This window comes from Halobacteriovorax sp. DPLXC-1 (assembly GCF_036903125.1).
Taxonomy (GTDB): domain Bacteria; phylum Bdellovibrionota; class Bacteriovoracia; order Bacteriovoracales; family Bacteriovoracaceae; genus Halobacteriovorax_A; species Halobacteriovorax_A vibrionivorans.
In genome coordinates this window covers 173,015-634,387 of sequence record NZ_JAYMCO010000001.1, presented here as the reverse complement: position 1 = coordinate 634,387, position 461,373 = coordinate 173,015, and the positions used below count along the sequence as shown (strand labels likewise).

433 protein-coding genes, 13 tRNA genes, 1 other RNA gene and 2 pseudogenes (1 of these 449 running past the window's edge) are annotated in these 461,373 nt (G+C 35.4%); 164 read left to right on the top strand and 285 right to left on the bottom strand.

Translation table 11 applies throughout. The features are described from left to right. Positions 1-123 precede the first annotated feature (123 nt). The 3 genes from VCM44_RS03090 to VCM44_RS03080 form a co-directional block, all read right to left on the bottom strand. The gene (locus VCM44_RS03090; RefSeq protein ID WP_334677984.1) at positions 124-525 is read right to left on the bottom strand and encodes a hypothetical protein; all 402 of its coding nucleotides are present in this window, start codon (positions 523-525) and stop codon (positions 124-126) included. Between the two features lie 113 nt (positions 526-638). Then, entirely contained in the window at positions 639-1,040 is a 402-nt protein-coding gene (locus VCM44_RS03085; protein ID WP_158536756.1) for a response regulator, read from the bottom strand. 11 nt (positions 1,041-1,051) lie between these two features. After that, positions 1,052-4,192: a FecR domain-containing protein gene (locus VCM44_RS03080; RefSeq protein WP_334677983.1), complete on the bottom strand. Its 3,141-nt coding sequence runs from the start codon at positions 4,190-4,192 to the stop codon at positions 1,052-1,054. Between the two features lie 56 nt (positions 4,193-4,248). Between VCM44_RS03080 and VCM44_RS03075 the strand changes: the two genes are divergently transcribed. Then, positions 4,249-6,450: an ATP-binding protein gene (locus VCM44_RS03075; protein WP_334677982.1), complete on the top strand. Its 2,202-nt coding sequence runs from the start codon at positions 4,249-4,251 to the stop codon at positions 6,448-6,450. Here VCM44_RS03075 and VCM44_RS03070 read toward each other — a convergent pair. Together VCM44_RS03070 and VCM44_RS03065 are read right to left on the bottom strand one after the other, a co-directional pair. Beyond that, a complete protein-coding gene (locus VCM44_RS03070; protein ID WP_114705660.1) occupies positions 6,447-7,172 on the bottom strand; it encodes a LysM peptidoglycan-binding domain-containing protein in 726 nt (241 codons plus the stop codon). The two genes, VCM44_RS03075 and VCM44_RS03070, sit on opposite strands and share 4 nt — an antisense overlap. Positions 7,173-7,224: 52 nt before the next feature. Then, positions 7,225-8,232, bottom strand: coding sequence for a hypothetical protein (locus tag VCM44_RS03065; protein WP_334677981.1), 1,008 nt, complete (start codon positions 8,230-8,232; stop codon positions 7,225-7,227). 314 nt (positions 8,233-8,546) lie between these two features. On the opposite strand from VCM44_RS03065, the gene VCM44_RS03060 reads away from it, so the two are divergent. Continuing rightward, complete coding sequence (locus VCM44_RS03060; RefSeq protein ID WP_334677980.1) at positions 8,547-26,576, top strand: LamG domain-containing protein; 18,030 nt, start codon at positions 8,547-8,549, stop codon at positions 26,574-26,576. Between the two features lies 1 nt (position 26,577). On the opposite strand, the gene VCM44_RS03055 is transcribed toward VCM44_RS03060, so the two are convergent. Next, positions 26,578-27,465 (bottom strand): helix-turn-helix domain-containing protein, encoded by an 888-nt coding sequence (locus VCM44_RS03055; protein WP_334677979.1) that lies wholly within the window; start codon positions 27,463-27,465, stop codon positions 26,578-26,580. A gap of 71 nt (positions 27,466-27,536) precedes the next feature. On the opposite strand from VCM44_RS03055, the gene VCM44_RS03050 reads away from it, so the two are divergent. After that, a complete protein-coding gene (locus VCM44_RS03050) occupies positions 27,537-28,250 on the top strand; it encodes a hypothetical protein (protein ID WP_334677978.1) in 714 nt (237 codons plus the stop codon). 291 nt (positions 28,251-28,541) lie between these two features. Here the strand turns inward: VCM44_RS03050 and VCM44_RS03045 are convergent. From VCM44_RS03045 to VCM44_RS03010, 8 genes are all read right to left on the bottom strand, one after another. Beyond that, positions 28,542-28,625: transfer RNA gene (locus VCM44_RS03045), tRNA-Leu, on the bottom strand. Positions 28,626-28,706: 81 nt separating this feature from the next. Further along, positions 28,707-31,013: a hypothetical protein gene (locus VCM44_RS03040; RefSeq protein WP_334677977.1), complete on the bottom strand. Its 2,307-nt coding sequence runs from the start codon at positions 31,011-31,013 to the stop codon at positions 28,707-28,709. Further along, positions 31,010-31,828, bottom strand: coding sequence for a hypothetical protein (locus VCM44_RS03035; protein ID WP_133296867.1), 819 nt, complete (start codon positions 31,826-31,828; stop codon positions 31,010-31,012). Before VCM44_RS03035 ends, VCM44_RS03040 begins: the two co-directional genes overlap by 4 nt. A gap of 102 nt (positions 31,829-31,930) precedes the next feature. Further along, positions 31,931-32,803 carry an ABC transporter permease gene (locus VCM44_RS03030; RefSeq protein ID WP_114705666.1) on the bottom strand — a complete coding sequence of 291 codons (873 nt, stop codon included), beginning with the start codon at positions 32,801-32,803 and terminating at the stop codon, positions 31,931-31,933. Between the two features lie 8 nt (positions 32,804-32,811). Continuing rightward, a complete protein-coding gene (locus VCM44_RS03025; protein ID WP_114705667.1) occupies positions 32,812-33,753 on the bottom strand; it encodes an ABC transporter permease in 942 nt (313 codons plus the stop codon). Between the two features lie 131 nt (positions 33,754-33,884). Beyond that, on the bottom strand, positions 33,885-35,648 hold the full coding sequence (locus tag VCM44_RS03020; protein WP_120405432.1) for an ABC transporter substrate-binding protein: 1,764 nt from the start codon (positions 35,646-35,648) through the stop codon (positions 33,885-33,887). A gap of 108 nt (positions 35,649-35,756) precedes the next feature. Then, entirely contained in the window at positions 35,757-36,299 is a 543-nt protein-coding gene (locus VCM44_RS03015; RefSeq protein WP_334677976.1) for a hypothetical protein, read from the bottom strand. 71 nt (positions 36,300-36,370) lie between these two features. Then, on the bottom strand, positions 36,371-38,233 hold the full coding sequence (locus VCM44_RS03010; protein ID WP_334677975.1) for a tetratricopeptide repeat protein: 1,863 nt from the start codon (positions 38,231-38,233) through the stop codon (positions 36,371-36,373). Positions 38,234-38,702: 469 nt separating this feature from the next. Here VCM44_RS03010 and VCM44_RS03005 point away from each other — a divergent pair, with 469 nt between their 5' ends. The 6 genes from VCM44_RS03005 to VCM44_RS02980 are packed head-to-tail and all read left to right on the top strand — an operon-like array spanning position 38,703 to position 44,163. Beyond that, the gene (locus VCM44_RS03005) at positions 38,703-39,092 is read left to right on the top strand and encodes a polyhydroxyalkanoate synthesis regulator DNA-binding domain-containing protein (RefSeq protein WP_114705671.1); all 390 of its coding nucleotides are present in this window, start codon (positions 38,703-38,705) and stop codon (positions 39,090-39,092) included. Positions 39,093-39,137: 45 nt separating this feature from the next. Further along, on the top strand, positions 39,138-39,788 hold the full coding sequence (locus tag VCM44_RS03000; protein ID WP_120405434.1) for an outer membrane protein: 651 nt from the start codon (positions 39,138-39,140) through the stop codon (positions 39,786-39,788). Further along, positions 39,788-40,600, top strand: coding sequence for an ArsA-related P-loop ATPase (locus tag VCM44_RS02995; protein WP_334677974.1), 813 nt, complete (start codon positions 39,788-39,790; stop codon positions 40,598-40,600). Before VCM44_RS03000 ends, VCM44_RS02995 begins: the two co-directional genes overlap by 1 nt. 5 nt (positions 40,601-40,605) lie before the next feature. Further along, complete coding sequence (locus VCM44_RS02990) at positions 40,606-41,589, top strand: ArsA family ATPase (protein WP_162929692.1); 984 nt, start codon at positions 40,606-40,608, stop codon at positions 41,587-41,589. Between the two features lie 14 nt (positions 41,590-41,603). After that, positions 41,604-42,986, top strand: coding sequence for a pyridoxal-phosphate dependent enzyme (locus VCM44_RS02985; protein WP_120405437.1), 1,383 nt, complete (start codon positions 41,604-41,606; stop codon positions 42,984-42,986). A gap of 10 nt (positions 42,987-42,996) precedes the next feature. Then, positions 42,997-44,163 (top strand): trans-sulfuration enzyme family protein, encoded by a 1,167-nt coding sequence (locus VCM44_RS02980; RefSeq protein ID WP_334677973.1) that lies wholly within the window; start codon positions 42,997-42,999, stop codon positions 44,161-44,163. Here VCM44_RS02980 and VCM44_RS02975 read toward each other — a convergent pair. Continuing rightward, a complete protein-coding gene (locus VCM44_RS02975) occupies positions 44,160-44,837 on the bottom strand; it encodes a hypothetical protein (RefSeq protein WP_334677972.1) in 678 nt (225 codons plus the stop codon). The two genes, VCM44_RS02980 and VCM44_RS02975, sit on opposite strands and share 4 nt — an antisense overlap. Beyond that, positions 44,818-45,888, bottom strand: a complete 1,071-nt coding sequence (locus VCM44_RS02970; RefSeq protein ID WP_334677971.1) for a hypothetical protein — start codon at positions 45,886-45,888, stop codon at positions 44,818-44,820. Before VCM44_RS02970 ends, VCM44_RS02975 begins: the two co-directional genes overlap by 20 nt. A gap of 187 nt (positions 45,889-46,075) precedes the next feature. Here VCM44_RS02970 and VCM44_RS02965 point away from each other — a divergent pair, with 187 nt between their 5' ends. Then, a complete protein-coding gene (locus VCM44_RS02965; protein ID WP_114705679.1) occupies positions 46,076-46,882 on the top strand; it encodes an HD-GYP domain-containing protein in 807 nt (268 codons plus the stop codon). Positions 46,883-46,885: 3 nt separating this feature from the next. Here VCM44_RS02965 and VCM44_RS02960 read toward each other — a convergent pair whose 3' ends face one another. From VCM44_RS02960 to VCM44_RS02945, 4 genes are all read right to left on the bottom strand, one after another. Next, a complete protein-coding gene (locus VCM44_RS02960) occupies positions 46,886-48,376 on the bottom strand; it encodes a hypothetical protein (protein WP_334677970.1) in 1,491 nt (496 codons plus the stop codon). Positions 48,377-48,475: 99 nt separating this feature from the next. Then, the gene (locus VCM44_RS02955) at positions 48,476-49,363 is read right to left on the bottom strand and encodes a hypothetical protein (RefSeq protein WP_334677969.1); all 888 of its coding nucleotides are present in this window, start codon (positions 49,361-49,363) and stop codon (positions 48,476-48,478) included. Beyond that, positions 49,360-50,187 (bottom strand): DUF455 family protein, encoded by an 828-nt coding sequence (locus tag VCM44_RS02950; RefSeq protein ID WP_334677968.1) that lies wholly within the window; start codon positions 50,185-50,187, stop codon positions 49,360-49,362. Before VCM44_RS02950 ends, VCM44_RS02955 begins: the two co-directional genes overlap by 4 nt. 3 nt (positions 50,188-50,190) lie before the next feature. Continuing rightward, complete coding sequence (locus VCM44_RS02945) at positions 50,191-52,848, bottom strand: helicase-related protein (protein ID WP_334677967.1); 2,658 nt, start codon at positions 52,846-52,848, stop codon at positions 50,191-50,193. Positions 52,849-52,961: 113 nt separating this feature from the next. Here VCM44_RS02945 and VCM44_RS02940 point away from each other — a divergent pair, with 113 nt between their 5' ends. The 3 genes from VCM44_RS02940 to VCM44_RS02930 are packed head-to-tail and all read left to right on the top strand — an operon-like array spanning position 52,962 to position 56,279. Next, positions 52,962-53,945, top strand: a complete 984-nt coding sequence (locus VCM44_RS02940) for an NAD(P)H-dependent flavin oxidoreductase (protein WP_114705684.1) — start codon at positions 52,962-52,964, stop codon at positions 53,943-53,945. A gap of 2 nt (positions 53,946-53,947) precedes the next feature. Then, positions 53,948-55,195, top strand: coding sequence for an MFS transporter (locus VCM44_RS02935; RefSeq protein ID WP_114705685.1), 1,248 nt, complete (start codon positions 53,948-53,950; stop codon positions 55,193-55,195). Positions 55,196-55,217: 22 nt separating this feature from the next. Continuing rightward, positions 55,218-56,279, top strand: coding sequence for a saccharopine dehydrogenase (locus VCM44_RS02930; protein ID WP_334677966.1), 1,062 nt, complete (start codon positions 55,218-55,220; stop codon positions 56,277-56,279). Between the two features lie 182 nt (positions 56,280-56,461). On the opposite strand, the gene VCM44_RS02925 is transcribed toward VCM44_RS02930, so the two are convergent. From VCM44_RS02925 to VCM44_RS02910, 4 genes are read right to left on the bottom strand one after another with little or no spacing between them, the layout of a single operon-like run. Next, positions 56,462-58,495, bottom strand: a complete 2,034-nt coding sequence (locus VCM44_RS02925; protein WP_114705687.1) for a M3 family metallopeptidase — start codon at positions 58,493-58,495, stop codon at positions 56,462-56,464. Between the two features lie 31 nt (positions 58,496-58,526). Then, on the bottom strand, positions 58,527-59,744 hold the full coding sequence (locus VCM44_RS02920; protein ID WP_334677965.1) for a hypothetical protein: 1,218 nt from the start codon (positions 59,742-59,744) through the stop codon (positions 58,527-58,529). Next, complete coding sequence (locus VCM44_RS02915; protein ID WP_334677964.1) at positions 59,744-60,244, bottom strand: hypothetical protein; 501 nt, start codon at positions 60,242-60,244, stop codon at positions 59,744-59,746. The genes VCM44_RS02920 and VCM44_RS02915 overlap by 1 nt, the downstream gene beginning before the upstream one ends. A gap of 40 nt (positions 60,245-60,284) precedes the next feature. Next, a complete protein-coding gene (locus VCM44_RS02910) occupies positions 60,285-60,848 on the bottom strand; it encodes a metal-dependent transcriptional regulator (RefSeq protein WP_114705690.1) in 564 nt (187 codons plus the stop codon). Positions 60,849-61,084: 236 nt separating this feature from the next. Between VCM44_RS02910 and VCM44_RS02905 the strand changes: the two genes are divergently transcribed. Together VCM44_RS02905 and VCM44_RS02900 are read left to right on the top strand one after the other, a co-directional pair. After that, positions 61,085-62,848, top strand: coding sequence for a hypothetical protein (locus tag VCM44_RS02905; RefSeq protein ID WP_334677963.1), 1,764 nt, complete (start codon positions 61,085-61,087; stop codon positions 62,846-62,848). 26 nt (positions 62,849-62,874) lie between these two features. Beyond that, on the top strand, positions 62,875-63,267 hold the full coding sequence (locus VCM44_RS02900; RefSeq protein ID WP_114705692.1) for a thiol-disulfide oxidoreductase DCC family protein: 393 nt from the start codon (positions 62,875-62,877) through the stop codon (positions 63,265-63,267). A gap of 1 nt (position 63,268) precedes the next feature. On the opposite strand, the gene VCM44_RS02895 is transcribed toward VCM44_RS02900, so the two are convergent. The 3 genes from VCM44_RS02895 to ahcY form a co-directional block, all read right to left on the bottom strand. Further along, positions 63,269-63,949 (bottom strand): hypothetical protein, encoded by a 681-nt coding sequence (locus tag VCM44_RS02895; protein ID WP_162929693.1) that lies wholly within the window; start codon positions 63,947-63,949, stop codon positions 63,269-63,271. Between the two features lie 4 nt (positions 63,950-63,953). Continuing rightward, positions 63,954-64,394 carry a ribose 5-phosphate isomerase B gene (gene rpiB, locus VCM44_RS02890; RefSeq protein ID WP_114705694.1) on the bottom strand — a complete coding sequence of 147 codons (441 nt, stop codon included), beginning with the start codon at positions 64,392-64,394 and terminating at the stop codon, positions 63,954-63,956. Between the two features lie 63 nt (positions 64,395-64,457). Further along, positions 64,458-65,753 (bottom strand): adenosylhomocysteinase, encoded by a 1,296-nt coding sequence (ahcY, locus tag VCM44_RS02885; RefSeq protein ID WP_114705695.1) that lies wholly within the window; start codon positions 65,751-65,753, stop codon positions 64,458-64,460. A gap of 198 nt (positions 65,754-65,951) precedes the next feature. Between ahcY and VCM44_RS02880 the strand changes: the two genes are divergently transcribed. Then, entirely contained in the window at positions 65,952-67,187 is a 1,236-nt protein-coding gene (locus VCM44_RS02880) for a THUMP domain-containing class I SAM-dependent RNA methyltransferase (RefSeq protein WP_334677962.1), read from the top strand. A gap of 2 nt (positions 67,188-67,189) precedes the next feature. On the opposite strand, the gene VCM44_RS02875 is transcribed toward VCM44_RS02880, so the two are convergent. The 3 genes from VCM44_RS02875 to VCM44_RS02865 form a co-directional block, all read right to left on the bottom strand. Then, on the bottom strand, positions 67,190-68,005 hold the full coding sequence (locus tag VCM44_RS02875) for a hypothetical protein (RefSeq protein WP_334677961.1): 816 nt from the start codon (positions 68,003-68,005) through the stop codon (positions 67,190-67,192). Between the two features lie 31 nt (positions 68,006-68,036). Continuing rightward, complete coding sequence (locus VCM44_RS02870) at positions 68,037-69,761, bottom strand: acyl-CoA dehydrogenase (protein WP_120405452.1); 1,725 nt, start codon at positions 69,759-69,761, stop codon at positions 68,037-68,039. Positions 69,762-69,924: 163 nt separating this feature from the next. Further along, entirely contained in the window at positions 69,925-70,659 is a 735-nt protein-coding gene (locus VCM44_RS02865) for a hypothetical protein (RefSeq protein WP_114705699.1), read from the bottom strand. A gap of 195 nt (positions 70,660-70,854) precedes the next feature. On the opposite strand from VCM44_RS02865, the gene gpmI reads away from it, so the two are divergent. The 3 genes from gpmI to VCM44_RS02850 are packed head-to-tail and all read left to right on the top strand — an operon-like array spanning position 70,855 to position 74,970. Next, positions 70,855-72,378: a 2,3-bisphosphoglycerate-independent phosphoglycerate mutase gene (gpmI, locus tag VCM44_RS02860; protein WP_334677960.1), complete on the top strand. Its 1,524-nt coding sequence runs from the start codon at positions 70,855-70,857 to the stop codon at positions 72,376-72,378. A gap of 8 nt (positions 72,379-72,386) precedes the next feature. Then, a complete protein-coding gene (gene pfkA / locus VCM44_RS02855; RefSeq protein ID WP_334677959.1) occupies positions 72,387-73,394 on the top strand; it encodes a 6-phosphofructokinase in 1,008 nt (335 codons plus the stop codon). A gap of 4 nt (positions 73,395-73,398) precedes the next feature. Next, positions 73,399-74,970 carry an ArnT family glycosyltransferase gene (locus VCM44_RS02850; RefSeq protein WP_120405454.1) on the top strand — a complete coding sequence of 524 codons (1,572 nt, stop codon included), beginning with the start codon at positions 73,399-73,401 and terminating at the stop codon, positions 74,968-74,970. On the opposite strand, the gene VCM44_RS02845 is transcribed toward VCM44_RS02850, so the two are convergent. The 11 genes from VCM44_RS02845 to VCM44_RS02795 form a co-directional block, all read right to left on the bottom strand. Next, on the bottom strand, positions 74,952-75,704 hold the full coding sequence (locus VCM44_RS02845; RefSeq protein WP_334677958.1) for an alpha/beta fold hydrolase: 753 nt from the start codon (positions 75,702-75,704) through the stop codon (positions 74,952-74,954). The genes VCM44_RS02850 and VCM44_RS02845 overlap by 19 nt on opposite strands. Next, a complete protein-coding gene (locus tag VCM44_RS02840; RefSeq protein WP_334677957.1) occupies positions 75,701-76,669 on the bottom strand; it encodes a DUF2817 domain-containing protein in 969 nt (322 codons plus the stop codon). The genes VCM44_RS02845 and VCM44_RS02840 overlap by 4 nt, the downstream gene beginning before the upstream one ends. 4 nt (positions 76,670-76,673) lie before the next feature. Then, complete coding sequence (locus tag VCM44_RS02835; protein WP_334677956.1) at positions 76,674-77,351, bottom strand: hypothetical protein; 678 nt, start codon at positions 77,349-77,351, stop codon at positions 76,674-76,676. A 70-nt stretch (positions 77,352-77,421) separates the two neighbouring features. Next, complete coding sequence (locus tag VCM44_RS02830) at positions 77,422-78,708, bottom strand: Y-family DNA polymerase (RefSeq protein ID WP_114705705.1); 1,287 nt, start codon at positions 78,706-78,708, stop codon at positions 77,422-77,424. Further along, a complete protein-coding gene (locus tag VCM44_RS02825) occupies positions 78,709-79,098 on the bottom strand; it encodes a LexA family protein (RefSeq protein ID WP_162929695.1) in 390 nt (129 codons plus the stop codon). A 77-nt stretch (positions 79,099-79,175) separates the two neighbouring features. Further along, the gene (locus tag VCM44_RS02820; protein WP_120405459.1) at positions 79,176-79,691 is read right to left on the bottom strand and encodes a hypothetical protein; all 516 of its coding nucleotides are present in this window, start codon (positions 79,689-79,691) and stop codon (positions 79,176-79,178) included. 51 nt (positions 79,692-79,742) lie between these two features. Further along, positions 79,743-80,225, bottom strand: a complete 483-nt coding sequence (locus VCM44_RS02815; RefSeq protein ID WP_334677955.1) for a hypothetical protein — start codon at positions 80,223-80,225, stop codon at positions 79,743-79,745. A gap of 45 nt (positions 80,226-80,270) precedes the next feature. Beyond that, on the bottom strand, positions 80,271-81,533 hold the full coding sequence (locus VCM44_RS02810) for a Glu/Leu/Phe/Val family dehydrogenase (RefSeq protein WP_334677954.1): 1,263 nt from the start codon (positions 81,531-81,533) through the stop codon (positions 80,271-80,273). Between the two features lie 110 nt (positions 81,534-81,643). Continuing rightward, positions 81,644-82,378, bottom strand: coding sequence for a hypothetical protein (locus tag VCM44_RS02805; RefSeq protein WP_120405461.1), 735 nt, complete (start codon positions 82,376-82,378; stop codon positions 81,644-81,646). Positions 82,379-82,585: 207 nt separating this feature from the next. Beyond that, on the bottom strand, positions 82,586-83,467 hold the full coding sequence (locus VCM44_RS02800; RefSeq protein ID WP_334677953.1) for a ParB/RepB/Spo0J family partition protein: 882 nt from the start codon (positions 83,465-83,467) through the stop codon (positions 82,586-82,588). A gap of 101 nt (positions 83,468-83,568) precedes the next feature. Beyond that, positions 83,569-84,345 carry a ParA family protein gene (locus tag VCM44_RS02795; protein ID WP_158536760.1) on the bottom strand — a complete coding sequence of 259 codons (777 nt, stop codon included), beginning with the start codon at positions 84,343-84,345 and terminating at the stop codon, positions 83,569-83,571. Positions 84,346-84,555: 210 nt separating this feature from the next. On the opposite strand from VCM44_RS02795, the gene VCM44_RS02790 reads away from it, so the two are divergent. From VCM44_RS02790 to VCM44_RS02775, 4 genes are read left to right on the top strand one after another with little or no spacing between them, the layout of a single operon-like run. Continuing rightward, the gene (locus tag VCM44_RS02790; protein ID WP_114705713.1) at positions 84,556-84,876 is read left to right on the top strand and encodes a rhodanese-like domain-containing protein; all 321 of its coding nucleotides are present in this window, start codon (positions 84,556-84,558) and stop codon (positions 84,874-84,876) included. 22 nt (positions 84,877-84,898) lie between these two features. Continuing rightward, the gene (gene nadA, locus VCM44_RS02785; RefSeq protein WP_334677952.1) at positions 84,899-86,008 is read left to right on the top strand and encodes a quinolinate synthase NadA; all 1,110 of its coding nucleotides are present in this window, start codon (positions 84,899-84,901) and stop codon (positions 86,006-86,008) included. 32 nt (positions 86,009-86,040) lie between these two features. Beyond that, positions 86,041-87,189: a cysteine desulfurase family protein gene (locus VCM44_RS02780; RefSeq protein WP_114705715.1), complete on the top strand. Its 1,149-nt coding sequence runs from the start codon at positions 86,041-86,043 to the stop codon at positions 87,187-87,189. Between the two features lie 31 nt (positions 87,190-87,220). Then, entirely contained in the window at positions 87,221-88,252 is a 1,032-nt protein-coding gene (locus VCM44_RS02775) for a hypothetical protein (RefSeq protein ID WP_334677951.1), read from the top strand. Here the strand turns inward: VCM44_RS02775 and VCM44_RS02770 are convergent. Both VCM44_RS02770 and VCM44_RS02765 read right to left on the bottom strand, forming a co-directional pair. Continuing rightward, positions 88,238-89,017, bottom strand: coding sequence for a hypothetical protein (locus tag VCM44_RS02770; RefSeq protein ID WP_334677950.1), 780 nt, complete (start codon positions 89,015-89,017; stop codon positions 88,238-88,240). The genes VCM44_RS02775 and VCM44_RS02770 overlap by 15 nt on opposite strands. Further along, positions 89,017-90,186 carry a hypothetical protein gene (locus VCM44_RS02765; protein ID WP_334677949.1) on the bottom strand — a complete coding sequence of 390 codons (1,170 nt, stop codon included), beginning with the start codon at positions 90,184-90,186 and terminating at the stop codon, positions 89,017-89,019. The genes VCM44_RS02770 and VCM44_RS02765 overlap by 1 nt, the downstream gene beginning before the upstream one ends. 81 nt (positions 90,187-90,267) lie before the next feature. Between VCM44_RS02765 and VCM44_RS02760 the strand changes: the two genes are divergently transcribed. Together VCM44_RS02760 and VCM44_RS02755 are read left to right on the top strand one after the other, a co-directional pair. Beyond that, complete coding sequence (locus tag VCM44_RS02760; protein WP_162929696.1) at positions 90,268-92,466, top strand: hypothetical protein; 2,199 nt, start codon at positions 90,268-90,270, stop codon at positions 92,464-92,466. A 21-nt stretch (positions 92,467-92,487) separates the two neighbouring features. Then, positions 92,488-93,561: an RluA family pseudouridine synthase gene (locus VCM44_RS02755; RefSeq protein WP_334677948.1), complete on the top strand. Its 1,074-nt coding sequence runs from the start codon at positions 92,488-92,490 to the stop codon at positions 93,559-93,561. On the opposite strand, the gene VCM44_RS02750 is transcribed toward VCM44_RS02755, so the two are convergent. Together VCM44_RS02750 and VCM44_RS02745 are read right to left on the bottom strand one after the other, a co-directional pair. Next, positions 93,536-94,270, bottom strand: a complete 735-nt coding sequence (locus tag VCM44_RS02750) for an HAD family hydrolase (protein WP_158536762.1) — start codon at positions 94,268-94,270, stop codon at positions 93,536-93,538. The genes VCM44_RS02755 and VCM44_RS02750 overlap by 26 nt on opposite strands. 66 nt (positions 94,271-94,336) lie before the next feature. After that, positions 94,337-94,939 carry a hypothetical protein gene (locus VCM44_RS02745; protein ID WP_114705722.1) on the bottom strand — a complete coding sequence of 201 codons (603 nt, stop codon included), beginning with the start codon at positions 94,937-94,939 and terminating at the stop codon, positions 94,337-94,339. 162 nt (positions 94,940-95,101) lie between these two features. Between VCM44_RS02745 and VCM44_RS02740 the strand changes: the two genes are divergently transcribed. Continuing rightward, positions 95,102-95,177: transfer RNA gene (locus VCM44_RS02740), tRNA-His, on the top strand. An 800-nt stretch (positions 95,178-95,977) separates the two neighbouring features. Further along, a complete protein-coding gene (locus tag VCM44_RS02735) occupies positions 95,978-96,742 on the top strand; it encodes a hypothetical protein (RefSeq protein WP_334677947.1) in 765 nt (254 codons plus the stop codon). Position 96,743: 1 nt separating this feature from the next. Here VCM44_RS02735 and VCM44_RS15125 read toward each other — a convergent pair whose 3' ends face one another. From VCM44_RS15125 to VCM44_RS02700, 8 genes and pseudogenes are all read right to left on the bottom strand, one after another. Continuing rightward, positions 96,744-96,980: a zinc-ribbon domain-containing protein gene (locus VCM44_RS15125; protein ID WP_442905004.1), complete on the bottom strand. Its 237-nt coding sequence runs from the start codon at positions 96,978-96,980 to the stop codon at positions 96,744-96,746. Positions 96,981-97,462: 482 nt separating this feature from the next. Beyond that, a pseudogene (locus VCM44_RS15120) lies at positions 97,463-97,615 on the bottom strand (zinc-ribbon domain-containing protein); the annotation flags it as partial. A gap of 31 nt (positions 97,616-97,646) precedes the next feature. Next, positions 97,647-99,413, bottom strand: coding sequence for a hypothetical protein (locus VCM44_RS02725; RefSeq protein ID WP_334677945.1), 1,767 nt, complete (start codon positions 99,411-99,413; stop codon positions 97,647-97,649). A 148-nt stretch (positions 99,414-99,561) separates the two neighbouring features. Further along, on the bottom strand, positions 99,562-99,915 hold the full coding sequence (locus VCM44_RS02720) for a hypothetical protein (protein ID WP_334677944.1): 354 nt from the start codon (positions 99,913-99,915) through the stop codon (positions 99,562-99,564). Between the two features lie 305 nt (positions 99,916-100,220). Further along, a complete protein-coding gene (locus tag VCM44_RS02715; RefSeq protein ID WP_334677943.1) occupies positions 100,221-101,498 on the bottom strand; it encodes a DEAD/DEAH box helicase in 1,278 nt (425 codons plus the stop codon). Positions 101,499-101,646: 148 nt separating this feature from the next. Then, positions 101,647-102,099: a YaiI/YqxD family protein gene (locus VCM44_RS02710; RefSeq protein WP_442905003.1), complete on the bottom strand. Its 453-nt coding sequence runs from the start codon at positions 102,097-102,099 to the stop codon at positions 101,647-101,649. 63 nt (positions 102,100-102,162) lie between these two features. Continuing rightward, on the bottom strand, positions 102,163-102,921 hold the full coding sequence (locus VCM44_RS02705) for an MBL fold metallo-hydrolase (protein ID WP_334677941.1): 759 nt from the start codon (positions 102,919-102,921) through the stop codon (positions 102,163-102,165). A 20-nt stretch (positions 102,922-102,941) separates the two neighbouring features. After that, positions 102,942-103,691: a hypothetical protein gene (locus VCM44_RS02700; RefSeq protein WP_334677940.1), complete on the bottom strand. Its 750-nt coding sequence runs from the start codon at positions 103,689-103,691 to the stop codon at positions 102,942-102,944. Between the two features lie 85 nt (positions 103,692-103,776). On the opposite strand from VCM44_RS02700, the gene VCM44_RS02695 reads away from it, so the two are divergent. Then, entirely contained in the window at positions 103,777-104,151 is a 375-nt protein-coding gene (locus VCM44_RS02695) for a VOC family protein (protein ID WP_114705729.1), read from the top strand. Here the strand turns inward: VCM44_RS02695 and VCM44_RS02690 are convergent. The 4 genes from VCM44_RS02690 to VCM44_RS02675 form a co-directional block, all read right to left on the bottom strand. Next, positions 104,143-105,870: a hypothetical protein gene (locus tag VCM44_RS02690; protein WP_334677939.1), complete on the bottom strand. Its 1,728-nt coding sequence runs from the start codon at positions 105,868-105,870 to the stop codon at positions 104,143-104,145. The genes VCM44_RS02695 and VCM44_RS02690 overlap by 9 nt on opposite strands. Positions 105,871-105,918: 48 nt before the next feature. Further along, complete coding sequence (locus VCM44_RS02685) at positions 105,919-107,589, bottom strand: HAMP domain-containing methyl-accepting chemotaxis protein (protein WP_334677938.1); 1,671 nt, start codon at positions 107,587-107,589, stop codon at positions 105,919-105,921. Between the two features lie 239 nt (positions 107,590-107,828). Next, positions 107,829-109,175, bottom strand: coding sequence for a hypothetical protein (locus VCM44_RS02680; RefSeq protein ID WP_334677937.1), 1,347 nt, complete (start codon positions 109,173-109,175; stop codon positions 107,829-107,831). 2 nt (positions 109,176-109,177) lie between these two features. Then, positions 109,178-110,563 (bottom strand): hypothetical protein, encoded by a 1,386-nt coding sequence (locus VCM44_RS02675; protein ID WP_162929706.1) that lies wholly within the window; start codon positions 110,561-110,563, stop codon positions 109,178-109,180. A 170-nt stretch (positions 110,564-110,733) separates the two neighbouring features. Between VCM44_RS02675 and VCM44_RS02670 the strand changes: the two genes are divergently transcribed. The 3 genes from VCM44_RS02670 (at position 110,734) to VCM44_RS15115 (ending at position 112,523) form a co-directional block, all read left to right on the top strand. Further along, entirely contained in the window at positions 110,734-111,306 is a 573-nt protein-coding gene (locus VCM44_RS02670) for an outer membrane beta-barrel protein (RefSeq protein ID WP_334677936.1), read from the top strand. A gap of 210 nt (positions 111,307-111,516) precedes the next feature. Beyond that, on the top strand, positions 111,517-112,257 hold the full coding sequence (locus tag VCM44_RS02665; protein ID WP_334677935.1) for a hypothetical protein: 741 nt from the start codon (positions 111,517-111,519) through the stop codon (positions 112,255-112,257). 8 nt (positions 112,258-112,265) lie between these two features. Continuing rightward, on the top strand, positions 112,266-112,523 hold the full coding sequence (locus VCM44_RS15115; RefSeq protein WP_442905000.1) for a DUF6868 family protein: 258 nt from the start codon (positions 112,266-112,268) through the stop codon (positions 112,521-112,523). 2 nt (positions 112,524-112,525) lie between these two features. Here the strand turns inward: VCM44_RS15115 and VCM44_RS02660 are convergent, their stop codons facing one another. The 6 genes from VCM44_RS02660 to VCM44_RS02635 form a co-directional block, all read right to left on the bottom strand. After that, positions 112,526-113,440 (bottom strand): hypothetical protein, encoded by a 915-nt coding sequence (locus VCM44_RS02660; RefSeq protein ID WP_334677934.1) that lies wholly within the window; start codon positions 113,438-113,440, stop codon positions 112,526-112,528. A 7-nt stretch (positions 113,441-113,447) separates the two neighbouring features. Then, positions 113,448-115,787: a fimbria/pilus outer membrane usher protein gene (locus VCM44_RS02655; RefSeq protein WP_334677933.1), complete on the bottom strand. Its 2,340-nt coding sequence runs from the start codon at positions 115,785-115,787 to the stop codon at positions 113,448-113,450. Between the two features lie 49 nt (positions 115,788-115,836). After that, a complete protein-coding gene (locus tag VCM44_RS02650) occupies positions 115,837-116,532 on the bottom strand; it encodes a fimbrial biogenesis chaperone (RefSeq protein WP_334677932.1) in 696 nt (231 codons plus the stop codon). A gap of 61 nt (positions 116,533-116,593) precedes the next feature. Further along, entirely contained in the window at positions 116,594-116,827 is a 234-nt protein-coding gene (locus VCM44_RS02645; RefSeq protein ID WP_334677931.1) for a hypothetical protein, read from the bottom strand. 43 nt (positions 116,828-116,870) lie between these two features. Then, the gene (locus VCM44_RS02640; protein WP_334677930.1) at positions 116,871-117,338 is read right to left on the bottom strand and encodes a fimbrial protein; all 468 of its coding nucleotides are present in this window, start codon (positions 117,336-117,338) and stop codon (positions 116,871-116,873) included. 199 nt (positions 117,339-117,537) lie between these two features. Next, complete coding sequence (locus VCM44_RS02635; RefSeq protein ID WP_334677929.1) at positions 117,538-117,726, bottom strand: DUF1232 domain-containing protein; 189 nt, start codon at positions 117,724-117,726, stop codon at positions 117,538-117,540. 148 nt (positions 117,727-117,874) lie between these two features. On the opposite strand from VCM44_RS02635, the gene VCM44_RS02630 reads away from it, so the two are divergent. From VCM44_RS02630 to VCM44_RS02620, 3 genes are all read left to right on the top strand, one after another. Next, positions 117,875-119,464 carry a methyl-accepting chemotaxis protein gene (locus VCM44_RS02630; RefSeq protein ID WP_114705741.1) on the top strand — a complete coding sequence of 530 codons (1,590 nt, stop codon included), beginning with the start codon at positions 117,875-117,877 and terminating at the stop codon, positions 119,462-119,464. A gap of 317 nt (positions 119,465-119,781) precedes the next feature. Then, positions 119,782-120,126 carry a hypothetical protein gene (locus VCM44_RS02625; protein WP_120405505.1) on the top strand — a complete coding sequence of 115 codons (345 nt, stop codon included), beginning with the start codon at positions 119,782-119,784 and terminating at the stop codon, positions 120,124-120,126. Between the two features lie 71 nt (positions 120,127-120,197). Next, positions 120,198-120,770, top strand: a complete 573-nt coding sequence (locus tag VCM44_RS02620) for a hypothetical protein (RefSeq protein ID WP_114705743.1) — start codon at positions 120,198-120,200, stop codon at positions 120,768-120,770. Here VCM44_RS02620 and VCM44_RS02615 read toward each other — a convergent pair. Both VCM44_RS02615 and VCM44_RS02610 read right to left on the bottom strand, forming a co-directional pair. Further along, on the bottom strand, positions 120,752-121,366 hold the full coding sequence (locus VCM44_RS02615) for a hypothetical protein (RefSeq protein ID WP_334677928.1): 615 nt from the start codon (positions 121,364-121,366) through the stop codon (positions 120,752-120,754). The genes VCM44_RS02620 and VCM44_RS02615 overlap by 19 nt on opposite strands. Then, the gene (locus VCM44_RS02610; RefSeq protein WP_114705745.1) at positions 121,347-122,144 is read right to left on the bottom strand and encodes a biosynthetic peptidoglycan transglycosylase; all 798 of its coding nucleotides are present in this window, start codon (positions 122,142-122,144) and stop codon (positions 121,347-121,349) included. The genes VCM44_RS02615 and VCM44_RS02610 overlap by 20 nt, the downstream gene beginning before the upstream one ends. 200 nt (positions 122,145-122,344) lie before the next feature. Between VCM44_RS02610 and VCM44_RS02605 the strand changes: the two genes are divergently transcribed. Beyond that, complete coding sequence (locus VCM44_RS02605) at positions 122,345-123,175, top strand: hypothetical protein (protein WP_334677927.1); 831 nt, start codon at positions 122,345-122,347, stop codon at positions 123,173-123,175. A 17-nt stretch (positions 123,176-123,192) separates the two neighbouring features. Here VCM44_RS02605 and VCM44_RS02600 read toward each other — a convergent pair whose 3' ends face one another. The 4 genes from VCM44_RS02600 to dapF are packed head-to-tail and all read right to left on the bottom strand — an operon-like array spanning position 123,193 to position 125,677. Next, entirely contained in the window at positions 123,193-123,723 is a 531-nt protein-coding gene (locus tag VCM44_RS02600; RefSeq protein WP_334677926.1) for a TIGR00730 family Rossman fold protein, read from the bottom strand. A gap of 1 nt (position 123,724) precedes the next feature. Continuing rightward, positions 123,725-124,507: a TlyA family RNA methyltransferase gene (locus VCM44_RS02595; protein ID WP_334677925.1), complete on the bottom strand. Its 783-nt coding sequence runs from the start codon at positions 124,505-124,507 to the stop codon at positions 123,725-123,727. After that, on the bottom strand, positions 124,507-124,896 hold the full coding sequence (locus tag VCM44_RS02590) for a hypothetical protein (RefSeq protein WP_114705749.1): 390 nt from the start codon (positions 124,894-124,896) through the stop codon (positions 124,507-124,509). Before VCM44_RS02590 ends, VCM44_RS02595 begins: the two co-directional genes overlap by 1 nt. Next, a complete protein-coding gene (gene dapF, locus VCM44_RS02585) occupies positions 124,889-125,677 on the bottom strand; it encodes a diaminopimelate epimerase (RefSeq protein WP_334677924.1) in 789 nt (262 codons plus the stop codon). Before dapF ends, VCM44_RS02590 begins: the two co-directional genes overlap by 8 nt. 133 nt (positions 125,678-125,810) lie before the next feature. Between dapF and VCM44_RS02580 the strand changes: the two genes are divergently transcribed. Beyond that, positions 125,811-125,887 (top strand) — tRNA-Ile (locus VCM44_RS02580). A 681-nt stretch (positions 125,888-126,568) separates the two neighbouring features. Here VCM44_RS02580 and VCM44_RS02575 read toward each other — a convergent pair. Further along, positions 126,569-126,850, bottom strand: coding sequence for a hypothetical protein (locus VCM44_RS02575; protein WP_114705752.1), 282 nt, complete (start codon positions 126,848-126,850; stop codon positions 126,569-126,571). Positions 126,851-127,039: 189 nt separating this feature from the next. On the opposite strand from VCM44_RS02575, the gene VCM44_RS02570 reads away from it, so the two are divergent. The 3 genes from VCM44_RS02570 to VCM44_RS02560 all read left to right on the top strand — a co-directional run bounded on the left by VCM44_RS02570 (position 127,040) and on the right by VCM44_RS02560 (position 130,728). Then, entirely contained in the window at positions 127,040-128,620 is a 1,581-nt protein-coding gene (locus VCM44_RS02570) for a GMC oxidoreductase (RefSeq protein ID WP_334677923.1), read from the top strand. Positions 128,621-128,733: 113 nt separating this feature from the next. After that, positions 128,734-129,318 (top strand): DUF6436 domain-containing protein, encoded by a 585-nt coding sequence (locus tag VCM44_RS02565; protein WP_120405512.1) that lies wholly within the window; start codon positions 128,734-128,736, stop codon positions 129,316-129,318. A gap of 3 nt (positions 129,319-129,321) precedes the next feature. Next, positions 129,322-130,728, top strand: a complete 1,407-nt coding sequence (locus tag VCM44_RS02560; RefSeq protein WP_334677922.1) for a methyl-accepting chemotaxis protein — start codon at positions 129,322-129,324, stop codon at positions 130,726-130,728. Positions 130,729-130,774: 46 nt separating this feature from the next. Here the strand turns inward: VCM44_RS02560 and VCM44_RS02555 are convergent, their stop codons facing one another. Next, complete coding sequence (locus VCM44_RS02555) at positions 130,775-132,319, bottom strand: carbon-nitrogen hydrolase family protein (protein ID WP_334677921.1); 1,545 nt, start codon at positions 132,317-132,319, stop codon at positions 130,775-130,777. A 136-nt stretch (positions 132,320-132,455) separates the two neighbouring features. On the opposite strand from VCM44_RS02555, the gene VCM44_RS02550 reads away from it, so the two are divergent. Next, entirely contained in the window at positions 132,456-133,058 is a 603-nt protein-coding gene (locus VCM44_RS02550; RefSeq protein WP_114705757.1) for a radical SAM protein, read from the top strand. Positions 133,059-133,123: 65 nt separating this feature from the next. On the opposite strand, the gene VCM44_RS02545 is transcribed toward VCM44_RS02550, so the two are convergent. Beyond that, positions 133,124-134,866: a tail fiber domain-containing protein gene (locus tag VCM44_RS02545; protein WP_334677920.1), complete on the bottom strand. Its 1,743-nt coding sequence runs from the start codon at positions 134,864-134,866 to the stop codon at positions 133,124-133,126. Between the two features lie 105 nt (positions 134,867-134,971). On the opposite strand from VCM44_RS02545, the gene VCM44_RS02540 reads away from it, so the two are divergent. The 4 genes from VCM44_RS02540 to VCM44_RS02525 are packed head-to-tail and all read left to right on the top strand — an operon-like array spanning position 134,972 to position 138,059. Then, positions 134,972-135,943, top strand: a complete 972-nt coding sequence (locus VCM44_RS02540) for an NAD-dependent epimerase/dehydratase family protein (protein WP_334677919.1) — start codon at positions 134,972-134,974, stop codon at positions 135,941-135,943. Then, on the top strand, positions 135,936-136,499 hold the full coding sequence (locus VCM44_RS02535; protein WP_334677918.1) for a polysaccharide deacetylase family protein: 564 nt from the start codon (positions 135,936-135,938) through the stop codon (positions 136,497-136,499). The genes VCM44_RS02540 and VCM44_RS02535 overlap by 8 nt, the downstream gene beginning before the upstream one ends. Next, a complete protein-coding gene (locus tag VCM44_RS02530) occupies positions 136,489-137,400 on the top strand; it encodes a radical SAM protein (protein ID WP_334677917.1) in 912 nt (303 codons plus the stop codon). Before VCM44_RS02535 ends, VCM44_RS02530 begins: the two co-directional genes overlap by 11 nt. Then, entirely contained in the window at positions 137,397-138,059 is a 663-nt protein-coding gene (locus VCM44_RS02525) for a PIG-L deacetylase family protein (protein WP_114705762.1), read from the top strand. Before VCM44_RS02530 ends, VCM44_RS02525 begins: the two co-directional genes overlap by 4 nt. On the opposite strand, the gene VCM44_RS02520 is transcribed toward VCM44_RS02525, so the two are convergent. From VCM44_RS02520 to VCM44_RS02440, 17 genes are all read right to left on the bottom strand, one after another. Then, a complete protein-coding gene (locus VCM44_RS02520) occupies positions 138,052-139,116 on the bottom strand; it encodes a DegT/DnrJ/EryC1/StrS family aminotransferase (protein WP_334677916.1) in 1,065 nt (354 codons plus the stop codon). The genes VCM44_RS02525 and VCM44_RS02520 overlap by 8 nt on opposite strands. After that, on the bottom strand, positions 139,113-139,790 hold the full coding sequence (locus VCM44_RS02515) for a hypothetical protein (RefSeq protein WP_334677915.1): 678 nt from the start codon (positions 139,788-139,790) through the stop codon (positions 139,113-139,115). The genes VCM44_RS02520 and VCM44_RS02515 overlap by 4 nt, the downstream gene beginning before the upstream one ends. Before the next feature lies 1 nt (position 139,791). Next, positions 139,792-140,628, bottom strand: a complete 837-nt coding sequence (locus tag VCM44_RS02510; protein ID WP_334677914.1) for a hypothetical protein — start codon at positions 140,626-140,628, stop codon at positions 139,792-139,794. A 5-nt stretch (positions 140,629-140,633) separates the two neighbouring features. Continuing rightward, on the bottom strand, positions 140,634-141,728 hold the full coding sequence (locus VCM44_RS02505) for a hypothetical protein (protein ID WP_334677913.1): 1,095 nt from the start codon (positions 141,726-141,728) through the stop codon (positions 140,634-140,636). Continuing rightward, positions 141,725-142,630, bottom strand: coding sequence for a radical SAM protein (locus VCM44_RS02500; RefSeq protein WP_334677912.1), 906 nt, complete (start codon positions 142,628-142,630; stop codon positions 141,725-141,727). Before VCM44_RS02500 ends, VCM44_RS02505 begins: the two co-directional genes overlap by 4 nt. Further along, positions 142,630-143,559, bottom strand: a complete 930-nt coding sequence (locus tag VCM44_RS02495) for a radical SAM protein (protein ID WP_334677911.1) — start codon at positions 143,557-143,559, stop codon at positions 142,630-142,632. The genes VCM44_RS02500 and VCM44_RS02495 overlap by 1 nt, the downstream gene beginning before the upstream one ends. Beyond that, positions 143,549-144,487, bottom strand: a complete 939-nt coding sequence (locus VCM44_RS02490) for a radical SAM protein (RefSeq protein ID WP_114705769.1) — start codon at positions 144,485-144,487, stop codon at positions 143,549-143,551. The genes VCM44_RS02495 and VCM44_RS02490 overlap by 11 nt, the downstream gene beginning before the upstream one ends. Further along, the gene (locus tag VCM44_RS02485; RefSeq protein WP_114705770.1) at positions 144,487-145,428 is read right to left on the bottom strand and encodes a radical SAM protein; all 942 of its coding nucleotides are present in this window, start codon (positions 145,426-145,428) and stop codon (positions 144,487-144,489) included. The genes VCM44_RS02490 and VCM44_RS02485 overlap by 1 nt, the downstream gene beginning before the upstream one ends. A 7-nt stretch (positions 145,429-145,435) precedes the next feature. Next, positions 145,436-146,467 carry a radical SAM protein gene (locus tag VCM44_RS02480; protein ID WP_334677910.1) on the bottom strand — a complete coding sequence of 344 codons (1,032 nt, stop codon included), beginning with the start codon at positions 146,465-146,467 and terminating at the stop codon, positions 145,436-145,438. Further along, complete coding sequence (locus tag VCM44_RS02475; protein WP_334677909.1) at positions 146,457-147,377, bottom strand: hypothetical protein; 921 nt, start codon at positions 147,375-147,377, stop codon at positions 146,457-146,459. The genes VCM44_RS02480 and VCM44_RS02475 overlap by 11 nt, the downstream gene beginning before the upstream one ends. Position 147,378: 1 nt before the next feature. Continuing rightward, on the bottom strand, positions 147,379-147,915 hold the full coding sequence (locus VCM44_RS02470; RefSeq protein ID WP_114705773.1) for a hypothetical protein: 537 nt from the start codon (positions 147,913-147,915) through the stop codon (positions 147,379-147,381). A 250-nt stretch (positions 147,916-148,165) separates the two neighbouring features. After that, positions 148,166-148,774: a hypothetical protein gene (locus VCM44_RS02465; protein ID WP_114705774.1), complete on the bottom strand. Its 609-nt coding sequence runs from the start codon at positions 148,772-148,774 to the stop codon at positions 148,166-148,168. Positions 148,775-148,796: 22 nt separating this feature from the next. Continuing rightward, on the bottom strand, positions 148,797-149,348 hold the full coding sequence (locus VCM44_RS02460; RefSeq protein WP_334677908.1) for a hypothetical protein: 552 nt from the start codon (positions 149,346-149,348) through the stop codon (positions 148,797-148,799). Further along, positions 149,338-150,555 (bottom strand): radical SAM protein, encoded by a 1,218-nt coding sequence (locus VCM44_RS02455; protein WP_334677907.1) that lies wholly within the window; start codon positions 150,553-150,555, stop codon positions 149,338-149,340. The genes VCM44_RS02460 and VCM44_RS02455 overlap by 11 nt, the downstream gene beginning before the upstream one ends. Then, the gene (locus VCM44_RS02450; protein ID WP_334677906.1) at positions 150,555-150,770 is read right to left on the bottom strand and encodes a hypothetical protein; all 216 of its coding nucleotides are present in this window, start codon (positions 150,768-150,770) and stop codon (positions 150,555-150,557) included. Before VCM44_RS02450 ends, VCM44_RS02455 begins: the two co-directional genes overlap by 1 nt. Next, positions 150,760-151,764 (bottom strand): radical SAM protein, encoded by a 1,005-nt coding sequence (locus VCM44_RS02445; RefSeq protein WP_334677905.1) that lies wholly within the window; start codon positions 151,762-151,764, stop codon positions 150,760-150,762. Before VCM44_RS02445 ends, VCM44_RS02450 begins: the two co-directional genes overlap by 11 nt. Before the next feature lie 12 nt (positions 151,765-151,776). Further along, positions 151,777-152,304, bottom strand: a complete 528-nt coding sequence (locus VCM44_RS02440; RefSeq protein WP_120405536.1) for a hypothetical protein — start codon at positions 152,302-152,304, stop codon at positions 151,777-151,779. Between the two features lie 58 nt (positions 152,305-152,362). Between VCM44_RS02440 and VCM44_RS02435 the strand changes: the two genes are divergently transcribed. After that, entirely contained in the window at positions 152,363-152,734 is a 372-nt protein-coding gene (locus tag VCM44_RS02435; RefSeq protein ID WP_120405537.1) for a hypothetical protein, read from the top strand. On the opposite strand, the gene VCM44_RS02430 is transcribed toward VCM44_RS02435, so the two are convergent. From VCM44_RS02430 to aroC, 3 genes are all read right to left on the bottom strand, one after another. After that, entirely contained in the window at positions 152,703-153,431 is a 729-nt protein-coding gene (locus VCM44_RS02430; RefSeq protein WP_334677904.1) for a hypothetical protein, read from the bottom strand. The two genes, VCM44_RS02435 and VCM44_RS02430, sit on opposite strands and share 32 nt — an antisense overlap. A 164-nt stretch (positions 153,432-153,595) precedes the next feature. Continuing rightward, positions 153,596-155,782: a 3-dehydroquinate synthase family protein gene (locus tag VCM44_RS02425; RefSeq protein ID WP_334677903.1), complete on the bottom strand. Its 2,187-nt coding sequence runs from the start codon at positions 155,780-155,782 to the stop codon at positions 153,596-153,598. A gap of 1 nt (position 155,783) precedes the next feature. Continuing rightward, a complete protein-coding gene (gene aroC, locus VCM44_RS02420; RefSeq protein WP_334677902.1) occupies positions 155,784-156,776 on the bottom strand; it encodes a chorismate synthase in 993 nt (330 codons plus the stop codon). A gap of 83 nt (positions 156,777-156,859) precedes the next feature. On the opposite strand from aroC, the gene VCM44_RS02415 reads away from it, so the two are divergent. Beyond that, the gene (locus tag VCM44_RS02415; protein WP_334677901.1) at positions 156,860-157,573 is read left to right on the top strand and encodes a zinc ribbon domain-containing protein; all 714 of its coding nucleotides are present in this window, start codon (positions 156,860-156,862) and stop codon (positions 157,571-157,573) included. On the opposite strand, the gene VCM44_RS02410 is transcribed toward VCM44_RS02415, so the two are convergent. Further along, positions 157,570-158,964 carry a TolC family protein gene (locus VCM44_RS02410; protein WP_334677900.1) on the bottom strand — a complete coding sequence of 465 codons (1,395 nt, stop codon included), beginning with the start codon at positions 158,962-158,964 and terminating at the stop codon, positions 157,570-157,572. The genes VCM44_RS02415 and VCM44_RS02410 overlap by 4 nt on opposite strands. A gap of 129 nt (positions 158,965-159,093) precedes the next feature. Here VCM44_RS02410 and rnpB point away from each other — a divergent pair. Both rnpB and VCM44_RS02400 read left to right on the top strand, forming a co-directional pair. Beyond that, positions 159,094-159,457: RNase P RNA component class A (gene rnpB / locus VCM44_RS02405), an RNA gene on the top strand. A 48-nt stretch (positions 159,458-159,505) separates the two neighbouring features. Continuing rightward, positions 159,506-161,524, top strand: coding sequence for a S9 family peptidase (locus VCM44_RS02400; RefSeq protein ID WP_334677899.1), 2,019 nt, complete (start codon positions 159,506-159,508; stop codon positions 161,522-161,524). Here VCM44_RS02400 and VCM44_RS02395 read toward each other — a convergent pair. The 4 genes from VCM44_RS02395 to VCM44_RS02380 are packed head-to-tail and all read right to left on the bottom strand — an operon-like array spanning position 161,516 to position 164,395. Further along, entirely contained in the window at positions 161,516-161,944 is a 429-nt protein-coding gene (locus tag VCM44_RS02395; RefSeq protein ID WP_334677898.1) for a hypothetical protein, read from the bottom strand. The genes VCM44_RS02400 and VCM44_RS02395 overlap by 9 nt on opposite strands. After that, positions 161,941-162,969: a hypothetical protein gene (locus VCM44_RS02390; protein WP_334677897.1), complete on the bottom strand. Its 1,029-nt coding sequence runs from the start codon at positions 162,967-162,969 to the stop codon at positions 161,941-161,943. The genes VCM44_RS02395 and VCM44_RS02390 overlap by 4 nt, the downstream gene beginning before the upstream one ends. Before the next feature lie 21 nt (positions 162,970-162,990). Next, complete coding sequence (locus tag VCM44_RS02385) at positions 162,991-163,761, bottom strand: hypothetical protein (protein WP_114705787.1); 771 nt, start codon at positions 163,759-163,761, stop codon at positions 162,991-162,993. After that, positions 163,754-164,395 (bottom strand): helix-turn-helix domain-containing protein, encoded by a 642-nt coding sequence (locus VCM44_RS02380; RefSeq protein WP_334677896.1) that lies wholly within the window; start codon positions 164,393-164,395, stop codon positions 163,754-163,756. The genes VCM44_RS02385 and VCM44_RS02380 overlap by 8 nt, the downstream gene beginning before the upstream one ends. A gap of 223 nt (positions 164,396-164,618) precedes the next feature. Here VCM44_RS02380 and VCM44_RS02375 point away from each other — a divergent pair, with 223 nt between their 5' ends. Further along, positions 164,619-165,146, top strand: a complete 528-nt coding sequence (locus tag VCM44_RS02375) for a pentapeptide repeat-containing protein (RefSeq protein WP_334677895.1) — start codon at positions 164,619-164,621, stop codon at positions 165,144-165,146. 198 nt (positions 165,147-165,344) lie between these two features. Here VCM44_RS02375 and nadB read toward each other — a convergent pair whose 3' ends face one another. Next, positions 165,345-166,910 carry an L-aspartate oxidase gene (gene nadB / locus VCM44_RS02370; protein WP_114705790.1) on the bottom strand — a complete coding sequence of 522 codons (1,566 nt, stop codon included), beginning with the start codon at positions 166,908-166,910 and terminating at the stop codon, positions 165,345-165,347. Between the two features lie 2 nt (positions 166,911-166,912). After that, positions 166,913-167,764, bottom strand: coding sequence for a carboxylating nicotinate-nucleotide diphosphorylase (gene nadC, locus VCM44_RS02365; RefSeq protein ID WP_158536769.1), 852 nt, complete (start codon positions 167,762-167,764; stop codon positions 166,913-166,915). 105 nt (positions 167,765-167,869) lie between these two features. Here nadC and VCM44_RS15110 point away from each other — a divergent pair, with 105 nt between their 5' ends. Continuing rightward, positions 167,870-168,829 carry a ComEC/Rec2 family competence protein gene (locus tag VCM44_RS15110; RefSeq protein WP_442904999.1) on the top strand — a complete coding sequence of 320 codons (960 nt, stop codon included), beginning with the start codon at positions 167,870-167,872 and terminating at the stop codon, positions 168,827-168,829. Here VCM44_RS15110 and ung read toward each other — a convergent pair. From ung to VCM44_RS02345, 4 genes are all read right to left on the bottom strand, one after another. Further along, a complete protein-coding gene (gene ung / locus VCM44_RS02360; RefSeq protein WP_114705793.1) occupies positions 168,764-169,435 on the bottom strand; it encodes a uracil-DNA glycosylase in 672 nt (223 codons plus the stop codon). The two genes, VCM44_RS15110 and ung, sit on opposite strands and share 66 nt — an antisense overlap. A 17-nt stretch (positions 169,436-169,452) precedes the next feature. Further along, positions 169,453-171,630, bottom strand: coding sequence for an alpha-ketoacid dehydrogenase subunit alpha/beta (locus tag VCM44_RS02355; protein WP_114705794.1), 2,178 nt, complete (start codon positions 171,628-171,630; stop codon positions 169,453-169,455). Between the two features lie 116 nt (positions 171,631-171,746). Then, positions 171,747-172,838 carry a hypothetical protein gene (locus tag VCM44_RS02350; protein ID WP_334677894.1) on the bottom strand — a complete coding sequence of 364 codons (1,092 nt, stop codon included), beginning with the start codon at positions 172,836-172,838 and terminating at the stop codon, positions 171,747-171,749. Between the two features lie 115 nt (positions 172,839-172,953). After that, positions 172,954-174,060, bottom strand: a complete 1,107-nt coding sequence (locus VCM44_RS02345) for a Glu/Leu/Phe/Val dehydrogenase dimerization domain-containing protein (protein ID WP_114705796.1) — start codon at positions 174,058-174,060, stop codon at positions 172,954-172,956. Between the two features lie 115 nt (positions 174,061-174,175). On the opposite strand from VCM44_RS02345, the gene VCM44_RS02340 reads away from it, so the two are divergent. Beyond that, positions 174,176-174,484, top strand: coding sequence for a 2Fe-2S iron-sulfur cluster binding domain-containing protein (locus VCM44_RS02340; RefSeq protein WP_114705797.1), 309 nt, complete (start codon positions 174,176-174,178; stop codon positions 174,482-174,484). Here the strand turns inward: VCM44_RS02340 and VCM44_RS02335 are convergent. The 6 genes from VCM44_RS02335 to VCM44_RS02310 form a co-directional block, all read right to left on the bottom strand. Beyond that, positions 174,462-175,160, bottom strand: a complete 699-nt coding sequence (locus VCM44_RS02335; protein WP_334677893.1) for a hypothetical protein — start codon at positions 175,158-175,160, stop codon at positions 174,462-174,464. The genes VCM44_RS02340 and VCM44_RS02335 overlap by 23 nt on opposite strands. Before the next feature lie 239 nt (positions 175,161-175,399). Then, a complete protein-coding gene (locus tag VCM44_RS02330; RefSeq protein WP_233500233.1) occupies positions 175,400-176,404 on the bottom strand; it encodes an NAD(P)/FAD-dependent oxidoreductase in 1,005 nt (334 codons plus the stop codon). 107 nt (positions 176,405-176,511) lie between these two features. Next, a complete protein-coding gene (locus VCM44_RS02325; protein WP_114705800.1) occupies positions 176,512-177,858 on the bottom strand; it encodes a hemolysin family protein in 1,347 nt (448 codons plus the stop codon). Positions 177,859-178,060: 202 nt separating this feature from the next. Then, positions 178,061-178,540 carry a hypothetical protein gene (locus VCM44_RS02320; RefSeq protein WP_120405548.1) on the bottom strand — a complete coding sequence of 160 codons (480 nt, stop codon included), beginning with the start codon at positions 178,538-178,540 and terminating at the stop codon, positions 178,061-178,063. Then, entirely contained in the window at positions 178,537-179,313 is a 777-nt protein-coding gene (locus VCM44_RS02315; protein WP_114705802.1) for a hypothetical protein, read from the bottom strand. Before VCM44_RS02315 ends, VCM44_RS02320 begins: the two co-directional genes overlap by 4 nt. Next, positions 179,306-179,719 carry an NUDIX domain-containing protein gene (locus VCM44_RS02310; protein ID WP_114705803.1) on the bottom strand — a complete coding sequence of 138 codons (414 nt, stop codon included), beginning with the start codon at positions 179,717-179,719 and terminating at the stop codon, positions 179,306-179,308. Before VCM44_RS02310 ends, VCM44_RS02315 begins: the two co-directional genes overlap by 8 nt. A 112-nt stretch (positions 179,720-179,831) precedes the next feature. On the opposite strand from VCM44_RS02310, the gene VCM44_RS02305 reads away from it, so the two are divergent. Continuing rightward, the gene (locus VCM44_RS02305; protein ID WP_133296877.1) at positions 179,832-180,803 is read left to right on the top strand and encodes a tRNA dihydrouridine synthase; all 972 of its coding nucleotides are present in this window, start codon (positions 179,832-179,834) and stop codon (positions 180,801-180,803) included. Here the strand turns inward: VCM44_RS02305 and VCM44_RS02300 are convergent. The 5 genes from VCM44_RS02300 to ftsY all read right to left on the bottom strand — a co-directional run bounded on the left by VCM44_RS02300 (position 180,763) and on the right by ftsY (position 184,983). Continuing rightward, entirely contained in the window at positions 180,763-181,215 is a 453-nt protein-coding gene (locus tag VCM44_RS02300) for a hypothetical protein (RefSeq protein WP_334677892.1), read from the bottom strand. The two genes, VCM44_RS02305 and VCM44_RS02300, sit on opposite strands and share 41 nt — an antisense overlap. Before the next feature lie 66 nt (positions 181,216-181,281). Then, positions 181,282-182,841, bottom strand: coding sequence for a ribonuclease Y (gene rny, locus VCM44_RS02295; protein ID WP_334677891.1), 1,560 nt, complete (start codon positions 182,839-182,841; stop codon positions 181,282-181,284). A 16-nt stretch (positions 182,842-182,857) separates the two neighbouring features. Continuing rightward, entirely contained in the window at positions 182,858-183,418 is a 561-nt protein-coding gene (locus VCM44_RS02290) for a 5-formyltetrahydrofolate cyclo-ligase (protein ID WP_334677890.1), read from the bottom strand. A 2-nt stretch (positions 183,419-183,420) separates the two neighbouring features. Further along, positions 183,421-183,726 carry a cell division protein ZapA gene (zapA, locus tag VCM44_RS02285; RefSeq protein WP_114705808.1) on the bottom strand — a complete coding sequence of 102 codons (306 nt, stop codon included), beginning with the start codon at positions 183,724-183,726 and terminating at the stop codon, positions 183,421-183,423. A gap of 42 nt (positions 183,727-183,768) precedes the next feature. After that, positions 183,769-184,983 (bottom strand): signal recognition particle-docking protein FtsY, encoded by a 1,215-nt coding sequence (gene ftsY, locus VCM44_RS02280; RefSeq protein WP_334677889.1) that lies wholly within the window; start codon positions 184,981-184,983, stop codon positions 183,769-183,771. Positions 184,984-185,013: 30 nt separating this feature from the next. Between ftsY and epmA the strand changes: the two genes are divergently transcribed. After that, entirely contained in the window at positions 185,014-186,009 is a 996-nt protein-coding gene (gene epmA, locus VCM44_RS02275; protein WP_334677888.1) for an EF-P lysine aminoacylase EpmA, read from the top strand. 1 nt (position 186,010) lies between these two features. Here epmA and VCM44_RS02270 read toward each other — a convergent pair whose 3' ends face one another. Next, positions 186,011-186,787, bottom strand: a complete 777-nt coding sequence (locus VCM44_RS02270) for a hypothetical protein (protein ID WP_334677887.1) — start codon at positions 186,785-186,787, stop codon at positions 186,011-186,013. 206 nt (positions 186,788-186,993) lie between these two features. Here VCM44_RS02270 and VCM44_RS02265 point away from each other — a divergent pair, with 206 nt between their 5' ends. Further along, the gene (locus VCM44_RS02265; RefSeq protein ID WP_334677886.1) at positions 186,994-190,875 is read left to right on the top strand and encodes an Ig domain-containing protein; all 3,882 of its coding nucleotides are present in this window, start codon (positions 186,994-186,996) and stop codon (positions 190,873-190,875) included. A 6-nt stretch (positions 190,876-190,881) separates the two neighbouring features. Here VCM44_RS02265 and rimO read toward each other — a convergent pair whose 3' ends face one another. Continuing rightward, positions 190,882-192,267: a 30S ribosomal protein S12 methylthiotransferase RimO gene (gene rimO / locus VCM44_RS02260; RefSeq protein WP_114705813.1), complete on the bottom strand. Its 1,386-nt coding sequence runs from the start codon at positions 192,265-192,267 to the stop codon at positions 190,882-190,884. 143 nt (positions 192,268-192,410) lie between these two features. Here rimO and VCM44_RS02255 point away from each other — a divergent pair, with 143 nt between their 5' ends. After that, positions 192,411-194,369, top strand: a complete 1,959-nt coding sequence (locus tag VCM44_RS02255) for a lytic transglycosylase domain-containing protein (RefSeq protein ID WP_334677885.1) — start codon at positions 192,411-192,413, stop codon at positions 194,367-194,369. Here VCM44_RS02255 and VCM44_RS02250 read toward each other — a convergent pair. Both VCM44_RS02250 and smc read right to left on the bottom strand, forming a co-directional pair. Beyond that, positions 194,350-194,946: an outer membrane lipoprotein carrier protein LolA gene (locus VCM44_RS02250; protein WP_114705815.1), complete on the bottom strand. Its 597-nt coding sequence runs from the start codon at positions 194,944-194,946 to the stop codon at positions 194,350-194,352. The two genes, VCM44_RS02255 and VCM44_RS02250, sit on opposite strands and share 20 nt — an antisense overlap. Continuing rightward, positions 194,946-198,629 (bottom strand): chromosome segregation protein SMC, encoded by a 3,684-nt coding sequence (smc, locus tag VCM44_RS02245; RefSeq protein WP_158536773.1) that lies wholly within the window; start codon positions 198,627-198,629, stop codon positions 194,946-194,948. Before smc ends, VCM44_RS02250 begins: the two co-directional genes overlap by 1 nt. Positions 198,630-198,860: 231 nt before the next feature. On the opposite strand from smc, the gene VCM44_RS02240 reads away from it, so the two are divergent. Further along, on the top strand, positions 198,861-199,994 hold the full coding sequence (locus tag VCM44_RS02240; RefSeq protein ID WP_114705817.1) for an HD-GYP domain-containing protein: 1,134 nt from the start codon (positions 198,861-198,863) through the stop codon (positions 199,992-199,994). A 24-nt stretch (positions 199,995-200,018) separates the two neighbouring features. Here the strand turns inward: VCM44_RS02240 and VCM44_RS02235 are convergent. The 3 genes from VCM44_RS02235 to rph all read right to left on the bottom strand — a co-directional run bounded on the left by VCM44_RS02235 (position 200,019) and on the right by rph (position 201,445). Further along, a tRNA-Pro gene (locus VCM44_RS02235) sits at positions 200,019-200,095 on the bottom strand. 70 nt (positions 200,096-200,165) lie between these two features. After that, on the bottom strand, positions 200,166-200,738 hold the full coding sequence (rdgB, locus tag VCM44_RS02230; RefSeq protein WP_334677884.1) for an RdgB/HAM1 family non-canonical purine NTP pyrophosphatase: 573 nt from the start codon (positions 200,736-200,738) through the stop codon (positions 200,166-200,168). Continuing rightward, positions 200,738-201,445, bottom strand: a complete 708-nt coding sequence (gene rph / locus VCM44_RS02225) for a ribonuclease PH (RefSeq protein WP_114705819.1) — start codon at positions 201,443-201,445, stop codon at positions 200,738-200,740. The genes rdgB and rph overlap by 1 nt, the downstream gene beginning before the upstream one ends. A gap of 56 nt (positions 201,446-201,501) precedes the next feature. On the opposite strand from rph, the gene VCM44_RS02220 reads away from it, so the two are divergent. Then, a complete protein-coding gene (locus VCM44_RS02220; RefSeq protein WP_158536774.1) occupies positions 201,502-202,167 on the top strand; it encodes a biotin--[acetyl-CoA-carboxylase] ligase in 666 nt (221 codons plus the stop codon). 2 nt (positions 202,168-202,169) lie between these two features. On the opposite strand, the gene VCM44_RS02215 is transcribed toward VCM44_RS02220, so the two are convergent. The 19 genes from VCM44_RS02215 to VCM44_RS02125 all read right to left on the bottom strand — a co-directional run bounded on the left by VCM44_RS02215 (position 202,170) and on the right by VCM44_RS02125 (position 224,511). Further along, a complete protein-coding gene (locus VCM44_RS02215; RefSeq protein ID WP_334677883.1) occupies positions 202,170-203,405 on the bottom strand; it encodes a response regulator in 1,236 nt (411 codons plus the stop codon). A 76-nt stretch (positions 203,406-203,481) separates the two neighbouring features. Further along, positions 203,482-204,225, bottom strand: a complete 744-nt coding sequence (locus VCM44_RS02210) for a PP2C family protein-serine/threonine phosphatase (RefSeq protein ID WP_114705822.1) — start codon at positions 204,223-204,225, stop codon at positions 203,482-203,484. Then, positions 204,222-206,480 (bottom strand): FHA domain-containing protein, encoded by a 2,259-nt coding sequence (locus VCM44_RS02205; protein WP_334677882.1) that lies wholly within the window; start codon positions 206,478-206,480, stop codon positions 204,222-204,224. Before VCM44_RS02205 ends, VCM44_RS02210 begins: the two co-directional genes overlap by 4 nt. Beyond that, positions 206,461-207,429: an FHA domain-containing protein gene (locus tag VCM44_RS02200; RefSeq protein ID WP_158536775.1), complete on the bottom strand. Its 969-nt coding sequence runs from the start codon at positions 207,427-207,429 to the stop codon at positions 206,461-206,463. The genes VCM44_RS02205 and VCM44_RS02200 overlap by 20 nt, the downstream gene beginning before the upstream one ends. 24 nt (positions 207,430-207,453) lie before the next feature. After that, positions 207,454-209,025 (bottom strand): FHA domain-containing protein, encoded by a 1,572-nt coding sequence (locus VCM44_RS02195; protein WP_114705825.1) that lies wholly within the window; start codon positions 209,023-209,025, stop codon positions 207,454-207,456. After that, on the bottom strand, positions 209,013-209,351 hold the full coding sequence (locus VCM44_RS02190) for a DUF192 domain-containing protein (protein WP_114705826.1): 339 nt from the start codon (positions 209,349-209,351) through the stop codon (positions 209,013-209,015). Before VCM44_RS02190 ends, VCM44_RS02195 begins: the two co-directional genes overlap by 13 nt. Further along, positions 209,351-210,571, bottom strand: a complete 1,221-nt coding sequence (locus VCM44_RS02185) for a type II secretion system F family protein (RefSeq protein WP_114705827.1) — start codon at positions 210,569-210,571, stop codon at positions 209,351-209,353. Before VCM44_RS02185 ends, VCM44_RS02190 begins: the two co-directional genes overlap by 1 nt. A 76-nt stretch (positions 210,572-210,647) precedes the next feature. After that, complete coding sequence (gene nagZ / locus VCM44_RS02180; RefSeq protein ID WP_334677881.1) at positions 210,648-211,709, bottom strand: beta-N-acetylhexosaminidase; 1,062 nt, start codon at positions 211,707-211,709, stop codon at positions 210,648-210,650. 15 nt (positions 211,710-211,724) lie between these two features. Further along, entirely contained in the window at positions 211,725-212,555 is an 831-nt protein-coding gene (locus VCM44_RS02175) for an ABC transporter permease (RefSeq protein WP_334677880.1), read from the bottom strand. Further along, a complete protein-coding gene (locus VCM44_RS02170; protein WP_114705830.1) occupies positions 212,555-213,451 on the bottom strand; it encodes an ABC transporter permease in 897 nt (298 codons plus the stop codon). The genes VCM44_RS02175 and VCM44_RS02170 overlap by 1 nt, the downstream gene beginning before the upstream one ends. Next, entirely contained in the window at positions 213,448-214,203 is a 756-nt protein-coding gene (locus VCM44_RS02165) for a hypothetical protein (RefSeq protein WP_114705831.1), read from the bottom strand. The genes VCM44_RS02170 and VCM44_RS02165 overlap by 4 nt, the downstream gene beginning before the upstream one ends. A gap of 3 nt (positions 214,204-214,206) precedes the next feature. Beyond that, the gene (locus VCM44_RS02160) at positions 214,207-215,004 is read right to left on the bottom strand and encodes a hypothetical protein (protein WP_114705832.1); all 798 of its coding nucleotides are present in this window, start codon (positions 215,002-215,004) and stop codon (positions 214,207-214,209) included. Positions 215,005-215,022: 18 nt separating this feature from the next. Then, positions 215,023-216,063, bottom strand: a complete 1,041-nt coding sequence (locus tag VCM44_RS02155) for a rod shape-determining protein (RefSeq protein ID WP_021266421.1) — start codon at positions 216,061-216,063, stop codon at positions 215,023-215,025. A 21-nt stretch (positions 216,064-216,084) separates the two neighbouring features. Next, a complete protein-coding gene (locus VCM44_RS02150) occupies positions 216,085-217,134 on the bottom strand; it encodes an AMP nucleosidase (protein WP_114705833.1) in 1,050 nt (349 codons plus the stop codon). 353 nt (positions 217,135-217,487) lie between these two features. Then, positions 217,488-219,467, bottom strand: a complete 1,980-nt coding sequence (locus tag VCM44_RS02145; RefSeq protein ID WP_114705834.1) for a penicillin-binding protein activator — start codon at positions 219,465-219,467, stop codon at positions 217,488-217,490. A 128-nt stretch (positions 219,468-219,595) separates the two neighbouring features. Continuing rightward, positions 219,596-220,738, bottom strand: a complete 1,143-nt coding sequence (dnaJ, locus tag VCM44_RS02140; protein WP_114705835.1) for a molecular chaperone DnaJ — start codon at positions 220,736-220,738, stop codon at positions 219,596-219,598. A 63-nt stretch (positions 220,739-220,801) separates the two neighbouring features. Then, positions 220,802-222,724 carry a molecular chaperone DnaK gene (dnaK, locus tag VCM44_RS02135; RefSeq protein WP_114705836.1) on the bottom strand — a complete coding sequence of 641 codons (1,923 nt, stop codon included), beginning with the start codon at positions 222,722-222,724 and terminating at the stop codon, positions 220,802-220,804. 18 nt (positions 222,725-222,742) lie between these two features. Continuing rightward, positions 222,743-223,303 carry a nucleotide exchange factor GrpE gene (gene grpE / locus VCM44_RS02130; RefSeq protein ID WP_114705837.1) on the bottom strand — a complete coding sequence of 187 codons (561 nt, stop codon included), beginning with the start codon at positions 223,301-223,303 and terminating at the stop codon, positions 222,743-222,745. A 107-nt stretch (positions 223,304-223,410) separates the two neighbouring features. Further along, the gene (locus VCM44_RS02125) at positions 223,411-224,511 is read right to left on the bottom strand and encodes a coproporphyrinogen-III oxidase family protein (protein ID WP_334677879.1); all 1,101 of its coding nucleotides are present in this window, start codon (positions 224,509-224,511) and stop codon (positions 223,411-223,413) included. A 60-nt stretch (positions 224,512-224,571) separates the two neighbouring features. Between VCM44_RS02125 and VCM44_RS02120 the strand changes: the two genes are divergently transcribed. Further along, positions 224,572-227,157 (top strand): M16 family metallopeptidase, encoded by a 2,586-nt coding sequence (locus VCM44_RS02120; protein ID WP_334677878.1) that lies wholly within the window; start codon positions 224,572-224,574, stop codon positions 227,155-227,157. Here VCM44_RS02120 and VCM44_RS02115 read toward each other — a convergent pair. Then, positions 227,141-227,671, bottom strand: a complete 531-nt coding sequence (locus VCM44_RS02115) for a hypothetical protein (protein WP_120405570.1) — start codon at positions 227,669-227,671, stop codon at positions 227,141-227,143. The two genes, VCM44_RS02120 and VCM44_RS02115, sit on opposite strands and share 17 nt — an antisense overlap. An 89-nt stretch (positions 227,672-227,760) precedes the next feature. On the opposite strand from VCM44_RS02115, the gene VCM44_RS02110 reads away from it, so the two are divergent. Genes VCM44_RS02110 through meaB form a run of 3 tightly spaced genes read left to right on the top strand, consistent with a single transcriptional unit; the run spans position 227,761 to position 231,485 of the window. Next, positions 227,761-228,399, top strand: a complete 639-nt coding sequence (locus VCM44_RS02110) for an HAD family hydrolase (RefSeq protein WP_334677877.1) — start codon at positions 227,761-227,763, stop codon at positions 228,397-228,399. Next, positions 228,400-230,526 carry a methylmalonyl-CoA mutase gene (gene scpA / locus VCM44_RS02105; RefSeq protein WP_114705842.1) on the top strand — a complete coding sequence of 709 codons (2,127 nt, stop codon included), beginning with the start codon at positions 228,400-228,402 and terminating at the stop codon, positions 230,524-230,526. Further along, entirely contained in the window at positions 230,526-231,485 is a 960-nt protein-coding gene (gene meaB / locus VCM44_RS02100; protein WP_334677876.1) for a methylmalonyl Co-A mutase-associated GTPase MeaB, read from the top strand. The genes scpA and meaB overlap by 1 nt, the downstream gene beginning before the upstream one ends. 26 nt (positions 231,486-231,511) lie before the next feature. Here meaB and VCM44_RS02095 read toward each other — a convergent pair whose 3' ends face one another. From VCM44_RS02095 to lpxC, 58 genes are all read right to left on the bottom strand, one after another. Beyond that, the gene (locus VCM44_RS02095) at positions 231,512-232,135 is read right to left on the bottom strand and encodes an L-threonylcarbamoyladenylate synthase (RefSeq protein WP_158536776.1); all 624 of its coding nucleotides are present in this window, start codon (positions 232,133-232,135) and stop codon (positions 231,512-231,514) included. Between the two features lie 2 nt (positions 232,136-232,137). Further along, positions 232,138-233,079, bottom strand: coding sequence for a protease modulator HflC (hflC, locus tag VCM44_RS02090; protein ID WP_114705845.1), 942 nt, complete (start codon positions 233,077-233,079; stop codon positions 232,138-232,140). Beyond that, positions 233,079-234,068: an FtsH protease activity modulator HflK gene (hflK, locus tag VCM44_RS02085; RefSeq protein WP_114705846.1), complete on the bottom strand. Its 990-nt coding sequence runs from the start codon at positions 234,066-234,068 to the stop codon at positions 233,079-233,081. The genes hflC and hflK overlap by 1 nt, the downstream gene beginning before the upstream one ends. 9 nt (positions 234,069-234,077) lie before the next feature. Beyond that, a complete protein-coding gene (locus VCM44_RS02080; RefSeq protein ID WP_199506606.1) occupies positions 234,078-234,584 on the bottom strand; it encodes an acetyl-CoA carboxylase biotin carboxyl carrier protein subunit in 507 nt (168 codons plus the stop codon). A gap of 1 nt (position 234,585) precedes the next feature. After that, entirely contained in the window at positions 234,586-236,037 is a 1,452-nt protein-coding gene (locus VCM44_RS02075) for an acetyl-CoA carboxylase biotin carboxylase subunit (protein ID WP_114705847.1), read from the bottom strand. Further along, positions 236,034-237,608, bottom strand: coding sequence for an acyl-CoA carboxylase subunit beta (locus VCM44_RS02070; RefSeq protein WP_114705848.1), 1,575 nt, complete (start codon positions 237,606-237,608; stop codon positions 236,034-236,036). The genes VCM44_RS02075 and VCM44_RS02070 overlap by 4 nt, the downstream gene beginning before the upstream one ends. 192 nt (positions 237,609-237,800) lie before the next feature. Next, on the bottom strand, positions 237,801-239,372 hold the full coding sequence (locus tag VCM44_RS02065) for a sigma-54 interaction domain-containing protein (RefSeq protein WP_120405575.1): 1,572 nt from the start codon (positions 239,370-239,372) through the stop codon (positions 237,801-237,803). 137 nt (positions 239,373-239,509) lie between these two features. Continuing rightward, on the bottom strand, positions 239,510-240,067 hold the full coding sequence (locus tag VCM44_RS02060; protein ID WP_120405576.1) for a TlpA family protein disulfide reductase: 558 nt from the start codon (positions 240,065-240,067) through the stop codon (positions 239,510-239,512). A 78-nt stretch (positions 240,068-240,145) separates the two neighbouring features. Next, a complete protein-coding gene (rplQ, locus tag VCM44_RS02055) occupies positions 240,146-240,502 on the bottom strand; it encodes a 50S ribosomal protein L17 (RefSeq protein WP_114705851.1) in 357 nt (118 codons plus the stop codon). Positions 240,503-240,528: 26 nt separating this feature from the next. After that, a complete protein-coding gene (locus tag VCM44_RS02050) occupies positions 240,529-241,542 on the bottom strand; it encodes a DNA-directed RNA polymerase subunit alpha (RefSeq protein ID WP_114705852.1) in 1,014 nt (337 codons plus the stop codon). A gap of 31 nt (positions 241,543-241,573) precedes the next feature. Beyond that, positions 241,574-241,963, bottom strand: coding sequence for a 30S ribosomal protein S11 (rpsK, locus tag VCM44_RS02045; RefSeq protein WP_233500234.1), 390 nt, complete (start codon positions 241,961-241,963; stop codon positions 241,574-241,576). 13 nt (positions 241,964-241,976) lie between these two features. Continuing rightward, positions 241,977-242,360 (bottom strand): 30S ribosomal protein S13, encoded by a 384-nt coding sequence (gene rpsM / locus VCM44_RS02040; protein WP_114705854.1) that lies wholly within the window; start codon positions 242,358-242,360, stop codon positions 241,977-241,979. A 21-nt stretch (positions 242,361-242,381) separates the two neighbouring features. After that, on the bottom strand, positions 242,382-242,495 hold the full coding sequence (rpmJ, locus tag VCM44_RS02035) for a 50S ribosomal protein L36 (protein WP_021276174.1): 114 nt from the start codon (positions 242,493-242,495) through the stop codon (positions 242,382-242,384). A 24-nt stretch (positions 242,496-242,519) separates the two neighbouring features. Beyond that, positions 242,520-242,744, bottom strand: coding sequence for a translation initiation factor IF-1 (infA, locus tag VCM44_RS02030; protein ID WP_021266177.1), 225 nt, complete (start codon positions 242,742-242,744; stop codon positions 242,520-242,522). Positions 242,745-242,817: 73 nt separating this feature from the next. After that, positions 242,818-243,453 carry an adenylate kinase gene (locus VCM44_RS02025; RefSeq protein WP_114705855.1) on the bottom strand — a complete coding sequence of 212 codons (636 nt, stop codon included), beginning with the start codon at positions 243,451-243,453 and terminating at the stop codon, positions 242,818-242,820. Positions 243,454-243,458: 5 nt separating this feature from the next. Beyond that, positions 243,459-244,772 carry a preprotein translocase subunit SecY gene (gene secY / locus VCM44_RS02020; protein WP_114705856.1) on the bottom strand — a complete coding sequence of 438 codons (1,314 nt, stop codon included), beginning with the start codon at positions 244,770-244,772 and terminating at the stop codon, positions 243,459-243,461. Positions 244,773-244,785: 13 nt separating this feature from the next. Then, a complete protein-coding gene (gene rplO / locus VCM44_RS02015; protein ID WP_114705857.1) occupies positions 244,786-245,241 on the bottom strand; it encodes a 50S ribosomal protein L15 in 456 nt (151 codons plus the stop codon). 9 nt (positions 245,242-245,250) lie between these two features. Next, positions 245,251-245,433, bottom strand: a complete 183-nt coding sequence (rpmD, locus tag VCM44_RS02010; protein WP_114705858.1) for a 50S ribosomal protein L30 — start codon at positions 245,431-245,433, stop codon at positions 245,251-245,253. 11 nt (positions 245,434-245,444) lie between these two features. After that, positions 245,445-245,933, bottom strand: coding sequence for a 30S ribosomal protein S5 (gene rpsE, locus VCM44_RS02005; protein WP_233500243.1), 489 nt, complete (start codon positions 245,931-245,933; stop codon positions 245,445-245,447). A 111-nt stretch (positions 245,934-246,044) separates the two neighbouring features. Beyond that, complete coding sequence (gene rplR, locus VCM44_RS02000; protein WP_114705860.1) at positions 246,045-246,422, bottom strand: 50S ribosomal protein L18; 378 nt, start codon at positions 246,420-246,422, stop codon at positions 246,045-246,047. 55 nt (positions 246,423-246,477) lie between these two features. Next, positions 246,478-247,014, bottom strand: coding sequence for a 50S ribosomal protein L6 (gene rplF, locus VCM44_RS01995; RefSeq protein ID WP_114705861.1), 537 nt, complete (start codon positions 247,012-247,014; stop codon positions 246,478-246,480). 13 nt (positions 247,015-247,027) lie between these two features. Beyond that, positions 247,028-247,408, bottom strand: a complete 381-nt coding sequence (gene rpsH / locus VCM44_RS01990) for a 30S ribosomal protein S8 (protein WP_334677875.1) — start codon at positions 247,406-247,408, stop codon at positions 247,028-247,030. Between the two features lie 22 nt (positions 247,409-247,430). Then, a complete protein-coding gene (rpsN, locus tag VCM44_RS01985; protein WP_114705863.1) occupies positions 247,431-247,736 on the bottom strand; it encodes a 30S ribosomal protein S14 in 306 nt (101 codons plus the stop codon). 14 nt (positions 247,737-247,750) lie between these two features. Beyond that, positions 247,751-248,290 (bottom strand): 50S ribosomal protein L5, encoded by a 540-nt coding sequence (rplE, locus tag VCM44_RS01980; protein ID WP_114705864.1) that lies wholly within the window; start codon positions 248,288-248,290, stop codon positions 247,751-247,753. A gap of 14 nt (positions 248,291-248,304) precedes the next feature. Beyond that, the gene (gene rplX, locus VCM44_RS01975; protein ID WP_114705865.1) at positions 248,305-248,616 is read right to left on the bottom strand and encodes a 50S ribosomal protein L24; all 312 of its coding nucleotides are present in this window, start codon (positions 248,614-248,616) and stop codon (positions 248,305-248,307) included. A 21-nt stretch (positions 248,617-248,637) separates the two neighbouring features. After that, on the bottom strand, positions 248,638-249,006 hold the full coding sequence (gene rplN, locus VCM44_RS01970) for a 50S ribosomal protein L14 (RefSeq protein WP_114705866.1): 369 nt from the start codon (positions 249,004-249,006) through the stop codon (positions 248,638-248,640). A gap of 31 nt (positions 249,007-249,037) precedes the next feature. Then, positions 249,038-249,286, bottom strand: a complete 249-nt coding sequence (rpsQ, locus tag VCM44_RS01965; protein ID WP_114705867.1) for a 30S ribosomal protein S17 — start codon at positions 249,284-249,286, stop codon at positions 249,038-249,040. 2 nt (positions 249,287-249,288) lie between these two features. After that, entirely contained in the window at positions 249,289-249,486 is a 198-nt protein-coding gene (gene rpmC, locus VCM44_RS01960) for a 50S ribosomal protein L29 (RefSeq protein WP_114705868.1), read from the bottom strand. A 15-nt stretch (positions 249,487-249,501) separates the two neighbouring features. Next, complete coding sequence (gene rplP / locus VCM44_RS01955) at positions 249,502-249,921, bottom strand: 50S ribosomal protein L16 (RefSeq protein WP_114705869.1); 420 nt, start codon at positions 249,919-249,921, stop codon at positions 249,502-249,504. A gap of 39 nt (positions 249,922-249,960) precedes the next feature. Then, positions 249,961-250,590 carry a 30S ribosomal protein S3 gene (rpsC, locus tag VCM44_RS01950; protein ID WP_114705870.1) on the bottom strand — a complete coding sequence of 210 codons (630 nt, stop codon included), beginning with the start codon at positions 250,588-250,590 and terminating at the stop codon, positions 249,961-249,963. A gap of 8 nt (positions 250,591-250,598) precedes the next feature. Beyond that, positions 250,599-250,934: a 50S ribosomal protein L22 gene (gene rplV / locus VCM44_RS01945; protein ID WP_114705871.1), complete on the bottom strand. Its 336-nt coding sequence runs from the start codon at positions 250,932-250,934 to the stop codon at positions 250,599-250,601. A 31-nt stretch (positions 250,935-250,965) separates the two neighbouring features. Continuing rightward, on the bottom strand, positions 250,966-251,250 hold the full coding sequence (gene rpsS / locus VCM44_RS01940) for a 30S ribosomal protein S19 (protein WP_114705872.1): 285 nt from the start codon (positions 251,248-251,250) through the stop codon (positions 250,966-250,968). A 12-nt stretch (positions 251,251-251,262) separates the two neighbouring features. Next, a complete protein-coding gene (gene rplB, locus VCM44_RS01935) occupies positions 251,263-252,087 on the bottom strand; it encodes a 50S ribosomal protein L2 (RefSeq protein WP_114705873.1) in 825 nt (274 codons plus the stop codon). 19 nt (positions 252,088-252,106) lie between these two features. Further along, positions 252,107-252,397, bottom strand: coding sequence for a 50S ribosomal protein L23 (gene rplW, locus VCM44_RS01930; protein ID WP_114705874.1), 291 nt, complete (start codon positions 252,395-252,397; stop codon positions 252,107-252,109). A gap of 2 nt (positions 252,398-252,399) precedes the next feature. Continuing rightward, positions 252,400-253,017, bottom strand: a complete 618-nt coding sequence (gene rplD / locus VCM44_RS01925; RefSeq protein WP_114705875.1) for a 50S ribosomal protein L4 — start codon at positions 253,015-253,017, stop codon at positions 252,400-252,402. Between the two features lie 21 nt (positions 253,018-253,038). Further along, positions 253,039-253,728, bottom strand: a complete 690-nt coding sequence (rplC, locus tag VCM44_RS01920) for a 50S ribosomal protein L3 (protein WP_114705876.1) — start codon at positions 253,726-253,728, stop codon at positions 253,039-253,041. Positions 253,729-253,799: 71 nt separating this feature from the next. Then, entirely contained in the window at positions 253,800-254,108 is a 309-nt protein-coding gene (rpsJ, locus tag VCM44_RS01915; protein ID WP_114705877.1) for a 30S ribosomal protein S10, read from the bottom strand. A 166-nt stretch (positions 254,109-254,274) separates the two neighbouring features. Beyond that, positions 254,275-255,465, bottom strand: a complete 1,191-nt coding sequence (tuf, locus tag VCM44_RS01910; RefSeq protein ID WP_120405577.1) for an elongation factor Tu — start codon at positions 255,463-255,465, stop codon at positions 254,275-254,277. Between the two features lie 41 nt (positions 255,466-255,506). Further along, complete coding sequence (fusA, locus tag VCM44_RS01905) at positions 255,507-257,582, bottom strand: elongation factor G (protein WP_334677874.1); 2,076 nt, start codon at positions 257,580-257,582, stop codon at positions 255,507-255,509. 148 nt (positions 257,583-257,730) lie between these two features. Continuing rightward, entirely contained in the window at positions 257,731-258,201 is a 471-nt protein-coding gene (gene rpsG, locus VCM44_RS01900; RefSeq protein ID WP_114705880.1) for a 30S ribosomal protein S7, read from the bottom strand. A gap of 87 nt (positions 258,202-258,288) precedes the next feature. Next, on the bottom strand, positions 258,289-258,663 hold the full coding sequence (gene rpsL, locus VCM44_RS01895; protein WP_114705881.1) for a 30S ribosomal protein S12: 375 nt from the start codon (positions 258,661-258,663) through the stop codon (positions 258,289-258,291). A gap of 105 nt (positions 258,664-258,768) precedes the next feature. Further along, positions 258,769-262,887: a DNA-directed RNA polymerase subunit beta' gene (gene rpoC, locus VCM44_RS01890; RefSeq protein WP_120405579.1), complete on the bottom strand. Its 4,119-nt coding sequence runs from the start codon at positions 262,885-262,887 to the stop codon at positions 258,769-258,771. Between the two features lie 45 nt (positions 262,888-262,932). Further along, positions 262,933-267,060 carry a DNA-directed RNA polymerase subunit beta gene (gene rpoB / locus VCM44_RS01885; protein WP_114705883.1) on the bottom strand — a complete coding sequence of 1,376 codons (4,128 nt, stop codon included), beginning with the start codon at positions 267,058-267,060 and terminating at the stop codon, positions 262,933-262,935. Between the two features lie 168 nt (positions 267,061-267,228). Beyond that, positions 267,229-267,597 carry a 50S ribosomal protein L7/L12 gene (gene rplL / locus VCM44_RS01880; RefSeq protein ID WP_114705884.1) on the bottom strand — a complete coding sequence of 123 codons (369 nt, stop codon included), beginning with the start codon at positions 267,595-267,597 and terminating at the stop codon, positions 267,229-267,231. A 54-nt stretch (positions 267,598-267,651) separates the two neighbouring features. Further along, positions 267,652-268,182, bottom strand: a complete 531-nt coding sequence (gene rplJ / locus VCM44_RS01875; RefSeq protein ID WP_114705885.1) for a 50S ribosomal protein L10 — start codon at positions 268,180-268,182, stop codon at positions 267,652-267,654. Positions 268,183-268,277: 95 nt separating this feature from the next. Then, positions 268,278-268,985: a 50S ribosomal protein L1 gene (gene rplA / locus VCM44_RS01870; protein ID WP_114705886.1), complete on the bottom strand. Its 708-nt coding sequence runs from the start codon at positions 268,983-268,985 to the stop codon at positions 268,278-268,280. A 10-nt stretch (positions 268,986-268,995) separates the two neighbouring features. After that, on the bottom strand, positions 268,996-269,421 hold the full coding sequence (gene rplK / locus VCM44_RS01865; RefSeq protein ID WP_114705887.1) for a 50S ribosomal protein L11: 426 nt from the start codon (positions 269,419-269,421) through the stop codon (positions 268,996-268,998). Positions 269,422-269,458: 37 nt separating this feature from the next. Beyond that, entirely contained in the window at positions 269,459-270,088 is a 630-nt protein-coding gene (gene nusG / locus VCM44_RS01860; RefSeq protein ID WP_114705888.1) for a transcription termination/antitermination protein NusG, read from the bottom strand. A gap of 32 nt (positions 270,089-270,120) precedes the next feature. Continuing rightward, entirely contained in the window at positions 270,121-270,507 is a 387-nt protein-coding gene (gene secE, locus VCM44_RS01855) for a preprotein translocase subunit SecE (RefSeq protein WP_114705889.1), read from the bottom strand. A gap of 132 nt (positions 270,508-270,639) precedes the next feature. Further along, positions 270,640-270,716: transfer RNA gene (locus VCM44_RS01850), tRNA-Trp, on the bottom strand. A 169-nt stretch (positions 270,717-270,885) separates the two neighbouring features. After that, positions 270,886-272,076 carry an elongation factor Tu gene (gene tuf, locus VCM44_RS01845; RefSeq protein WP_120405577.1) on the bottom strand — a complete coding sequence of 397 codons (1,191 nt, stop codon included), beginning with the start codon at positions 272,074-272,076 and terminating at the stop codon, positions 270,886-270,888. Positions 272,077-272,310: 234 nt separating this feature from the next. Next, a tRNA-Thr gene (locus tag VCM44_RS01840) sits at positions 272,311-272,385 on the bottom strand. Positions 272,386-272,465: 80 nt separating this feature from the next. Continuing rightward, positions 272,466-272,541: transfer RNA gene (locus VCM44_RS01835), tRNA-Gly, on the bottom strand. Positions 272,542-272,597: 56 nt separating this feature from the next. Next, positions 272,598-272,683: transfer RNA gene (locus VCM44_RS01830), tRNA-Tyr, on the bottom strand. A 16-nt stretch (positions 272,684-272,699) separates the two neighbouring features. Beyond that, positions 272,700-272,776: transfer RNA gene (locus tag VCM44_RS01825), tRNA-Thr, on the bottom strand. A gap of 70 nt (positions 272,777-272,846) precedes the next feature. Next, on the bottom strand, positions 272,847-273,602 hold the full coding sequence (locus tag VCM44_RS01820) for a TrmH family RNA methyltransferase (protein ID WP_114705890.1): 756 nt from the start codon (positions 273,600-273,602) through the stop codon (positions 272,847-272,849). Beyond that, positions 273,602-275,320, bottom strand: coding sequence for a proline--tRNA ligase (locus VCM44_RS01815; protein WP_120405580.1), 1,719 nt, complete (start codon positions 275,318-275,320; stop codon positions 273,602-273,604). Before VCM44_RS01815 ends, VCM44_RS01820 begins: the two co-directional genes overlap by 1 nt. A 111-nt stretch (positions 275,321-275,431) precedes the next feature. Then, positions 275,432-276,349, bottom strand: a complete 918-nt coding sequence (gene lpxC, locus VCM44_RS01810; protein WP_114705892.1) for a UDP-3-O-acyl-N-acetylglucosamine deacetylase — start codon at positions 276,347-276,349, stop codon at positions 275,432-275,434. Between the two features lie 226 nt (positions 276,350-276,575). Between lpxC and VCM44_RS01805 the strand changes: the two genes are divergently transcribed. Beyond that, complete coding sequence (locus VCM44_RS01805; RefSeq protein ID WP_334677873.1) at positions 276,576-276,998, top strand: hotdog fold thioesterase; 423 nt, start codon at positions 276,576-276,578, stop codon at positions 276,996-276,998. 1 nt (position 276,999) lies between these two features. Here the strand turns inward: VCM44_RS01805 and VCM44_RS01800 are convergent, their stop codons facing one another. The 6 genes from VCM44_RS01800 to VCM44_RS01775 are packed head-to-tail and all read right to left on the bottom strand — an operon-like array spanning position 277,000 to position 281,354. Continuing rightward, positions 277,000-278,223 carry an amidohydrolase family protein gene (locus tag VCM44_RS01800; protein WP_114705895.1) on the bottom strand — a complete coding sequence of 408 codons (1,224 nt, stop codon included), beginning with the start codon at positions 278,221-278,223 and terminating at the stop codon, positions 277,000-277,002. Continuing rightward, on the bottom strand, positions 278,224-278,970 hold the full coding sequence (locus VCM44_RS01795; RefSeq protein ID WP_114705896.1) for a hypothetical protein: 747 nt from the start codon (positions 278,968-278,970) through the stop codon (positions 278,224-278,226). Continuing rightward, the gene (ruvB, locus tag VCM44_RS01790) at positions 278,960-279,952 is read right to left on the bottom strand and encodes a Holliday junction branch migration DNA helicase RuvB (RefSeq protein WP_114705897.1); all 993 of its coding nucleotides are present in this window, start codon (positions 279,950-279,952) and stop codon (positions 278,960-278,962) included. The genes VCM44_RS01795 and ruvB overlap by 11 nt, the downstream gene beginning before the upstream one ends. Beyond that, positions 279,953-280,606, bottom strand: a complete 654-nt coding sequence (ruvA, locus tag VCM44_RS01785; RefSeq protein ID WP_114705898.1) for a Holliday junction branch migration protein RuvA — start codon at positions 280,604-280,606, stop codon at positions 279,953-279,955. 5 nt (positions 280,607-280,611) lie between these two features. Then, on the bottom strand, positions 280,612-281,151 hold the full coding sequence (gene ruvC / locus VCM44_RS01780; protein WP_114705899.1) for a crossover junction endodeoxyribonuclease RuvC: 540 nt from the start codon (positions 281,149-281,151) through the stop codon (positions 280,612-280,614). 29 nt (positions 281,152-281,180) lie between these two features. Further along, positions 281,181-281,354: a hypothetical protein gene (locus tag VCM44_RS01775; protein ID WP_158536777.1), complete on the bottom strand. Its 174-nt coding sequence runs from the start codon at positions 281,352-281,354 to the stop codon at positions 281,181-281,183. A 64-nt stretch (positions 281,355-281,418) separates the two neighbouring features. Between VCM44_RS01775 and VCM44_RS01770 the strand changes: the two genes are divergently transcribed. From VCM44_RS01770 to VCM44_RS01755, 4 genes are all read left to right on the top strand, one after another. Next, positions 281,419-282,282: a bifunctional 5,10-methylenetetrahydrofolate dehydrogenase/5,10-methenyltetrahydrofolate cyclohydrolase gene (locus tag VCM44_RS01770; RefSeq protein WP_334677872.1), complete on the top strand. Its 864-nt coding sequence runs from the start codon at positions 281,419-281,421 to the stop codon at positions 282,280-282,282. A 15-nt stretch (positions 282,283-282,297) separates the two neighbouring features. After that, entirely contained in the window at positions 282,298-283,368 is a 1,071-nt protein-coding gene (gcvT, locus tag VCM44_RS01765) for a glycine cleavage system aminomethyltransferase GcvT (RefSeq protein WP_334677871.1), read from the top strand. Then, positions 283,368-283,748 (top strand): glycine cleavage system protein GcvH, encoded by a 381-nt coding sequence (gene gcvH, locus VCM44_RS01760; protein WP_120405586.1) that lies wholly within the window; start codon positions 283,368-283,370, stop codon positions 283,746-283,748. The genes gcvT and gcvH overlap by 1 nt, the downstream gene beginning before the upstream one ends. A gap of 186 nt (positions 283,749-283,934) precedes the next feature. Further along, complete coding sequence (locus tag VCM44_RS01755) at positions 283,935-284,231, top strand: hypothetical protein (protein ID WP_114705903.1); 297 nt, start codon at positions 283,935-283,937, stop codon at positions 284,229-284,231. Here the strand turns inward: VCM44_RS01755 and VCM44_RS01750 are convergent. The 4 genes from VCM44_RS01750 to xseB form a co-directional block, all read right to left on the bottom strand. Continuing rightward, positions 284,228-285,115: a TonB family protein gene (locus VCM44_RS01750; RefSeq protein ID WP_120405587.1), complete on the bottom strand. Its 888-nt coding sequence runs from the start codon at positions 285,113-285,115 to the stop codon at positions 284,228-284,230. The two genes, VCM44_RS01755 and VCM44_RS01750, sit on opposite strands and share 4 nt — an antisense overlap. Before the next feature lie 83 nt (positions 285,116-285,198). Then, positions 285,199-287,946 (bottom strand): penicillin-binding protein 1A, encoded by a 2,748-nt coding sequence (locus VCM44_RS01745; protein WP_334677870.1) that lies wholly within the window; start codon positions 287,944-287,946, stop codon positions 285,199-285,201. After that, entirely contained in the window at positions 287,943-288,722 is a 780-nt protein-coding gene (locus VCM44_RS01740; protein WP_334677869.1) for a hypothetical protein, read from the bottom strand. The genes VCM44_RS01745 and VCM44_RS01740 overlap by 4 nt, the downstream gene beginning before the upstream one ends. Beyond that, positions 288,715-288,924, bottom strand: a complete 210-nt coding sequence (gene xseB, locus VCM44_RS01735; RefSeq protein ID WP_162929716.1) for an exodeoxyribonuclease VII small subunit — start codon at positions 288,922-288,924, stop codon at positions 288,715-288,717. The genes VCM44_RS01740 and xseB overlap by 8 nt, the downstream gene beginning before the upstream one ends. 182 nt (positions 288,925-289,106) lie before the next feature. Here xseB and flgF point away from each other — a divergent pair, with 182 nt between their 5' ends. The 12 genes from flgF to fliW all read left to right on the top strand — a co-directional run bounded on the left by flgF (position 289,107) and on the right by fliW (position 298,297). Then, on the top strand, positions 289,107-289,892 hold the full coding sequence (flgF, locus tag VCM44_RS01730) for a flagellar basal-body rod protein FlgF (protein ID WP_114705907.1): 786 nt from the start codon (positions 289,107-289,109) through the stop codon (positions 289,890-289,892). Positions 289,893-289,898: 6 nt separating this feature from the next. Beyond that, on the top strand, positions 289,899-290,744 hold the full coding sequence (flgG, locus tag VCM44_RS01725) for a flagellar basal-body rod protein FlgG (protein WP_233500235.1): 846 nt from the start codon (positions 289,899-289,901) through the stop codon (positions 290,742-290,744). Between the two features lie 18 nt (positions 290,745-290,762). Next, positions 290,763-291,614 carry a flagellar basal body P-ring formation chaperone FlgA gene (gene flgA / locus VCM44_RS01720; RefSeq protein WP_334677868.1) on the top strand — a complete coding sequence of 284 codons (852 nt, stop codon included), beginning with the start codon at positions 290,763-290,765 and terminating at the stop codon, positions 291,612-291,614. Next, entirely contained in the window at positions 291,611-292,369 is a 759-nt protein-coding gene (locus tag VCM44_RS01715; RefSeq protein WP_334677867.1) for a flagellar basal body L-ring protein FlgH, read from the top strand. The genes flgA and VCM44_RS01715 overlap by 4 nt, the downstream gene beginning before the upstream one ends. Positions 292,370-292,372: 3 nt before the next feature. Then, positions 292,373-293,377 carry a flagellar basal body P-ring protein FlgI gene (locus VCM44_RS01710; protein WP_114705910.1) on the top strand — a complete coding sequence of 335 codons (1,005 nt, stop codon included), beginning with the start codon at positions 292,373-292,375 and terminating at the stop codon, positions 293,375-293,377. A gap of 130 nt (positions 293,378-293,507) precedes the next feature. Further along, complete coding sequence (locus tag VCM44_RS01705) at positions 293,508-293,963, top strand: hypothetical protein (RefSeq protein ID WP_114705911.1); 456 nt, start codon at positions 293,508-293,510, stop codon at positions 293,961-293,963. Continuing rightward, positions 293,956-294,288: a flagellar biosynthesis anti-sigma factor FlgM gene (flgM, locus tag VCM44_RS01700; RefSeq protein WP_114705912.1), complete on the top strand. Its 333-nt coding sequence runs from the start codon at positions 293,956-293,958 to the stop codon at positions 294,286-294,288. Before VCM44_RS01705 ends, flgM begins: the two co-directional genes overlap by 8 nt. Continuing rightward, on the top strand, positions 294,288-294,791 hold the full coding sequence (flgN, locus tag VCM44_RS01695) for a flagellar export chaperone FlgN (RefSeq protein ID WP_114705913.1): 504 nt from the start codon (positions 294,288-294,290) through the stop codon (positions 294,789-294,791). Before flgM ends, flgN begins: the two co-directional genes overlap by 1 nt. A gap of 12 nt (positions 294,792-294,803) precedes the next feature. Further along, positions 294,804-296,270: a flagellar hook-associated protein FlgK gene (gene flgK / locus VCM44_RS01690; protein ID WP_114705914.1), complete on the top strand. Its 1,467-nt coding sequence runs from the start codon at positions 294,804-294,806 to the stop codon at positions 296,268-296,270. Positions 296,271-296,285: 15 nt separating this feature from the next. Continuing rightward, positions 296,286-297,320, top strand: coding sequence for a flagellar hook-associated protein FlgL (gene flgL, locus VCM44_RS01685; RefSeq protein ID WP_114705915.1), 1,035 nt, complete (start codon positions 296,286-296,288; stop codon positions 297,318-297,320). 115 nt (positions 297,321-297,435) lie between these two features. After that, positions 297,436-297,669, top strand: coding sequence for a carbon storage regulator CsrA (gene csrA / locus VCM44_RS01680; RefSeq protein ID WP_114705916.1), 234 nt, complete (start codon positions 297,436-297,438; stop codon positions 297,667-297,669). Between the two features lie 79 nt (positions 297,670-297,748). Further along, a complete protein-coding gene (gene fliW / locus VCM44_RS01675) occupies positions 297,749-298,297 on the top strand; it encodes a flagellar assembly protein FliW (protein ID WP_158536778.1) in 549 nt (182 codons plus the stop codon). A gap of 79 nt (positions 298,298-298,376) precedes the next feature. Here the strand turns inward: fliW and VCM44_RS01670 are convergent, their stop codons facing one another. The 5 genes from VCM44_RS01670 to VCM44_RS01650 are packed head-to-tail and all read right to left on the bottom strand — an operon-like array spanning position 298,377 to position 302,196. Next, on the bottom strand, positions 298,377-299,108 hold the full coding sequence (locus tag VCM44_RS01670) for a tetratricopeptide repeat protein (protein WP_114705918.1): 732 nt from the start codon (positions 299,106-299,108) through the stop codon (positions 298,377-298,379). A 12-nt stretch (positions 299,109-299,120) separates the two neighbouring features. After that, a complete protein-coding gene (locus tag VCM44_RS01665; RefSeq protein ID WP_158536779.1) occupies positions 299,121-299,861 on the bottom strand; it encodes an outer membrane protein assembly factor BamD in 741 nt (246 codons plus the stop codon). 54 nt (positions 299,862-299,915) lie between these two features. Beyond that, entirely contained in the window at positions 299,916-300,965 is a 1,050-nt protein-coding gene (locus VCM44_RS01660) for an AI-2E family transporter (RefSeq protein WP_114705920.1), read from the bottom strand. Beyond that, positions 300,937-301,539 carry a cyclic nucleotide-binding domain-containing protein gene (locus VCM44_RS01655; protein ID WP_114705921.1) on the bottom strand — a complete coding sequence of 201 codons (603 nt, stop codon included), beginning with the start codon at positions 301,537-301,539 and terminating at the stop codon, positions 300,937-300,939. Before VCM44_RS01655 ends, VCM44_RS01660 begins: the two co-directional genes overlap by 29 nt. A 9-nt stretch (positions 301,540-301,548) precedes the next feature. After that, positions 301,549-302,196, bottom strand: coding sequence for a tetratricopeptide repeat protein (locus tag VCM44_RS01650; protein ID WP_334677866.1), 648 nt, complete (start codon positions 302,194-302,196; stop codon positions 301,549-301,551). A gap of 82 nt (positions 302,197-302,278) precedes the next feature. Between VCM44_RS01650 and VCM44_RS01645 the strand changes: the two genes are divergently transcribed. The 3 genes from VCM44_RS01645 to VCM44_RS01635 are packed head-to-tail and all read left to right on the top strand — an operon-like array spanning position 302,279 to position 306,185. After that, complete coding sequence (locus VCM44_RS01645; protein ID WP_334677865.1) at positions 302,279-303,646, top strand: aminotransferase class III-fold pyridoxal phosphate-dependent enzyme; 1,368 nt, start codon at positions 302,279-302,281, stop codon at positions 303,644-303,646. A 12-nt stretch (positions 303,647-303,658) separates the two neighbouring features. Then, positions 303,659-304,660: an arginine N-succinyltransferase gene (locus VCM44_RS01640; RefSeq protein WP_114705924.1), complete on the top strand. Its 1,002-nt coding sequence runs from the start codon at positions 303,659-303,661 to the stop codon at positions 304,658-304,660. 10 nt (positions 304,661-304,670) lie between these two features. Further along, positions 304,671-306,185, top strand: coding sequence for an aldehyde dehydrogenase family protein (locus VCM44_RS01635; protein WP_114705925.1), 1,515 nt, complete (start codon positions 304,671-304,673; stop codon positions 306,183-306,185). Here VCM44_RS01635 and VCM44_RS01630 read toward each other — a convergent pair. Then, positions 306,182-306,706, bottom strand: a complete 525-nt coding sequence (locus VCM44_RS01630) for a hypothetical protein (RefSeq protein WP_162929717.1) — start codon at positions 306,704-306,706, stop codon at positions 306,182-306,184. The two genes, VCM44_RS01635 and VCM44_RS01630, sit on opposite strands and share 4 nt — an antisense overlap. A 180-nt stretch (positions 306,707-306,886) precedes the next feature. On the opposite strand from VCM44_RS01630, the gene VCM44_RS01625 reads away from it, so the two are divergent. Together VCM44_RS01625 and VCM44_RS01620 are read left to right on the top strand one after the other, a co-directional pair. Further along, positions 306,887-306,961: transfer RNA gene (locus tag VCM44_RS01625), tRNA-Asn, on the top strand. Positions 306,962-306,980: 19 nt separating this feature from the next. Next, complete coding sequence (locus VCM44_RS01620; protein WP_334677864.1) at positions 306,981-308,288, top strand: aKG-HExxH-type peptide beta-hydroxylase; 1,308 nt, start codon at positions 306,981-306,983, stop codon at positions 308,286-308,288. Here the strand turns inward: VCM44_RS01620 and VCM44_RS01615 are convergent. Beyond that, the gene (locus tag VCM44_RS01615; RefSeq protein ID WP_334677863.1) at positions 308,285-309,817 is read right to left on the bottom strand and encodes a CDC27 family protein; all 1,533 of its coding nucleotides are present in this window, start codon (positions 309,815-309,817) and stop codon (positions 308,285-308,287) included. The two genes, VCM44_RS01620 and VCM44_RS01615, sit on opposite strands and share 4 nt — an antisense overlap. A 152-nt stretch (positions 309,818-309,969) precedes the next feature. Between VCM44_RS01615 and VCM44_RS01610 the strand changes: the two genes are divergently transcribed. After that, entirely contained in the window at positions 309,970-310,395 is a 426-nt protein-coding gene (locus tag VCM44_RS01610; protein WP_114705929.1) for an FHA domain-containing protein, read from the top strand. Here the strand turns inward: VCM44_RS01610 and VCM44_RS01605 are convergent. After that, entirely contained in the window at positions 310,385-310,720 is a 336-nt protein-coding gene (locus tag VCM44_RS01605) for a HesB/IscA family protein (RefSeq protein ID WP_114705930.1), read from the bottom strand. The two genes, VCM44_RS01610 and VCM44_RS01605, sit on opposite strands and share 11 nt — an antisense overlap. 87 nt (positions 310,721-310,807) lie before the next feature. On the opposite strand from VCM44_RS01605, the gene VCM44_RS01600 reads away from it, so the two are divergent. Then, positions 310,808-311,362, top strand: a complete 555-nt coding sequence (locus VCM44_RS01600) for an FHA domain-containing protein (RefSeq protein WP_334677862.1) — start codon at positions 310,808-310,810, stop codon at positions 311,360-311,362. Between the two features lie 5 nt (positions 311,363-311,367). On the opposite strand, the gene VCM44_RS01595 is transcribed toward VCM44_RS01600, so the two are convergent. Both VCM44_RS01595 and icmF read right to left on the bottom strand, forming a co-directional pair. Continuing rightward, positions 311,368-311,919, bottom strand: coding sequence for a cob(I)yrinic acid a,c-diamide adenosyltransferase (locus VCM44_RS01595; RefSeq protein WP_334677861.1), 552 nt, complete (start codon positions 311,917-311,919; stop codon positions 311,368-311,370). Then, positions 311,919-315,068, bottom strand: coding sequence for a fused isobutyryl-CoA mutase/GTPase IcmF (icmF, locus tag VCM44_RS01590; protein WP_205570960.1), 3,150 nt, complete (start codon positions 315,066-315,068; stop codon positions 311,919-311,921). Before icmF ends, VCM44_RS01595 begins: the two co-directional genes overlap by 1 nt. A 170-nt stretch (positions 315,069-315,238) precedes the next feature. On the opposite strand from icmF, the gene VCM44_RS01585 reads away from it, so the two are divergent. Then, positions 315,239-315,679: a 4Fe-4S dicluster domain-containing protein gene (locus tag VCM44_RS01585; RefSeq protein ID WP_114705933.1), complete on the top strand. Its 441-nt coding sequence runs from the start codon at positions 315,239-315,241 to the stop codon at positions 315,677-315,679. Here the strand turns inward: VCM44_RS01585 and lspA are convergent. From lspA to VCM44_RS01565, 4 genes are read right to left on the bottom strand one after another with little or no spacing between them, the layout of a single operon-like run. Further along, positions 315,676-316,176 carry a signal peptidase II gene (gene lspA, locus VCM44_RS01580; protein WP_114705934.1) on the bottom strand — a complete coding sequence of 167 codons (501 nt, stop codon included), beginning with the start codon at positions 316,174-316,176 and terminating at the stop codon, positions 315,676-315,678. The two genes, VCM44_RS01585 and lspA, sit on opposite strands and share 4 nt — an antisense overlap. Further along, positions 316,173-317,678, bottom strand: a complete 1,506-nt coding sequence (locus tag VCM44_RS01575; RefSeq protein WP_114705935.1) for a sigma-54-dependent transcriptional regulator — start codon at positions 317,676-317,678, stop codon at positions 316,173-316,175. Before VCM44_RS01575 ends, lspA begins: the two co-directional genes overlap by 4 nt. Before the next feature lie 11 nt (positions 317,679-317,689). Continuing rightward, entirely contained in the window at positions 317,690-319,567 is a 1,878-nt protein-coding gene (locus VCM44_RS01570; RefSeq protein ID WP_114705936.1) for an ATP-binding protein, read from the bottom strand. Beyond that, on the bottom strand, positions 319,564-320,256 hold the full coding sequence (locus VCM44_RS01565) for a hypothetical protein (protein ID WP_334677860.1): 693 nt from the start codon (positions 320,254-320,256) through the stop codon (positions 319,564-319,566). Before VCM44_RS01565 ends, VCM44_RS01570 begins: the two co-directional genes overlap by 4 nt. Positions 320,257-320,540: 284 nt before the next feature. Here VCM44_RS01565 and VCM44_RS01560 point away from each other — a divergent pair, with 284 nt between their 5' ends. Continuing rightward, complete coding sequence (locus VCM44_RS01560; RefSeq protein WP_233500245.1) at positions 320,541-321,374, top strand: TIM barrel protein; 834 nt, start codon at positions 320,541-320,543, stop codon at positions 321,372-321,374. Between the two features lie 17 nt (positions 321,375-321,391). Here VCM44_RS01560 and VCM44_RS01555 read toward each other — a convergent pair whose 3' ends face one another. From VCM44_RS01555 to VCM44_RS01545, 3 genes are read right to left on the bottom strand one after another with little or no spacing between them, the layout of a single operon-like run. After that, a complete protein-coding gene (locus VCM44_RS01555) occupies positions 321,392-321,736 on the bottom strand; it encodes a hypothetical protein (protein ID WP_114705939.1) in 345 nt (114 codons plus the stop codon). 30 nt (positions 321,737-321,766) lie between these two features. Continuing rightward, positions 321,767-322,204 carry a hypothetical protein gene (locus VCM44_RS01550; protein ID WP_114705940.1) on the bottom strand — a complete coding sequence of 146 codons (438 nt, stop codon included), beginning with the start codon at positions 322,202-322,204 and terminating at the stop codon, positions 321,767-321,769. A 17-nt stretch (positions 322,205-322,221) separates the two neighbouring features. Continuing rightward, the gene (locus VCM44_RS01545) at positions 322,222-322,731 is read right to left on the bottom strand and encodes a hypothetical protein (protein ID WP_334677859.1); all 510 of its coding nucleotides are present in this window, start codon (positions 322,729-322,731) and stop codon (positions 322,222-322,224) included. A 234-nt stretch (positions 322,732-322,965) separates the two neighbouring features. Between VCM44_RS01545 and VCM44_RS15105 the strand changes: the two genes are divergently transcribed. Further along, positions 322,966-323,154 carry a 4Fe-4S dicluster-binding protein gene (locus tag VCM44_RS15105; RefSeq protein ID WP_114705942.1) on the top strand — a complete coding sequence of 63 codons (189 nt, stop codon included), beginning with the start codon at positions 322,966-322,968 and terminating at the stop codon, positions 323,152-323,154. On the opposite strand, the gene VCM44_RS01540 is transcribed toward VCM44_RS15105, so the two are convergent. From VCM44_RS01540 to VCM44_RS01525, 4 genes are all read right to left on the bottom strand, one after another. Next, positions 323,142-323,969: a nucleotidyltransferase family protein gene (locus VCM44_RS01540; protein ID WP_334677858.1), complete on the bottom strand. Its 828-nt coding sequence runs from the start codon at positions 323,967-323,969 to the stop codon at positions 323,142-323,144. The genes VCM44_RS15105 and VCM44_RS01540 overlap by 13 nt on opposite strands. After that, positions 323,962-324,903 carry a phosphotransferase gene (locus tag VCM44_RS01535; protein ID WP_334677857.1) on the bottom strand — a complete coding sequence of 314 codons (942 nt, stop codon included), beginning with the start codon at positions 324,901-324,903 and terminating at the stop codon, positions 323,962-323,964. The genes VCM44_RS01540 and VCM44_RS01535 overlap by 8 nt, the downstream gene beginning before the upstream one ends. Position 324,904: 1 nt before the next feature. After that, positions 324,905-325,657, bottom strand: a complete 753-nt coding sequence (locus tag VCM44_RS01530) for a hypothetical protein (RefSeq protein ID WP_120405607.1) — start codon at positions 325,655-325,657, stop codon at positions 324,905-324,907. 66 nt (positions 325,658-325,723) lie between these two features. Further along, on the bottom strand, positions 325,724-326,380 hold the full coding sequence (locus VCM44_RS01525) for a LysM peptidoglycan-binding domain-containing protein (RefSeq protein ID WP_114705946.1): 657 nt from the start codon (positions 326,378-326,380) through the stop codon (positions 325,724-325,726). 117 nt (positions 326,381-326,497) lie between these two features. Here VCM44_RS01525 and VCM44_RS01520 point away from each other — a divergent pair, with 117 nt between their 5' ends. The 6 genes from VCM44_RS01520 to VCM44_RS01495 all read left to right on the top strand — a co-directional run bounded on the left by VCM44_RS01520 (position 326,498) and on the right by VCM44_RS01495 (position 331,083). After that, on the top strand, positions 326,498-327,445 hold the full coding sequence (locus VCM44_RS01520; RefSeq protein ID WP_334677856.1) for a hypothetical protein: 948 nt from the start codon (positions 326,498-326,500) through the stop codon (positions 327,443-327,445). Next, positions 327,435-327,605, top strand: coding sequence for a hypothetical protein (locus VCM44_RS01515; protein ID WP_334677855.1), 171 nt, complete (start codon positions 327,435-327,437; stop codon positions 327,603-327,605). The genes VCM44_RS01520 and VCM44_RS01515 overlap by 11 nt, the downstream gene beginning before the upstream one ends. Then, complete coding sequence (gene folK / locus VCM44_RS01510; RefSeq protein WP_334677854.1) at positions 327,605-328,072, top strand: 2-amino-4-hydroxy-6-hydroxymethyldihydropteridine diphosphokinase; 468 nt, start codon at positions 327,605-327,607, stop codon at positions 328,070-328,072. Before VCM44_RS01515 ends, folK begins: the two co-directional genes overlap by 1 nt. Before the next feature lie 110 nt (positions 328,073-328,182). Next, positions 328,183-329,325, top strand: a complete 1,143-nt coding sequence (locus VCM44_RS01505) for an acyl-CoA dehydrogenase family protein (protein WP_412474021.1) — start codon at positions 328,183-328,185, stop codon at positions 329,323-329,325. Positions 329,326-329,327: 2 nt separating this feature from the next. Then, positions 329,328-330,116 (top strand): electron transfer flavoprotein subunit beta/FixA family protein, encoded by a 789-nt coding sequence (locus VCM44_RS01500; RefSeq protein WP_114705949.1) that lies wholly within the window; start codon positions 329,328-329,330, stop codon positions 330,114-330,116. A gap of 13 nt (positions 330,117-330,129) precedes the next feature. Next, positions 330,130-331,083: an electron transfer flavoprotein subunit alpha/FixB family protein gene (locus VCM44_RS01495; RefSeq protein WP_334677852.1), complete on the top strand. Its 954-nt coding sequence runs from the start codon at positions 330,130-330,132 to the stop codon at positions 331,081-331,083. A gap of 75 nt (positions 331,084-331,158) precedes the next feature. On the opposite strand, the gene VCM44_RS01490 is transcribed toward VCM44_RS01495, so the two are convergent. The 4 genes from VCM44_RS01490 to VCM44_RS01475 form a co-directional block, all read right to left on the bottom strand. Further along, entirely contained in the window at positions 331,159-332,307 is a 1,149-nt protein-coding gene (locus VCM44_RS01490) for a hypothetical protein (protein WP_334677851.1), read from the bottom strand. Between the two features lie 201 nt (positions 332,308-332,508). Next, a complete protein-coding gene (locus VCM44_RS01485; RefSeq protein WP_114705952.1) occupies positions 332,509-332,700 on the bottom strand; it encodes a hypothetical protein in 192 nt (63 codons plus the stop codon). An 8-nt stretch (positions 332,701-332,708) separates the two neighbouring features. Further along, a complete protein-coding gene (locus tag VCM44_RS01480; RefSeq protein WP_334677850.1) occupies positions 332,709-333,242 on the bottom strand; it encodes a hypothetical protein in 534 nt (177 codons plus the stop codon). Between the two features lie 3 nt (positions 333,243-333,245). Then, complete coding sequence (locus VCM44_RS01475) at positions 333,246-334,394, bottom strand: Mrp/NBP35 family ATP-binding protein (protein WP_334677849.1); 1,149 nt, start codon at positions 334,392-334,394, stop codon at positions 333,246-333,248. A 326-nt stretch (positions 334,395-334,720) separates the two neighbouring features. Here VCM44_RS01475 and VCM44_RS01470 point away from each other — a divergent pair, with 326 nt between their 5' ends. Further along, positions 334,721-335,107, top strand: a complete 387-nt coding sequence (locus VCM44_RS01470) for a hypothetical protein (RefSeq protein ID WP_334677848.1) — start codon at positions 334,721-334,723, stop codon at positions 335,105-335,107. Further along, positions 335,091-337,142, top strand: a complete 2,052-nt coding sequence (locus tag VCM44_RS01465; protein WP_334677847.1) for a lytic transglycosylase domain-containing protein — start codon at positions 335,091-335,093, stop codon at positions 337,140-337,142. Before VCM44_RS01470 ends, VCM44_RS01465 begins: the two co-directional genes overlap by 17 nt. Positions 337,143-337,195: 53 nt before the next feature. Here the strand turns inward: VCM44_RS01465 and ychF are convergent, their stop codons facing one another. The 5 genes from ychF to VCM44_RS01440 all read right to left on the bottom strand — a co-directional run bounded on the left by ychF (position 337,196) and on the right by VCM44_RS01440 (position 341,865). Further along, on the bottom strand, positions 337,196-338,305 hold the full coding sequence (ychF, locus tag VCM44_RS01460; protein WP_114705957.1) for a redox-regulated ATPase YchF: 1,110 nt from the start codon (positions 338,303-338,305) through the stop codon (positions 337,196-337,198). Next, a complete protein-coding gene (gene pth, locus VCM44_RS01455; RefSeq protein WP_114705958.1) occupies positions 338,305-338,889 on the bottom strand; it encodes an aminoacyl-tRNA hydrolase in 585 nt (194 codons plus the stop codon). Before pth ends, ychF begins: the two co-directional genes overlap by 1 nt. Before the next feature lie 12 nt (positions 338,890-338,901). Next, positions 338,902-339,849, bottom strand: a complete 948-nt coding sequence (locus VCM44_RS01450; protein WP_162929729.1) for a ribose-phosphate diphosphokinase — start codon at positions 339,847-339,849, stop codon at positions 338,902-338,904. A gap of 30 nt (positions 339,850-339,879) precedes the next feature. Beyond that, positions 339,880-339,955: transfer RNA gene (locus VCM44_RS01445), tRNA-Gln, on the bottom strand. Between the two features lie 71 nt (positions 339,956-340,026). Beyond that, positions 340,027-341,865 carry a transglycosylase domain-containing protein gene (locus VCM44_RS01440; protein ID WP_334677846.1) on the bottom strand — a complete coding sequence of 613 codons (1,839 nt, stop codon included), beginning with the start codon at positions 341,863-341,865 and terminating at the stop codon, positions 340,027-340,029. A 91-nt stretch (positions 341,866-341,956) separates the two neighbouring features. Between VCM44_RS01440 and VCM44_RS01435 the strand changes: the two genes are divergently transcribed. Beyond that, positions 341,957-343,429, top strand: a complete 1,473-nt coding sequence (locus tag VCM44_RS01435) for a hypothetical protein (RefSeq protein WP_114705961.1) — start codon at positions 341,957-341,959, stop codon at positions 343,427-343,429. Positions 343,430-343,482: 53 nt separating this feature from the next. On the opposite strand, the gene VCM44_RS01430 is transcribed toward VCM44_RS01435, so the two are convergent. Continuing rightward, positions 343,483-345,474, bottom strand: coding sequence for a hypothetical protein (locus VCM44_RS01430; RefSeq protein ID WP_334677845.1), 1,992 nt, complete (start codon positions 345,472-345,474; stop codon positions 343,483-343,485). Between the two features lie 95 nt (positions 345,475-345,569). Next, complete coding sequence (locus tag VCM44_RS01425; RefSeq protein ID WP_120405612.1) at positions 345,570-346,598, bottom strand: hypothetical protein; 1,029 nt, start codon at positions 346,596-346,598, stop codon at positions 345,570-345,572. Positions 346,599-346,756: 158 nt separating this feature from the next. Between VCM44_RS01425 and VCM44_RS01420 the strand changes: the two genes are divergently transcribed. Genes VCM44_RS01420 through hutI form a run of 8 tightly spaced genes read left to right on the top strand, consistent with a single transcriptional unit; the run spans position 346,757 to position 354,472 of the window. Then, positions 346,757-347,635, top strand: coding sequence for a hypothetical protein (locus VCM44_RS01420; RefSeq protein WP_120405613.1), 879 nt, complete (start codon positions 346,757-346,759; stop codon positions 347,633-347,635). Positions 347,636-347,650: 15 nt separating this feature from the next. After that, positions 347,651-348,349, top strand: coding sequence for a hypothetical protein (locus VCM44_RS01415; protein ID WP_334677844.1), 699 nt, complete (start codon positions 347,651-347,653; stop codon positions 348,347-348,349). Continuing rightward, positions 348,346-349,452, top strand: coding sequence for an LptF/LptG family permease (locus VCM44_RS01410; protein ID WP_334677843.1), 1,107 nt, complete (start codon positions 348,346-348,348; stop codon positions 349,450-349,452). Before VCM44_RS01415 ends, VCM44_RS01410 begins: the two co-directional genes overlap by 4 nt. Positions 349,453-349,498: 46 nt before the next feature. Beyond that, positions 349,499-350,089 (top strand): peptide deformylase, encoded by a 591-nt coding sequence (def, locus tag VCM44_RS01405; RefSeq protein ID WP_114705967.1) that lies wholly within the window; start codon positions 349,499-349,501, stop codon positions 350,087-350,089. Beyond that, complete coding sequence (gene fmt / locus VCM44_RS01400) at positions 350,089-351,033, top strand: methionyl-tRNA formyltransferase (protein ID WP_158536783.1); 945 nt, start codon at positions 350,089-350,091, stop codon at positions 351,031-351,033. The genes def and fmt overlap by 1 nt, the downstream gene beginning before the upstream one ends. 10 nt (positions 351,034-351,043) lie before the next feature. Next, complete coding sequence (gene rpe, locus VCM44_RS01395) at positions 351,044-351,697, top strand: ribulose-phosphate 3-epimerase (protein WP_334677842.1); 654 nt, start codon at positions 351,044-351,046, stop codon at positions 351,695-351,697. A 10-nt stretch (positions 351,698-351,707) separates the two neighbouring features. After that, positions 351,708-353,246, top strand: coding sequence for a histidine ammonia-lyase (gene hutH / locus VCM44_RS01390; RefSeq protein ID WP_334677841.1), 1,539 nt, complete (start codon positions 351,708-351,710; stop codon positions 353,244-353,246). Then, positions 353,246-354,472 (top strand): imidazolonepropionase, encoded by a 1,227-nt coding sequence (gene hutI, locus VCM44_RS01385; protein ID WP_114705971.1) that lies wholly within the window; start codon positions 353,246-353,248, stop codon positions 354,470-354,472. The genes hutH and hutI overlap by 1 nt, the downstream gene beginning before the upstream one ends. Here the strand turns inward: hutI and VCM44_RS01380 are convergent. After that, complete coding sequence (locus VCM44_RS01380; protein WP_114705972.1) at positions 354,465-355,028, bottom strand: TlpA family protein disulfide reductase; 564 nt, start codon at positions 355,026-355,028, stop codon at positions 354,465-354,467. The genes hutI and VCM44_RS01380 overlap by 8 nt on opposite strands. Before the next feature lie 327 nt (positions 355,029-355,355). Here VCM44_RS01380 and glpK point away from each other — a divergent pair, with 327 nt between their 5' ends. Further along, entirely contained in the window at positions 355,356-356,834 is a 1,479-nt protein-coding gene (gene glpK / locus VCM44_RS01375; RefSeq protein WP_334677840.1) for a glycerol kinase GlpK, read from the top strand. 14 nt (positions 356,835-356,848) lie between these two features. Here glpK and radA read toward each other — a convergent pair whose 3' ends face one another. From radA to VCM44_RS01355, 4 genes are read right to left on the bottom strand one after another with little or no spacing between them, the layout of a single operon-like run. After that, positions 356,849-358,219, bottom strand: a complete 1,371-nt coding sequence (gene radA, locus VCM44_RS01370; protein WP_334677839.1) for a DNA repair protein RadA — start codon at positions 358,217-358,219, stop codon at positions 356,849-356,851. Further along, on the bottom strand, positions 358,203-360,092 hold the full coding sequence (gene ligA / locus VCM44_RS01365) for an NAD-dependent DNA ligase LigA (RefSeq protein ID WP_114705976.1): 1,890 nt from the start codon (positions 360,090-360,092) through the stop codon (positions 358,203-358,205). Before ligA ends, radA begins: the two co-directional genes overlap by 17 nt. Positions 360,093-360,102: 10 nt before the next feature. Next, a complete protein-coding gene (locus VCM44_RS01360) occupies positions 360,103-361,587 on the bottom strand; it encodes an outer membrane protein (RefSeq protein WP_114705977.1) in 1,485 nt (494 codons plus the stop codon). After that, positions 361,559-361,873, bottom strand: a complete 315-nt coding sequence (locus tag VCM44_RS01355) for a hypothetical protein (RefSeq protein ID WP_133296882.1) — start codon at positions 361,871-361,873, stop codon at positions 361,559-361,561. The genes VCM44_RS01360 and VCM44_RS01355 overlap by 29 nt, the downstream gene beginning before the upstream one ends. A 78-nt stretch (positions 361,874-361,951) precedes the next feature. Here VCM44_RS01355 and VCM44_RS01350 point away from each other — a divergent pair, with 78 nt between their 5' ends. Continuing rightward, positions 361,952-363,130 carry a patatin-like phospholipase family protein gene (locus VCM44_RS01350; RefSeq protein WP_334677838.1) on the top strand — a complete coding sequence of 393 codons (1,179 nt, stop codon included), beginning with the start codon at positions 361,952-361,954 and terminating at the stop codon, positions 363,128-363,130. A gap of 52 nt (positions 363,131-363,182) precedes the next feature. On the opposite strand, the gene VCM44_RS01345 is transcribed toward VCM44_RS01350, so the two are convergent. The 18 genes from VCM44_RS01345 to rpmH all read right to left on the bottom strand — a co-directional run bounded on the left by VCM44_RS01345 (position 363,183) and on the right by rpmH (position 380,094). Next, positions 363,183-363,689 carry a hypothetical protein gene (locus tag VCM44_RS01345; protein ID WP_334677837.1) on the bottom strand — a complete coding sequence of 169 codons (507 nt, stop codon included), beginning with the start codon at positions 363,687-363,689 and terminating at the stop codon, positions 363,183-363,185. Positions 363,690-363,725: 36 nt separating this feature from the next. Then, a complete protein-coding gene (locus tag VCM44_RS01340) occupies positions 363,726-365,282 on the bottom strand; it encodes a hypothetical protein (RefSeq protein WP_334677836.1) in 1,557 nt (518 codons plus the stop codon). Positions 365,283-365,392: 110 nt separating this feature from the next. After that, positions 365,393-365,803: an ATP synthase F1 subunit epsilon gene (gene atpC / locus VCM44_RS01335; RefSeq protein ID WP_158536784.1), complete on the bottom strand. Its 411-nt coding sequence runs from the start codon at positions 365,801-365,803 to the stop codon at positions 365,393-365,395. A 146-nt stretch (positions 365,804-365,949) separates the two neighbouring features. Then, positions 365,950-367,368 carry a F0F1 ATP synthase subunit beta gene (gene atpD, locus VCM44_RS01330; protein WP_114705983.1) on the bottom strand — a complete coding sequence of 473 codons (1,419 nt, stop codon included), beginning with the start codon at positions 367,366-367,368 and terminating at the stop codon, positions 365,950-365,952. A gap of 10 nt (positions 367,369-367,378) precedes the next feature. After that, entirely contained in the window at positions 367,379-368,251 is an 873-nt protein-coding gene (atpG, locus tag VCM44_RS01325) for an ATP synthase F1 subunit gamma (RefSeq protein ID WP_114705984.1), read from the bottom strand. 16 nt (positions 368,252-368,267) lie between these two features. After that, positions 368,268-369,776, bottom strand: coding sequence for a F0F1 ATP synthase subunit alpha (gene atpA / locus VCM44_RS01320; protein WP_114705985.1), 1,509 nt, complete (start codon positions 369,774-369,776; stop codon positions 368,268-368,270). Positions 369,777-369,801: 25 nt separating this feature from the next. Then, on the bottom strand, positions 369,802-370,341 hold the full coding sequence (gene atpH / locus VCM44_RS01315) for an ATP synthase F1 subunit delta (protein WP_114705986.1): 540 nt from the start codon (positions 370,339-370,341) through the stop codon (positions 369,802-369,804). Positions 370,342-370,356: 15 nt separating this feature from the next. Continuing rightward, positions 370,357-370,884: a F0F1 ATP synthase subunit B family protein gene (locus tag VCM44_RS01310; RefSeq protein ID WP_114705987.1), complete on the bottom strand. Its 528-nt coding sequence runs from the start codon at positions 370,882-370,884 to the stop codon at positions 370,357-370,359. A gap of 23 nt (positions 370,885-370,907) precedes the next feature. Continuing rightward, the gene (locus VCM44_RS01305) at positions 370,908-371,351 is read right to left on the bottom strand and encodes a F0F1 ATP synthase subunit B family protein (protein ID WP_114705988.1); all 444 of its coding nucleotides are present in this window, start codon (positions 371,349-371,351) and stop codon (positions 370,908-370,910) included. Between the two features lie 145 nt (positions 371,352-371,496). Further along, positions 371,497-371,829, bottom strand: a complete 333-nt coding sequence (locus tag VCM44_RS01300; RefSeq protein ID WP_114705989.1) for a bactofilin family protein — start codon at positions 371,827-371,829, stop codon at positions 371,497-371,499. A 113-nt stretch (positions 371,830-371,942) separates the two neighbouring features. After that, positions 371,943-372,905: a ParB/RepB/Spo0J family partition protein gene (locus VCM44_RS01295; protein WP_334677834.1), complete on the bottom strand. Its 963-nt coding sequence runs from the start codon at positions 372,903-372,905 to the stop codon at positions 371,943-371,945. 16 nt (positions 372,906-372,921) lie between these two features. After that, positions 372,922-373,773, bottom strand: coding sequence for a ParA family protein (locus VCM44_RS01290; protein ID WP_114705991.1), 852 nt, complete (start codon positions 373,771-373,773; stop codon positions 372,922-372,924). A gap of 36 nt (positions 373,774-373,809) precedes the next feature. Further along, positions 373,810-374,475, bottom strand: coding sequence for a 16S rRNA (guanine(527)-N(7))-methyltransferase RsmG (locus VCM44_RS01285; RefSeq protein ID WP_114705992.1), 666 nt, complete (start codon positions 374,473-374,475; stop codon positions 373,810-373,812). Further along, positions 374,472-376,313 (bottom strand): tRNA uridine-5-carboxymethylaminomethyl(34) synthesis enzyme MnmG, encoded by a 1,842-nt coding sequence (gene mnmG, locus VCM44_RS01280; protein WP_334677833.1) that lies wholly within the window; start codon positions 376,311-376,313, stop codon positions 374,472-374,474. Before mnmG ends, VCM44_RS01285 begins: the two co-directional genes overlap by 4 nt. A 141-nt stretch (positions 376,314-376,454) precedes the next feature. Then, entirely contained in the window at positions 376,455-378,029 is a 1,575-nt protein-coding gene (locus VCM44_RS01275) for a tRNA modification GTPase (RefSeq protein ID WP_334677832.1), read from the bottom strand. 3 nt (positions 378,030-378,032) lie between these two features. Continuing rightward, a complete protein-coding gene (gene yidC / locus VCM44_RS01270; protein WP_114705995.1) occupies positions 378,033-379,511 on the bottom strand; it encodes a membrane protein insertase YidC in 1,479 nt (492 codons plus the stop codon). Positions 379,512-379,582: 71 nt separating this feature from the next. Continuing rightward, positions 379,583-379,942 (bottom strand): ribonuclease P protein component, encoded by a 360-nt coding sequence (rnpA, locus tag VCM44_RS01265; RefSeq protein ID WP_114705996.1) that lies wholly within the window; start codon positions 379,940-379,942, stop codon positions 379,583-379,585. After that, positions 379,942-380,094, bottom strand: coding sequence for a 50S ribosomal protein L34 (gene rpmH, locus VCM44_RS01260; protein ID WP_103218603.1), 153 nt, complete (start codon positions 380,092-380,094; stop codon positions 379,942-379,944). The genes rnpA and rpmH overlap by 1 nt, the downstream gene beginning before the upstream one ends. A gap of 241 nt (positions 380,095-380,335) precedes the next feature. Between rpmH and dnaA the strand changes: the two genes are divergently transcribed. The 7 genes from dnaA to VCM44_RS01225 all read left to right on the top strand — a co-directional run bounded on the left by dnaA (position 380,336) and on the right by VCM44_RS01225 (position 391,067). Then, positions 380,336-382,006 carry a chromosomal replication initiator protein DnaA gene (gene dnaA, locus VCM44_RS01255; RefSeq protein WP_334677831.1) on the top strand — a complete coding sequence of 557 codons (1,671 nt, stop codon included), beginning with the start codon at positions 380,336-380,338 and terminating at the stop codon, positions 382,004-382,006. A 768-nt stretch (positions 382,007-382,774) separates the two neighbouring features. Continuing rightward, a complete protein-coding gene (gene dnaN, locus VCM44_RS01250) occupies positions 382,775-383,887 on the top strand; it encodes a DNA polymerase III subunit beta (RefSeq protein WP_114705998.1) in 1,113 nt (370 codons plus the stop codon). Positions 383,888-383,901: 14 nt separating this feature from the next. Continuing rightward, positions 383,902-384,984 (top strand): DNA replication/repair protein RecF, encoded by a 1,083-nt coding sequence (recF, locus tag VCM44_RS01245; protein WP_334677830.1) that lies wholly within the window; start codon positions 383,902-383,904, stop codon positions 384,982-384,984. 69 nt (positions 384,985-385,053) lie between these two features. Further along, on the top strand, positions 385,054-387,516 hold the full coding sequence (gene gyrB / locus VCM44_RS01240) for a DNA topoisomerase (ATP-hydrolyzing) subunit B (RefSeq protein ID WP_334677829.1): 2,463 nt from the start codon (positions 385,054-385,056) through the stop codon (positions 387,514-387,516). Between the two features lie 29 nt (positions 387,517-387,545). Further along, positions 387,546-390,059, top strand: coding sequence for a DNA gyrase subunit A (gene gyrA, locus VCM44_RS01235; RefSeq protein WP_120403956.1), 2,514 nt, complete (start codon positions 387,546-387,548; stop codon positions 390,057-390,059). Then, a complete protein-coding gene (locus VCM44_RS01230) occupies positions 390,040-390,864 on the top strand; it encodes a tetratricopeptide repeat protein (protein ID WP_120403957.1) in 825 nt (274 codons plus the stop codon). The genes gyrA and VCM44_RS01230 overlap by 20 nt, the downstream gene beginning before the upstream one ends. A 2-nt stretch (positions 390,865-390,866) precedes the next feature. Continuing rightward, positions 390,867-391,067 (top strand): hypothetical protein, encoded by a 201-nt coding sequence (locus tag VCM44_RS01225; protein WP_334677828.1) that lies wholly within the window; start codon positions 390,867-390,869, stop codon positions 391,065-391,067. Between the two features lies 1 nt (position 391,068). On the opposite strand, the gene VCM44_RS01220 is transcribed toward VCM44_RS01225, so the two are convergent. Beyond that, complete coding sequence (locus tag VCM44_RS01220; RefSeq protein ID WP_334677827.1) at positions 391,069-392,241, bottom strand: O-antigen ligase family protein; 1,173 nt, start codon at positions 392,239-392,241, stop codon at positions 391,069-391,071. Positions 392,242-392,298: 57 nt separating this feature from the next. Between VCM44_RS01220 and VCM44_RS01215 the strand changes: the two genes are divergently transcribed. From VCM44_RS01215 to VCM44_RS01195, 5 genes are all read left to right on the top strand, one after another. Then, entirely contained in the window at positions 392,299-392,667 is a 369-nt protein-coding gene (locus VCM44_RS01215) for a hypothetical protein (RefSeq protein WP_334677826.1), read from the top strand. A 3-nt stretch (positions 392,668-392,670) separates the two neighbouring features. Then, a complete protein-coding gene (atpB, locus tag VCM44_RS01210; protein WP_199506609.1) occupies positions 392,671-393,474 on the top strand; it encodes a F0F1 ATP synthase subunit A in 804 nt (267 codons plus the stop codon). A 66-nt stretch (positions 393,475-393,540) separates the two neighbouring features. Next, positions 393,541-393,765 carry an ATP synthase F0 subunit C gene (locus VCM44_RS01205; protein ID WP_021267602.1) on the top strand — a complete coding sequence of 75 codons (225 nt, stop codon included), beginning with the start codon at positions 393,541-393,543 and terminating at the stop codon, positions 393,763-393,765. A gap of 72 nt (positions 393,766-393,837) precedes the next feature. Next, complete coding sequence (locus VCM44_RS01200) at positions 393,838-394,086, top strand: hypothetical protein (RefSeq protein ID WP_334677825.1); 249 nt, start codon at positions 393,838-393,840, stop codon at positions 394,084-394,086. Positions 394,087-394,138: 52 nt separating this feature from the next. Then, complete coding sequence (locus VCM44_RS01195) at positions 394,139-394,429, top strand: hypothetical protein (RefSeq protein ID WP_334677824.1); 291 nt, start codon at positions 394,139-394,141, stop codon at positions 394,427-394,429. Positions 394,430-394,498: 69 nt separating this feature from the next. On the opposite strand, the gene VCM44_RS01190 is transcribed toward VCM44_RS01195, so the two are convergent. Beyond that, positions 394,499-395,560 carry a glycosyltransferase family 4 protein gene (locus tag VCM44_RS01190; protein WP_334677823.1) on the bottom strand — a complete coding sequence of 354 codons (1,062 nt, stop codon included), beginning with the start codon at positions 395,558-395,560 and terminating at the stop codon, positions 394,499-394,501. Positions 395,561-395,652: 92 nt separating this feature from the next. Between VCM44_RS01190 and rfbB the strand changes: the two genes are divergently transcribed. From rfbB to rffA, 3 genes are read left to right on the top strand one after another with little or no spacing between them, the layout of a single operon-like run. Beyond that, positions 395,653-396,663 carry a dTDP-glucose 4,6-dehydratase gene (gene rfbB, locus VCM44_RS01185; RefSeq protein ID WP_334677822.1) on the top strand — a complete coding sequence of 337 codons (1,011 nt, stop codon included), beginning with the start codon at positions 395,653-395,655 and terminating at the stop codon, positions 396,661-396,663. Between the two features lie 9 nt (positions 396,664-396,672). Then, positions 396,673-397,548 carry a glucose-1-phosphate thymidylyltransferase RfbA gene (gene rfbA, locus VCM44_RS01180; RefSeq protein WP_334677821.1) on the top strand — a complete coding sequence of 292 codons (876 nt, stop codon included), beginning with the start codon at positions 396,673-396,675 and terminating at the stop codon, positions 397,546-397,548. After that, a complete protein-coding gene (rffA, locus tag VCM44_RS01175) occupies positions 397,545-398,642 on the top strand; it encodes a dTDP-4-amino-4,6-dideoxygalactose transaminase (protein WP_334677820.1) in 1,098 nt (365 codons plus the stop codon). The genes rfbA and rffA overlap by 4 nt, the downstream gene beginning before the upstream one ends. 21 nt (positions 398,643-398,663) lie before the next feature. Here the strand turns inward: rffA and VCM44_RS01170 are convergent, their stop codons facing one another. Next, positions 398,664-399,410, bottom strand: coding sequence for a glycosyltransferase family 2 protein (locus tag VCM44_RS01170; protein ID WP_442905002.1), 747 nt, complete (start codon positions 399,408-399,410; stop codon positions 398,664-398,666). A 103-nt stretch (positions 399,411-399,513) separates the two neighbouring features. Here VCM44_RS01170 and VCM44_RS01165 point away from each other — a divergent pair, with 103 nt between their 5' ends. Then, positions 399,514-400,248: a class I SAM-dependent methyltransferase gene (locus VCM44_RS01165; RefSeq protein ID WP_334677818.1), complete on the top strand. Its 735-nt coding sequence runs from the start codon at positions 399,514-399,516 to the stop codon at positions 400,246-400,248. 12 nt (positions 400,249-400,260) lie between these two features. After that, complete coding sequence (locus tag VCM44_RS01160; protein WP_334677817.1) at positions 400,261-400,599, top strand: hypothetical protein; 339 nt, start codon at positions 400,261-400,263, stop codon at positions 400,597-400,599. Here VCM44_RS01160 and VCM44_RS01155 read toward each other — a convergent pair. The 3 genes from VCM44_RS01155 to VCM44_RS01145 are packed head-to-tail and all read right to left on the bottom strand — an operon-like array spanning position 400,592 to position 403,513. Further along, complete coding sequence (locus VCM44_RS01155; RefSeq protein ID WP_334677816.1) at positions 400,592-401,305, bottom strand: glycosyltransferase family 2 protein; 714 nt, start codon at positions 401,303-401,305, stop codon at positions 400,592-400,594. The genes VCM44_RS01160 and VCM44_RS01155 overlap by 8 nt on opposite strands. Before the next feature lie 3 nt (positions 401,306-401,308). After that, a complete protein-coding gene (locus VCM44_RS01150) occupies positions 401,309-401,935 on the bottom strand; it encodes an HAD family hydrolase (RefSeq protein ID WP_334677815.1) in 627 nt (208 codons plus the stop codon). A gap of 9 nt (positions 401,936-401,944) precedes the next feature. Continuing rightward, positions 401,945-403,513 (bottom strand): hypothetical protein, encoded by a 1,569-nt coding sequence (locus VCM44_RS01145; RefSeq protein ID WP_334677814.1) that lies wholly within the window; start codon positions 403,511-403,513, stop codon positions 401,945-401,947. Positions 403,514-403,593: 80 nt separating this feature from the next. On the opposite strand from VCM44_RS01145, the gene VCM44_RS01140 reads away from it, so the two are divergent. Both VCM44_RS01140 and VCM44_RS01135 read left to right on the top strand, forming a co-directional pair. Beyond that, on the top strand, positions 403,594-404,229 hold the full coding sequence (locus tag VCM44_RS01140) for a hypothetical protein (RefSeq protein WP_334677813.1): 636 nt from the start codon (positions 403,594-403,596) through the stop codon (positions 404,227-404,229). 45 nt (positions 404,230-404,274) lie between these two features. Beyond that, positions 404,275-404,931, top strand: coding sequence for a hypothetical protein (locus VCM44_RS01135; RefSeq protein ID WP_334677812.1), 657 nt, complete (start codon positions 404,275-404,277; stop codon positions 404,929-404,931). Position 404,932: 1 nt separating this feature from the next. On the opposite strand, the gene VCM44_RS01130 is transcribed toward VCM44_RS01135, so the two are convergent. Next, positions 404,933-405,577 carry a hypothetical protein gene (locus VCM44_RS01130; protein ID WP_334677811.1) on the bottom strand — a complete coding sequence of 215 codons (645 nt, stop codon included), beginning with the start codon at positions 405,575-405,577 and terminating at the stop codon, positions 404,933-404,935. Between the two features lie 65 nt (positions 405,578-405,642). On the opposite strand from VCM44_RS01130, the gene VCM44_RS01125 reads away from it, so the two are divergent. From VCM44_RS01125 to VCM44_RS01095, 7 genes are read left to right on the top strand one after another with little or no spacing between them, the layout of a single operon-like run. Then, positions 405,643-406,425, top strand: a complete 783-nt coding sequence (locus VCM44_RS01125) for a hypothetical protein (protein ID WP_334677810.1) — start codon at positions 405,643-405,645, stop codon at positions 406,423-406,425. Beyond that, entirely contained in the window at positions 406,425-407,120 is a 696-nt protein-coding gene (locus VCM44_RS01120) for a GNAT family N-acetyltransferase (RefSeq protein WP_334677809.1), read from the top strand. Before VCM44_RS01125 ends, VCM44_RS01120 begins: the two co-directional genes overlap by 1 nt. After that, positions 407,117-408,292, top strand: coding sequence for a glycosyltransferase family 4 protein (locus VCM44_RS01115; protein WP_334677808.1), 1,176 nt, complete (start codon positions 407,117-407,119; stop codon positions 408,290-408,292). The genes VCM44_RS01120 and VCM44_RS01115 overlap by 4 nt, the downstream gene beginning before the upstream one ends. Then, entirely contained in the window at positions 408,292-409,731 is a 1,440-nt protein-coding gene (locus VCM44_RS01110; protein ID WP_334677807.1) for an oligosaccharide flippase family protein, read from the top strand. Before VCM44_RS01115 ends, VCM44_RS01110 begins: the two co-directional genes overlap by 1 nt. Continuing rightward, positions 409,724-410,935 carry a hypothetical protein gene (locus VCM44_RS01105; protein WP_334677806.1) on the top strand — a complete coding sequence of 404 codons (1,212 nt, stop codon included), beginning with the start codon at positions 409,724-409,726 and terminating at the stop codon, positions 410,933-410,935. Before VCM44_RS01110 ends, VCM44_RS01105 begins: the two co-directional genes overlap by 8 nt. Positions 410,936-410,989: 54 nt before the next feature. After that, a complete protein-coding gene (wecB, locus tag VCM44_RS01100) occupies positions 410,990-412,096 on the top strand; it encodes a non-hydrolyzing UDP-N-acetylglucosamine 2-epimerase (RefSeq protein WP_334677805.1) in 1,107 nt (368 codons plus the stop codon). 3 nt (positions 412,097-412,099) lie between these two features. Then, positions 412,100-412,945, top strand: a complete 846-nt coding sequence (locus VCM44_RS01095; RefSeq protein ID WP_334677804.1) for an FkbM family methyltransferase — start codon at positions 412,100-412,102, stop codon at positions 412,943-412,945. Here VCM44_RS01095 and VCM44_RS01090 read toward each other — a convergent pair. After that, positions 412,925-413,815, bottom strand: a complete 891-nt coding sequence (locus tag VCM44_RS01090; RefSeq protein ID WP_334677803.1) for a hypothetical protein — start codon at positions 413,813-413,815, stop codon at positions 412,925-412,927. The genes VCM44_RS01095 and VCM44_RS01090 overlap by 21 nt on opposite strands. Before the next feature lie 44 nt (positions 413,816-413,859). Between VCM44_RS01090 and VCM44_RS01085 the strand changes: the two genes are divergently transcribed. Genes VCM44_RS01085 through VCM44_RS01070 form a run of 4 tightly spaced genes read left to right on the top strand, consistent with a single transcriptional unit; the run spans position 413,860 to position 418,061 of the window. Beyond that, positions 413,860-415,050, top strand: a complete 1,191-nt coding sequence (locus VCM44_RS01085; protein WP_334677802.1) for a glycosyltransferase family 4 protein — start codon at positions 413,860-413,862, stop codon at positions 415,048-415,050. Positions 415,051-415,081: 31 nt separating this feature from the next. Beyond that, complete coding sequence (locus VCM44_RS01080; RefSeq protein WP_334677801.1) at positions 415,082-415,930, top strand: dTDP-4-dehydrorhamnose reductase family protein; 849 nt, start codon at positions 415,082-415,084, stop codon at positions 415,928-415,930. Then, on the top strand, positions 415,930-417,051 hold the full coding sequence (gene wecB / locus VCM44_RS01075; RefSeq protein WP_334677800.1) for a non-hydrolyzing UDP-N-acetylglucosamine 2-epimerase: 1,122 nt from the start codon (positions 415,930-415,932) through the stop codon (positions 417,049-417,051). Before VCM44_RS01080 ends, wecB (VCM44_RS01075) begins: the two co-directional genes overlap by 1 nt. Before the next feature lie 8 nt (positions 417,052-417,059). After that, a complete protein-coding gene (locus VCM44_RS01070) occupies positions 417,060-418,061 on the top strand; it encodes a polysaccharide biosynthesis protein (protein WP_334677799.1) in 1,002 nt (333 codons plus the stop codon). Here VCM44_RS01070 and VCM44_RS01065 read toward each other — a convergent pair. From VCM44_RS01065 to VCM44_RS01055, 3 genes are read right to left on the bottom strand one after another with little or no spacing between them, the layout of a single operon-like run. Beyond that, positions 418,026-419,435 (bottom strand): hypothetical protein, encoded by a 1,410-nt coding sequence (locus VCM44_RS01065; protein ID WP_334677798.1) that lies wholly within the window; start codon positions 419,433-419,435, stop codon positions 418,026-418,028. The genes VCM44_RS01070 and VCM44_RS01065 overlap by 36 nt on opposite strands. Then, complete coding sequence (locus VCM44_RS01060; protein WP_334677797.1) at positions 419,432-420,403, bottom strand: lysylphosphatidylglycerol synthase domain-containing protein; 972 nt, start codon at positions 420,401-420,403, stop codon at positions 419,432-419,434. The genes VCM44_RS01065 and VCM44_RS01060 overlap by 4 nt, the downstream gene beginning before the upstream one ends. Then, a complete protein-coding gene (locus VCM44_RS01055) occupies positions 420,396-421,616 on the bottom strand; it encodes a UTP--glucose-1-phosphate uridylyltransferase (protein ID WP_334677796.1) in 1,221 nt (406 codons plus the stop codon). Before VCM44_RS01055 ends, VCM44_RS01060 begins: the two co-directional genes overlap by 8 nt. Before the next feature lie 313 nt (positions 421,617-421,929). Between VCM44_RS01055 and VCM44_RS01050 the strand changes: the two genes are divergently transcribed. Further along, positions 421,930-422,181, top strand: coding sequence for a helix-turn-helix domain-containing protein (locus VCM44_RS01050; RefSeq protein ID WP_199506612.1), 252 nt, complete (start codon positions 421,930-421,932; stop codon positions 422,179-422,181). A gap of 4 nt (positions 422,182-422,185) precedes the next feature. Here VCM44_RS01050 and VCM44_RS01045 read toward each other — a convergent pair whose 3' ends face one another. Next, the gene (locus tag VCM44_RS01045; RefSeq protein WP_334677795.1) at positions 422,186-424,231 is read right to left on the bottom strand and encodes a sulfatase-like hydrolase/transferase; all 2,046 of its coding nucleotides are present in this window, start codon (positions 424,229-424,231) and stop codon (positions 422,186-422,188) included. Between the two features lie 236 nt (positions 424,232-424,467). On the opposite strand from VCM44_RS01045, the gene VCM44_RS01040 reads away from it, so the two are divergent. Beyond that, a complete protein-coding gene (locus VCM44_RS01040; RefSeq protein WP_233500236.1) occupies positions 424,468-425,211 on the top strand; it encodes a polyprenol monophosphomannose synthase in 744 nt (247 codons plus the stop codon). Between the two features lie 283 nt (positions 425,212-425,494). Beyond that, entirely contained in the window at positions 425,495-426,997 is a 1,503-nt protein-coding gene (locus tag VCM44_RS01035) for an LTA synthase family protein (protein ID WP_334677794.1), read from the top strand. Here the strand turns inward: VCM44_RS01035 and VCM44_RS01030 are convergent. Next, on the bottom strand, positions 426,984-428,144 hold the full coding sequence (locus tag VCM44_RS01030; RefSeq protein WP_334677793.1) for a glycerophosphodiester phosphodiesterase family protein: 1,161 nt from the start codon (positions 428,142-428,144) through the stop codon (positions 426,984-426,986). The genes VCM44_RS01035 and VCM44_RS01030 overlap by 14 nt on opposite strands. Positions 428,145-428,432: 288 nt before the next feature. On the opposite strand from VCM44_RS01030, the gene VCM44_RS01025 reads away from it, so the two are divergent. Both VCM44_RS01025 and VCM44_RS01020 read left to right on the top strand, forming a co-directional pair. Then, a complete protein-coding gene (locus VCM44_RS01025; protein WP_334677792.1) occupies positions 428,433-429,194 on the top strand; it encodes a hypothetical protein in 762 nt (253 codons plus the stop codon). 10 nt (positions 429,195-429,204) lie between these two features. Further along, entirely contained in the window at positions 429,205-429,609 is a 405-nt protein-coding gene (locus VCM44_RS01020) for a hypothetical protein (RefSeq protein ID WP_334677791.1), read from the top strand. A 27-nt stretch (positions 429,610-429,636) separates the two neighbouring features. Here the strand turns inward: VCM44_RS01020 and VCM44_RS01015 are convergent, their stop codons facing one another. After that, positions 429,637-430,866, bottom strand: coding sequence for a hypothetical protein (locus VCM44_RS01015; protein ID WP_334677790.1), 1,230 nt, complete (start codon positions 430,864-430,866; stop codon positions 429,637-429,639). A 207-nt stretch (positions 430,867-431,073) separates the two neighbouring features. On the opposite strand from VCM44_RS01015, the gene ribD reads away from it, so the two are divergent. From ribD to ribH, 4 genes and pseudogenes are all read left to right on the top strand, one after another. Then, positions 431,074-432,207 carry a bifunctional diaminohydroxyphosphoribosylaminopyrimidine deaminase/5-amino-6-(5-phosphoribosylamino)uracil reductase RibD gene (gene ribD, locus VCM44_RS01010; protein ID WP_114706033.1) on the top strand — a complete coding sequence of 378 codons (1,134 nt, stop codon included), beginning with the start codon at positions 431,074-431,076 and terminating at the stop codon, positions 432,205-432,207. Next, positions 432,207-432,857, top strand: a complete 651-nt coding sequence (locus VCM44_RS01005; protein ID WP_334677789.1) for a riboflavin synthase — start codon at positions 432,207-432,209, stop codon at positions 432,855-432,857. The genes ribD and VCM44_RS01005 overlap by 1 nt, the downstream gene beginning before the upstream one ends. After that, positions 432,850-433,458 (top strand): annotated as a pseudogene (gene ribB / locus VCM44_RS01000) (3,4-dihydroxy-2-butanone-4-phosphate synthase); the annotation flags it as partial. The gene VCM44_RS01005 and the pseudogene ribB, both read left to right, overlap by 8 nt. A gap of 37 nt (positions 433,459-433,495) precedes the next feature. Continuing rightward, on the top strand, positions 433,496-433,963 hold the full coding sequence (ribH, locus tag VCM44_RS00995) for a 6,7-dimethyl-8-ribityllumazine synthase (protein WP_114706036.1): 468 nt from the start codon (positions 433,496-433,498) through the stop codon (positions 433,961-433,963). A gap of 157 nt (positions 433,964-434,120) precedes the next feature. On the opposite strand, the gene VCM44_RS00990 is transcribed toward ribH, so the two are convergent. The 6 genes from VCM44_RS00990 to mfd form a co-directional block, all read right to left on the bottom strand. Continuing rightward, on the bottom strand, positions 434,121-434,855 hold the full coding sequence (locus VCM44_RS00990) for a TrmH family RNA methyltransferase (protein ID WP_334677788.1): 735 nt from the start codon (positions 434,853-434,855) through the stop codon (positions 434,121-434,123). Further along, positions 434,852-437,659 (bottom strand): excinuclease ABC subunit UvrA, encoded by a 2,808-nt coding sequence (uvrA, locus tag VCM44_RS00985; protein ID WP_120403969.1) that lies wholly within the window; start codon positions 437,657-437,659, stop codon positions 434,852-434,854. The genes VCM44_RS00990 and uvrA overlap by 4 nt, the downstream gene beginning before the upstream one ends. Before the next feature lie 3 nt (positions 437,660-437,662). Next, positions 437,663-438,505 (bottom strand): PdxA family dehydrogenase, encoded by an 843-nt coding sequence (locus VCM44_RS00980; protein WP_334677787.1) that lies wholly within the window; start codon positions 438,503-438,505, stop codon positions 437,663-437,665. Beyond that, a complete protein-coding gene (locus VCM44_RS00975) occupies positions 438,505-439,413 on the bottom strand; it encodes a peptidylprolyl isomerase (RefSeq protein WP_114706040.1) in 909 nt (302 codons plus the stop codon). The genes VCM44_RS00980 and VCM44_RS00975 overlap by 1 nt, the downstream gene beginning before the upstream one ends. 90 nt (positions 439,414-439,503) lie before the next feature. Next, positions 439,504-440,310, bottom strand: coding sequence for a peptidylprolyl isomerase (locus VCM44_RS00970; protein WP_120403972.1), 807 nt, complete (start codon positions 440,308-440,310; stop codon positions 439,504-439,506). An 83-nt stretch (positions 440,311-440,393) separates the two neighbouring features. Next, on the bottom strand, positions 440,394-443,888 hold the full coding sequence (gene mfd / locus VCM44_RS00965; RefSeq protein ID WP_334677786.1) for a transcription-repair coupling factor: 3,495 nt from the start codon (positions 443,886-443,888) through the stop codon (positions 440,394-440,396). A gap of 152 nt (positions 443,889-444,040) precedes the next feature. Between mfd and VCM44_RS00960 the strand changes: the two genes are divergently transcribed. From VCM44_RS00960 to VCM44_RS00905, 12 genes are read left to right on the top strand one after another with little or no spacing between them, the layout of a single operon-like run. Then, positions 444,041-444,457 (top strand): NADH-quinone oxidoreductase subunit A, encoded by a 417-nt coding sequence (locus VCM44_RS00960; RefSeq protein WP_114706043.1) that lies wholly within the window; start codon positions 444,041-444,043, stop codon positions 444,455-444,457. Further along, the gene (gene nuoH, locus VCM44_RS00955; RefSeq protein ID WP_114706044.1) at positions 444,457-445,665 is read left to right on the top strand and encodes an NADH-quinone oxidoreductase subunit NuoH; all 1,209 of its coding nucleotides are present in this window, start codon (positions 444,457-444,459) and stop codon (positions 445,663-445,665) included. Before VCM44_RS00960 ends, nuoH begins: the two co-directional genes overlap by 1 nt. Before the next feature lie 18 nt (positions 445,666-445,683). Beyond that, a complete protein-coding gene (locus VCM44_RS00950; protein WP_114706045.1) occupies positions 445,684-446,217 on the top strand; it encodes an NADH-quinone oxidoreductase subunit J family protein in 534 nt (177 codons plus the stop codon). Next, complete coding sequence (gene nuoK / locus VCM44_RS00945) at positions 446,214-446,519, top strand: NADH-quinone oxidoreductase subunit NuoK (protein WP_120403974.1); 306 nt, start codon at positions 446,214-446,216, stop codon at positions 446,517-446,519. Before VCM44_RS00950 ends, nuoK begins: the two co-directional genes overlap by 4 nt. A 22-nt stretch (positions 446,520-446,541) precedes the next feature. Continuing rightward, positions 446,542-448,725 carry an NADH-quinone oxidoreductase subunit 5 family protein gene (locus tag VCM44_RS00940; RefSeq protein WP_334677785.1) on the top strand — a complete coding sequence of 728 codons (2,184 nt, stop codon included), beginning with the start codon at positions 446,542-446,544 and terminating at the stop codon, positions 448,723-448,725. Between the two features lie 18 nt (positions 448,726-448,743). Beyond that, a complete protein-coding gene (locus VCM44_RS00935) occupies positions 448,744-450,276 on the top strand; it encodes a complex I subunit 4 family protein (RefSeq protein WP_233500237.1) in 1,533 nt (510 codons plus the stop codon). A gap of 18 nt (positions 450,277-450,294) precedes the next feature. Beyond that, positions 450,295-451,770, top strand: coding sequence for an NADH-quinone oxidoreductase subunit N (locus VCM44_RS00930; protein ID WP_334677784.1), 1,476 nt, complete (start codon positions 450,295-450,297; stop codon positions 451,768-451,770). Between the two features lies 1 nt (position 451,771). After that, positions 451,772-452,071 carry a hypothetical protein gene (locus VCM44_RS00925; RefSeq protein WP_114706050.1) on the top strand — a complete coding sequence of 100 codons (300 nt, stop codon included), beginning with the start codon at positions 451,772-451,774 and terminating at the stop codon, positions 452,069-452,071. A gap of 33 nt (positions 452,072-452,104) precedes the next feature. Beyond that, on the top strand, positions 452,105-452,920 hold the full coding sequence (locus VCM44_RS00920; protein ID WP_120403977.1) for a hypothetical protein: 816 nt from the start codon (positions 452,105-452,107) through the stop codon (positions 452,918-452,920). Next, a complete protein-coding gene (locus tag VCM44_RS00915; RefSeq protein ID WP_334677783.1) occupies positions 452,910-453,359 on the top strand; it encodes a hypothetical protein in 450 nt (149 codons plus the stop codon). The genes VCM44_RS00920 and VCM44_RS00915 overlap by 11 nt, the downstream gene beginning before the upstream one ends. Then, positions 453,352-453,612, top strand: coding sequence for a hypothetical protein (locus VCM44_RS00910; protein ID WP_114706053.1), 261 nt, complete (start codon positions 453,352-453,354; stop codon positions 453,610-453,612). Before VCM44_RS00915 ends, VCM44_RS00910 begins: the two co-directional genes overlap by 8 nt. Then, a complete protein-coding gene (locus VCM44_RS00905) occupies positions 453,609-454,895 on the top strand; it encodes a hypothetical protein (protein ID WP_334677782.1) in 1,287 nt (428 codons plus the stop codon). Before VCM44_RS00910 ends, VCM44_RS00905 begins: the two co-directional genes overlap by 4 nt. Positions 454,896-454,965: 70 nt before the next feature. Here the strand turns inward: VCM44_RS00905 and VCM44_RS00900 are convergent, their stop codons facing one another. Continuing rightward, entirely contained in the window at positions 454,966-455,691 is a 726-nt protein-coding gene (locus VCM44_RS00900) for a hypothetical protein (RefSeq protein WP_334677781.1), read from the bottom strand. A gap of 8 nt (positions 455,692-455,699) precedes the next feature. On the opposite strand from VCM44_RS00900, the gene VCM44_RS00895 reads away from it, so the two are divergent. The 6 genes from VCM44_RS00895 to VCM44_RS00870 form a co-directional block, all read left to right on the top strand. Next, positions 455,700-456,704, top strand: a complete 1,005-nt coding sequence (locus VCM44_RS00895) for a hypothetical protein (protein WP_133296885.1) — start codon at positions 455,700-455,702, stop codon at positions 456,702-456,704. A gap of 31 nt (positions 456,705-456,735) precedes the next feature. Further along, positions 456,736-459,891 (top strand): tetratricopeptide repeat protein, encoded by a 3,156-nt coding sequence (locus VCM44_RS00890; protein ID WP_334677780.1) that lies wholly within the window; start codon positions 456,736-456,738, stop codon positions 459,889-459,891. Between the two features lie 57 nt (positions 459,892-459,948). After that, a tRNA-Ser gene (locus tag VCM44_RS00885) sits at positions 459,949-460,034 on the top strand. Between the two features lie 14 nt (positions 460,035-460,048). After that, positions 460,049-460,138, top strand: a tRNA-Ser gene (locus VCM44_RS00880). Between the two features lie 45 nt (positions 460,139-460,183). Next, complete coding sequence (locus VCM44_RS00875) at positions 460,184-460,846, top strand: M24 family metallopeptidase (protein ID WP_334677779.1); 663 nt, start codon at positions 460,184-460,186, stop codon at positions 460,844-460,846. Positions 460,847-460,932: 86 nt separating this feature from the next. Further along, positions 460,933-461,373, top strand: the 5' portion of a protein-coding gene (locus tag VCM44_RS00870; RefSeq protein WP_120403985.1) for an alpha/beta fold hydrolase. It continues 540 nt past the right edge of the window; 441 of the gene's 981 nt are visible here — the first part of the coding sequence; the start codon lies at positions 460,933-460,935; its stop codon lies beyond the right edge, outside the window.

Here is a 461,373-nt window from a genome sequence, read left to right as displayed (position 1 = left end):
TATTTAAATATTATATGAATAAATTATGGCATAAATAGAATTTAGCTAATCAATCGTTGGAAAGATTACAAAGGGTGTTCTGAGATTTTACAATTCATCACTTATCATAAGTAACTAATTATACTAATGGAGTGAAACGCGAAAAATCTCATCTTCGATAAATTCACCAGTTTTAAAGTTCTTAAACCAGATACGAGCAGAAACCGTTTTGTATGTAACTTGATGCTTAATATCCCAGATTCCATCATCTAAATTGGCAATCTCTAAGGCCATGCGCTCACACTCCTCTAGTGAGATATTTTCAACAATCTCTCTACGACTCCATTCGCGATAATATGAGGAAAGCTTAACTCTAATAGGTAGATTCTCCTGAAAGACACCTTGAAGTACACAGGCCGTAGTGAATTCGATCTTGATATCATCTTCAATAACTTGAGTATCGTTATCATTAATATCATTTCCCTCACTAGCAAAAGTGAGTGATGAAAATAGAATGGCCAATATTAATAGATTTAACTTATGCATAAGAAACTCCCCCTAACTCTTAAAGTCATAATAGGGGAAGCTAGCAATTGTTCTTTATGTTTTCAATTAGCCTAAAGACATCTTTAGAAACATTAAGTAAAAGTTAACCATGTTTAAGCTAGAAGCTTATCAATTTCTCCAAGTTTACTTCTTAATGTCATTTTTGTGAAAGGCTTAAGGATGTAATTAGATGCTCCACTCATAACTGCTTCCATAACGATTTCTTTCTCATTTTCAGAGCTGAGCATAACAACGGGGATATCGACAAAGCGCTCATCGCTTTTCAACTCTTTTAATAACTCAATCCCATTCATATTTGGCATATTGATATCTGAGAAGATGAGATCAATTTTCTCATCACGTCCATAAAGTTCCTCTAATTTCTTTAGAGCATCTTGGCCATCAATGGCCTGATAGATTCGACCAAACCCTTCCTCTCGTAAGTGGGAAACAATTGTCTCTCTTAAAGTATTTAAATCATCAATAACAAAAATTTTCTTATCTTCGTAACTCATAATCAACATCCTTAGAAATCAGTTAGTGGAGAAATTGGAAAAATAATCTCAGATATATCCGAATATTTTGAGCCACTTCCCCAATAGTCTATATATTTATAACGGAAAAAATATTTACCATCTCGATTGCTTCGCCAACAAAAACTAGAGCTATTTGACCAAATCTCTCTTACGATCTTAGTCATTTGTACATCACGATAGATTTCAACGAAGTATTTACTAGCAGTTAAGTAGCTAGGCAATGTTACTCGGTAACATAGATTCTTTGAATCATATTTCATGACATACTTCTTAACTTCTTCAGGGTTTATATTCTTTGGTGGTTTTACTTTAAATTCTTTTTCACCAACTGCTTTCTTCTTTCCCTCTTCAATCTTAGAGACTTTAATCTTGTAGTCACTCATATCCTTACTTTCAAAATCAATACTATTTTGTTTTACTTCTTTTTTCATAATCAAAGAATTTGCAGTATCAAAGACTTCGACAATATATGATTCCTTATTTTCAGATTGCTCTAAAGGCTTTGACGAAGTGTCGGGACTGTCCCAAGAAAAAGAGCTAACAATCACATTTTGCTTATTTTTTACGGTCTTCTTCTTAATTAAAACAGCTTCATCAATTTTAATTTCTTTGGATAAAAGTTTTACTTTTGACTCTTCATTAACAACAGCTAAATTATACTTTCCACTTTTTAAATTTGTACTTTCAAATCCACCATCTTTACCGATAGAAAGTGGCACGAGTGCACCACTTGCCTTCTCAACCAATTTCACAGTATGACTTGGGGCAATCAAAGGACGGTTTATATTAATCGATGTCACAATTTTATCCTCAAGTGACTTAGATTTGATTTCTTTTAATTGATACGGGTTCTCAAGCTTCAAATTTAACTTTTTCTCATAAGCTAGATTACTTGAAATACTTTTTGCATTAGGAGAAGTATTTGCTGTTGATATATTGGAGATAACAGATGCGGCTCCAACTGAGACCAGTGGTAGTACTGTAACGTTAATATTTTCTTGATCAAATGATGGAAAACTAAAGTCATTATCAGAAACAACATACTCAGTTTTTTTCTTAATATCTGGGTACTCGACAATTACCTTAGATTTAATACCTTTTCGCATATTAAGTTTTACTTCAACAGGCTTCTCATAATCAATCGTCTTACTTTTAAGTGCTATTGGATCCATCTTATTGGCAACGACATCAAGACTATCAAATTCGCTAAAATCAGGACTTGTTGAAACGATATATTTCCCAAAGCTTAAGCTGCTAATATCAAAACTTCCATTTATTATAGGTAACTTTGAAATCTTAGTTAATACATCTGATCCTAAACTTGTAGACTTAAGATAGATATGTGAAGAGCCTATTTGAGTAGATTTTTTCTTTAAAACAACCTTGTCCTGAGTGAGTAAATCAACTTCATCAGTTTCTAAAAATGAAGTATATTGCTGAGTCTCTTTAACACGACTATCTATATCGTCGTTACTTAGAAGGATATCGAAACTATCGATGGCCTTAAATGCTTGTGTAGTTGCAACTATGTACTTACCAGCCGCAAGCGTAGTTATATCAAACTTATTTTCTATTACACTTAACTTTATAGGAGCTAAATTACTATTTGCAGGCTTAACAAACACATGAGTAGGTTTCTGTATTTGAGAAATATCATTAAGCTCTACTTTTGTTGTTTTTTTAATATCGACAATATCCTGTGTGACAATTTTTTGATTTGCTACATTATTATTTACATTAATTACTTCCATTGATTGGAAGTTCGGCGATGAAGAGACAATATAACTTCCAACTGCCAATTGAGATAGATTAACAAGGCCATCTTCTACTTTTATTTTCAAAGGTGCTTCACTAATATTGACTGAACGTATATAAATCTCATCTGGTATTTTTTCTGATGTCATCAAATTAGGATTTAAAGATACTTTCTTTGTATCTGCTAAATTAATTTCATCATCAACAAATAGAGATCTACTATCTATTTTATCTTTTGCACCAATGACTTTAAAAGAATCAACTTTCTCAAACCCAGGACTTGTGGAAATGAGGTACTTACCTGCAGCTAGAGGTGTAGTAATAAAGCTACCATCAGTAACTTTTAATTTTATAACATTTGTTCTTTGCCCTGAGGGCTTAAGATAGACTTCACTGATATTTTGCGAAATCAAACTCTCATCGAGCTTGACTCTATCATTCTTTGATATATCGACTTCATTAGACTTTATAATGGAAATAGTCTCTGCTTTAACTTTAGAATCAGTAATTTCAAAACTATCAATAGTTTGAAAATCAGGAGACGTTGAAACAAAGTACTTACCTGCCTTTAACAAGCTTACGTTAAACCCTTTGTTCTTCACATTAATCACAAAAGGTTGTGCTGAATCATTAACTGCTTTTACATAGACTTGTTTAACTTTTCCAATATCAAATTTTTCGTTGAGCTCTATCGTTTTTTTCTCTTCACGCTTAATTTTAGGTGTAGCAACAAGACGCTCTCCTTCAGCTAAACTTATTCCTTCTGGGGTAAATGAAGGAGAATTAGAATTTACTAAAGTTGACTCTCCTTCTTTTAGGTCTAACTTAGCTTTATGTTCATCTAATAAGTTTATAACGGAAGCCTCTCCTTTTAGAAGTTTAACTCCGTAATTCTCTTCATTAAGCTTTTCTAGTTTTACAACCCCACCCTTTGCAACTTCAACAACAGAGTTTCCACGGTTAATTCTTAGAACTTGTTTTGTTTCACTAGCATCTACTTTCAAAGTTCCTTGATCGATATTTAAATCAAGTCCCTTTGATTCATTGATGACAACTCTAACGAGGCTATTTGGATTTATTTCAAGAGAACTCTTATTCTCTAGTAATATATTGAGCGTCTGATTTGAACTAGTAAAAATCTGATCATTATTAAAAACCGTTTCTTGATTATTAATTTCAGACCATGAAAAACTCCTCTCAGTCTTTCTCTTGGCCCTTCCATCTGTTGTATCACCAACAATAATTAATTCTGATGAAATCTGATCCACTTTCGATAAATTCTGACTTAAATAAATACCCAATAAGACGAGTACACTACCTGATACCGCAAGCATTATTTCAAAGGCATTAAAGTGAGAAGATTTTAACTTGTTCATAATTTTGTGTATTTAGTCTAACATAGAAACAAAATTAATTTTATATAGGATAAAAAATGCACTTTTTTAATCTTCGAAATAAGATTCTTTCATTTGGCTTAATCATTTTAATCTTGGTTACTTCATTTAACCTCTACTATACCTACAATGTTTTTGAGGAGGATAAGGAATCATATATTTTCGAGAATGTTCTCAGAAGTACAGAATTAATCGATCGAGAGCTTGGTAAGTTAATTAGTCAACCTGACAAAGTTAAGCTCCAATTAAAGACTCAAGATTTTAACGAAATTAAGTCCTTAATGGAGTCAGACAAGATATTTTCCTACGTTATAAAACACAAAGACAAGATTATCTTTGGAGAAGATAATTTATTTAACAAAACTGAGATAACAAGCTCTTCTCATCAAGCAATGGTAAAAGAGATAAGTTTTAATGAGGCTAAATATTTGGCCGGTATCGTGACTAACAAAACAAATGGAATCACTACAATTGCCTATATTAATAAAAGTAAGGCTTTTGCCTCCCTTGATTATCTAATAAAGAAGAATATCTACTTCGCAATTATACTCTTTGGAATTGTTCTTATTTTAACAATATTTTTTGCAAGAAGTATCACGACACCAATTCTACAGATTATTCAAAGAACTGTGGATATTTCTAATGGTGATTATGACAATAAGGTTGTTGTAAAAACTAACGATGAGCTTAGGATACTTGGGGATAGTGTCAATACAATGTCCCATGAGATTAAGACTCTTCTTGATCAAAAACAGGAAATGATCGTCAAATTAGAAGAGGCAAATAAGCAACTCGATATCTACAGTAAAGACCTCGAAAAACTTGTTGATGAAAGAACAAAAGACTTAAAGGATGCGAACTCATATATTACAGCAATGCTAAATTCTCTTTCACAGGGTTTATTTGTTATACGACCAGATGGAACATGTTCTGACTTATATACAAACTCTTGCTTATCAATTTTTGGAAATTCCCCAGAAAATAAACGATTTGCGGAATATATTAAGTCCGAAAATGACTCAGCCACACAGAAGTGGCTAGAGCTAACTTTTGCTCAGAAGATGCCTTTTGAAAGCTGTGCACCACTTGGCCCAGATAATTTCCAACAAGGTAGTCTTGGAGATGAGAACTTTAAGTATATTAATTTTGACTACTACCCTCTTATGCTTGATGAGACTCTTAGTGGCATTGTTGTTTTAGCAACGGACTTTACAGAAAAATTAGTACTTGAAGAAAATATTAAGAGGAAAGAAGCTTATATTAACAATGTCACAGAGTATGTCCTCAATGAAGAAATCATAAAGAATCTAGTATCTGAAGCAAATAGTCTTCTTGACGAAATTATTGATTCACCTGCTAGTGACAGCTTTTGTGATCGCGCCCTTATGGTATTTCATACATTAAATGGTGGTTTTGGTACATACTCATTTAGTGATATTCAACAATATGCAATTGAATGTGAAGAATTCATTCAATCAAATGAGTCCAATCCACAAGTCGTAAACGACATAAAGATTCGTGCCGCATCTGCAAAGGACCTTATTAACGAATCAATTAACGAGTTAGATGAAAAGTTTTCAAATCATAATATTATAAGCTTTGAAAAAGATGATATCGACTATCTATCAAGATCATTAAGCTCTCTTGGTAGCGAAGGTAAAGAAGTTCTTGAGAACTTTCTACATAAGAAATCGATATCAAGTATTTTTAATCCATACCCTAAATTAGTTGAGAAGATATCACAAAGCCTAGGAAAGCCGATGAAGGACTTAATCATTCCACAGTCAGACTTTCGTATAGCACCAGAAAAAGTTCAAGAACTTTCCAACTCTCTAGTACATGTTTTCAAAAATAGTATGGATCACGGTATAGAGCCGAGTGATCGAAGGTCAGAACTAGGAAAAGAAGAAAAAGGTGAAATTAAAATTGATATTCAAACTAATAATGATCAAATTAAAATATTAATAAGTGATGACGGAGCTGGACTTAATACAGAAGCGATAAAGGAAAAGCTTTTACAAAAGTATGAATCTGATGAGATTGAAAAGCTAAGTGAACAAGACTTGATGGCAAAAATATTTGATCCCAACTTCTCCACAAGAGATAGTGTCTCCGAGTTCTCTGGACGAGGAATAGGAATGAGTGCAGTTAAAGAGGCCATTGAGAAGCTTAATGGATCAATTTATGTTGATTCCAAGAAAGGTCATGGCACACGCTTTGAATTTAATTTAAAGGTTTAATTCTTTATTGAGCTAATATCTCTTCTCTTCGGATTTGAGAAGTCGTACTTTTTTCGTACTTCATGGTACTCTTTTCTCACAGTTTGGTAGTCCTTGTAATATAGAGTAAAGCCAGGAAAAATTAAATCATAATCATCAATAACTTCTTTATTATTATCCCAGATATTGATCCAATAGCGACTACGTCCATCATATACTTTTTGCGAAATTCGTCCTAATGTATCATCCTTTTTAATTAAGTATGGATCACCTTCAGGTCTTGTATAATCTAAAACTTCTGGAACAACAGGAACTTTAATTTTTTGCCCTGTAAATAAATTAGTCGTACCATTTAATCTTTTAATATCCTTCCATCTTCTAATATCTTTATATAAGTAAAAGGCAATCTTCATGGCCGTATCATGTTGTTTTACGACATAGTAATCAAAAGCTTCTTCATCTGCAGAAGCTGGGCCTCTTTTAATATCGTTAAAGCTTATTTCTTTTTCTATTAGTTTTGTTTTTGGTACATCTTCAAAAATCGAATCAGATCTAAGTATAGAGTGTTCCTTTTGAGCTGTGACTTCTCCAAGATCAAAAACCATTTCATCTTCAGAAACAACAACTTCTTCACTCTTACTCTCTTCCATTCCTAGTTGTTCAACTAAATTATATGAATCAAATGAACATGACTGAAGAGTTAATAAAATGACAATACTTGATAAAATCGAATTACTTTTCATACTAAATACCTCAATAACTATTCGGCACTAAGTAAAAAAAGTTTAAAGATTATTAAAGGATATAACCGAAACCTAACCCCAGTCTAAGTGTTGTGATATCAGAAGGACCACTCATCCAATGGTATTTAAATAAGCTATGAGCAAAGAAACTATTTCCAAGGTTTTTAAATAGATAAAATAAAACCTTACTACCTGAAAAGGTTTCATTATACTCAGAAGCTGCGAAGCTATTATCTCTATTGGAAACAACTGAGTGCGAATAACTTAATTTTGTAAAAAATTTATGGCCGAGAATATCAATAGACCTTGAAGCACCAACTGTTAAATAGATAACTTGATTTGTATCAAAAGTAACAAGAGCATTTTTTTGTAAATTTTCAAGATTAAAGGTATTAAACTTCTCAAAATCAAACCCTGTATACCACGACATCTTTGGTGACTTTAATTTATAAGAAAAATAAATATTGCCTCCAATTTCTGGATCAACTTTTACTTCATCATCTGTTTGATCAATCAAGGCAGTCGTTAAGTAAGAATAATAAATGCTCCCCGCAAAGTTATAAGGCTTCTCCTTTGGATAATAAGAAACACTTAAACCTAGAGAGATGGGTGAATTTTGTAAAAAAGTTACATCTGCATGGGCCGGATTATTTTGCGTAAAGCTTCCATATGATGCCATATAGAAAACAGAGGCCCTCAAGGGAGACTCACTTAATTCTTCTTTCAGTTTATCGAGCTTTTCCTGAGTTGTTCTTTGGGACTTCTTTAAATTAAATTGAAACTTTGAAAGTTTATCAAAATCCAAAAGATCAACAGAGATATATAGCTCAAAACGAGAGTTAGCTTTTAAGTTATTAAAATTGATTCTCTTATTATTCTTGATTGTTTTCTCAACCATAGGATGATTGATACTTACAATCGAATCGTCTTTGATAAACTTCTTATAAATTTCAGATAAGCGCTCTTTATCCTTACTTACTCGGTAAGGAAGCTTAATAAACCTGACCTTTTTACTCTTGATAATTTCCTGGAAATCTAAGGGTTCTGCGCCTACTGGCAATAAAAAGACACAAAAAAGAAATATAATCTTAAGAAATCCCACACTTACCCACTTTAAGAGTTAAACTATTTTTAATTATAGCAAAAGCTGTAACTCGTTCAATAAACAAGGAATGAGTACAATTCTGCCCCCATAACTACCTAATATTTGTTTAAGCGAGATAATAAATATTATTGGCAATAATTTACCCCTATAAGAAAAACTAAACAAGATTTAAACTAATTTAACGGGATAACGCGTTAAACGTTAACAAATGAAACTAATATCATGGGGTTAGTAGAATAAGTTTTTTTAATTTATCAATATATTCACTTGTGATTATATTCCTTTTTACTGGGTGTTCAGATCCCTTAAAAGGCCGCATCGATATTAACTCAATCACTGAGTACGATAAAGTTCCACCTGAAATTGACTTTGTTACCACTGCCGGCCCGATGAACGGTAATAATGATTTTACACTAAGCTACACACTAACTGATGATAACTCTGGTGTAGCAAGTGCCAAGATCCTCTACACACCAGATTTTAATACAACTAATTATTCTGAAGTTACAACTGTTACAGGTAGTAGCAATCAAATAAAATTCTGTGTTCCTAATAAGAATCATCCTGCTCCTGCTTTTAAAATTATTGCTAGAGATGAAGCAGGTAACGTCTTTGAAAAAGAGCTCGGAACTAGTGGCCCAAACTTTTCAATCAACTTAGATACTGACCCAACTATCCCAAACTTAACTTCATCTCTAGGTACACTGACAAAAGACCAGCCTACAACCTTAAATATTGATAGTTGCTCACTGAATGCCTGTTCAGGTGATGCTGTCTATTTTGAGCCTCCAACTCAAACAAAGTATGTCTTCGCCAATACGACAGGAACGACTCCTAGTGTCGGTGATGCTTGGGTAAGCTGTGAAACAGCTCTCTCAAGTGGTTATTTACAAAACAATTTTCCAAGTGAAGGACTTAATACTTACTATCTATGGACAAAAACAGAAGATGTAGATGCAGATAGTGTTACTCCATTGAATTTTATTTCAAGTGCTAACACAACAATAGATATTACATACGATAATACTGCTCCTATTGATAACACTGGAACTGGTTTTACTTTTGATAATGATGTTGAAATTGTTGGTGATAATATCCCTGTTCAATGGAGCCTTTTTACTGATCAACAAGTCGTCGATCATCGCATTGAATTATATACTGATAATACATGTAACCCATTAAATCTCTATAATAGCTATACGACTTCTAGTGCCGCAATAACCGATAATACGAATGTTGATGGCCTTGTGGATGGACAATACTGGGCAAAGGTCATAGCAATCGATCATGTGGGACTTGAAGGCTCATCCTCTTGTTCACTCGATAGTGTTTTTGTCGATGCAACTGCACCTGTTGATAATGGAGCGGACTTACAATTTATCGACACATTAGATAATGACGGTGATGATCTTTCTATTTCATGGACAGCATTCAGTGACTTAACACTTACAAATCATCGTATTGAAATCTTTAGTGACTCAACATGTTCAACATCAGTAGGTACATTTCTTACTGGAAGTAGTACTAATTCTGACAGTGCTGCTGTGGACGGATTAAATACAGGAGACTACTGGGCAACTGTTACAGCAATTGATGGAATAGGAAGTGAAACAACTTCAAACTGTTCTACAGATACCATAAGAGTCGACAAAGACTCACCTATTGATAATGGAGCAGATTTACAATTTAGTGCAGCTACTGATATTGATGGAAATAGTATTGCTGTTACTTGGACAGCATTTTCAGACCCAGATGGTGTTGTCGACCACAAACTTTATACATACACAAATAATACTTGTACGCTTGGTGAAACAGATCATGGAGCAACTTCAAGTGGTACAAATTCCAATGCTACAAATATTACTTCTCTTGCCGACGGCCAATACTGGGCAATCGTTGAAGCATTTGACCCAGGTGCAAATAGTACTAAGTCTGCATGTTCAACAGATTCAATTATTGTTGATTCAACTCCACCACTAGATAACACGGCCAGTGTCCAATTTAGTGCAACACATGAAAACACAGGAAATAATATTGCTGTTTCATGGACAGCTTTTACAGACTTAACTCTAAGTGATCATCGACTTTATACCTACACTGATTCAAGTTGTACTTTAGGCATGGTTGATCACGGGTTAACAGGCTCAACGACGACTTCATCTAGCATCATAACTGGACTGGCCGAAGGTACTTATTACGCTAGAGTAAGAGCTTATGATGCCATGGGCTTTGATACTCTATCAGCATGTTCTACAGATTCAATCGTAATTGATAAAACAGCTCCTGTTGACAATACTGCTGATGTTCAATTTACAAACGATTACAATAATACCGGTGACAACGTTAATGTGTCTTGGACAGACTTTTCTGATACATATTTAAGTGATCACAGAATTTATACATACACAGACTCTGCATGTACTTTAAATGAAGTCGATCACGGCCTAACTGGTAGTGCAACGAGCACCAATGCTGCAATCATTGATGGATTAAGCGATGGTACTTACTACATAAAAGTAGTTGCCTATGATTTAGCTGGTAATGAAACAACAAGTGCTTGTTCTACTGATGCAATTACCATTGATACAACCGCCCCTACCGACAACACAGCAAACCTCATCTTTGCAGATACTCATGATATTGATGGTAATGATCTAAATGTATCATGGACGGCATTTACAGACACAAATGGAATAGCTGATTATCAAGTTCTAACTTACACAAACTCTTCTTGTACATTAGGTACAGTAACTCATCCTTATATAGGAAGTAACGCTTTAACTGATTCAACTTCTATTGATGGCCTTGCCGACGGAACTTATTATGCAAGAGTTCGCGCAATGGATAACGCAGGAAATACAACATTATCAGCTTGTTCAACTGACTCGATCATTGTTGACTCAACACCGCCGCAAGATAATACTGCAAATATCCAATTTACACTTGCTCATGAAAATACTGGAAATAATATTGCCGTTACTTGGACTGCGTTCTCTGATTTAACATTAAGTGATCATGAAGTTTATACATATACCGACTCATCTTGTTCTCTAGGAGAAGTAAATCACGGACTAACAAGCTCCACAGCAGCATCTGCAAATAATATAACAGGGCTTGCCGAAGGTATTTACTACGCAAGAGTTAGGGCCCATGATCTCATGGGATTTGATACATTATCTGCTTGTTCTACTGACTCTATCGTAATCGATAAGACGCCACCAACTGACAACACGGCCAATATCCAATTTACAAATGACTACAACAATACAGGAAATAATATAGATCTTACTTGGACGGGTTTCACTGACACTTATTTAAGTGATCATCGTATTTTAACTTATACAGATGCTGCTTGTAGCTTAAATGAAGTAGACCATGGACTAACAGGAAATACGACAGTTGCTAATAATACGATTGTTGATGGACTTACTGATGGTGTTTATTATGCAAAGGTTGTTGCAATTGACCTTGCAGGAAATACGACAGAATCAGCTTGTTCTACAGATACAATTACAATTGACCTTATTAATCCAACAGATAATACGGCCGATCTTCAATTTGCTGATCTCTATGATAATGATGGAAATGATATTAGTGTAAGCTGGACAGCCTTTACTGACCTCAATAGTATTGCTGACCATCAAATCTATACATATACAGATGCAGCTTGTACTTTAAATGAAACAATACATCCATTAACAGGAAGTGGCACTAACTCTGATGCCGTAACAATTGATGGACTCACAGATAATATCTATTATGCAAAAGTATTAGCTTTTGATAGCGCAGGTAATTCAACTCTTTCTGCTTGTTCTACAGACTCAATTGAAGTCGATACAACTCCTCCGACAATTGGTGCAAGAGAAGTTGTGGGAACAGTTGTTACAGGACAACCCCTTGGTCTTTTCAACCTAAGTGATTGTAACGATGTAACTCATGTGAAAATCACAAAAGGACTTGGAGCTCCACCACTTGCCGCAGACTCAGGTTGGCAAACTTGCGATACTGTAAATTATTCGATGACATTTGATGATCTCGATGTTGGAGCAAATAATCTTCAATTTTGGATTAAAGACGTTGCAGAAAATGTGCAACCTTCATTTATTGCCCATCAAGTTTTCTTTACACCACCACAATTAACGGTAGAAAATGGGCCAACAATTAATACAACTATTGCAGATATTTCCATTGATTACTGTACAGAAGCTGGAATAACTGAGGTTATTTTCAAAGACGTTGACGGACAACCTGCTGCGAGTGATCCTGATTGGCAAACTTGTACAACAGCGATTGGTGGACTTAAATCTTATACACTTACTCCAGGTGATCATACACTAAAAGTATATCTTAAATATGAAGACACAAGCATCTCTCTAAATGCTATTGATCTGCCTCTTCGATATGATCCTGTCATCAACTGGGTTGAGTCTCCAGTAATAAATAGACCTCATGTTTCATTTACTTTTGAAGCATGTGATGGGATTAGTGAAATTTTAATTAATCAAGGAACACAACCAGCACCAGGTGATCCACAATGGCAAACTTGTTCAACATCGGCCGGGGCCATTACACATACACTAACAAGTGATGGAGAACAAACTCTAAACTTCTGGTACAAAGATTTAAGTAGTAATGTTCTAACAGGTTACTCTCAAGTTAACGTAAACTTTGTACCTCCTAGTGCTTACTTAGCAAATGGAACTGATCTTGACACAAATACAGCTGCTATTTCAATTGATAGCTGTACTGATATTTCAAAAGTATATGTAAAACTCGATGATACAATGGAGCTTCCACCTTCAGTCGCAGACTTTACAACTGGCGATGGCCAAGACTGTACGACTGCGATGAATGCTATCACTTCACCAATAATTCCAGCAGAAGGGATACACACACTTGATGTATGGTTCTACTTTAATGATGGATATACATTAGATCCGTGGCATGAAAGACTTACTGTTCGCTATACTGCTGTTGATTCAACACCACCTCCAGTTTCTGGAGGAGATGGAGCAGCTGTTCCTTTGGCAATGACATTAAACAATGGAGATGCTAGCTCTCCGCCAATTTTATTAGATAATGCATCTCGTGCTATTTTTACTTTAAACACTTGTGAACCAAATCCTCCAGTTGCAATGACAGGGACAGTAGATATAACGCCATCGACAACTAGTGTAACTGGTACGGGAACGCTTTTCACAAGTGAGATCAGCGTTGGAGATTATATAAATATTGGAAGTGAGATTTTAAAAGTCGCTTCAATAACTAATGATACATCATTAGAACTAGTTTTCCCTCACACTGCGGGAGCAACTGGTCAAAGTATTACAAAAGAATACCCTGATGATGTAATTACAGACATGATCGTAACAAAGAGCTCAACGGCCCCTGATGCCGACAGTCCAGACTGGCTAACATGCTCTAATTCTGCAGAGTTTTTAAAATCAGCTTCACTTACTCCAGATGGAGTATATACATTATATGCATGGTTTAAAGATGCTAGTGGAAATGTTTCGACAACTTCTCTCACTCAAGATGTTGAAGTTCAAGCAAATGGGGATTTAACTCCACCACCGAGGCCAGAAATCATAGTGGAAGGAGCACCTGAAGTTGCGAGTGCACCTGTTGGTATGACTGTAGTTGACTGTACAGATGTCGATCAAATTTATCTGAAGCCATCTGAATATCCATCTCCATATGTTGCACCAGATAAGGATCAATCAGGTTGGCAAGACTGTAGTGAAGCAGTTGGTGCACTGACATATCACGTTGACCTTATTGGATCTTATACAATATCAGCATGGTTTAAGGATGCTGCGGGTAATATAAATTCAACTCCAAGGGATGTATCATTCATCTTTAACCCAACTCAGGGAGCTTACCCAGACGCTATAGCATATTGGACAATGGATAACGTTCACAAGAAAGAGGGTCGTATTATCGACGCTCTAGGTGAAAACCATCTTGTCTATTGGAATAATGGCAGCGTAACAAGTACGGCCGGTCGAAGTGATGAAGCAGTATCGCTAAGTGGTACCAACAGTTATCTATTAACAAAAAATACACCTATTCTAAAACCGACGACCGCTGTTTCTGTCTCAATGTGGGCAAACCTAACAAATGGTGACACTGGAAACAAGGTTATCATGGGAAATATAGAAGAAGGTGTTGGTGGATATGGATTTAAATTAAATGGAGGAGACCTGCGTTTCTATGCTAGTGGACAATCGGTCTCAATTGCTACTTCTTCGTACACAACAGGTTGGCATCATATTGCTGGTACTTCTGATGGACGATTTATCAATATTTATATTGATGGACAGCTACAGGCAACGACAGATTTAGGCTCTCCAGCAAATCTCCAATATGGATGTCCTACAATTCTTGCAGTTGGTACGGATGTTAATTGTACTGATCAACCGACTATAACAAGTAATTTCGATGGACAATTAGATGAACTAGCAATTTGGGATAAGTATTTATCGGAACAAAATATTTTAAATCTTTATATTGATACATTCAACCAATTTAAGGTTAGTCAACATTCCACTAAGCCAGCAGATATAGCTTCTGCATCTTTCTATGGTGAGACACTACAAAATACAAAATTAACTATTGATACTTGTGGAGATAATAAATTCATCTATATCGATGAAACGACTCACCCACCAACAGTAGATACACCACGTTGGCAACTATGTCGTGAAGTTATTGGTGCAGCAATCAACAAGAACCTAACACAAGGTCCTCATGAATTAAAAGTGTGGGGTAAAGATGAATACAATAATATCACTAATGCTTTTTACTATGTAGATACAGTTGTAACATCAACAAATCATTATGAACCAAGTATCCTACATTATACTATGGATAATGATCATATTGATGGATCACTAGTTCAAGAGATCAGATCTGGTTACCATGCAATAAATAATGGTGCGACACCAAGTGTATCTGGAGTCCAAAATGAAGCTTATCAATTTGTAAAAGCAAGTAATACCTACTTAGAGACTAAACATGCCGCACTTTCTCAAGTCGCAGATGAAGTAACCATTTCGATCTGGGCCCAACTGACTGCTAATGATAATCGTCAGCAGGTGCTGGCCGGAAATAGAATCTCTTCTCATGGTTACTCAATTGAAATTGACAACAGTACAAGCGAATTGAAATTCTTTGTAGAAACTAGTGGTGGAACAAGATCAGTTGCAATTGCAACCTCGGCCTACACAACAGGATTTCATAATATCGTTGGTGTCTATGATGGACAAAACACAAATCTATATATTGACGGTATACAAGTTGCAAGTGTTGACCACGGAAGTGTCCTACCTATTCAATACACTTGTCTAGGTTCATTTGTAATTGGTGCTGGAGCAACATGTAATAATGGTGCTGCTCTTGGTACGCATTTTGATAATAAAATCGATGAAGTATTAGTTTGGAACTACTCATTAACTTCAGCAGCTATTACTGAATTATTTGAAGGACAAGATACTGTTCCTCCACTTTCAGTACCAGTTACTCCACGTGATAATCTTTACACAATTGGAATTCCTGTCGCAAGACTCAACGTAGATAACTGTAGCGATATTGCTAAGGTCTATGTAGCACTCGATGATACCAAGCCAACTGGTGAAATTGCTAATTGGCAAACATGTTCAACAACAGATGACCTAATTAAATCGAGCTTATTAGAAATTGGTGCAAATGATCTACGTGTATGGTTTATGGATGAGTCTGGAAATGTTTCTGACACTTCAACTGATTTAACAATCACATATAACTTTGATGCAACCATACCTACTCCTGACTCTTACTACACACTAGACCGAGCAAATCGTGATGGAAGCGTGATCTATGACGTAACAAGTGCTCATCATGGAGAAAACTATGGGCCAATAGAGTCAACGGGTGTTGCCGATGAAGCAATGAATTTCAACGGCACGAGTGATTATATTGAAGTCTTAAACGATGTATCATTTGAGCCAGCTTCTGAAGTAACACTATCAACGTGGTTTAATGTGGATTCTTTCCCAACTTCAAGACAAGTAATTGCAGGTAACTACAACAACGGCGGTTACGAAATTGCTCTTGATAACGGTGTTGTAGAATTTAAGGTTCAAGCCTTAGGTGGCCCTCAAGTTGCTTCCTACTCAACGACATCATTAACTCCAGGAGATTGGACTCACGTTACGGGTGTTTGGAATAATGGAACGATTAGACTATTTATTAATGGAATAGAAGAAGTTAATACTGTTATTGCGGGTAGTGCCGATATTGATTATGCACAAAGCAACTCATTCTTAATTGGAGCATCACCTACAACATCAACAGGCCCATCGGGTAATTACTTTGATGGTAGTATCGATGAAGTTTCTTTTTATCGAGCTGCTTTAAGTGATACAGTTATTAATGAATTATACGAGAGACAATCTAAAGGTGATAAAGCATATTACGATGTTACTCCTCCATCAATTCCGGTAAACTTAAATATCATTTACTACAACTCATTAGTATCAAGAGCAAATCTAACAGTCACAGACTGTACTGGACTTGATTATATTATTGTTACAAAGAATGAATTCCCTCCAGATAAAAATGATGAGGACTGGCAGCTTTGTAATACTTTAACAGGTGGTCTACTTTCAAAAAGACTAGATCCAACTGACAATTATGCAAAATTTTGGACAAAGGATATTTACGGAAATATTTCAAAAACTTTTGAGTATGTTCCAATTATTACAAAATACGATAAGCCTATTGCAAGACCAGTTGTTCACTGGACTTTTGACGAGGCCCACTACAACAATACCTCAAACGAAGCCTTAGATCGCATCAGTGGCCTAAAGCTGAAAAACGAAGGTTATGAATTAGACTATGTTGATTTTGATACTGATCCATGTGATCGAACAATGGTACACAATCCAGCATTAGCGCCTGTAACAATCGACTCTAATGGTGTTCTAAATAAATCGATGCTCTTTGGTGATGACCGATTCTTACGCGTTAAGTCTCCTCAGAACTCAAAACTTAAGCCAAGTGATACACTCTCTGTTGCAGCATGGGTTTACTTAACTGGTGACGGTGTACACTCTGATGATCATATCATCTCAAATGAGTTCAATGGTAAAGGTTGGTCAATAAAAGTTGATGCGGCCAACAAGGATGACAAAGGGCTTCGATTTACTGTTCATACAGCAGATGGGCTCCTAGAACCATATCTTGAAACAAAGAACTACACAACAGGATGGCACTTAGTTATTGGTACTTACGATGGACAGAAGGCCAGTCTTTATTTTGATGGTATTTTTGTCAAGTCCTTCTCTAATGCTTCACCATCGCCAATCGTCTATGAGACAGGTGTAAACACTTTCGTTGGGGCAAAAGCATCTACTGGAGATGAGCCAACAAATGGTAAATCACATTACTATGCGCGCTCTGGTTTAAATTGTAACCTATACAATATCGAAGATAGTAACTTTGCAAATAAAATAGATGAAGTCATTATTTGGGATCAAGTTCTAACAGGACTAGAAGCGTCTTCTCTATATCATAATGGTGCAGATATTCTTTATGAGACGGATGTAACGGAACCACCGAACCCTACTTTAACACTAGAAAATACTAGGCCAGATTTATTCTCTAATAAAGCATATTTCACCGTTAACGATTGTACAGATATTTCAGGAGTTCTAGTTAATGAAGGGACAAGACCTGACAAGCAAGATGATCGCTGGGAAGTATGTCGAGAAAGACGTGGTTCATTTGGATTAGAAGAACTTACAGAAGGTGGTCACACTATAACGACATGGTTTAAAGATCTAGCTGGTAATGTAACAAGCTCTTCTTCTGACCTAGTTGTAAATTATACTCCAATTGCAACAGTTCCATATTCAAATGCTTACTGGCCAATCGAAAGTGTTGCAAGCGTTGATAGAACTGTCATTGATATTATTGAACATGGTGTACACGACCTTATCGAAGTCAACGTAGATGCTGCCGATAACCCGACAGCAACTTATACCACAGGAAAAGTAGGAGAAGCATTATCCCTTACAGGTAGCCAGTCTTATCTAACAACTCAAGATACTGTCTTATTGACACCAGTTAACTTCTTATCTGTTGGTGGATGGTTCTATCTTACACAATCTGATAGTACAAACCGTGTCTATATCGACCGCCACGTCTATTCAACAGCAACAAACAGAGGTGGTTATAAACTCTATCAAAGCGGTGGGAACATACGATTTACACTTGAGTTAGATATTGCAGGAACAATTAATTTAGCGAGTTCAATGGCCGGTGTTACAACAGGATGGAATCATGTAATCGGTATTTTTGATGACCAGGAAGTTAAGTTGTATTTAAATGGCGTCGAAATTGCTACTTCAGGTGTACTACCTGAAAGAGATTTCGTTCGCTACGATGTTCCAACTGATTTTAGAATTGGTGCAGAATCTAATCAGAATAATCTTGCGACAAACTTTTTAAATGAGAAAGTCGATGAAATTGCTGTTTGGGGATATGACTTATCACCAACAGAAGTAGCAACCGCACATACAAAAGGACAGTCATCGACAAGACAAGTTGAGACGATGAATGCACCTTCAAATGTTGATAACGCTTATATATATTTCGATAGTCATTTCGGCCCTTACGCTAAGATGACAATTTTAAATTGTACAAATACTCCTTGGGTATATATTACTTATCAAGGAGCACCACCACCGGCCGATGACAGCGATGACTGGCATCGTTGTGTAACTAATCCTGGTGCAATATTATCTGAAAAGCTTCCAACTGGAACAACTTATGTTGATGTGTATGCAAAGAATGCACTTGGAGATATTTCGACATTAGCAGGTACAAAAGAAATTGATCCGATTCCAACATATTCAGACTACGATCTAGTAAAGCCTATTTATCATGCATCTTTTGATAATGGCACGATTAACGGTTCAACACTTACTGATCATACCTCACAAGTATCAGCTCAGTTAAATGGAAGCCCCACAATCTCAACAAGTAGTAATGGTAACGAAGTAATATTCGATGGTAGTGATGATTATATAGATATTGCTAATAATTTTAGATTTGAAAATCTGTATAACTTTACATTAATGACATGGCTACATTTAGATAGTACTGATACAGCTACTAGACAAATTATTACAAAGAAAAACTCAAAAGATGACATACGTGTTTATCTTGATAGTGGCGATATTGTTTTTGAAGTAAATATCGTTCAACCATCTGGCTATACTAGAAGTGTTCCTTATGGAATTATTAGATATCCTCTAGAGCTGATTCAAACCGGAATACATCAACTGGCAGTAAAATACGATGGACAAGAATTATCTTTATATATTGATGCTAATCTTGTTGCTCAAGCAGATCCTGGCTATCAAAACTGGTCAACTACGACGATACGTAAAGTTGACTTTGATTTTGTAAGTGGTTTCTATCTAGGAGACAATACACAAGCAGAAAACTTCCAAGGTGCTCTTGATGACTTCATGGTATTCAATCAGACTCTAACTGATGAAGAGATTTTCTACCATTATAAGAGATATGTAGATGAAGTTTATCCAAATGATTCAACAGCTCCTACAACAACGCCAACACTTTCTGTTGTTAACTCGACATTTGGAACAAATTGGCCAACAGATAATCCAAATCCAGTTTATTCAATAAATGACTGTAATGATATCACTGGTGTCTATATCACTGTTGATGCTCAACCAGGGCCAACAAATACATCAAGTGGATGGCAGCAATGTAGTACAAAAGATGGTGCAATCGATTCACCGACACTCACTCCAGGTGTACATACAGTATATTTTTGGTTTAGAGATGCAAGAGGAAATATAAGCTCTCCTCAAAGTATCGTTGTTGAATACACAGACCCACCTCTTCCTCAGCCAGTTGCTTATTGGACGCTCGATCAAAATACGAAAATCGGTAGTATTTTCTACGACTCATCAAACGCTATCAACATCAATAATTTTGGTGCTCAAAATATAGCCTCTGCAAAAGTTGGAAATGGATTAAGTTTTGATGGTGAACGTCAATATTTAAAAACTGATTACGATCCACAACTAAAAGTTACAGATGAATTCACTATCGGTTTTTGGATGGATCACAATATTCCAACAGATGAAGGAAGTGGTGATCGTTTCTTCAGTATGACTGGTGCACAACCAGGTGGAATGGAGATGTATCTAATATGCGATGAACCATCATGTGCAACTAGTAATAAATTTGTTGATTTCAAAGTTAATATCGGTAATAGAAATTATGTACTTGATCTACCTGTTTCACAATTCCCTTCATCTTGGGTGTATGTTCTATACACATATGATGGACGCTATCTAAGATATTATGAAAACGGAACACTCAAAAGAGAGAAAGACTTAAATGATTTTGAAAGTGTAACTTATGATGCTGTTGAAGAAGTTCCTTTTGTTATGGCCGCAAAAGCAGGAGCAGATGAACAAATATCTAAACATTCAAATATGAATATTGATGACGTTGCAATCTGGAGTAAGGCCCTAAATCAATCTCAAATTACAAATCTCTATAGTAATTATGCAAATAATAATACGAGAAACTATGACCCATTAAGGCCGATTGTAACTCCGGCAAATACAAGAGCTTCTATTTATAACCCAGGTTATAAATCATTTGGTTCAAGACTTCGTCTGACAATGAACGATTGTACAGATACCGATATGATCTTGGTATCTGACTCAACAGTACAGCCAAGTGATACAGATGAAAATTGGCAAGTGTGTAACACAATAGCAGGTGGTATATTAAGCTCGCCTCTACCAACTGGATCGGTAACGCCAAGGGTTTGGGCAAGATCATTTACTGGTGAAGTTTCCGCAGCTTCAGGAACTGCAAATGATCAAACATATACAATGCCAACCTATGTTTCTGACATACCAAGGCCAAGTGTTCACTGGTCACTGGATTCAGCGACTTCTGGTGCTTATGGACATCCTCAAATTTTTGATAATTTTGGTACTGCACATGGATCACTTGATGCGACAACACCACCTGAATCAACTGCAACGAGTGGAGACAATGCTGTAATCGAAGAAGGGTTCAGCTTTAATGGTATCGATGAATTTATTAAGATAAAACCAGATGCAAATACAAACCCAATGTATACAACATCAATATCGGCATGGGCCCATCTCGTAAAAGGTGAAACAAAGCATCGTCACATCGCTGGTAATATTCAAAAAGCAACACTCACAGATGGATCAGGAATTGGACTTAGAGTTAAAAATGGTAATTTACAATTTTATGTGACGGCAAGATCCCCTGGAACAACAGGAAGCATTCAAACTCTAACTGTAGATTTTGATACTAGTATCTACAATACAGGCCTTCACCATATAGTAGGAACATTTAACAAACAAAAACTAGAGCTATATCTTGATGGTGTAAAAGTAGCGGAAAAGTACGCTCAGCTCTTTGATGGAAATTATATTGAAGTTGTTAATGATGACTTTAGTTATTGGAATATTGGTGCAGAAACAGGATATCTACAAACAGCTGAAGCAAACTCTTTCTTTAAAGGCGTTATTGATGATGTCATGATTTGGCACAATGTTCTATCAGAAGAAGAAGTTTACTATCTATACGAATACGGATCAGACCTTCTTCCTACGACACTAGCGGATGGTATTGCTCCAACTGACCCAGGAATAGAGCTCACAGGTAATCTTACAACGACGTCTTCACCATGGAGTCATTTCACAATGCCAACATGTACTGGAGCAAACGGGATTCTGATTAATGCAATCTATGTTAATTCCAGTTCAGATGCACCACCAAGTAAAGACGATATTGGCTGGCAGTATTGTACCCGTGATGAAGGATATGTAATTTCCCATTTACTTGAAAGAGGTGATAACGATATTACTGTCTACTTTAGAGATGAAGAAGGAGATATCTCAGGATCAACATCTTTTAATGTTACCTATATTCCACCAGACTTAATTCATCCACTGGCATACTATACGTTTAACACTGAAGATTCTATTAGTGCTGACTACTTTAGAGACTTAGCAGGAAACCTTCATATTGCAGCCTCAAGTGATATACCGAAAGTTTCATCTGCAATTGGTGGAAATGCAGTTGAATCAACTCTCTCATCAGAGACAATTAGTAATACTTTTACTTTTGAATACGATATGGAAAGAGACTTTACGATCTCTATGTGGCACTTACCACAAGCAACATCTGAATATAAACTTTTAGAGTATGGGCAGCTACGAATTTCGAGAACATCACTAAATCAAATTCAAATTCACATTCCTGATATCGGAACATTTACAACAAATCAATCACTGATACCAGCGCAGTGGACACACTTAACTTTTAGAAGAGAAAACAACTCTCTAAAAATATATTTTAATGGAAAACTAATTTCATCTTTTTATACTAAGACAAATAATCTCAAACTTCACAACAGTGGGAAACTATCATTACTAGAAACGAGAGGTCGACTAGATGAAGTCGTTATCTATGACTCACCTCTTACAGAAGATCAAATTGCTTACTTATTCTTCAAGGGAAGTAATCAAGAAAAGCTAGAACTATATCCTTTAAACTATGTTGAACCTGCCGTTCCTGACTTTTACTGGAACTTTAATAACACACAACTTACTTCAAATAGCTTAAGTGGGGTAACAAACTCAGAATCTCTAAATGTGAAAAATGCAGTTACGACAGGGAGTGTTGATGCTATTGAAGGTGAGGCTTTCCAATTCACTCGTTATGAAGATATTTTAGCAGGTGATGATATAAATACCGTTGGCGCAAGACAATTTTTACGATCGGACTCTGTTGCACCAATTGACTTCACTTCAGAGTTCACATTATCAATGTGGATCAAGCAACCGAATGCAGATAGCGCAAACATTTTCACTGATGATAAGAGTGTTATTATTGATCAATGGGGATCAGAGTTTGAAGAGAGAGTTTTTAGACTAGAATATAAACACACTTCTACTGGTTCAGGAAAGTATATACTCTATCTAAGAAATGGTTATGAAACGGATATTACCAAACAAGCTATTAAAGTTGAAACAACATCTTTTAGTGGAATTAATGGCTGGCACCATCTTGCGATTAAAAGAGATGTAAGAAAGCTTGCTATCTTTATTAATGGCCGTGAATACGGTGCCGCTTTAATTGGAACAGCTGCTCAAATTGTTAACAACAATCTTACAACACCTTTAAGAATTGGTGAGTCAGGTCTAAGCGGGCTTGACCTTATGGCAGAAGATGTCTCAGTTGCAGCTGGAACAAATACTATCACTGGTATTGGTTCTGATTTTGAGAATAAATTCTATAATTATATCCATGGAAGTGTTGATATCATTTCAAATACTACAGTTGTCACAGGTACAGGTACTCGCTTCACTCAAGACTTAACGGTTGGAGAAAGTGTACTCATTGCAGGAGAAGTTCATACTATTGCAAGCATTACAGATAATACGACATTTATACTCGATGCAAATCATGTTTCAGGAGCCTCTGGTGAGAATGTTAGAAAGGTTATCCCAGGAACAGTATCAAGTACAACAGGATCAAATATTATTACAGGAGTTGGAACAAACTTTACTTCGGCCCAATTCCCAAATAACTCATATATCACTTTTGGTAACGAGATTGGTCAAGTTGCTTCAGTTAATAGTCCAACACAAATAACATTAGTCAATAATGCTATCTCTACACAATCAGGAGTGTACGCTGAAAGTACAAGTGACCTAAAGCGACTTAAATTAGGTGCTGAGATTTTCGATTCTTACTATGTTAATGATGCAACAACAATTACATTAGGATCAAATCACATAGCTGGTGTTTCAAATGTAAATATGTGGAGAACTTATAATAATACTCATAGTGATGAATATGGATTTGACGGTAGTATTGATGAACTTGCTGTATGGTACGATGCTCTCGACTTCAACCAAATTTATAAATTATATCAGAAAGGATTGGCCAATGAGCCTATTTCAGCGGCACCTACAATAGCATTTAATGGTGTTGGTAATACAACAAATGATTCAACAGTTTCAATCACGCTCAATGACTGCCAAGACTATACTCATGTTTGGGTAGGAACAAGCCTCGACAGTGATCCGCTTGATGGAACTCCAGGCTGGGTAGCATGTACCGATGTAGCAGGTGGACTAACTTCACCTACTCTTACTTCGGATTCACTAAACACTGTTAAGATATGGTTTAAAACGGGATCTGTTGTTAGTTCATATACATCAAGTTTTGATATTACACATGTAACTGGTGATCTCACTCCTCCAGCAATTCCAGCAATTACACTTGAAACAGCATCACCAACGAATCTTTCTTATGCTCGATTTACGATTGGCTCATGTAGTGACATCGCTGGTGTTCTAATAAATTTAACAGGTATTACTCCAAGTGCAATTAATCCAAATTGGAAGAATTGCTCTACGATAAACTCTGCACTTCACTCACCAATTCTTGAAAGTGGAGCAAATACAATAAGTGTATATTTTAAGGATGAAGCAGGAAATGTAACAACAAGCTCTGATTTTGCACTGACATACAATCCAGTAATGATTGCAAAGCCTGGCTTATATTTGAACTATAATAACGAAAACCTAAATAACAATATTATTCTTGAAGAAATAAATGATGATGTATTCAGTCCTTCAGTTGTTCTATCTTTAGAAAGTAGTTATATCGAAGGAGAAACGATAGAGTTTAACGGTACAAGATACCTTGAGGATGTATCAAATACTTTTAATATCACGTCAAACTTTACAATCTCAAATTGGATAAACATCGCAAAACCGACATCTTTCAGTGTCATTAATGATAAATGGAATAGTACAATTGCAGAACAGTCATATCGTAAATTAATCGATAGCAATGGCCGTCTATGCCTAGAGTATCAAACAGTCAACAGTACCCAAGTTTGGAATAATGATTCATACAAGAAGATCTGTTCAACTGGTAAGATAGAATTTGGTAATTGGAACCATGTCGCTATCACGAGATCAGGTACGAATGTAAACTTCTACATTAACTCAGTAAACGTTGGAAATGAGACCATTGATAATGGCGATCTTGTGAACTCACCTATTCCACTTCGAATTGGTGCAAGTCAGCGTGAAACAAATGGCGTTGGTATTGTTGGAGGTATAGATGAGACAGCAATGTGGAATCAAGAGTTATCTAGTTTAGATATAGAGACTCTTTATGGACGTGGAATGTCTCAAATGCCAATTTTATATACTTCGCAACCTCAAGCAACACCACTTGAAGATATTTTCTGGGGATTTGAGTCTGCAAATTACTCAGCTCCAAACCTAAGTGCAGCAATTGGCTCTAAGGACTTAATAAATGTTCCATCTTCAACGCCAAGCTCAGCAACATATAATCCGTCTGCACAGATAGGAGAAGCATTCGACTATGCTAATGAGAACTATTTCGAAACTGTTGATCATGAAATTAATCTAGGTACTGACTTTACAATTTCAACTTGGATCAACCTCGTTGATGACTCAGACGATGAAGGAACAATTCTCAACAAGTGGAATGAAGCCGATGTAGATGAACAAGAATTTAGATTATATACAGATAATCAATATATTAAGTTCTCATATCATGCGACGACAACAGCTACCGACACCTTCCCAATGCTCGGCTTTGACACAATAACATCAAATGGGCAGATACCACTTACAACGTGGACAAATATTGTCATAACAAGACGTGGAAATGTTATCCGTATGTATATTAATGGTGAGCTAGAAAGTTACAAGGTTATTGGGCCAGAGGCAATGAAGAACATTACAACTGTACCACTAAGAATTGGTGGTGTTGAAGATGGTGGCATTAACTTCTTTACTGGTACAATCGATAACACGAGTATCTGGAAAAAGCCTTTAACTAAAGAAATGATAAAGTATGTTTATCAACAAGGACAAGCGAATCTTGAGAATCCAACCACAACTCAAGTAAGCCTTGCTAACCCTAGTAATACCATTGTTGACCCAATTGCATATATGACAATATCAGACTGTAATGGAAATACTAAATACCTAATCCAAGATTCATCTCTAGGTGCTCCAGCAGCTGGCGCATTAACAAATGATTGTACTAGTGAGCTTAGAGGAATCTTCTCTACAGATGTGCCAGCAACAAGTGACACTCTCCATATCTACTTAGGAGATGGTACTTCAACTATTGAAGGTCCATATCCAGTTAATGTCATCTATGCCCCATAAATTACGAAAGTAAGTATTCTCGGTATTTAGAAATAGTCATACCACTTTGTTTTTTAAAGAACCTTCTAAAACTCATTTCATCTTCAAAACCAACTTTAATTGCGATCTCTTTTACTGAATACTTTCTGTAGAGAAGTTTCTTCGACTCGCAAAAGCGGTATAGGTTTAACAACTCCCGAAATGAGATATTATATTCATCTCGAAGGTATCTTTGCATTGTCCGAGGACTTTTGCCAAACTCTTTTGATAATACTGAAAGTCTTTGATTCATTGTATTGAGTTTAGAAAGAACTTTAAATAATGAACTATATTTTTCTTCACTTAAATCTTCATCCCAGAACTGCCTCTCCCTAATCCCAGGCCCCTGCACAAATTGATTAAATATATATCCCTTTTTTATCCCTTGTGTTTTTCTAATCATGTAAACGATTAAGTCTACATAATTTAAAACCCCACCAACAGTTATTATATTCTCTTGAGATCTTACTATTGCTTTATTCAAAGAAGGTATAATACTCGGATATTCAGATATTAATTTTTCCTTGAAGTACCAATGTGTAGTAACTTCCTTGTTATCCAATATTCCAAGAGAAGCAATTTTAAAAACTCCCCCACAGCAAGCAATTATTGTCGTCTTATTTTTAAGACAAGTTGTAATTATATCTCTTTCTTTTCCTGTAGCCTTAGGTGCATCGAAACTTGGTGGAATAATTAAAAAATCGCATTTCATCGTTTTATTAAAAGGTCGTTTAGATTCCTGAGTCACATGATATTTAAACTCAGGTGTAATCATCATCGAAATATCAAATAAATCTAAGACTGAAGTATAGAAACTCTTCATGGAGCTTGGACTATTCATAATGTGGATTCCAAATGTCGTATTTTGCATAAATTATGTCATATATGACACTGTGAAAATAGTCAAAGAACATTTATTTTATGAGTTACAAAGGAGAAGTAATGGAATTAACTAAACCAAGTAAATGTGGGTTAATCAGCTCATTAATAAAACATGATATTAAAGAATCTGTTTATAAATTAAAATTAAAACTAAATATTAATAAAAGGCCATATATAAACACCGAAACGATCACGCCTCCCAATTCTGAAAGAGTTCGTAAAATCACTAAAATCGCTACAGAACTTTATCATCCGGCCCTTTTTAATCACGGAATTAGAAGCTATGCTTTTGGTAAGTTGATGATGAATATCTTGAATGAAGATGTTGATGACGAAGTATTCTTTATAGGTTCTCTATTGCATGATTTAGGTTTAATGAGAGACTGTACAAACTCTACTTTTGAGATCGTAGGAGCAAAAGAAGCAGTACATATATGTAAAGAACATTACAAAGAAGAAGAGCTTCAAAAAATAAATGAAATGATTATTTTACATGATGCTGTAGGACACGCAGAAAACAAGAGCAAAGAATTGAAATACCTTCACTATGGAGCAGGTATTGATGTTGCAGATCTCTGGACCCATCGTATAAATCCAAAGAATTATGACGATATCTTTAAAAAATATCCTAGTCTTAATCATATTGAAGTCATGATAGGTATGATGAAGAATCGAATGTTAGAAAATCCTGATATGTACCTTTCAACCCTCATAAAGCTCGGATTCTTCGACAAAATGAGAAATCATAAGATGGCAAAAAAACAAGACTTCTGATCTAATCGTAAATAAAACGCAAAAAAAAAGCCTCCGATACGGAAGCTGTCACCAGACCTCCCATCCGGGTCGGTCGGCGTTGTTCGTCGTCATTTTTCCATCCTGGAAAATGCCGCCTCCAAAAAGATGGTGCCCAGACCGCCTGCGGGAAAAGGTGCCCGATGGCACGTTTACGTGCAGAGTGGAACATAGGATCGTTCAAACAAGTAATACGATTAATTATTTTTACAAAGTTGGGACTTAAGGTAGAAAAAAGGCAAAAAAAAAGCCTCCGATACGGAAGCAAAAAGATGGTGCCCAGAAGAGGACTTGAACCTCCACGCCAAAGGCACTAGATCCTAAGTCTAGCGTGTCTACCAATTTCACCATCTGGGCACATATTCGGTTTTAAAAAACTTTCATTGGTAAGGCGTGAGAATATTTATAAAGGGTTTGTAATAATTTGGCAAGAAAAAATTATGCTGCTGATTTATTTTTCTTATCGAGCTTCATCTCTAACTCTTTGATTTTATTTGAAAGGATTTTATTTTCTTGAGAGAGCTTATGATTATCGCGTTTATAATTAGCAACTTCAGTATCTGCTTTAGATTTAAGCTGTTTTTGTTTATCTAGCATCTTCTCAAGATGACTAAGCTTCTTATCGTTAGTTCCTTTACTAGCAGCTGCTTTCTTAGCTTTTTCAAGGTTTTGAATTTGAGATTGGGCAAACTTAAGTCTTTGCTTATATTTTTTAACTTCATTCTGGGCCTCTTTTAGCTTCTCAGCAGGATTTTCACCCTTGGCGCCAGCTTCATCTTCATTATATTTCTTTAATTCTTTTTCTAAACTTTCAACTTTAACTAGCTCTTCTTTGTACTTAAGCTGAAGATTGGCCAACTGCTTCTTTTCACTCGCAGCAAGCTGTTGTGCCTCATCAACCTTTCGACTCATAACTTCTATCGAGTCATTTTTAATCTCTAATTCTTTTGTCAGTTGATCCACTTTTGATTCTAAGTCTTGAATCCAACGATCTTCTCCATTGAGATCTTTTGCACTCTTAACTTCCATCTTTCCTGTATCTGCTTTTTGTTCATCTGCTTTTACAACAAAGACATCATCTTTCTCATCAAAGTCTTCATCACCTTTAATAACAAGGACATCATCTTTAGAACTTTCGGCCGCTTCATCGTGAGACTTAACAACAGTAAAATCTTCAGTTGTCTCTTCTTTAGGTGTGTTATCTTTGACTACTTGGATATCAGATTTCTCTTCAGGCTTACCTCCTGAAATTACTTGGAGCTCTTCTTTGTGATGTTGCGTAGTTCCCGATATTACCTTTTTCTCTTCTTCTTTATTTCCATTCTCTAAAGCTTCAGCTTTAGTTTTATCCAATTCATCCTTCATCTGGTTGAATAGACTACTCATTCGGGCCACTTTAGACTTCATTTGAACTGTTTCAGAACTTCTTACAAATTCTTCTATATTTTGCCCTTTAACTCTAATAAGCTCTTCAGCGATATTTCCCTCAGCATTATCTTTTACTGTTGTGAAATCTTCATCGAGAACATCATATTTACCATTAACATACTCTTTTACGTTTTCAACATATTCATCATATGAGTTAACAGCTGACTTATCTAAAACTTCGTCCGCAATTTCATTCTTGAGTTTTTCTCCGTCAAGAGGCCAGCTTTCAGGCTTTACAAGGTCTTTAAAGGTATTTCGATCAATACTATTAAAGAATTTTTCATTGAATTTTTTTGCATCATCAAATGACTCTTTAACTGTAGAAGTAATGGCCTCTTTGAGATCGACATTAGTGTCACTAAGAACACTTTTCTTTATAAATTCAATTTCATCATCTTTTAAAATTTTTAAGATTGCTTTATCAGGGAATGCATCGAGATCATCGAGGAAATTCTCTTCACTAGCTTCTCGATTCTTCATGAATTCTACAATATCTTTTAAAGTCTTTACTGTAACTTTCTTAACGATAGGATCATGATAATTTTTATGATCAATAATACTTTCTTCATCTGAAATATCAACTGTTGCAACTGAATCACGTTTTATTTCATTAGACTTAGTGAATACAAAACAAGCTTGATAACTTCTTTGTTTCTCAACAGTAAAGCAAATTTGAAGCTGTCCCTTCTTATCATTTCTTTTTAAGCCAAAGAATGAACATTTGTCCGACATAAATGAACTAATTTTTTCAATTAAATTATCATCAATATAAACTGAAAAGGCATTAATATAGAAAAGCGCTTCATTGTCACTTAATAGTAGATCAATCTCAACAGGACAAGCCTGCTTGACTAGGACTAATTCACTTAAGGTAGATTGAAGCATATTTGTATAATTTTCTACTTCAAAAGACTTTTCATGTAGCTTCAAATTTATAAGGTCTGAATAATATCCAATACTAAAACGAGACGTGATTTTATATTGCTTTGCCGATTGAAAGCTTTTTAGCACTCTTTGTTTTGGAGTGTGCATAACACCAAAGAATTGCTCAATTTCTAAAATGACATTTTCTTTTGCATTAATTATTGCCTCAGGACTTATAGAAGCTCGCTTTGTGCTTACATCATTACTTACATATAAGACTTTTGCCTGTGCATCGACAGTTGTGCTGAAATCGTTTGTTATAACGTTAAGCTTATCCGTTAATTCATCAACAGTTCCAACTTTGATCAAATTTATATCTTCAGAAACCACTTCTTTAAGTTTATTGAAAACATCATCAGTTAAGAATGTGTGAATATCGATTTGAAAGCTCATCGCGAACTCTCCTGAGTCATAATTTCATCAATATAACGATATTCCTTAACAGTTTGTAGAATCGACTTAAATATACTTTCTAGATCACTTGCATTAAATTCTAAATCCAATTTAAATACTTTGTGATGTACTTGAGACCAAATTGAACTAATATCATCTGATAGGCCGTAATCTAACTCAAAGAACCTTGATGATAGTCCTTTTAAATATTCTTGATGAACTATATTTTTATCAGAACGACTGTATTCATCAACGATATGATCGTAACGAGAAACGTAAGAATAGTAGGTTAAGATAATTGTATTATAAACTTCTTTTAAAAAGTTGAAGTCACAATAGCCACTTACTAGGGCCATATAAATAACAATACTGGCCGAAACTTGTGCTTTCTTTAATGTCATTGCATTAGTTCTAATAAACTCATCCTCGATATCTTTTTCATCGATTACCAGATCATTAAAAACTTCATAGCAGATAAATAAGAAATCTAAAGTAGAGCTCTTTTGCTCACCTTTTAAAACGCGATAGAAGTCCACAAGAACGAGGTTTCGATAACGCATTTTTACATCTTCAAGATTTGCGGATTTTAATTCATTGAAATGATCGATAACTTGAGAGACTCTTTCTTCATCAATTAAGACTTCTTGGATAAATTGGTCATTCGTTGATGATAATTTTTCAATTAATTCAAGATTAGCAAACTCTCCAGCGTGACCAATACAAAGCCTACGGCCACTAGGTCGACACCAGAATAACTCGCCTCTTAACAAAGGTGAGTCTTTTATATGAATTGAGGTTTGTTTGATTTCTCTCATTACATCCAAGTCACTAAAATAAAAGGCCCAAAGATGGGCCTCTTAACAATAATTATCGGATATATTCGCGAAAATCTTAGGTAATTTTAACCGAGTAAATAACTACGCTTTACCCTTTAGTTTTGGATCTAGAGAGTCTCTTAAAGCGTCCCCTAGAAGGTTCAGAGCAAGTACTAGAACGAACATTGCAACTGTTGCAGCAGTTAATTGCCACCAAACTCCACGAGCTAGTTCAAGCTTAGAATCATCAATCATTGTTCCCCAAGAAGGTTGACCTTGAACACCAAGACCTAAATAAGAAAGGATTACTTCTGACTTAATAGCTTGTTGAAATCTCAGAGAGAATTGAATGATTACGATGTGAAAAATATTTGGAAGGATGTGCTTAAACATTCTTCTTGTATTTCCAGCACCAAGTGCGGCAGCTGCTTGAATATATTCTCTTTGCTTGTGTCTCATAACTTCACCACGAACAAGTCGACAAAGTCCAACCCAAGAAGTGATACCTAGAGCTAAGAAAAGTGAAGAAGTTCCTTTCCCAAGAACCATCGTCACAGCAAAAAGAAGCATGATATATGGAATTGATGCCATTGATGTATAAAACCAAACGATAAATTCATCGACTTTTCCACCAAAGTAACCGGCCGTAAGACCTAGTGTTACACCAATTACAGTTGAGATAGTAGCAGTAGAGAAACCAATACCAATGGCCATCTCTGCACCTTTTAAAGTTTTATAAACAACACTTCGACCAAAAATATCTGTACCAAATAGAGCGTCCAATGAAGGAGCTGAATATGAAGCACCGATTTCTTTTGACCATTCACCTGCAATAACTCCAAAGAAAGTTAATGCGGCAAGAAGTACGTATCCACCAATAACGATCATACTAAAAACTGCAGCTTTATCTCTTTTAAGCTCAGTCCAAGCATGTCCCCACAATGATTTTGATTCACTTGAATGATTTACTGACATGACAACTCCTACTTTAACCTTACTCTTGGATCAACAACTGTATAAAGAATATCTGTAATAACTGTGAAGATGATATAACCCATAGCAGATAAAATCGTCATCGCCTTAATAACTGGGAAGTCATTATCAAAAACAGCTTTTACAGTTAGACCACCAAGCCCTGGAATTGAGAAGAAACTCTCAAGAAGCAGGGTTCCTAAAATAAGGAAAGGAATTTGAATAATTACATATGTGATAATTGGAATTAATGAGTTCTTTAAAACGTGCTTTAAAAGAACAGCTTTCTCGCTTAGACCTTTGGCACGTGCTGTACGTACATAGTCTTGGTAAATATCATCAAGAATTACTGTTCTAAAGTAACGAAGATCAGGACCTAAGTTAAGAACAACCATAATGATAACTGGTAAAATAATATATGGTACAAAGTACGGGAATCCGTGCTCATAACCTGAGATTTCAAACCACCCCATTTCATACGCAAAAAACTTTTGGAAGAAAAGAATATACGCAAGAGATGGAATACTCATTAACGATACACTGATAATAACAAGTGCGCGGTCAATGGCCTTCCCTCTAAAAAATGAAACAACAATAGCAAGAAGTATTGATAGTGTTGTTGAGATTAAGAAAGCAGGAAGAGTTAATGTTAATGAAGGAATCGCACCTTCCTTAATCATTTCAATAATCTGTTGCTTTGTTGCCCATGAACGACCAAAGTCGAAAGTAAAAGCAGACTTAACGATATCTAAGTACTGTTCTACTAATGGACGATCAAGTCCAAGTTCATGTCTTACTTCAGCAATTTGTTTTGCTGATGCGTGCTTACCTAATAAAAGTTGTGCTGGATCGTATCCAGATAAGTTAAAGATAGCGAAGATAATTAAACACACACCTAGAATAATAGGGATCGTGTAAAGTAGTCTTCTTATAATGTATGACCAAGTATTCACAAAAACAGCTCCTTAGCTCTAACAGCATTCATATTTAAACGATTAGCTTTTCGCTTATTTAAAAGAGAAAGACCCTTTCCCAATTAAATAAGCGCTGGAGATAACTCCAGCGCCATATGTACTATAAAAAATTATAGCTTATCTTGCATTTTCTTCTTTTGATCTAGATCCACGTCTAGGTATTGAGCCTGACCTGCTTCAAAGTCAGTTGTCATGTAGTTTCTTAGCCAACTGTGCTTGATTAGGTAAGACTGACGGTGAACACCGTAAATCCATGGAACTTCTTCTGCTGCCATTTTATTGAGCTCTTCATAGATAGCAGTTCTCTCTGGAGAATCTTGCATAATTGAAGCTTTTGCAAATAGCTTATTGAACTCTGGATTATCATATCCTGAACCATTTGCTCCTGGAGACTTATTTGGTCCATATAGAAGTTGTAGGAAGTTTTCAGCATCTGGATAATCTGCACCCCATGCAATTCCATAAAGCATAACCTGACGCTTAGTGATCTTCTTTTGAAGCTCTGGCCATGAGTTTTGTACAACTTTGATATTTACACCAATTTCTGCCATTTGCTTTTTAAATAGCTCACCAATCTGACGTGAAGTCGATGAAGATGGACAGTCATAAGTAATTTCTGGAAGACCTTTACCATCTGGGTAACCTGCTTTTGCTAGAAGCTCTTTTGCCTTTGCAAGGTCACGGTTTCTATAAGGACTTACGTAGTCTGGCATATAACCAGCAATTCCCGGAGGAACAACTGACTGCGCAGGAAGAGCAGTACCATTATAGAAAAGCTTGTTAAATTCTTTTACATCATATGCAAGAGCAAGTGCTCTTCTTAGGTCACGATTTTGAAGTAACTTCAGATCGTGATTGAATGCTGTATAAGTAACATCTAGAGATGGTGAAATTGAAAGCTCAACACCCTTCTCTTCAAATTGCTTATCTAGACCTTTACCTGGAGTAACGGCCGCTTCAAAGTTATCCTTTGGGATACCAATATAATCAACTCTACCCTTAAGGAAGTTTAGCCAACGTGGCTGATCTTCTTTAACAACATTGATTTCAATACGATCAACGAAAGGAACTGGTTTACCAGCATACTTTAGCATGTGCTTAAATTCGTCACTTGCTTCAGATGGGAAAAGCTTCTTTCTAAACTTTGGATTTCTTGTGTAGCTAAACTTCTTAGCTGTTTGCTTGAATTCACCAAGCATGAAAGGTCCTGTACCAACTGGGTGGTTAAGGAATTCTTTCCCATAGTGATCAACAACTTCTTTTGCAACTGCAAATGTAAATGGCATTGCAAGTGAGTATAGGAATTGTGGGAATTGCTTCGTAAGTTTAAATTGAAGAGTATACTTATCTAAAGCTCTTAGACCTTCTACTTCTTCAGAATAATCAACTTTATCTTTTTCAGCATTCTTATCACGCCAAGCATCTAGCCCTTTGATCTTACCAGATAGTAGCCACCATCCAAGACCCTGTAGCTTTGGATCAGCAAGTCTTTTGATTGAGTAAACAAAGTCTTCAGCTACTAGCTCACGACCTTTACCACCTTCAAAAGCTTTATCATCGTGGAATAAAACACCTTTTTTAATTTTGAAAGTATAAGTTAGTCCGTCTTCAGAAACTTCTGGTAAAGATTCTGCTAAGTTTGGAACTAATGTGTATGGTCTTTTTAAGTAGTGATACTCTAGTAGACCTTCATAAACACGACCAACTTCATTAGATGAATATTTGTCATTTGAATAAATCGGATCCATCCCTTTAATTTCAGATGTAACCGCTAAATTTAAGACCTTTTCGTTTAGGTCAACTTTTTTCGTACATGAGATTGTTACTGCAAGTAAACTCATGAGTAAAAATGAAACAAGATTCCTTGATTTCATAAACCTTCCTTTGTTCGTAAAATTATTGCACAGAATAATAACAGACTAATTTATACAAGAGATAAGATAAATTTACTAGGAATTATTAGGACTTGCACTACCGCACTGCTAGATACTACCGCACGAATCGACAATTAGATCCAACGCTAAAACGCGCTGCTTCTTTTGAGAATTCTTGAGCTTCCTTAGGCCATGAAGCTGAATAACCTTATACTCATTTGCCACAAGTCGACTGAACTCTGCCTTGAATTCAAACGGCCCACTCATTTGCTTAGAATAAACGAGTTTACCGTCACTGAAGTGAGTTACTTTTCCGGGAAGACACTTGTTGTCACAATAATTACTGTCGACATTTCTAATATCACTAAATAAAAGACGATTTTGCATCAGGAAGTTATCAAGAATATTTTTTGTGCGTAAATGATTTGCCGCAACAAGGTTTTTGGAAATTTTCTTGTAAAGAGTTCCCTCTACTTTTTTTCCTGTCGCTAATGGAAGAATCAAAGTCTCTTGTCCTTTAAACGGAACATCGATAGCAAGACTAAATGTTTCTTTATTAAAAATTGCATTATAAGTGAAACGCTCTTGCTTCTTACCAAAGTTAAGACGACCTCTTCCCTTAAACTCTTTACACAGTCCGCTGCTTAACAATTTATGTGCAGTGACTTTATCTGTAGAAGCTTTTGTACTCGTTGAAGTTTTCTTAGGTGTTGCACATGAAATTAACGTGAAGCAGGCAAGCGCGCAGAGTCCAGCTTTTCGATATAATTGAGAATTTCTTCGCGTTCTTTTACTTTTGTACAATTTTTCAATGCCTCGACATAATAGTGACGGGCCCTCTCAGGCTTATTAAGTGAAGTATATATGAGCCCTAAATGCTTTGCAATGACAACATCATCACTAACAAGAGCAAAGGCTTTCTTTATTTCACGATATGCTTTTTTGTAATCACCAGTCTTATAATAGTACCAACCCAGTGAGTCTCTAATGTAGCCATCTTTAGGATTCAATTGAACCGCTCTTTTAATATAAGTGTAGGCCTTGTCCATATGAACGCCCTGTTCTAAGTAAGTGTAGCCTAAGAAATTTAAAGCATGAGAATTATTTGGATCTCTTTTTAGAATATCGAGCATAATCTTTTCTGCTTTAACAAATGACTTATTCTTTTCGTAGAGTGAAGCTAAGTAGTAAGCGTGTCCATCAGTGTAATTATCATGCTCAACATGAGATTCCATTAGTGCAATTGCTTGTCCAAGATCTCTTTTCGTCTCATAATATCCGGCCAAAATAACTTCTAATTCAAATCTTAACTCTTTAGATGTTTTAGATCTCTCTTTTACAAAATCCACAAAGCGCTTTTCTTGCTTTGAGTCTTTTTGTGCATAAGCATTTAAAATATTTGCAATTTGAATATTTGACTCGTGGTAAAGAGAGCTATCTTCTTTAATTCGTGAGTAGTAAGTAACCGCAAGATCTCCATCTTCACTTTTTTGATATAAGCTTGCTAAGTAATAAAGCACTTTATCTGAGTCTGGAATGACGTCGAGAATTTCTTTAAAGACACTTTTTGCATCTTCGATTCGATTGGTTTCAGTATAAATAACACCAAGCCTAACTTTTAAATTTAAGTTTTCTGGATCAAGTGCAAGTAGCTTTTCTAAATATGGTACGACTTCATCGTATTCGCCATCAGCAAATAGTAAGTTCACATACTTCCCAAGTGCTGTGTAATTACTTGGATCGTATTTTAAAAACTTGCGATATAAAATTTTTGCTGCATCGTATTTTCCCTCTTGCTCCAAAACAACACCAAGCAGAATTGTACTTTGCTGATTGGTTGGATCAAGCTTTAGAGAGATATTAAAATACTTCTTTGCTAATTTATATTTCGACTTTTCAAAGTAGATCTTTCCTTTATGAAAAGCATATTCACTACGATTTGAGCGATCCTTTTGAGAACAATAACTAAGTGTCCCAATGGCCTTTTTTACTTTCTTATCATCAACGTATGCTTTCGATAAATATATACAAGCTTCACTTAAAAGTGGTCGTGTTTTATAGACAAGATTACGATACAATTTAATTGCTGTTTTGTTCTCACCTAGTGCACCATAGACACCGGCAAGTAAAAGACGTGCTTTTGCTTTTACATCTTCATCTGCATGTTCAATTAAGTAGTTTAACTCTTTCTTTCCTTCTTCTAGTTGACTTGATTTGATAAGTTCAACTGCATACTTTCGACGAAGATAAATATCATTTGGCTTTAATTCTACGACATATTTTAGAATCAATGATGCAGATGCTGCATCACCAGCAAGGGAGGCGTCAGAAGCCTTAAGAAAGAGATCACTGGCCACATAATTAATTGATTCTTCGCCTCTTTCTTTAGCATCAGCTACTACTTCCGCTAGAGAATTCTCAACGAATTCACGTGCGCGCTTTGCTTCTTCAAAATTAGATATTTTAATCTCTGCGGCCTTGTTAATAAGCTGAGTTTCCGTCATCTTATTGGTATGTGTCGCACAGCTCACTAATGCTGCAAGCGGTAGAAGAAGTATTGATTTTTTAAAGAAAAATTTGAACATTAAACAATCCTTGGCCTTTATGCCTTGGTACCTCTTCGACCTAAATAGATATTTCTTAAAAAGAATTCTCAGTAAAATGACCCCCGGCAGAAATAACAGGCCACAAAAGCTTAGTTGCACTAAGTCACTGAAATTAGGGGAATTAAACGGATTCTCTTGTAATTTAGATAAAATTAAGATCGCAATTGCTTGACAGTTACTGTCATTGATTGTTACTTCTCTGATGCAATTTTCAAAACGCTGAGCAATAGACACGGTGGGAATCAATAAATATCGCTTAAGGCCAAAGCTTGAAGCAAAAAAAGATGAACCACTAAGTACTTAATTTTATTAATTTTTGTTGAGAAATGAAATTAATACAAAGAGCTTAACTATTACGAGGCAACGTGTTAATTATTAACTAGTTTTAACTCAGGAGATCTCATTAATCTTTTGAGCTATATTCGTTAAAACCAATAGGGGTAGTAGAATGAATGATGTAAGAATTATTAAAAGGTACCAAAACAGAAAACTTTATGACACTCATCAAAGTTGCTACGTGACTCTTGAAGAGATCGCTCAAATCATCAGAGAAGGTCACGAGATTCAAGTAATTGATAACAAAACAAAAAATGACATTACTTACATGACTCAAATCCAACTTCTTTTTGATCAAGAGAAAAAATCAACTAAGCCAGGTGACGTTGAACTTCTTAAGAGAGTTATCCGTGGTGAAGAAGGTACATTCACTGGTTATATTAGAGGACTAGAAGGAATTGAAGCTCCAGTAGTTGAAGAAGCTCCAGCTCAGTCTTTCAACTCTTTCAACAGTGCAGCAAACCTAAACTCTTCTGTTGAAACTACGACTACTTTAAACTAATATAGGGCAGTTATTACTGCATATATATTTAGTTTAGAGGGTGAAATGATTTTAAAAATTTCAAAATCTATATTAAGGCCTGCAGTTATTCTAGCAGGCCTTTTTATTTTTAGTGCTCAGGCACAAACCGTTAAGCAATTAACATCAAAGAATTCAGCCAAAAAGAATGAGGATGCGGTCGCTGCAGCTCAACTTTTAAGCGGTCAAGAATTGCACATCCATTCTCTTGGAATTGGAATTGGGCAAACTTTATTAATGAGTGATTTTAAAGACAACGGTGAAGATAAGATCACGGCCGAACTCTTTTATAATTACAAGGCTTCGTACTCTTTTGACTTTTATGCCAACCTTCACTTCTCAAAACATGAACTAGAAGAGAAAGGTACGTATTCAAAAATCTCTGGACTTGTTCTTGGTGCTAAAGGAAAACTTTTTCACTATGATGCCTTTCAACCATTTGTTGGTGGTGGACTTGGCTTCTTCCGTCCTCAATTAAAAACTGTAAACTATAAATCAAAAGGTAAGACAGTATTCGGTTATCAAGCCGTTGCTGGAGCTGACTTCGATCTAAATCGCAAGATTTCAGTTGGTGGAATGTTCATTTACAACAATCCTTTTGATGTCGAACAAGAAAGCACTGCAGACGTAGAAGGTTATTATTTTAAAATGCTTCTTACTGCGTTCTATAAATTCTAATGAAGTTTAAAGACTTATATATAGTCACAGGTAAGGGAGGTGTCGGAAAAACCCTCACTTCCCTTGCCTTGACCAAGTCTCTAACTGAACTCGATCAAAATAAGAACGTCTATTTTTTTTCGTTTGAACAAAATGCTGATAAGGATCTTATCAATAAGTTAAATGTTAATACCGTTGAGTTAACGCATATTAGTTCAGTTCAAGAGTATATTGCGAGAAAACTAAACTCCAAAACAATTGCAAAGTGGATTGTATCAACATCTTTTTTTAATGCATTATTTGATATGGTTCCAAGCTTTGGGCAACTCATCTTTTTAGGGCATATTATTGATCTTGCTCGAGATGATCGCAATATCGTCGTCGTTGATGCACCGGCATCAGGTCATCTTCTTTCGACAATACATTCACCAAAAGTCTTTAAAGATATTTTTAAAATCGGTCCCATTGCAAATGATATCGATAAAATGCATAACTTTCTAACAAACGATGAACATACTCAATGTGTGGTTGTTAGCATTCCGACAGAGCTTGCCATTGAAGAAGGCCAAGAACTAGAGCGAGAACTAAAAGAGAAATATAATCTCTCGACAATTGAGATCCTAAATTGTGATCTCTCACTAAATGACTTTCCAGAGGATGATACGCCAGATTTTATCAGGGCAAAAATCCAAGACCAAGAAAGCCTAAAAGAGAAATTTAAGGTTACCCCTCACCTAAGTTTCCCTCAAATTGTCGTACCGACACAAAAAGAACAAGTCGAGGAATTAACAAGAATTATTACAAAGAAAGTTGATATTTTTAAATCAAAGTAGGAATCGTGGAAAGCTATAGAGAAGTCGAAATATTTTGTGGAACAGGTGGCGTTGGAAAAACAACGATTTCAACTTCACGTGCCTTCTTTCTGGCTTCTCAAAAAAAGAATGTTCTTTTAATAACGATTGATCCGGCCAAAAGACTGCGTCAATTACTTAGCTTAAAAGATGCATCAGAAGTGATTAAGTTCACTGATAAGGAAATCAGCTTTGATGTTTTATTACTTGATCCTAAAACATCATTTGAAAAGATTCTCGGGAAGAAAGTTGATAATAAAATACTAGAAAACTTAACAAGTAGTCGCGGTGGCCTAAATGAGATTCTTGCAGTCCTAGAGATTCAAAATCAACTTGAAACTAAAAAATATGACTCTATCGTCGTCGACACTGCGCCAGGAAAGAACTTCTTAGACTTTTTGAATTCATCAAATAAGATTAATAAATTCTTTAATAAAACATTTGCTGATGCATTCATGTACATTACTAATAAGAATAAGCCTGGACGCTTCTTTAACCGCATTATTACCGCTGGGATTGAGAAGTTTCTTAATTATTTAGAAAGTGTTACCGGCAAAGGCTTTATTAATGACTTTCTTGAGGCCATCACTATTCTCTATGAGAATCGAGATAAGTTTATTGAAGGTATTAAAGTTGAAAAAGTTCTCAATAGTGCCCAGCGATCGAGGTGGTATCTCGTTACTTCTGCTGAGCATATGAAAGAGGTTGAAACTCAACAGATTCTTGACTCAATTCAGGCCCAAATGACCACAGAACGTTACCTAATAATTAACAAATCATGGTATAACAACCTCGCCTCTTGGGAACCCAAGACAGAAAAAATGAAAGAATTTAAAGATATAATAATCAAACAAGAAGAAATAAAAACTTCGATCTCAAAGAAATCACAGATTGAAGCAATTACATTTCCAGACCTCTCAACGTTTGATCCTATCAAGCAGTTAGAAGAGTTAGAAGAACACTGGAAGTAAATGGAGATTTAATTATGATGAAAGGTGCTAAAGCAAACGTTGTCGAAGCAATTGGGAATACACCAATTGTAAAACTTAATCATATCGGTAAGGACCTTAATTGCGAAATTTACGTAAAATTAGAATATATGAACCCAGGTGGATCAACTAAGGATCGTATCGGTGCATACATGCTTGATCGTGCAGTAGAAGAAGGTGATCTAAAGCCAGGCGGAACGATCATCGAAGGTACTTCTGGGAATACAGGGGTTGGTCTTGCGATGTGGGCAGCAGTTCACGGATACAAATGTATTTTCGTACTTGCTGATAAGCAATCAAAAGAAAAGATCGATAACCTTAGAGCATTTGGAGCAAAAGTTGTTGTTTGTCCAACAAACGTAGAGCCAGAAGATCCTCGTTCTTACTACTCTGTTTCAAAGAAACTTTCTGAAACAATTCCAAATTCATTTTACGTAAATCAATACGATAATCTACATAATAGAAATACACACTACACTTGGACGGCTCCAGAAATGTATGAGCAAACTCAAGGTGACTTTGATGTATTTATGGCCGCAGTTGGAACTGGTGGGACAATCAGTGGTTGTGGACGCTACTTCAAAGAAAAAATGGATAAAGTTGAAATTATTGGTGTTGACTGTGTTGGTTCAATCATCGCTGGTTACCACAAGACTGGAGAAATGGGACAAGCTCACTCATATGTTTTAGAAGGTGTTGGCGAGGACTTCATTCCAGAGAATTATGACTTTGACTTAATTGATGACTTTGAAGTTGTTAATGATAAAGAGTCTTTCCTAATGACGAGAAAACTTCTTAAAGAAGAAGGTATTTATGCTGGTGGATCAGCAGGTGCCGTTATTGAAGGTGCTCTAAAATATGCGAAGAAACAAACTACTAAGAAAAAGATTCTTATTCTTCTTCACGATTCAGGAAACCGTTACGCTTCAAAAATCTATAATGATGATTGGATGAGTGATGGTGGATACTTAGATTCATCATTCAATGTTCAAATTTCAGAGGTATTAAATACTCTTGGTAAGAATGGAAACATTATTACTGTTGAAGATACAACGACTATTGGACAGGCCATTACTCTAATGGAAGAGAAGAATATTTCTCAAGTTCCAGTTGTTAGTAAAAATGGTGACATTCTTGGTCTTTGTACAGAGAAGAGTCTAATTAAGCCAGTTATCATGGGTGAGTTCCAAAAAGATGATAATATTTCATTAGCTATCTCTAACAACTACAGAGTTGTGGATTGTAATGAACTTCTTGAAACAGTTGCTGATGCACTACTTAAGAAGGAAGTTGCCATTATCACTAAAGATGGAAAAGTTTCTGATCTATTATCAGAAATTGATGTTCTTCAGTATATGTCAGAAAAAGGTTCTAACTAAGGATCAAGGCTTGAAGAAAAGCACTCTTAAAAAAGCAGCAAAAGCCTCGGTATGTATCCATGCCGGGGCTCACCCCGACAAAGAAACAGGCGCAGTTATACCGCCAATTCATCAAACAACAACATATGCTCAAACAAGCCCAGGTATTCACCAAGGCTACGAGTATTCACGTTGTCATAATCCAACAAGGACGCGATTAGAAGAATCACTTGCGGCACTAGAGAACGCAAAATATGCACTGGCAACGTCAAGCGGTGTTTCAATTGAAATGCTAATAATGCATGCTCTGCCAGCTGGATCAACGATTCTTTGTGGTGATGATGTATATGGTGGAACTTATCGTCTCTTTACGACCGTTTTTAATTCCATTCATAAGTTTATCTTTGTCGATACAACTGATCCTAAAAAAGTTGAAGAGGCACTAAAAGAACATAAGCCTAAATTAATGTGGGTAGAAACACCAACGAACCCACTTTTAAAAATTTCTGATATTAAGAAAGTTTCAGAACTTGCGAAAAAATATAAGACTTTAACTGTTGTTGATAACACATTTATGAGTCCTTATTTTCAAAACCCATTAGATCTTGGTGCTGACATTGTGATGCACTCAATGACTAAATATATCAATGGTCACTCTGATGTTGTTGGTGGAGCCTGTATGCTCAACAACAAAGCACTTTACGAGAAACTTTGGACACTTCAAAAATCTCTTGGACCAACACAATCACCATTTGACTCTTGGTTAGTACTTAGAGGTATCAAGACTCTTGCTATTAGAATGGAAGCTCATGCAAAGAATGCAATGAAAATAGCAAAGTATCTCGAGTCGCATCCAAAAGTAGATAAAGTTCTCTACCCAGGCCTTAAGAGTCACCCTCAACATAAAATCGCAAAAAAACAAATGAGTGGCTTTGGAGGGATGATTACATTTTTCCTAAAAGGTGACATTAGAAAGTCTAAGAAGTTTTTACAAAACGTCGACATGTTCTCTTTAGCTGAAAGCCTTGGTGGTGTTGAGAGCTTAATTGAACACCCGGCGATCATGACTCATGCTTCTGTTCCCAAGAATGTTCGTGAAAGTATCGGCCTAACAGACAACCTAATAAGGCTATCTGTAGGTATTGAAGATGCTAATGATTTAATTTCAGATTTAGAAAGAGCATTTAAGACAATCTAGAAAGTTCCAGGGCCTGCATTTTCATCAATTTCAAGGCCATCAGAGCTTGTGTCTGAAGACTCTTCAACTTCAGTCTCTGCTGCTTTGTCTTGCGTTGTCTCAACTTTTGTTTCTTTCTCTGCTTTGAACTCTGCTCTAGCTTTTTTAATATCTTCAGGTATTCTCGCAATTGGCTTACGAATCATTAATGAATCATAATTACCATTGCGATTAAAAATATTATTTTCTTTCAAGTATGCGTTTAGTACTAAGCTTGCACAAAAAACTCTTCCGTGTGGATCATTAAGATTATTCTTTGCACCTTCTGCAAAGATAAGCCCATCATCTTCGATAATTTTACGTATTGTCTTATACTCATCACAGAAGTCATTTGAAGTTTTATGACACTCTCCGGCCTTACGATAAACATCGATTGACGTCGTCGTTGATTTTATATGAACTGGATCTCGACAAATATCAATCACCCACGATCGATTGTGATACTTATATTCGTTATGGGCCACTTCGACTTCACACTCTTTTTTAGAAATAGTCAGGGTTTTATTTAAGAGTCCAAATGGTGATGACTTATGAGAGACAGAAACATCAAAGGAAGACTGAAAACATTCAGTCCCAGTAAATGCTATTACTGAATTAATTGTTAAAAATAGAATACTAAATTTTAGAAATTGCATTTTTATCTACCTCTATCATTAGAATTGTTTGATCATTTGGTAAGAAGTCATTCTCATTATAGCCCTTTTTTGTTTGAAATGTTAATTCACTAATGAATTCAACAGGAGCCGCCCAATTCTTTTTAACAAATGTTAAATACTCTTCTCCATCAATTTTATCTTCAATATTCTTAAAAAAGCCAGGAGATAGCAATAACAGGCCTTCACCTTTATTTAACTGAACTTCTTGCGTTGATGTATTATAGTTCGATGGGAACGCGCTACCATTTCTCGCTAATACAACACCATCTTTATTTAATAATTCATGATCACCAATATTAAGCACCTCAGCACTTAAGTCTGAAAGCTTAATTCTAGCAATTAAAATGGAAGCATCTCCATATTCAGTAAAGTCATCTTTCTTACTTTCTAAATTTGAAATGACTTTAGTCATATCAATATTAGACTCTAGCTTCCAAGTTTCGATTAGTGATAAGAAGTTTCCGATAAGCATATATGATGATGCATGTAATGAAACAATCCATACTTCGCCACCAATTTTAAAGAAGTCAAAAAACTCGCCACCATTTGATGTACCAGCACAAAAGCGTGAAGTAATTCCTACTCCTCTTAGCTTTTCACTTCTAAATGGCGCCATATTACGATGCATTTCTTTAATATTTTCGACTTGGCCAACAAGTCCTTCCATAACAGAATTCATCTTGAATAATAATTGCTTTTGAGTCTCTAACGCTCTTAGCCCTTCTATCGCATTTTTTATATTGAGATAGTTTTCTTCTACAGACTTGTCTGCAAAAAATATTCCAAGACACATCTCATTGTCTAATAATGAACGATCAAGATCATCCCCTTCATTATAGATAATAATAAAATGGTCCTTGCTTTCGACATTCTTAAATGACTTTGTAAACACCACTTGACTTGCATCAAGTTCACGGTCAATTGAAGATTGTCCCTCTTGAGATTGAGGTAAATTTAATAATTCTAATAGATTATTTAGCTTATCGACGGCAATTTTATCGATATCTGAATCAATAATTCGAACGTGCATAACTCTTCCTAAGTATTCAAAATTATATAGGTATGGCACTAAATTTTGGCACCTTAAGAAAGTATTCTAGCACAATAAGCGACTAATATCATACTAATGCCCCGATTAAATTAAAGATTCCTTAAGAATAACCCGAAGAATTATTAGAATATGGGTATAACCTGACTATAACACTAGGTCTTGATAAATGAAGAAGAGCAAAATCGTAAATTTGGGTGAACGCAGAAAAAAAGCGAGTACTCGTAAGAGTGCTGACAAAAAAACGACATCACCTAAAGCCAACACAAAGAACAAGGTTTCAAACTCTGTACAGACAGATCCTACTGCCGTATTAGAAGCAGAAAACAAGGCCTTAAAACTAGAACAGAAAAAGATCTGTGAGATGGCCGCTCGAACAATCCTTCACGCACTAGACTGCAAAGATCATTATACATATGGACATAGTACTCGCGTTGCTTATTTCAGCCTCACTTTAGGAAGAGAAATTGGACTAAATGAAGAAGAATTATATGACCTAGAACTATCTGCTCTATTTCATGATATTGGTAAAATTGGAGTTCCTGACTCCGTTCTTAATAAACCATCAAGACTTACTGAAGATGAATTCCTTCAAATGAAGAGTCATCCTGAGAAATCTTATGAAATCCTACAAGGGTTTACTCATTTTGAAAAAGTTGCAAAGTTTGCAAAATACCATCATGAGAGATGGGATGGACGTGGTTATCCGGAAGGACTAAAAGGCGAAGAAATTCCTCTTTTCTCTAGAATTATTCTTATTGCTGATACATTTGATGCTATGACTTCAACAAGAGTTTACCGTAAGGGACTTGATTATGAAGTTGCTTATGAAGAACTCGATGAGTTCTCTGGATCACAATTTGACCCAGAGCTAGCACAAGCATTTATTCGCGCAATGAAAAAAGAAGAAGCTAAGCAAGAGAAAACTTTTACTCTTACTATCATTGATGGCCTCTTCAAAAAAGATGCTGCTTAATCTCTAATCACACTTTGGTGTTTCAGCAACAGTATTAATATTATACTCCTGTAAAGTTCTACAATCGTATTCCGTTGCTAAAATCTTCGATGTTGCACATTCCGTTGGCTTGCCTTCTTGTCTAAACCAAGCTTGGTTTGCCTTACAGCTCATATATGCTTCACGATCAACACATGCCCAGTGTTTTCCTTTACAATTATAAACAAGTCCACGACCAAAGTTTTCATAATTTGGTGGAGCACTATACTTAACCTTATCCTTTACGGCCGTTTTGTTTTCTTCAAGCTTATCGACGATTTTTCCTAAAGCAGAATCAAGAGACTCTTTTTGATCTTCATCTTCATTGGAATCTCTTGCTTCACCCATCATAGTAGAATCCATATCACTAGTCTCAGGCAAAGGCGCCACAATAAGTGGATCAGAAGATGACCCCTGCGTTTTCTCACCTAACTCCTGATTCGTTGTAGTTGCTTGATCTTCAACTTGTGGTTCATCCATTGAATCAACATTACCATCAGAGCTTTCAGTATCAGACTTTGTTTCTTGAGTAACGTTTTGATTTGTCACTTCATCTGAAGGTTTCGCCTGAGATTCATCACTTGGCCCAGCAGTTTGACTATCACCTTGTGGTTGCTCATCTTTAGCTTCTACAACTGGCTTAGTTTCCTCTTTAGTATTTTCAGGCTTCTTTTCGTCAGCTTTTTGAACTGTTTTTTCTTGTGCCTTATCTTGCGTTTTCTTTGGTTTAGCTTTTCGTGGCTTTCTTGCTTTTCTTTTTACTGGGGCCACCTCTGGAACTTCTTCTTCAGAAGAATCACTAAGTAAGAAGGTATCAACGGCCATAGCGACTACAGCGACAATTAAGATGATCTTAATGAGTTTGCTTTTCTTCTCTTTTTTCTCATCCTTTTCATCTTCATCATCATCGTCATCGTCGTCTTCATCTTCCTCGTCACCATCTTCATCGTCATCTTCGTCATCAGACTTTTTCTTCTTCATTAGCTTTGCTAAGAATGGTAACTGCTTTTCTAGAAAGCTCTTTTCTTTGTCGTCATCTTCATCATCATCATCGTCTTCATCTTCGTCTTCGTCTTCGTCTTCGTCTTCATCATCGTCAGATTTTTTCTTATTTAATAACTTTGCAAGAAAAGGTGATTGTTTCTCTAAGAAGCTCTCTTCTTCCTCATCTTCATCCTCATCCTCATCCTCATCATCTTCGTATTCTTCGTCATCAGATTCATCATTATCAATAGCGTCTTCAGCTTCGACTTCATCATCAAATTCTGAAATATCTTCATCGGTTGGAATCCCTTGTATCTCAGGTCCTCCTGGTATCTTTATATCAGTAGACGTGGCGTCGTCTAAATCGACTGATTCATCTTCTTCATCAAGTTCATCTTCAGACTCTTCAGAATACTCATCAAGTAACTCTTCATCATCTTCTGACTTCTTGAGCTTTCCTTTCATCTTGTCGAAAAAACCTTTCTTGGCCACGTAAATTCTCCTAATTCTAAACTAAAGAACTCTTTCATTTTACTGTATAAATGGAAATCGATGAAGGAATATTCTCTATTTAGCGCTTTTAACCAACCCTTAAGCTCGGTTAAAGTAGCAAATATTTTTAACGAAATCAGGAGATAGAATCAAAGAGTTTGAATTCAAGGCAGTTTTATCACCAAAATATAATGTCCCATCACCTAAGACTTTGGTTACATTCATGATGACTTCTCCCATCGTGCGACGATAATTAATCTCAACAATAGGACAAATTTTAGATTCAGAATTTTCAAGATAGATCATATTATCAAATTGAATTTTATTATTTAAAAGAGCTTCTGGAATATGCTCTTTAATATCATTGATGTATTTCTCAAGATCAAAAGGAATAGGAAGCTCATTGATTTGAATTAGACGCCCTCCTTTAAACTCTCCCTTATCACTAACGAAATTTTCTACAATGAAGTAGTCATTATTTTTAAAGTCGTAAGTAACACCAAATGTTTTTACAACTTTTACATAGCGAGATTGAACACCTGGAAACCCTAGTCTTTCGAAGTCTTTTACAGAATTTAACACCTTGTTTCCTATTCCAGAAAATGTTTGATCTGGTCGGTAAAAAGTTGGAAATGATTCTTCTAAGTCCTCTTTAGATCTTATAATCTTATCAGCTAAAGGCCTATGCCATTTCGCTAAAGCACATTTTGAATTGGTCTCTTTAACCTGTTCAAAGTTTTCTAAGTTACCCCACCAGTTAATATAATTTGTAATATTGTCGTCAATATTAGGTATCGTAAAACCAAGATCATGAAGATGACTTAAGTACTTATTTGAGTATTTATTTTGGGAACATAGAGTTACATCAGATCCATTATTTACAAGAAAGAAAATATACTCTAACTCTTTTAAGAACTTTTCATTTTTGAAGTTTTTATTATTTCGACTTAAGGCCGCATCGAAATCGAGGTTTACCCTAAATCTCACTTCCATTCCTTGCGTTTTGTAACGATGAATCCATCTTGATAATTTTTAATTTTCTCAATGAAGTCTTCATCCATGCCTGTACGAACTCTTCCTTCATGATCGAAAATCATGCCCTTGGCCCTTGCTGGTGATAGTAAGTCAGGAAGTGAAGAGACATAGAACTCCCAAAGGTCTTTTTCGTTTCTCCAGCGATTTAGCCAATGAATTCCAAATCCCACATGAGAAATCTCGTCTTCATAAACCACATTTAAGATTGCAGATGACTTCTTATCTCCAACTCCTGCAAATATATCACGATAGAATTTTGCAAAGTCTAAGTTTGCAGCTTCAAATGTTAATGCCATAACGGCAAAGTATTCTTCAAAGCTTGTTAACTTTTGCATCTGACGCCAAAAGAAGTCATTTACAGGAAGATCGCCAAAGTCTATTCCAAAATCATTCATTCGTTTTCGATAGAGATTGAAGTGCTTGATTTCATCATCAATTGTAGAAAGTATTCCCGTTGCAATACGCTTGTATTGAGACTTATCTTCAATTGGAATATACATTAGAGCTGCCGCCATCATCTCAATCGCCAGTAACTCATGATTAGCAAAGAAGTGAAGTGCCATGGCCTTCTTTTCATCCAAGTGAAAACTTCCTTTCTTTGGGAATTTCACTTGCTCACTAGAAAATTTAATACGGGACTCACGCTCAGGCATGAGATCTTTGATACCATCGGCCGTTTTTTGATAAGATAAATCACTTACTACACTAGTTGCAGTAAGCTTATCCTCTAGATTTGGTGATTCTAATAATAGCCTTGCGTAATCGTATATATTCATGACTCATCGTTTGGTAACTTTTCTCTTACGACTAACATTCTTACGCTTACCCTGTCCAGAATTTGGTTTGCCTTTAAAGTTTTTACCACCTGGACGACGGCCTTTTCCACCTTGGCCAGGCTTACCGCGGCGATTTCCGCCAGGTCTACGACGAGCGGCCTTCCTCTTCTCAAAACATTCCTCACAAATTGGAAATTTTGAATCATCAGGAAGCTTGCAACCACATGAAGAACACTTAGCAACAATTTTTTGTGATAAGAGTTCATTTAACTGATCAATAGCAAGTTGCTTATTATTTAAAAGCTCAACTTCTGAATAAACGAAGTTCTTATTATTAAAGTGTCTTGAGAGCCATTGATAAAGCTCGACACACTTAATGGAAGTTTCAAGATAATCAATATCCCCAGAGTCATGCTCAATTGGCTCGGCTGGAATCCCTTCCATATTTACATACTTATGAAGGATCCAATTATAATGTTGAACATGATCACTTAAGCCTAAATTTACTGGAGCACATGCAAACCCGAAGATCTCAGCATCAGTAAGTGTCCCATTAGAGTCAGCATCCTCAACCATCTCGGCCAGCTCGATCATCTCTTTCATATCAACGCACTCAAAAGGCTTTTGGAATGTCATTGTGTTAAAGAGCCTTAAGAACTCAGAGAGCTTTAATTTTGGAAGATTATTATCTATTAAAGCACGGTTGACTTGGTTGAAAATATCTAAGTCAGGACCAACCATACATTTTTCACTCTGCTCCAGTACTGCACTCATGGCCTCTTTAATACTTTCGATTCCATCTTCAACTTTACGAAGACAAGTAACAGCACCTTTTGGAAAACGTTGGTAACGTCCTGCTCGACCACCAATCTGCTTAATCTCACTTACTGAGATATCGTGTTGTTGGCCATCATAGAATTTTGATAGAGTCGTAAAAACAACTCTCTTAATTGGAAGATTCATCCCCATAGCAATTGCATCAGTTGATACAATAACATCAGTTTCACCTTGATCAAATTTTCTCGCTTGCTCACGACGAACCTCCGGCGAGAGTCGACCGTATACAATTGAAACTTTATATCCGAGACGCTCTAGGTCTCTCTTGTGTCTTAGTGCATTCTTTCTAGAAAATACAATAAGTGCATCATTCTTTTGCATATCTGCAAGAACGATTGGATGAGGTTCAACATAGAGCTCAGTCATTCTTGTATATTCATTTATGATGAGTTCATCACCACATAGATCGACAATATTTCTTACCATCTCAAGAGCTGAAGCATCACCACATAGGTGAACTTCATCTGCCATGATATTTACTAAGGCCCTTGTCCATGCCCAACCACGAGATGGATCTGTAATCATTTGGATTTCATCAATTACACAACAGTCAAAGACTTCTTGGAGCCTGGCCATTTCAATCGTTGATGAATAGTGAGTCGAACCTTCTCTTTCAATAACTTCTTCACCAGTTAAAAGAGTTGTAACTGCACCTTTAGAGTTTAAAGTATCGTAGAGTTCAGCTGCAAGAAGTCTTAGTGGTGCAAGATAGCAACCTTTAGGAACACTCGAGAGCTTCTCAATAGCATGATATGTTTTACCAGAGTTTGTAGGTCCCATGTGATAGACAATCTTTCTCTTCATTTGTCTAGCAGCTGAGTGAGTCCAAAACTCCCCTAGGTATTCTTGAAGGATAGTTGAAGATACATCCTTCTTTTTGAGAATAATAATTGATTTAACAAACTTCTTAAATTCACGAATTAGATAGCGCTCATTACGCCAATAATTTGTTGAAAGTGATGAGTAGAATTTATGATACTCATCATCTGTGATCAGATCTGTACTTAATTCATTTTCTTCAAGATACTGATCAAAAAGCATATGCACATTACGTTTATGTAATTTTGCTAATTCAGATGGATAAGAAAATTCAGAACGGTAATATTGTTTGACCTGATTCTCTAGACGATTAAGAGATGATCTCTTAATTGTATTTCTTAATTTATAAAAACTCTTATCAAGTCTTTTTTGTAGATCAAAGACGATATCTGAAACAGTATTGAGTCCGCTATCAATTTCTTCTTTGATTGTTTCTTTCTTAGAATCAATTAACTCAACACAGCTTTCGTATACAGAGTCTCTTAATAAAGCTCTGAAGTCATTTACACATTTAATACACTGACATTTTAACTCACCAATTTTATGTTTAGTTAAGTCAACATCTTCTGCTCGAATAAATTTTTGTGTTTCATTGTGCTTATCAACAATTTTCTGCGACCACATCTTGAATGTCTTCTCATGTAGAGAAAGAACATTTTGAGAAAGACCACCATCTTGTCCAAAAAAGACAGCTTCTTTTTCTGGGATAAGGCAATCATCAATAAAGATTAGATCGAGAATATTTTCTTGCTTTATCAACAAGTTGAAATTAGTGAACTCATTGTTAAAGAAGTAAACCAATGATGGATATTCATCAAAAACTTTCCATAACGGAGTCAAAAGACTTTCTAGAAAATCGAGGACGATATGAGCATCTTCGCTCGTTCTAACATAACTATCATCTTCGGCGAAATTATTGACTTTGATAATATTTTTACGTTCTATTTCAATGTTTTCTCTAATGTCAGAGAAGTCAGGTAGCTTATTTATTTCTTGCGAGCTCATGCTTTAAAGATACGTTGCGGGAAGAAATTGTGCAAGTAATCTTAGGTGTTAAATACAAAAAAATACATTATAATCAAAAGGTCATTTGAAAATTAAAATAAATAGGATTCGTTATGAAAACATGGCTCACAGAAACATTTAATATTAAATATCCAATTATCATGGCCCCGATGTTCCTCGTATCAAGTATAGATATGCTAGTTGAAGCTTCAAAGGCAGGTATTATGGGTTGTATCCCAGCGCTAAACTGGAGAACACCAGAGGAATTTGAAGAAGGTCTAAAAGAGCTAAAAGAAAGATGTGAAGGTCCATTTGGAATTAATATCATTGTAAATCAGTCAAACATCCACATGCACAAGCAAATTGATCTATGTGCAAAATATGCACCTGACTTTATCATCACTTCACTTGGAAACCCAAAGGAAGTAATTGAGAAATGTCATCCTCAAGGTACAAAAGTTATCTGTGATGTTGTTGACCTAAAATATGCAAAGAAAGTTCAAGATCAAGGAGCCGATGCAGTAATCGCTGTAAACTCTGGAGCAGGAGGTCACGCTGGACCAACTCCAGCAAGTATTCTTGTTCCATTACTTAAGAGAAATCTTGATATTCCAGTTATTTCAGCAGGTGGTATTGCAACAGGTTCTGGTTTATTTAGTATCATGGCCCTTGGCTGTGAAGGTGTTTCAATTGGTTCACCATTTATTGCAACAAAAGAGTCAATTGTTTCAGATGCATATAAAGAAGCTGTGGTAAATTACGGCGCCAAGGATATCGTCATGTCTAATAAGATCTCAGGGACTCCTTGTACGGTTATCAACACTCCTTATGTACAAAAAATAGGAACAGAACAAAATATCGTTGAAAAGGCCATGAGTAAGAATAAGAAGCTTAAAAAATATGCAAAGATGCTCACTGGTTATAAGGGAATGAAAGCAGTTGAGAAAGCTGCCTTTGGAGCAACATATAAAACAGTTTGGGTTGCTGGCCCTTCAATCGAATTCATTGAAAAAATTGAAACTGTTCAAGAAATTGTTAAACGTCTGATAACTGAATATGAAACCGCAGTTGAAGAGTTCTTAGCAAAAAGATCGTAATTATGTTTAAGCTTCCTAAGGTTTTACGTTATCAAAATTTTAGAAAGCTCTATATTGCAGGCTTAACGTCTGAGCTTGGGTCTTTTGTTTCAGAGACGGCCCTCATGCTCTTAGTCTTTGAACTATCAAGTAATAATAAGGCCTATCTCGGTGCTGCTCGAGCAGTATTTCTCTTATTCCTCACTATCGGAAATCTCATCGGTGGTGTTATTGGAGAGAAGTATAATCGCAAGAAGGTATTACTTTTTACCAATTATATTAGAATTCCGATTATCTTCACTATTCTCTTTGTGGAAAGTCCTGAAGTTGTCATTTTATGTGATGGGCTCATTGCTCTTTTCACAGGAATGTATAATCCAACACGCCAGGCAATGGTAAATGATATAGTTCCTCAAAAGGATATGAATAAGGCAAACGCATTATTTGGTTCGGCCTTTGCAGTACTTCATATGATTGGACCATTTCTAGGTGCCACAATGTTTACCGCCTTTGGAGGTATTAAAGAAGTCGTTGCCTTAGATTTTCTAACATATATCGTGGGTATCTTCTTTATTATGTCACTAACCTATAATCCTCCTAAACATGAAGAAGATAGTGAGAAGTTCATCTCCGAAATAAAGAATGGAATTAAATACGCCAAGACTCAAAAGCCTTTATCGGCGATTCTATCCAACGTTGTCATCGAGGGGCTCGTTCTTGGGTTTATGTTTCCATTAATACTTCCTTATATGACTGAAGTTCTAGGTGCTACAAAACAAGACTACGGTATTGGATTAGCACTTTTTGGACTTGGCGGGCTTTTTGGAGGCTGGGCAAGCTCCACTATTCTTAAAGATCAATCTGTTGGTAAAATTATAATAACAGCGCTTTATATTGAACCAATACTAATGGCAGTTTGGCTACTGTCAGCTTCCTACTTTGCAACTTTGATTATCTTCTTTATATGGGGACTTGTTGTCTTTATACGAATAACAAATCAACTAAATTATGTCTCAAATAAAGTAGAAACTAAGTACCTAGCACGTAGTTTTGCCTTGCTCGACTTAGGCTTCGTCGTTCCAAATATACTTGGTGGGATCATTCTTACGTTTATTGGAAATAGTTTTAAAACAGAAGAAATACTCTATATCGTATGTATCGCATTTTGCACCTTGATTTTTCCAAGGATGTTATTTTCCGATATGAAAGCATTATTTAATATTAATAACGAAACTGTCGAAAGGGATACATCAATCCAAGACAGTATATAAAACGTTATTAGAAGGTATCAATATGACAACAATTTGGTTAAGAGATGAAGATAAAGAGTTTGAAAAAAGAACTCCTCTAACACCAGAAAATGCAAAGAAGCTTTTGGACGCAGGTTACAAAGTTATTGTAGAAAAATCTAATGACCGTATCTTTCCTATCCAAGAGTATGAGAAATTAGGTTGTGAAATCAAAGAAAGTCATGCCTGGATTGAAGAAGCTCCAGTCTCGGATGATGTCTTTATTTTAGGACTAAAAGAATTAAAAGAAACCGACACATTTCCACTTAAACATAATCACATTTACTTTGCCCATATCTATAAAGGACAAAATGGAGCCGAAAAGGTTTTCCATCGCTATAGTGAAGGTCAAGGAACACTCTTTGATCTTGAGTTCTTGTTAAATGAAGATAAACGCAGAGTAGCAGCATTTGGCTACTGGGCAGGATATGTTGGGGCGGCCTTAAGTGTAGAGAACTACTTCTCAGAGTCTCCAGCTCCTCTGCGACATTACTCTTCAAAAGATGAATGGCTAAAAATTATAAATGAAAAGAGACAAGGAAAAAGAAACCCTTGTACCTTTATCATTGGCGCTTTAGGGCGTTGCGGAAGTGGTGCAAGAGAGCTTCTTACTGATCTAGAATTAGAATCAATTAATTGGGATGTACAAGAAACAAAAGTTGGTGGCCCATTTGATGAGATAATCAATGCGGATATCTTTATTAATACAGTTCTTATGACTACTAAGATTCCTCCATTTCTCGATAAGTCTCTAATGGAGAGAAATCAAAAATTATCATATATCTGTGATGTAAGTTGTGATCCTAATAGTGATCTCAACCCGATCCCTATCTATAACGTGCATACAACTTGGGACAAACCTCTTCATAAAGTAGAAAGTTCAATTGATCACGAATGTAATGTTATTGCTATTGATAACCTTCCTTCGGCCCTACCAAAAGAGAGCTCGATTGATTACTCGAATCAATTGATTCCTCACCTTTTAGAGCTTAAGAATGCGAAGGATTACTTTACGTGGTCGCATGCTAAAGAGATTTTTGAAACGAAGAAGTCTGCTAATAAGTAAGCATGTTGCTAACTTTAGCAAAGCTAAAGTGTCGCTTTTCCTTTGCGATAACTTTCCCATTGCTCCTGAGACAACGAAGCCGGGCTTGAACCCGGCTTGTTGAAATAATTTTTTTAGCTAAAGACTGGGGAGCTAGCGCCGCAAACAATAGCCCGCCTTTGGGCGGCCAATTTTGCGGGGCGCTAAATTAGACCACCACGTCTAAGTAGTGCATCAACCTCTGGCTCACGGCCACGGAATCTCTTATAAAGATCCATTGGGTGTTCTGAGCCACCTTTTTCAAGGATATTCTCTCTAAAACGATCAGCAATTGTCGTATTAAAAATCCCTTCCTCTAGGAAAAGTTCAAATGCATCAGCATCAAGAACTTCTGCCCACTTATATGAGTAGTATCCAGCAGAATATCCACCAGCAAAGATATGTCCAAATGCTGTAGAAGTCATTGTTCCTGGAATCTTTGGAAGAAGTTGAACATCCTTAGTTGCTAGAGTTTCAAATTCTTCTACATTTGTAATATTTGAAGGATCACCTGAATGCCATGCCATATCAAGAAGCCCAAGGCTTAGTTGGCGAATCGTGTGACGTCCTTCACCAAAGTTTGAACTATCTTTTAGCTTTTGAACTAATTCTTCTGGGATTAGCTCTCCTGTTTCATAGTGCTTAGCAAATAGATCAAGACATTCTTTTTCAAATGCCCAGTTTTCCATTATTTGAGAAGGAAGTTCAACGAAGTCCCAGAATACATTTGGACCAGAAAGCATACGGTACTGACATTTTGTTAGAATACCATGAAGTGCGTGTCCAAATTCGTGGAATAGAGTCGTCACTTCATTAAAAGTTAGAAGTGAAGGCTTTGTTGTCGTTGGCTTTGTAAAGTTACAAACGTTAGCAATATGTGGACGGATATCCTCACCATTTTGAACATATTGTTCTCTAAATGCAGTCATCCATGCTCCACCACGCTTTGAAGAACGTGGGAAGTAGTCACCATAGAATAATGAAATAAAGTTACCATCGCGATCTGTAATTTCATAAGTCATTACATCATCGTGATACTTTGGAACATTACTAACTTCTTTAAAGTTTAGTCCGTATAATTTTGTTGCAACTTCAAATACTCCATTAAGAACATTTTCTAATTTGAAGTATGGCTTAAGCATTTCATCATCAATGCTATATTTTTCTTTCTTTAACTTCTCATAGTAGTACATATAGTCCCATGATGCGAAGTCTTCGATACCATCTTTTTCTTTTGCATATGCTTTTACTTCATCCATATGCTCAAGTGCAGCTGGCATGGCTTTGTCTTTTAATTGGTTTAAAAGATCAAAAACATTCTTTGCACTCATTGCCATGCGCTCTTCTAAAATATAGTCCGCGTGGCTCTTATAACCAAGAATTCCAGCTCTTTCATGTCTAAGCATAGCGATTCTCTTAACGATTTCTTGGTTATCAAGTTCATCACCCTTAGCACACTTTGTCCCAGAAGCGATTGTCATCTGCTTTCTTAGCTCACGATTTTGGGCATAAGTAATGAATGGCCCAAAGCTTGGATAGTCAAGAGTGAAAACCCACTTACCATCATGACCTTTTTCAGTAGCTGTCATTGCAGCAGCTTCAATAAGTCCTTCAGGAAGTCCAGCAAGGTCTTCTTGATTATCAATTACCATTTCAAAACGATTCGTTTCTTTTAAAAGATGATCAGAGAATTCAAGACCTAACTTAGAAAGTTCTTCATCAATCTTTCTTACCTTATTCTTATCGTCTTCATTTAAAAGAGCACCGTTTCTTACAAAGCCTTTGTAGATTTTGTTAAGAAGTGTAGTTTGCTCAGCATTTAAATCTTCATTCTCTTTGTTATCAAAAACAACTTTAACCTTTGCAAATAAGTCAGCATCAAGGTTAACGTCATTTCCATGTGCAGTTAAAAGAGGAGAGAACTCTTTTGCAATCTCATTCATCTCATCATTTGTATTTGCAGACTTTAGGTTAAAGAAGATCATTGAAATATCTTCAATAGCACTTCCAGAAGTTGCATATGGCTCAATAATATTGGCAAATGTAAGCTCTCCATCAAAGTTTTTAATGGCCTCGATTTCTTCTTTGTGCATCTTAATGGCCTCTTTAATGGCCGGCATATAGTGCTCATTTTTGATCTTATCAAATGGTCTTGCGCCATATGGATTCGTAAATTTCTCTAATAATGGATTAGACATATAGACTCCTAAATATAGTTTATGAATATTTTTACGCTGAACGAAATTTATAGGCCATAAATGAGGCCAGAGATATCCAGAGTAACACTGATATTAGTAGCATATTCTGAGTGAAAGCTAAACTTGTAAAGACTAATAATAATGCTGAAATCCCCATTTTTGACGCACGGTACACAATCATATCAACAATATATTTGGCCCCATACTTTTGTTTCTGCGTTAAAGGGAAATAGAGCATCTCTTTTGCTGCAGAGAATATAGAATAGTCGAGCCCCTTAAAACCAACAAAGAGGATTGCCGTTCCTAGAAGACCTAAGAATTGACCGCGATCCAATATAATTAAGACAAGGAAAACTACTGGAACCAAAATATGTACCATTGGAATTTTTAAATACTTAAAGGCAATTGGAATAACTAAGAGTTGAACAACAAGAGAGAGAATATTTATGGAAGAATATATATTTCCAAGATATGCACCTTTTGCATCAGCACTCTCAAAAACCTCTAGGCCGAGATTAAACTTAAAATTAGCAAGATTAATAACGAATTGAGATAAAATAATTAATCCGCAAATCGAAAAGACGTAAGCTTTCTTTCCTTCTAGAGAAGTTATTGGAGATTTATCTTTTGCTTCAAGAAACTGCTTTTGAGTAAAACTAAAAATTAAAATCACAAGTGCCAAAACAAATAGACCTGCACTTGCCGCATAAAAAACACCGACGTTCTTCATAAGAGTTGTGGTTAATAGACCACCAAAGACACCGCCAATAGAACCTAAAGCGCCAAGAGGGCCATAGACAAGTTTTGCTGTTTTAATATTGATTACAGAGTTTAAATAACCCAATGACAAATGAACAACGAGAATAATATAAACTTCTTTCCATACTGCAAAGACACCACTACCAAATGCTACTCCATTAAATGAAGCAATAAGGGCCCCGCCCATTAAGGCAATCGACGTTGCAACAATTGTATTAAAGATTGCACCAATCGAATAAAGTGTCTGTAAGATATTGATGATGCTAACACTAATTCCTAAGAACATTACAGAGCTTAACCAGATCCATGGAGTGCTTTTTGCACCATAGCTATCAATAAATAATGCCGTAGCACTTGAGCGAATCATAGGATAGGAGAAGAAAGCTAAAAATAGAGTTAGTGTTACGACAAAAATATTTTTTCGCTCAGAAACACTTAATGAAAGAAATCCGTGATGAATTTCTTTAACAGCAGTAATAAGACTTTTCATTATTCAATCACCATTAAAGAGAACTTCTTACCCTCTAAAAACGAAAGAGTCGAAAGATCAAACCACTTACCTGTCTCTAATTTAATATTTAAAAGGTCCTTACGAGCGTTTTTACTAATGAGATCTAATGAATATGACCCTGCTTTTTTATGACAGATCATAGACAGCTGAGTGCCACTTAGATCTAAATCAAATTCATCTCCATTCATTGAGATTAATTCTGAAATAGATTCAGAAACTTTATCTTCGATAGTTGTTTCTTCTTTTAATTTAAACTTACAAAATTCAGAATTAAAAATAGGTATCGTATTAACTTCAATATCAGAGCGAAAATGAGATTTTATAATTTTAGAAATAAAGATTTGACGAGTGGGTTTAACTTTTACATCTAAACAATGAGACTTTGGAAGAATCTTTATGGACTCACCCTCAATTAGATATTCTTTAATTTTTAAACGAGTTGCGTGAATAGAAGGACCTTTCTTAAAACAAAACTCCATTGCATTAACTGATAATGCAATGAAAGCTATTGTAAATATTTTAAGAATCTTGGTCGTCCTCTTGTAAGTAAGTATCACCCTTCTGCCCTTCCATGAACTCTTCAGCAGACTTAAAGTCACAAAGACTTAAAGTTGTTTTAAAATTAAAACCTTTAGGTAGTTTACCATCTTTTGCTAAATCGTCACATGAGCAAGAAAGTGTCTTCATGAAATCGAAGAATTTCGTACTAGTTTCCTCGCTTAAAAGGTGCTCAATCATACATGAATCTTTTTCAGCAATATCTTCAGAAACACCTACAAAATCTTTTAGGAAATAGTAAAGAAGAGTTCTTGATGTAAGAGTGCGATGAACTTCATCATGACCCTTATCTGTCAGAAGAAGAAACTTTGTATCGTCTTCTTCTTTAACAAGTTCTCTTTTCTTAAGATTATTTAAAGCTGTTGATACAGAACCTTTTGTCAGTCCTAAATCTTTGGCGATATCAGTTACACGAGCATAACCTTTTTCTTCCTTCAATTTATGGATGGCCAACAGGTAGTGGACCATTGAATGTGACAGTTCTGCTTCACGTGGTTTTTTATCTTTCGTATCTAAATTGGCCATGATATTTCTCACAAATTAGGTTATAGCTATAATCTAGCAATTTCAGGTATTTTTGGCAAATACCACAGCGCAATGTGCCCAAATTTTGGTGCATTGAAATTCCCCTTTATTTAGAGCAACAATCCCCATAACTCACTGTAATTACATCAATATACTGACGGCACATATTACAGTCCTCCCTTGCAATGCCTCAGCGTGTTAAAATTAAAAGGAATCTAAATTATTGAGGGAAATCAATGTTAAAGATAAATAAACTCATCATTTTAGCTATTTGGGCCACTATAAATATAGATGCCTTGGCCCAGCCAGCAGGATATACAGCTCCGACTCAAGAAGATGTGAGAACGGGAAATCTTACAGATCAAGATAAGATGAAGATGGAAAACTTCACTCATGCTGGTTATCAGAAGCGTGAGGCGGAGGAAGCGTGGGCAGAAGAATGTGGTACCGATGCTTATTGTGACAATATTAAAAATGGTGGAGATGCCACTGAAGGTGAAAAATTCTTAGGGATGTCCCCACAACTATTTAAGGCCGTTGCTCAAGCCTACTCAATGATTATGCCGGCAATTTCACAAGCTGGAGGTGGCGGAACCTTTGGAAAAATTGATCGCACTACAAAGAAGGATGTTACAAGAACATGGTCTGAACGTGGTGTAACAAAGAAAGATGGTTCATTCCAAGTTACAGATGAAGATAAATTTAAGGAATGGAATAACTCAAATGAAAATCCAGTAGATAAAGATGCCGCTACAAAGCAAGCCAATACAGAAGAGTCCAAGGCCAAAGAGGAAGAAGGTGCTGATTATTGTCAGTATATCCCAATGGGAACAGAAATTATCGCCCGCGCAACTCAAAAGCGAAGCGATGAATTTGCATTAGCATCTCAGCCTGATATTGAAAATGCACAAAGTGCGGCCCTTTTTAAACAAGCGCGATCACACCGTGACCGCCAAAAGTCAGTCGATATTCAAAGAAAAGGTTGGGGAGCAACAACAGTTTGCTACACGGCCTCTATTGCAATGATGGGTGGCTCATTTACAAGCCCTACTAACGTTTTAAAACTTGCAGCCTCTGCATTAATGACAAAATACTATATGTGGGAATATGGAATGCATGGTGATGCTGCAGACAAGCTAAACTCAGTTGGTAAGAAATTAAGTGGAAAAGGAAAATGTAATCCTGTTTCAGATAGAGACTGTTACTGTAGTCAGCCAGAAACACAAAATGATGTAACTTACTGTTACCCACAAATCGCTCAACGTAAGGCCCAAAACGGAAACTACCAAGTATCTTGTGTTGATAATAATGTAAAAGAAGATGTTGGTTGTAGTTGTCGCCAAACTAATACATGTCTTGATACGAGAATCTCAGCAAAGATCAATGATATGTACATACCAGGGGGACTTGGATCAAGCCTTGATAACTTCTATAAAATGACAAATGGAGTTTCAAAACCTGAAGGAGCCTCTGACTCGTACCGCGCAACTGCAGGTAAGATCTTTGCAATGGCCAATGATAAAGTAAGAGATGCACTTGATAAGGTTGAACTTCCAAGTTCATATGAAAAGAAGAATGAAGAAGTTGCCAATGCCCTAAGAGACTTTGGACTAAATGGTACGGTTGCAAATGCAATGTCAGCTGCACCAGAGACGAAAGAAAGCAAGAAAGCAGAACAAACACTTAGAAAGCGTTATGGAAGCGGCCTTAAGTATAAAGGAAAGTATGCTAGTTATAAGAAAAAAGATAACGGACTTTATTTTAAAGGTGGAAATGGGCTTAACAAGAAAAAGAAATCAGATAAAAAGGTTGTAAACCCTTATGCTCACCTTCTAAAGAAAAAGAAGAAGAAAAACGCAAGAGCAACTGCTGATATTTTAGACTATTCAATAAAGGCACAAAAAAACGCTGGTATCACAAAAGATAAATCGAGAAATATCTTTGAGATTATTTCAAGACGATATCGATATTCAGCAACAAAGAAATTAGGAATTCAATAAAGAAATATTTAATTAAAGGAATTTTCATGGAAGAAAATTACAAGTTACCAATTCTCATTTTTGATGATGAATGCCCTCTTTGCATTCGCTTTAAAGACTCTCTAGCAAGGCTAGAAGGTGCTAAAAAGATCTCTTTCATCCCAGTAAATGATAAAAAAGTGTATGAACAATTCAAAGAACTTGGACTAAATGAAGAGGAATGCCAAAATGTGGTTCACTACATCACTTCAGATAAAAAGGTTCTAAAAGGTGAAGATGTAATTGCTCACCTAGTGAAACTCTATCCTCTTGTACACAAGTTTAGCTGGCTAATAGAAAGTGACATGGGAAAGAAAGCAACAGACTACTTTCACAAAACAACTAATGCCTATCGCAAAATGATAAAGAGAAAATGTCCTAATTGTATGAAACACGCTTAATCTAGCGAACAAGACTTTTACGAGAAAACATTCCACGATTATACGGCTCTAAAGTTAGGGCCGTTAATACCCAAGTTAAACAAAACTCTGCAAATTGAACCTTATTATCACTTGGTATAAACAGAGTAATAATGAGAAGGATTAAGAAGATTATGATATGAGTTGCCTTTGGCACAGGAAGTGCAAAAGCGTCGATTACGTTCTTAAACTTATCAACCTTTAAATAAAAAACTGGAACAGCAAATAAATAGAAGAAAAGAACTCCTCTAAGAAAGAGGTTCCAAGACTCATGACTAACACCGCGGGCAATTAACCAATTTTGAAAGTTTGTTTCTAATAAAACACTATTAGCATCTCTAAACATCTCAGGTGAGTGCCAACCAAATAAACGTTGTCCCCAACTAACCTCTTCTAATGCACAGATTACATAGAAGATCCCCAAAACAATGAGCATCGTAAGAAACTTTTTATCTCGAAAATTTGTAAGAACTTTACGGCGGTAGAAGTAACCGAATGAGATTAGACAAAGGCCAGCAAAGGTAAACCACTCAAGTAGGCCATTATGTGTACTAAGCACATTATCGAAATAAGCTAAATCTGTTCTTGAAATATAGAGACTATAAATTCCAATTACAAAAATAACGAAAAACGAGATATATTCTGTCCATTTAATTTTAAACATATCTTTAATTTTCACCGAGGTCTGAAAACATGTCAATGCGGGTTTTATGCCTGCCACCTTCAAACTCAGTGGCCAGCCAAATCTTAGTCATGGCAATAATCTCTTCACTATTTGAAATACGCCCACCAAAGCAGATAACATTAGAGTTATTATGCTCGCGAGACAATCTTGCATCATCCTCAGTATGGCATAGAGCTGCTCGAATTCCCTTGAACTTATTAGCAACCATACTCACACCAATCCCCGATCCGCACAGAAGAACTCCACGCCCTTCTTTTTGAACGGCCTTAGCAAGTGCAATAGCATATTCAGGATAGTGACAAGATTCAGTAGAATGAGTACCAAGATCCTCAACATCATAGCCTTCACTTATTAAGAATTTCTTAACAGATTCTTTCTGCTCAAATGCACCGTGATCTGTTGCTAGGAATATTTTCTTACTCATGACTTTACCTCAAATAAGAAAGCCTCCTTTCGGAGGCTTATATTACTTAATAGCACGTATTGGCTAGTATCTGTAATGCTCTGGCTTGTATGGACCTTCAACTGGTACGCTGATGTATTCAGCTTGTTGAGGAGAAAGTTCATCGATTTCAACATTGATTCTCTCAAGGTGAAGACGAGCAACTTTTTCATCAAGGTGCTTAGGTAGCATATAAACATTGTTCTCATACTTACCAGCATTTTCCCAAAGTTCCATTTGAGCAATTACTTGGTTACAGAATGAGTTCGACATAACAAATGAAGGGTGCCCTGTTGCACAACCAAGGTTAACTAGACGACCTTGAGCAAGAAGGATGATTCTCTTACCATCTTTTGCTGTATATAGATCAACTTGTGGCTTGATATTATCTTCTTCATAATTGTTATGTAGGTGCTTAATATCGATTTCATTATCAAAGTGACCGATGTTACAAACAATTGCACCATCTCTCATCTTATCTAAGTGAGAAGCGTTAATTACGTGGTAGTTACCTGTAGTTGTAACGAAGATATCACCTTCAAGAGCTGCTTTATCCATCTTCATTACTTCGAAACCTTCCATTGCTGCTTGAAGAGCACAAATTGGATCGATTTCAGTAACGATAACTCTTGCTCCAAGACCTTTGAAAGACTGAGCAGAACCTTTACCAACATCACCGTAACCAACAACAACACAAGTCTTACCAGCGATCATTACATCTGTTGCACGCTTGATACCGTCTACTAGAGACTCTCTACATCCGTAAAGGTTATCAAATTTAGACTTTGTAACAGAGTCATTGATATTGATTGCTGGCATCTTAAGAGTTCCAGCTTTTACTCTTTCATATAGTCTATGAACACCAGTCGTTGTTTCTTCAGAAAGACCTTTGATTCCATCGATTAATTCTGGGAATTTGTCGTGAACCATATTTGTAAGGTCACCACCGTCATCAAGGATCATGTTAAGAGCTGATCCATCTGCCCACTTAAGAGTTTGCTCGATACACCAGTCAAATTCCTCTTCGTTCATACCTTTCCAAGCAAAAACAGGAATTCCAGCAGCAGCGATGGCCGCAGCAGCTTGATCTTGAGTTGAATAAATATTACAAGATGACCATCTTACTTCAGCACCTAGCTCAACTAGAGTCTCAATAAGAACAGCTGTTTGAATTGTCATGTGAAGACAACCAGCGATTTTTGCACCTTTAAGTGGCTTTGAAGCACCAAACTCTTTACGTAGAGACATTAGTCCCGGCATTTCAGTTTCAGCAATTTTAATTTCTTTTCTTCCCCAATCTGCTAGGGAAATGTCAGCTACTTTGTAGTCTGTAAAGCTCATGAATTCCTCACTTGTATGATTAACTAAATTATAAAAATATTTATGATGGAAACTATATCAGTAAGTTCTTCAAGTTTGAAGTCTATACGGCTCAATAATCACCTTTTTATGGGTATTTTTAGACGAAGAATGAACGATATTTTACTAACTTAGGTTATTTTCTTTGACACACGCCAAAATAAAGCATAAATCCAGCCTATGAATAATCAAAGAAATAGCAATAAAGTCATTAATGACAAGAGTTTTTATTTTGCTTCTTGCCCTCGTGGTTGTGAGCAATACCTCGTCAATGAGCTTCGTGCCAATGGTATTGAAGGAAAGGCCGGCCGTGGTGGTGCAGCTTTCAAGGCCAGAAATAAGGCCACTGTAGAATATATTTTAAATGCCCGTATTGCTTCTCGTGTTTTTAAAGAAGTTGGGTATTTCTATATCCGTGATGAAAAGCAGATTTATAAAAGAGCTGGGGAACTTCCATGGGAAGACTACATCACACCAGAGCAGACTTTTAAAATCAATACTCTTTTAGATGGTGAAAGTAAGGAACTGTTTAAGAGTTCAATCTTCCTATCACAAACTCTAAAAGACTCTCTCGTTGATTATATGAGAGATAAATTTGGCAAGCGTCCAAATGTTGAAACAACAACGCCGACAGTAACTTTCCTACAACGAGTTGAAAAAGTTAAAGAAGGTTGTAAAGTAATCGTTTACGCTGACATGGTTGGTGAGTCTCTTGATAAAAGAGGTTATCGTGAATCAGGCCACCGTGCACCTTTACGTGAAAACCTAGCGGCTTCACTTATTGCGGAAACAAAGTGGGATTGCCAAGGACCTTTCTATGACCCAATGGCAGGTTCTGGAACGATTCTTATTGAATCGATAATTTATTTTCTAAAGTTATCACCAGCATTTTTTAGACTTAAGAAGAACACGACTCCATATTCATTTACTAATCATCCATGGTTTCAAGATTCAAATCTTGTGGATTGGTACTTTGATAAAGTTCATGAAGTAATGACAGACTCACAAGAGAAGATTGATTCTATCCCAAGTGATAAATTCTTTTATAATGATGCAGATGTTGAGAACTTCAAGCTTGCAAGAGCTCACTTACTCGATTGCTTCGGCCGTGTAGACTTTGTTAATTTCAATTGTGAAGAATTTTCTAAAGCATCTGTACCTGCAGGTTTTGAAAGAGGTATTATTCTATTCAACCCTCCATATGGAGAGAGAATTCAAGCGATTGGTTTTGAAGATATCAACGATTTCTACTATGAGATTGGTGAGACATTAAAGAATAATTTTAAAGGATCAACTGCATATATTCTTACTGCCCATGGGCCACTAAGAAAGAATATTCGCCTAAAAACTTCTAAGAAGACAGAGTTTTTAAATGGCGACATAGAATGCCGCCTTTTAAAATATGAATTAATGTAATCTTAATTTTCTAAGAATTCCGTTAGATTCATAGCAAGCTTAGGTAAAGCGTATTTAAGAAGCGAGTTCTTATTTGCAACTTTATCCTTGTGCTTTGCCGACTTTGAAAAGAAGTATGTTCCGATATCTGAATCTTTAAGAAACATTGTATGTCCTTTTCCTGCAAACTTTCTTAATACAAAGTCTGAATCAAGTAAGCAGATATCGCGGATCATAAAGTTACGTGCCATATAGATGATAATGACCTGATCTGAAAGATCACAAAATGACTTCCTAACCTTCACACCCTTAGGTGAAGTTTGATCTCCCCAGTGTACAACGACTTCAACTCGTTTATTATCAGTCGTATAAAAATCGAATCCTCTTTGAGAAGTTGACTTCTTTTGCATCAAACCAAAGATACACTTTGCATACCATTCACCTAACTGAACAGGTAGCTTCTTACCGTTAAAAATAATATGCTCATCTCTTAAAATGTCATAAACCTTATTAACGGTTTCAATTGCATCAAAGATTCTCTTATTATCTGGAAGATGGATAATCATGACCTGCTTGGCCTGAGTTCTCTTAAGCTTACGAGAGAATTGATTCTCATACCATTGAGTAAACTCTTTATCACCAACGAGATCAAGGGAGTCATAAATATATCCCTTGCTCAATAACTCTGACTCATTAAACTCTTCTACTTTTTTTTCCATGAAGCTTAAGGGTGCATATTCCCCTTTCTTCTTCATGACATAAATATTGTCTTTATAGTAGTTGCTACTACCATGAGTTGATTCATTAAAGAGATCAACTCCTTTAATCATACTTTCCATTACTCACACCCGTGTTTTTAATACTTCAAAATTAAACATTGATTGAAGTTAGATCTTCTTCAAAATTTAAAACACTATGAGCAAGACCAATATTGCGTGTTAGCTGATACTGGCAGAATACTTTAAAGTCATCAATTTTTGATTGATAATACTTTTTCTCTTCTTCACTAGAAGCGTTTTTCAATTCATTTTGAGCAATACAAGCATGCTCAAGTAAAAGCCAAGAAACAACAAGGTTTCCACAATAAGTTAGGAAGTCAGTTGCATATGCCATAACACCATTTTGGTTCTTTTCGGCCATAAGCTTTCCAAACTTCTTAACAACTTCTTCACTCATCTCCATTGATTTTCCAATCATTGAAATTTCATGAGGAAATGACTTTGCTTCTTCTTTATTCATTGTTGCTTGAATCTTTTTTCCTACATTAAAGAATGTCTCACCTTTATCCATAAGGATCTTTCTCATAACAAAGTCAATTGCTTGAATTCCGTTAGTTCCCTCATAGATTGTTGCAATCTTTGTATCACGCATGAATTGTTCAATACCGTATTCAGTACAATAACCATAACCACCGTGAACTTGAACACCTTCACTTGCGATGTTGACACCTTCATCTGTACAGTACCCCTTACAGATTGGAGTAAAGAGAGCAATTTCTTTTTCTGCAACCTCATCTCCTTTCTCTGCCTTATCAAATAGATTGGCAGTATAAAGAGTAAGAGCTCTTAGCCCTCTTGCCGTCGATCTCATCTTAAGTAGCATTCTCTTAACATCTGGCATATTAATAATTTCAGTACCAAATTGTGAACGCTCTCTTGCATATTGCTCAGATAGTTCATAACAAAGGTTTGACTGCGCTTCACCTTGAAGTCCACAAAGCAGTCTTGCTTCATTCATCATGATGAACATATTTTTCATACCATCAAATTCTTCACCAATAAGCTCACCAACACATTCTCCGTCTTGGCCAAAAGTAAGCTCACAAGTTGCCTGAGCATGAATTCCCATTTTATGTTCGATCTTCGTGCATTTAACATTATTTGATTCTCCTGAATCAACGTTAAATCTTGGAACGATAAATAGAGAAAGTCCCTTTGTTCCCTCAGGTGCTCCAGGAGTTCTTGCAAGAACGAGGTGAATATTATTCTCGTAAAGATCACTCTCACCAGAAGAGATAAAAATCTTTACGCCATTGATTGCATATTTTCCATTATCAAGTGGCTTTGCCGTTGTCTTTGCATTCCCAACATCAGAACCTGCTCCTGGCTCAGTCAGACACATTGTCCCACCCCATTCACCAGTCATCATCTTCGTTACAAAAAGATCTTTTTGTTCCTGAGATCCAACTTTTAGAATTACATTCATCGCACCTTGAGATAGTCCGTAATACATTGACCAAGCAACGTTTGAACCAATTGCCATTGAAGTACATGCTACTTTTAAAGCATGTGGAGCTGGCATCCCACCAACTTCCTCAGGATAGCCAAGTGCATACCAACCATTTTCATAGAAGTTCTTATTAACTTTGTGAAACATTTCTGGAACGATAACATTACCGTCCACATGCTTTACCCCAATCTCATCACTTTCTTGACGAGTTGGATAGATTTCGTTTTCTACAAATTTATCAAATTGGATGAGGATATCCTTTAATTCGGCCTCACCATAGCCGAGTTCACCGGCCTGTTCTTGAATTTTGCACGTTTTAAATAGATTAAAATTTACATCCATTAAGTCTGTACGATACTTTGCCATATAATAGTCCTTTTTTAATACTAAAACACTATTATTATAAATGATGTTCAGGTTTCATGCACGTAAAGACAAATTTAGCCGGCGTAAATTAGGTTTAATTTAATAAAAAAGCGCGGATATTGCCGCGCTTTTTTGTCAGGTATGTATTTGGGGGATTTAAATCTTAGTAAGGAGTAGCATTAACAGTTGTTGCTTCTCTTGAAACAGGTTGTCTAATAAGGGCCTGATTCATATCAATTAAATTAGCAGCGCCGTTAATCTTAATTACCCAGCGACGAGAACTGATTCTCTTAACATACTCACAATCGGATTGTGAGCCATATCCTAAAGAATAGAACTGAGTGCAGTTCATATTATCTGAATATCTATAATAGCGTCCGTAAGGATCAACTTTATATAAATTACCATTTGCATTGGCAGACATTACATATGATGCAAGATTATTTGCAAGAGATGATAATGAACTTCCAAAGTGGGCATCTTCTGAGTATGTGTATTGAGTACCATAGTAATTTACATTACGATTAATAACTCCATTTGCACCTAACTCTCTAAAACCAATGTCTTGGTTATTATAACTTGATGAAGATGACGAATATGTACAAATTGTTCCATACCATTTTTCTTCACAATCTTGAGAACCATAGCTTGAGTTAGACTTTTGGAAAGCATAAAGGCCTTGAGGCGAGCTTTGACCAAAGTTATTATTGGCGATTGCATTTGCTAGTTGCTGTGCTGTTACAAGACTAGATGCAAGGCCATTAGTTGTACCATTGTTTACATTTACATTGTAATTGAAGCCACTACCATTTAGGCCTCCTCCGCCGTCAGATCCACATCCGACTAGTGAAGCAAGAACAATGACTGATAGAATCGAGTTCTTTAAGTTAAGTTTCATAATATTCTCCGTGTTTGTGTGTGTTTTAAACAATTTGCCTATATATATACAAGTTGCGTGCCAAGTTTTAAGATGAGATTACAAGTAATTAGAAAGCACCATGTGTATAAAAAGTGAACACATTGGGGTATTTTGTATAAACTTTAAGTAGTTATAAAATGTGTTTTGTACAAACACTTTGCTAGGATCGTGATTATGTCGATAAAAAATATAAGTAAAAAGGCCCTCTTAGTTATCCTTGATGGTTTCGGAATTAGTGAAAACACTGAAAAGAATGCTATTAGAGACGCAAAAACACCAACCATTGATAAGTTGTTTAAGACTTATCCATACACAAATATTCAAGCAGGTGGCGTACTTGTTGGACTCCCTAAAGGTGTTGTTGGTAATTCTGAAGTTGGGCATATGAACTTAGGAGCAGGTCGTGCTATTAGGCAAGACTTGGTTCGTATTAATGAGTCGATAAAGAAGGGCAACCTTTGTAGTCAATATCAACTTCAAAAGCTTATTGATACAGCAAAGAAGAATAATAATCGCATCCACCTTTTAGGACTTCTTTCTGATGGTGGGATTCACTCACATATAGAACACACTAAAGAGATCATTAAATGTCTTAAAGAAAGTGGTATTGAAGTCTTCGTCCATGCTTTTATGGATGGAAGGGATACTCCTCCGGCCTGTGGTGATATGTACTTAAAAGATATTGTTGGATATGAAGGCAGCCACTTTGCTTCAATGCAAGGGCGCTCAATTGGAATGGACCGTGATCGTAGATGGGAGAAGATTAAAAAGTCTTACGATATGTATTTAGGTAACGGGGACATTACAGATCTTTCTCCTATGGAATATCTTAATAGCGAATATGAGGCTGGAAGAACTGACGAGTTTATTGCACCAGCATTATTTAATAAAGACTATGCTATTAAAGAAGGTGATTGTGTCTTCTTTACAAACTTTAGACCAGACCGTGCAATCCAGCTAACTCTAGCTTTCAATTATCCAGAGTTCAGTGAATTTGAAAGGCCTTTCTTTCCTGCAATGTTTCTTTGCATGACTCCTTATATTCCTGATGAAATGGATTTACCGGTTCTCTTTGATAAAGAAAAACTTAAAGGAACAATGACAGAGTACTTAAGTGACCAAGGCCTAAAACAATTAAAAATAGCCGAAACAGAAAAGTATGCTCACGTAACTTTCTTTTTTAATGGTGGTGAAAAAGAACCTTTTGCAGGAGAAGACCATCTTCTTATTCCATCACCAAAAGAAGTTTCAACATATGATGAAAAGCCACAAATGAGTGCTCCAGAAGTTACTGAAAAACTCTTAGCAAAAGTATCAAAATATGACTTTTCTGTTGTTAACTTTGCAAACTCAGATATGGTCGGCCATACAGGAAATTATAAAGCTGCTGTACAAGCAATAGAGACTCTTGATGAGTGTCTCGCAAAACTTTATAAGAAGTGTGAAGAGGAAGGGATAACGATGATTATCACAGCTGATCATGGAAATAGTGATCAAATGGTTCATAAAGATGGAACTCCTCACACAGCTCACACAGGAGCTCTTGTTCCATTTTGTGTCATTAATGAAAAATTAAAAGATAAAGCTTTTACAATTGCACCGGGTGAACATTCACTAATGGATGTATCTCCGACTTGTCTCTATATTATGGGACTACATCAAGCACCTAGCTTTACTGGACATCATATCTTTGAATAGGAAATTTTATGAGTGAAGAAACAAAATCAAATAATAATATAAATAGAATTGCAGTATTATGTAGTGGCGGTGACAGTCCAGGAATGAATTGTGCAATTCGCGCTGTTGTTAGAACTTGTCTAGCTAATGATATAGAAATATTTGGAATACGTCGCGGCTATGCTGGTCTTCTCGAAGGCTCACAACATCAAATGGATGCAGCGAGTGTTGGAAATATTCTCCAAAAAGGTGGAACGATTCTACAAACCTCACGCTGTCCAGAGTTTATTAAGCCAGAGATTAGAGCTGAAGCTGCACATATATTAAAAAGAAAGAACGTTGATGCCCTAATTGTTATTGGTGGTAATGGATCATTTAATGGTGCATGGGAATTACATAAGGAGCATGGAATTCCTGTCGTTGGAATCCCTGGAACGATTGATAATGATATCGAAGGAACTGACTATTCAATTGGATTTGATACAGCAGTGCAAACTGCAATCGAAGCTGTCGATAAGATCCGCGATACGGCCCACTCTCACGATAGAACGTTTATCGTTGAAGTTATGGGAAGAAAGTCTCCGGCCATCGCTCTTCATGTGGGACTTTGTACTGGTGCTGAAAATATTATCTTTCCAGTCCAAGAAGAAAAAGAAGTTGATATCGACACAATTGCTAATGATATTAAAAGAGGTCTTAAAAGAGGCAAAGGCTCTTCAATTATTATTGCCTCTGAAGGTGAAACAGAAGGTCTTTCACATTATGTTCACAATGAACTCCTTGATAAGCACAAGCTCGATTCAAGAGTATGTATCCTAGGCCATATTCAACGAGGCGGAAACCCTACTGCCAGAGATCGTTTCATTGCAACCCAAATGGGACATCTTGCTGTGAAGTCACTTCTTGCAGGAGAGAAGGCCAGTGTAACAGCAGAACAAAATGGACAAGTTGTACTAGAAAAACTTGAAAACTGTCTTGGTAAGAAGTTTGAAGTTGAAGAAAAGTATGTTGAAATTGTAAAAACTCTATCAAAGTAATTATATGCAAAAAGTATCAAACAAGAATTTATTTATTATCTTTACTATTTTATTTTCAATTTTTTACCTATGGGATATTGGAAACCTCAGTGCTCCTCGCCAGGGAACTGAATCATTATATGTCCAAATTTCACAAGAGATGTATGACACCAATAATATAATGACACCTCACTATAGAGGAGAAAGACATTGGTCAAAACCGCCATTTCATTTTTGGATGCCATTTCCACTTTATGCATTAATGGGTGAATCATCACTGACGGGGGCCCGCGCTTCTCAAGCAATCTTAACGATTATTCTAGCAGTCTTTACTGCCGGCTGGTTAAAGAGAAGATTTCGAATTGAGCCGCTCTTAACCCTCGCCTTCTTCTTAGGAGGCTATGGTGCAATTAAGTTTGGCCGTACTTTCATGATGGAGACATCACTTTCACTGCTTCCATTTATTAGTTCGCTTTTTCTTTTTGATTATATAAAAGACAAATCTAAAAAGAGTTTTATCTTAGCAATATTATTTGGTGGAGCTGGTGCTTTAATAAAAGGCCCAGTAACTATTGTCATGAGCTTTCTTGCGATGAGCTGTTATCAACTATTTCTATACAAGAAAGATAAAAAGTTCATTATCAAAGAATGCTTTTTCTACTTCTTGGCCATAACGATTCTTAGTTGCTCTTGGTATTTTGCAAGTTACCTAAGCTATAAGGAAGAATTCTTTAATTACTTCTTTGTTAGGGAGAACCTTGGAAAATTCGGAAAAGTTCCAATGCCAATGTATAAGGTATTTCAAGGGCTATTTCTTTATACTCTACCATGGGTATTAATTCTTCCTCTGACTTGGAATAAATTAAAGGAAAGCTTTAAAGGCCTTAATAAAGAAACATATTATTTCTTCTTTCACTTTGTGTGCTTCTTTGTCGTGTGGCTTATTCCTTCACAGAGATCTCATCACTATGCAATTCCAGCAGTGCCATTTTTTATGACATTTCTGTTATTACAAGTTGATCTAGATACTCTTCGAGAAAAATCAAAGTATGTTCTAGCTCTTGTAACACCATTGAATCTTTTATTTTTAGTGATCAGCTGTATTCTTGTATACTTTTCAAATGGTGTAATGATTGCTGTTAATCTTATCTTTTTACTTCTAATCGTTATCTCAATGATTGCTATTGCAAAGAAGAATGTCTTAATTGGATTCAATACAATTGGACTTTATTTAATCTTTCTTTGGTCTATTGTTATCTCACAATTCTATATTCCAGCAGTACCTGAAGGAGCAAAAAGTCTCTTCAAAGACAAGAAGGTTGCCCTTGTTGATCGCAGATCTTATTTCTACGAACAATCTCTTGAGATGAATGTTGAACCAATTAAAAAGCATCAAGTACAAGATTTCCTAAATAAAGAAAACGCTGTTGTAATTGCTGCCATCTCAAGAATCACACCTGAGATAAGAGACTCTCACAGAGTTATTGCAAAGTGGAATAAATGGGTAAGACGAGCTAGATGGCGTCATATAAAAGCGGCCCTGACACAACGTTCATACGAGCCTCTAAAGGAAGATGTCTACTTACTTATGAAGTAATGCTTTTTCATCATTTCAATGATCCAGTCTGGATCATCAATTGGTAAATCGTGTCCTGCTTGTTCATGTAATTCAAGTGGGACACCAAGTTTACGAGAAATCTCCTGACTACATTTATAATGAGCAAGTTTGTCTTCTTTACCGGCCAAGACTAATGTTTTTGCTTTGATACTTTGAGGAAGTTTGTAGTGAGAAGCTGCAAAGACTTGTCTTAAGAAGTTAATTCTTCTTAAAGGCTTATCTTCAAAGAACTCAGCATATGCATCAAGTAGATCATCTGGTAGCTCTTTCATTTTTACAGTTAGAGATAAGGCCTTCTTCTCACGATCTCTTGTGTCTTTATTAAAGATTAACTTTGAAAATGTTCCAATTGCTTCAAAAGATAAGCGGTGGAAGATACTTGCAGTGTCTCTAGTTGATGTATTAAGAAGGACAAGATTTTTAAAATCATCTTCATAGCGATCACACCAATCCAATGCCATCATTGCACCCATTGAAATACCAATAACACTCCACTCTCCAGGGTGCTCTTCTTTTAGTTTGAGCCAATCACTTCTTAAATCTTCAACATACGTTGAGATCTTAAGCGGTGAATTCTCTTCATTCTTACTTCCTACTCCAAGGTAATCTAGAGCAAAAACATTTTGTGTTTCATCCATCTCGTGAAGATAGTCAGGAAACTTATACCAATGGCGACTGTCTCTAGCGAGTCCTCTAAGTAATAACCAGTTCACAGTGAATTCTCCTTAACCCATGCTTTTGAACTTCCGACAGCGCGAAATAAGAATTTAATTAACATGATATGTCTTCTCATAGTTCGATCATAACGATGAGATTTTATCGGATTAAAAAGTCCTTCTCTTCTAAAGATTTGCAAAGGATTCTTCTTAACCCAAATCCAACTTCCCATCTCCAATGTTAAGGGGATATAAACTCCATCAGGATTTTCTTGTATATACTCATCGTATAGGTAATCCCATACGTCACCTTCAATAGTGTAACTTTCTGATGTTGGCTCAATCTGATAGATATGGTGTGGATGTGTCTCATTTAGAAGTTGTTCTAAATTTTCCATTTCCGTTATATTTTTAAATGGCGTCAATGTCTTAGAGTAGGGATACCATAAACGATCTTTGAGTCCGAAGCCAGAGTGGAAATCAACAGAGATGGCCCTCTTTGCTTGGAAGATATTCTTACGACAATAATTAACGAGGGCCTGTAGCTCCTCTTCCATTGCAGCATTTTCTTGCCCCTGATACCAAGGAAGCCTCGGTGTCAGCCTTTGCCCTGAAAGGAGAAATTTCTTTTTCTCTAATGCTTTTACAGGAGCATTTCTCATAAGATCAACATCATTAGCATTGGACCTTCTATGATGATACATCCCCCATGGGTTAATGAGCGGGATTGAAATAATTCGATATTTTTCTAAACTTCTTCTTAACTCTTCATCCCAAGATAGTTGCTTAAACAAAGATGTTAAGTAAGTTACCACAACTTGAGTCCCAACTTTTTCAAGTCCATGAACTCCTCCAAATAAAGCTAATACCGGAGCGCTTAGATCATCGCTTCCAATCTCAAAACTATGGATTGGAAAGCTATCACCGTTGTGGTTAATTCTCGTGATTTCTTGGTATCTAACAAGTGGGTCTTCGATTTTTGTTAATTCACCTATGGCATGTAACTCATCGAAGTCTTTCACGATGCTACCTTTGAAAAGTCTTTATATTATATGGGGATAAGAAGATAACAAAGAACATTGCACAACTTACTAGCTCAATAACTTCACCCTTTTTACCATGATCAATCGTTAAAAAAAGAATATACATCGCAAGAAAGAAGAATGTATGAATTAGCTTTGGTACGGGTACTGCAAAGTCATCAATGATATATTGTACAAAACCAATTGTGCGATAAAGGACTGGTAAAATTAGAACGTAAACACCAGAAATAATTCCAGCAATTAAACCAAAGATAACTTTATTGATTTTGAAATCACCAAATTTTAGATTGTGTAATGTAATATCATTTTGCGTATTGTATTGCTGAAAGAACTCTGGAGAACCTAAATCAAATATTCTCTGCCCCCAAGCTATCTCTTCTCCAAAACCGAAGAAGAATAAAGCGGCAAAGGCCAAGAGTGAAAACTTAAATAACTTAGACTTACTATCCTTTAATTTAAAGAATCGCCATAGGCATAGAATTGAAACAAGTAATAAATAAATAGCTTGCTGCATCTCCAAGAAACCATCTTCTACTGTATAAACTCCAGCAAACCAATTCGGGTTTGAAGCAGCAAAATACATCCCAAAGAAAACCATATGGGCAATTGATGTCATGATTATAATTTCTAATTTTCCAACTTGATCTTTAAATACGCTCATTTGGCCATTATAGTCAGCTCCTAGACTTATGGCAATATAGAGAAAATGACGCATCTGGCAACTTATTTGGTTAAGAGCACTTTGGTAACTGGGCCCAACCTGTCACATAACGCCTCGATAATTTTTCTCTTCTCATCTTCCATGAATCATTATCAACCCCGCAGGCCATTGAACGAATCATACCGCTCCCCTCACGACGGTTAATTTCATCAACAATTTTCATAAGCTTTGCGCTACGTGGATCATCTAACTCTTCAAAGAGACTTTGTTGAATTACCTCATCATCTGAAAAGTCTCCAAGCTTAACTCCGGCCTTTTTAAAACAAACCCCCATTTTAAAAAGATCATCGAGTGCAGACCAGGCATACTTGATAATCTTTCTTGTATCAGATGTTGGCCCAAGAAGCTTAACTTTATCCTTACCGTAATAAGGTACTTCATTTAATTTATGTGGATCACTATGACAATAAACTTCAATTGTTGCACATAAGCTACGCTGTGCCCGCATCTTCTCACTTGCATTAGTTACATAATTTGCAACTGATTCTCGCAGGCTTTTAAGATCAACAACACTGCCACTAAAGGTACGAGAGCAGAGGATCTCTTTCTTCTTTGGCCGACATTCCTCTAATTCGTAACAGGTTATTCCCCTTAACTCATCTTGAGTCATACGACCAAGTTTAGTTAAAGTTCGCTGTATAACTTTTATATTCTTAAAGGCCTTAAAATCATAAGCCGTTTTTATTCCCAAGGTCCTAAGCTTTACACTATTCTTTCTTCCTATCCCCCAAACATCTTCAATAGAAACTCTTTTAAGGGCCACATCTTGTAATCTTTCATCGAGAAGACAGACAACGCCATTGGCTTTTTCTGATTTCTTGCCGATATGATTTGCAATCTTTGCAAGTGTTTTAGAAGGTGCAATCCCAATACTGACAGGAATTCCAGTCCACTGTAAAACCGTCTCTCTAATGCGATGGCCATAGGCTACAAGGTCTTCATCCATCCCCGTTAGATCAAGAAAGGCCTCATCAACAGAGTATATTTCTAGAGAAGGCGCAAAACGGGCCAAGACATTCATCACCCGATCACTGATATTTGTATACAGAGAAAAATTAGAAGAAAAAACATGAACATTGTGTGATTCACAAAGCCTCCTTACCTTGAAATAAGGGTCTCCCATTTTTACACCAAGGGCCTTTAGCTCTGGTGTACGAGAGACAAAACATCCGTCATTATTTGATAAAACCCCTACTGGTTTATTTCTAATTTCTGGCCGAAATAACCTTTCACAAGAACAGAAGAATGAATTGCAATCCACAAGAGCATAAACCTTCTGCTTATTATGACTTCCCATTTAAAGTTCCTTCATATCGCGTGCCACTGCTACAATTGGCCCCCACACCAAGAAGTCCATCTCATCAGTGATGGTGATATCTCGATGCAAGGGATTGTGTGAGCGCAAGATGACTCTCCCATCTTGCTTAATGAAACGCTTACATAGAAACTCTCCATCTAAGTAGACAATAGCAACTCTTCCACTTTTAACCTCCAAGGAGCGATCGATGACCAAAACGTCACCAGGAATAATCAATGGCTCCATCGAGTCTCCTTGAGCTTCAAAGAAGAAAGTCGCTGAACGATTTTGGACAAAGCGCTCATCTAAAGACTGATAATTTTCAATGTGGTCCTCACTGATTCCAAAGAGGCCACAATTTGCTACTGGAAGTTTCTTGTGCGTGTTCATAAGATTCATTATAACTTACGCATAACTTACGCACAAGATAAAAGAAAACCTTTCCTAATCTATTAAAATTCAACAACTTATGATGCATCTGGGAACTTAATGATCTCATCAAGGGGAATAAAGTACGTAAGTCCTCTTAAGTCATCATTGTAACTGGCGATCACCTTAAGTTTTAAGTCATCCAATCGATGAAGAAAATCTGATGATGTTTCATCAAAGCGAAAGGGCTCAATCTTACCACGTGTTGAAATCCTTCCTGCACAAAGACAATCACTTAAGTTTTGAATAGGAAGAACACCGGCCATGGACCAATAGAGAATAAGAAGTGGTAACTCAAGCCAGCGATAAAGTTCTTCTTTAGAACTAAGAGAGCCAAGAACCGTATTATCATCAATACAAAGTACATAGCGTTTAGGAGCAATTTTCAAATTATACTTTTTTGATAGAAAGATAAATTTTTCTTTAATGGCCTTTCCCTTTGAACCAAGCCCCACTATTTCAAGGCCAGGAATCCCCTTAGATGAATAGCCATACATCTCTGTTAAATGGGCCTTACTTCCCAATGGCAGTAACCCAAGCATTTGTTTGTGCATACTCTCCTCCGATTAGGATGAATATATGCAAGGAATGAAATTTAACGGAAGTTATAAATTAGCAGAATTAGGAATCTTTGACTTTGATTGAAAGAAACATTTTAAACGAGGTGGGTAAATTTCTAGAATCATAGAAGTGGAAAGATCAAGAGAGTGAGCAAACTCAGACTTTAACTCATTACAAGATTCATTAGTATTCTTACAAAACTTCGAATACTTCCCCTTACATGCAAGCTCAAGGATGACAGTATCAGAGAAGTGACATGCAATTTTACCATCAACGAGATCAAAGCGCGCCTTAGTATAATTTAAATTACCTGTGTATTTCTTTTCACAAAAATTAGAGATTTCAAATGACTTGCCCATGCAGTCAATTTTAGAAGAAGATTCCTTACTAGCGAGTAAAGCATCCTTTACGCCAAAGAATTCACATACTTGCGTGTATGAGAAGAGCTTGCGGTCCGCCCCCGTAACAAGTTCACTTGTCACATTGGCAAAAGCGAAGAATGGAATTAGCAGTAAGATATATCGCATAAAAAAGGGCACCTTATAAGTGCCCTCTATCTTACAAGAAAAATATTAACCTGGGAAGAGCCCTCTAAATCTCATTGCTCTCTCTAATCTTTTAAGAGCAGCAACGAAAGCGGCCTTTTTCATATCGATATCATATTTCTGATGAGCTTCGTAAACGTTCTCAAAAGCATCTTTTAGAATATCGTGAAGTTTTCTATTGATCTCTGATAGATCCCAGAAGAAATTCTGAAGTCCCTGAACCCATTCAAAGTAAGAAACGATAACACCACCAGCGTTACAAAGAATATCTGGAACTAAGAAACAACCATTCTTAGTTACGATATCAATTGCAGCTTTATTAAGTGGACCGTTAGCGCCTTCAGCAATAATCTTTGCCTTAACTTTATGTGCATTCTTTTCAGTGATTACACCATCAATTGCAGCTGGGATTAAGATATCAACATCAAGAGCGAAAAGTTCTTCGTTAGAAATTTTCTCTACTCCATCCATGTCTGCTAGTAGGCCACCTTTCTTTGTCCATTCAAGTGCAGCATTAATGTTTAAACCATTTGGATCATAAATAGCACCAGAAACATCTGATACAGCTACAATTTTTGCACCTTGTGCTTCAAGATCATGGGCCGCAGGAACGGCAACTTTACCAAAACCGTGAATAGCAACAGTTGTGCTTGTATCGATTTTCATTCCTAATTTCTTAGCAGCAAAGTTTACACAAAAGGCAACACCTTTACCTGTAGCTTCACTACGACCAAGAGATCCACCAACTGTGATTGGCTTTCCTGTTACAACACCTGGAACAGTGTAACCTTTTAGTTGTGAGTAAGTATCAAGCATCCACGCCATAGTTTGTCCGTCTGTTCCAATATCTGGAGCAGGGATATCTACTTGTGGACCAATAAATGTATTAATTTCTGTTGTGTATCTTCTAGTTAAACCTTGAAGTTCTTGACGAGAAAGTTTTGTTGGATCAACACAGATTCCACCTTTTGCTCCACCTAGAGGTAGACCAACAAGGGCACATTTGAAAGTCATAAGCATTGCAAGACCAGCAGTTTCGGCCAGGTCAACGCCTGGGTGAAAACGTACCCCACCTTTTCCAGGTCCAAGAGTCATATTGTGTTGAACTCTGAATCCTTGAAAAGTTTTAACAGTACCATCGTCAAGACGAATTGGAACTGCAACTTGAAGTGCTCTTTTTGGGTGTTTAAGTCTGTCGGCAACGTTTGGATCGAGTCCCATAATTGCGGCAGATTCTTCTAATTGCGCGATGGCATCCTGATATAGTGGATTATCTAGAAGATTGCTCATTTTTTTTAACTCCGTTATACGTAAAATAATTCCTAATTTACTCCAATTATAACGGATGAGCTAGTAAATGCATGGGGCAATTACTGACTTTTTTTGCCAAATTCGGTTAATTAGAAATTGAATGGAGTTGAGTAATTTAAACGTAACTCGTGCGACGCATTACTTCCGCCAACAATATCTTTCGCCGAAGCTCTAGCAGAGAGTCTGTCTGTTAAACCTTGTTCTACATAAAGCTCAATATTTGTTCCAGCAGTATAGTAATCAACTGAGGCAATCGTGCGAGTTTCATTGAAATTCTTTCTTACTTGCATCATTAGACCATCAGATAGAGATAGAAATGTATTAGCATCGACAAATGGATTTTCGATTTTAATAATAGCAAGACCCTTAAGAACCTTTGCTCTAAACTTAACTTTAAAGTTATCTGAAATTTGTGCTTCAGACTCTGGTGTTAACGTTTCTTTCATCTGACCAACTTGGGCCATTGTTGAACCTTTCTTTGCCCTTTTAATTGAGCCAGAAATTCTCTTATCAATATACTTTAAAAAATTCTTATTAAAGTAGCGCTTTCTCTCATCAATAGTTGAGAGCTTATGAAATGTTGTGGAAGTTAGATCCCAATTTCTAACATATTCATCTCTTGCCTGCATTTGATGATAATGGTTCGACATCCTCTTTAGAACACCTGCATGATCATATACAAAAACATAGTCGAGAAATGTTTTATAATCTTCTGGTTTTGGAGCAAAGTCCACATCAGCGTAAAAACTTTGTGGGGTACGCTCTTGAAGTTTGACTTCAACTCGAGGGTTAAAAGACTTAAAAAGAGTTAAATCTTTTTTCACTTCGCCTTTAGCAAGTGTATTACATGTGAACAGAAGCAGTGATAACTGTATAAATCTTGAACACTGTGTAGAAATTTTACTCTTGTTTTTCGCTGTGTTTAGCATGTTAAGTCCCTCAAATTACATTAATAAACTATTCAGTTACTAATATAAGTTGCAAGGGTCATGCCAAGGATGAATAGCTTCACCCTTGGCCATGCTTATGTCTTACATATCGACGATATTTTGTGTTTCTTTGAGGAGCTCATTAAGTAAGGACTGAGTTTTCTTATCCAGCTTCTTACCTTTAGCTTGTGACTTTAATGTCTTAATAAATGCATTTGCCGTAAGTCCTTTTGGAACAGTTGGCTTTTTCTTCTTTCTACCTGGCTTAATAACACCACCATCTTTGATGGCCTTCTTAAGTTCAGCTCTTTTTGTTAACTCACCTTTATAAAGCATTTTAGTTAGCTTTGTTTTAAGTGGGCTTTTCTCAAGAGCATCAAGTTCTAGAAGTACATACTTTTCAATATTATGAGCTTTGGCCGCTTCTTTAACTTTCTTACCCATTTTGGCAATCATTAAAGACCTGTGAACTTCAGACTTTGAAATACCAAGAGCCGCTTGAATTTTTCTCTCACTCGCCTTCGTTGCTTTTTGGTAATTTAAAATACCATCGGCCTTATCAATATAGTGAAGTGCTTCACGTGATGAGTTCTCAGAGAATTGAATTGCCATAAGCTCTTGTTCATTCTTCTTATCGAGAATAAAACAAGGACACTTCTCTTTTTCAATAAGAGACATGGCACGGTAACGTCTCTCACCACAAACTAATGTTAGTCGACCAAGCTTATCCTTATGAAGAACAAGTGGTTGAATTAGACCATTTTGTTTGATGTTTTCAGCAAGCTCTTTTAGAGAACTATCATTAAATTTAGTTCTTACCTGCTCTTTTACAACAATCTCTTTTAAGTAAACTTCATCTAGCTTCGCTCCTTGTAGAAGACGATCACCAGAAAGTCTCTCCATTACGGAGCTATCGAGATTATCTGTTAATTTTAAAGTTTTTCTTTCTTTCTTAGAAACTCTTGGAGCAAATTTTTTTGCCATAAATTCCTCTTCCCTATGTTGAGACTATTTTCTTTTAAAGAGGGCCAGTCACACACACATGGCCCCTTTAAAAGCGAAACACATCCGTGTGTCTCAAAATATTATAGATTTAATGATTCCCAAAGCTTTTGGTAATCTTGATGTCCGCGCGACTTCTTACCCATTTTACAAATAGGTCTCTTTAATGAAATCGACTCTTGCATCTGAACAAGATTACGAATTGGTGGTGTAATGTTAAAAGACTGAGCAAGTTCTTCTAGTCTTTGCTTTTCAATCTTTCTTCTCGCATTAACCATTGATGGAATGATTGAGAATTCTAATGAAGAGTTCTCAGTCTCTTTGATAATTTCAAAAGTATCCATTAACTCTTCTAGACCATCAATAGAGTAATCTTGAGCCTGTGTTGGAATTAGAATCTTATTACTTGCAACAAGTGCCATAATAAGTTCATCACCAAGCATTGGAGGTGTATCGATTACAACGTAATCAAACATTCCCTCTGGAATTTGCTCAAGTCTTAGCCTCATCAGTCTCTCCTTACGGCCAGCTTCTTTTCTAATCTCACCTTCTGAAAGAATCAGAAGCTTTGATAGATTGGCCATATGACGACTTGATGGAATAACAGTAATATTCTTATGAAATTTACCCTTACCTTCTGAAGGCACCATAACGTCTTCGATAGTAACGTCACCAATTAACCACTCAGGAATAAGAGTTCTGTGAATCTGTAAATTAAATGTTGAACTTAAATTGGCCTGTGAATCTAGGTCAATAACAAGTACCTTGTGACCTTTATTGGCCAAGTGAGTCGCTAATTGGTAGCACTGCATTGTTTTACCAACGCCACCCTTGTTATTTGCAACCGTTATAACTTCCATGTAAGCTCCCCTGGTCATCCATTTGACCAATATAAAAAACTATCTATATAAAATGTTAAGAAAAGTATCACGCAACGTCAAATACCTGATTAAACAATTTGAGCCCCATCAAATCTATTTTTAGACGCACATGGTAAATTACTCATAAGGTGACAGCTTGTGAGGAATGTTCTAAATTCCCAAACGTCGTATTAATAAAAGGAGTAACGCATGATTAACTTTATGGAAGTTGGTGAATTAAAGGATTTAATGGATAAGAATACAGACCTTATTCTTGTGGATTGCCGAGAGCAAGATGAGTGGGATGCAGGTCATATTGAAGAAGCTATTTTTATTCCACTATCAGACTTCGCTAATCAATATGCGAATCACTTAAAAGATAAGAGTAAAAAAATTGTTGTTCAATGCCGTAGTGGAAAGAGAAGTTTAAACGCTTGCCAATTTCTACTGGAAGAAGGTTTTGAAGACTTATACAACCTAGAAGGTGGAATCCTTGCTTGGGGAGAAAGTGGTTACCCAATTAAGGCTTAATCAATAAATTAAAGGAATAAATATGTTAGATCTTTTCGGAAAAGAGGAAGTTCACCGTCCAATAATTTCTCAAGAAGAATTATCAGACGAAGAAGTGCTAGTTGAACTCAGAAAGATTAAAGAGGAGCTTAAGGACGAAGTTGTTGTTCTTGGCCACCACTATCAGCAAGATGACGTTATTGAGTTTGCTGATTATAAAGGTGACTCACTAAAGCTTGCTCAAGATGCGGCCTTACTCAAGGATAAGCCATATATCATTTTCTGTGGCGTTCACTTCATGGCCGAAACTGCAGATATGCTTACAGGAGATGACCAGAACGTCATCCTTCCAGATATGCAAGCAGGTTGTTCAATGGCCGACATGGCAAACCGAGAAGAGATTGATAAAGCATGGGACTTCATGCGCAAATCAACTAATGATAAAATTATTCCTATTACTTATATTAATTGTGCTGCAACTTTAAAGTCATTTGTTGGTGAAAACGATGGAACAATCTGTACTTCATCAAATGCACAAAACATTATCAAGTGGGCCTTTGATCAAGGTCAAAAACTATTATTCTTTCCAGATCAACACTTAGGAAGAAATACTTGTCATGACCTAGGAATCTCACTTGATGAAATGGTTGTCTACAACCCTAATATGCTTAATGGTGGGCTAACGAGCGAACAAATCGATAAGGCCAAAGTTATTCTTTGGTACGGATTCTGCTCAGTTCACCAAGGCTTTACAGCAACACAAGTAGAACAAATTAAAAAAGAAAAACCAGATACAACTGTTATCGTACATCCTGAGTGTAACTTTGAGGTTGTACAAGCGGCACACGACAACGGCTCAACTGCTTACATCATCAATAAGATCAAAGAAGCACCAGCAGGCTCAAAGTTTGCAGTAGGAACAGAGATCAACCTTGTTAATCGTTTAGCAAATGATTTTCCTGATAAAGAAATCACTTCACTGTCACCTTACCAGTGTTTATGTACAACAATGTATCGAGTAAGACCGCGTTGGCTACTTGCCAGCTTTAGAGCGATTAAGGAAAATAAACCTATTAATATAATTAAAGTAGATGACAAGACTAAGGAATACTCACTGAAAGCATTAAATAAAATGCTTGAGTTAAGTAAATAGGTTTTACACACAAGAGAGAGAGGGATTTAAACATGCAAGAGATTTACGCTGACTACAATGGCAGTGCTCCAATTTGCAATGAAGTAAAGGAGTACATTATTAACCGCCTAAACAAGGGGCCATTTGCTAACCCAAATGCCACACACCATGTTGGAACACGCGTGAAGGTGGCCATGGAAAATGCACGCTCTGTATGTGCAAAGCTTCTCGGTGCTCAAATGAGTCAACTTGTATTTAACTCTGGCTCGACAGAAGGTATCTCAACTGTTTTTCAATCTGTACTTTTAAATAATCCAAAAAAGAAAATAATCATCTCGGGAATCGAGCACTCAGCTGTTACAAACAATGCTCTTTTCTACCAAGAAAATCACGGCCATGAAGTCTATACATTACAAACTAAGCCAAATGGAATTGTTGATGTAGAAGATCTCATTAATCATATCGATGAAGACACTGCACTTGTTGCGGTGATGGCAGCAAATAATGAAACTGGTGTTATTCAACCTTACTTAGACGTTGCAAAAATATGCCAAGAAAAAGGTGTTCCTTTCCTATGTGATACAACTCAATTTGTAGGGAAGACTGAATTTAACTTTGCTGAATCGGGAATTGATTACGCTGTAGTGGCCGGACATAAAATTGGTGGTATGACAGGCTCAGGCTTAGTTCTTGCAAAAGACCCAGCAACTTTAAAACCTCTCATTATTGGTGGAGGACAAGAGAAAGGTCTTCGTGGTGGAACTCAAAACTACCTCGGAAATGAAACTCTTGCCGTTGCCCTAACATATGCAATGAATAATCTACCAAAATATGAGGCCATTAATACTAAACGCCAACAATTTGAAGAAAATATTAAAGCTAAATTTCCACAAATTGTTATCATTGGTGAAGATGCCCCAAGGCTTTCTTCAACATCATACCTTTCAATGCCAGGAATCCATGGCCAGGCCGTGCAAATGGAGCTTGAATCTGAAGGAATTTATGTAACAACATCATCAGCTTGTTCTGACAATAACCCTCAAACTTCTAAAGTTCTTAAGGCCATGGGAGTAACTGACGATATTGGTCGAGGTGTTGTGAGAATTTCTTTAGGGCTTTGTAATGATCCTGCCCTCTATGATAGAATCGAAAGTGCATTAATAAACGCTTACGAAAAACTATCAAAGATAAAAAGTTATTAAGACAAAAAACCTTTTCATCATATTTTTAATTTTGGGAACTCTCATTTCTTGTAGTGAGAGTTCTCAAAAATATAATTCCTTAAAGCTTACTAAGAAGTTCTCTAAGAACACTAAAGATTATTCAATTATTATCGCTTATACTGGTAATTTAAAGTCGCAACTCACACCTCACAAAGACGAGCTGATCAATGGTTCAAAAATAGAATTTGGTGGTGCACAGCTACAGAGAAAATACCTCAGTGCCATAAGAAGTGAACTTGGAAATATTCTTTTAATCGATGGTGGGCAGATTCTAGCAGGTCAATCAAAAGAAGATGGTGACGAAGTTCTTGAGCATATAAATGAATTAGAATACGATGCCGTTCTCTTATCAGATCATGACCTCATTAGCTTAAAGAATCAGAAGAATAAAGAGATCAATATTCCATTTGTTAATTCAAATCTCTTATCACTTGATACAAATGAATCCCTTTCAAGCTTTAATAATAAAGAAGTAATCATTAAGGAGATAAATGGTGTAAAGGTTGGAATCTTTGGACTAACACCATATAAACCGATACTTAAAGATGAGGATGGTTTAGAGGGAATCCTCTTTGATGATGTCGTTGCAAGAATCCTTAATATAAAAAGAAAGATCAAAGGTCAGACTGATATAAATATTGCTATCTTACATGCTCATGATGAGTGTAGTGATAAAATCGATTACCGATTTAAAGACTGTAAAATTGATCGTAGCTTCATTAAAAAAATCTTAACGCGCCTACCTCCAGATACCATTGATATCGTTTTTAGTGGAAGTAGTATTGAGCCTGTAACAAAGATCCTAGAGTATCCTGTTGTCTCTAACCTTGGGCATGGGGAATTCATTACTCTTTTAAGATACTTTCCAAAAACGAAAGAGATAGAAGCGCAACAAGTAAGAATTTGCTCTGATTTCTATGATGTAACTAATAGTTGTTATATTTCTCCTGATGACATTAATGCCATTAAAGAAGTGAGAAAAAGTCGTCTAAAACTTAGGCCAGCTCAGGTACTTAAGACAAAAATCCTACAAACAAACTAGAATTCCATCATCATTACAAAATGTTTCAAGGCCAGGCTCACAAAAGCCAGCTGGAGATCCATTAAAGCAGAGGCTTGGAAGCTTTGTATCTAAAACTTTATAACCACGAGGACAAGCTGGCTGATTTTTTGTACCGCACTTATTAACTCCACAGTACTTACTACCACCTTGTTTACAATTGAAATCTACGACTTCATAACTTCCACTAGGACACATATCACAAATATTTGCCACTACATCCTTACACTCTATATTAACTCCGTGACAGAGTTGGCCATCTTTTAAGACTTTATCCTTTAAGTATTCAAGGCCACCACTAATGAAGACATTATCAAAGTAGGACTTTTTTAACTGATTTTGAAAGGCACTAAACTTTCTTGGCATTCGGTAGTTGAATAAATGATAACTTCTTCTTTCACCGCCAAGAAATAGATCGAGGCTGACTTTATCAACAGCTGATAGTGAGAATTTAAGAGAGGAGATATTCTCTTGAAGCTTTATTTTTTCATCAAATTGGCACTTATTACCACTTTTAGAAACGTAGCGAAGTATCCCCTCTTTTTTATTAAAAGGAGTTTTATAAAATGCACAAAAGTTATCGAATTCAAAAATCTTAATCCAAGTATTCTTTGGTTGTTCGATATTACCTTTATTTAAATATTGATTATTAAATTCAATCTTCTTTGCAAGAGACAATCTTTCTTCAAGATCAAACTTTTGTGACCAACATGAAATAAAAAGCAGAATAAATACTAAATATTTCACTATAGACTCCTCATGCAACGAAATGCAATGCGATAGTCATTAGTTAATTTATCAGCTCTTAGGGGATCAAAGGCTATATTATTTAAACCATATCCTTCACCATCCCAATATCCGCGCATACCATTTTGGTGTGCTTTAGAATGCCAGCTGAAATAGAACGAAGAGAGTTTTAAGTTCTCACTTGGGTGGATGATATTTCTTAAGTATTCAAAAGGCCCACCAAAGATCTGATAAACACCGGCCCATGAAACATTTCGACTATCTTTTTGTATATAATTTTGATCTAAACACTCACTTGAATAACTTTTTTCACAAAGAGATAATCGTTCTTCTTCCTTAATTTCTTCAACATGAAACTCTTTCATTCGTTGAATCTTATTAAGTAGTGTTTTTGTATTCTTTCTTGTCCAAGGATAGAGCGGTGCCCTTAAGTACTTAGTTGTATTATCAGTCAAGTCTTCTGGATGAATTGAAATTGCATCAAAAACTCTTGCAGTGAGTAAACTCTTTCCTTGAAAACGGCAATAGGCTTCCATCTCTTCAACTGACAATCCATAAGTATACGAGTAGAGATTCTTATCCTTGATTTTTTTATAAGCAGACTTTGAGAGCTTATCATTTGCTAAGTTCTTCCAATTCTTTACTTCCCAATTTTGTACATGAAATTTATCTACAAAGAGATTGCGATTAAAGTTATCCCAAGAAATTGTAACTTCTCTTTTATTGGCCATAAAAGGATAGTAACGTTGTGGCACGTAGGTTTCTTGGCAACTATCCACAAAGCTAAGTTGTAATTCTTGATCATAATCTTGAGCCTTTACAACAAAATCATAGTAACGAAAGCTTGGCATCTGATGATACGAATAACCTTGAACGAGAGATAATGTCTTAACTTTTTTATCAAGATAAACATTCACCAACTTTTTTTCTAATAGGCACTGAAGATACTCAGGAAAACATTGATAATATTGGTCATCTACATAACTAAGAGTTTTACACTGACCTTCTTTATCAAGACGTGCATTTTCCCACTCAAACTTCAAAGTAGACGCTATTTCTTCGATTTGATCCGGGCTTAGAGTCTTTTTTGTTTGCAACTTTGTAAAGCCCCAATACCCGACACCAACACTCAGAATTAATATAGTAGTTAAAATTATTTTTTTAAACATTTCTCACTTATGTGTAACACCCAATCAATGGTAAAATTATATATAGAATTTCCTTATGTTAAAAGGATTCAAAGGATTATTATGGATTGGATAGATAGCTTAAATAATTTAGAAGTTAACGGCAATGAGATCATGTCATTTTTTGAGTATTATGAACTCTTTAAGAAGTCTCCTGAAAAGGAATTAAGGCCAACTTCTGCTTACCTTCAAGACATGGTTAATTACTTTGGCCGTGATGATCACAAACATTTAAATGTTTTCTCACATGATGACCAAGATGCTCCAGCAGTATTTGGCCAGTATAAGATTGAGGAAAAGATCATTGAGCAACTAAGAAATTTTGCAGAAGAAGGTTTTAATAATAAATTCATACTTCTTATTGGGCCAAATGGTTCTTCAAAGAGCTCACTTGTTAAGCGCCTTATGAAAGGTGCTGAGGATTATTCTAAAACAGATGAAGGTGCTCTTTATACATTTAGTTGGATCTTTCCAATTAATACAGTCATAAAAGGTAATCTTGGATTAAACCAAGCATCGACAACTTCAGATTTAAGCTCTTACGCACAATTAGAAGATAAAGATATCTCAGCTATTTTAACATCTGAATTAAAAGATCACCCTCTACTACTTATCCCAAAAGAAGTTAGAAAGGATTTAATCCATTCTGCTTTTAACGAGAATCCAGAAAAGCAGGAAGAAATAGAAAAGTCTTACCTTGTCCGCGGTGATCTCTCAAAAAGAAATCGTATGATTTACGATGCTCTACTTAAGAATTACAAAGGAAAGCATGAAGAAGTCTTAAAACATATTCGCGTTGAGCGCTACACTATCTCTCGTCGTTATTCGAGAAGTGCTGTTACAATTGAGCCTCAACTACATGTTGATGCAAAGATGCAACAAATCACAATGGATCAGAGACTTGCATCTCTTCCACCTTCACTTCAGTCATTAAATCTGTTTCAAATGTCTGGTGAAACAATTCATGCCAATCGCGGTATTCTAGAATATTCAGATCTACTTAAAAGGCCATTGGATACATTTAAGTATCTACTTATGACAATGGAATCCGGATCAATTAATCTCGGTGGTATTTTAACTGAGCTTGATATCTTCTTTATTGGTACATCAAATGAAGTACATTTAACGGCCTTTAAGCAACACCCTGACTTTAATTCATTTAAAGGACGTTTTACATTTATCCGCGTACCATATCTCTTAGACTATAAGAGTGAAATGAAGATCTATCAAAAACAAATCAATAGTATTAAAGATCGTACTCATTTTGAGCCGGGTGCTCTTGATGCCATTGCAAAGTTCGCCGTTATGACTAGGATTCGCTCTTGTATGACAAAGCACTACGAAGATACGAAGAAACTTTCAGCTATCGTAACAACTCTTAATCCACTTGAGAAGGCCGGACTCTACTCTGAAGATAGAATCATCCCTGGCCGATTAGACGTAGAACAAGCACAAATCTTAAAACATAATATTGAACGTATCGAATCAGAGTTTGAATTCGATAATCTCTATGAAGGTAAATTTGGTATCTCACCAAGGGATATTAAAAATATTATTTATCGTCTGGCAGATATGAATAAGGCAATTACTTTTATTCAAGTTCTGGACTACTTTAAAAGAATTATCAATAAGAAGTCAGAATATGACTTTCTCAATATGTCTGCTCATGGAGATTATCATAATCCACCAAAGTTCATTGAGCTAATCAATGAATCAGCACTTGATGACTTTGATAAGAAGTTAAGAGAGTCATTAGGTCTTGTGGATGATCGCTCTTATGAAGATTACTTAAAGAGATATATCGAAAATATCAACGCCATGATTAAAGGTGAAAAGATTAAAAACGTTGTAACTTCTAAGTATGAAGATGCAGATGAGTACTTCATTAAAGAATTTGAAAATAATATCAATCTAAAAGAAGATGCAGTTAACTTCCGTTCTCACCTTATTTCTAAACTAGGTGCTTGGTATCTGGATAATAAAGGCGAAGAAGTCGATTATACTAAAATCTTCCCAGAAGTTGTGGATCGTCTAAAAGAATCATTTAGAAAAGAGCAAGAGAAGGTAATTCATAAGATTGCTAAGAATCTTGTTTTCTTTGAAGCAGAGATGTCTGGAAAAGAAGTAAAAGGCCATATCCCATTGAAAGAAGATATCAAAAAAGAAATTAAGGTTGTTATTGATAATCTTCAATCTTCATATGGTTATTCACAGAATGGTTCATTTGAGTTAATAAAGTATCTAATTAAAGAACGTTACTAGTACTAATTAACTTAGATAAACATGGCCATCTTAAATAAGAAATTCACGACTCAAGTCTATGAGGTGACGTATTACGTTGAAGAAACTCATCAAGGGATGAGGTTGGATCAATTTATGCAGATCTATCTTGAAACGTGGTCTCGCCAAGAAGTGAAAAAGAGAATCAAGGCCGGTGATGTTCAAATCATTGATCGTCCAGGAAAGCCTAGGCCATCAACGACTCTCCATTATAAAGAAAAAATCTTTTTTCGAATCACAAGAACAACTCAAGAAGACGAATATTGGCGTGGTAAACTTATTGAACTCGATGAAAAGCCTGAAATAATTTTTGAAGACAATGAGCTTATTGTCATGAATAAGCCTCCATACATGGCCTGTCACCCAACTGGCCGCCACCTCTTTTACTGTGCCACAGTAATGTTTGAAGAAAAGTATGAGAAAACCATCCACTCAATTCACAGACTTGATCGTGAAACATCAGGTGTAATGATGCTTGGAAAAGATCCACAGATAGCAAACCTAATGGGTGAAGAGTTCATCCATGATCGCGTTAAGAAGTGCTACTTCTTTATTGCAAAAGCAAATGAAGATTACAATGGAGCACAAGAATTCTTTTCAGATGAAAGACTTGGAGCTAGTGAAGAAGGGTTAAAGCGAGTTTATATCGATTCTTTTCCCGTGGACTCTCATGAAGGAAAGCATGCCTATACTGATTTTAAAATTCTTTTTAAAGAAGGTGATTATGTACTTGGACTGGCCTTTCCTCAAACTGGACGCCAGCATCAAATCCGTGTTCACGCAATGCTTAGAGGCCTGCCACTATTAGGTGATAAGCTTTATCTTGGTTCATTTGAAATGTTTCAACGCTTTAAAGATAACTTGGCCGCACCAGAAGAATTTGATCAGATGGAGCACAATCGTCACTGCCTCCATGCCATCGGTCTAAAGCTTCACTACAAGGGTGAAGATCGCATGTATATCTCATCACTTCCAAAGGACTTCATCCCGCTAATTAAAGAGCGTTTTTCAACACCAGTAGATGAGATTGAAAAAACTGTTAAAGATAAAGCTAGAGATTATTTTTCAGGTAATTAAGAACACCACTTGGCCCAGCGTTTTCTTTTCCCTTTAAAATAATGTGTGGTTTCACACTTAAGCGATCCATAACTGAATCAATATTAGAAACACCAATTGAAGTCTTAACCTTATCAAACATTGATTGATCATTTAGACTATCACCAAAGTAGATAGATTCTTCTTCCATATTTAGATGTGAAAAGAACTTATTAAAGAGAACCTTTGTTGCATTTGCCTTTGATAGGTTTCCACACCAAAAGTTTAAGTGAACATTAGATGTTGAGTAATTAATCCCCTCTTCATCCATAAGGTGACAAATTTCATTTTTAAATTTCTCATCTTCAAGATCACATAATTCAATCGCGCGATCAGATACTCGCCCCAAAGAATCACTTGTTAAATTTAAATTAGGATACTTCTCTTTAAGCTTTACACAAAAAGCTTCAAGCTTTGCCAGCTCACTTTCTGGAACTAAGAATTCATTTTGAATAAGTCCATTCTTATCACGCCAACTAAGAGCTCCTCCGCCTTCTGAGATAACGATAGGAAGTGTTGAAAAGTGAGTGATTAGAAAATGTGCCCAAGAGATACTTCGGCCTGTTACGATAACAAATGGGATCTTTTTACTCTCAGCAAGATTTAAAATATCAAAAAGCTCACTGCTCATTTCTGTATGGTGAGTTAGTGTACCGTCAAAGTCTGAAAGTATAATCTTTGGAGTTGTCATCGAATGCCTCATGTAAAAAAGGCGGCCATTAAGCCGCCCTTTCTTATATAAAATTTTTGTAAGTAATTATAGAGGAAAAGAAACACCAGCTAAGAAAGCTGTAAATGAATCCTTTAGGCCAACTTGAACTTCCATTGTACCGTTTAGGTGCTTGAAGCCTTCAATTGGTAATTGTCCGTTAATCCCCGTGTTAAGACTCATTGTTGTTTCATATCTCTGAGTATCACCATTTAGTGATAGTCCTAGAGGAATTGAAGCATATGGATAAGCTTCTTTACCCCAAAATGAGAATCCCTTCGTTACTGTTGGAGCAATTGAAAGCTTTGTAACACCTTCATCAAACTCAGTAGAACGCTCAATCATCCCTTTTACAGAAACACGAGGTTGTTGCATATAATCTGGATACAGTTCATAGTCCGCACCAACAAATAGTCTTTGTGAACGATCACCACCAGAAATTCCTAGACCACCATCTACGATTAATTTCTCGTCTAATTTATGAGTGTAGCGAACTTGCATCCCCATTCCACCCTTATCTGATGTAATTCCAGTAAGTTCTGTAGCAATTGTCTTTGATCCGCTTAGCATTGGCATTGTCGATTGTCCGATCCCGTAAGCGAAGATTGAAGCTTGTGACAGCATCATTAATGATAGAAACGCCTTTTTCATATATTCCTTCCTAGTTTTTAGTAAACTCTTTAATCATTTTAATGCCTTGTCCTAACTATATGCAAGGAATTCCTAAGACACTTCGCACAATCCTTACACACAAAAGAATTACAGGTTGACTCATAAGGCCTAATCAATTATAAATAATTCCACATTCTTATGGTGACCGTAGTTCAGTTGGTAGAGCGCCAGATTGTGATTCTGGTTGTCGTGGGTTCGAGCCCCATCGGTCACCCCATTAAAAAAAGCCCCCTCATCCGAGGGGGCTTTTTTTATTTGTGGATGAATGATTGGGTTTTGTAGCTACGGCAATGTCGTGGGTGGCCCTCACGATGAGGGTCCCCCGCGAGGCCACGATGGCCGCAAAGCGGGGTCACCAACTCTGCTTTATTTCAAAACCTTTATAAGAACAATAACTTATTTTAAAAATCTAAAGAACAACTCAATATCTAAATAAAATCAGAATTTAGTATATAATTAACAAATGAGAGAGTTTTTTACAGACATCTTATACGAAGTTTTTGCGAATACATTGTATTACTTAGGCTCATTCATAAGGTGGATATTTTCAGATCGAAGAGAATCCTTCAGTCATTTCCATTCTCGTAATGAGAAAAAATGGTACGATATTTTTATCTCTGTATCCGTAACTGTTATCATTGGTTTAGTTATCTACTATTGCTTTATTATAGTTACAAGAAATTAGCTGTGTTAATAGAGAGGATTGATATAAATGAGACATTCTCTAAAGTACTACCTAATAAAAATATTATATATAATAGGAAACTATATAAGATGGATATTGAGCGGAAGAAATGAGATTTTCAGAAGCTATCATCGTAAAAGAGACTTATATTGGTATGATCCTTTGATCTCTTTTTCTATATTATTAGTTATAGGTTTTATTATGCGGGGATTATATTTGAATTTCATACAAACATAGATGAATAATTCAATCTAATTCTCTTACGCATAGCCAACGAAAAAGCACCTGGAACGATTACTCTTGAGACATAAAGAGCTAATAAAGGAGTTAAAGTGCCAACATATAACCCCAAGTCGCTTGGATATAACAACTTCATAAGATCTAATTCAGCAGCACCATTCCAAACATACAGTATGAATGACTGCTCAATCTGCTGGATTGACTTGTTGGGTGTTCGAGGTCTTTCTCATTCACAAATCGTATCTGCTGTTAATACAGCTTTGAACTGTGCTTCTGAAGCCTCATGTACAGGACCTATTGATCAAAATGGAAATTTAATAGGAACCCCAAACAGTGCAATCCAGTATGCAATTGTGGGTAATGCCTTGATACTAACCGAAAAAGATATGCCGAAAACTAGAGCCGCTGCTAAGCTCGCGTTCTTTTACAGAGTCAATATTCTATCAAGACTACTAAATGAACAAGGCTATCTTCACAGAGGTGTAATAACGTCCGGAGAAGTTGACTGTTTTATATATGAAAGTTCTACACTTATTACTGGTAAAGGAGTAGTAAAAGCAGCGAGCCTTGAAGCAAATTTAAAAACGGCAGGTTTATTTTACGATGAAACTTGGGATGAATTTATAAACTGGAGACAAAAGCAACTTGATAACCAGAATTTCATTGTTCCATTTTCAATGTTATCAGGGTGGAACTACTCAACTCATTCGCCTGGTCTATCAGGAGTCACCTTTAGTCAATATGATGGATGGGTACACTGGGATCAGAATATTCAAAATGGCAATCAAAGCATCAATAAAGTTGTTAATGCCCAAAGTTTAATAAATGATTTAAGAACTACATTTGGACTTCCATAAATTATTTCAAATCCAATTCTAACTGAGGGTTATTCTTTTTAGCGTTCTTCTTTTTCCAAATCTCACTTGTCCTCTTATATCTACATTTAGGACAGCCTCGACCACTTGTTCTGTGGTTACTTGAATCTTGCCAAATATGCCTACATCTTCCTCTCCACCAAACGACTCGCCCTGACCCAGGAGTAAAGTATTCAGGTAGAAGTAAATCATTCTTAGTTGGATGCCAATCTCTAGCGATATCGGGAAAAGAAATGACAAAGACTTCTCAAAAGCGACATGCTTTCTTTTTGTATATAGTTCATTGAAAAGGTCACTTGCAATCCATTCATCTCTATTCATGTACTTTTGAATTGCATTATTTAAGGCCAAGGGCATTTTCTTATTCTTAGCTTTGATTACTTTTAAAATATTTTTAACTATCTCTAAATTAATTTCTCTTTTCTTCGCTTGAATATCCGTCGATTCTAAAAGAGGTAGTCCTTCTTCTCGAACTTTTAATAGAAATATCTCCTCTGATAGATCTTCATTCTTTTGAATATCTTTCTCATGTTTATCTGCATGCCAATAAACACCATCATACTCAATTCCGAATTTTAACTCTGGAATATATATGTCAACTTCATTACCTAATACAATTGCTCTATGATGAACATCTTTGAAGATTGTTTTTAGTTCACAAAATATTCTTAATTCTGGGATTGAATAAGCAGGATTACATTTAGGGCATCCTGTTCCATTAGTCCTATGTAATATCGTTGCTTTCCATTCATGATCATCTCCTTTGGAGCACTTCCACCATACTTTTTTTCCAGTGCCCGCAGGTACATCTTTTGGCGTTAACTTACCATTCTTTGTTGGATGCCATTCTTTAATTAATTCGGGAAATGTTTAAGCAAAACTCTTCTTATTCACCACGAGACTCAAGAACACCTAAAATTTGATAAATAGAATTTACACAACTCGCTAGTAAATAAAACCCTTGTTCAACGAGAGGCATCTCTTTTTTAACAGCTACCAACTCTAGATAGTTATCAATATCAGATCCTGGTAAATGTGCATCTCCATGCCTTAACTCATAAGCACCTACTAGAGGACCCATAATCTCTCTAGCCTTTTCATCACCTACAGAAATGGCCAATAGTCTTTCTACTGATTTTAATGAACCTGGTTTCTCACCTTTTTTCAACTCAATAAGCTTGTGAACTTCAGAAGTATTAAAGCTATCAGCTGTTAATCTAGCTACATCTTTTGCCAATGCATAAAGCTCATTTTGATTTGTAACTCTAAATCGGTGAGTTTTCTTTGCTATATCAACCAGCTGCTCATGATCTCTTACTAACTGAAAGTTAAATAATTTATCTGATAAATAATTTAATTGCTCTAGACCCTTTAGAAGAAAACTCTCTGGAGCTTGAGTATTAGCAGGATCTGCATGCACTTGTGAATCTTGTAGTTCCTTAGAAACTCCACCATCTGGTACAATATTATAAGAAGACCAAATTTGTTGCTCCCATTCTGATTGATACGAAATATCTTTTGCATATACATTTACTAATCCTAACGAATTAATTCCAAATACAACTCTCATACTATGTGGATTAGCTGTAATAGAGCCTGTTTTAGCCGTATACCACTCTAATTTTGAGTTTCTTTTTGCTAATAGACTCGAAATAACTTCGGGCTTAAACCAAAGCCAACGGCCACTATCTCTCAACTCTTTTGATTTAAGCTTTTCTCCTGAACCTTCAACTATGTATTCAATACTTACTTCATTATCTTCTTTCTTAACTCTAGGGCTTTCATTTCCCATTTCGATAATTTCAGTACGCCTAAACTCTCCCTCAATATAAAAGAGTTTTTGCCCTTCAAACTTCTTAGTAAATGAATTTGATTCGAATTCACCTTCAGTAGGATGAGGCAATATTGGCACCTCTTCTTCTGGATCAACATCGGTCCTACTTACATGGAATACAGCCATTGAACCTCCAAAAAGGTTACCACCTTCATGAATTTCAGAAATTCTACCATCCCATTTACTTAGGCCATCTACCTCAGAAGGATAATCTTCCTTCCAATCAATCTTACTTCTATCTTTTTCAACTGTTGACCTACTTCTATATGAGCATAATGTGAGATTCATATTTCTGGCACATAAGTAATCTTTTAAGAACTTTGATTTTATTTCAATTAAAACAGGTCTGTTCTCTGAGTTCCTAGTCAATTTTACAACTTCTTCATAATCTTCTTCTGGACGAATCCAAACATCACCTTCTCTTAATAAATTTAATGCTGTAACTAAGTCCTGATTAAGGTGCCAAACTGTGCCATCAACTGAGTTAAGTTCCTGCTCAATAACTAAATTAGTACCAACAAGAGTCCCTTCAGTATAAATATCTTCATTAAACTGATCGCTTGGATAGTAGTTACCATCTTCATAGTAACTTCCATGACTTCTCATCAACCCCATACTATCCCAGTTCATTTTCTTTGAAGCTTCTAGATCATCATTGAAAAATGCAACTGAGGTACATTGAAAAATCTCGCTTTTATATCCTACTAAGCCATACTTCCCTTCCTTAATAGGAGTGTGGATTGCCCTTAATGGAATCCATACCGCCCTGGAAAAGTCTCTTCTCTTTATATCTTTAAAGTCATACCAGTCTTGATTCATAAGTTGTCCTTTTCAAACCAAGATTTATTTATCACAAAAATTATAAAGCGTCGGGCCAAAAATCAGTTTAGTATTTGGTGTATAGTCTTTCGATGCCACTTACCCTTTCTGGTCTTAGTAGGAATCTTCATTGAGTTGAATACACTGGCTATTTTCTCGTAGCAAATCCCTTATCTCGCAACTCTCTCATCTTCTTGATATTCTCTAGTTCACGCTTATCACTTCGTTCGTCTGAGTGCTGGCCATAAGCAAGGCCTCGCTTTCTGTTACGATTTGATCCTGGCTTATTAGTCTTGAATCCAAACTCTTTAAGGAACTTTAAGACTGATGTTCTTGCACATCCTGCGTTATCAGCAATCTGTTGACACGATAGGCCTTCAACAATATATTTCTGATGAAGGTAAGCCTTGGATTTATATAGTGTATTTGATCTAAGCTTAATGATAATGGTGCTTTCGACGGGCTGAAAAAATGTATTTTTAGTGTCGGTTGAGCACCCCATTTAAAAAAGCCTTCCTTTTGCGAAGGCTTTTTTTATTCCTGAAATCCAAATTTATGCATAAAGAGACCGATGGGGCGAGAAGTGAACGAGCGCGCGTTAGCGAAGAGCTGGCCCGGACGGCCAGCGGAAGCGAGTGAACCGGCGACGATTGCTTGAGCGTGACGCGAAAGCATGAGGAGGGGCCCCTCGCACTTTCATCGATCTCATCTTAAGCAACGTCGTGGGTGGCCCTCACAATGAGGGTCCCCCGCGTGGCCACGATGGCCGCAAAGCGGGGTCACCAACTCTGCATCTTCACTTACATCTTAAGTAGTAGGCTTCTTCTTAGCAGGCCTACGTCGCGCACTTCGTTGCTGATTATTTCCATTACGGCTTTTATTAGCAGATGCTTTCTTACTTGGGCGCCTGTGATTTTGAGGTTGAGCAGGTGCTCCAGCAACTCCATGAAAAGGATGATCCTTATCTTGTGGAATTTGATACTTAATTGTCTTTTCAATATCTTTTAAAAGTTTCTTTTCTGTGTCATCGCAAAATGAAATAGCAATTCCATCACGTCCAGCTCGGGCCGTTCTTCCGATACGGTGAACATAACTTTTAGGATCATCTGGAAGGTTATAATTGATAACGTGAGTGATATGAGAAACATCAATTCCACGAGCAGCAATATCAGTTGCAACGAGGACTCTGATTGTTCCCTTTTTAAAACCACCAAGGGCCTTTTCTCGTGCACCTTGAGACTTATTTCCATGAATAGCAGCAGATGTTATTCCAACCTGATCAAGATGTTTAACAACTCGATTAGCGCCGTGTTTTGTCTTTGTAAAAACAAGTACGTGCTCAATTGATTGGTCCTCTAGAATATTAATTAAGAGTTTTGGTTTATTTGTCTTGTGGACAAAATTGATTTTCTGATCAATCTTTTCGACAGTTGTTGATTCAGGTGTTACTTCGACTTTCTTAGGCTTTACTAGAAGCTTTTTAGAAAGGTTTACAATATCTTGTGGCATCGTTGCAGAAAAAAGTAGCGTTTGCCTCTTTTTTGGTAGTCTCGCAATAATCTTATTCACATCGCGAATGAATCCCATATCAAGCATGCGATCCGCTTCATCGAGGACAAAGGTTTCAAGTTGGCCAAATTGAATTTGGTCATTACTCATAAGATCTAAGAAACGACCAGGAGTAGCAACAATTACATCCATCCCTTTTTTAAGCTGTAGGATTTGTGGCCTTGGTTTAACTCCACCGAAAATAACCGTACTTTTTATGCCTAGGCCTTTTCCATATTCTTCAATATTTTCATTAATCTGAGATGCTAACTCTCTTGTAGGTGTAAGAATTAAAGTTCTCATATGTCTTGGCTTAGTTTTAATTTTATTTGAGCCTAGATTATTTAAAATTGGTAATGAGAACGCAGCAGTTTTTCCAGTTCCAGTTTGTGCAATTCCAAGGATATCTCCACCTGTTAATACGTGTGGGATTGATTGGGCCTGAATTGGAGTTGGTTTCTTATAGCCTTTTTTATTTAGGCTTGAGAGAATTTCTGGTAATAGTTTTAGGGAATCAAATGAATTGATTGATGACATAATAAATATCCTTGCTCAATAAGCGTTAATGCCAATGCTTAATCCAAATACTAGCACAGGCGAATATTTAAAATGTATCTAGATCAATCCCCTTCATCTCTTGTATTAGGATACAAGTCAACCTTTAATCGCGTTTATGTAAAGTATATTAGTGATATCCCTTCTTAGAGAGTATTTTGTTCAGTGAATTTGCAAAGTTTTGCTTATCTTTAGCATTAAATGAGTCAGCGCCTCCTGTAACGACTCCTCCATCACGAAGCTCCTTCATAAAGTCTCGCATTGATAGTCGCTCTCCTATATTCTCTTCATCGTAGAGTTCACCGCGAGGATTAATAGCAAGAGTTCCTCTTCCAACAACTTCAGCGGCCAATGGAATGTCAGCTGTAATGACGAGATCATTTACTTCAACATGTTCAGCAATATACATATCAGCGACATCATCTCCGCTATCAACTTTAACAAAAGAGATTAACTCGTGATGTGGGATATTCATATAGGAGTTAGCAACAAGTATGAGTGGGATTTGTAAACGAATGGATGTTTTAAAAAGTATCTCTTTTATAACCTTAGGGCATGCATCAGCATCGACCCAAATCTTCATCTCTTTCTTTTGCATTTAAGAATCCCTCATTTAATCAGATAATTCATCTTAGATCGTTAAATACTATTTGAATACAGACTTTAATAACTTCATCAAAATAGCAGGTAAACTATTATGGTGCTTTCGTGGGATATCCGGTGTTGAATCAATTAATTCTTTAATACGTTCGTGACTTACTTTGACTTGTCCATAATGGGCGATAAGAAAGTCATTGATACCAAGATCGATATAGCGCTGAAGTGAGCTTCGATACTCTTGTGGTTTCCAGATTGGATAAGGCCTAAAGACATTAGTTTTGGTACTGACGAGATTATCAGCAATATATGCAAGCTTTTGTTCTTCATGAAAGATACTTAAGTCCATTATTGTGTGCCCTGGACACTCTAAGACTTTCCAGTTTTTAAAGAATGGAACTTCCATTAGATCAGTTAGGATATAGTCGAGCTTAACATTGCGTGAAAAAAGAATATTTTTAAATCCTCTCTTCTTATTTAAGGCCACAAGATAAGTAAGTAGGATATCAACCCAATAAGTAACGATACCAAAAGGGCCAGAGTACATTAGATTAAGATCGCGAGGGCCGGCGATTGGTATTCCTTTCTTTTGAAAGAAGCTAACCGCTCCCATGTGATCGGGGTGTGCATGAGTTGTGATAACTAATTTAATATCGCTTAAATTTCTATTTAAATTGCTTTCAAGATATGATTCCACAATTTCAACATCAGGCCGACAACAACCATCCAGAAGAAGAAACGAGCCGTTTTCTTCTACGAGATAGATTGTTTGGATATAGCCTTTAAGTTGATGTATTTTTAAGTCCATAAAGCCCAGTTGTTATGGATTTACTGATAAATAGATTTGATATCAGTAATAGGAATGGCCATCACTTCATCAGCATCATCCACGTCTGTTATTTCAACGCGACTACCATCAAGAGAAAGAGAAATTGTACCATCTAAGTTTTCACCACTTTTTAATTCAACAGTAACAAACTCACCTTCAAGTAGTTTAACATCTTTTCTGATCTTCTTAGTTTCCTTTGCCGCATCAATGACATCAAGGCCGTAAATTTTCTCATAAGCAAATGTCATGCGTCGCCCGTCTTCAATAGAGGTGAAGTTAAGTGTTTCATCACCAATTTCGAAATCACGGCCAGCAATTGAAGTATGATTGGTTCCATTATAGAAGTGAACATTAACATCTTTATTCTTTAGATTTTCCACTTCCCCTTCTAAGAGTTTTTTATAAATTTCAATTTCACCTAAAACTTCATCATTTATACTTTGTATATCACTATAGCTAATGAGGTATGCACCTTTAGAATTATTAATTTGAAGGCCACCACGTGCATAGCTATGTATCTTTCCTTGGATATTATCACCTTTCATATTGATAATAGACACATCACCACCGACTCTTACTTCATAATTTTTTATGATTTTCTTAAGTGCACTAAAGCAATTGCCAACTTGGAAAAATGAAGCTGTTGAACGAGAAGACGTAGGATTATAATTTGTTGAATACCATACAGCTGTAAAGGAAATGGCAATAGCTGCAAAGCTTCGAATAACTTTTTGGCGTTCTGTTATCATAGCAATTTTATCGGCTAAACTATGGTTTTCCTTAACTATCTTCATGAGTTAAAATAATTAAATCAACTAGTTAGAGGATACCATTATGAATCTTAGTGCTATTGGAATTGCATGCGAAAGTCTAGAAGACTCTATAAAATTCTACGAAAACTTTGGATTAAATTTTACCCAAATTGGGGATGAACATTATGAAGCCACAACAAAGTCAGGACTTCGCCTTATGCTCGATTCGTATGATCTAATGAAAAAAATCAATCCAAGTTGGGAGAGGCCAATCTTTCCTGGTATTACTCTTTGTTTTGAACAAGACAATCCACAAAGTGTTGATAACTTAGTTAATAAGCTAAAAGATAAAGATGTAATTATTGAAAAAGAGCCTTGGGATGCTTTTTGGGGCCAACGATATGCTTCAGTTAAAGATCCAGATGGAAATCAAATTGATATCTTTGCTCTACTGTAAATGAGAACCACTGGTGCAGAAGTCTTGAATATGTTTATTAGTTGAAGGAGTGCCACAACACAAAGAAGCACGAGTAAGATCAAATGAATTCTTATGAAGGAACTCTTTTGCACGCTCGAATAAAACTTCTTGATGAGTATTTAGATTAGATAAGTCTGAATAACAGGTTTGAACAAGTTGTGCACGACGTGCCGACTTCTTTTTTTCAAAGCATATCTTTTGAGGAGTACCATCATCTCCAAAATCAATCGACTTTATGATACTTGATAGACTTCTTCCACGATGCCTACCCCTTGAAGAAAATTCAACCGAATCAATGACTCCCTCATTGGACTTATTAAGCTTTAAGCTCTTACCATCGATTCCACTGATATCAACTGATCGATCTTGAGAGCATGAGATATTAGAATATCGATTTGTTTGTAGATCATCATAGATTGTTTCCACAACACGACACATATGTTCACCATTAGTTAGGGCCTGTTTTTGTCTTGGCCAATCTTCACCTAAGAAAGAAATGACTTTGGGGCTTAATGCCAAAAGAGGTTTACATTGTGGATCTTTGATCCAATCGTGGTAGCCAAGTGTTGCACAGGCCGTAGAGGGTGAGTACCCCATTAATTCGACTGCATTTGCTGCTTTTAAAAACTTTGTACTTGAAAGTATCTTCGACATAAGACCGAGGCCATCTCGTGTTTTATTCTTCACTTGACTTGCAATGGCACGAGAACTCAACTTAGCTTTTGCTACGTTACTAGGTGTTATTTTATGGTAGTTTTCCTGTATGAGGAGTCGTTTGTGAAGACGAGCCTTATCAAAAGCAGAGAGCGGGCGATATTCATGGCCTTTTGTAAATTCATTATAATTTTGTTCTAAAAACTCAGCAGCTAATCGGTCTTTCTTATTCTTTAAAAAGAATTTACTATCACTTGCTTTAACTACTTTTCGTCCAAATTCTTCTTTTGTGACCGGACTCATTCCACGATCAACAAAGTCTGCTATCTTTTCAATCTTTAATATCAGCTTTCGTTTTTTTAAAACATTCTGCTTTCTTTTGCCAGTAAGTCCTTCAAGAGAAAGTCCTGCTTTTTTAAATGCATCCTCTGTCCATTTTCCATCAACATCATTTAGAGAATCTACAATTTCTCTATTTAATTTTCTTCCATAACCTTCTTCAAAAAGAACCTTATAAAATGGCCGTCCGTTATATTGACTTGAAGGTGTAACCTTAGCATTATCATGGGCCTCTAAAACGATTTTTAATGTCTCCTTATCAATTTCTTTAAAACGTTCTGGATATCGTTCAAGTAGCTTTACTCCCAAGTCCACAATTCTCTTCTTATGCTTGGACATATGCTCGTGAAAGTCGAGTGCATCATTTACATTAACACGTCCTGATAATCTTTGAGCGATGGCCTGTACATTTTGATATTGAGTTGAAAAGATCAGTGTATAAGGAATCTTTGCAGAAGTTTCACTTTGGGAGCAAACACCTATAGATAAGTCATTAGGTGATAAATCTTCATTCTCTTGAAAATTACTATCATCAAATAAGCTATGGCATTGAGCAAAATTATCTGAATTAGAACAAATAACTTGGGCCTTCAGATAATTAATCTTATCCCGAATTTCATTTGGACTATTAAGACAATGCTCTGATGCATAAACTACCGAAAGTAATAAGCTCAGTAAAAGAATGTAGCTTTTTGTCTCCCTCACTTAAAACTTATCGGCAGTATATAAATAAAGTTAAGTTACTGACTTATATTAGGCAGCCTTTTTAATAAAGTCTTCACTATCTGGAATTTGAATACTTGAAACCTTCTTTTCCAATGATACGACTTTCGCTTTCGTATCATTTACACCTAGGATAAGACCTTTAATATCACCGATAGACTTATTTAAAATCGAGACTTGCCCTTGAAGTTGAGTTGAGACCAATGATGAATCTTGAGCAATACCAGTATTTGACTTTGAAAGAACATCGACATGTGAAAGCGCAGTTTGTAGCTGATTGATTCCACTTGATTGTTCCTGTGTCGCCGATGAGATCTCACCTACAGAAGAAGAAACTCCTTCTACACTAGTAACAATACTTTCTAGAATATCTTCACATTCTTTGGCTATATCCGTTCCCGTTGTGACGCTTGATCTAGCCTCATCAACCACTTTAGAAAAACGATTCTTTGTATCTTCGATGATATTATTAACTTGTGTAACACTTGAAGAGAGCATTTCAGTGATTTCAACAGCAGCACCACCACTCATCTGGGCAAGTTTACCTACTTCCTCTGCAACAACAGCAAATCCCTTACCTGCTTCACCGGCCCTTGCCGCTTCAACAGATGCATTAAAAGAGAGAAGCTTTGTTTGAAAAACAATGTCATTAATGACTTGAGTTTTCTCATCAATACTACTTATGAGAGAAGCAATCTCTTTCATTTTATCGTTATTTAAATCAAGTTCATTCACAATCGTATCAATACTTGTATTAATTGAACTCATCGATAGATTCATATCCACAACAATATTCTTTCCTTTAGAAGCACGATCATAGCTTTCCGTCGCAAGCTGCGATGACTTCATTGCATTATCAGCAGTCATTTTAACCATTGAGCCAATTTCTTCTAATGAAGCTGAAGATTCATGTAATGCGGCATCCTGTTCCTGACTGGCCTCTGATAACTCTGAAGATGTTTTTGAAATATCAGAAGCATTAGAAGTTAAAACAGAAGAACTCTTAGTAAGACTATCTAATGTTTCGCGAATTGAATTAGACATTCTATTTGCAAATGTTACTCCCACAGTTAATCCAATTCCAGTTCCTAAAATCATAACAACAACAAGTAACATATCAATGAATTCAATTTCTTTAGAGACATCATTTGAAAGAGCAACAGCATTCTTTAATTCAATTTTAATACTATCAGTATATTCATCTAAGGCTTGTTGAAAATTACCTGCTGCCTCTGGGCAATGAACTAAAAAAATTTCTAATAGCTTTGCTCGTGCATCTGCATCATAAACCTTACCTAATTCAATCGCCTTAACACCAACACTTTTAAAATCTTCCCACTGCCTGTCGAGCCTATTATAAAGTTCTAACTCTTCTTTGCTTGTTACATATGCTTTAAGCTCCTTTGAAGCATTTTCATAATTATTAACATATTTCAAAGCATTATTAATTGCGCTGGTACGATTATCTAAACTCAGATTCTCAAGCCCTAATGTTCTAACTTGAATTCGTATTTTTTGATAATTAACATCCATCGTATTAAGGAGAGCAGTTCTAGGAATAACTCTCTTTGCTACATCATCTGAAACTTTTGAAAAAGTTATAAAACCATAGAGAGCAACTCCCCCAATGATTAAACTTACAGAAGACATAAATACACATAATAATACAAGTTTTTTCTTAAAGCTAAGATTATTAAACATTTTCTCTCCCTATCCCCAATCACAATATCTAGTTGATAAAACTTCGGCAAAAACAAGAAATTTATTTACTCATCCATTAGCCTTAAATTGACATCACTGTGAACTTTGATTTTTTATCTAAAGCCTAGAGTTAGGTATCTATTCTAAGCGATTAATATTTCTAAAAAAGAAAGCAATGGGTTAAAAATAAAAAAATATAAAAAAAATATAAAAAAATTTTAAAAAATCATTCTTATTTTCTATTTTGGAGTTAGTGGACATAGAGCATCTACAATTAAGGTTGGTGTTTTTGTAAAGTCATCAAACCAGGCACATTCTTTAAAATCCTGATAATGATTCGTATAGAAAGTTTGTCCCATTAACCTTTTATGACATGTTGCAATTGATCCGTCAGAGCTAGACTCTAGATTTTTTAATTTATCCTTGAGTTGATTTAGAGTTTCTTCTGATAGTAATTGATGTATCTGACTTAGTGGTACTCCTGGACCTTTTGGATTCAAGTGATTTACGAAGAGTTGCTTTTCATTTTGACGATTAAGAGGATAGTCTCTTAGCATCTGTTTTCGACAAACCTCAAAGCGATCGACGTAATCAGCTTCAGTAGCAAAGGCATCACTCATTAATCGTGCAAGTTCAATATTTTGATAAAAATTAAACCACTGTCTTCTTCCTGGTTCAGTAGGAAGTTTGGTATTTCGCTTTAAGAAATCATAGAAGTAATTCTGGAACTCATAATTATATCCCCAAGGTGTATACTCTAGGGCCATATATAATCCAGAATCAGAAGAGAGCATCGCCGACTTAATTTGAGTAATTAAATTTCTAAATTGTTCAATATCTCTTAAATTTTGAATTGGGATTGTTAATGGGTTCATGCCTCGAAACTCAGCGTAGAGAGTTACAGCACGATTTGCCAGTTCACGATTAAGTTGTGCGCGGATCTTTGGCTCTATCGTTGAATCAAAGAGACGAATATAAGTTTCAACAAGAGAGATAAAGCCTGCATCATTCCCATCTGCATCTCGATTAAAGACCAGTGTAAACCACGCACCTGCATACTTATCAAATGAGCTCACATAACCACTGGCACATAATTCTCCAAATGTGAAAAAATCACCTGCCTGAAGTAATGTTCCATAGCGATCTTGTATCTTCACATAGTCAGTATCACGCTCTCTTGCAAAAGTTGTTTTGTGAACTGCTATTTGAAATGCACTTTGGGTTTGTTGGTTTTGTTTATTTAAAATATCGTCGACATGGCTATTATAAACATTATTATAATACTTACTAAAAAAAGGGTTAAAGATATTTGTACCCACAACTTTTTGTTTAAACTCTAATTGAATATTAGATTGTTGAGTACCGACAAACTTATCTAACTCAAAGCAGGTATTTGATCTTTTAAACAACTTTCTTGAAAACCCATCAAGAAGCTTCATGTGCCCTTCAATTTGAGTAACTCTTGGATCATCAATATAAAGGGATGAATGAAAATTCTCTTCATTGATTTTATTATCATGTAGTGGCAGGGCCCATGAATAGGCCCCACCAAAAATTAGAATAAATATTAAGATGTTATTTTTCATAATTATGCATCATCTGGAATAACAACTCTTGAAAGCTCTGGCATACAGTAACTATCAAGAAGTGGTGAAACTGGTACACTAGTCGTACGGGCATCTAAACAAGCTGGAATATTTCTATAATGTACTTGATCAATTCCTTGCTCATGAATTTGTTTAATACATGCCAATGCTCCTGTTTCAGGATCTGGTGTTGGTTCTGCTTGGCCATAATTAAATTGATAATTGGCCGCAAGATACTCTTCAACTTTTTCTTGAGAGAGAACTGAATCAAATGCAGCAAGAGAGATCTCAGAGTTTTGACTATTTGGTTTTGTTAAATCAGAAAAATAAGTATTTTCCGGCTCATAACCACCATTAAAATCATCATCAACATTTAAATATTCATCTTCTAAAATACGACGACAATTACTGGCCTTAAAGTATTGATCTATTTGAGCGCGATCAATACGATCTAATTCACTGATAATTTCAGCATTAGCTTCTAAATTCTTCTTCTTTTCGAATAGAAGTTTACCTTCATCATCTTCAAGCTCTAACAGGTCTTGAAATTGTGTGTTCTCAATCCAAGGTGCAACTTCCATAGTTGTCACTCGACCTGCATTTGGATCCTGCATCGTTTTAACAACTGCTTGAACTGACTTTTTGAAACTATCAATATCTGTAGGAATAATATCAGCGATTTCACCTTTACCTAAACCATAGGCCCAAATATTGATTTCTAATCTTTTTGATTGTGTCTCCTCTCTAAATTCACTTGAAATTGTCGTATCAGATGAGCCACCAGAGAAAAATCCACGCATCTTAGCTTTTAGTTGTAATTCAAAATTTACATCTCGCTCACTAGAAGTTGTGCGATAACGAAGTAAACCTAAGAAACTCGAATGACGACCAATCGATCGAACATAATAAGGGCCGCAAGAGTCAAAGAAACCGACAACATCACCTTTTGCCAATAAGCTTTTTGCACTTTCACTTAGCTGACTTTCTCCTTCTGAAAGAGAATGGTAATAACTATCAACATCAATATCAGCAAAGATATAATGGTAATGATAAGTATTTTCTCCAGAAACTTCCGTAAAGAGATTAACGTTTGTTTTTAAGAATAAGAATTTAAAGGTATTCTTTGTTTCAAAAGATTTTGTATACTGACTTTCCCAGTCCTGTTCAATTTCTAAGTAACGATATTTTAAGTCATATGATGGTTGAGTAGTTTTGACTTGCCCCATACAAGTACTTTGATACGTATTTGTTGCAATGGAATATCCCCTTCCCAAAACAGGGGAAATACCCAAGTCATTTAATCGATTATCTCGAATAACTCGCGATGAAGCAAAAACACTACTCGATAATATCGACAGTGTAACTGCCGCCCTCATTAAATTTTTCACATATCCTCCTATGATAATGTTCCAACCCTCTAAATAAAATATGATTAATGAAAAGATATGTAGGTAACTAAGTCAATTTAAGCTCTAGTAAATTCAAGCAAATAAAAACTAAAGGATGATCAAAATTACCGCTAACATTAACGACGCTTAGAATATGAGATAATTTTAGAATGAAAAATATCTTACGTTTTGTTTCATTTATCTTAATTATCTCTTCTTCAACTAACGTATTGGCCTATGGGAATATCTCGAAAGGAAATCTCACAATTGAGCCAATAGTCGGATACGAAAGAGTCCAGTCGATTCTTCCAACGCCTCATACATCCAATCGATTGTTTTACGGTGCTCGTGCTAATTGGGGACCACAGTATTTGTCCCTAGAAGCAGAAGTTACTCAATCAAAAGAAGATGAGACTTATAATTCTGGTACCGTCGAAATGGCCGAGACATCAACGAATTACAAACTTGGTTTAAGAAGTGCATACAATATTGGCTCTTCACTACGCTGGTATTTGCGTGCAGGAGCTAGTGCTCGTGAAAGTAAGTACGAAAGAACAGAGGCAGGAGTTACCACAACACAGGAGCCTGCGACATACGTTTCACCTTATGCAGGAAGTGGTCTAAGTATAAATATGCTTGGAGTATTCTCTCTTAATGCAGGTATTACAGCTGTTTTCACAAATCATCGCGAAATAGAAGAGCCTGAATATCAATCATCACTTGGGTTCTCAATTAGAATATAGAATAAAAAAAAGGCCCTTACCGAAGTGTAAGGGCCTCTTTTCATGCTCGCAGCAAGAGCTACAAGCTGAGCAGAGCAACCGAGTGAAGCTCTACCATCTTTAATATACCATCAAAACATGTTCACCAGAGTTAAGATTTCCTAAATTTGCTCTATTGTTTAGACCATCAATTTTCTATAAAATATAAAGGCCAATCAATAGGAGGATTTGATGATCAAGTTACTAGTGCTAGTAAGTGCACTTTTTATGACTTCATGTGCGACAAAAGTTCATGGTTTAAGAAAAACAGCTGATTTCACATATAGTAATGTTGTGAACGGACGCCTTACTATTGGAGGCATCACACACACAACAGAAAAATGGGATTATAAGAAGAAGATTAACCTGGCCAATCAATTTCGTACAGATGTTCAAGAACAAAGAAAAGACATCATCATCGATAGCACAAGCTATCTCATTAAGCGTATGGGACGAGGCCTCTATAGAGAGATGCTTAGAGAAATCGAAGAGGATTCAACATTATCTGAACAATCTCTAACTCTATTAAACCAAAACCTAACAGATCGCCGCTATATTGCCTTTGCTCGTATTGAAAATGATATCACAAGAAACTCACGTGAAACTGAAGATGTAACAGATACAGAAGGAAAAGCAACAGGAGACAAGAAACTTACGACAACTACAAATCGAGATATGGATATTAACTTCTTTGTCTATGATATAAGAAATAAATATCTCGCTTGGAATGGATTGATAAAAAAGAGTGGATCTAATTCCCTAGACTATCACATTGAAAAGAAAAATGGATTAGTTCAGTTTTTTGATTTAATTACAGGGTCAAAACAAGGCAGTCTTGATAAGAAATACCCTTACCCTAAAAAACCTAGTGAAAGGTATATCTTAAGTCGAGCTTTCTCAGGTTTTGCACAAAACTTACCTGAAAAGGACTAGAGGAAAGAATGATGGAGATCAATATCAATAGCATCACAGAATTTCTAGGATGGTGTACACTAATTAATTTTGGTCTCCTCACCCTTTCGACTATCTCAATCGTATTATTTCGAAAATTTATTATAAGAACACACTCAACACTTTTTGGAATAAAAGAAAAGAAATTACCTAAAATATACTTCAAGTATCTTGCTAACTTTAAACTTGTTGTCATCCTATTAAATTTAACACCCTATTTTGCCTTGAAGCTTATGAAGATGTACTAAATTCACCAAGCTTTTACTGTTACAGTAATGACATCCTCATAAGTACCCGTTTCAGCACTATCAGGAACGGTCCCAAGCCTAACATCGATAGGGTAACTTTCTGCATTGATACTCGTTCCAGTATTTTTCTGAAACATATACGTTTCCTGACCAGCATTTGATAATGAAACATAATTCGTAGGTCCGACCTTAATTTGATAAGGAATATTAGAACTTCCTTTCTTTAGTGCTGATCCATTTTGGGAAGTCATATACACACCAAATCCGACATTTCCCTTCACGTTCAAAGTTGCACTTTGAACTTCATTACTTGTTAATGTTCCAAAATTCATTACATACTGAGTTGATGTTGGATCATGTGAAGCACCTAAAGGCACAAGGCTAAGCTCAGCATATCGAGGAATAATTAGTTGTAGATAAAAATAGGCTGTATTTTCATATGTTAACGATCCATTATTTTCAACACTATAGAAGCTAATCTGTAAGTTATCTCCAAAGTAACCATCACCAGTAGAGAAAACAGAATCAAGGTCTAACTGTTTAACGAAAAAATTAAAATTGTAATTTGTATTATTATCAATTAAAGAACCTGTAATATATTCATTCACTTGTGTTGCGTCAGGATAATCTTTTAATACTGTTACTAAGTTACTATCACCATAAAGATTGTATGGAATACTAGAAGTTCCACTACTGGCCTGTCTATTATAGTTACCAGAGCCACCACGACTAAAAAATGCTCGAAACGTACGACATCGGTTAGCGTTATTACTTCTTCTAATTGAAAAACTGTGTGATACGGCTTGGACATTATTCGTAAGGGTGCCAACAAAGTTATTACTACTTACAGTAAAGTCGCATTCTCTTGCTGCAAAAACATAAATTGGTAATAATAAAATGAAAATAATTACTTTCATACGTTTCCTATTTGATATGAATCTCACCTATATTGATGATCCCCTTTAATCCATTTGCAATATTTAGCTTCTGCATACGTTTTCCACTAACTTTCAATACTGTATCATCGGGATTAACCTCTGCAATAAAGAAACTTCCGTCACGATCTGTAAAAAACACTTGATCGCCAAGCTGACATACTTCTAAAGAAACAGGCTTTCCATTTCTTAAGAGTACACCTTTTAAGCTAAATAGGCCGTTATCATTAACATTAATAAGATGGCCTGATTTATAAGTTGGAAAGAGGATATATTTTTCCTTTTCAAGAGATGTACCTAAATTAAGTGAAGAAGGATCGAGCTGAACATCACGATATTGATAAGCAACCATATCAGTAATTGCGAGGTCTCCCAAAAGAGGAGTTCTTGTATCAGCAAAAGAAGATGTGGACTTAATTATTAAGTTTTGATCATCAATTTCATCACTAGTTTTAAAAATTGCAAAACTATTTGTATTTGTACGTGATTGAGCAAATCCAAATCCATTATCATATGCAAAGAGAGTTGTTGTCGACAAACCAATTCCAATATGACGATAAGAATCACCTTCTGTAGTTCTTGCATATCGCCCTCTTAAGAAGAAGTCGGCCATTGGCGTTGGCATATTAGAAGAAAGTCCTAACTGTGTTGAACTTGTGTCATCGTCTACTGAGATCGTATAGCGAGGATTATAAAGTTCACTACTATTGTCTTGAGTATATGAAAGACGGCTTGTCTTGTCCTCAAAGTCATGAAATGCTGAGATATAGCGATTATCAGCTGGTATTGACCAAGTTAAGAATGCAGAGACAGAATTATCAACACCACTTACACTATCTTTCGTTCGTGAGGCATAAATACTTAGATTCAAGTTTCTTATTGGGTTATAGTTGATGGAGCTTCTTATAAAATTCCTTTCTCCGTCTGCAATGTCTTTAAATTCAGAAATACCGGCGCCAATATTAATTGAGCCACGTCTAAATAAGGGGAAGGCCAGATTTAATTGATAATTATTTCTTAGAAGTTTCAAGTTTAAATCTGAACTTGATCGAAAACTATTAATGAAGTTTTCATAACGTAGGGTAAAGGAAAAATTCTCTAATAAGACACCTGCTACGTCTTGATATTGCCAAGTAAGAGCCGTTGCCACACCATCTGATTGATCACTATTATTGGAGAATGCATTACCGAGAAAGAAATTACCGAAGACTGTGCTTGTCCCATTAACAAGTCCGGCCAATAGGAATTCGTCATCATTTTGAAAATAGGCTCCAGTAGTAAACCAATCATTGACACCATATTGTAGAAAGCCACTATAAAAATCTTCATCAAAATATGATCGCGTTACACCAGAGTCGTCACTTAGGCGTCCAGCACTCAAAGAGTAATCAATCTCTTTTGCCTTAAGTACTGATACAGAAGAAGGAATATCAAATTCAAGGATTTGTTTAACTCCACTACCATTGTCAATTTCGATACGCACATTATTCATACCGTTAACGAGGGGAAGCTTAGAAAGCTTATAATTACCCGCAGGTAAGATTTCACTTTTAACAAGTGAGCCATTCACATAAGTTCGAACGCTTGAGCGGCTTGTTATCTGAAATTCTTTTTCCCCTTGTGAATAAGGTGTTTCATATGGATCAATAGAGAATTGTTTTCTAATATTAATTCCACCAATCGATTTTGCTTGCATAAAACCTAGGCGGCCAGTTGTGGTATCACCAAGACGGGTTCGCATTCTTATTGATTCAAAGTCTTTTGTTAAGCTAAAGTCACGACGAGACCATTCACTATATGCATTAGATGATGAGGATTCATCATAAAACCCATTCATTTCAAGAACATAACTTTTCACATTAATGAATGACTTTATATTTAAAGAAAACTTCTCCCCTCCAAAATACTCATCGCCATATGTTTTATCAATGAGATAATTAATTGAACCGGCAAGAGGTGCTGGCCTTATTTCCTGCCCAGCATATTTGAGCTTTGGATTATCTTCGAGGGAATAGAAAATAGGTCTTAGATCTGAAACCTCGACATCAAGAATAACTTTTAAAGTTTTAGAATCATAAATCAATTTATAAGGAAGAGACTTTGCATCGACCCATTTCTTAGAGATATCAATCCTCTTAAAGCTTTCATCTTTAAGAATTAATCGAAGTTTAGCATTAAGAACTTTGCTATTATATGCTTTTATCTCAGGACCAGAAGCCTTTACTTCAATATCTCCTAAGGACTTTCCTTGTACAACAAATTCAATATAAGTTTCAAAAACACTTTCACCAAATACACTTTTGAAGAGTTCATTTTGACTTTGTGCCAATGTGTAACTTGGAAAACTTAATCCAATGATAAGAAATATAGAAAGTAAATTAGATCTTATCAAATTTAATACTTACCTTATAATTAGATGGTATTTTCAACGTATTTTTAAACTTAAATACTCTTGTTGTTTTGGCCAAAATATTTTGTCCGTTAAGCTTATCTAGTTGCTTGCGGGAAATACTGAATGTCTTTCCATTTTTTTCAAAATTTATATTTAGATTTTTAATATATTGATGAACGTTACCAGAATTTCTCAAATGGACATTAATCCACTCCCCTTTGACTTCATACTTAATTGCTTCTAACTTTGAAGAGGGATTCTTTGGTGGAACATAAACCACATTCATATACTTTAAAAGCATCTTGATTCCACCACTATCTTTCTTATTCCCATTCTTAAGTTTTAATGGAACTTGTTCAGCAACTACACGATATACTCTTTCAACCTCTAATGACGAAGGTCCCTTCCAATCCACTCGTATGGTTTTCCTCTCACCAGGAGAGATTATTAATTGCGGGGGAAATACAGAAATATCATTTGTTACAGGAAGATCTTCTTTTCCGTCAGACTTTTGAAGACGTAGAAAGCCCTTTACCGTAACTGGAATTATTTCATCAGTCGTATTTTCAATTAAGAATTGAGTCGACTTTTGTTTCTTATTAATATCAATCGTTTGGGTTGTTGGCCTAAAAGTGAAGGAAAATAATAAGGGTAAGAATACGAGTAAAACAAGTTGCTTCAAGTCTCCTCCTAAGAGTCTGTAACTGCATCCTTATTATACTAGAATCTTAACTTTTTAGGTATTAGTGGAAAGAAATCTCAAAGACTTTGTGATTGTCTTTTTGAACTTCTTTAATTGTATAGCTCTGCTTATCAATATTGGATTTAATAACCTGTTTTGAATCTTTATCTTTATTCTTTATGACTTGTACCGAGGCCGGAACTCTTCCCTTTAATTTTAATGACTTTGTTCTTCCTGCAAAGCAAAGGTTTGAAAGTAGGGCAAAAAATAGAAAAGGCAGAGTAATTGACTTCATCACTCTGCCTTTCGGCTATCTGACTAATTTACTTTAGTAACTTTTAATTTACAGCAATTTCAAGTGTTACAACATCTTCGTAACTACCTTGAACTAGGTTCTCGTGAGCAACACCTGTATAAGAAATTTCCAGATCCTTATCAACGTTAACACTCGCCGCAGAAGGAAAAGTGAAAACATCAGTCGTTGATAAGTCAACGAGAGCACCATCATATTTTAAATCATAGGCTATTGATGAAGAAGCAACAGACTCATGAACAAGATTACCTAAATTCGCTGATTGAAACGATACCGTATAACCAGAAACAGAGTTCGACTTCTCAGTTACTGTGGCCACTTTAGAATCAGTTTGTGTGGTATCTAAAGGAAGTGTTGAAGCAAGGGCCTCTGGAGTCACTTCAATTGAGATGATTGCTGGAACTGTACCAGTAAGAGTGAGAGTTCCTGTTGTTGCTGCAAATGCAGAAGTTGATAGTAGTGATGTAACGAATAGCGCTTTTAATACTTTCATTTTTTCCTCTTCTTATTTGTGTGGTTTAACTTTTAACACCTATATTTAGAGCAATAACAGTGCCACAAACTTCTAAGAATAATTAACAACTTAGCCACCTAAATTGTATTATTTCTTTGCAAATGTCACAATATGGTCACTTTTTGAACACTCTTGACTGAAGTTTAGGCTAAAAAATAACCACCGAGAAAAAGAAAAACTATTTACTTCGTATTTGTTTTAAACAGCTAATAATTAACAAGACAGCGCCAGCCTCATCAAGGTTTCCGATATAAGGGAGGTTATCAGGGATAATCTCAATCACACCGGCCGTTGGGTTTAGGATATAAATCACTCCTATAACGATTCCAATTAATGGGAGTATTTTCTTAGTAATTAACTTGTTCATAAAACCACGCTAGTTAGAATTAAATTATTTTTATTATACATAAGTGTCAAAAATACTCTAAGTAAGATTCGTTGAATCGCTTATCTCAGATAATTAAAGTTCCGAATAAAATCCAAGAATCGAATAAAGCAACAATCTTAGGAGAATTATGAAAGCATTTTTAAAAAGTCTTAGCTTAAATGCAAAGATTTTACTCATGGCACTTATTCCATTTTTTATCTTCACCTCTATCTTTATCGCATACTCTTATGTTTCAACAAAGGATGCGCTACTTAAAGAAAAACGTCACCAAATTGAAGATGTAACCACAACGACAATGAAGTTTCTCGAGTCAATGAATGAGAAAGTTCAAAAAGGTGAATATTCAATTGATGAAGCCAAGAGTATTAGTAAACACTATATTTCCAGTATTCGCTACGGTCGTGATCACGATGATTATCTCTGGGTAAATGACCTGCATCCTAATATGATTATTCACCCTAGTAAGTCACTCCAAGGTAAGAGTGTCGCTGACTTTAAAGACAAAGCAGGAAAGCCATTATTTAACGATGTTGTTGCCCTTGTTAAGAAGCAAGATAAAGGTTTTATTAACTATATTTGGAATAGTAAGACTGATAAGAATAAATTTGTTGAAAAATATTCTTATGTTGAATTATTCAAGCCATGGGGATGGGTTTTAGGAACAGGTATTTATGTTGAAGACGTTAATAACTATATTTTTAGTGTCTTTCTAAAACAGGCTTCGTTTGGGATTATTGGTTTATTAATCATTGCCGCAATCTTTACCTTTGTTTTAAAAACGGGAGTATCAACACCTCTTCTTTTAATGGCCAACAAACTAAAAGAAACTTCTCAATTTGTTGCCCGCGGCTCAACAACAACATTAAATACTTCGACGCAACTTTCAGCTGCTACTAATGAACAAGCAGCATCTCTTCAGGAGACAGTTGCTTCAGTTGATGAAATCTCATCTATGATTCGTAGAAATACAGAGTTTGCAGAAGAGTCAAAAAAATCAGGAGAACTATCAGAAAGAGAAGTTCAAAATGGTAAGCAAACAATCGATGAAATGCTTATGGCCATCGAAAATATCTCTGAAAATAATACTGATGCAATGAAGAAGATGGAAAATAGTAACCATCAGATTCAAGAGATCCTAAACATTATTAAAGAGATTGAAACTAAAACTCAAATCATTAACGATATTGTCTTTCAAACAAAGCTACTTTCATTCAATGCTTCTGTAGAGGCGGCACGATCAGGTGAAAGTGGTAAAGGCTTTGCTGTTGTTGCAGAAGAAATTGGATCACTAGCTTCAATGTCTGGTAAAGCATCAGATGAAATTAAAGTTCTTATTGATGAGTCTATTAAAAACGTCGAAACAATCGTATCTCAAACAACTAATATGGTTCAAGATGTAATCAATAATAGTGGTAAAACAGTTGAGGCAGGACGTAAAAAAGCAAGTGAATGTAAAGACGTACTCGATAAAATCGTCTTCAACGTACAAAATGTGAATGGCAAGATTACAGAAATTGCTCACGCTTGTAGCGAACAAACTCAAGGTGTAAACGAAATCACAAATGCTATTCGCCTCATTGATGAAACGACACTACAAAATAACAACTCGGCACAAGAGGCATCAAAAGAAGCTTCAAATCTAAAAAACCAGGCCAATAACCTTGATCTTGTAGTTAAGTCAGTTATCGAACTTGTAAGCGGAAACAGAGCAGCATAATTTTTATATTCTAGAGGTGGGCCCAGTGCTCACCTCTCTTCACACCAATAATTAAAGGGTTGTAAATACACAGAAACAACTGTTTCAATATTCAAACTTTTATTTGACACTGTCTACATTTATGCTAAGATAATTTCAGATTCAGATATTTATATTGGCTGGATGGAGTGTCCATTACTTAAAATTCATTTCTTCTTTCTTTTTATAGCAATTCTTTCTTATATACATTCTTTGAACAACCCTACACTCCTTCGGCCATATAAATCTGAATTCATATCTTTTTTGCGCTTATGAAGAAATCCACGTAAAATATTTTTATGGATAAGAAATTTGAAACTCTCTATTATTTTATGAATGAAAATGTCTCTGTCATTGAAACAAAGAGAACAGACCTTGGTGATGATGCAAAAAAAGAAGAACTCTATCAGTGGTTCTTTGTTTTTAATGAGGAACTTTCTTTAGAAAAACTTGAGTTTGAGTCTGCATTCGTCGACCAGGTCAATGGTAATGAGATCAATGTTCGTAAATTTAAAAATGCGGAGTTTCGATTTGATGATAGTTTTGGAAAGTTTCAAAACAAAGAAGGCGGACATATTATTATGAAAGTTCCAAATGCCGTTCTACCTCAACCTCTCGAAGATCTAATTTCAAAGAACCTATAGAAGTTTTTTCTCTCTTAAATAAAATCAAATAAGAACTAAAATAATTTTAGTTAATTATTTAAGGGAGAGATATGAAAGTTTTTTTACCATTATTTATTTTAGTTTTTCTAACATCTTGTGCAGCTAAATATGGAATTGTTGCTGGTGCACAGATGCCTAAGTATGAAGAAGATGTCACAATCATCGATTTATTTGGTGGCAGTGATACAGACCTTGAACCTTATACAACTGACGGGACAGGCTTTCACATTGGAATCTCAGAAGAGACAGACTGGCTTTTAACAAAAATATCTTATTATCAAAATACCTATAGTAATGAATCTTATAAATTAGAATCTAGTACAATTAAAACTGATCTAAAAGAAAGTGGTGTCATGGGAACGACTGGATTTAAGCTTTGGTGGTTTCAACCACTTTTTGGATTTAAGTATGTATCAAGGGAATATAGCAACCCTCAAGCTCCTTCAGATACAAACTATATTCTCTGGACACTTGGAATGGATATAGAAGTACCAATGAGTAAGCGTTTTTACGTCTATGGTGGATATCACTATAGTTCGGGATCAGATTTAGATATTACTCACGATACTGAATTTACTGTAAAAACGATGGTCTTAGGTCTTCGTTATAACTTTTCTGAATAAACTTTTCGCCAAATCTCTAAGAGCTTAATTGGAATTGGCTCTTTCAAAGGTGAAATATCAAACTTTTCAAAAAGATACTTATCAGCGAGATCTTCACTTTCTTCAAATTGAAGGTTTCGCTTTTCTTGAATATCTAAATCACTTTGACAATTTCCACCTTCGCTTTGTCCCGGCTCACATGGATTGAAAGCAATACAACCATAAGGCTTATGATCTACACCTAGGCCACATCCAAAACTTGGATAAAAATAAAAAGGACATGTATAAGACTTTCTAAAAAACTCTCCAGCTCCTATTTGAATATATTTATCCAGCCTGAATTCAGATATGCAGTCCTCTAATCGTCTTCTTGTTTCTTGATTCAGTAGATCTTTTTCTTCTAGAGCTGCCATGGCCTCAAGTGCTTCAATCGATGTCATCTGCATTGAATTCGCTTCGTATGTACAACAGCGCCCAGTACAATTCATGCAATCAAGACCTTTTTTTTCATTATCATACATTTGCTCAGATAGAAGAGCACGTCTTGTCTTAGCTTCTGCTAGGCCAACATCTGAATAGACATTTTTTAATAGATCTTTAAAGTTCAAAGAATTCATCTTCTAATATCTGCTTCTTATTTTTTACGGACTGTACTTTTGTTTTCTCAAATGAAAGATTTGAATCTCGGTAATCATCTAACTCTTCAGGCGTGATTACTTTTACGACTTTCAATTTATTCAAGATTGAATTTACAATTTTATTAGCAAACTCTGTTAACTCTTTATCGCGAAAAGATTGAGAGTATACTTTGGGATTTGGAAGCAACATTGCTAGAAATGCAGCCTCTTTTGGATTTAGATCATCTGGTCGTTTTTTAAAGTAAAACCAACTGGCCTCAGTGATACCGTAAAGTCCTTCTCCAAATTCAATGATATTTAAATAAGTTTCTAGGATCTTATCTTTTGTTAAACGATTCTCTAAATACATTGTCGAAAAGAGTTCAAATACTTTTCTTTGCAGGCTTCTTTCACTCTTTGTATAGAGATTCTTTATCAGCTGTTGTGAGATCGTACTTGCCCCTCTTAACTTCTCTCCATTTAAATGATCCTTGATGGCCATGTAAATTTGCCTTAGATCAACTCCTTGATGGTTATAGAAGGACCAATCCTCACTAACAATAAAAGCATAGTAAACATGCTTTGGTAAGGCCTTAAGACTTGCCCACTTGCGAGGTCTCTTGTGAACGATACGGTAATGAATTGACTCATTCCTATATTCATTTTTGACGTAGCTATTTGCCAGTTTATTAATATTTAAAACTGGTACTTGCGTAAAGAGGTAACCACTGAGAAGCCCTCCTACAAGGATGAATAGTAGAATCATTTTCTTAAGCATTAGACGCAATATAGCATGTTTTTACTTTACTTGAATAGTCCAGTATAGACATCTTCCCTACTGATCTCGTTCATATTATTAATAACTTAGCCTGCTAAATCGGCATTATTTACCGACATCGATAAAATCACCTTAATTAATTACGCATGCACTCCACAACACCCGATTCGTTTATTGCTACACATACAAACGGAGTTGACATGTTTACAAAATCATTAAAAATGATGACGGCATCTTGCTGCCTCATATTCGCCACCACACAAACATTTGCCCAAGAGGAAGCCTCTTTCCCTATAGGTAGAATAACTCAATTAAATGCTCTATATACTTCACCTCAAGGTGACGGAAGCGCAAAAGAAGTTTCAATTGAAGGCTTTGGTGATTTTATAAATCCAAAACTTGAAGTTGAAAACTATAATGGAATCCTAATGTTTCGAGTAGAAAATGAAGCCTTTGAGCTCGATTTATCTTCTCTTCCAATCAGGGATGCCAATAAGATTGATCTTGATAATATTAATTATACAAATGGAAATGCTGACCTTTCACTGGGCCTAACAAATATTAATGCCACCGGAGAAGGGTTTAGAACGACACTTACAAACTCAAGAATTCAATGCCAAAAAAGAGAACGCGAAGGAAGTGAATATGAACAACTTCTTCAAAACTGCTTCAACTATCTAACACTAAATGTGGATAAGGCCTATTTTAAAAGTGATGAAAGAAGTTTCTATAATGTAACAAATGAGTATGAAACACTTGGTGATGCTGTTGAGATCGATGGGATCAGTCTTAATATTCGAAATGGTAAATTTAATGGACACCTTAAAGGAAATATTTCTAAGGGTGTAAAAGTTAAATTCGAGGGCCGCTCTTCATACGATTTAGATAATAAAATTATCAATATAAAAATTGAAAAGGCAAAGGCCGGATTCTTTAACGTACGTCGTACAATCTTTAAAGAACTAGAGCGCTTCGAAAGTAATACTATCGAAGTTGATGAACCAAATATTTATATTATTCTACAAGACTAAAATATTCTGAGAGGATCTTAATTGATCCTCTCCATTAATTCTTCATTTGAATTCACAACAGTAATTAATTCATAATGCTCTTTTGAAACAAACCCTTCTGCTACAGAAAGTTCAATATGCTTAATTAAGTGATCAAAATAACCATTAACATTAACCAAGTAAATTGGCTTTTTGTGATATTGAAGCTGGGCCCAAGTAGTTATCTCAAATAGCTCATCAAGAGTTCCAAAGCCTCCTGGGTATGTCACAAAGCAATCCGATAATTCATACATCTTCTCTTTACGTGTATGCATTGTTTCTACTTCAATAAACTCGGTTAAACCTTGATGTCCGACTTCCCAATCAATAAGTGACTTAGGCATTACACCTATAACGTGTCCATCTTTTGCAAGCATAGTATCAGCGATTTTTCCCATCACACCAATTGAGGCTCCACCGTAAACAAGGTAGTGGCCATTTCCGACAAGCTTTTCCCCCAGATCAGTTGCCTGCTCTAAATAGACTTTACTCTTTCCACTTGATGATCCACAAAATACACATACTCTCATTCTATTCTCCAACTTCTTTAATTAACTCTTCTAATGTGAGACTCTCGCTAGAGCTTTTATCTAAGTATAAGAAATACTCCTGATTTCCACTCTTTCGTCCTTTAATCACACAAGGCTTAAAACCTTTAATCTTAAGACCTATTGCCTCACATTGTATTTTCATTTCTTCTAGTGCACGAATGACGTATTCGCGTCCTTTAACAAGTCCCTTCTTACCAATGCCCTCTCGTCCCACTTCAAACTGTGGTTTAAAAAGAAGAATCATTTCAGCATTATTCTTACTGATAGCAACAAGGTTATTCCAAATTAAATTCAGTGAAATAAATGACAGATCAGCGACACATAGATCAACCTTCTCTTCTAGCCCATTTAATTCACGAATATTTGTCCCCTCTAAATTAACAACTCTTTCATCACTATTAAGAGATGGATCAAGTTGTCCATGCCCAACGTCTATAGCAAAGACTTTCCTTGCTCCAAGGCCGAGGCAAAATTGAGTAAATCCGCCAGTGCTTGCTCCCACATCCGCTACGACTTTATCTTTTACATCAACATTAAAATGCTCAAAAGCCCCTGCTAATTTATGAAAGCCACGCCCGACTTCTTTGACATCATCAATTATTTCGATTTCTTCATCAGCGACTTTATAAGATGCTTTGGTAATAATCTTTCCTGCAACACGAACCCTTCCGTTTGCAATAATTTGCTGTGCTTTTGATCTTGTGGAAACAAGTCCTAAATCTGCTAATTTCTTATCGAGTCTTTCTAAATTTGAATCGGACATTAGTGAACAACTGGTTTTATCTTTATTTTCGTTTTTTGACCAAGTTCTGGCTCATTAAAGATAACACTACCTTCGTGGCCTAGCTTAAGATCAAGTTTAAAACTTTTTGAAAGTGTTTTAGAGAGTACTCTTCCCTCGATTTCAACAAGTGAGCCTGGGCCATAAGTTGTTTCATCATCAATGAATGTACCTGAAAGTAAGAGATCAATTTTACTCTTCATAACAAATCGACTCATTTTATCTGGTTGTATATTTTCAACAAAATGAAGCTCACTCATAAGAATGGTTTGTCCCTCGAAGTCTTTTTCATGAGTCATTACCACTTCTACAAAGATTGTGGCATATGCACTTAAACTTAACAGAAGGCATAAAATGAGTTTTTTAATCATGGAATTCACCTGTATAAATTAGCTTTGTTTGACCGCCAAGATAGATCATCTCCGCTGCTCTTTTGACAAATAGTATACCACCATTTGTTTGAAATTCTATTTCATCACTATGTTCATGGCCTTTATCCCAAAGCATACAAGCGGCCGCGACATTACCTGTACCGCAAGCAAAGGTCTCACCCTCAACACCTCTTTCATAAGTACGAATTCGGTACTCTCCATCGTCTATTTTGTGAATGAAGTTTGAGTTCACTCCCTCTGGAAAGTCTTTATCATAGCGAATACGCTTTCCTATTGTTTCGACGTCAACTTCTTGAGCGTCGTAGACCATAAATACGCAATGCTCGACACCTGTATTTACATACATTGAGTCAATGGCCTCTTCATATTTCCCAGAAATATCATAAAGGTCTTCATCTTTGATAGTGGCCATATGAACCCAAATTACATCTCCATCAAGTCCTGATGAATAAACACCGCTCTTAGTTGTAAATGTGAAATCAGAATTATGGGCATCAGTAACTCGACGGTAAAAATCTGTAATAGCTCGTGTGGCGTTTCCACACATACTAACTTCCCCACCATCAGCATTAAGATAACGCATATGAAAGTCGTATTCATCAGAGCTCTCTAAGAAGACTACTCCGTCTGCACCGATTCCAAAGTTGCGCTGACAAAGCCTTTGCCACTTTTCTATATTGTGAACATCCTGCTTTCCATCACGGTTATCGATGACGATAAAGTCATTTCCATTAGAGCTGTATTTACTGAAATTTGTCATGGGAATATCATTTCATTATTTAATAAATTTGACTACTATCGCCAATTACACATCGCACCACCGCCATGTATCAAAATTTTGTAGCCAGATTACCAATTCTTAGTTAAATTTATATTTCAAATTACCAACTTATGGGACATTAGCTCAGTTGGTTAGAGCCCCCGGCTCATAACCGGGTGGTCACAAGTTCAAGTCTTGTATGTCCCACCATAAAAAAAGCCTCGGCATCTGCCGGGGCTTTTTTTATTTGTGCGATATTCAAGATTTTCAAATTTTGATCATGGAACAAGTTGTTGAGGCGGCAAATGCCACGATGGCATTTGAAGCCGAGCATCACTGACGAGCGAACACGAAGTGAGCGAGAGAGTGCCCCTCGCACAGCATGATATATTCTTAAACGCAGGGACCACCCGAAGGCATATTTTTATGTCGAATCTACCAAGTAAAAAGATGTGTTTCGACTAGAGAGTTCACGACCGCAAGTCTTGTATACCGGAAAGCCGCGCTTCGCTAGCTTTCCTTAAGTCACATCCATCTATGCATCAACATATAAAACTCTTAACCTGCAGAAAACTTAACTCAATATTTTTAAAGCCTTATAACAATCGAAAAATTTTAACTTTTTGCATACAAAAAAGCCCCTGACTAACAGAGGCTGATTTCTATTGCTAATAGAGCCCTTACTCGGGGAAGGGATAGAAGAATTATAACACGAATAAAGTTTCAATAAAAAGTCCTTTCTCCTGCTCAATGACGAGCATCCATAGGGAGAAATCATGGAGGATTTTTTATTGCTACTAGAGTTAGTAATTTGCTTACTTAATCTATTGATTATACTGAGCAAGTTCTAATTCGGGGAAGGGCGAGTGATCGCCCTTCTTTTTATGAACACTAACAATTCGGATCAATATCCGCATCACAAATTCCACACATCTCTTTCTTTGCTTCGTAATTTGTGTCTTTACAATAGCCAGTGTAGTCACCGTGGGCCAGATGATCTTCAACAGCATCTTTACCAATAAAGATCTCTTTAGCATTTGAAGGATTTCCTGGAGGCACATGACAAACAAGGGCCTTATTATCTTTTTTAGGACATCTTAGTAGAGGTCTACCTTTTGAAAAAACTGATGATGAAACCAAAGTTAAGGCCAAGGCCAAAATTGTATATTTCATAATTTCCCCCAAATCTTTTCATCTATTATAACATAGGCTCGGCCAATTCTTACGTCCACTAGATATATTTAAGTGAATTAAGTTATTTAATTACAATAGCTTATGAGGTCACAAAATTAGTTAAGACTTTAATTACTAGAAAATGACGTGTTAGAATAAGTGGATATTAACAATGAAATTTAGGTAGTTATGATCAAGGATTCTTACGATTATATTATTGTAGGCTCAGGTTTTGGTGGCTCTGTCTCTGCACTTAGGCTTGCAGAAAAAGGCTATAGCGTTCTCGTTATTGAAAAGGGAAAGGATTATGGTGATACTTCAAAATTTCCTAAGACAAATTGGAATCTACCTAAATGGATGTGGCTACCTCAGTTGAAGTTTTTTGGAATTCAGCAACTTACTTTCTTTAGACATGTATCGGTCTTAAGTGGTGTTGGTGTTGGAGGTGGATCTCTTGTTTATGCAAATACACTTCCTAAACCGAAGTCCCAATTCTTTGAGCATGGACCTTGGAAGAATTTAAATAATTGGGAAGAAGAGTTGTCCCCTTATTATGATCTTGCATGGAAGATGCTTGGAGCAGAGAAAACAAAACATCATGGTGATGCTGACTTTACATTAAAACAACTAGCAAAAGAAATTGGAAGAGAAGATCACTTTGATGCAACAAAGGTATCTGTCTATTTTGGCGAGAAAGGAAAGGAAGGTATTGAAGTTGCTGATCCTTACTTTGATGGTAAAGGACCAACTCGCTCCGGATGTATAGCCTGTGGTGCTTGTATGACTGGTTGTCGCTACAATGCCAAGAATACTTTAGATAAGAATTATCTCTATCTTGCACGTAAGCTTGGGGTAGATATTCTTGCTGAGAATAAAGTAATTGATGTCACACCTTTAGATGGTGAATCGGGCCGTACTGGTTATTCTATAACGGTTAAGGAATCAACAAAGTACTTTGGTAAAACAAGGACTTTTAAAAGTAAGGGAGTTATATTCAGTGCTGGTGTTCTTGGGACAATTAACTTACTACTTGATTTAAAAAAGAAGTCTCTTCCTAAATTATCTCCTGCACTTGGAGATACCATTAGAACAAACAACGAAGCACTTATCTTAAATACAACTTATAAGCGAAATATCGATATGACTAAAGGAGTTGCTATTGGTTCGATAATAGATATCGACGAGCACTCTCACCTTGAACCGACACGCTATGGAAAAGGTTCTGGCTTCTGGCGTGTCTTAATGGTTCCAATGATCTCTGAACCAAACTTCTTTTTAAGAATGTTAAAGCTCATTATCGAACCTCTAAAGAATCCTATTAAGTGGCTTCGCATCTTAACAGTAAAAGACTTTGCAAAGCAGACTAATATTCACCTTTTTATGCAGCACTTAGATAGTACCTTAAAATTTCGAAAAGGATTTTTCGGATTAAAAACACTTCTTTCGGAAGGAGAAGCTCCTACCGCCTTTATTAAGACAGCACATGAAATGGCCAAGAAGTATTGTAAGATCATTGATGGAAAACCAATGGTGATGTTTACTGAAACACTAACAGGTATTCCTTCAACCGCTCATATTTTAGGTGGAGCCTGTATGGGAGAAAGCGAGAAGGAAGGAGTCATTGATAAGGACAATAAAGTTTTCAATTATGAGAATATGTATGTCTTTGATGGCTCAATGATTTCTGCAAATCCAGGAGTGAATCCATCATTATCAATTACGGCCATAACTGAATATGGCATGAGTAAAATTGCTGAAAAAAATAAATAATAATTGATGAAAAAAGATGAGCCAAGTAACTAAAAATACAGATAAAATCTAAAAACTAAATATAAACCACTGAATTAATTAAGTTTATAAACAAATACTCCGAAAAAGTAAGCATGAAGAAATTCCACGTATTTCTCATTGCTTCTTGGGTAATTGCAGTATCGGCTGTGATCACAATACTGCATTCGTGGCATTATGCAGACCTTGGCCCAGAAAAAAATAAGCAAGTTGAATTCAAGAATCTCCTACCAAAAATTAAAGAAGGTCATGGTGTAGCTCACTTTATTACGCCGGCCTGTAGTTGCTCTCAGCAAGTTTATAAACACTTATTAAGTAGAAAGCCGTTAGAAAATGAATTAGCAATTATTATCGATGATAATGAGCTCGAGTTTGAAAAGAACTTAAAGGCCAAGGGTTATAAGGTTCAATTAATTGAAACTAAGAAACTTGATGCTGAAAAAGCAGATATGATTAAGGGGGTTCCCCTTCTCGTTATTTACGATAATAACTTAGAAACACAATATGTTGGTGGTTACTCAGATAAATCCATTACACCATTTACAAAAATTAATATTCAAAGCTTTTTAAATAATATTGATAAAAAACGAAAAATAGCATCGATGCCAGTTATAGGATGTGCAGTTAGCAAGAAGTATCAAAAGCTACTGGATCCACTGGGATTGAAGTATCAGGAGTAGAAAGTGAGTGTTTACGAATCAAATTTAAGTAAAGTTTTAAAGTATACAAATATCGCTATCTTTGCACATATTCCAATTTTTATGGTTATGGCCTGGTTCTTTGATACACAATACAGTATTGCGATACTTGGCCCAATTCTATTAGGTGCTGGACAATTAGGTGTGCAATACCTATTAAAGAATACAAAAGTAGCTGCGATCTTAATGGGCTTCACTTATATTGCACTATCTGGTGTTATGATCCATCTTGGAAAAGGTATGATTGAATGGCACTTTCATATATTTGTTGCCATTGGTATTTTAAGTGTTTTAGCAACTCCATTAACAATCGTTGCTGCAGCATTAACAGCAGCAGTACACCATGTTGCTTTTTACTTTCTTCTACCTAGTAGTATTTTTAACTACGAAGCAAGTTTAGGGATTGTGGCAATTCATGCGGCTTTTGTAGTTGTTGAAGCAATTGCATGTACATTTCTAGCTTATCGTTTCAATAATGTCCTTGAACTTCAAGAACAAATTAATAATGAGATTAGACCTCTTGTAAGTAGTATTGATAGCGCTTCAAAAGTTTCAAGTCAGTCTTGTCATCAACTACTTGGTAACTCGCAGAATAACTCTTCGGCCATTACTCAAATTTCAGCAACAGCAACACAAATTTCACAAATGGTTGAGAGTACAAAAAATCAGATTGAACGAGTCATCTCGATAATGAATGAATCAAAAACATCAATGGGTGAAAGTTCACAAGCAATTGGTGAAGGTGAACGATTTATTAATTCATTAACATCTCTAGTGGAAAATATGAAAGATCTGCAAGAGACTTCTTCAACACAACTTAATTCAGTTGTTGAATCCGTAAATACAATTAGTGAGAAAACGACATTAATTAATGATATCGTTTTTCAAACAAAGCTCTTATCATTTAACGCTTCAGTAGAGGCGGCCAGAGCAGGAGAGCATGGGAAAGGATTTTCTGTCGTTGCTGAAGAAATTGGAAAACTCGCTTCAACTTCAGGAGCAGCAGCTGTTGAAATCAATGATATTGTAAACACAAGTAAAGAGCAGTTAAATAACTCCGTGGAGTCAGTTGCACAAAAGCTTACAAGCTTTCAACAAGAAATTACTGATTCATTTGAATTTTGGCAGGATATAAATAAGAAGCTTACTTCATCATTTTATGAAGTTGAAAAGAACTCAACAGAGCAAGAAGTATCTTTGAAAGAAATCTCATCTGCTGCTGACCAGCAAGATATTGGTATTAAGGAGCTTTCAGAAGCACTACATAATATCAACGAATCAAGTAGTGAGTCACTGGTTCAAATTAAAACCGTAGCTGACATTACAGACAAGCTTGAAGGTGAATCAAAGAAGTTGAATCATATTCAAAGTAAAATCATGAAGGTTGCATAATCTCTATCATTAAAAATCTAATATATCGCCATGGTAAATGATTAAATCATTTACCATGCCATGTAACTGAATAGAGATCGTGTCTTCGATCTTTTAAATTCTTAACAGCACCATTTTGACGGGCCTCAAGTAATGTATCAATACGTAAGTCAGCGATAGCAACCATTTCTACGTTTGGTGTTGTATCAGCAGCGATCCCATCACGAGCGAAAGGAAAATCACAAGGAGTTAAAATACAACTTTGAGCATATTGAATATCAACGTTATTAACACGTGGAAGGTTTCCAACATTTCCGGCCATTGCAACATAAATTTGATTTTCAATAGCACGTGCTTGACAACAGAATTTCACTCGACAATAAGCTTGGCGATTATCTGTTAAAAATGGAACAAAGAGAATATTAATCCCTTGGTTAGCAAGATGCCTTGTTAGCTCTGGGAATTCACTATCATAACAAATTAGAACTCCGATTGGGCCACAATCAGTGTCAATTACTTTTACTTCATCTCCCCCTTCAATATTCCACCAATATTGCTCATCAGGAGTTGGATGTATTTTTGCTTGCTCATGAATTTGTCCATCGCGAAGGCAGATATAACTTATATTATGAACTCTATCCCCTACTTTAGTTGGGTGAGATCCTGCAATAATATTCACATTATACTTAACGGCCAGACGTTGGAATAAAGATTTCACGTCTTCTGTGTATGCAGTCATATGCTCAATAGCAACGTCTGCAGTTACTTCTTCGTTCTTAATTGAAAGAAGCTGCATTGTGAAAAGCTCTGGAAATAAAACAAAGTCTGCTCGATAGTCAGCAGTAACATCGACATAATATTCAACAAGGTCTTCAAATTCTTTAAAGCTTTTAATACCACGTTGCTGATATTGGACACTAACAATTCTTACAGAGTTTTGTTTAATCGGACGATCTGCCTTACTGTCTCGTGCTTCATACTCTGAATTTCTCCAAATTAAATGTACTCCATAACCCATGGACTCTTTATCATCTGGTAGATACTTCTCTAATATACCAAGAACCTCAAATCCGTTACGTAATTGAAAGCCAAGAGTTGTATCTCGTATCTTCTTATCTTTAACTTGGTTGATGTAGTCTTCAACACTTTCGACTTGTTTAATTTTCTTTTTAAGATTTGGGATACGTCCGGCAAATACAATTCCTTTTAATCGCTCGTACTTAACCAGTCTCTTTCTTGCATTATATAAGCGCTGTCCTATTCGTTGACCTCTAATATCTGGATCAACACAAGTTTCATATCCGTAAAGAATATCTCCGTCTTCATCGTGAGTTGATCCATAGCCTCGGCCAGTTATACTTGCCCAAGTATGCTTTGCAATGGCCTTCTTTTCTGAAATGAGAATACTTGCACTATAGCCCACAATCTTTCCATTGAGGGTAGCGACAAAATTACCTTCAGGATAATTAGTAATCTGTCCTCTAATCATCCCTTTTGTATATGAATCTTGAAATCCAGTATAAGATCGCTCAACTAGATCAAAAATTCCGTCAATATCACTAAGTTGAGATAGTCTTACCTCAAGCTTTACTTGTTTTGCCTTTTTGGCCATAAAATCATCCTTGATTCATTCTTTATGCTTACTATTTTAGCAGTAAATTCACTGTGGACAAGACGAAGTTAACTGACCGAAATCTTAAGAAGAAATAAAGCTTTTTTACGATTTTGTACCGTGTTACAATAATTCTATGGCCGAAGCTCGTGATGAATTCACTATAATTACTACCTTTAACTGCAACTGGGATTGCTCGTATTGCATCATAGACACTCATGAGCGCAATAAGAAGAATCCAATCAGCAAGGAGATGCTCCTTGAGAAGATTTATAATGTAACAGAAGGTGCTACAGTTAGCCTCAGTGGAGGTGAGCCAGGTTTAATTGATCCAAAAACGATGGAAAAAGTCTTTGAGCATCTTGTGAAGCTTAATTGCACAATTGATGTTTTCACAAATGGGCTCTTCATTAAAAGATATGGTGATAAATACTTACAATATATTGATGAAGTTCTTTATCATTGTGTGGAAACCCTAGACCAGGAAATAGAATTTCCCGATATGGACGAAGAACAAGTAACTTATGTCATCATAGTTACAAATGATAATCACCATATGGTTGATGACTTCTTAGATAAATACCCTCATATTTCATTCAAATTGGCCTGTAATATGAAACACGGTCAAACTCTTAATCGTGGGGATGCTTTTAAGCTCTTCATGAGAAATAAGAAGCGAATTAGTGAAGACAGCTTTGAAACACTCTTTCGTTATCACTGCGATTGCAATCTCGTTTAAACATTAAAGCTAAATAAAAAAAGGGAGTCCATGACTCCCTTTTATATTATCTATTTGTCTTAACTTTATTCTAAAGGCGCTAAAGGTAGTGCGCATACATCTTCATATTTATATGCATCTTCACCTTCACACAGGGCCTTCATAAGAAGGTTAACTCTAAACTTAAGCTCTTGGTTCTCTGCTCTAAGCTCTTTAATTGCAGCAGTATTTATCGCAGGCATTTTTGTGTATTGAACATTTAGCATACCTGTCTCTTTATCTCTTTCCACAACCTCTGGAAAAACCTTCTCTATGTCTTGTGCAATATAACCAATATCTCTTCTCTCGTTGCTGCGCCAAACAAATTCAACACCTCTTATATGATCAAGTTTAGATAATACATCATCGATTTCTACAATCTCTTTCTTCAAACGTTCATCAGATGTGAAGTTTAAGTAAGAATTATCGTAGAGAGTCATCACTCGAGTTGTTACTAGAGGGCCAGGATCACCAAGATAAATATTTCCATAAACGCGTAAATGAGATGTCTGACCAGACTGCCCGACATAGACGTTAGCTGTACCATAAGGATTTAGAAATAAGTTTGCTGCTCCCCCTACACCATTAAATGCTTGAACAGCGTTTTCATCTGCACCAAGAAAGGCTGCTCCAGTTCCTCTTCGAACTTTAAGCGAAGGTCTACCAACACCAGTTGATGTAATATTTTGAGAACCTGGTCCACCAACTTCAACATTACTGTATGGCCCTAGCTTTAATGTTAAACTACTAGCCCCCGATGAAGGCTGGATTGTATCTTCAGTAAATCCCATGAAATTTGTACCTCGATAAATTCTCATCGGTACATTAGCTGTGCTATGAGAAGATAAAGCATTTGTGTTACGACCACCGATATGAACAGGGCCATATGGGTTTATATTCAACATCGGGCTTGCCATTAGATCAGGGTTTGTTCCGCCTCCTGTTGTTGCTTGAATTGTATCATCATCAATTACAATGGCACTATTTCCACCGTTATGAATTCTAAGTGGGACGCTGGCACTATTATTTACAGTAATCTGGCTAGCTGTATTGCTACCAACTTGAGCAGAGTAATCAAGAGCAACTCCAACTGTTCCTGCAACACGAGACTTGAGCTCCACTTGTGTACAATCTCCATTTGCATCAATTTCACCACCTAGTGCATCACATACAGCATCTGAAAATTGATTTTGTGAACCATAACAAGATACAACAGCACCTGTAGCGGCATTAACAACGAAGCTAACAGGAAAGTCACGAGCAATATCTGTCGCCCCGGCTGAACTCTTCTTTACATTATCGATATTGGCCCCAACACGACCTTTTTGAAAGCGTACTCTAATGCTTGCATCTACCTTTGTTACATTCACTCCATTTTGCAAATAAACTGGACCTGGGCCGGTAGTTGTTGTCGCTGTCATCTCTTCAATATGTACAATTCCGTCTGTTCCACCAAGTTCCTGATCGAGTTGGTAAATAACATCAAAGTCTGCTGGACTTGGCCCATCAGAGCGATTAATTTGATTAAAGCTAAAGCTACTTCCACTTGCTGTTCCACCAAAAGACTCACCTGAAAAGGTTTTTTCACATGAATCCTGGTCAGCAAGAATTCCTGACATTCTTTGAATTTCTTGTTGTATGTTAAAAACTTGTGAAGCTCTTTTAGAAGTACGATTAATATTTCCAATCATGTTAACTAGAGCAACTGAAAGAACACCAATGAGCCCCGCGGCAACCATTACTTCCACGAGGGTAAAACCAAACTCATTATTTCGTTTTTTGTAATTCATTTGAGACACCTTTAAATATGCATTATGTTATAATTATAAGTGTATTTAAATTTTAATGCATTATTATTAACTAAATAATTTTACCTCGACATAAAATATGTGCAAGTGACTGAAAATATGACTAAGAAAAAAATGATTATTACAGGTGGATTAGGTTTTCTTGGAAGCGCTATTGCCAAGAATTTCTTTCATAAGTACGACTTAGTCATCATTGACAACGAGTCTACTAATGTCATTAAAGCTGACGAATTGTCTCTGTTAAGTGACCAAATTATCTACAAAAAGCTCGACTTAGCACTATTAAACGAACAAGAGAAAGATTGGTTTAAAAAAGAATTAGAAGATACCACATATTTTTGTCACTTTGCAGCCGCTGTAGGAGTCAAAAAAATTGATGAGAACCCGAATGCGGCCATTATAAATGAGTATCAAGTAAATCAAAATATACTTCCATTAATTGCTCAATCTAATGCAAAACTACTCTTTGCTTCAAGCTCTGAAGTTTATGGAAATGCCACTGAATGCACAGAGGATCAGTCTCTTGAGATAGGCTCGCCTGATACCTTGAGATGGGGATATGCTTGTAATAAGCTTATGACTGAATTTCTAATAAAGAGTTATGAAATTCCACATATCACCCTAAGACTTTTTAATGTAACAGGTCCTGGTCAATCACCAGATTACGGAATGGTTATTCCAAAAATGATTAAGGATGCAAAAGAAGAAGGTAGTATTAATGTTTACGGCGATGGAAATCAATGTCGAAGTTTTTGTGATGTAGAAGACTTCCTAAAGGCCATCGACATATTAATATCGAATGATATGTTTCATAACCAAACTCTTAATATTGGTAATGATAAAAACCTCATTACAATTAAAGAATTAGCTCATTTAATAAGAGACACACTTAAAGTAGACGCACAAATTAATTATTTAAACTTCCATGATGTCTACAGTAAAAATAGTGATGATATTTATAAAAGATCACCTAATACAGCAAAGCTAAAAGAGATATACACACCAGAGTTCGATGTGAAGTCAATCATAAGAAAAATTGCTGAGCACAAATATGGATAAGAAGAAAGTTTTAATGATTCATGAGGTATTTGATTGGATGTTAGATCTTGATCTATCTGACTATATTATAACGTTTGATGATGGACTTTATTCACAATACAAAAAACTAGAACATTTCAAAAAATTTAATACACCTAAGATATATTTTATTTCAACTGGGATTTTGGCCAGTGAAGACATTGAACAAAATGAAACAGTAATTGAATGTGCAAAAGCACATGAACTCTACTTCAAAAACGAAGACACTAGCAATTATATGAAATGGAGCCAGATTAAGGAAATTGCTTCAACCAAGAATTGCTTCATAGGCGGGCATTCTCATGCTCATCGCGACCTAAGAAGTAACACAAGTATAAAAGAGCTTCATCTACATCTAAAAGACGATACCGATTTAATGTTTAAGAAATTCAAAGAAAATGGAATAGAAATTCAAGATTTCTGCTTCCCATATAATTATGAAGCACCTCTATACAAAGAAATATTAAAACAAAGTGGCATTATTAATTTCTTTGGCAAAGAGAGAGTTGCGATAGAGGATCTAAAAAATGCAATATGAGAATCAAGAGATTCTAGAAATCGGACAAGGCTCTCCTCTCAATATTAACTGGGAAATGGTGTCTCATTGTCAATACGATTGCTCTTATTGCTACTATCGTCCATTTACTAGTGACACAAATTATTCAACTCTAAGTAAGATCATTCTTAAAAAACTTAAAAATATAGAAGAAGATTTCATTATCAACTTAATTGGTGGTGAGCCTACCCTCCACCCAGACTTTACACAAGTCATTGATGAATTAATCTCAATTGAAAACTTAAAAGAAATACGTATTGTAACGAACTTTATAAAGCCGGAAAGCTTTTGGAATAAAATACAAAGAAGCTCAAAAATAAAAATCACAGCAAGCTATCATCCAGAGTACAAAAATAAGGATTTCATCAAAAAAAGCGAGATTCTATCCAATCAATTCAATATCGACATCGCATTCTTGTTTACAAATAAAATTGAAGAATTCATTAAGTACAAAGAAGTATTTGAAGATGCCTATCAACTGGCAAAACAAAAGAAGCTTACACTCAACTGTATAAGACTTCACAAAGAAGAATATAATAATACAACATACGAAGAATATGATCCTGAAATTGAAGACTTCATTCAAGCAAGCGAACAAAAAGTATCTTCACTCGATAACAAAGAAACCACACTGATTAAAACTAGTGATATTCAAAAAAATATAGCAAAGTCTCACTTTCTTGCTAATGGATACAACAAATTAAAAGGTTGGAAATGCGATATCAAGGCCTTTATTATTCATTACGATGCGCAAGTGTCATATGCATGTAAGAACACTAAAAAACATATTTTAACTTGTGACTTTAAGACAGAAGGCATTATTTGTCCTTTTAACTTATGTGAATGTGATGATTACTGGAGCTTTAAAAAGGTGGCACCATGAATAAAAATATATTAATTGTTGTGGCCCATGCTGATGATGAAGTCCTGGGTTGTGGAGCCACTATAAGTAAACATATAAGAAATAAGGATAATGTTAGTATTTTAGTTCTCACAGATAGCTCTTCTGCACAAGGTAAAGATATTAACATTCGTCATAATGAGTTTCTTAAGGCAATGAATATCTTAGGAGTAGAAGATTTTAAGAAGCTAGATTATAAAGATAATCGTTTGGATTCTTACGATCTTGTGGATATTGTCAAAGACATAGAGATTATAAAAGAGAAGATTAATCCTGATATTGTTTATACACACTCATATAATGATCTCAACCTTGATCATCAAATTACAAACAAGGCCGTTTTAACAGCATTTAGGCCACTACCAAATTATAAGAAGTGTAATATTTTTGCATTTGATATTCCCTCTAGTATCGAATATCAATCAGTCTATCATCTACGCACCAATCCAAACTATTACAACACGATTGATGAGATTGACTTAAAAATCAAAATTCAGGCCATGATGGCATATGAAACAGAACTCCATCCCTTCCCACATCCTCGATCAATTGAGAACCTTGAAATAAGTGCAAAAAAAGAAGGGACTATGTGTGGAGAAGCTCTAGCTGAGTCTTTCTATATTGAAAGGTTAATTAATTAGAATGAAATTGGTCAATAAGGCCACAGATATATTCAATTTCATCATCTTTTAAACATTCAAAAAAAGGAAGACTAAGTGAAGTTCGAAAATACTCTTCTGCGCCTTTAAATGTATCACCATTATTCCAATGAGAATGTAGATGAAGTGGCCGAAAGTGAATCGATGTTTCAACTCCATGTTCTTTTAAGAAAGTCTTAAGCTCATTACGGCGCTCTGAATGGATGATTAAAAGCGATGGTATATTAGCATTATAAGTAGGTACTAAATTGATATTTTCAGATAATAAGCTTTCGTATTTCTTATAGAGACTAGTGCGCCTATCTACTTTTTCATCAAAATTATTAAGCTGATCGATTATAAATGCCGCACTAATATTGGTCATATTGGCCTTACGTCCTAATTCAACGATATCATAGCTTCCATCAGAAAATTTTCGTATACCATGTAGTCTTCTCTCTTTTGCCAGACTAATCATTGTTTCATCAGAAAAGATCATGCCTCCACCATCAGGAGAAGAAATAATTTTATTCGGATAAAAACTAAAAAATGATGCATCAATAGCTGAATGAAAACAATTTGGATAAATCAACTGGGCCAAGTCTTCAATAATTTTAAAACCATACTCTTTCTTAAGCTTAATTAAATTCTCCCTATCGTATAGTGCACCACCAATCGATACAGGAATGACAGCATTCACCTCATGTGACTCAAGAATTTTTGATAAATGTTTAGTATCAATCATCCCTGAAATGGGATCAACATCACAAAAGATCACTCTATGACCTAAACGCTTTGGAACTTCTGCTGTTGTTGCAAAAGTATTGGTTGGAACCACAATATTTACAGATTCATTAGTAAAAAACGTATCCAAAATAACTTCAAAAGCAGAAGTTGCACTACTTGTTGCAACAAAGTTAGGAAAATTGAATTTTTCCATCAATAAGTATTCAGCTTCTGAAACCTTTACACCACCAGTCCAATATCCTGAGACAATAACCTCTTGGACTTCTTGAATTAACTTATCTGATGAATAGGGATAGAAAAAAGGAATTTTCATGTATATAAATACTTTTCCTGAGCATCCACGATTGGATATTCTCGTGCTAATATATTCTTAACATTAAAGAAAGGGTTTCTATTCTTTTCGAGATAATATAAGCAGTTAATATTATAATCGCAGATATAGACAAATATAGGACGACGTTTTTGAATTTCAACGTATTTTAAATCGACTATCTTGATCTCACCTGTTTCAACATTCTTATAAACTTTAGAATAGAGTTGATTATAGAATGGAAAAAGTACTCTTCGATCATTTCCCCATAAGTTTTTAGTAAGCTCAACGATAACCTTTCCATCATTTTCTTTAAGGTCATCCATTTTAAACCAACCGTTCTCTTCTCTGTAATATTCAAAAACAAGAAAGCTTTCAGACTCCTCTAATAACGTCGGTAATATTGTCTTTTTATTCATTACCTTACGATACTTTTCTAATAATTCATCAAAAGTGAAGTCCACTGAACGATCGATATCGGGAGCCTCTGTAACTAAGTATTTAAGAGCTGGTTTGAAAACATACTTTTTATTTCCTACAGGGATAAAGTAAAAGCTCTTACTTTTACCAAAGCCTGTTCCGACAGGAACATCAATATTAAATTCTTCCTTAAGCTTTGCTTGTGATGCATATAAGAATTCAATCTTCTTTTCTCTTAAGATATGTTCAATATCCAATTCATACCTCTTTCATACGTTTAAAATATGCTATTCTCTCTCTTACTTTATCATATTTCGAGTTTGGATAGAGATGTTCATGCCAAAAGTATATATTGCTTAATTGGTCTTTAGGAAAGGTATTAACTGAAGCGTAACCTTCACCTACTTGATAGTATTGGATAGGATAGATATCTAGCTTTCCTTCATTATACGCTTTTTCTATAACGTATTCCTCTAAAAAGTATTTCTCAACATTACTACAATACTTCTGCCACCTCTCATCACCATTTGTTTCGTAAAGTTTCATTAACTCATTAAAAAAGTAGTGATAAAAACCACTGTCTCTTCTTGATATAATAAAGCCTGTATCAAGAGGATTATCCCAGTCTTCTCCTATGAAGCGTTGATCCTTCTTTGATATATCGTCATATTGTCCAACTACAATTTTTCCATTATAAACAATATCAAAAAGAGTTTGATCAATTGGTTTAATTAGGTTCATATCGAGATCAATGTGGATCAGAATATCCTCTTTAAGTTCTCTTTCGAGTAACATTCCACAAAATGGTACGTTTATAAAACCAGATTCAAACTCTTCAGTTTCTTCATGATATTTTTCAATATAAGTTACATTCAATTCTTTAAATTTTTCTTTCGTTTTTGCACTTACAATGTGTTTGGACGGACAATAAGTATAGATTGGTATATCACTTAAATCCCCACCATTTTTACGCCAATTCTCAAAACACAGAATAGCTTCGTCTTCATAATATCTTTGATTTTCAAAAGTAATACCATTGTCATCATTTGTACTTCGGCCATTACTTTCAATCATTGTAATAAGAGCAATTTTCATACGTTCTACTTTGTATAATCGATATATTCGTCATCTCTATGTGTATCGAGCGTGGAGCAGTGTATTCCACCACCAAAGATCTCACAATTTTCGAGTCTAACTGGGTGAGGAATAAAACCATGTTTATCTAAAAGCTCAATCACGTTAGATGCACTTTCACTAACAAGCACATTTTTTTCATCTATATTTACGATATTAATATCCATTCCTCTCGTACTTGCAAGTTGAATATCAATATCTGTTTTCCCGGATTCAATAACGGGCTCCGCCTTATAATCATCAGGAAATAGACACTCCCAATTCTTAAATTTTTCAGGTAAGAAATCTTTTATATTTCTATACTTAGGATTAACTAAGAAAGTACCAGGTTTTAAGCAAACGAGAACACCATCAATATGGTTATCAGCAACATTAACGGTATGGAAGTTAGATTCAGGAAAAAATGACTTCACCCACTCAAGTCCTAAGAAATGATTATATGAATTTACATTTACAATAACATCTTTTCCAATTCTTAGAAATTGTGCGCCATCAATGGCCATAGTATATTTACTGCGATCAAAATTTTCATAATCTCTTTTAGAATTCCACTCACTTAAGTCCATGGCCTCTTCAACAAGTTTATTATGTGGTGAGCGAATCCATTTTCCACCTCGCCCCCCGTCAAAGAGTTTGTTATAAACATTATATAAGAGCGTATTTTCAAAAAAGCGATTTCTTACATATGTAGGTGTTTCAATTATATAATCACGATAAACGAGAGAGACATCCCTTACATTACTAGCACTAGAAAGTTCAGTTTTATAATCAGGTGTTTTAATCGTAACAACTTCACCAAGTCGCTCAGGCCTGTAAACTTTAACTCCTAATTTTTCAAATGTGGCCGCTAAATTATCTAATTGCTCATTTCTTTTTAATAATAACTCATGATTAACATAATATTCTTGACCAGCGTGTTCTAAGCGATCATAGACAGCGTGAGTTAAATTTTCGCCGTAAAAATGTTGAAACGTAAAGTCAGCAATTCTTTTACTAATTTCTAACTCTCTTCCGACAATTATAGAATTTAACTTACCAAATGAGGTATTACTATTTATCACGATATCTTCCTAATACTTTCTAAATTATCATATTCAAAATTATTCATATAGAAATCACAATTTAATTTACATTGAGTCGTATTCCCAAGGGCCTGAAAGCAGCGACAAAATTCTTTTGAGAACTTAATAAAGTCTGAAAAGAACTCAAAGGTATGATTATATGAATAAATACTTATTGGCTCAACTTTTGTTTTACCATAAATAAATGAAACACAGGGGTAACAATTACCATCAGAATTTATATATATTCTTTTAAACCAAGGCTTAACTGGAGCTGAATGGTCCTTCTTGTAGAGAAAGTCCATATTCCCTCTCAGGCTCTTCTTCTTTGGAGGTCTGATTCTATCTGTTACAAGAGTCGTATCTCTAAAGAGGAGATCTAATCCAAACTTATCCCTAACAAGATCTGCTGTTTTAATTGCATACTCTTCATTAAGCTTGTGACGTGAAAATATTAATTCAATATTGAGTTTATCTTTTAACTGAGTAATATTTTTGAAAACTAATTCGAGATTCCCACCATTTCGCGTAAGTTCGTGAATCTCCTGAGTTGGTCCATCTATAGCGACCTGGTACACAATATTTTTATATTTAGATAACCGCTGAACATCAAGTGACATTAGATTTTCACCATTTGTAGCAATCAAGATATCTTGATTAAAATTTTCGCCAAGCTGTTCAAGAATAGTGTTTATATCACTATGTTCTAGAGGTTCTCCGTCATTTCCACAAACAAAGACTTCTTTTGGATTAAAGTCTTTTATAATGGGAAGAACTTTTGAGAAATCTAACTCACGCTTATTCTTATGTCCTGGATTTAAACTTGGACATCCCTGACACTGTAATTGACAGCTATTATTTAAACTAAGTTCTATAAATTCAACAAACTTATTATATTGCATTATAGAATCTCAAGCTCCCACATATCCATTAAACGTTTGCAGTTCTTTTCACAAATTTGGCAACACTCATATTCAAAGTTTTGAATTTTCTTATAATCTAAATCCCATTTATCTTGTCGACTTTCTTCTAACCAAACGTAGCAAGGAAAGACCGTACCGTGCTGATCGATATGAATACTTTTATTGTGGTAAGAGCGACAGTCGATATCGTAATCTTTTCCTCCACTAACTTTCTCGCCCCATTTTTTCTTAGCAGAGTTAATAATAACGTCGTACTTTCTTTTTAGTTCAGGAGTAACAAGCATTTTATCCAAATTAAATGGATTCTTATAAACTTCAGTGTCGCGACGATATAAGGTTTGAGTTAGGTTAATATTACTGAACTCTTTTAATAGTTCATCCATACTACCGTCTTCTAAGTCTTTAGCATTGTAGTCAAAGAGGATATGCTGAATATAATCGATTCCATATGGATTAGATTCACGAAATGCTTTTGCATTTGCTCTAATATTAGCAAGACTCGTATTTACTCGATATATTTCGTGTAACTCTTGAGTTGAACCACATATTGTAAAGTAAACGCTATCTTCTGGCCCAAGGATCGTTCCAAGTTCCGCCCACCAATCGGGGTTGTGTGTGTCCCCATTTGTACATATTTCTATAGCAATATCTCTCTTGCGAAGATAGCGACATAAATCAAAAATCGAACGATATAAAGTAGGTTCTGAAAATGCTCCCACTAAGTGGACATATTTTGCATTAGGGAATTGATCTAGCTGATCTGTGATCTCGTTTAGATGGCGTTCATTATACTTTACTTCTATATGCTTATAATTTCGTGCACACAAAGGACACTTTGCATTACATGTTCCAGTGAGATCTAATTCAATTCTCTCACTACGAATAAGGGCATCATTACTAGCAGACAAAGTCCAACTCCATTACATCAATTAGTTTTTGAATTCGCCTTTCACACTTAAAGCAATCCTTAAACTTAAAACTTAAAACTTCACCGTAATCAAAAACTTCACCAGAGAAATGTCCAGGTCCTTCATATTCAGCATGGCCATAACAAGGTGAGATTTGGCCAAATTGATCAATATAAATTTTTCGATCTCTTAAGCTCATACACTTTATTTCAATATCCGAACTTTCACCTGGCTTTGGCTTTATATTAAAAAGAGCATCAATGGCCCTTTTTCTTTCATCCTCAGGACGAATTAGATCCTTATCAAATGATTTTACATATTCATTAAATGTTCTCTGCCCTTCAGTATCAACATTAAAAGTCTTACTAAATCGGGCAATAATACTTTTCATCGCTTCACTTTCATAATCTTCACGATTATATTTGAACATAATATGTTGAATATGATCGATTCCCTCTTTATTTGTTGAAATAAAGCCCTGATGATTATCTAAAATATCTTGTAACTTACTACCTACTCGATATTTTTCATGAAGTTCTTGTGTAGAACCACAGATTGTAAAATAGATGCGATCATTTGATGAAAGAATTTCACCTAATTCTGCCCACCACTTTGGATTATGAGTACTACCATTAGTAAAAAGTTCAATGGCAACACCTCGATCAACAAGGTAGCGACAAATCTCTTTAACTTCGGGATGGAGTGTCGGCTCAGATATATTTCCGGCCATATAGAATACTTCAAGATTAGTGAATGTATCTAGTTGCTCTTTAATTTCTTTAAAACTACGTACATTTCTTTTTAATAAGTGACCTGCATGAGCATAATTTCTTGTACAAAGTGGACAACGTAAATTACACGTTCCCGTTAGATCCATCTCAAGTTCGAGGATCTCACTTCGATGCAATGTTGTTTGCTTGCAACTCATTATCCCATCCTCTCTAAACCAATATCTTCTAGCATTTGGGTTGTCATTGCTTCGCACTCATAGCAAAAATCGTACTTAAATTGGTTTATTTTAGAATAGTCGAGATTAAATTTTTCTCCGACGTTATAAATTCGATATAAGAAACATGGAAAGATTTCTCCCCATTGATCTATTGCCACAAATTTCTCTTCCAAGCTTTTACAGCGCATTTGGCATTTAATTTCGCCAGTCTGGTTTCTCTCATAGCGTCGCTTAGCATGTCTTGTGATTAAGTTATAACTTCTTGCTAGATCAGCAGTTAAAGCAATGTCATTTTTCTCATCTTTAATAAAACCAAATCTTTCGTTATAAGGTAGAGTATTAATATTATACTCTCGACTAAAGCGTGATCGAATATCTTTCATCGCATCACTTTCAAAGTCTTTGGCATTGTATTCAAACTTTATATGCTGTAGATAATCAATATCGTACTTACAACCTTCTTTAAAAGCAGCGTGGTTATCTAATACTTGTTGTAAGCTTGAGCGAACGCGATACTTTTCATGAAGTTCTTGTGTTGATCCACATATTGTGAAAAATACATGATCTCTTGGACTCATCATTGCCCCAAGTTTTCTCCACCAATCGGTTGAATGAAGTGACGCATTTGAATAGAGTTCTACTTCGATTTCTCTCCCAATTAAATATTCCATTATAGTAAAGAATTCTTTATGCAAAGTAGGCTCAGATATCATTCCCGCCATACAGCACATTTTAATATTTGGGTATTGATCTAGTTGAGCAATAATCTCACTTGCTGGTCTTTCATTATATTTAACCAAGTGCTTAGCATTTGAATAACTTCTTGAACAAAGAGGACAATCAAGATTACAAGTTCCTGTTAACTCGAGTTCTATTTCGAGAATATCTTCTTTGCTCAATGAATCTGGTAATTTTTCCATAACTTACCTACTTATAATCACATTCAGGATAATGACCACGTCGATAGTGAAGAACATCATCTATCTTCTCACCTTCAACTGGATATACTTCCTGAAGTTTTGATATTTTCTTTTCAACACCATCACACACAAAGAAGTATTTACAATTGAAACATTTCTTACCTTTTGTATATGTATGCTTTCTTTTTTGTGCAGCAACTTCGAAATACTCTTTTGTATCCAAAATCTTTTCTTCTATTTTTTCCACATCATATGCATAAATATTCCAATCATTACGATCATAGATATGTTGATAAACACCTACTACATATTTCTCATACCCCTGCATAAAACAAAATGGGATATAGCGTACATTAATCTGAATACCATCATCTAAATTATCGATAGCTTTTTTTATATACTTACTTAAGTGTTCATAACTTTGTGATTCAAGACGATCAGCATCTTCCCAATAATTTAAAGGTAGGAAGTTAAGTTGATATGGTTTTATCTTATTTATCAATGTTACATACTCTCCAAGAAGCTCTGCATTCTTGTCTGTAACGGTACAATTGATACGAACTTTGATTCCTATTTCTTGGCAATTTGAAATGGCCTTCAGCATTTTTCGAAATGCGCCCTTTCTTCCAACTATTGTGTCATGATTCTCTTCATTTACTCCATGCAGACTAAAGAGTAATTCAGTAAGGCCATGCTCTTGAGACTTCTTACAAAATGCCAAGTTTGCAAATTTAGCACCATTAGTAAGAGCTGAGATATTCGTAAAACCTAAGTCATTACAATAATCAAGTATTGCAAACCAATCTCTGTGAACAGAACTTTCTCCACCACTTAAATCGATTTCTCGCATTCCACAATTATAGATTTTCTTTGCTCGTTCTTTAATGACTTCAAGAGGTGTGACTTTATCAAGATCATCAAGGTAATAGCAAAAGTAACATTCGTAATTACAGAATGTTCCAGTGTCGAGCTTTGCTCTCTTATTGAATTTATCATTAATTAGCCTCAAACCTGAATGGCTAAAAATATTATAATCCAATATGTTCTCCCAAGATTTCTAGTATGGGATCGCCTTCTTGAAGAAATATCGATTCAAAATCATTATCGATATCCCACTTTCTCCAATAGAGGCCTTTATCTTCATCCCAGTAATCTATATTATAATACACAACCTCTTTATCAAAAAATTTGCATTCTGAGATCATACGGGGACTACAATCAAACTTACGAGGAACGGGTGTATAGATGTATCTATCAAACTTCTCAAATAAATCCGGCACGGGCATCTCAGGAAACTCAAAACGCTCTGAGAGTCCCTCTAATCGTCCCTCAGGGCGATTCTCTTTATTAGTTAAGCACAGGAAGTCTCCATCATATTTTTCCAACAGATCAAAATACATTTGATCTGGAATATTTCGACAATTTTTTGTGCCATATAGAAGATTACAACGTGCTGATTTTGTTGGCTTTTTCAAGCGATTAAAATTGATACGTTTTTTATAGTCAATAGCATTCTTACAATCACGATAAATGCGCTTATCTTGAAGAATAAATACATTATCCTTATCGTTATCTTGTAGCTCCTTATCACCACAAGCAAAGTGAAATATTTTATGCGCTAAGATATGCTTACCTTCCAGAGACTTAGCTCCACCATCGGTAAAGAGGATATTATTTGCATGTATAAGATTAGGTCTATTTACAAAGAGAGTATCTTTTTCAAGCTGGACTAGCTCTTCTTCAGAAATGATATATTTTCCAACAATCGATGCACGAAACATTGGCCAGTCAATATCTTCGCATAAGAGGATCCCGACGCGCATATAATCTTTAAGAAAGAGATAATAGTCGATCACCTCATATGTGTGACCACAAAGACCATGATTATTCGCACTCCAACTATAGGTGAGCCAGAGATCATAATTATCTTTATCTAGTCTTAAAATCATACTAATCCAAAAATGCTTGAATTAGCTTATCTTCTTCGTCTAAGTGATAAGCCTCAAATCCGTTTAATAAAATATCATTATAACGCATATTTACGGAGTCTTGTATAACACTCTTGAAGATTTCGACCTTCTTTTTGTAGTATAAACTTTCAGGAACAAGTCGATTATTTGTATCAACTTTAGCAGATTGGTAATAGAGCATCGTATCAAACTTTTCATGTAGATTCTCATGATGTCTATTTGCGATTTTATATATTATATTACGTTCTCTATATTCCTCAGGTATTTTAATATTTGAATAATCAAGAGAAGGTGTATTTACAAAGACGTAGTCAGAAACCTTTCCAAGCTCTTTATAATTACCAAAAGAGAATTTAAGAAGTTCTTGCTCATCAAAGTTTTGATACTCGTAGAATCCGAAATACTTGACCTTCTTCATCTTGTATCTTTGCATGTCATGGCCTTCATTAGAAAAGACAACTAGATCACAAGGAATCGTTTCTCCTAAAAGCTTGAGTGTGTGAATATCTAAGATCATGCATCTCTTAGGTTTCAATTTGTAAATATCATAAACTCTTTGGGTAACAATGAAGTCAGATAGATACTCATCTGGAAAATGATATCTTTCTTTAAATACCTTAATCCAGCCGATGCGCTCTTCTTCTGTACAATTATAGAGAACAAATTTGACATCACTGCTTCGAGCTCTTGAAAAAAGAAAATACTCGAAGCAGTAAAATAATGTTCCATTTACTTTACGATGATCTTTTTGTGAATAGAGTATAACTCTAAAAGAATGTTGAATAATAATCCTCTAAGAACTTATTTGTTAGATCTTCGATTTTTTCTAGATCCTCTTCTTCAGTAATTAGCTTTCTAAAGTGATCAAACTTCTTATTAAGAGCTGCAACCCTTTCAATTTGATCTTTTGTATTTAAGTAGTCCTCTAGCTTCTGGATAAGTTCTTCGTTACCTGTTTCTAAAATTTCAAGATATTTAGATTCTCTATTTTCAGCAGTAATAAAGAAACCTTTGTCACAAAGTTCATTATTAAGGCACATAAAACTATAAAATGTATAACCACTTACTGAAGCAAGGTCATGAGTGACAACCATACGGGCCTTTTTAATTGCAGATTCGCGAGCATAATTATGATCATTCTCGTCGCCTTCAATTAATCTAATCTCATGAGGCATTACTTCATTATATTCAAGAGGCTTCGTGATCCTTACTTCAATTCCCTTTTCAATAGCATGCTTAATGATAGAAGAAGAAACTGCTGAAAGGTTTAACAATTTCTCATGTCTCTCAATTGGATCAAGTGTATGAGGAAAAACATTTGTCACATACCAATGTGATCCACGATCTTCAACTGAAGCAACATCATATAACATCATATTTAAATCCTTTTAAAATATCCTAATAGTGACAACCACAATTATTATGGCATGCACAAACAGCGTTACAATTACAGTCTGTATTACAAATACAGTCGGCCCTTAAAGTATTATAATAATTTAAAATCTCTTGAATATGGGGCTCGACAATATGTTGCCCTGTTTTATTCCAACCTCTTGTACCAGAAGTCCCCGAAGCACTTCCATCGTCAGAAGTCTTAGGTCTATTATCAGCTGGAGAAGGATTTGCAGCACTCCATACTGAGTCATTTGCTGGCGACATTTGATTAAGACGACTTACCATATTGGCCGTAACAGAATTAGTAATTTGAGTACCAACACCGTATGAGTTGGTTGGAGTACCTGGATTATACATTGCATGCTGACGTCGCCTGGCCATTTCTGCAGAGATAACATCTCTAAGAGCTTTAACGTGAGTACCATATATCTTAGCACCAATTGCAATATTTATATTTAATGTGTGTGTTCTATTTGAAGAACAAACTCCTCGGTGCCCAGAACATGTTGACGTTCCTCTATTATGATAGGAACAGTGTCCACCACTACATGCCATTTGCCATCTCCCTGTTTCTATATTCCTCATCAGTTTCTGCATGTAAAGCAAATAAGTGCTTCTGTACTGCGCGGTCAATTTCTCCAAAAGCTTTAAAGAAACCACAAAGTTCATTAACCCAATTATCTGTCCACTTAGCGAAAAAGTCCGTTTTTTCACTCTTCTCATGACTTGCAACAGGACAAATCATACAAGTCGTGGCAACACAGTCCTTACAATCTTTATGGATTTTCTTTAATGGTTCTTCAAATTTCTTTGTATAAGCACTAATCTTTTGGACAAATTCTTCATCATGGATATCACTATACGCTAATTCATCCTTATGTTTTGAATAGATTGCTCCGTGACAAGCGTAGAGATTTCCTCTTTGATCAATTGCGGCCATATTATAACCAGCAGAACAATGCTTTCTATTATCTTCTCCACCAAACCATGAACAAAGATAGCGTCCATTTTCACGGTAAAATTCAATTTCACGCTTAGCAATTTTTAAGAACTCACTTCTAAAGACTTTTACCGCATCTTTTTTCTCGTCTAAGCTAAATTTTGTAATATAGTCGATGGTTGGTGAGTAATTGATATTAATATTCTTTGAAACCTTCCAAAGAAGTTTTTGAATATCATGATAATCTTCCCAACATTTATAAAGACTATCCATACTGTCAATTGGAAGGGTTGCCTTCATACTCACATTGATACCAAGATTTGCTAACTCATAGAGGTTATTAATTACTTGATTACTTGAAGCCTTCTTATTCTTCATTAATCGGTAATTATCATTAACCGCACGGCCATCATAAGATACCTGAACATGAAGTTTAGACATATCAACATTATCAATAATTTTCTTCATATTGTGCATATTGAATGCATTTGTATAAAGGTGAAAATCAATATTATCGTGTTCACGATATTGATTCATAAGATCGATAATAAATTTTGGATTTAAAGTAGGCTCACCACCCCATAGAGAGATATTTAGGCCATCATATTTTGCTTGAAACCATTCCTTGTCTTCAAGGATACTATCAATCCTTTTAAAAATTGTTGGAAGATCGTTATCAAGCCTTGCCTTGTCAACTTTCTCTCCTTCAAAACAATATGTGCAATTAAGATCACATAGTGCAGAGGTTGTAATTTCAAGTGTGAAGTAATTCCTTACGCCACCTTTTGCTTTAGCTGGGTTTTCAATATTATAAGCTACCATTATTCAATCTCCGTATTCATGATTTCATCCAAGATGCTATCGAGTTTATCTTCCGAAACCTTTTCCTCTTCAACTTTTATCATTGCTAGAATTTCATCAGCATCTTTTAAAAGTTTGTCAGAATACTCAGGTGCAATTGGATGCATATGCTTACTAGCTTCAACAAGATGTTGAGCGGCCAAATACATACTTCGATTCAGTGCTTTAAGATTCATAAATTTCTCGCTTCAAGATTCGTTTAAAATATTCATTCCCTTTCAAAGTTTTAATCATACGTTGTACTTCTTTATAGAAGTGCTTATACATAAAACAAATACTTTCAATTGGGCCTTCATTTTTTATGTTCTCATACAAACAGCCTTTTCTACAGTAATTTTTTACCGAACAAGACTCACAAGCTGCCATATTTTTGTATTCTGGAATTTTAAGATATAAGTCGTCATCTTTGAAGCGATTACAGGCAATTAGCTTATCTTCAGAGAAGGATAAATGAGTATCCCCGGCACCACAATAATCAATGCGCACATCTTTAGCTGTGTAGCGTAAAATATGCCTTAAATATGTGAGTATAATTTTTGGCATTTCAACATTATCAACGTTTTCAATATACCAATCGACCAGTTCACTAAAGCCATAATTCACTTCTTGTGCACTTTCATTGGTCCAAACACCCACATCTCGAATTAATGTTAAATCAGGATTGAGATTAAGGACTTTTTTAATATAGAGATGATTTTCTAATATATTATTATTTCCAGAGTAAATCATTGAATGACACGAAAGATCATTCAGCTTTTTTATTATTGGGAGCTTTTTTTGATAAAGATGATTGGTACCACGGCCATCATGCTGATTGCGATTTATATCCTGCCATAGGCCATCATATGATAATGAGACTCTAACTTTATTAGCATTTAAAAATTCAACTTTTTCATCATCAAGTAAAAGACCATTGGTTGGCATATAGAATTGCACATTGGGATCATCTTTTAGTTCTTTAGTTACTGTAACGATTTTATCCCAATGTAGGAGAGGCTCTCCCCCATAGAAATCTACTTGAATAAGCTCTTGTGGGTTTTTAGAACGTACTTTTTCATAGGACTCAAAGAATAAGTCAGTATTAATTGACTTCTTAGAAAGCTTATCAACATTGCAGTAACTACAATCTAAGTTGCAAGCTTCCGAGAAAGCTATTGATAAGACAATCATTTAAATCCTTTATTATTTAACCTTCACCCAATGGCGTCCATTAACATCAATAAACTTCTTACCATCTCCGAAAGAATCTTTTAATTCCTTCTTTTTATATATTGCAACGACGCGCTCAGGAAAGTTTTGTTTCTCTTCTAAAGTCATCTCCGTTAGGTTTCCATTTTCGTCATTAGTTAATGGAGTTCCACATGGGTATTCATCATCAACATATGCTAAAACCCAACCAGCTACTGCAATTGGTACTTCAACACCAGCATTACCTTGTCCAACACCAAAACCAAATGTATCAGAAGCTACCCCAATTACACTCAGCTGACACCTTTCAGTACAAATTCTAGCACCTTCTATTGTATCAAAGTAGCATTTCCCTGGTATTAAATCATCATTAAGTAATTGAAAGTCAGCAACATCATTCCAAACAGAGTTCCAGACCTTATCCGCTACGAATTCACCACTTTGTACCCTTAGATCAGGTCCAGATGAACCATTTGTAATAGTACCTGTCGAACTTATAGTACATGGTCTTAACAGCGCCATAAAATCTCCTTCAATTAATTTTTTATTGAAAATTATAATTATAGTATATAATAGGATCATGAAACGAAGAAATTTTATTTTCACTACATTATTTTCTCTTTTCACATATAAGGCCATGGCCCACTCTATTATGAGATTGAAGAAAACAAACACTGGTAACTTACTAATAACTAGTGATAATGATACTTGTATCATTCTTAAGAGTGGTATGACTTATGAACTTCCCATTAAACCGAAAGAAATTCACTCAGTTATACATTTTCGCGTAAGAAAAACAAAATGGGGAAAAAGTCCTATTATCAATCCACACAATAAAAAGATTGCCAATAAAAATGGGCTTTTTATTGTCGAAGAAAAAGTTGATCTAAATTACTCAAGAAATTTTTCTATGCAATATATCAACGATGATATGGGCTGGATTGTAGTTTAGTAGACTTTCCTAGAAGAAAAATTATCCCTATCAATATAATATTCGATACAAATTCCACCCTCATTGTTAAGACAGTTAACAGATGAAATATTATAATAGAACTGGCCCATAGATAAAGGTATGAGCGTTTTTTGAAATATAGAAATAACCCCGAAAGTTCTAAGATTACGATCCCTAGACCAATTAGAAATAGAATAACACTTGGGATTACATCTATGATCGGCCAGCTATGATTAGTTAAAAGGTGTGATTCCTTAATAATCTCTCTGAGTCCTTCAAAGTGAAAATATCCAAGGCTTTCATTAAAAAATGCTTTAAATGAATAAAATAATTTCCAGAATCCAGACATAAAATAAATGAGAACAATGGTAAGTTTAGAAAAATTTAAAATTGCTTTGTCACTTTTTTCATCTCTTCCTTCTAAAATAAAAAGAATAGAAATATAAAACCAAGCAAATAGATCATGATCAAAATCGGCACCATTTGTTAATGCGATAATTAAAAAGAGGAAGATGGAATATAAAATACGAAAGTATTTACGTAAAAAAGAGCCTATTGAACCAAATATTGAAATGGCCCAAAGTATTATTAGCGGTGTAATTGAATTAAATGAGGGTAGTAAGCTTGCAACCCAATTACCAGAGTTTTGAACTCCATAGCCTTCATAGAGATACATACTCACAAGTGGAAAAGTCATGAGGTAAAATATCTGAGATATCGTACTTAACATCTACTGGCCTCTCGTTGTACTAAAGAGATTCCAACTAAAGAAAGGATATACGTTTCCTCTATAGCCTATCGACTCACATAGAATTGATAGTGATATAAAAAGAATCGTAAAAATCAATTCTGCTTTTTTCACTAATTGATAACCTCAAAGAAATTTGGAAATGATTTTTCAACACATTCCGTATTTTCTAATTTTCCTCCACCATTAACAATCTGATAGAGGTAAGAAACCATAACCATACGATGATCACGAGGAGGTGTTATATCGACGACACGTCCATCAGCTTTTCTTCCTTCTATTTCAAGAAGATCATTTTCTTCATCATAATGATGTTTGATATCGTATAGCTCCATTAAATCCATAACTGCATTTAAACGATCTGATTCTTTATGTACTAAAACTTCAACACTTCTAATAATTGAGACACCATCTGCATAAGATGCGAGAAAACAAAGCGTCGGAATAAGGTCGGGACAGTCTCGACAATCAATCTCAAAGCCATTTAAATTTTCTACACCATTAAACAGAAGCCCGTCTTTTGTAAAATCGAAGTCTCCACCTAGCTCTTCTAACAAACTTATAAATTGACTATCGGCTTGGAATCGATCGATTCCTTTACAATTCTCAACAAGCACAGGTCCAGACATACATGCATATGCTAGTGGATAACCAAGAGAGCTAAAATCGACAGGAACTTCAAAGACTTGTTCTCCACTTTTAAATCTTTCGATTAGATTTAGTGTCATCTCCCAATATGGACGACTTGTGGACATATTAACTGGCTCCACATCAATATCGTTTGGAGATAAGGCCATTGCCAGTCCTGTTGCAAACTGAGTTGATCTTGAGCAATCAACTTCATAAACACCTTTTGATATATTAATTGGCCCTTGAACTTGAAACCAGTTTTCTTCATCTCTTAAAACTTCGACATCTAACTCATCTAGTGCCTTTTCTAGTTCATCCATTGGACGATCAAACATTTTTTCACTTGGTATCAGATTATACTTATTATTTCCAAGCGAAAGTAATGGGATTAAAAAACGATTTGTTGTTCCACCATCTCCTGAGACAAGGTTAATAACTTCATCAGTCTCAATTTCACAAGCAGGAAAGGAGCCCTTTATTGTGACACTTCTTCCCTCTTTATTGATCTGTAAACCAATATGCCCAAGACAATTAAGCATATGAATAACATCTGTAGATTCTGGAAGATCTAATAACTCAATGTCTTGTGGATATATAGCAGCTAAAACAAGCGCACGATTAGCAAAAGACTTAGATGAAGGTACGCGGATCTTCTTAATAAAATCCTTCGTTGCTCCTTTACCGTGGGCATACTCCATTAGTCGCTTTCTTATTTCATCCAGAGACACTTCTTGAATGATAGGCTTGCCTATCCCTGAAGGTAAAATTACTTCAATTGTATTATTAGCAACGACTTTTTTATCTTTTGCTACATATTCCATAAGCTCATCGATAGGTAAATTATCTTGCCACGGACACATAAGAGCATTTAGACCAAAGACATGAGCAAATTGATTTAGGAATTCACTCTCTTCATCTCTTTGAAAGATGTTAAATATAAGCTTAAGCCCCCAAAATACGGCTACTCCATGCGGTAGTTCGTAAACTTTTTCAATAGCGTGTCCTAGTGTATGTCCTAGGTTTAAGATCTTTCGAATTCCACCTTCTTTAAAGTCTTGATCGACTATCTCTTGCTTATAACGAGCACAGCGAATTGTAATTTCATCAAATGATGCTTCATTATTGATAAGGTTAAAAACCTCTTCATCTAAGAAGAAGTACTTTGCTAATTCCCCAAGGCCAGAGATGAAATGATCTTCTGGTAAACTTTGAAGAAACTCTGAACATATATAAATATTGTCTGGTAAGTGAAAAGCTCCGATTAAATTCTTACCAAAGGCCGAATTCACTGCAACTTTTCCACCGATACTTGCATCAATCATTGAAAGTAGAGTTGTTGGAATAACACTCCAGCTAATTCCTCGTAGGAGCATAGATGCAACAAGACCAGCAAAATCAGAACACGCCCCTCCACCAATAGCAACCAGGTGGGCCTTACGATGAATGCCTCTTTCTAAAAAGAATTCACATGCTTTTTCGACTTCACTTAACTTCTTACAATCTTCTCCGCCAGGAGCTATATAGATATCTACTCCATTCTTAGGATCTATTAGATCTAAGTAGAGATCATTAACATTAGAATCAATGATAATTAGTATCCGATCTGAATCGATCTCATTAATTATAGTATTAATCTTTTGAATATCACTAAAATGCTTAATTTCAGACAATTTAAACCTCGTATGCCTTTTGTCTTAAAAAATGATCTGCTAAAACGACTCTTACCATTGATTCCACGACAACAACTGCACGCGGAAGAATACATGGGTCATGACGTCCTTCTTTTGCATTTGCGCCAACTGTTGAAGTGGGCTTAAATGTTAAATCTAAGTTAATCATCTCACCATTACTTATTCCACCTTCAATTCCACCAAAATTTGCACTATCACCGCTTACTTCTTGTCCACTCATATCGGCCATTTTCACACCTGCACCAAATGAGAATGCGACACAAGCTCCAATTGATAAAACAGCTTTTGCAAGATCTGCTTTCAGCTTATCAAAAGCAGGCTCCCCAAGACCGACTGGACAATTTTCAATATTAACGGAAATTCGACCACCAACAGAATCGCCCTTGGCCTTTAAATCAATCAAGTACTTTTCAATCTCTTGATCTTTACTAGGATCTCCAAAATTATAAGTTCCTAAATCTTGTGGAAAAGACTTAATTATATTTTCACATTCAAACGGCCCAAGCTTAGAAATAAAAGTATTAACTTTCACCTTAGGAAGAACCAAACTTGCAAAATAACCAGCAACAACACGTGCAACTGTTTCTCGCCCACTACTTCTTCCACCACCACGATGATCTCTAATTCCATACTTTAAATCATAAGTTCGATCAGCATGGCCAGGCCTATAATTATCTTTTAATTTATCGTAATCCTTACTTCGTTGATTAGTATTTCGAATGATAACAGCGATTGGTGTTCCCAAAGTCTTATTTTCAAAAACACCTGAGAGAATCTCTGCCTTATCTGCTTCTTTACGGGCAGTCACTCCCTTTGAGCGACCAGGTGCTCTCTTATCAAGCATTGCCTGTAAATCTTCTAGATTAAAATCAAGACCACTTGGTACTCCATCAAGAACAACACCAAGTGCTGGGCCATGGGATTCACCAAAGGTAGTCATTGAAAACATTTTACCAAATATACTTCCGCGCATTATAACTCCTATCCCCTTATTATCACCTTAAATATACAAATATTCCAATCGCAGCTGCTAGGTAAATATGTTATTAATTATGAATGGAAAACTTAAAATACTTAAAAGATGTCATGAGCCTAGATAAAGTCATATTAGGCTTAAAACAAGCTAATAATGAAGAGTTAAAGCGTATTGAATTTCTCATTAAGCAAAAAGACAAGAAAGAAGAGGAAATTGCTCAACTACGTAATGATATCAAGCAAGCAAAAGAGCAGGTTACGGCCAGTGAAAAGTCGATTTTCGAAATAGAAAAAAAGCTAGAACAAAGTAGAGCAAATCTCAATGCTGTCACTAGTCAACAACAAGAAGAAGCATTAAGCGTAAGCATAAAAAAGCAAGAAGATGAGTTTGAAGGCTTACAAGATAAAACATTAGAGCTTCTAGAAATGATCGAAGAAAAAGAAGCTCTTCAAAAAGAGGCCATTGAGTTTATTACCGGTATCACAAATACAATTGATGAGATTCAAGCAGAGGTCGATCAAGGCAATAAGGCCAATGAAAGTAAAGTTTTAAGTTTGGAAAATCAAATTGAAGGACTTTTAAGTGAAGTACCTCCAGAAGCTGTGAAATTATATAAGATGGCCGCATCAAAACGGGCCCATGATGCTTGTACATTTCTTATTGGACAAAGTTGTGGCAGCTGTAAATTTACATATGCAGCAGGAGAAGTTGCTACTTTTAATAAAGGAATTGATCTGATTCTCTGCAAGGGATGCCAAAGGTTACTCCTTCCTGCACCCCTAAGAGATATTTAATAAAAATATTGTTCAAGCTTTCCGTAGATATCAAGTAAGTTGAAATATAATTTTTCTCTTCTACTAATATATTCTACGTATTTATTTTCAGTATTTATAAGGCGCTCTTCTGCACTTATCACGTTATCAAAGTCAGCTCGTCCCCTTGAATATAACTTATTATATTCTTTAACAGATAGTGTTGCTAACTTATGCCTTTTTAAAACTAAGTCGATTGTTTTATCAATTAATCGCATTGTATTTGTCAGGGCCTCAAGTTGATTCTTAGTTCTAACTCTAGCTAGTCTCTGTTGATACTCTGTATTCATACGATTAATTTTTGCTTGTTTTAGTGAGTTCTCATCAGCACTAAAGCCAAGTGGAATAACTACCGTTAGTCCAACTTCTGTAGCATCATTATCAGAACCAAAAGTTCCGTCACTAAAAACATTTCCGTTGTTTGCTGTGACAGTTGAATAGGCATTTGTCTTATAGGCACCCATTAATTCAATCGTTGGAAAAACTGAATTATCAAACTTTTCTACCGCCTTATTTAGAGACTCAAGTTTTTTGTTCAAAGCTTGTATTGTAAGGTTCGAGTCAATATTACCTTCTTCAATTGGATCTAACTTAATTTTCTCAATACGATATAAGCTAATATCACTAAAGCGATGTCCTCTTTCGAGTTTACTTTCTAATGACTTTTTAAAAGTTTCTAATTGTGATTCCAATTCAGCATATTCTTCACTTACAGAGTTTACCTGTGCTTGTGCAGAATAGAGATCAACTCTCTCACGTAGTCCATCTCTTACCTGTTTTTGAACAAAGTTAAGTCTACGAACGGCCCTCTTCTTTGCTTCATCTTTTAGATTCAGTAATGTCTTTGTTTTTTTATAATCGAAATAACTTTCAATAAGCTCTAGTACATTTTGAGATCTTTGCGCATCAAATTCGTATTTTGTTGCATATACTTCTTGTGCAGCAATTTCTTTATCCATTTTGTCATTGCGGCCTAAGAAGTTCTTACCAAGATCTTGTGTATAACTTACTTCTTGATTATAACCTTCATATTCAGTGCCACCATTAAAGTCGATATAAGATCCAGTGATCGCAAACTTTCCACCATAGATATTTTCTTTCGATAATTCAGCTGCCGAAGTATAGGCCTTATATGTATTAATTAAATTTGGGTTATTAGGATTTGAAATAAGACCTACGTTATTAAATTCATTCAACAAACTGAGGGTCCATGGTCTTTTATCATCACTTTGAAGTTCAAAATTAAGTTTTGCTAACTCAAAATTATATCCAGCTTGTTTGATCTCAGTAGAGTTTTTTAGATATTCTCTTACATAACTTTTAAGATTAGCACTGGCGTTTAATGATAGAATCGCCAATAAAATATATTTCATGTGGTCCCCACGTTATTACTTATCTTTATTACGAATGAAGTTAAAAAAAGTTTTACCAATTTATTCAACCCATGACTAGATACCGTGTAAGTCTTTGACATTCAGCGTGACATAGGGCATAAATCCAACAGAGTTAAGGAGACTATCGCTGGTTTATTATATTTCGGTATAATAGACGGGAGGAAAGTCCGGGCACCATACGGCAGCTTAGCGGGTAACGCCCGTCGGTCGCGAGACTAGGACAAGTGCAACAGAGAAGAAGTACAGGGGTTTGAACTCGATTGGGGTAGCTTCGGCCGGCCAATCAGTGACGAGATTTATCTCACCTGCTGTAGTGAAAATAGGTAAACTCTAGGCGGTGCAAGCTTGAATAGGTCAACTTATGGGGTAGCCGGCCCTTGTTGACGGGTTAAGCGCTCGAGCCAGTGGGTAACTACTGGCCTAGACGAATGATAGTCCAATACAGGACCCGGCTTATACCTTAACTCTATTTTTACAAATGTGTCGTTTCGGCGACACATTTTTCATTTCAGGGGGAATAATGGAATATCCTAAACCAAAGAAAGTCTCGCATGAGACAAAGATCCACGATCAAATTCTAACTGATGATTATTTTTGGATGAGAAATCGCGAAAGTGACGATGATGTCATGAAGCTTCTCAATGCAGAAAATGACCTTTTTAAAACATATCTAAAAAATAAAGGTAATTTGAAAGAAACAATCTTTGAAGAATTAAAGTCACGTGAGCTTCAAACTTATGAAACTTGCCCTTATCCTCACGATGATTATGAATACTATGAACGCTATGAAGAAGGTAAAGACTACCCTATTCACTTACGTCGTCACTTAAAGTCTGGTGAAGTCCAAGTATGTTTAGATGAAAATGAATTGGCAAAAGGACACGACTTCTTAGACGTAGGAGCCTTTGATATCTCACCTTGCCACCGATATTTAATTTACACTGTTGATTATAATGGTGACGAACTATATGACTTATATATTCTTGATTTATCCACAAACAAGATCGTTCAAGAAGGACCAAAGAAGATTAGTTATTCACCATGCTGGTTTAATGACTCAAAGACTTATGCTTATATTGAAATGGATGAAAATCTTAGACCTTATAAAATCCATGTCACAGATATGGAAAACTCATTTGATAAAGTAGTCTACACTGAAGATTCAGGTGAATACTTCCTAAGCCTTGAAGAAACAATGGATCACCAATATATCCTAATTAATGTATCAGGATCTTCAAATAACAGTGTTCTTTATATGAAAGCTGATGCAAGTGATCTGAATCCAATTGAAATCTTTCCTAAAGAAGACAAGATTGAATATAGCGTTGAAAGTGATGGAGACGACTTCATTGTCCTTACAAATAAGTTTCATGAAAACTTTTCACTTCTTAGAACTCCAATAATGAATCCTTCATATAAAGACGCAAAAGTAATTATTGAAGGAACTAAAGAAAACTATCTAACAAACTTTAATACATTTAAAGATTTTATGGTCCTTCATTATCGCACAAAGGGACTTAATCGCTTTGCTATATTAAAAGATGAAAAGCGAATTGAGGCGAGCTTTCCTGAAGATGCCTACTTTGTAGGAGGTGGCGATAATGCAAACTATGAGACTAAGGTATTTCGCTATGAATACAGCTCATTAACAACGCCCACTACAACATTTGACTATGACATAGAAAGCAGTGAATCAAAGAAGATTCATCAAAAAGAAGTTCCTGGTTTCGATCAATCTAAATATGAAGTTGAAAGAACTTTTGCTCCTTCTCATGATGGTGCCATGGTTCCAATGACCATTATTAAAGCGAAGACAACTAAGAAGGGTGATCCTAATAAATGCCTACTCTATGGATACGGCTCTTATTCGATGTCGATACATCCATGGTTTAATCGCAATATTATCTCACTTCTTGATCGTGGATTTGTTTATGCAATAGGACATATCAGAGGAAGTTCAACCCTAGGTCGTCACTGGTATGAAAACGGTAAATTTCTACATAAGAAAAATACTTTCGAAGACTTCTATGCCTGTGGGAAATTTCTCATTAATGAAGGCTATACTGTTAAAGGTAAACTTGGAATCATGGGTGGTAGTGCAGGTGGAATGCTTGTAGGAGCAACAATAAATCTTGATAAAGAAAACCTCATCGGAGCTGCTGTTGCGGATGTACCATTTGTTGATGTTTTAAATACAATGCTTGATGACACACTACCTTTAACAAAACTTGAATACGAGGAATGGGGAAACCCAAATGATAAAGAATATTTCGACTATATGAAATCATATTGCCCTTATACGAATCTTGAAAAGAGAGAGTATCCTGCAGTTCTTGCAATAGGTGGGCTTAATGATCCTCGTGTTACTTATTGGGAACCTATGAAGTGGACTTATAAGCTTAGAGACCTTGCTACAGATTCACGAGTAAAACTTCTTTGGACAAATATGGAAGCAGGTCATGCAGGTGCATCAGGTCGATTTGAAGCCTTTAAAGAAGTCGCCGATATTTATACTTTTTTAATAAATGAATTAGAATAATTTTTCGAGGTCTTGGGGAGAAATCCCTAAGACCTTTGTCATCTTTGTCTTTTTTATCTCTTTTGACCAAATAAAACCGTTAATTTCATCACCATCTAAAATTAATTTCATATCACCTTCTCCTGATCCTGGACGAAGGCAATCTTCATTTGAATGAGGCTGTTTTGAATAATCAAAGACTCTAATCCAACCATCATCTTTTATTTCACGTATGATTGCGATATGACCACTATCACCACTAATCGGTATAATATTTTTTCGCCAAAGAACGATATCTCCGATACAAAGCTCACTGAACTTCTGCTTAATTTTCTTAGAAGATTCAATTGCATCAAAGAGCTCAAAAACACGATTAAATGGAAGATTGATTCCCTTATCTACCAATTCTTCTTGAATGACACTCAGGCAATTAACTTTCATGATAACTTAGCTAGGGCCTTTGTTGTTGCCGTTGAAATATTTAATTTATCCGTAAGCTTATACTTTCTAAACTTACCACTAAAACGATCTTTAAATTCTTGTGTTGATAACTCTAGAATATAATTTGTAATCTTGTACTTAGTGATGGCGGTTTTATATTTTTTCAATTTCTTATAAGATAGTTTTTTATCTAAATGAGGATATTGCATTAAGTTCTTATCTTCACTTTTTAAGATAAAAGTTGGGCACTCAACTTGTCCAGCAAGCCATTCGTCATCAGACTTCTTATATCCTAAGATCGAATTATTCTCATTTACAATAATTCTTAAAAGCTCAAGTTCATAAGTCTTAGCAATTTTCTTAACAGGAATTTCTGGATACTCTAGTGGATCTTTTGTATTTCCTGCAATACATTTTTTTTTAACAGGACAACCAAGACAGTTAGCACTTCTGGCCTGGCAGTAAATTCTACCAAGATCCATCAACGCTTCATTAATCTCACGGCCACCACATTTATTGATCTCTCTAAACTCACCTTCTTCAAACTTCTTTTTTAAAAGCTTTTGAAGCTTTGGTCCTTTCTTTCCTTGTATACCGTAAATTCGACTAACTACTCTTTCGATATTTGCATCTATTGCAAGTGCGTTCTTATTTTGTCCGATACTTAATATTGCATTGGCCGTATACTCACCAATCCCAGTAATCGTAATTAGATCCTCATAATTACCTGGAATTTTCCCGTCGTAATTTTCAACTATATCAATGGCAGCTTTTCTTAAGTTGCGTGCACGTCGATAGTAGCCTAAACCTTTCCAAGCTACACAGATTTCTTCTTCTGAAGTTTTAGAAAGTGCATGGACATCGGGATATATTTTCAAGAATCTTTCAAAATGATTTTGAACAGTTCCAACAGTTGTTTGTTGCAACATAATTTCAGAGACTAATGTCTTATAGACAGTTCTATCTCTTCGCCATGGAAGGTCTATATAAGCGTCTTTTGACCATTCGAGTAATTTTTTAAACATGATTATTTGTAGCGATTTCTACTATTTTTGACAAGTTGCTTTTAAATTATCTGCTAATTTAAATAGATCTTCTGGATAAAATGGCTTGGTTCCAACGCCATGTACCTTTGCTCCGATATTACTTAGAAAATCAGTAAGTTCCCCATTTGCTTCATCGATGTCTGTTAATACAAAGAGATGTTTCGCATTTGAATTCTTTACCCAGCGAATAATTTTCTTTGTATTATTTCCACCTTTAGTTTGGCAAAGGTAGAGATCATTAGCAATTTCTTTAAGGGATGAATCAAAGGCCTTAATCGTTAATGGACAAGAATGTGATAGTCTTGAGACGAAGCTTCGACGATAACAAGTATCTCCGGACTTAGACCAATCAGCACGTCTTAAAGAAGCACTTGTATCAATCCATATTTCATATTTTGACTTTGGTTTCTCTTCAACTTTCTTTGCCTTTCCACAAAAGATATCAAAGTAGGCACCAGTACAGCGAATCATATTTGATTCAATTGTATTTTCAACTTCAACCTTTTTATTAACTTTTCCATATTCTTGATCAACATAATCGACAGCTTTATCATTTTGGATATAGCCTTTCTGAGGATCAAAACATCCTTCACCCATTGGAACACAATTTTCTTTTTCGTTTTGAGCTACTTTTCTATAATTGATTATTTTTGAATCTAATAACGTCGTCTTATTAGATGCCGCAGGAGAGATGAAGACGAATTCTACCGTATCAGGCAAGGAGAGCACTGACTGGGTAAGTAAGAATGCGAGAGTTAATCTCTTAAGCAATCATTCCCCTTTGTCTGAAATAACGAAATAAATCATTTCCTAAATCAACAATTAAATCACGAGCATCAATATCTAAGCTTAAAAAATCTGCTACATAAGCTTTTTGTCTTGGCGTTAGCTCTGCCATTCTTTGCTTTAGCATATCTTCATTACTTGTATCGGCCATAAATGGCATCGTTCTCGTTTTACCACCAACTTTGACTCTAGCACTGGCATTCATTTGAGCATTACCTGTTGAACCAGTTTTTAATGTATCAACAAGAGCATCTTCAAAACTTCCAGTAGGTACTTCTTCTTCCTTTGGTTGTTCCGGTGCTGATTGAGCTTGAGCTGCTGGTTGCTCTTTCTTTTCATCACCCTTATAGAACTTAACAAGTCTAATGAAGTGATCTGTAAAATGCTCTTCGACAAAATCAATCATTTCATGAAGTGGAATCTCAAGCTCCGCAGTTATTTTTGCTACTACTTGAGGGTTTATCTCCGTTGTCTTCATTGATAGAAAGCGTGAAATCGTTGAAACACCCAGCCCAGTTGCTTCGGCCAACTCTTTTTGAGTCATTGGGCCACGAACCTGCATGTATTTCCTAATAATCCCTAGGTAATCATCTAGTTTGTCTTTGTTAAATTCCGACATGAAATTCTCCTTGCAATTTGAAACATCATGCAAGTGCTTGATATTTCGATTACGTGCAATTGAGGTCCTAAAAAAAATCACCTCAAAAGTCCTTAATATCATTATCGGATTTAATTTTTATTTCTTGATGCAATTTTATTGCTTGACGCAATTAGTCAATTACCGCTATTATTGCATTGTGGATGAACAAATCCACTAATTAAGCAAGGCTTGGGGGGATCACATGGCCACATTAACAAACTTCATTATGCCAGAGAAACTATCAGACTTCACAAATGGACAATTTGAAGTGATTGAAAATGAGGTAGTAAAATCAAGTGATTTAAGTAACTTAACCGTATCTGGTTCTCTCTTCTCTCAAACTACTTTTGTCGCTGTTCACTTCAAGTCTTGCACTTTTTTTGGGTCAAAAATAAAACAGTGCAAATTTATCAACTGTGTATTTGAAAATTGCACCTTCGAATTTTCACATATTGAAGATTGCAATTTTGAAAGCAGCAGACTTGTTGGGAATACATGGAAGTATTCCACTTTAAAAGGCTCAAGTATTGAGGAATGTGAATTTGATCTTGTAACTTTTAAGGTCATTAAAGATGGAGACCGCAATCAATACGATATTTTTGAAGAAACACAGGATATCGAAGAAATAAAAGAAGAAGTTGAAGCAGTTTTAAGCTTTGAACAAGCATTAACATCTTCACCGAAGCAATGGGGGACAAATCTCATTAACTTCATTAAATCAGCAGCATAAGTTTTAAATTTAATATTTAGCTGGCAATGGTGTTTATATCTAAAGTCTCAAGGAAAATACGGCCAGCCGCAAATCTAAATTGAGACGACATATCACAACCGAGTATAAAACAGAGGATGTTTTAGCGTAGGTAATCTCGCAACTAATAATTGCTCTTCGGCCAACTCTCTCTCATAGGTGTTGGCCTTCTTTTTTTATTTAAAGCTTTCTGTAAAAGCAACCAATTGATTCTTTATTGCGCATCGAAGACTTTACGATCATCGTCGATACCTCAATAGCATTTCTTAAACCAATTAAGCTATCATCTAATTTACAACTACGATAAAAGCGTGAAACTTCATCGTTAATTTCATTAAACATTGCAACCGCTCTTTTAAGACGATTAGTTGTTCTTGAAAGTCCAACATAATTCCACATGGTAAGCTTCAGAGTCATCCAATCTTGCTGGACAAGGGCCTTATCAATTGAAGCATATTCTTCACGCCAATCTTTTATTTGTAGATGAGAATATAAATCTTCATTTTTAACAGTCTCTTTAATATCCATGGCCGCAAGGTATCCCCATGTTAGGCCTTCTAAAAGAGAAGTTGATGCTAGTCGGTTTGCACCATGTAGACCTGAGCAAGAAACTTCTCCAACTGCATATAAGTTTTTAATTGAAGTTTGTCCCTTCATATCGATCTTTACCCCACCACATGTATAGTGAGCGGCAGGAACAACAGGAATTGGCTCATTTGTCATATCAACACCGTGTTCAAGACAGTGCTTATAAATCGTTGGAAAACGCTCTTTAATCCAAGTATCTTCTTTGTGTGAGATATCCAGATAAACACATTCATGGCGTGTCTCAATTGTCTCTTCCATGATAGAGCGGGCCACAACATCACGTGGTGCTAGCTCCATTTCAGGATGATACTTCCCCATGAATCTTTCGCCATTACAATTAACTAGAATTCCACCTTCCCCTCTTACTGCTTCAGATACTAAGAAACGTCCATGAGAAGAAGAGTCATAAAAAGTTGTGGGATGAAATTGAATAAATTCCATATCAATAATATCGGCTCCAGCTCTCTTTGCCATTGCGATACCATCACCTCGACTAGCTCCAGAGTTAGAGTGATGTAAATATAAAGCCCCAACTCCACCTGTTGCTAATACAGTCTTCTTTGCCATGGCCTTTACTACGTTACCTTTTTCTTGATTTAAAAGGTAAGCACCTAAGATTTTTCTTTCTTCATATCTTTGAGAGATGGTAATTCCATGATGGGATGCTGTAATAAGATCAATTGCAGTATGAGCCTCCAAAAATCTTACCGTTGGATATCGCTCATTATCTTTTAAAAGGTTTAGAAGACTTATTTGAATTTCTTTTCCAGTATAATCTCCACGGTAGAGTATTCTTTCAATAGAATGGGCGGCTTCTTTTGTGTATTTTAGATTATTCTCACAATCTTTTTCAAAGTTAACCTTGGCCATTTCTAATAGCAGCTCATCAATTGCATTCTTTCCATGTTCTTGAAGGGTTGCGATGGCAAGTGGGTTTGATGTATTTGAAGAAGCAATTTGAATATCATCAAATAAAGCTTGATCATCACCTTTTGGATAGATTATTCCACCTTGGGCCCAAAATGTATTTGATACCTGTGGGTCTCTGGCACGAGTAACAATACCGACTTTTAAATGCTCTCCTGCAAGCTTTGCAGCTGTTGCAAGACCAGCAATTCCACAACCTAGAATAAGTACATCAAAATCGTAATTGTCCAAATTTAGCCCCTACTATATTTAAGAGAGAGATCAACTGCAGGAGCATCGTAAGTAAGTGCACCAATGCTTATTGCATCCACTCCTTCAATTAGATAATTTTCAAGAGTATTTAATCTCACTCCACCAGATACTTCAAAAGTAACATCCGAAGGTTTTTCTTTTACTGCCTCTCTAATTTCATCTGGAGAGAAGTTATCAAGCATAATATGTTTTACGCCTTCATTAAGCGCTAACTTAAGTTCAGAAAGATCATGAATCTCAACTTCGATAGGAGTATAGAAAGAATTCTTTGACTTAAAAAAGTCGATGGCCTCTTTTACACCACCAAAGAAAGACTTATGATTATCTTTAACCATCCACATATCACTTTGACCAAATCGATGATTATTACCACCACCAGTTACAACAGCATATTTCTCAAGAGCGCGATAACCTGGAAGAGTTTTTCTTGTATCAAGAATCTTTACGCCACTACCTTTTGCCATGACAGCAAATTTATTCGTATATGTTGCTATTGATGAGGCCCTCTGAATTAAGTTTAAGGCAATCCTCTCCCCTGTTAGAGCGATAGAAAATGGAAGAGTGAAATGAATTTCGGCCATCTCATCTTTTTGATACTGACGTCCTTCATATTTTTTAAAATCTTCATATTTTAAATTAGCTCCAAGATAATTGAATGACTCTACAAAATAAGGAAGGCCACATAGAATCATGTCATCTTTGATTTTTAAGCGACACTGTACTTCATCACTTGGAAGCGATTGAATATAATTAAGATTACGTGATAAATCATCTTCTTTAAAATAGTCCGCGATAGATTCTTGCAATGCTTTGTTTATAAGTAGATTTGTCATAATTAACTCCGTAGAAATAATTTCTACCATTTTCATTTTAGAAAAAAAACTCTCAAAAGATGAGTTTCAGCTGATATTTAGAGATTTCTTCCATATAAAGCTGCAATGCGTTTCAATATTATCTTTCTAGCTGCATTTCTCTTTATCAATCCACTAACTAATCAATTTAATTACAGGAAATACCGCCCTGCGCCCAAAATTAAGCTTCCAAGCAAAATAAAGAAGTCATTTAAAGAAAAGAAGAATTTCTACTTCTATCGCTCAGTTATAACTGGTCAGAAATGGGGCCTTGATAAAAAATTAAAAAAGCGGCTGTCACATTTAAATCTTATGCACTTGATGACACCATCCGGACTTCATCTCTCTTCTTTATTTCTAATTTTCTTTTTAATCAGAAGGAGGTTTAAGAGACCAACTCAATTCATAGAGCTTGTGATGTGTTTTATCTTTTATTTCTTTCTACCAGGATATTACTCTTTTCGAAGAGTTGCCCTATTAAGAAGTTTCTTTATTTTAAATGATATTAGAAAAACAAATTATACGAAAATGCAGATATTCATCTTTTTTCTTATAACGGATTTTTTTTTCGGAACATACCGCTTTGGCCATCTTTCTTTTTACTTAAGTACATTATTTCTAGCATTAATTTTTTCAATTAAAGACTTTCGAGTATATAAGATGTACTTACTCTTTTTTGTTGCTCAACTTTTTATCGCCCATAAGTTCTCGGGTGTTATTTATCCCGCATCAGTAATTCTCTCTCCTCTTTTAACAAGTCTATTCACTTTGGTTTATCCCATTCTATTTTTGAATCTCTTCTTCATTAAAATATGGAATTATTCAGAGGTATTAATAATAATCTATACAAAACTCGTTGAATTCTGTTTTGATATTGCAAATAGTATAGGATTTATCCATGTAAACTTCTTAATCTTAATTGGTATAATAATTTACACAAGAAAATCTAAAAATTATTCATTGGCCCTAATTACGATTGGACTAATTAGTGATTTCCCAAGAGACGGGCTTCAAATCATTCTCAATGAGATAGGCATTGGCCTTTGAAAATGGTTTTGAGCCAAAGAAGCCGCGATAAGAAGAAAGAGGAGATGGGTGAACAGATTTAAGAACTAAGTGCTTAGACTCATCAATATTCTTGCCCTTCTTTTGTGCAGGAGAGCCCCAAAGAATAAAGACTACATTTTCACATTGCTCATTAATCACTTCAATAATTTTGGCAGTAAACTTCTCCCACCCTTTTTTCTGATGAGATCCTGCCTGTGCTTTTCTAACACTTAAACAATTGTTAAGTAGCAAAACGCCTTCCTTTGCCCATTCTTCAAGAAATCCATGCTCAGGTACCTCGACTCCCAGATCTTCATTTAATTCTTTGTAAATATTTCTAAGAGAAGGAGGAATTTTTACACCTTTATTTACAGAAAAGCTTAAACCATGGGCCTGCCCTTCACCGTGATATGGATCCTGACCAAGAATAACGACTTTAACTTTTTCTAGAGGAGTTAAATTTAATGCTGAAAAGAACTCTTCTCTTTTAGGAAAGATCTCACCATCTTCTGAATTTAAAAATTCAGAAAGTTCACGCATATAATCTTTTTGGAATTCGTCTTTAAGGTAAGTTAGCCAGCTCTTATCATTTAAGAATTCAATCATAAGAGCTGGCCTTTATTTTAATAACTTAGAAGTTTATTAAGTTGTTCGTATACGTCTGAAACTTGTGGAAGAATATAATCTTCTGAAGTTGGACAATATGCAACGTGAGAGTCTTTTGCAGCAACACGAAGGATTGGAGCATCAAGTGCTTCAAAACATTCTTCGTTAACACATGCAGCGATTTCACCAGCAAAGCCTGAAGTTTTCGTTTCTTCGTGACAAATAAGAAGACGATTAGTTTTTTCAAGTGACTTCTTAATTGAATCCATATCAAATGGAGCAAGAGTTCTAAGGTCAATAACCTCAATCGTCTTACCAGTTTCAGATTCGACTTTCTTAGCGGCATCAATTGATTTTTGAACTAATGCACCCCAAGCAACAACAGTTGCGTCTGCTCCTTCTTTTGCGACACGGGCCTTACCAAATGGAATCATATACTCTTCACCTGGATCAGCAGTACGATTATAACCTTGGTAGTAAAGGTGCTTATGCTCTAGGAACATAACAGGATCATCTGATCTAATAGCAGTTCTTAAAAGACCAGCAGCGTCTGCTGCGTTTGATGGGAACACAACTCTAATACCTGGAACGTGAGTGAATAGAGACTCTCCACATTGTGAGTGATAAATCGATCCACCTCTTAGGTATCCACCGATTGGAACACGCACAACCATTGGACACTTAAAGTCTCCACCTGAACGGTAGCGAGTCGTCGCCATCTCATTCTTAAGTTGCATATAAGCAGTCCAGATATAATCGAAGAATTGAATTTCAACAACAGGCTTAAGACCTCTCATTGCCATACCAATTGCACGACCGATGATATTTGCTTCTGCTAGTGGTGAGTTAAATACTTGTCCTTCTAAAGATGCTCTTTGAACACCTGAAGATACCTTAAATACACCACCTTTACCTTTTAGTTCTGGATCTTTTAATTTTTCTAGATCAGAGAAATCGGCAACGTCTTCTCCAAACATTCTTAGAAGTGGGTTCTTAGAAAACTCAGAGCGAAGAACAGCATTAATTGCTGATGCCATTGGAATATCTGTTTTTCCTTCAAATGAACCTTCAGTTTCAAAATCCGATGAAGTTGGATCAACATCGTGAGAATATAAGTGATCAAGTGCAGATTCAGGAGCTGGCCATTCAGTATCAACAGCTTCTTTCATTGCACGTCTTACATCAATCGTTACTTCTTCAAGAAGATCGTTAACTTCTTTCTCAGTCATTACACCAAGCTCAATAAGAGTCTTTGGGTAAGAGTTAAATACGTCGATTTGCTTTTCTTCAGCAAGCTCATCTTTTGTACGATACATTGACTGATCATCAGAAAGAGAGTGTGAGTATGGACGAGTTACATGAGAGTGAAGAAGAACTGGCCCCTTTCCTTCTCTAATATGCTTTGCTGCTTTTTCAGCGGCCTTATAAGATTCAATAGGACAATTACCGTCACATTCAATAATCTTTAAACCAGGAAATTCATCTAGAGCTTTAGAGATTGATCCACCTGGAGTTTGCTTAGAAGTAATTGTTGAAATGGCATAACCATTATCTTCAACGTGGAAAAGAACAGGAAGTTTATTAGCACAAGCTGTTGTTAGACCTTCCCAGAACTCACCTTGAGCAATCGTTCCATCACCACATGAAGTATAAACAACTTCAGCATCTTCAACTAAGAATTTTGATGTATCGTAATTATGTTTTTCTTTTAATTCTTTAAGAGCAAGTCCTGCTTCAGCAACACCACATGCCTGTAGAAATTGAGTTCCAGTACATGAAGACTTTTGAACGATATTTAGTTTTACATTCCCCCAGTGAGCTGGCATCTGACGGCCATGAGTTGCTGTATCTCCAATGTTACCATTTGCTTGGCAAAGCATTTCATATGGAGTTACACCAAGACCTGTACATAGTGCTCTATCTCGGTAGTAAGGAATAAACCAATCGTGAGCTGGCTTTAGAACTTTTGCAAGAGCTGTTAAAACACCTTCGTGTCCCGCTCCGGAGATTTGGAAGAAAGCTGTTGATTGTTTCTTCATTGTGATCTCAGCATCGTCTAGCTTTCTTGAAACGAAAACATTACGAAGCATCCAAGTTAGATCCTCTTTTGAAAGATTGTACTTTTTAATAATCTCTTTTTTCTTATCTAATTTGTTAGATCCCACAGTTGATCCTTTTGCAGTTTTATCAAGCATTTAACGCCCCTTTTTAAGTGGGGCTAGCTTACCAATTTTAGTGCAAAAGGTGCACATGCTGTGCATTAAAATAGAATATAAGTTTTGACAAATTTCAGGTATTTAGAAGATTAACTTTAAAAACCACTAGAGATTCCTAGCACATATCGGCGATCGACCTGTCCTCTGAAGTCTGAATCTGTTGTATCAACAGCATAAGTTGAGAGATCAAACTCCATTTTTCGCGTTCTAATCCCAATTCCTCCGGAACCAAAACCGTCACCGTAACCTAAACGGAAATAGAAAATACGACGTAAATCAAACTCTAAACCAAGTCCAAGCTTTCTAATAGTGTCGACATTCGAGTACTCACCTAGCGCATCTTTATAATTTAATTCCATGTGAACACGCATCGTTCTACCTATTTGAGGTGTAAGAGAAAGTCCTAAGTCAAAAGTTTGTTTGATATCAGCTGGTGCTGCTGGACCTCCGGTCTGCTCAAAACTTGTACCACCTGTATTATGTGAAGTGATGGCAAGAGTTGGGAGAAATGTGTATGGAAGAGTTAAGCGAAAACCAGTAGTAAAAAATAACATTTTACCTTGGTTGTAGGCCGTATCAGGTAGATCTAGTGCAACCGCTGGATCAGCTGTCCCGATTGCTTCCTTTCTAAATAGATAAGTTGCGGTAGCACCTATTTTTACGATTCCACCAAAGAGTGAAAAGTTAAAAGCTGCGTATGGACCGTGATCAGTTCTTTGTGCATATTCAAATTGGTCACCAGCTTGATCACCAATAAAAGCTCGTTGTTGAACAGCATAGACATATCCCATAGAGAAATAGCGAGTTGAGAAGTTTGGCATCATTTGGAAACGACTATGTGAAACTGTTCCCTTATTTTGATTGAGAAGTTTTCTTGCACCCTCAAGCGATAGTGCATCAAAAATATCACCGGCGTTACCAGTTACATCTCCACCAAAGAGAGTCTCCATCCAGCCCTTATTGGTTTCAAATTGAAAATTTGAAAGGTGGAAGTGTTTTCCACGATATGTTCCAAGACCTGCTGGGTTATAGAAAGCAGCGGATGCATCATCTACTTTTGCAATAAATGCATTTCCCATGGCAAGGGCACGAGATGAAGTGACAATCTCTGGAAAGACAGCATCCTCAAATTGTATTGCATAAATACTTGAGTGAATTAATAGGAGTAATAAAATCAACTTCTTCACGGAGTTAATTTTACCTTAAGAAGACCTTAATATTAACTCGTGGCACAAGATGCCGACATAAACAAAAAAGGCCCGTAAAAACGGGCCCTTATATCGATATATATCTTAATTTAGACTATCTTTTCTTCCTACCTGGAAAACGGTGTCCTACGTGACCTAGGAACTTCCCTTGGATATTCTTAATTGATTCAATTCTTGATTCTGCAAGGATATCAGTTGCTTGATAAACTGGAATATCTTGTTCTTCAGAAATTTCGAAAATCTTCATAGTTGTATCATAGATTGTATCAACCATTCTGATTGCCTTATCTTCTGACCAACCTTCAAATTCAATTGAAACGTTCATTAGACCACCAGCATTGATTAGGTAATCTGGAGCGTATAGGATTCCTTTTTCTTTAAGGATTTTTCCGTGACGATTTTCTGCAAGTTGGTTATTTGCAGCACCAGCAACGATCTTACAATTTAGACGCTCAATCGTTTCATCATTGATAGTTGCACCAAGTGCACATGGAGCATAGATATCCATCTTCACATCGTAGATTTCATCAATTCCTACAACCTTTGCATTTGGAACTTTTTCTTTGAAAAGTTCAAGGTTCTTTTCATTGATATCACAAACGTAAACTTCTGCACCTTCATTGTATAAGTACTCACCTAGGTAGCGACCAACTGATCCAGCACCTTGAAGCGCAACAACTTTACCTTTTGGTGAACGGTCTCCGTAAACTTTCATACAAGCTGCTTCGATACCTCTGAAAACACCGCGAGCTGTCCATGGAGAAGGATTACCTGAACCACCATGGATTTCAGCAACACCTGCTACATTATTTGTTTCAGTAAATACGTGCTCAATATCATCAACACCAATATTTACATCTTCTGCTGTAATATAACGTCCATTTAAAGACTCTAGGAAACGTCCGTATGAACGGAAAAGAGCTTCTGACTTATCCTTTTCTGGATCACCAATAATTACGGCCTTTCCACCACCAAGGTTTAGACCAGAAACAGCTGCTTTATAAGTCATCCCTTTTGAAAGTCTTAATACATCATTGATTGCTTCTTCTTCTGAATTATATGGCCACATTCTAGTTCCACCAAGAGCTGGTCCTAAAACTGTGTTATGAATCGCAACGATTGCCTTTAGGTTACAACTTGGGTCACTGAAAAAGATAACTTCTTCGTGTCCATCTTTGTATAGTCTCTCAAAACTAGGCATGCTTAATCTCCTTAATTGATTGCAATAATTACCCGAAATTTCATGGCAATTTAAATTGCTTAAAATAGTGCTACAATAGTGAAAAGAACAATAAACTTTCAAGGATAAAAACTGTATGCACAAAGCGTCACTAATCGATGAGAATGGGCAAAGTACTGAATTTACGATCGATGAAAATCAAAGTATCTTTGACGCACTTCAAGATCAAGGCAAGACTTTACCTCATGGATGCTTGAGTGGCTCTTGTGGCTCATGTCGTATACAGATCATTGAGGGTAAAGAAAACATGAAAAAACCAGGTATCATTGAGCAAAACACAATTGATGCAATAGCTGGTGAGCATCCAGAAGTTGAAGAAGGTAAAATTAGAATGGCCTGTCGAGCTAAGGTTCTAGGTGATATTAAATTTTCTTCTCTAAAATAAGTTGAATTAAAGCACGAAAGTGCTTAATACGATCAAAGTCCCAAGACTTATTTCCATCTTTATAAAAATCTAATCGTTCTTGATCTAAGACAGTAATCAGATGATCAACATCATTAACGATAATATATTGTTCATCCTTAAAAAGAGCAGATTGAATATCCACCATTCCATCATTTCGACCGACACGATTATAAATATAATTACGGCTTGATTCTAAAAGAGACTCTCGCCCATCTTGAGCATCAATAAAGGTAATGAATTGTAAAAAGTTAACATCGCCTAGAGCCTTCATGACTTCTTCTCGATGCTCATTCATATACTTTTTTCTTTCGGCCGTACCTACAGACTGCATTCCACTAATGTCACCACCAAGAAGGTAGAAAGCCCAGCCAATTAACGTTTTCGTCACTGTTCCATCAATAAAGTAATCAGCAAGAACTGATCCACGAAACGGAGATTGCATTGTCACCCAACCCACTACGCGATCTTTCACTTCTGGATGGTTTATTAAAACTTCTAGAAATTCAAGACCACCTTTAGAGTGACTTATAATAAGTAGTGGCCCTTTAATCTTATCTAACTTTGATTTAATAAAGCGTGCATTCTCTTTAACCGGTGCCTCTGATTCCACAATAATTCTTTTAAAAGGAATCTTGTGCTCTTCTAATAACTCCATATAATCACTAAAGTAATCACCTACAAAATAGGATAGGTTTAAAATTTGACCTGATTTCTTTATAGCTGATTGAGATAGAATTCCAGGTAAGAAAACGACTGTAAGCTCTCTTAGCTTTGCTATTTCTTTTTTAGATAATTTTGGTTTTGATTGATAGAGGCTCTTATAATGAGTTGTTTTATTTAAGGCCCAGACAACTTCTGTCCTAAAGACAGAAGTTATCAGAGTAAATATAAGAACTAAGCTAAACCTTTTGATGTTAATAATGCTGCCCTCTTCTTGCGGCGAATTTTGGCGTTAATATCATCTAGAGAATCAACGGCCATATCCCAAGCTGTATAAATTTGTTTCTTCTTATTGGCCCTCAGGTCACCGGCAACATAGAAATTTTCAATATTCGTTTCACCTTTTTCATTGCCTAGAACGTAGCCACGTTCATCAACTTCTGCGCCAATGGCCTTTGCTAATTCATTATAAACGATAGTCCCGAGGGAAACAAAAGAAAACGCTGACTCTAAAGTTCGCCCACTTGCAAATTTATAACCTTGAACCTGTCCTTCTTTACGATCTCCAAGTACATCCACAATTTTTTCCGTGAAAACTTCAATATTATAAGCTTTGATTAGAGTTTTAACTTCATCGCTAAAGTCAGGAGTCTCTCCATTTGTAAGGATCGACATCGAAGGAGTGTTGTACCTCTCCTTGAGCATCACAGCAACCCACACGGCCCCTGAAGTGTGCCCTATAATCGATGTGTGCTTATCATAGACATGGTGTCCATCACATCTTAAGCAGTAGTCTACTGTTTGTGCATTAGCAAAAGGAAGTATTGGTTTAATGCTGTCGTTAAAATGAGGCTGAACATCCATGATCCCAGTACAAAGGACCACATAGCTTGCTTCATACTCACTTCCATCACTATCAATGAGCTTAAAAGAACCATCATCATTTTTTGTGACCTCTGTGACACCTTTTCCTTTTACGAAAGTGAGATTATCTTTAAATTCAGACTCTTGAATCCACTCAAGAGTTTCCTTATTAGGTTCTTCGATCCCTTTTTTATACTTATGTGTACCAGGCATATTCTCAACCTTATAGACCCACTTCTCACGTGAACGCTTCTTATCGCGAGGAGAACCTGGAAACATCACAACTTTATCGTTATTTAATACACCTCTTAGTGTGGCCATCATTCCTGCGGCCCCGCCACCAATTACTGCAATATCAAATTTTTCGCTAGACATAATTTTCTCCATCTATGTTTCTCAATAAGTATAGACTAACAAAAAGAGGGAATCTAATAGATTCCCTCTATATAAAGATATATTAACTATATGATGAAATTAGATAGTTACTTTACTGGAATATCGACAAGATCCTCACCTGAGTCGACTGCTTCTTTGGCCTCTTTCTTAGAGAAGAAATGCTTTTCACCATCGACATCTTTGATTTTGACCTGTTTGATCTCATAATCAAAAACTTCAATTAGTTCAAAACTATAACCTTCCCAGATAATAATCTGACCAGATTCAGGGAAGTTATTACCAAGCATATCAAGTAGGAAACCTGCTAGAGTTGAATAATTATCATTAAGTGGAATCTTAATATCATAGTCATGATCAAGATCTCTTAAGTTAGTGGCCCCATCAATATCCACACCGTCGATGAGATCATTTTGTTCGTATTCTTTTGTAATCTGATCGATATCATCATCGTGCTCATCTTGGATTTCTCCAAGTATCTCTTCAATAATATCTTCAAGAGTAATAATACCAACGATTAAACCGTTCTCATCTTTAACAAGTGCCATGTGAACTTTCTTGCGATTCATATGATCAAATACGGCCTGTATCTTCATATGCTCGTAGACAAAGAATGGCTCTCTTAAGTGTTCAGATAATGTGAAATTATCGCGCTGATCCTTCTTGATGAATGCAAGTTCCTTAACGTGAAGAAAGCCTTCAATATTATCAACTTCACCATCACATACTGGATAACGAGAGTGAATCGATTCCTCAATTTCACTAATAACTTCTTTGTAAGAGCTACTAACTTGAATTGTTTTGATTTCCCTACGAGGAATCATAATATCCTTAACCTTAATCTTAGGAAACTCTAAGATCGAGTTAAAAAGATCAATTTGCTTGTGATCAATCGTATTTTCTTTTTCTGCTTTTTGAATCATAAACTCAAGATCATCTTTTGTTACAATTCGACCTGTAAGTTGAGCATTTTCACCAAGAACAGTATGGATTAACCACACCATAATCTTAATCACTGGATATAGAAGATAGTAGAAAATTTGAAGAACTCGAATAACGAAAAAAGACATACTTTCAGCGTGTGTACGAGCAAAAGTTTTTGGAATAATTTCACCAAAGATTAAAATGATAAACGTCGTGGCACCAACAGCAATTCCTATGGCATCATCGGCAAAGAGACGAGTTGCTAGAACTGTTGTAAGAGATGAAGCAAAAATATTAACGACGTTATTCCCTACGAGAATCGTTGTTAGAATCTCACTTGGACGATCAATCATAAATGCAATGGCACGCCCCTTTGCTCCACCTTCTTGAATAAGCTGGCTTGCTCGGTCATGAGGAATTGATAGCAACACGGCTTCAGAGCCAGAGAAAAAACCTGAGCCAATAAAGCAAACGATTAGTGAGACAATTTCAAGGCTACTAACATCAGTCATTGCCTTGTCCTAGTTTAAACGAAATGGAGTTGGAGTTTTTTAAGAAACAACAATAAAGCGGAGGTTCTATAAAATGTATCCTTGTTACGGGCATAGAGAGATTATCTCACCCTGTTCAATAGTTAATATTTTATCAGTATTCCTGATGTGATTCAATACATCATAACTCTATAAATTTCAAGGATATAGGTTTATTTCTTCACTAGTGATGATCTAGCTGCTCACCCTTGAAGTCGTGATCCGAGTACACAATTCGGTCATTCATCTCGTGATTAAAGTCATATATCTCACTGATATTACTGACTTTTCTAAAGATCGTCTGGCACTTATAGCAGATAACCACAGGCGGAAGACGCTTAAAAAGAGCGAAGTCAAAAATATATAAAATAATAAAAGGGGCCACTGAATATGGAGCATATTGAGTTGTGGCCATATAAAGTGTTAAGAGAGCGGCAATTACAAATAGGGTTACACCCACTTTTCGATTAAAGTCTTTTTGCTTATAAAAGTCTTTACGCTTGCAACAAGGACAGTCTTTTAAGATGCCTTTTTCGTGATCTTCGTTCATATGAACTTCAGTTTTTGTATGACAGATCTGACATTCAACTTCACTTACATCCTTATTTGGATGAAATGAAACCCCTGAGCCACATTCTTTACAAGTTAAAGTAATTTCCATCATAGTAGTAATCCATATGTATAAAATAAATAAATCGCAATAATTTCACCAATGAAGATAAAAATCGTCATGGCATAGAAAACACCTGTAGCACTTTGTGTACTTCTCATGCAAACAAGTTTCCAACCAAATATACTCATTGCAAAGATAACTAGGTATCCCCAGATATCACGCATAATAACCATTAACCAATTGAAGGCATAACCGCCGCCAAGTTGTGTCCCTTCTGTTAAATATGGCCCAAGCTTTGTGTGTTCAACGGCCGTCCAAATAAGCTTAATCCCAATGAGTGCCCACATCGCCAGAGTTGCCCTTTTAAGAGGAAGCTCTGAAAGCTTTGGCGTTACAAGATACCAGTGACCTAAAATCATAGCATATGTAATTGCACCTAAGTAATAGACTGACGAAGCGACATATAAGTAATTTAATAAATTCTTCTCTTGAAATAAATAAAGAACAATAAAGCCTAAAAGAGTTGGGATAGCATAAAGAATCCACAGTGCCGTATTCTTCTCATCATAGTGATTATGTAATTGGTGATGAAAGAGGATTGAAATCGTACTTATATAAATAAGAATTGCTTCAAGATCAGTTGCACTGTGACCCGTTATTATATGAGTGATAGCTGCAAAGAATAAACTAACTAAACATGTTGTCGAAAGAAGCTTTTGAAAACCCCCACCAGTCATCTTTGAGTTCGCAACAGGTGCAAAAGCAAATACTCCAAAGCCTGCGGCCAAGAAAAAGTACTTTGCGATTTCAAATGTATTACTCATTATATTTACTCTCTCGTAAGAAATGTTCTACTAAGCGCATAATTATTGTTTTATTTGCATCTGGAATATTAAGCTCTTCTACCTCATTTTGAGCGTTTTCAAAAGATATCTTTTGCGCAATAAGGTTCATACTTTCAATATAATCAGTAACATAGACATAGAGAAAGACACTTCGATCGGGGTACTTGAAGCTTAGATGGGTAAAAAGGGAAATTTTATTTAATTCACAGCCTACCTCTTCTAAAAATTCTCGACGAGCAGCCTCCTCACATGACTCACCATCTTCAATCTTGCCTCCAGGAAATTCAAACTTTCCATCCAGTGGGCCATCTTCTTGGCGTTTTTGTCCGAAGAGAACAATTCCATCTTCTTCTATGCGATAAGGTATAACTATTGATATTTCCATAAGATTATATCTACCCTAAAAATATTGAAATGTTAAAGAGCTGTGCTAGCTTTTTATAAGCGGATTGTTTATAAGAAGCTCAGTGAGAAAACTACCTTTTGATAAACATTCTATGATCTTTGCGCCGATGGAAGGTGTAACAGATGGCCCTTATCGCGAGGCCATTCAAAGGGCATTTGGTGACTGGGATTATTATTCAACAGATTTTTATCGAATTCCATCGGTGGGTAATGTTCATACAAAGACACTAGTAAAACACTACGGTGAAGAATATTTAAAAAAGAAGTCTCATAGTATTAAGACGGCCTATCAATTTCTTACCTCAGAAATTGCACAAACGAAGCAGGCCATTAATTTAATTAGTGAACTCAATTATCACCATATCGACTTAAATCTTGGTTGCCCTTCAAAGAAGGTAAATTCTAATAAAGGAGGAGCCTATCTTCTATCTGACCTTAAGGCCCTTGAGAAAATCATAAGAGATATTCGTGAATCATTTCAAAATGTCTTCACGGTTAAGATTCGAATTGGCTATCGCGATGACTCACTCTTCTTTGACCTCTTAAACCTTTTTGAAGATTGTGGTGTTGATGGAATTACAATTCATGCGAGAACCCGCGATCAGCTTTATAAAGGTGTTGCCGATTGGAGCTATATTGAAAAAGCTGTTAAGCACTCATCTCTTCCAATCATTGCAAATGGTGATATCTGGACAATTGAAGATATTGATCGCATTTATGACCAATGTGACCCTTATGCGATTATGTGTGGTCGAAGTGCCTTAAAGACGCCATGGCTTGCTTCAATTTATAAAGAATACCAGGGACGTGCAGACTTTATCAGTGAAGAATTTCTCTTAAAGTTAAGAGCTCAAAATCTTGATCTCTACTTCTATGAATTAGAAAAAGAATACCGAAAGTTTGGCTATCCAGAATCGACAATACTTAAGAGATTCAAAGCATTTTGTCGCTATCTCTTTGATGATTATGAGAACTTTGAATTAATTAGAGGTAAGTTTTTGAGATCACAAGAACTTCGTGAATTTAAAGATCATCTTGATCAATTTGTTCATCGCTATTCTTAGCAACATAATTTAAAACACTTTTAGAATAGAAAAAGAACGTTATCTCAAACAAAATAACTCCGCCAAAATAAACTAGCCAACCCTGAATTGACACTCCTGTTAAAGATACAAGCAGAAAGAAAAGAAATCCTGGTATTTGTCTTACAAAGAAGTTTCCCCACGCATTATCTGGAAACCGTTTTTCTAAATTCAAAAAGAAGCTCATAACAGCATTGGCAAAGTTAAAACGATTTGTTCGCCCCTCAAAATATGATACTCGATCTGGATGACAATAAAGTCCTGCAAAGGCTATTGCTGTAAAGAAACAAATATACTCTTCTGTTGAAAAATTAAGGACGGCCGAAGCAATAAAGAAAATAACAAAAGTAGGAATAAAAAAAGTGTAGTAGCGAATGCCTAATTTCATCTTCATTACTTTTCTCCAAAATAAAAAGGCACCCTATTGGGTGCCCTCTTACTATTATAAATGTAATTAGTTTTACTTCGCAACTCCAACGGCCTTAGTCTCACGAACAACTGTAATTTTAATCGTTCCAGGATAAGACATTTGCTCTTCAATTTGCTTAGCAATATTTCGAGATAATAATACCGTCTCTTCATCGTTGATTTTTTCATTCTCAACAAAAACTCGTACTTCACGTCCACCAGAGATAGCGTAAGACTTGCTAACACCTTCAAATGAATTAACAATTTCTTCGATATCTGTAAGACGAGAAACATAAGACTCAGTAAGTGCTTTACGAGCTCCTGGTCTTGCACCAGAAATCGCATCAGCAGCTGCAACGATATGAGCAAGAATTGATTCCGGCTTCTCATCATCGTGGTGAGCTCTAATTGCATGAACAACGTCCGCAGACTCTCCATACTTTCTTGCAAAGTCAGCACCGATAACAGCGTGTGATCCTTCGGCCGCAGCATCAAGAACTTTACCAATATCATGTAGAAGACCCGCACGACGAGCTTGCTTAATATTTAGACCCATCTCAGCTGCCATTGAACCACAAATAAATGCTGCTTCAATTGCATGCTGGTATTGGTTTTGAGTATATGAAGTTCTAAAGTTTAATGCACCAACAAGCTTAAGGATTTCAGGGTGAATACCGTGAACACCAATCTCCATTTGTGCCTTCTCACCTAGTGTAAGAAGCTTCTTCTCAAATTCAGCTTTTGACTTATCATGAAATTCTTCAATTTTTGCAGGGTGAATACGACCGTCAGCAATTAGCTTCTCAATTGTATCCTTAGCGATCTCACGTCTTACAACGTTAAATGAAGAAATAACAACGATCTCTGGAGTATCATCGATAATTAAATCAACACCACAGATTTGCTCAAATGCTCTAATATTACGACCTTCACGACCAATTAGACGACCTTTCACATCATCAGATGGAAGATCAACAGTTGAGATTGTCTTTTCACCAACATGTTCACCAGCATATCTTTGAATTGCAATACCAACGATTCTCTTAGCACGGCTTTCAGCTTCTTCTTTTGCCTCTTCTTCCATGCGTTTAATCATTTTAGTGAAATCAACTTGAGCGTCTTCTTTCATTGTCTCTAAAAGTTCTTCTTTGGCCTGCTCTTTTGTCATAGCCGCAACTTCTGAAAGCTTTCCAGCATATTCTTCTTGGCGAACGACATACTTTTCTTTCTCTTTAAGAGCGTCGAGTTCTTTTTCTTTAACTTCCTCTTCTCTCTTATCAAGCTTCTTCTTTTTTTCATCAAGCTCATCCATTTTAGACTCAAGCTTAGCCTGTCTTTTATTCAGGTCTTTTTCTTGATCATTAAGCTCGCGCTTAACTTTTTGGACATACTTATCAGCGTCCTTCTTTTCTTCTTGGGCCGCTTCTTTTGCCTCTTTTCTCGCTTTATAGCTAATCTCTTTTGCTTGCTCTTTAGCCTTGTTGATGATTTCATCACCCTTTGCCTCACGCTCGGCCAATTCTTTTTTGGCCTGAAGGTTACGGATAACAAAACCAACTGCTAGTCCAAGAACAAGAAAAAGAAGTGATGCTAAGATTAAATCTGTACTCATTACTCTCTCCCTATATTCACACTTTAATCACTTTCTTTGCTGTTACAACAAAGTCCATTACTTGGTCATGTTGCTCGCAAGGAATGCTTTCTTGTAACTGCTGATTAAAGCAAACGCCTATTTTTAATGGTTCTTTCTTCTTTCTATTTGTGAGGTATCGATCATAATAACCCTTACCTCTTCCTAAGCGATGCCCTGACTCATCAAAAGCAACACCTGGGATTAATATAATATCTGGTTCAACAATTTGAGATGACTCACAAGGCACCTTAAATTCTTTACCAAAAGCATTAACAGTCTTTAACTCACTTAATGATGAAGACTTAAATTCCATATCATTTGAGTCTTCATCAAATACGGGAAATGCTAAGCTCCCCAGTACCTTTAAGTTAAGACAATTAACTTCTCCTGGAATCGGATAAAAGATCCCAAGAGTCTGCGGATAAAAGTTTTCGGATTTAAAAAGAGTAACGAGGTTTGAAACAACTTTTGCACTTTGAATCTCAAATTCCTGAGGATCCATTTGCGCTATGATATTTAAAACTTCTTTACGAAGGTTTTTCTTTTCCGAACTCATGATTAGTGAGTCTTTGGAAGTGATTCCTCTATCAATCTCAGGGCATTATCAGAAAGAGACATCACATCTGTGATCTCTTGTTTATACTCTTTCTCTAAAGATAACTTTTCCTTCGCTAACTCTAGTGCCACAAGTGCAGCTAATTGTGAGTTAGAAATTGAAGGGGCCTTTTGGCGAATATTACTTGCGATCGTATCAACATACTCAACAATTTCTGTCGCAGAAACAATCTCATCTTCTCCAGACTCTTGGAGTCTGAAATTATGACCTAAAACTTGATATTCTTTTACTTCCGTACTTATATCCATAGTAATTCAATTGTAGTCCTACAAAGGATTCCAGTCAATCAATCAATTACCTACCAGTGCGTCAAGATACTCATCTAAATTGAACACACTCAGGTCTTCGACATTTTCACCGACACCAATATAAGTAATTGGTATTTGAAGTGCGTCAACAATTGAAATTGCACTTCCGGCCTTCGAAGATCCATCACATTTTGTAAATACTAGACCTGTTAGATCCAAAGCCTTATTAAACTCTTCCGCTTGGCGAATAGCATTTTGACCAGTAATGGCATCAATAACTAAAAGTGTATGATGAGGTGCATCCTCCATCAGCTTCTTAAGAACATTCTTACTCTTAGTCAGCTCATCCATTAAATTTCCCGCTGTATGAAGACGCCCCGCCGTATCAAGGATACAATAGTCAGCTTCCTCATTCATTGCAGCCTGAAGCGCGTCATAACCAACACCACTTGGGTTGGCCCCTTCCTTTGCGCGAATCATTGTTGCACCTGCGCGATCGCACCACACCTGGAGCTGATCAACTGCCGCAGCACGGAATGTATCACACGCACCAACAACAACCTTTGCTCCTTGATTAGTAAGCTTTGTCGCAAGCTTTCCAATAGTTGTCGTCTTTCCTGCTCCATTAACACCAACAATCATTATGACCTTAGGTAATTTTGAATCACTCTTTTCGAATTGAAACAGATCTCCAGGACTATTGGCCTGTACACTTGCCATCTTATTCTTCAAAAAGTCTTTAATATATGACTTAAATTTTGCTTCATCAAAATCCCCAGACTTTGCCTTTTCTTCAAGATCTTCAATGAGTTCACTTGTTGCCTTTGGCCCAAGATCTGCTCCATAGAGAAGCTCTTCAACTTCTTCAAGTGCATCCTCATCAAGACCTCCGCGGCCAAAGATACTTCCGATCTTTCCCCAAACTCCCTCACGAGAGCGTGAAAGACCCTTTGTTAGTCGATCTTTCCATGACTTCTCTGGCTTAGTCGGCTCAAGGACTTCTTCCTCTTTTTTAACTTCTTCAACAACTTCTAATACTTCAGCTTGTGACTGAGGCTCATCTTTTTCTTCTGTCTCTGTTTTAGTTGGTGGAGGCAGCTTTGCCTTTGGTTTCACAAGATAGAAAAGCCCAGTGAAACCACTCACACCTAATACCGAACAAAGAGCAATAAAGGCATAAGCGTATTCGATTGTGATTATGATATTCATTCCAGCTTGGTCTGCCCAAGACTGTAGAAAAGCAACGAGTTGCAACATATAATTCTCCATTTTGTGTGCTTTAGAGATATGATAAGTAAGTATAAAAATCAATATTTTAAGTCAAAAAACGGCATTAATATGGCAAATAAATTAGCTCTTTTTCAATTACAGCAAACGATTCGAAACTTTTTCAACAAAGAAGGTTTTATTGATGTGCTAACACCACCAATTGTCGAGAATCCGGGAATGGAAACTCACATTCATCCCTTTGCAATTCACTCGGTGCATCAAGAAAAAACTCATAATCTCTACCTTCACACTTCACCAGAATTTCATATGAAGGAACTATTGAGCGAAGGAATGAATAAGATCTTCACTATGAGCTACTGTTTTCGTGATGAGCCAAATAGTGAAACACACCGCAAGCAATTCATAATGCTTGAATGGTATCGAGCTAATGAAAACTATGAGAAGATCATGGAAGATACAATCCAACTTTTTAAGTACTGTTATGAGCAAGTTCGCAATAAGACACAAGTTGATATAAAAAAACTTACTGTTCAAGAAATTTTTCAGAGCGTGCTTCAATTCGATATTCTCAACTATCTTGAACGAGATAAATTATTTAATAAGATAAAAAGTGACTTCAGTGAGCGAATAAGTCTTTCTAATAATAAAGATGATTATGCGTGGGACGACCTCTTCTTCTTACTTATGTATAATTATATTGAACCAGAATTGAAAAAAGATCCTTTCGTTCTTCTTTATGAATTCCCAGAACCGCTACGTGCACTTTCAACTATAAAAGAAGACGATCCTCGAGTGTGTGAAAGATTCGAAGTTTATTGTCATGGTATTGAAATTTGTAATTGCTTTAATGAACTGACAGATCCGATTGAGCAGATGAAAAGGTTTGAAAAAGATAGCAAATTAAAAGAAGAGATTTATCACTACAAACTACCGTGGCCAAAAAGATTTATATCAACCCTTGAAAAAGGTCTTCCCAAGAGTGCAGGAATTGCACTTGGAGTAGAACGCCTTCTTATGGCCATTACAGCTGAAGAAGACGTTTTCTTTGATTAGTTTATTGTTGTTTTTGAAGATGATTAAAAAGCAAGTGTAGCTTCAAGATAAGCTCCGACTTAACAATATCAGGTGTCATCTTCATGGCCCAGCGAAAGTGAACTCCACTTTCTTTTGTGCTTCTTAGTTTACTACTCCATATTGGATGATTCTTGGCCAAGTCAGCAGATAAGACTGCGTACCAACGACTGAAGTTTTCCTGACTTTGACCTAGAAGGGCCTCCATTACTTCAAGAGATTTTTCTGTCGTTATTCTTTTTATGGAATAAATATTTAAAGAACTAAGTTTAGCTTTTTCTAGTTCATTATTTAAATATGTCCCAAAGAAAGAAACAGTAAAGTCTTTGGCAACCTCTGAAGTTTGTTCTTTATAATTTTCAAGCCTCTGGTAATAAGGAGAGAGAACAAGAGAACGATATACACCTTCACGTGTTCCCCCTTGTTCTAGAGTACTATACCACTTTGATAACTCATTTCGATTTGCTTCTAAACCTCTTGTCGCTTTAATTAGCTCATTTATATAAGAGAGATTATATTGAGACATTTTTTCTTTTGAAAAAGGTGAATTATATTTTTTCTTGTTATAAACACTTAAGTCTTTTGCATCTTTTTTAATTGTTGGTATCTCAGGTAAAGTAACTTCGTCCTTTGCTCCCCAAATTTTATCCGCAAGTTCTGATGAAATATTTTTTTCAACAAATGGCCTTAAGTTTTGTAGAAAATTAACCTGTGCAAAGGTCGTACTCGCAACTAAACAAACAATAATGAGTTTCTTCAAAATGGTCCCCCAAAAAAAACAATAAGTTATCAATATTTCCTCATTATAAATGCCCTTCGTATTTTTAGGAAGTTAGCAAAAATTAGCCACATATTTTTGTCAAGTTTTTATCCAAGTCACAGGCAAGAAATACCTCTATCCCCCCGTAAACAGGGGTTATTTCAAATTTCGTAAAGATTATGGACGTTTCATTCGATAATAATTGTATGAAAACGTTAAAAGGTAGACCGTCACTCCATTTATTATTAATCTTACTTCTCATCACATCTTCATGTGTGCCAGATAGCTTAACTAAGTTTAAGGAAGAAGGTGCAACAAGTGATGATGCATCAAGTTCAGTTGGTGAAGTCGTCGATCCACCATCAGGATTTGAGGATGATGAAGGAAATGAGATTTCAGCAGACAGTATCGATATTCCATCGTCTGTTTCTTATGACAGCTCCAAAACACATATTTTTGTTACGGGTGACTTAAGCCTAATGAATGTCAGTGGCTCAAACTTAGTTAACTATATTCAACCAAGTGGAAACTTTGGCGATTATACAATCATCGAGTCATCTGGCGGCGACACTCTAAGTAATCAATATAGTGAGTTTATAAGTCAAGAAGACAAGTTTTTTTCAGTAAGTGACTCTACTCAAAATAATTTCTTAGATCCAATCTCAAATCCAGGCTTTAACTTTGGAACAGATTTAGAAACAACATATGCAAGCGTTTTCACTCTTGAAAGTAAAACAGGGACTATTAGGCTTGGAGATATAAATGCTGCGCCAATTAGAACATTTACTGCTGCAAACGCAAACTTCAACTTCTATGATCCACCGAATGCAACCGCAGAAACTATAACTGTAACTTCGATGCCTAAAATTGCCGTTATGGCACCTATCCCAGAAAAGCTTACTTTTGAAGTCGATTCAAGTTTTAACTGTACTGGAACAGATATAGGAACAAGTGTTCCAAGTACCCCTACAATTGGTGATGTGTATCTTGACTCAGGTACTTGTTACTTCAATTATGATGGAACAAATACAAATACTGTGGCATTTCCATTTTCTGGCCCTGTATATATTGGCTTTCAATTAAATTCAAATACAGGATTTTTAGCTGACGATTCTATTACATCTGAAACATTCTCAACTGCATCAGGTGCAACAGGAACAATAACTTACAAAGATGAGTCTAATTCTATCTTTGGAACAATCAGCTCAGGAGAAATATACCCTGGTGACGTTATTGACAATCAATCTCCATTCTCTAATACAGAAGGAGTTATTGAGAAACTTAAGTATTACTTTCAACCTGATTCAAATATTGTTTTAAAACTTATCAATGATACATCTGTAAGTCCTATTTCACATATTAGCTATGACAATCATACCAATATTGAAGTTACTCCAGATCTTCCTTCAACATTGAAGCTAGTAAAAGATGTGGATAGTCCATTATTTGGCTACATCATTGATGTATCAGGAGGGGCAGATCACGAACTACAAACTGCAAAAGAATACTCTGTTACGGTATCAAATAACATATCAAAGAGAACTTTTACGTTTGACATAGGTATTGTAAACCCGCCTGAGAAGCTTTCTTACTCTCAACTTACAGCTTTTAAAGTAAAGAACTTAATTCAAAGTACTTCAACATTTGTCGTAGGCCAAGAAGTAGCAACTGTTGCAACACCTCCTCTAACAGAAGGTGCAAAAGGTGTTATCAAGAAAATTTTAGACATTGATGGAAATGAGAAGTATCTAATCGTACAGGTTATTTCTGGTGAATTCGTAAAAGATTCTTCGATTGATAACTATAAAGAGTTCGTAGATGAAGAAGCAGTTATTCTAACGGAGCCGGTTTCTTTAACTCATGTTATGGAACTTAATACAACGGCTGCATTCACACCGACTTATATTGACCAACAACCGGCACTTTGTCAGGAGTTTATAGCAGCACCTTCAAATGAATATGCAAAAGCGATTGTAACTGGAAACCCAACGGATACAGGGCTATCTGGATACGTTTTTGTTAATCAAGTAAAAGATCCTGATGATACAACGGCCAATCGTGACTTTATTGCAAGTAATACTAATTTAGCTGATTGTGATTTAGGAACTTCATATACAATGCTAAGTATGTGGGCTCCAGTTATAGAAGCAACGTTTTCAGATACAGCTAGTTTAGTATCAGGAATGGACGTTTTAACAACAACGAATCGTGCAAGCTTATCATTATCTGCCATAGATTCAACGAATGATACAGCACTGCTGCAAAGTGCTGATGGTAAGCCAATTACTTTAACTCTGCCTGCACAATTCTCATCAGTGAGACCGTATTCATTAAATGCAGACTCAATAACAAATTATAAATCTCTAACAACTTTTGAACTTCAAAGAGGTGTTGAGTCATCACTTTTAGCAACTCTTCCAAGAGGAGATTCTGTTGTCTATTCTGTTGAGCCGGAACTTCCACCTGGACTAACGCTAGATCCAGACACAGGACGAATTTCAGGAATACCTGAAGTTGCTGCAGCTTCAAAAAACTTTGTCGTTACAGCAAAAAATATTTTAGGTTCTGCTTCGAGCTCTTTCAATATTTTAATTGAAGACTATTTTGAAGTTGAAATTGATATTGATAATACTCCACTGTTCTATGGCCACAAAGATGGTGAAGGTAATATTTTTAATAAATGCCGAATAAAGAAGAGAGATATTATCAGTAATCCAAAATCATCAGCATCTGATATTGAAGATGTTATTGATATAGATTGCTTCTTCGATATTGGAGAAGGTGACCTTTACGCAAGAGATATAAATATTAATGCAAATGTTGGTCCAGGAATGTGCCATACTCTTGAATATGTACCATTCTCTTACTTTAAGCGTAGACCTAATAAGACAACAGACAATCAAGTTACATATGATGGCACAGTATCGGACTACATCGTTCAAGTTGTAACAAATGCATCTCCCGAATGTCTTGCAGCAGGGACAACAAGCTTCTCAGCTGGCCAAGGAAATGGAAACATTTACGGTGGTGGTGATGCTAACGTTGCGACTTACACAACTGATGGAATCTACATTAACGGAGTACCATTCTCTGGATCTCTTGATGATATCTGTACAGGGAAATACAGTGAAGATATCAACTGTGATGACGGTGGCTACTCACTTGGTTTAATAAACTTTATCTATACTGAAGAAGTTAGGGACGATACTGGAACACTCATTACACCATCAGACTGTACTAACACAGTAGAAGTTGTGAAACATACGTGTGAAGGAAATCCTAGAAGCTGCCTTGACGGACCAATTGTCGAAGAGTTTGGTAGAAGTGATGTTGAGAAAGGTTTTTATGCAAAACTAACGGAAGCATATAATGGAGTAAATACAACTCAATCACCAACTCGACCACTTGAGAGAGGTGGTAATACAAATGTACTGGTAACAAATTACCTTACTGAAACATCTTGTCATGATGGGAATACGGACTACTATGCAGACGGAATAAAGGCTCACGCTTTATCAGCTACATATGAAGATACACCTAATAATATTGTTGATCCATTTATGGGAGCCAATCCTTTTTATACTTTTAACTGCCTTGACCAAGCCAATGATGTTCAAGCAAGAATTAACGTTCACATTAGAGATTGGGATACAAGCTTTGATCTAACAAACCTCGACAAAGCTTATATTGCAGGTAACTGGGCAATGGATAACTCACTGTCAGATTTATTTGGTAACCCTATCAATGGATTTGACGATTGGGACGATTTAAATAGAGGAACAAATTATAGTGCTTGTGGACCATCGACTGCACCAACAGTAGGAACTGCCTACACTGTTATCCCTCTAACAATCTTTTCTGCAACGAAGTCCGAGCTGTCAGTAAAAGTTACTGGCGGATTTCCAAGCGAATACTTTTACCCTGGTATGGAGATTCGTATCGGTACAGATGATTACCAGATTAAAGGTTACGACGATGATGAATTCTTCTTAACGTTGCCACTTCTTCAAAACTACACTTCAGGGGATACGATTACAGGGCGATATCTCTACGAGTTCCCTGCATATAAGTATAGAGATGAAGAATAAATATAACTAAAGTACACGACCAACTAAATCAAAATCTAATACTTCGGTGATCTCAACTTCAATGAGGTCACCGATTTTTAAATCTCTCTCATTTAAATCATTGATAATAACTTTTCCATCAATATCCGGAGCTTGTCCAAAGTGGCGACCGACAATTAGAAGATCAGTATCCTCATGTGTTCCTTCAACTAAGACTTCAACTGTTTGACCTAAGAAGTCTTGATTAAGCTCGCGAGCAATTTCTTTTTGAGCTTCATATAAGCGATCAAATCTTTCATCAATCACTTCCTGAGAGTTTTTATCTTTAAGACGATAGGCCGGTGTACCTTCTTCATCAGAGTATCTGAAAATACCAAGGTGATTAAAGCGAGCCTTTTTTACACCTTCTAAAAGTTTTTCGAAATCTTGTTCCGACTCACCAGGAAAACCGACAATAATTGAAGTTCGTAGAACAATACCTGGTATTCTCTCACGAAGCTTAACAATTCTCTCCATGATCTTCTCACCAGTGATCTTTCGATTCATTCTCTTTAACACGTAATCAGAGAAGTGCTGAACTGGCATATCAAGATACTTACAAACTTTTGAAGATGTTGCCATCTTTTCGATTACTTCATCAGTTAATTCATCTGGGTAGAAGTAGAAGAGTCTAACCCAATCAACACCATCAACCGTTTCAAGGCCAGACAGGAGTTCAAATAGATTATTTTCATCACTTAAATCAACTCCATAATCAGAAAGGTCTTGAGAAATAAGATTTAACTCACGAACACCTGATTCAGAAAGTTTCTTTGCTTCTTCAACCAGAGACTCAACAGTACGTGAACGAAGACGCCCTCTAAGTGTTGGAATAATACAAAATGTACAATTTCGATTACACCCTTCAGATATCTTTAACCAAGCAGTATAAAATGGAGAAGTATTAAGTCTTGGGTCAAATTCAGTATGAATAAATCTTGGGACTTCAACAAATGACTTCTTTTCTAATTTATTATTTTCTAAAGCTGTTAGAAGAGGAACAATCTTATTGTATTCACCTGTTCCAATAAACATATCAACTTCAGGAAGACTTTTTTCAAGTTCATCTGAATATCTCTGAGCCATACAACCTGACACAACGAGGGCCTTACATTTTCCGACCTCTTCATCTTTATAGTCTGCAAGGTCTAGAATCATCTCTATCGATTCTTGCTTTGCCGCTTCAATGAAAGAGCATGTGTTAACAACAATTACTTCAGAATTTTGCGGTTCAGTTTCAACCTTGAAGCCATTTAGGCCCATATGCCCTAGCATAACCTGAGCATCAACAAGGTTTTTAGAACAACCCAGAGAAGTAAAGTAGACCGTGCGGTCGTTAAATTTTTGGTTAACTTGAGATGAAATCTCAGTCATATATGTCTCCAATGTAAGCGAAAGTAGGTACTTATAAGTCTCAACCGACGTTTTTTCAAGGTCTTATGTAATTTTTTTAGGTACAGAAGTGCCTATTTTCAATTACTTGAAGGAATTACCTTCTCGGCCTATTCTAGATAGTAATGAGATTAATTATTATAACGACATTTATTTTACTTCTGGCCTCTTGTACAAACTTAGATCGTCCTCCAAAGGAGCGTAAAGCAAGTGGTGAATTAACAAACCTACTTGTGAAGATTTCAAAGAACGACAAAGTCTCATGTCGAGAATATGAAAAGTTTTTAGTGACAGATTTCCCTTTAGCTCCTTGGCTGAGAGCGAATTATCATAAAAACTGCACAAAGAGTATCCAAGAACTCAGTGAAGAATATAAGAACGTAGAACAATATCCATACTGGGCCCGTGAAGAACTCATCGACGCCATAATCTCAAAGCCTTATTACAATGATACTTATGTAAGTGCCGTATTAAATAAGATTGATTATTTGAAAACACGTGGAGAAACAGAAAGACTACTTCAAGACAGTTTAAAAAAATTTCCACAAAATACAAATGAATACGATCGAATCTATGAAAAACTAATTGAAGTTTCACCTCGCTTTAACACATCTCCAAAGCCAGAAGAGTTTATGGAAGTTGGAAAGAGTTTTGAGCGTGATCGCCAATTCCCAAAGGCGAGAAATTTCTATCGTCGTGTTATTAGAAATAAAGATTCCACAAAAGAAGAAAAGGTCGATGCTTGGTTTCGACTAGCATACTCATATAAGAGAGAACGCAAAGGTGATAGCTTTCGTGAAAATATCAGAGGACTTGTACTCTATCTTCAAAAGAATCGTGAATCAGAATACTTAAAAGAAAAGCATGCTGAGTATTCAATTCGTTTAGCAAGAATATATTGGACGGAAGATAATCTACAAAGAGCAGTGAGAGTCCTAAGAAACCTACTATTATATAAGGAAGTTCCAAACGATTCAGTAGTAACGACTTATTATACAATCGGTGGTATTTTTGAAGATTTAAGAAAATATGATCGCTCTATTAAGTTTTATAAAAAGGCATATGCAGCAATTGAAAAAGAACATGAGCATCTCGAAAGCATTGTATGGAATCTCGCCTGGACAAATTACAAAGCTGGAAATTATGAAGAAATGATCAGTTGGTTTGATCAGTTTGAAAGTAAATCAGAAGAGGCAAATTACCGTTTTCTTTATTGGAAATTTGTAGGCTTAAAAAAGCTTAATCGATTTAAAGAAGCACAAGAGCTTCTAAAAAGAATTCAAGACGAAGATCAATTTGGATACTATGGCCAAATTGCTCATATGAATCATACAAAACTTGAACACATCAACTATCGTGAAAGGTTTGATATTACTATTAATGAACTGGCCTGGGCCGTATACTTAAACAATACAGAACTTGCTAAGAAGATCATCGATAGTAATGAAGATGTAAGCTATGGTGACTTATATGCGGCCAAATATTTCAATATTATGATCTTCAAATTCTTCAGAGAAAGTGATGAAAAACAAAAAGAGATTCTAAGTAAAGATCCACAATTTGCATTTCCTTTAGCATTCAAAAAGGAATTCCTTGAGAATAATCGCTCAAAAACAGTCACAACTCCACTACTTATGAGTATCGCTAGACAGGAGTCGGCCTTTAATCAATATGCACGCTCACCTGCCGATGCATTTGGACTTCTTCAATTAATTCCGGAACAAGGTAAACGTCTTTCTAGACGCTATAAGATTCCATACAATAGCTATGAAGACCTTTATAATCCAAAGATTAATATCACCTTCTCAAGCCTTCTTCTAAACGAGTTAATGAAGAGAAGAGATAATAACTTTATTGATTTTGTGGCCAGCTATAATGCTGGAGGTACACCGGTAAGACGCTGGAGAAGCCGAATTAAACTTCCAGACCTAGAGTATATTGAAGAGATTCCTTACAAAGAAACACGAAAATATGTAAAACTTGTAACGAGAAATTATCTCATATACTCACGATTACTAAGTGATGAGCCAATTACTTTGAAAGAGAACTTCTTTCGCGGTGGCTTTATTGATATGAAACGTTAGCACCTTTTGGTACTTGAAGGATAAAGTTCTTCTCTTGAAATTTCTTATTTGTGGCAATATTAGATAGTTCTAAATTAACACTCTTGCCATCAGCATAGTTGATTTCAATCTTTGAAAGATTACTGAATTTCTTATCTGTCGATTTAAAAACAAGCTTTGTTTCAATTACACCAGTATCCTTTACGGCCTTTTCCTCAAAGACCAGTACACTGTATTTTTCGCTGTCTTTAACCTTGTAGTTCTTATTTGTTTTTAATCCACTTTTTAAGAGATCAAAGAAGTTGGATAGCCCTTTATCACTTCCCTTATGGATAACAATCTCAGCAGGATCTCCAGGCATAAAGCCATCTCTCTTATACCAAGTTGTCTTTTCATTCGTTACATAAACAAGAGCATCAGTTCCAACTTGCTCAAGTCTAAGTTTTCCTGGGTACTGGTAATCAAAAGTCCCATTAGACTCTTTAGGCGTTCCCGTTAATTGGTTTTTTACAATTTGTTTGTATTTAGTAGAAAAAGACCTTGGAACGAATCCCAAGGCCATATTTGAAATAATTGTCAGTAGTAATAGTTTTTTCATTACTGTAATTGTACCGAAACTGCCTTTGAAACACCAGGCTCCTGCATTGTTACCCCGTATAGTGTATCATTTAACTCCATTGTTTTCTTATTATGTGTAATAAGAATGAACTGTGATTCAGCGCTCATTTCACGAAGAAGTTCATTAAAACGTCCTACGTTGGCATCATCAAGTGGAGCATCAACCTCATCCAGTAGACAGAATGGAGATGGCTTAACTAAGAAGATAGAGAAGATTAGTGAAACCGCAGTCATGGCCTTTTCACCACCAGACATTAGGTTGATATTTTGCATCTTCTTACCTGGAGGTTTTGCAATAATATCAACTCCACATTCTGCATCTTCAATATTTCCAACGATCTCTAGACGAGCTTCCCCTCCACCAAAGATAATTGGGAATACTTTTCTAAATCTCGTATCAACTTCTTCAAAGGCAATTTTAAATCTTTCTTTTGATTTCTCATCAATATGATCAATCGCATTTTGAAGATCTTCTAGAGACTTTCTAAGCTCTACTTCTTGAACCTTTAAGAAGTCATAACGTAGTTTTTGTCTGTCATAATCTTCAATCGCCTGCCAATTAATCTCACCTAAGCGACCAAACTCAGACTTATAATTCTTAAGCTTATGCCCTTGGTCTTTAAGATCTTGTCCATATTTACGAACAAACTCATAAGATTCTTTTTCAATCTCTTTTGGTCCATTCTCAGTTTCCATGAAGTACATTGTTGAAATATCATTAAGCTTTTCAAAGTCAGACTCACCATATTCAAGATAGCGACCAAGAGTCTCGCGAAGATCAACACGGTACTTCTCAAAAATATTACGTACGCACTCTTCTTCTTCATTAAGACATCTTTCAAGACGAACTTCTTTTTCAGTAATTTCCTTGTCGGCTTTATTGATATTCTTAGTGAGTTCTTTAACCTGCTCTTCTCTTTCTTGCATCGCAAGTAATAATTCAGAGAACTCATCTTTCATAATGCTTAGGACTTCATCTTTACTTGCAAGAACATCTGCCTTGTCATTATTTGAAAGTTCAAGCTCTTCAATCTCAACTTGAATCGTTTCGATTTCATTTTCAAGTTTCGTAATTAATTCAGTATTGGACTCTTTACGAAGCTTTTGCTTTTCAATTTGTTTTTCAATATCCTCTGACTGAGAACGAAGTGAATTTACACGCTGTTCAAAAGTCTTGGCCTCAACTTGTTTAGAAACATAAACCTCACGATCAGCTTCATAAACCTCATTCATCTCATTATATCCATCACGTAGATCTTGAATTCTTTCAGACATATCTGAAATTGATTCTTCTAGTGATGACTTCTCTTTATGAAATGATTCCTCTTTTTCAAGAATAGCAAGTCTAAGCTTAGACGTTTCATCCTTACGATTCTTAAGAATATCAAGTCTCGTATTTCCAGATTCCATTGAAGCAAGCTTCGACTCTAAAGCAGAGTTCTTTGCTGCATAATCTGCTCTTGCTTCACTTAGAGCAAGACGAGCATCTTCTAGTTCTTCAACTTTCGACTTTAACATCTCATTTGAAGCACTTACTTCTTCTTCAAGGTTGGCAACTTTTTCATTTAGAGAGACTAACTCGTTTTCAAGAGTTTCAATTGTATTATTTCTTTCAATCGCACTTTGACCTTGCTCTCCAGATCCTTTGATATGAAGAACTGTCGCATTACGGCGATTTCTAATTTGAATATTTCCTGCAATATCTGAGATTCCACCAAATGAGATCGAGCTCTCAAGTGAAGCAACCTTATCAACGTCAAGAGTATCAACGATAAATAAGCTTGATAAATAAGGAGTCAGTTTCGCTTTATACTCTTCAGGTAATTCAATAATATCACTTAACGTTGTTAGCTCTGCTCCTAGCTTAACCTGGAGTCTTTCACGTGCTTCAGCCGAAATGATATCTGCTGATTTATCAGCAAGTAAGATTTCAAGCGCATTCTCATCATTTTCAGACACCCAGTTTTTCAGAAGAGATAGGTCACTTTCAGAAGTAACTAAAGACTCTAAGAACTCTCCAAGAAGTGCTGTAACAGCTTTCGTGTACTTGTCATCACACTTGATAATATTTCCTAGAACAGTGTAATTTTCCGAGTCTACTTCATTTAAGAACTTCGATACACCTTCTTTTGCACCTTCTAGAGATGCGCGGATTTCTTTTAAAGAAGATAAGCGTGATTGTTTCGTAATCTGCTCTTTTGTAAGAGTTTTCAGTTCACTCTCTAGATCACGATCCTTAATAGTTAATTCATTTACTGTTTCTTTCAGGTTTGATTCTGATTCAGTTAACTCCTGCGCTAAATTCTTAGCGGCCATAACCTCGTCTCTTTCCTTGGCAAGTTCTGTTGAAACACCTGAGTATTGTTTTTCAATTGCTTCAATTTCAGTTGCAAGGTCTTGAAGAGTTGCAGCATATTCTTCAAGTTTTGAACTATTTTGAAAGGCTTGTTGTTCCATTTTAACAAGCTCTTCTTTTTTAATATTTAACTCTTCTTCAATTTCATTTATTTGAGATTGGCGATCTTCAAGTTCAGACTTTAAAGTTTCAAGTTTTTCACTTGCAGCTTCATAGTCATAATCTTCTTTTGAAGAAGTGATAACATCATTAATTTCTGTTTCAATTTCTTCTTTCTTCAGTAGTCTTTCTTCAATCTCTTGTGAAAGCTCTTCGATCTCTTTTTGCCTTTGCTCTAAATTCTCTTCCTTATCCGTTAGAGACTTGCAAAGAGCATTAAGCCTTTCTTCTGAAGCAGCTAATTTATTTGAGATCTCATTTCTTTCTTTTTGAAATTCATCAATTTTTGCAGTCTTCTCTTCTCTTTCAAAGCGCTCTTCTTCAAGAGATATCTCTAGAGAATCTTTCTGTGTACTCCAAGCCTCAAGGTTCATTCTTTTTTCAGTAAGTTCTGATGAACCATCACGAAGTTCGCGAAGATCTTCAAAAACCTTGTGTGCATTAACAGAGATTTCAGTGCGCTTAATTTTCTCTTTTAAGTTACGAGCTCTTTCAGCTTTTTCAGCTTGTTTTTGAAGAGATTTTAAATTCTTTTCAATTTCAACAGTAAGATCATTTAGACGATTTAAGTTTTGCTCTGTTGCTTCGATCTTTCTCATCGATTCTTTCTTACGAACTTTGAATTTCGTAATACCAGCAACTTCTTCAATCATTGTACGACGCTCAACCGGTTTTGCTTGAACAAGTCTGTTGATTTCACCTTGAGCAATAATTGAATAAGACTTTGCACCAGCACCAGTATCCATAAATACTTCTTGGATATCTTTGAGTCTTGCTGGCTCTCCATTGATACGATATTCCGTATCTCCATTTCTATATAACTTTCTTGTTAACTGAATCTCTGAAGGGTTTGCAACTTTTCCACCAATGTGAATATGCTTACCATCCGTATTTTCTAAGACAAGAGTTGCCTCGGCCCAAGCAGCTGGATTGTATTTAGAAGAACCAGCAAAAATAAGGTCCTTCATAGAGTTACCTCTTAGGTGTTTAGCTGATTGCTCACCCATAATCCAAAAAAGGGCATCTACGATATTTGATTTACCGCATCCATTTGGCCCAACGATACCTGTAATACCGTCGTCAAAATTAACAATTGTACGATCTTTAAAGGATTTAAAGCCCTGGATAATAAGTCTTTTCAGTTGCACTTTGATTCACTCCGTCAATGTCTACTATATTTTGTGTGTTGTGTAGGGCTTAATGTACCATTTCAAGCACCAAATCGTACACTTTTAATATTTAAGTTTCGCTAAAAGACTTACGTATTTTTAATATCTTACAAAGCCAAAATCCTAACAAGAACTAACACGCCACTTTATATTGTACGAATTTAATACTAGGGCTTCATCATTCACTCAAAGTTGCCGATAAGAAATCCAATGAGCCAAGATCAAAAGACAGTCTATTTCACAATCGACTTTCATCTCGTTTCACGAGAAAAGCCGATGCTATATAATATCTACATCAATTCATCGACGGTAAAAGACAAGGATCACTATGTGAAAATTGTTAAGCCAGGTGAAGTACTTACTGACGCAGACGTGGAGGACTTTAAAAAGTATCAACGTATTCATGTCCTCGAGTCAGAACGAGGTCTTTACTTACAATCCCTTGCTGAAAATGATGATTTTGAATCTCTTGATAAAGTAACGGCCATTAAAGACTCAGCTGTTAAGCATCTCGATGATATCTTTAATCCAGGAAAAGAATTTAATACAGAAATTCTTGGTGAGGCCCTTGATGGTTGTCACGATTCAATGAAGGCCATGGTTGGAGTTATAAAAGACTACGATATCAATAGTCTTAAGAACCTGATCGGTGAATTATCTTTTCACGACTTCTACACTTACGATCATTCAATAAATGTTAGTATGTATAGTGTTCTCATCTATAAACAATATAGACCTAAGGCCAGTGAAGCAGATCTTGTAGCAATTGGGCTCGGTGGACTTCTTCACGACTTAGGGAAAACAAAGATTTCAACTGAAATCCTCAATAAGTCAGGTGGTCTTTCTGATGAAGAATTTGCAGAAATAAAAAAACACCCAGAACTTGGTGTCGAGTTGTTTAGAGAAGCGAACCCAGATTTTCCAGGTTTAAAAAAAGAAGCAATTGAAAGAGTAATTGTTGAACACCATGAAAATATTGATGGTTCAGGCTACCCAAAGGGATTAAAAGGACCTGACCACCACATCTTTTCAAAAGTAGTTTCTGTTGCTGACTTCTTTGATGCCATCACAACAAAGCGTTCATATTCACAAGCACTTCCAATTGAAGATGCTTTAGAAATTATGAAAAAAACAGTTGGAAAGAAGATCGATGCTGAAATTTTTGATTTCTTTGTTAAAAAAGTTTCAAAAGTAATCTTAACTGGAAAGACAATGATAGAACTTCCAGAAGACTTCAACACTGAAATTGCCCACGCTGAACTTCCAGTACAAAAAGTACAACCAAAGAAGCTTGGTGAGAATTTCACAAAAGCACCAGATAATCCTAATAAGATTGAAAAATAAGTTAAATTTATGGGATTTGAAAAATGGTCGGAGTAGCAGGATTTGAACCTGCGACCCCTTGCTCCCAAAGCAAGTGCGCTACCAAACTGCGCTATACTCCGACATTGAAAAATTGGGTGTGATTGTTATAAGTGATCTAAACCTTTTTGGCAACCCAGAACTTAAACTTATTTAAAGTTCCTTAAAAAATTTCACAGCACTATCAACGGCCTTCGCTCGATGAGAATTTGCATTCTTCCACTCTTCTAATTCAGCTACGGTCTTATTGGGAAAGGCTTTAGGGCAGAATACGGGATCGTAACCAAAGCCACCATCTCCCACATAACTATCTGAAATCTCACCTTCCATGCGCCCCTCAAAAAAATATATTTCCTCAGGTGAAATATAGAAACACAGAACACAAGTAAAGAAAGCTTCACGTTTTTCTTTGTCTAAAAGCTTCTCTAAAAGAAGCTCAGCTCTTTGTTTATCTGTTAAACCTTCTCCCCCAAAACGAGCAGAGAAAATTCCCAACTCATCAGGTAATGCCTCTACATTAATTCCGGAGTCATCTGCAAGAACAGGCTTTTTAAATTCTTCATAATATGCCTGTGCTTTTTTTAAGGCATTTTCTTGATAGGTTGTTCCATCTTCAACCACTTCTAATTTAGTTGGTGCTGCCTTTACGGTAACGTTACTATCTTTAAAAAGAATACCAAACTCTTCGGCCTTGTGGGCATTACCAGATGCAAGAATAAAGTTCATTACTGTCCTAAAGTTTCTTTTTGTTTTGCAAATACAATTTTTAATGACTCTGTTGCACAATCCATAAGAGCATCCATTTGTTCTCTTGAAAATGCCTGGCCTTCGGCCGTTCCTTGAACTTCAATAAACTTTCCAGACTCAGTCATAACAATATTCATATCTGTGTCACAACTTGAATCTTCTTCATAATTTAAATCAGCAATAATCTTACCTTCTTTATTAATTCCACAACTAATTGCGGCCAATGGTTCAATAATTGGACTTTCTTTTAAGTCACCACTTGCAAGTAATGATTGAATTGCCAATTCAAGAGCAATAAAAGAGCCAGAGATAGAAGTTGTTCTTGTACCACCATCTGCAACCATTACGTCACAATCTAGCGTAATCATTCGCTCACCAAGCTTTTCAAGATCAACGACGGCCCTTAAGCTTCGTCCAATTAACCTTTGAATTTCCTGAGTTCGTCCTCCAATTTTAGAGCGTTCACGTCTTGAGCGAGTATGAGTTGAACTTGGAAGCATTGAATATTCGGCCGTCACCCAACCTTTTCCACTGCCTTTCATCCACCTTGGAACATTATCTTCAATTGAAGCTGTAATATGAACTTTTGTGTTACCAAATTCAGCTAGTACAGAACCGGCTGCATAAGGGTTAATATTAATAGAAAAGTTAACTTCTCTTGGAGTAGAACGTTCGATTAGTGACATATTGAATACCTCTGATTTTATTAGTATTCTTCGATAATAACATAATGAGAAAGCCTATGAAACACTTACACTTTAAAGAACTTCCCTCTACCCAACTTAAAGCTATTGAATTAATTGAAGAACACAATTCAATTCTAATTAGCGCACAGAAGCAAACACAAGGAAGAGGTAGAAGAGATAATAATTGGGAAGATCTCGAAAATAGTCTAGCTTTCTCATTTAATATTAGCCCTACAGGTAAGCCTACTCTTCTGGCACTAGAAATTGCGATTACTCTTGCGAAGTATTTTGATGAAGATAATTTAAGTCTCAAATGGCCTAACGATATTTACAATGAAAAAGGAAAGAAGGTCATTGGAATCCTCGTAAATAAAGAGGGAGATGATTACATTATTGGTATTGGAATAAATTATGGCCCAGTTACGAAGTCCACTCATAATAACTATGGACAGCTAAAATCAGGTCACTTACTTAACGAAGAAGAGTACAAGACTCTACCGGAGCAAATTTATAAGTATATCTGTGAGAATCGATTAAACGATCATGACATTATCTCAAAATGGAGTCGATTAAGCTTTCATATCAATCAAAAATGTAAAGTTATTGATGGTGATGAGATTATCACTGGCACATTTGAAGGCATTGGTGAATATGGTGAAGCATTGATTAAAAACGGAGATAAAATAGAGAAAGCCTATACAGGCTCTCTCTTATTGGATTAGTTTTATTCTGAAATTGAAGTAAGAACTTTTTTTGAGATTGTCTTAAGTTCTTTTTTAATTAGGTTCTCTGCAAGATCTGGAACAATTTCCCAAATAATCTTCTCTAGGTTTTGTTCGCAATATTCTTTTGCATATTTTTCAATGATAGGTGCGACGTCAGCTCTTAATGAAGCTTTTAAGTCTTCCATATCAATACTTGGTGCCTGCTTTGATGCACCTTTATTAACAAGAGCTGTTGTTGTGCGCTCAAAAGAGAAATTATCATTCATTTCACTAGCATTAGAAACATCAATTTCGTGCTCATCTTCTTCTGGTGATGAAAATGCTTGAGAAACTTCTTCATCAACATCCCAAAGATTCTCATCTGCGATCTCTTGTGGGAAGTCATCTGATTCATCTGTAGCATCTTCTTCAGCAGAAAGTTCTTCACTAGTATATTGAGATCGTGGCTCCTCAATAATAGGCTCTTCTTGAGGAAAGTCATCATCAAGCTCGTCATCAAGACTTCCAAAATAATTACTAACATCTAAAACTGTCGAAGCCGCCTCTTGATTTATATCTGGTGCTTCATTCTCAGAACTAATTTCTTGCCCTTCAATAACAGGAGGCAGAGAATCAAAATCACCTGTTACATCGCTACCTTTTAAATTTGTTGGATCAAAGCCCCAACCGTCTAACTCAGAGCTTAAATCTGAAGGATCGATCGTTTCTTCATTTTCTAGAGAATCAATATCTTGCTTATCATCGAGGTGAAACTCACCTGTCTGATCTTCTTCTTCAAATTCACCTTGAGTCGTATCGACACCCCAACCAGAGAAGTTATCATCCTCAGAGTCTTCCTGAGGAAACTCTTCGCTATCTTCAATTGGCTGTTCATCAGAAACACCATTTTCAATTAAGTCATTACATAAATTGATAAACTTTTCAGTTTCGAAAGGCTTTACAACTTTATCTGAATATCCGCTACTACGTAGCTTCTCTTCATCAATGATATCAAATGTCCCTAGCATTGCGAGAATAGGAGTTTGTGAAAACCTCTCTCGAACTTTTCGACCAAGGCCATAACCGTCATCAGCAAGACCAAAGTCTAATAAAATCAAATCAAAGTCTTCACTTTGGTTGAAAATATCCTCTTCATCCAATACAGGAGTAAGCTCAAAGTCTTGGCTTGCAAATGTAATTTTGATTACTTTTTGAATCGTCTGACTATCGTCAGCAACTAATACCTTTCTACTCATATAAAACCTCAATATATTGTTACGCAAAAAATCCAGCTAAGCAAGTATTGAGTTTTACTAGGATTATTTAATTATATTATAAAATTGAGAAAATAATGGCCGACTGATTGTCTAAATTACCTTTTCGATTAGCAAAATTAAAAAGGCCGTCGATTTGAGTCACTTCATCAGGGCCCAATTCTTGAACAACACGTTTTATATCATTTAATGAAAGGCTTCCATAAACCCCATCCGATAGAAGAATTACTTTATCATGTGGCATTACATTTACTTCCCATATTTTTGGAGAAATCTCTTCATAGAGCCCCAATGCAACAAGAGGAAATGTACTTTTATGATGAGTATTATCTGAAGTTGATATTTGAGTTGGTGAATCTGGTGCGCTGATTTGTGATAAAGCACCGTCTCGATATAAAAGTGCAACGCAATTGCCACATGAAACAACAGATAGAATATTTTCCGATAACATTGTTAATGCAACCGAAACACCACCTTTATCCTTCATCTCTTTCTTCTTATTAATGGCCATTAAGTTTTTATGAGCAATCATCATGGCATTCACTAATGCATTAGTCTCTAAAACATATTGAGGTGAATAAAAATAAGGCATCGTTGCATTTGGATCACCTGATAACTTTGTAAAATAGTTTTCAATCGATTTAGTCACTGATTCGAGGTTTAAATCAGAAATCCCACTTCCACCAAAGCCATCAAAAACACCAAATATTTTCTGCTTTAAATTAATATAGGTACTATCTTCATTTAGATTTAAATATGGCCCTTGATGTGTGCGAGCAAAAAAGCTTTCAAGTTCTCTCATAAGTTTTTTAACCTTTTAGAGGCTTTGATATAATACTCATTATCTACAGGTGAGATTTGTTGAACTTCCTGAAACTTCTCTCTAGCCTCTTCAAAAGCACCTAGTGATTCAGAGACAAGACCCTGTCGATAAACTTTGCGGGCACGTTCAGTAAGTATCTCATTAATATCATCAAGCTCATTTTGAGCATCAATCTCATTTGGGTTGTATTGCAGAACTTCTTTAAAAACTTCATAAGAAGCTTTTAAGTCCTCAGCTTCTTTTAAGGATCTTGCTTTACCCAATAAAGGTCCAGTAATATTTTTCAAATTTTGTCGTGATTTCTTTAACATATCGACTGCCTTCTTCATTAAATCTTCGTCGATATTTTTTTCACTTATAAACAATTCAAGTGCATTCACAGCTTTAAACCACTCTTCTTGTAAGAATAATTTCTCACCTGGCCTTAATGCGTCGACCATTCTTTGTCTTTCTGCCTTCTTTTGGGCCTCTTCTAATTCTTTTCGATTCTTCTCTTTTACATATGCATTTATTTCTAACTCTAAATTTGCAACATCATAATTATCTGGATCAAGCTCCTTAATTTGCTGAAAGAGTCCTCTTGCTAAAGTGACGTTCTTTTCTTTTACAGCTGCTTGAGCTTTTTCTAACAATTTATCAACTTTGGCCTTTATAAGTTGTCTTTTTTCTTCGGCCCTTCTTTCTTGCTCAGCTTTTTCAAGCTCTGCATATTTATCTTTTGCTAACTGATAGAAAGTCTGCGCCTGCTTATAGTCTTTTGTGATTAAGAAAAGTTTTTCAAATTCTGTAATTGCTCGTACAACATTTCCTTCGTTAGCGTAGCGAGTGGCAAGTTGGTATAAAGCTTCTGCTTTTTCTTGTTGTTCTTTAGTTAGTCTCTTATCGACAGATGTAACAACTGCTTTCTTTTTTTGCTCTTGAGCTTGCTTATCCTTAGCACTCTTTTTCTGTTGAGGCTCACTATCAGGAAATAAAAACATATAAACCCCTAACAATACGACAGTATAAATTAGAACTTTTTTACGTTTTTCCGGATCTTTTAGTATTTTTTTGATGATTGATTTTTCTTCGGTATCATCAGGCATATCAGATAATTCAAGATCACCTAAATCGTCATCATCTGAAACTTCTACAACTTCCTCGATTTCGATTTCCTGATTATCTTCAACTGGCATCAGCATATCCTGCTGACTTTTAATGAAGTCACTTGCAATTTTTACAGTGAACGTCGTTGAACCAATAATAAATTCATCACCATTGGTGATTTCTTTTTGATTTATCCTCTTTCCATTAAGAATTGTACCGTTAGCAGATTGTAAATCTTCAAGAACACAAGTAATTCTATTCTTACGTATAACTGCGTGTACTGATGAAACCTCAGGGTCACTTAAGACAATTTGACATTTATTTGGGTCTCTTCCAATAAATGTTTCAGCTTGGTCGAGATTAAAGTGATCGTAAGGAACATCCTCACCAAATAACTCTAATATAAAATTTGCAAACCCACTAAATACTTGTGTCTTATCACCAGCATCATCATCTAGTGTGTCGATATCGTAATTTTGATCACCATACTCATCATTATATTCTTCTGAATAACCATCATCCTGAAAGTCACCAAATCCTTCTTCTTGATTTCCATCCATCTGAAAATCGTCAGAAGGTGCATCACTTTCAAAAGAGTCATTAAAGTCATCTTGAACTTGTTCCTGAAAGTCTTCTTGAACTGGCCCTTCATCGTTTAAGTCAAACTCTTGCGTTTGGGCATCATCCTCAATTTCTCCATTTTCAGGGTTATCCATAACAGAAGTTTCATCTTCTTCTTCCACAATTGGAATATCCACTTCGTCATCAAGTTCTGCTGGAGTGTCATTTACGTCTTGATGATCGTGCGACTCTGCAACATCATTTACAACATTGGCCTCTAATTCTGTGAAAGTTATTCGATAATCATTACAAACAATAAAATAATTACTCTTAACTTCAACTTCAGAGTCAAACATAGGAGTGTTATTTAGCAATATCGTATCGTAATCTGATAGTTTTTTAATAGTCCAAGAAACACCATTATAATTCAAGCTGGCCAATTGACGGGAAACTTGTGGATCTTCAAGTTTTACCTGAGCATCATCAGATCTTCCGATTAAAAAAGACGCACTTTGGCCTAAGATTACTTGGTCAGTAAACTCGTATTTATTTAAAATTGTTCCATTTTTAGAAACAGTAATTATCACTCTTTTTCATCCCAAGTTTTTCGGCCATATCTTCAACGTTCTTTTTGGCCTCAATAAAACGCTCATCTGTTTTATATTCAATTAATAATTTATAAATTGCACAATATGTCCCTAGGGCCCTTGAATATTTAAGTGAATCTTTGTTCTTAGTTGCTTGATCAAACATATCTTTAATCTTTTCATCAAGTCTTTGTTTAGCAATATTCAAGTGGTATGCAGCTTCACCATCATTTGGATCCAAGGTTAAGGCAAGATTAAACTCTTGCATGGCCCTAAAATAGTTTCCTTCTCGCGCCTCACGTCTTCCACGATGGATATAAGCTTCTACTTTTTCTTTAACCTCTAAGTCTTCTTTATATTGAATCCCTGTGTTTTTATTACTCGACTCAATTACGGTACTTCCTGTTTTATTTGATTTAGCTTTCTTTACCTGTTCAGTATCTCCATCCATAAAGAAAAAGATCAACATAATTGCAGCTAGGCCATATATAAGCTTTTTTCTTTTTGCTTCTTTACTATCAACTTTCTTCTTTTTTGGCTTAGTCTTTTTTACCTCTTCCTCTTCTTCCTCGTCTTCTTCATCCTCATCTTCGAACTCAACTAATGCTTTTTCTTCTTTAACCTCTAGGAAGGAGTATTTAAATACAGTTGAACCAATAATAATTTTATCGCCAGACTTTAACTTATGTTGAGTAACCTTAAGATCATTTACCATAACCCCGTTCTGTGACTTTAAATCAGTTAACGTGTATTCATTATTAACTCGAGTCAATTCAACATGCTCACGTGAAGCCTGTGTATCTAGTACTTGGACATCATTTGAACTCAGACGGCCAAGCACAACGCGCTTACCATTAAGGTAATAACAAATTCCCTTATTCTTTCCTGTCATGCAGATAATACGGTGGTATTTCCCAGCACTTTCAGGAGCAGATAAATTTTTTGTCATCCTTATAGCAGCGACCATTCTTTATTAATCCTCTTTAATTAGTGTAACATAGAACGCTTTTGCATAATTATCTCGTCCTATCAAACTCGTTACATAAATATTATAGTAGTGCCCTGATAGCTCATATTCACCTTTTTGAGATGTTCCACCATTATCTGCAGATGCATCACAAAGCTCTATAATTGTAGCTGCAAAGCCTTTTTCTCTGGCAACATCCAATAGACTCATCCCTTCTGATGAGCTTCCTCGAATCGCTGTAATATCTTCTGCCAGCGTATTTATATGTGCCAAGTTTTTTTGCGAATCTAATACAATAACAGCGCCATGTGCTCCTTGCATAAATTCATATAAATTTGCGACATAAGTCTCATCACTCTCTAGTTCATCAAAGCTCATGTCATCATCAGTTTTTTGTAGTTCTCTAATTCGTTGTATCATTGAATTAATTGAAGATCGTAATGGATCAATCTCTTCCCATAAATAACTACTTTCGATACTCTTTCTCGTACCACGTAGAGCCTCTTCAATTTGAAATCTCATTTCATCAAAATGACGAATCGTCATATAGTAAACAATTGCAAAAAATACTATTGAAGCTATAAATGATGTAATTAGTGCTTCAAGATATGCCACTCGGCTTTTTGATGCTTCATCAGCAATTGATGATGGTTTAAATCGAATCGCAATAACACCAACGACATCAAGCATACCGGTTTTAACGTTTGTCGCTTTGATTTTCTGACCAATTCCAATTTCACCATTTGCAAGTCTTCTTACGATTGGTAGGTCACCATCATTCTTCTTTGTTCTCTCGGCCCATTCTCTAACCTGCACAGAGAATGAGTCATCGATGTACATATTAAGTTTTGTTAAAGGCCTAACGATTCGTCCATCAATATCAAAAAGGTCATAAGAGACAACACCGTTATTACCTTGCTCCATAAACTTCGTATCAACACGATCCAGGTCTTTTCTGGCCAAAGCTCCACGATTTAATCTTTTGATTTCATCGGCATAATGAGCACCACGCTTTGCAACCTCCATTAGAAGTAGACTTTGTGATGTTTTCATTACTGGGAAAATTGTTAAGGTAACCGTAACAAGAACAAAAAGAGCCAGTAAAATACCTGTGAGTACACGCCATTCATATTCTTCATTAATTCCATGAACAACAGGCATTAAACGATATTTAAATAACCAAATAACCTTTCCAAAAATATTTTCAGGCATTTCACCACCTGAAATATATGTTGGTTCATCATCTTCTTCGTGTGTTTCTACACGCTTTTTAATTATCTTTTTCTTTTCTTTAACATAGACAACTTGAAGGATTGAATCTGGAAGAGCGATCTTATCCCCATTTTTTACAGTTGCTCGCTTAATTGCCTTCCCATTGATGAAAGTACCATTTGAACTTCCCAAGTCTTTAACAAAGGCAACATCTTGAGTTACTGTTACTGATAGGTGCTTTTTAGAGACCCCATTAACAGGGAAGTGTACATCACACTCTTCACTTCTTCCTAGAGTGTTTTCACCTTCTTCTAACTTATATTCTGTACCACGTAGCTTTCCTGCTACTACAACTAACTTGTACATATATCTAAATGATCCCCTTCTTTTACCTCTAATGGAAGTTGTCCATTGGCCAGTTCAAGAACTCTACTTGCCTTAAAAACAATTTGTGTATGTCTCCAAGGTTTTAAACCTCTATATATTTTTATAATTTCATTTTTTCGATTAAAGAAAACAACATCAATTTTATAATTCATGAAGCAGGTATGGATTGCGTTTGTTCCGTAGAAAACCATTCCATCAAATCCATCCATACGATCTGAGAACATTAATCCTTTTAATTTTTTAAAGAATGAATCTGCAACGATTGCATTGTTACAAATTTGATACTGGCCACAGGTAATCTTCATTAATTACCTCCAACAAGATCTACGATTAAAGGAGCAAAGATCATTAAAAGAACAGAAGGAACAATAAATGCCATCATTGGAAATAGAATTTTTGTTGCTGCAGTAGCACCTTCTTTTTCAATTTGTGCTGATTTCTTTTGTCTAATCTCAACGGATAGTGCTTTAAGGATAGGTCCGATTGATGCACCAACAGAATCAGCAGCAATCAAAGTAGCACAAAATGAAGATATTTGAATGAGGTCTACACGCCAGGCCATATTCCTTAGGGCCTCTGCTCGACTCGCACCAATTTTAGTTTCCTTTAAAAATATTTCAAACTCTTGTGTTAATGGGCCCGGCTTTGCTTTATCTACAACTTTCGTCATGGCAGCGACGAAATCAAGTCCTGCTTCAACTGACAGGGCCAACATATCAACGGAAAAAGGCATCCCTGAAATAATGTCTTTTTGTCTTTGATCAATCTTTCCCTTGATCCAGATATCTGGATATACAAAACCAACTGCTGCAACAACCGGAATTAACGAAAGCTGCCAATCAGCATCCATAAACTCTCTAACGCCTAGAAATACAATTGGGAATCCTATAATTAGGAAAAGCTTAAATGCATAAAAATCTTCAGTTGTAAGAACTTCAGTTAAACCAGCACTTGCTAGCTTTCTACGATATTTTTCTTTTATCTTCTTTTTGTTCTTCATTGAAGAAACAATGGGAGAAATGTAGCGTTTAAAAAATGGCCTTGAATATTGTAGAACAATACCGTGTTTTTTAAATTCATCCTGTTTCTTCGAATCACCTTCTTCAAGCTTTTGTGCCGCCTGGAAAGAGTCATTATCTTGAAACATCATTTGGGTAACAATGTAGACAGCAATCCCAATGAGAATGATAGAAGACCACATAAGAAGTTGTGAACTCTTAAACAGTTCAGCACCTTGAAGATAATCACACGCATTACGCTCACCATTTTGACAGGCTTGTTGTATTATCTTTTTCCCTTCTTTAGGGTAATTGATTCCATCTTGTTTAAAGTTTTTTCCAGTAAAGTTTTGATAAAGAAGACCTAATTCAAAACAACTTGCTTGCGCGCCTTTATCACAAGACTCTTTAAGAAGAGCAGCAAAGTCTCGTTGCGAGTAATCACTATATGTTTGGGCACTGACATCAAAAGATGTAAATGTCGTAACCACATAGAAAATAAGTAAAGTTATGAGACCTTTAGTCATAACATAAGAATATCAAAAATAATTGATTTCAAGCAGTTAGAGGCAATTATGGCCAGTTGAGTTAAGCCGAGAAAAACTATGCCTGACTAACCTGCTCAACGAGATTATGATTCTCCGCTGTTCCTACCTGACCTGCGACATCAGGAATATAAATAGGAGAATAATTTGAAAGATACTTCTTCTTAAGTTCAAGAATTCGTTCATATCGACTCGAAACTTCCTGCGGAGTAAATTCCCCACTATTAACGGCATCCTTCACATACTCATATGCACTACGACAAGCTTCAAATGAACGATATTCAATAAGATCAGCCCCGGCCTTAAGTGCTTTTAGAGCAGCTTCACCAAGAGAGAGATCTTCAGAAATGGCCTTCATTTCCATATCATCGGTAATGATCACTTTTTTGAATTTAAGTTCTTCTCTAATAAGCTCATAGGCCTTAGGAGAAAATGTACATATATTTTCCTGATCAATTGAATCAACTTTAAGGTGCGCCATCATTACCATGTCAACTCTTGCTTTTACCGCTTTTACAAATGGTATAAATTCTTGCTCTCTTAATTGATCCAGTGATTTATTAACTATAGGAAGTTTAAAATGCGAATCCTCTAGAGTATCACCATGTCCTGGGAAGTGTTTTGCACAAGACATAATTCCAGAAGTCTGCTGTCCCCTAATCATTGCAGAAATATACTTACTAACATCATCAGCATTCTTACCAAATGCACGATCACCAATGACACTATTTTTAGGATTTGTAAAAATATCACAAACAGGCCCTAAATTGAGGTTAACACCACAACTTAATAATTCATTAGACATTAATTGAGAGATTTCAAAACAAAGCTTTGGAGACTCTTTCTTAGTAACATCTAACATAGATGGGATTTTAGTAAATCCATCTTTAAAGCGTTGAACACGACCACCTTCATGATCAGTAGCGATAAAAAGAGGATAGTTATCACGTAGTGATTGAATATTATTAACAAGCTCTGCTAATTGTGCAGGAGATTCATAGTTATGTGAAAAAAGAATAACACCACCGATATTTTCTTTTTGAATAAACTGTTCTTCTTCAGCACTAAGCTGCTTACCTGAAATACCAGTTATAAATAATTGACCTAAATCTTTATTCATGTGCGTTTGCCTTTTTTAGTTCTTAAGCTTTGGATCTAAGTAATCTCTTAGACCATCACTAAATAGGTTTAATGAAATTATTAAACCAGTCATTAGTAAACTTGTAACAATAACAACGTGAGGCGCTTCAAGTAGTACAAGTTTGGCCATTGCCAAAATTGCTCCCCAAGAATACTCGCTAGCACCCAAGCCTAGAAAACCTAAACTTGCTTCACTTATTATAACCCCACTTATCCCTAAGACAAAGTGTATCGAAATTACAGGTATAATACTTGGTAAAATTGACTTATAAAATAAACGAAATTCACCTACACCAATTGCACGTGCACTTTCTACATAACCTAAATTAAGAACTCTCATCGTTTCACCACGGGCGATTCGCGCATAGCCTGGCCACGACGTAAATATTAAACATAGCACTAATCCCGAGAAAGATTGTCCAGAAAAAGACATAACTAGGATTGCTAGCAGAATACTTGGAAAAATGAAAATTAAGTTAGTTAACATATCCATTATTTCAGAAATAAACTTTATTCTAATTGCAGAAAGATAACCAATTACAATTCCAATAACGCAAGAGCTGATACTAATCAGTAAAGAGATACCAACTGTATATATCAGGCCAACACTTAATACTTTAAATAAGCTTCGACCATTAATATCAGTACCTAAAATATAGTCATGACTAAAAGGAGAAAATAACTCGTGTGAGATAATACTTTCAGGAATATAACTTCCACCATGAGTCATTAACCAACCAAAGGCCCAAAGAATATATAAAGATAAAATTGCACCACCAACTATCATTTCTTTATTAATTCTTCTTGTATGCTTTTTAGAACTCATTATGCAATCCTCGGATCAAGCTTTTCATTCACATAATCAACCATTACGTATACAAGCATATAAATTACAGTTGAATAAGCAATGACTCCTTGGACAAGCGGATAATCGCGATTATTTATTGCTTCAAATAGTAATGAGCCAAGTCCTGGAATATCAAAAATTGTTTCCGTGATTACTGTTCCCGCTAAAACGACTGACAACTGGATTGCTACAACATTTAAAATTGTTGGCATACATATCTTTATTAAGCGATAAATCACGGCCCTACTTGAAAGACCTTTTGCGTTTAATACTAGAACCCATAATTGAGACTCTTCTTCGAGATACTTATTTCGCATTACTCTTACAATAACTGATGATAGTGGAAGAACGAGTGTTACAACAGGAATTACCATATGTTTGTAAGACAACCACTGTGATACGGGAAAGATTCCAAGCCAAATTGAGAATACTAATACCAACATTGGTGCTAAAGAAAATATAGGAAATGAAAGTAAAGTTAGAGTTAAAACTCTTATTGAGGTATCTGGAAGTTTTGATTTTTTCACAGCTGCAACAACACCTACAATTACTCCAATAGGTGTCGCTAGAATAATTGATATTAGGGCAAGAACAAGTGTTGGGGATAAGTGTTCTTGGATTAAATTAACAACAGGCTTTTTCTTAACATAAGACTTACCCAAATCGAAAGTAAGAATTCCTTCAGCGAAGTCTACATATTGTGCAGGAATACTTTTATCTAAACCAAAGTCAGCTCTTACCTTTTGGACTTCTTCGACTTTAGCCTCAGGACCCAAAAGTCTTTCGACAGGATCACCCGGTGTTAATCTAAGTGCAAAAAAGATTGTTGTAATGGCAAAAAATAATGTCAGTAATGACTTTAAAAATAATTTCATTCAATAATCTCTTTTGTTAATCCCTGCGCTGCCCAGTAATGGCCTACAAGGTTTAGATTCTTATTCAAGGTATAAACAATTGATTGTCCTCCCACCGAAAGAAGGAATCGATAATTGCCTTTCTTATCAAAACTATCAAAAGTTAAAACAGCTTTAGAAACAATTTCTTTAGGCATATTGATATATTGTTCTTGAAAGTATGGGTAGCTTTCCCAAAGGACATGAAAAGACATATCACCATTTCTTTTCTCAATTGCTTTGCTTATAAAGCCAGAGATCTTCGCACATTCAATTAAGTTTGAATAAAAGCATAGAGCTTTTATATCATCTGTAAATTTATATCTCTTTTGACCAAGCCACTTATATTCTGGAGAATTTAAATTATAAACAATCTCTCTTCTTCTCCAGTCCACCTTACCTCTAACAGTATAAGTATCCTTATTTAAATAATATGTTGATTCGTATTCAAAAGGTGCCAAGAACTCAACCTTGGGCATGATTTCTCTTTTCTTAGAAATTGTTATAGTTTTTTCAAATGCATTATTCTCATTATGCATTGATACAACTTCAATTTTTTTGATAAAACTATTGTTTTTTCCAAAGCCTGTCCTAGTCTTAACTAGATACTCACCACTTACTTCGACTTGTTTAAAACGAATCTCAGCAGGTTTAAGTTCAACGCTTTTTTCTGAGCTCATAAGTGAGCAAGACGTAATAAAGAATAAGTTTATAAGGACTAGAAGTCGTAACATGGACTACTCCTGAGACTGTTGATTTATATACTTATTAAATTCCTCATCAAGTGAAGTTAAAATAATAGACTTATCATCTAACTCATCTAGGTAATTCTTTAAGTCCTCACCTGCTTCAAAGTGAACACCAATTTTTTTCATAGGAATATTATCGAGTCTAAAATTCACATAGTCGATATCATAAACCTTTTGAATATTTTTAATATCAAATGACTTTTTCTCTAATACTAAAGTACCAATAGAGAATCGCTTATTTTCGTAGTTTTTAAAATCTTGCAATGACATTACAAATGAAGCACCAGAATTTGAGACATCAACCAATTTTGCTCCCCTAAACTCTGGGAAGTCATCTAAACTACTTGAGAAGTCTTTAATAAAAGATTCTTCTTTATTCTTTGCCTTATTGAAGTGAAGGATATTATCTGGCCCTTCGTTTTGAACCTCTTCATCGATGACATCAAAGTATAAATATGAGGAAGTCATATAAGAAACATTAAATCTCATATCTTCTCTTCTCTCGCTTCGGTAAACCTTACCTTTTAAAGTAATTCGATCAGAGTCTATCTCTCCTTTGAAGAAATAGCTCATTTGTCGAAGCGTAAAGGTCGCCATCACTTCACCCTGAATATGGACGCCTTCTTCAACGGTAAGAATATTACCATCAATACCATTAATTAGAACAGAAGAGACCTGTTGTGAATTGGTCCAGATTTTCAGTTTATTTTTTGTGGCAACAAGCTCTCTGATTTTTAAATTAATATCAGAGAGCTCTAATTCAATGAATAGTTTTTCAGAATTCAAAATATAACCTATGCCTAATTAAGAAAGAGTCGCAACTTGCTTAAGCAGGTCAATTGACTCAAGAGCCTTACCACATCCACGAACTACACATGTAAGAGGATCTTCAGCAAGAGCAACAGGTAGTCCTGTTCTTTCTTTAATAAGTACATCTAGGTTAGCAAGAAGTGATCCACCACCAGCTAGGATGATTCCGTTATCAACGATATCAGCTGCAAGCTCAGGAGGTGTTTTCTCTAATGAAGTTTTAATTGCTTCAACAACTTCAGCAATAGGATCAGAAAGTGCATCTCTAATCTCATCCGAAGTTACCTCAATAATTTTCGGAGCTCCAGCGACAAGGTCACGCCCCTTAACTTCATATGTTCTTACTTCATCATCAAAAGGATATGCATTACCAATCGACATTTTGATTTGCTCTGCAGTTCTTTCACCAATTAATAATGAATACTTTTTCTTAATGTATGAAGCAATTGCCTCATCAAATTTATCACCTGCTACTCTTTCTGATTGTGAATAAACAATCCCACCTAAAGAGATAACGGCAACTTCAGTAGTACCACCACCGATATCAACAATCATATTCCCTGATGGTTCAGTAATTGGAAGTCCTGCACCAATTGCTGCAGCCATCGGCTCTTCAATAAGATAAACTTCTCTTGCACCAGCCTGCTCAGCTGATTCCTTTACTGCGCGTTTTTCAACTTGAGTAATACCAAATGGAATACAAATGATAATTCTAGGTTTTACTAACTTAGAACCTGATAGTGATTTTTGGATGAAATACTTAAGCATGGCACCTGTTACTTCAAAGTCAGCAATAACACCGTCTCTCATTGGACGGATCGCTTGAATTGAACCAGGTGTACGACCAAGCATTTGCTTTGCTTCTGCACCGACAGCAAGAACTTTTGATCCAGTTCCCTTATATCCTTGGTGAACAGCAACAACTGAAGGTTCATTAACAATGATCCCTCTATCTTTTGCGTAAACTAGAATGTTTGCAGTCCCTAAATCAATTGCTAAATCGTTTGAGAAGAAATTAAAAAATTGCTTTAACATTTCATATTCCTTTATAAAATTTTACCAATGATAATGTCTGATATTCTCACCGCGCTCAGCAATGTCTGCCATAGCTTCAATCCCTAATTCAATGTGAATATCTGTATACTTTCTGAAGACTGATTTAGCAGACTTCTTCGTTTTAATACCATCTTTAGTCATTGGACAATCGGAGATTAAAAGTAGTGCTCCAATATTTACCTTACTAACAAAACAAGAAACAAAAAGTGCCGCTGTTTCCATTTCAACTGCTAAAACTCTTTGCTCGATTAATCGTTCTTTGAAGCGATCATCAAACTCCCAAAAACGGTAATCTGTAGAGTGGATCGTTCCAGTACGGTAATCGTGTCCATGTTCTAATAATATTTGAGAAACAAATTTTTGTACTTTAAATGTTGGAAGGGCAGGAACTTCCCTAGGAAGAAAGTGCTCAGTAACACCTTCTGCTCGAATCGAGGCAATAGGTAGAACAAAGTCACCAACTTTAAGTGATGGGTGCACTGAACCAGCTAATCCTAAAAACAGAACGGCCTTCGGTTGAATTACTGAAATTAATTCACCAATTAATGCGGCCATTGCAGCACCAACACCAAACTCAATAATTGTTACTTTGGCTTTCTTTGAACTCGATGCCTTAAATGCAGAACCCTGCGTATAAATATGATCATCTAATAGTGCATTAAATCTTTCTACATAGTAGTGAAAGTTCGTAAGAATAATCTGTTGCTGAAAATCACCAAAATCATGGCCCGTATAACGCTCGAGCATATCAATTGCAATCTTACGCTTGTCTTCATTCCAATGAATTCTTCTGGCACGAAGAGCAGCCTTCTTCATCTCTAGGTTTGCACCTAAATCTGTAGTATCCCTTTTTGACTTTATTGATAGTTCATCTACAAATGCAGACGATAAACTAGGCTTACTACTCTTAGTAGAAGTTTTCTTACGTGAAGTTTTTTTCTTTACAACTTTTTTCTTAGTTGCTTTTTTAGCGGCTTTTTTGCCAACTTTTTTCTTAGAAGTAGCAGTCGCCTTCTTCTTTGAAGCTGTTTTTTTCTTTGCAGCGCACATTCCATTACACCTTTTAATAGCAATCCATTTGCTTATATTATGTAAAATGTACCATTTAGGTCGTTTTATTGACAACTAATAAAAACATTTAGGGACAAAGCTCCCCTTCAAATCAGTGAAAATGGTACTTAGTACTTGTCAAAATCATTATTTTTAACTAGTATAACTGAACTATTTTCTAACACTACGCAAAAGGAAAAATTATGGGTGCAGGTAGAAAGAAGACTATTGCAAAGATGAGTAAGAAAAGAGCTCAACTTAAGAAAAAAGCTAGAATCTTACGTAGAATCAACGCTGCTAAAGCAAAGAAGTAATATAACTGACGCCCAAGGCGTCAGTTTCCTACTTCTTAATTATTCCCCAATCGATTTTTCAGTAGTGAAGTTCACTTTATTTAGCCTTCCTCTATAAAGGCTCATTAAACTCATTTCTTTCATCCAAACATCATCTTGTAGACGCCAAGACCCAGTAATACCAGCAACTTTTTGTGCATTCATAACTGTAGACTCTAATTCGTCTCGACTATTAAATTCACCTAAAGATAGAATATTTGCCGCTAGAGACATACTTTCAAAACCGAGAATTTCAACAACTCCTGGCCTTTGGTCATAACGTCTTTGAAAGCTTGAAACAAAAGCTGAATCTGTTTTTGGTACCTCAGAGTCAACAAATAGTAACTTTCCAAGTTTAGAAGCTTCACGAGAGATACGACGAGAACGCCAATTCGGACCACCAACAAGAGTTACATTGAAAGCATCATAGTAATTAAATGACGGTATCAACTGAAGAGCATCGTTAGGTGCTGCAGGTAAAAGAACCCAGTCAAAGTCAACAATTGGCCCAAGTGTTTGGACACGTCTAATTGTTGTATTCCCCTCAAGCTTATGTACTTCTTTTAGAAGATCATATTCTTCCTGTCTCTCACGAGTAAAGTATAGGCCTAAGATCTTTGCTACAGTGGAGCGATGATCTGTTTGATTGTGATCAAAAGATTGAATACTTACAATTTCAGCTCCTGACTTCTCGGCCATCTTCCACGCTGAATCAACATATGCATAGCCACTTTCTGTATTAGGATAAATAATAGAAACTTTATTTCCATACTTTGATAAATATTTTTCAGAAAAAAGAAGGGAAACTTGAGACTCAACAGAGCCTGGTACCTCTATTAAGAGATGATTCTTTTCATCTTTATTCGTATAGATTTGAGATAATGAAATAAAGAATGCCCCATACTTTCTTGCAGCTTCATACTCTGCTCTTGCTTCATCTTTTAAAAGGCCACCAATAACAATTGAAGAGTTTTCACGCTCAATCATCTCTCTAACTTTCTCTTTACCTACGATTGCACTACCCATGCTATCAAAAATCTTAATTTGTATTGGTTGAAAGTTAGGTTTATTGCTATTTCTTTCGTTATACTTTCTTACTGCGTGATCAATTCCAGCTAATGCCCTTTTACCAAATTTACTCTTATCACCTGTTAAAGGAAGGACTACACCTATTGATTGCATATTGATCTTGCTATACTTCTTTAACATTTCAAATCGAGTTGAAACTAGAGCTAAGATCTCAGGGAACATTCCAAAGTTAGACTGCATCCAACTTCCTACTTCTTGCGCCTTAGTTTTATTTCCTTCATTGATAAGTTGCTCAACTTCTAAATATGATAAATATGCACAAACAAACTCTTTGCCTTCTTTAAAGTCTTGAACAATCTTCACTCTTTGCGATTGATCAACAATAAAGTATTGAGTAACTAATTGTGGATAGAACTTATTATTCTTTAAGTCTTCAACTGTCGTCGCACCTGCATTAAGCCATAAAAGAGAATCTAATGCGACAGTTTGAAAGTCTAGTTCCTTAGAGACGCGATATCTTAACTTATGAAAGTTTTCGAGATCTCGATTTAAAAGATAACGAGAGTCAGTACCATCAAGTGTTTTGAATGTATTCTCAAGATCATCTAATTTATAATAACTACTCGCTAGGTTAAGTCTAATCTGAGCACTTAACTCTCCATCTTCTTGAGAACTATTAAGGGCCAAATTGAATTGAAAAATAGCTTGTTCAAAGTTGCCGTTTGAATAATTAATGACACCAATTAAGTTATTCTTTGTTGCAAGTTCTGCAGGCTTCAATTTTGCATCTTGGATATTATTTAACTGTTGAAGAGCGACATCTTTTTGCCCTTCCACAAAACTCTTTTTTGCTACATCAAACTTAGCGAGAAATTGTTTTGTATATAAGTGAGAAGTGTCGCGATTAATCATTTGGATTCCGCTACAACTCACAAGAAATGTAATTACAATTAGTGAAATGTATTTAAACATAATAGACCTTTTTTAATTTATTCAGTGTCTATTTTATTGGAAATAGGGATAGATGAAAACAGGAGAAATAAAAAGATAAAAACAATAATGGGAGACTAAAACACTCAGTCTCCCATTCATATAATAAATTAACTAAACAATTCTTTAACTTTATCAATGAAACCATGGCTCATTGGATGACATTGCTTTCCTTCTAGCTTAGCAATTTGTTCCAGAAGCTCTTTATGTTCCTTTGATAACTTTGTTGGTGTTTCAACATGAACAGTTAAAATTGCATCACCTGTACCATAACCACCAAGCTTTTGAATCCCTTTGCCTTTAAGTCTCATCTTCTTACCTGATTGAGTACCAGCAGGCAGGTCAACAACAACCTTTCCATCAAGTGTTGGAACTTCTACTTCAGCACCAAGAGCAGCCTGTGAAAAGCTAATTGGTACAGTATAGTGAACGTTAAAACCATCGCGCTTGAAGATTTCATGCTCTTTTACATCTACAACAATGTAAAGATCACCATTTGGGCCACCCTGAGCACCAGCATCTCCTTCACCAGATAGTTTTAATCTCTGTCCATGATCAATACCTGCAGGAATTGTTACTTCAAGTTCAACTTTTTTCTTCTTGCGTCCTTGACCATGACAAGTACCACAAGGATCTTTAATCATTGTTCCTGAACCATGACATTTAGGACAAGTTGAAGCTACAGTGAAAAAACCTTGCTGACGTCTTACTTCACCAGCTCCATGACACATATCACAACTAGTTGGTTCTGAGCCTTCTTTTGCACCAGAGCCTTTACAAGTTTCACAAGTTGTTTCTTTATTAATTGAAACTGTCTTCTTAGCACCAAATGCCGCTTCTTCAAAAGTTACACCTACGGCCATTTGAAGATCATTACCAGGTACACCCTGACGACGACGTCCGCCACGACGACCTCGGCCTCCGCCCATCATGTCACCAAAAATGTCTCCAAAAATATCACCTAGGTCACCAAAGTCGCCAAATCCACCTTGGAATCCACCACCACCGAATCCACCGGCTTGGCCGTTTACTCCAGCGTGTCCAAACTGATCATATCTTTGGCGCTTACCTTCATCGAGTAGAACTTCTGCTGCCTCTGAAGCTTCCTTGAACTTTGCTTCTGCTTCAGCATTATCGGGATTACGATCGGGATGATATTTCATTGCAAGCTTACGATAAGCTTTCTTAATTTCATTTTTGTCTGCGCTTTTTGAGACACCCAGAATATCGTAATAATCTCTTTTATCACTCATAACTTTTTCTCTTTATTACGAAAAAGGGAGCACACTGCTCCCTTCCTCAATTTTATCTTTTAATTAAACTTCTTTGAAGTCAGCATCGACAACATCGTCATCTTGCTTATCATTTCCAGCATTAGCTCCAGCATCTGCACCGGCTTCTGGACCAGCTTGCTGTGCACCTGCATCAGCACCTGGTTGTTGGTACATTTGTTGAGCTACTGCATGAGAAGCATTCGTTAGAGCTTCTTGAGCTGCTTTTAACTCATCAAGGTTTTCTGATTGAAGTTTTCCTTTCGCTTCATTAATCGCAGCTTCTAGCTTTGATTTATCGTCGTCAGAAATTTTACCTTCACCGTCCTTAATCATTTTTTCACAGCTTAAAATAAGAGCATCTAAACTATTTCTTGTATCAACAAGTTCACGAGCTTTCTTATCCGCTTCCTTGTTTGCTTCTGCTTCAGCTACCATTCTTTCAACTTCTTCATCTGAAAGACCTGAACCAGCAGTAATCTTAATCTCCTGAGATTTACCAGTTGCTTTATCAACAGCTGAAACATTTACGATACCGTTAGCATCGATGTCAAAAGTAACTTCAATTTGTGGTACACCTCTTGGAGCTGGTGCAATTCCACTTAGATCGAAACGTCCTAGAGACTTATTATCTTTAGCAAATTCACGCTCACCTTGGCATACGTGAATTGTAACAGCTGGTTGGTTATCAACAGCAGTTGAGAAAGTTTGAGACTTTTTCGTTGGAATAGTCGTGTTCTTCTCAATAAGAGTTGTCATTACACCACCAAGAGTTTCAATCCCTAGTGTAAGAGGTGTTACGTCTAGAAGAAGTACATCTTTAACGTCACCAGCTAGTACACCACCTTGGATTGCAGCACCTGCAGCTACAACTTCATCTGGGTTAACACCTTTTGAAGCTTCTTTACCAAAGATTTCTTTAACTCTTTCTTGTACCGCTGGAATACGAGTTGAACCACCAACAAGGATTACCTCATCAATTTCATTCTTCTCAAGTCCAGAGTCTTCAAGACAAGTTAAACATGGCTTAGCAAGAGCAGTTAAGTGATCTGCAATTAGTGATTCAAACTTAGCTCTTGAAAGGTTTACATTTAAGTGTTTTGGACCTGAAGCATCTGCAGTAATGAATGGAAGGTTAACATCTGTTGAGTTAACATTCGATAGTTCATGCTTTGCTTTTTCAGCAGCTTCTTTAAGTCTTTGAAGTGCCATTTGGTCTTTTCTTAAGTCAATTCCTTCTTGCTTTTGAAATTCTTCAGCAAGGAAGTTAATGATATTTTCATCAAAGTTCTCACCACCTAAGAAAGTGTCTCCGTTAGTTGCTTTAACTTCGAATACACCATCAGATGTGATTTCAAGAATTGAGATATCAAAAGTACCACCACCAAGGTCAAATACAGCAATATTCTTATCTTGCTTAGAGTCTAATCCATAAGCTAGTGCCGCTGCTGTTGGCTCATTAATAATTCTTTTAACTTCAAGACCTGCAATTTTACCAGCGTCTTTTGTTGCTTGTCTTTGTGAATCGTTAAAGTAAGCAGGAACTGTAATAACTGCTTCTGTAACAGTTTCACCTAAGTAGTCTTCAGCTGCTTTTTTAAGCTTTTGAAGAACTTTTGCTGAAATTTCTTGTGGTGCCATTGCTTTACCGTCAACTTTAACCCAAGCGTCACCATTATCATTTGCGTAAATTTCAAATGGAGCTACATCAGCAAATTGCTTAGCTTCTGGCGTATCAAACTTACGACCGATAAGTCTTTTGATACCGTATAGTGTTTTTGATGGATTTGTTACCGCTTGTCTTTTGGCAACTTGTCCAACAAGAGTTTCACCGTTGTTTGCGAATCCAATTACAGATGGTGTTGTATTATGCCCTTCTGCATTTGGTACAATTTTGTACTTTCCATTCTCAAGAACTGATACACATGAGTTAGTTGTTCCTAAGTCGATTCCAATAATTTTTCCCATTATAATCTCCTTTATATATTAGTTTTTAGCTACTACTACTTTTGCTGCTCTAATCACTCTACCATTTAGTGAGTAACCATTTTGATATGTCTGAATTATTTCTTGATCTTCCTTTCCTTCAGCTGGCATCTGTGCCATAGCTTCATGGAAATGAGGGTCAAATGTTTTTCCATCAGTTTCAATAAGCTCTAATCCATTATTTTTTAGACAATCTAAAAACTGGTTTTTAACCATATCTACACCAGTGAAAATATTTTTAACTTTTTCGTCTTCATCATTTTCAATGGCCTGAAGTGTTCTTTCTAAATTATCAACAACATCAAGAAGGCCTATCATAACTTTTTCAGTTCCAAATTTCATTTGGTCCTGTAGCTGTTTTTCATGGCGTCTTTTTAAGTTTTCCATTTCAGCGGCTACATAATAGAACTTATCTTTAAATTCCATAAGCTCTTTCATCTCTTCAGAGATTTCTTGCTCACCATCTGTAGTTTCTTCCTCAGCAACTTGAGCCTCTTCATTTTCTTTAGCTTCAAGCTCTACTTCTTTTTCATTTTCATCATTAACTTGAGTTTCTGACATCTTTAACTACCTCTTTAAATTTATCTCTAATCATAAGATGGGAGCATATGGCCTAGTGTCAATGGCGAGGATAAATATTTTTTGAGACAAAGACTAAGTGCCTAGAATTACTTGGATATTTTAAAGATTTCATCCATTATTGAATCAAGAATGAGAAAGCCGCGGGACGTTAGAGTAAATTTATTCACTCCAACCATGGCCAATCCGTCCTTCTTTAACTTTTGAACGTATTCGCTAAGATCACCCCAGTACTGATCCTTTATAGGAAAGCCGACACTAGAGCGTAAGTTCATATAGAGCCTCTCTATCTGATACTCATCCTCTGATAGTCTTTCTTCAACAACCTGAGCATCCTTGGTTTTCCACTTGTATCGATATCGAGTATTTTGGATAAGGCCTGTAGCTGATGGACCTAGCGCTGCAACAGATCTCATGCGCCAATAATTTAAGTTATGCTCAGAGGCTTTCGAGCGCTTTGCAAAGTTTGAAACTTCATAGTGTTCAAAGCCATTGATAGAAAGGAATTGAGCAACTTTTGTATATTCATCACTTATCCACTCATCATCTGGTAGATCTTGAAAATATTTATAATGCTTAGGAACTGTTAATATATACAGGCTAATATGACTTGGATTATACGTTAAGATTTCAGTTAACTCTGAAATGATATCGCGATTGTATTTTTTTGAAAAAGGCAGACCTATCATAAAGTCGACAGAGAAATTATACTGACCTTCTTTAAAAAACGTTAGAGTATTATGCACATCATCCACGTTATGGACTCTGTCGATTATCTTTAAAAAATTCGAATCAAGAGACTGAATTCCTAAAGAGTAGCGATTAACTCCAATATTTCGCCAAGCTTCAAGCCCATCCTTAGTCCATGCTCCAGGGTTTACCTCAAGGGTAAATTCATTTTTTTCACAGAAAGAAATATTATTTTCTTCCATCCATTTACCTAAGAATTTTGCCCCTTCGATTCCCCATAGACTTGGTGTTCCGCCACCAATATAGAGCGTTTCAAGCTTTTTCAAAGTAGCGTTATTGTCTGTTAAAATCTCTTGATGCTTTTTAGACATCTCGGAAAACAAAGACTCAAATTCTTCTAATTGTGCCTCATCTTCCTTTATAGACTTATAAAAGTCACAATAATTGCAAAGATGGCGGCAAAAAGGAAAATGTATATATAGTGACTTTATTTCTTCCATATTAATTTTGTCCTTCACAGACTATAATTAACTGATACCTAAATATAAAAGGCTATGTAAATGAAATATGAAATAGAAAGACTAAAAAATGGTTTAGAAGTAATTTTTGTCGATGTTCCAGGTAATACTAGTGCATCAGTTCAAATTTGGTTCAGGGCCGGATCAACTTTAGAAGATAAGAGTAATTTTGGAATTGCTCACTTTTTAGAACACATGTTTTTCAAAGGTACTAAGAAGAGACCTGGAGCTAAAATTGCTCACGATGTAGAATCATATGGTGGAGAAATAAATGCATTCACTTCATTTGATTACACTTGTTACTATATAAACTCACCAATAGCCTACTTTAATAATTCAATCGATATTGTAATGGATATGGTTTCCAACCCTATGTTTAAAGAAGAGGACCTAATACCGGAAAGAGAAGTCGTCTTTGAAGAATATCGAAGAAGTCAGGACAATCCAGGACAATTTTCTTTTCAAAGAATTCAAGAAATGTCTTTTAAGGGGGGGTATGCTCATCCTATTTTAGGAAATGAGAATACGATTAAGAACTTCACTAGAGAACAATTAACAGAGTTTAGAAATAGCCACTATAATAACGCCAATGCTTTTTTAGTTGTTGCCGGTGATTTGAGCGAAAAAGAAAAGTACAAAAAAACGATTGAGTCTTATCACCTACCAGAAGGTTCTTTTTCTGAGCGTCCTTCTTTTAGCTTGCAAAAGAAATCAACAATTGAAATTCATAAAAAAGATGTCAGAATGTGCCAGCTAACAATGGCCATCGAATGCCCTCCAATGAAATCAAATGGAGCCGCTGCTGAAGATCTTGCCTACAATGCTTTAGGCTACGGAGAAACATCTCCACTATATAAGAACCTCGTTCTACGAAACACTCTTGCTAATAACTGTACTTCATCTTCTATGTTCTTTGCTGATGGTGGTATACACTTTTTGAGAATAAACTTTCCAAAAGAAAATTATCAAAAAGTTATGTCAGAATTAGAAAAAACAATTTCAGAAGTTTCAACAGTCGGCCTAAAAGAAAGTGATATTAAAAAAATTAAGAATCAATATGTCGCTGCTAAAATTTATGAAAAAGAATCTCTTGAGTCATATGCGTTCTCTCTAGGAAGTAGTTATGCTGGAGCAAAAGACCTAGATGTTGAACAAGAATTTATCGATAAGATCAGAAAGATTAGCTTAAAAGAAGTTAATAAGAAATATTCTGAAATTTTTGGGCGATCAATACATTTAAGCCTACAGCTTCCAAATGACTTAAAGCCACAGGAATTTAAACCTAGACTTACTGAATTTAAAAAGAAACTTGCTCAGATCAAGAAGACAGGAAAAGATAATACAATTAAATCTACAAAGTCTAAATATGATCCAGCAACTCAAGTCATTGAAGTTAAGCCAGGAATTAAACTTTTATATCGTTATAACTCTATTACGCCTACGTTTGTAATGCATGCATACCTAAAAGGTGGGCTAGTTGATGAAACAGTGAAGACAAATGGTCTCTACAGCTTAATGAGTTCGCAATTAACAAAAGGCTATAAAGGCCTATCGTATGAAAAGCTCAAGCTAGACCTTGATAGTCGCTCAACAATGTTCAATAGCTTCTCTGGAAAGAATGCCTACGGAATAACAATGCATGGTCAGATCGAACACTTTTCTGATTTATCGAAGCATTTTTTCAAATCACTTATAACTCCATCTTTTCAATCAAAGAGCTTAAATCATGAGAAGAAGCTAATCCTAAGAACGATTGAGGCCAATAAAGCAGATCCAACAAGGCAATGCTTTACCGAAGCAACTAATATATTATTTAAAGGACATCCTTATTCTCTTTCAACAATTGGAAATGAGAAATCAATAAGATCCATAAAAAAAGATGACCTCATAAAAAAGCATGAAAAAAATCTAAAATCAAAAGAGATGCTTATCACATTCTGTGGAGACTTAAGTGTTGAAGAGGTTTTAGAAAAGGTTGAATTCTATTTTTCTGACTTAAAACCGAGAAAAGAAAAGAAAAAAGAAATTAAAAAAATTGAAAAAATAAAAACTCTTAATAAGCATATCGATTTCGACCGCGAACAAACACAGATATTGATCGCAACACAAACAAAAAAGCTAACGGCAAAAGAAAATGTAGTTTTCAAAATGCTAACAACTCACCTTTCCGGACAATCTTCAGAGCTTTTTGTCGATGTTAGAGATAGAAAAGGTCTATGCTATGTTGCTCAACCAATTCACATGAATGCACTTGAAGCTGGTTACTGGGGAATTTACATGGCAAGTGGACATGACAAGACATTGGAAGCAATTGATGCCATAAATTCGATCTTGGCCAAAATTCAAAGAGAGGGACTATCAAAGTCCAACTTCAATAGAATAAAGAAAATGATTGAGGGTCAAAATCAACTTAATCTTCAAGTTAACGATGACTATGCTAACGTATATTCAGTACCTACTTTACATGGACTTGGATCTGATTATTTTTATAAAGCAAATAAAGAAATCAGTGATTTTAAACACGAGGACTTTCAAAGAATTGTAAAAAAAGTTCTAAGTCAGAACTGGATTACAATTACAGTTGGTAAACCATTAGATAAAGAAATGTCTCCTAAGATACGTCTTTAGCGAAGAGCAAAAACTGCTCTTCGTTTAAATTACAATCACTTTGTAAAAGGCTCATCATATTTGTTAATTCATGAAATTGCTTTGAAAAGTGTTGGAAGAAACCTTTATAATCGTAGAATGATTCTTGATAATTATCGAGCTTTCGATAAGCTGTTCGTCCAATCTCACAATAATAATTGATATCGATGATCTTCTCATTTATTGAATTAGAGAAATATCCACATAAAAACAAAGCTGTATCACCAATATCTCTAAGCTCTCTTCTTTTTTCTGACTCAGAAAGGCCTTCGCTTTTTAACAACTTAATTCCCAAAGTCTTTTCTCGTACCCTGCCATCCTCTTGTTTTTCAAAATACTGATTAGATAAACTAAAACGATCCATAACAAGTGATGAATAATAAATAGATAAATCTGGTAAGGGTTCTTGTCGCTTCTGATTTATTCGATGCAGCTCATCAAAGAAGTAAGCTTGAAGCGAGGCCTCTAGGCAAATACTTGAGTTACTCTTCTTCATATTCTCCTCCATCTTCTTAATTATATCGCAACAACTTAACGCTGCACAACAACCCAACAATATCTTCCTTTTGTGGTATAAATTCAACTATGAATAGAGAACTTTGTGATTTCCTACACTTAGAAGATAGTGATATCGACTTATTAGATACTTACACCAAAGAAAAGAAATATATCTTCTTTGATATGGACGGAACTATCTTAAATAGTGAGCCTCTTCACTACCAAGTTGTACAAAAATTATGTGGTAACAACGAAATTCCTTCCATGGAAGAAACCTTTGGCATGTCAGATGAAGAGGTTTATCCACTTATACAAAATGCCCTGGGCCTTGCTAGCCTTGAGGAATTCTTAGATTTAAAGAACTCAGCATTAATAGGGCTTATTGGCCAGTCTGATCCAAATAATATAAGACATAGAAACATTAGAAAGCTTCTAGAAAGCCTTACTTCAAAAGGTCTAAAACTTGCACTTGTAACTGCAAGCCAATATGAAGTAACTCATCCTTTACTAGAGCATTGTGAATTAAAGAAGTATTTTGAAATAATAATAACAGAACGTGAAGTTGAAAAAGGGAAACCAAACCCTGAGCCATATTTACTGGCACAAAATCATTTCAACGCTAAAAGTGAAGAGTGCCTGATTTTTGAAGATTCACCAACAGGTATACGAGCAGCACAAAGCTCAGGAATTGATTACATTGTTGTTAAATGGTTTGAAGGAGAATAAATGAGCAATAGTATTGATGCTTGGAAAGAACTAGCTGACAAAGAAACAAAAGGTAAAGGCCCTAAAGTTACTCAAACACCTGAAGGTATTGAGATGAAGGCCCTATATACAAAAGAAGATCTTGCAGATAATGAATTAACAAATACAATGCCAGGTATGGCCCCATTTATTCGTGGGCCAAGAGCAACAATGTATACAGGACGTCCTTGGACGATTCGTCAGTATGCAGGTTTTTCAACAGCTAAAGAATCAAATGACTTTTACAAGAAAGCATTAGCAGCAGGAGGGCAAGGTGTTTCTGTTGCTTTCGATCTTGCAACTCACAGAGGTTATGACTCGGATCACCCAAGAGTTAAAGGAGATGTTGGTAAAGCAGGTGTTGCGATTGACACTGTTGAGGATATGAAAGTTTTATTTGATGGGATTCCATTAGATAAAGTATCTGTTTCAATGACAATGAATGGTGCCGTACTTCCAGTACTAGCAGGTTATATTGTTGCGGCCAAAGAGCAAGGTGTTTCTCTTGATAAGCTTTCAGGAACAATTCAAAACGATATTCTAAAAGAGTTCATGGTAAGAAATACTTATATCTTCCCTCCTGCTCCTTCGATGAAAATCATTGCAGATATCTTTGAATATACTTCTCAAAATATGCCAAAGTTTAATTCCATTTCGATTTCTGGTTACCATATTCAAGAAGCTGGTGCTGATGCAGCACTTGAACTTGCATATACTCTAGCAGACGGAAAAGAATATATTAATACGGCCATAAAAGCAGGGATGGAAATTGATTCATTTGCACCACGACTTTCATTCTTCTTTGGTATTGGGATGAACTTCTATATGGAAATTGCGAAGCTTCGTGCAGCAAGACTTCTATGGTCGGAGATTGTTTCAGAGTACAACCCCAAAAATATTAAATCGAAAATGTTACGTACACACTGCCAAACATCTGGCTGGTCACTAACAGAACAAGATCCATATAATAACGTTATCAGAACAACGATTGAAGCAATGGCCGCAGTCTTTGGAGGAACACAATCACTTCACACAAATTCATTTGATGAAGCAATTGCACTGCCAACAGAATTTTCTGCACGAATCGCCAGAAACACTCAAATCATTCTTCAAGAGGAAACAGGAATTACAAATACTGTTGATCCTTGGGGTGGTTCATACATGATGGAAAGCCTAACACAAGAAATCGCAGACAAGGCCCGTTCACTGATCAAAGAAATCGATGATGCAGGAGGAATGGCCAAGGCGATCGAAACTGGTCTTCCAAAATTAAAGATTGAAGAAGCAGCAGCTCTCAAACAAGCAAAGATCGATCGCGGAGAAGATGTTATCGTTGGTGTTAATAAGTATAAGCCAACAACTGAAGATGAGTTTGAAGTCTTAGAAATTGATAATGTACAAGTTCTCAATGAGCAAATTAAGAGGCTTGAAGAAATCCGCGAAGCAAGAGATGAGGCAAAAGTTAGTGAGTGCATGGCCAAACTTGAATATTATGCAAAAACAGGTAATGGAAACGGACTTGAACTAGCTGTCGAAGCAATGGAAGCCCGTTGTAGTGTCGGAGAAATTACTTACGCTCTTGAAAAAGAGTGGGGACGTTATAACGCTAATACTAAAACAGTATCAGGTGTCTATGGACAATCATTTGAAAGTGATGAGGAATGGATGAATTTAAAAAACGAAATCGACCAATTTGAAAAAGATTATGGGCGCCGTCCAAGAATTCTAATTGCAAAGATGGGACAAGATGGACACGACAGAGGAGCAAAAGTTGTCGCTACAGCTTATGCCGATGTTGGCTTTGATGTTGATCTTTCTCCTCTTTTCTCAACACCTGAAGAAGTTGCAAAACAAGCAGTTGAGAACGATGTCCACGTAATTGGAGCATCATCACTAGCAGCAGGTCATAAAACATTAATCCCAGACCTTATTGAAGAACTTAAAAAGCTTGATGCAGAAGATATACTTGTTGTTGCGGGTGGAGTAATTCCAAGAAAGGACTACGACTTTTTATATGAAGCAGGAGTCAAAGGAATCTATGGACCTGGTACAACAATTTCTGATGCCGCAAAAGACTTAATTACAAAAATTAAAGAGGCTCAAAAGTAATGCAGATTGATCTTGAGAAATTGAAAACAGGAAATATTCGATCTCTTTCAAAATTTATAACTTTAATAGAAAGTAAAAAACCTGAGCATCAAAAAAATGCACAGAAGCTTCTAAATGAAATCCTTCCTTTAACTGGTAAGGCAATTCGTATTGGAATATCTGGTACTCCAGGTGTTGGGAAATCGACTTTCATTGAAGCTCTTGGCCTACACTTAATATCAAAGGGGCTTAAGGTTGCTGTACTCGCAATTGACCCAAGCTCCCCTTTAAGCGGAGGAAGTTTACTTGGTGACAAAACAAGAATGGAAAAGCTTGCTCAGGAAAAGAATGCATTCATTAGACCGACACCCTCTTCAGGAAACCTCGGTGGTGTTGCTCTAAAAACAAGAGAAGTAATGCTAGCATGTGAAGCTGCGGGCTATGATGTGATTCTCATTGAAACTGTTGGTGTTGGACAATCAGAATACGATGTAGCAAATATTGTCGATCTTTTCTCAGTACTACTTCTTCCAGGAGGAGGAGACGAACTCCAAGGAATAAAGAAAGGAATAATTGAGTTATGTGACAATATTATTATCAACAAAGCAGATGGAGATAATAAGCAGAAAGCGCACGATACAATGGTTCAATACAAATCAGCACTTGGTGTCATTAAAACAGATCAAAAAATTGGTGCCAACGTTCTCATGTCTTCAGCCTTAAATAATGAAGGAATTAAAGAGTATTGGAGCTTAATTGATAAGACATATAAAGAGAATAAGGAAAAGATTACTCAAAAGAGAAAAAGACAAAATCAAGCCTGGTTAAACAAACTTTTCCACGAACTAATTGAAAATAAAGTAAAAGAAAATCCAAAACTTCAAGAAGAATGGAATCAGCTTAACAACAACATACTCAACGAAGTCGAAACTCCTTTGAGTGCAGCAGAAAAACTAATTAACACTCTATTTGAAAGATAATAAAGCCTTCATTAAGAAGGCTTTATTTATAGTAGTCCAGCACCCTGCCTTATTATATCAGGGCCACCTTCTGTAAAATTAACAATAGTTGATTGTCCGGCGAAGCTTAATTCACCTGGATCAACAATCATTGAAACGACTCCACCCAACTCTTCTTCGATCATATACGAATAAACTTCATCATATGATGTTACTGAGCTAGAAAACTTTTTAAGATCAACATTTGTCGATAAAACAGGCTCCCCGTGAACCTCAAGTAAACGTGTAACTAAAGTAGAGGGAACAAATCGTATACCAACCTCATGATCTGTTTTATTTGCAGCAACAGCTTTCGTAATCTTCTTACTGGCACCAAAAATAAAAGTAAAATGTCCTGGTATAAGTCGTTTAATAAAACGAAAGATATTATCTTCAATTATTGCAACTTCAGAGGCCATTGAGATGGAATCACAAAGTAATGAAAATGCTTTAAGCTTAGGAGCATTTTTATACTTATAAATCTTCTCCACACCCTTCTTGTTAAAAGGTGATGCAATAACAACCCAATTTGTATCAGTTGGTATACAGACAAGCTCTCCATTATTTAGAGCATCTGATACTTTCTTTAAAACACGGTCATCTGGATTTGATGCGATTACATATTCAATCAAAATTACCTCAAAAACTTTAGGAACTCGTTATCATTAGAAATAATTAATTTAGTATTTCCATCGATTGATTTCTTATAAGCCTCTAGCGTTCTAATAAACTCAAAAAAGTCAGGATCTTGCTTAAAAGCTCTTGCGTAAACAGCACTTGCCTTAGCTTCTGCACGACCTTTAATCAGCTGAGCTTTTCGATAACCTTCTGACTGTATAGTTTGAAGATCTCGTACTAAACGACCTTCAATCTTTGCTTTTTCACCAGATCCAATAGATCTAATTTTTGAAGCAATTCTTTGACGTTCAGAAATCATTCTTTCGTAAACCTTTTTCTCAACAGATTCCTCGTAAGAAATTCGTCTAAGCTGTACATCAATTAATGAGATACCAAATTGTTCTAATTCACCTTCGGCTTTTTCAACAATTAATTGAGATAACTTTTCTCTACCAACTGCTACATTTTCAATGTCACCAGTTATTTCTTCTTCAATTTCGTTAACATTTTGTTTAGCTGATTCTAACTTCTCAATGATTGCATTTGAGTTTCTAACCGCTTCAACAAGTTGATGAGATGAAATCACATTACGTGTAGCCGAATCCAAAATCGTATCAAGTCTCTGCTTTGCCCCTTCAGTATTTCGTACTGTTTGGATAAACTTAAGAGCATTCATAATTCTAAATCGAGCTGTTGTATCTACTTTAATGAATTTCTTATCTTTTGTAGGTATTTGATTTGGAAACCCATCCCAACTCAAAATTCTTTTATCTACAAATCGTACATCTTGAATGAAAGGCTTTTTAAAATGAAGTCCAGCTTCAGTAATAGGTTCTCCAACAGGCTTCCCAAATTCTGTAATTATGGCCTGACGACCTTCATTAATAACAAAAATAGACTGCTTCCCTAAAACTAAACCAATAAATACAATTACAACTAAAGGAATTAACTTATTCATTACTTCCCTCCTTTATCAAATACAGGAAGTAGCCCTTTAACCTTAGGATCGATGATTGTTAGGTTTTTATAATTCTTATATAAACCTTCCATCGCTTCAATATAAAGACGCTTCTTAGTAATACGAGGCGCACGCTTATATTCTTTTAATACTTCCTTAAATTTTGCAACATCACCTTCTGCACGGTTAACTAATGCAGCAGCATAACCTTCTGCTTCAGAAACGATTTTCTCGGCCTTTCCTCGAGCTTCAGGAATAACTTTATTATAAGCACCTTCTGCTTGATTAATTGCTTTCTCTTGCTCTTGCTTAGCTTCGTTTACTTCATTGAATGATGCCTTTACAACCTGTGGAGGATTAACATCTTGAAGTTTAACAGAGATAATCGTTACTCCCATGTCATACTTATCAATTACTTCTTGCATAAGTACTTTGGCATCTGCTTCAATTTCGACCTTTCCTACAGTAAGAACATCAGTAACTGAGCGATCACCAACAACACGTCTCATAATTGACTCAGAGATATCTCGAATATTTCTAACTGGCTCACTTGTTTGAAAAATAAATTTGAATGGATCACGGACTTGGTATTGAACCGCCCATTCTACTGAAGCAACATTTAAGTCCCCAGTTAGCATTAGTGATTCACTATCAAGATTACGACTCGAATAAGAAGTTCTTCTTGATCTTGTACTCTTTGTTCTAAAACCAAACTCTTCTTGAAGAACAGTTTTAACCTTAACTTTGATTACATTATCGATACCAAATGGGATCTTAAAATGTAGACCAGGTGGATTTGTATCGACGTACTTACCTAAACGAATTACTACGGCCTCCTCATCCGGCTCAACTGTGTAAAACGATGTGTATCCGAAAACAAATAAAACAACAAAAATAAAAAAAGGCCCAAGTAACTTGAGCCCTTTATCTAAATCTTGTTTCATTTTTTCGAAGTCATTTCTTGGTGCTTGTCCATTATTAAAAGACATTTACTCTCCTTATGCTTCTACTTCTAACATGAGAACGTTTTCTTCTAAGGCGTCCCCTTCCTTAACGTGGATGGCCTTAACTGTACCATCAATCCCCGTTTTAATTTCATTTTCCATTTTCATGGCCTCAAGAATTAAAAGTGTATCACCCTTTTTAACTTCTTGACCAACTTCCACATTGATTTTTACAATCTTACCTGGCATTTTTGTTAAGAACTCACCTGCGTCGGCTCCACCAAGTCCAGAAGGCTTATACCCTCTAAATAGTGAATAAACACGGTCAACATTTACAACTCGAGATGGAAGATCTTGACGTGGAATCTTCTTCCAAGTTCTTTGATCTCTAGAGATGAAATACTGACCACAGATTTTCTTTAGCCACATTGTTTCATGTAAACTTCTCTCACCATCTTTCAGAGTTGAGAAGTCAAATTCAACAAGGTTGTACTCATGAACTTTAGTTCTTGTTAAATCAACAATTACTTCTTCATTATCATTAATTAAATATGTTCTCATATTAAATACCCATCCTACGTGCTTCAGAGCCTGCAATGATCGTATATAGCTTTATATGATCAAGGTCTGTTTTCACGTTGTTCTGAGGTGCAACTTCACCAATGTAAGCTGTTGAATAATGTCCATCAACAAAGTTCTTCTCTGTCATAATTTCTTTTAACAGTGGAAGATTTGTTTTAAGACCTTCAATGAATAGTCCATCTAGAGCTGCATTCATTTTTCTTACAGCAACGTCACGAACGATTCCTTTACAAACAAGCTTTCCTACCATTGGATCGAAATCTGGAGTAACTTCTAATCCTTTGTATAGGCAGTGATCAAAACGTGTTCCTTGTGGGAAATTTGTTTCAAAACCTGTTACAAGACCTGGAGCTGGAAGCATTGTAATTGGATCCTCCGCACAGATACGACATTCAATCGCGTGTCCTGATCTTCTGATGAATTCTTGTGAAGGGATTCCCAACTCATCACCAAATGCAGCTTGAATCATACAAACAATAAGATCCATTCCAGTAATTTCTTCAGTGATTGGGTGCTCAACTTGGATACGTGTATTCATCTCAAGGAAGTAAAATTGCTTATCTTCACCCATGATGAACTCAACTGTACCTGCCGAATCATATTCAACGGCCTTTGCAAGCTTAACAGCTGTTTCGCAAACACGTTGACGAAGCTCCTCATCACTTCCAATAAATGGCGATGGTGCTTCTTCAATAATCTTTTGGTGTCTTCTTTGAACTGAACATTCTCTTTCAAAGAAATGGAATGTATTACCTTTCTTATCTGCAAGAATTTGAACTTCGATGTGGCGAGGATTAACAATAAGCTTCTCTACAAGTAGATCTCCATTGTTAAAAGCCGCTGCGGCCTCTCTACCAACAGCATCAAATTGCTCACGTACTTCAGCTTCATTATTACATGCACGCATACCACGTCCACCACCACCAGCAACTGCTTTAAGTAGAACAGGATATCCAATTTTATCTGCTATTTGGACTGCTTCATCAACAGTAGGTACAGCATGATCTGTACCTGGAACAGTAGGAACACCTGCTTCATTTGCTAGCTTCTTAGACGTCGCCTTATCACCCATTACTCTAATGGCCTCAACATGTGGACCGATAAAAGTGATCCCCGCTTCAGAAAGTGCATTTGCAAAATCTCTATTCTCTGAAAGGAAACCATATCCTGGGTGAACACCATCTGCTTTAATCTCTTTAGCTAAAGCAACTAGTTTTTCAACATTTAGGTATGTCTCTGCATTTGTATTACCTTCAAGGTAAACCCATTCATCACAAAACTGAAGATGTGTCCCTTGAGGCTCATTATCTGTAAAAATACCAATTGCTGTGTGACCGAGCTCACGACAAGCCTTAGCTACACGAGAAGCGATCTCTCCACGGTTTGCAATTAATACTCTTCTTTCCATATTCTTTGGCTGTCTGATCATCATAATTGAATATTCCCGTGTTTACGTTTTGGTCTATCAACTTTTTTGTCTTTAAGTACTTTTAGATATTCATAAAGACGCTTTCTTGTTTCTTCTGGAAGAATAACAGAGTCAATATAACCTCTTTCAGCTGCTACATATGGATTAGCAAAGTTATTTTCATAATTTGCAACTAGCTCTGCTTTTTTCTTTTCATATTCTTCACCTTCAAGACCTTTTAATTCATTCCTAAAGACGATATTTACTGCACCTTCTGCACCCATAACGGCAATTTCACCAGTTGGGTAAGCAAGGTTAACATCTGCTCTAATGTGCTTTGATGCCATAACATCATACGCTCCACCATAAGACTTTCTTGTAATTAGAGTAATTAATGGAACAGTCGCTTCTGCATATGCATAAAGAAGTTTAGAACCGTGCTTAATAATCCCACCATACTCTTGAACTGTTCCTGGTAAGAAACCTGGAACATCGACAAGTGAAACGATTGGAATATCAAATGAGTCACAGAATCTAATAAAACGAGCTGCTTTACATGATGAATCTATATCAAGAACACCAGCTAAAACTTCTGGTTGGTTAGCAACAATACCAATTTTAATTCCACCAATTGATGCGAAACCAACAACGATATTTCTTGCGTAGTCTTTATGTACTTCTAAGAAGTGTCCATCATCAACAATATCAAGAATAACTTCTTTCATGTCATACGGCTTCTTAGGATTACCAGGAACAACTTCCTTAAGTTTTGTATTATCTCTATAAACTGGATCTGAAGTATACTTGTCTTCTTGTGCTCTGAAGTTTGAAGCCGGTAAGTAACTCATTAGCTCTCTTACTCTTTCAAAAGTCTCATCTTCGTCCTTACACTTGAACTGACATACACCAGACTTCTCAGAGTGAGCAGTAGCTCCACCAAGGTCTTCTTTTGTTACTTCTTCGTGAGTTACAGTCTTGATAACATCTGGACCTGTAACGAACATATATGATGACTGATCTACCATGAAGATAAAGTCAGTTACTGCAGGTGAATAAACTGCACCACCAGCTGAAGGCCCCATAATTAATGATATTTGAGGAATAACACCTGAAGCTTTTACGTTTCTATAGAAGATTTCGGCATATCCACCAAGAGCATCAACACCCTCTTGAATACGTGCTCCACCTGAGTCCTGAATACCGATTACAGGAATTCTATTATCAAGTGCGAAGTCCATTATCTTACAGATCTTCTTTGCGTGAGCTTCACCAAGTGCACCACCCCAACAAGTAAAATCTTGAGAATAAACAGCGATCTTTTGACCATTAATTTCTGCAATACCTGTTACGACACCATCACCAAGAAACTTCTTCTTTTCCATTCCAAAGTTTACACATCGATGTGTAACAAATTTATCAAACTCGATAAATGTACCTGGATCAACTAATCTTTCGATTCTCTCTCTTGCTGTGTACTTACCTTGGTCATGTTGCTTAGCAATTCTAGCTTCACCACCACCTTGCTCGGCTTCAGCTCTCTTGTTAAGGAGAAAGGCCCTTTTTTCTTCTAATATATTTTCACTGGTTGTCGACATAAACCCTCCACCAACTTCTTTCAAAATTTCATGTTTAAATTATCAGTGCATATTACACCTTTAAAATGCAATTTGCCCAATCACGATGCGTTATTTTATGGGGGTTAAGTCTATGAAATTATAGGAATATAAATAAAAAGGCCCTCGTTGAGGGCCCAAAAGTGTCTATATTTTATTATTGTAAGTTTTTAACTATTCATTACCTGCTTTCGCACGTTTATCTAGTCCATACTTATCAACTTTCATGATTAAACTAGCACGAGACATACCAAGCTCTTTAGCAAGCTTTGATTTATTAAAGTTACATCTCTTAAGCCCTTCACGAATCATAATAATCTCAAGTTCCATAAGTGCGTCTTTAAGTTTTCCAGATGTGTTAACACCTCTAGTTTGCTCAACTGGAGCCGCTCCGTGATCTAGAACCTGTGGACTAAGGATATCAGGTGTAATTGATTTATCATCACCAGCAAGAACAACAAGCCTTTCAACCTCGTTTTCTAACTGACGAACATTTCCTGGCCATGGATAATCAAGCATCTTTTCCATACACTTCTTAGAAAAAGTCTTCATTGGCATACCTGACTCATCACACTTCTTCTTTAGAAAGTGCTCCATTAAAACAGGAATATCTTCTCTTCTCTCTCTTAGTGGAGGAAGGTTTACATTTAAAACGTTAATACGATAGTAAAGGTCTTCTCTGAACTCACCTTTTGCCATCATTGTTTTAAGGTCTTTATTTGTTGCTGCAATAATTCTCACATCAGTTCTTCTCGACTTATCAGCACCTACTGGTAAGTAAGTACCTTCCTGAAGAACACGTAGAAGCTTAACTTGCATCGATAGTGATGTATCCCCAATTTCATCGAGGAACAATGTCCCACCATTTGCTAACTCAAATAAACCAGACTTTTCTTTATGAGCACCAGTAAAAGAACCCTTCACGTGACCAAATAATTCAGAATCTAGTAGGTTCTCGTTAAATGCAGAACAGTTAACAGCTAGAAATTGAGCATCTTTACGAGGTGATGCAAAGTGAATTGCTTTAGCAACAAGTTCCTTACCAGTACCGTTTTCACCCTGTACAAGTACAGAAGATTCACTAGTAGAAATTCTTTCAAGTAGAGAGTAAATCTTTTGCATAGCTTTCGATTTACCAATCATATTATGATAACGGAACTTTTCTCCGAGTTCAGAATTCAGCATATGAATTCTTTCTTCTCTTTTAGAAATTTCGACATGGAATGTAGCTACTTCACCGGCAACTAGTTCAACTAGTTCTTTTAAATATTCAATTTCTCTTGGAAATAATCGTCTTGTTTCATTTACACATTCCTGTGCTGCTTCTGGGCTCGCTCCATGCTCAATAAGTGCGGCCACTAGCTCTTTTTCATCTTCATCACTGAAAGTACTTTTCAAGAAAGGAAAAGCAAAAACAGTTCCCTGATATTCACCTTCAATTTCAATTCTTGTCCCCATCATTTTCACACCCGGAAAATATGAATCAAAGATCATAACTGTTTCACCAGACTGACTTAATTCATCACTAAACCTTTCTACATCGGCCGTAATAAAGTCATAACCATGCGGAAGAGACATCTGTGTTTGAAAGAAAAGATTCTTAAAATCATAATCCTTATCTTTATGTCCACTTCTTATTTTAAAATGGTTGTCTGCATAGAATACCTCTACACCAAACCACTTATTAATTATTTCTTCGAGCTTAGAAATAACATGTAGTCCATTTAGTTCAGTCCAATTGATCATTGTTAATCTCCGATGTTTATTTTTTTGGCACAAAAACGATATACCAAAGCTTAGTCTGTAAAACTTTTCGGCAGATTTTAATAAAACTTAACTACAAATGATGAAAAAATAGACAAATTCAAAGAAATATTATTAGTTTAATTTATCCCTAAGTAGTTGAGAACACGTGTGAAATATGAACTCATCTTCCAATCTTGAGGTCCCTTAAACATAATACGGTGATCGAGGTTAGAATCGAAAACAAAAGTTTCCGGAACTTTAACAACCCCTAATTTACTCATAGATATCCCAGAAACATCATGAATAACCATAGAATTACTTGGTAGGTCTTTGAATCTTTTTAGGAACTTTTTAATTTTCATGTCCTCATCTTTAACGGCCATGAAAACGACTTTTACATTCTTTTCTTCGAGCTTACGTGCAAACTCAACGAATTCAGGAAATTCAGCTTCACAAGGTGCGCACCATGTTCCCCAAAAATGGACAACAAGACCATTAGAGCTTTGCGCTAAATCTTGTAACTGAACAGGACTATTATCTTCAAAATTAGTTAACTCAACACTAGGGAGTGTTTTTAATATATAGGTGCGACTTTCATCAACATAAGTATCAATTTTATTCTTATGATAAATAGAATAACCAAGCGTTATGGCCACAATTATAAAGATGAATGATATTTTTGAAGAAGTACTCATAGCAAATACAATGTGAAATAAAAAAACCCATCATACCTAAATATGATGGGCCTATTTTAGTTTGAATTAATTAAAATATTAATCAACGAAAGCAATATAAGCCATCTTAGAGTTATCACCAACTCTGTTATCAGAAAGCTTCATGATTCTTGTATAACCACCATTTCTTTCTTTAAACTTTGGCCCAAGCTCTGTGAAAAGCTTGTTTACTGCATCTTTATCGTTAAGTTTTTTGAATGCAAGTCTTCTATTAGCTACTGTGTCGTTTTTAGAAAGAGTTACTAACTTTTCTACAACTGGCTTAACAGCTTTAGCTCTAGTAAGAGTTGTCTTAATCATACCGTGGTCAATAATTTCTGACGCAAGGTTTTTAATCATAGAAACTCTGTGTGATGGACTTACACCTAATTTATATTTATGTCTTTGATGTCTCATATCTCTACCTCAACTTATAACAACTTTTAGTTTTCTTCTTTCAGGTCTTGCATAATGCTATCAACTTTCATACCTAGACCAAGTCCCATTTGAGATAAAACTTCTTTAATCTCATTTAGTGACTTACGACCAAAGTTCTTAGTTCTTAGCATTTCACCTTCAGTTTTAGAAACTAGCTCATAGATATACTTAATATCTGCGTTCTGCAAGCAGTTTGCAGATCTTACAGACAGTTCAAGCTCAGAAACAGGCTTTAATAGAGCTGCATTAGCTGTATTTTGTTGTTTCTTTGGCTTAGCTTCCATTCTTGTAATTTCTTCTTCATCTTCGAAGCTTAGGAAAACTGCTAATTGATCTCTAAGGATCTTAGCAGAGTATGCAACAGCATCAGATGGCTCAACACCAGCGTTAGTCCATACTTCTAAAGTTAGCTTATCAAAGTCTGTTCTCTTACCAACACGTGAGTTAGTAACTGTATAGTTAACACGTGCAACTGGTGAGAAAAGAGAATCTAGATATACCCAACCGATTGGAAGATCAAATGATTCTTTATTATCTAGAGCAGTAACATATCCTTTTCCTCTAGCAACAAGTAGTTCCATCTTGATTGATCCACCTGTAGATAAGTTACAGATAGCGTGATCAGGATTAAGAACTTCTACGTTAGCTGATTCAGAAATATCACCAGCAGTAACAACACCCTCAACTGATTTCTCAAGAGTTAGAGTTACCTGCTCTTTATCTTTAATTCTAAAGTGTACCTCTTTAAGGTTTAGAATAATCTCAGAAACTTCTTCTTTTACGTTGTTGATTGTACCAAATTCATGTTCAACACCTTCAATTCTAATTGCAACAATAGCTGCACCTTGAAGTGATGAAAGAAGTACACGACGTAATGAGTTCCCAAGAGTTTGTCCATAACCTCTTTCAAGTGGCTTAGCAACGAACTTACCATAAGTCTTAGTTAGCTTATCGTTATCCATTTCCAAAGCTACTGGTCTTATCATTCCTGTCCAATTTTTTGCTGTAAATGTGTCCACAGACAACTCCTTAATAATATAAGTCTATAAATTATACTCTTCTTCTTTTTGGTGCACGACATCCGTTGTGTGGGATTGGTGACCTATCAGCAACAGAAGTAATCTTCAGACCTGCAGCGATGAATGCTCTTACAGCATTTTCTCTACCTGCACCTGGACCTTTAACTCTTACTTCAACGCTTGATAGTCCGTGCTCCATAGCTTTCTTGGCTGCTTCCATTGAAGCCATTTGAGCCGCGAATGGAGTCGACTTCTTAGATCCTCTAAAACCTAGTTGACCTGCAGACGCCCATGAAATTGCGTTACCATTCATATCTGTGAATGTTACGATTGTATTATTGAAAGAACACTGAATATGAGCGATACCTCTCGTGATGTTCTTTTTTACTTTTTTCTTTGAAGCTGTTTTCTTAACCATCATTAACTCCTAACAATTACTTCATTGACTTAATTGACTTCTTACCTGCGATTGCTACTGCTGGCCCCTTACGAGTACGAGCATTAGTAGAAGTTCTTTGACCTCTTACCGGTAGACCTTTTCTATGTCTAATACCTCTGTAACAACCTAAATCTTTAAGTCTCTTAATGTTAAGACCAACTTCTCTTCTTAAGTCACCTTCTACAGTGTACTCACTTTCAAGAACAAGTCTGATTTCATTTGCTTCTTCTTCAGTAAGTTCGTTTGAACTTTTGTTTAAATCGATGTTTGTTTTTTCTAATACTTCCTTAGCAATCTTTGGTCCTACACCATAAATAGATTGCAGGGCAATTCTCATTACCTTATTTCTAGGAATATCAACACCAAGAATTCTCGCCATAGCTACACTCCTTCCTATTAATTAGCCTTGTCTTTGCTTGTGCTTAGGGTTTTTACATACAACTCTAAGTACGTTTTTTCTTTTAATAACTTTACAATCTTTACACATCGGTTTCACTGATGCTCTAACTTTCATAACTACCTCGTATGTTCTACTACACTAGCGTTTTTTACTTCTATATGTAATTCTTCCCTTCGTTAGATCATACTTGCTGATTTCAACAAGGACCTTATCTCCAGGTAAAATTTTAATAAAGTGCATTCTCATTTTTCCACTAATGTGGGCAATTACCGAATGTCCATTCGGTAGCTTGACTTTAAATTTAGTATTAGGAAGAAGCTCAGTAACTTCCCCTTCAACCTCAATAGTTTCCTGATTACTCATATACTAAAAACCTAAAGTAATTGCTTATATATGACTCATGGCCATATTGCAAGCTCAATCACTTATTTATAAATTATTTAACAACTTTTTTTATATCTTCAAAAATAGCGTCAAGGTCTTTGGTTGCGTCTACCTTAACTAGTCTTCCCTGTGACTCATAATACTCAAGTACAGGCTCAATATTGTCTGTAAAAACCTTCATTCTTGTTCTTACAGTTTCTTCATTATCATCTTTGCGATGCACAAGATCTTCACCACTTACATCACATTTTCCATCAACTTTCGGTGGCTTAGTTTTAAGATTGTAAATCTCACCACTCTTAGGAGCGACACGGCGGTTTACAATTCTCTCTACTAAAGTATCGATATTGACTTCAAAATAAACAGCTAATGACTTAACTCCACCCAATAGAGCACTATCAAGATCTTTAGCTTGTACTAAATTACGTGGATAACCGTCAAAAATATATGTCGATTTATCAACAGCACAATTTGCTTTTAATAAATCTAATACAAGTTCGTCACTAACTAACTCACCAGAGTCCATTACTTCTTTGATTTTAGTACCTAGCTCACTTCCTTTAGCAACTTCTGCACGCAGAAGATCACCTGTAGAAACATGATTGTAACCAAGTTCGTTTACAATCTTTTTAGCTTGAGTACCTTTACCTGAACCGGGTGCTCCAATAAGTATTAACTGTGGCGACATATTGACTAGAACCTTCTGTTATTTCCGTTATATTTACCTTTAGACTTATATGATGACTCATATTTGTCAGCAAACATAAACGATTGCACATTCATCATTACTCTAACTGAAACTGAAACAAGGATCAGCATAGATGTTCCACCGAAACGTGTTTGAGCTCCTGTAATTAAAGAAGGCACAATACAAACAACAATAAGGAATAAGGCCCCAAAGAATGACATACGATTTAAAAGTGTATCTAGATATTCTTTAGTTTTATCACCAGGTCTAATTCCTGGGATGAATGCATTATTCTTTTGTAGCATTTCGGAAATTTTCTTAGTTTTGAACTGAATTGGTGCATAGAAATAAGTCATATACACAATCAAAGCTCCAAACAAGATATTAAATAGTAACTGCCCTGGGTATAAACTTTGTTGAATAGTATCAAAGTATGGCTTAAACGCACTATCAGCTGGGATAAATGTCGCAAAAGTTGCAGGTGCAGCAAGTAGAGAAGATGCTAAGATAGGAGGCATAACTCCACCAGTATCAACTCTCATCGGAAGTGTTTGATTCCCTCCGTAAACTCTGTTGTTAACAACTCTTTTTGCATATTGTACTGGAATAGCTCTAAAGGCTCTTTCAATAAATGCAACCACGAAGAATGCAACAACAATTACAGCAGCGAAAGTTAGTAGTTCTAAACCACCCATTTCACCGTTTCTAAATAATGTTATTTTCTGAATTACTTCTGTTGGTAGCTCAACTGCAATACCTGCAAAAATAATCAGAGATACACCATTTTCGAGTCCAAATTCAGTGATTCTCTCACCTAGCCATAGAAGAAACATTGTCCCTGCAGCTAGAGTAATCATTGTAACAACTCTAAATAGCATACCTGGATCAGGAATAACTCTAGCACCACCAGGTGAAACAAATGTTTCAAACACAGCGGCCATTGAGTAACCCTGTATGCAACAGAGTATTACTGTTGCATACCTAGTCCATTTTTGTATTTTCTTTTGTCCTTCTGAGTCTTCCTGCATCTCTTGGATCTGAGGAATTACCTCACCAAGAAGAGAAAAGATAATAGAAGTAGTAATATAAGGCATAATCCCCAGTGCTAATACTGAGAATCTCTTGAAGGCACCACCACTAAAAGTGTTGATTAGATCGAAAAGACCTCCGCCTCCAGATTCTGCAAAATATGAAGAAATTGCTTGCGCATCAACCCCTGGAACAGGGATTTGCGCAACCAATCTATATACTACTAATAATAAAAAAGTAAAAAAGACTTTTTTCTTAAGCTCTTCAAGTCTTCCATGAGCATTTGACATCAGACGATCCTTTTTATTTTGTTGCTATTTTTCCACCAGCTTTCTCGATTGCTTCTTGTGCACTCTTAGAAAACTTTTCAATATTAACAAAATTTAACGATTTTGAAAGCTCTCCGTTAGCAAGAATTTTCACAGGACGTCTTTTATCCGCACCCTTAAGAATACCCTTCTCAATTAAAGCTTCTTTTGTAACGTCTCCGCCATCAAATTTCGCTTCTAGAGTAGCTAGAGAAACTTCAGCATATACTGTTTTAAATGGAGCGTTAGAAAATCCTCTCTTTGGTAGACGCATGTATAATGGCATGTTCCCACCTTCGAAACCAGTTCTTACACCACCACCGGCACGAGCTTTTTGACCTTTATGACCTTTACCAGCTTGAGTACCTTGTCCTGAACCTTGTCCACGACCAATTCTCTTGATGTTCTTATGTGCACCCTTTGGGCTTTTTAAGTTATTTAAAGTTAACATATCTACCTCTTATTCCTGGATGTCTAAAAGGTGAATTACCTTTTTGATCATTCCTCTAACAGCTGATGTATTTTCTAAAGTCTTAGATGTACCTGTTTTTCTAAGTCCTAGACCTCTAACTGTAGCTTTTTGCTTTTCGTTGCACTTAATAGTACTTTTCTTCAATGTAACTGTAATTGTTTTCGCTGTCATATCAACCTCAATTAACCTTTAATTCTTAAGCCCTTAGCTTCTTTACCACGTACTCTTGCAACTTCTTCAACTGATCTTAGTTGTGCTAGAGCATCAAATGTCGCCTTAACGATATTGTGTGGGTTATTACCTCTAAGTGACTTAGTTAGAACGTCTTTAACACCTGCAAGCTCAAGAATTGAACGACATGCACCAGCAGCCTTAACCCCTGTACCTTCTGCGGCAGGCTTGAAAAGGATCTGACCAGCATCGAACTCACCCATAACTGTATGTGGGATTGTTCCACCATCAACAGGTACTGAAATCATACTTTTTTGAGCCGCTTGTGTTGCTTTTCTGATTGCTTCAGGAACTTCTTTTGCTTTCCCTAGACCAAAACCAACGCGACCTTTCTTATCACCAACGATCATTAGAGCACTAAAAGAAAATCTTCTACCACCCTTCATAACCTTTGCAACTCTGTTTACAGCAACAACTCTTTCCTCAAGCTCAACATCCATTCCGTTATTATTTTGACGTTTTTTAGATGGAGCTCTTTTAGAAGCTTTCTTCTTAGGTTCTGCTTTTACTGTTTTTTCAACGCTTTTATTTTCTTCAGACATCACTTACTCCTAAATTTGAATTCCATTTTCTCTAGCAGATTCAACAACAGCTTTAATTACACCGTGGTATTTAAGTCCGTTTCTGTCGAAAACAGCAGTTGAAATATTCTTAGCTTTTAAGTTTTCAGCAAGTTTAGCACCTACAAGTTGAGCACCTGCAACATTACACTTTCCTTCTACTGCGTTCTTACCATAAGTTTGAACACTGAAAAGAGTCTTGTTAGCTTCATCATCAATAACTTGTACAGTGATGTGCTTGTTTGTACGGTTTACAGATAGACGTGGTCTTTCTGCATTACCAGCAACTTTTTTACGAATTGCAAGTTTTCTTCTAATTCTTCTAGCTGTACTTGCTTTACCAGCTTTACCATAAGGTTTTCTAATCATTTTAGTCTCCTCACCCTAGGCCCTAACCGCGGGCCATTCTCAGGCTACATATTTATTACTTACCGCCAGATTTACCAGCTTTTCTAACAATGTGCTCTTCAGCGTATTTAACACCTTTACCTTTATATGGCTCTGGTGGTCTGAATGAACGGATTTTTGCAGCAGCAAATCCAAGAAGCTCTTTATTTGGTCCAGTAAGTTCAATCTCATTCTTAGTTACTTTTGCAGCAACTGTTTCTGGAAGAACGTACTCGATTGGGTGAGAGTAACCAAGGTTAAGTGTCATTGTGTTTCCACTTACTGACGCCTTGTAACCAACACCGTTGAACTCAAGCTTTCTTGTAAAACCATCAGTAACACCTGTTACCATGTTAGAGATGATTTGTCTTGCTGTACCCCACATTGCACGAGACTTTTTTGACTCGTCAATTGGGTTTACTTTTACTTCGTTACCTTCATGTGAAAGAGTTACTAAATTATTAAAAGTATACTCTAGTTCACCTTTAGGCCCTTTAACCGATACTGTTGTACCGTTTATTGATACCTGAGTTTTCTCAGGAACTATTACCGGGTTTTTTCCTACACGTGACATTACTCGCTCCCTACTACCAAATATTACAGATTACTTCACCACCAACTTTTGTCGCTCTCGCTTCTCTATCAGAAATAATTCCTTTAGAAGTTGATAGGATTGAAGTACCTAGACCACTGATTACTCTAGAGATATCTTTATAACCACGGTACTGTCTTAGACCTGGCTTAGATACTCTTTGAAGACCAACAATAGCGTTATCTTTTAGTAGTACTTTAATTCTTATATCTGACTGGCTTTTTGCAATAATTTTGAATGAACGAATATATCCTTCGTCCTTCATAACTTTACAAACACCAGCTTTCATTTTTGATGCTGGGAACTCAACTCTATCGTGTCCAGCATTAATTGCATTTCTAATTCTTGTTAACATATCTGAAATAGGATCAGTCATCATAATCTCGTCTCCTCTACCATCACCAGCTTGACTTAGTTACACCTGGGATCATCCCTTTAAGTGCTAACTCTCTAAATTGAATTCTTGATAATCTGAACTTTCTATAGAAAGCACGTGGACGACCAGTCAGTTCACATCTATTTCTTACTCTAATTTGAGCTGAATTTCTTGGAAGCTTTTGAAGTCTGATCATCGCTTCAAATCTCTCTTCATCAGAAAGTTTTTCGTTGATGATAGCAGCCTTAAGTTCTTTTCTTAAAGCACCATATTTTTCAGCAAGCTTAGCTCTTTTCTTGTTACTTTCAATTTTCGCTTTTCTAGCCATTACTATATCCTCTATTACTTGTTGAAAGGCATACCAAAAAGGTTTAGTAGCTCTCTACCTTCTTCGTTGTTTCCAGCAGTTGTTACGATTGAGATTCCTAGACCTCTTACTTTATCAATTTGATCGTAAGAAATTTCTGGGAAAATAATCTGCTCTTTTAAACCTAAAGTATAATTACCCTGTCCATCGAAACCTTTAGAAGAAACACCTCTAAAGTCACGAACTCTTGGAAGAGTAATATTAACAAGTCTATCAAGGAATTCGTACATTCTCTCACCACGAAGAGTAACATTTGCACCTAGAGGCATACCTTCTCTAACTTTGAAACCTGCAACAGACTTTCTAGCCTTTGCAACAACTGGCTTTTGACCAGTAATAGTTCCAAGATCCTTAACAATCGACTGAACAACTTTAGAGTTAGTAACTGCGTCTCTTGTACAACAGTTAACCACTATCTTTTCTAGCTTAGGAATCTGGTTAACATTCTTATAACCAAACTTCTCAGTCATTTTATTTTTAATTTCATCATTATAAAGTTTTCTGAATCTACTCATATCTGCCTCTACCCTTAACTCAGTTCTGATCCACAAGAAACAGCGACTCTAACTTTCTTTCCATCTTTTTCTTCAAATCTTACTCTTGTAGCCTTTTTTGTTTTTGGGCTTACAACAGCAACATTAGAGATGTGAAGAGGCGCTTCGATATCAACGATACCGCCTGCTGGGTTCTCTTGAGTTGGTTTAATTGCTTTTTTTACTAGATTAACACCACCAACATAAACAACTTTGGTCTTGAAATTAATTTTCTTAACTTCACCAGTTTTGCCTCTGTCTTTTCCTGTTAAAACTACAACATTATCATTAACTTTTAGCTTTTGCATAACTTCCTCACTGAACCTTGATTATAGAACTTCCGGGGCCAAAGAACAGATCTTAGTGAAACTTCTGTTTCTTAATTCTCTAGCTACAGGACCAAAAATACGTGTCCCTACTGGTTCATTGTTATTATTTAGAATTACAACACTGTTCTTATCAAATCTGATGTAAGAACCATCTTCTCTTCTAATTGGGTACTTTGTTCTAACGATAACTGCTTTCTTAACGTCACCCTTTTTAATTTTTCCACCTGGAAGAGCTTGCTGAACTGCTACTACAATAATGTCACCAAGATTTGCGTTCATTCTTTTTGAACCACCAAGAACCTTGATACACTTTACTTCTCTAGCTCCAGAGTTATCAGCAACTTCTAACTTAGTTTGCATCTGAATCATTTCTAACTCCTAAAATAGGCTTATTAAGCCATTACTTATTTACCTTTAACAGTTCCCACTTTTTGAGTTTTGAATAAGGTTTACTTTCAATAATTGTTACATTGTCACCTAGACTTGCTTCAAAACTTTCGTTATGAGCATGGTATTTCTTAGTTTTTGTAACGAACTTACTGTATACAGGGTGCTTAAAACGTCTAGCAACGTTAACAACTACAGTTTTATCATTCTTTACAGAAACAACTACACCATCTAGCTTTCTTTTAAACGTTTTTGTACTCATGGTTATTCACCTTTAGCTTTCTTTGCTGTTAATAATTTAGCAATATTCTTTTTTGCAATTTTTAGCTGATGAGGCTTTTCGATTCCACTTGTCGCTTTTGACATGTTCATATCGAAGATAGCTCTTCTCATTTCAGTAACTTTTGCATCAATTTCTTTACCGCTTAAACCGCTTACTTCTTTATAATCTAACTTTTGCATAACTTCCTCTAACGATTAAAGTTCCTGTTGCTCTCTAGAAATGATTCTAGTTTTAACAGGCAGCTTGTACATAGCAAGCTTAAGTGCTTGTTTACTTAGCTCAGGATCAGTATGCTTAATTTCAAACATTACTCTTCCTGGTTTTACTACTGCAACCCAAGAATCTGGAGAACCTTTACCTTTCCCCATACGAACTTCAGCTGGCTTCTTAGTTAGGACTTTATCTGGAAAGATTTTGATCCAAACGTTACCACCTCTTTTGATCTTTCTTGTCATTGCAATACGGGCAGCTTCAATCTGACGGTTAGTTATATACCCACATGACAGGGCTTGTATAGCAAATTCGCCGAACGTGATAGTATTTCCACGGTTTGCTTTCCCTTTCATTCTTCCTTTCTGCTGCTTACGCCACTTTACTTTTTTTGGACTTAACATATTTACCTCAATAAATTCAATTCATTAACGAATTTCCAACTACTTGTAAATCTCACCCTTATAAACCCAAACTTTAACACCGATAATACCGTATGTTGTTTGTGCTTCAGCAGTGTTGTAATCAATATCTGCTCTAAGAGTGTGTAGAGGAACTTTTCTCTCTGTATAACCTTCTGCTCTTGCCATCTCAGCTCCGCCTAAACGACCTGCTGTTCTAACACGAATACCTTTAACACCAGCTCTGAATGCTGACTGCATAACTTTCTTCATTGCTCTTCTGAAAGCTACACGTTTCTCAAGCTGACCTGCGATATTCTCAGCAATTAACTTTGCTTCTGCATCTGGTCTTTTAACTTCTGCAATATTGAAGATTAGAGTCCCTTTAGTAAGTTTCTTAAGGTCGTTTCTAATTTTCTCAATTCCTGCACCTTTTTTACCAATTGCTACACCTGGCTTAGCTGTATAAACAGTAACCTTAACCTGGTTTGAAGTTCTTGATAACTCGATGTTAGCTACAGAAGCATTCTTCATGTTCTTTTCAATGTAGTTTCTAATTGCAAGATCTTCGTGAAGTGTTTCACCGTATTCTTGATCGTTAGCAAACCAATTTGAGTGCCATGACTTAATATAACCTAATCTAAAACCGTATGGATGTACTTTTTGTCCCATAATTTATCCTATGCTTCTTTTAGTTCAACTGTTATGTGACTAGTTCTTTTTCTAATTCTGAATGCGCGACCTTGAGCTCTTGGCTGGATACGCTTTAAAGTTGGACCTTCGTCCGCTTTAATGATTGAAACAACTAAGTTGTCTAAATCATATTTTTCAGAATCAGCTGCGATTGCTAATCCACTATTAATTAATTTTGTTAAAACAAGTGCAATTTCTTTCTTCTCTTGGAAACGTAAAATCTTTAACGCTTCAGAAGCTTTCTTCTTTCTAATTAGATCGCAAACCTGTCTTACTTTTCTTGGCGCGATACCAACTCTACTGTTTCTAACTGTAATGGCCATCTGACCTTCTCCTTATTCAACTGTAACTTAACTACTTTTTCTTGCCTTTCTTATCTGCACCGTGACCATAGTAAGTTCTTGTAAGTGCAAATTCACCTAACTTATGTCCGATCATATTGTCTGTAACATAAACTGGTATGAATTTCTTACCGTTGTGAACGGCAAATGTAAGTCCAATAAACTCAGGAACAATCGTTGATCTTCTAGACCATGTCTTGATCACTTTGTTACCTTTATTACCTTCTTCTTGCATTTGTAGAGCTTTTTTCATTAAGCTAATATCAACAAATGGTCCTTTTTTAAGTGAACGGGCCATATTAATCTCCTACTACTTTCTTCTCTTAACGATGAACTTATCAGTTCTCTTATTAGTTCTAGTCTTGTAACCCTTAGTTGGTGTTCCCCATGGTGAAATCGGATGACGTCCACCTGAAGTTCTACCTTCACCACCACCGTGTGGGTGATCAACTGGGTTCATAGCAACACCACGTACAGTTGGTCTAAATCCAAGCTTTCTCTTACGTCCAGCTTTACCAATGTTACGTTTTTCGTGATCTAGGTTACCTACCTGACCAATAGTTGCCATACATACTAATTCAACTTTTCTAAGCTCACCTGATGGCATTCTAAGAAGAGCAAACTTACCCTCTTTTGCCATGATTTGTACGTAAGAGCCTGCAGAACGTGCTAATTGACCACCAGCTCCTGGGTACATTTCAACGTTGTGTACAAGAGTACCAACTGGAATGTCCTTAAGCTTCTTAGCATTTCCTACTTTAATATCTGCATCTGCAGATGCGATAACTTTATCACCTACTTTAAGTCCAAGAGGAGCTAGGATGTAGCTCTTCTCACCATCGTGGTATGCGATAAGTGCGATATTACAAGTTCTGTTTGGATCATATGAGATCGCTTGAACTGTTGCAGGGATATCCATTTTGTTTCTTTTGAAGTCGATAATTCTATATCTTCTCTTAACTCCACCACCTCTGTGTCTAACAGTGATACGTCCAGAGTTATTTCTACCTGCAAAATTTTTCTTAACTGATGTTAGACCTTTAACCGGCTTTACATCTTTTGTTAACTCATCACTATTTAGGACTTGCATCTTTCTTAGTGAAGGAGTTGTTGGTTTAAATCTTTTAATACCCATAATTTCCTCAGCTAACTAGTTAAACACCTTTAAAAAATTCAATCTTTTGACCTTCCGCTAATTGAACGAAAGCCTTCTTGAATTTACTAGTCTTTTTTACACCTTTACCAGCTCTTTTAATTTTACCTGGAGTGATGTTTGTCTTTACATTTAATACTTTCACATCATAAAGCGCTTCAACTGCATTCTTAATTTGATGCTTGTTAGCTTTAAGATCTACAACAAAACCAAATCTGTTGTAGTTATCTGTAGCTACAGAAGTCTTCTCAGTGATAAGTGGTTTCTTTAATACATTTTCTAACGTCGCCATAATTACACCAACTTATTTAATAGGGTTTCTAATGCACTCTTTTCAATAACTAGGTTTTCGAATTTAACCGCTTCGTATACAGAGAAACCTTCAACGGCCATCCCTTTACCCCACTGTAAGTTCTTCACTGCTCTAAGAGCTGGTGAGTTTTTATCAGCAGTTACTACTAAAGCCGGTAGTAAACCTTTACCATTTAAAAGATTGTACATTTCTTTAGTTTTACCAGTTGATTCAATCGTATCTACTACTGTCAACTTTCCTGCTTGGAGTTTGTCAGCAAGAATAGATTGAATAGCAACCTTTGCCATTTTCTTATTAACTTTTTGAACGTAGCTTCTTGGGCTAGGACCGTGAACAGTTCCACCGCCTACCATAAGAGACGATCTAATAGAACCTTGACGTGCTCTACCTGTACCTTTTTGTTTGAATGGCTTAATACCACCACCGCTAACATCTGAACGACCTTTAACACAAGCATTACCTTGTCTTCTTCCCGCTAGAGTAGCTTTAACAACTTGGTGTACAGCCGCTACGTTAATATCTTCAGCAGTTAGACTTACGTTTGTAGTAAGCTTTCCCGCTTCTTCTAATTTTGCATTTAATACTGTTACATCACTCATAACTATTACCTCAGTCTACTATTACTTCTTAAGTGCTTTTGCAATTCTTACAAAACCGTTTTTAGAACCAGGAACTGATCCCTTAAGTAGCATGTATCCTTTATCTTGATTAACTTCAACAACCTTGATGTTTTGAATAGTTTTTGTCTCACTACCCATGTGACCAGGCATTCTTTTGTTCTTCCAAACTTTACCAGGAGTCGCTCTGTTACCGATCGAACCACCACGTCTGTGGAATTTCGAACCGTGAGTTGCAGGTCCACCTTTAAAGTTGTGTCTCTTCATTTGACCTTGGAAACCTTTACCTTTAGATGTTCCTGTTACGTCAACATATGTAGAAGCTTCAAATGACTCAACTGAAAGATCTTTACCTAAGTTAGCAGCATCTACACCTTGAGCTGTAACTTCTGCAAATCTTACAAAGTTATTCTCAACGTTAGCTGACTTAAGGTGACCCTTAGTTGCTTTATTAAGTAGTTTTTCTCTTTTTTCGTAGTAACCAACTTGGTAAGCTTCGTACCCATCTTTATCTAGAGTCTTAACTTGAGTTACTTTATTAGGAATAAGTTTGATTACTGTTACTGGAACGTGGTTACCAGCTTCATCAAAGATTCTTGTCATACCAGCTTTAACACCATAGATAGTATTAAGAGCTAGTGAACTAGATGATTCAGTAGCAGCTGTCTCAACTGCTTGAGTTTCTTCTGTCATTTTGCCTCCACAGCATCACTCTTCTCCAAGAGATGCATGCATGGTTAATAATAAAATTTTTTTAGTTTATACTAGTACTTGATTTCAACGTCAACACCAGCTGATAGATCTAATTTCATTAGGCTATCAACAGTCTGTTGAGTTGGATCAACAATATCAATTAGTCTCTTGTGTGTTCTCATTTCAAATTGCTCACGAGATTTTTTATCTTTGTGAGGTGATCTAAGAACAGTAAATTTATTAATTTCTGTTGGTAATGGGATTGGTCCCGCTACTCTAGCGCCTGTTTCTTTAGCTGTTTGAACGATCTCATCTACAGAGCTATCAAGAAGCTTGTGATCATATGCGCGCAATTTAATTCTTAACTTAGAAGCTTTCATACACATCCTATTAATCAATTTTAAAAGTTGAATTTGACTTTTATATGTTTTTTGGGCCTATTGTCAAATTATTTTTACGCTAGGCCATATATTTTTTACGCATCAACCAATTTTTCTCATAAAAAAAGGGTGGCCCTTAAGACCACCCTCTTTATATACAATAAAATTAGTCTAGAATTTCAGATACTGTACCAGCACCAATTGTTCTACCACCTTCACGGATCGCGAACTTAAGACCTTTTTCCATCGCAATTGGAGTAATTAAATCTACTGCGAATGAAGTGTTGTCTCCTGGCATTACCATCTCAACTCCGTCTGCAAGTGTAATATCACCTGTTACGTCTGTTGTTCTGAAGTAAAATTGTGGTCTATAACCTTTGAAGATTGGAGTGTGACGTCCACCTTCATCTTTTGAAAGGATATATACTTCACAGTTGAACTTCGCGTGTGGAGTTACTGATCCTGGCTTAACTAGACACTGACCACGTAGTACTTCTTCACGCTTAACACCACGTAGAAGTAGACCAACGTTATCACCTGCACGACCTTCGTCAAGAAGCTTTCTGAACATCTCAACACCAGTTACAGTTGTCTTAGTTGTTTCTTTAATACCAACGATCTCGATCTCTTCGTTTACCTTGATTACACCTCTTTCAACACGTCCTGTACAAACTGTACCACGTCCTGAGATTGAGAATACATCTTCTACTGGCATTAGGAAGTCAAGATCTGTTGCTCTAGCTGGAGTTGGAATATACTCATCAACTTGTGCCATAAGCTCTAGTACTTTATCTTTACCAATTGCATCGTCTCTCATTTCAAGAGCTGCTAGTGCCGAACCAGCTACGATAGGAATATCGTCACCTGGGAAGTCGTAAGAAGATAGAAGCTCTCTTACTTCCATTTCTACTAGCTCAAGTAGTTCTTCATCATCTACTTGGTCTACTTTATTTAAGAATACTACGATCGCTGGTACACCTACCTGACGTGCAAGAAGGATGTGCTCTCTTGTTTGTGGCATTGGCCCATCAGCCGCTGAACAAACTAAGATTGCTCCGTCCATTTGTGCTGCACCTGTAATCATGTTCTTTACATAGTCAGCGTGACCTGGACAGTCTACGTGTGCGTAGTGTCTTGTTGCTGTTTCATACTCAATGTGTGAAGTATTGATTGTAATACCTCTAGCTTTTTCTTCTGGTGCCGAATCGATTTCGTCGAATTTTCTTACGTCACCACCAAGTGCGTTCGCTAGTGTAATTGAAATTGCCGCTGTAAGAGTTGTCTTACCGTGGTCAACGTGCCCGATCGTACCAATGTTTACGTGGGGCTTACTTCTGTCAAAAGATTCTTTTGCCATTTTTTTACTCCTGCTTTTTGTTAAAAAAAATCTAAAGTGTTTTAGATGTATATTCCTCGTTTTTCAAGTATTTCTTTCGCCATTTTCATAGGAATTTCCTCATAACGATCAAAATTCATCGTAAAGTTGGCCCTTCCCTGTGATTTCGAACGTATATCTGTTGAGTAACCAAACATTTCAGATAAAGGAACTTCAGCATCAATCACTTCTTTATCTTGCTTTGCACTCATGGCGTGAATTTTTCCACGCTTTGTATTTATATCTGAAATAATATCCCCAGTGTAATCTGTTGGAGTTACTACTTCTAAGCTCATTTTAGGCTCAAGTAAAGACAATCCAGCATTACGACATGCTTCTCTAAATGCGTTTGAGGCTGCAATAGCATATGCAACTTCAGAGCCTTCTTCTTCATTAAAGTTTGCTGCGACTAATTTAGCCTTAATATTTATAAATGGATACCCAGCAAGTGCTCCCCCCATTGAAGTATCTTTGATACTTTTTTCAATAGCATTTAAGAAGTCTTGTGGTAGATCACGCTTAGTTAGATCTGTTTCAAATTGAACACCAGACTGATGATCCGTTGGCTCAACCTCAACAACAGCATGGCCATACACCATCTTTCCACCTTGCTCGCGGTTAAATGTATCTTCGGCCTTAGCCGTACCTGTAATACTCTCTCTATAAGAAACCTGAGGATCTCCTACTCGTATACCAACTTTAAATTCACGCTCAAGACGATCACAAATAATCTCTAAGTGAAGCTCGCCCATACCAAAAATTAGAAGCTGACCAGTTTCTTTATTATGTTGATAAGTAAACGAAGGATCTTCTAGCTTTAGCTGACTTAAAGAAGTCATTAACTTCTTTTCATCATTTGTCGTTTTAGGCTCAATGGCAACTGAGATTACAGACTCTGGAAATTCCATAAGGTCGAAAATAATTGTACGGTTTTCCGCACAAAGAGTTTCACCTGTTACAGTTTCTTTTAATCCCGAAATTGCAATAATATCACCAGCTTTTGCTTCTTGAAGCTCAGTTCTCTTAGCTGCATGCATTTGAAGAATTTTATTAACTCTTTCACGCTTACCTTTATGAGGATTATATACCTGTGCTCCCGCCTTAAGAGAACCTGAATAAATTCTGAAGAATGTTAAAGAACCAACAAATGGATCCGTTGCAATCTTAAATGCAATCCCTGAAAATGCATCTTCAGTATCTGGCCTTCTTACTTCTTCCTTATCATGATTCTTTCCATTCACACCTTTTACTTCACCACGATCAATTGGTGAAGGTAGGTAGTCGCGAACAGCATCGAGAAGTGGTTGGACACCCTTGTTTTTAAAAGCAGAACCACAAAGAACTGCAACAAACTCGTGATTAATAACTGCTTCACGAATAGACTTTGAAATTCTTTCAGCTGATATAGACTCACCAGACAGATAATCCTCTGCTAATTGGTCATCAAAGTCAGCTAAAGTTTCAATTAATTCCTCATGGGCCATTTGTGCATCATCTTGCATATCTTGTGGAATTTCTTCAACAACAACAGTTGAGCCCAAGTCTTCATCTTTAAAAAGAATGGCCTTCATATTTACAAGGTCAATAACACCTTTAAATGTATCTTCTGCACCAATTGGTAATTGAATTGCTGCTGCAGTTTTACCAAGCTTAGTTCTAATCTCTCCAAGACACATTTCAAAGTCAGCACCAACACGGTCCATCTTGTTAACAAATGCAATTCTTGGAACGCTATACTTATCAGCCTGGCCCCATACAGTCTCTGACTGTGGCTCTACACCGGCTACAGCATCAAATACACCAATTGCCCCATCAAGAACTCTAAGAGCTCTCTCAACCTCAATTGTGAAGTCTACGTGACCTGGAGTATCGATAATATTAATATTTGTTTTCTTCCACATACAAGTCGTAGCAGCGGAAGTAATTGTGATACCACGTTCTTGCTCCTGAACCATCCAGTCCATAGTCGCAGCACCATCATGCACTTCTCCAATCTTATGACTCTTACCCGTATAATAAAGAATACGCTCAGTAGTTGTCGTCTTTCCGGCATCAATATGCGCCATAATACCGATATTTCGAATATTTTCTAAACTCATAATAAGTCCTTAAAAATTTAATAAAATGCAGACATATAATTAACACAAACAAGGCAGTTTAGGTAGGAATAAAAAAGGGCCTCAATAGAGGCCCTTTATAGTTTATTATGAAATTTGCTTAATTTTATCTTGTTAGATTAATAACAGATTACCACTTAAGGTGAGCAAATGCTTTGTTAGCTTCTGCCATCTTGTAAGTGTCTTCACGCTTCTTAACAGCTCCACCTCTACCTTGAGAAGCGTCGATGATTTCGTCTGATAGTTTTTCAACCATAGTTCTACCACCACGAGCTCTTGCGTAATCTCTTAGCCATCTAAGTGCTAAAGATTGTCTTCTGTTATTTCTAACTTCAACTGGAATTTGGTAAGTTGCACCACCGATACGACGAGACTTAACCTCTACCGCTGGCTTAATGTTAGAAAGTGCTTTTTTGAATACTTTTAATGGCTCTTCACCAGTCTTTGACTCAACTCTTTGAAGTGCTCCATAAAAGATTTTTTCAGCAACTGACTTTTTCCCATCTTTCATAATTGCGTTTACACATTTTGCGACAACAACGTCTTGAAAAATTGGATCAGGTAGTACTTCTCTAGTCTGTGCTCTATTTTTTCTACTCATATTATTTCTCCTTCACCGGAAACAGATTTAACTGATCGATTACTCACCTCAGGCCATTACGCAATCGGTGTCAATTAGTTAACTAAATTACTTCTTAGGCTTTTTACAACCGTACTTAGATCTTCTCTGACCTCTTTTATCAACACCTTGGCAGTCTAATGTACCTCTAATAGTGTGATAACGAACCCCTGGAAGGTCTTTTACTCTACCACCACGAATCATAACGATCGAGTGTTCTTGTAGATTGTGTCCTTCACCACCAATGTATGAAGTAACTTCAAATCCACTTGTTAGTTTTACCCTACAAACCTTTCTCATCGCTGAGTTTGGTTTCTTAGGAGTAGTTGTATATACTCTTGTACATACACCGCGTCTTTGTGGACACGCTTTTAAGGCAGGTGATTTAGTTTTTTCAAACTTATCAGTTCTACCTTTTCTAATTAATTGGTTAATCGTAGGCATTTCCGCTCCTTAACTACAACAAATTTCAAAGATAAAATTAGGCTTTAGCCCATAATAAACTATAGAGGGATGGTGTAACACACCACCCCTCATATAAGCAAGTTTTTATAACATTAATGTAGAAGTTTCTTCAACTGAAGACTCTTCTTCAACAAATGCTTCATAATCACGGTACTTAGAGATACCAGAACCTGCTGGAATCAGGCGGCCCATAAGTACGTTTTCTTTAAGACCGCGAAGCATATCTTTCTTACCTTCAAGTGAAGCTTGAGTAAGAATCTTCGTTGTCTCTTGGAATGAAGCAGCTGATAAGAATGAATCAGTTGAAAGAGCTGCCTTAGTAATACCAAGTAGAACTGGTCTAGCTTGAGCTGGCTCATATCCATCAGCAACTAGCTCTTCGTTCGTAGTAAGTAATTCTGCTTTAGTTACAGAGTCACCAACAACAAATGTAGAGTCACCTGGATCAGTTACTTCAACTTTCTTAAGCATTTGAGAAACAATTACCTCGATGTGCTTATCATCAATATCAACACCCTGTAGGCGGTAAACAGCTTGAATTTCATCAACGATGTAACCAGCAAGTTCCTTGATACCTAAAACTCTTAGGATATCATGTGGGTTAGCTGGACCATCCATAATAGCTTCACCAGAACGGATGTAGTCACCTTCGTTAACTGTTACGTAACGACCCTTAGGGATTGTGTAAACAACTGGATCTGAACCATCTTCAGGTCTAATTAGAACTCTTCTAGAACCTCTAACCTCTGCACCAAACTCAATAGTACCTGTAACATCGGCAATTTGAGATGCATTAGTTGGCTTTCTAGCTTCGAAAAGTTCTGCAACTCTTGGAAGACCCCCTGTAATATCTTTTGTTTTCGTTGTTTCACGAGAAACTTTAGATAATACACCACCAATTTCAACTTCATCACCTTCAGTTACAGTAAGAGTTGCTCCTACTTGAAGACGGTATGTTGCTTGACGGTTTGTTCCAGGAACAATTACTGGGTTTCCATCAGCATCAAGAATAGAAATTCTTGGCTGTAGAGAAGGATCCTTAGTTTCCATTACAGTTCTTTGAGTTAGACCAGTTACTGCATCTGTTTGCTCTGCAATAGTTGCACCAACAACTAGGTCTTCAAATTTAACTGTACCAGCTACTTCTGTTAGAAGTGGAATCGCAAACGGGTCCCATTCAATCAGAGTATCCCCTACGTTTACTTCGTCACCTTCTTTGAAGTGTAACTTAGCACCGTAAGTTGCTGGATATTTTTCTTTTTCAACACCACGTGCATCTTTGATGATTAGCTCACCAGTCTTATTCATAATAAGAAGACCGTTTTGAGTTTCAGCAGTGATAACGTTGTTAAATACAACCTTACCAGACGTACGAACTGTTGTTTTATTTACTTGTGCACCAGCAGTTGCAGTACCACCAACGTGGAAAGTACGCATTGTAAGCTGTGTACCAGGTTCACCAATTGATTGAGCGGCAATAACACCAACTGCTTCACCAACTGAAACCATTGTACCGCGAGCAAGGTCACGACCAAAACATGCAGCACAGAACCCATGTCTTTCGTTACAAGTCAGAACTGATCTAACTTTGATTTGGTCAACTTCATTTGCTTCTAGCATCTCAAGGTCTTTTTCAGTTAGTAAGTGACCTGATTGAAGAACTTCATTACCTTCAGCTGAGATAACTGGAGCTGCTGTTACACGGCCCATAGCTCTAGATGCTACGTGCTCAACAACTTCACCAGACTCAATACGTGAAGTAAGAGTAATTCCGTCAGTCGTACCACAGTCTTCATTTCTGATAATACCATCTTGAGCTACGTCAACTAGACGTCTCGTTAGGTAACCAGAGTTTGCTGTCTTTAGGGCAGTATCGGCTAGACCTTTACGTGCACCGTGTGTAGACGTGAAGTACTGAAGTGCCGATAAACCTTCACGGAAGTTTGAAGTAATTGGCGTTTCAATAATTTCACCTGATGGTTTGGCCATTAGACCCCTCATGGCAGCAAGCTGTCTCATCTGCTGAGCAGAACCCCTTGCACCTGAGTTTGCCATCATATATAGAGCGTTGAATGAAGGAGCGTATACTGGCTCTTCACCTTCTTTCTCAGATGTAAATTCATCAGTTGAAATTTTCTCAAGCATAACCTTAACAAGCTTTTCTGTTGTTTGTGACCAAACATCAACGACTTTGTTATATCTCTCACCGTTAGTGATTGAACCTTCGTTATACTCTTCAGTAATTGCGCTAACTTCATCGTGAGCTTCTTGTAGGATACCTTCTTTTTCAGATGGGATTTCCATATCAACAACGTTAATCGAAATACCTGCTTTCGTAGCGTTGCTATAACCAAGCTGCATAAGACCATCAGCAAGAAGAACAGTATCTTTTTCAGATCCTCTTCTGTAAGCAAGGTCTAGAAGTTTAACTAGCTCTTTCTTCCCTAGGATAATGTTTACATCAGCGAAGTTTAAGCATGATGGAACAATATCGAATACGAAAGTACGACCAACAGTTGTTTCGTGAACAACACCATCGATACGAACTTTAATAGGTGCTTGAAGGTGTAGGTTACCTGAGTGGTAAGCAAACTGAGCTTCTTCTTTAGAAGAGAAAGTTTTCCCGTACCCACGAGCATATGGTCTCTCACGAGTCATGTAGTAAAGACCAAGAACGATATCCTGAGATGGAGTAATAATTGGAGAACCATCTTTTGGAGAAAGAATATTATTTGTCGACATTGCAAGAACACGACACTCAATTTGAGCTTCAAGTGATAGAGGAACGTGAACGGCCATCTGGTCACCATCGAAGTCGGCGTTGAATGCTGTACATACAAGAGGGTGAAGACGAATCGCTTTCCCTTCAATAAGTACTGGTTCGAAACCTTGGATACCAAGTCTGTGAAGAGTTGGTGCACGGTTAAGAAGTACTGGGTGTTCTTGTACAACTTCTTCAAGGATATTCCATACTTCTTCTTTTTGTTGCTCAACCATACGCTTAGCAACTTTAATCGTAGTACAGTGTCCTTTTTCAATTAGTTTGTTGTAGATAAATGGCTTGAAAAGCTCAAGTGCCATAAGTTTAGGTAGACCACACTGGTGAAGTCTTAAACTTGGACCAACAACAATTACAGAACGTCCTGAGTAGTCAACACGCTTACCAAGAAGGTTTTGACGGAAACGTCCTTGCTTACCTTTTAACATATCAGAAAGAGATCTTAGTGGACGCTTGTTAGCACCAGTAAATACTTTACCACGACGACCATTATCAAAAAGAGCATCTACTGCTTCTTGAAGCATTCTCTTTTCGTTTCTAATGATGATTTCAGGAGCATTAAGTTCTTTAAGTCTTCTTAGACGGTTGTTTCTGTTGATAACACGTCTGTATAGATCGTTAAGATCTGAAGTTGCAAAACGTCCAGCTTCAAGAGGAACTAGAGGTCTTAAGTCTGGTGGAAGAATTGGAACTACATCCATCATGAACCACTCAGGCTTGTTTTCAGACTTCATAAGAGATTCAACAACTCTTAATCTCTTAACGAACTTTGTTCTTGCCATTTCTGTTGTAGCATTAGCAAGACCACGTCTTAAGTTTTTGTTTTCTAAATCGATATCAAGCTTAGAAAGTAGTTCTTGAACAATCTCTCCACCCATACCAGCTTCAAAGTCAATTCCTTGATCTTTAAGTTCCCAGTATTGTTGTTCAGAGATAACACGACCTACATCTAGACCACCTTCAACACCATCAGTTGCTGAAGCAGTTACAATATAAGCTTCATAGTAAAGAACCTTTTCAAGTTCTTTAAGAGAAAGATTAAGTAGAGCGGCCATTCTTGAAGGAAGTGAACGTAGGAACCAAATGTGAGCAACAGGAGTTGCTAATTCGATATGTCCACATCTCTCACGACGTACTTTTGAAAGTGTAACTTCAACACCACACTTCTCACATACTACACCTCTGTGCTTCATTCTCTTATACTTACCACAGATACATTCGTAATCTTTTACTGGTCCGAAGATCTTTGCACAGAATAAACCATCTCTTTCAGGCTTATATGTTCTATAGTTAATAGTTTCTGGTTTTTTTACTTCACCAAATGACCACTCTCTGATTGTATCAGGAGAAGCAAGCTTGATAGATACACCCTCAACGCTTACTGGATCTTTTGGCTTATCAAAAAAGTTTAAAAGGTCTTTCATTTTTTATGCCCTCTTAATATATGGCAGGACTAAGCCTGCCATAAATTAACGAATAGATTCTTCAATTCTGTCTTCTTCAAGTTTAACGTCTAGACAAAGTGCCTGTAGCTCTCTGATTAGAACGTTGAACGATTCAGGAAGACCTGGTTCAAGTACTTGCTCACCTTTAACGATTGACTCATACATTCTAGTTCTACCGATAACATCATCAGATTTAACAGTTAAGAACTCTTGTAGTGTATAAGCAGCACCGTATGCTTCTAGTGCCCAAACTTCCATTTCCCCAAGTCTCTGACCACCAAACTGAGCCTTACCACCAAGTGGTTGCTGAGTTACAAGTGAGTAAGGACCTGTTGAACGTGCGTGAAGTTTTTCGTCTACAAGGTGGTGTAGTTTAAGCATATACATAACACCAACAGTAACGTCCTCAGCAAATGCATCACCAGTTTTACCATCAAACAGTGTAGTTTTACCGTGTGGTTCTAGGTCTGCAAGCTCAAGCATTTCTCTGATATCTGCTTCTGAAGCACCATCAAATACTTTAGTTGAGAAACGAACACCGCTAGTAAGCTTCTTAGCAAGTGCCATAACAACATCGTCTGAAGCTGACTTAAGCCACGCTTCAACCTCTGGAGTCTTATAGATTTTGTAAATGAAATCCTTGATCTCATGAACTTTCTGCTGTTCTTCAAGCATTACCTTGATTTTTTCACCAAGACCACGTCCGGCCCAACCAAGGTGAAGCTCAAGAAGCTGTCCGATATTCATACGAGAAGGTACCCCTAGTGGGTTAAGTACGATCTCAACAGGTGTTCCATCAGCAAGATATGGCATATCTTCACGAGGTACAACGTTTGAGATAACACCTTTGTTACCGTGACGACCGGCCATTTTATCACCTGGCTGAAGCTTACGCTTAATTGCAACGTAAACAGTAATCTTTTTGATTACACCTGGAGGAAGCTCATCACCTCTATGAAGTTTAGCAATTTCATCAGTAGTCTTAGCTCTAACTCTATTGATCTTGTTTCTAACATCTGCGAAATACTCAGATAGTTTTTCTTCAAGTTCAGCTTGTAGAGGTAAGTAACCAATTAGCTCAAATGGAATTGAAGCAAGTACTTCACCTGTGATCTCAGTTCCCTTAGAAAGAAGTTCTGCTGAACCATCTTCAGAAACAAGAACGTCAGTGATTTTTGCACCTTTAAGCATATCTGCAATTTTTAGAATTGCTGAAGTTTGAATTGCTTTAATTTCAATTCTTTCATCTCTTCTAAGAAGAGTTGTTTCTTGCTCAATGATATCCTTAGATCTTGCACAAAGCTCAACACCTTCACGAGTGTAAACTCTAGCATCAATTACTGTACCGTAAACAGATGAAGGAACTCTTAGTGATGTATCTTTAACGTCACCAGCTTTGTCACCGAAGATTGCTTTAAGAAGTTTTTCTTCAGGAGAAAGTTGAGTTTCACCCTTAGGAGTAATCTTACCTACAAGAATGTCACCTGGCTTAATGATTGCACCAACTCTAACGATCCCTGCTTCATCAAGGTCTTTTAGAGACTCTTCTGAAACGTTTGGAATATCGCGAGTGATTTCTTCTTTACCAAGTTTTGTATCACGAGCTTCAACTTCGAATGCTTCGATATGAACAGAAGTAAATACATCTTTTGCAAGAAGATCTTCTGAAATCAGGATCGAATCCTCGTAGTTGTAACCACCCCATGGCATGAATGCAACAAGAGGGTTTTGCCCAAGTGCTAGGTCACCATTGTCAGTACCAGGTCCGTCAGCTAGAACGTCACCTTTCTTAACAATGTCACCTTCAGTAACAAGAGCTTTTTGGTTATTACAAGTGTTCTGGTTAGTTCTTTGATATTTAACTAGTTTATAAATATCAACGCCAGATTCACCATCTTTAAAACTATCTCTTTGAATAACGATTCTATTTGAATCAACAAAGATTACTCGACCATTGTCTTCAGCAACAAGAACGGCACCAGAGTCTCTAGCTACAATTCTTTCTGTTCCTGTACCAACGATTGGAGCTTCAGTCTTAACAACAGGCACTGCCTGTCTCATCATGTTCGATCCCATTAGGGCACGGTTGGCATCATCGTGCTCAAGGAAAGGAATTAATGAAGTTGCAACTGAAATCATCTGAGTTGGAGAAACGTCCATTAAGTTAACTTCTGCAGCGTCAACAAGCGTGAATTCACCTGAATCACGTGCAGCAACGTGCTCACCAACTAGCTTTCCATCTTTGATGTTATTTGCATCGATCTGAGCGATAACTTTACCTTCTTCTTGGAAGGCAGTGAAATACTCAACATCACCAATCTTTTGGTCTTCACCAATAGTTAGGTACGGAGTTTCAATGAAACCGTATTCAGAAACTTTTGCAAATGTTGCAAGAGAAGTGATTAGTCCAATGTTTGGTCCTTCAGGAGTCTCAACCGGACACATTCTTCCGTAGTGAGTAACGTGAACGTCACGAACTTCGAAAGATGCTCTTTCTCTCGTTAGACCACCTGGCCCAAGAGCTGAAAGACGACGCTTGTGAGTTACTTCTGAAAGTGGGTTCGTTTGATCCATGAACTGAGAAAGTTGTGATGAACCAAAGAATTCCTTAACGGCAGCAGCAACTGGCTTTTGGTTAACAAGGTCATATGGCATCATTGTATCAATTTCTTGAATTGCCATTCTCTCTTTAACCGCTCTTTCCATACGAACTAGACCAACTCTAAATTGGTTTTCAAGTAGTTCACCTACAGGTCTAACACGTCTGTTACCTAAGTGGTCGATATCATCTACACGACCCTTACCATTGTTAAGCTCAACAAGGTACTGGATTGTAGTGTTAATATCTTCTTTTGTTAAAACTGTATTCTCAACAGGAACATCAGTTTTAAACTTATAATTAATTTTCATACGACCAACGCGTGATAGGTCATATCTTTCTTCATTAAAGAAAAGACTTTCAAATAGAGCTTCTGCAGCTTCAACTGCCGGTGGCTCACCTGGTCTTAGTCTTTCAAAGATCTTAAGAAGAGCATCTTCTTTAGTATCTGTCTTATCTAGTAGAAGTGTGTTTCTGATTTGATCACCAAAGTTGATCATATCAATATAAAGACACTCAACTTCTTTAACACCAGCTGCTGTTAATTCTTGAATCTTAGCTTCTGAAAGAGCTTCGTTTGCAAGACAAATAACTTCACCTGTTTCTTCGTTAAAGATATCTTTAGCAACAACTTTACCAACTACTTCTTCTAAAGTTGCAGGAATTTCGTTTACTCCAGCTTCAGTAAGTCTTCTTACAGATGCTTTTGAGAACTTCTTCCCTTTTCTAACAATAGCTTTACCAGTTTTTGGATCAAGTACATCGTTTGTTGCACGAGTACCAGTCATAAGAGATAAGTCTAAAGTTCTAGTGAACTCACCATTCTTATCAAACTTAATCGTTTCCATGTTGTAGAACATATCAAGGATCTCTTCAGTACTATAACCAAGAGCCTTAAGAACTACTGTTGCATGTAATTTTCTTTTTCTATCAATTCTAGCGAATAGGATATTCTTGTGATCGAATTCGAAGTCTAGCCAAGAACCTCTATGAGGAATGATTCTAGCTGAGTAAAGAAGCTTACCACTTGAGTGCTTCTTACCACCATCGTGTTCGAATACGATACCAGGAGATCTGTGAAGCTGAGAAACAATAACCCTCTCAGTTCCGTTATATACAAAAGAACCAGTTTCGGCCATTAGAGGAATATTACCTAAGTAAACTTCCTGCTCTTTGATCGAAGATACAGTTCTCTGTTCGTTACCATCTTTGTCGACTGCTACATCATAGAATACTAGACGAACAACTACCTTAAGTGGAGCTTCATAAGAAAGTCCTCTTTGGCGACACTCTTTTACAGTGTACTTTGGCTCTTCAAGTGAGTAGCTAACAAACTCTAATGATACAGTTTTGTTAAAGTCATGGATTGGAAATACAGAATGAAAAACAGACTGCAGTCCCATTTCTTCTCTTTGAGAAGGAGGTACGTCCTTTTGAAGAAAGTCATCATAGGACTTCTTTTGTAGAAGCATGAGTGGAGGCGTCTCTAGCACCGATGGTGTAGAGGCAAAGTTTCTGCGAAACCACTCGTTTGGTCTAAAAACCTCAGTCATTATGGTTCTCCCGGGTTTTAATTGTTTAAACGTGCACGTTGTATATGTTTTTTTAGTTACTTAATAACTTTTTTTTTTGGTTTAATCAAACGCAAAAAAGGTGTGAAGATCGCTAAATCTCCACACCTGAATTTTTTAAATTTTTATGCGATGAGCAAGGGGCTTAAATTACTTAAGCTCAACCTTTGCACCAGCAGCTTCAAGTTTTTTCTTGATTTCTTCTGCTTCTTCTTTAGTAGCGCCTTCTTTAACAGTCTTAGGAGCACCTTCAACCATTTCTTTTGCTTCCTTAAGACCAAGACCAGTGATACCTCTAACTTCTTTAATAACGTTGATTTTCTTAGCACCTGCTTCAGCAAGTACAACGTCAAATTCAGTTTTTTCTTCTGCAGCACCTGCAGCACCTGCAGCACCAGCAACAGCTACTGGAGCAGCTGATACACCAAATTTTTCTTCAAGTTCTTTTACAAGTTCAGAAACTTCAAGAACAGTCATGCTAGAGATTTTTTCAATTAATTGTTCATTTGTAATAGACATATTTAACTCCTAAATTTTTAAAATAATTTCAACTATTAACTATTAACTTTTAAATTATTCTGCAGATTCTTCAGCTGCAGCTGGAGCAGCTTCACCGCCTGCTTCTTTTTGCTCTTTAATTGCATTAAGAACTCTAGCAAATGCTGAGATCGGTGCATTAAATGTTGCAAGAAGAGTACCAAGCATCTCATCACGAGATGGTAGGTCTGCAATTGCGTTTACTTCTGCTGGTGTTAGTGCTTTACCATCTAGTAAACCACCTCTAAGTTCTACTAATTCAAACTCTTTCCCACATTCCTTAAGTGCTTTTGCAACACCTGGAGCGTCTCCAAATGCGAAAGCAACTGCTTGTGTACCTTTAAGACCTGAAAGAAGTTCTTCCGCGTCTGTTCCGGCTGCAGCCTTTGAGAAAAGTGAGTTACGAGTAACAACTAGCGTTCCATCCGCATCGCGAACAGACTTTCTTAGAGCGTTGGCATCATTCGACGGTAGTCCAATAACGTTTGTTAGAAAGATAGCGTTTGCATCAGTGATCTTTTTATTAAGACCCTCGATGATAACGTCTTTCTCTGCTCTAGTTAACATCGTTTACCTCCTAAACTACTGGAGGGAGATTTCATGCAGGCTTTATGTGGCGTTAAACTTAATCAGCGGCCACACCGACAATCATCAACCCCTTATTATTTACTAGCTACTGCTGTAGCTTCTAGTGTGTCAATTCTAAGACCTGGTCCCATTGTCGTACTGATAGTCAGTGACTTAAGGTAAGTACCTTTTGCAGATGCAGGCTTAGCTTTAATAATTGCTGATACCATTGTATCAACGTTCTTTCTTAGGTCTTCAGTTGAGAATGAAGACTTACCAACTGGAACGTGGATGATACCATTCTTTTCAGTTCTGTATTCAACCTTACCAGCTTTTTGCTCTTTAACAGCATTTTCGATGTTTGGAGTAACAGTTCCTAATTTTGGGTTAGGCATAAGACCTCTTGGCCCTAGGATTCTTGCTACACGACCAAGTTTACCCATCATATCTGGTGATGCGATAACTCTATCGAAGTCAAGCCAACCACCAGCGATCTTTGCAACTAGGTCATCCCCACCTACATGATCAGCACCTGCTGCTTCAGCTTTAGCAACATTATCACCAGAAGTGATAACACATACCTTAACTGATTTACCTGTACCTGCTGGAAGAGCTAGTGCACCTCTAATCATTTGATCTGCGTGTCTTGGATCAACACCAAGTCTAAATGCTAGATCAACTGTTTCATCAAAGTTAGCAAACTTGATTTCTTTAGCTAGTGCGATAGCTTCGTCGATTGTATAAGTTTTTGTTGTATCCACTTTTGAAAGTGCTTCTGTATATTTTTTTGATTTCTTAGCCATTGTACACCTCTTAGTAGTCCAGTTTAATACCAGCTGAACGACATGAACCTTCGATGATTCTTTCAGCAGCTTCTTGAGTAGCAGCTGTTAGATCTGGTCTTTTCGCTTCAACGATTTCTTCAATAACGTTTTTAGATACTGTCGTTACAACTTCTGTACCTGGCTTCTGTGCACCTCTTTTAAGCTTAAGCTTAGTCTTAAGAAGGTATGAAGCTGGTGGTGTCTTTGTTACAAATGTAAAAGAACGGTCAGAGTAAACTGTAATGATTGTTGGAAGCATTACACCTGCGTCTTTTTGAGTCTTTGCATTAAAAGCCTTACAGAATTCCATGATATTAACACCTTTTTGACCTAGTGCCGGCCCAACTGGTGGTGATGGGTTTGCTTTCCCACCTGGAATCTGTAGCTTAATGAAACCTGTGATTTTCTTAGCCATAAAATTCTCCTGCGAACTTGCGTTCTACCAACGATTATTAATTCTTTTCAACCTGAGAAGCGTCTAATTCTACTGGTGTTGGTCGACCAAAGATAGAAACGTTCACTTTCAGTTTTCCGTTTTCGTTTACTGATTCAATAGTTCCAATGAATGAAGCAAATGGTCCTTCAATAACCTTAACTTCTTCACCTTCAGAAAAGTCCACAGTTGTGCGTGACTTTTTGAAGCCTTCATTAGATTTACCTGTCATATAAGCTGCCTCTTCATCTGATAAAGGGGCTGGTTTGTCAACTGTACCACCGACAAAACCTGTAATTTTATCTGTATCTTTAACTAGGTGCCATGTGTTCTCATTCATAACCATTTGAATTAACACATAACCTGGAAAGAGCTTCTTAGTGATCGTTCTCTTTCTTCCACCTGCATGAGTTGTAACTTTTTCTTCAGGTACAACAATCTCACCAAAAGAATCTGTTAGCTTGTAGTTAACGATTCTTTCACGAAGAGTCTTTTGAACCTTGTTTTCTTGTCCTGTAAGAGCTTTTGCAATATACCAACGAAAGTTAGGGTTAACTGCTTCAGCCTGTTCAGTTGTTTCTTCAGAAGCCTCTGGCGCTGCAGTTACTTCTTCGTTAAGTTCTTTTTCTGATTCGTTATTATCAACCATGCTTTATCTCACTTTTAATTTTTTAAGTTAGGCTACAGAATTAAACTTAGTAATTGTCTGAATGAGTAATCAATCAGAACAAAGATACCGCTAACAATACTCAAAGCAATTACTAGTCCAACAGTTGTCTTTAAAACATCATCCTTATTAGGCCAAACTACCTTAACTAGTTCGCCATAAACATCTTCAAGTAATGTCGATGCAGACTTGTTTTTTACGATTGACATAAAAACAATCAGACCTACAACAATTCCAACAACTTGTACCGTGATTGGAAAGTTAGGAACCTTTGCTTCTAGATCAAACCATTCTCCTAATTGCTCGAAGAATCTAATCGTAATAAATCCACAAATTGCACTTACAGCAGCAACGAAAGCGTTAATCCACTTTTTGCTGTCTTCACTCTTAATGAGAGACATTTCAAATCCTTTTTTACCTAAATTAAACGTACAAGTACCAGATTATATCCCTTAATTAACATGCTTTGGCAAGTCTAAACAATAAAATGGGATAATTTTCCAAGTATTAATAAATAATATTTAAAAGAAATGTGGCGGGCGCATAAGGATTCGAACCTTAAACCTACTGATTTGGAATCAGCCGCTCTACCAATTGGAGCTATACACCCGTAGTGATATTGGATTGATAAGTTACCCAAAAAGGCCTTCCTCGTCAATCTCTTATTCTTAGAAAAAAACCAAAATTTAAAAACTTACATGCATATTATAGGATGCAATCCCTACTCAATAAAAAAGGGGACCAAGTGGTCCCCCTCTATATCTTCAATAGAAAATCTATTAGTCTAGAATTTCAGATACTGTACCAGCACCAATTGTTCTACCACCTTCACGGATCGCGAACTTAAGACCTTTTTCCATCGCAATTGGAGTAATTAAATCTACTGCGAATGAAGTGTTGTCTCCTGGCATTACCATCTCAACTCCGTCTGCAAGTGTAATATCACCTGTTACGTCTGTTGTTCTGAAGTAAAATTGTGGTCTATAACCTTTGAAGATTGGAGTGTGACGTCCACCTTCATCTTTTGAAAGGATATATACTTCACAGTTGAACTTCGCGTGTGGAGTTACTGATCCTGGCTTAACTAGACACTGACCACGTAGTACTTCTTCACGCTTAACACCACGTAGAAGTAGACCAACGTTATCACCTGCACGACCTTCGTCAAGAAGCTTTCTGAACATCTCAACACCAGTTACAGTTGTCTTAGTTGTTTCTTTAATACCAACGATCTCGATCTCTTCGTTTACCTTGATTACACCTCTTTCAACACGTCCTGTACAAACTGTACCACGTCCTGAGATTGAGAATACATCTTCTACTGGCATTAGGAAGTCAAGATCTGTTGCTCTAGCTGGAGTTGGAATATACTCATCAACTTGTGCCATAAGCTCTAGTACTTTATCTTTACCAATTGCATCGTCTCTCATTTCAAGAGCTGCTAGTGCCGAACCAGCTACGATAGGAATATCGTCACCTGGGAAGTCGTAAGAAGATAGAAGCTCTCTTACTTCCATTTCTACTAGCTCAAGTAGTTCTTCATCATCTACTTGGTCTACTTTATTTAAGAATACTACGATCGCTGGTACACCTACCTGACGTGCAAGAAGGATGTGCTCTCTTGTTTGTGGCATTGGCCCATCAGCCGCTGAACAAACTAAGATTGCTCCGTCCATTTGTGCTGCACCTGTAATCATGTTCTTTACATAGTCAGCGTGACCTGGACAGTCTACGTGTGCGTAGTGTCTTGTTGCTGTTTCATACTCAATGTGTGAAGTATTGATTGTAATACCTCTAGCTTTTTCTTCTGGTGCCGAATCGATTTCGTCGAATTTTCTTACGTCACCACCAAGTGCGTTCGCTAGTGTAATTGAAATTGCCGCTGTAAGAGTTGTCTTACCGTGGTCAACGTGCCCGATCGTACCAATGTTTACGTGGGGCTTACTTCTGTCAAAAGATTCTTTTGCCATGACTTAAGTCTCCTTAAAAAAGTTAAACAAAACCCTATTAGTTTGTCTTTATAAGCTATTTTTGAGTTGTAAGTATCGGATAAATTCAGAATAGATTCAACATAAAAAAAATGCCATCACTATAAAAACCGTACTTACAAATTTTATTTTCTCAAATTGATAACATAAAATTCTTGGATTGCCAGTAAAATCTATACTTAACAGCACAAAAAACGACAATTTAACTTAATTTAATGGAGCTCACGACGGGATTTGAACCCGTGACCTCTTCCTTACCAAGGAAGTACTCTACCCCTGAGCCACGCGAGCATCACAAGATGTGTACAGAGATTTTAATTGAAAACTTAGAAAAAAGGCAAAAAAAAAGCTCCCAAGAGGGAGCTTTTTAATGGAGCGGGCGACAAGGTTCGAACTTGCGACATTCAGCTTGGAAGGCTGACACTCTACCAACTGAGTTACGCCCGCATAAGATTTATCTTTTATAGCCTTTTAAAAATTATCTGTAAAGATATTTTTTAAAATGGTGGCGAGAGATGGATTCGAACCATCGAAGGGATACCCCGACAGATTTACAGTCTGTTGCCTTTGGCCACTCGGCAACCTCGCCACAATCGTAGTAAAAATGGAGCTGGCAATAGGACTCGAACCTACGACCTGCGGTTTACAAAACCGCTGCTCTAGCCAACTGAGCTATGCCAGCCCAAATTTCCTGCGATGGAAATAAGTTATAAAAGAGAACAAAAAATTTGGCAAGTTTTTTTTAAATAATTTTAAGAAAAAACTTTCTCCATCGCTATCGCCGCAGCAACAGAAACATTCAAGGACTCAATCTTTCCTATTGGTTCTAAACGAATTTTTTTCTCTAATAATCGTACAGAAGCGTGTGATAGACCTCTATCTTCCGCTCCTAGCACTAAACATTTGATTCCTGCTATTTCACCAATTTCATTATCATCTGTATGTTCTGTAAGTCCTACAGGTGTCACTCCTCGTTTTATTAGAGCAGATAAGAATTTTGGTAGTGAATTACATTTTACAATTTCAATATACTCAAGTGCACCAGAAGCAATTCTGGCCATTGAAGGTCCAATATTAAAATTATTTTTAACAGCAAAAACAATATGTGAAACATTATAAAATGCAGCTGTACGCATAATTGCTCCAGCATTATGTACATCAGTTACACCATCAAGGCATAATATTTTAACTTCTTCACCAGCATCTATTGCATCAAAAAGAGGTTTCGTTTCTGAAATACTCTTAGCGGAACTTACAAGAAGTACACCAGAAGGAACTCTTGAGTATTGGAAGTCTTCTTTAGCGTAGAGCTCTTTAGCAAGCTCTTGAACCTTATGTGAAGAAACAAGTTTTATATTTAAACCATCTAATTCATGCTTTTTGAGCCCTCCCATTTTATTGAGTTTTTCTAGCCCTTCTTCGCATGCGATAAGTTCTACTGTTGTTCTTTTAGGATTGCGAATTGCATGTACAATTGAATGAACACCAACAATTAAATCTTGTTCCATTACAGTTCCTTTAGTAACTCATTCACTTTAGATATTAAGTCTTCTTGAGACACTTTTATTTTTTCGCCAGAGCGACGTATACGAATCTCAAGCATGCCATCTTCTTTATGATCTCTTTCACCAAGTACAACCTGGAGAGGTAAACCAAGTAGATCTGCATCCTTAAACTTAAATCCTGGTCCTGCCTTGCGGTCGTCATAGACAACTTCAAGACCACTGTTGATTAGTGTTTTATATAGTTCGTTTGCTTTTTCTTTGTATTCTTCGGATTTTACAATCGCTACAAATGAAACATTATAAGGTGCTATAGCGGCCGGCCAAATGATTCCATTCTCATCGTGGTTTTGCTCAATTGCAGCAGCAACTAAACGAGTTACACCTATTCCATAGCATCCCATAAGTGGTGCCATGGCCTTACCATTTTGATCTAAGATGGTAGCATCCATTCCCTTTGTATACTTATCTCCAAGTTGGAAGATATGACCAACTTCAATCCCGCGCTTTAATTCAACTTGATGCTTTCCATCAACAGTATAATCACCAGAGCATGCCAACCTTAGATCTGCTGTTTTAATTTGTTTAATAACTTCTTTTGGAACAAAGTTTTCTAAGTGCATATCAAGTTTATTAGCACCAACAACATATGCAGCATCTAGATCAACCTGAGTATCAAATACAATATCAAGGTTTGAGATTTCAACAGGACCAATAAATCCCTTAATAAGGCCAAGGGCCTTAAGTTCAGTGTCTGTAGCAGTTGTCACTTCATAGCCAGGATATACTTTTTCAAGTTTCAGCTCATTGAGCTCATCATCACCTAATAAAAGAACAAGAATAAACTTTTCTTCTTCATCATTTCTAGCTTTATAGACAAGTGATTTTAAAGAATGAAACTCATTCTTTTTTAAGAATTCACAAACTTCTTTAATTGTTGCTTTTCCAGGTGTCGACACTTCGGCCATACTTCCTGTTTTAGCAGCACTTTCAACTTTTCGTATTGTTTTAGCAGTTTCAATATTTGCGGCGTAATTTGCTTCATTTGAATAGATAATTGCATCTTCACCTGAATCAGCAATAACTTGAAATTCATGTGTTTTTGCATCACCATCGGCCATTGCACCACCATCTGCTACAACGGCAGAGAATTCTAGTCCAAGACGATTAAAAACATTTTCATAAGCTTCATACATTCTGTCATATACTTCATCTAAACATTCTTTTGTTGCATGAAAAGTATATGCATCCTTCATTATAAATTCACGGCCACGCATTAGCCCAAAACGAGGTCTGATTTCATCACGAAATTTTGTATTAATTTGATAAAGAGATAGAGGTAAATCTTTATATGACTTTATTGTTTTTCTAAAGACATCTGTGATGGCCTCTTCATTTGTTGGAGAAATACAAAGATCGCGATCAGCCTTATCTTTGAACTTAAGCATTTCACCGCCCATCTTTTCCCAACGTCCAGTTTCCTGCCAAAGTTCACCTGGAGTAACTACAGACATGAGCATTTCATAGCATCCGGCCTTATCCATTTCCTCACGAACAATTTGTTCAACCTTGCGAATCGAACGATATCCCATCGGTAGATAATTATATAATCCAGCAGCTGACTTATGAATCAAACCTGCCCTCATCATTAATTGGTGTGAAGCGATCGTTGCATCAGCTGGTACTTCTTTGTAAGTTTGCCAAAATCCCTTTGATAGAATCATGTAAATCTCTCTTTTTATTAATACGAAAAAACGTAAGATAATGAAAATTCAATATCATTGTACACGTGGTTGATCACGCTTTAAATGCTAAAATATTTTTATATAGACTGATTAGAATGACGGCGCAAGGGCCATGGGTAGATCAAATGCCTGTACTGCTTCTTTCTCTAAAGTAGTAGCTGAAACGATTTCGTAGGCATCTGGTGTTTCTAAAAGCTTACGACAAAGCACGTTGTGAACGTGGTGACCTGACATATAAGTAGTTATTTTTCCGGCAATTTCATAACCTAAAAGACTAATATCACCGATTGTATCAAGAATTTTATGTCTCACAAATTCATCGTTAAAACGAAGCCCATCAGGATTCATTACTTTGAAGTCATCAAGAACAACTGCATTATCGAGAGAGCCACCCTTAATTAAACCTTTTCTCTTAAGCATATCGACATCTCTTAAGAATCCAAAAGTACGTGCTCTTCCAATTTCATTTATATAATTTTCACAAGTAAACTCAAATTCTTTACGCTGTGTCTTAATAATAGGATGTTTAAAGACAATAGTTGAGTCAATTATTAGCTTTTCACAAGGCTCTATTCTTGCCCATTTTTCGCCAACTTTAACTTCCACTGGCTTTGTAACTACTAGAAATTTCTTCGTTTTATGTAATTGTTGGATACCTGTCTCTTTAATGACATATAAGAAAGAGGCACCTGATCCATCCATTGTAGGAACTTCTGGCCCGTCAATTTCGATAAAACAATTATTAATACCAAAACCGTAGAGAACAGAAAGTAAGTGCTCAACTGTGTGAACAGCGCCCGCACCAGAACCAATAGCAGTATTATTCTCAGTGGCCCCAACTGTCGTAGCAGTCGCCTTTAGGATCTCTGAGTCCTTAATATCTGTTCTTTTAAATGAAATACCAGAGTCTGCTTGAGCTGGATGCAGAGTCATAGAAACCTTCTCACCAGAATGGATTCCAATTCCCGTAATCGTAACTGTCTTAGCAATAGTTCGTTGGTTTAACATTTAAATTCACCTAATATTAAGTACTTCATTCCATTTTAAACTTTGCAGCAATATATAGCAAGTATCGTCAAATACCAGCAAAATATTACCAAATCTACCATGTTAAAGCTTTTTGTAACAAAAATTAACCAAGCCTTCCACTCTTTTAATAATAACCCTAAAATAAATGCATATGATAAAACAATATTAGCTTATCTAAATATAACACGTTCAAAAGGTTTTATTTATGAATATATGGAATGAAGAATTCGAATTATCTGACGTAAACAAGTTCAACAAAGGCTGTTGTGTCGAGCATCTCGATATTAGAGTGACAGACTTTGGTGATGATTATCTCGTGGCAACAATGCCAGTCGATGAGAGAACAAGGCAACCATATGGCGTCCTTCACGGAGGGGCAAGCTGTGTTTTAGCAGAATCTGTTGGCTCTATTGCTTCTAATTTAGTACTGGATTCTTCTAAGTACTATGCTGCAGGACTTGAGATAAACGCCAATCACGTTAGGCCAGTTCAAAGTGGGCTCGTTACGGCCAAGGCCAAAGTTGTCCATCTGGGAAAATCAACTCATATCTGGGACATCCGCATTACAGACGAGAAAGACAAATTAGTATGTATCTCTCGTCTGACAATGGCAGTTATTAAAAAATAGCTTATTTTTTTAAAAGACGTGTAGGCATTTCAAACGCTTCATCTGTGAGTTTTTCTCCAGTTTTGGGATGCCTTACTGTTCTTAATGCCACAAAGTGGAATAAGAGAGGATTGATTGAATAGATCTCGTTAAGAATATCTCTTTCCTCTTCTGTAATAAATCCTTTTTCAACCAGATCAGTAGTTCGATAGATCCAATTGATTGCAGGTAGTGGATAATCAGAACCATACATTACACGTGAATGAAATTGCTTATTCTCAATCATTTCAATTAAAGGCTGGCTTAGTCTTTCGTAGATAATTAATGCCGATAAGTCAGTGAATAAGTTCTTTTCATATTTCTTTTCTTTGAAAAGACGCCAAAATAGATCTGAACATTCTGCTTGTACTCCACCGTTATCCAGATCGGCACACTTACCTCTTGAGGCTGCATGAGAGATAATTACATCGATTCCCATATCAAGTGCAGGACGAAGACGAAGAGGATTACCAAGCTCTTGAAACTTATCTCCTTCAACGGCCTTTTCTTCACCTGCATGAGAGATCAGTGTCATGTCATATTTTTTCATCATCTTATAAAAAGGAAGAACTTTTTTATTTGATGGATCAATCCCCATGGCATTTGGAAGCCATTTTACAAATCGAACACCTTGAGCGGCCCATTTTTCAAGCTCCTCAAGTGCATCCTGACGATATGGATGAATCGAAGCAACCATTTTAAAATTGACAGGATTTTCTTTTACAACTTTAGCGATATATTCATTTGGAACATAAAACTCTGAGTGTTCTAAATCTATCGTGCCATCTAATTTATAGTGATAATCAAAAGCTAAAGCGTATGCTGGAATGAAATGAGGCTGATATCTCATCAATTCAGTTAAGCGTGCAATATATTGCTCATCGGCTTGTGATTCATCATCAACACCAGATGCCGTCATATAAACATTAAATCGATTATACTTAGACAGGTGATTAAACCAATCTTTCATATGTGGGTTAACCCAAATACCACTGCCACTATTTCCAAGGCCAACAATGTGTAAGTGTGTATCTCTTAATTTTTTTAAGTCTATTCCATCATATGACTTTTCGATGAATTCTCTTACGTGTTTAGGAAGCTTTTCATATTCACTTGGTTCATAATCAAAATCTCCACCAAGCTTCCCATAGAGCAATGAACATGATGTCATTAATAGTGCGAGTGCAAGTAATAAAATTTTCTTCATTTAAAATAACCTTAAACCTTTCTTATAATCATATTTCAATTGTAGTAGCATACTGAAGTGATTGCGGTTAAATCGATCACGATTCCCACCAAGAACCACATCATAAGTCCACTTTTCTTTTTTAAATTGATTTAAAAAACCAACAAATGTTTTATCCTGTTTTGTTTTTTCAGACCAAGTACGAAAATGAATAATTCCAAATGTGTACTTATCACTATATTGATATGCGATGATATTTCTCATGATGTTTACAATATCATCTGATTGGATCTCAAGTGTATGAAGGGCATTTGCTACCTCACCCTTAAAGTCGTAATCAAAGTAATCTCGTTGATAATCATTAATCATGACGAATTTCTTATAACCGAGAACACTATCAACTCTTAAATAAGAACGAGTTCCATCAGAGTCACAAACCTGAACATCACAATCAAAAGTATCTAACTCTTTTGAAGAGCGATAAACTTGTTCTGATCCTGCTACGAAACCAAGAATTGAAATTGGAAAGAATTCAATCTTTCCACCAATCGTATTAATGGTTCCACTTGTCGTAAAATAAGCGGCCTCGCGAAGAAAGCCATAGATTTGATCATTATGGCGCCAAAGCTCCTGGTTAGCTCCACCTTCAATACGAGCGGCAGCACCTAGAGCATAGGAGCGAAACCCAGCTCCAGCGTGGAGATCATATGTTGCTTGTGAATTTAGGGATAAAAAAACTAAAACTAAGATAAAAAACTTATTTTTCATTAATCAACTCTTTTGCAATTTGTGAGATCTCGCGACCTCTTGGCGTACGTATTAAAAATCCTTCCTTAAGTAAGAAAGGCTCATAGACATCTTCAATTGTGGAACGATCTTCTGCAAGAGTCGCACAAAGAGCTTCAATACCAACTGGCCCGCCACCATAGTATTCTTGAATCACTTTTAAAATTCTTCGATCCATACGATCAAGTCCACGTTCATCAATTTCCATCATTTCAAGAGACTTCTTTACGTCATTGATATTTACATGTGATGAATCACGAACAATAGCAAAGTCTCTTACTCTTCTAAGAATTCGATTGGCAATTCGCGGAGTTCCCCTTGAGCACCTTGCCATTAAAAGCTCAGCATCTTCATCTATTCCCAAGCTTAATTTCTTTGCATTATTAGAGATAATTTTAGCTAACTCTTCAGGTTGATAAAAATCAAAATGAAAGTGGGCCATAAAACGATCTCGAAGAGGATTTGATAATAAGCCTGAACGAGTTGTTGCCCCAATTAAAGTAAAGGGAGCAATATCAATTTGCATTGTTCGTGCCGCAGCTCCATCTCCAATTACAATATCAAGTCGATAGTCTTCCATCGCTGAGTAAAGTATTTCTTCGACTGAGATATGCATGCGATGTATTTCATCAATAAAGAGAACGTCTCTTGCTTCTAAGTTAGTTAAGATAGCGGCAAGATCACCTTTCTTCTCAATGGCCGGTCCAGAGATAACGTGCAGATGACTTCCAAGTGCATTTGCAATAATCATGGCCAATGATGTTTTCCCAAGACCAGGAGGTCCCGATAAAAGAGCATGGTCCATAGACTGATTTCTCTTTACAGCAGAATTCACCATGACATCGATATTTTGAACAATCTTTTTTTGACCAATATATTCAGTAAAGTCTTTAGGCCTTAGAAGAACTTCTTTCTTTGTTTCCTCTTCACCTAGTTCAGGATCGAAAATTCGTTCATCAGACATTTAGACCTCTTTTAAAACGAGGTGAACTAATTGTTCAGCTCTAGTAATTTGATTCTCATCTAAGATTCTCTTAGCAAGAGGCATAACCTTATCTTCAGTAAAACCAAGTTCCTTACATGCCATTATGGCATCATTCATTAAAGCTGAATCATATGATGGTGTTGCATGAATTGTTTCTTCAATTATTTCGAGATTAAGAGTTGGCTGTATTACTGTATCTGGTACAGATGTAGCTGTTGCTGAAGCCTTAGAATACATTTTTATTTTTTGGGCTTTTCCACTTAAATCAAGAATGATTTGTGAAGCTGCCTTGGCACCAATCCCAGGAGCCTTTTGAAGTGTCTTCTTATTTTCAAAAAGAATTGCATCAATTATATTATCAACGCCAATACTCGTTACAAGAGCAAAGGCCCCTTTTGGACCAACACCTTTAACACTTAAGAGCATTTCAAATGCTTTCTTTTCACGAAGTGAACGAAACCCAAAAAGTTCCTCACTCGCCTCTTTAACAATATGTGAAATAAAAATTGCAGCAATTGAACCTTCCGGTAGAACGTGCTGAAAATAAATTTGGTGTCCGACACCTGAAGGTGAAAATAATATCAACTCGTTTCCGTCACTGAAAACGACTTCTCCTTGCAATAGTCCAATCATAAAACCTACTTAGAAAATACTTCTTTTAATGTACGCGCTTTTGTACGTGTTGATTTTCCCTTTATTTTTGCTCTTTGTCCACGATTCAACGCGTGACATAAGGCTATAGCAAGGGCATCTGACTCATCATGTGACTTAAATGTAATCTTGCCAAAAATCATCGATAAGGCCTTATCAACACCTTCTTTAGTTGCATGGCCATGACCAGTGACAGTAGATTTTATTAAGTTTGGTGAATATTCTGTGATTTTCCCCTGATACTTCTCAGACAGACCTGCGATAAGTGCTCCACGAGCTTGGGCCAATTTTGATAAAGCAGGGACGCTCTTTACATAGATAAGAGATTCAATTGAGATTTCATCAGGCTTGTGAAGTGAAACAATATCTTTAATTGACATCGAAATAGTAGCGAGACGATCGAGAAATTCCGGTATCTTATCAAATTTTAAGACACCCGAGTCAATGTATTTAAATTTTCGCCCCTCAACTTCAATCACGGCCCAACCAGTGGTACGAGATCCTGGGTCAATTCCAAGAATATACATAACTCTTAGTATAAACGAAAAATTCGAATTTACGAGCGATCTACGCCTTTTATCATATGACCGATATAAAATACTGCTGAGCCACCAATGAATTGATAAAGTTCGAGCATTTCATAATCACCTTTTTGCAATCCAGCAAAAAGACAGAGACCGACTGAGGCAAAACCTATTAATTGTAGTGCTAATCCTAACCAAAAAAACATAAATCAATGAATACGATGTAATTCTGAAATTGCCAATACTTAGTGTTAAAGATAATATAGATCGATGCAAAAAGAAGCTAAATTACTATATGCTCAGCCAGTTATTGAAAAACAGGTTGAAGTCCTCAAAGATGAGTGTAAATCCTTAAAGTCTAAGGATATAACTCCTTGTCTAAAGGTAATCCTTGTTGGCAATAATCCAGGAAGCGTTATTTACACAAATAGTAAGAAAAAATTTGCAGAAAAAATTGGAGCTAGTTGTGAGATCATCAACCTCGATGAATCCACTGGAGAAGAAGAGTTTTTAAAAGTCGTAAACGAATTCAATAATGATGATTTGGTTCACGGTATTCTTATTCAACTCCCACTACCAAAAAGCTTGTCGCAAATTGATACCACAGATCTTGTTGTTCCCCATAAAGATGTCGATGGTTTTCATTATGAAAATGTCGCTAAACTTTATCGTGGTCAACTTGGTGAAACATCCATGATTCCATGTACTCCAAAAGGAATTGTGACCATGGCCAAGTATTATGGAATTGATTTTGCAGGTAAGAGTGTTGTTATTGTTGGAAGAAGTCTTATCGTAGGAAAGCCTCTTTCTCTTCTGCTATCCAATTTAAATGCAACAGTAACTTTAGCTCACTCAAAAACACAAAACCTAAAAGATTTAACTAAAACCGCAGATATAATCGTCACAGCAATCGGTTCACCAAAACTATTCACAAAAGAATATTTTAGAGATGATAATTCTCAGATAATTTTTGATGTTGGAATCAATCGCAGTGAAGATGGAAAATTATGTGGAGATTGTGACTTTGCTAATATCAAAGATCAAGTTGCAGCAATAACACCTGTTCCAAAAGGTGTAGGGCCAATGACAATCTTTAGTGTTTCACAAAACCTCATTAGCGCGGCCAAAAAATAAAATACAAGGACATTTATGAAACAAACATCCCTAACACAGGCCCATCGCGACCTAAAAGCAAAAATGGCAGACTTCGCTGGTTATGAAATGCCTATTCAATATGCAGGAGTAAAGGCAGAAGTTGAAGCTGTCAGAAATAATATTGGTGTCTTTGATGTCTCACATATGGGTGAATTCTTTGTTGAGGGTAAAGACGCTATCGCATTTGTTGATTATATCTTAACTAATGATTTTGCTGGTGCGCAAACAGGTAAAGCTGTGTACTCACCTCTTTGCCGCGAAGACGGAACTGTAGTCGATGATCTTATTGCTTATAAATTGGCCGATGAAAAGATTATGATTTGTGTTAATGCTGCAAATATCGAAAAGGACTGGAGTTGGATTTCCTCAAAAACCGATGGCTTTGATATTTCATTAACAAATAAATCGGATGATTATTCCCTATTAGCGATACAAGGACCAAAGACTGAAGAGGTACTTGCTTCACTAGGTTTTGAGTCCGTTACGAATGCACAATACTACTCAGCTTACGAAAGTGAATGGAGTGGTTGCGACGTTATTATGGCACGAACTGGATATACAGGAGAAGATGGTTTTGAAATTTTTGGAGGCCATGAAACAATTAAGAAATTATGGGCACAGCTTTTAAATGCTGATGTAACTCCATGTGGACTTGCATCTCGTGATGTGCTTAGACTAGAGGTATGTTATCCACTTTACGGCCATGAACTGAATGATGAGTTGACACCACTTGATGCAGCACTCAAATGGACTGTTAAACTTAAAAAAGAAAAGTTTATTGGAAAAGAAGCATTAGATGGATTAACTTCAAAGTATCGTCTAGTGAAGTTATCAATTGATAAAGGTATACCTAGAGAAGGTTATCCTATTTTAAATGAGCAAGATGAAGTTATTGGAAAAGTTACAAGTGGAACAATGTCAGTAACAAACTCCCAAGGTATCTGTCTTGGACTCGTACAAAGAGAACGTTTTCCAGAAAATAAAAAATTTAAAATACAAATTAGAAAGAATATTATAGATACTAATTACCATACAAAACCATTTGTTAGCGGAGGACATAAATAATGAACAACATTCCAACAGAACTAAAATATACTAAAGAACATGAGTGGGTAAAAGCAGAAGGTGATATCGTAACTGTTGGTATTACAGACTTCGCACAAAACTCTCTTGGTGATATTGTTTTCGTTGAACTTCCAGAAGTAGGACAAGAGTTTTCAAAAGATGATACTTTTGGTGTAGTTGAATCAATCAAGTCAGCAAGTGATCTTTATCTTCCAGTATCAGGTGTTGTAACAGAAGTTAATGAAGAGCTTCCTGATACACCAGATAGTCTTAACTCTGATCCATATGATTCATGGATGGTTAAAGTAAAAATGACAAATCAAGATGAGTTAAGTGACCTTTTAAGCAACGAAGATTACGAATCTCTGTGTCAAGAATAATTATTAGAAAATAACTTTTTCTATCATATCAAGGCCCTCTTATAGAGGGCTTTTTTGTATTTCAAACACTTACAAATTCAACATAAAAAATATTTCCATTACCACAATTTTTTCCTTTACGAATGAATGCTAAGGCCTCATACTCCCAATTCTCACTGATATCGAATAAATTGAGACGGGTATTAAATGCACAATAATCAAGAATCTATTCAGCTAATCAACACAGCAATCATTAAGGGTAAAGAAAGAAAGATCGATACTACTTATGAGGATAGATTAAGTCAGGCTTGCAACTCTTCAGCAATCGCAGCGATTTCAAATGCAATTGAACAATTAGCAGAAACTGATCGTATCTCTTACGATCAAGCAGCTATTAAAATTGTGGAAACTATCAAAGAGCTTGATCAAGTTTGGACTGACTATGTTCTTATGGAAGGTATCAACAATATCAAGAAAATGCTTAAAGGAAATACAAAGCACTAGTTCTTTGTAACGGCAAATCCCCAGTCAATATTTGCGAAACCATTTTTCACCATTCCAGCTGGTGGATTTGGAAAAGGTCCTGCTTTATTAAAGGATTCAACCGCTGCATCATCTAGGTCTTTTACTCCAGACGAGCCTTGAACAATAACATTAACAATGTGACCTTTTTCATTTAAAACAACGCGCACATTTGTTAGAAATTTACTTCCTGCTGGGCCTCTGCGGTTTTGACGATAGATGGCCTCCATCTTCTCTCTTAAAGTGCTGCCCCAGTGCTGCTCTAATTGTTGCTTTATTCGAAAGTAGAAACCGTAATACTTATACTCTGTTGTATTTAGCTTAGTGATATCCCCTAATTTAATATCTTCTAAATGGTCATTTGAGCTAGCAATCCCGCGACTATTCTCTGCGCCTGTTTTTGTCCCTTTAACTAGGTTTTGATCTTTTTCTAAAGAGGTATTTTGCGATACTGCAAAGTCTTGAAAACTAATACGTCCTGTTTTTGACTTCGTTAACTTTCTCTTATTTTGCTTCTTTGCTTTCTTCCCTTGAGCCTTTTGGTCAACTTTAGCATTACCAAGGCCCCCAAGATTAAAAGAATCCACAACTTTTGCCTTCGTCTCTCGGTCAACTTTATTATTAGTTTCACTAAGAAACTTGGCCTTATCAGCGAGTTCCTGATTGGCCTTTGCTGTAGTGACAATCTGTCGGGCCTTATTATTTAACTTAAGACGAATGCGTTGAGGCTCTTTCTTATCGAGCTTAGGCAGAGAGAGCATACTCAGAGAAGTCATTTTGGAAGGCATCATCACAAGATGCACAAGTAGCGATGCAGCGATCGCTAGATAGATATAAGTTCTGTGTTTTTTATGAACTAATTCCAAAAAAGGCTCCGAGAAGATGCGCTTTATGCGCTCTTACTATGTCTTCTCGGATAAAATAGCGGAATATTTACGACAAATTTTAATTAATTGTTAAAGAAATCGTCATCTTCTAGGATCGCTCCAGATTCCTGACTATTTTCCTCTTTTTTAAAGTAGTTATTCTTTGAATTTGAACCTGGCTCTGTTCCCTCAACAAAACTTTCCAAAAACTTAGGCCCTGATCCAGTTGCAAGCTCACCAGTTTTCTTATCAATAGAAACATTTACGATTCCAGGAGGCATTTGGAAATCACGCTCACCATAGATTTGAATTGAGCGCTTCATGTATTCATTCCAAATAGGAAGAGAAGCTTTTGTTCCCGTCTCTGGCCAACCCATAGATCGATTGTCATCCATCCCTGTCCAAACACCAGTTACAATATTTTGAGAGAAACCAAGAAACCATGCATCCACATAACTACTTGTGGTTCCAGTCTTACCACCTATGAATTGACTTGTACTAAGAGCTCGTCGTCCAGTTCCGTAATGCACGACACCCTTTAAGAGATTCGTCATAATGTAAGCCAGACGTGGGTCATAGACTTGTTCTTCATTTAAATTTAATAGATATGGATTAACAGCTTCTTTTTCAAATTCATTATGCTCTTTTCCATTTTCATTTTTTTCACGAACATTTTCTGGACGATTTTCATCCTTTGACTCTCTTGCTAACTTTTCAAGCTCAAGCTTTGATTGAGTCGCAAAATCATCTTGAAAGAAGTACTCCTTACCATTTCGATCTGTAATTGAAATAATCGACTTTGGTAGAACCTTCTTTCCACCATTTGGAAAGATTGAATATGCTCGAATCATTTCAAGTAGTGTTACTCCAAATGATCCTAAAGATATTGAAAGATCATTTGGCATATCAGCATGAAAATCAATACGATCTAAGAAGTTAAAGATTTTATCCATCCCTAAATCAAGGGCCAACTTAATTGTTGGTATATTACGACTATGTTCAAGAGCTTCCCTTAGGGTCATAGGCCCTTTAAACTTACCATCATAATTTCTCGGCTTCCAATTTAACTCTTGATTAGCACCACCAAGGGCCTCCGGTGTGTCGAGAATGATTGTATTAGGAAGGTAACCATTTTCTAAAGCGGCTGCAAAGAGAAGAGGCTTAAATGCAGAACCTGGCTGACGCTTTGATTGTAATGCACGATTAAACTCACTCTTGTCAAAGTCTACACCTCCGACCATTGAAACAACTTCACCAGTGAATGGATTTAAACTCATCAGTGCTGCTTGAACATCAGGCTCCTGTTCTAGAGCACACATCAAATAATTTTGATCCTTTAGGTGCTTATAATCCTTCATGCGTCTAAAATCATCACGATATGTTTTATAAATTGTATTCTCTAGTTTAGTACTAAAGTCAGTGATGCGAACTTGGATAACGTCACCCTTTTTAAGGATCGTATTTGGATTTTTAACATATCCCCAATATTTAACATTATCAGTAATCGCTCTTTCGTGCGCCCAACGATAGTGATGATAAGGTATTACGCCAGTTATCCCACCGACAGAAATAATTATATTTCTCATACGGCTATCAAGACGAAGAACGACAGCTTTATAAAGCTTGTCTTTTTCTAAGTATTTAAGAAGTTGGTCTTCACTATTATAACCAGTGTAAAAACGTGAAGAATATAGTTTAGACATCTGTTCCTGAGTAAACTCTTTAAGAACCTCTAACTCATCTTCTTGCATTTGAATTTCATATTCTCTTTCATTATCTTCAGTCAGAGTAAAGTAATTAGACTTATCTTTATAAAGGTCCTTTCTAAACTTTTCGATATATTCATCTAGCTTTTCAAGATCGATATGACCAACAGGACCTTTATATCCTTGTCTCTTATCAATTTCTTTCGCCCCTTCTAAAATACTCTCTTCGGCAGTTTTTTGAAGTTCGTAATTAAGAGTCGTTTGAACAGTAAACCCATTAGTTAAGAAGTTTTCCTCGCCAACGATATCAATTGCTTGACGACGTACCCAATCAGTAAAATAGCCAGCTAAAAAAGGACTATTCTTACGTAGTTGATATTTAATCTTTTCTTGTAATGCTTCTTGATATTCTTCTTTTGTAATTTTCTTATTAGCAAACATTCTACCTAGAACATAGGCTTGTCTTGTTTTTGCATGTTGAGGATTTCGATAAGGAGAATACTTTCCAGGAGCAACTAAAAGTCCAGCAATAAGAGCGGACTCTGCGACTGTGGCCTCACTTAATTCCTTATTAAAGTAACCTTCAAAAGCAGATTTAATTCCATAATATCCTCCACCTAGATACACTTGATTAAGATATAAATAGAGAATCTCTTTCTTATTAAAACGTTTCTCAATTTTTTGTGCCAAAAGAAAGTCTTTTATCTTACGAGTTATTGATCTTTCTGAAGTTAGAAGAAGAGATTTTGCGACCTGCTGAGTAATCGTTGAACCACCTTGAACAACACGTCCAGCCTTGATATTGGCAACAAATGCACGAAGAACACCGACATAATCAACACCTTCGTGTTCGTAGAAGTTTGAGTCCTCTGCTGATAAAAAAGCATCAACAACTCTTGGCGGGATATCATCAAACTCAACTAACTCTCGGTTTTGTTTCCCTATATTATAAAGTATCACACCATCCTTAGATAATATCTTTGATTTAATTGGTGGATTATAATCTGCAAGGCTACTGATTTTTGGCAGTGTAAATGAAAAGTACACTAAGACAGAAAAGCAAGCGAGTCCTCCAATCAAAACTAGAAAGGACATTAAGACGACTAATCGTTTAAAATATTTCATAAATTCTCTTTTATTATTTCACACTTCTTAACTAAGCTGTAATTTTGCTTTGGCATATTGATTTGAACCATTTTACCATTTATATGATTTTTAGAAACCGATAACTTTTTATCATATGAGAAGAAAAAAACTTTATTTGCAATTAAAGGTGAACCCTTTGTTACATCGACTTTATAAGCACCGTTCATAATTAATTTATTCAATTTAATATTATTTCTTATATTGCTATCGATATCACCTTTAGTATCAAAGGAAATTGTTTTATCTTTCGGCTTTGCAAGATAGAGGGCCACCGTTGAGCGCTTAATCGCTTTCTTAGAAAGAGAAAGCTCTTCGAGCATATCATCAATATCCTCTTTATCTTTAAGTCTGAAGAATTTCCACTTAACAAGTTCAGGCTTCTTAGTCTGGGAAAAGAGGGCGGCCACAACAGCAGACTTCCCTAGGCCAGCTACAAAATTAATTTTCACGTCACTCTTTAGTAAACAAGAAACGTAGTCCATCACATCGGTATTATAAGATGAATTTGGACCGATAATAATTCCAGCAGTCTGAATTCTTTCAACCTCTTCAACAACGCTTTCACTTGCAACTTGTCCTGGGCCATATTCCGTATAAGATGACTTCTCATCTACATCTGGAACAACCTGCTGATCATCGGTATCAACGGAGATGGTAACAACTCTATCCTCACTAGTTGCGCGCTCCTTTGTTTGGCATGTATTACTTAATAAAAGTAAGACGAGAAATGTTAAGATGAAATTTATCTTATTCAATCTCTTTTTCTTCCAGCTTATCAGTGAGTTCTAGAACTTTTTTCTCAACTTTTTCAAGGTAGCCTTTACTATCAGTATATAGTTTCACTCCCTCTTCAAAGTTCTTTAAGCTATCGTCTAAAGTTAACTCACCAGACTCAAGCCCATGAACTAGTTCCTCTAATCTTTGTAGGTTTTTTTCAATATCAATCTTCTTGGCCATGTTTCACCGTGTCATTTTTTCAACATTAATAGATCTTCAATGACATAATATTCCCATACTTTACGTATTCTTTAAATAAAAATGCGTAATAATGGACACTTACATCATGGGTCAATTTTACCTATGTAGGTAATTTGGCACCTCGGTTGATATAGTAGAAGAAGAATTTGCCAGGAGGGCAGATGAAAGAATTATGGGTACCGCTATCCGGTGCAATCGCACAACAACAGAAAGTTGATACAATTGCCAATAATGTTGCAAATGCCAACACGCCAGGCTTTAAAAAAGATCAACTCGCATTCAAAGAGTATCTAACGGCCCTCGATAAAGGGACGCAGGATATCGACTTGCCTAATAAAGAATGGGCGCCAGAAGACTTCTACCGTAGTTATGGAGCAGAACATGCAATGGTAAAAGTAGATGGCTCATATACAAACTTTAAGCAAGGGACGCTCTCTCCTACAAGTAATCCACTCGATATTGGACTACGAGGAAAGGGATTTCTAACCATCGATACTCCAAAAGGTATTCGCTATACACGAAGAGGCACTCTTTCATTACGACAAGATGGAATCCTAACGACACAAGAAGGATATCCTGTCATTGGCCGTGATGATAATGAGCCAATTGCAATCCCACCAGGGACAAAGAATATTACCATCGCATTAGATGGAGCAGTTTATGCCAATAATAATCAAGTTGGCGCACTTAATATTGCTGAATTCAATGATATTCATGCCCTAAGGAAAGAAGGGAACTCATTATTTGTGAATAATAATGAGGGCAATCTAAAAGAACAAACAAACACATCAATCCATCAAGGCTTTGTGGAACAATCAAATGTTAATGCTGTATCTGAAATGTCAGACCTTATTAAGGCGCACAGACATTTCGATTCAATTCAAAAAGCAATTAAAACTTATGATTCAATTAGCTCTAAAGCAGTTAATGAGATGATTAAATTCTGAGGTAATATGAAGAACTTTATACTATTTATTACATTTCTATTCATGGCCCGTTACTCTTTTGGAATGATGAAGGCACTCGATATTTCAGCAACAGGTATGGCCACACAAGAGATGCACGTTAATACGATATCTAACAACGTGGCAAACCTAAATACAATTGGCTATAAGAAACAAAGAGCTGAATCTCAAGAGCTTATGTATGAAACAATCAAGGAAGCTGGATCGAGATCAGATGCTAATTCTAACTACACTATTGGTGTACAAGTTGGTTCTGGCTCTAAGATCAGTGGAGTAAGAAAAGTATTTTCTGCTGGTGCTCCTAAAGTAACAAATAACCCATTTGATCTTATGATCAATGGAGATGGCTTTTTCGGCATTATTAAACCAAATGGAGAACTTCGTTTTACTAGAGATGGTGCTTTTAATGTAAATGCTCAAGGACAACTAGTCACAAAAGAAGGCTATCAAGTATTTCCTGGAATAACATTTCCTCCAGGTGTTGCAAGCGTCAGCATTGGAAATGACGGAACATGTGAAGCCTACTTTACAGGACAAGTTGAACCACAAAACGTAGGACAAATTCCAGTTTTTACATTCGTAAATAATCCGGGACTACACTCTGACGGAAATAACCTTTATCGCCAAACAACGGCCAGTGGACAACCGATCCAAGGAATTGCAGGCGTAAACAATACAGGATCACTACAACAAGGTGCCCTAGAGATGGCAAATGTTAGTCTTATGAATGAGATGACTGATCTAATCAAGGCACAAAGAGCATATGAAATGAACTCTAAAGTAATGGGTGTTGCTGATCAAATGCTACAAACAGTTAATAACATCACAAGGTAATAAGGTTAATACGAAAAGATGATTAAAAAATTAATTATTCCATTCTTATTCACTTCATTAACAAGCTCGATGACAAGTGCTTGTAAAGTATCATTTGCTGATAAAGTATATCGTGTGAACAACGCTAGAGTGACATTCACTCAACAAGGTTGTAATCGCAGTCAGATTGAAATCTTAAATGAAATTCTACAAGAAGTGACTGGAAACTTAAACCTTCATCATAGTCGTGAGCTAGCGCAAAATCAGATTCAATTAATGACTAAAGAAACTGTTTTTGTAAGTCTTGAAGACAGTATAAAAAATCAATTTTCGATACCTCATAACTGGAAAGTAGAATTCCACTCAAGAAAACCTCTCGAATCTATTTCTGTAGATCGACTAACTTCATTAGAGTTTGCATGTAATCAATGTAAAAAGCTCGGAAGGAATAAAGTTAAAGTCACATATGACAACAAAATAAAATGGCTAGATATAGAAGTAAAAAAACCTGTAAAAGCTGTTGTTGCAACTAATGAGATAAACTTAAGTTACAAGTCTATTGATAAAAACAATGTAAAGAAGAAAACAATTTATACAACAGATGAAAAAGCAGTTTTTAAAAACATCGAAGAGATTCCATTTTATAAATCAAATAAAGTGATCTCTCCGGGTGAAGTAATTAAAAAGAGAGACCTCACTCCAATAAACTTAGTATCTTTTGGTGTGCCAGTTAAAGTCACACTTATAAATAACGGAATTAAATTATCAGGGACAGGTACGCCATTATCTGTTGGTAAGCTAGAAGACTTTATTAAAGTTAAAAATGTGAAAACCAACAAAGTGTATACAGCAAAGGTCGTCGGTCTCAACGAAGTAAAGGTTGAATTATGAGATTGTATTTATTATTAGTTTTTTCATTGATGACTACTTCATGTGCTAACTACATCAGTAAAATGTACACAGAACTTGATGGGCCACAAAGAAGACAGGTAGAGCAACAACGTCGTGCAAATGCAGATAGTAAATTTGACCAATATCGCCGATCGAGAAGAAGTGCAGATGCACCACAAGACAGAAGAAGTCTTACTTCAACGACTCGACCAAATGTACAGCCTCAGGTTAAAAGACAATATTCTAAAACAGTTAGTCCTCGAGTTACTGCAAGTAATTTTTATGACAATAGAAATGATGGAAGCCTTTGGGCCGGTGACGGTAACGAGAATTACCTTTTCACAAAAAATAAATGGAAAAGAAATGGAGACATTATTTTAGTTAATGTTCAAACACGTTTAAAAAATGAAATTACAATGGAATTAAAACGTGCTTTTCCACCAATTCCTAAACTTGGCGCAACACCGAATAAAGAAGGTGAACAACAGGCTGGACAACAACAAGCTGCCGCTGAAGGTGCTGGCGATGATGAAGACAAAAGCGCAGACAGCAAGATTCACGATAAGATCTCTGGGGTTATTGTAGAAGAAATCAGTCGTGATCACCTATTAGTACGTGGTCAGAAAAATGTATTATTTAAAAATCGTAAACACTTAATTGAGCTACAGGCACTCATCTCTCGTAAAGATATTAATGAAGATGACACTGTAAATTCGACAAAGTTCTTAGAAAGCTCTGTTACAGTATTGAGGTAATAAATGTTTAAAAAGCTAATTTTTGGATTAATTCTTCTTTCATTTGGAACGCATGTCGATGCAAAGATGAGTCGATTAAAGGACCTTGTCGATGTAAAGGGTGTTCGTAAGAACCCTATCGTTGGGTACGGACTTGTCGTCGGTCTTAATGGAACTGGAGATGGTGGTGGAGAAATTACGAATACATCACTAAAGCGTATGTTTCAAAAGCTTGGACTGAATCCACAAAATGAAATCAGCTCAAAAAATGTCGCAGCAGTTATTGTAACAGCACAATTGCCATCATTTAGCCGTGTTGGTCAAAAAATAGATGTAACGATCTCTTCAATTGGAGATGCTTCATCACTAGCTGGGGGGACTCTTTTAATCACTCCACTAAAAGGTGGTGATGGAAATGTTTACGCTGTAGCAAATGGCCCGATCTCTATCGGTGGCCTTGACAAGGGAAAGAAGTTTGCAACAACTGGCCTAATTCCACACGGTGCCACAGTAGAGCGTGAACTGAAGTTAAATTTCGACAAAAAGAAGTCATTACGTCTTGCTCTAAAAAACCCAGACTTTACGACAGCTGCTCGAATTGAAAAAACAATCAACCAAGAACTTGGTGGAAAATATGCAATAGCAAAAGACTCAAATACTGTGGATATCATCATCCCTATTCAGTATCAGAGAAAAATAGTTCAGCTTCTAGCAATCATTGAGAATTTTCGAGTTCACACTGATCGCATTGCAAAAATTATCATCAATGAACGCACTGGTACTATTGTTGCCGGCGGAGATATTGCTGTAAAACCTGTAGCGATCTCACACGGTGGGCTAAATATCCAAGTAAATAACCAGGATAAAGAAGGCACGCCTGAAAATGTAAAATTTGTGGATAAGTCCACAACCCTTAATGAATTAGTGAAGAGCTTAAATGCTCTTGGTGCAACACCGGAAGACCTTATTTCGATATTTCAAGCACTTAAGCGAAATGGTGCTCTAATTGGAGAAATTGAGTTAATTTAAGTTTGCATGTCAAATAGCATTTTTTACCATTTTTTAAGGCCCGGTATAAAAAACCTTAAAAAAATGTTAAAATAATTAATGTTAATGGGCTTTTCGAGGATTGAATAGCCAGAAACTCAGGATGAGTTATATGAATGAAGTAAAAATTCATCGACCTCAAATTCAAAATAGAAATGCAATGAATAATGCATCTAATTCTATTCGTCCTGAAGAATCTGAAAAGTACATTCCCGAAGAGATCAAAAGTGCAGCACAAGGGCTAGAAGCACAGTTTAACGAGTTAATGGTTAAAGAAATGACAAAGAACCTAAACGCAGGCGTTCAAGGTACAGCAGGAAATTTCTACAAAGGACTATTAACAAGCGAAAGGGCCAAGGCACTTGTGAATGAGGATAGCCAAATACAGAAATTAATTTTGAATGAGATTTATCCTAAACACATGAGGAATTCTCAAAATTATCAAAACTATTTGGACAATAAGAATAAGTACGCACAACACAATATTAAAATGGATGAAGGGCCAACTCAACCCTCACAGGAAGTCGCAATAAAGCGCAAAAACCAAATTGGAGTAAAGTATGAGTAGTGTACAGAATACGAGATCTAGTTTCTTCCCAAACTCAAGAACTCAAAATGAGCGAGCTCAGGATGTTCAGAAACAATCTCCAATTAAAAGGAATTCAACAGCTCAAAAGGCATATATCGACAACCAAACAAGTCGTGATGCTAAGGTAACGATTCCAGAAGCTGTAAAGGACTTTGCACAAATTAAAAAAGCCGTCGATGCGGCACCAGAAATGGATAATAGCGCCAAGATCGCTGCCCTTAAGGCACAGATCCAAGGTGGAACTTATAAAATGGACTATGAAAAAATGGCCGACAAAATACTCGGTGAGGAATTTGGAGTCTAATGAAAACACAACTTGCAAAATATTATTTTCAAATTACAGATATTTGGAAGTCGCAATGTGAGCTTCACTATAAGCTTTTCGACCTTACATGTGATGAGTATGCATTGTTACTTGAAAGCGATCTAGAAAAGCTGGAAGAGAAAGTTGCTCAAAAAGCATTAATCGTTTCTGAAATAGAAAAGAACGAGTACTTACGCAATGATATTCTTGCAACGATAAAAAAAGATTACAAAGAGCTTGAAGTAAACTCTATCAATGACCTACTCGACTTCTTTGCAAAGTTTGAAGCGGAAAAAGAAGGAAAGCATCTCTATCGTTTTAATGCTCTACTCGTTGATATTATTGAAAAGATTCAGGCGCAAAATAAGAAGAATCAATTATTTATTAATAAAGCACTCAGCTCTCTTCGCGAGATCAGGGAAAGTGCCATGGGTACAAAAACTGTATCTACATATAATGCAAAAGGAATGACTCAGGAGAGATCTCTTGGGCGCAATCCATAGCACGGAGAAAATTTGTCATCACGCCTTTTAAACATTGGGAATACGGGACTATCAGCTTCAAAGAAAGCTCTTGAAGTTACGTCTCACAATATTTCAAATGCGAATACTGAAGGGTATTCACGTCAACGCGTGCATCAACAAGCAAATACTCCACTAATTAAGGATGGACTTGTAACAGGTAGTGGTACTCGCATTAGAGATATTAATCGTGTCCATGATAAATTTGTTGAAAAGAAATTAAGAGACGCAAATACTGACAAGTCTTATTACGATAATAGATCCCAACAAATGGGGCGTATCGAAGACATCTTCAATGAAATCGATAATCAAGGTCTGAATCAGATCTTAAACAACTTCTTCAACTCATTTAGAGATCTTGCAAATCAACCAGAAAATGAAACGGTACGATCTGTTGTTCGCGATAAGGCACAACTTATTGTTAAAGACTTTCGTCGAATTGCTGAAACTCTCGACGAAATCTCGAGAAGTATCGATGACAAAATTTCTTTAAATATCAAAGATGCTAATCAGCATATTGAAACAATTGGTCAGCTAAATCGTAAGATTCGTGAACTAGAAGCAAATGGTGACGAAACCGGAGATATGCGAGATCAACGAGATCTTGCAATTAAAGAACTATCTAAAATTGTTAAGATCCATACTTATGAAGATGAACGTGGAAATTATAACGTTCAAGCACCAGGAGTTGGGACACTTGTAACAGCGGCCCAAACTCAAACACTTGGAACATACGTCTTTGGAAAAGAAGACTCAACAAGTGGTCAAGATGGTTCTGTAGAAGTTTTTTGGGCCTCAAGATCTGGTCAACAAATTACTGAAAAATTTAAAGGTGGATCACTTGGTGCAGTCATCAAGGTAAGAAACCACGATATTAAAGCACTAAGAGAAAAACTCGATCAAACGGCTTTTGAATTTATGAATTATGTTAATGCAATTCACAGAAGAGGATTTGTTAATCGAGAGATTCAAACTGATGCCCAAGGAAATCCGGTTACAGTTGATTCTAAAGGGCCGACAACTGGATTAAATTTCTTTAAAGAGCCAACTCAGATTGAAGGTGCGGCGCTTAGACTTGATTTAAGTGATGCCATTAAGTCTGACGTTTCAAATATTGCAACGGCACTTTCTCCAAATAGTCCCGGGGATAACCGTGTCGCAATTGCTATCTCTAAGCTTCAACACGAAAGACTTATGGGAGATGGTACAGCAACGATTGAAGAGGACTACCTAAAGACTGTCGGAAATGTCGGTTTAGAAACAGGAAAAGCAAAGCTAGACGCTGAACAATCGGAAGGCTTACTTGCACAGGCAAACTCTATTCGAGAAAGAATCAGTGGTGTTTCAATTGATGAAGAAGCGGCAAATATGATCAAGTATCAGCACGCTTACGAAGCAGCAGCTAAAGTAATGCAAACTGCAAATGAAATGTTTGATACTGTTTTATCAATAAAGCAGTAATTAGGAATATAAGTAATGACAAGAGTGTCTGAAAATTCAACGACTTTATCAATTAGGCATACGCTTAATAAGCATAAGTCTAAGATGGAAGACCTTCAAATGAAGGGGACAACTCTTAAAAGCATGCGTAAGCCATCAGACAATCCCGCTGCAAATATTGAAGCATTACAAATATCAAGTGTTACAAATGATAATGCTCAATTTAAAAGAAATGCAGACTTTGCAATACTCCAATTAAATATTACAGAAAAAGCATTAGAGAATTTAACTGATGTTGTTAATAAGGCAAAAGAAATTGCAATCGCTCAATCATCAGATATTTATAATGCCGATGTAAGACGAAATGTTGCAAACGAAGTACACCAATTACGTAACCTTGCATTATCTATCGCCAATAAGCGAGTTGGTCAACGTTATATCTTTTCAGGATATAAGACACTGCAAGCTCCGTTTGATGAAAATGGTAAATATCTTGGTGATACAGGTCACACAACGTTAGAAGTTGGAAAAGACTTCTTTGTTCAGGTTAATCTTCATGGGAAAGAAGTTTTTATGGCCGAGTCTGAGTCAGACTCTAAAGTAAAACATCCTCTTGAGAAGTTTCCTGAAATGGCCGCAGGAAAAGATAGAAATAAGAATAGAGAAATTGAATCAGTTGAAGCAAATAATCGTGACATCGCATCAGTTGGTGAAGATGCTGGTAAATATACTGAGACGGCCAATATATTTGGACTACTCGACTCCCTTGCCATTTCATTAGAAAATAATGATCCAAAGCAAATTCAAAACTTACTTGAAAAATTTGATACGGCCATTACACGTCTTGTAACTTTAAGAACAAGAGTTGGTTCTGTTTCAAGTTCAGTTATGAGTAATGTGAACACAATTGAAGCAAACGATATTAGCAATATGGAAAGAAAGAGTAAGCTCGTCGATGCAGATGTAACTGAATTATTCTCAGACATCACGCGTCAACAAGAGATCTTAAAAACAGCATATAAAACATCCGAGGGGCTCTTAAATAGAAACCTCTTAGACTTTCTGCGATAACACGCTGCTGCTACTTTTTTTTTATTTAGTTGATTTTTTACTTGATTTTTAAAGTTTTGAATAATATATGAACTCTACCTGATGAATCAGGAAGGTTCAAAATTGAGGATGTGAAATGCTGGTTTTAACAAGGAAGCTAGGGGAAAGTATTGCTATAGACGATCATATTAAGATCGTTGTCGTACAAATTAAAGGTAAACAAGTTCGTCTTGGAATCAAGGCCCCGAAGGAAACAAAAATTCACCGAGAAGAGGTCTACAAGGCCATTCAAGAGCAAAATTATGAAGCTTCTCAGGCTGGACCAGATAGTCTTAACGATCTCGCAGACGCCCTGCGCAACAAGAAATAAATTCCGCTTGCTCTTTTGCCCCTACGACTGTTAAAATCTGTTATCAAGTTCTGAAACTTGAATTCGGAGGAACGACACAGTGAAAGTAAGCACAACACGATTTGGGGAATTAGAAGTTAATAAAAAAGATATCATCAAATTTGATGAAGGTATTCTTGGGTTTGAAAACCTTAAAGAATTCTTTGTTGTTGATCCAGGTGATCAAACACTTATTCTTTGGCTACAATCAGTAGATGATGGAGCAACAGCTTTCCCAATCATTGAACCAAAAATCTTTAAAGAAGATTATTCTATCAGCCTATTACCAGCTGAATTAAATAGCCTTAAGCTAGAGAATCTCACAAACGCAAGCGTTTATACAATCCTAACAATTCCTTCGGATGTAACGCTTATGTCGGCTAACTTAAAGGCACCAATCATTATTAATAACGACACTCACAAAGCACGTCAGATTGTACTTCAAGATAATAAACTAGAAGTAAAATTTGAAATGTATGCGGCCCTGAAGAAGTCGATTGTTAATTTTCATTCTGATGATTCTGTTCGTACAAATGTTAATGTTTCAAATGAGCCAACTGTTGTTGAGCAAAGTGAAACAACAAATACAGAACGTACAGCAGAAGCTTAATTTAAATTTTCCAAATTTATATATAAAAAAAGCACCATGTACATGGTGCTTTTTTATTTTAAAATCTCTTTTTTATTTCTTATAAAGTAGTTTCTGTCGCATTCTTAGCAAAGTTTAAATACATTTGTGCTTCATTATTAAGAGGATCAACAGATACAACTTTTTCCCATTCAGAAGTAGCATTTAAAACATCACCTTTACCATAGTGTAGAACACCAAGTGCAATACGACCTGGAAGATAGTCAGGTCTTTCATTCTTAAGTTTTGAAAGTTCTTCAAATGACTTATTAACAAAGCCTTTCTTAGCATAGACTTTTGCAATCTTTACTCTGGCCTCTAAATTTTCTGGATCAAGCTTTAATACTTTTCCGTATTCAAATAGAGCTTCATCAAAACGATTATATGTTAGATATAAATCAGCTAACTCATAGTGCTTAATCGCAAATTTACGATCAATATGATTATCATTAAGCTCAGAGCTCTTAGAGTTAACCTTAACCTTTTGTGAAGCAACCTGAAAGATCTTACTTGCTTCTTCATATTGTCCAATATCATTATAGAGAACCGATAAGCTAACAGCTGCATCTGTGTGATCTGGCCTTACTTCTAAAACTTTTTTGAAAGCTTTAATGGCCTTAGAGATCTCACCCGTTAAATGAAAAATATTAGCAATTGAAAAAAGAGCATCAGCATCTTTTGGATCAATATCTAAGAGTTCATTATAAATTGATATCGCTTTATTAAATTCACGATTATCAAAAGCAACCTTGGCCTTCTTAGATAATTTCTCTTGTTCAAATGACTTCATCATAATTGGCGTCCCCTATCTTAAGCACTCTTTTACATCACTTTTTAAGTTAGAAAGATCACCATCTTTATATAAATAGCGATAATTTTTAAAAACTAACTCACAAAGCTCTGGCCTTGCACTTTTTAAACCAATTGTTACCAAACGATCACTGGCAAGTTTTTTAACTTTATCATCATTGAATCGATTCAATAAATTCTTATAGCGAAAAGCCGCTGATTGAAAGTCTTCCGTTTTATAATAGAAGTTGGCAATGTATAGCTCTTTATCTTTTAGCATCTTATAACATTCATCAATTTTATCCTTAGCATCTTTCAGATACTTTGAGTTTGGATATAAACTTCTTAGCTCATTAAAATATTTAATGGCCTGTTTAGCGGCAGTAAGATCGCGATCAAATGTTGATGGCTTCTGTTTATAATAGGCTTCTGCAATCTTAAAAGTTACATAATCCATTCTTGGATGTTTTGGATGAAAGTCCTTAAACAAAAGATATGCAGCAGCAGATTCCTCATAGTTTTCCTGTAAATATAGGATGTCTGCCTGCATTAACTCAGCAGAGGTTGCATAGTAACTATATGGATATTGAGATTTAATTGTATTTAATTTTTCAAGCGCCATAATATAACGCTCTGATTCTTTAAGCCTTGTGGCCTCTTTAAATAAAACCTCTGCCTCAGTACTACCTTTTGGTCGATTTACTGCGCAGGAAGTCAAAACAAGAATTGAAAATAATAATGTAAGATACTTAAGCACTTGGCCCCCTATATATAGGGAAATTCTAGCACTTAACAATAATACCCGTCAAAGCTAATAGCCTTCTTCGTAAACATCTTTAAGAACTTGATCAATTAATAGCTTAATTGCGGCCGCTAATGGAATTGAAATAATCATTCCCGTAATTCCAATCATTTGAGAGCCAAGAATAACACTCCCTACAACAACAACTGGGTGGAGGTTAACGATTTTTGAAACAAGTAATGGAAAGACAATTGCGATATCAATGGCATTGGCAACAAGATAGAGGATTAAAACACCACCAAAGTCTGTGCCCATTCCGTATTCGGCGGCAATAAAGATTAATGCAGGAACAGAGCCAAATAATGGGCCTAGATAAGGGATAATATTAGTAACTGCTGCAAGGATTCCAAAGATCAGAGAAAAGCGGATATCCATAAAGAATAGGCCCGCAAAAATTATGATCCCTAAAATACTGGCCTCAATAACCTTAGCCAGAATATAGTCACCAATACGACGATTAAATTGAAATGAGAGATGATAAAGCTTTTCAAAGTACTTATTAGGTAAAAGTCTTGTGACCTTCTCTCTGAATGTTCTCATATCTCTTAATGTGAAAAAGAGAAATAAAGGCACAATAAAAAACAATTCCAGTGCCGTACCAAGAAACTTTGGCAGTACCAATACAAAAGCACTGATCTCATCTTTTACAAAGTTCAAGGTTTGTAAAAGGTACTCATTACTTAAACGATAGCCAGACCTTGCTTCAACAAATGCCTGCAGAGATGAGTAACTTGTTTTTAGGAAATATTCTACTTTTGGAATATAAACTTCTAAATTATTTAATTCACTCACCATTATTGGAGTAACCTTTACCACTGGATAAATTGTAGCAAATAGAAAGATGACAACAAGGATGGCCGAGGAAAGGTTTCGATTTATATGATAACGTTCAATAAATAATAATATTGGATTTAGAATCAGAGTTAGAATGTAGCAAATTAAAAGAGGCGTTGCGACTCTAGGAAATAGAAAAAACAGGCCCATGCAACAGAGGATAAATAATCCAAAAATTATGGCCCTTAGACGATCATTACTGGTCATTTTTTTCTTTCTCTTCATTTAGTGCATTTACTTCATCATTTAAATCAGAGTTCTCAACCTTAAGTTTTCTAATTTCTCTTGCAAGAATATGTAACTTCTTTACAACTAGCTCACTCATTGCTTGGAGGAACTTAGAAGAGAGTCCCGGCTTTTCTGTAATCATTAGCTCGAGATCAGGTTTAAAAATTCCCAGCATCTCAAGTGGCTCTGAAGCAACTGCAGACACAGAACGCTTATGACCTTCTTCAAGTAGACCAATCTCTCCCAGGTAGTCCCTTCTTTCAAGATTAGTTACATGAAACTTCTTTCCACTTCGCTCTGTATAAAGTTCAACACGACCAGAGACAATGATGTAGAAGCCAATTCCAAAGTCACCTTCTTTGAAGATAACCTCACCTTTTTCATATGTTCTTTTGTGAAAGTATTTTGAAAGTTGAAATAATTCAAATTCACCGAGATTTCTTAAGATAACAGTTTCTCTTAGCAGATATGGGATGGTTACCTTATTGCTTTTAATAAGAGGATTAATCGACCACAAAAACTTTATTAAGTTAATATCGATTTGATCTTCTTTAGAATACTTCTCAGTCATAAATTACCTTTAATAAGTTTCAATGGAATCGGACTTAACCCAACCCTTAACGCTACTTGGCCAATAAATAAAAGACCATCCCTCATTCGCCTTAGAGATAATCACTCTAAGTCCTTCACGTGCCTGCTGGTTATGTTCAAAAATTGCAGAAGGTCCTTCATGGACTTGCGTATCTTTCATCACAACAGCATTATTATATGTTGCTTTCAAATAGATGCTATTGAAAATAGCAGGACTGAGTGAAACGATAAATAAAATAAAAATAATACCTTTATGAATTTTAGTTCTCCAATTTAAAACTAAAACAATCAAAAGTAGTACCAAGGTAATACTAGTATAATAAACACTTGGTATATCAAGGCCTTTGGCAACAAGATTATACTCCTGACTACCTAAGTCATATTGAGTCTTAATATATTCGATATTATTGGTTACGAGCTTATCTTGCTGACCTAGCTGATATGACTTTTCAAGATAAAGTCTGGCTGCTCCAAGGTCTTCTAATTTCAAGTACGCGGTGCCCAAATTGTAAAAATACTGAGCATCGATAAATAGACTTTTATTTTTAATTAGAAGATCTTTATAAGCTTCATAATCTTTATTTTTATAAAGTTCTTCCAATTCTTTTAGTGGATTTCCTGTGTTAGTATCTGGCATAAATTTATTATCTATTTGGCTTGTAGCCTTTGCAAGTGAGTGATAATTCTACCACATAAAAAAAGTAAAAAAGAGGTGAGTTATGGAATACGGCGTTAGAAACAATGAAATAAATGATCAATTTGATAAGCTATTCTCTTCAATTCTTAAAGAGCAGAAGAATTTTATGGAAGTTCGTGGGCCACAAGAAGGAAAAGAGCATCTAGTTGAAGAAACTTTAAAAGCTTATAATCAAGAAAGAGGTAAAGGTATCTACTTTAACTATGTTTCATCTGGACGCGGACACGGGCCATTCACTGAGTTAATTGACGGTTCAGTAAAGTATGACTTAATCGGCGGTATTGGTCCTAACCTACTTGGTCACTCACATCCTATCTATATTAAGTCACACCTTGAGGCAGCTCTTGGTGACTCAGTTATGTGTGGAAATCTTCAACCATATCCACAAGCAATAGAATTAACAAATAATCTGCTTAGTGCAGTTAAAGAAAGTAACCTGAAGCACTTTTGGTTTACAGGTTCAGGTAGTTTTGCAAATGATCTAGCTCTTAAGCTTGTTTGGCAAAAGAAAGATCCTGCTTATCGTGTGATTGCTTTCAAGAAAGCTTTTGCAGGTAGAAGTGTTGCTACTCAGGATATCACACATAATGCTAATTACCGTCAAGGGATGCCTAAGTCTTTAGATGTTGATCACGTTCCACATTTTGATCAAAACAACCCTGAGGACTCATTAAAGAATACACTAGCGGCACTTGAGGAAGTTACAGCGAAACACCCAAATCAGCACTGTGCAATTATGCTTGAAATTATTCAAGGTGAAGGTGGGTTTATCTTTGGACCAAAAGAATATTACGAAGAAATTTTTAAGTGGGCCAAGAAGAAAGGTTTATATATTTGGATTGATGAAGTTCAAACATTTGGTAGAACAAGAGAATTATTTGCATTCCAAACAATGGGCCTAGATAAGTATGTCGATATTGTTTCTGTAGGAAAGGCCCTACAAGTTTGTGGTGTCCTTTATAGTGAAGAATTAAACCCTAAGCCTGGTTTAATTGCAGGTACTTTCAATGGATCTGTTTCAGCACTTTCAACAGGAAGTAAACTTGTTAAGTATCTAACAGAAGGTAATTTCTACGGAGATAATGGACGTATCAAAGAATTAGAAGATAAGTTCATCACAAAGCTAACTCACCTAATGAAGAACTCTTGTAAAGACAAGATGACTTATGTTGGTGGTATTGGAACAATGATAGCTTTTGAAGTCGGTGACTCAACAACTGAAACCGTTTCAAAATTTGTTAAGGCTTTATTTAATAACGGAATCGTTGCCTTTATGGCCGGTAAAGAACCAACGCGAGTTAGACTACTTCTGCCTCTTGCTATGACTGATGAGCATATTGATGACATCATTTCTATAATTGAAAAAACAATCTTAGAAGAAATAAATTAGGGAAAGAAAAAAATGTTTCGAATAAGACCTGTTAAAAAAGAAGACTTAGAAGATTTATATGATCTTTCGGGATTATATACTTTTATTAACTTACCTCATGATAAGGAGTTAATAGAAAGTAAGATCAATAGTTCTCTTCGCTCTTTTAAACAAATGAGTTCTGATCTTTCACGAGATCATTATATTTTCGTGCTAGAAGATCTTGAGGCAAATAGAGTTATTGGCTGCTCTATGATTCACGCACGTCATGGTGATGAACATGAGCCTCATTTTTATTTGAAAGTTGGACAAGAAAATAAATTTTCCCAAACAATAAATACAGGCTTCATACACGGAACCCTGAAGCTTGGCTACGATACAGATGGGCCAACAGAAATTGGTGGCCTTATCCTTGATCCAAGTTATCGAGGCAATCCTAATAAACTAGGAAAGGTTCTTTCATTTTGTCGTTTCATGTATATGGGATTAAATCCTCATCGTTTTAAGGACACTGTTCACTCTGAACTAATGCCCCCATTCGATGCCGACGGAAAATCTCCACTATGGGAAGCAATTGGTAGACGATTTCTAAATATGGAATATCATGATGCCGACATCTTAAGTCGTAAGAATAAAGAATTCATTCTAAGCCTCTTCCCTTCAGGAACAATTTACGAAACCCTACTTCCAATTGAAGCGAGAAATGCCGTTGGAAAAGTTGGACTTGATACAGAACCAGTAAAGAGAATGCTTGAATCAATTGGTTTTAAGTATACAAATGAAGTGGATCCATTTGATGGTGGCCCACACTATCGCTGTAAGCTAAAAGACATTAAGCCTGTTCAAACAATCCAAAAAGCAAAGATAGAGCAAGGAAGTTGTAATCATCCAAAACTTTACCTTGTTATGACAAATGAAGAAAACTTTGAGGTAATCTGTCTCAAAGGTGAACTCAATAATGATATACTTACTGTCGACAACATTTCACAATATAAACTTGATCAAGGTCAAGACGTCACAGTGATGGCAATATAAGGAGATATTTATGTATCAACTAAAAGGCTCATTTTTTAATAATAACTTTGTGCAATTTGATAATACTGTAGATAAGCGAACAGATCGTACGATTTCAAGAGAGTGTCCAAGTGATACTTCTAAGATCCTTTGGAACCTACAAGTAAATTATTCTCATATCGATGAGTTAATTGATTCTGCTCACAAAGGATTTCAAACTTGGCGCAATACTTCCATTGAAGAAAGAATTGAAGCATTAAAAAGGTACCAAGAAGCACTTAAAGGTAAGCAAGAACAAATTGCTACTGCCATCGCCCTTGAAGTAGGAAAGCCTCTATGGGAGGCCCGTACAGAAGCGGCTGCTCTTATTGCAAAAGTTAATGTAACGATTGAATCTTCCCTGCCTCGTATTCAGACAAAAGATATGCAAAACATTGCGCCAAATACAAACGCGCATATTTACTATAAGCCAGTTGGCCCAAGCTTTATTATTGGCCCATTCAATTTCCCATGCCACCTTGCAAACGGACAAATCACAGCGAATCTTATCTCTGGGAACTCAATTATTTTCAAGCCTAGTGAGAAGACATGTTATTCAGCACAGCTAATGTTTGAATGTCTTGCAGAAGCAAAGTTTCCAATGGGTGTTGTTAACCTTATTCAAGGTGATGGTGAAGTCGCCAGAAGAATCATCAAAGATAAGAGAGTTAAGGGTATCTTCTTTACTGGTTCAAAAGAAGTTGGTCAAAAAATTCTAGAGTCAACTCACACAGACTTATCAAAACTTGTCTCACTTGAACTTGGTGGAAAAAATACTTCAATCATCACTGAAAGTGCAGATATTGATTATACGCTAGAAGAAATTCTAACAGGCTCGTATTTAACGACTGGTCAACGTTGTACCTCAACTGGTCTCGTTGCAATTCATAGTTCAATTAAAGATGAATTCATTAGTCGCTTTCATGATATGGCAAAGAAGATTATTGTTGATCATGCAACAGAACATGAAGTTGAACCTTTCATGGGCCCTTTAATCGATCAAGCCTCTCTTGATCAATACCTACTCTTTATGGGAATGGCAAAAAGAGAAGGACTTGAAGAAGTTATGCGTGGGAAGCAATTAGAGCGTGCGACAAATGGTTACTATGTCTCACCTTCAATTCATTACGCAGATAAGCTAATTCCAAATAGCCATTTCCTTGCAAATGAAATTTTTGGTCCAAACTGTACCTTTGTAAGTTATGACGATTTTGATGAGGCCATCAATATTGCCAACTCTACAGAGTATGGACTAGCAGCTTCAGTCTTCACTAAAGATGCTGCAAAATTTCAACATGCAGTTAATAATATTGATGCGGGACTTGTTAACCTAAACCGCGCAACTGTTGGAGCAAATTCAAAGCTTCCTTTTGGTGGCGTTAAAAACTCTGGTAATTATCGACCTGCCGCTGTTTCGACAGTTGATCATTGTGTTTATCAACTAGCAACATTAGAAATTGAAGAAACTAGTGCAAAAGGAAATATTAAAGGATTAAAAGAAGATTAATAATGTTTCTTATTTACAAGAACGCCGGTCGAAGAGTTCTGTGAAAGGTCTCTTCGATTTTTGCGTTCTTGTTCTAAATCAACAACAGAGTTTTTTGCATATAAATCGAGAACTTCCTTCCCTTTTATTTTTGTATAAACATTCTTAAAGCGCTCTTTTTCATTAATGATAAAAGTTGTAGTCTCAACAGGCTTGGCACCTGGGTGAACTTTATGTGATTCGAATTTTACCTTAGTTATAAAGTTATTAATGAATTGATGAACTCTATGTCCAGTGAAGATCTCACCTTGATCAAGGCCATCAATAGTTAGATCTGCAACAGCTTCCTCTTGTCCCGGGAAAGGAATAATCTTGGCCATTCCAGAAGGCGTATAAGTAATTTCCTGCCCTTGATTATGACTAATTAAGAGATTAGTTAACGTATCCTTTGCATCCATATCACCGAAGGTTGTTAAATCAGTAACTTCTTCTGGAGTTATGATACGTAGTAAATGTCTAATAAGGTTTGATTGTTCCATCATTTCCTATATTTTACACCAAAGTCTGACTCAACTTATCGGCTTTTCAAAAAAAAAAATTAGCAAATTTAATTGAGATACAATAATTTCAAACACTTAACTCATTGATAAATAATTTTCCCATAAAAGAAAATATTTACAATTTAAAAAAATAGGATTATAAAATTAACTACTTAAGATTGCTGGGATGTGGCGCAGCGGTAGCGCAGTAGACTGTTAATCTATTGGTCGCGAGTTCGAATCTCGCCATCCCAGCCATTTTTCATACCGAAACTCCATGAAACAATTCAATCAATTCATTCAAAATAATAACTCTTTCAAAGAGTCTTATTTAGAAACACTTGCACTTTATCGTGAAGATGCATCTAGTGATGTAGAAGAGAGCAATGAGTATTTGTCTCAAAGATTTCAAGACTTCTATAAAGAGGCCATCTTTTCAACTAAACTCGACTCATATTCAAACTTAAATTTTTACTGGTTTAATCTGATAGAAGCATTAATTGAGATCATTTCTTACCATTCAGAATTTGAAGTAGGCCAAGACTACGAAATGAGCGAATCAGAAGATGCTATATTTAATTTCTGGCACGATAGCAATCTTGCAAAGTCTTTTTTAAATTCACTTAGTGAGACAAAAGACCTCTTAGCTGAATCAAAAAAACTTGTTCATATTTTAGAAGATAATATTATTTCATTTTTCAAAATACATATCCTAGAAGAAGTCGACCAAGAGCTGCGCTATTTGAATGTACCTGAGCTTGGTGATGACAACGTATCAGTATATCAAAACGGTAACCGTATACTATTTGATAAGCTAGAAGATAAAGTCCTTGCTCATATCAATGAAAATTCTAAAAACAAGCATGCTCTAAGTACGAAGATCGATGACTTAACTATAATCTTCTACTCCGACCTTGAAGATTCATCTTCTTTCATGACAGAGAAAATAGCAAAAGCCTACGAAAGATTAAGAAAGTATACTCCTGATTTATTTGAGGTATTTAAAACTTTTACGAATAATATTATACCGATTAAAGAAAAGGGAATTGTCAGCTACTCAATGCAAACACTTCCAGGATACTCATCAATCAATACATTCGACCGTGATGATATAGATCTAATGGATGACCTTCTGCATGAAAATGGACACCATGTCCTAAATAGCTATTTAAATCAGAATGAGCTCTTAGAGGAGCTTGAAGAAAAAATCTATTATAGCCCTTGGCGTAGGGCCTTAAGGCCAATTAGAGGTATATACCACGCTTATATGACCTTTTATTGGGCCCTTGAACTATTCTCATCGCTCTCAAAACAAACAGAACACGACTTCACAGAGAATGAATTCAAAAAAATACAAGAGAGAGCAATTGAAGAATATTATATGCTTGTATTTTGTGAACTTGATTTAGAGAAGGCCTATAAAGAAGAGATTATTTCAAGTGAAGGCCATGAAATCTATCTTGTTTTTAAAGAAATGGTTGCCTCACACCGAAATCATATTTTGAATCTAGAAAAAAAGATAAACTCTGACTCAATTGAGAAAATTAAAAATGAGTTACTAGCTGCAAGAAGTGAGTATTACTAAACCTTCCTTAAAACCTTAGACTTAATTGTTTGCATCTCATTTGCAGGCATAAGCTCTCCTTGAGAAGTTGCAATCGGTATTCCCTTTTCAATTACTTCTAAGCATTGCTCATATTTCTCTTCACTAAAGAGTATTTTTGACTTTAGTAAGTAGGCTACAGAATATTTAGGATTTTCATTTAATACTACTTCTAAATGCTTTAGTGCCTTTTCAAATTTTTCATTATTAAAATGAATATCAGCTAATCCAAAGTTTGCAACAACATCATTTTCATCAATGGCCAAAACCTTATTAAACATTTCAAAACGACGAGCACGTTCTTCCTTTTCCGCTCTTTCTTGTTCTTCTTTCGCTTTCTTCGCTTTAGCTTCATCACCGAAACGCTTGAAAGAAGCAACTGTTGCAAGGGCCTTTTCTTCTTCGGCCTCTTCTATTTTTCCAAGCTTCATTAAATATAAGGACTTATTGGTATGTGCCATAACAGAGCTTTCATCAACCGCTAATAACTCATCCATAACATCAATGGCCTTCTGGTGTTCTCCGCTATTTCCAAGAATAACTCCTTTAGACTCATATGCATCTGCGTATAAAGGATTGAAACTAATAACTTGATCTAACAAGCTTAAAGATTCAGTAATCTTATTTTTATGAAAGAGATTAACGGCCTTATTATAATAGTATTCACTAATCTCTTCTTTGATATTTTCTTTAGCAAGCACAGGGTATGTATTAATTTTGATTAAATCATCTTGGTATGAAACCTCAAGATTATTAATTAATAGCTCCCTTGGCGCCTTTGCTACAGAAAAATGAGTTTCACCAATCTTACAACGATTAAGTATCTCTACCTTTTTATCATTTAGACTAACCTCATCAGCTAGTTCTTTATTTGAAGTTAATAACACAGGATAACGAGCGGCACCTCTTCGACTTTCAATTTTTGATGCGGTTTCTTGTCCAAGAAAACATCCTTTATTATAACTAATTGCAAATTCATTTAAGCGCGTTTCATTAATTAATTTAGTGCGATCAATTGTTTTATCTAATATAGGCCATGCTGTTAAGACTTCTAAGAAGTTCACATAATCTTTCTTGTCTAATTTCTCATCAACAAGACCGATATAGCCTACACCATCAAATAAATCCATTGTAACGAAGTCATTTCCCTTCCTCGTTGAAAGGCATGGAAGCTTTTGAGTTTTCTCAATCGTTATATCTTCCATGATGATAAACTTCTCTAACTCTTCAATTGTTTCTTCAGAAATTTTCTCATCGACAGCAAGATAAAAACCATCATTATTATGAATTAAATAGAAAAAAGAAAACACACGTCCTGTACGATCAAGGCGACATGCAATTGTCGCAGCATTATCAAGGCCACTTATATCAGCAGTAATTTGCCTTTGTAGATACTCTCGAGTTTCCTCACCTTTAAACTTGTAAACAACATAATTACTTAACGTAAATTGGTTATCGTTAAAGAAGAATTCAAACATTACATCTTTAATAATCTCTTGATTGTTTTCCATATCGTTAACCTACTTTACTAATTACAATATTAACTAAACTCTACTAGGCATTTTTTATTGTACCTTTAACTATATAAAACTAAATATATAATAGAAATTGTCTTAAGACTATTTAACGTAATTTAGTGATGCACTGAAAAAAGGAAATCGTAATGTCTATTCGCCTCATTATCGATGACAAGAAAAACACAAAGAAAATTCTTATAAAAAATAAAATAACTTTTGGCCGAAACAAAGAAGTTGTCGATATTGTTCTGGATGACCCTAAAGTCTCTTCAAAACACTTTGAAATTATCTATGACAAAAGCTCAATTCTTGTCCGTGACCTGTCTTCCAAAAATGGAACATTTATCAATCAGAAAAGAATCGAAAATGAAGAGCCTTTATATGTCTATGACATTCTAAAAGCTGGCAGCATTAGTATATCTATTGATGCTAAATCACTTACAAGTTTTGAATTTGAAAGACTCTATAGAAAAACAGATCCAAATTATTGGGGTGAGAATATTACGAATATTCTAAAAACCAGCAAATTCGTCTTAAAAGATATTAAAAAACCTATTAAGATTAAACGCTAAAGCTTTCACCACATCCACAAGTATTCTTTGCATTTGGATTTTCAAATACAAAGCCCTTTCCGTTTAGGCCGTCTTTGAAATCTAAAGTTATTCCACTAAGGTATATTGAAGACTTAGGATCGATAAGAATCTTTACGCCATCCATTTCAATAATATTGTCACTGTCCTTAGGGGCATCAAAGTCGATATTATAAGATAGTCCAGAGCATCCGCCTCCGATAACACCTAGACGAAGACCGAAGTCAGTCTTAGAACGATTTTCACTTTCGAAAATGTTTTTTATTTGGCCAAGGGCCTTTGATGTTACATTTAATAGCTCACTCATATAAACCTCTGAAATTACGTAGGTAATTATATCCAATACCTGTATTATATCATATTGGTGATATACTTTATATAGGAGTATCAAGCAATGTCTATCTCATTAGTTATTAAATGTGGTGAAAATACGGCCAAATTTTTGATCAAACCAAAAATCACTTTCGGGCGATCAAAGTCGGCAGTAGATATATCAGTAGATGATAAGAAAATATCATCAAAACACCTTGAAATTACACACGAAAAAAAAAATGAGATAATAGTTAAGGACCTTAACTCTACAAATGGTACCTTCATCAATAATAAGAAAATTGAAGGGTCCCATAGGCTCTATGTCTATGAAACTGTTAGAATAGGAAATTGCTATATTACAATATGTCTTGATGACTTAACTGAGCTCGAACTTAAATCTCTCACCCGACCGATCGAAGAGCATTTCGAAAATGGTGAAGTGACACAGACCAATACAAATCTTGCCGATCAAACAAGCTTTTTGGCCATAAATAATAAATTAAGCCTGCAAAGCCCTAAGCTTCGCGGAGATATTAAAAAGAAAGCACAAACTAAAAAGCCAGCTAAGAAAAAGAAACCAAAAGAGCCTGAAGAGGATAAAACTGTCATGACTAAAATCATGAAGTTTTTCAAATAAGACTCTTACTTATTTGGTACCCAAGCAACATCCTTAATATTTTCAATCTTATTTAGAAATCTTGCTACAATAAAGAAATAGTCAGATAAGCGATTTAGATATTCTAAATCGATTCTTTCAACATCACCTAAGTCCACGGCCTGTCTTTCTACTTCACGAGATTTAGTACGACAGATATGAATATGAGAAGCGGCAACTCCTCCCCCAGGTAGAATAAAGTACTTCAATGGATCAACGATAGTATCGAAGTAGTCGATTTCTTCTTCTAAGTGGATCAACTCATCTTCTTTTAGCTTAGGTAAATTGTAATTTTCACGGTCCTCTTTTAGACTCGCAAAATTAGACCCAAGGACAAAGATATTGTCCTGGATCCTTTTAAACGTATTTTTTAATCGTACTTCTTGAATATAACAAAGAGATAAACCGATATAGCTATTTAGCTCATCCAAGTTTCCATAAAGGTTTATTCTAGCACTTGCTTTTGAAACACGTTGTCCACCAACTAGACTAGTCTCACCCTTATCACCTGTACGAGTATATAGCTTAGATTTCTTCATTACATATTCCTTCTATATTTCCCACCAATCTCATATAGAAGATTTGTGATTTCACCTAATGAACAATAATTTACAGTCTCGATTAATTCTTCGAAAATATTTCCTCCAGAAAGTGCAACTTCTCTTAGGCGATTAAGCGCGTCTTCTGATTTATTCTTATTTCTTTCTTTGAAGTCATTGAGTCTAGCAATTTGTCCTTTCTTTTCTTCATCACTACAGCGAGATAATTCAATTTCTTGATTTAGTTGCTCGTCAATATTATCGGCGATGTAAGTATTCACACCAATAATTGGTAGTTCACCTGAGTCTTTAAGAGTTTCATAATGAAGTGACTCTTCTTGAATCTTAGATCTCTGATACATACTTTCCATTGCACCAAGAACTCCACCTTTGTCTGAGATTCTCTCAAATTCAGAAAGAATAGCTTCTTCAACAAGACCAGCTAACTCTTCAATTACGTAAGCTCCCTGCATTGGATTATCTGACTTATTAAGACCGAATTCACGGTTGATAATCATCTGAATTGCCATTGCACGACGAACAGACTCTTCAGTTGGAGTCGTAATCGCTTCATCATATGCATTTGTATGAAGAGAGTTACAATTATCTGAAAGTGCAAGATAAGCTTGTAGAGTTGTTCTAATATCGTTGAAATCAATCTCTTGAGCATGAAGTGAACGACCAGATGTTTGAATATGATACTTAAACTTCTGAGCCTTATCATTTGCTCCATACTTATTACGCATTGTAATCGCCCAAATCTTTCTAGCAACTCGACCGATTACTGAATATTCAGGATCTAATCCATTAGAGAAGAAGAAAGATAAGTTTTGAGAGAACTCATCTATATTTAATCCACGAGCCAAGTAGTACTCAACAAATGTGAATCCGTTTGCCAGTGTGAAAGCAACTTGTGTAATTGGATTCGCACCAGCTTCTGCAATATGATAACCAGAAATTGAAACAGTATAATAATTTCTAATTTTTTGCTGACAGAAGTATTCTTGAACATCCCCCATCATTTTTAATGCAAATTCTAGAGAGAAGATACAAGTATTTTGGGCCTGATCTTCTTTTAAAATATCTGCTTGAACTGTTCCACGAATTTGTTGAAGGATCGCCAAACGCTTATCTTTATCATAATAATCATCGCCCTTAAGTTTTTGTCTTAGGGCCGTATTAAGATAGAATGCCAGCATAATTGGTGCCGGTCCATTGATTGTCATTGAAACAGAAGTGTATGGATCTGAAAGATCAAAACCATCAAATAATAATTCCATATCCTCAACTGTTGCAATTGAAACACCTGCTTCACCAATTTTACCAAAAATATCTGGACGTAAATCAGGGTCTTCTCCGTAAAGAGTTACAGAATCAAAAGCTGTTGAAAGACGCTTTGCCTTGTCATCTTTTGAAAGATAGTGAAAACGTTTATTAGTTCTTGCTGGTCCACCTTCACCTGCAAACATTCTCTTTGGATCTTCATCTGTACGCTTAAATGGGAAAATCCCAGCACCGTATGGGAAGAACCCTGGAAGGTTTACATTTCTAATGAACTTATACTGATCTACAATTGAGGTGAAATTTGGTGTTCCAACTTTTTGGATATCAACACCTGAAAGGGATTGATATTTAGTCGCTACGTTGAACTCACGATCACGAACCTTGTAAGTAAATGTTCCACTTTCATATTGCTTAAGAACGGATTGAAATTGTTCTAATTCTTTTTCAACTTCTTCACCAAGTTCTTCTTTTAACTGAGTAAGCTTTTCATCGATTTCTTTACTAGGAACAATTTTACTTGTGATCTCTAAGGCCTCAACATCACGTAGCTTTTCCATTCTCTCAAATGTTTCTGAATTATAGTCACGACTTGTTTTTGCAATTTCTCTTAAATAAAGAGCTCGCTCTGGTGGAATAATTCTTGTCTTATCGGTACGTGCACGATTGGCCTCAATTCCTTCCAGAGGCGCTTGATCGAAATCAAAAGTCTGTGCAATTGCTTGAAATAATGCATTTACTCCAACGTCATTAAACTTAGATGCCATCGTTCCAAAGATTGGTAACTCTTCATCAGTTGGAGAACCTGGATGCCCAGCAAAGAGATTATGATTGCGACGATATTGTTTTCTAATATCTCTCATTGAATCTTCTGAGCGAGGTTTTTCAAATTTATTTAAAACAACAAAGTCAGCTTGTTCAAGCATTTCGATTTTTTCCAACTGAGTTGCGGCACCGTACTCAGGTGTCATTACATACATACACTTATCAGAAATCTTTGTGATCTCATCAGAAGCCTGACCAATACCTGAAGTTTCAACAATAATTAAATCAAAGTCTTGTTCCTTTAAAAAATTAACAGTCTTTTTGATTTGTGGTGATAGTTCTGTTCCTGAGTCACGAGTTGCAAGAGATCTAATATAAAAGTTTTCAAAGTTTGCAGATCCTAATCTAATACGATCTCCAAGTAGTGCCCCCTGTGTCTTTTTCTTTGTTGGATCAACTGAAATAAGAGCGACTTTCTTCTCTGGATAGAAGCGGTGAAATCTTAAAAGAGTTTCATCAATTAATGATGACTTACCGGCTCCACCTGTTCCCGTAATACCTAGAACTGGAATATTCTTTTCCGATGATGGAATCTCAATTTCTGTCCCATCCTCAATTGCAGTAATAACCTTTGCAAGACTTGTCTTTGGCAGCTCTTTTTGCTTAGCATTTAAGTCAAAACCCTCCAGTGTCGAATGAGTTGCTCGCTCAATCATGTCATCAATGATGCCCTCAAGACCAAGCTTCATACCATCTTCTGGAGAATAGATTCTTGTAATTCCCTTTTCATGCAGGGCCTTAATCTCTTTTGGTGTGATAACTCCACCACCTCCGCCAAAAATACGTACATTTGAGGCGCCAGCTTCATCTAAGAGCTCTCTAACGTAGGCAAAGTACTCATTATGCCCACCCTGGTAAGAACTCAGTGCAACTGCATGAGCATCTTCATGTAATACAGCATCCACAACCTCTTGCGCCGAGCGGTTATGACCTAAATGAATTACCTCAACGCCTTTTGACTGAAGCAATCTTCTCATAATATTTATTGATACATCGTGACCATCAAATAAGCTGGCCGCTGTGACAAATCTTAGTTTTCTCACGGTAAACCCCTGAAATTATGTAAAGTAAAAATTATTATTTACTTAATCTTTTTACGTTCCAATATTGCTAAAGGACTATACCTAATGTATTTTAATCAGGCAAAAATCCCTTTAATGATGCGTTGATATACGTTAAAATACTGTCTGTATTAAAGTATTAGGAATTGCTAATGAGCGAAGATGTTAAATTTTTAGTTGAGAACCCTTACCACTCAGCACGTTTTAAACCTGCGAGAAAAGGTAAAAAAGGTCCAAAACTACTTGCTGTTGTACACCAATCAGGTTGTACAGGTTGCGAAATCTGTATTCAAGGATGTCCAGTAGATTCAATTGAACTAGTTCCTGGGCCAAATCCAAATAACCCACAATTTAATCAAACAGTTGAAATCGATCTAGCACGTTGTATCGGTTGTCAAAACTGTTCTCAAGATTGCCCTTGGGAAACGATTACAATGTATGAACATAATGATGCATTTGCTATCTGGGGAAAAGAGACTTTAAAGTCAGAACTTTATATCTCAGAAGAAAGCTTAGATCAGCTTCATAATGAATACGGGATTAAAAAAGATTTACCAAGTGAAGAATCAAATAACGAAGAAGAGAGTGCTTAAGTATTAGCACTCTTCTTCTTTCCTTTATACTCAGTTAAGAAATAATCAATTATATAAATACCTGCTGCCACAGAAATGGATGCGTCTGCAACATTGAAAGCTGCAAAATGCCATCCACCATAATAGAAATCAAACATATCAACAACGTAATCTAGTGATATACGATCAATTAGATTTCCCACGGCCCCTGCAAAGATCATTGAATAGGCAAGACATAGAAGATAGCTCTTCTTGCGTGCATCCCAAATAAGATAGACAAACCAAAAGCAAGCAATAACAGGAAGGATCTTAAAGAGAACCATTCTAACAACGTCCGGGAAGCTTCCTCCCATTCCGAATGCAACCCCTGGATTTCTAACATATGTTAAATTAAAAAAGCCTGGAATTACCTCAAGAGTTTCACCTAGTTTAAAACTTGATTGTATTGCGCCTTTTGAAAATTGATCTAAAAATAAAATCCCTACAATAAGTAAGGTCATTTGCCATATTCGATTCATTCGTAATATTCCTTAGGATTAATTTCGTATTTCTCAATTTTACGAAGTAACGTCTTCTTTGGAATATTCGCTTTTAGAGCAGTTTGATTAATCTTACCCTTATTGATCTTTAAGGCCTGAACAATAAACTCTTTCTCAAAGATATCTTTTGCCTGTGAAAAATTAAGCCTTAACTCACCATCTTCTTCTGTTGTCGCAAAAACAAATTGATAGCCTTGCGCACTTGCAATTAGCTTCTCATCTTGACCTGCGTCTGTAAGAACAGAGTCTTTAATCTCTTCATAATCGATAATTGTTTGTTCATCAGCATCATTAGATGATTCAACAGTTGCTGATTTACGAATCTTATCTGGTAGTGAAGAAGATTTGATTATGTCTCCGCTTTCAATAATAAAAGCATGCTCAATAACATTTCTTAGTTCTCGAATATTTCCAGGCCAATCATGACTCTTCATAATGGCCATCGCATCATCATCAAGTCCCGAAATACTGAGATGGTGAACATTATTAAAATATTTAACGTAGTAATCCACAAGGTGTGGAATATCTGAATTTCTTTCTCTTAATGGAGGTAGATAAACAGGAAGAACATTTAAACGATAAAATAAATCTTCTCTAAAAGTTCCGTCTTCAATCATTTTCTCAAAAGGCTTATGTGAAGCAGCAATGATTCTTACGTCACATTTAATTTCTCTATTTGAACCAACAGGAGTGAACGAGCCTTCTTGAAGAACACGAAGTAGCTTGACTTGCATTGTAGGTGAAACATCACCAATCTCATCTAAGAAAAGTGTTCCACCGTCAGCAAATTGAAATTTACCAATCTTTCTTTCATTGGCACCAGTAAATGCACCTTTCTCGTGCCCAAATAATTCAGACTCAATTAAGTTCTCTGGTATCGCTGCAAGATTAATCGTTACAAACTTCTCATCTTTTCTTGGCCCATTATAGTGAATGGCACGAGCAACAAGTTCCTTACCAGTACCTGACTCACCTCGAATAAGAACCGGTGTATTGACCTGTGCAAGTTTTCCAATTACGTTGAAAACCTTTTGCATAACATCTGATTCACCAACAAATTTATTCTTAGTATCCCCAAGAGATAAAACTGGAGCAGAGAATCCAACTGTCTCAACTAGTGAGCGTGCTTTTAATGCTCGCTTAATTAAAGAAACTAAATTCTCAGAGCTAATTGGCTTTTCTAAGTAATTATAAGCACCTTCTTTAACGACCTTTACAGCATCAGTAACATTCGAATATGCCGTTAAAATAATAACAATAACAGATGGGTCATGTTTTTTGATTTCAGTTAAGGCTTCAATCCCATCCATCTCTGGCATGTTAACATCCATAACAACCAGGTCATATTTCGTTTTATAAACTGCACTTAGTGCTTCTTTTCCATTGTCTGCAACATCGACAGCGAAGTGATGAAATTCGAGAGCTTCCCTTACAGAACTCTGTAAAACCTTATCATCATCAACGACTAAAACCTTATGCATACGCACTCCAATTATTTATTTAAAAATTTAATTAAAAAGCTTGTTCCTTCACCAATTTGAGAGGTTACAGATATCTCTCCACCATGAAGTTCTACAAAATATTTTACCAGATAAAGACCTAGACCGCTTCCCTTAATCGTATGAGAAGCATCGTTTTTAACCCGATAAAACTTCTCAAATATATTATCGACGTCATTTTGTCCCATACCAACGCCATTATCCGATATTTCAATATAAACCCAAGTATCATCATCCCAAGTTTTAATATCAATGACTTTGCCTATACCGGCATATTTAATTGAGTTTTCAACAATATTTGAAATAATTCTATTAACTAAGCTCGTGTCAATTTCGATAGGAAATAATGGGCCTAATTCAGTATTGATTTTCATCTCTTTTGATCGTGCTAAATAACTTAAGCTATTTACACAATCATCAATTACTTTATTAACATCCTTACTTTGTAGATTAAGAGAAATATTTCGTGATTCAACTTTAGTTAAATCTAAGATTGAAGTTATAAAATTATTTAATTCTTTAGTTGAATCAATTATTGTTTTTAACCCTTCATGAACATACGTTTCACCACCACGATTTTTCTGCAACATATTGTCTGCAACACCTGCAATCTTGGCCACAGGGGTTTTTAAATCGTGTGACATTAATGAGATAAAGTTTTGTTTCAAATCTTCAACTCTTTTTAATAATTTAGTCTCTTCCTGAATTTTATAACGACGTTGATATTCACCAATGGCCCTAAAGGGAACCCAAATATAATAAACAACAAACACAGTAAGTAAGATGTGGGTTATATATAGCCAAAGTCCAAAAGCAATGAATATCAAATAAGAAATCAGAATCGTACTAAAGATAATAGCTACTGTAGTTACAAGTCCTTTTACTGGCTGGATACGTGAGATAACAATTGAAAGAATGATACCAATTAGCATCGAAATTAATTTTGTTACCCACATCGGTATTGCATAGACTAACTTATTTTCTATAAGTGACTTAGTCATATTGGCATGTATTTCTAATTTTGGTGATCGCCTCTGGTCTTTATCAAATGGAGTTTTAGCGTAATGACCAAGATTTGATATATAGGCGGGACCAATTAATACTATTTTTCCATTAAAATAGCCTGGCGGAATATTCCCAACAACAACCCTATGAACCGGTAGTTTTTCGACATGCTTAAGTTTGCGTAAGGGGTAACGAAACAAGCTAAAGCTAGCGTCAGCTTCGGGCATATAATATGCACTTTTTAGATTATTAAGAATTAGTGGCTCTTTACCATGAAGAATTCTCCACTCATTTGCCGTCCAAAAGCTTAATGTCTCTTCTCCTGATATATTGAGAACCATTCTTCTTACAACATCATCTTTAGCAAATAGCTTACTATCAATATTAACAATTGCTGGAGAATAACCAAGATCTCGTAATTGTTGAGGAGGAAGTCTTTCCCCCCATGCATCTAATTCAGTTCCATAACGATATAGGCCACCTTGTTTGACGTAGGCTTTAATTTCATCGTGAAGCAATTCTAAAGAATTTGCTTCTCTCTCATTTAAAGGTGCCGAAAGATCTCCAAAGAAATTAATAATAGCAGGCTTATCTTTTAAAACCTTACGGAATAATTTTAAGTAAGTTGTATAAGTATAGGGATAGCTCTCACCTAAAAACTCATCACTTTCTTCATCAATTTTTATAAGAACAATTCTGTCATCTTTATTTAGACTAAAGTCCGTTTTTAGACGTAAGTCATAGAAGATTGCTTCAATCGTTGGAAATTTGTATTGGAAAAGAACCAAAAGAAAAACAATCGTAAAAAGCGCTGGATAATACTTTGTATAATCCAAATCTTTAAAGAACTTAAAAACTTTCTTCATAATAGCTCACTTTGATAGAACCTTTGGTCCATCTCGTGTTCCTTATGATAATGGAGTGACCACATTGTTGTAGAAGAAATATTAAAATGTACTTTGTTAATTCTTGAATTCTCTAGATAAATCACTTTTTGTGCAATACCTCTTATATCGATTTGACTGTTCTCATTATTGCTAAAAAACTGCTTCTTATAGCTATTAGAAATATAGTTAAAGAGTCTTCTCGGTACGACAAAGATATAACGAAAGACGGCTTCTGCTCTTAAGAGATTAAATAGCCAATTAAAAATATTTCGCCAAAATAATAGTACTGCTAATAAATGCCCCAGAATCTTTGAGTTGAATGTATCAGCAAATCCCATCTCTGCTTCAAGATAGCGATCCATTTCTACATCTGTTAAGCGCTCGAGTAAGCTTGAGTTTAATATGAGAAAATGGCTTCCAAGAAGTGTTCCCTGCAAGAAGAATGGAGCATCCTTACCTTGATAAATCTGTGGTGTTGGCCGACTTCTATAAAATAAGAAGCTTGAAACCTTCTTATACAATCGAGGTCTTTCTTCCCTAGAAACTTTCTGTAAGTTAAATCGAGAAATAACGATTGAAGGAATTATGTAAGTAAATGAAATCACATAGATTAAGACAGCGATAGCAAGATTATTTAGTATATGTAGATTAGGTCCAAATACAACCAAGAACCCAGTTATAAAAAATATCTGAATGAAGATAATAAAAAAGCTTAAAAGATATGAAATAAATACACTAAACAAAATTTTGTCCCTATTTTTTTTACAAGATCATCTCTAATTATAGACCCAAATCCAAATTCCGGCTATAAGTCATCTAAATTACAAATTGATAATAGTCACTGTAAGCGCTATGCGCAAGCAAGCATTTCGCAGCGCACCTATTGTCGAATCCGTAATTGTGATACACAAGGCATTAACGTTTAAATTATAGAATTAAAGGGGTGTTTTTGATGCAAGGTAAGCTACTATTCGGTACAGCAGGTGTTCCAAATTCAACAGCTAAAAAGAACAATCCAGTAGAAGGCGTAAGACGAATTCACGAACTAGGTCTTGACTGTATGCAACTAGAGTTTGCACACGGTGTTAGAATGAAAGAAGAAGTTTCATCAAACCTAAGAAAAGTTTCATATGAATTAGGTGTTCCTTTGACATCACACGGCCCTTACTACATCAACTTAAACGCAAGAGAACAAGATAAAATTGACTCTTCTGTTGAAAGAATCATTCAAACAGCAAAGATCTCAGATCTATGTGGTGCTGAATCTATGACTTTCCACGCCGCTTTCTATATGAAAGATTCACCATACGATGTTTTCGATCTTGTAGAAAAGAGTATGAATGTAATCGAAGAAAGACTAAGTCGCCTTGATATTGAAATTGAACTAAGACCTGAACTAACAGGTAAAACATCTCAATTTGGTTCTCTTGAAGAGCTTATTAACCTTACTAAAAACGTTGATTCATGTCGTCCTTGTATGGATTTCTCACACCTTTTCGCACGTACTAATCAGTATAATAGCGAAGAAGAATTCGACATGGTTATTGGTAAGTTAAAAGAAGAATTAAGTGAAGAAGCTATCCAAAATATGCATATTCATATTTCAGGTATCAGCACAAACTCTAAGGGTGACCTTAAGCATCTAAACCTTGAGCAATCAGACTTTAATTGGAAGGCCCTACTTAAGTCTCTTAAAAAGAATGGTTGTGGTGGATATATGATTTGTAATTCACCAAACTTAGAAGAAGACGCATTGATGCTAAAAAATTATTACATGACTTTATAAAAATAAAAAAGCGGCTTTTAAGCCGCTTTTTTTATGTCTGCATATTCCTTAAATCTCAAATATAAATCATCACCAAAAACATAGAAATAAATATCTTCGGTAGTATTGAAGAATTCTTTTAAAGCACTATCAAGATCAACATCATAAGATTTTAAATCTAAATAGCAGCCTTTAATTAAATCCTGTATTAATGCAAAGCTTTTTGGAAAATCGAGAGTCTTAGTGTCCCACTCAACTCGATATGAACTTGTGTCTGAAATATATTTTAATTTAATCCCTTCAGACTCATTAGGTTCCAAAATATCAAATGTTTCATAAACAAGACTTTCTAATGTAAATTCAAGTATTTTCTTATTCTTCACATTAAACTATTCGGTAACTTTTAAATTATATTAACGAATATCTTCTTCTTTAAACTCGTAGAATGACTTTACATCACTAATATTTGAAATGAACCACTTTTCATCTCTTTTAACGATTAAAGCGATCTTTTTGACAGAAATGGAAACATCTCTCTTTGACTCTTCTGCCGTTGCATCCGCTTCATATGAGAGAGTGTAAGTTATTGAACATTCATCACCACTACAGTTTTTATAGACAATTTTAAAGCGACTATCTGAAAATTCATTTGATTCGTTTAATTTATTAGGGTCTTCGCCAAGTGCTTGAGTGTATTCCTCAAGTAAATCACCAGTAAGGTAATCTTCAAGGTCATCAACACTGATCTTATCGTTTAAGCGCTTTTCAATGAATGATTTTAACACTCCTTCCGGACTATTATTTGACTGACAGCCTATTAGCAATAGGCAAAAAATAAGAACTTTAAACATAACTTCTTCCTTGAATTTTAATAAGAGACAATTCCTCTTCTCTTTAAAATATTAAATAATGTATTCCAATTATACTTTCCACTTGAGCTTGAATTTATTAACTTCAGGCCATAGCCATTTTCATAAACTAACTCAACATTAAATGTATCACTAAATTTTGCGCCTTCATAATCCAATTCAAAGTCTAGCTTTTCACCTTTTGATATTTTTTCATCTGTAAAAATAACAATACCTTTATCATCACAATTAGAAACTTTGACAGGAATCTTTGAGCCTGATGATAAGAAGATACTCCCCTCTAAAATACAGAATTTATCAAAATTAAAATTCTCTTTATTAAAGTTAGGTTTAAAAATAGCCTGGCCTAGCTCCTCTTTTAAAAGAAGGATCATATTATATGCAACTAACAAGAAAACTACTGAAAAGAGTAAGATGATTTTGTCATACTCAACCAAGAAGAGAGAGAAGACTTTGTAAAAAATATTTAATACGAAAACGGCCATCACAACGACAGTAAGTTCTCCCATATACATAATTTTAAAAAGTAAAAATAACGCGAGGGCCGTTGTAAGTTTATAACTTCCAAGAATCCCGACAAAGCGTTCAAAGTTTAATGCAGAGACATCGGCATCTAAAGAGAAGCATGTATGCAGAAAAAACAGCGAAAATATCACAAATAAAATATTAAGCAATTTAAATATTAATGTGTCAGTATTGTGCACTTTTTCCCTTCAATTTTAATTTTTTGATATAATCAATATATGGATTATTATCTCGAAATTTCTTCACGTTGTATAGAGTGTGATAACTGCAGGCTGATTTGTCCAGAAAAGGCTATTTTTATGGACAAAGGCAAATATACGATAGAACCATGGGCATGTACTTTATGTAATGCATGCACGCTTGTTTGCCCTGTCGATTGTATTAAAGAAGTGTCTCAAAAGGAGTAAGAAGCTCCATTATATTTAATTAACTTATTCTCGAAATCAAAAGTAACCCCACACCAAGTCATCGTTTTTTGTGATTTAAAATCTGAAGTATCTAACTCAGGAATACCTTTTAAAAAATTAACTATCACATCAGGTATTTCATCAAGCTTACTAATGACGCTTAAGTATTTATCTAAAGTTCCAAGATCTAAAAAGACAGGATTATCAGGTAAGCTCATCAATACATTTGACGACTTATAATCACAAACTGTTTTAAAAAATCCAGAAGCACCAGGTGTATAATTAACCTTTCCAAGATTGATTAGTCCGACACCAGAATAAGTGAAATAATCACCACTTCCTTCATGTGGAATAATATCAGTTAAGTGCCCATCTTTTAAAACAGTTTCATTATAGCTAGAATTACCATCCACATTTATGGCATACAAATGTGCAACAGCATCACTACGTTCTAAATTGTCATAATCCGATTTTATATTTTCAAAATCAAAGAAGTAAAACTGATCAGAGTTAATAATTAATATAATTTCGTTATCAACAACTTTTTTCAAATTATGTATACACCCACCACTACCTAGAATTTCAGGTTCATACAACAGAGTTACATTTTTGTCCTTTGCCCAATCAAGCATTTCTTCATGGCAATGATGAGAATTTATATAAATATTCTCACAGCTTAAATTTCTTGCATAAGCAACTTGTAAATCAAGCATCTTCAAATTTAGAAATGGCCACAAGGGTTTTGGTATAACCTTTCCAAGCTCTCCCATTCGTGTACCAAAACCTGCACTTGCGATAAGACATGTCTTAATCATCTTTACCTCTTTCAAGTATCGTTGCAAAACGCACGAAAGAGTCTTCATCTCTTAACTTTAAAACATCGATTAATTTCTTTAGATTAGGTTTAATAAATGGAAGATATCCATTCTTATTCTTATCAATACTAAGATAAGCAAAGCTACCCAGTGCTTTAAAAGTACGCTGTATCTGAACTATCTGATAATCTTTTAAATATTTTGAATTAAATTCACTATCAAAAGAATTTAATAAAATTGACCTTTCTTCGTTTGAAAATTGTATATAGCAGTCATCTACCAGTGAAACTAAATCATATATAGCTGGCCCCACTCGCATATCTTGATAATCGATATGATAGAGCTCATCAGCTTTCACATATAGATTGTTAGAATGATAATCACGATGACATACTACTTTTTTATTTTCTTCATAGTAATTAATCAACAACTCTCTAACACTTGCAACGACAACTTTTTCGTCTTCATTTAGGTTTAGTTTCAAATGTTTTTCTAAAAAGAATTGAAGGGCCAAATCGAATTCAAACCCAATTTTCTCTCTATCGAAATATCGACTTTGACAAGTTTCTAAAGGGAGTCTTTGGTAAGATTTGATATCATTTACTGCTTGTATATGTTTCGTAAGTCCATTTTTAAGATAATAATCTTTCAAAGAAATATCACCAACATCCTCAAGAATAAGAAGTGAGATCTCTGGTAAATAAAGATAGATTTTTGGAGTATTAATATCTTTTTCAATGAGTGTCGTGATCAAATTAAAATCACGACTCTGCTGTCCATTTGGCTCTTCTGTACAGACAATTAAACTTTCGCTCTCGTTTTTTAATCGATAATACTCTCTACTTGAAGCATCGCCAGAAAGTTTTATAAGGTTCCAACTCTCTTGAGAATATCCCTGCTGGTCTAAAATAGATTTAACTTCATTTATTTCCATATCATATACTTTCTTTGAACTTATAAAATTGTTTTGATGAATTCTTTTCAAAAATAAGATTCTCATCTTTTGTGCTTTGAACCATATAATTTTTAAGCAGGAATTCTTCTTTTGATAAGTCTCGAGAATAAACCTCTTGAGTTGAGAAACTAAGCGATTGCCTATTCAGTGTTTGTAGCCATAACAATCTTGCTTCTGGGTCATAACCAGATTTTTTTAGAACATCATAAACAAGATTATTTAAGTCTCGTTTTGCATTTAAGTCTAGACGATTAAGTCTAATCATATCTTTTACCGTATATGAATTAAGCGGTATGATTTTATTCTTTTCATATATACCAATTTTACTTCTTAATAATTCACCGATTAATACTGAAACAAAAATACTTTCGGAATTCATAAATCGACGCAGAACTCCGCGAGACATAAAGACGTTATTTCTAGGAAGTGAGAAGTAAAAATTTCTATTATCTTCAACAATATAAAAATTAATTCCAAAATCATCTTTCACAAAGAGACTTTGGTTATTTAAATATAGCTCACGAGCTATCTTTTGTAGGTATCTATTTGATCTTCTTGAGGGCCTCTTAACTTTATTGTTTTTGATAAACAATTCAGCTACACCTTCGAGATGAACAAGGTAATCCTTAGAAGTAAAATCAACTTCGTAATTATATGGATATCCCTTATCGTCCTTATATAAGTAGGTACAAGAAGTTAAAAATAATATTGATATAAAAATATAAAGTTTCATTAGTTCTCAAATAAAAAGAGCTCTCATTATGAGAGCTCTTATAACATTTGATTTATTATACACGATTTACATTGGGCTGGAAGCAACATCTCTTTCTTCAGGGATGTAATATAAAGTAAATCCAGCAAAAATTAAGTTTGGATCTTTAATCATTTCTCTGTTGTTATCCCAAATTGATCTCCACTTTGCTGGTGTACCGTACTTGTCTTTTGAAATTACACCTAGAGTCTCACCCTTACGAATAAGGTGAGGAAGACCCACTGGATTCCAGTTAAATTGACCACTTTCATACTTAATGATGTCACCTGGTTGAAGTCCATCAGCAAGTGCTTCTTGATTCATTGCTTGAACATCACGCCACTTGCTATAGTCTCCATATAATTTAAAAGCAATCCACATAAGTGTTTCACCTTTTTGTACTTCATATGTATCAGTTTTAGAAACAACAACTTCTTTTTCGAGTTGAACGTTTTCCTGAAGCAATACTTCATCAACTGGTTCTTCATTTGTTGCAACTGCTTCCATTGTAGGCTCTGCAGTTGGATCAGCGACTTCTTCTAGATCAGCAAATTCTTCATTTGCATCAACGACAAAGTCTGAATCATCAATTGAAATTTCTTCAGCAGCTTGAGTTTCTGCTACTTCTTCACCTTTCTTCTCGTTGTTAGAACAAGATGTGAAAGTTAATGTTGAAACTAGGAATAGTAAAAATATTTTTTTCATGGTCTAAAACCCCTTTTTTAGTAACAATCTATATAGTTACCCATCGGTTCCTTTTTAATTATAATTAAATATTAACCGCCTAGACTAATTTCTTCATGCAATGTACAATTTTTCCGTATGAATGTTTTTAAACTATTTACTATAGTATTCTTCTCAATCTTTTCATTTGCGCAATCACCTATCAGTGATTTCTCAAATAGTTCCAATTACGATTTGGCCAAAGAAAAGATTATAAGTGTATCTGGAACAAAACGAATTCTTCTCATTAGTAATGGTCAAGATAGTTTTGCCAAAGGTGATTACATTACTATTTTAGTCAACAAAGAACCTGTAGTACGAGGTATTGTTCCAAAACAAAAGAATAATGTAGCAGCAATTAAAATCACTAAGATTTATAATGAAGAGATTTATTCAAATATTTTCGTGAACCAAGATGTTGAAGTACTTCGAGGTGATGATTCTGCATATGGTAAAGCAGATACAACAGAAGAAAGTGAATTTAGAATTACTGATAGCGAATCACTATATGACGATACGACTTTATTAGATGAGGACATTTATAGTGAAGAAGCACAAGAAGGCGGAATAATTAAAAATGATAATCTTGTCTCTGTTGGTATTGGGCTAGTTGATGGCTTTAATACCGCTGGTAAAGAAGATACAAATACTCAGTATAATGCATCTTGGGCGTTTCAATTAGATAAGAATATTTGGCTAGAAGGAAGTGTTGGGCGTCACTTAATCAGAGGTTTTCCAAATGAAGAGATCGACACTGCTGTAAACCAATATATATTCCGTGCAAAATATTCATTTGAAGGACCACTTTATACAGTATTTATGCCATATGCAGGATATAAGTTTGCAACTGCAGATAGTCCTGGTGCAGGTGATGTATCGGCGGTTGGAGCTGATGCAGCCGCACGAGAAAAAGATCTTGTTGCAAGTGTTGAGAAAAGTGAGCCAGTTTTTGGAATTACGGCATTAAAAAGATTAGTCCCTGGTTGGTTCTTTAGAGCTGATATTGGTACCGATCTCATGGGAGTCAGTCTTGCTCTTGAATTCTAAACTTTTTTTAATATTAATTTTACTTAGTTCATGTGGAGTAAAAGCTCCACCTAAACCAAAGAACCAAAACTTCCCTTCATTTATTGAAGAGAATAAAAAAGTTCTTAGGCCATCAAAAACCACAAAACAAGAAACTAAAAAGAAAGAAGATAATAATTAATGAGAATCATTCTTAGCCTTGGGACTAATCTTGGTGACCGAATCGAATCAATCAAAAGCGCATCTAAGTTATTAGAAGATGCATTTAACTGTGAAGCCAAAATGAGTCACTTTTATGAGTCACCTCCTTATGGGCCACAGGATCAACCTTCCTTTCTTAATATTGCCCTAGAAATAAACACTTGTTTAAATCTTTCCCCAACTTCAATCTTGAAAATATGTAAGGAGATCGAAGAGAAGTTAGGTCGAAAACACCGCTATCACTGGGGTCCTCGTGAAATTGATATTGACATAATTTTTATCGACTTCTTAGAAGTAAAAGAAGAAAAGCTCACCATACCGCACAAAGACTTTCGAAACCGAAGCTTTGTTCTAGAACCATTAAAAGACTTACCTTCATTTTCTGAGTATAAAGAACATTACAAAATTAAAACATTGAAGAACAAGAATACAAAATTGATCCTATAAACTTTTCTCGTTGCGACACTTGGTGCCAAGTCCTTATTACCTATTTACTAAATACTGAAAAGGTATCTATAATAAGGTACTTAAAACTTTGAACAATTGGTTCCAATATGATCAACTTTGAATTAACTTCCGAGCAGAAAGAAATTCGTGAACTTGCAATGAAATTTGCAAGGAATGAGATGATGCCAAAAGCTGGCGAATTTGATGAGAAAGCCCAAATGCCAATGGATATCTTAAAACAGGCATGGGAGCTTGGTCTCGTTAATACTTGCATACCTGCAGAATATGGTGGTGCCGGATTTACGACAATTGATTCAATGATTATCACAGAGGCCCTAGCTTACGGTTGTCTCGGAATGAATACTTCGATTATGGCCAATGACTTAGCACTTCTTCCTATTGTTATTGGTGGAAGTGATGAGCAAAAGAAAAAGTTTTTAACTCCGTTTACAGAAGATTATAAGATTGCAGCTTTTTGCTTAACAGAACCTGGTTATGGTTCTGATGCGGCTGGTATAAAGACAACAATAAAAGAAGATGGTGATCACTACCTATTAAACGGTAACAAGATGTGGATAACAAACGCAGGTTATGCAGACCTCTTCGTTGTTTATGCCACGATTGATCCTGCAAAAAAGCACAAGGGAATTACGGCCCTTGTTATCGATGCCAAAGCAGAAGGTATCGAGCTAGGTGAAAAAGAAAATAAAATGGGGCATCGTTGCTCAGACACTAGAGCCGTTACATTTTCAAATGTAAAAGTTCCAAAAGAAAATATATTAGGTGGAGTTGGTGAAGGTTGGAAAATTGCCATGGCCACACTAAATCATTCACGTCCAATGGTAGCAAGCTCCGCAGTAGGTGGTGCTCAGTGCGCAATGGATCATGCCGTTAAATATGCAAGTGAAAGAAATCAATTTGGAGTGCCCCTATCGAGGCACCAAGCTATACAGATGATAATTGCCGATATGGGAATCGAAATCGAAGCAGCGCGACTACTCGTTCAGAAAGCCGCGTGGCATATTGATAACGGAACACCTAATCCAGAACTTTCATCATATTCAAAAGCCAAAGCAGCTGATATGTTCATGAAAGTTGCAACTGACGCTGTCCAAGTATATGGTGGATATGGTTACAGTAAAGAATACCCAGTAGAAAAGTTGATGAGAGATGCCAAGCTCATTCAAATATATGAAGGCACTTCACAAATACAAAGATTAGTAATTGCTAAGGAAATTTTTACAAGGAGCTAAAATTGAACATTTTTGTATGTATTAAACAAGTTCCAGACACGGAAACTAAAGTTACTCCAAACGGAGACGGATCTTATATCGAAACTAATTCGATTAAGTGGATCATGAACCCATACGATGAGTTTGCTGTTGAGCAAGCACTTCTAACAAAAGCAGCAAACAGTGGCTCGACTGTAACTGTTGTAAGAGTTGGTGGTGTTAAAGATACAGAAGCATTAAGAACTGCCCTAGCAATGGGTGCAGATGATGCAATTCTTGTTGAAGCCGATGACAATCTAGATTCTTATATGACTGCAAAAGCACTTAAGGGTGCGATTGAAAAGTCAGGAAAGACTCCAGATGTAATCTTCACAGGAAAACAAGCTATTGATGATGACTGTCTACAAGTTCCTCAACTACTAGCGCAAATGCTAGGCCTACCTTCAGTAACTGTTGTTGATGGTTGCGAAGAAGAAGGTGGTAAATTCACTCTTAAAAGAGAAGTAGAAGGTGGAGCACTTGAAGTTTACGAAGTAAACTCACCTGCTGTTATCGCTGCTAACAAAGGTCTAAACAGTCCTCGTTACGCATCTCTTCCAGGTATTATGAAAGCAAAGAGAAAGCCTCTTGCTCAACACTCACTATCAGATGTAGGTGTATCTGCTGATGATCGTCGTGTTAAGTACTCAGGATTCCAACTTCCACCAGAGAAGCCAGCTGGTAAGAAATTTGATGCGATGGACGAAGGTCAACAAGCATCTGTTGTTGCTGAAGTTGTTAAGCTTTTAAGAGAAGAAGCGAAAGTTATCTAAGGAGATTATTGAAATGGCAAAGATATTAGTATTTTCTGAAACAAGTGGTGAATCAGTTAAATCTGTTACATTTGAAATTCTAGGTAAACTTACAGGACACGAAGTTGACGTAGCAATCGTTGGCGAGATGGGTCCAAACGCTACAGCTGACCTAGCAAAGTATGGTGCTGCTAATGTACACAACCTAAAAGGTGACAACTTAGATAAGTATTCTCCTGAAGGTTATGCAAACGCACTTAAAGAATTTATTGGTTCAAATTACGACTACGTATTTGCAGGTGCAACTTCACTTGCAAAAGACCTTATGCCAAGACTAGCGGGAATGTTTGATGCAGGTATGGCATCTGAAGTTACAAACTTTGTAATGGAAGGTGATAACTTCGCAGGAACAAGACCACTATTTGCAGGTAAGGTTCTAGCTAAAGTTGAACTTGATGGACCAAAGCCAGGCTTCGTAACAGTAAGACCTAACGCACTTGGTATGCCAGATGCACCAACTGCTGGTGCAGGTACAGCAAATGAAGTTGCAGCAAACGCTGGTGACATCAAAGCTGTTATTAAAGAGATCGTTAAAGGAACTTCAGAGAAGCTTGACCTTACAGAAGCAAATATTATCGTTTCTGGTGGACGTGCAATGAAGTCTGCTGAAAACTTTAAGATACTAGAAGAGCTTGCTGAAGTTCTTGGTGCAACTGTTGGTGCTTCACGTGCTGCTGTTGACTCAGGATACGCACCTCACGCAATGCAGGTTGGACAAACAGGTAAGACTGTTGCTCCATCACTATATATTGCTTGTGGTATCTCAGGAGCTATTCAGCACTTAGCAGGGATGAGAACATCTAAGGTTATTGTTGCTATCAACACTGATCCAGATGCACCAATCTTTACTAAAGCTGACTACGGTATTGTTGGAGATCTATTCGACATCGTACCTCTTCTAAAAGAAGAATTAAAAAAAGTACTTTAATTTAGACAAAGTATAAAATAAAAAAGGCCCTCAATTTTGAGGGCCTTTGTTTTTCTTCTCTCTAGTTATCTTGGATTAAAATCCGTATCCTTGTCTTTCAAATTCTTGGTTATCTTCACCTTCATAGTATTCTTCTTCGTCATATCTTTCATCTTGATACTCTTCTTCGTATCTTTCTTCTTCGATTTCTTCAGCTTTTGGTGCTTGATAAGCAGCTGATACAACGTTTTGTTGAATAATATTAATGTCTTGTTCTACATTACCTTCTTGAGTTAGTTCCTTTTGAAATCTAGACTCTTCTTTAGCTCTTTCCATTTTTTCGAACTCAATATTAATTTTTTCTAACTCATCATAAGTTACATAATTAATAAGTGCTCCTTGATATGGACCTGTTGCAAATCTTAAACGGTAACCATTTTCACCATTTTTAGAAAAGATACCACTTGATTTTTGACCTTGTAGTTCAACTTCAAAAGAATTTCCATCCTTTAGTTTTAAGTCACCTACAACTTCATTAATCTCTTGTCCGTTCGCATATACAGTAAAGAAAAGTCCCTCTACTCCATTTGGTCCAACTGTTACGCTTCCATCAATATCATGTCCACGGAACATTTTATTATTCATACTTGGTAAGATCGCTCTTTCAATAACGAATTCTCTTCTATCTTGTGTTGTTGCAACAACTTCTTCTTCAACAAGTGCTTCATCAACAATTTCTTGTGATGTTTGCTCAACAACAACTTTTTCTACAAACTTTCTTGCTTCAATTAATTCAAATCCATCTTCATATGCTCTAAAGATAGAAATATTCTTTTTATTTTCATGAAGAAAAGAAACGTCAAAAGTGTAGTCATCGTTTTCATTTAATCTTACAAGACCTGTTCCGATTAACTCCATATCAACAATTCTTTTATTATTGCTTTTAACTTCATTATAAATTTCTAATCCTTCGTGATCTTCTATTCTAACGACTTCCCACTTTCCATTGATAACTTGTGAGTACTCAGCAACTGGAAGGTATTGAACAGCTACAGAATCACGATCAGAAGAAGCAACGATACGATCAGAATTTTCATCAACTCTCTTTTCAAAAGAAATTTCCTTCTTTTCCATAAAAGAGTTACTAGTCACTGACATTCCTTGGTAGATTCCACCAAATACAAGAAATGATCCTGATAGTACTGATGTGATGATAAATTTTTTGTAAATAGCTGATGCTTTCATACAATGCTCCTAATACCTTATGTGTATATAGAAGCAACTAACGTGCCAAAGTGAACAAATACACCAAGACCGTAAGTAGCTGTAATCACTTGCGCCGTATACTAAGAATGGGGGTCTGATTAAAGATTAGACTGTTAAATTTTTAACACTGTAGAAAAAGTAAACACACGTTCGTGTGTTTACTCTATATATGAAAACTATTTAGTCGACTTGAAAAACTTTCTTTTCATAGTCACTATGAGAGGCCCTAAACCTCTTAAGTGCAACAACAATCAACTCATCAAGAGCAATTCCTGTGTTTTCGGCCATATGCTGGAAAGATTCCACAACATCGGCTTCGATATTAACTTTTAATTCTTTTAACTCACCTTGATTATGAACTTGATCCTTCATAAATACTCCTATTTAACGACTTTGAGCGCACCTAGTCTTCTTAAACTTACCAGGGCCTGAGTTACTTCAAAGTCAAATAATTCGCAATTTGTATAAATATCGTTAACTTTGCTGTATTCAGCTATAGTTTTTAATAGTAAAAATTCGTTTGCACCAGTCTTTTTTCCAACTTTTATGAACGCAGGATTGATTAAAATGTGAATATCTGCTGGTGGCCTTAAAGATAAGGACTGACGATGTTCTTGATATGCTTTTTCAGCATTTCTTTTAAACTCACTAAATTTTAGTTTGAATTCAAAGTCACTATCAGAGACCACTTCTGGTTCAGCGACTAAGGTGAAATTTTCAATTCCATCCATATCGAAGATTACAAGAGAATATAGAGCTTTTATCCCTGTTTTCTGAGAAAACTGAGCTGCGACAATTTCACCTTCATTGATATATACAACACCGAGAAACTGGCGATCAGCTTGTTTTAAAATATTGATTCGACCAGTAAAATTAAAAGAGCACTGCTCTTCTATTTTCTGTATGATGGACATTCATTACCTTTTGAAAATTTTAGAGAAAAAACCTTTTTCCTCGTCACCACCATTTTCTAACTCAATGATCTTTTTTGCAATACCGGAATAAGCATTCCATACCGGCCTATTTTCGTATGAATTATTGGCCATATAAGGATTTCCACTATCACATGATTCTCTAAGAGCGATCTCTATTGGAACCTCACCTAAGAATGGATAACCAAGCTCTTTTGCGATAGCTTCTCCACCTTTTTCCCCAAAAATATAATACTTTTTCTCTGGCATATCATCAGGAGCAAAGTAACTCATATTCTCAACAAGTCCTAAAACAGGAACATTAACTTGTTCAAACATGTTAAAACCTTTACGAGAATCTAATAGAGCGACATCCTGAGGTGTTGAAACACCTACGATTCCATCAAGCTTAAGTGTTTGAGCTATCGATAATTGAACATCTCCAGTTCCTGGAGGTAAGTCTAGAACTAGATAATCTAGCTCGCCCCAATCAACATCAAAGAGAAATTGATTTAGAACTCCACCAAGCATTGGACCACGCCAAATAACAGCATCCTTTTCTTCAATAAATAAACCGAAGCTAATAAACTTTAAACCGTGTGCCTCAATAGGGGCAATTTTCTTATCATCAGTAGCTAATGGTTTTGCATTTCTTTCACCAAGTAGCATTGGAACAGAAGGTCCATAGATATCAGCATCAAGTAAGCCTACTTTTTTTCCTGCATTCTTAAGTGCGAGGGCCAAGTTTACCGATACTGTAGATTTTCCAACACCACCCTTACCAGATGATACTGCGATTATTCTATTAACACCTGGAATGTCTCTTTTTTGAGGAGCAGCTTTACCGTGACCAACTTGCAGTTGTGCGTTTTGCTGCTGTGTTTTTTTCTCAGCCTGTGATTTAGGTGCTTCTTGAGTTGATACAGTTTTAATGAAAAGATCATCTTCATTTACTAGATCAGCAAGGCTATTAACAATTGCATCTTCAATATCACGTTTTTGAGGTGCAGTAATCTCATCTCGATTATAGACAAGAGTCACTTTATTTCCATCTACATGAATATCTTTGAATCGATTTTCATCCAGTAGAGACTTCTGTGTATTAGGGTTTTTAACCTCAATTAATTTCGTTTTAATTGCTTCAATATTTATCATAGTAACTCGCTCGGTTTCTTTCTATTTTCATTGTGGATTCTATTAAATATTGAGGACTTATTCAATCAGTAAAGCAAATTTTTGCCCTACAACAAAATCTATAAGATGTTATAATTACAATAGAAACTAATTTTAGATTTGGAGAATTTGTGTCTAAACCATATAAGAGATCAATCATCATTGTAGACTCTAAATTTCAATTGAAATTTAGTATCTTGATATGCATTGTCATTTTAGTTCTAAGTGCATTTTATCCCTTAGTTATTTATCAAGTACTTTCTAATATTTCAGAAAAGTTCCCACAATCCGCTGAACATATAAATACTATGAAAAGCGATTTATTGAATTTCCTAATACTTTGCCAGGCGTTTTTTGGAATCCTTGTCTTTATCGTGACTCTATTTTTCACGCACAAGGTAGCTGGCCCTTTATACAAACTTAAAAAATACCTTGCAGGCTTAAGACATACTGGCTTCGAAAGAAGTTTAACATTTAGAGACGGTGACTACTTTACTGATGTAGCAGATGAAGTAAATCTGACAGTCGAGTATTTCCAAACAAGATTTAAAGAAGACACCGTCTACATTGATGAGATTTGTAACTACTTAAAGAACTTACAACAAGTTGTTCCAGAGGATAAGAAAGTTATCCTTAATGAAGTAGTGACCAAACTCAAAGATATGGAAGGTCGTTTTAATGAATTTATCGGGTAAGAGATTATCTACATTTTTAATCGTTGTAAGTATGAGTTACTTCACAACGGCTCAAGCAAAGCAGTCAACAAAAGATCGTGAGATCAAAGCGGCTCGTCATATTGCACAAATTGAGCGCAATTTAAGAAGAAAGAAGCTTTCTAATTATTCAATTAATAATGCAAAGAAAGCAATCAAGACAGGTGGGATCTTCAAATCATATGTTGGCCATCTCGATTTTCTATCTAACCTTAAAGAAGACCTCAGAAAGAATAAATACTTCAAGTGTAATATTAAAAGTAAAGGTATCAACAGAGTAGAAGATCAATTTGTTAGCAACATCAGAGACTACTGCTACCACACTGTTAATTATCTTATTGATGATAAATTCTATCCACAAATCGTTAAAGATGAGAGTAACTTTAATAAGGCAATTAAGCATTTAGCTACCACTAGAAACTCTCTTTTCACTCATAAGTTAAACAATATTGATAAGAACTCAAAAGTTTATAAGTATATAAAAAAGCAACTCATTGAGACTACTCTAATCGAAGGCTTAAAGATTGACTCTAATCTTTATTCACATATCGATTTCGATAAGGACATCACATACCTTTTCCAAAGTAATCTTCATCGTATCAAAAAGAATAAGCTCACTATTACTAATGAGTTTATCAAACAATACAATAAGCTTAAAAGAGTTGTTAAAAACAACAAAGATATTCAAACAGACTTAGAAAAGTTTTTAAGATTTGAAGAAAGCAATAATGAATATATTTATAAGAAGTCAGCTTGGAAGCGAGTACGCTATATTGGTAAACTTCTACTAAATAATGGTGACATAAAGAATGCAAATCGTTTTTTTGCACGCTCATATGAAATAAGTTACGACAGTGAAACAAAGAATGAATCCTTATTTCTTCTACTTTGGAATTCGATCAAACAAGAAAATTATAAAGAGAGTATTGTTACTGTCCAAAATTATAATCTAATTGATGAATTCTCAAACTTGTATACAAAAACAAAGTTTTGGATTGCATATAGTTACATGAAAGATGGAAACGAATCACTTTCTAAACATCTTTTCAAGTTAATGATTAAAGGTAATCCATTGAGCTTCTATTCAATTGTTGCTCAAGAATATCTACCAGAGTTTGATAAGAAATATGTTAAATCACTCTACTTTCATAAGAACACTATTAAGCTACCAGAGCTTACTCTAAGTGACTTTACCGAACTAAGACAACGCAATATTAAAGAATCACGAATTTGGAATGAGCTAAAGTACTACGGTAAAGTTGATAAGCTCATTTATGAATTCATTAGGCTTGACCCTAAGAAAGACATCGCTAATCAAGCTAAAATTGATACGTTGACTACTGAAGATCAAAGAGTTGCAATCTTTAATTATTTTCTTCATTACTTTAAAAATAAGAAGGACTTCTTATCAAGTTTTAAACTGGTTTCTCGAACTATTGATTTAAACTTAATTAGGCCTTCTAAAATAGATATCACAACACTATTTCCGGTGCTACACCTCGATAAGATAAAAGATGTGAATACTGATATTGATCCACTATTAGTACTTTCAATTATTAGACAAGAAAGTGCATTTAATCCTGAAGCTAAATCTGCCGTAGGTGCACTTGGCTTGATGCAACTGATGCCTGCAACAGCAAGACAGATGACAACATTTAGAAAACAAGAAGAGCTATTCAAGCCACATAAGAATATTGATGCTGGTGTTCGCTACTTCAAAGGTCTTTTAAATAAGTTTGATGGAAATATTATCTATGCATTATCTTCATACAATGCGGGTCCAACCAAAGTAAAACGCTGGTCAAAAGAACTAATGGATTTAGATGATCCAATCTTTCAAATTGAACAAATTCCATATAAAGAAACAAGACTTTATGTAAAACTCATTTATAGAAATTATTTCTTTTATAATTTAATGAAAGATAAATATATTCTTGAAGAGAGTATCGCGTCGACCTTTAATACCAATCGACCTAAAGAAGCAAAACGAAAAATTTCATCTCAAGTTGAACTATAAAAAAAGGGCCTACATAAGAGGCCCTTTTTCATTTCGATATATTTTATAACAAGCTAGACATTGAATCTGAAGTGAATAATATCGCCATCTTTGACAACATATTCCTTACCTTCCATGCGAAGCTTTCCAGCTTCTTTAACCTTGGCTTCTGATCCATTAGAGATAAGATCATCATAGTGATAGATCTCTGCCTTAATAAAACCTCTTTCAAAATCAGTATGGATTACACCTGCAGCCTCAGGAGCTTTTGCACCATTTTTAAAAGTCCATGCTCGAACTTCTTTTACACCAGCAGTAAAGTATGTACGTAGACCAAGCATATTATATGCTTCATGAGTAAGAGTTTCTAAACCAGAAACTTCAATACCAGCAGCTTCCATAAAGTCAGCTTTATCTTCTTCACTATCTAGAGCTGAGATTTCTGACTCAAGCTTTCCACAAATTTTAATTGCACGTGAGCCTTCTTTCTCAGCGAAGTCTTTAACGGCCTTAACATATTCATTATCTTCACCAACACTGTCTTCATCAACATTACAAAGGTATAAAGTTGGCTTTAAAGTGATTAAGTTAAGATCACGGATCAACTCTAAGTCATCCTTATCTAATTCAAGAATACGAGCTGCGAATCCTTGCTCTAAATGAGCAACTAATTTCTCAAGTACAGGTACTAGCATTTTAGCTTTTGAAGAAATCTCTTTATTTTGATTCTTCATAAGTTTTGGAAGATTTGCCTGCTTTCTTTGAACGACTTCAAGATCAGCAAGTGCAAGTTCCATATTGATTGTTTCAATATCATCAACTGGATTAACTTCACCGTGTACATGAACAACGTTTGGATCGTCGAAACAACGAACAACGTGAACAATTGCATTTACCTGACGAATATTTCCAAGGAATTGATTTCCAAGACCTTCACCTTTTGAAGCTCCTTTTACAAGACCTGCAATATCAACAAATTCAACTATTGTTGGAATAACTTTTTGTGGACCGATAATTTCAGCAATCTTAGATAAACGCTGGTCACCAACATTTACAATTCCGATATTTGGCTCAATCGTACAAAATGGAAAGTTAGCAGCTTCAGCTGGAGCTGAAGTTAATGCTTGAAAAATAGTCGATTTACCGACATTTGGAAGTCCTACAATCCCGCAATTAAGGGCCATTACTTATCTCCTAAATCTAATAACTTTTTCTTCTTATAACGCTGTATCGCTGTTTTGAAACCATTTTTTACATAACATTCAACAGCTTTTGAAGCTTTTTCTAAATAATCGTCAATAAAGTCAGCTTCAGCGCCATGATATCGACCCAAAACCCAGCTAGAAACATCTCCATGAGTTGGACGACCAATTCCCATTCGTAAACGTTTAAAATTATTATGACCTAATTGTCCTGCAATGGACTTAAGTCCATTATGTCCAGCTAGGCCGCCACCGTCTTTAAATGCGATCGTTCCCCATGGTAAATCTAATTCATCGTGAATAACTAAGATATTTTCTGCTTCAACTTTAAAATAATTAGCGAAAGGAATCACACTTTCACCACTTAAATTCATATATGTTTGTGGCATCAGTACATAGAATTTGTCTTCATCTGTTTCAAATGATGACCAAATGCCTTTAAACTTCTCTTTAAAATTCAAGTCCTTAACAGGCTTGATAAAATTCATAATATCCCAGCCAATATTATGTCTGGTACCTTTATATTCAGAACCTGGATTACCAAGCCCCACAATTAAATAATTCATAATTAACCCGTTTTATAAAAATAATGAACTAACAGAGTCGTTATTAAACGTTCGATGTATCGATTTGGCCAATATTTCAGCTACTGACACTGAAATTATCTTACCACTATCAATGGCCGCCTTGCTCAATGGAATTGTATTTGTAACCAACACCTTTGATAAGGCATCAGATTTAGTAATTCTCTCAATTGCAGGACCAGAGAAAACAGGGTGTGTCGCACAAGCAACGACACTCTTTGCACCATTTTCCTTTAATGCATTACACGCCTCAATCAAAGTACCAGCAGTATCAATCATATCATCGAGAATAATACAGTCTTTTCCTTTAACATCACCAACTATATTCATGGCTTTGGCCACATTCTTTCCTGTACGGCGCTTATCAATCATCGCAATGTCACACTTACACTTTTTAGCATAGTGACGAGCACGTTCAACTCCACCAGCATCAGGTGAAACAAAGATTGTATTATCACCAACTAATTCTCGCTTTATATGACCAACGAGAACTGGTGAGGCGTAAATATTATCAAAAGGTATATTGAAGAAACCTTGAACCTGGCCTGAGTGAAGATCCATTGTGATAACACGTGAGGCACCTGCTACAGTGATTAAATCACTGACCAACTTTGCTGAAATTGGCGTTCTTGGTGAGACCTTACGGTCTTGGCGACAGTAACCATAGTGTGGGATTACGGCGGTAATAGAAGCTGCTGAAGCACGCTTAAGTGCATCAATCATAATCAATAATTCCATCAAGTTGTCATTTACTGGAGCACAAGTTGATTGAATAATGAAAACATCAGCTCCACGAACATTTTGTTCGATTTCACAGAAAGTTTCACCATTTGCAAATTTTGTTACTTGAGGATCAACAAGGGGTACATCTAAGATTTTTGAAATATCGGATGAAAGTTTTGGATTTGACGTGCCTGATACAAGAACGATCCGTTTCATGATCTCTTCCCTTTCTCTGATCCGTGAGAAAAATGGTTGGGGTAGAAGGACTCGAACCTTCGAATGGCAGAATCAAAATCTGCTGACTTAGCCACTTGTCGATACCCCAACAATGTCGATATGTATGTAATATATAAGCTAATATCTTTTTTTTGACAAGATATTTTTAAAAATCGGCAATTATTCACAGGCTAAAGATGCAATGCGCTGGCCAGAATATAGGATAATTTCCTGATACAATCTGAACGCGGTCGTACTCCCGTATAATCTCAAACCTTTTTTATTGGCACGACTTCCCTCATATCCAACCCAAATGGTGAAAAGATCATGGCCATCGTATCCCACAAAGAGATTATCAAAACCATTATTAGATGTACCTGTTTTACCAAAGAAGTGCTGATCTCTAAGGGCCGGCTTTACCATGCGTCTGATAGTAGTTTTTCTAGGATCGGCCAAAGCTTCATATACTTGAGAGCCTTGTTCACATTCTTTTTCTAAAAAGTCGCGATAAACTTGGTGCAACTCATGTACAGATAACTCAACAGCTCCAAGTAATTGAGCTGGATATTCCGACAGCGGAGTCTTTATATCTGCAATACGTGATTTAAGATCCTCTTCAACTTTTTCAAAACCAATATCCCTTGCTAGCCTGACAATGGGATTATTAAGGGATTCTTGTAAAGCCTGAGAAATTGGATATTCACTAGCATCTGGAGTATGAGACTCAGATGGTGTCCATACACCACTTATAAGGTCTAAAGTAACTGGCTCAGTTGAAACGAGATCATCGATTTTATAACCATGCTGTAAATAAATTTGATACAAGACAGGCTTTAAGGTTGAACCAACACCATGCCTTTCTTCTAAAAGGGCCTTTTCTACATTTCTCTCAAACTTTGAATAATAAAAGGTTTCTTTGTCTTTTGGCCCAAATGATATTTTAACAGCTAAATTCTCTTCTATTTTTTTAAGGTCTTCTAAAAGACCCTTGGATGCTACGACAGTTTTAAAGAAACGATACTCATTCAAGTCCTTATCTTTATTTTTACGTGTCGTTGTAAGATAGATTGCTTCATAAAAACCTTTCTCTTGAAAGTCTTTTAGTCCCTGCCTCCAGCGATCCCACTTTTCATCACTCCATTGATAAGACTCATTTGAATCAAAGAGATTTAAATCCTGTAGTTTATTGAAAATGAAATTAGCTCGTCCCTTTAATCTCTCTGTTCGGTATATAGGATGGTAATACCCAGGTCCCTTTAACATCGAAACAAGAATGGCAGATTCATATGGATCAAGCTCTGAAATAGGTTTATTAAAATACAGCACCGCTGCAGTATGAACACCTTTTACCCTTACTCCACCAAGGCTTCCCCAAAAAACCTCGTTAAAATAAGCTTCTAATATATCTGACTTCTCAAATTTAAAATCGATATATACAGCAAGAATTGCTTCTTTAATTTTTCGACTGAAGGACTTTTCATTAGTGAAATATATATTCTTAACTAATTGTTGTGTTAGAGTTGATCCTCCCTGAACAAGGGCACCTGCTTTAATATCAGCAACGATTGCACGCAGGATTGAAATATAATCAATCCCAATATGATCGAGAAATCTAAAGTCCTCAATTCCAATAAGACCTTTAGAGAGAATAATTGGAATATTATAAAATGGAATTTTATACTGTAGGCAACGATTATAGTGGCAATTATTATTTCTTAGAGCTTTTAATTCAAATGTTTCATTAATACTTAAAATTCTTTCATTGAAGTTTTCAAATTTATTTTTAAAAACAGATGTGAACCTTTCGTCATTTGAATTTGCTTTAAAAAACAAGAATTCATCTTTAACAATAAAGCTGCCTTCTTCAAAAATAACAGATTTTTGCTCATGCTCACTTAGCTTGCCACTAATGACCTGACTTAAGTCTGCGTCATTTATTGTTTTAACGACAAAAATGACACACAATGCAACAAAAGGCACTGATAATAGTAATAATATCTTTAATCGTTTTAAAAGCATTTAAGAAAACACCTATTTTTTTGACGTTACATCAAGTCATCTTATATTATTTCATTACAATTTAATCCAATTATAAAAGGAATAACAACTTATGTTAAAGAATTTAAATAAGGCCGCAATTCTTGCCACTTTAGCGTCAACTTCTTTCGCACTACCAATTGATTGGCATGGTGAACTTCAAACAGATATGCACTCACTTGGAGATTACAATCGCTCAGTTACTCAAACTCCTGGTGCAGTTACTAACGGTGACCAAGCTTTTGATATTGGAGATGCCGATCCAGATTCAGCCAATTTTCAAACATATATTTTCAAGTTACAACCAACGATCATTGTAAATGATTCGACGACGATCAATGCAGAATTAACTTCTGGTTATGGTTACGGTGGAAACTTTGGTGACTCATCAAATGATGGCCGAACAAAAACTGGAACAACAGATGCAACAACAACTGGTTCATTTGCTAATGCTCGTTATTCTTTTAATACAGTAACAAGTAATGAAATCAACCTGACTCAAGCAAATGCAGTATTCTTTTCAGACACAGCAACTTACACAGTTGGCCGTCAGAAATTTAACTGGGGTCTAGGTGCTGTATATAATGATGGAAGTGCCGCTGGTTCTCGTTTTGCATCAATGAGAGATGGTATAACAATTGATTTTAAAATCGGTAATTTTAAATTCTCTCCATACTACTCAAAAATCAAAGCAAACAATCTAACTAAAACAGGTCGAATCAGAGAGATGGGTATTTCATTACTATATGAAAATCTAGACCGTGAATTCACGTTTGGTGCTTTATACAACAAGAACACATCAGGTGGTTCAACATCAGTATTTGCTGATGTTGACGGTGACGGAACTGCAACAGAACTTGGTTCATCTAGTGTGACGATGATTGACCTTTACTTCAAAAAGACTTTTGGAAAATATACAGTAGAAGCTGAAGTTCCATTAATGTCTGGTGATATGGGTGAAATCTATCCTGGTGTAACTGATACAGAAGTTGATGCTCAGGCATTTCTTTTAAATAATACTTATAAGTTAAATACAAACCATTCCCTACATTTAGATGTTGGTATGGTTAGTGGTTCAGAAGCTGACAATCAAACTTACGGGGCCATGTACCTTAATCCAAACTTCCAAGTTGCGAATATCATGTTTCGCTATAACTTAGGTGCAATTGGAGATACAACTCAAAACGTTTTCAACTCATCAATAACAAATGCAACTTATGCTAAGTTTGCCCATCGCTATGACTCAGGAACATGGTCTTGGACAAATTCAGTTATTTGGGCAAAAGCTGATCAAACTGCAACGGCCGGATCAGATGCTATTAACCACGAAAAGAATAAGAGATTTACTGCCGCTGCAAATCAAGCGGATGATCTAGGTTTTGAAATTGATTCAAACTTTTCTTACAAGTGGAATACTTCAGTATCGATTAATACTAATATCGGTTACTTCTTTGTTGGTGACTATTACGCCTTCTCAAACACGGCAACACCAAATGAAACAAATGACACTTACTTAATTTACATCGGTGCAGATATAAAATTCTAAAAAACAAAAGGCTCCTTTAAGGAGCCTTTTTTATTTCTTAATTTGTGTTTTAATTATTGCCAAGGATTTGACCAATTACCAGAGCTTGGCGACCTTGTTTGATTACCCATCAGATTAAAGTTCCCCTGACCATTCCAACCATTAGATGTTTGAAAGTTTGTTTGTCCAAGTCCACCTAAGTCTAAATTAAACCCTGGTATACCATTAGAGTAACTTGAAGTATCTCCAGTCCAAAGATCAAAAGGGCTTCCTGAAGAAGCAGATGCTAATTGTGATTGAAGATTATTAAGCTGAGTTGTACGGTAAATATTATTAAAGCGACCAAGAGTACTTCTCTGTTCAGAGATCGCACTTCCATATCTATTGTTAAAATATGAATTATAATCGCTCATACTATTTTGTTTCCACCCCATATATTGATTATAAATATATGGTACATAAGTACTTTGAACCGTCATACAATCTTGATAATTCCCACCAGAAGTACAGTAACTACTTACTAAATCTTTAGCATATGATTGAATATAATCATCATAAGCGCTTAACTTAGCTTGTTGTTGCTGACGATCCTTCGCTGCTCTTTCTTGTAGACCTTGAATGATCTTACGACGTCTAGCAAGTGGCGATTTATCTCCAGCTCTTAGTAAAGCCTCATCACCCCAATCAGCAAGTGTCCCTCTTTCAAGTCGACTAATTGCTTTATCACTATTTGTCTCTGCCTTATCAACAGTTCTCTTATTTGCACCCTCAAGTTTTACATTAGAAAACTCTTGAGCATGAATAATTCCGGTTAAAACTTTACGTCCTGAAGTTTGCATATTTTCTTCACGTAGGGCCGCGATAACACGCTTATATTCAGCACCATTTTCATTTTGACGATTAAATTTTGCAATAAGATCATTTATCTCTTGAATTTTATCCGTAATTTGATCCTTACGTCTTTCATCTTCAGTACTTTCACCAAGCTCATCATATTCAGTCATTAGATGCTCTAATTCACTCTTAAGAGCTGGGATTAATTCTTTTGAAAACTTATTCATATGATTTGCATACTCGCGTAAAAGTTCTTTACGCTTATCTCGGCTAACACCATATTCATCACCGTTTTCAATATCTTCAGCAGATGGAGCAATATCTCTTTCGATTTCCTCCATTCTTGTAACCATTTCTTCAACTTCATCTTCAATTAAAGAATGCTGAATTCCTGAAAGAAGTCTTGTTAAATCATCATAGTTACCACCAGATGAACTTCTTAATTTCTTTAAGCTATCTGCAATATCCGTTAAATTCTTTCCGTTACACGCAGCAATTGCTTCCTCACGTAGGTCGTATTCTGGTGTCGTATTTGCCATAATTTTTCTTTCTGCTGGCTTTGCAAAGTCCATACAATTAAAACTCGGCTTAGAAAAAGATGTATGTTGTGCAACAGATGCTAAACCAAATGGCATATCATCACGATAATCTAAATCTTTATTTGTTGAAGCAATAACAAGTTCTGAATTTCTTGATTGATCAATATTTGGGTGATCAATTGTAATACGTGATGGAGATGCAAGGTGTCCTTTATCGATAAGATTTTGAACCTTAAAGAAATTTGGATCGCCACCGGCCAAGTGATTCATACACTTTTCATATTCTTTTTCAATTGAGTCACTTCCAGCAGGATATGCACTTGAATCAACTTGAACATCAAATTTCAAGTAAATATTATTATCGACAGGATTGGTGATCGCCTCTGCACTAATATCTGAAATACATGCTGATACTCGTGTTGGCATATCAATGATCACTTTACCATTTGCAACAGTAAATTTTGGAGTATTCCCCAAAAGAAGAGTTTTCATAAATCCGTAAGATACAGCATTATCTCTTCGACATTCAACTGTTGTCGATCGGCTCGATGGCCCAACATCAACGCTACCAGTGGTAGAAGTATTACTGCTTCCACTACCAATCGAGCTCGTTCCAGTGAAAACAACTTTTGCACTGGCCGGTACCATTAAAAGTGAACAAACTAATAACTTTAACTGAATTGCTTTTTTCATAAATTATCCTACTTAATTCATCGCTTAAGACATATCGGATAATTTAGGAATTACTTTAAAGACAAATTAATTCAAGTTGTAAAATCAGGTACTTACTAAAACAATAGATTTACTTTTTCTTGAACTTCTTCCCCTTCAATAGAAACTTGAGCGCTTTCACGTTGATCATTTCGCTCTTTAAATTTGATATACTCTTGTCTTCTCTCGGCAATGGACTTATTCGCTGAGTTTAGTAGATAGTATGTTGGTATTTCTATAAGGTATTTATATGTTGAATTCTTTACTTCTATATATTTTGGAAGTGTATAACGACCATTATAAGTAACATAACTTCTAGGAACAATCGTATAAACATCATCACTCATATGTAGTTCCAAGAAGACTAATTGATGAGTATCATTTTTAAATTCACCCTTAATATTGTCTAAGTTTATTGACCAGACAAATTCACGGTTTCGCTTTATCAACTTAAGATTATTTGTTCCACGATATAATGACGAATTCATTATATTTTTAATTTCTGCCTGCTTTTGTTCACCATCAGCATCAAGCGGAGAAACAGGAGCGGCGGTATTAACATCCTCATATTCCTTAACTTTCTCTTCGTACTCTTTCTTCTTAACAAGAAACTTCTTATACTCTTCAATAAGGGATGCTTTATCTTTATTAATTAGTTCAGAATTAGATTTATAATTTTCCTCTATTGATTTAAAAATTTTATTAAAACCATAAGAACTATTAAACGTGTAACTTAAAATCAAGCTCTGAAGAATATTTTTAGTATTATCATTTGTTAATAAACCCTCTATCCTTGTCGCCTTCTTAATATCACTTACGGCTCCAACATCATAACTTCCATTCTCATATTCAACAGCAATCATCTTTTTAAAGTCATCTTCATTTTCTGATGAAACTAATAAATATTTAAAGAAATTTGTATTAACTTGTGCCGTATCATCATTAAAGTCTGAATCAGCAGCCGTTCGCTTTACGATTATATGTGCAACAACAAGTTCCTTATCTAGTTCATGATTTGAAGGATTTCTCATAAGACCTTCTAATGAGGGAATTGAGGCATAAATATGTGTACTAAATAGTAAAAGCGAAAAAATTAAAACTTTCATAAATCTCCTAATTAATACTGATAATAATACCAAAAAATATGAGTCATGTAAGTTGAATTTCAAATAAGAACAAAAGACCGACAATATCAATCAGGCATATAGATGTGACGAATTTTAAAATTACCTTTATAATATTTCTAAGTTAACAAGGGTATTACATGAGCAAATTAGTAAAATTTATATCACTATTATTAATCATTCAATTAAGTGCAAATGCAAAAATATTAGACTACAAAACGACGCGTTTAAAGTCGACAGGTGGAGCTGGTGTTGCCTCACTTCTAATGGATGAAGCAACTGTCTTAAACCCGGCCCCTATTGCATTTTTTAATATGTCTTCAGTTTATGTTGAGAAATCTTCTACAGACAATAAAGATCTTGAAGAAAATAATTTAAAAGGCTCTTCAAATTTAGCTGTAATTGCCTCTGATAGTTCAAAGGCTCTAAAAGGATCTCTTTCATACGTTAAGACTAAGAAGAGTGACGAAAATTACAAACAACTGTCTACTTCATTTGCTTCAACGGTTGGCCCTAAGTCGTCTCTTGGTTTTACATATCAAGATATAAAAAGAGTTGATAACTATCTAGGAAATATAGAAAAGAATGAATACTCACAAGTTAATATTGGTGTTTTTCATGCAGTCACATCAAGCCTATCACTAGGTATGGTTGCAATGGATCCATTTAAAAGTTCTGAAAATGGAACGAAAGCAATTCTTGGAATGCAGTACCAATATGGAAAATTTATTTCCCTAATGCTAGATGCCGGTGCTGATTACACAACAGAGCTCTCTGAGCGCTCTCTTGTAAGAGGTGCTATCCAATTCAATGTTCTTTCTGACTTTTATATAAGAGCAGGTATGTTTGACGATAAGATTGATATGCAATCAGGTTCTGGATTTGGAATAAGCTGGATTCAACCTAAGTTAACTTTAAACTTTGCCATGTCTAATATCTCTGTTGATGAAGATGCTTTATTAAAACAAATAGCTGAAGAGATCCAAGAAACTTCTTTTTCTCTTTCATATCGCTTCTAACAATCGGTATTAATCATGAGCAATAAAAAGAAAGATGACGGTGAAGTTGAAGAGTTAAATGAAGGCGTCAAGAATGCATATGCCGAAAGATTAAAAACTCTTAAACAAGCACTCGATTTTGTTGCTAAGAATGACCTCCCAAAAAGTGTTGAAAAGTTTAAACACTACCTGGGTATATTGGCCGCATACAATAGAACAGACGAAAAGCATCTAACACCAAAGATGTTTGATCCAGAAAGAGATGTTGCAGAATTGCTACTTGTAAGCCAGGCTTACTGGAACCTTGCAAAATCATATGATAAAAGTCCTAGGTTAAGACAAGAATCGGTTAGATGCTTACAACAATTTATTAAGTTTTCTATTGGGTATAAATATCAACATGCTAATGCACAATTAATAAAAAAGTTCTTAAGGTCTGGACAGGCACATAATAAAAAAGCCTTTCAACAGGCTTATGAAAAAATCAATGTTAGATCAAAGAATTGTTACTTAGCAACACATGCTTATCCAGAAAATGAAGACTTATTAAACACACTAAGGGCCTTTAAAGTTAAGCTAGCAAAGTATAGTGCGGGTATTATTTTTATTAATCGTTATTACGATTACTCACCATATATCGTGAATTCTTTTGAACGTAATAGGTCTTTAGATTTTGTATTTAATAAGATACTTTTAAGGCCAATAATTTATTTAATCTATAAAGTAGTAAAATGAATGTAGTTAGAACCTTAATCACAAGAGAGTGGCTAAAATTCTTTGCCTCTTCAGCACTATCACTGCTGCTGTTAATTTCACTTGGAAACCTTATTACAGGATTTTTACGTGAAACAGTAACAGCTCAAGAGGTACTACTTGGATATATAATTCAACTACCAAGCTTCTTAATTAAAGTAATTCCAATCTCTTGTTTGATTGCGAGTCTTTTTTCTATTAATAAGTTAAAAAGTAGAAACGAGCTTGTGGCCATTTTTGCGGGAGGATACTCTCGTCAAAATTATCTTAAAGATATACTTACAACCTCTATCTATGTTGCATTATTTCAATTTATCTTAAGTGGTTATATAAGCCCTTATATAAATTCCAGAAGAGCAAATATACTTGAAAATCCTGATGAGAAGTTTAGAGTTTTTCAAAAGAAGGGACTTTCATCTTCCACAATTAAATCAGGAAAGATTTGGTATAAATCACCAAAGTACTTTTTCTCATTTGCAAATTTCGATCGTAAGACCAATACACTTAATGATGTAACTATTTATCATTACAATGATAATAAGCAGCTTACAAAGATCGATACATTTAAGATGTTAAGCTATGACACAACAACACAGCGTTGGTGGCCAAATGAAGGGATGAGTTACGATGATCTTGAAACTCCTTCATTTCCTAAAATTGATGCCCATGAATTACCCATCAATCTTGACGAGAGCCTAGAGGAATTCAATAAGATTGAAGCAGATATCTCGACACTAACCTTTTTGCGACTTTATGAATATATCTCACAACTAAATAGCAATGGTATCAATGTTAATGAATATCTCGTTATGTTCTACATGCATATTTCAGAAGGGCTTATTTGTATTATCTTTGCTCTTATTGCGGCCACTAGTATCTTTAATCCAAATAGAAGAAATAGTTCATTTGGTCGCAGTGCTGCATTTATTTTTGTCTTCACAATACTCTACTGGTTAGTACAAACTTACTTTTTAGAACTAGGACGAAACCTAAAAATTAACCCATTTTTAGCAACTTTTACGGTCCCAGCACTATTCATCCTCTTCATTGCCATTATTTTCTATAAAAACAGGCGCTTAACCTAAGTTTCCTGACTGGACTTGCGCGGTGCACACGTGATATAAGTGGGCCATGAATACTACAGAAGAATTTTTAAAAGACTACACCCTAGAAGGTGAAAAACTAGAAATATTTACTTATCCAGCACCAATTCTTAAAAAAGTTGCAGAGCCTGTCACAGAATTCAACGACTCTCTTAAGAAATTGGCCAAAGACATGCTCTATACTATGTATCACGCACCAGGTATTGGCCTTGCGGCACCACAAATTGGTGTTTCTGATCGCATCTTTGTAATGGACATCGATTTTGAAAGAAAAGAAGTAACTCGTGCAGATGGTACACGTGATTACGACATCTCAAACTTTAATCCTAGAATTTTCATCAATCCTAAAATTGAAAAGACTGCTGGTGACATAGTTTATGAAGAAGGTTGTCTATCTGTACCTGGAATATATGAAGAAGTGAAAAGAGCTGAAGCAATTAAAGTTACATATCAAGACTTAGATGGAAATGAGCAAATTCTTGAAGCAGATGGACTATTATCAGTCTGCATACAACACGAGAATGATCATCTTGATGGAATTGTATTTTTAGAGAGATTATCAACTCTAAAAAGAAACTTCCTAACAAAAAGATATATGAAGCGAGTAAAGGGCAGATAGTGAAAAAACTTAAAGCAGTATTTTTTGGAACTCCTGATTTTTCATGTCCAAGCCTTGAACTACTTGCAAATCACCCACAGATTGACCTGCAATTAGTTGTAAGTATGCCGGATAGAAAAGCTGGCCGTGGACAAAAACTGCAATCTCCACCAGTGATCGAATACTGCAAAAACAATAGAATTAACTTCTATCAAACAGAGAATATCAATAAAGATGAAGAGCTACTTGCTAAACTAGAGGAACTCAATGCTGATTTCTTTTTAGTTCTAGCATTTGCACAATTTCTTGGGTCAAAAGTTTTAAATATGCCAACTATTGGATGCTTCAATATCCACACTTCTCTATTACCAAAGTATAGAGGTGCTGCACCAATACAGTATGCACTTTTAAATGGTGATAATGAAACTGGTGTATCAATTCAAAAAATGGTCAAGAAGATGGATGCCGGAGATATCGTAAAAGAATCAAAACTTCCAATCTCATTTGAAGAAACAGGTGGACAACTATATACACGTCTAAAGTTTGCTGCCTCACTTACTCTAAATGATTTCATTCAAGATATGATTAGCGATGACATCTCTTCTTATAAGCAAAATGAAGAAGATGTTACTTTTGCACCAACATTGAAAAAAGAAGACGGCCATATCAAGTTTTCTGAAAAAACATATAATGAAATTCATAATCAAGTACGTGCACTAAAACCTTGGCCTGGAACATTCTGCTTTCTAAATGGTAAAAGACTAAAAGTTTTAGAAATTAGTCCTTACACAGGAAACAAATTGAATGCAGGTGAGATTAAAATAAGTGACAATAAAATCTTAGTAGGATCGAAAGATAAAACTATACGTCTAGATATGATTCAACTGGAAGGAAAGAAAGCCTGCCGAGATACTGATGCAGTAAACGGGCTTACTAATAAATACGATACATTTGAAATTTCATAGAGGAGATTAGATGAAGACCATAATATCACCAAGTATTTTAGCCGCTGACTTCACAAATCTAATTTCCGATATCTCTGTAATTGAATATGTAAACGATCTATGGCTTCATCTTGATGTTATGGATGGTCACTTTGTACCAAACTTAACATTTGGTATTCCCATTATTAAACAATTAAAAAAGAAAACAAAACTACCTCTTGATGTTCACCTAATGGTAACTAATCCAGAATTTCATATGGAAGAGCTAAAGGATGTAGGGATAGAAAATATCACTTATCACTTTGAAATTGAGACAGACCATATGGAGCTCATTTCAAAATATCGTAGTCACTATAATAGCATTGGTCTTTCCATCAAACCAAAGACCAAGGCACAAGATCTAGATTTAGAACTCTTAAAGAAACTAGATCTTGTATTAGTAATGTCAGTTGAACCTGGTTTTGGAGGGCAAAGCTTCATGCCAAATGCCTTGGATAAAATTGAATATTTAAATAAGGTGAGAAAAGAAAATAACCTAAGTTTTAAAATACAAGTTGATGGAGGCATCAACAAAGAGACCGGTACAAAATGTCGTAACAAAGGTGCCGACAATATGGTTGCAGGCTCATATATTTTCGGAAAAGAAAAAGATCAATATAAAACACAAATAGAGACTTTAAGATAGGAATATAAAGATGAAAGAAATTATTATCGATGGACACAGTTTAAGTGTCGATGACATCTATGAAGTATCATACGCAAAAAAGAACACTGTAAAAGTAAAACTAAGTGATATTGCACGAGACAATATGCTTAAGTCTAAAGCTTACGTTCAAAATATTGTTGATAAAGGTGAGCCAGTATATGGGATCAATACTGGTTTTGGTGCCTTATCCGATAAACACATCAAAAAAGAAGATCTATCACAACTTCAAGTTAACCTTATTCGTTCACACTGTACTGGAGTGGGTAAACCATTTACGAAAGAAATCACGAAAGCAATTATGCTACTTAGAGCAAATTGTCTCGCTTCTGGATTTTCAGGTGTAACGATTGAAGCCGTTGAGTTATTAATTGAGTTTATCAACAATGATATTATCCCTGTTGTTCCTGAAAAAGGATCAGTTGGAGCCTCCGGTGACCTTGCTCCCCTTTCACATATTGCACTTGCTTTAATTGGTGAAGGTGAAGTTGTTTACGGCGGTAAAGAGGTTCGCTCAGATTTTGCCATTAGAGATATCGGAAGAGAACCAGTTGTCCTTGGACCAAAAGATGGACTTGCTCTAATAAACGGAACAGCTGTTATGGCCGCACTTGGTGCACTGGCAATTAAGAAAACAGAAAATCTAGTTAAAGTTGCCGATATTTGTGCAGCAACTACTTTAGATGGAGTACGTGGAACACTAAGAGCGTATGATCCAAAAATTCATGGACTAAAACCTCACCCGGGACAAATTGCATCTGCAATTAACGTAAATAATATTATTGCTGGAAGCCAAATTCTTGACTCACACGTAGACTGTGGAAAGGTTCAAGATCCATATTCTCTTCGTTGTGTTCCTCAAGTTCATGGAGCCTCAAGACAAACACTTGCTCATGCCAAAGAAGTAATTGGTATTGAATTAAATGCTGTTACTGATAATCCTCTAATATTCCTTAGTGAAGATGAAGTTATCTCTGGCGGAAATTTCCACGGTGAAGCTATTGCTATGGTTATGGACTATCTTGCAATTGGTGTTGCTGAATTATGTAATATTAGTGAAAGACGTGTCGAAAAAATGATGAATCCTACATTCTCAGATCTACCTGCGTTCCTTACACCAGAATCAGGTCTTAATAGCGGTCTAATGATCGCACACGTTACTGCTGCTGCACTAACTTCTGAAAATAAATACCTATGTCACCCTGCTAGTGTGGACTCAGTACCAACATCAACTGATAAAGAAGATCATGTTTCAATGGGTGTAACATCAGGACGAAAACTTCATGAAGTAATTGAAAATGCAACAAAGTGTCTTGCCATTGAACTACTATGTAATACACAAGCAATTGAATTCCATAGGCCATTAAGATCATCAGATGCAATTGAAGAGTTAATTGCTCATATCAGAAAGTCTGTCGATAAAATTGAAGAAGATCGCGTATTTTACAAAGATATTAACTATATTGAAGCTCTAGTTGATAATGGCGAATTATTAAGAGCTGTAGAAAAACACGTCGGGAAATTAAAATAATGTATATCTACAAGAATATTAATGAACTATTAACACTTAAAGAAGCATTTAAAAAAGATGGCCGCAATCTTCTGCCTGAAGATTCTTCAATCATCAAAAATGCCGCTATTGTTTTTAACGACAATGAAATCATTTGGGTCGGAGAAAGTTCAAATATTCCTGTAGAATATCAAGATAAAGCAAAGTCTACTAAAGACTTAAGTGGTTATGTCATTACACCTGAACTTGTAGACTCACATACTCACCTAATCTTTGGTGGTAACAGAGCTGATGAATACCAAATGAGATTAAATGGTGCTGATTACCAGGCCATTGCTGAAGCTGGTGGTGGAATTGTTGCAACTTCTGTTGGAACAAATGAAACAAGTGATGAAGAACTTTTAAATCTATGTCGTGAAAGAGTAAACAGAATTGCATCATACGGTATTGGAACGATTGAAGTTAAATCAGGCTACTCTCTTTCTTATGAAGGAGAAAAGCGAATGACAAAACTAATAGCTAAACTTAAAGAAGAATTCGCTCCAGAAATTCAAATCATCAATACCTTCATGCCTGCACATGCACTACCTAAGAGCTACAACAATACTGAAAAGTATATGGATGAAATCGTCATTCCACTACTCGAAGAAATTGGTAATGATGGAATTATTGATTGCGTTGATATATTTCATGAGAAAGGCTACTTCAATGCTGATGATGTTAAAAAATTAGCTCAAACAGCGAAGAAATTTAATATTCCAATGAAAACTCATGCTGATGAATTCAATGATAACAAAGGTGCAATACTCGCATGTGAACTCGAAGCACTCAGTACAGACCATCTTCTATGCACTACTGAAGATGGAATTAAAAAGTTAGCAGAATCAAAAACTGTAGCAACAGTATTACCAGGTACAGGAATTTTCTTAGGAAAACCAAAAGCAGATGCCAAGGCACTAGCAGATGGTGGATGTAAACTTTCTATTGCCTCAGATTACAATCCTGGTTCATGTCATTGTGACAATTTACTATTATTAGCTTCAATTGCTGCTCCTTTATATGGAATTAATATGACTCAAATGTGGAGTGGTATTACATTAAATGCAGCAGCTGCAGTTGGTAAATATGATCAAGGTGCAATAGTAGAAAAGTTAAAACCAAGGTTTAGCGTCTTTAAGACAAAGACAATTTCTGAAATTACATATAATTGGGGAAGAAACTTGGCCGTTAATAGAAATTCTATTTAAGCCATTCCTGAATTTTTTCTTTGAATTCTTCAGAGTTAAAGTCTTTTGATCCATTAGCGACTTCCATCACTCTTCCATCTTTGAATACAATTGAGACTGGAATTGCTGAAACCATGAATGCATCAGTTAACTTTCCATTCTTATCTTTAACGATATCAAAGTTAACATTGAACTTTTTACTAACTTCATTGATTTTCTTATCTTGCTTTGGCCCTTCATCAGAGTTAATTGCAATGATTTTAAGATCTTTATTTTCAATTCCAGATCTTAATGAAACTAGACTAGGAAATTCTTCAAGACAAGGTGTACACCAACTTGCCCAAAAGTTTAAAATCACAACACCTTTTGAAAGATCTTCTTTTTTAAACTCTTTACCTTTAATTGATTTTAAATCTGGCCTAACGAGCATTGACTCATAATGTTGAATCTTTTTTGTATCAACGCCTGCAATTTTAGCAGTAGTAAAACTCTCATCAGTAACAAATAATGAGCCCAATACTAGAAAACAAGCGATTGCGATTAGTTTAAATGGAAATTTTTTTCTTTCTGTACTCAATTTCCGACCCCAGTTAAAATACAATTATACACAAAGTAAGAAATAATTGCATCATGCAAAAAAGGCAACTTAAAATGAAAGAAATTGGCAAAAATAAGAGTCGAAAACATTTTTTAGATGATTCCGGCCAAACTTTCATCGAGTTCATATTCCTACTTGTTATACTTGTCGGATTATCTGTAACAATCTTAAAGGGTTCCAACTCATTCTTAGCTGGCCAGTGGGAAATTGCAATAAACAGCATTGTGCGCAATTACCCAGGGCATGATCCTGGGTTAAGATTATCTCAATAATATTTAAATTAATTCTCTCTATACTGGAGTAAATATGTATATTTTATCATTAGATCAGGGAACAACTGGTACGACTGCAACTGTTATTAATGCTGAGACTTTTGAATTCATTGACAAAGAAAATCAAGAATTTAAACAGTATTTTCCAAATACTGGGTGGGTAGAGCATGATCTCGATGAAATATGGAAGAGTGTACGTCTAACTGTCGAAACAGTATTAAAGAGGAATAATATCGATACTAGTAAGATTAAATCCATCGGTATTACAAACCAGAGAGAGACGACATGTGCATTTAATCGCAAAGGAGAACCTCTTGCTAAGGCCATCGTTTGGCAAGACCGTCGAACGGCACAATATTGTGAATCGCTTAAAGCAGATGAAGAGTTATTCAAAAAGAAATCTGGACTACCGCTAGACCCTTATTTTTCTGGTACAAAAATGCACTGGCTTCTTGAGAATAACCAATACGTAAAAGAGGCCCATAAGAATAACGACCTAAGATTTGGAACGATTGATACATTCTTACTTTATCGTTTAACTGGACAAACATCTTTTAAAACTGATGTTTCAAATGCATCAAGAACACTCCTAATGGAACTTGATAATTGTTCATGGGATGATGAACTATGTGAGAAACTAGGGGTAGATAAGAATCTATTACCTGAAATATGTGAATCGATCTGTGACTTTGGAATAACTAAAGGATTAAGCTTTCTGCCTGATGGAATTCCTATAAACGGAATTTTGGGAGATCAACAAGCGGCCCTGTTTGGTCAAGCATGTTTTAAACAAGGAACTGGTAAATGTACTTATGGTACAGGCGCATTCATGTTAGTAAATACTGGAGAAGAAAAGAAATATTCAGATCATGGATTACTCACTACTGTTGCTTATAAGTATCAAGGTAAGACACACTATGCTTTAGAAGGATCTTGTTATATTGCTGGTGCCTGCGTGCAATGGTTAAGAGATAATTTACAGATTATTGATAATGCCGCTCAAACAGAAGATAAGGCCTTAAATGTAAAAAATATTGATCAAATTAAAGACCTTTTACTTCTACCTTTTTTTACAGGGATTGGTTCACCGTATTGGAAACCAAACGCAAAAGCTGCACTAATTGGAATGACTAGAGCAACAAATACTGATGATATATGTCGTGTAGCACTTGAAGGAATTGCCTTAAGTATTAATGATCTAATTAAGGCAATGAAAAGTGACATGGGTAGTGATCTTGAAGAATTCAAAGTAGATGGTGGAGCTGTTGCAAATAATCTCCTTATGCAAATTCAAGCAGATATTTCTCAAATTAATGTAACACGACCACAAATAATTGAAACGACATCTTATGGTGCTGCACTAGCAGCTGCAATTGGAGCAGGCCTTATGACCATAGAAGATGTTAGTAAACAATGGAAGAAAGAGTCTTTATTTGAAACTAAAAATGATCATCGACAATATTACGACTATAAGAAGAATCTTTGGTCTAAATATATAGAAATCAATTTCTAAATTAGCGGTTAGGGTTAATCCCCTAACACGCTAAAGATATCTGTAATTTTTCTAACTGGTATAATTTTTAATTTAGATTTCTTAGAAAACTCTCGTGCAATCTTTGGTGATGCAACTAAAGTTTTATAATTTAAGGATTCCATTTCTTTAATACGCATCTCCATATGAGGAACTGTTCGAACTTCACCAGTTAGGCCCACCTCGCCTAAAAAGATCGTATCTTTTGGAATAGGTTTAGATTTATATGAACTTAAAAGAGCTGCAATAATACTTAGATCGGATTCACGTGTTGTAAGTTTCATACTACCTACAACATTAACGTAAATATCATTCATTCCCATAGGAATTGAAGCATATTTTTCGATAATGGCCACCATCATAGCTACACGATTATTATCTAATCCCTGAGTTGTACGTCTTCCATTTCCGAATTTATTTTCTGCTACTAAAGCTTGTACTTCTACAAAGAGCGGTCTTGTCCCTTCTTTTATACACGTTAAGCTCTTCCCGAAGTTCCCTTCAAGATCATCTTCTAAGAAGAATTGTGAAGGATTCTTTACTTCATTAAGGCCATCTTCTTTCATTTCGAAAATACCAACTTCGTTAGTGTTTCCAAAACGATTCTTGATTGCACGAAGCATACGATAATGACCAAATTGATCACCTTCAAAATAGATAACTGTATCAACCATATGTTCTAAAATCTTAGGCCCAGCGATAGCACCATCTTTTGTTATGTGACCAACAACAAAACAAGTAATACCAGTAGCCTTCACATGATTCATCAGTTCATAAGTTACTTCACGAATTTGTGAAACAGTACCTGGAGGCGAAGACAACTCACTAGATGTCGTTGTTTGAATTGAATCTAGAACCATAAAACGTGGCTTTATCTTTTTAATTTGATTTAAAATATTCTGCCAATTTGTTTCATTATATATATAGAAGGAATCGTTCTTTAGGCCCATTCGTTTGGCCCTACCGGCAACCTGCCCCTCACTTTCTTCACCACTTACATATAAGAAGCTTTCGTTTTCTTGTCTTCCTGATAGTTTTGATAACATTTCAGTTAAAAGAGTTGATTTACCAATACCTGGCTCACCACCAATTAAAATAAGTGATCCTGGAACAAGTCCTCCACCGACAACACGATCAAATTCATCGATCCCAGTTGAGACGCGATTGTATGTTTCAACTTCAATTTCTTTTAATTTCTTAGGTTGAGTCTCACCAACGGCCTTTACTTTAATACTTTCTTGTACTGGCGAGAAAGTTTGCTCTGTGAAACTATTCCATTCACCACAATCTGTACAACGCCCCATCCATTTAGCTGTTTGGAAACCACAGTTTGAACATTCAAAAACTTTCTTACTCTTTTTGGCCATTAATCATTCCCATTACTTCATCTTCAGTCTTAATAGTAATTCCCAACTCTAATGCCTTCTTATACTTAGAAGACTTAGCTTCAGTTTCATTTGTAAGAAGAATATCTGTATTCTTACTTACAGAACTAACAGGAGTTCCACCAGCTGCTTTTATATCTTTTTCAATCTCACTTCTTTTTCGAGATAAAGAACCAGTAATACATATTTTTATTCCAGCCAAGCTAGATCCAGTATCATTTTCGATTACTTCAAATGTGAAACCTATTTCTTGTAAGTTTTTTATAAGATCTTTTTTTTCTTGTAATGAATTAACAAAAGTCGTTGCTGACTTCTCTGCAAATCCTTCTAGGCCTTGTAATTGCTCCGCTGTCATCGCTAGCAACTTCTCGATTGAGTCAAATCCACCTTCAACAACTTTTTCACATTTATTGTAGGCTCCACCAGTAATGCCAAGTGCAGAAAGAAAAGTAATAAGATCAGCCTTCTTTGACTTTTCAATACTAGTTAAAAGTTTTGTGGCCAATTTTTCTTTAACTTTATCTAGTTCAATTAATTTATCAATATTCAAATTATAAAGATCTTCAATCTTTGTTACTAGCTTACGGCGAATCATTTCCTCGAGACGCTTAGAACTTAAATCATCAATACCTATCTTTTGAATGAAGTTTAAGATAACTTCTTTGACTTGTGCTGGACATGCAGGATTATCACAAATGATTCGTATATCAACTTGTTTAACTGGAGCATCACAGCTAGGACAATGTGTTGGTACAGAGAAATCATTCTCTGACTCCTTAATTGTTTGTAGAAATTTAGGTATAACTTCACCACTGCGGATAATTTCGATCTTATCACCTGCTTTTAGATTGTGTTGTTTTACCATTCCAAAGTTATGAAGTGTAACACGTGAAACGACAGCACCACTGATACTAACAGGCTCAACTTCTCCAACAGGAGTTAAAATACCATTTCTAGAGACCTGCCAAGTAATCGACTTAAGTATCGTTTGAACTGTTTCACCAGGAAACTTAAAGGCCATTTTATAACGAGGATGATGGGCAGTCTCACCGAGTTCATGATGTAGCTTTATATCATTATAAACAAATACCAACCCATCAATTAAATAATCACCATTGGCCATAAAATCTTTTGCATCCTCTATCGACGCTTCAAAATCTTTTTTTGATTTCATGATCTCATATTCGAGAATATCAAATCCTTGCTCTTGTAAATGATGGTATTTCTGTTCTTCCTTATCAAAATCAATTCCTAAAACATCAAATGCTTTAAAATTAATAAAAGAACATAAGTTTATATTTTCCTTACGGCCAACAAGTCCTGCCACAATATTTCGTTGAGAAGTAGGTTTTTCAAGACCTTGTGAGATCATCGCTTCAGATAATTTAAAAAATGACTCTTCGTCGCAATACATTTCACCACGAATTTCTATTCTCTCTTTATCTTGAATGGAACTAGGGACACCTTTCATCCATTGTACTTTTTGAGTGATATTTTCACCAAATGTACCATCTCCCCTAGTCTTACCTATAACAAGTTTTCCATTTTCATAAATCAGTGAACATGAAACACCGTCAACTTTGTAAATTCCTAATACTTCGTAGTCCTTGGCCCAATTGATTAATTCATCGATCTTATATGTTTTTCCAAGAGAGAGCATTTTCTTATCATGCTTTACCTTTTCAAGTGACGATATAGTAGAACCTACTAAATTTAGGACCGGATTATCAGGGTCAATTTCCCTAAGCTCATCTTCTATTTTATCGTAAGCAATATCACTTATTTCAGGTTCACCGCGATAATATAAAGCTTTATGATACTTTATTTGATCTTCTAACAACTTAATCTTATTCATTATTTACCTGTTAAAATTTAAATTTTACACCGGCTTTAAGTGATGTACTTTTGATATCAACCTTTCTTTGATCACTAGCAAACTCGGCTTTGTTTCCTAAGTAGGCAATCCCACCAAATAATGTGACTGCAGGTCCATACTTATATTCTCCACCAGCTTCAAGATAGATATTACTTGTATCGCTTGCATTTCCAAAAACCGTAACGTCTTCTTCATAACTAGGAGAGAACATAAAATCGAATTGAAAATAAATTCTTAAATCTTTAACAATTGGCATTGAACCTTTGGCACCAATGAGAAGACCACTGAAGTTAACTCCAGTAAAGCCATTACTAATTTGTGTATCATAGCCATGTGAATATGAACCGTAACCAAGATATATATCAATTTGTGGGCCGAAGAAGAATCCCATTGGTAAATACTTATAACCAGCAAGAAGTCTGAATGTTGAAGAATCCATTGAATTATCTTCAGGACTAAGAGTGCCTGAATCTTTAGAATAACTTCCAAAGCCTTTTTCTAGATCAATCCCAACCCAGTAGTTTCTAGTAGCATAGATTTCACCCTCAATTGCAATTTTAAAATCAAATCCACTAATGGCCTTTGTTCCGCCTGAAGCAGACGAATTATTATTTGATCCAGTACCTAGTAGTAGAGAGGCTCCAAAATTACCAAGTAATCCAAAGCTATAAGCTTCCTCATCCTCAGTTGGTGTATACTGCATCTCTCTTTTTTCAGATGATTTAGTATTCTTATTAATGATCACCCAATCATCAACTTGTACTAGACTTTTGTCTTCGTATCTTAAAACTTTAACTTGTGAGAGACTCTCACCTACATGAATAATTCGTCCAGTACCAATTGTTTTCGTATCCCAATCAACAACTTCTTTTAAAAGAGGATGACGACGACGTCTCATAGGACGTACTATTTTTACTTCATAATCAACATAGATCCCTGCATCTTTACCTAAATCAATTGAGAATTGCTGCCCTAGTACACCAAGAACTCTAGCATCATAAGGAATTTGCTTTTCATATTGGTCTAACCAATTATTTACAGTTTGAGCAATAACATCAGGATCATCCTGATTTAAATCTAATTCTTCTCGAAATAAGATATCTTGTCCATTTGCACCTATAATTTTTAAGTGAACTGTTACACCTTGAGGAAGTGATTCAATTTTAACTTTAATAATTGAGCCAGCATTTGTTTTATCAGAAACTAAACGTAAAACTTTTGGATTTTCTAATGCCTTATCTAGATCCTGTTTATAGTTTGATAAGATATTAATAATTTCAGAATTATATTGGTAATAACACCAACGAGAAGACTTTAGGTAGCGCTCAATTTTTGAGAAAACTTCATACCCGATAGCTCCTCCAACAGTATCCCTTACAGGTAAGATCATACAACGACGAGCACTTGGTGCAGCAAAAGCATCAATTGAGATTAGAATAATAAAACTAGTTAAAAGTAACTTGATTATTTTCATTCAGACGGCCTTCATAAAGATCAACAAGCATCTTATACTCATTAATCTCTTGTTTGGTTTTGATTAATTCTTTTTTTAATTCTTCGTGTTCTTCTTGTAATCGTTTTAAATATACGATTGCATTTGATTCATTAAATGAATCATTATATTCCCACTCGTTAATTTGAATCAGGTATTTACCGTTTTCAAACTTCCAAATTAATTTTTCTTTTTTTATATAGCGACGAATTGTTGATATTGAGATTCCCTTCAACAATGAATAGTCATTTATGTCCATCCAAATCATTCCTTAATTTTAACTAACTTGACGTGCTTTGCCAAAATTTATCAATGCATAAATGCCTATATCGAGTATAATTAATTTATGAATCGAATTGACATGGAAAACTTACGTTCAAAAAAGACAGCACTCGTACTTTCAGGTGGAGTTGTTAAAGCTGCTGCATGGCACCTAGGTGTTAGCTGGGCACTTCATGACCTAGGTTTTACATTTAAGCACAATCATTCGGACGTAAATCCTGATTTTGAAATCTCAACATATGTTGGTTCAAGTGCTGGGGCACTAATAAGCCTCTATTTAGCATCAGGCCATTCTCCAATGGACATTATTGAAGCATTCCTACACAAGAACAAACATGGCCTAAAACCAATTACATATCGAGATATGCTCTCCATTAAAAGGCCAAAATTAAAACCTCACCATCCAAATCTCTATGATCCATTAGATGGTTTTCCAGGAGTGTTAAAAAAAGTCTTAAGCCCAATAATATCCATATCGGGATTATTTTCAACTCAAGGACTCCATGATTATATTGTAGATAATATTATTAAATCTAATAATTTTGATGATTACGACGCCGATCTATTTATCATAGCCACTCAACTAGATCACTCTAGAAAGGTTATTTTCTCAAGGTATAACTACCCAAACCCAAGTCATGATCCAACTGCACACTACTATACTGATATTCCAATTGCTGAAGCTGCTACTGCTTCAATGAGTGTGCCACCATTTTATACACCTTATCCAATTCATAATAATACAACAAATAAGACTGACTTCTATATAGATGGTGAAATTAGAGAAACATTATCAACACATGTTGCTGTGGATAATAAGTGTGATTATATTATTTCAAGTTGGACACATACGCCTTATCACTATCAAGATGAAATTGGTTCACTTGCAAATTACGGACTACCAGCAATTTGTACACAAGCAATATACCTAATGATTCAAAAGAAGATTATCGACTCTCGTGCTCGAAGAATTGCAGCACAGGATATTATTGATACTGTTAACCAGTATATGATTAATGAGAAATTCAGTAATGATCAAAGACGTCACATCACTTCTATTATTGAAAGAAAGCTTAATTATGATCCAAATGTTAAATTAATCGATATTTATCCAACTCATGAGGATTTCAATCTCTTTTTTGCTGATGTATTTAGCTTGAATCCTAAGAAGATGACAAAAATGCTTGAGGCCGGCTACAAACGAACAATGGACATATTTAATAATAAAGAATTTGAAGCATAAAAAAAGCCCACTTAAAAGTGGGCCTTCTTATATCTATAATTTTAAATAAAAATTAAAGATCTAGTGGTACTGATACACCAACTAAAATCTCATCTGCATCTTCATCTACAGTTGCACCATTTGATTCATCATAATTAAGTGATCGATATTCAAAATTGATTGAAACGAATGGTAGCATAGTAAGTCCAACACCTAGTCCAAATCCTGAACCTTCACTCTCAACACCATTAGCTTCCGCTTTTGCATTGAAATAGTAAGAAGCATATGCTCTTGCTAGAATTGGTAGGTCAACAGCAACAAAAGCTCCAAGTTTTGAGTGATCAACATCTACATCCGTTCCAGCAATGTCATGAGTATATTCACCAAAATTATAATCTAATCCAAAACTTACAAGCATTGGAAGCGAATAACCTAGGCGACCACCAAGGTTTAAACCATTAGTATCAGCACCATCATAATCACCAACTAAATTGTAAGCTAAATAAGGCTCAACATAGATACCTGCATTTGCTTGAAATCCCGCAACCATAATCATCATTGCAATTAATAATCTTTTCATAAAATCTCCTCATTTTATCTAGTAATTTCTCTCAAACTAGATGTGTTCAATAATATATAAACCTTCAGTACAAAAGCTTTGCATATAGTTAATATTTCCATTTCCTGAATCAATTTTCGTATTAAGAATTCCGTAATCATGAGAGATCACAAAGACCTTCTCAGTTAGCCCTGTGATTTCAGCACTCACTGTTCCATCTTTATCCATATAGTAGAAATCATAAGATCCTGATGGTCTAAGAGAAGACATATAGGCTTCAAAGTTCACAAGAGGTCGATCTAAATTTATTTGGATTACACATGCACCATTATCAGCATAGTTTTGGAATAATTCTTTTAAATAATCAATATATTCAAGAGATGGTATGACAATCTTCTTAATATCATCAAAACCAACAAAAACAGGTGTCTCTTTTCCAACTTCTAAATAGTGTTTAAATCCTGCTTCACGAATTGGTGCGATTAATTTGTAACGATTAAGGCCAACTTTCGTTGGTTTAATATCTCGATTAAAGTAGTTAATACTTTTAGCATCAAGATTCATTTGTTGTAGTGTTTTAGCAGCAAGATTTTCTTCAAAAACAGAAAAGTTAACAGCCTTTGAACTCAGTAAATATGGTGCTTCATAAGTCATTTCATCTTGAACAAGATGGATAATCTTTTGAGCAACCTTTCCTTTAAAGTCCATGTATTTAATTAAGTGATTACCTAGTTCAACATCTAAGTAAAGCTCATATACAAACGATCCACCTGGCTCAATTTGCTTAAAATTCTTATTTAAAAATATTTTCTTTTTAAATTTACCCGTAAATGTTGATGTATCAATCTTACTTCCAAGATCAACTAAAATGTGTGCACCCGTTTCCTCTTTTATCTTATTCTTTTCAAGAATTTTATCGAGGTAATCTGCACTTATTACAGGAATATCAAATGTCGTATCACTTCGAGCACTTAATTCAAAATTTGTACGAATAATTCCACGAGCAGCTACAGATGCTCTAAATGTAGAAAACTTATCATCTGGAGCAATTGGTACTTTGATAACTGAAGAACCTGCATCAGTTAGTAATTCATTTAAATTATAACTAGGCACTAAGTCGTAATCGCTTAAATTATTCTTTGATGGGCCTTTATGATTGAACTCTCTAAGCTTAATATTAAACGTAGAAGCCGCTTTCGTACGTTTCGCAGCTGATTGTATAAAGCTTGAGAAATCAATTATAGGCTTATAGTTTTTAGGCTTTCCGACTGCTTTTCTTGCCTTATTCTTCAATGCTACAGTCGGTCTTAAGACCGGTTTAGCTTTATTCACTTTTTTCTTTTCATCATCACCGTATGTAAAGAAGACCATCTCTTCTTTCTTGGCTTTATCTTTTGCATTCTCAATTGCCTTTGGATTTCCATGCTTGTTAATTTTTTTAACGCCAGATGATCTAAAGTTAATTGTGTCAGAATAAATATCAGAAAAGTTGAATGAATTTAATTCCTTCGTTTCAAAATTCTTAGGTTTGAGACGAATTATATCGCTTCCAGTAAGTGCTGAAGAACTTACTTGAAAAATTAAGAATAATAGTGAAATTAGAAGCTTTATCATTAGCTCTATTTTCGCATTATTACTTATTTTAAAGCTTAAGAGGCAAATATTGCCGATACAAAAAAGGCCCCGAATTACGGGGCCCTTTTATATTTCAAATAGTATTAAATCTATTTAGAAATTTGCTTAACTAGTTGTAATCTAAGCTGCGCTCTTTCAACCTTACGACGGTATTTAACTAATTCTTCGTCAGTTAAAGTATCTTTCAGTTTTTCACGAGCATAAATTAGTGCATTAGTAGCTCTTTCTTCGTCAATCTGATTATCTTCTTCAGAAGTCAAAGAAAGGATAGTAATTTCGTCGTTTAAAACTTTTACTATACCATTAGTTACAGTGAAAAATCTCTCTTGATCATCACCGTGAACTGCAACGCTACCTGTAGCTAGTTTTTCAACAATATGAGTGTGACCTGCTAGAACTTCAATTTCACCCTTTAGAGTTGGGATAAATACTGATTCTGCCGGTACATTCTTCGCTACAACTGAGCTAGGCGTTAATATATTTACAACAAAGTTACTCATCATTTAATCCTTATTATAAAGCATTATATATTTTGCTCCTACTTCGAACCGCTCGGGCCTAAACCCTCGCTCTCGAAAAAAGCATGCTCCTTACAAGGGGAGCTTGCGAAGCAAACAATAGACTGGCCTTAGCCAGTCAATTTTGCTTACGCATCCTTTTTAAGTTGTTCCCATTTTTCGTATACCATATCTAGGTTACCAACTAGGTAGAACGCTTGCTCAGGTACTTCATCACATTCACCCGCTAAGATAGCTTTGAATGCTTTGATAGTATCGTTGATGTCTACGAACTGACCTGGGATACCAGTGAATTGCTCAGCAACGAAGAATGGTTGAGAAAGGAACTTCTCAATCTTTCTAGCACGACCAACAAGTACTTTATCATCTTCAGAAAGCTCATCCATACCAAGAATAGCAATGATATCTTGAAGCTCTTTATATCTTTGAAGAATCTCTTGAACCTGTCTAGCAACTGCATAGTGATCTTCACCAAGAATATCTGGAGATAGAATTGTTGAAGATGATGATAAAGGGTCTACCGCTGGGTAAATACCTTTTTCAGCAATTGAACGGTTAAGTTCTGTTGTTGCATCTAAGTGAGCAAATGTTGTTGCTGGAGCCGGATCCGTATAGTCATCGGCTGGAACGTATACTGCTTGAATAGATGTAATAGAACCGTCTTTAGTTGAAGTAATACGCTCCTGCATAGCACCCATTTCTGTACCAAGAGTTGGCTGGTAACCAACGGCAGAAGGGATACGACCAAGAAGGGCAGAAACCTCTGAACCTGCTTGTGTAAAACGGAAGATATTATCAACGAAGAAAAGAACGTCTTGCTTCTCTTCATCACGGAAATATTCTGCAATAGAAAGACCAGTAAGAGCAACACGTGCACGTGCACCTGGTGGCTCATTCATCTGACCATATACCAGGGCAGTCTTATCGATAACCCCTGATTCTTTCATTTCTTCGTAAAGATCGTTACCTTCACGAGTTCTTTCACCAACACCTGCGAATACTGAGAAACCACCGTGTTGAGTTGCAATGTTGTTAATAAGTTCCATAATTAGAACTGTCTTACCAACACCAGCACCACCGAATAGACCAATCTTTCCACCTTTTAGGTATGGAGCAAGAAGGTCGATAACTTTAATACCAGTAAAGAATGGCTCAAGTTTAGTCGACTGGTTTTCAAATGTTGGAGCTGTATTGTGAATTGAATAAGATTTCTTATTTCCAATTTCACCAGCTTCATCAATAGCTTCACCAACTACGTTGATAATACGACCAAGACATTCACGTCCAACAGGCGCTTGGATTGGTGCACCTGTATCAGAAACAACTAGCCCTCTTGAAAGACCTTCAGTCTGATCCATTGCAATTGTTCTAACAACGTTATCACCTAGGTGAGAAGCAACCTCAAGAACAAGGTTATTTTCTTTGTCGTTAATTGTTTTGTTTGTAACTGTGAGTGCGTTATAGATTTCCGGTAAATTTCCATCAGCAAATTCAACGTCTACAACAGGACCCATAACTTGACGAATAACACCTTTTGCTTGTGACATTCTACGCTCCTTAACCATTGAGGGACTCAGCACCAGAAACAACTTCAATTAGTTCAGTTGTAATAGCAGCTTGTCTCAATTTATTCATTTTTAATGTTAATGTTCTAATTGCATCTTTACAGTTTCCAACAGCACTATCCATTGCTGACATACGTGATCCGTGCTCTGCTGCAGTAGCATCTAAAATTGCTGTCCACATTGCACTTGTGTATGCCTCAGGAATAAGGCCGTTAAGAATTTCTTCTGCATTAGGGTTGTATCTAAAATCAAACGGATACTTTTCCTTAAGCTCTTCTTTTTCAGATGAATCTAAAGTCATTGGAAGAACTTGCTTAACTGTTGGCTCAATTGAAATCGCAGAATAGAAAATATTGTAAGCGATACTTACCTTTCCTACTTCACCACTTGAGAAAAGTGCTGATAGCTTTGAAGCTAGATCTGCAATTTCATGATGTTGAGGTTCAGCTTTTTCAAACTCGTAGAACCCACCAACATTAACAAGCTTCTCAACAAGTTCTTTAACTTTAGTTCCAATAAAGTGTACTTCTAAATTTGATGGATCCTCATGATTTGCAACGTAGTTTTTAACTACTTTTGCAAGCCCAGAGTTATAACCACCACAAAGACCTTTATTAGATGAGATTACAAGTAAAACTTCTTTCTTACTTTCGTTATTTTGTAAGAAAGAGTGATTGTAATCTTCAACTAAGGCAGAAATTGTCTTAATTGAATCTTCTAATTCATTTGCATAAGGACGAGCATTCAGAATTGCATTCTGAGCCTTGTTTAGCTTTGCAGCTGAAACAAGTTTCATAGCTTCCGTAATCTTTAAAGTACCCTTTGTACTTTTGATTTTCTTTTTAAGATCCTTAATATTTGCCATTATGGCTCCTCAATAATTAGTAGTTCTTACTTGCGATAAACTCTTTAATAACAGTAGCTAATTTACCGTCATTCTCTCCTGAGATTGCTTTTTCATTTCTAATAGAAGTCATAAGCTCAGAGTGAGATGCATTTAAGTGATCAATTAGATCTCTTTCAGCTTCTTTAACTTTTTCTACAGGAACAGAGTCAAACATGCCTTTTGTACCAGCGTAAACAGATACAACTTGATCAATAACATCGTAAGGTGAGTATTGAGCTTGCTTAAGTAGCTCAACAAGTCTTTCACCTTTTGAAAGTTGTTTTTGAGTTGCTTCATCTAAATCTGAACCGAAAGCAGCGAATGCCTGAAGTTCACGATACTGAGCAAGATCTAGTCTTAACGTACCAGCAACTTTCTTCATTGCTTTAATCTGAGCAGAACCACCAACACGTGATACTGAAATACCAACGTTAACAGCTGGACGAATACCAGAGTTAAATAAGTCACCTTCTAGGAAGATCTGACCGTCAGTAATCGAAATTACGTTAGTTGGAATATATGCAGAAACGTCACCTTCTTGAGTTTCAATAACTGGAAGTGCAGTTAGTGAACCAGCTCCGTCTTTATCAGCAAGTTTTGCAGCTCTTTCTAATAGTCTAGAGTGACAGTAGAAAACGTCCCCTGGGAATGCTTCACGCCCTGGAGGTCTTCTTAGAAGAAGTGAAAGCTGACGATATGCTTGTGCTTGTTTTGTTAAATCATCATAAACGATTAGAGCGTGCTTACCACTATCTCTGTAGTACTCACCCATTGTACAACCAGTGTATGGAGCAAGGTACTGAAGTGGTGCAGAGTTAGAAGCAGTAGCAGATACGATGATAGTATAATCAAGTGCACCAGCTTCTTTTAGCTTTTGTTGTACTTGACGTACTGTTGAGTTCTTTTGTCCAACAGCAACGTAGATACAAATAACATCTTTACCTTTTTGGTTGATGATTGTGTCGATAGCAACAGCTGTTTTACCAGTCTTTCTATCACCAATAATAAGCTCACGTTGACCACGTCCGATTGGGATCATTGAATCAATCGCTTTGATACCAGTTTGAAGTGGCTCGTGTACAGATTTTCTAGCTAGAATACCTGGAGCTTTAATTTCAACACGTCTTGAGTGTTCAGAAACGATTTCACCTTGTCCATCGATTGGATTACCAATAGCATCAACAACACGACCTAAAAGAGCGTCACCTACTGGTACTTCAACGATCTTTTCAGTTCTTTTAACTGTTGAACCTTCTGTGATTTTTGGATCATCACCTAGAATAGCAACACCAACGTTGTTAGTTTCAAGGTTTAGAACCATACCTTTTGTACCTGTAGCAAATTCTACAAGTTCACCGGCCATAGCATTTTTAAGACCGAAAATTCTAGCAACACCATCACCAACAGTTAGAACTGTACCTACTTCATCAACTTGTAGTTTAGTTTCGAAGTTAGCAATTCTGTCTTTGATAATGCTCGTAATTTCTTCTGGATTCATTGACATCATTTACCTCTACAATAATTGGCTTTTAACCATTTATAATTGATTCTTTTAAAGTATTAAGTTGTTTATCTACAGAAGCATCGACTTGATAGTCTTCAACTGTCACTCGAACACCTGCAGTTATTTTTTCGTTTTTTACGTAAGTTAATTCAGGCTCTGATCCTAATTCCTTCTTGATAAAAGATTTAATCTTATCAAGAGACTCAGTATCAATTGAATCTGCACTACCTTCGATTGTTCCTCTCATGAAACCTTTTTCATGATCATCGATAACGATTACTTCTTTAAAAATAATTGGCATAAGACCAATTCTTTTTTCTTGAAGTAGGAAATTAATAAATGATTTTACAACTTGAGAAAGTCCTAATTTTGTCATTACATCATTAACAACAGCTGTTTTTTCTTCAGCAGAGAAAACATCAAGAAACATAACATTTTCTAGATTGTTGTTTTCGTTAACCACTTCAGTAAGTGTTGTTAATTCTTTAGCAACGTCAAGATTTGACTCTTTACCTAGGTTGTAAATCGCTTTTGCATACGCTTTGGCTACATTCTTATCTTTCATTTTACTACCCTAGAACTATAGTCTTGATATTAAATTACTAGTTGCTTTATTTGATAATTTTTCATCTTTATGAATTGTACTTTTAGTCTTGTTAATAACTTCATCTAAAAGTGATTCGTTAAGACTTTTAAGCATCATTTTCTTTTCAGATTCTAATTTATGCTCAGAATCTTTTTCCATTTTTTCCATTGATGCTTTCATTTCTTCAACAAATTTCTGTTCAAACTTTTCGCTATCTACTTTTGCATTTGAAATGATTTTTTCTTTTTCACTTTGAATGTTATCGATCTTAGCTTTTGAAGCTTGTAGCTCTTGTTCTGCCTTAGCATCTTTCTTTGCTGCATACTCAACTAAGTCTTTAATGTTTTCTGATTTTTCTGTGAATGATTTGCTCATAAATGGGATCATCTTCCACGCAATAAAACCAAACACAATTGTGAAGTTAATTGCAGGAACTAGAAGATCACTTAAATGACCACCGCGGTACTCACCACCAGCAGCTAGAGCAACATTACTAATGATTAAAGCTAATAAAAATTTCATTGCTTACCCTATCCTTAAATAATTTACTGAACGATTTTGTTTACAAGAAGTGACGATAGTTCTTCCGCATCTTTCATAACGGCAACTTTCTTTTCTTCTAATTCTTTAGCGTACTCATTCTTCTCAGCGTTTAGTTGAGACTCAAGTTTATCTGCTAGTTCTTTAACCTTTGCAGCTTCACGCTTTGTTACTTCTTCTTTCTTTGCTTGAATGATAGAAAAAGCTTCTGATTGAGCACTTTCAATTTTCACTTTATATTCTTTTTCAAGCTCAGTTGCTAGACGAGTTTTCTCCTCTGCTCCTGACTCCATTTTAGTCGTTTTTGCTTCACGATTTTCAAGAATATCTTGAAGCTTAGACCAAATTAAGTTTCTTGTTACAAAGTACAAAACAGTAACAATAGCTAATTGAATGAATAAAGTTGAATCGATTTGTAGTGATTTTAATACTGTAAGAATAGTATCCATTAGTGACTACTCCAAATTACATCTAGATGATTGGTTAAAAGTTCACTAATAATTAAACTTTATATGGCCTATCGTCAAGATAAACCGGTTATTTCTGAATGTTTGTTAATTTTTAATTAAGGTGTAAATAATCAAATTTATTTAATTATTTGTCATCATGCATCTTCGTTGTTCCATGGAAGATAACACCATCTTCAACAATCAGCGAAGGAGTTGTGATAGTCCCCTCGAAGCGAGCTGGCTTGATAATTTCAACGCGAGAAGTCGCTTTAATATCACCTTTTACGATACCACTAATCATAATTACATCAGCAATAATATCTGCATTTATAACAGCGGCCTCTGAAATAATTACCGTATCATTCGAATAAATTGTTCCGTTCACAATTCCTGCAATGCGTCCAACACCATTAAGTGTAATATTGCCTTCAAGCTTACAACCATCTTCAATAATTGCTGCCATTGTTCCTTGTGTCATATACTCTTTACCTTTTTTCCATGGTGGTTCTATAGGACCAATTTAATTATTTCATTATTTGGTTCTATAGGACCAGTTAAGACTAAATCCAACTGGTCCCATAGGACCGATTTTTATCTATTAGTTAAAAGATATTCAAAGATATCATTAAATTCTGCTTCATTAGCAAATTTAAGAACGACTTCACCACCGCCACTCTTATTTGTCTTAATACCAAAGTGGTACCCAGTACGCTGCTCAAGCTTCTCTCTGTATTGAGACATCTTACCATTGAAGAAGTCAAAGTTTTCTTCCTCTTCTTTCTTTTCTTTTGGTGCACGCTTAGAAGCTTTAATTAGTTTTTCAGTTTCTCTAACTGATAAATTATCTACAGCTGCTTTATTTGCAATGCGAATACAATCTTCTCTTTCTTTAACACCTGCTAAAATTTTAGCATGACCAAAAGATAGCTGATCCTTTTGAATTAAATCGACAACATCACGAGGTAGTTTAAGGATACGTAGGAAGTTAGCAATTGTTGATCTTTCCTTTCCTACTTTCTTTGCAACTTCTTCTTGTGTCAGGTTGTAGTCTTCCATTAATCCAAAGTAAGCTAGCGCTTCTTCTACACAATTTAGATCTGAACGTTGAACGTTTTCAATGATCGACATAACCATTTTTTCACGATCAGTTGCTCTTTTAATGACAACAGGAACCTGAGTAAGGCCAGCAAGTTTTGAAGCTCTTAATCTTCTTTCACCAGCTACAAGTTCATATCCTTCATCCGCTTTAACAACAATTAATGGCTGGATAACACCATTTTCCTTAATTGAGTTAGATAGCTCATGAAGTTCTTCTTCTTTAAATATTTTACGTGGTTGATTTGGGTTTGCATGAATTGATGTAATATCCAACATTGATGGATTCGTTTCAACTTGTACTGCTGCTTCTCTTTGTACCGGTTTTTCAGGTTGATTTTCTGCCGCTACCTTTTGGAGATCTGAAAATGCAGCTTGTGCTTTTGATGCTTTAGAAGAACCACTTGTTCCACCTAAAAGAGAACCCATACCTTTACCTAGAGCTACTTTCTTTGCCATTTTCTCTTCCCCTTACCTATTGAATATTACCTTGAAGTGTATTGTCGACATTATCAACTGAAGGCACCTCTGGTAGTCCATTTTGAGTTTCTACTGATTGAGCACGATCTTTAATAATAAGTTCTTTTGCTAGAGCAAGGTAAGCTTCAGAACCTTTTGATTCAATATCGTAAAGAATGATTGGTTTCCCAAAAGATGGGCACTCGGCAAGTTTTACGTTTCTAGGTATTACCGCTTGAAACACTTTATCGCCGAAGTGCCTTCTAATCTCTTCAGAAACTTGTTTATGAAGAGAAGCTCTTCCATCAAACATAGTAAGGACGATTCCGTCCATTTCTAATGCTGGATTTAAATTCGCTTTTATTAGTTTTACTGTATTAATTAATTGAGCAAGACCTTCCATCGCTAAATACTCTGTTTGCATTGGCACGATAAAGCTATCAGCTGCGTTTAGAGCGTTTACAGTTAGAAGACCTAATGATGGTGGACAATCGATTAGAATGTAGTCATATGAGTCCATAATAGGCATGAAAGCTGTCTTTAACTTAGACTCACGTGCAAACTCAGATACTAATTCAATCTCGGCACCAGATAGATTATTGTCAGAAGGACAAATATGTAAGTTAGGAAGTTCTGTTTCATAAATTGCTTCACGAATATCAGTTCTTCCAATCATTGCATGATATACATTACTATTTGTATGCTGCGATGAATCAAGTCCTAAACTAACACTACCATTACCCTGCGGGTCTAGATCAATTACCAGAGTCTTTTTCTCGGCTACTGCTAGGCAGGCTGCTAGATTAATTGTGGTTGTTGTCTTACCAACACCACCCTTCTGATTCATGAGTGCAATAATTTTAGCCATTTATGTCTCCCCATATATATAGTTGTTACTATATTTTTAAAGAAATGAGGACAAAGTGACAAGATTTTTATTTTTATTTTTTCGAAAATTGTTAATTTCTGTTCCACGTAGAACATTCTTGTTTCGAAGAGCAATCATCATACGCCCCTCAGTACCAGGAATATCAACCAATGTTTCCTCTATAATGTCCCACTTACCACCAAGCCAATCAAGATCTTCAAGCTCGTAAAAATTTGGTCCCTTGTAAAAGATTACATTTACTTTCTTATCTGTGATAATTTTAGGTAGCAGATTTTCAATAGTCGAAACAGCTTTGAATGTAATTGTGCAATCACGGTCAAAGTATACGTGCTCGAATCTCTGATGATATGTCTTAACATTATCTAAACCGATGGCCTCAGCAATTTGATTAACGACTTTGGATTTTTTCCCTCTAGCTTCAAATCCAATATACTTTTTGTCAGGATTAAGACTTGCTAAAGGCAGTAATGGAAAACCTCCACCGAAACCAATATCCACATGAATCTCAGTCTTGTCATAGATCTTCTTTAGTGACTCCACTTCTTCGATTGGCTTAACACTATCAACATATTGTTTCACGTGGAACTCTTCTGGTGTATTAATTCTTGTAAGATTAATACCAGCAAATGGACCATTAATTTGTTCTAAATACTTTTGGCAAAACTCAGTATCTTTCATCATAAAATATTTCCTGCCACAAAGGCCAAGGTCGCAGGTCTAATACCTACTATTCTCTGGAGTTGTCCAAAGCTTTCTGGTTTAATTTCTGTTATACGTTGGCGGCATTCGAAAGAGATATTCTCACTTGCAACTAATTGCTCCCAATTAATAGGTTTTTTACTTAAGCGATTAATCTTAGCATTTTCGACTAATGCTCGATCAATATATCCTTCATACTTAAGAGAGATAGCTACTGTGCGAATCACATTTGGATCGAAGGCCATATTATTCTCACTCAATTCTCTAGTGAGAACATCTACTGGATTAAGTTGTGCTCTCTTTGAAAGTTCAGCAAGAGTTATATTTGAATTAAGCGGCCCATAACCCATGTCTTTGAAATATTCTTTATTCTTTGGGTTAGCTTTATACGTATAGTTCTTCGCTACACTCCATATAATATTAAAGCTTCTTTCAAACTTATCCTGGTAGCGATCAACTTCTGCGAAAAGACCCAGTTCCTGACGGTATTTTTTCATACGTAGAATTGTATTATCCTCGCGTACGTAAAGACGGTTCTCATTTCTAGCAGTAAATAAACGATAAGGTTCATCTCTCTTATTAGAAACTAAATCCTCTACCATAACACCAATATATGAATCTTCACGATCAAGAATAAATTTGTCTGCACCTATTATGGACCTCGCTGCATTTATCCCTGCAATTAAACCTTGTCCTGCAGCTTCTTCATAACCAGAAGTTCCATTTACCTGTCCTGCAAAGTACAATCCTGGCATTTCTTTGGACTGAAGTGTTCGATCTAAGCATGTTGTATCAACAACATCATATTCCACAGCATAGCCATAGACAGCAATCTCTGCATTCTCTAGGCCTTCTATTGTTCTAATGAAATCCAACTGAATTTCACGTGGAAGAGATGTTGAGATGCCATTTGGATAAAAGGTATCTAATTCATGTGATTCAGGTTCAACAAAAACATGGTGAATATCTTTTTCTTCATAACGATAGGCCTTATCTTCAATAGAAGGACAGTACCTAGGACCAACGCCTTTAATTTGACCATTAAAAATAGGACTTCTCTCTTTATTCTCACGTATAATCCCAAGGGTCTTTTCATTAGTCTTTGTTAAATGACATGAAACTTGATCAATAAACCTCTCATTAAGATCATGTCCATAGTGGAAGTTAACAGCATTGATATCGCTTTCCTGCTCTACCATCTTTGAAAAATCGATAGAATCACGTTTCAACCTAGCAGGTGTTCCTGTTTTAAACCTTGTTTTAAGTGCAGTAACACCCACAAAGATATTCTCTAGAGAATCGGCCTTTAGACAATCAACACGTCCACCATCAGACTGCTCCTCACCTGTATGCATTTTTCCAGCAAGGAAAGTTCCTGTTGTTACAACAATCTTCTTAGATAGATACTCACCTTCTGTTGTCTTAATGAGAAACTGCTCTTGGTCTTTACTAACCCTTTCCACCATTTCACGAATAACGGTGATATTCTTATTGGCAGCGACCTCAGCTTCTGCATTTCTTGCATAGACTTCTTTATCGATTTGGACACGTGTCGACTGGACGGCGTAACCCTTTGATTCATTTAATGTACGGTACTGAATAGCGCTTCGATCAGCAAGCTTTCCCATGATACCACCAAGGGCATCAATCTCTCTTACAACTTGACCTTTACCAACACCACCAACTGCTGGGTTACAGGGAGCTGAAGCAATACTTACCCCTGGCATCGTTACGATCGCAACCTTTAAATCGAATTGAGCAGCGGCCCAAGCAGCTTCAAGCCCAGCATGTCCCCCACCTATAATTGCTACATCAAACATAGTTTTTCCAATTTCACACGTGTTCCACGTGGAACTATTGCCCTGGCTTGTTCTACGTGGAACAAATGGGCGCAGTTCTAATAATAAAGTTCTACGTGGAACATTTAAGCTATATTTTAAGAAAAATCAATGGTTTATATATTATTTACCGATACAGAAGTTAGTAAATATATGTGTCAGGGTATCATCTGGACTGATAATTCCAATAAGTTCTGCGGTTTTCTTTTCAAGTATTGAAACTTCAGAAGATATGATAGCAATATCATCTAAGTACTTGATATTACTTGAGAACTCACTAAATTTACTATAAATATCATTGATGACAATACGGTGTCTTTCGATTGATATCGGGTCACTATTACGTAATTTCGTATACTTAGATAGTATATCTTGAGTAATTAAGTCAGTTATATGAGCTGGTTCTATAGGACCAGTCTTTTGATTGTTTCCAACTTTTGCCCCTGTAGGACCAGTATTGTCCTGTGGTTCTATAGGACCATTTTTTTGATTTGCCCCCATAGGACCAAGATTAAATTCTTCTAATTCTTTTGGTTCTATAGAACCACTTGTTGTTTTTGGTCCGATAGGACCACTTATTTCAACAAGTCTACCCTCGCCTTTTGAAGTGTCGGCACTATAGTATTTAATAGCCTTTGGAAGATTTGATTTTAAAGTATCTAAATTTAACTCACCCTCAAACTCATCAAAATGTGTAAAGATAAGAGCATCAAAAAGTGTCTCTTTGATATCGTGATATTGGTATTTTTCTACTTCATTTATATTAACTAGAAGAATTTTATAAAATGCATTGTCGATAAGATTACGACTTCTCTTTATTCCTTCTTCTTCAATGACATCAGTTGTATTACGTAGACCGGCCGTATCCACTAATTTAAATGTTTCATTTCCAAGGCTGATATATTCAGAAATATAGTCACGAGTGGTTCCTGCAATATCTGAAACAATTGAGCGGGATTCATCGAGAAATAAATTAAAGAGAGAACTCTTTCCAGCGTTCGGTTCACCACATAGAACTATATCTGGCGACATTAAGCTTTTAGCGTTCACACTTGCACTTCTGTGAAGTGAGCTAATATGCGTACTAATATCAGAAACGGCCTCATCTAAAAGTTTCTGCGACTGTTCCTCCCCTACGTCTTCAGCAAAATCGATATTAATTTCAACTGCAGCTTTCAGTTTTAAAAACTTATCGTAGAGATCAGTGTATTTTTGATAAAGGCTTCCATTTAAAAGTTTAAGTCCTTCATCAAGCATTAGAGAAGAAGAAGCATTTAGGAGAGCATCAAGTCCTTCAACTTGTGCAAGGGAGAGCTTCTTATTCTTTAGTGCTCGATAAGTGAATTCACCATTTTTTGCGAGACGAAAATTACCAGAGTTAATGAATGCATTCATAATACGCTTTAAATTAAGTGTATTTCCATGAGCTGCAATCTCTAATATATTTTCACCATTGTAACTATTAGGTCCCTTAAAATAAGTGATAACTACTTCATCCAGGAAGTTTCCATCAATGTCATAGAGATTAACAAATGTCGCTTTTCTTATTTCAAGTTTTGAAAGGTCTTTTTTGAAAAATGGTCCTATAGAACCAACGAGATCGGTAAAACCAGATAAACGGATAACCCCTATGGCCGTATTCTCACTTAAGCCGGTAGAGCATGCGACAATAGGTTGGTCATCCGTTTGGTATATCATTTTTTATGCGTCTGCTGTTTTATAAACATATAACTGCTGTGCAATCCCTAAAATATTTGAAACTGCAAAGTAAAGATTTAATCCTGCCGGTAGATCTTTCATAATAAAAATGAAAACAATTGGCATGATATACATAATCTTTTGTTGATTAGGATCTGCTGATGTTGAAGGGTTAAGTCTAGTTTGAGCTAGCATTGTAATACCCATAATCGCAGGCAGAATGTAATATGGATCCTTTGCACTAAGATCAGTTAACCAAAAGTAAAATGGAGAACCAACTAGTTCAACTGAATTTGAAATTGCTTGATAGAAAGCGATGAAAATAGGAATCTGAAGAACCATTGGTAAACATCCACCTAATGGTGAAGCTCCAGATCTTTTAAATAATTCCATTGTTGCTTTCTGTTGCTTCATTGGATCATCAGCATACTTTTCTTTAAGCTTAGCAATTTCAGGTTGAAGTTTTTGCATCTTCTTCATTGAACGGAAAGACTTAGCTTGCAGCGGGTATGTTGCGATACGAATAACAAGTGTTAAAAGAATAATAGCAATACCGTAGTTACCTACATACTTATATACGAATTGCATTGCCTTAAGAATTGGAACAGCAAAAATTCCAAAGATACCAAAATCAATTGAAAGATCGAGTTGATCGTCAAAAGCTAGAAGGTAATCATAATTTTTAAGAGCATATAACATATAACCGTTATAAGTTTTTTTACCACGAACTGTTTGAAAGAAAGCATCTCCACTTTCAGTCGTCAGATAATTAATTGTTTGTTTTTCATTAAATACATTTAAGAATACATGGTGATTAAAATCTAATCCTAACCACTTTAACTTGCCTTCCCCATTCTCATCTGATTCTAAGTTTAGACGTTCAGTATCAACTGTTTGAAGAATATATTGACGGTAAGTTCTGTTATCAGATTGTTTTTCTGATGAAGACATATTGTATGAAAGTCTAAAGTCTTGTGTACCTTCGATTTCATAACTTAAACGCCCATCATCCAGAAGACTTAAACGAATAGAAATATTTTTTTCTAAATCATTTGCAACAACTTCATTTGGTGATGTTTTTTCATCAAAAACAAAATTAAAGTTTTGAAGGTTATTGTTGATATCAATTACTTTAAAAGCAAAGAAGTTATCTTTATCAGATAATTCCTTTAAACTCATGGCCGTTTTATTTCCAGTAGCTGCTTTAAAAGAAAGATCGCTATTTACAGTATAACTATAAGGTCCATTCTCTAAAGTGACACTTTTAAGATTTGTTGCTTTTGCTGAACTCGTAGCAATTGCCTTAGGAGTTGTAGACTCTTGCGAAGTCGTTTCTGACTTTGTTTGAGTTTGAGCTGTTGACTGCTCTTGCTTAACTTGTGTTTGAGTGTTTTGAGTTGGACTAAAAAGCGCTTGCCATGTGAAGACAATAACACCTGCTAATACAAACGCTAAAACGGTGCGTTTTTGATCATTATTCATGCGAGATAACTCCTAAACTGGTAATTATAAGTACAGGATTTTTAACATGCCCTACGGCACTTGTTAACTTTTTATTGCAGTTTTGCGAATGCTCTTTCTAAAGAGATTTTGAGGTCTTTTTTAGGATCTTCAGATTGTTTAAAAAGACGATTAGAAACAACTACCATGATATCTTTCCCATCATTACGATAAGGACTCATACGAAAAAATTCGCGAATTAAACGCTTACAAAGATTGCGCTTATTTGCCTTACCTACTTTTTTGGTAACAGAAAATCCGATTCTAGAAGTTTCAGAATTAATTCGCGATGGCTTATAATAAACTCTTAGCCAGCGATCAGTGATAATTTTTGAATTCTTTCGAAGATAAGAGAAATCTTCAGTTGATAGCAATCTTGAACTTTTATCAAAAGTGCTATCAACTGATTCCATTATTTCTTACCGTGAGAAACTGTAAGTTGCTTACGTCCCTTAGCTCTACGAGCCTTGATAACGTTGCGACCACCAGCTGTTTCCATTCTTTTAAGGAAACCGTGTACTCTCATTCTTTTCTTTCTTTTTGGCTGCCAAGTTCTTTTAGACATCTTCAACCTACCTAACTATAACTGTTAAACTTAAAATTAATATTGTAAGGGCTAGTATTATACCATTTCGCATCACCGGTCAATGGCCCTGTAGATAGTGCAGGCCAAAATATTTGATTTATTTGGCCATGCGTAAAAAACTTATTTTTTTATTGGCCTAGGATTTTGGGCCATGATACAAATTTGCCCCACAACACAGAATTAAAGAAAAATTGACGAGTGCAGCTCAAGGGAATAGATCATGCAGGGAAACTTTCCTTTTAATGAATTTTTAAAAAATTCAAACTCAAACACGAACACACACAATGAATTAGGACACAGTAAAGTTAATAATATTGAAGACTTAGCAAATAAGAATATCATTGAAGATCCCTTCAATATCAAGCAAAGCTTAAATAGTAATCCTTCTCAAGACTACTCTAGCCTATCAGATGACTTCTTTAGTGCCGAAGAGTTAGAGATGATGAATTGTGAAATACATAACTCACTGAAATCACTGATAAATCCACAAAAGTATGCATCGTTTTTTCAAGGTGAATTCTTTCGCCTAATTAATATTGATGGTGAGAGAGCTACATTCTCAACAACAACAAATTTCATTAAGTCATTCATTGAGAAGAATTTAGAGCAAATTAGCCAAAGTATTGTAAATACGTTAGGTAAATCATACCAAATCGTTATCGTTACTAATAATAACGGCAACTTAGCTAATAGTGGCCAAACTTCACTATCTCAGAGCTTAAATTCATCTGGTCCTATAGAACCAGCTCAGAATCGACCTAAATCAGCAAATGAAATTTCATTTTCGCTTGATCTAGAGCCTGTACAGGAAGATCTTCTATCAAAAGTAGAATCAAAATATATCGATCACGTAAGTGATGATTATAATAATATTGTAATCGATAAGAGTAAGACGTTTAAGAACTTCGTAATCGGACCATCTAATAATATGGCCTACGCTGCTTCACTAGCAATTGCTAAAAGCCCTGGTAAAGCAGGTAAATACCCTTCTCTTTATATTCATTCGAATTCTGGACTTGGTAAGACTCACCTCTTGCATGCCATGGCCAATGGAATTCAAAATCAATACCCTCACTTTGTTATCTGCTTAATTACAGCACGTGACTTTATGAAGGAAATGATTGAATCGATTCGTAACAAACAACTTCCAGAATTTCGTCAAAAGTATTCAGAGAAAGTTGATGTTCTTATGATTGATGATGTTCATGAACTTAAAGGCAAAGAAGGAACTCAACGCGAATTCTTCCATATCTTTAATGAGCTTTATCAAAAAGGAAAACAGTTAATCTTCACTTCTGATAAGACACCTCAAGAGATTAATGGTCTAGAAGAGAGAATCAAGACTCGCCTACAATGGGGTCTTGTTGTTGATATTCAAAAGCCAGATATCGAAACAAGAGTTGCTATCATTAATGCTAAGGCAGATGATCTCGACCTATTCCTTTCTGAAGATATTGTTAATCTAATTGCATGTAATGTTAAAAACTCAATTAGAGAGCTTGAAGGTGCTCTAATTAAGCTTTCAGCCTACTCTGATATCATGAAGGTTGATATTGAATTAGAGATGGTTAAAGAGGTTCTTGCTCTTCGAGATTTTGAAGATGAGAAGAAAATTACAATCGAAGGTATCGCTAAGCAAACATCTCAATATTTTAAAATACCAGTTGCTGATTTAAAGTCAAAATCACGTACGAAAGATATTGCTAACGCTCGCTTTGTGGCCATGTACTTATGTCGTAAGCTTGCAAATGCAACTCATGAGGAAATTGGTCGCTTCTTTGGTGGTCGTGATCATAGCTCTGTTGTACACGCAGAACAGAAAATCTCAGAAAGACTATCGCAAGATCCCCTACTTTCTAAGACTATTATGACGATTGAAAATCAACTTTAATCACTACTAAATCCAAATTAAATTCTGACTAGTCAAATGACTATCCAAAAATAGGCCACTCAATGAGTGGTCTTTTTATTTGATGACTACTCGGCCGTGAGTAAATGATTGGCCAACACTGACAAAGGCACAGTTTAATCCACATGAAATTTGTGAAATGTTGATTATATGACTAGTCAAATGGCCGACAAATTCACAGTAGTATTTGACTAGTCAACTTTGGTTCGACGAGATCACAGTTATCCACGGCCATTAGCGGCCAATTCACGGCCAACAAACTTAATTGTGGATTAATAAATGTATTAAAATTAATAACTTAGAACATATTTTAGAATTTATTCACGGCCGTTAATAATATAATCGACAAAAACGTAGGCCGTGGATAAAAAAGTTATCAACATGTTTGCAAAATGTGAGTAAATGAATGGCCAAATTAATAAAAAGTTAAGCAATTTAACTCGCCCTAAAATTATCAACATTTGGCCGTGAGTAAAAATCTAATAACGTCAATATATTGTTACTGAAATGATAATATACGAACGTGTGCATTGAGTTAAAAAAACTAATCAACCATTGCTCACAAATGGGAAATCGAGAGAATGAGGATCTAATAGGGAAGTAGAAGCTTATACACTTTTCCACAGGATTATATATTATATTAATATAAATATATATAAAAAGAGAAACACTTAAAACGCCTATGCTAGCTTGCTAACTGGTGTTTTCCATTATACAACAATAGCACAATTATTTCTGATAGGATTAAAAATGAAGCTTAGGGTAGATACAGATAACTTAAGAGATGCACTAAATAAAATTTTAACTGTAATTGATAAGAAGAATTCAAGACCAATCTTAACTTATACGTTACTAACTGTTAGCAATGAGAAAATATATTTATCAGCTACAGATTTAGAAGTATCAGCAAAGTATTCAATTAATGCATCAACTGAAGGTTCAGCTTCATTTTGTATAAACGCTAAGAATCTATTTGATATATTAAAAGAACTTCCTAACACAGATATCAACATGGAGTTGGAAGAAGGTGAAAATCTTCTAAAAATAAATTGTGAAGATATCCATTATTCACTTTTAATTTATGAATCAGATGAATTTCCAAACCTACATTTTGGAAACGAAAATACATTCAATCTAAATTCAGATGATCTATTAAATCTAATCACAAAAACTTCATATGCTATTTCAAATGATGAAACGAGACTTCACTTTAACGGAATATATTTTCAAGAAGTAGAAGGGAAGTTAAGAGCTGTCTCAACAGACGGTCATCGATTATCACTAATTGAACACGACATAGCAGAACAAAATAATGAAGCACTTATTAATGGAATTATAATTCCAAAGAAAGGTGTATCAGAACTTAGAAAAGTTGCAGAAACTTATCCAGGTGCTAATCTGTTTATTTCTGTTGATGACTCTTATTTATATGTAACAGCTAATGAGCAATACCAATTAGGTATTCGTTTAATTGCTAGAGAATATCCAAAGTATCAAGCTGTAATTCCAGCTAAGACGACTTATTCTCTAACAGCTGATAAAGAAACTCTTCAGCATGCTATTAGACGTATTAAAATTATGTCTAATGAGAAATCAAATGCAGTTAAGATCAAGCTTACTGAAAATCATATGACAATCTCTGCTAACCATCCTTCACTTGGAGATGCGAAAGAGACGATCGCTGTTGATTACAATGGTAAGGAGCTTGAAATTGGATTTAATGCACGATTCTTATTAGATTCAATTGCAATTTTAAATTCAGAAAATATTACTTTTGAATTCAATAATGAATTCTCAGCTGTGATTGTAAGATCAAATGATATCCAAAACTATCTTGGAATCATTATGCCACTTAGAATCTAAGAGATTATATTATTTTGAAGCTATCTAAGTTACAGATTACAAACTTCCGTAACCTCCAGCCAGATATTATATCTTTCAATAAGAATATAAATTGCATCTTGGGAGAGAATGGAAATGGTAAGACAAATATATTAGAAGCGCTTCATGTGTTAGTAACTCGAAAATCTTTTCGTAAAAATACAACTTTTCCACAGTTATTAAGTATTGATGGGGATAATCCTGAAATATTATTTTCATCTCTTTTTGAAAATGAAGGTGATCAAATCACTTTTACTGGAAAGATGAATCCTAATGGTTCTTCGTGGACTCTAAATGGAAAGAACACCAAGAAAAAGCTTGATGCAAAATTAGTATTTATTAATCCATTTGATTCATATTCATTTTCTAATATTCCAAGCTTTAGAAGAAAGTGGTTTGATGATCACTTATCACTACTTAGTCGCGATTATAAGAAAGTATTAAATCAGTACAATTCTTCTCTTAGATTTAGAAACGTACTTCTTTCTAAAAAGCCACCACAATTTAGAGAGCAGCTACAAGTTATTGATCGTCAAATGGCAGATTACGCTTACGAGCTAGTGGCCATGAGAAATCAATTTGTAGCCGAGTTAATTCCATATTGTGAAAAAACTTATCGCGACATTTTTTCAGAAGAACACCAGCTTAATATCCAAGTCGATTCACGCTTTCACGGCTTTTCACCAGATATGATCTTTGATTACATGCAACAAAGACTTGAAAAGGACCTAGTTGTGGGGCATACGACGTATCAAGTCCACAAAGATGACTACGTGCTTCTTTTTGATGGAATGAATGCCTATGAATTCTGCTCTCTAGGCCAACAAAAAATGTCTTATTTGAGCCTCATATTTGCCTATATAGAGCTATTTAGGTATAACTTATACACCTATCCAATTGTACTTATCGACGATGTCTCAGGGGAATTAGACAAAGCGAGATGGGGTAGGCTTGTAAATTTTTTGGAACAACGAGAGTTCCAAGTATTAATTACAACGGCAAATGAAAAATTTAAGGAAGAATTAGAAAAAATTGATGGAGCAAATAAGATCTATATCTCTAATGGATCCATTCACTAATCTATCTTCCAAAAATATATTTTTAAAACAACAACACACTGACACAAGAAATTGGAAGAGAGGTTCCTTTTGGAAAATCAAGAAAATCAAGCAGGAAGTATTGGTAAGGTCGGACAAGAATATGGCGCTAGCCAGATTAAAGTTCTTGAAGGACTAGAAGCAGTAAGAAAAAGACCAGGTATGTATATTGGTGATACGGCCTTTCGTGGTCTTCATCACTGTGTATATGAGATTGTCGATAACGCAGTCGATGAAGCACTTGCAGGATACTGTAGTGAAATTAAAGTTATCATTCACGTCGATAACTCAGTTACTGTAATTGATGATGGTCGTGGTGTTCCTGTTGATATGCACCCAACTGAAGGTGTTTCAGCTGCTGAGCTTGTTTATACAAAACTACACGCAGGTGGAAAGTTCAATGAAGAGGGTGGAGCTTATAAAGTTTCTGGTGGTCTTCACGGAGTTGGTGCCGCGGTAGTTAATGCCCTTTCTAAATGGGTAAAAGTTGAAGTTAAAAAACATGGAAAAATTCACCAAGTTGAATTTGCACATGGTGAAGCTGTTGCTCCATTGAAAGTTGTAGGTGAGTTAGAAGATCCTGAGCAAACAGGTACTTCCGTTACTTTCAAACCAGATAATGAAATCTTTGAAGTTTTAGATTTCAATTACGATACATTAACAAATCGTTTTAGAGAGATGGCCTTCCTTAACAAAGGTCTTAAAATTGTTGTTAAAGATGAAAGAACTGATAAAAAAGAAACTTTCCATTATGAAGGTGGACTTGTTGAGTTCGTAGAATATCTAAACAGAGCTAAAACTGTTGTTCACAAAACTCCTATTTACATTGTTGAATCTCGTGAAGATTACGAAGTTGAAATTTCAATGCAATGGACGGATTCATATTCAGAAGTTCTTTCAGGTTATGCAAATGCAATTACAACTCCAGGTGGTGGAACACATATCTCTGGATTTAAAACAGCACTTACTCGTGTTCTAAATGCATATGCTAAAGAAAATAATCTTATTAAAGGAATTAAAACAAACTTAACTGGTGATGATATGAGAGAAGGTTTAACTGCCATTATCTCTGTTAAGCTTCCAGAACTTCAATTTGAAGGTCAAACAAAAGATAAGCTTGGTAACTCAGAAGTTGAAGGTATCGTTAATTCACTAGTTGGTGATGCCCTTAAGAGATACTTTGAAGAAAATCCAACAACTGCAAAAACTATTATTAGAAAATCAGTTGATGCTGCGGCGGCAAGAGAAGCTGCACGTCGTGCTCGTGAATTAACGAGAAGAAAATCAGTTCTTGATATGGGTGGCCTTCCAGGTAAGATGGCAGATTGTCAGGAAAAAGATCCAGCACTTTCTGAAATTTATATCGTTGAGGGTGACTCTGCCGGTGGTTCTGCAAAACAGGGACGTGATAGAAAGTATCAAGCTGTACTTCCACTAAAAGGGAAGATTCTAAACGTTGAAAAAGCACGTTATGACAAAATGCTTGGTAATGCCGAAATTAAAATGATTGTTCAAGCAATGGGAACAGGAATTGGTAAAGGGAATTTTGATATCTCAAAACTTCGTTACCATAAACTTGTTATTATGACAGATGCCGACGTCGATGGGTCTCACATTAGAACTCTAATTCTGACTCTTCTTTATCGTCAGTTCCCAGAACTTATTGAGCAAGGTTATGTGTATATTGCACAACCACCATTATATAAATACAAGAAAGGTAAGAAAGAGATTTATCTTAAAGATGAAAAAGCTCTTGAGACTTTCCTTGTTGCAAACGCAATTGAAGGAACAGCAATTAACTTCAATGGTGAAATGATTGAAGAAGATACAGCTAAGAATTTAGTTAATAAATTCTCTCAATACGATAAGACACTTAAGTCTTACGATATTCACTTTGATACGTTACTTCTTAGACATCTTGTTGAAGAGATTGGAATAAGAGCTGCTGATTTAAAAGATAAAGCAAAGTTAGAAAAAATTGTTACTGACTTAGATACTCATTTTAAAGCAAATGAAGCTGAAACATTAAGAAATTATGCTTTTACTATTGAAGAAGATAAAGAGCATGAGTGTTTCCAACTTCGTATTACTGTTAAAACAACAGCACGCACTAAGAAGTTTAAGTTATCTTCGTACTTCCTTGATTCATCAGAGTATGCAGATTTAATTAATCTCTACGACGGAATTCAAAAATACAAAATAGGGAAGTTCTTATATCAACCTGAAAAAGGTAACTCGAGAGAATTTGAAGCTCTTCGTGAATTTGCAAGTTTTGTTATCGATGATGCAAAACAAGGTGCATATATCCAACGTTATAAGGGTCTTGGTGAAATGAACCCTGAACAACTTTGGGAAACAACAATGAATCCTGAAAACCGTACACTTCTACAGGTTAAGATTGAAGATACGATTGAAGCAGACTCTGTATTCTCTGTTCTAATGGGTGACCAAGTAGAGCCAAGAAGACAATTTGTTGAAGAAAATGCACTTAATGTAAGGAACCTAGACGTATAAACGTTTACGTTGATTAAGAGGAAATAAACATGACTGATGAAACAAATATTACAGAAAATGATAACGGTGATGGTGGAAGCCACAATCACGGAAATATTCAACAAATCGGTATTCGCGATGAAATGAAAAATTGTTACCTCGATTACGCTATGTCTGTAATCGTTGGACGTGCACTTCCAGACGTACGTGACGGAATGAAGCCAGTTCACCGTCGTTGTCTGTATGCAATGCACTCACTTGGTAACTATCACAATAAACCATTTCTAAAATCTGCTCGTGTTGTCGGGGATGTTATTGGTAAGTATCACCCACACGGTGACTCTGCGGTTTATAATACAATCGTTCGTATGGCCCAAGATTTCTCAATGAGATATCCAATGGTTCAAGGTCAAGGTAACTTCGGTTCAATTGACGGTGATAATGCTGCGGCCATGAGGTATACAGAGATCAGAATGCAAAAGCTTTCTGAAGAGATGCTAAAAGACTTAGATAAAGAAACAGTTGATTGGCAACCTAACTACGATGACTCTTTAAAAGAGCCAACAGTTCTTCCATCAAAGATTCCTAATCTTCTAGTTAATGGATCTGCTGGTATTGCCGTAGGTATGGCCACAAACATTCCACCACATAACTTAACAGAAGTTATGACAGCACTTACTCAACTTGTTGATAATCGCGATATGACGATTGATGAAATCATGCAAGTTATTCCTGGTCCTGACTTTCCAACTGCAGGAACGATCCATGGAACTGAAGGTATCCGCTCTGCCTATAAAACAGGTAAGGGTGTTGTTCAAATGCGTGCAAAAATGGATGTGGAAACACATGGTAAGAAACAAGATCGTGAAAGAATTGTTATTACTGAACTTCCATACCAAGTTAATAAAGCAAAACTAATTGAAAAGATTGCTGACCTAGTAAATTCTAAGTCACTTGTTGGGATCTCTGATCTTCGTGATGAATCTTCGCGTGAAGGTATTCGTGTTGTAATTGATCTTAAAAAAGGTGAGATTGCTACAGTAATCATGAATAAGCTTTATAAGCAGACTGCTCTTCAGTCTTCTTTTGGTATTATCTTCCTTTCAATCGTTAACTCTTCTCCAAAAGTTCTTAATATTAAAGAACAACTTGAGTGTTTCATTGATCACAGACGTGAAATTATTATTCGTCGTACAGTTTATGAACTGAAGAAAGCACGTGAAAGAGCGCATATCTTAGAAGGTTTAAAAGTAGCTGTTGAAAATATTGATGAAGTTGTTGAAATGATTAAAAAGTCTGACGGGCCTACAGATGCTCGTGAGAAATTAATGTCAACATTCTCATTAAGTGAAATTCAAGCTCAAGCAATTCTTGATATGAGACTTCAACGTCTAACTGGTCTTGAAAGAGATAAGATCATTGCAGACTATGAAGCAATCATGAAAGAGATTGCACGTTTAGAAGGAATCTTAGGTTCTGAAGAAAAAATTAAAAATATCATTAAAGAAGAGTTCACAGAAATCATCGAAAAATTTGGAGATGAAAGAAGAACTGAAATCGTTGCAAAAGCAGACGAAATTCAAATTGAAGATTTAGTTGCAAAAGAAGAGATGATTGTAACAATCACTCATAAAGGATACGTAAAACGTATGCCACTTGATACTTACAAAGCGCAAAAGCGTGGTGGAAAAGGTGTTAAGGGTGCTGCTAATGAAGATGATTTCTTCACAAATATTTTTACAGCTAATACACATGATAAGCTTCTATTCTTTACTTCTCGTGGACAAGTTTTCTCTAAGAAAGTTTATGAGATGCCAGAAGGAACTAGAACTTCTAAAGGTAGAAATATCGCTAACTTAATCCAAATCCCAAGTGGAGATCGTGTAACAGAAATTATTAGAATTCCACACGATATGGATATGGAAGAGAAGTACTTAATTTTTGCAACTAATAAAGGTCTTGTTAAGAAGACGGCCCTTTCTGAATACTCTAATGTTAAGCAGTCAGGTCTAATTGCAATTAAGCTTCAAGATGGTGATCATATTGTAAATGTTAGAATCAATGATGGTTCAAAAGATATCCTTCTTTGTTCATCAGCTGGTAAAATTATCCGTTTCGACACTTCAGATGCTCGTGCTATGGGACGTGTTTCTCAAGGTGTAAAAGGGATTAATATCAATGCTGAAGAAGAGCGTATTATCGGAATGGAATTAATTGATGATAATATGGAAATTCTATCGGTAACTGAAAATGGGTACGGTAAACGTACTGAATCTTCACAATATCGTAAGCAAACTCGTGGTGGGAAAGGGATTCTAGCTATGAGACTTACTGATAAGAATGGTGAGATTGTTCAGATTAAGCCTGTTATTGAATCTGATGATTTAATGATCATTACAGATCGTGGCCAGGTTGTTAGAACTAAGGTTTCTGGAATTTCTCTAATGGGTCGTGCAACTCAAGGTGTACGTCTTATTAAGCCAAAAGAAGGTGAGAAGGTTGTTTCAATCGCTAAGATTGTTGAGCCAGAAAACGACGGAATTGATGAAAATACTGAAGAATAATTTTCACATACTTAAAAGGGCCGGCCATGTGCTGGCCTTTTTAGTTTTAGGACTTTTCATGTCTGCTTGTGACTTCACACCAAGAATTCACAAGGATATTTTAATTGCTCAAAATTATATTACTAATCAAGAATATGCCCTGGCGGTGAAGCAGTATCATAAGATACTTGAGATGGCGCCAAATGATGAAATTAAAATTAAAGTTAATTACCAAATAGCAGAACTTTATTCTGTTTCTCTAGGACAATACTATAAGGGTATTGCTTTCTACGAAAAAATTCCAAAGCTTACAACAGATCCAGTTTGGCTTGTAAAAACACAAGAAAGAATTGGTGAGATTGCTTTTTTATATATCAATGACTATGAGAAAGCCGCTGATGTTTACAGTAAGCTTTCAGACTTTAGACCTAAGCTTTCTAATCATGATCTCTATGAATATCGCTTAGCAATTTCATATATCAAGTTAAAGAAATATGATATGGCCACAAAGCATTTGGTTACGATGCATAATAATGGTAACCATAAATACTTTGTGGATAGCTTTTATCAATCTGGTGTTCTATATTTTGATAAGCAAGAATGGAACCGCGCTATCCAATATTTTCGTGAATACATAAAACGTGAAGACCGCCGTGATTTAAAAGTCCGTGCAATATTTCTAATGGCCAATTGCTATGAAACTATTGAGCGCTTACAAACGGCTTATGATCTCTATTATTCAATTTTAGGTGAGTACCCAAATAATAAAGTTATTCAAGAACGACTTAACTCTGTTTATGAACGACGTGTAGCAAGGAAGAGATAACGATGGCGCTTTTCGATCCAAAGTGGATTAAACCCATGGCCCTTGCAATGTCGCTTCCATCAACTGCCTTGATCGTTGCTTGGGGCCTATGGGAAATGGTTGATGCTAATATCATCACTCAAGGTTGGGCCATTTTTATATTCCTGGCTGCAATTGGAAATATTTTAATCTCAATGGTTATTTTTGCACTTAAGAAAAAATAATCTACGCTTTTTTCCTAATAAATAACATTCCATACATGACAAATAATATTGAAGTCACCGGACCGATGTATAAAGGTGTGTCAGTAATAGTAATAGTTAAGTATGTTATAAAACTTGGTAGGGCAATTAAATTAATCAAATTAAAATTTAATAAATATGTTAGTAACCAATAGCCGAAAAATAATAAATAAGTAATCAATCCAATTGTTCCCATCATTGACATGGCGTCAAGTAATTGATTATGTGAATGTTCCGCGCAATGCCTAGGTTTAATATCATGTTGTTCTTGTATACGTTCACATTCATTTCCGTAATTTCTTAAACCATATCCTAATAAGGGCTTTTCTTTATATAAATGGAAAGCAGTTTTAAACAGAGAGATTCTATAAGAATCACTAGATTCTTTTTGATTGAAGCGATAAAAATTTAAGTCAATCTTATTGAAAATTACATAAGTTAATGAACCTGCTAGTAATAGTCCTAATAAGAAAGATGCCGTGAAAATCTTTTTATTAGTGTAATAAAATATAAAGGGTAGAGAGGCTATAAAAGCAAGTAAAGATCCCCTTGTATAGGCATAATACAAACCAATTAAATTAATGATTAATGTAATTAATAACACTTTAAAATCTATATAAGACTTAAATCTTTTATAATGGACAATAAGAGATAAAGTTAAAGAACTTATAATTGCGATAGGATAAGAGTAATACATTGATCCACCCATTAATGCGCCTTGATTTCTTGGATAATGATCAACTTCAAATTTTAATATATTAAATTTTGAAAAAAGAGTTACTAGTCCGATAAAAGAGCTAATTGCACTAAGAGTTAATGTCCAGAATAAGATTCTTCTTTTCCATTTCAATGTAATTAAATGGCCGAATTGAAAAAAAGCAGCGGAAAATAATATTGGTATAATATAATATTTTAACTTCGAGTAATTACCACCACCATTATAAATATTACTAATTAAGATAGAGCCAATGAAAAGAATAAAAAATATTTGTAATTTGTTTTTTAAAACTACTTTGTAAGAATCCTTTGATACATAGAATGCCAAAACAACAAAGAGCAGCATGCCTATACCAGCAAATGCTTTATAGAAAATTGTCATTGTTAAGTAGAAGAAGATCGCCCAAGCAAGTAGATTTGCCTTCTTAGTCTCTGTCATATTTTATTCCCGTCAAAAGTATTTGAAATTAAGAGAAATTATAGTAACTATGCGTTCATGTTTAAAGAATTAATTAATAAGATTAGCTTTAGTCGCTATTTTATTTTATCTCTTCCATTAGCTGCAATTTGTCTCTTTTTTCTTACATTTGGAAAAGAATGGCTAGCGTTCGGGATCATTTATGCGGCCACTGTAATATATTTAGTCATGTTTTGGATGGCCGTAGATGAGCTGATAAAGCCACATCGCGTTGAAGGTTATAAGGCCAATAAGAAGTATCTAGCGTTTTTATTTATAGGTAAGACTGCAATTTTAATTGGTGCCTTATTATTTAGTGTACAAATTCTGGAAAGTAAGATAATTATACCGGTAATAAATTATTTCTTAAATATATTTGTGCTGGGCGCCAGCATCAGAAAGGACTAGTTAATGAAAAAAATGGCCCTTCTTTTATCGACTCTATTAGCGACAAATGCACATGCAGCAGGTGGATTCCTTTGGTTAGGTGAACTATCACAGGCTCTAGGAGCTAGCTATGTGGATCACATCTTCACAAAGTCATTCGTTGCAATTTTAATTCTTTTAATTGCTCTAGCTTATAGATTAAGAGTATCAAAAATGACTCTTGATGAAACAGTAGTCCCTGACAAAGGAATTACTCTTAGAAACTTAGTTGAGATGTATGGTTCATTCATCTACACTCAATGTCGTGCTGTTCTTGGTGAAGAAGATGCACCTAAGTATTTTAAATTCATCGCATTCCTATTTATCACAATTTTCCTAGCAAACGTTATTGGTCTTATTCCAGGTTTCTTACCTCCAACAGAATATATCAATACAACGTTAGCTCTTGGTGTTCTTTCATTTGTTTACTACAACATCAAAGGTTGTAAAGAACTTGGAACTATGAACTACCTTGCTCACTTTGCTGGGCCACTATGGTATATGGCAATCTTAATTTTCCCAATTGAGATTCTTTCAAACTTTATTCGTCCTCTATCTCTAGCACTACGCCTTAGAGGTAATATGATGGGTGACCACCACGTACTTACAACATTCCTTAACCTTGAAATTCTTGGTGTAAATGTTGGTATGTTTGGTGCTGCTATCCCATTCTACTTACTTGGACTTCTAGTTTGTTTTATCCAAGCTTACGTATTTACAATGTTATCAATGGTTTATATTAGCTTAGCAACTGCTCACCACGATCATGATGAGCACCACGCGCACTAATAAAAACTTAAACTTATTAATTTAACTGTTACTTGATCAAAGTAACTAACGTTTTAGGAGACTATTATGGAAAACACTCAAGCAATTAAGTACATCGCGTATTTCTTAGCAATGGCTATCGCTGCATACGGTGGTACTGCTGCACAATCAAGAGCTGCATCTGTTGCTCTAGAAGGTATCGCAAGAAACCCATCTGCTGCTGACAAGATTCAAACACCAATGATCCTTGGTCTAGCACTTATGGAATCACTTGTAATTTTCGTACTTATCTCAGTATTCCTTGCTGGATAATCTCGAAACACAAATTCGATTTTAAAAGAGAAGGCAGTCGTAAGACTGCCTTTTTTGTTTTAAGCTTATTAAATGCATACCTTAGAAAATGATTGTATAAAAATTAAAGTCGCCTCTATGGGGGCAGAGCTCAAAAGCCTTTATTCTAAAATTAGGAATAAGGAATATCTCTGGCAAGCTGATTCAAAGTGGTGGGGAAGGTCTGCTCCACATATTGGATATGAAACTAATGAATATATTCAAGAGAATAATATCGTTAAGCATGGCTATGCTCGAGACACTGAGTTTGATCTTATTTCTCAATCTGAAAATTTAAACTAAATGACGAATTAACTATGAGCTTATTGAAAATAGTCTAAGTATCAATTATAAAGTGCTCGTAGACTTTCCTTATATGATCGGTGGCCATCCCGCTTTTAATATTGATTCTCTACCTGTTGAATTACATTTTTCAAATAAGTCTGATTACTATTTCTTAAAAGATGGTGTCATTGATCGTTCTATATCTTATGAAATTGAAGAAAACACGCTCTCAATAGATAGTGAAACTTTTAGGAATGATGCCCTGGTATTTTATAATGATTTTAAGAATTGTCAGGTGATTCTTGGGGGTGAAATTGTTATGATTTATGATAGTGAGTTGTTTGGCGTTTGGGCACATTAGGGGCTCCTTTTGTATGTCTGGAGCCTTGGTGGGTAAATACTAACAATGTAGATAACATTGAGTATACTATTAAATTGTAACGTTTAAATACTTTTTACTCATTCTATTGAATGTAATGAGATTGAAAAACGTGTAAAGTACGATAAACATTGCAGGAATAATAATTTTACCTGTTATTTGGTTTAGTATAACGGCCGTAATTATACATCCGCAATTGATCGCAAATAAAACTAGCGCAGCTTGAATATGACTTAGTCCTTTTTTTAGTAGGATATGATGGAGATGGTTTTGATCGGGTGTGAATGGACTTTGCTTTTTCAGTATTCGTAAAAACATTACTCTTAATGTGTCTAGTAGTGGTATGAATACTACAGCAACTGCAATAGAAGGTGCTGATCTGAATGAGAAAACTAGATTTGTTTCTTTATGATTGAGATTGATAAACCTTATCAAAAGATAAGAGATTGTTAATCCTATTAATAATGATCCAGTGTCACCCATAAATATCTTAGCAGGTGTCTTGTTAAAACGAAGGAAAGCAATAAGTGAGCCAATAAGTGAAAGAGAAACTCCTAATTCAACTTTAAAGTTGTTAATTCCAAACCAAGTAGCAAGAAATAAACAAGAGGAAATTGATACTAAACCAGCAAGCCAGTTAATACCGTCAATAAGATTAAAAGCGTTAATTAAGCCAACAAATGTTAAGGTTGTAAATATATTGGCCTCAACTTCATTCAATGTACCTATTCCTAATACATTATAAAAGTTATCAATCTTTACTCCTGAATAAAAAATGATGATTTGTGCACAAATTATCTGAACAAGTAGTTTTTTTCTTGCTGAAAGTACGAATATGTCATCCTTCAAACCGAGGAAGAAAATGATGAACTGAGTCACTAACAAATACTGAATACTTGAGAAACTTTCATTTGGTGTAAAGAATAAGCTTGAGAAACATATCCCCATGAATAATGCAATTCCGCCTAATGAAGGTACAGGTGTTTTGTGGCTAGTACGGTGGTTTGCTTGTGCATATAATTGAGTCGATTCAGCAAATTTAATTAAAATTGGTATTGTTATATATGTGATAACAAATGATGCGATTAAATATAAAATTGATGTTATAATCATAATAAATATTTATAACAATATTTTATATAACTAACAATTATCTAATGTTACTTTTATATTAATATTACTTACTATTAGAGTATAGGTATCAAATGCGTAATATATTGATTACAGGGGGAGCTGGATTTATAGGCTCTAACTTTATTGTTCACATTTTAGGGAAATATCCAGAGTATAACATCATTAATTTTGATCTTCTTACATATGCAGGTAATGAAGATAACTTAGAAGAAGTACTAAACCACCCTAATTATATTTTTGAAAAAGGTGATATATCTTGTCGTGACACTGTGAGTAATATATTCCTAAAGTATAAAATAACTGATGTGATAAACTTTGCAGCAGAATCTCATGTTGATAATTCAATTAGTGGCCCTGAAGCTTTTGTTAAGACAAATGTAAATGGTACTTTCATTTTATTAGATGTTGCTAGAAATTTTTGGCAAGATTCTCCGTTTAAATATAAGAATGAATTCTCAAATTCAAGATTTTTACATATTTCTACTGATGAAGTTTACGGTACCCTTGGAGAAGAAGGTCTTTTTACAGAGACAACTCCATATGCACCAAATTCTCCTTATTCTGCAAGTAAGGCATCTTCAGATATGCTAGTAAGATCATACTTTCATACATATGGCTTAAATGTTGTTACGACAAATTGTTCAAATAATTATGGCCCTAAACAACATGACGAGAAATTAATACCTACTATAATTAGAAATGCACTAGCAGGAAATAAAATACCTATTTATGGTGATGGAAAAAATATTAGAGATTGGCTATACGTTTTAGACCATTGTACAGGAATTCTTAAAGCTTTTCATCAAGGACTCGCTGGTGAAACATATAATATTGGCGGTAAGAACGAACGTACAAATAATCAGATAGCAGATGCGATATGTCGAATCCTCGATGATAAACTTCCATTGAAAAGTGGTAGTTATTCAGACTTAATTTCTTATGTTGAAGATAGACATGGTCATGATAAAAGATATGCCATTGATGCTTCCAAAATAGAAAATGATTTAGGATGGAAGGCTGAAGAAAATTTTGATTCTGGAATTATTAAAACAATTGATTGGTATATAAAAAAATATAATTAAAGGTAAGATATGAAAGGAATTGTATTAGCTGGTGGTAATGGAACAAGACTTCACCCTGTTACTCTAGGTGTAAGCAAACAGCTGTTATCTGTTTACGATAAACCAATGATTTATTATCCTCTATCGGTTCTTATGTTAGCGGGAATTCGAGAGATCTTAATTATTTCAACTCCACGTGATATTCCATTAATAAAAGGATTATTAGGTGATGGTAGTCAGTTGGGTATTGAGATTGAATATAAAATTCAAGATGAACCTAAAGGCATAGCTGAAGCATTTATTCTAGGTGAAGAATTCATTGGTGATTCTTCAGTTTCTTTAATTCTTGGTGATAATATATTTTATGGACAAGGTTTTGCTAATACTCTAAGAGAAGCTAGCAACATAACTGATGGTGGTGTAATTTATGGTTATCCTGTAAGAGACCCAGAAAGATTTGGAGTTGTTGAATTCGATAAGAACTTTGAAGTGTTATCCATTGAAGAAAAACCATCATCTCCAAAGTCGAACTATGCTGTAACTGGTTTGTACTTCTATGATAATGAAGTTGTCTCAATTGCGAAAAGTTTATCTCCTTCACTTCGAGGTGAATTAGAGATTACTGATATCAATGTAGAGTATATGAAACGTGGAAAATTAAAACTCCAACCTCTTGGTCGTGGCTTTAGTTGGATTGATATGGGAACTCACGAATCTTTAATTAAAGCATCACAATACGTTCATATGATAGAAGATGTTCAAGGTCTTAAAATTGCTTGTCTCGAGGAGATATCATTTAATAATGGATGGCTCACTAAAGATGGATTAGAAAAGCAATTTAAGTTACAAGAAAAATCAAGCTATGGTGAATATTTAAAGTTATTAATTTCGAGAGCAAATAAGTGAAAATTCCATTTAATAAATCAACAGTAGTTGGCAATGAGTTAGAATATATTAAAGATGCCATTGATCGTTCACATATATCGGGTAATGGTTATTACTCAAAAAAATGCGTTAACTTTTTTCAAGAAAAATATGGCTTTGGAAAATGTTTGCTAACAACGTCATGTACAGATGCACTTGAAATGTCTGCTGTACTATTAGATTTAAAGCCAGGAGATGAGGTAATTGTACCTGCTTTCACATTTGTATCAACAGCTAATGCTTATACTCTTCATGGTGGAAAAGTTGTTTTTGCAGACTCTAAAGATAATAATCCAAATATATGTCCAAAATCAATCAGAAGTAAGATAACAAAAAATACACGTGCAATCTGTATCGTTCATTATGCTGGTTATGCGTGCGATATGGATGAGATTCTAGAAATTTGCAAAGAGCATAATCTAGTATTAATTGAAGATGCTGCTCAGGCTATAGATTCATTTTATAAAGGAAGAGCTTTAGGTAGCTTTGGAGATTTTGCAACATTTTCATTTCATGAAACTAAAAATATTAGTAGTGGTGAAGGTGGAATGCTAGTTGTTAACAACTCAGAATTTTATGATCGATCTGAAATCATTTGGGAGAAAGGGACAAACAGAGCTGCATTTAAAAGAGGTGATGTTCAAAAATACGAATGTGTTGATGTTGGAGCATCTTACTTACTCTCAGAACTTAATGCAGCTTATCTTTGGGGCCAAGTTGAAAAACTAGAAGTAGTAACGGCTAAACGAAAAGAAATCTGGGATTACTATTATAATGAGGTTTTTAAATTAGGTTATTTTAATCTTCCAGAAAAAGAAGAAGGAAAGGATTATAATGGTCATCTTTTTTTTCTTACAATTGATTCAAACAAAAGAAGTGAATTAATTAGTAATCTTGCTGATCAAGATATCTCTACTTCATTTCATTACTTATCTTTGGAAAGCAGTCCTTATTATAATGCAGGGAAATCTTGTACAAATGCTATTCGATTTGAAAAAGAAATTCTTAGATTGCCTATTTATTATTCAATGAGAATTGAGGATTATAAAAAAGTTATTGATTGCTTAAGTAAGTAAAAAGGCCCTAACGGACCTTTTTTATATTTGAAATATTATATCTTTATCTTCATTTTCAAGAAACTTATTTAAGTCTTGTGGTGTCCCGATCCCATGCATATCAGCCATTTTAATATCGTAAATGCCGATTTTAGCACCTGATTTAATTGAATAGTTATAGACAGGACAAGTGTAAAATTCATTATTAACTCTGTCATTATTTACAATCATCTGTACAGCGGATCTAATAAATTCGCTACCTTTATTAAATAGATAAATTCCAACAGTCGCATGCTCAGAAATAGCTTCTTTTTCTCTTACTTCTGTTACGTAAGATGATTTATCAATTTTAGCAAAAGACCATTTAGGATTTAATTCCTCATCTTTAAATGTCAGAATCGATCCATCTAATTTTCTCGATTTTGCATCGTTTAAAAATTCATTGATATCTAAATTTACGAGTTGGTCTGAGTTTGCGATTAGAAGAGGCTGTTCATTATTTATCTCATCATATGCTAGAAGCGCAGTGCAAGCAGTACCTTCTGTGAGTTTTTTACAAACGATAAACTTTACGCCATATTCCTTTTCAAGATATGATTTTAGTTCTTTTTCTCTATCAAGATGTTCTTGTCTTGCAATTAAAATATAATTAGCATTCGGTATTTTTAAATTATTTATAATTCTCTCAATCATTGGCTTCCCATCTACATCTATAAATGGTTTTGGTTTCTCATAACCCTCTTTAGCAAAACGGCTTCCTTGGCCAGCCATTGGTATAAGTACATTTATCAAATTAACCTCTTTGTTTAATTGTTACGAAAGTAAACATAGTATATAGTATACTTAATTATTTTTTAAGTTAAGGAAATTGAGGTGTTTTATGTTTATAAGCGTGTCTGAACTAAAAAAGAAGCTTTTGGTGAATTATTTAAGAATTACCAAGGGCCTTAATAAGTATAGTGCAATGCAAAAGGCTGCATATGTAAAAGGTACATCCGACCATGATGAACATAACGAGAATAGCGATTATTGGGATGTTTTACTAGGGCCAATAAAAGAAAACCCAGAAGCTTGGTCCGGTAAAGTAGCAATGGATTTTGGTTGTGGACAAGGTCGAAATATTAACAATCTTTATAAGCTTGCAGATTTTAAAAGAATTGATGGTGTTGATATCTCTGAGGAGAATATTTCTGATTGTACAGTGAGATTTAAAGACAAAGAAGGTGTTTTTTATTGTAATAATGGTACAGACTTATCTGATGTTGCTTCAAATACATATGACCTCGTAATGTCTACGATAGTTTTTCAGCATATCGCTGTATATGACATTAGAAAATCATTATTAACAGATATCTATAGATCTTTAAAAGAAAATGGAAAACTTACTATCCAAATGGGATTTGGTCCAAAGCTTGAGGACAGTAATGGAAACCCTTTAGCTGATTATTATCAAAATACTTGGGATGCTAAAGGTACAAATTCAGACTTTGATGTTCAAGTTAGAGATGAAAAAGAACTTACTGAAGATTTAGAAAAAATAGGATTTAAAATAGAATCAATAAAAGTACTTCCTTCGTTCTCAGATATTAGACATGAAAGTTGGATTTATGTTGTCGCTAGTAAATAGGTAAGGTTTGACATGATTGAATTAACAAAAGCATATATACATTATTTTGAGAATAAAATGCTAATGGAAATTTTATCTTTATTAGAAGATGATTTCTATTTAGAAGACCCTGTTGTGAAACACGTTACTGGATCAGTGTCTGTTGAAAAATTTTTTAAAGATTTTTTCTCATCAAATGAAACAATTAGTTTTAAAGCAAATAATATTTACATAGATAATGAAAGAAATGTTTCTATTATTGAATTCGAGCTGAATTTAGATGGAATGATATTGTTTGGTACTGATATTATTGAATGGTCAGAAAACAATAAAATGAAATGCTTAAGAGCTTATTTAGATATCCCTAAATAAGCTCTTTAGAGTATTCTTCAATTGCTTTAACTGAAGTTAATGAGTGGTAATGCTCCCTATTTATTCTTGAAGCCCCGACTGTTTTGTTATTTAAAATTAACTCATTAAATGTAGGGCAAATATAAAATTGTCCATTAGTATGAGTATCTTTTTTTATCATTGAAGAAGCAGACTCAATAAAGTCTTTTCCTTTTTTATAATAATATATACCTGCAGTAGCTTGTTTACTGATTGGCTTTTTTTCACTAGCTTCGATTACATGGTTATTTTCATCCGTTTTAACATAACTCCATCTAGGGTGAATTGATTCAAAAACAACTGTACCAGCATCATATAGTTTCAAATCATTAATTATATTATTAAGATCAGCATTTATAATTTGATCACCATTTGTTAGCACTAGTTCTTCGTCATTTGAAATGTGATCTATAGCATAAAGAGCCGAACATGCAGCTCCTTGTGTCTCATTATTAATAGTGATGACTTTTGCACTAGGATCGATAAGCTCTATAACCTTATTTAAGTGCCATTTTTGTGCATCTTCAGCATTTATTACAAAAATGAAATTTGAATTTAAAGATTTTAGATTATTGTAAACGTGCTCTACTAATGGTTTTCCATTAATTTCATAAAGAAATTTAGGAAACTTAGATCCATCTTTAAAGAATTCATTTGAACTACCTGCCATTAAGATAACTGTGTTCATAACTTATAAACCTTCATTAATTTGATTAATTCTATTTTTAATATTTTCATAATAGACATCATCAACAGTTTCCACTTTTAATAGATGTGCGCCACTTGCTTTTGCTGCCTTGATACCATTTTCATTATCTTCAACAATTAGACATTCTTTTGGGTCTAACCCAAAGAAGTTTATCATTTTAATATACATTTCAGGATCGGGTTTTCCTTTACTTACATCTTGATTGCTATAGGAATTATCAAGGAAACGTTGTAAATCACTCTTTTCCATCATGATATCAACTGTTTGTCTGATTGAGTTAGAACAAACACCTAGTTTATATCCATCTTCCTTTAATTTACTAAGAGCTCTTTGATGGATAAATCTTGGTTTACACATGGTAAATGCCATTTCAAGGGTATTAATCTGCTTAATATCATTAATTAATTGGTGCAGTCCTTTGGGAAGATTATTTTCAAGACTAAGCATTTCTAATTTCTTTTTTGTTGGCAGTCCATCATATGTCACAAGATGGTCATATCGACTAATATTTTGTCCAAAAAGATTTAAAGCTTTGTTTAGTGCTTCGTAATGCCATTCTTTGGCATCAATTAAAACACCGTCCATATCAAAAATTACAGCTTTTATCATAAATACACCTTAAACAGTTCCTCTTTTGTCTGGTGAAACATTATATGCTTTTAAAATTGGAGATAATATATCGGCATATTCTAGCATGTTCCATTTACCTTTCACAATTGCTGTTGCTACATATGGATAAATTGCATTATCCCAGTGATGAAGTCCAGCCTTTCTTCCGTGAGAATGTAGGTAACCACATTTGATGCCTTTCTTTCTTATCGTTTTCTGGGCACTGATTTCGAGTTCCCATATAGAGTCTCCAAAATTATCTCCCATGAGTTCAGAAAATTTATCAATCTTCCATATTGTTGGTTGAACACTATACAGCCATTTTGAAAATGGAAGCATTCTCTTGATGTTTTGATTATTTATTGAACGGAATGAATAACATTGTGAAGCTTTAATTAGTCTAATTGAATCAAGTCCATTTCTAGGGAAGTTTTTGGTCGATGGTTTAAGAACTGTTTCAATAGCTTGTTTAAGTTGAATGAAATCAACATCTTTATAAAGAATCATATCTTCATGTTCAAATAAACAAACTTCAAAACCTCTATTTTTTAATATCTGAAGACAACTATGGATTTTTTCTGGATAGCTCTTATTTTCATCATAGATTATCTGTTCATAGTCCGTAGGAACTTCCTCACTATATTTATTAATAAAAATAAATTTAGGGCCAATGACCGGACAATGTTTTTCTTTCTGTTGAAAATAGCAAGGCCATACATCAGAATAATCAGTATGAGAGTACATTACAGAGCATACTTTTGTTGACATATTACCTACGTATTTTGATTTTTTATATAAACCTGAATCAATCATAAAATATTTGTGTATTAGGTGGTTATTGTGTCCTTCAAATTCTTTAAACTTCTTTAATTTTTTAGACTTGTTTGAACTAAGAACTTCATTAGAAAATATATTAGTTGGATTACTATCTGGAAGTCCTTTTTGAATCATGGAAAGATATTCGCTATCTTTTTTGTAGTACTCTAGGCTCTTTTCATACATTGTTGCTAGAATGTCGATATTAGCACTAGAAGAATAGAACCACATATCAGCGAAGCCATCATTTAACTGATTCCACATGGCAGAATAAATATAATTCATATCAGCTTCAGGGTCATAGACTAGTTCTGATACTTTCCAAGGTTGATAACCATTGTATTTATCCATTTGACCAGTGTCAAACCTGGTTACGATTACGCTATCATATATTATGGAATTATTTTGTTCGTATTTTCTTTTTAGTTTTATAGCTTGAGCTCTCGAGTAAAAAAAACTTAAACTATTAGAGATTGTTCTAAAGTTTTGTTGACCAGGAAATTGAAAAACACTCTCATCGATATTGTGATTTTTAATAGTAATATTAAAGTCAATTTGGTTTTCAAACGAAGAATCTCGTAGCCATTTCTTATATTTATTTGTGATTTTGTCTTGTAGATCGATATCCCACGAATGAATGAAAACATCGATTTGTGAGTATTTAGATAGTAATTGTTCGTAGATATAATTGAAGCCTTCATCACCAGAGGTAGGACTTAAACGATTATTATATTTGCCGTATATGCATAGTGCTATTTTCATAATTTGCTTATGGTGTAAAGTTTAAGTATTCTAGCGATCTATCGAAATATTGTCAAAATTTACTTTGTTTAGGACTCAAGATGGAAATAATAAGTCATAGAGGATATTGGGTAAAAAACTCAGAAAAGAATCTTGAAGTAGCATTTAGAAGATCATTTGAACTGGGGTTTGGCACCGAAACAGATCTTAGGGATTATGGGGGGGAAGTGGTTATTTCTCACGATATGCCGTGTGGTAATGATATTATGACTTTTGAGGAGTTTATAAGAATTTATATCTCTTATGAAATTTGTTCAGCGCTTGCTTTAAATGTAAAAAGTGATGGACTCCAAATACCTGTGAAAAGTATATTAGAAAAATATTCTGTTGATAATTACTTCATGTTCGATATGTCTATTCCAGACTTCCTTCAATATAAAAAAAATCATTTAAAAAGCTTTGCTAGAATTAGTGAATATGAAACTATAACACCTGAAATGCAGAATCTGATGGATGGGGTATGGTTTGATTATTTTAATAATGATGAATTAGATCATGATAGTCTTAAGCATATTTTAAAATATAACAAGCAAGTTTGCTTAGTATCACCTGAATTACATAAAAAGAATCACTTTAAATTCTGGGATAAGCTTAAACAAGAAAAACTACATTTGAATAACAAGCTTATTATATGTACAGATATTCCGGAAGAAGCAATGTCATTTTTCAAGGACTAAGATATGAGAAATATTAGTATTATAGTGCCGCTTGCAGGGCCTGATTTGTACAATGAATCTTATGGATTTAAACCTCTTATTAATTATAAAAATAGTTCTTTATATTCATATATTATCAAAAATAGAAAATGGTATCAAGATGGACTTGTAAATGAAGTAATTTTTGTACTTCGAGAAGTTCCTAATATTAAGCAACTAGAAGATAATATTAAGAATGAATTTCCAAATGCTAAGTTAGCAAAAGTATCTGATTTAACAAAAGGTGCTTTAAATAGTGCTTTAGTGGGTGTTTCTATGATTAGGAACTTCGAAAATATTGTATGTATCGACTTGATAGATATTGATTATAAGTATGATCAATGTATTGTTGATAATATGGTTTTAAATAACTATTCAGGATTCTTGTTATCATTTGAGTCTGATCTTAGTACTTATAGTTATTTAAAAGTTGAAGTTGATAAAGTTGTTAAAACTCAAGAGAAACAGGTGATTTCTAATGAGGCATCTGCTGGGACTTACTTTTATAGAAATGTTAATATGTTTTTAAAATCAGTTGATTATTCAATCAAGAACTTTCAAGTTATAAACTTCAAAAGTAATTTGTTTGTATGTCCTAGCTTTAACGGTATTATTAATGAATTGGATGGAGTTGGGTTTGATAGAGTAGTTGATGTGACTTCACTAAGTAAAGATTTTCACTGATTTATTTTAAAGATGCGATCCAGTTTTCAAATAAAGAGGAATTTGATATATCTAAAGGCTTGTTATTTATTGTCGAGTAATAACATCCTGATACTTTAATTTTTGAGTCTAATTTAGGAATTATCGTATTTTTAAAATGATGCGGTGAAGCAATGGCTGCATTAAGATAGATTGTTTTTTCATACTTTAGATATTCATCGATTTTAAAATTAATATCTATATCTTCAATTACAGATATAAAATTATGATTTTCTACATACTTATCTAATGGAAATATTTGCGAAAGATCGTGTGTTTTATTGATATCTGTATAATTTATAACTTGAATATTTTTAAAAAGAATATTGTGCACATTTATTACTAGGTGGAAAATCCTCTTAATCACACGAATTAGGTGCTTTTTACGTCCATATGAATAAAATAGAAATCCATATTTAAACAAGTCGATTTTTGAAATACGATAATCGTTGAAATTTATAATCTTACTATATTTCGCTGGCTTGAAAGAGTTGTATTCTAAAGTATTATGGCCTGCATTCCCATAAAGATGACATATAATTCCCTTAGAATTCAAATGATAAATAAGCGAATCTATTCGTAATTTTTTCTGGCTTGTAATTGAATTGTCTAATAAAAAAGCTATCATAATATTTTCATTTATGGGATTATATTGAAAATATACTACCCGTAAATTATATAAAAGGCTACATTATGAAATCTTTTAAGGGAGACTTCTATAAAATTCTTTTAAAACTTCAAAATGGAGAGAGTTTTGCTTTTAATAGATTTTCAGACGGTGAGTTGTTCATTCTTCAAAATAAAGAATTGGTCTTAGGTGATAATTTAATAAAAATTGGCAATACTGAACGAACTGGTCCTTACACTAAGGAAGACCATAAGCACTTTGACCCAAAAGAGCACAGTTTTTACAGAGATCGCTTGCTGGAAGCGTTTAAATACAGAGCAGATAACTACTTTAAGGGAATATCTTGTCGCTGTTGTGTTGGAGACGAAAACTTAGAGTGGCAATTAGATATTTTAGATGAGCCTCATGGTGATGAATATCTAACATGGGCAAACTTACTTGTTAATGGGAATTATCCTCTATTTATCGCTGAAATGTTTCCATTATTTACTGAATACAAAACGGTTTATATTTGTAGCGAAAAGTGTAATCTGGAAAGCCTTGATTTTATAGTGAAAGATTTTCGTGTTGGTTTTAATGCAATGATAAATGATTATCATAAAATTGATGAAATATCAGATTGGATAGAGTGTAATAATATAAAGAATCATTTATTTTTATTCTCTGCTTCATCATTTGCAAAGATGGCAATACATCAGTTGTACGAAAAGCATCCTAATAATACTTATATGGATATAGGAACAACAATAAATGCCTTTATTGATATGAGTATTGAAAGGGTTTATTTGGGTGATTTTTGGACAGAGAAACCATCTCCATCTGATATTTATAAAATCTGTGAGTGGTAATGCTAAAGAAGTTAGAGTGGGATTCATCATTTTTCAATAAATCAATTTATAGTTTTGAAAATAGCTTAGAAATATTGCGAGAGATAAATTTTGATAATTATGATCGTGATTCTATTATATATTATTTTTCTGATAAATTAATTCCTGAATTATCAAGTTTTTTAGTCGACGAAAAAATAGTGTACAGCAAAAGGGTACAACATGAAGATTTTTTTGTAGATAATCAAACCTTTTTTTGTCTAAAGCCAACAGAGAAAGATAGAGATATTTTTTATAAATTTTCAATAGACTCTAGTCATATGTCAAGATTTAGAAAGTCGAATCTTTTTAAAGATGATCTTGTGGATAAGTTATATATGAAGTGGATTGATCGTGCATATGATAACATGGATCTTTATTACTTTATATGTAATGTTGAACAAGAAAAAATTAATTCATTAGTTCTTATTAAAGTTGAAGATAAAAAAGCTCAAATAGAAATTGTTGCCACCGCAAAAGATGTCAGGGGTCAAGGAATTGGAAAAAGGTCGTTAGAGTTTTCGTTAAATAAACTTGAGCAAATGCATGTTGAAGATGCATTTGTGACAACGCAACTCAGTAATGTTCCAGCCTGTAGGCTATATGAAAGATGTGGCTTTAAAAGATACGATTTGAAATATATCTATCACATCCAAGTTAAGGATTTAGTAAAATGAATATTGCGATTGTTTCACTTGATGATTCGGATTTAATTAGTGTTGGGGGAAAGCACATTCATCAACAACTTTTAAAAAGAGGTTTAGAGTCAAAAGGTCATACTATCATTAACTTTTTTCCCAAAAAAAGTATGTACTTCTATTTTGTACGAATCATCTTTTATGTTTTAAATAAAGTTGGCATGTCAAAAGCAACAGCTTATAAGTGGACCCTGGATACACATTGTAATAATCTCACAAGGTTGATTAACACTTCCACAGATAATATTGAACTGGTATATGCTCAAGATCCTGTTGCCGCTGTTGCTGCTTCTAAATCTAATGTAGAGTGTAACATAGTGATGACTCTACATGGTTATTTAGCTCAAGAGTCAGTTAATTATGGTAATTATACTTTAGATGAGGCTAGTAAGGTTTTAGAGTATGGTTTGGAATATGAAAGAGCATCTATCGAAGTAGTATCAAGCATTATTTCAGTAGATACTCGTATTAAAAATTACATCATTAAAGATTTCGATTATAAGGGCACAATAAGAGTTTTAAAGAATGCAATTGATCCTGAGAAATTTAATACAACTTCTATAGAAAAAATCAAAAAACTTAAAAGTGAATTTTCTTTAAAAACGGAAAAGATTATTTTAATCCCACGTAGATTAGTACGTAAAAATGGTGTTGATATAGCAATTGATGCAATGAAAAAGTTAGGTAGTAGAGTACAGGACTTCCATATGATTATTATGGGCGATGGGCCTGAAATGAATAAGTTGAAAAATCAAGTAAGAGAAGCCTTATTGGATAAGTTTATTACATTCTTAGGGAGTGTGAATTACTCTGATGTAGCCATGTATTATGATTTGTCAGATATTGTGATGATACCTTCTGTTATTCGCGATGGTATCGAAGAAGCGACATCTCTTAGTATGCTTGAAGGACTTGCAGCAAAGAAAGCAGTAGTTGTGTCTAATATTGGTGGTATGAAAGAAGTAATCAAAAACCGTAAGAATGGCTTTTCTTTCGAGCAAGGAAATGTTGAGGAATTATGTAGTATTTTACAAGATATTGAATCTATGTCAGCGATTGACTTAGAGAATATAACTTTAAAAGGTTACAAAGACGTCTGTAAACTACATCACTATATAAGACATACTGAAGAGTACTTAAGGGAAGCTTAATGACTCAAGTAAGAAGCTTAAAGTTTAATTTTATAGTAAGATCAATTTTTTCATTTGGAGAGATGGGATTATCCCTTTTAGTATTTCCTTATGTAGCGAAGGTTTTAGGTCCAGAAAATTTAGGTAAATTTGATTATGTTATAGCTGCTGTAACTTATATGACAACACTGTGTACACTAGGGACTGTTGATTATGGAATAAGAAAAATTGCAAAGATAAAACATGATAGAGTTAATTTAAATAAAAGTTTATCTACAATGTTCACATTGAGATTTCAACTTTCACTTATTGGTTTTTTAATTTATATATTTATTGTTTTACCAGTTTTAGGAGAACTTTATAATTCGTTGTTTTGGATATCAGCAATAATTATTATTATATCTTTTTTAAATAGTACTTGGATATTGGACGGCTTAGAGGATTATACATATCTTGCTGTGATAAGAATTCTATCAAAGTTATTATTAATAGGATATCTTCGTTTATTTGTAGTTAATAGCTCTGATTTATATATGTACCTTTATGGTTACATCTTTACAGAATTTTTGTTTTTCTTAGCATCAACAATTAGAATCACAGCTAAATATAAAATGAAAATTAAGTTAAGGGAGATCTTTACGAGATTTGATATCGGTCTTGTAAATTCTTTATTAGCGATCTTCTTCTTTAATTTACTCACGACATCATTAGTAAGCTTTCCTTCGCTTTTTCTTGGAACGGTTGGGTATTTTAAAGAACAAGGCTATTATTCTGTGGCAATGAGATTTTTTTGGATAAGTTATTACTGTGTTGTTCCAATGACAGTAGTATTATTACCACGGAGTTATCGGAGTATTGAGGACTCAGTTAAGCAATTATCTAATAATTTTATCATACTGATAACTCTTGCAAGTGCTGTTGGGTTTGGACTTCTGTCTGTTTCTACTGACATTATTAAGATATTTGTGGGCAATGAATATTTTCCATCAATATATCTGTTAAACTTTTTAGCATTTGCGTGTATTGTTATTGCATTCAATAGCTTTTGGGGTATGCAAGTTATTTTTGCAAAACATAAAGAATCACTATTAATTAAAAGTAATATAATGGTTCTATTATTTATGCTAATACTTGGCAGCTATCTTATATATACATATAAGTCTGTAGGAGCTGTTTATTCCGTTTTGAGCTCACAATTACTCTTATCTATTTTATATTTTATGATTGGAAAAAAGTATTTTATGCTTGATTGGGATACTGTTGCAGAGGCTATAAAGGGTTCAATAAGTGCATTTCTTATGTATTTAATCATAAGGAAATTCAATGTGGATAATGTAGTTTTATTGTTAGCCAAAGTTTTACTAGGCGCAGGTATATTTGGTATATCTTTGATCATTTTGCGCTTTAGGGTTGCAATAAATATATTAATTAATATTAAAGATAGGATTAGACATGGATAATGTATTACTTGTTTCATATTTTGCTAGTAGACAGGGGTGTTGTCCTGCTGAGTGGGTTGATGATAAAGTAGATGCTTTTGTTAAACGTGGAAAAAAAGTTACACTTATCTCAACAATTACTGCGAAAAAGATTAGGTCACATAATGTAAAACATATACGAATACCAAGCTTTTCTTTAAGCGATTTTAAAGAAGAGAGAGCTGAGGCGATTCACAATAATGATTTTTCTAAGTTAAATTATTTATGGATTCCATTTATTTGTGTTTTAGGGTTGGTAATTGATCTTCTTCAGAAAGTGTTATTAAAAGGTATCGGTGGTGGTCGTTGGTCATGGGCCCCAAGTTGTCTTCTCGCAACTTTGTATACTTTATTAATTGGAGATTACCGCTTTATTGTAACAACAGGAGGACCTGCGTCTGCACATTTGGCTGGTTTATTTGCCGGAAAAATATCTTTAAAACCTATTGTTAGTGAGCTTCAGGATCCTCTTGTGGGTGAATCTATTGGAAGAAATTCTAGAAGTGTTCAAATGCAAATCTTGTTAGAGAAATTAATGGTTCGTTGGTGTAGTAAAGTAGTTTTTGTTACTAAAGCAGCAGCTGAGGAGTCCCGTAATAGAAACGAAAATAAGGGTAATATTGTAGCAATTTACCCTGGCTCACGTAAATTTAATACAGTTAAAAATAATATTAGTGACAAAAAAGTATTTTTGCACCTAGGAACACTTTACTCTACACGAAATTTGGATACATTTCTTCTGTCTCTTGATGAGTTAATTAATGAAGAGAAAATAGACCCTGAGTCTATAGAAGTTATAAACTTGGGAGATATTTATCTCGATAATAAACAAGAGTATTTAAACCGTAGTTATTTTAATAGTTTATCACTTGTACCAAGGCAGGAGGCTGTCGGTTTCGCCGCAAATGCAGATGTGAATATATTAGTTCAACATTCTGATAATAGAAGCAATACAACAATTCCTTATAAGACTTATGACTACTTAAACGTAGGAAAACCTATCCTAGGTTTACTTAATAGTGATGAGCTATCAAGGCTATTAAAAGATAACGGTCATTGTGTTTCAAATGTTAACAATGTCATCGAAATAAAAGATATGATACTAAGGATATTGGATAATTGTAGTGCTACGGTAGGTGAAGGAATTAATATTGAAGAACAAGTTATGGAATTAATTAATTTTTAACTAATATTAATATCTTACTTGTTAAATTGTTGCTCATTTAGTTAATATTAGTGAATGAAAAAGATTTTGTTTTGTTTTGGGACACGCCCAGAAGCCATTAAGATGGCTCCATTGATTGAAGAAGGATTAAATAGAGGTCACGATGTGAAGGTTTGTATAACTGGTCAGCATCGCGATATGATTATTCCTTTCTTGGAATTTTTCCAAATTAAAGTAGACTACTCTCTTGATATTATGAGAGAGAATCAGACTCTTTCTTCTTTAACTAGTAACCTTCTATCTAAAATTGAAATTGTTCTTAAGGATTTTCAACCAGAGTTGGTTTTTGTCCAGGGTGATACAACCTCTACTTTTACTTGTGCATTAGCTGCATTTTATCAGAAAATAGATGTTGTGCATATTGAAGCGGGGCTTAGGACTGGAGATATATATTCTCCTTTTCCTGAAGAAGGTAACAGAAGACTAGTGACTCCAATTGCAAAATATTTATTTGCTCCTACAGAGGAAAGTAGGGCTAATTTACTTGAAGAGGGTGTGACTGAAAATGTAGTTGTCACCGGTAATACAAGTATTGATACACTTAGAAAGACAATTACTAAAATTCGAAGTGGTCAGCTGAATGATTCTCTACGCGAGAGATACAAGGACATTAATTTTAAGAAAAAAATTGTCTTGGTTACTGTTCATAGAAGAGAGAATCATGGGCAGCCCTTGATTCAAATCTGTAATGCGATTAAAGAGTTAGCTTCTTCACGCGAGGATATTGAATTCGTGATACCTGTGCACCTAAATCCAAATGTGAAGGAATGTATCCACGCAAGCTTAGAACAATTCGATAATGTGCACTTATATAAGCCTTTGGAGTACATTGATTTCTCTTGGTTGATGTATATGTCATATTTAATTATGACTGACTCTGGTGGAGTTCAGGAAGAAGGTCCTTATTTTGAAAAGCCAATTTTAGTTATGCGAGAAAATACGGAAAGACCAGAGGGGGTATCTGAAGGTGTCTCTAAGCTTATTGGGTCTGATTCAAAATTAATTATCAATGAAGTAAATAAATTATTTGATAGTTGTGAATATTACAGTTCTTTCTCAAAAAATAAGAATCCTTACGGAGACGGCTTCGCCAGTGAAAAAGTTTTCGATTACTTAGGGTAATTAATGTTAAGAAGTTTTTTAAATATAAGAATCATAAAATCAATAATATACAGATTGAAAAAGATCGCACCAACTCTTAACGTATACGCTAGATGCAAATATTCAAATAATTTAATATATGTGCCACTCGATGACTTTATTGGATATGAGCTTTATTTTTGGGGTACCTTTGAAGATCATCTAGTTAAACTTTTATCTCATAATAAATTTAATTCTCTAACATTTTTTGATGTTGGTACTAATTTAGGTACTTTTACATTCAACCTTGAGCCAATATTTAAGCAAATTGTATGTTTTGAGGCCAGCAATAAAAATTGCGAATATTTAACAGAGTCTATTAAGCGGAATAACCTTTCTAGTAAGGTGGCTTTGAAGCACTGTGCTATTTCGAATGTTTCTTATGAAAAAATATCACTAAATATATCTGCAAACACATGTGGTAATAATTCCATCTTTACTCATGGGGAGCCAAATAAAAGTACTGAGTTAGTGGAAACATTATCAATAGACGACTATGCTGAAAATGAAAATATTCATCCTGACTTAATCAAAGTAGATATTGAAGGGGCTGAAAAATTATTCTTCGAAGGTGCTTACAATGTAATCAAAAAAGATAAGCCTGTAATTCTTGTTGAGTGGAACGGATATGTTTGTAAAAATGTAGGTACTAGTATAATTGATTATTGGCCAATTTTTGATAATGATTTTAAAACCTTCATAGTAAATGAGAAATCTGATTTGGTAGAATTTAAGTATGATGATACAAAAGATTATTATGATGTTGTAATGGACTTATTAATTACGCCTAAGTCAATATTAAAAACTATTTCAGATTTGATTAAGTCTTAAAGTAAAAATATCTTCAATTTTCTTATAAATGACACTCTTATCATCTATGAAGAAATCATTTAAAACTATATTTTTAGTTTGGAAATGGTGCGCTTCAAAAATAGGTAAGCAAAGTGATTCGAATTTTGAAAGTGTGATAAGGTATTTAGAATTTTGGTAAATTTTAAATATTTCTTCTCTTGATAAGCTGAAGTATTGTGTAAGTTTAACTTTAGGGTTAGAGATGTTGATTTTTTCAGGGCAGATTATACATACCTTTATATTTGATTTATATCTTTCAAGAAATGTTATAAGTAGATCAAGATTTTTATGTTCTTCACTTCCTGTTATTGCTAAAAGATCAAACTCTCTTATAGAACCTTCTTTTTCAGAAAAACTTGGTAGATTGGGATAAAAAGGATGTACTATGATTTTTGTATCACAAAATTTTTCAAGTGACTTTTTCATCCAATCGGTTTGTACAATAATTTGATCAGTATTTTTATTGAAAAAATATAGAACAAACCTTTCGTAAATAGTTCGGATTTTAAGCTTTATATTCTTTGGTAAAGGTAGGTCTTGAAGTAAATATGCATTTTGTAAAAATACTGATGTTTTGTTTTGATGTTTTATAAGGGGAGGAAGGTTACCAAAGCACAGGATCTCTTCATTGGTATTAGATACTATATTTTTAAGTGTTAGCTCTGCTCTAAGTCTAGCGAAAACAGTCGGCTTAACTCTAATAACATCAAGATTTATGAACTCTGCTTTCAGTTGACATCTTGAGTCGACGAAAATAGTCGAAACTTTGCCAAATACTTCGTCTTCAATTACTGTATTTAGTAAGACAAGTCCACCGCCTGAATTAATGTTGGGAGCATATAAAATCATATCTAGAATCGTAAATTATCTAGTTTTGGTTGTCACTGATATTCATGAAAATTTCAATATTTACATATGTTTATAAACCAGAATCTTTTTTAATAAATGAATTAGCCGAGTTTCTCGCTAAAAATAACCAAGTCGAAGTTTTAACAGGATTACCAAACTACTCTAAAGATTGCCTATACGATGGTTATAGTTATAAAGGTCCTTATAGAGAAAAAGTTAATAATGTTACTATTCTTCGATATCCTATCATACTAAGAAAGTCCGGCTTTATACGATTAGCTCTAAATTATATAACTTCGATTTTAAGTGCATCTTTTTCAGTTTTTAGATTGAGGAAATCTGATATAGCCTTTGTTTTCGCCACTTCTCCAATTTTTACTGCAATTCCTGCAATATTCTTTGCAAAATTTAGAGGGGCTAAAGTAGTAATTTGGTTACAAGATTTATGGCCTGAGAGTTTTTTTGCAATCATAAATAGAAACCCGAATGGAATACTAGGTAAGTTTTTAGGCTTAATCGTTAGATGGATATATCGATATACGGATTTGATTCTAATTCAATCAAATGATTTCAGAACTAACCTTGAGAAGTATAACTATAGAGGTCGAATTGAATGGATTCCAAACTGGGCAAAGGAAGTGAAGTCTATTACCAGGCCACTGTGGGTGGACGAAATACCAAGTGATAAATTTGTTATTACGTTTGCAGGAAATATAGGCGTAGCACAAAAGTTAGAAACGCTTATTGAAGCAGTGAGTAAACTGAATAATAATATAATTCACCTCGCTATAGTTGGTGATGGAAGAGAAAAAGAAAATTTAGAGAATAAATATAAAAATAATGAATTTATAAGGTTTTATGGTCGAAAGCCTACAGGAGACATGACCTATCTTTTTGAGAAATCAGATGCACTTGCAGTTGTTTTAAAGAATGACCCAGCCTTTTCTTTAGTAGTTCCTTCAAAAGTTCAATCTTATCTTATGGCGAAAAAGCCAATTTTAGCATCACTAAATGGAGCAGGAGCTAACCTAATTAAAGAGTTGAGTGTTGGCTTAGTGGCTCCAGCTGAAAATGTTGACGCATTAGCTAAGCGTATAGATGAAATGATTAACTTATCTACTGAAGAACGTCAGAAGATAGCAGTTAATGCATATCAGTCCTATGAGAAGTTCTTCAGTGAAAAAAAGGTTATCTCAAGAGTAGAAGAACTACTTAAAAGCCTTGTAAATAGTTGAATAAGCGAACTATCCTTTGTAGTATCATTCTATGAAAATTTTAATTATTGGTGCCAACGGAATGTTGGGGCAATCTCTTTTTCGCCACTTTTCGAAAAACTATGAAGTACATGGAGTCGCTCGAAGTAATTCGTGGCATCCCTCGGTCAAATCAGGTATTGATGTTCAAAATAATGAGTCAATAGAAGCAGTGTTTTCCGAGTTTAAACCTGACTTAGTTTTAAATTGTGTTGGAATTATAAAACAATTAAAAGAATCGAAAGATAACGAAATTTCAATTTTTACAAATGCTCTTTGGCCTCATCGCTTAGCATCTATTTGTTCTAAATTTAATGCAAAAATGATTCACTTCAGTACTGATTGTGTTTTCACTGGTTCAGAAGGTAATTATACAGAAGAATCAAATGCTGATAGTCGTGATCTCTATGGCTTATCAAAGTACTTAGGTGAAGTAGCATACGATCATACTTTAACGATAAGAACTTCAATTATTGGTCATGAAATTAAGTCAAACGTTTCTCTCGTTGACTGGTTTCTTTCGCAAGATAATGAATGTAAAGGGTTTACTAAGGCGATATATTCAGGATTTCCAACAAACTCGCTTGCAAGAATAATTGATACGATTATCTTACCTAAATTTATGAAGGGTGATGTATCAGGACTATATCATGTTTCGTCTAATCCAATAAGTAAATACGAACTTCTCAAAATCATAGCTGATGTTTACGGAAAAAATATAAATATAATTCCATACGATGAATTTGAAATTGATCGAAGCTTGAACTCTAAGCGTTTTCAAAATGAATTCAATTATACTCCAGAGTCCTGGAAGGATTTGATCGAAGAGATGTATACTCTTTATAAAGAGATGGGAAGATAATGAAGAAATTAAAATTAATGACAATTGTCGGTACAAGACCAGAAATTATTAAGTTAAGTCGTGTAATTCCATTATGTGATGAACATTTCGAACATGTATTAGTTCATACAGGTCAAAATTATGACTATGAATTAAATGAAGTATTCTTTAATGACCTAAGAATTAGAAAGCCAGATTACTTTTTAGAGTCAGCAAAAGAGAGTGCTACAAAAACTATTGCTGAAGTCTTAATTAAGACTGATGAATTGTTAGATGAAGTTAGGCCTGATGGAGTATTACTCTATGGTGATACAAATAGCTGTTTATCAGTTATCTCGATAAAGAAAAAACAAATTCCTATTTTTCATATGGAAGCAGGTAATCGTTGTTTTGACCAGCGTGTTCCTGAGGAATTAAATAGAAAAATTGTTGATCATTTGTCAGATTTAAATATGGTGCACTCAGAGCATTCAAGAAGATATCTGATTAATGAAGGTGTAAGACCTGAACTAATTATTAAGACAGGTAGTCCAATGAAAGAAGTATTAAACTTCTTTGGCAAAGATATTGATAAGTCTAAAATTCTCAATGATCTAAATTTAACTAAGAAAGGTTATTTTTTAGTTAGTATACATAGAGAAGAAAATGTTGATTATGAGGGGAACTTTTCAGCACTCCTTGATTCTTTAAATGGAATTGCTGAGTACTTCGGAAAAAGAATTATTGTTTCAACACACCCTCGTACAAGAAAGAAGTTGGAGAATCAAACAAGCTCAAACTTTAATGAACTGATTGAGTTTATGAGGCCTCTTGGGTATCTTGATTACAATTTGCTTCAAAAATATGCAATATGTGTAATTTCTGATAGTGGAACTATCACTGAAGAGTCATCTCTGATGAATTTTCCTGCTATCACAATCAGGCAAGCACATGAAAGACCAGAGGGAATGGATGCAGGTACTTTAATTATGTCTGATCTCGATCGTGACTCGGTTATTAACTCGATTAATATAACAACTAATAATCCAGAAGGTTCCTTAAGTGTCATTGAAGATTATCGAAATGAGAATGTAAGTTATCAAGTTGTTAAAATTATTCAAAGCTATACTGGCTATATTAATAGAAACGTTTGGAAGAAATAGAGGGATATATGTTTGATAATAAGAAACTTTTAATTACAGGTGGTACTGGTTCTTTTGGTAACGCAGTTTTAGACAGATTCTTAGATTCAGGACTTTCTGAAATTAGAATCTTCTCACGCGATGAGAAGAAACAAGATGATATGAGAAAGAAGTATAATAATCCTAAAATTAAATTCTATATAGGTGATGTTAGGGATTATAATAGTGTTCTTACAGCAATGCATGGTGTAGATTATGTGTTTCATGCAGCTGCGTTGAAGCAGGTACCTTCATGCGAATTTTATCCACTTCAAGCTGTTAAGACGAATATTTTTGGAACTGAGAATGTACTTGATGCAGCAATTAATTGTAAAGTGAAGAAAGTTATTTGCTTAAGTACAGATAAGGCCGTTTATCCAATCAACGCAATGGGGATGAGTAAGGCATTAATGGAGAAGGTTTTTGTTGCAAAAGCTCGAAGTATTGCAGAAACACATCAGACAGTTATCTGTGGCACACGCTATGGTAACGTCATGGCTTCTCGTGGTTCGGTTATACCTCTTTTTATTGAACAAATTGAAAATAAAAAGCCAATTACAGTAACAGATCCAAATATGACTCGTTTTATGATGTCACTTGAGGATGCCGTTGAATTAGTAATTTTTGCATTTAAAAATGGTGAAAATGGTGACATTTTTGTCCAGAAGTCACCAGCTTCAACTATTGAAAACTTGGCAAATGCTCTTAAGCGATTCAAAAATTCTCCAGATACTCAAGTTAAAGTTATTGGAACACGTCATGGTGAAAAACTTTATGAAACTCTATTGACTCGAGAAGAGATGGTAAAGGCCCGTGACCTTGGAGATTATTATCAGATTATTAGTGATAATCGTGACCTCAATTATGATCGCTTCTTTGAGGATGGTGAAGAAGTAATTACTCAGGCTGGTGAGTATAATTCACATAATACGCATCGCTTGACTGAGGATGAAATGTTAAGCCTTTTGACCACTCTTAAAGAAATAAAGTAGCCTTGATAAATAACCTGATTCTATTATATAAAAAATTATTATATTTATAATAATAGCGGACATTAATAGATAGCTTTGTGATGGAGCATATCCGAAATGTATAACTCTAAATGCAAGAATATAAGATATTAGTGAGGTAAAGATTAGATTACCTTTTGAAGCTTTTAGTGCTATTATTTCAATTGTTCTGCAAAGTAGTCCTATAAGAAAGCATGCCGTGAAAAGAAATATTTTTGATCCACTGTAGTAGAGAAAACTGATCATTCCTTGAACCGTTATAAAGTTATTACTTTTTAGATGGCTTTGAGTGTATAAAGATTGTATAATCTCTCTGTCATAGAATGATTTTTTTGTACTTGCCTTTTCTTTTAATGCTTCTATTAGTAAGTCACTACTTAACTTTTCACGCTTTCCAATTACTGCTGCAAGGCCTTCTATTCCAACCCATCTTGTTATTGCAATGCCAATAAATCGTGTGTTTGTATTTTTTGGTTTAGAGATCTCTTGACCTCTGTCTTTTTGAAATAAAATCTCTCTATTAAAGTTTATAATTTTCAAGGAACTGATAAAGAGACAAATACCAATAGTTAATATAGTTACCTTTGTAAAGTTTAGAGTTTTAAAGTGTTTGTTATTGCTTTCGGTAATCAGGCATCCGTAAAGTATAACTAGAAAAGGGAATATCATTCCCCTGCTTAGTATGGAGACTGAGCTCAAAAATGTTTCAATCATTAATAAGAAAAATGGTGTCAACCCAACTATTTTGTTACTTACATATTCATATCTTAATATTAAAGTGGATATGCTGGCGCCACCAAATAGTAGTAACCATCTTAAAGTACCGGAGATATAAAAAGGAGTTAACGTTTGAGGAGGGCGGCCGCGTTGATATATGCCAAAGTGATAATTTATTCCTGAATATAATAATATAATAATAATAAATATAAACCAGAAGTGAATTCGGTATTTAGAATAAAAAGATACGTTAGTTCTTAAGGGACTTAAACTTTCAAGCCTTTTATATTTTTTCTTAAAAAAATAAATAGGTAGAAAAAAGCCAGTAAATGCAATAGAGGATAAAATAAGTAAAAGATTAAAAGACTCAGCGTAGTAGTTAAAGTCTCCTGTTCCATCAAATAGTTTTGCATTGTAGAAGTTTAAGCTGATTATCAATTTAAACCAGAAGCCTAACCATAATAATGTAAATAGATATGTATGGAAGAAGTTTTTTTTCTCAAAAATAGAGTAATAAAGAAAGAAGTTGATAATTGTGGAAAATATAATAAAAATTAATTTATTACCAGGAAACAAATTACTTGAATAGAGTGTAATTAAACATACGAGAAATATTGAAATAGCTTTTATTAACTTCATTTTTTTCTCAATGTGAAAAGTATAAAAGGAATAATTCCTATTAAATTAAAAATATACGAAAGAGCAAAGTAGATGGTAAATATATCAGAACCATTTTTTATATTAACTAGTTTGAAAAGCTCATTAAAGGCATAGTTTCCTGTTCCCAGTCCTTGGTATGAAATAGGAAGTATAGACGCAAAGATTCCTAACGGGATAACTTGAGATAGTTGTATAAGTGAGTTAACTGAAACTTCTTTTGTATTGTATACAATTAATAGTATAGATATTAGATTTAAAATCTGGAGGATGATACTCAATAAAAGTGGCTTTAAAATAGCGCTTGGATTGAAAAATAATAAATTGAAGTAAATATGAAAATTGTAAGCTCTTGTTTTTATGAATGTATGTTGTATGTTTATTTTTTTATATAGTTGATGTGCTAATTTATATAACTTTAAACGATATGTGAAAAGCAGACAAAGTATAAAACAAAATAATATCAATCCATTTAAGAAGAATTGACTTTCTTTATTTTCAAGTTGAGATGAAAATAAAGCAGTAAATGAAATAATTACTAACGAAATTACAGTTAAAACTTTTGATACTAAAGCTGTATAAACTACGTTGTCTTTTATTTCATTGTCACTATTATCTATTATTTTATTAATTTTATATACTTCTCCAGCGATGCTTGTAGGCAGTACGCAATTTAAAAAAGTGGAAGCCCAGGTTATATTATTAATTTTAAATACGTTTAATTTTTCGTTTTTGTAGAAGAGTAATGATTTCGTTCTGGCAGAGCCGACAAGTTGCTGTAAAAAAGTTAATAAAAGAAAAACTAGTATTAGTTTGGGATTTGATAATCCTTTTTTAATTAAGTTCCAATCGATTAAATCATTAAAATATATATAGAATAAAGCAGATAAAACAATTGTAAGTTTTATTAGAAAAATGTTTTCTCTTAAGATATTTAATACTTTATTCATTGATTCTATTTAGGTGATATGTTTCTTCATTGATTATCTGAATCTTCATAATGAGTTCAAAATCTTCATTACTCTTAATCGGGTTGAAAAACTTTGTCCTATTCTCTCTATTAACATTGAGAATATGAACTAGCTTACTCCCATTCTCTCTAGCTAGTCTATCTGAATTTAACAGTACTGATCCCATCGCACCCTCAAGCTGCACAAAGTCACCTTTTTGATTTTTTATTAAGTCTGGTAGTGCTATTTCACTATTATCGATAGCATTAAAGTTTACGAGTACTAAATTCGTATTGAAAAATGCATCGTCGTCATCTTCTCTTAATCCAAGTTGTTCGAAATATTCTAATTGTCCAGCTTGTTCAGCTTGTGCTTTTTCTACAATTGTAAGAAAAGTCTTATCGCCTTCGACTTTTAGAGCAATTTGGCCACCTTTCATATCACGGTCAGTTTTTGTGGTGGTTACCATAACAACTGGAATATTCTCAGTTAGCATCCAATTGACAATAGCTCGATCTGGAGTGGAGCTTAGATCTTCTCCATTTCCAATACAGGCAACAATATTATCGCCGCAAGGCCTTGGGCCTTTAAAGACTTCATATCCAAAGATACCATGGCCCGCTGGTGCAAGTCTCTCAGTTGAAAGCTTACCATCTTTAATTGTTGGGAGTTTTTGTTGAACCACTGATTCAAGGCGAGAAAAGTTTTCACCCAAAAGGTGAGAATGCTTCTCCCACATCTTATCTAGGATTGGTTTTACGTCATTATTAACAAGGTCCTGTAGGACCACTTTTTTGAATGAGCTTGTTTTCTTTGAAGCTTGAATGATTTGAGCTTCAGCTAGTGAGATATCTCCAAATTCTTTTGTTTCAATATAAAGATCTGTAGATTTTGAGCCTGGAGTTGTGCGGCCATATTTTTTTAGATATTCACTTCGATCAAGGCTTGAGCCAAGGCCTCCGTGCATTTTTCTAAGCCATAAAGTACAGTCGACTATTTCTTTTGTTGAATAGCGCTGCTTGATATCTTCGTATGAATAAAAAGGAAGTTCGCGACGCATTAATTCTCGAGGTGCAATTGCTGTAGGGTAAACCCCTGTGTCATTCTCAGGAGTAGCAATTCTTAGTTGTTCTTTTTTCTCGTTAAGTTGAGAAAGAAGACCCTCGAAGTACTCGAGTTCAATAGGATTCGTGATAAATTCTTTTAAATTCATAGACTGGAATAATACCAGATGCTTAGTGAATACTGAAATATAAAATATTCACTTAACGGCATATGAAAAATGCACTTATGTACATATTTTGCGTAAATTTTAGTAGGTTATGCACTTGAGTGAATATTGTGTGGAAAAAGATAAAGAATATTCACTTGATGGCATATCACGGTTGTCTGGAGAGAAAATATGCCATCAAATGAATACTTGATCATTTACGTATGCATTCAAGTGAATGCTCGCAAAAAACTCAAAAGATGATACAATTAAATTCATTACAACTGTTTTACGGAAGAAACGGGGAGAAACTTTAATGAGTTATGATAACTTAGACTTAGAGTTCTTAGAGTATGCCAAGACGGCCATCAAGAAGAATGACTACTACGACATCGATCTAAAAGCTTTAAGAAAATCACTTGGGCTTAAGCAAACAGACTTAATAGGTATAGATCAGCCTGATGTCTCTAAAATTGAAAATCGTCTCGATTTAAAACTTTCAACATTGAATAAGTATGCAAAAGCCTGTGGCCTAGAGATGGAAATTAAATTCCACCCCAAGCATTAATAGCTTATTTAATGAGTTCTAACTTTTGAACACCTGTTACAGTTGGGAAGTATGCACGTCCAGTGAACACGTATAGTGTTTTCCTTAATAGGTTATGGATTTTTTTAATCAGCCCAGTATCATTTTTAACGAGTGTTGCTTTATACTTGTTCCCATTTATTTTTATCTCAGGTTTTTGTTTCTTTCCCGAAATATAGCGATAAAAGTGATCAGGTGTTTTTGTATTCTTAAAGCTTACTCGGTTGAATGCTTGCTCGAAGTTTTTTGGAAGATGTGTATATTGAATGATTTCACCTTCTTTTGAGCTCTCCACAAGACTTTTAAGAGGCCCATTAAGATTCCAATCGATTAACTTTCGATAGTTTGAGAAATTTTTAGAATCGATCTTTTGCTTAGTTATATCGATAATATCATCATTACTTAAGTGGAAGCCCTCGTCTAAAGGTTCAATTTTAAGATTCGCACTTAGCTTTCCAGAGATAGTACAAAACTCATTACTTGGGGCCTCAGTCTTAAAGAACTCTTCAAAAGTGTCACAGTAGTCAATCCACGTGAAGGCCTGGTTTGGAGACTTTCTAATTAAGTCTCTTGAATATTGTATTTTTTTCTTCTTTCCAAGAAAATAGGTCGGTGTGATCTTTCCCTTCTCATCGTAGTAGAGGATTAAGGGAATTTTAAACTTATTGTCTCCAGCATAGAGAAATTCATCTTTTACACGAATACCTTTATCTAGGTTCTTAATAGACCATAGCTTTAAAAACTCTTCTCTCATTCCTTTTAAATAGGAGTCTGTTTTAGCACCATATTGTTCATAAAGAGTTTTTTCTTCTTTTAGAAGATCAACGCCAAGGCCAACCTTATAATCAGTACCTAATTGAGCCAAGAGTGTTGTTGCAACATCAAGGTGAGTACCGGGTTTTGTCACCTCACCAGTCTTACTATTATTTGGATAATTGATGAGAAATAGGTTTTTACGGTCCATTCCCTGTAATTTATCTGATAATAAATTTCTTAATGATAAGTGATCTGACATGACAACAATAAGAGTGTTGTCACTATATTCAGAGGCCCTGATTTTATCGACAAATTCTTTAATATAATAATCAGAGCACTTAAAAGCTTTTACTAAGCGACTGTCGCCATCTTGATGATTGATTTTACATGATGGGAATACATGACCTTTTGGGTGGTGTGTATCTAATGTATTTACTGATAAAAAGAACGGATTATCTTTTTTAGCTAAATTATCGGCAACTATTTTTGCTTCATCAAATAAATTCTTATCATAAAATCCCCAAGAGTTCGTTCTTGCTGTTGGGTATTTCTTCTTCAAGTCATCTTTACCTTTAATAAGGCTATACTTATGAGTTTTTAAATAATTTTTCGTACCTGAGAAAACGACAGAGGCACCTTTGAGGTGGGCACCAATATAGCCATTACTATGGAGAATGTCGGGAAGGCAAACAGCAGAACCATAGAAATTGAATATACCTTCCATTGCATTGCCTTCACCAGCTGCTTCAAGAGGAACGCCACATTGTGAAGCAACCATACCTGCAATGGTCCACGTTGCACCATAGTTCGAATACATATTAGTAAATGAAAGAGATTGCTTTTCTAACTCTCTCATATTTGGTGTCATTCCTGGAAAGACCTCGTCATTTAAATATGTTTTTTCAAAACCTTCAGCGTAGATAATGATGAGGTTTTTCTTATCTTTGATTTCTGCAATCTCGTCACCGGCCTTGTGAATATCTATTTTTATGCCTTGAAATTCATTAGGCTTTAGAAGTGTATAAAGATTATGTGTCAATGGACTTGAGATAATGGCCAGTAGTAGAACTACTGTAGCAAAGTGTGATGCAACCTTCTTCTTCGTTATCTTATAAGTGAAGAAAATTGATAAGATGATCATTACAGCACTAGCAATAATAATATTTGTGTACTCACCAACTCCTGCTTCTACTGTATCAAGTCTTAAGTGATAGAGGACAACATCATTTAGCCCTACACCAGTAAAGTAATTACTTACGATAAAGATATTACTCATCGTAAAAAAGATAAAAGTGAGGGAGGCTGTTATTTGTGATAATATTTTATTATTATTTTTGGAACGAAGCGTAATCGTTAGGGCAATAAGAAATAAAACAATACTTAAATAGATGTTGAAAAAATAAAACATATGAATTCCTGAAGTCTGCAATGCTTGATTATACAGGTTGTAAAAGGTGTTGAAAAGATAGTGATCTTTTCTTATAGTTCTTTCAGTCATAGGAGATGAAAAAAGTGAGCACTGGCCAACTTCCATGGAATAGATCATTGATCATTATTCCAACTTACAATGAAATCGATAATATAGAGCGTATGATTGATACGATCTTTGGAAAATACCCAGAGGTCTCATTGCTTATTATAGAAGATGGTTCACCTGATGGAACTGCAGATGTGGTTAAAAAGAAGATGGAATCAAATGAAAATCTTCATATAATTGAGCGTACTGGAAAACTTGGACTGGGTACGGCCTATATCACTGGATTTAAGTGGGCCCTCGAAAATAAATATGACTTTGTCTTTGAGATGGACTGTGACTTTTCACATGATCCAGATGCAGTTAAAGACCTTCTAGCAGCAGCACAGGAAAATGATCTTGTTATTGGTTCTCGCTATATTGATGGAATTCGAATTATCAATTGGCCATTTAGAAGACTTCTATTATCTTACTGTGCATCTATTTATACACGATTCATGACAGGGATCCCTGTTCTTGATACAACAGGTGGATTTAAGTGTTTCACACGTAAAGCACTTGAAGCTATTAATTTAAATAAAATCATCTCGAATGGTTATATCTTTCAACTTGAACTAAATTATAAGGTTTGGGATAGAGGACTTAAGGTAAAAGAAGTGCCAATCATCTTTTATGAAAGACGTGACGGTCAATCAAAAATGGGTGGCGGAATTATTTTTGAGGCCCTTTTTAATGTTGTAAAATTAAGAGTTTTAAAACTCTTAGGTTTACTAAATTCTTAATGAGCCTTGGCCTATGAATATATTTGGATTCTTTTATTCGTTAGTTTATTTAGCTTCCTTCATAAGATATTCAAATAGCTTATCTCTTTGGAAAAACTATACCGCTTTTGATTACGGTACGTTTTTGTTGGGCTTTATATTTATTATCTGTCTTGCTCAAACAGTCTTCCATTTTTGTAAAAAGAAATATTCAAGGTTAGCATTTTCAATTTTTTTCATCAGTTTATATTATATCGGCTATATCTTCTTTCATCGTACAAACACTGCTTATGATTATGCAATTTTGATTGATAATATTGGTGAAGTTTTAATACCTGAAAATGGTGCAATATTTGGACAAATTTATCGTGTGAAAGATGTTGTTACTCTTTTATTTATTCATTTAATAATCATAGTTACTTTTTTTAAGAGTAAAAAGTTTGAAGTTAGTTATAGAAGACCATTGCTCGGTTTAGCTTCTTTAATTGTTTATATTTTCTTGGTGATCTTTGCACCTTATTCTAAAGAAGAACTGTCTGCATTTGCTAAAACAATGTCTGACTATTATTTAAATAGTAGCTCAAAATATATTGGTGAAGCTTATAAAAACATAGATTCAATTTTAAATTATCAATTTGAATCAACTCATCCAGAAGATAAAAAAGATATTATTCTAGTTCATCTAGAATCTTATTCAGGAATTTATATAAATAAAAAGATTAACGGCAAGTATGTTACACCCGTAATGAATGAACTTTATAAAGAGGGACTCTCTTTTAAACATTTTTATTCTAATTCGATTCAAACAATTAAGGGCCAGTATGCGACTCTTTGTTCGCTAGTTCCGCTTCCTCGAGGAAAAGCGTCATATCGTGTTGATAGCAGTAAGTTGGATTGTTTGCCTCGTGTACTTGGTCAAATGGGATATACGACATATTTCCATGACTCTTTTGGTAATCCTGGTTTTGATAATACGCATGACTTCATAAAGAAATCTGGTTTTGAATATATAAAAACTTCTCGTGAAATAGAAAGTAAGCCTGGTGTTTTAAAGTGGGGATGGGGAGTCCAAGATGATTTTTCATACCGCTATTTCGTAGAGAATATTGAAGAGTTTAAATCAAATAAGAAGCCGATATTTGCAATGATCCAAACAGTATCAAATCATATGTGGTTTGATCGTGTACCAAAAGATCAAAAAGAGATATTTCCAGATGAAAAGCACCTAACAGAAGCCTTCATTAACTCTCTACATGCAAGTGATAAATACTTGGGAACATTGATTAATGAATTAAAAGAGAAAAAGATCTTTGATGATTCAATCATCATCATTACAGGTGATCATAGTTTTCCAAATTCTGAGCACGGAATGAAAAGTAATGCAGCTGGCGCGTACGAAGAGTTCTTTAGGGTACCACTGTTAATTGTTTCTAAATCTCAAAACTTAGATGGCAATATTGAAAATATTAATGGTAGTCAGGTAGATATCAAACCTACAGTATTAGACTTAATCGGATATAAGGGTGAAGTACAATCCGCTGGTGAAACGTTACTAACTAAATCAGAGCGAAGCTCTTACCTGGTTCAGCCATACAATGGTACTTTCTTATCAGTTGTTAAACATCCTTATAAAGTGATTTGGAATAAAAGAAATAATCGTTGGCAATATTTTAATTTAGAACTTGATCCTGAAGAAAGAAGTCCAATTAAAAAAGAAAATAAAGAGATTAAAGCTTTAAAAAAAGAAATTGGATTTATCTTTGCCAATGAAGAATACGCAACACAATTTACTCCTAAAGAGGATTAAAGCATTCTACTTTTTCTTTAAAGTTCCAATTGTCAGCATAGAATCCATGGAATAGTCCTAGTTCATTACATGCTACAAATGTCTCGTCTCGCTTATCCTTTCCGTGGTTAAGGTGATAAGCGTAGACTTTAAACCCTTGTTTTCTTAACTTCAAAAGATCATCGTAATTATTCTTAGCGTAGTAACGACTTAGTGCGATTGAAGTAATTCCCTTTCTTAAATATTCATCGAGTTTATTCTTTATATTTAAATAAAGATAATGAGTTGGCATGGCCTCTTTTATATTTAGCTTTAATGCTTCATTCAATGAGGATTCGTTAAATAACTCCATTACTAAACGCTCTTTATATTTGAAAACTTCTAATACTTTTTTGGGCTTATTAATCTTATCAGTAACTAAAACTGCATCAGGATGTTCTTTAAACCAATTACGAATCGTACTTAGATCCAGTGGTGTATACTTATTAAATAACTTGTGACTCATAAAATCTTGATGGGTAGGCGGAAGGTCTCCACTATAATTTGTTTCATCGGCCCAATCATCCCATTCGTGGACGGCCACGATTATGCCATCACTTGTCTCTTGGAGATCTAGTTCAATTCTTCTAAAGCCCTTTTTGTAACTACTGTTAATTGCTTCAAGTGAGTTAGTGTAAATTCTTCCATCGATTACACCTCCAGCATGAGCAATGAAGCGTGAAGTATCGGTGAATGCATCTTTATGTGGAGGCTCGAATCTTTTTATGATTTCAAGTTTAAATACACCTGTTAACTCTGGGATAAACTCTTTTTTTATTATTTTGTACCAAAATTCTTTGATGGCATTTTTAATCTTAATTAATAATGGTGAGTGATCTGCGATTAATTTAGCCTGATAGATATTGTAATTAAGTGATATATTGAAAGTTTTCTTTGTTTTGATATCTTTTATTACAGTGAAAAGCTCTTGTGTATTTGCTGATTTTAAAAATCTTCTTTCATATTTTGAACTCAATTCTCTAATTTGCTCAGAGGTGAGCTTCTTTTGAACTAAGACGTAATCCCCTTTAGATGTCGATTGAATTAATTTTAAATCTAATTCTCCTAGCTCAATAGCTGAGCTTGAAAAAGTCAGAATAAGAATTAGTAAGGGCCTAAGTATATACATATGTAATGATCTACCTTCGTGATTATAGTTACTTATAAAATATATTGTATTTATTTTATAGTTGCTCTCACGTATTTACTAGTGCTTATAAATTTCTTCATTCCAATCTGGAATGTTTCATTTCATTAGTGAAAAAAATCAGATTTTTCACTATCTAAAGTTTATTTATGCTCTATCAAATACTTAACAAGAACGCTTATTGATACTTTTTACATTGATAATGAAAAAAATTTATTGGCAATGTATGAACAGTGATCAACCAAAAAGCGAATATGAGGGAGAAGCAAAATGGACAAGGTTTTTTTAGAAAGACCTTCGGTTAACGAGGTTTTGCGGGATAAGATCAGAAAATACAAGAAAGAGCATTCCCGCTTAAGTAGTAATCAAATCGCTCGAAGATTGGGACTTCCACCTTCGACATTCCACCGCCTTGAAATGGGTGATGTTAAAAATCCTGGACTAGACATATGTGTAACAGTCCTCAATGGCCTTGCCAGTAAAAAGGACACAGCGGAATTCGTACGTGAATACTTCCCTGAGGTGCATGAAAGTCTTTATGGGCATTTTGTTGAAAATCAAAAACTTGATAGATTAGATGATTCCGTAGAGAAGTACTTCCATGACGAGTCTACTTATAAAATGATGATGCTTGCGACAACTAAATCGGGGCTATCTGAGAGTTATGTATTACAAGAATATGGAAGAAAAGGTCATCAAAAATTTATGAAGCTAGCCTCTAAAGGTATATTAGTTAATAGGAATGGAAAGTTCTTTGCAACATCAGAGAATTGTCTTTTAACAGACTTTACTTTGAATAAGGTTCTAGCATTAGTTCATAATGATCTATGTAATGAAATAAATGAAAACGGATCTCCAAAGAACACGATGCGTAATACTTGGTATGCATCAGTTGACTTGAAAAAAATTAGTAAGGAATTTACTGATTTGACTGATGAATATATCTATCAAGTTAGACGTTTAATGAATAAAGATGAGTATAGAGGAGAAGATGTAGTATTAATAAATAATTTAATAAGACATATTCAATAGGAATTATATTATGAAGAATTTAATATTATTATTTTGTATTTTTGTTAATTTATTAAGTTTTGCGAAAGCGGATCTTGTAGATTTAGCTTCTGAGTCAGGTGGAAACTCAAATACCCTCCCAATTGAGAGAATAAGAGAAATAATCGATGTGAAGTTATCTAATGAGTTAACAAGGGGTGAGTATAGATATGTTTCTGATTCAGACCGTTGGGTTTTAAAAACTAAATCTAGAGTGGTTTCTGTAATGGATATAGATCTAATTCAAAAATATCAAAGTAAGCAATTTGAAGTAAGAAATATATCTGATAGATATAGGAAAATATTCTCAGATAGAGTGACTAATAACCTACTTGAAAAGAGATTAAAGAGAAAAGTTAAGTTTAAAGATTATCAATTTGAAGATTTTGAATACTAGTGAAAAGAGAGGTGAAAACCTCTCTTTTTATATGCAAATATTTATGTCATATTTTTTCAGTTTATCGCTGTAAATGTATCTTATATCCTCTTTAGTTTCTTCTTCGATATCTTGAGGGCTAGGAATTTTAAAGATATCTGTACTTGTGAAATCCCTTCCTCTAGTTCCAATGTTTGAAATGTCAATTTTAACTAGTTCTAAGTTGCCCTCATAAATGTAATAGTCTTCTAAAATTCTAGGCTCTATTTCAAAGAAGAATAGTTCTTTCTTGTAAATTATTACTCTAAACTCCTCTTTAACAAGTTTAGATTCATTTGTTATTTCGAGAATATTATTTCCAAATTCAATTCTATAATTAGAATCAACCACAGATTTGCTTGGTTTATCAAAAAAGCAATTTGTTCTAGTTTTAAATTCGAATGGATATTGAAAATGTATATTTAGTAATGAATTTTCAAGTTCTACAAGCGGATATTCCATTGTGAATATACCTATTGCAAGAGCATCTAGAGAGTCCAATTTTATTGTAATGTAATCGAGCTTTTCAATAAATGTTTTACTTATGTTTGTACCATTTAGAGAAATCCCTTCGTACAACTCAATTTCGTTATGTTTCTTTGTAAGAAAACCAATTGATTTACCGTTTTGAGAAATTAGGGCACCGTCGCGGACGCCTTCGCAATTTTTGATGTTAAGAAGTTGTGATTCGTTATCAAATGAGTTGGCATAGGCAAGGGATGCGTATGTAAGTTCACAATCTTGAGATTGAAGCTCGCCTAGTTCATTGAAATAGTTAAGTTGAACTTCGTTATTATCAATTTCTGGAAGTTCAATATTTGCTGTATTAGGTATTTCTTTTTCGAGGTTAAGTTTTAAGATCTTGTCTCCGAATTCATTTGAGAGCTCATCTTCGACAGATGTGACCTTGATTAGTTTGCCGTCTGTTGTTTGAATATTAAATGCCTCATTTTCTGTGGCACAATTTTCTGAAATCAAAACTTCGCTTTGAGATTTTACGATTCCCGAACAAGTAAGTTTCTTCTTTTCTGTTTTAACAGCAACAATTCCCTCTGGGCACTCGTGGCCATCGCAGAAGTTTCCTAATTTTGGATTGAGAATTGTTCTGTCGTGCGAGATTCCACCTAGCGTCTCCTCACTTTGAGAAGCTATATTATTGATCGCTTTTTTCGCGTCATCAGAACATGACGTTACTGTAAAAGCTAGAATGAGAATGATTGGTGCAATTAACTTATTCATATTGGTAATTTATCGAAAAAATGAACGCTTATGGGCTTTAGTGAAATTTATTTATAGGGTGTAAAAAGAGTGATTACTTAATGTGTTTTTGGGTACTTAGCTTGGTAGTGTTCATGATTATTAACTGTAAAATGTAAAAAGTCCGCAATGTCGGGGATGCGAAAAAGTCTGCTGGAACCCTATGGCCAAGTATGGTAAATCAGGAACATGGAAAAGCAGGATTCTCGAGATATTGCATATATGCGTATGGCACTTGATTTGGCCAAGAAAGGTGAGGGGCAAACGTCACCAAACCCAATGGTTGGAGCAATTATTGTAAAAGATGGAATTATCTTAGGTAAGGGTTGGCATAAAAAAGCAGGCCTACCTCATGCTGAGCCAGAAGCAATCTCAGATGTCCGCGACTATCATAAGGCTGAACTAAAAGGTGCAACGATCTACGTTACCTTAGAGCCATGTTGTCATACAAAGAAAAGAACACCTCCTTGCACTAACGCAATTTTAAAACACGGCTTTTCAAGAGTCGTTGTGGCCTGCCTTGATCCTAATCCTGAAGTCGCAGGAAATGGAATTAAGATTCTCGAGTCAGCAGGTATTGAGTGTAAAGTTGGAGTACTTGAAAAAGAGGCCCGTGAACTTAATGAAGTATTCTTTAAGTCTATGACTAAAAGGCTACCTTATATTCACCTTAAACTTGCTCAAACATTAGATGGAAAGTTATCAACAATTACAGGTGATTCGAAGTGGATAACAGATGAAAATGCACGCAAGATGGTTCACGCTTATCGTAAGAAATATGATGCAGTCATGGTTGGCCGAAAAACTCTAAATAATGATGATCCGAGTTTAAATATTCGTTTTGGCCTAGATGAAAGCGGTAAAATCCCTTTTCGAATTGTGATGGGCTCAATTTCTAAAATGGATCCATTATCGAAGATCTTTAATGACGAATATACACATAAGACAATAATTATCACTACGGGAGCCGATTACCAAGGCGCAGCTGATGATGTAGTTAAATTCTTTACTGATAAAAAGATTAGAATAGTCTTTGCTAAAAGTGATGAAAATGAAGTTGTCATTGAAGATGCCTTTGCTCAGTTAAAAGCAATTGGTGTTCATTCAATTTTAGTCGAAGGTGGAGGGATGCTTGCTTCCTCAATCTTAAAGAAGAAGCTTGCAGATAAGATGACAATCTTTGTTGCACCAAAAATTCTTGGAGATGGAATCGGTTATTATGATGAAAAATTAGATTCAATGGCCGACGCTTTAAACTTTAATAATGTAGCAGTTAAAAATATTGGTTCTCAAGCAATGTTTGAGATCGACCCGAGGTCATAGTGTTTACAGGACTAGTAAAAGAAATAGGAAAAGTCGTAAGTGTCCGCTCAAATGCGGAAGGCAAACTTATTGAAGTAAGTTCAAAAGAACTTCTTTCAGAGATTGCTATTGATGATTCAGTATCAATCAATGGAGCATGCCAAACAGCTGTGAAGCTAACGGATTCAACATTTGTCGTACAAACAGTTCATACGAGTCTGGAAAAGACCACTCTAGGAAGTCTTCGTACTGGTGATGAAGTTAATCTCGAATTAGCACTTCGTGCTAGTGATCGCTTGGGTGGTCACATTGTACAAGGCCATGTTAACGACGTTGGGCAAATTATCCAAATTCAAAGTCGTGGGAATAATTATTTAGTGACTATTAAAGTAAGTCCGAAGCAAATGAAATATATTGTGAAAGAAGGATCTATTACGATTGATGGAATCTCTCTAACTGTTGCGGACGTTTTTAAAGCCGATTGTTCATTCCAACTTTCAATTATTCCACATACTTGGCAGAACACTGTCTTACGAAATCGTAGAGTGCAAAGTCTTGTAAATATTGAAGTTGATATCCTTGGAAAATATATTGAAAACTTGCTTTTTAATGGTGCTAGACGTAGTAATGGTGCAAGCACACATAATTTGGAGTCCTTTTTAAATGATTGAATTTGATACTATTGAAGAAGCCATTGAAGATATTCGCCTCGGTAAGATGGTTATTGTTATCGATGATGAAAACCGTGAGAATGAAGGAGACTTCATCATGGCGGCAGACCGTATTACGCCGGAAGCAATTAACTTCATGGCAACAATTGGACGCGGTTTAATATGTACACCGATTACAAAATCTCGTGCACAGGAATTAGAGCTACCACTTATGGTTGCGCAAAACGATTCTGTTCATCATACAGCATTTACTGTTTCAATTGATGCAGCAAATGGTGGTACGGGTATTTCTTGTCAGGATCGTGCTTTAACAACAAATCTTTTAACAAATAAGAATACAAAAGCTTCAGACTTTATGAAGCCGGGACATATATTTCCATTAATTGCAAAAGATGGTGGAGTGCTTGAAAGAGATGGCCACACAGAAGCAGCTGTGGATTTAGCGCGACTTGCTGGTTGTTATCCTGCAGGAGTTATATGTGAAATCATGAGTGCAGATGGAACGATGGCCATGGCACCAGAATTGGCCAAAATTGCTAAAGAGCACGATTTAAAATTTATAACAATTAAAGACTTAATAAAATATAGACGTGAACATGAGGCGCCTTCAAAAGGTGTCACAGATTTAGGAGAAACACATGCCTAGAAATTTAGAAGGTAACTTAAATGCATCAGGGAAAAAATTTGCTATTGTTGCTGGCCGTTTTAACGAGCTAATTACAAGTAAGTTATTAGGTGGTGCAATTGATTGTATTAAAAGACACGACGGAGACGTTGAAGATATGGATATTGCTTGGGTTCCAGGCGCATTTGAAATCCCACTTGTAGCACAAAAGTTAGCGGCTTCTAAAAAGTATGATGCTGTTATTACTCTTGGTGCTGTTATTCGTGGATCTACTCCACACTTTGATTTTGTTTCAAATGAAGTTGCAAAAGGTATTTCAAAAGTTTCACTTGATACTAATGTACCAGTAACTTTTGGTGTTCTTACTGTCGATACAATTGAGCAAGCAATTGAAAGAGCAGGAACGAAGGCCGGTAATAAGGGTTGGGAAGCAGCGATGTCAGCAATTGAGATGGCCACTTTACTTGGATCAATTGAATAAGAAAAATTACATTCAGATAAAAAATAAGGCCACTAATAATAGTGGCCTTTTTTATGGAAAAACGAAAAATGATTAAAAACTCTATCGGTGTGTGGTTAGAGCTTCGAGGTCTAAATTATAGTTAAACATGATTCTTGTCAGGTTAATAAATCCTGAATTAAAAGATAGAATGATAAAGAAAAATTGATGCAGCACTTGCTGCATTTAAATGTGCAACATAGTTTGTGATAGGAATAAAAAGTTTTTTATCGCAAGCATCAATAACTTCACGATCCATTCCATTTCCCTCATTACCAATAATTAGACATGTTTTTTGCGGATATTTAAAATCTTGAATTGAAATTGCACCTTCTTCATTCGCCGTGGCAATAACTGTATACCCTAACTCTTGAAGCAGTGAGATATCGTTAACAAGGTTAAGTGATTTCGCAACACGCGCTTCAAAAGCATTACCCATTGATACTCTTATGCAACGTCTTAAATAAGGCGATGCGCTTTTAGCATCATAAATAATACTATCAAAGCCAAAGGCCATCGCTGCACGAGTCATTGTGCCGACATTTTCTGGTGATGTAACACCGTTAAATATAATAATACGATCACCAAGCTCTTTTATATTTAGAAGTCCACTTGTTCTAACTTTTGCAAGAATTCCGTGATGTAATTTAATACCCGTTATATTTTGAAGTTCTTCTTTTGTTCTTATAAAGACTTGATCGCACTTATCATCAATAAGCTCTTTATTGCGTTCATAAAATTCTTGAGTTGCAATAATTTTTTCAACTTGGTGTTTTGATCTAAGTGCCTTGCAAACAACTTTCTCAGTTTCAGCAATACAGTAGTTATCTTTAATTAAATTCTTATCTTTAAGATTATAGAATTCATCAATCATTTTAAGATCCCCTTAAGAAAGCTTCCGGTATGTGACTCCTTACACTTTGCAACTTCCTCTGGTGTTCCTGTGGCGACAATTGATCCACCTCTGTGGCCACCTTCTGGGCCAAGGTCTATAAGTTCATCTGCAACCTTAAGTACGTCAAGATTGTGTTCAATAATAATAACGGAGTTATTACTATCAACTAGATTGTTAATGGCCTTTAAAAGAACATTAATATCTTCGAAATGCAGTCCTGTGGTTGGTTCATCTAATACATATAATGTATGACCTTTTGTAGACTTTGCTAATTCTCTTGCAAGCTTTAGTCTTTGGGCCTCTCCACCAGAAAGGGTAGTTGCGGGCTGTCCAAGAGTCATATAACCAAGGCCTACATCATTCATTGTTTTTAGGATACGTCCCAATCGTCTATGGTTTTTAAAAAACTCATATCCTTCTTCAATTGTCATTTCTAAGATGTCAGCTACTGATTTACCTTTATATAAAACCGAAAGTGTTTCGTTATTATAACGTCGTCCATTACATTCATTACATGTTACATAGACATCTGGTAGGAAGTGCATTTCAATTTTTTGTACACCATTACCTTCACATTCTTCACAGCGTCCACCTTTAACATTAAAGCTAAATCGCCCTGGTTTATATCCTCTTATTTGAGATTCATTAGTTGCCGCAAATAACTTTCTTACATCATCAAATAGTCCAGAGTAAGTTGCTGGGTTAGAATGAGGTGTTCTTCCAATCGGAGATTGATCTAATTCAATAACAGTTTTAATTTCATCAAGGCCTGTGATTGATTTGTAATTTGCCTTTTCATAGATTGAACGATTTGCTCTTGATAGGTGGCTTTTTACTGCTGGTATTAAAACTTCGTGAATTAGAGTTGATTTACCTGAGCCTGAAACACCGCTAACACAAACTAGCCCTCCTAGTGGGAAGTTTACATCAATCTTTTTAAGATTATTATGTTGAGCACCTTTCAATTTAATATGTTTTGTTAATTTTCTTCTTTCTTGTGGGATCGGTATCGTTTGCTTGTGATTTAAATAATCAGCAGTAAGTGATTTCTTCTTTAGAAATGCTTTTGATGTGGCATGGGCAACAACTTCTCCACCATGTAAACCGGCACCTGGACCCATATCAATTATATAATCACTTGCCTTCATTGTGTCTTCATCGTGTTCTACAACAAGTACTGTATTTCCGAGATCTCTTAATTCTTTTAAGGTCTGTATTAAACGAACGTTATCTCTTTGATGGAGTCCGATACTTGGCTCGTCGAGAACATAGAGAACACCTGATAGTGCCGAACCAATTTGTGTGGCAAGACGAATACGTTGTGATTCCCCACCGCTTAGGGTTCTAGCTGAACGATTAAGGGTTAGATAATCAAGTCCAACGTCATTTAAGAACTTTAGTCGAGAAGTGATTTCAGTTAATAACTTTGCCCCAATCTTTTCTTTGATTCCTTCAAGCTTAAGTTCTTTAAAGAAGTCGTATGTTTCACTGAGGGGAATATCACATAATTCTATAATATTTTTTTCAGCTATTTTCGTACTAAGGGCTATTGTATTAAGACGCTTTCCTTCACACTCTGAACATTTTTGAACTTTCATGCTCTTTTCGAGCTCAACGCGTACTCTTTCAGATGTGGATTCTTTGTATTTCTTATTTAGCCAATTTATTAGTCCAGGAAATGGCTTTGAAAATTCAAAGTTTGAATTCTCTGACTTAAATTTATAAGTATAAACCTTATCTGTTCCCTCTGATAAAATCTTAAATATCTTCTTTGGCATTTTTGAAAGAGGCTGTTTAATATCGAAGCCTTCTTCTTTTAGCATGCACTCGACCATTTTATAGAGAAAGTTATTCTTCTTTGTCAGTAGAGGAATTGCCCCTTTTAGAACAGGTAAGGAGTCATCAAAGATTAACTCACTTAAGACAAATTCTTTTGATTCTCCTAGTCCATTACACTTTGGACATGCTCCAACAGGTGAATTAAATGAGAAGAGTCTTGGTTCTAAATCAGGAAAGACTTCACCTGTAACATGAGACATGTTGATTTCTGAATATGTGTGAAATTCATCATCAATCATAACGTGGATGATCCCCATCCCTAATTTTAGGCCAAGTTCAACAGAGTCTGTTAGACGCTTTTCGATGTCCGGCTTAACAAGGATTCGATCAATTACAACAAGAATTTCATCGGTAGCCTTGAGTGACTTTATTTCGCTACTATCAAGTAGCATGATTTCATCATTTACTATAAATCGTGAAAATCCCATCGAAAGATATTTGGCCATTTGTTGCTCTAATTCTTTCTTTGTTTCATCAGTTATTTCTACCGTAATATGAAGTTTGGTTTTTTCAGGTAACTCCATTAAATCTCGAGTGATTTGACCTGGAGTATAGCTTATAACTTTTTCTCCATTATTTGGGTCGTAGAGATCTCCAACTCTTGCATAGAGAACTCTCATATAGTCATAGACTTCAGTTATTGTTCCAACAGTTGAGCGCGGATTCTTATTAGTTGTTTTTTGATCAATTGCAATTGCTGGAGATAGCCCTGTTATTGACTCTACGTCTGGAGCTTGTTGCTGACCTAAGAATTGCCTTGCATAAGATGAGAGTGATTCGATATATCGACGTTGTCCTTCAGCATAGACAGTGTCAAAAGCAAGTGAGCTTTTACCAGATCCAGATGGCCCAGTGATAACTGTTAATTTGTTCTTTGGAATATCAATCGTTACGTCTTTCAAATTATGAACACGTGCTTTTACAATTTTAATTTCATCTTTCATTTTCTATACCTTTAGGGCAAGTTTTAATACGTAGTAACAGCCCATATAGTTAGCACAATCTTTTCCATAAAGATCGAAGGCCGTGCCATGGTCAACACTAAGTCTTAGAAATGGTAAGCCTAGTGTGATATTTGCACCTTTTGATTTGAACATTGTTTTAAATGGTGCAAGTCCTTGGTCGTGATACATATACACAAATAATTTATCATGAGCAAAGCAGTCATTAATAAAAAGTCCATCAGCAGGTAGTGGACCACTGACTTTCTGTTTAACTGTTAAGCCTTTGATGGCATTTGTGACTTCTTTTTCTTCATCACCGAGTATACCACCTTCACCGGCATGTGGGTTGATACCACTTATGATAATTTCATTTAAATTGCCGAAGTATTTTGTGTAGTTATCAACGCAGATATTGATTTTTTTGTTAATAAGATCAGAATTTATTTTGGTAGGAACTTCTTTAAGAGGTATATGATCTGTAATAAGTAAGACGTTTGCCTCATATGATTTAAAGAACATAACGATATTCTCGTTATCATATCTCTTTCTAAAGTACTCTGTATGGCCTGATACATTTTTACCATTAAAGAATAATTCATCCTTTGTGGTTGGCATTGTCACTAATATATCGTTTGGCCCACATTTATTACATGCAAGTTCTAAAGCATTGTGAGAATAGGGAGCCTTTACAGCTGTATAGCTAAGAGATGAAGGGAGCTCTTTTGTAAATTCTTCACCAACAAAGAGATGAAATTGTTCTTGTTGTGCCGATGATAGAAGAGAGTAGGCTTTTAAGAAAACCTCAAGGCCAATTCCCTTCTCATGTCCAGCTGTTACATAGATCATTAGTATGTTTTAACGTAGTGATTCGATTTTTCTCTTTCAAACCACATTTTTGTAACTTCCTTTGCTTTTCTCTCATAGATTTTGGCACGGATTTGTGGCTTTGATTGTTGATAAAGTGATGATTCAACAACATCACGTGTTTTTACGTAGAAGATATGTGTAGCACCCATCATTTCAATTGGCTGAGTGAATTCACCTTCTTGTGTTTTATTTAAAAGACGTTGCAGCTTCTCTGTTAGGCCATCAGCTGTAATGTCTCCAAGAGTTGATGTTTCGATCGAACCATACTCATTTGGAAGTGGTCCACCTTTTTGGAATGATTGCATCGACTTTCTAAAATGCGCATACTTACTCTTTGGTACAATTGAAGGGTCAATTGAGAAGTCCACAAGTGTATAACGATATGAAACAGTCTTATTATTTACATTTTGCTTAAAGAATTCATTCTTTATCTCTTGTTCACTTACAGAGATGAGAGGAATAATAACAACTGAATTAAAATGATTAAATTCAATCGCTTCTTTGTTAAGTTCAAAGAATTCGTCAAAATTTGTATTATTCTTTTTTAAGAATGCAATTAGATCTGCACGACTAAGGCCAAGGCGTTGTTCTTTTCTTTTAATTTCTTTCTCAACTGTAGCGTCTGAAATTACATATCCTTGCTCAGCAAGTGTAGAGCGGATGATGAATTTTCTTATAAATAACTCAGCAATTTCTTTATCTGTGAAATTTTCTTGTTTGTAGATAAAAGGAGAAATGTTTTGACGAATAGGGAGTGATTTTTTAACTCGATCGATCATTGATTTTGTAATGATATGATCATCAACAACGGCCGCTATTTTATCAAGAAGTTTTGCATTGATATTTAATGTTGAAAAAGTAAGGGCCAGTAATAAAAAAAGCCTCATGAACACCTCTATTTATCGTTCTTAGTATCATTATTTACTAGAACAATAATTTATCGTGCCCATGAGGCTTGTGCAAATTATTTGCGCTATTTACTTTAGTTTTTCGTCTAAAATTTTAATTTTTGCTTTTTTACGTAAGTTCTCGAAATAATTAGCAATGATTTTATCTCTCTTTCTATCGTAAACAAACTTTTTATAAACACCCATATTGATCTCATCAAATTTCTTAACTCCTAGAACCTTTACAACATGGTAACCAAGTTGAGTTCTAACAGGGCGTGTAATGTATCCATCTTTTTGGCCTTTAATTGCTGCAAAGTATTCAGGTGCCATAAAGAATGCTGGTTGGTACCCAAGGTCACCACCTGTATGAGCATTTGGCGCTTGAGAATACTTATTAGCTAATTCAGCAAATTTAGTTGGCTCTTTTGTAACTTCTGAATGAATTTCAAAAATTTTCTTTTGTGCTGCTTCAATCTCATTTTGAGATGGGGCAACGCGAACTCTTAGAAGAATATGAGCAGTACGATATTCAGGATATTCTTCATAGAATTTTTTAACATCCTTATCTGTCACTTTAATTTTCTTAAATTCATCTTCAAGATCTTTAGAAACTTGTGCGTTAAATAAAACTTCATTCATTTTTCTTTTAACGTCTGGATCATTTTGAAGCTTTGCTTTTCTTGCTTTTTCTAAACCTAGTTTCTTATTGATAAGATCAGTTAGTACACGCTTCATTGTTACTGGGTCTTCAGAGACAACATATTTATTAAGAAGATACGCTTGATCAAGCTCTTCTTTTGTTATCTTTTCGCCATTAACTTCTGCAACGATCTTTTTAGGGGCAGCTTGAGCTCCTAAAGTGATTAGTAAACCAAGAATGATTTTACCGAACATATTGATATCCTTTTCAAATTATTGAAATTTAGTTCCTTCTTTATCTTAATTGTACCAAATTTATTAAAAACTTATAAATTTCACTAAGATGGAACTATTTTTTCCGCAATTTCCTGACAGAACTCGACTAAAGAGCTCGGAGATATCGTCGTTTTATTGGTAAAAATCAACTTAAAGTCTGGTGTGAAACGATATTTACGTGGCATACCGAGAAAGTTGTTTAAAATATTATTTCTAAGCTCTTCATTGGCCTCAACCATGTCGCGATCAAATTGAAAAATGATTGAATTATCCATAAGTTGAGCAGATTTTATTCCACATGGCATTAGATATGAACGTGCTTCAAGAATTGCTATCAATTGATTAAATTCTTCAGGACCTGGCCCGTAGATATCAAAGATTGTTTCTTTTAAAGCTGTGATTTCATCAATTGATGTGGAGTTTGATAGTTGCTTGTAATATTTAAGTCTCTCACTCGACTCACTGATAAAGTGAGCTGGAATGAATGCCGCAAAAGGAGTATTGATTTCAATATCCTTTTTGATGATTTTCTTTTCTCCTCGCAATTCTTGAATGGCCTCAGTTAAAAGTTCCATATAAAGTTCGAGACCAATTGCTTCGATATGCCCTGATTGGTGAGCACCAAGTATATCTCCGGCCCCGCGAATCTCAAGATCACAATTTGCAATTTGAAAACCACTTCCCATGTCTGCATAAGTTTGAAGAGCTTTTAATCGTTTGGCCGCAACCTCTGTAATATTGCGATTATTTGGAACAACAAAGTAACAATAAGCTTTTTTATCAGAGCGTCCAATGCGTCCACGTAATTGGTGTAATTGAGCAAGGCCATATCGATCGGCACGATCCACAATCATAGTATTTGCATTTGGAATATCAATTCCAGATTCGATGATTGTTGTGGAAATTAGGATCTGGTAAGCACCGTTATAAAAAGCAGAGATGCGTGATTCAAGCTCTTTTTCCGGTAGCTGTCCATGAGCGTAAACGATTTTGGCATCCGGTACTAGCTCTCTAATATAAGCAGTATAGTTTTCAATATCTTGAACTCGATTGTGAACAATAAAAACTTGTCCACCTCGCTTAAGTTCTCGATTAATTGCCGACTGTATAGTGTGATCGTCTTCTTTTATAAGATAAGTTTTAATCGACTGTCTTCTTGGTGGGGCGGTCTTAATTAAAGCAAGATCTTTTAAACCTAAGAATGAAAGTTGAAGTGTTCTAGGAATTGGTGTTGCAGTTAGAGTTAAGAAATCAACTGATGATTTTAAAAGTTTTAATTTATTCTTATGGGCAACCCCAAAGCGTTGCTCTTCATCAACAACAACAAGTCCTAGGTCTTTAAATTTGATCGTTTTACCCAGGAGCTTATGTGTTCCAACGATAATATCAATTTCACCCTTTTCAAGTTTTTCTTTTGTTTCTTTTTCATCTTTACCAGTTTTAAAACGTGATAAGTAATCGATACGAACAGGGAACTTCTCAAATCTTTTAACAAATGAATTATAATGCTGAAGAGCTAGAACTGTTGTTGGAACTAGTATTGCAACTTGTTTTCCATCAAGTACTGCTTTAAAAGCTGCACGCATAGCAACTTCCGTTTTTCCAAATCCAACATCTCCACAAACAAGAAAGTCCATTGCAGACTTTGCCTGCATTTTATCAATTACTGAATCAATAGCATTTTTCTGATCAGGAGTTTCATTAAATGGAAATGATAACTCAAACTCTTTATAATCATGATCAGGTGGTGAAAATGAAAAGGCTTGTGTTGACGCTCTTTCAGCTTGTAACTTTAAAAGATCAAAAGCTAGTTTTTTTACAGAGTCTTTAGCACGTGCTTTAAGCGCAGAGAATTTATTTGTCCTTAAACTATCGACATTGACCTTGACCTCACCACCAGCGTGCTTTTGGATAAGGTTCATTTTATAGATAGGAACAAAAACTTTATCGTTACCTTTATAAAGAATGACAAGGTAGTCGGATTTTGAACCGCCAATATCCATGGCCTCAAGGCCTAAGTATTTTCCAATACCATGTTTAGAGTGGATGACATAGTCGCCTTCTTTTAGTGATGCTAATTGTTCAGCAAAGAGATCAATATCTTTAATCTTAGAAACTTTTGCTTTATCTCGACGAATAGCAAAGAGATCACTGTCTGAGATAACTAGTAATTTATCGCTAGGGTAATAGAATCCCTCAGTCAGTTTAAAATTAATAAAATCAATTCTACTTTGTATTTCACCAGACAATTCAAACATTTCAATTAAATGTTTGATCTCATTTTTTGAATTATCATTTTGAATAGTAAAAATAATTTTACCTGAATATTTAAAGTCGTTTTTTAAATGATCAAATAATCCAGATAAGAACTCTTTTTTTGAATGATAATTAATATCAAACTTAGAGATATAAGACTTAAAAGGTGCAAGACCTAGATCCACTACATTAGTATCATGATCAATTTGAGCATTAATATTTAGATGATTTAAATTAAGAACATTCTCTTTACGTAAACGATCGATAGTTGATAAGTCATAGAAATATTCTGGTGAAGGAAGTAGTTCTTCAGTTTCTTCAAAATCTGTTGATAATTCATCATAATAATTTGTGAGATTGTCTTCTGAATTATCTCGATCAAAAACGATAGTTAACCAGTTCTCATCAATATAATCGAGTAATGATTCTGTTTCATTTGGTTTAAAAAATAATGGTGTGTAGACTGGGTGATTTTCAAAGAGCATTCCGTTTGAAAGTTTTGAAAATAATTCATTTCTAGCTTCAAGAAGTTCTCTTTGGTTGGCCCTTGGTCTTGGTAGATTATCGCGAAGATTATTTGAATAATGAGATTCACAAAAAATCGAAGGGCCTGGAGTAATCGTTAAGCTTTGAACTTTTTTGTCTTTAATTGTTTTTAAAGTCTCTTTATCGATTTCAAAAATTTCCTCAATCATTTCATCAAAGTAGTGAATACGTATCGGGTGCATACCTACTGGATAGATATCAAAGATTTCACCTTTTTTAGAAAATGTACCTTGCTCTTCAACAGTGAATGAAGAAGTGTAGCCAAGTGATACTAATTTTCCTGCCAATTCATCAGGAGAAATAATATCTGATTCTTCAATTTTAAAAGTTGTTTCATTAAAAAATTCTTTTGGAGGTACTTTTAAAGATAATGCTTCTATTGATGTAATGACTGTTAGGTCACTATTTTTTCTTGATATTATTTTTTTTAATGCTGAGTGTCGGGCAAGTTGTGCACTTTCTGATGAATACATTCCAGAATATGGTGATGCGTCAAGCCCAGGATAAAAAACAAGATTTATTTTTAAAAAACTAGATTTTACTAATTCATAATACTGTTCAGCTTCATCTTGATTTTCGAAAATCAATAAATTTGGTGGATGATCATAGCTCTTATTTTGATTAAGTAAAAACTTGAAGAACGCCCAGTACTCCCTGTTTATACCATCAATAGTGAGGTCATGTTGCTTGGTGTCTAACCAAGATAATAGCTTTGTGCGCAGTGGTGTAAATAAATCCATGTCGTTTTTTAACATAATTTCATGTCATGAAAAAGAATTTATGCATTGGCCCATGCGTTACTAAATAGAAGATATTACTCAAAAAAAGAAGGGCCAATTTATTTCCAAAGTGCTAGTAATCGTGTAATATTTGGAAACTTACTTTACTTATACATGGAGAATTATCGATGTCGCAGAACTTTGACGTCTATATGCCGGTGTTAATTTTAGCAGTCGTGGCAGTAGTGGCTTTTGTTGGTACATTGCTTGTTGGTCGTTTAGTAAGACCAAATAATCCAACGGAACTTAAGCAAACACCTTATGAATGTGGTGAGGAGCCAACAGGCGCAGCGTGGTCAAACTTTAATGTTCGTTTCTACGTTATTGCCTTAGTCTTTCTTATCTTTGACGTAGAGGGCGCTTTGATGTTTCCGGTGGCAACAGTTTATAAAAACTTCGTCGACATTGGACAAGGTGGTGCAGTTCTTGGATCACTACTAATGTTCATCATTATTCTAAGTTTAGGTTTAGTTTATTGCTGGAAAAAGGGTGACCTTGATTGGGTTAAGTCTTATGAAGCAAATATAGATGGGAAGGATAAATAATGAATGAAACGATAGTATCGTATTTATCACAAGCTCCTGGCTTTTCTATGGCCGTTGATGGTTTATCAAAGCTACTAGGTTTTGATGCAACTGGAGTTGTAACTTTTTTAATCTTCTTAGTTTTTTCACTTGTGATTGTTGGTGCACTTTCTGCAGTAGGTGGTCTTGGGACTTATGCTGAAAGAAAGATCTCTGCCGATCTACAAATGAGACAAGGTCCAAACAGAGTTGGTCCTTTTGGTATCCTTCAGTTTTTAGCTGATGGTGTGAAGATGCTTTTAAAAGAAGATGTTGTACCACGTGATGCAGATAAATTTATGTTTAATCTGGCACCGATGATGGCACTTGTTGGTGTATTCATGTCACTAGCAGTTGTACCATTTTCAAGTGGCTTTACTCTTACACATTTAAACGTTGGTGTTTTCTACTTAGTAGGTGTTAGTTCACTTGTTGGTGTTGCTATCTTCCTTGGTGGTTACGCTTCAAACTCAAAGTGGTCAATGCTTGGTGGTATGAGAGGTGCTTCACAAATTATTTCTTATGAAGTTCCAGTAACACTTTCGCTTCTTGCAATTGTTGTAATGACAGGTTCTCTTTCATTTAAGGGAATAACGGAAGCTCAAGGTGGTCTACCTCATCAGTGGTTTGTTCTACACAATCCATTTACTTTTATCGGTTTCTTTATTCTTTTCATTGGTGTTTTAGCTGAGACAAACAGAGCGCCATTTGACCTTCCGGAAGCTGAGTCTGAACTTGTTTCTGGTTACCATACAGAATTCACAGGTATGAAGTTCGCATTCTTCGCACTTGCAGAATATATTGAAGTATTTGTTGTTTGCGGTGTTGTTGCTGCTCTTTTCCTTGGTGGTTATCAAGTACCATTTGGACTTGGGACAGGTGAATTCGTAAACAAACTAGTTCCAGCCGCACATCCTATGATTGGAAAGCAAGTTGGAAACTTCTTACAACTTGGTTCTTTTGTAACTAAGACTTTACTACTTTATTACGTTGTAATCTGGATTAGATGGACACTACCAAGAATGAGAGTTGACTCTCTAATGGTACTTTGTTGGAAATATTTAACTCCAATTGCACTATTTAACTTAATTGGTTGTGCTGTATGGCTTTATCTATTTAATGGTAAGTCAATGTGGGCAATCCTTGGAAAAGTAATCGCATCTGCATCAGCTGGTGCGGGCGGACACTAATATTTAAGGATATTTGAGATGTTTATTAACACAATGTTTTTAATTTCAGCTGCGGCAACTATTATAGGAGCATTCCTAGTCGCCGTTTCTAAAAATTTAATGCATGCATGTATTTTCCTTCTACTTTCTCTTTTTGGAGTAGCTGGGCTTTATGCAACTCTAGGTGCTGACTTCTTGGCAGCAACTCAGTTAGTTGTTTATGCAGGTGGTGTTGTAATTCTTATGCTATTTGCCATCATGTTAACTGGTGGTATTGAACAAGCTTTTAATAAGTTTGGACTTAAGAAAGTTGCAGCCATGGGAACAACAAAAACTTATGCAACAGCAGGCTTTATGATGATTGTTATGAGTTTTGTTCTAATGAAGATACTTGCACCAGTTCTTAAAGTTCAAAAGCATGTTGAGCTTGAAGGTATTAAGCCAACAGTAAATGAGATTGGAACTAAATTAATTACAGACCATGTTTTAGCTTTCGAAATTTCATCGATTCTTCTACTTGGTGCACTTGTTGGTGCAGCTGTAATTTCTAGACCAAGGAGAATTAGAAAATGATTTCACTAACATCATACTTGTTAATTTCTTTTTTCTTATTCTTGGCCGGTGTTGCGGTTATGGTTGCAAGAAAGAATATTATTGCAATCATGCTAGGAATTGAATTAATTCTAAACGCTGCAGGTTTAAACTTTGCGGCTTATACAAGATTTGCAAACCAGAATATTGACGGTCATATAATGTCATTATTCATTATTGTTATTGCTGCAGCAGAAGCGGCAGTTGGTTTAGCGATTGTGATTCGTTTCTTCCAAGTTAAAGATACGATTCACATTGATGACGCTACTGAACTACAAAGTTAATTAAGAGATATAAGGGAAGAAAATGGATTATACGATTTCTAGTATTGCTCCAATTGTTTTACTACCGTTCTTTGCTTTCGTAATTAATGCATTTATTGCATCACGCTTTACGAGAACGGCCGTTGCAATCAGTTGTGCAGCAATCGCAGGTTCGACAATTTATGCGTGGAGAATTTTTAGCGATTTCGTTTTTGGAACGTATTCAGCTAACTACCACATTCACAAAGTATTCACTTGGTTTGACCTAAATGGTGGTGGTCAAGAGTTCGCAGTCAAGATGGGATTCTACATCGATAATATGACTGCCGTTCTAGTTATGATGGTTACGGCCGTTGCAACACTGATCCACATTTTCTCAACTTGGTATATGAAAGATGACATGAACTACGGTAGAAACGGACGTTTCTTCACTTATATGTCACTCTTTACTTCAGCAATGCTTGGTCTATCACTTTCAGATAACTTACTTTCAGTATTTATCTTTTGGGAGATCATGGGATTCTGTTCATACTCACTAATTGGTCACTACTATGAAAAAGAAGTTGCTGGTGCAGCTAACGTAAAAGCTTTCATGACAACAAGAGTAGGGGATGTTTTCTTCCTTCTAGGTATTGTTGCTCTTTGGACTGTTGTTGGTTCAGTAAGCTTCGTTGATCTTTATAATGCAATCGATGCTGGTGGATTAGTTGGTAAGGCCGTAATTGGAATTCCTTTAGCAACTTTTGCTGGTATGTGTATCTTCATGGGGACAATCGGTAAGTCAGCTCAATTCCCTTTAAACGTTTGGCTACCGGATGCGATGAATGGTCCTACTCCATGTTCAGCACTAATTCACGCTGCAACAATGGTTGCTGCTGGTGTTTATCTATCTTTAAGAATTTATCCACTTCTTGATGCTGGTGGACTATTAACTTTTGTTGCTTATATTGGTGGTATCACTGCTTTCGGTGCAGCGACTATCGCTCTTGTTCAAACAGACTTTAAAGCGGTTCTTGCTTTCTCAACAATCTCACAACTTGGTTACATGGTACTAGGTATTGGTGTTGGGTCTTATAATGCTGCTTTCATGCACCTAATTACACACGCTGTTTTCAAGGCTTGTTTATTCTTAAGTGCAGGTTCTGTTATTCACTCACTTCATGATCACCACACACATGCTCACGTACAAGAAATGCCGAGAATGGGTGGTCTAAGACATAAAATGAAATTCACTTGGTTTGCAATGTGGTGTTGTACTCTTGCAATCGCAGGTATTCCTTTCTTCTCAGGTTTCGTATCTAAAGATAGAATCCTAGGAGATGCATTAATTGAAGCACTTCATTCACCAGTTATGATTGCTCCGGCAGTACTTGGTTTCATGGGTGCACTACTTACTGCATTCTATATGTGTCGTATGATGTTCCTTGCTTTCCACGGTAAGCCAAGAGACAAAGAAGTTTACGACCACTGCCATGAAGAAAAGTTTTCATGGAATAGAAACCTTCCACTATTACTACTTGCTGTATTTACACTAGGTGTATGGTTTTCAGGTTCTTTAACAGGTCAAGGATTTGTTAAAGTTGCTGATAAGGCAAACGGTAAATATGAGTGGTTCCAAACTTTAATTCAAAAGCCTAAGAAAGGTCAGTTTGAAAATTATAAGAGAGAAGCTCTAGGCTCAATTGATGTTCGTGAAAAAGGAACATTTACTAAGTCTAAGTATGACTCTACTTACGGTCTTTCTGAAGAAGAAGCACATCACATTCACCAGGTTCACTATATTGGTGCTGGTATGTCGATTGTAATTGCTTTTACTGGTGTATTCATCGCTATGATGATGTATCTGTGGGGTAAATGGAATCCAGGATTCTGGGTTAATACTTTCAACCGCTACTACAGAACACTTCAGGGTAAATACTTTATGGATGAGTTCTATATTGATGGATTAATCAAGAAAGGACTTCTTCCATTTAATAACCTATTAGCTAAATTTGACATGGGATTCTATGACAGATTTGCAATTGATGGTTGGGCCGTAGTAACTCGTTTTACAATGAGAATTTCGGCTTGGTTCGATAATTTATTTGTCGACACAATTATGGTTGATGGAACAGGTGCAAGTGTACGTCTTTTTAACGTTATCTTGAGAACTATTCAGAACGGAAAGATCCAGTTCTACATCGCAATTATATTTTTAGTACTATTTGGTTATATTTTAGCTTTATAAGAGAATTAAGGAGTTACAGTGAACGCACATTCTAATCTATTAAGTTGGATTCTGTGGATGCCTATGATCGGTGTTCTTGGGGTACTTTTATTACCTAAGGCAAAAGAGACGGCAATCAGAGTATGGTCATTGATAAATACTGTGATCACACTTGTTTTATCAGGTTGTCTATATTTAAAATTCGACAATACTGTTCCAGGTATGCAGGAAATGTTTACCATTAAGAAAGCATGGATCCCGCAGTTTAATATTTTCTATCACCTTGGAGTTGATGGTATTTCACTTCCAATGGTTCTACTGACAGCGCTTTTATTTGCGATTTGTATCCTTTCTTCTTGGACAGTTAAGAAGCAAATTAAGGGTTACTTTGCATTACTACTAATGCTTCAGTCGACTGTCTTTGGTGTTTTCTTCGCATTAGACTTCTTCCTATTCTATGTTTACTGGGAAGTAATGCTTATTCCAATGTTCTTCTTAATCGGAATTTGGGGTGGAGAAAATAGAGAATACGCAGCTGTTAAATTCTTCTTATATACATTCTTTGGTTCAATCCTAATGCTTGTTGGTATGGTTGCTCTATACTTCGTAACAGGTCAAGGTGTTGACTCATTCAATATTCTAGCTCTTTCTGGTGGTAAGTTTGTAAACGAAACTGTTGAACTATTCGGAATGGCCCTACCATTTGCAAAAGTATTCTTCGTAGCACTTTTCATTGGTTTTGCTATTAAAGTTCCAGTATTTCCTTTCCATACTTGGCTACCACACGCTCACGTACAGGCTCCAACAGCGATCTCAGTTATCCTTGCCGGTGTACTACTTAAGATGGGTACTTATGGTTTCTTAAGAATTGCGTTCCCAATTTTCCCATCAGCTTCTGTTTACTTTGCAGATGCTATTGCGTGGCTAGGTCTTATTAACGTTATTTACGGTGCATTCTGTGCCATGGCACAAAACGATGTTAAGAAACTTGTTGCATACTCTTCAGTTTCTCACATGGGATTCGTAATGTTAGGTCTTGCAGCAATGACTGTTCAAGGTATGAATGGTGCTGTTCTACAGATGTTCAACCACGGTACTTCAACTGCGATGATGTTCCTTCTTATTGGTATTCTTTATGAAAGATCACACCACAGATGGATCGTTAGACCAGATGGAACAAAAGGTTTTGGTGGTCTTTATACACAACTTCCAAAATACTCAATTGTTTTCATCATCGCGATGTTCGCATCAATGGGTCTACCAGGACTTTCAGGTTTCATCTCTGAAGCTTTAATTTTCCTAGGGATCTACGATAGATTTACAACAATCACTGTAATTGCAGTTCTTGGTCTACTACTAGGTGCAGCTTACTTACTATGGATGTTCAAGAGAATGTTCTTTGGTGAAGTTATTGAAGAAAATAAATCTTACACAGATATGAATGCTAGAGAAATCTTCTACATGCTTCCACTTTGTGTGGCAGTAATTGTATTCGGTATTTATCCGTCTCCACTACTGAACATGATGAAGGCTTCTGTAGGTAAACTAGTTTCATTATTAGCGACTTTTTAATAGTCAATAGGTGAAGTGATGGCTTTAAATTATTTAGCGAGTATCTCACATTATATTCCGGAGCTTTTAGTATGCTTCACGATGGGGGCCTTAATCCTCATCGAAGCTACTTACGGAAATGATGATAAGGGTAGCTCGAAAAAAATGTTTTACTGGAGTTCGATGATTGGACTTTTATGTGCTCTGATTTATCAAGTTAAAGGTCTTGGTACTGATGCAACACATATTTTTACAAAGTCTGTTGTCATGGACCATTTCTCTGGTTTTGCTAAGATCGTTATGATCTTAAGTACGGCTGGGGCAATTTATCTTTCTAAAGTTTCTAAAGATCTTTATGAAGGTACGAAAGCTGAGTTTGGTATCTTAGCAATGGGAATCTTAGTTGGTGGTATGCTTCTAGCATCTGCAAACAACATGCTAATTTTCTTTATTGGTATTGAAACACTTTCAATCCTTTCTTATGCAATGGCAGCTCTTAAGAAAAATGATGAGCGCTCTACTGAAGCAGGTCTTAAGTATGTACTATATGGTGGTGCAACTTCAGGGATGATGCTATTTGGTATGAGTCACATCTTTGGAACTCTTGGAACAATTAATTTCTCTGAGATGATCCCAATGATGTCTGCATTAACTGAAGATCAAACACTTATTCTGATTCCTTCGTTCTTATTATTCTTTGTTGGTATCGGATATAAAATTGCTTGTGTACCATTCCATATGTGGTCACCAGATGTTTATGAAGGTTCACCTCTTCCAGTAACTGCTTTCTTCTCATTAGTTCCGAAGTTTGCAGGTATTGCAGCATTTACTAGATTAACTCAAATCTTCTTTGCAGGGGATGTTGGGATGCTTAAACATTCTTGGATCTTCTTGCTAATGGTAGTTGCATCATTAACTATGACAGTAGGTAATGTCTCTGCAATTGGACAAAGATCAATTAAGAGAATGCTAGCTTTCTCTTCTATCTCACACGCTGGTGTAATGATGTTAGGGGCCATTGTTCTTGGTGAAATGGGTGCAACAGCTATCCTTTTTTACGCGGTAACATACCTTTTCATGACTCTTGTAGCATTCTATATTGCTTCATTTATCCAAGATCACTATGGTAATGATCATATCGATCGTTTTGCTGGTCTTATTAAAAAGCATCCATTTGCTGCAATCGCTATGACAATTACAATGTTCTCATTAGCAGGTCTTCCACCTCTAGCGGGATTCGTTGCAAAATTTAATATCTTAGCTGCAGTTGTTCAGCAAAAGTACTATGTACTAGCTGTTATCACTGCTGTTAACTCAGTTATCTCGCTTTACTACTACATGAAAGTTGTAAGAGTGATGGTACTGAAAGATGCTGAATCAGATGAGAAGGTTGCAGGTCTTGGATTTGTTAATCAACTTATTATTGGTGTTTACACTGCACCAGTACTGATTATTGGTATCTTCTGGCAAAAGTTACTTTCTCTTGCCAATGGAGCCTTGCTCCTAATTAAGTAGTATGGAATTAGTACTACTGACAACTACAATCTTATTTTTATTACTTGGGGTAGTCTTAGGCTACCCTTTGTTTTTCAAGCCAAAGAAGTCTGGCGGCCCATTTCGTAAAGTTCATAACGAAACTAATATTGCGAATTCAAATATTGTCCCTTTAAAATCTGTGTTTAAATACGCGATTGTATTTTTAGTTCTTGCAATGATTACAGTTATTATTACTGGTGCAGGAAATCTAGAATTTTATAAAGAAGCGTATTCAATATTGGCCGGCCTTGCTACAATTTTAATATTATTAATTTTATAGTCTTTTAAGAAATAGGGATAGTTCTTGGAGTTAATGATAACTTTGCCACTATGGCTGATCTTAATTCAATTTGTTGGTGCACTTGTAAACTCACAAGACTTTGCGCCTACATACAGTCTCAAGAAGTATCTTATTGCATCTCATAAAGCACAAGAAGTAGATGCTCTAAGTTTTAATTCTTTTTTTGTAATACTTTTATCTGTTCTATTTTTTCAAACATTATCAATTTTCTTTATATTAACAAATCAGCTTTCTTATATTCTTCCATTCTATTTCATGATGATAATCTCAACGATTTTCTTAGGGATTTATCGTTTTAGATTATCACTGATAAGAAGAGAGGTTATAGAGATTACACAGATCACTTTATCGCAGTTAATTTTGATTAGTATCATTGTTTTAACTTGGTTTTTAGTTCAGTCTGATTCAATTATTTTAAGGTCTATTTTCCTACTACCATTGTGTATTCTCTTTTATTCAACTGAGCTGCAAATGATAAAGTCAGGCTCAATTTATTCAGATAAGAAATACTTAGAAATAAAATCTTCATATATAAGATTGTTATATCAATGTGGATTCATCCTTTTTGTCATAAGTTTGATACTTACGGGAAGCGACTTTTCAAAACTAATTATTTCAAAGTTTAGTCCAGGCTATATCCATTATGGAGCTTTAACTGTTTTGGTAATCGTATTACAGGTAATATCAATTATTTTGAGTAATATATATATTAAGTTTCAACCTCTCAGAGATTATCAAAGTTTGATAACATCTTCTAAAAAGAGAGTGTTAACTTCATTCTTTATTTTTGTAATCTTTTGTAGTTTAAAGGCTTTTAATGTTTTCTAATATTATCATTATATTGCTTTTCATATTTGCGGCTTTTTCAAAAGGTCGCTACACAATGATGCTCTACTCAGTTGCCCTTTCATCTTTGTTGGTAAGTTTGATGGGAGTGTCTTCAACTGTACTTATTTACTTTTTAGGTCTATTTCTTGTTATTTTTATTCTTCTTATAACATTAATAGAATATTGTTTTCCGACAACTCAAATAAAGTTTAAAAAGTTTTCTTATACGCCTTATATACTATTTACTATTATCTTACTGGGTGTTTTCTCAGTTAATATTTATCATTTAAATAACGATAATAATCTTATTAGCATAATCAATAACTACAATGTTGATACCCATATTAATTGGCCAATCCTATTAAAGTTTTGTGTTTTATTAGTATTTACTGCATTTCTGTCACTAGTGAACCTAAATGGAGATGAAGAGAATGCATAACATCGATACATTTACACTCCTAACAATTGTTTTTGTTATTAATATCGGAGTTTATTTATTTACGCAGAGATTTACAAAGAAGCTTTTTTCTTTGTTTTCAAATATTGCAATCTTTCTTTTACTAATCGACCTTAGAGTTCAGGAGTCTATATCTTTAAGCGATGGTGTTATGCTTTTTATCTATGTAGCGCCAATCTTTCTTCTGATAAATTCTCTGTTTAAGGAATTTCGTGTAAGACAGGGGGCAAATTGATTTATTTTAATGTCTCTTTATTCTTACTTACTCTATTGGCGGTTCACTTCTCATCAAAGATTAATAACTGGGGACGCTCATTTATTTCCTTGATACCTATACTTTCGATTGTTGTCGTATATTTTTCTGGTATGGAGATAAATTACCTTAATTCTATTTTCCCGTTCATTTTATCTTTTTTAGTTATTGATGAAAAAAAACGAAATGTTTACGAGATTTTGCCATTTGGAATCTTACTCTTTCCAATTGATATCAATATAAAGATTATAGCTTTTGCTTCTTGTGTATATCTGAATTTAGGTAGCTATAAGAAACAGTCGCTTAATATTCTTAAACTTGCGATTATCGCATTTATTACGCTCGTTGATAAAACTTTGGCCTTTAAATACTTATTCTCTGTTTATTTATTATTATCTTTTTTAGACACTGATAATAAGGACTTTGCGATTACAGATGGAGTGATTCTTTCTTACCTACTCACTAGTGATATTCAGTATGTAACACAAAACTTAAACCAATTCTTAATTGGACTCTCTTTTTTAATCTTTTTGAGCTTATTAAATAAAGAAAATATCTTTAAAATCATATTTGTATTAACTGCAATCGTGAGTGTTTTCTTAAATTCTGAATCTCAATTAATGGGTCTTATCGTTTTTTATTATATGATTAGATCTTTTCAAACATGTATAAAAATTTCTGCTAGGGAAATTGCGGTTTTTGATAAGTATGTTCTAGTTAATGCTTTATCTCATCTTGGATTGATTGGAATTCTAGCAATGTCATTTTCAACTCAAAATCCATTCTTTATTGCTCTGTCAATTATACTTACTTTCTTTGTTTATATTTTAGGTAGCGATGAATTGACCTCATTTGAGATGAGTGGCAAATGGTATGAAAGCTTTTATTCACTTGTTTTCTTTAGCGTTTTTGGCTCTCTTTTGTTTCTACTTTCAAGTAAGGCATTTTCTATTAATGACCAATTCTATCTACATGCAATTACATCTTACTTAGTGATAGGTATTACATTTATCGTGATTTGTTATAAGTTTAGAGCAGTGATTGAGCCTATTTCGACACAGTTACATTTATCTAATAAAAAACGACTCATTTATATGAATAATATTTTTTATAATGAGAGAAGATCTCTTGCTCAAACTGATCAAGTAGTTAAAGGAAAGAGTATACTGTCGCATATTTCAGTACCATATAAGACAGTAAGAACGGTTAGTTTAATTGTTACGGCCATTTATTTCTTAGTTTTAATTGTGCAGGTGGCAGGATGAAGTATAAGAATCTTATTATATATTTAGCTGTTTTAATTGGCTCAATTCTTATTTCATTTTTCTTAAATGGCTATACTGTGGAAACGCCGTTTCCGTATTTTAGTATGTCTTTTAAGTTTGGACTTCCAACAATTGTTGGAACATTAATAGCCGCAGTACTTGTACGAGAAGAAAGTTTTCTAGATAGAGTTATTAGTCTGCCTCTTTCAGTGTTTGCATTCTCTTCAGCAACTATTTTGCCTTTTGTTATTTTTACAGGTGCATTTTTTGCAATATTAAAAATTGAAAATGTAAAATTCTTATTATTTGCAATCTTGAATTTATTAGCTCTTTTAATTTTTAAGAACGACATTGTAATTAGTAATCTAACTTTTGTTGTATCTGCTTTCTTAATACTTTCGTTTACAAAAAAGATATCATTGTTAAATTTATTTCTATTCCAATATTTTGTCTTGTTGGATATTAATTCAACGATTAGCTCAGTACATTTATTTTTGATCCCTTTTTGTGTTCTTTTACTTCTTTTCTTATATGTAAGAGGAAAGGTTAGAAACTCTATTAATGTTATGGCCTTGGCCTTAATCATTCTCTCGGGAGATGTAACGTTATCGTTGATATTAACAGCATATAGCTTACTAGGTATTTCTATATTATTTGATAAATATCGTTCAAAAGAAGAGAAGATAATAACTTCTAATGTAACAATAGCTACAATTATAATTTCAATGTCATTTTTGTCAGCGCAATCCTTGTTAATACCACTAATTGTGGTACTTACTGTGTTTGTTGAATACAATAAGAATAATGTGGAGGTTAATCATGCAGTCTAACTTCTATTTTCTTCTTCTGCTTTATCCAGTTATATATTTCTTAAATAACTTCCTTATTAAGGTTACTTCAATTAATTCTAAACAGAGAACATCTGTATTAGCTTTCGTATTCTTATCATCATTTTACTTTCTATTTAGAGATTTCATCTTCTCTTCTGTCGATAGAAGTTATTTTGCTATATGTTCAGTTTCATTTTCACTATTCTTTTTAAATAGTCGTGGAAATTCGCGAGTATTATTTAAGGCCATTACATTATTATGGTTTTCTCTTTTTAATATATGGAACTTCACGGGTGTAACGGATATCGTTCTTTTACTTGGGATGTTTTGTTTTTTTGATACTGATAAGAAAAGTGAGCATAGCTTATTTTATAACCTATCGTGGATTATAATTGCTGTAGTTTATTTCTTTGTTAAAGAGTTTCAAGGTGGAGAACTTGGAAGTCTCTTTTATGAAATACTTCTAGTTGTTTCTACTCTTTTATTGGTTCCAAAAGAGAAGGATTCACCTTTTCTTTCTATTCTCCAGTATATTTTCTGCTTATCTGTGTTAAATCGATTTATAGCTTTAAATATAGAATTAAGTCCTTATTTCTATCTATTATTTCTCTTTCTACAAGTAGCATTTTCATTTATTAAAATTGATGAGAAATACCAGGCCATTCAATTGATGTCGATTTGTATGGCCAGTGCAATTATCTTATTACCAGTATTTGGAATTGATAGTTTTTATCAACTATTTTTAATAGTTTATCTTCTTGTTTTTTCTTATAAGTCAAAGCAGTCAGAGATCGTTGCCAAGTTATTGAGTATTGTCCATGTCCTTTATTTATTTTTAATTGGCTATGTCGCATACTTACACAATACTTACTTAACGAATTTACAGCTACTTTCAGTGATATTCTTGATTGTTACACTCGCTTATCGTCAAAACCTATTTGGTATTGTGCAAAATAGTCCACGCAAAGCGATTGTTTGATTTAATTTCAATTACTTAAGATAATAGTCATATGATTAAGTTTCGTGTCAAAACCAAGTCGAACAAGGTTTTGGGCCCTTTTATATTCTCTGAACTAGTTGAATTAGGCGAAAAAGATGCTATCGATCAAAACTGCCTTTTTCAGAAGTTTCCTACAGGAGACTGGGCACCGGTGGGTGCAATTCCAGAGCTTTCAAATCTCTTTGAAAAAATAAACTCAGATGAACCTTTAAAATTAAGTGAGAATACTGACAAAGATGAACCTCAAGAAGAGGTTAGATATGCGCAAACTGATAGTGAGCAAAAGCATCACACATTAATTGGTGAAGATAAAACAGAGTTCAATGAATTCAAGTTCTCTAAGGATAAGAAGCTCGATATTAACTACGATGAAATCGAAGAGAAGTTTAAGGCCAAGAAAGAACAGGAAGAAATTGAAGCACAAAATGCAGGTGTTGAGAAAACAGTAGTTGTTAAAATGCCAGCTTTTAAGCCACCAGAGAAAGAAAGTGATGAAATAGAAAAAACAGTAGTTGTTAATAATCTGCAAGATGTACTTGATGAATCTGATGATGAAGAAGATGAGAAAAAAGAGAAAGCTGAAGAGGTTGTAGAGGAGCCAGAAGAGGTTGTCGAGGATGATGCAGCTACAGCTATGTTCAATCTAGAAGAGCTTAAAAAAGAGCAATTGCCAACTAAGACTGAAGATTACAGTGACTTAGAATTAAAGATAAAACAAGAAGAGAGAAACCTTAAAAAGAAGGGGAAGCCAAAAGAGCAGCCTAAGCTTGAGTCTAAAAAGACAAAGAAAGAAGCCAGTAATAAGAGAAGAAATCTTACGATGGCCCTTTTCTTGGTTGTTACCCTAATTTTTTTAATGCCAGATGAGAAGAAAGATATCGAGACAGTTGTTGTTCCAAAGATTGTCTTTCCTGTCGCAACAGAGGTAGCAGCTCCAAAGAAGGCCCAAGAAAGCTATATTGCGGGGCTTAAACTATTTCAAAAAGATGATTATGTCTCACGCGTAGCTGCGGCCCAAAAGTTCTATGAGTCTCTACGTTACAAGTTTAACAAGAACCCAGCATCAGGAAAACTTATTCATGTTTATAGTGATTTGTTGATAGACACTCAAAAAACAAAGAAAGCTGGGCAAGTTATCTCTAAGCTTTTGCGTATTGAGGAAAGTAAATTATTAAATGATATTGATGTTGTAATAGGTGCAGCACAGTTTTATGCCTTTTTTAAAAAGTATGAAACAGCAATCTTTACAATCGAGAGATATAATTACTTAAAGTCTAATAAACCCTCTGTAAAACTATTTTCAATATATCTAAATTACCTATTAAAAGCAGGGGAGTTAGACAAAGCAAAAATCGTTTACGAAAAACTAAGTGGCGCTAAGGTGAAAACAGTAGAGTCAATCGATGCAATGGTTAATTACCTACTACTTAATGAAAATAGTACTGATGCCCTTAAACTTATTCAAAAACATGAGAATAAGTTTAAAAATAATTATCGATTCTTAATAGTCTATGGGGAGCTTCTCTTAGAGCTTGAAAAAATGGATACCTTAAAGAAAGTTGGCGCTATTTTAACAGCAAAATATGGTGGTGGCTCTCCTTATAATTTTGCACAAGGTCTCAAGTTTATGGGATTTGTAAAAGCATATGATAAGGATATCCAGGGAGCAACGAAGCTTTTTCAACAATCATTAAAAATTTATGATGATGAATCTCTTAGAGACACCCTCGCTACTTTAGACGTTGCCGGAAGTGATCTAACACAAAAGGTTATTTCAACAAGTAAGATTAAAGTTCTGATTAGACAGTCTAAAGATGAAGTTATGCTTCTAAATTGGGACCGAGCATTTGAATTGGCCTTAAGAGCAGTGTCTTTAGATGAAACAAGTATCGATGCAAAATTATATTTAGCTGAGTTACAAGTTAAGCGTGGATACTTTGATTTTGCTATAAAGACACTTACAAAGCTAAGAGCACTTCACCCTGTTAATCCTAGAATCAATTATGCTCTAATTATGGCAAATCTGAAGTCATATAAGAAAGATGAGGCCAAGAGATTATTATCTGCACTTTCAACTAGTGAGGAGTTTAGAGAAACATTTGAATTTCAAATGCTACTTGCTCATTATTATAACCTAATTGCTAATGATAAAATGGCATTTGATAAGTTTAAAGCAGCTTCTCAAATTAACCCGTTAAGTGATGAAGCATTCTTTGAAATGGCAAAGATTGCATTTAAGAATAAAAAGTTTAAACAAACAAAATTATTCTTAAATGAGGCCATGAGTTTAAACCCTTCAAATATTGATTATAAAATTCTTAATAGTAAGGTTTTATATGAAACAGATGGTGTAAGAACTGCCATTGGTTACTTAAGACAGGAGCTTCTCGAGCATAGAGATAACCCTAAGTTATATGGTCAAATTGCAGTTTATTATTACCGTGATCAGGACTTTGAAGCATTTAAAGAAATGAAAGAAGTTCTTGATCGTCTTAATAAAAAAGATGGTGCACTATATGCATACTTAGTAGAGGTTTCTGAAATAGAAAGAGATTATAATGACTTGGTTGAAAATGCTTTAAAGTTACTTGTGTATGAGCCAGGAAATTTATTAATACGTGAAAAACTTATCATTACTTATATTCATTTAAAGCAATATGCGAATGCAACTAAGCATATCAACATCTTAGAAAAGAGACTTCCTACTTATCCTCGTATTAATTACTACCGATCAAAAATATTCTTTGAGCAAAATAATTATAAGCAGGCCGAGGCATTTGCTAAGAAAGAGATAGAAATGCATCCAAACTCTGAATATGGATACTATATTCTAGGCGAAATTTATTTAAGGGCCAAAAAAGTTCAAGAGGCCAAGGCAAATCTTTCTAAAGCTATTCAGATTAATAAACGCTATTTTGATGCGATATTCTCAATGGGTAAGCTTACATTTCAAACTCGTGAGTTTGTGCCTTCTCTGCAGTTCTTTCAGCGCGCATACCGCTTAAATCCGACTGATGCAGACTTGAATAAGATGATGGGTTTCCTATATAAAGAACTTGGACAACCGAATCTTGCTATCGATAAATTTAATCGTTATTTAACATTAAGTCCTAACGCGCCTGATCGTAGAAATATTATGAGCTTAATAAATCAATTAAAGCGTTGACAAATGTATGCAAGAATCTTAATAATATATCTCACGAATGCAAAATTTGTATTTTGCGGAGGATTGGCTGAGTGGTCGAAAGCGGCGGTTTTGAAAACCGTTGAGCGCGAGCTCCGCAGGTTCGAATCCTGTGTCCTCCGCCACTTTTTTTCTATGTGGAGAAGTGGGAGAGTGGCCGAATCCAGCACCTTGCTAAGGTGTCGTACCCTTACGGGTACCGCGAGTTCAAATCTCGCCTTCTCCGCCATTTTTAAATCTTTTCCATTTCTAATAAACAATCAAAAACAATTATATGAAAGATCAATCTAAAACCATTCAAGATGTTGGTTGTTCATTTGATATTGATAAATATTTAAATGCAAGAAAGCTAACGATTGACGCCGTTAAAGAAGTCTCTGCTTTGGTTTGTGTCGGTATGACAGAAGATGATGGTCAAAAGCTAATTGATGAAGTTTTGGCCAGCAAGGGTGTAGAGAAGAAATGGCATCCAACGAAGTTTCGTATTGGAAAGAACACAGTAAAGTCTTTTCGAGAGAAGTCTGATGAAGGTGTAACTCTAAAAGAAAATGATCTCTTCTTTATTGATATCGGTCCCGTCTTTGATGGCCACGAAGGTGATTACGGTGAAACCTTCGTAACATCTAATAATCCAGAATATTTAAAAATTAAAAAAGCTAGTGAAGATGTTTTTCATACTACTGCCAATAAATGTCGCGATGAGGGCCTTACTGGAGTTGAGTTATATGAGTTTGCGCAATCATACGCTAGAGATTTAGGTTATGAACTTAACTTAAAAATGAGTGGTCATCGTTTAGCGGACTTTCCACATGCTGTCTATTTCCGTGGAAGCCTTGGTTCAAGTGATATAAAGCCAAAGAAGAATCTTTGGATTTTAGAAATTCATATTCGCCATCCTGAGAATGAATACGGTGCCTTCTTTGAAGATCTAATTTAAACAACTGTTTCGTCATATTTGTGTAGGCCAGCTTTACACAAATACATGTTTCCTTTTAAAATTTTAAAATAACAAAAGGACAGAACATGAAAATATTCAATCTTCTAATCATATTAATTTTTGTATCTTCTTGTGCTTCTTCATCTAAGAACGAACTTTCATTTGATGCAGAATTATCTCAATTTAAATATCCATTTCCAGTTAAAACATATGAATTCTCAACTCAAACGCAAAAGTTAAAAATGAGATATATGGATATTGGTAAGTCAAAGTCAAAAGTTGCTGTTCTACTTCACGGCAAAAACTTTGCAGGATTTTATTGGGAGAGAATTGCAAATGATCTTGTGAAAAAAGGTTACCGAGTTATTATTCCAGATCAAATAGGATTTGGAAAAAGCTCGAAGCCAGACAACTATCATTATAGTTTTCCTCAGTTGGCAAAGAATACTCATGGATTAATAAAATCACTAGGAGTGCGTAAGTATATCGTTGTTGGTCATTCCATGGGGGGAATGCTCGCTGTAAAT

Bases quoted from the DNA above. Each gene is read 5' to 3' on its own strand.
- VCM44_RS01820 (WP_114705890.1), bottom strand. From the start codon at position 273,602: ATGGAACAAGATTTAATTGTTGGTGTTCATTCAATTGTACATGCAATT.
- VCM44_RS02545 (WP_334677920.1), bottom strand. From the start codon at position 134,866: ATGAATTACAAAAAACGAAATAATGAGTTTGGTTTTACCCTCGTGGAA.
- VCM44_RS02640 (WP_334677930.1), bottom strand. From the start codon at position 117,338: ATGAAAGTATTAAAAGCGCTATTCGTTACATCACTACTATCAACTTCT.
- VCM44_RS02445 (WP_334677905.1), bottom strand. From the start codon at position 151,764: ATGATTGTCTTATCAATAGCTTTCTCGGAAGCTTGCAACTTAGATTGT.
- VCM44_RS00990 (WP_334677788.1), bottom strand. From the start codon at position 434,855: ATGATTGATGAATTCTATAATCTTAAAGATAAGAATTTAATTAAAGAT.
- VCM44_RS01070 (WP_334677799.1), top strand. From the start codon at position 417,060: ATGTTTGATAATAAGAAACTTTTAATTACAGGTGGTACTGGTTCTTTT.
- VCM44_RS02685 (WP_334677938.1), bottom strand. From the start codon at position 107,589: ATGTTTAATAATCTTAGCTTTAAGAAAAAACTTGTATTATTATGTGTA.
- VCM44_RS01220 (WP_334677827.1), bottom strand. From the start codon at position 392,241: ATGACAGAGACTAAGAAGGCAAATCTACTTGCTTGGGCGATCTTCTTC.
- gcvH (WP_120405586.1), top strand. From the start codon at position 283,368: ATGAACAACATTCCAACAGAACTAAAATATACTAAAGAACATGAGTGG.
- VCM44_RS02380 (WP_334677896.1), bottom strand. From the start codon at position 164,395: ATGTCGGAATTTAACAAAGACAAACTAGATGATTACCTAGGGATTATT.
- ligA (WP_114705976.1), bottom strand. From the start codon at position 360,092: ATGAATAAGATTAAGTTGTTAGAAGATCAAATAAAGTATCATAAAGCT.
- VCM44_RS02080 (WP_199506606.1), bottom strand. From the start codon at position 234,584: ATGAGAACATATTTAATTAATGATAATGAAGAAGTAATTGTTGATTTA.
- gyrA (WP_120403956.1), top strand. From the start codon at position 387,546: ATGACTGATGAAACAAATATTACAGAAAATGATAACGGTGATGGTGGA.
- rplB (WP_114705873.1), bottom strand. From the start codon at position 252,087: ATGGGTATTAAAAGATTTAAACCAACAACTCCTTCACTAAGAAAGATG.
- def (WP_114705967.1), top strand. From the start codon at position 349,499: ATGAATACTACAGAAGAATTTTTAAAAGACTACACCCTAGAAGGTGAA.
- VCM44_RS01775 (WP_158536777.1), bottom strand. From the start codon at position 281,354: ATGTTTTTTTGGTTAGGATTAGCACTACAATTAATAGGTTTTGCCTCA.
- hflK (WP_114705846.1), bottom strand. From the start codon at position 234,068: ATGTCTTTTAATAATGGACAAGCACCAAGAAATGACTTCGAAAAAATG.
- flgN (WP_114705913.1), top strand. From the start codon at position 294,288: ATGAAAACACAACTTGCAAAATATTATTTTCAAATTACAGATATTTGG.
- VCM44_RS01130 (WP_334677811.1), bottom strand. From the start codon at position 405,577: ATGATAGCTTTTTTATTAGACAATTCAATTACAAGCCAGAAAAAATTA.
- VCM44_RS02470 (WP_114705773.1), bottom strand. From the start codon at position 147,915: ATGATCTTAGATATTCACACACTCAAGCTTTTAGGAGAAACGATTCCT.
- rplD (WP_114705875.1), bottom strand. From the start codon at position 253,017: ATGAGTGATGTAACAGTATTAAATGCAAAATTAGAAGAAGCGGGAAAG.
- VCM44_RS01125 (WP_334677810.1), top strand. From the start codon at position 405,643: ATGAAATCTTTTAAGGGAGACTTCTATAAAATTCTTTTAAAACTTCAA.
- VCM44_RS01640 (WP_114705924.1), top strand. From the start codon at position 303,659: ATGTTTCGAATAAGACCTGTTAAAAAAGAAGACTTAGAAGATTTATAT.
- VCM44_RS01485 (WP_114705952.1), bottom strand. From the start codon at position 332,700: ATGAAGGATCAAGTTCATAATCAAGGTGAGTTAAAAGAATTAAAAGTT.
- VCM44_RS00890 (WP_334677780.1), top strand. From the start codon at position 456,736: ATGATTAAGTTTCGTGTCAAAACCAAGTCGAACAAGGTTTTGGGCCCT.
- VCM44_RS01230 (WP_120403957.1), top strand. From the start codon at position 390,040: ATGAAAATACTGAAGAATAATTTTCACATACTTAAAAGGGCCGGCCAT.
- rnpA (WP_114705996.1), bottom strand. From the start codon at position 379,942: ATGGAATCAGTTGATAGCACTTTTGATAAAAGTTCAAGATTGCTATCA.
- VCM44_RS01595 (WP_334677861.1), bottom strand. From the start codon at position 311,919: ATGAAGAAATCTAAGCTATATACTCGTACAGGTGATAAGGGTGAGACT.
- rplW (WP_114705874.1), bottom strand. From the start codon at position 252,397: ATGGCGACGTTAGAAAATGTATTAAAGAAACCACTTATCACTGAGAAG.
- rplA (WP_114705886.1), bottom strand. From the start codon at position 268,985: ATGGCTAAGAAATCAAAAAAATATACAGAAGCACTTTCAAAAGTGGAT.
- VCM44_RS02250 (WP_114705815.1), bottom strand. From the start codon at position 194,946: ATGAAAAAACTATTACTACTGACAATTATTTCAAATATGGCCTTGGGA.
- VCM44_RS02565 (WP_120405512.1), top strand. From the start codon at position 128,734: ATGAAGAAATTCCACGTATTTCTCATTGCTTCTTGGGTAATTGCAGTA.
- VCM44_RS01085 (WP_334677802.1), top strand. From the start codon at position 413,860: ATGAAAATTTCAATATTTACATATGTTTATAAACCAGAATCTTTTTTA.
- VCM44_RS02555 (WP_334677921.1), bottom strand. From the start codon at position 132,319: ATGGCCAAAAAGGCAAAACAAGTAAAGCTTGAGGTAAGACTATCTCAA.
- VCM44_RS00975 (WP_114706040.1), bottom strand. From the start codon at position 439,413: ATGAGGCTTTTTTTATTACTGGCCCTTACTTTTTCAACATTAAATATC.
- VCM44_RS01610 (WP_114705929.1), top strand. From the start codon at position 309,970: ATGTCTATTCGCCTCATTATCGATGACAAGAAAAACACAAAGAAAATT.
- VCM44_RS02520 (WP_334677916.1), bottom strand. From the start codon at position 139,116: ATGAAAATTCCTTTTTTCTATCCCTATTCATCAGATAAGTTAATTCAA.
- nusG (WP_114705888.1), bottom strand. From the start codon at position 270,088: ATGGTTGATAATAACGAATCAGAAAAAGAACTTAACGAAGAAGTAACT.
- VCM44_RS03070 (WP_114705660.1), bottom strand. From the start codon at position 7,172: ATGAAAAGTAATTCGATTTTATCAAGTATTGTCATTTTATTAACTCTT.
- rpoB (WP_114705883.1), bottom strand. From the start codon at position 267,060: ATGACTGAGGTTTTTAGACCAAACGAGTGGTTTCGCAGAAACTTTGCC.
- VCM44_RS02725 (WP_334677945.1), bottom strand. From the start codon at position 99,413: ATGAATCAAGACTGGTATGACTTTAAAGATATAAAGAGAAGAGACTTT.
- VCM44_RS02175 (WP_334677880.1), bottom strand. From the start codon at position 212,555: ATGAGTTCTAAAAAGCATACAAGAAGAATTAATAAAGAAATGATAGTT.
- VCM44_RS01020 (WP_334677791.1), top strand. From the start codon at position 429,205: ATGAAGAATTTAATATTATTATTTTGTATTTTTGTTAATTTATTAAGT.
- VCM44_RS02795 (WP_158536760.1), bottom strand. From the start codon at position 84,345: ATGGAAGTTATAACGGTTGCAAATAACAAGGGTGGCGTTGGTAAAACA.
- VCM44_RS02215 (WP_334677883.1), bottom strand. From the start codon at position 203,405: ATGAGTAGAAAGGTATTAGTTGCTGACGATAGTCAGACGATTCAAAAA.
- VCM44_RS02645 (WP_334677931.1), bottom strand. From the start codon at position 116,827: ATGAAGTCAATTACTCTGCCTTTTCTATTTTTTGCCCTACTTTCAAAC.
- yidC (WP_114705995.1), bottom strand. From the start codon at position 379,511: ATGAATAATGATCAAAAACGCACCGTTTTAGCGTTTGTATTAGCAGGT.
- VCM44_RS01435 (WP_114705961.1), top strand. From the start codon at position 341,957: ATGTTAAAGAATTTAAATAAGGCCGCAATTCTTGCCACTTTAGCGTCA.
- VCM44_RS15115 (WP_442905000.1), top strand. From the start codon at position 112,266: ATGATGGAGATCAATATCAATAGCATCACAGAATTTCTAGGATGGTGT.
- VCM44_RS02940 (WP_114705684.1), top strand. From the start codon at position 52,962: ATGAAAACATGGCTCACAGAAACATTTAATATTAAATATCCAATTATC.
- VCM44_RS02830 (WP_114705705.1), bottom strand. From the start codon at position 78,708: ATGGGAAGTCATAATAAGCAGAAGGTTTATGCTCTTGTGGATTGCAAT.
- VCM44_RS01015 (WP_334677790.1), bottom strand. From the start codon at position 430,866: ATGAATAAGTTAATTGCACCAATCATTCTCATTCTAGCTTTTACAGTA.
- VCM44_RS02305 (WP_133296877.1), top strand. From the start codon at position 179,832: ATGATCTTTGCGCCGATGGAAGGTGTAACAGATGGCCCTTATCGCGAG.
- nuoH (WP_114706044.1), top strand. From the start codon at position 444,457: ATGAATGAAACGATAGTATCGTATTTATCACAAGCTCCTGGCTTTTCT.
- flgA (WP_334677868.1), top strand. From the start codon at position 290,763: ATGATTAAAAAATTAATTATTCCATTCTTATTCACTTCATTAACAAGC.
- VCM44_RS02485 (WP_114705770.1), bottom strand. From the start codon at position 145,428: ATGGAAAAATTACCAGATTCATTGAGCAAAGAAGATATTCTCGAAATA.
- VCM44_RS01480 (WP_334677850.1), bottom strand. From the start codon at position 333,242: ATGTCCATCATACAGAAAATAGAAGAGCAGTGCTCTTTTAATTTTACT.
- VCM44_RS01055 (WP_334677796.1), bottom strand. From the start codon at position 421,616: ATGAATTTAAAAGAATTTATCACGAATCCTATTGAACTCGAGTACTTC.
- VCM44_RS01605 (WP_114705930.1), bottom strand. From the start codon at position 310,720: ATGAGTGAGCTATTAAATGTAACATCAAAGGCCCTTGGCCAAATAAAA.
- VCM44_RS02835 (WP_334677956.1), bottom strand. From the start codon at position 77,351: ATGAGCGTATTTAAAGATCAAGTTGGAAAATTAGAAATTATAATCATG.
- nagZ (WP_334677881.1), bottom strand. From the start codon at position 211,709: ATGAATAAAGATTTAGGTCAATTATTTATAACTGGTATTTCAGGTAAG.
- VCM44_RS01295 (WP_334677834.1), bottom strand. From the start codon at position 372,905: ATGGCAAAGAAAGTAGCTCTAGGTAAAGGTATGGGTTCTCTTTTAGGT.
- mfd (WP_334677786.1), bottom strand. From the start codon at position 443,888: ATGTTAAAAAACGACATGGATTTATTTACACCACTGCGCACAAAGCTA.
- VCM44_RS02290 (WP_334677890.1), bottom strand. From the start codon at position 183,418: ATGAGTTCGGAAAAGAAAAACCTTCGTAAAGAAGTTTTAAATATCATA.
- VCM44_RS02310 (WP_114705803.1), bottom strand. From the start codon at position 179,719: ATGGAAATATCAATAGTTATACCTTATCGCATAGAAGAAGATGGAATT.
- rpsM (WP_114705854.1), bottom strand. From the start codon at position 242,360: ATGGCGAGAATTCTTGGTGTTGATATTCCTAGAAATAAGGTAATGAGA.
- VCM44_RS02145 (WP_114705834.1), bottom strand. From the start codon at position 219,467: ATGTTTAAATACATTTCACTAATTGTAATTACATTTCTTGTGAGTTGT.
- VCM44_RS02965 (WP_114705679.1), top strand. From the start codon at position 46,076: ATGAAGAAGAGCAAAATCGTAAATTTGGGTGAACGCAGAAAAAAAGCG.
- VCM44_RS02910 (WP_114705690.1), bottom strand. From the start codon at position 60,848: ATGGCCAATTTAGATACGAAAGATAAAAAACCACGTGAAGCAGAACTG.
- VCM44_RS01155 (WP_334677816.1), bottom strand. From the start codon at position 401,305: ATGAACACAGTTATCTTAATGGCAGGTAGTTCAAATGAATTCTTTAAA.
- rplX (WP_114705865.1), bottom strand. From the start codon at position 248,616: ATGCAAAAGCTAAAAGTTAATGATAATGTTGTAGTTTTAACAGGAAAA.
- rplL (WP_114705884.1), bottom strand. From the start codon at position 267,597: ATGTCTATTACAAATGAACAATTAATTGAAAAAATCTCTAGCATGACT.
- VCM44_RS02900 (WP_114705692.1), top strand. From the start codon at position 62,875: ATGGAAGAAAATTACAAGTTACCAATTCTCATTTTTGATGATGAATGC.
- VCM44_RS02935 (WP_114705685.1), top strand. From the start codon at position 53,948: ATGTTTAAGCTTCCTAAGGTTTTACGTTATCAAAATTTTAGAAAGCTC.
- VCM44_RS02750 (WP_158536762.1), bottom strand. From the start codon at position 94,270: ATGACAACTCCAAAGATTATACTTTCAGACTTTGACGGTACACTAACT.
- VCM44_RS02300 (WP_334677892.1), bottom strand. From the start codon at position 181,215: ATGAAGATGAAATTAGGCATTCGCTACTACACTTTTTTTATTCCTACT.
- flgF (WP_114705907.1), top strand. From the start codon at position 289,107: ATGAAAGAATTATGGGTACCGCTATCCGGTGCAATCGCACAACAACAG.
- rpsE (WP_233500243.1), bottom strand. From the start codon at position 245,933: ATGGATGTTGAGCTTGAGGAAAGAGTTGTTGCTGTAAACAGAGTTGCA.
- rplV (WP_114705871.1), bottom strand. From the start codon at position 250,934: ATGGCCATTACAGTTAGAAACAGTAGAGTTGGTATCGCGCCAAGAAAA.
- VCM44_RS02265 (WP_334677886.1), top strand. From the start codon at position 186,994: ATGAAAACGTTAAAAGGTAGACCGTCACTCCATTTATTATTAATCTTA.
- rpiB (WP_114705694.1), bottom strand. From the start codon at position 64,394: ATGAGTAAGAAAATATTCCTAGCAACAGATCACGGTGCATTTGAGCAG.
- VCM44_RS01520 (WP_334677856.1), top strand. From the start codon at position 326,498: ATGAATGTTTTTAAACTATTTACTATAGTATTCTTCTCAATCTTTTCA.
- VCM44_RS02945 (WP_334677967.1), bottom strand. From the start codon at position 52,848: ATGAGCTCGCAAGAAATAAATAAGCTACCTGACTTCTCTGACATTAGA.
- VCM44_RS02680 (WP_334677937.1), bottom strand. From the start codon at position 109,175: ATGAAAAATAACATCTTAATATTTATTCTAATTTTTGGTGGGGCCTAT.
- rplJ (WP_114705885.1), bottom strand. From the start codon at position 268,182: ATGTTAACTAGAGCAGAGAAAGACGTTATCATCGAGGGTCTTAATAAA.
- VCM44_RS01620 (WP_334677864.1), top strand. From the start codon at position 306,981: ATGAAACAATTCAATCAATTCATTCAAAATAATAACTCTTTCAAAGAG.
- VCM44_RS02970 (WP_334677971.1), bottom strand. From the start codon at position 45,888: ATGCACGTTCGAATTATTGATTCAGATATCGATAAAATTGCCGTCGAT.
- VCM44_RS02865 (WP_114705699.1), bottom strand. From the start codon at position 70,659: ATGAAACTTAACTTAAAGAACTCGATTCTATCAGTCATTGTTCTTGCT.
- nadC (WP_158536769.1), bottom strand. From the start codon at position 167,764: ATGACAAATCTACTTATAAACAAAGCATTGCAAGAATCTATCGCGGAC.
- VCM44_RS01415 (WP_334677844.1), top strand. From the start codon at position 347,651: ATGAGCAATAAAAAGAAAGATGACGGTGAAGTTGAAGAGTTAAATGAA.
- VCM44_RS02415 (WP_334677901.1), top strand. From the start codon at position 156,860: ATGGAAAACTTAAAATACTTAAAAGATGTCATGAGCCTAGATAAAGTC.
- dnaJ (WP_114705835.1), bottom strand. From the start codon at position 220,738: ATGAGTGATAAAAGAGATTATTACGATATTCTGGGTGTCTCAAAAAGC.
- folK (WP_334677854.1), top strand. From the start codon at position 327,605: ATGAGAATCATTCTTAGCCTTGGGACTAATCTTGGTGACCGAATCGAA.
- csrA (WP_114705916.1), top strand. From the start codon at position 297,436: ATGCTGGTTTTAACAAGGAAGCTAGGGGAAAGTATTGCTATAGACGAT.
- VCM44_RS02905 (WP_334677963.1), top strand. From the start codon at position 61,085: ATGTTAAAGATAAATAAACTCATCATTTTAGCTATTTGGGCCACTATA.
- atpA (WP_114705985.1), bottom strand. From the start codon at position 369,776: ATGTCAATGAATCCAGAAGAAATTACGAGCATTATCAAAGACAGAATT.
- VCM44_RS02125 (WP_334677879.1), bottom strand. From the start codon at position 224,511: ATGGAAGAAATAAAGTCACTATATATACATTTTCCTTTTTGCCGCCAT.
- VCM44_RS01815 (WP_120405580.1), bottom strand. From the start codon at position 275,320: ATGATTCTATCAAAGGGATTTTGGCAAACTTACAAAGAAGTACCAGCT.
- VCM44_RS02530 (WP_334677917.1), top strand. From the start codon at position 136,489: ATGCAATATGAGAATCAAGAGATTCTAGAAATCGGACAAGGCTCTCCT.
- VCM44_RS02490 (WP_114705769.1), bottom strand. From the start codon at position 144,487: ATGAGTTGCAAGCAAACAACATTGCATCGAAGTGAGATCCTCGAACTT.
- VCM44_RS01310 (WP_114705987.1), bottom strand. From the start codon at position 370,884: ATGAAATTTTTATTAGCTTTAATCATTAGTAATGTTGCTCTAGCTGCT.
- VCM44_RS02605 (WP_334677927.1), top strand. From the start codon at position 122,345: ATGTTTACAAAATCATTAAAAATGATGACGGCATCTTGCTGCCTCATA.
- VCM44_RS02400 (WP_334677899.1), top strand. From the start codon at position 159,506: ATGGAATATCCTAAACCAAAGAAAGTCTCGCATGAGACAAAGATCCAC.
- VCM44_RS01030 (WP_334677793.1), bottom strand. From the start codon at position 428,144: ATGTATATACTTAGGCCCTTACTAATTCTTATTCTGACTTTTTCAAGC.
- VCM44_RS01090 (WP_334677803.1), bottom strand. From the start codon at position 413,815: ATGATTTTATATGCTCCCAACATTAATTCAGGCGGTGGACTTGTCTTA.
- rfbA (WP_334677821.1), top strand. From the start codon at position 396,673: ATGAAAGGAATTGTATTAGCTGGTGGTAATGGAACAAGACTTCACCCT.
- VCM44_RS01650 (WP_334677866.1), bottom strand. From the start codon at position 302,196: ATGCCAGATACTAACACAGGAAATCCACTAAAAGAATTGGAAGAACTT.
- VCM44_RS01300 (WP_114705989.1), bottom strand. From the start codon at position 371,829: ATGACACAAGGAACAATGGCAGCAATTATTGAAGATGGTTGTAAGCTT.
- VCM44_RS01490 (WP_334677851.1), bottom strand. From the start codon at position 332,307: ATGAAAGCATCAGCTATTTACAAAAAATTTATCATCACATCAGTACTA.
- rplR (WP_114705860.1), bottom strand. From the start codon at position 246,422: ATGATTAGAAAACCTTATGGTAAAGCTGGTAAAGCAAGTACAGCTAGA.
- VCM44_RS01150 (WP_334677815.1), bottom strand. From the start codon at position 401,935: ATGATAAAAGCTGTAATTTTTGATATGGACGGTGTTTTAATTGATGCC.
- rpsH (WP_334677875.1), bottom strand. From the start codon at position 247,408: ATGACTGATCCTATTTCAGATATGTTAACAAGAATTAGAAATGCAATT.
- VCM44_RS02780 (WP_114705715.1), top strand. From the start codon at position 86,041: ATGCAAGAGATTTACGCTGACTACAATGGCAGTGCTCCAATTTGCAAT.
- VCM44_RS02850 (WP_120405454.1), top strand. From the start codon at position 73,399: ATGCAAAAAGTATCAAACAAGAATTTATTTATTATCTTTACTATTTTA.
- VCM44_RS03040 (WP_334677977.1), bottom strand. From the start codon at position 31,013: ATGAGCTTTCAAATCGATATTCACACATTCTTAACTGATGATGTTTTC.
- ychF (WP_114705957.1), bottom strand. From the start codon at position 338,305: ATGGCCCTTAATTGCGGGATTGTAGGACTTCCAAATGTCGGTAAATCG.
- atpB (WP_199506609.1), top strand. From the start codon at position 392,671: ATGAAAAAAATGGCCCTTCTTTTATCGACTCTATTAGCGACAAATGCA.
- VCM44_RS02895 (WP_162929693.1), bottom strand. From the start codon at position 63,949: ATGTTTAAAATTAAATGGACAGAATATATCTCGTTTTTCGTTATTTTT.
- nuoK (WP_120403974.1), top strand. From the start codon at position 446,214: ATGATTTCACTAACATCATACTTGTTAATTTCTTTTTTCTTATTCTTG.
- secE (WP_114705889.1), bottom strand. From the start codon at position 270,507: ATGTCTCTCATTAAGAGTGAAGACAGCAAAAAGTGGATTAACGCTTTC.
- VCM44_RS02025 (WP_114705855.1), bottom strand. From the start codon at position 243,453: ATGTCGCCACAGTTAATACTTATTGGAGCACCCGGTTCAGGTAAAGGT.
- rpoC (WP_120405579.1), bottom strand. From the start codon at position 262,887: ATGAAAGACCTTTTAAACTTTTTTGATAAGCCAAAAGATCCAGTAAGC.
- VCM44_RS02550 (WP_114705757.1), top strand. From the start codon at position 132,456: ATGGCCGAAGCTCGTGATGAATTCACTATAATTACTACCTTTAACTGC.
- VCM44_RS02925 (WP_114705687.1), bottom strand. From the start codon at position 58,495: ATGTCTAATCCATTATTAGAGAAATTTACGAATCCATATGGCGCAAGA.
- rph (WP_114705819.1), bottom strand. From the start codon at position 201,445: ATGTCACTAATCGAACGTTCTACTCCAAGAGAAGTTAACTTTTCTATT.
- VCM44_RS02525 (WP_114705762.1), top strand. From the start codon at position 137,397: ATGAATAAAAATATATTAATTGTTGTGGCCCATGCTGATGATGAAGTC.
- VCM44_RS01410 (WP_334677843.1), top strand. From the start codon at position 348,346: ATGAATGTAGTTAGAACCTTAATCACAAGAGAGTGGCTAAAATTCTTT.
- VCM44_RS02695 (WP_114705729.1), top strand. From the start codon at position 103,777: ATGAATCTTAGTGCTATTGGAATTGCATGCGAAAGTCTAGAAGACTCT.
- VCM44_RS02410 (WP_334677900.1), bottom strand. From the start codon at position 158,964: ATGAAATATATTTTATTGGCGATTCTATCATTAAACGCCAGTGCTAAT.
- rpmD (WP_114705858.1), bottom strand. From the start codon at position 245,433: ATGACAGCGAAAACAATTACAGTTACATTGAAGAAAAGTACTATTAAG.
- rplF (WP_114705861.1), bottom strand. From the start codon at position 247,014: ATGTCACGTGTAGGAAAAAACCCGGTAATAGTTCCTGAGAAAACTCAG.
- VCM44_RS02330 (WP_233500233.1), bottom strand. From the start codon at position 176,404: ATGTCTAGCGAAAAATTTGATATTGCAGTAATTGGTGGCGGGGCCGCA.
- VCM44_RS01550 (WP_114705940.1), bottom strand. From the start codon at position 322,204: ATGTTTAAAGTTCTTATTTTTTGCCTATTGCTAATAGGCTGTCAGTCA.
- rpmJ (WP_021276174.1), bottom strand. From the start codon at position 242,495: ATGAAAGTTAGAGCATCAGTGAAACCGATGTGTAAAGATTGTAAAGTT.
- VCM44_RS01535 (WP_334677857.1), bottom strand. From the start codon at position 324,903: ATGGAAATAAATGAAGTTAAATCTATTTTAGACCAGCAGGGATATTCT.
- VCM44_RS00950 (WP_114706045.1), top strand. From the start codon at position 445,684: ATGTTTATTAACACAATGTTTTTAATTTCAGCTGCGGCAACTATTATA.
- atpD (WP_114705983.1), bottom strand. From the start codon at position 367,368: ATGTCACAAGCAAAAGGTGTTATTCGTCAAGTTATGGGTCCTGTTGTA.
- VCM44_RS01635 (WP_114705925.1), top strand. From the start codon at position 304,671: ATGTATCAACTAAAAGGCTCATTTTTTAATAATAACTTTGTGCAATTT.
- VCM44_RS01305 (WP_114705988.1), bottom strand. From the start codon at position 371,351: ATGGATACTATTCTTACAGTATTAAAATCACTACAAATCGATTCAACT.
- dnaN (WP_114705998.1), top strand. From the start codon at position 382,775: ATGAAGCTTAGGGTAGATACAGATAACTTAAGAGATGCACTAAATAAA.
- hutI (WP_114705971.1), top strand. From the start codon at position 353,246: ATGTATATCTACAAGAATATTAATGAACTATTAACACTTAAAGAAGCA.
- VCM44_RS01600 (WP_334677862.1), top strand. From the start codon at position 310,808: ATGTCTATCTCATTAGTTATTAAATGTGGTGAAAATACGGCCAAATTT.
- wecB (WP_334677800.1), top strand. From the start codon at position 415,930: ATGAAGAAATTAAAATTAATGACAATTGTCGGTACAAGACCAGAAATT.
- VCM44_RS02510 (WP_334677914.1), bottom strand. From the start codon at position 140,628: ATGAAAATTGCTCTTATTACAATGATTGAAAGTAATGGCCGAAGTACA.
- VCM44_RS03085 (WP_158536756.1), bottom strand. From the start codon at position 1,040: ATGAGTTACGAAGATAAGAAAATTTTTGTTATTGATGATTTAAATACT.
- VCM44_RS01800 (WP_114705895.1), bottom strand. From the start codon at position 278,223: ATGAAGAAAATTTTATTACTTGCACTCGCACTATTAATGACATCATGT.
- VCM44_RS02070 (WP_114705848.1), bottom strand. From the start codon at position 237,608: ATGTCGACAACCAGTGAAAATATATTAGAAGAAAAAAGGGCCTTTCTC.
- VCM44_RS02220 (WP_158536774.1), top strand. From the start codon at position 201,502: ATGAAACACTTACACTTTAAAGAACTTCCCTCTACCCAACTTAAAGCT.
- VCM44_RS01065 (WP_334677798.1), bottom strand. From the start codon at position 419,435: ATGAAGTTAATAAAAGCTATTTCAATATTTCTCGTATGTTTAATTACA.
- VCM44_RS00895 (WP_133296885.1), top strand. From the start codon at position 455,700: ATGTGGAGGTTAATCATGCAGTCTAACTTCTATTTTCTTCTTCTGCTT.
- VCM44_RS01745 (WP_334677870.1), bottom strand. From the start codon at position 287,946: ATGAAATATTTTAAACGATTAGTCGTCTTAATGTCCTTTCTAGTTTTG.
- VCM44_RS02465 (WP_114705774.1), bottom strand. From the start codon at position 148,774: ATGATGTTATATGATGTTGCTTCAGTTGAAGATCGTGGATCACATTGG.
- VCM44_RS02870 (WP_120405452.1), bottom strand. From the start codon at position 69,761: ATGGCAAAGTATCGTACAGACTTAATGGATGTAAATTTTAATCTATTT.
- VCM44_RS01615 (WP_334677863.1), bottom strand. From the start codon at position 309,817: ATGGAAAACAATCAAGAGATTATTAAAGATGTAATGTTTGAATTCTTC.
- ruvB (WP_114705897.1), bottom strand. From the start codon at position 279,952: ATGTCTGATGAACGAATTTTCGATCCTGAACTAGGTGAAGAGGAAACA.
- VCM44_RS02705 (WP_334677941.1), bottom strand. From the start codon at position 102,921: ATGGACTTAAAAATACATCAACTTAAAGGCTATATCCAAACAATCTAT.
- VCM44_RS03055 (WP_334677979.1), bottom strand. From the start codon at position 27,465: ATGCAAAATACGACATTTGGAATCCACATTATGAATAGTCCAAGCTCC.
- radA (WP_334677839.1), bottom strand. From the start codon at position 358,219: ATGGCCAAAAAGAGTAAGAAAGTTTTTGAATGTTCAAACTGTGGTTTC.
- VCM44_RS01095 (WP_334677804.1), top strand. From the start codon at position 412,100: ATGTTAAGAAGTTTTTTAAATATAAGAATCATAAAATCAATAATATAC.
- VCM44_RS01285 (WP_114705992.1), bottom strand. From the start codon at position 374,475: ATGATGAAAGATACTGAGTTTTGCCAAAAGTATTTAGAACAAATTAAT.
- VCM44_RS02315 (WP_114705802.1), bottom strand. From the start codon at position 179,313: ATGAGTAATACATTTGAAATCGCAAAGTACTTTTTCTTGGCCGCAGGC.
- VCM44_RS02635 (WP_334677929.1), bottom strand. From the start codon at position 117,726: ATGAACAAGTTAATTACTAAGAAAATACTCCCATTAATTGGAATCGTT.
- VCM44_RS01715 (WP_334677867.1), top strand. From the start codon at position 291,611: ATGAGATTGTATTTATTATTAGTTTTTTCATTGATGACTACTTCATGT.
- VCM44_RS02985 (WP_120405437.1), top strand. From the start codon at position 41,604: ATGATGAAAGGTGCTAAAGCAAACGTTGTCGAAGCAATTGGGAATACA.
- ahcY (WP_114705695.1), bottom strand. From the start codon at position 65,753: ATGAGCTTTACAGACTACAAAGTAGCTGACATTTCCCTAGCAGATTGG.
- atpH (WP_114705986.1), bottom strand. From the start codon at position 370,341: ATGAAAGATAAGAATGTAGCCAAAGCGTATGCAAAAGCGATTTACAAC.
- hutH (WP_334677841.1), top strand. From the start codon at position 351,708: ATGAAAGAAATTATTATCGATGGACACAGTTTAAGTGTCGATGACATC.
- VCM44_RS01710 (WP_114705910.1), top strand. From the start codon at position 292,373: ATGTTTAAAAAGCTAATTTTTGGATTAATTCTTCTTTCATTTGGAACG.
- VCM44_RS03030 (WP_114705666.1), bottom strand. From the start codon at position 32,803: ATGTCAGTAAATCATTCAAGTGAATCAAAATCATTGTGGGGACATGCT.
- VCM44_RS00920 (WP_120403977.1), top strand. From the start codon at position 452,105: ATGATAACTTTGCCACTATGGCTGATCTTAATTCAATTTGTTGGTGCA.
- VCM44_RS02060 (WP_120405576.1), bottom strand. From the start codon at position 240,067: ATGAGTACTTCTTCAAAAATATCATTCATCTTTATAATTGTGGCCATA.
- VCM44_RS02625 (WP_120405505.1), top strand. From the start codon at position 119,782: ATGGATAAGAAATTTGAAACTCTCTATTATTTTATGAATGAAAATGTC.
- rpsG (WP_114705880.1), bottom strand. From the start codon at position 258,201: ATGAGTAGAAAAAATAGAGCACAGACTAGAGAAGTACTACCTGATCCA.
- VCM44_RS01105 (WP_334677806.1), top strand. From the start codon at position 409,724: ATGGATAATGTATTACTTGTTTCATATTTTGCTAGTAGACAGGGGTGT.
- VCM44_RS02875 (WP_334677961.1), bottom strand. From the start codon at position 68,005: ATGGAAAGTATGATTAAAGGAGTTGATCTCTTTAATGAATCAACTCAT.
- VCM44_RS02950 (WP_334677968.1), bottom strand. From the start codon at position 50,187: ATGAATATATACGATTACGCAAGGCTATTATTAGAATCACCAAATCTA.
- ribH (WP_114706036.1), top strand. From the start codon at position 433,496: ATGCCTAGAAATTTAGAAGGTAACTTAAATGCATCAGGGAAAAAATTT.
- VCM44_RS02600 (WP_334677926.1), bottom strand. From the start codon at position 123,723: ATGAGAGTATGTGTATTTTGTGGATCATCAAGTGGAAAGAGTAAAGTC.
- VCM44_RS01560 (WP_233500245.1), top strand. From the start codon at position 320,541: ATGCAAGGTAAGCTACTATTCGGTACAGCAGGTGTTCCAAATTCAACA.
- VCM44_RS02455 (WP_334677907.1), bottom strand. From the start codon at position 150,555: ATGGTAGCTTATAATATTGAAAACCCAGCTAAAGCAAAAGGTGGCGTA.
- VCM44_RS01140 (WP_334677813.1), top strand. From the start codon at position 403,594: ATGGAAATAATAAGTCATAGAGGATATTGGGTAAAAAACTCAGAAAAG.
- rpsJ (WP_114705877.1), bottom strand. From the start codon at position 254,108: ATGAAAGCTTCTAAGTTAAGAATTAAATTGCGCGCATATGATCACAAG.
- ruvA (WP_114705898.1), bottom strand. From the start codon at position 280,606: ATGATTGGACTATTGCAAGGAGAAGTCGTTTTCAGTGACGGAAACGAG.
- VCM44_RS03050 (WP_334677978.1), top strand. From the start codon at position 27,537: ATGGAATTAACTAAACCAAGTAAATGTGGGTTAATCAGCTCATTAATA.
- VCM44_RS02240 (WP_114705817.1), top strand. From the start codon at position 198,861: ATGAGCCAAGATCAAAAGACAGTCTATTTCACAATCGACTTTCATCTC.
- VCM44_RS00960 (WP_114706043.1), top strand. From the start codon at position 444,041: ATGTCGCAGAACTTTGACGTCTATATGCCGGTGTTAATTTTAGCAGTC.
- VCM44_RS01525 (WP_114705946.1), bottom strand. From the start codon at position 326,380: ATGAAAAAAATATTTTTACTATTCCTAGTTTCAACATTAACTTTCACA.
- VCM44_RS01160 (WP_334677817.1), top strand. From the start codon at position 400,261: ATGATTGAATTAACAAAAGCATATATACATTATTTTGAGAATAAAATG.
- VCM44_RS02120 (WP_334677878.1), top strand. From the start codon at position 224,572: ATGAAATATGAAATAGAAAGACTAAAAAATGGTTTAGAAGTAATTTTT.
- ruvC (WP_114705899.1), bottom strand. From the start codon at position 281,151: ATGTATATTCTTGGAATTGACCCAGGATCTCGTACCACTGGTTGGGCC.
- VCM44_RS02755 (WP_334677948.1), top strand. From the start codon at position 92,488: ATGGCCATCTTAAATAAGAAATTCACGACTCAAGTCTATGAGGTGACG.
- ung (WP_114705793.1), bottom strand. From the start codon at position 169,435: ATGATTGAATTCTTAAATGATAAGAGCTGGCTAACTTACCTTAAAGAC.
- lspA (WP_114705934.1), bottom strand. From the start codon at position 316,176: ATGAATCGAATATGGCAAATGACCTTACTTATTGTAGGGATTTTATTT.
- rplC (WP_114705876.1), bottom strand. From the start codon at position 253,728: ATGACAGAAGAAACTCAAGCAGTTGAGACAGCTGCTACTGAATCATCT.
- VCM44_RS02595 (WP_334677925.1), bottom strand. From the start codon at position 124,507: ATGTCCGATTCAAATTTAGAAAGACTCGATAAGAAATTAGCAGATTTA.
- scpA (WP_114705842.1), top strand. From the start codon at position 228,400: ATGAGCAATAGTATTGATGCTTGGAAAGAACTAGCTGACAAAGAAACA.
- pfkA (WP_334677959.1), top strand. From the start codon at position 72,387: ATGAGTGAAGAAACAAAATCAAATAATAATATAAATAGAATTGCAGTA.
- VCM44_RS01465 (WP_334677847.1), top strand. From the start codon at position 335,091: ATGAATTTATCGGGTAAGAGATTATCTACATTTTTAATCGTTGTAAGT.
- VCM44_RS02715 (WP_334677943.1), bottom strand. From the start codon at position 101,498: ATGTCATCAATCAATTCATTTGATTCCCTAAAACTATTACCAGAAATT.
- VCM44_RS02765 (WP_334677949.1), bottom strand. From the start codon at position 90,186: ATGTTTAAAAAAATAATTTTAACTACTATATTAATTCTGAGTGTTGGT.
- VCM44_RS02590 (WP_114705749.1), bottom strand. From the start codon at position 124,896: ATGATTAAAAAACTCATTTTATGCCTTCTGTTAAGTTTAAGTGCATAT.
- VCM44_RS01530 (WP_120405607.1), bottom strand. From the start codon at position 325,657: ATGAAACTTTATATTTTTATATCAATATTATTTTTAACTTCTTGTACC.
- VCM44_RS02660 (WP_334677934.1), bottom strand. From the start codon at position 113,440: ATGAAAGTAATTATTTTCATTTTATTATTACCAATTTATGTTTTTGCA.
- VCM44_RS02880 (WP_334677962.1), top strand. From the start codon at position 65,952: ATGAATAATCAAAGAAATAGCAATAAAGTCATTAATGACAAGAGTTTT.
- VCM44_RS02630 (WP_114705741.1), top strand. From the start codon at position 117,875: ATGAAAGCATTTTTAAAAAGTCTTAGCTTAAATGCAAAGATTTTACTC.
- VCM44_RS00940 (WP_334677785.1), top strand. From the start codon at position 446,542: ATGGATTATACGATTTCTAGTATTGCTCCAATTGTTTTACTACCGTTC.
- VCM44_RS03010 (WP_334677975.1), bottom strand. From the start codon at position 38,233: ATGTTCAAATTTTTCTTTAAAAAATCAATACTTCTTCTACCGCTTGCA.
- VCM44_RS02570 (WP_334677923.1), top strand. From the start codon at position 127,040: ATGATCAAGGATTCTTACGATTATATTATTGTAGGCTCAGGTTTTGGT.
- atpG (WP_114705984.1), bottom strand. From the start codon at position 368,251: ATGGCAAATATTAAGGATCTTAAAAAGAAAATCAAAAGTACAAAGGGT.
- VCM44_RS02210 (WP_114705822.1), bottom strand. From the start codon at position 204,225: ATGAGAGAACTTGAAAGCTTTTTTGCTCGCACACATCAAGGGCCATAT.
- VCM44_RS01345 (WP_334677837.1), bottom strand. From the start codon at position 363,689: ATGAAAAGATTATTAATTGCAATGATGATTATGGTTGCGGGATTTCAA.
- VCM44_RS03075 (WP_334677982.1), top strand. From the start codon at position 4,249: ATGCACTTTTTTAATCTTCGAAATAAGATTCTTTCATTTGGCTTAATC.
- VCM44_RS02975 (WP_334677972.1), bottom strand. From the start codon at position 44,837: ATGCAATTTCTAAAATTTAGTATTCTATTTTTAACAATTAATTCAGTA.
- rpsK (WP_233500234.1), bottom strand. From the start codon at position 241,963: ATGATGGTTAAGAAAACAGCTTCAAAGAAAAAAGTAAAAAAGAACATC.
- VCM44_RS02375 (WP_334677895.1), top strand. From the start codon at position 164,619: ATGGCCACATTAACAAACTTCATTATGCCAGAGAAACTATCAGACTTC.
- rpsS (WP_114705872.1), bottom strand. From the start codon at position 251,250: ATGGCCCGTTCACTTAAAAAAGGACCATTTGTTGATATTAGCTTAATG.
- flgG (WP_233500235.1), top strand. From the start codon at position 289,899: ATGAAGAACTTTATACTATTTATTACATTTCTATTCATGGCCCGTTAC.
- VCM44_RS02345 (WP_114705796.1), bottom strand. From the start codon at position 174,060: ATGCCTAGTTTTGAGAGACTATACAAAGATGGACACGAAGAAGTTATC.
- VCM44_RS02820 (WP_120405459.1), bottom strand. From the start codon at position 79,691: ATGCACAAACAAATGCTTGGGTTACTGCCATTGGGAAGTAAGGCCCAT.
- gcvT (WP_334677871.1), top strand. From the start codon at position 282,298: ATGAAACAAACATCCCTAACACAGGCCCATCGCGACCTAAAAGCAAAA.
- rpsL (WP_114705881.1), bottom strand. From the start codon at position 258,663: ATGCCTACGATTAACCAATTAATTAGAAAAGGTAGAACTGATAAGTTT.
- VCM44_RS01705 (WP_114705911.1), top strand. From the start codon at position 293,508: ATGAATGAAGTAAAAATTCATCGACCTCAAATTCAAAATAGAAATGCA.
- VCM44_RS01540 (WP_334677858.1), bottom strand. From the start codon at position 323,969: ATGATTAAGACATGTCTTATCGCAAGTGCAGGTTTTGGTACACGAATG.
- VCM44_RS02430 (WP_334677904.1), bottom strand. From the start codon at position 153,431: ATGACTTTTCCACTTGTGAGTATGTATCTCTATGAAGGCTATGGAGTT.
- VCM44_RS02335 (WP_334677893.1), bottom strand. From the start codon at position 175,160: ATGGAGTTATTAGAAGAGCACAAGATTCCTTTTAAAAGAATTATTGTG.
- VCM44_RS01350 (WP_334677838.1), top strand. From the start codon at position 361,952: ATGAATCGAATTGACATGGAAAACTTACGTTCAAAAAAGACAGCACTC.
- VCM44_RS01425 (WP_120405612.1), bottom strand. From the start codon at position 346,598: ATGAAAGTTTTAATTTTTTCGCTTTTACTATTTAGTACACATATTTAT.
- meaB (WP_334677876.1), top strand. From the start codon at position 230,526: ATGCAGATTGATCTTGAGAAATTGAAAACAGGAAATATTCGATCTCTT.
- zapA (WP_114705808.1), bottom strand. From the start codon at position 183,726: ATGGATATAAGTACGGAAGTAAAAGAATATCAAGTTTTAGGTCATAAT.
- VCM44_RS02390 (WP_334677897.1), bottom strand. From the start codon at position 162,969: ATGTTTAAAAAATTACTCGAATGGTCAAAAGACGCTTATATAGACCTT.
- rny (WP_334677891.1), bottom strand. From the start codon at position 182,841: ATGAGTACAGATTTAATCTTAGCATCACTTCTTTTTCTTGTTCTTGGA.
- rfbB (WP_334677822.1), top strand. From the start codon at position 395,653: ATGCGTAATATATTGATTACAGGGGGAGCTGGATTTATAGGCTCTAAC.
- VCM44_RS01200 (WP_334677825.1), top strand. From the start codon at position 393,838: ATGCATACCTTAGAAAATGATTGTATAAAAATTAAAGTCGCCTCTATG.
- rpsN (WP_114705863.1), bottom strand. From the start codon at position 247,736: ATGGCTAGAAAAGCGAAAATTGAAAGTAACAAGAAAAGAGCTAAGCTT.
- VCM44_RS02150 (WP_114705833.1), bottom strand. From the start codon at position 217,134: ATGTGCGCTGCAAAGAAAAAAACAGCTTCAAAGAAGAAGGCGACTGCT.
- gpmI (WP_334677960.1), top strand. From the start codon at position 70,855: ATGTCGATAAAAAATATAAGTAAAAAGGCCCTCTTAGTTATCCTTGAT.
- VCM44_RS02760 (WP_162929696.1), top strand. From the start codon at position 90,268: ATGGATTGGATAGATAGCTTAAATAATTTAGAAGTTAACGGCAATGAG.
- VCM44_RS02450 (WP_334677906.1), bottom strand. From the start codon at position 150,770: ATGAATCTTAAAGCACTGAATCGAAGTATGTATTTGGCCGCTCAACAT.
- secY (WP_114705856.1), bottom strand. From the start codon at position 244,772: ATGTCAAATGCTCATGGAAGACTTGAAGAGCTTAAGAAAAAAGTCTTT.
- VCM44_RS01470 (WP_334677848.1), top strand. From the start codon at position 334,721: ATGAAAAGCGATTTATTGAATTTCCTAATACTTTGCCAGGCGTTTTTT.
- glpK (WP_334677840.1), top strand. From the start codon at position 355,356: ATGTATATTTTATCATTAGATCAGGGAACAACTGGTACGACTGCAACT.
- rplO (WP_114705857.1), bottom strand. From the start codon at position 245,241: ATGTTAACTTTAAATAACTTAAAAAGCCCAAAGGGTGCACATAAGAAC.
- VCM44_RS01115 (WP_334677808.1), top strand. From the start codon at position 407,117: ATGAATATTGCGATTGTTTCACTTGATGATTCGGATTTAATTAGTGTT.
- VCM44_RS02185 (WP_114705827.1), bottom strand. From the start codon at position 210,571: ATGACTAAAGGTCTCATAACTTTACTTATTTTCTATGTGGTTACGACA.
- VCM44_RS01060 (WP_334677797.1), bottom strand. From the start codon at position 420,403: ATGAATAAAGTATTAAATATCTTAAGAGAAAACATTTTTCTAATAAAA.
- atpC (WP_158536784.1), bottom strand. From the start codon at position 365,803: ATGAGTAACTTTGTTGTAAATATATTAACGCCTAGCTCAGTTGTAGCG.
- rpmH (WP_103218603.1), bottom strand. From the start codon at position 380,094: ATGTCTAAAAGAACTTGGCAGCCAAAAAGAAAGAAAAGAATGAGAGTA.
- VCM44_RS03000 (WP_120405434.1), top strand. From the start codon at position 39,138: ATGATTTTAAAAATTTCAAAATCTATATTAAGGCCTGCAGTTATTCTA.
- epmA (WP_334677888.1), top strand. From the start codon at position 185,014: ATGATAAGTAAGTATAAAAATCAATATTTTAAGTCAAAAAACGGCATT.
- infA (WP_021266177.1), bottom strand. From the start codon at position 242,744: ATGAGTAATCAGGAAACTATTGAGGTTGAAGGGGAAGTTACTGAGCTT.
- VCM44_RS02665 (WP_334677935.1), top strand. From the start codon at position 111,517: ATGATCAAGTTACTAGTGCTAGTAAGTGCACTTTTTATGACTTCATGT.
- VCM44_RS02610 (WP_114705745.1), bottom strand. From the start codon at position 122,144: ATGCTTAAGAAAATGATTCTACTATTCATCCTTGTAGGAGGGCTTCTC.
- VCM44_RS02700 (WP_334677940.1), bottom strand. From the start codon at position 103,691: ATGATAACAGAACGCCAAAAAGTTATTCGAAGCTTTGCAGCTATTGCC.
- VCM44_RS02340 (WP_114705797.1), top strand. From the start codon at position 174,176: ATGCACAAAGCGTCACTAATCGATGAGAATGGGCAAAGTACTGAATTT.
- VCM44_RS15110 (WP_442904999.1), top strand. From the start codon at position 167,870: ATGCGTTTCAATATTATCTTTCTAGCTGCATTTCTCTTTATCAATCCA.
- VCM44_RS02915 (WP_334677964.1), bottom strand. From the start codon at position 60,244: ATGGAGTTTTGTTTTAAGAAAGGTCCTTCTATTCACGCAACTCGTTTA.
- VCM44_RS01025 (WP_334677792.1), top strand. From the start codon at position 428,433: ATGGACAAGGTTTTTTTAGAAAGACCTTCGGTTAACGAGGTTTTGCGG.
- VCM44_RS01545 (WP_334677859.1), bottom strand. From the start codon at position 322,731: ATGGGAGAACTTACTGTCGTTGTGATGGCCGTTTTCGTATTAAATATT.
- VCM44_RS03035 (WP_133296867.1), bottom strand. From the start codon at position 31,828: ATGAGAGAAATCAAACAAACCTCAATTCATATAAAAGACTCACCTTTG.
- VCM44_RS01495 (WP_334677852.1), top strand. From the start codon at position 330,130: ATGGCAAAGATATTAGTATTTTCTGAAACAAGTGGTGAATCAGTTAAA.
- VCM44_RS01215 (WP_334677826.1), top strand. From the start codon at position 392,299: ATGTTTAAAGAATTAATTAATAAGATTAGCTTTAGTCGCTATTTTATT.
- dnaA (WP_334677831.1), top strand. From the start codon at position 380,336: ATGCAGGGAAACTTTCCTTTTAATGAATTTTTAAAAAATTCAAACTCA.
- flgL (WP_114705915.1), top strand. From the start codon at position 296,286: ATGACAAGAGTGTCTGAAAATTCAACGACTTTATCAATTAGGCATACG.
- flgM (WP_114705912.1), top strand. From the start codon at position 293,956: ATGAGTAGTGTACAGAATACGAGATCTAGTTTCTTCCCAAACTCAAGA.
- dnaK (WP_114705836.1), bottom strand. From the start codon at position 222,724: ATGGGAAAAATTATTGGAATCGACTTAGGAACAACTAACTCATGTGTA.
- rpmC (WP_114705868.1), bottom strand. From the start codon at position 249,486: ATGCAAAAGTTAGATTATAAAGAAGTAAGCGGTTTAAGCGGTAAAGAA.
- VCM44_RS01755 (WP_114705903.1), top strand. From the start codon at position 283,935: ATGCACAATAATCAAGAATCTATTCAGCTAATCAACACAGCAATCATT.
- VCM44_RS01225 (WP_334677828.1), top strand. From the start codon at position 390,867: ATGGCGCTTTTCGATCCAAAGTGGATTAAACCCATGGCCCTTGCAATG.
- VCM44_RS02810 (WP_334677954.1), bottom strand. From the start codon at position 81,533: ATGAGCAATCTTCTAGATAATCCACTATATCAGGATGCCATCGCGCAA.
- VCM44_RS01420 (WP_120405613.1), top strand. From the start codon at position 346,757: ATGAGCAAATTAGTAAAATTTATATCACTATTATTAATCATTCAATTA.
- rpsC (WP_114705870.1), bottom strand. From the start codon at position 250,590: ATGGGACAAAAAGTACATCCATACGGTTTTAGATTAGGTTATATTAAG.
- uvrA (WP_120403969.1), bottom strand. From the start codon at position 437,659: ATGAAAGATGAAATTAAAATTGTAAAAGCACGTGTTCATAATTTGAAA.
- VCM44_RS01645 (WP_334677865.1), top strand. From the start codon at position 302,279: ATGGAATACGGCGTTAGAAACAATGAAATAAATGATCAATTTGATAAG.
- VCM44_RS00910 (WP_114706053.1), top strand. From the start codon at position 453,352: ATGCATAACATCGATACATTTACACTCCTAACAATTGTTTTTGTTATT.
- VCM44_RS02200 (WP_158536775.1), bottom strand. From the start codon at position 207,429: ATGACAAAAAATTTATCTGCTCCTGAAAGTGCTGGGAAATACCACCGT.
- VCM44_RS02745 (WP_114705722.1), bottom strand. From the start codon at position 94,939: ATGAAAAAGGCGTTTCTATCATTAATGATGCTGTCACAAGCTTCAATC.
- VCM44_RS00980 (WP_334677787.1), bottom strand. From the start codon at position 438,505: ATGATCTATGTAACAGCTGGACATGAGAAGGGAATTGGCCTTGAGGTT.
- rplQ (WP_114705851.1), bottom strand. From the start codon at position 240,502: ATGAGACATCAAAGACATAAATATAAATTAGGTGTAAGTCCATCACAC.
- VCM44_RS01145 (WP_334677814.1), bottom strand. From the start codon at position 403,513: ATGAAAATAGCACTATGCATATACGGCAAATATAATAATCGTTTAAGT.
- VCM44_RS02320 (WP_120405548.1), bottom strand. From the start codon at position 178,540: ATGATGGAAATTACTTTAACTTGTAAAGAATGTGGCTCAGGGGTTTCA.
- VCM44_RS00875 (WP_334677779.1), top strand. From the start codon at position 460,184: ATGAAAGATCAATCTAAAACCATTCAAGATGTTGGTTGTTCATTTGAT.
- VCM44_RS01290 (WP_114705991.1), bottom strand. From the start codon at position 373,773: ATGGCTAAAATTATTGCACTCATGAATCAGAAGGGTGGTGTTGGTAAG.
- VCM44_RS03080 (WP_334677983.1), bottom strand. From the start codon at position 4,192: ATGAACAAGTTAAAATCTTCTCACTTTAATGCCTTTGAAATAATGCTT.
- VCM44_RS02110 (WP_334677877.1), top strand. From the start codon at position 227,761: ATGAATAGAGAACTTTGTGATTTCCTACACTTAGAAGATAGTGATATC.
- VCM44_RS02920 (WP_334677965.1), bottom strand. From the start codon at position 59,744: ATGAAAAGTCTTATTACTGCTGTTAAAGAAATTCATCACGGATTTCTT.
- VCM44_RS01475 (WP_334677849.1), bottom strand. From the start codon at position 334,394: ATGATAAATATTGAAGCAATTAAAACGAAATTAATTGAGGTTAAAAAC.
- VCM44_RS02535 (WP_334677918.1), top strand. From the start codon at position 135,936: ATGGATAAGAAGAAAGTTTTAATGATTCATGAGGTATTTGATTGGATG.
- aroC (WP_334677902.1), bottom strand. From the start codon at position 156,776: ATGCGCGGAAGTATATTTGGTAAAATGTTTTCAATGACTACCTTTGGT.
- VCM44_RS02170 (WP_114705830.1), bottom strand. From the start codon at position 213,451: ATGAAATTATTTTTAAAGTCATTACTGACATTATTTTTTGCCATTACA.
- dapF (WP_334677924.1), bottom strand. From the start codon at position 125,677: ATGACAAATTTCAGTAAATACAGCTCTAATGGAAATGACTTTATCGTC.
- VCM44_RS02325 (WP_114705800.1), bottom strand. From the start codon at position 177,858: ATGACTGATGTTAGTAGCCTTGAAATTGTCTCACTAATCGTTTGCTTT.
- VCM44_RS01205 (WP_021267602.1), top strand. From the start codon at position 393,541: ATGGAAAACACTCAAGCAATTAAGTACATCGCGTATTTCTTAGCAATG.
- VCM44_RS02190 (WP_114705826.1), bottom strand. From the start codon at position 209,351: ATGAAGATTACCTGTGGCCAGTATCAAATTTGTAACAATGCAATCGTT.
- VCM44_RS01805 (WP_334677873.1), top strand. From the start codon at position 276,576: ATGAATATATGGAATGAAGAATTCGAATTATCTGACGTAAACAAGTTC.
- VCM44_RS02620 (WP_114705743.1), top strand. From the start codon at position 120,198: ATGAAAGTTTTTTTACCATTATTTATTTTAGTTTTTCTAACATCTTGT.
- VCM44_RS02460 (WP_334677908.1), bottom strand. From the start codon at position 149,348: ATGGCATGTAGTGGTGGACACTGTTCCTATCATAATAGAGGAACGTCA.
- rimO (WP_114705813.1), bottom strand. From the start codon at position 192,267: ATGACTGAGATTTCATCTCAAGTTAACCAAAAATTTAACGACCGCACG.
- VCM44_RS01660 (WP_114705920.1), bottom strand. From the start codon at position 300,965: ATGAAGAGAAAGAAAAAAATGACCAGTAATGATCGTCTAAGGGCCATA.
- VCM44_RS02670 (WP_334677936.1), top strand. From the start codon at position 110,734: ATGAAAAATATCTTACGTTTTGTTTCATTTATCTTAATTATCTCTTCT.
- hflC (WP_114705845.1), bottom strand. From the start codon at position 233,079: ATGAATAAGTTAATTCCTTTAGTTGTAATTGTATTTATTGGTTTAGTT.
- VCM44_RS03005 (WP_114705671.1), top strand. From the start codon at position 38,703: ATGAATGATGTAAGAATTATTAAAAGGTACCAAAACAGAAAACTTTAT.
- VCM44_RS02395 (WP_334677898.1), bottom strand. From the start codon at position 161,944: ATGAAAGTTAATTGCCTGAGTGTCATTCAAGAAGAATTGGTAGATAAG.
- VCM44_RS03020 (WP_120405432.1), bottom strand. From the start codon at position 35,648: ATGAAATCAAGGAATCTTGTTTCATTTTTACTCATGAGTTTACTTGCA.
- grpE (WP_114705837.1), bottom strand. From the start codon at position 223,303: ATGTCAGAAACTCAAGTTAATGATGAAAATGAAAAAGAAGTAGAGCTT.
- VCM44_RS02355 (WP_114705794.1), bottom strand. From the start codon at position 171,630: ATGCTTGATAAAACTGCAAAAGGATCAACTGTGGGATCTAACAAATTA.
- VCM44_RS01110 (WP_334677807.1), top strand. From the start codon at position 408,292: ATGACTCAAGTAAGAAGCTTAAAGTTTAATTTTATAGTAAGATCAATT.
- VCM44_RS00915 (WP_334677783.1), top strand. From the start codon at position 452,910: ATGTTTTCTAATATTATCATTATATTGCTTTTCATATTTGCGGCTTTT.
- VCM44_RS00970 (WP_120403972.1), bottom strand. From the start codon at position 440,310: ATGTTCGGTAAAATCATTCTTGGTTTACTAATCACTTTAGGAGCTCAA.
- rpe (WP_334677842.1), top strand. From the start codon at position 351,044: ATGAAGACCATAATATCACCAAGTATTTTAGCCGCTGACTTCACAAAT.
- VCM44_RS01655 (WP_114705921.1), bottom strand. From the start codon at position 301,539: ATGACTGAGAAGTATTCTAAAGAAGATCAAATCGATATTAACTTAATA.
- rplK (WP_114705887.1), bottom strand. From the start codon at position 269,421: ATGGCTAAGAAAATCACAGGTTTCATTAAGCTACAGATTCCAGGTGGG.
- VCM44_RS01120 (WP_334677809.1), top strand. From the start codon at position 406,425: ATGCTAAAGAAGTTAGAGTGGGATTCATCATTTTTCAATAAATCAATT.
- VCM44_RS02475 (WP_334677909.1), bottom strand. From the start codon at position 147,377: ATGATTTTAAGACTAGATAAAGATAATTATGATCTCTGGCTCACCTAT.
- mnmG (WP_334677833.1), bottom strand. From the start codon at position 376,313: ATGTTTGATGTAGCAATTATAGGTGGGGGACATGCTGGGCTTGAAGCT.
- VCM44_RS02065 (WP_120405575.1), bottom strand. From the start codon at position 239,372: ATGATCAATTGGACTGAACTAAATGGACTACATGTTATTTCTAAGCTC.
- VCM44_RS02255 (WP_334677885.1), top strand. From the start codon at position 192,411: ATGAGATTAATTATTATAACGACATTTATTTTACTTCTGGCCTCTTGT.
- VCM44_RS03090 (WP_334677984.1), bottom strand. From the start codon at position 525: ATGCATAAGTTAAATCTATTAATATTGGCCATTCTATTTTCATCACTC.
- VCM44_RS00930 (WP_334677784.1), top strand. From the start codon at position 450,295: ATGGCTTTAAATTATTTAGCGAGTATCTCACATTATATTCCGGAGCTT.
- VCM44_RS00925 (WP_114706050.1), top strand. From the start codon at position 451,772: ATGGAATTAGTACTACTGACAACTACAATCTTATTTTTATTACTTGGG.
- VCM44_RS02720 (WP_334677944.1), bottom strand. From the start codon at position 99,915: ATGGGGTGCTCAACCGACACTAAAAATACATTTTTTCAGCCCGTCGAA.
- rplN (WP_114705866.1), bottom strand. From the start codon at position 249,006: ATGATTCAGATGCAAACTAAGTTAGAAGTTGCTGATAACTCTGGAGCT.
- VCM44_RS02440 (WP_120405536.1), bottom strand. From the start codon at position 152,304: ATGGCGCTGTTAAGACCATGTACTATAAGTTCGACAGGTACTATTACA.
- tuf (WP_120405577.1), bottom strand. From the start codon at position 272,076: ATGGCAAAAGAATCTTTTGACAGAAGTAAGCCCCACGTAAACATTGGT.
- rdgB (WP_334677884.1), bottom strand. From the start codon at position 200,738: ATGAACTTTATTCTTGCATCTGGTAATGCCCACAAGGCCGAAGAGTTT.
- VCM44_RS02155 (WP_021266421.1), bottom strand. From the start codon at position 216,063: ATGTTAAAGCAATTTTTTAATTTCTTCTCAAACGATTTAGCAATTGAT.
- ribD (WP_114706033.1), top strand. From the start codon at position 431,074: ATGGAAAAGCAGGATTCTCGAGATATTGCATATATGCGTATGGCACTT.
- VCM44_RS01585 (WP_114705933.1), top strand. From the start codon at position 315,239: ATGAGCGAAGATGTTAAATTTTTAGTTGAGAACCCTTACCACTCAGCA.
- nadA (WP_334677952.1), top strand. From the start codon at position 84,899: ATGTTAGATCTTTTCGGAAAAGAGGAAGTTCACCGTCCAATAATTTCT.
- VCM44_RS02435 (WP_120405537.1), top strand. From the start codon at position 152,363: ATGAAACGAAGAAATTTTATTTTCACTACATTATTTTCTCTTTTCACA.
- VCM44_RS01795 (WP_114705896.1), bottom strand. From the start codon at position 278,970: ATGAAAAATAAGTTTTTTATCTTAGTTTTAGTTTTTTTATCCCTAAAT.
- rplE (WP_114705864.1), bottom strand. From the start codon at position 248,290: ATGAGTAGATTCAGAAAACTTTATAATGATGAAATTAAAAATAAAATG.
- VCM44_RS01770 (WP_334677872.1), top strand. From the start codon at position 281,419: ATGCAAAAAGAAGCTAAATTACTATATGCTCAGCCAGTTATTGAAAAA.
- VCM44_RS02930 (WP_334677966.1), top strand. From the start codon at position 55,218: ATGACAACAATTTGGTTAAGAGATGAAGATAAAGAGTTTGAAAAAAGA.
- VCM44_RS01670 (WP_114705918.1), bottom strand. From the start codon at position 299,108: ATGATGAAGTCATTTGAACAAGAGAAATTATCTAAGAAGGCCAAGGTT.
- VCM44_RS01630 (WP_162929717.1), bottom strand. From the start codon at position 306,706: ATGATGGAACAATCAAACCTTATTAGACATTTACTACGTATCATAACT.
- VCM44_RS02825 (WP_162929695.1), bottom strand. From the start codon at position 79,098: ATGAACACGCACAAGAAACTTCCAGTAGCAAATTGTGGCCTCTTTGGA.
- VCM44_RS02195 (WP_114705825.1), bottom strand. From the start codon at position 209,025: ATGTACAAGTTAGTTGTAGTAGCAGGAAAGCTACGTGGTACAGAATAT.
- VCM44_RS02615 (WP_334677928.1), bottom strand. From the start codon at position 121,366: ATGAATTCTTTGAACTTTAAAGATCTATTAAAAAATGTCTATTCAGAT.
- VCM44_RS02815 (WP_334677955.1), bottom strand. From the start codon at position 80,225: ATGCGATATATCTTACTGCTAATTCCATTCTTCGCTTTTGCCAATGTG.
- VCM44_RS01190 (WP_334677823.1), bottom strand. From the start codon at position 395,560: ATGATTATAACATCAATTTTATATTTAATCGCATCATTTGTTATCACA.
- VCM44_RS02790 (WP_114705713.1), top strand. From the start codon at position 84,556: ATGATTAACTTTATGGAAGTTGGTGAATTAAAGGATTTAATGGATAAG.
- ftsY (WP_334677889.1), bottom strand. From the start codon at position 184,983: ATGTTGCAACTCGTTGCTTTTCTACAGTCTTGGGCAGACCAAGCTGGA.
- VCM44_RS02575 (WP_114705752.1), bottom strand. From the start codon at position 126,850: ATGAAATATACAATTTTGGCCTTGGCCTTAACTTTGGTTTCATCATCA.
- fusA (WP_334677874.1), bottom strand. From the start codon at position 257,582: ATGAGTTTAGAAAATATTCGAAATATCGGTATTATGGCGCATATTGAT.
- VCM44_RS01050 (WP_199506612.1), top strand. From the start codon at position 421,930: ATGAGTTATGATAACTTAGACTTAGAGTTCTTAGAGTATGCCAAGACG.
- lpxC (WP_114705892.1), bottom strand. From the start codon at position 276,349: ATGTTAAACCAACGAACTATTGCTAAGACAGTTACGATTACGGGAATT.
- xseB (WP_162929716.1), bottom strand. From the start codon at position 288,924: ATGGCCAAGAAGATTGATATTGAAAAAAACCTACAAAGATTAGAGGAA.
- VCM44_RS02995 (WP_334677974.1), top strand. From the start codon at position 39,788: ATGAAGTTTAAAGACTTATATATAGTCACAGGTAAGGGAGGTGTCGGA.
- VCM44_RS01440 (WP_334677846.1), bottom strand. From the start codon at position 341,865: ATGCTTTTAAAACGATTAAAGATATTATTACTATTATCAGTGCCTTTT.
- tuf (WP_120405577.1), bottom strand. From the start codon at position 255,465: ATGGCAAAAGAATCTTTTGACAGAAGTAAGCCCCACGTAAACATTGGT.
- VCM44_RS01340 (WP_334677836.1), bottom strand. From the start codon at position 365,282: ATGATAAAGCTTCTAATTTCACTATTATTCTTAATTTTTCAAGTAAGT.
- pth (WP_114705958.1), bottom strand. From the start codon at position 338,889: ATGAATTATTTAATTGTGGGGCTTGGTAATCCAGGTTCTGAATATAAA.
- VCM44_RS01080 (WP_334677801.1), top strand. From the start codon at position 415,082: ATGAAAATTTTAATTATTGGTGCCAACGGAATGTTGGGGCAATCTCTT.
- rplP (WP_114705869.1), bottom strand. From the start codon at position 249,921: ATGTTAAGTCCAAAAAAAGTAAAGTGGCGTAAGCAGCAGAAAGGAAGA.
- VCM44_RS02500 (WP_334677912.1), bottom strand. From the start codon at position 142,630: ATGCAATATAATAAGTTTGTTGAATTTATAGAACTTAGTTTAAATAAT.
- VCM44_RS02800 (WP_334677953.1), bottom strand. From the start codon at position 83,467: ATGGCAAAAAAATTTGCTCCAAGAGTTTCTAAGAAAGAAAGAAAAACT.
- rpsQ (WP_114705867.1), bottom strand. From the start codon at position 249,286: ATGAGTACAAAAACGTTTAAAAGAAAGCTAGATGGTGTAGTTGTTTCT.
- VCM44_RS01430 (WP_334677845.1), bottom strand. From the start codon at position 345,474: ATGAAAAAAGCAATTCAGTTAAAGTTATTAGTTTGTTCACTTTTAATG.
- wecB (WP_334677805.1), top strand. From the start codon at position 410,990: ATGAAAAAGATTTTGTTTTGTTTTGGGACACGCCCAGAAGCCATTAAG.
- VCM44_RS01275 (WP_334677832.1), bottom strand. From the start codon at position 378,029: ATGATATACCAAACGGATGACCAACCTATTGTCGCATGCTCTACCGGC.
- VCM44_RS02115 (WP_120405570.1), bottom strand. From the start codon at position 227,671: ATGAAGAAGAGTAACTCAAGTATTTGCCTAGAGGCCTCGCTTCAAGCT.
- VCM44_RS01360 (WP_114705977.1), bottom strand. From the start codon at position 361,587: ATGAAAATAATCAAGTTACTTTTAACTAGTTTTATTATTCTAATCTCA.
- VCM44_RS01575 (WP_114705935.1), bottom strand. From the start codon at position 317,678: ATGCATAAGGTTTTAGTCGTTGATGATGATAAGGTTTTACAGAGTTCT.
- VCM44_RS02075 (WP_114705847.1), bottom strand. From the start codon at position 236,037: ATGATGATCAGACAGCCAAAGAATATGGAAAGAAGAGTATTAATTGCA.
- VCM44_RS01355 (WP_133296882.1), bottom strand. From the start codon at position 361,873: ATGATTTGGATGGACATAAATGACTATTCATTGTTGAAGGGAATCTCA.
- VCM44_RS02165 (WP_114705831.1), bottom strand. From the start codon at position 214,203: ATGTTACGACTTCTAGTCCTTATAAACTTATTCTTTATTACGTCTTGC.
- VCM44_RS15105 (WP_114705942.1), top strand. From the start codon at position 322,966: ATGGATTATTATCTCGAAATTTCTTCACGTTGTATAGAGTGTGATAAC.
- VCM44_RS01570 (WP_114705936.1), bottom strand. From the start codon at position 319,567: ATGAAGAAAGTTTTTAAGTTCTTTAAAGATTTGGATTATACAAAGTAT.
- VCM44_RS02710 (WP_442905003.1), bottom strand. From the start codon at position 102,099: ATGAAGATTTGGGTCGATGCTGATGCATGCCCTAAGGTTATAAAAGAG.
- VCM44_RS01045 (WP_334677795.1), bottom strand. From the start codon at position 424,231: ATGAGTAATATCTTTATCGTAAGTAATTACTTTACTGGTGTAGGGCTA.